This window comes from Streptomyces sp. NPDC107581 (genome assembly GCF_055657175.1).
The window spans coordinates 274,498-698,418 of record NZ_JBVKBH010000004.1; the positions used below are offsets into that span (position 1 = coordinate 274,498).

The following is a 423,921-nucleotide window of genomic DNA, read 5'->3' on the forward strand; positions in this document are numbered from 1 at the left end:
ATCGGCAGGGTGTGGCCGCCCGTGCTGGGCGTCCTGCAGGCGCTCGCTGTCCGGGCCGCCTCGCCCACGCTGACCGGGGACCAGCGGGAACCGCTGCTCCTGCTGCTCGAAGCGGTCGCGCAAGGGCCGCTCCTCGCGGCCGACGGCGTGCTCCGGGAGATCGTTCTCGGGGAGCCGCACGACAAGCAGATGCGGGCCGGACAGGTGCTGCGCCGCAACGGCCGTACGGTGGTGATCCTCGGCTGCCAGAACATCGACGGCGATCGGGACCGGGTGAACTGGCTGGCGCTGGACCACGACCCCTCCGGCACGTTCGGTGCGATCGCCCACTTCACGCTGGAGCGCGAGGTCCGGCACTCCCCGGCCGTGTCCGCCGAGGACCTCGCCACCCTCACCCGGCTGGTCCGGGACAAGGGCGCCGCCCCCTGGCGTCCCGAGCTGCCGGAGGCGCTGGTGGCGGCGACCCACGGCGGACTCGGTCCGCTCCAGGCCACGGCGCTGCTGGCCGGCCTGCCGCACGACCCCGGTGCCGAAGCGCTGGCCACCATCGGACTCAAGCCCCGCCAGCGCGAGTTCGGGATCGCCCGGGTGAACGCCCTGGGTCCCCAGGAGCGCAACGCCCTCCTGGGTGCCCTGCTGCCCGCGGACCCCGCCGATCTCTGGGTGTCGGGTCCCGACATCCAGGCCCTGGGCCGGATGTGGACCGAGCGCTTCGGCTCGCTCGTCCGCGTGCCGGAGGACCTCGCCGCCGACCTGGCCGGGACGGGCGCCGGACACGCGGAGCAGGTGCTCAACCCGACCCGCACCCCGTGGCTGACCGGCACCACGGTCCTGCGGCCCGACAAGGACGGCACCCTGGCCTGGGCGGACCCCCAAGCGGTGCCCGGCCGCAACGATCTGACGTACGCCGTGGACGCCCTGGCCGCGCTGGCCTACGTGCTGCCCTACGGCCACCCGCTGCGCGCGTCCCTGCCCGAGGGGCTCGCCGCGCTGCGCCGCCGCCTGGGCGATCCGGAGCTGCTGCTCGACCTGGACGTCGAGTGGACGGAGAAGGGCGGCTCGACTGCCGTCGAACTGCGCAAGGCCTACGGCCTCCCGGCGACCGGGGGCGCCGACGCACAGGGGCTCACCCGGGTCGGCGAGGCGATCGTGCTGCGCCCCTGGTACCGGGACACGGAGACCGTCCTGGTCCGCTCCGCCGCGCTCGGCGGCCCCGACGACGCCGTGTTCGGGCTGCTGGAAGGCCTCGTCGGCGGCGCACGCGCCCGTGGTGTGCGGACGCTGCGCACGCTCCTCGGCGAGGGGCTGGCCCGGGCCGTCGAGGCCGGCCTGGGCACCGGGGAGCCCTCGGGGTACGCGCAGGACCCGACCGTCAGCGCTCCCGCCCTGGTCGCCGAGGTCGCCGCGGCGCACGGCCTGGGCGAGGACGCGGCGGCCCTCTACCTCCAGTTGCTGGCGCTGCCCGATCCGACGGACCGCAACTGCGCGCGCTGGACCGGCTGGAAACCCGCCCGGATGAAGAAGGCCAGGGCGGAGCTGGCAGCGACGGAGCAGGTCGTCGAGGCCAAGCGGTCGCGCGCCGGGCGCACCCTGTTCCTGCCCTGCGGCTGGCGCGAGTTGAAGTCGCCGGCGCTGCCGGTGGAGACCTGGAAGGAGGGTCTGTACCCGGTCTTCGGCCATCAGCGCGCCCTGCCGCTGGTCGCGGTTCCGGAGCTGTTCGCGCGCGCCTGGGACCGCGTCCGCGCCGGGAACGCCCCGGCGTACGAGGAGCTGACCACGCGGGCGAACCGCAGGGGGCGGCGCCGATGACCCGCCGCACCCCGCCCCCCACCCGCACCACCCCGAAGGGCACCAGCCGATGACCACAGTCCTCGTTCCCGACGCGACCCGGCAGATCGTTCCGCCCGAGGACCGCTACGCCACCGAACTCGCCTTCCTCGCCGCGTACGACGCCGGGCCGCGCCCGCCCGCGTGGCGGCTCACGCCGCGGGCCGTCGTCACGTTCGTCATGGGCAGCGGCGGGCAGGCGCTGCGGTTGCCCGAGGACGCCGAGGTGCCCGGCACGGTGCCGCGGCGCCTGGTGGTGGAGGGCAAGTTCGTCGGTGACCGGGCGCTGGTGGAGCGGTGCGTCGTGACGCTCGCAGGTGAGCGGGGCCTGCTGCTCGTCGGCGAGCCCGGCACCGCCAAGTCCCTGCTGTCCGAGCTGTTGTCGGCCGCCGTGTGCGGGACCAGCGGTCTGGTCGTGCAGGGCACGGCCGGTACGACCGAGGACCAGCTCAAGTACGGCTGGAACTACGCCCTGTTGCTCGCGCAGGGGCCCAGCCGGCAGGCGCTGGTGCCGTCCCCGGTGCTGACCGCGATGACCCGGGGTGCGATCGCCCGGGTCGAGGAGGTCACCCGCTGCCTGCCCGAGGTGCAGGACTCCCTGGTGTCGCTGCTGTCGGAGCGGCGCATCGCCGTACCCGAACTGGCGGGCGGCGAGGACGCGCTGGCGCACGCGGCGCCCGGGTTCAGCCTCATCGCCACCGCCAACCTGCGTGACAAGGGTGTCTCGGAGATGTCCGCCGCGCTCAAGCGCCGCTTCAACTTCGAGACGGTCGGCCCGATTGCGGACCTCGATGCCGAGATCGCGCTGGTGCGCAGCCAGGCCAGGGCGTCGGTGGAGCGGGCCGGGGCACCCTTCCGGGTGGACGACGCCGTGCTGGAGGCTCTGGTCACCGCGTTCCGGGACCTGCGCGAGGGACGGTCGGCGGAGGGCTGGGAGGTGGAGCGGCCGTCCACGGTGATGAGCACCGCGGAGGCCGTGTCCGTCGCCGGCGCACTGGGTCTGGCCGCGGCGTACTTCCCCGGTGACCGCGATGTCCTCGGCCTGCTCCCGGGCCACCTCCTGGGTGTGGTGCGCAAGGACGACCCGGCCGACGCGGCCCGGCTGCGCGGCTACTGGGACGGTCCCGTCCGGCGCCGCGCCGAGCAGGGCTCCGCCACCTGGCGGACCCTGTGGGACCTGCGCACGGTCCTGGAGGGCTGACGGCCGTGCCCCACGCTTCTCCCGAGGCGGCCGTCCTGGCCCTCACCGACCCGGCGGCGCCCTGTTTCATCGGTGTACGGCACCATGCGCCGTCCCTGGCCGCGGCCGTACCGGCGCTGCTGGACGCGGCGAAGCCGGATGTCCTGCTGGTCGAGCTGCCCGCCGAACTGCAGGACTGGCTGCCCTGGCTCGCCCACGAGGAGACCCGGGCGCCGGTCGCCCTGGCCGCCGCACCCGGCGACGGGGGCGGCGGCCCGGCCTTCTACCCCTTCGCGGACTTCTCCCCGGAACTGGTGGCGGTGCGGTGGGCGGCACAGCACGGCGTTCCGGTCATCGCCTGCGACCTGCCGCTCGCGGACCGGGCGTGGCGGACGCAGCCGCCGACCGGTGCGCCCGGCACCGGTTCGGAACACGGACGCCCACCGGAGCCGGGCAGCGGCCCCGGCGGGACGCCAGACGGCCCCGCCGCAACGGAAAGCAGCCCCGCCGGAACGGAAAGCAGCCCCGCCGAGACGGAAAGCGGCCCCGGCGGGATGGCAGGCGGCTCCGGCGGGACGGAAAGCGGCTCCGGCGGGACGGCAGAGGGCCCCGGCGTCGGCGGCCTCACCGCCGCGCTCCGCTCCCGCCTCACCGGACGCCCCGGTGACGACCTCTGGGACCGGCTGGTCGAGGCCACCGCCCCGGGCTCACCGCCGGAGGCCCTGCGGCGGGCCGCGCTGCTCACCGGGTGGGCACTGCGCGAGGAGGCGGCGGCTTCGGGCGGTGTGCCCGAGCTGGACCTGCGGCGGGAGCAGTGGATGCGGTCGTGCCTGGCCGCGGCCACGGCGAACGGCGAGCGTGCCGCCGTGGTGGTGGGTGCCTTCCACGCCCCGGCGCTGCTGCCCTCCACCGACAGCCGGGACGACCGGCCCAACCCGGCACCGCTCACACTCACCGACAACCAGCTCGACCGGCCCACTTCTCCACCGCTCACACCCGCCAAAAACGGCCGGCCGACCTCAGCACCGCTCACACCCACCGACAACCACAACGGCCAGACCGCCCCACCACCACTCACACCCACCGACAACCACAACGACCGGACCGCCCCACCACCACTCACACCCACCGACAACCAGAACGACCGGACCGCCCCCGCGGCCTCGGCGTGGGCCACCTCCCTCATCCCCTACACGTACGCCTTGCTCGACGAGCGCTCCGGATACCCCGCCGGTATCCGGGACCCCGAGTGGCAGCACAGGGTGCTGGAGGCCGCCGGTGCCCCGGCTGCTCTGGAGGAGGCGCTGACCGGGGCGGCCGTACGGGTGTGTGCCGAACTGCGGGCGCTCGGGCACCCGTCCGGGCCCGCCGACGCGCGGGAGATCGTACGGCTCGCGGGTGACCTGGCCCGGCTCCGGGGACTGCCGGCGGCGGGCCGGGGCGAATTGGCCGAGGCCGTGCAGACGGTGCTCGCGCAGGGCGAGCCGTACGGGCGGGGGCGGGCCGTCGCACGGGCGATGGAGAAGGTGCTCGTCGGCAGCCGCGCCGGCCGTCCGGCACCGCAGGCGCCCCGCAGCGGGCTCGCACCGGCGGTCGAGGCCGAGATCGCCGCGCTGGGCCTTCCCGGCCCGGCGGACTCCGGCCCGGGCACCGCCCGCGACCTGCGCCTCGACCCGCTGCGCTCCGATCTGGACCGCCGCCGCGAACTCCTGCTGCACCGCCTGACGGTGTGCGGGGTGCCGTACGCGGAGCCGAAACAGGTCGCGGGCGCGGGCGGCGCCGAGGCGCTGACCTCCCGCTGGGAGGTGCGCTGGACGCCCGCCACGGCGGCCATGCTGACCGCCGCCGGGATCCGCGGGGTGACCCCCGCCCAGGCCGTCGAGGGCCTGCTGCGCGAGCGCCGGCGCAGGGAGCGGGACGAGGGCGGGCCCACCCCGGCGCAGGTCCTGCCCGGCCTGGAGCAGGCGGCCCGGTGCGGGCTCGGCGGTCTCACGGACGAGCGGCTGGCGGACGTCGCCGACGTGCTGCCGAACGCCGGGACCCTCCCCGAACTGCTCGCCGGTCTGGCCCTGATGGACCGGCTGCGCGCCGGACACATCGCGGGCCTTCCGGCGGACGGGGACCGTACGGAGCGTGCGGCGGCCGTGGCCGAGCTGCTCACCGCCGCCGCCGTGCGTCAGGTCGACGGTCTCACCGGTTCCGAGGATCCCGCCGACGCCCATGCCCTGCTGGAACTGGCCCACCGGGCCGACCTGCTGGGGGGAATACGGCTCACCGACGCGCTCGCCCGGCTGGCCGCCGGCGGTTCCCCGTTGATGCGCGGCGCGGCCGGAGCCGTCCGCGTGCTGCTCGGGCACGAGGATCCGCGCGGCTTCGGCGACCGGGTGGCGTCCTGGGTCGACGGGGCCGGTGACCCCGAGTCCCGCTCGGCGCTCTCCGCACGGCTCAGCGGGCTGCTCACGGCGGCGGGGCAGTTGCTCGAGTCGGCGGCGCCCGCGCTGGAACCGCTGCTGGGCCGGGTCTCACAGCTGTCCGACCGGGACTTCCTGGACCGGCTGCCCGCACTGAGGGGCGGCTTCGACACGCTCAGCCCGGCCGCGCGCGACCGGCTCCTGTCCACCGTCGAGGAACGCCTGGGCGAGCGGCACCTGGCCGACACCGGCGCCGTCGATCCGCTCGCGCTGGCCACCTGGACCCGGGCCGACCTCGCGGCCCGCGAGGCCCTGGAAGCCTGGGGACTGCTTCCGCCGCCCCGGCTGCCTCAGGCGTCCCCTGCCGGCTCCGACGGCCCCGGCGACCCCGCCTCCGGCGGTGACCACCGGCTCGCCCCGGCCGATCGCTGGCGTCTCGTCCTGGGCCGCAGCACCGACCGGCTCCCCTCGTCCGCCCGCGCCTTGGCGACGGCGTTGGACGAGCTGTACGGCAGCGGACGCGGCGAGGGCTCCCGGGGCGACCTCACCCGTGGTGGGCCCGGCGGACGGGAGGCGCCGTATCCCGGCGTACGGGAGTGGTCCGAGGAGCTGGCGGCACTGTTCGGGCCGGGCATCCGGGAGGAGGTGCTGGCCGCGGCCGCAGCGGCGGGACGGCCGGAGGCGTTCGCGGAACTCGACCCGGATTCCGTCCGCCCCTCCGTCGATCTGCTGCGTTCGGTGCTCCGGCACGCGGGCGGGCTGCCGGAGGCACGGCTGGCCGCACTGCGCCCCCTGGTCCGGCGCCTGGTCGACGCGCTGACCCGGCAGCTTGCCACCCGGCTGCGCCCTGCCCTGCACGGCGCCGCGCTGCCCCGCCCCAGCCGGCGCCCGGGCGGCGGCCTCGACCTGTCCCGCACGCTGCGGGCCAACCTGGCCACTGCGCGCCGCGCCCCGGACGGCACGGTCCAGGTCATTCCCGAACGTCCCGTCTTCCGCACCCGGGCGCGAAAGGCCGCCGACTGGCGGCTGATCCTGGTCACCGACGTGTCGGGGTCCATGGAGGCGTCCACCGTCTGGGCGGCGATCACGGCCTCCGTGCTGGCCGGGGTGCCCACCCTGTCCACCCACTTCCTGGCCTTCTCCACCGAGGTCATCGACCTGACGGACCATGTCGAGGATCCGCTGTCGCTGCTGCTGGAGGTCAGCGTGGGCGGCGGCACCCACATCGCGGCCGGACTGCGCCACGCACGGGACCTGGTCACCGTGCCCTCGCGTTCGCTCGTCGTGGTGGTCAGCGACTTCGAGGAGGGCTACCCGCTCGGCGGACTGCTCGCCGAGGTCCGCGCACTGGTCGGGGCCGGCTGCCAGGTCCTCGGCTGCGCAAGCCTGGACGACTCAGGCCGCCCTCGGTACTCCACCGGGATCGCGAGTCAGTTGGTCGCCGCCGGGATGCCGGTCGCCGCCCTCAGTCCGCTCGAACTCGCCCGCTGGGTAGGGGAGAAGATCGCATGAGCGAGGATCGCATGAGCCCTGGTCTGCCCCCGGTCGCCCCGGCCGTGACCGCCGAACTCGTCGCCGCCCTCTCGCCCCGGCTGCGCAAGCGGCTCGACGCGGGCATCGCCAAGCTGGCGGACCGCCCGGCCGTGCGCGACGGCGACACCGTGCGCATCGCCGTCGACGACAGCACCGACGTCGAACTGCACGCCCCCGGCGGCACGGTGACCGGCGCGGACGCCGTCCGCTGCGGCTGTCTGCTGGCCCCGGACTGTCTGCACCGCGCCGCGGCGGCCTCGGCGGCACCGATCGCGGAACCGGACACGGAACCGGACGCGGAGCTGATCACGGAACCGGACACAGCCACCCGCTCCGAACAGGCGCCCACCGGTGCGGGTGCGGCCGCGGCTCCGGCTCCCGCTCCGACTGCGGCTGCGGCTGCGGCTGCGGCTGCGGCTGCGGAGAAGGGTGCGCAGGCCCAGCCGGACCAGGAGCCGCCCGAGCGGGCCACCCCCGAGCAGCGCGCCGCCGCCCATGCCCTGCACACGGCCGCGACCGCCGTGCTCGAGGCCGGTACGGACGGTTCCGGGGCGGTGCTCCAGGCGGAACTGCTGCGCGCCGCGCACACGGCGCGGCTCGCGGGGCTCCCCCGGGCCGCCGCCACGGCCGTCTCCGTGGTCACGGCGGTACGCGCGGCCCGCTCGGCCGACCCGGCCCACCGCCTCGCCGACCTCGTCGGCGCGCTCCGCGACGCCCTGTCGGCGGCCCACCGCGTCCCGCGCGCCGAAGGCCGCGAACTGACCGAGCTGCGCGGCACGGTGCGGCAGCCGTACCGCCCGGACGGCTCGCTGCGGCTGTACGGCCTCTTCTCCGAGCCGGTGCTCACGGCGAGCGGCTACGCGGGCGCCGTCACCTGGACCGCCGATGCCGAGGGCCGGCTGTACCAGGTGTCGGACGTGGCTCCGGGCGGTGCGGGGCGGGCCGTGGGCGCGGCCGACCGGGCCGTCCGCGTCGGGGACACGGCGCTGACCCACCGCGAACTGTCCCGGGCCGGGCTCGCGGTGTCGGGGGCCACGGTCTCCCCGGCGGGCCGGCTCGGCGCGGGCGCGGGCGTACGGGCGGTCCGCGCGTCCGGTGCCGAGTGGCGGGCGGAGCCCCTGGACCGGCTCTGGGCGGTACCGGCCGCCGAACAGGTGGCCCGCACCCTGGCCGGAGGGACCGACCTGCTCTTCCTGGAGGTCACCCTCGCCGGAACGGTCCGTGAGGTGGCGGGCGACTGCCTCCTCGCACACTGCGACGGCATCCCCCTGCGGCTCTCGGCCGCTCACGACCACCCGGCGCTCCCCCACCGCGACAACCTCCGTCTGCTGGCCGCGGCCAGGGACAGCAGGCTCCGGATCGTCGCCCGGCTCACTCCGGCCCCGCACCCCCGTGCCCTGCTGCTGGCGACCGAGCACCCCACCGTCCCCGGCACCCGGCTCGACGCGGGTCTGGACCGGCTGCTCCACGCCGACCTGCCCGCGCCCGCCTCCGCCGCACCCACCGGCCCGGCGCCCGCGGCCGTCGCGCCCCCGCCCGAGGAGGCCCCCGTGCACCTGCTGCGCCGCCGGGTGCAGCAGGCGGCCTCGGGCGGTCGGCTCGTGCTGTCCTTCCCCGGGAGCACGGCCGCCGACGTCCGGCGGTTGAGCAGCCACGGTCTCGCGACGGCGGGCGACCTGCTGGACGAACTGCATTCGGCTGCGGCGGAGCGCTCACGCGATGTCTTCGGCCGGCTGCTCCCGGCGGACGCGGACCGGTTCGCCCGGGCCTGGCTGGCGGCGGCCCGCTACACCGACGAGGTGGACCGCGCGCTGTGCGCCGCGGCCTGGGGCGCCTGAGGCGTTCGGGGCGGCGGCCCTGACGGGCGGCCCGCCCGCTCCGGCGCGACACCGCCGGGCGGACTTCCCGCCCTCCGGCGCAGCACCGGCGGGCGGACTCCCCGTCCGGCGCGACGCCGGCGTGCGGGCTTCCCGCGAAAGGGGCAATCCCGAAGGGCGTCGGCCGCGTACCCATGAAGAGAGCCGCAACCCGGGGTACGACACCCGGGGGTACGCCCCGGTCGCGCCGCCCGCGACCGGGGCGCTGCTCTCATGCGGCCGCGGCTGCCTCTTGCGACTGCGGCTGGTCCTCTCGTGGCGCTGTGAGGTGCGCGAGAGGAGGGAAGGCAGGTGCATCCATCATGCGAGCACAACGTGCGACGCGTCTCGCCGCGGTGTCCGCGGTCGGCGTTCTGCTGGCCGGCGGCGCAGCGATCGGCGCGGCGGGCCCGGCCTCGGCAGCGGCCCCCGCCGTGCACACCCGCGTGACCACGGGCGGGTGCGGCGACCGGGGCGACCGGGGCGGAGGCTGCTTCGACCACGGATTCGGTTTCAACCATGGATTCGGTTTCAACCACGGGTTCCGCTTCAATCACGGATTCGGCTTCAATCACGGGTTCCGTTTCGACCACGGATTCCGTTTCGACCACCACGGCTTCTTCTTCAACCCTGGAGGTGCAGTGATCATCATCGGCTAGCACGCCGCCGAGCGGGGCGTCGAAGGAGCGGGGCCGTCGTCGCGTGCCCCGGATCTCGTCGTCACCTGCCCCAGATCCTCCGGTACGCCTCCCGGTAGCCCGACGGGTCCCAGGCCGTGGCACCGTCGGCGTTGTCGGCCGTGGTGATGTGGACCGGGGCCACATAGCCGCTGGCGGGGCGGCCGGAGAAGGCGCGGTTGAACTCGTCCACGGTCTGCCAGCCCTGCAGGGACAGCGGCTCGGGCACGGTGGCCGCCTGGTACTGCTCGTTGCCGATGCGCTCGAAGGCGGACGGGTCGCCGTCCCCGGCGCCGATGTTGAGGGGCGGCCCGGCGCCCTTCCTGTCCGCGGCACGGAAGGCCGGGGCGGCATCGGCGAAGTACAGGTCGTTGATGGCGACCGAATACGTCCACCGGTCGGGGAAGCGGGAGAGGAGTGAGGAGACCTCCTGCGGAGTGCGGCTGCTGGCGTCCGGGATCGGGATGTTCTCGTACGCCAGCAGCTTCACGCCTTGGCAGGTGGCGAGTTCCTTCCTGATCAGTTCGGACTTGTGCTGGGCGAAGGGGATCGAGGCATCGGTGAAGAGCACGACCCCGGCTCTGCCGTTCGAGCGCGCGATGACCCATTGCGCGCTGGCTCCCGCGACGTCCTCCACCTTCGTGGTGATGTTGGTGAAGAGCGGGGGCCGTCGGCTGGGGCCGGGGGACGCGACCGCGTGCCAGCCGACGAGCGGGATGCGTGCCGCCTCGGCCCGTGCCACCTGCTGGGACGTCGCGTCGGGGTCGAAGCCGCCGATGACGATGCCCGAGGGTCTGAGGGCCACGGCCTCGCTCATCGCCGCCTGGATGCCTGCGGGGGTGCCGCCGCCGTCGATCACCCGGACCTTCCAGCCGATGACGCCCGCGGCTTGCCGCACAGCGCCGGCGACGCCCGCGACTCCGGGATTGGTCATGGTCTGGGCGACGTAGACGATGGTCTTGCCGGTCACTGCCACGGGGCCGCTGGCCGGGCCGTTCCACGGGATGTCGGTCCGCTCCGCCCGGTCGACGGCGGCCCGGGCCCTGGCGTGAGCCCCGGGGCAGCCGCTCGGCCCCGAGGGGGTGGGCGCCGGACCGTTCGACGAGCCGCGTTCACAGCCCGCCAGGACGGTGGCCACGACCAGCAGGGCGGCGGCGCACCGGGGCTTGAGGACGCCGGGGGCGGCCTTGCGGTGGTGGTGCACGGATGCTCCTCGCTGGGGGACGGGCGGGAGGATGCGCCCTGGGCGCGGAGATGGGGCGCGCGGCGTGGGTCAAGGAGTGCTGCCCGCCGCGCCGTCGTCCGGGGCGGTCGGCGGCCGGGGTGCGTCGGCGGGTGCGTCGCGGGCCGCGACGGCACCGGTGCGCAGTCGACGGCGGGCGGAGTAGCCGGCCAGGCCGACGGCGAGGAGCAGGGTGCCCCCGTAGAACAGCGGGACCGTCCAGAAGTCCGCGCCCAGCTGCGCGATCCCGGTGAGGCCGACGGCGAGGACGGCGACGGCTACGAGGGTGCCCATGGCGTTGGGCCGGCCGGGTCTGATCGCGGTGGAGCCGAGGAGGGCGCCGGCGAAGGCGGGCAGCAGGTAGTCGAGGCCGACACTCGGGTTGCCGATCTGCTGCTGGGCGGCGAGCAGCACTCCGGCGAAACCGACGATCAGCCCCGATGCGGCGAAGGCGTGGACGGTGTATCTGCGGGTCGGGATGCCGACGAGGCCGGCGGCGCGCGGGTTCGACCCGATGACGTAGAGGTACCGGCCGAGCGGGAGCCGTTCCAGGAGCAGCCAGAGGGCGACCGCGAGGGCGACCACGTAGAAGGCGGGGACCGGAAGGCCCAGGAACGTGGAGTCGTACAGGTCGGTGAAGGCGGCGGGGAGGCCGTGCGGACCGGGGACGATCCGGCCGCCGCCGGTGATCCAGCCGGTCACGGCGTACATCATGGTGCCGGTCCCGAGCGTGGCGATGAAGGAGTCGATCCGCCCGAACTCGACGATCACACCGTTGAGCACGCCCACGACGGCCCCTCCGGCGATCACGGAGAGACAGGCCAACGGCCAGGGCCACCCGTCGGTGACGAGGAGGTGCATCACCATGACGTGCGCCAGACCGAGGCCGTAGCCGATGGAGAGGTCGAACGCGCCGGTCACGATGGGGACCATGGCCGCGAGTGCGAGGACGGCCGGGATCGACTGGGTGGACAGGACCGAGTCGAGGGTGTCCAGGGTGGGAAAGGTGCGCGGCAGGGTGACGGAGAAGACGAGGAAGAGCAGGACCGTGAGGGCCAGGAGGCCGTAGGCGCCGATGAGGTGCCCGGCCCGGCCGCCCCTTCGGCCGAGTCGGCTCAGCGGGCCCCGGCGCGGCGGGCGCGGCCGGGGCGGGGGCGGGGAGGGCGCGGCCGTCACGGGTTCGTCGCGGTTCCGGAGGCAGGCACGGCCGAAGCCGCCCGGGTGAGCGCCGCGGCCGTGAGATGCGGACCGCTCAGCTCGGCGGTCACGGTTCCGCGGACGAAGACCAGGGCGCGCCGGCACACGTCCGCGACCTCCTCGAAGTCGGTGGAGATGAGCAGGACCGCGAGGCCGGCGGTCAGTGCCCGGTCGAGGAGGCGGTGGATCGCGGCCTTGGCGCCGACGTCCACGCTCGCCGTCGGTTCCTCGAGGATCAGCAGGCGCAGGCCCACTCGGAGCCACCGGCCGATCATGACCTTCTGCTGGTTTCCGCCGGACAGGGTGGCGATGGGGGCCTCGCTGTCGCGGGGACGTACCGAGAACCGTTCGATCAGGGTGGCGGCCTCGGCGCGTTCCCGGCGGGGAGCGATCCAGCGCAGTGCCGGCAGGCCCCCCGCGCGGGGGTTGGCCAGGAGGTTCTCCCGGACGGTCAGCCCGGCCAGGCAGCCTTCCAGCTGTCGGTCGCCGGGCACGAGGGCGACGCCGAGCCGGACGGCGTCGGCGACCGTACGGGGCCTGTAGGGGCGGCCGCCGAGGAGGACCCGCCCGCCGAGGAGGGGCCGGGAACCCGCGAGGACTCGTCCCAGGTCCATGTGTCCGGCACCCGAGAGGCCGACCAGCCCCACCGCTTCGCCGGCCCGAAGCTCCAGGCCGACCGGTCCCGCGGCGGCGGTCCGTACCCCGTCGAGGGCCAGGACGACCGGACCGCCGGACGGGGTGGCGGCGGGGCGGTGGCCGGCCGGTTCCGCGCCGATGATGTCGTGGACCAGACGGGCCGGGCTGTGGCCGGCCAGCGGGCCCTGGCTGACCAGGCGGCCGTCACGCAGGACGGCGAAGGTGTCGGCGACCTCGTACACCTCGTCCAGGCGGTGGCTGACGTAGAGGATGCCGTGCCCGCGGTCGCGCAGGTCGTGCAGGACGCGGAACAGCCGGGCGCAGTCGGCGGCGGGGAGACGGGCGGTCGGCTCGTCGAGGACGATGAGCCGGGCCCGCGACGCGAGGGCCCGGGCGATGCCGACCAGGGACCGCTCGGCGGGTGCGAGGTCTGAGACCGGTGCGTCGGGATCGAGATCGGCTGCGACGAGCCGCAGCGCCCCGGCGCAGCGCTCCCGGGTGCGCCGCCAGGAGATCAGTCCGGCGCGACGCTGGTATCCGGTGCCCAGCGCGATGTTCTCGGCGGCCGTCATCCATTCCACCAGCCCGAGATCCTGGTGGATGAAGGACATGCTGCGGGAAGCGGCATGGCTGCCGAGCGGGTGGCCGTCCACCGTGATCCGCCCCGAGTCGGCGTGGTGGACGCCGCCGAGCACCTTGATGAGGGTGGACTTTCCGGCTCCGTTGGGGCCGAGGAGGGCGAGGACGCTGCCGGCGTGGACATCGAGGTCGACCCCGGCGAGCGCGAGGGTCCCGCCGAACCGCTTGCCGAGCCCGCGGATACGGACGAGAGGTTCCGTCGCGCAGGGCGGCAGGGCCTCGGCAGAGGTGTCGTGAGCGTCGTGCACGGACATCTCCGGGGGGTCGGACCGGCGAAGTTCTTCCCGACTGGTACCAGCGATAGTAACGGCCGATATCACAGCATTTCAGACACCCTGCCGTGCGCTGTGGCTCCAACGGGTCAGCGCACCGCTTCAGACGCCGGCCGGCTCGTCAGACGCCGGCCAGCTCGCACTCGGCCCAGATGACCTTGCCCTGCGGGTTGTAGCGGGTGCCCCAGCTCTGCGACAGCTGCGCGACGAGGAACAGGCCGCGTCCGCCCTCGTCGGTGGTGGCCGCCCGGCGCAGGTGGGGGGCGGTGTTGCTGGTGTCGGCGACCTCGCAGATCAGGGTGCGGTCATGGAGGAGCCGTACCCGGATGGGTCCCGCGCCGTGCCGGATGGCGTTGGTGACCAGTTCGCTGAGCATCAGTTCCGCGGCGAACGCGGCCTCGTCGAGTCCCCAGTCGGCCAGCTGCCGCAGGGCCGCGGCGCGCACCTCGCTGACCAGGGCGGGGTCGGCGGGCAGGTCCCAGGTGGCGATCCGCCCGGGGTCGAGGGCGTGGGTGCGGGCGACGAGCAGGGCGATGTCGTCACGGGGGTGGGCGGGTGCCACGGTGTCCAGTACCGCCTGGCAGGTCTCCTCGGGTGCGCGCTCCGGGTGGGCCAGGGCGCCGCGCAGCTGGTCGAGGACCAGGTCGACGTCGCGGTGCCGGTCCTCGATGAGTCCGTCGGTGTAGAGGACCAGCTGGCTGCCCTGGGGGAGGTCGATCTCGGCGGATTCGAACGGCAGACCTCCGAGGCCGAGAGGGGGTCCCGCGGGCAGGTCGGGGAACGACACGGTGCCGTCGGGGCCCACCAGTGCGGGCGGGGGGTGACCCGCACGGGCCATGGTGCACCGCTGCGTGGTCGGGTCGTAGACGGCGTACAGGCAGGTCGCGCCGACGACGCCGGCGCCGTCGGCCGCGGACTCCTCCCGGTCCAGGCGTCCCACGACGTTGTCGAGCTGGATGAGGACCTCGTCGGGGGGAAAGTCGAGTTCGGCGAAGCTGCGTGCGGCGGTGCGCAGCCGGCCCATGGTCGCGGCGGAGAGCATGCCGTGGCCCACGACATCGCCGACGAAGAGGCCGACGCGGGTGCCGGACAGGGGGATGACGTCGTACCAGTCCCCGCCGACGTCGGACTCGGCGGGCAGGTAGCGGTGCGCGACCTCCACGGCCGCCTGGTCCGGCAGGCCTTGCGGGAGCAGGCTGCGCTGCAGGGCCAGGACCATGGCGCGTTCGCGGGTGTAGCGCCGCGCGTTGTCGATGGACAGTGCGGCGCGGGCGGCGAGTTCCTGGGCCAGCGAGCGGTCGTCGTCCCCGAACGGGGCGGGATTCTGCGTCTGCGCACGGTAGAAGGCGACGACGCCCAGCACGACGCCCCGGGCGACGAGGGGCACCGCGATGAGGGAGTGGACGTGGCTCAGCAGCTGCTCGGTCTGCTCGGGCTCGTGCGCGAGCCAGCCCGCGGCGAGCTTCAGGTCCGGCTCCAGCACCGCCTGTCCGCTGGTCAGACACCGCAGGTGGGGCACGGTCGGGCCGTAGTCCATCCGGGTGCCGACCGGTATGAAGGGGCAGTCGTCGCGGATGCCGTGGACCACCGCACGGCGCAGATCTCCGCGGGGATCGGTGGACTCCTCGCCGTGCAGTACGGCCTCGGGCAGGTCGATGGTGACGAAGTCGGCCAGGCGCGGCACCGCCGTCTCGGCGAGCTCCTGGGCGGTGCGGCGCACATCCAGGGTGGTGCCTATGCGGGCGCTGGCCTCCGACAGCAGCTCCAGACGCCGGCGCGCGGCCAGGGCGTACGTCCCCACGTGCGGCTCCCCCACCATCACGAGCCCTCTCGCGGGGGGCGGGGAGTCGAGGTGGTCGTCCGTCGTGCCGTCGACTCCGGCGGCCATGGCATGCCCGCCGTCCGTGGCTGTCCGGCCGGCTGCCGTGCCGGGAAGGTGCCCGGACATCGGGAGGTGGCGGAGATGCCCGGGCACGGCGACGCCGGACGCGGACCAGAGGGAGGCCTGGACCAGGGCGGGCTCGACGGCAGGGCCCGGCGACCGGTCGACGTGGTGCGCGACGGCGACGGGCTCGCGCGGTGCGGGGCCGTGCAGAACGGCCTCGATGACGACGCCCTCCACTCCGGAGGCACTCGTCATCGGGCGGCTCACCAGTGTGACCCGGCGGCCGGTGGGCAGGGACACGTCGACCGCGGCCCGCTGTGCGCGGGAGATCAGCTCGGCGGCCCTCTCCATGAGGATCGCCCGGTCATGGGGATGCAGCTCAAGAGCCAGTTCGTCCATGCCGACGCTGCGGTGAGGCGTTGCAGGCGCGCCGGTGGCCAGGTACGCCCACAGCAGTGCGCGCTCGCGTGCGGAACTCTGCCCCAGAAGCCGTCGCTCAATGGCCCTGGCCGCCTTGCGGATCACGGTGGCCAGCGCCGGATCGTCGGCACTGCGCGGATAGCCGATGCACAGGACGCCCTCGAGACGGCCGCTGAGCGGGTCGCGAACGGGAATGGCCCGGCAGGCGCTGCCCTGGGAGCGCTCGGCGAAGTGTTCGGCACCATAGACCCGGATGAGCTTGCGCTCCGCCAGCGCGAGGCCGATGCCGTTGGTGCCGGCGACCTGCTCGGCGAACACGAACCCCGGGACGCTCTGGATCGCCGGGAGGCTTCTGGCCAGCGACGCCTGTCCGAAACGGCGCAGCAGAACCGTCCCGCTCGCGTCGGCGACGCTGATGTTCATCGCGCTGCCGGCGAACCTGGACTGCAGCCGGTCGAGCACCGGCACGGCCGCGCGGATGATCCGCTCGTCCGGGTCGACGTCCTCCCGGAAGGGGAGGTCGACCTGGTCCGGCGACAGCCCGAGCGACCTGCAGCGCTGCCAGGAACTCAGGATCGGCGTCCGTACGCCCGCCTCGACCGGCTCGCCCTGGAGAAACCGCTCACGAAAGCCAGCGGGTCCCCTGCCGCCTGCCGTTGCACGCCCCGCCGGTATCGGTTCCCCGCCGGACCGGATCACGCTCCGCCTCGCTTCCACCGCGGACAGTCCACATGTGTGAAATATGGAAAATATCTGGCATTGACGAGGATACGGACATTGAGGACGCGAGTCACGGTGCACCAGGTCCGGACCGCGGGCAACCGGGCGGGACGGCCCGTCAGAGCACCGCGACCGGATTGACCGGCGAGCCGGTCCCGCCCGGGACGTTCAGCGGTGCCACGACGAGCAGGAACTCGTACCGTCCTGCCACGGCGGCCTCGGCCGAGAGCGCTTCCAGGTCGAGGTTGTCCAGCAACGGCACCCCCATGGCGGCCAGGGCGAGGGCGTGGACCGGCGAGTGCACACCGTCCACGGGCGAGGGCCGCACATCGCTGTCGCCGTCTCCCCCGAGCAGCGCGATGCCGCGCTCGGCCAGCAGCGGTACGGCGTCCACATGGAGGCCCGCGCTCGCCGCGTCGGCGTCCCAGGCGCCCAGTTCACGGCCGCGGCGGACGCGCCCGGTCCGCAGCAATACCGCGTCGCCCTCGCCGATCCTCACATCCAGCGCCTGCTCCGCGTCCACGACGTCCCCGGCGTGCACGGCCCGCCCCGGTTCCAGCCAGCCGGCGCCGAGGACGACGGGGAGGTCGAGGAGCACCCCCTTCGTGACGAGGGGCCCGAGCGCCGGGACGGCGCCGAAGCGGGCCCCCGCCGGACCGAAGGCCTCCTTCGCCGCCCGACCGTCGTAGAGCTGCCCCCGGTAGGCGATGTGGCACAGCGCGTCGAGATGCGTGATCGCCTTGCCGTGGTAGTCGGCGGCGATGAAGTCCTTGTACGCGGAGGGCTCCGGGCCCTCGGCCTCCCCGAGATCGGTCAGGTGGTGCAGGGCGGGCCTGGGGTTGTCCGGGCCTGGCCGGGTGTTCCAGGGCAGGGCCAGCGGTACGACCGTCCCGGACCGCACCGCGGCCACGGCCCGCCGTACGCACTCCTCGGTCACACGGTTCCAGGCACCGCGGTCGGCCGGGGCCCAGCGGCCCCACGCGCGGACCGACTCGAAGAGGGCGTCGAACTCCGGACGGGAGACGGGGGGCCCGTTGCCGGTACCGGTCGGTCCGGGGTCCGGGGCATCGGTGGAGCCGGAGGTCATCTGCACTCACCGTTCCCTGACGCGGAAGAGCATCGTCCGCGTGATCAGAAATCCAGCTTTGCACAGGCCCGGGGCGGTCCGCCCGTTCCGTCCCGCGGGCCGGCCCCAGAGCGGTCCGCCGTTCCCGTCACGGGTGTCGGTCCAGAGGGCTGGGGGCGCCGGCTCCGCCACCTGCGTCAGCCCAGGGAGGCCGGGTGGTTCCGTCACACGCGTCAGCCCAGGTACGGCCCGCCGGTTCCGTCACACGCGTCAGCCCAGGTACGGCCCGTCGGCTCCGCCACCTGCGTCAGCCCAGGGAGGCCGGGTCGTTCCGTCACACGCGTCAGCCCAGGTACGGCCCGTCGGCTCCGCCACCTGCGTCAGCCCAGGACGGTGAGCCGCACGTGCTGGTCGGGGTCGTCGCGATGGGTGTCCGCCGAACTCCGTCGGGGCAGACCCGACCCTGCCGGCGTGTGCGGGGCGAGGTCGGCCGCAGGGACGAGTCACCCATGGCAGGGGCCCGGCTCGACGCACCGCCGGAGACGCATACGCTCTGAGTGGGCTCCGGGGAGACCGGAATTCCAGGAACGGGTACAACGGGCACGAGGGGGAGCTTCCATGGTGACAGCGCGCCGGTTTCCGCTCGGCTCCGCGACCACGCTCACGGAGCTGGAGGACGACCCTCACCCCCGGCTGGCACTGCTGCGCGCCCGCGAACCGGTCTCGTGGCTCCCCGTGCTGGGCGGCTGGCTGGTGACCCGGCGTCATCTCGCCCTGCGCGTGATGCGTGACGCGGCGACCTTCACGGTGGACGACCCCCGCTTCTCCACCGCCCAGGTGGTCGGTCCGAGCATGCTCTCCGTGGACGGCGCCGAGCACAAGCGGCACCGCGCCCCCTTCACAGACCCGTTCCGCACGCAAGGGGTGCACGACCGGTTCACCGGGTTCGTGGAACAGGAGGCAGCCCGGCTCGTGGAACGCATCCGGCCGCATGGCCGTGCCGAACTGCGCCGGGAGGTGGCCGGGCCACTGGCCGTCGCCGTCGTGGCCGAATCACTGGGCTTGGTCGGCGCGGACGCCGAGGCGGTGCTGTCCTGGTACGACGCCATCGTGAGCGCGGTCTCCGACATCACCGCCGGGCTGTCGGCGAACCCCGCCGGGGCGGCGGCGTTCGACCAGCTGCGAGGAAGCGTCGAGGCGACGGTCAGGGCAGGAGGCGACGCGTCGCTCCTGGTCGCTGCGGCCGAGAGCAAGCGCCTGGAGCTGCCGGAGGTGGTCGCCAACGCCGCCGTGCTGATGTTCGGCGGTATCGAGACCACCGAGGGCATGATCGCCAACGCCGTACTGCACTTGCTGGCGCACCCCGATCAACTCGCCCTCGTGCGTGCCGATCCGCACCTGGTCGACGCGGCGATCGAGGAATCGCTGCGTCTGGAACCCGCCGCGGCGGTCGTGGACCGCTACGCCACCGCCGACGTGACGCTCGGCGGGGCCGACGTGCGGCGCGGTGATCTGGTGGTCGTCTCCCTCGCCGGCGCGAACCGCGACCCCGAGATCTTCCAGGACCCCGACCGTTTCGACCTGCGGCGGGACAACTCCGGCCTCCAGCTGGCCTTCGCGCACGGCCCGCACTTCTGTCTGGGCGCCCACCTGGCCCGCCTGGAAACCCGGGCCTGCCTCCTCACACTCCTCGACCGTCTCCCAGGCCTGCGGCTCGACCCCGCCTCGCCCACCGCGCCCAGAGGCCTGGTGTTCCGGAAGCCCCCGGCTCTACGAGTTCGCTGGGACGCGCCGGTGCAGCCTTGACGCGACGGGGGTCATCTCCGCCCAGCCGACTTGAATCACGCACAAGCGAGCCGGCCTGAGTCACGCACACGCGTACGAGCGCACCTTGGCCGGCCTATGCGCCACGACGGACCCGGGCGGCCTTGCGGGCCTCGGCCAACTGGCGGGCCTCGGCGTCCCGGCGAGACCCGCCGCCACCGCCGGCTCGCCCCGGGCGCGTGCCCAGGCCGCGGAAGGGGGCGCCGCCGCGCTTCGGGCGCTCCACGACCGGCCCGCTGCCGGCGACAGGGACACCGGAGGGGGCCTGGGCGCCGGTGATGCGGCTCAGCTCGGCCTCGCCGGAACGGACCTGTGTGACCTGCGGCCTGATGCCCGCGTCGGACATGAGACGGGTCATGTCCCGGCGCTGGCCGGGGAGGACCAGCGTGACGACACTGCCGGACTCGCCGGCGCGGGCAGTTCGGCCACCGCGATGCAAGTAGTCCTTGTGGTCCTGGGGCGGATCGACGTTGACGACGAGATCGAGGTCGTCGACGTGAATGCCCCGAGCCGCGACGTTGGTGGCCACCAGCACCGTGACGTCGCCGGTCTTGAACTGTGCCAGGGTGCGGGTGCGCTGGGGCTGCGACTTGCCACCGTGCAGCGCCGCGGCCTTTACGCCACTGCTCAGCAGGTGCCTGGTGAACTGGTCGACAGCGTGCTTGGTGTCCAGGAACATGATCACGCGCCCGTCGCGGGCGGCGATCTCGGTGGCGGTGGCGTGCTTGTCGGCGCCGTGCACCTCCAGCACGTGATGCTCCATCGTGGTGACCGCGCCCGCCGACGGGTCGACCGAATGGACGACCGGGTCATGGAGGTAACGACGGACCAGGAGGTCGATATTGCGGTCCAGCGTGGCCGAGAACAGCATGCGCTGGCCGTCGGGACGAACCTGGTCCAGCAGTTCGATGACCTGCGGCATGAAACCCATGTCCGCCATCTGGTCGGCCTCGTCCAGGACGGTGATGCTCACCCGGTCCAGGCGGCAGTCCTTGCGCTCGATGAGATCCGCGAGGCGGCCGGGAGTCGCGACGACCACCTCGGCTCCGGCACGCAGCGCACCGGCCTGCCTGCCGATCGACATGCCGCCGACCACAGTGGCCAGCCGCAGCTTCAGCAACCGGGCGTACGGGGTGAGCACATCGGTGACCTGCTGCGCCAGCTCGCGCGTGGGAACGAGGACCAGGGCCAGCGGCCTCCGCGCCTCGGCACGCTGCCCGCTCGTGCGCACGAGGAGCGCCAGGCCGAAGGCGAGCGTCTTGCCCGATCCGGTGCGCCCTCGGCCCAGGACGTCGCGCCCTGCAAGGGAGTTCGGCAACGTGGCAGCCTGGATCGGGAACGGTTCGTTCAGGCCGAGGCCGGTGAGCATCTTCACCAACTCGACGGGCATGTCCAGGTCACCGAAGGTGGCGGCAGGGGGCAGGGCCGGGGTGACGGTGACCGGCAGCGCGAACTCCCCCTGCGGTGCGGAGGGACGGCGCCCGGTGTTGCCCCGGCCGGCGCCGGGGCGCCCCTGTCCCTGCCCCTTCCCCTGTGGGCGGAAACGGTCATTCGTGCGAGCTGAACGGCTCATGGAGAACCTTCCTCGACAGGGCACGCATCAAGGAATTCCCGACGAGGAATAAGCCGAATGAATTGCAAGAACGAGCCGAATGTGAGACTAAAAGAATTCCAGCGGAATGCGAGAAACAGCAAGCTGGGGCCCCGCCTCAAGGCGGGACCCCAGCTATGTCATGCGCTGCGACGTCAGGCGGGAGTGATGTTCTCCGCCTGCGGGCCCTTCTGGCCCTGCGTGACGTCGAAGTTCACCTTCTGGCCTTCCTGGAGCTCACGGAAGCCCTGGGTGGCGATGTTCGAGTAGTGGGCGAAGACGTCCGGGCCGCCGCCGTCCTGCTCGATGAAGCCGAAGCCCTTTTCCGCGTTGAACCACTTGACGGTGCCAGTAGCCATGTCACATCTCCTTGGGGGCAGTGCCCGCGGGTTCACACCATGTGAACCCCTGCGTTGCCACAATGAACCCCGTCCGGATAAGCACCGGAGATACAAAAATGCCCGGCGACATACAGTCACCGAGGCACTTGAAGTTTCGGGAACCACAACTGCAACTGTCAACAAGTTTAGCACGGTGGACTCATCTGCACCACTCCACCCACGACACAGGGCCCCGGACCACGTGGGGGCACGGGATCAATACACCGGTCGGCGTCAAAGAAAATACGTCCGCAGGGTGAACTTTCGGATCACACAAGGTGCGGACGGGGAGAACTCACCCTCTCCCTCTCCGGCGACGGGCACTCGCCCTCCACGCCCCGTTCGTCGCCTCCGGAGGGCCGGTCGCACCTCTCGGCTCGGACCATCCCGTTTTGATTCCGCGAAAGACAGGCCCGGAATCCCCGGTTCCGAGCTGTTCGAGCCCCTCCCCGCCACGTGCATCGCCTGAGCCACCGCTCGGCTCATCCAACTCCATGCGTGCCGCGATGGCCTCCGGATGGGTGGACCTGTGCCGGATCCGACCTCACGAGCGCGCTGCTCGGTCTGTCGAAGCCGCTCGGTCTGTCGAATACGGCCCGGAAACCGGTGTTCACGTGGGGCATGGCGGCATTTACGTGGGGCGTGGCGGTCTCTCCGTCACGATCTGGTGCTCCCGCGCAGCCTGCTCCTTCATCCAGACTGCTCCTTCATCCGGCTAGGGAGCCCGGCCGCTCAGCGGCCTGCCGTCCCGGCCCGCGGCTTGGCGGTGCCGGACGGCTTGGTCGCCGCCACCATGCTCACGATGCGCCGGTCGCTGCCGCGCCCGACCGCCCCGCATCCCGAACCGCTTTGCGCTCGTCGAGCTCCATCGCCCCCGCGGCGCGCATCATCAAAGGAGGGGAGACCATCGACGAGGAGTGGCGATGAGGTTGTCGTTCCTTGACCCCCTCTACGCGGAGCCGGGCCCGTTCGCCTCCGTGTACCTGGACACCTCCCGAAACGTCGAGCATCCCGACCGGGCGATCGCGCTGCGCTGGGGGCGGCTGCGCGAGAGCCTGTCCCGTCAGGGCTCGGACCGGGCGCTGCTGAACGTACTGGAGGAGGTGGTCGGCGCCGACACAGCGGTGCCGGGGGTGCACGGTCAGGCCATCTTCGCCGCCCACGGCACGCTCGTCCTGGACGGGGAGCTGCCCAGGCCGCCCGAGCACGACTCCGCGCGCTACAGCACCCTGCCGGACGCGATGCCCCTGGTCACCCAGCACCTTCCGGAGATCCCCTACATGGCCGTGGTCGTCCGCTACGGCGGCCTTCCGACGGCCGAGACCCACGGCTGGGTGACCCTGGAAGCGGAGACCGGTACCTGGCCTGCGTCCACCGTCACCCCGGGTGAGCGGCTGCACTGCAGGGTCGCGGTGGCGACCTGGCACCGCACCTCCCTCCGGCTCGGTCACCGGCTGGACGAACGGGCGCGGCGCGCCCATGCCGACGCCGTCGTCGTGGGCGGGGACGAGTGGGCGTGCAACGTACTGATCCGCCGCCTGCCGCTCACCCTGCGGGACAAGGTCGTACGCGTGGGCGGCCGGACCCCCACCGACACAGGACGCGCCCTGTTGGAGCCGCAGCTCGACGCCGTCCTCCGCGGCCGCATGGCCGCGCACGACCGGGAACTCGTGGACATCTTCATCGGCCGTCGCGCCTTGGACGGACCCATGACGGAGGGGCTGGCCGCCACCGTCGCCGCCCTCCAGCGCGGCCAGGTCGCGGCACTGCTGCTGAACCGGCTGCCGGGGTCTTCGCTGCGGCTCTGGGCGGGCTCCCAGCCCACTCAGCTCGCCCTGACCGAGGCGGAACTGATGTCCTTCGGCGTGCGGGCCCCGCGCGAGGAACGCGCCGACGAGGCCCTCGTCCGGGCCCTCGTCGGCACCGGTGCCGAGCTGGTCGTCGTACCGGAGAGCGAGCTGAAGCTGTACGAGGGCGTGGGCGCCCTGCTGCGGTACACCGACCCGGGAACCCCGTCCTGAAACCGACGCGCTGCGCCTCCCGGATCACGGCTCGCCCCGTGCGCCCGACCGCCTCGGACCGCGCCGCGCGCGGGACACGCCGACACTGGGCTGGAGCGGCAGCGCGGCGTATGAGCGGCGGACGGGGCACATGGCTACCGCCAGCGGTGACGCGCTCAGCGCTGATAGGTCCCGACCAGGGTGCCGGAGGCCAGCTCCCTGCCCTTCAGGGCGCGGTGCACGTCCTCGACGCCCGGGTGGTCGTGCAGCGGCAGCGGCGCGGACAGGGCGTACAGGCGGAAGAAGTAGCGGTGCGGCCCGTGCCCCGGTGGAGGCATCGGCCCTCCCCAGCCCACGCGGCCGAAGCCGTTGGGCCACGGCAGGCCTCCCTGGGGCTTCTGGCCCTCCGCCGCCCCGGTGGTCCCCGGATCGATACCGGTCACCAGCCAGTGCAGGAAGGTCGTCCCCGGCGCGTCCGGGTCCTCGCACAGGAGCACCAGCTCCGTGGCCTCGTGGGGCACCCCCGACCAGGTCAGGGGCGGTGAGATGTTCTCACCCTCCCCGCTGTACCGACGGGGGATCACCGTTTTGTCGTCGAACGCGGTGCTGCTGAGTTCAATTCCGCTCATGTGCGCCGCCATACCCGCCACAGCGGCACCGGCACCGGTCCGCACACCAAAACCCCCGCTCGGCCGAGCTCACTCGGGCCGCCTCCGGAAGCTGGGGTGAAGATGGCAGTGTGCCGACAAGGATCCTGCTCGAGGGCCGCCCTGGCGCGGGAAAGACGACCGCCCTGCGTCGGCTGGCGGCGCTGCTGCCCACCCATGCGGCCACCGGCTTCACCACGGAGGAGATCCGGCAGTCCGGCGCCCGCGTGGGTTTCGCCCTGGAGACCCTGGCAGGCCGACGGGAAGTGCTCGCCCATGTCGACCTGCCCGGTCCGCCACGGGTAGGCAGATACGGCGTCGACCCGAGCGTCATGGAACGACTGGCGCTGCCGTCGCTTCGGCCGGCGGCAACCGAGGCGGCAACAGGGCGGCTGGTGCTCATCGACGAGCTGGGGCGGATGGAACTGGCGTGCACGGCGTTCCGGCACGCGGTCGACGCGCTGTTCGTCGCCGAGGTCGACGTCGTCGCCACGGTCCATACGCACCGCGATCCGTTCACCGACGCCCTCAAGCGGCGCGCCGACATTGAGGTCGTTCAGCTCACTCCGGCAAATCGGGACGTCCTGCCGGGGGAGCTCGCGGCCCAACTGCAGCAGCCCCCGACGCACGAAAGGCCTCCCTCTCACGGATGAGAGACCGGCCTCCGACCTGCTGAGAGCCGAGTCGGGGCGACAGGATGTGACGTCGCCCGGGAGGTGCGACCGGCGGCACCCGCTACCAAGGGTCAGTGCCTGCCACCGAGTACGCGGCCGGCATCGCCTTCACCACTCGGTTCGGCGCCAACGGGCTGCCCCTCGCGCAGGGTGCAACGGCCACTGCGGCCCCTGCGCGAAGGCCTGCTGTGACGCACGGTTGGGCGGTGTGACACGTTACACACAGACAACGCTGCGCCACTGTGGGAATTTCAAGTGCCCCTCTTGTCAGCCGAGTTACTGAAAAGCCGAGAGTGAGGTCCGGCCGACCGCACGGATCGCGCCACTCGTCCCATGTGTGTGTAAGAGGCGGAACCGCGGGCCGGCGGGGAACCGGCGAGAGGGGCGGCCCGCATGTGGAGAGGATCGAATGCGCTCTTTCAAAGTCCTGACGATTGATCAGGTGGTCGACACGGCCCGCTATCCCCTGTCGGAACTCGCGAGCGCCCGGGGACAGGCCGTGGTTTCCCGTGCCCGGCGCGACCTGTTGACTCTCGGCTGCACGGTGCTGCCCGACTTCATCCGCCCGTCGCTGCGCGATGTACTGCGGCAGGAGTGCTCGGCCATCGCCCCCCGGGCGCACCACGACGTCGAGACGGTGAACGTCTACAACATCGCAGTGGACTCGGCGCTGCCGGAGGACCATCCGGGCCGGAAGACCTTCGAGCGGGGTAACGCATTCGTCGCGCGGGACCGCATCCCCGCGGACTCCCTCATCGGCCGGCTCTACTCCGACATGGTGTTCCGGCACTTCATCGCCCGCTGCTTCGAACTGCCGGAGCTGCACGAGCTGGCGGACCCGCTCTCCGGGCTGGTTCTCAACGTCGTCGCGCCGGGCATGGAGCACCCCTGGCACTTCGACACCAACGAGTTCACCGTGAGCATGCTCACCCAGCAGGCGCAGGCCGGCGGCGTCTTCGAGTACTGCCCGAACATTCGGACCGCGCAGGACGAGAATTTCGACGACGTCCGGGACGTAGTGGACGGCCGGGGCGAGCGGTTGACCCGGCGCCTCCCCCTGCAACCGGGTGACCTGCAGTTGTTCAAGGGGCGCTACTCCCTGCACCGAGTGAGCCCGGTGCGCGGCGAGGTCGCGCGCCACTCCGCGATATTCGCCTACAGCGAGCGCCCCGGCGTCATCGGGAGCGTGGAACGGACCCGGCAGCTCTTCGGCCGGGTGCTGCCGGAACACCTCGCGGCCGAGGGCCGGGCAGTCCGCGGCGACCGGCTCCTGGACTAGCGGGCGGCGAGCACGCGTAGTCGCCGTAGGCCGTTTCCCCTGCGCCCGATCCGACGGAGGAGTAAGCCCTGTGCGCTTCGACGAGACCGGAAAAGTCTCACTCGACCACATCTACGACCAGCCCGATCCGCGCACCTATTTCAGAGTGCTGCGCCCGCTCGACTACGGCGTTCCGCAGCAGGCCAAGCCCTACTTCACCAAGATCATCACGGAGTACCGGGAGTCCCGGCGCGTCGCGGTACCGAAGGTGCTGGACATCGGCTGCTCGTACGGAATCAACGCCGCCCTGCTGAAGTACGACGCGACCATGGACGAGCTGTACGCACGCTACGGCGACGAGGAGCGTGCGGGTGAGAGCCGCGAGGCCTTGCTGGCCCGTGACCGCGGGCTGACTCGGTCCCGCCAACCCGCGCGAGCGATCCGCTTCACCGGCCTCGACACCTCGGGCAGTGCGCTGTCCTACGCTCTCGATGCCGGGTTCCTCGACGACGCGGTGCACGCCGATCTGGAGCAGCACGAGCCCACACCGCGACAGCGCGCCCAGCTCTCGGGTACGGACCTGGTGATCTCGACGGGCTGCGTCGGCTACGTCACCGAGCGGACGCTCACACGAGTCGTCCGGGCGCAGGGCACGCGCCGGCCCTGGATGGCGCACTTCGTGCTGCGGATGTTCCCCTTCGACTCCTTCGAGCGCGCGTTGGCGAGTCTGGGCTACCGGACCGTCCGCGTCGACGAGGTGTTCAGACAGCGGCGCTTCGCCTCCCCGCAGGAGCAGGCGCTCGTGCTCGACAGCTTGTCGGCCGCAGGGCTGGATACACAGGGCCTGGAGGCGGAAGGCTGGCTGTACGCGCAGCTCTACCTTTCCCGGCCGTACGACATCACAGGTACCGACGATCCGAATCGAGAGCAGAGTTGAAGACCAGTCAGGATGGGTCAGGCAACGCGACCTTCGCCCAGGAGGACAGCCTCCCGCGCGTGCCGCTGCCTACGCTGGACGCGAGCTGCGAGAGGTTTCTCGCCTGGTGTACGCCGCTGCTGACCGCCGAGGAGCGGTCGGCGACGGAGGCGGAGGTTGCCGCCTTTCTCCGGCCCGGCGGCCCCGGCCGGGTGCTGCATGCCGCGCTGGAGGAATACGACGCCACGGAGGGCGTGCACAGCTGGCTCGACACCTTCTGGCCGTACCGGTACCTGGGCCGCCGGGACCGGATCGCACTCAACGCCAACTTCTTCTTCCTGTTCCAGGACTCCGACCAGACGCAGGTGGAGCGGGCGGCCGGGCTCGTGGCCGGGGCCCTCAACTACAAGCGGCAGGTCGATCAGGGGCTGACTCCACCGGTGGTGCAGCGCGGAGCACCTCAGTCGATGGTGCAGAACAAATTCCTGTTCTCCACCACGCGTATCCCCGGCGCGCAGCAGGACACCGTCCGCGCCCCCTACAGCGAGGAGCGGCCGGGCCCGTCCGAGGCCCGGCACGTCGTGGTGCTCTTCCGGGGCGGCATGTTCCGGCTGGACGTGCTGGGTCCGGACGGTGTCCCGCACAGCCTGGATGACATCGAGGCGGGGCTGCGCGCCGTGATGAAGGCCGACCCGGCCGGCGCGGGCCCTTCGGTGGGCCACCTCACCACCATGGCCCGCGCCGAGTGGGCGGCCGCCCGGGAGTCCCTTCTCGCCTGCCACCCCCGCAACGCCGACGCCCTTGACGATGTCGAGACCGCGCTGTTCTGCGTCGCTCTGGAGGACTTCGCCCCCGCAGACGTCCAGGACGCCTGTGACCAGCTGCTGTACGGCGACCGCGGCAACCGCTGGTTCGACAAGGCCGTGTCCTTCGTCGTCTTCGCCGACGGACGGGCGGGCATCAACGTCGAGCACTGCGAGCTGGACGGGACCACCATCCTCACCTTCACCGACGCCCTGCTCAACACCCCGGCCGAGGAGCAGTCCCGGCAGTCCGGAGCCCGCTCCCAGGGGCTGCCGGCGCTGGAGCCGATCGTGTTCGAACTGGACGACTCGCTGCGAGCCCAGGTGCGCTCCGCCGCCGACGCGTTCGCGGCGTACGGGGAGAACACCGCGACCAGCACGTTGTCGTTCACGGACTTCGGAAGCAGCGCGGCCAAGGCGTTGGGGGTCTCGCCGGACGCGTTCGTCCAGGCCGCTTACCAGCTCGCCCACCAGCGCGCCAAGGGGCACCTGGGCGCCACGTACGAGTCGATCGCCACCCGGCAGTACCGGCACGGGCGGACCGAGGCGATGCGCGTCGTCACCACCGAGATGGTGGCTTTCGTGGCGGCGATGGAGGACCCGGCAGCGGACGCGGACGCCCGGCGCGCCGCGTTTCGGGCAGCCACCGAGGCCCATGTGGCGCGCGCGAAGGCGTGCCAGGCCGGGCAGGTGCCGGAGCAGCACCTGTGGGAGCTGGAGCTGATCCAGCGCCGGCGCGGGGCCGAGCTCGGAGTGACCGAGCAGCCCGCGCTGTACCGGACGCCGGGCTGGTCGACCATGCGGGACGACTACCTGAGCACGAGCTCCGCGCCGTCCGTCAACATCCAGTACTTCGGCTTCGGTTCGACCAGCAGCCAGTGCATCGGTGTCGCCTATGTGCTGCTTCCCGAGCGGTTCAACCTGTATCTGAGCACGCCGTTGGCGGTCGCCGCGCAGATGCGGACGTTCGCCGACCGGCTCCGGGAGGCGATGGACGAACTCCGGGAGCTGCTGACGTCCGAGCGGCCCGAGGACTGAACGGAATCCGCCGCCGGACCGGAACTCCCGGTCGGGGACCACGGTCCGGCGGCCCGGACGGCTTCAGTGGCTGAGTTCCTGAGCTGAGCCGAGAAAGCCCAGGTCAGCGTCGCCGCCGGCGCGCGCCCCGCGGACGTTTCCCACACCTTCGTCCAGGGCAATCGCGACGTCGGAGCCGCAGTCGCCGGCCGGCAGGTCTTGGGTCGTGCGGCTGCTGCACCGGGAACTCAAGGGCAGGAACCGGGCCGTCCTCCAGGTCAGTGCGGAGCGACACACGGGCGCGGCTCGGGGGCGGGGAATGTTGTACGGGCTCATCGATGAGGCCCACCGCCAGGGTGACGACGTGCTCGGCGCCGAAGAACACAGGGCGCTGCGAGCCGGCCTGGAGGGCGGCCGGCAGCGAACCACGACCCCGAACGTGACAGGGGACGGGGAGAGCAAGGCCGGCTGAGAGAAGTACGCACACGCGGCCGGGAACGGACTCGCCGGGATCGTCGGGCTGATGCCGGCCGTGTGGGTGATCGGTGCTGATCCGGTTTCGGTCCCCCAAGCCGACACACCGTCGGCCTTCTCAGCCGCACGGAGTGATGATCTCCCAGTCCTTTGCGGGGTCCCCGGTTAGCAGGTACTCGCTCAGATACATGTCTGTGTCCTCGTGGAGATCGTCCTCCAGGTCCCAGACGGACTCGCACTCGGGGCAGAGGAAGAACCTCTGACCCGTGTCCTTGCGCTCGTAACAGCGCACCCAGTCCTGGCCGCAGTGCGCGCAGGCGACCTTGTCCATCAGTTCCAGCTCCTCGGGAAGGCCGTGATCACTTCGTTGCCGTGTTCGACGGTGATCGAAACATATCCCTCTCCGGGGTTGTAACCCACCTGTCGGCCCATCGGGACGATGTAGGTGGTACGAGCGCCCTGCTGGTTGACCGACACCGCCATGGCGCGCCGGTTCCATGCCTCGTCGACCGTTTCCAGCACGCCCTGGTTACCCGTGTCGAAAACTCCGTGAGCAGGCTTCGCGGGGTTCTCCCGGGTGTGCTGCATGACGTGGGTGATGCGGTGCCCCTCGGCCGAACCCGGACCGTAGTCCAATCCTTCGGGCGAGCGGTACCAGCCACCCCCGAGGTCCTCCAGCTCACAGCCGTACAGACCCAGGGGGTCCGACCAGGTGCCGGGATGGCGGACGTATGCCGAGGGGTTGGGGGCCGGCTTCAGGCCCAGGGGGTCCTGGCTGAGGTAGCAAGCCGTCTCGGGGTCGTAGTAGCGGAAGTAGTTGTAGTGCAGGCCGGTTTCGGCGTCGGCGTACTGGCCCGGGAACCGCAGTGGGCAATCGGCGGAATAGGACTCGACCGGGCCGGCGAGGGAGGTGCCCCACAGAGTGGTCCGGCTCTGCCATGTCATCTCGCCCTCGGCGGTGACCAGCTCGGTGGGCATGCCGACGGGATCCGTCACGACCGCTTGGAACACGGCCACATGGCCGGGTGCCGACTCCTCGGCCAGCCGGGCGAGGAATGAGGCGTCGCGTCCGACAGTTGATCGCCGGTGATCGGTCTGCGCGATCGGCCGGTGGGTGCCGGGCTCGTAGTCCCAGGTGGTCACCTTGCCGTCCGGGCCGGTCTGTTCCGCCAGCCTGGTGTCGTCCCAGAAGAATTCGGTGCGCTCGGCCTGCGTTCCGTCTTCCGCCAGACGGTACTTGTAGAGGCGGCGCCCGAGCGGGTCGTACGCGTACCTCCAGCGTTCGCCGTCCGGCGTGCCGACCTCGGCCAGGCGGTCCTCGGCGCTCCAGGCGTACGTCCAGGTCAGGGTCTGTCCGTTGAGGAGCTTGCGAGTCCTGCGGACCAGGCGTCCCTGGGCGTCCTGCTGGTAGGTGCTGCGGCCCGCGCGGCGGACGAGAGTGCCATCGAAGTCGCGCTCCCCGGCGGAGCCGTGGCCGGGTGCCGTTGCCTGCACCAGGTTGCCGGCCTGATCGTAGGCGTAAGTCTCGGTCCAGCCGTGGGCGCGTACGCCCGTGACGCGGCCCGTCGCGTCCAGGTCGAAGCGGCGGGTGCCCGTGGTGAGCTCGCGGATCTCCGTGAGATAGCCGTCGCTGCGGTAGGCATAGGCGCGATGCTGAAGCAGGTTCTGCACATCGGCCGAACCTGCGGTGAGGGACTGGAGGGTCAGGCGGCCGGCACCGTCCCACGTCTGGGTCAGCAGAACATCGGGGCCGAGACGACGCTCCGTCTCGTGTCCGGCGGCATCATGGGTGAAGGCCAGGCTGCCCGCCTCCGAACGAAGCTCCGAGGGCCGCCCCGCCGCGTCGTACGTCCACAGGGAGACAAGTCCGGATGGAGTCTCGCGACGGACACGGCGGCCCAACGGGTCGTAGGCGTAAGCCGTGACGCGTTCGTCGACCGTCTCGCTGAGAGTGCGCCCGAGAGCGTCCCGATCGAGGATCACCTCGGCGTCTCGGTTGACCGCCCGGGCGAGCAGTCCGTCCGCTCCGTACTCGAAGGTCGTCGTCTCACCGGCGCTGGTGCGCTGCTCAACGGTTCGGCCCGCACCGTCCCGGACGAAGCTCAGCGTCTCCCCGGCCCCGTTGGTACGGGCGACCAGCTGGCCCGCCGCGTCGTGCATGTACGTCAGCGTGCGGCCGTTGAAGTCAGTCTCAGCCGTCAGACGGCCGACTTCGTCGTAGGTGTACGACCAGGTCCGGCCCTGCGGGTTGGTGACGCCTGTCAGGCGCAATTCCGTGTCGTACGAGAACGTGTAATGGGCGCCGTCCGGGTCGGTCCGCGTGGCGGGGACGTCGAAGTGCGTCGCCGTGTGACGGATCGTGTTACCCGCGGGGTCCGTATGGGCGAGCAGATTGCCCTCGGCATCCCAGGTCCACGACTCGCGGGTGCCATCGGGCTGCTCGCGCCAGGACGGCTTACCCTCCGTTGTCCAGCTCAGACGCGTGGTGTGGCCAAGAGGATCGGTGACCTCGATCAGCCGCCCGAACGCGTTGCGGCGGATTGTGGACGTGTGGCCCAGTTCATCCGTGAGAGAGATGGGCAGGCCCGCCGCGTCGTAGGCCACCGTGCGGGTGTGGCCGAGGGCGTTGGTGATGGCGGTCGGGCGGCCCGCCTCGTCGTTCGTGTACCGCGTCTCGGCGCCGGTCGGGTCCACCGTCTTGAGGAGGTTGCCCCGCTCGTCGTACGTGTGCCGCCAGATCGCACCACCCGGCTCGATCACCTCCGTCGGCAGGCCGAGCGCGGTGTAGGAAGCCTGGGCCTGCGACCCGTCGGGGAGTGCGAGTTCGGTCAGGTTGCCGGAGTCGTCGTAGGTGTACCGCGTGGTGTGCCCCAGTGGGTCCGTCACGACGACCGGCCGGGCTCCGTATGCGTCCCACTCCGTGCGCGTGACATGACCCAGCGGGTCCGTCTCCTCCACCACCAGCCCTTCGGCGTTGTACCGGTGGACCGAGACGCGGCCCTGCGAGTCCGTGTACGTCGTCGTGCGGGCCGTGTCGTCGTACGTCAGCGTGCCGGAGAGGATGCCGTCAACACCCTCGGTGCGGACCACGCGGCCACGCTCGTCGTAGACGTACGAGAACCACGTGCCGTTGCGGTCGGTCCAGCGGGTGACGCGGCCATCGGCGTCATAGGTGAAGCGCAGGGGCTCGCCGCTGGAGTTGATGACCTCGGTGAGGTTGCCGGCGGCGTCGTAGCCGTAGCGCATGACGACCGTGCCCTCGTCGGCAGTGGCGCCCGGGCGGTAGCGGGAGGGCGGCTCGTCCAGCAGGCGCAGGGCCGTGATGCGCGGGCCTTCGGTGTCGACAGCGACGTAGTAGCCGCCCGAGTGGCGGATGCCGAACGGGATGCCCTCGTCGTCGCGTTCGACGTCGAGGCGGTTGCCGTTGCGGTCGCTCCAGGAATCGAGGGCCAGGTGGAAGACGCCGAAGGTAGGGGAGGGAACGGGGGCCGAGAAGGTGCGGACCACACCCGTCGCCGGGTCCGTGACCGTCATCGCGCTGTCCGGCTTGCCGTCCCACTCAAGGGGCCAGCGGGCGCCCTTCACCGGCATGGTCGCAACACCCGGTTCCGGCACCGGGTACACCAGGCGCATGCCGTCCGCCGCGGCGAAGACGACGCCCTCGCCGTCGATCTGAAGGCACTCGTCCAGGGTGGATATCCAGGTCGTGCCGAAGCAGACACCGCCCCGGTACGAGGAGAGGTGGGTGCGCGTGAACTCCAGCGGCAGGCTCCCCGGGAGGGTCAGGTCCGTCTGCGTCATCAGCATCGCGCCGGTCGCCACGTCGATCGGCTCGCCCACGCACGGCGTTTCCTTGGCGCCGCGGGCGGCCGGGCCCAGATCCACCAGGTCGGGGCGGAGCGAGGGCGGGCGCAACAGCAACGGGGTGGTGTCGCTGAGCCCGCCCTCCATGCTCGCCTTCAGCAGACCGCCGCCCGCGCCCAGCGCACCGCCGAAGATCATGCCGTCCTTGGCGGCCTGGTTCACCTCGTCCAGGCTGAAGCCGTGCTGCAGACCGGTCGCCATCTTCAGCGGCTGGGCGATGGCGAGGTCGACGGCGACCGACTCGACGCCACCAAAGGCGGCGGCGACGAGGGTGCCCGCGGCGATCTCGGCGACCGTCGTGGTGACCGCGACACCCATCGTGGCGCCGAACTCGATGACCGCGTCCGCCGCCGCGACGGCCGCCCCGGAGGCAAGACCCGCCGTGAAGAAGGCCAGCGCCACACCGCCCGCGATCACGGCCGCGTCGATACCGATCTGCGTCCAGAGCTTGTTGATCGCGTCGTCGATGGCGTCGGCGAACTTCTCCAGCGCGTTGGCCATCTCCCGCGAGGACTTCGCCAGATCGCTCAGCCAGCCGCCGTCCTGGTCCTTGGCGTAACGCCCCCAGAACTTGCTGAACGCCTCGATCGACTCACCCGTGTTGTGGTGGATGATCGAGGACGCGCTGCGGTGCACCGGGGAGCGGACGTCGTCCACGGACCCGGCGAAGGTGCGCCAGGCCTTCGCGGCCTGGCGAAGCTGTCCGGAGTCGGCCTCCGGCCACCACAGACCCAGCTTGAGAAGGATGTGGCGGGCTTTGTCCTCAACGCTCACCGGCACCGTCGCTCTGCTTGTCCGTCTTCACCTCGGTGAACATGCCGGCGATGAGCCGGTCGTTGTCCACGGTTCCGTCGGACATGTCCACCATGGCCTCGTGAATGCTCGTCAGCCCGAGCACCAGGATGCCCGCCGCGCTCTCGATCTTCTTCTGCTGCGGCTTGTAGGCCTTGCCGAACTTGTCGCCCTGCTCGTCGTGGCCCCAGGGCTCACCCAGGCCGTCCAGGGTCTGGATGAGAGTGGTCAGCGCCTTGCTCAGATCGATGGCCCCCTGCTGGAAGGCAGGTGCTGCCGCCTTGATGTCGGCGGTCTTGATGTCCAGTACCTTGCCGGGGACCTTGCCGTCACCCATCGCTGCCGCCTCCCCGGTTCGCAACTGCGGCCTCCGACCCTAGAGGAGGCGAGTCAAGGGAAGGTCATATTAAAGGCATGCACAGGCAATGTGCTGACGGTGACGCAGTGCCCCGTGACGACGTTGCGCGGCACCTTGGAGCTATCGGAAGGCAGCCGCACGTGCGCACAGCAGAGAGGTCAAGTGGCGCCGGCCCGCCGCCGCGACACACCATCCACTCCCGGCTTCGCAGCCTGGGCCGCCACACCCGGCGCGTTCGCCCTTGCATCTTCGGCGACTGCCGTCGTCATAGCGATCGCCGCCCCGACATGATCCGCGTCGATCTTCCCCTCCCAGCACGGGACTGAGGGTCCATCCCTTGGGAGTCATCTGGGAGCCAACCCGCCCCCAAACCCCTTCCAGGTCAGGCGGGACCACCCGGCACCCACCCATGACCGGCGCAAGCGCCATCCGCCCTGGCACGCCCAGCGGCCGAACCTCATTCGGGAGAGGAGTCGCGGGCTCAAATCCCGCCGCCCGACCGCACCAGAGAACATGACGATCACGGGCTGATCCCGCAGGGGCCAAGGAGCATCGGGCGCGGCCGGAATTCGACGCTACGGTTCCGGCACTTGCATCAGCCGAGGAAGCTCAGTCGGACCTTGCGCTCGGGATTGTCCCTGTTCGTATCCACGAGGCACACCGACTGCCAGGTGCCCAGTTCCAGCCGCCCGTCGATGACGGGCAGGGTCGCGTGCGGTGGGACGAACGCCGGGAGGACGTGGTCGCGGCCGTGTCCCGGGCTGCCGTGCCGGTGCTGCCAGCGGTCGTCGGCGGGGAGCAGGGTGTGCAGGGCGGCCAGCAGATCCTCGTCGCTGCCGGATCCCGTCTCGATGACGGCGATACCGGCGGTCGCGTGGGGGACGAAGACGTTCAGCAGGCCGTCGCGGCCGGCCGCCGCCTCACGCAGGAACTCCTCGCAGTCGGAGGTCAGGTCGACGACCCGCTCCCGGGAGCCGGTGGCGACGTTCAGCATCCGAGTGGTGAAGGCATCTGGCATGCCCCCCATCCTGGCCCATGCGCCAGGTTTCGCACTTCCTGGCGCGACCATCTCACGGAACCGTGGGTCCACAGGACGAGACGCCGTTGACCGCGGCGCGCCCATCTGGCTACTTTCTGCCGCATGTTGCGTTCAGCCCTGCTCACCACGCGCGGTCACATCGACCTGCTGCGGGTGGCCTCCGCCGCGTGTCGCCGCGGCCGCTGACGCCCCCTCCGCCTTCTCTCTTCGGCACGGCCCGCCGCCGCACCCGCACGTCATCCGTGATCCGCCCCTGAAACGGGCGTGTCGCGGCGGCACCGAGCCGCACCCCCTCACCTCCGCTCTCTCCTCTGCCGTGGAGCGCCCATGAGCATCAGCCATGCCCCACCCCATTCTCCTGATCCCGACATTTCCGGTATATCAAAGTCCGCTTCGGCCGGACCGGATGAGCCCGGGCGAGCGGCACCGGATCTGCAGGCACTCGTTCCCGCCTCCTCCCGCCGGAGCCGCGTCCCCCGCTGGCTGCGGCGCACCGCCGGACCGCTCCTGCTGCTGGCCCTCTGGCAACTACTGAGCGGCACCGGCGTGCTGGCCGCCGACGTGCTCGCCTCGCCGGGCCGGATCGCCCAGGTCGGCTGGGACCTGACCGCCGACGGTTCGCTGCCCTCGGCCATGGGCACCTCGCTGCAGCGCGTAGCGGCCGGTCTGCTGTTCGGCACCGTGACCGGCACCGGACTCGCCCTGGTCTCGGGGCTGTTCCGGATCGGCGAGGACCTGGTGGACGCGCCGGTGCAGATGCTGCGGACGGTGCCGTTCGTGGGTCTCATCCCGCTGTTCATCATCTGGTTCGGCATCGGCGAGGCGCCGAAGATCGCGATCATCACGCTCGGTGTGACGTTCCCGCTGTATCTCAACGTGTACGCCGGCATCCGCGGTGTCGACTCCCAGCTCATCGAGGCCGGTGAGTCATTGGGTCTGTCCCGGTGGGGGCTGGTGCGCCATGTGGTGCTCCCGGGCGCACTGCCCGGAGCGCTCACCGGGCTGCGTTATTCGCTCGGCATCGCCTGGCTCGCGCTGGTCTTCGCCGAGCAGGTCAACGCCGACGCCGGTATCGGCTTTCTGATGGTGCAGGCGCGGGACTTCCTGCGGACCGACGTGATCGTGGTCTGCCTGATCGTCTACGCCTTCCTCGGGCTGCTCGCCGACTTCATCGTCCGCTCCCTCGAAAGGCTGCTGCTGCAATGGCGACCGACGTTCACCGGCCGGTGAGCCCGACGGCCACCGGGGCCGCCGAGGCGGTGCGGGTCGAGGGCCTGACCCGCTTCTTCGACGGCCGTGCCGTCATCGACGACCTCCGCCTCCGCATCGGGCCCGGGGAGTTCGTGGCCCTGCTCGGGCGCAGCGGCTGCGGCAAGTCCACACTCCTGAGAGTCCTCGCCGGTCTGGACCGGGACATCGAGGGCACCGTCCTCGTCCCCCGGCGCCGTGCGGTCGCCTTCCAGGCGCCCCGGCTGATGCCCTGGAAGAAGGTGTGGCGCAATGTGCTGCTCGGGCTGCCCGGGCGCCCCGAACGCGCCGTGGCCGAGCGGGCGTTGGACGAGGTGGGCCTCGGACATCGCGCCGATGCCTGGCCGAAGACCCTCTCCGGCGGCGAGGCTCAGCGGGCCTCGCTCGCCCGTGCGCTGGTGCGCGAGCCCGATCTGCTGCTGCTCGACGAGCCGTTCGGCGCCCTCGACGCGCTCACCAGGATCAGGGTGCAGCGGCTGGTCGGCGAGCTGTGGCAGCGCCGCGGCTGCGCCGTGCTGCTGGTCACGCACGACGTCGAGGAGGCCGTGCTGCTCGCCGACCGCGTCCTCGTGATGGACGGCGGCCGCATCGCCCACGAGCAGCGCATCGAGCTGGACCGGCCGCGCGTGATCACCGATCCCCGGTTCGCCGAGCTGCGCGCCGGGCTGCTGGAGCGGCTCGGCGTCCGCGCGACCGCCGAAACCGCCTGACCGCCCGGCCCACTCCCGTACTCCCCTCCGCCGCTCGCCTCCCCCGCTCCCTTTCCCCGCTCCCCTCGACTGCTCCCCTCGGCCGACTCCTCCGCACACGAACGGAACCGCCATGCGACGACGCCTCGCCCCCGCCGCACTGCTCCTCCCCTTCGCGCTCCTGCTGACCGCCTGCGGCGGGAACGCGTCCGCCGGCACCGGCACCGACGGCTCGGGGTCCGTCACGCTCGACGTCGGTGACCAGAAGGGCGGTTCGGAGGCCATCCTGCGGGCCGCCGGCGAACTGAAGAACCTGAACTACAAGATCAAGTGGTCGACCTTCACCTCCGGCCCGCCGCTGCTGGAGGCCGTCAACGCGAACGCCGTGGACATCGGCGGCGTCGGCAACACCCCGCCCGTCTTCGCGGCCGGCGCCGGCTCCGGAATCGCTGTGGTCGCTGCCTGGCACGGTACGTCCAAGGGCGACGCCGTCCTCGTGCCGAACGGCTCACGGCTGACCCGGACCGACCAGCTCAAGGGAAGGTCGATCGCGGTGGCGCAGGGCTCCTCCGCGCACTACCAGCTGGTCGCCTCCCTCAAGGCGGCCGGCCTCGGCCTGAACGACGTCAAGGTCGAGTACCTGCAGCCGGCCGACGCGCTCGCCGCGTTCACCTCCGGCAAGGTCGACGCATGGGCGGTCTGGGACCCGTACACCTCCCAGATCCTGCAGACCGGGCAGGGCCGTGTGCTCACCACCGGCGAAGGCGTCACCAACGGGCTCAGCTTCCAGGTGGCCGCGCCGTCCGCCCTCGGGGATCCGAAGAAGGCGGCCGCGATCAAGGACTATCTGGCGCGGCTGCGGCGTGCGCAGGACTGGGCCGACAGCCATCAGGAGGAGTGGGCCAAGGTGTGGGCGAAGGACACCGGGCTGCCGTACGAGGTGGCGCTGGCCTCGGTGAAGCGCACCAACTCCACCCGTGTGTCCGTCGCCGTCGACAAGCCGCTCATCGCCTCCGAGCAGCAGATCGCCGATGCTTTCACCCAGCTGGGGCTCATCCCGAAGAAGGTGGACTTCGGCGCCTTCGTGGACACGCGGTTCAACGGCGGTCTGCCGCCGTCGACGACTCCCGCCAAGAGCTGACGGCGGGCGCCGGACGGCCGGGAAGATCGGTGGCCGGCACGCTGTTGGCAGGGGCGTGAACGAGACACGCGAGGTCGAGGTGGTCGTGGTGGGCGCTGGACAGGCGGGACTGTCCAGCGCCTATCACCTGCGGCGCACCGGCTTCGAGCCGGACCGCGACTTCGTGGTCCTCGACCACTCCCCCGGACCGGGCGGCGCCTGGCAGTTCCGCTGGCCGTCGCTGACGTACGCCAAGGTGCACGGGATGCACTCGCTGCCCGGTATGGAGCTGACGGACGCCGATCCGGCGCGGCCCTCGGCAGAGGTCGTCCGGGCGTACTTCGACCGGTACGAGCGCACCTTCGACCTGCGGGTACGGCGACCGGTCGATGTGCGGGCCGTACGCGAGGGCAAGGGCGGACGGCTGTTCGTGGAGACCTCGGACGGCACCTGGTCGACCCGGGCGCTGATCAACGCCACCGGCACCTGGGACCGGCCGTTCTGGCCCCGCTGTCGCGGCCAGGAGACCTTCCGGGGACGGCAGCTGCACACCGCGCAGTACGCCGGGCCCGGGGAGTTCGCCGGGCAGCGGGTCGTGGTCGTGGGCGGCGGCGCGTCCGGCACCCAGCATCTGCTGGAGATCGCCCCGTACGCGGCCGCCACCACCTGGGTGACCCGGCGGCCCCCGGTCTTCCGCGAGGGCCCGTTCGGCGAGGAGGCCGGCCGTGCGGCGGTGGCGCTGGTCGAGGAGAGGGTGCGGCAGGGGCTGCCGCCGCGGAGCGTGGTCTCCGTCACCGGGCTTCCGCTCAACGACGCGATCCGGCAGGGCCTGGCCGACGGCGTCCTGGACCGGCAGCCGATGTTCGACCGGATCACCCCGGACGGGGTGGAGTGGAACACCGCAGCCGAAGGGAACGACGCGGTGGAGGCCAACGGCGGCGGGCACGGCAGGCATGTCTCCGCCGACGTCATCCTCTGGGCCACGGGCTTCCGGCCCGCCCTCGATCACCTCACGCCGCTGCGGCTGCGTGAGCCGGGCGGCGGGATCCGGGTCGAGGGGACACGCGCGGTCGCCGATCCGCGCATCCATCTCGTCGGCTACGGCCCCTCGGCCAGCACCATCGGCGCCAACCGCGCCGGACGCGCGGCCGTGCGGGACATCGGACGGCTGCTGGGCGAGGAGCCCGTCGCCGCGTGACGTCCCGCCGGCTCGGCGGGGCGGCTGCGTGGCCGGAGGCCGCTACGGGCTCGGGCTCGCCCCCTGGGCAGCCCCGGCACTCGGGCCCGCACCCTGGGCAGCCCCAGGACTCGGACTCTCACCCTGGGCAGCCCCGGCACTCGGGCCCGCACCCTGGGCAGCCCCAGGACTCGGGCTCGCACCCTGGGCAGCCCCGGCACTCGGGCCCGTTCCCCGGGGCTGCCCCGTCGGCTGCTGAGCGGTGTTGAACTGGGACACGTTACGCAGATGCTCTGCGTAGTCGGCGGTGAAGCGGGTGTCGCCGGACTTCACGGTGACGAAGTACAGCCAGTTGCCGGCCGGCGGGTTGATCGCCGCGCGCATCGCGTCCTCACCGGGGTTGTCGATCGGCGTCGGCGGCAGGCCCATGCGCTGGTAGGAGTTGTACGGGCTTTCCAAGTGGGTGTCGTCGACGCTGGTGCGGACGGTGTTGCGGTTCAGCACGTAGTTGAGGGTGGAGTCCATCTGCAGGGGCATGCCCCGCTGCAGCCGGTTGAAGACGACCCGCGCGACCTTCCCCATGTCGGACTTGGTGGCGGCCTCGGCCTGGACGATGCTGGCGATGGTGACGGTCTGATAGACGTTCATCGCGTTGCGCTGCGCCCCGGCCGCGACCGGCGCGACGCCGAACCTCCCGTCGGCCGTGTCGACCATGCGCCTCAGCAGCGACTCGGGGGTGGAGCCCTTCACCACGCGATACGTCGCCGGGAAGAGATAGCCCTCGGGGTTGCCCCCGGCCTCGCCCGGCAGCTTCAGGGCGGCCTTGGCGAGGGAGTTGCGGGTGCTGCCCGGGGGCAGCTTGAGGACCTTGTCGACGGCGGCGTAGACCTGGCTCGCGCGCCAGCCCTCCGGGATGACGAGCAGGGCGGGCTTCGACTCCTTGTCACCGCGTACCAGGCTCAGCAGCGGCACCGCCACGGCGGTGCCGGCCAGGACGGCGCCGGTCACAAAGAGGACGAGCTTGCCCCGGCGCGTCAGTCGCATCGTGCTCCGTCGCGGAGTGTTCATCTGCATGCGGGCACGGTAATACGCCTATCACTACAAACCCGACATATCGTCAGCCTGTCGGCCGAGGTGCCGCGTCAGGCGGCCGGTTCCAGCTGCGCGTCCCGGCGGAGCAGGGCCGCGTACCGTCCGTCCAGCTCCAGCAGTTCCTCGTGCGCACCGCGCTCGGCGACCCGGCCGGCGTCCAGGACGACGATCTGGTCGGCACCGCTAATGGTGGACAGGCGGTGGGCGATGGTGAGGGTCGTCCGGTCGGCCGACAGGGCGTCGATGGCATTCTGCACCGCCGCCTCGGTGCGGTTGTCCAGGGCGCTGGTCGCCTCGTCGAGGATGAGGACCGGCGGATCGCGCAGGATGGTGCGGGCTATCGCCAGCCGCTGCTTCTCGCCGCCGGAGAAGCGGTGCCCGCGTTCGCCGACGACGGTGTCGTAGCCGTCGGGCAGCGCGGCGATGTGGTCGTGGATCTGGGCGGCCCGGGCCGCCGCGTGCAGTTCCTCGTCGGTGGCGTCCGGCCTGGCGAAACGGAGGTTGTCGGCGACCGAGGCATGGAAGAGGTACGTCTCCTGCGAGACGACGCCGACCGCGCGGGCGAGCGTGTCGAAGTCGAGGTCGCGCACGTCGACACCGTCGATGGTGACGCGGCCTCCGGTGACGTCGTAGAGCCGGGGCACCAGGTAGCCGAGCGTGGACTTGCCGGCGCCGGTCGGGCCGACGACCGCGAGGCTGCCGCCGGCCGGGACGGTCACGTCGATGCCCTCGAGGACCGGGCCGCCCTTGTCGTCGTAGCGGAACTCGACGCCTTCGAAGCGGACTTCGCCCTTGATCTGGTCGAGGTGGACCGGCTGCTCGCGCTCGGTGATGTCGATGGGCAGGTCCAGGTACTCGAAGATGCGCTGGAAGAGCGCGAGCGAGGTCTGGATCTGGACGCCGGTGGCCAGCAGGCTCACGGCCGGGCGGAACAGGCCCTGCTGCAGCGAGACGAAGGCGACGATGGTGCCGAGCGAGGCCTGCGGGCCGCCGAACTGGAGGGCGAGACCCGCGGTCCAGTAGATGACGGCGGGCATCGCGGCCATGACGATCGTGATCACGGCCATCCGCCAGCGGCCGGCCATGTTCGACTTCACTTCGAGGTCGACCAGCCGCTCGGACTCGTCCGCGAAGGACGCCGTGAGCGAGTCGGAGCGGCCCATGGTGCGGCCGAGCAGGATGCCGCTGACGGACAGCGACTCGGTGACCGTGGCGGCCATGGCGGCCATCTGCTTCTGCCGCTGGGTGGTGATCCTCCTGCGCTCTTTGCCGACCCGGCGGCTGATCCACACGAAGACGGGGAGCAGGAGGAGCGAGACGATCGTGAGGCGCCAGTCCAGGGCGATCATCGCGACGATCGTGGCGACGACACTGGTCACGTTGGAGACCAGGGAGGTGGCGGTGGAGGTGACCGTGGCCTGCATGCCGCCGATGTCGTTGGCGATGCGGGACTGCACCTCGCCGGTGCGGGTGCGGGTGAAGAAGGCGAGCGACATGCGCTGCAGGCGGCCGTAGACGGCGGTGCGCAGATCGTGCATGACGCGCTGGCCGACGGTCGTCGAGATCAGCGTCTGCAGCACGCCGAAGACGCTGGAGAGGACGGCGCTGAGGATCATGCCGAGCGCGAGCAGGCTCAGCAGGCCGGTGCGGCCGTCCGGGATCGCGACGTCGAGAGTCTCCTTCAGGAGGAACGGCGTCGCCACCGAGACCAGCGAGGCGGCCCCGACGAGGAGGCCGACGATCGCGAGCCGCCCGCGATAGGGGCGGAAGAGTTTCAGGATGCGGCGCACCTGCCGGGGCTGTTCCCTGGCGTCGGCAGGTGGTGTCCAGGTGAGTTCACGGTCGGGATTCATGGGCTCCTACGGAGTTGAACGGGCGTCGGCGCACAGGCGGCCGACGATCACTGACGGATCATAGCTCATTGTTACCTATACTCACAATGAACGGCATCCTGATATTGTTCCCGCATGACCACCCCCGATCCCGACGGCCTGCTCGCCGAGCAGTTGCTGCGGCTCACCCGCCGGGTGCACCGCATCCAGAAGCGCCACATGGACCGGCGCGACCTGGGCGTCACCCCGGCCCAGTCCCGGCTGCTGCGCACCCTCGCGCACTACGGCTCGCCCCCGCGCATGGCCGACCTCGCCGAGCGCCTGGAGGTGGTGCCGCGCGCGGTGACGACGCTGGTCGACGGGCTGGAGACGAGCGGCAAGGTCCGCCGGGTGCCGGATCCGGCGAACCGCAGGGTGACCCGGATCGAGCTGACGGACGAAGGCCGCGCGACCCTGCGCGAGCTGCGCGGCGCGCGCCACTCGGCGGCCGAGGAGATCCTCGCCCCGCTGACCGAGAAGGAGCGCCAGGTGCTCGGGGTGCTGCTGGACACGCTGATCGACGGCGAGACCGCCAAGCGTTGCTGACCGCCAAGCGCTGCTGAACGGCGACGAGACCGCCGAGCACCGCGTTCGACAGCGGGACAACCGACCGCCGCCGAACGGGTGCGGCCCCCGCTCCGGAAGGTCGGATGCCAACAGCATCCGGAAGGTCGGAGCGGGGGCCGCGTGCGGTAGGCGATCGTGCCCCAGGCACCCGCGTGACGGCCAGGTACATCACCTCGCGCGTGCCGCGTTCCGCACCGTCGGCGTCAGCAGCGGCTGCGGTCCTCGGTGAGCACCCCCTGAACCGTGGCCAGCGAACGGTCGTAGCAACCGTGCGGACCGTAGAGGCGGTAGCGCTCGCCGGAGGTGCCGACCGCATGCCGCTGGTCGCGCGGCACATCGGTCGTGTACGCGGCATCGCCGCTGTACGCGTCGTCCAGCCGCGACCACAGGGTGCGCCGGCCGTCCTGCCGCTCCTCGGCCGTGGCCCGGTCGCCGAGGGTCAGCACGGTGCGCAGCCGGTTGTCGGCGCCGAGCGTCGTGGCTCCGTTCATCGTGTACGTCCGGTGCGTGTGCGTCGTCCGCTCAGGGCCCCGTCCGTCCGCGCTGACCGTCTCGTCGTCCGTCCAGGTCGCGTCGAGTCCGTCCATGTTCTCGCCGTCGGTCCAGCGGTGCGTCGAGCTGTTCGCGAGCGTGCGGGTGACGGTGGTGGTCACCCGGCCGTGCGAGGTGTCGAGGTATCCGGAGACGGTGAGCCGGTGTCCGGCCTCGGTGTCGACGCGGTTCTCCGTACCGGGCGTGTAGGCCGAGGAGTTGGCGATGGCGGTCGCCCTGTCCGCGGTGAGCGCGCCGGGCACATGGGTGCGGTGCGCGTCCTGCCAGACCAGTACGTTCACGGGGGTGCTCCAGCCGGTCTGTCCTGCGGGCACGCCGACGACGGAGACCTCGACGCGGTGCGGGCGGCCGTCGTTGAACAGTCCGGCGAACGGCGTCAGGTCGTACTCGACGGGCCGGACGTCGAAGGCGTGCGGTCCTGGGACGACGTACCAGAGGAAGGGGTTGGACCAGCCGCCGGTCCAGACGTTCGGGAACGGCGCGGCGATGCCGGCCAGGTGCCCGTCGACCTTGATCTGCACCTCCCGGTAGGGCCCGTGGTCCGCCTTGCAGGAGTACGACGCCGGGTCGGCCACGGTCAGGTACCAGAACTCCTCGCAGCCGCCTCCGGATCCGGTGGCGTAGACCTCGGCGACGATGCGCTCGCTGTTGCGCGGTGCGGTGAGGGTCGCACCGTCGGGCGAGTCGGCGAGGGTGAGGACGCGGTCGGGCGCGGGGGCCTTGGGGCGGCCCGCGTAGAAGGTGAGCGTCACCTTGACGTCGATGACGCCGGTGTAGGTGTCGTCCACGACGTTCCCGATGAGCATCTCGACGTCCCGCGGGCCGCGGAAGGTGTCGCTGTAGCGGGTGACGTCCTTCTCCACGTGCCACTCGATGCCGTCCGGAGACGGCTCGGGCGTCGAGGTGCGCAGGATCTCGACTCCGCCCACGTGCAGATAGCCGAGGCGGTCGTACTGACGGCCCTTCACCTTGCCGTCGAGGCGCAGGACGACCTTGCTCCAGCGGTCGCCGCAGCCCTTCGGCGGTGTGTACGCACCCCGGTAGGGAGTGAAGTCACGGAACCGGGCCTCGGCGAGGGTGACCCGGCAGGACCTGGTGCGCGGCCGGTCGACGGGCGGGGCGGCGGTCACCGGGTCGTGCCAGTCGGTGCCGAACTCGACCGGAACGTCGGCCGTCCGGGCAGCAGCCTGAGCGTCAGCGGCCCCGGTGCCGAAGAACGTGCTCGCCAGGAGGGCCGCCCCGCCGAGCATGGACATGACTAACCGTCTTCTCATGGCCGGTGTTCTACGGGGAGACCGGCCCGCCCCGCAATGCGGCCCCGGACGGATCGGCCAATCCGTCAGGCGTGCAGTTCCCGCCGGTCGCCCATGACCATCACCGGATGCCGGGCGGGGTCGAGCGTGCGCAGCAGGTACTTCATGACCTTCTGGGAGACGCCGATGCAGGCCGAGGTGCCGCTGCCGTGGTCCAGGTGCAGCCAGATGCCACCACCTTTGTCCGCGCCCTCGGGACGGGTGGCGTCGCGCGGCGGGGTGCCCTTGACCCGGTTGTAGTCGATGGCGAGAACGTAGTCGAAGTCGTGCTGGTGCGCCTCGTCCCACCCCGCCGGGGGCGCGTAGGCACCCTCGTCGTGGTCGTACGGCAGCCTGGTGCCCGGGTCCGGGAGCACCCCGCCCGCGTCGGAGAGGGTGAACACGCCCACCGGGCTGCGGCCGTCGCCCGCGCGGTGGCCGGTCGTCCAGCCGTGGCGGCCGTTGTGGGCGGCCCAGCCGGCCACCCGATGCCAGTCGGCGCCGTGCCGTGTGTACAGCACGACCGTGGAGTCGGCCGAGTCCCTGCCCTCGCCGTACACGGCCACGACCTGGCCCGAGTCGGCGGGAATCCGCCGGTACAGACGGTCACCGACGCCGGGGATCCGGGTCGGGTCGACCGTGCGGACGGCCGCCCCGGAGGGGGTGTGCGCGGCCCGGCCTGCGGGACCCTGCGCACCGTCGGCGCGGTGCACATGGGCGCCGCACGCGCAGAGCGTCGCAAGGAGGGTTCCTGAAGCCGCCACCACGGCCGCCGCGCGCCGCACGCCGTCGATCTGCACGCGCCCATCGTGGCATCACGTTCCGGGTCGTGGTGCGCACTTGGGGACACTCGCCGCATCGGGCGTCAGGCCCATGGTGCGTCCGTCCCGGCCGGCGACCGGACCTGGCCGGAACCTGACGGATTGTGCGCACCGCCGGGAAAAACCGTTTGAAATTCGGCACTGCGCGACGCGACCCTTTCACGGCCTGTTACCGCTCCCCTCCACCCCGACACGGCCGCTGCCCCTGCCCACCCCTGCTGTCCGCTCCGCTCCCCACTCTCCTCTTCTCCCTCTTCTCCCTCTTCGCCCTCTCCGCTTCTCCCTCCCTCCGCCTATCCCCTCCCCTCCCTGACACGAGCCACTGGGACGTCATGCAGATCCAAGACCTTCCGTATCCCGACCCCGGTGTACCGGACGCACGCTCGGGGCCTCGCTTCCTGTGGTGGCTCTGGCGCAACCAGGTGGGCGACCAGCTCAAGTCGCTGGCCTGGGGCCTGCTGCACTTCGTCTCGGTCTCCGCGCTGCCCTTCTGCGTCGGTCTCGCCGTCCAGGCGGTCATCGACCGCTCCGGCACCCGGCTCGCCCTGACGGGCGGTCTGATGGCGTTGTGCGGTACGGGGATCGCCGTCGGCGACACCTTCCTGCACCGGACAGCCGTCACCAACTGGATCACCGCCGCCGCCCGTGTCCAGCAGTTGCTCGCACGCAAGGCGGCCCAGCTGGGTTCCGCGCTGACCCGGCGGGTCGCGGCCGGCGAAGTGGTGGCCGTCTCCACCGGGGACGTGGAGAAGATCGGCTGGTTCGTCGAGGCCGTCTCCCGGTTCACCGCCGCCGCGCTGACCGTCGTCGTGGTCTGCATCGGCCTGCTCGTCTACCAGCCCGCTCTGGGCGTGGTCGTCGCCGTGGGCGTGCCGGTCGTGGCGCTCGCGGTGCTGCCCCTGCTGCCCCGGGCCACGCGCCGGGCCGACATCCAGCGCGAGAAGGCGGGCCGGGCCACCGAGCTCGCCTCGGACACCGTCGCCGGGCTTCGGGTGCTGCGCGGCATCGGCGGCGAGGAGTTGTTCCTCGACCGCTACCGCCGCGCCTCTCAGGAGGTACGGCGGGCCGCCGTGCGCAGCGCCCGGATGTGGTCGCTGATCTCCGCGATCCAGGTGCTGCTGCCCGGACTGCTGCTGATCACGGTCGTCTGGCACGGCGTCCACCTCGCCCGCCAGGGCCGGATCACGGTCGGCGAACTCGTCACCGTCTACAGCGCCGTCATGGTCCTCAACTACCCGCTGCGGCACTTCGAGGAGATCGCCATGGCGTACTCCTTCTCGCGCCCCTCGGCCAAACGCGCGGCACGCGTCCTGTCGCTGCAGCGGACCACGGACATCGACGGGACACGCGAGGCCCAGGTGCCGGGCGGCGACCTGTACGACCCGGCCACCGGTCTGCTCGCGCCCGCCGGCCGGCTCACCGCCGTGGTGTGCGGCGACCCGGACGCCGCGGGGCGGCTGGCGGAACGGCTGGGCGGCCACCCCGCCGAGCCGGGCCCCTCGGTGCTGCTCGGCGGGGTACCGCTCGACGAGCTGCCCCTCGGCAGCGCCCGCACCGCCGTCCTCGTCCAGGACAAGGACCCGGTACTGCTGTCCGGCTCGCTGCGTGAGCTGCTGGACGTGCCCTCCTCCGGCGCCGTCCGGGCCGAGGACGCGCTGGCAGCCGCGCAGTGCGGAGACGTCCTGGAGGCACTGGTGCAGGGGTCGCTGGACAGCGCCGATCCGCTGGACGCCCGCATCACCGAGCGCGGCCGCTCCCTGTCGGGCGGCCAGCGGCAGCGGCTCGCACTGGCCCGCTCCCTCATCACCGACCCGGAGGTGCTGGTTCTGGACGAGCCCACCTCCGCGGTCGACTCGCACACCGAGGCCCGGATCGCGGACGGGCTGCGCCGGCTGCGCTCGGGCCGGACGACGGTGGTGTTCACCTCGTCACCGCTGCTGCTGGACCACTCGGACCGGGTCGCCCTGGTCCATGAGGGCGAAGTGGCCGCGGTCGGCGTGCACCGCGAACTGATCGATACCGAGCCGCGGTACCGGGCCGTGGTGACCCGGGAGACCGAGGACGAGCCGGCCCCGGCCCGCCCCGGGAACGAAAGCGCGGCCGACGGGAGCGCCCTGCTGGGCGCTCTCGAAGAGCTGGAAGAGATCGAGGAGAGCGCATGATCGGCGTTGCGCCGCCGGCCTACGACCCGGCGGCCCCGACGACCGCCTCCACCCTGCCCGTCGGCGCGGCCGCGACCGTGCGCGCCTACGTGACCGAGCTGTTCCGCCGGCACCGCCGGGCCTTTCTGCTCCTCATCACCGTCAACACGGTGGCCGTGGTCGCCTCGATGGTGGGCCCGTACCTGCTCGGCGACCTCGTCGAACGCGTGACGGACCGGTCTCGGGATCTTCACCTGGGGCTGACCGCCACGCTCTTCGTCCTCGCACTGCTCGTGCAGGCCGTGTTCGTCCGGCAGGTGCGGCTGCGCGGTGCGATGCTCGGCGAGCGGATGCTGGCCGACCTGCGCGAGGACTTCCTCGTCCGCTCGGTGGGACTGCCGCCGGGCGTGCTGGAGCGGGCGGGCACGGGCGACCTGCTCTCCCGCATCACCACCGACATCGACCGCCTCGCCAACGCGATGCGGGAGGCCGTACCGCAGCTGGCGATCGGTGTCGTGTGGGCGCTGCTGCTGCTCGGCGGGCTCGTCGTGACGGCACCGCCGCTGGCGGCCGCCGCCCTGCTCGCGGCACCCGTGCTGGTGGCGGGGTGCCGCTGGTACTTCAGACGGGCGCCTTCCGGCTACCGCTCCGAGGCCGCCGGGTACGCCGCCGTCGCCGCCGCGCTCGCCGAGACCGTGGACGCGGGCCACACCGTCGAGGCACACCGCCTCGGCGACCGGCGCATCGCCCTGTCCGAGCAGCGGATCAAGGAGTGGACCGCATGGGAGCGGTACACCCTCTGGCTGCGGTCCGTGCTCTTCCCGGTCATCAACACCGTCCACGTCATCGTGCTCGGCTCGGTCCTGATGGTGGGCGGCGCCTTCGTGCTGCAGGGCTGGATCGACGTGGGCCGGCTGACCACGGGTGCCCTCATCGCGCAGATGCTCGTGGACCCGGTGAACCTGATCCTGCGCTGGTACGACGAGGTGCAGGTCGCCCAGGTGTCGCTGGCCCGGCTGGTCGGCGTGCGGGACATCGAGCCGGACGCCGGGGACACCTCGCTGACTCCCGGCGGACGGGACGTCCACGCCGACCGGGTGCACTTCGGCTACCGCGAGGGCGTCGACGTGCTGCGCACCGTCTCCCTGCAGGTGGCCCCGGGCACCCGTATGGCCCTCGTCGGCCCTTCCGGCGCCGGCAAGTCCACGCTGGGCAGGCTGCTCGCCGGGATCTACGCGCCCCGGGACGGCCGCATCACCCTGGGCGGCGCGGAACTGTCCCGGATGCCGGCGGAACGCGTCCGCTCGCACGTCGCCCTGGTCAACCAGGAACACCACGTCTTCGTCGGCTCCCTGCGCGACAACCTCCTGCTGGCGCGCACCGACGCCGGCGACGGCGCACTGTGGGCGGCGCTCGGCGCGGTCGACGCGGACGGCTGGGCACGGGCGCTGGACGACGGTCTGGACACCGAGGTCGGCTCGGGCGGGGTGGCACTGACGCCGGCGCAGGCCCAGCAGATCGCGCTGGCCCGGCTGGTGCTGGCCGACCCGCACACGCTGGTCCTGGACGAGGCGACCTCCCTCCTCGACCCGCGCGCCGCCCGCCACCTGGAACGCTCTCTGGCCCGCGTCCTCCACGGCCGCACCGTGGTCGCCATCGCCCACCGTCTGCACACCGCCCATGACGCCGACGTGATCGCCGTCGTGGAGGACGGCCGCATCAGCGAGCTGGGCAGCCATGACGAGCTGGTCGCGGCGGAGGGGGCGTACGCGGCACTGTGGCGGTCGTGGCACGGATGAGGGCTGGGGAAGGACGAGGGGTCGGCTGAGGCCAGGCCGGAAGCAGGGGCCCAGTCCGAGGCGGGGAGGGAGACAGGACGGGGCCGGGGGACAGGGCCGGGCCGAGGACGGGGCCGGGGGACAGGGCCGGGCCGAGGACGGGGACGGGGGCAGGCCGGGGGCGGGGGCAGGCCAGGGCCGTGAGCAGGGACAGGTCGAGGACGGGGACAGGTCGAGCAGCGGGGCCGGGCCGGGGACGGGTCGAGGACCGGGGCCGGGAGCAGGCTGGTACAGGGGCCGCCGGGTCTGCCCTGCGGCGGCCTCGGGCACTCGGCGGGACCCGCGGGCCCACCCGGTCGGAGGAGGCGCTCAGGCCTCGTTGCGGGGCTCCGGGCAGGCCCGAGTGGCCTTGCCGGGCCCGAAGCCTGGCCCCGTGCCGTTGCGCGGTGCCGAACAGGGGTGGAAGGCTGGATAACGGCACCGGTTCGGGTAGCGCCGGGGAACCCGTCGGTTCCCGCCGTGTGAAACCCGTGCCGAGCGTGCCGACGGCGCACTGCCCCTCGCGGGGGCATGAGGCCGTCCTCACCACCTGGAGGTACCCCGTGGACAGCGCCGACGGATGGGGGGACGACGTCTACCAGCCCGACGCCTCGGAGGTCCGGGAGGACTCGGGCGTGCTCGACGTAGAGGACACGCTGGACTTCGACGGTGTCGACGACCCTCTCGACCGCGGCTGGTCCCCTCCCGAGCGGCCGTGGGCGGTGGAGCGCTCCGGAGTGACGGCGAGTGAACGCCTCACCGGGGAGACGCTCGACCAGCGGCTCGCCGAGGAGCTGCCCGATGCCCTGGCGCCCGACAGCGACGGCATCGGCGACTGCGACGGCACCGACGGAGAACTCCTGGACAACGAGGTCGGCCATTTCCGCTCCGGCCGTCTGGTCGCACCCGACGAAGGCGCGCACGAGGACGAGGAGAGCGCCCTCGTCGCCACGGACGTCGGTATCGACGGCGCCGCCGCGTCCGCCGAGGAGGCCGCCATGCACATCGTCGACGAGGACTCCCTCTCCGGCTGATCCGGAGGCCCCCTGCCCGACCGCCCCGCGCGAGGAGCCGCCATGCAGCAGGACAAGCAGCCCGACTACCACCCCGTGGTCTTCCGCGACCGCACCGCCGGATACGCCTTCCTCACCCGGTCCACCGCGAGCAGCGAGCAGACCATCGAGTGGGACGACGGCCGGACCTATCCGGTGATCGACGTGGAGATCTCCTCCGAGAGCCACCCCTTCTACACGGGCAGGGCCCGCACGGTCGACACCGAGGGCCGCGTCGCCCGCTTCGAGCGCCGGTACGGAGGAGAGGACCCTGGCGAGGGCGCCTGACTCCAGCACCCGCGCAGTCGGGCGGAACCGGGCGCTGGAGCCCTGAGCGAGGGCGCCTGACTCCAGCACCCGCGCAGTCGGGCGGAGCCAGGCGCTGGAGCCCTGAGCGGGGGCGGTGCCTCAGATCACGTTGAGGGCGGCTGCGCAGCCCACTCCCCCGAGCAGCATGAACACGGGCATGAGCACCTTCAGCTCGACCCAGCTGCCCGCCCGGAACCGGATCGCCTTCGGCGGGCCCAGCGGGTACCAGCGCTTGCGGCCCACCGGGATGGGCCACAGGATCGGGCATCCGGAGACGGTCAGCGCGTCCCCGATGTCGTGCACCAGCGCGCCCAGCACGATCGGCAGCCCCAGCCACAGGTACTCCTGCCCGGGCGCGGTGAACAGCCAGTCGGAGCCGTTGCCCGGCTTGTCCAGTATCTGAGCGAGGATCCACGCGCTGGTCGCGGCGAGCAGCCAGACCAGGATGTCGCTGCTGGAGCCACGCGCCGCCCGCCACAACAGGCCCTCGATCGCCAGCACCATGTGCACGAAAAGGATCGCCAGCACCGCCCAGCGGCCGCCGGTGATCGCCACCGCGGAGCTGCCCGCACCGATGAGGACCGCCCACAGCCAGGTGTGCGTGAGCGTGCGGTGGCCACCCGTGCGGCGTGCGTCGCCCTTCTTCCTGGTGGCCTTGTAGACGGCGTACGACAGCTTGTCGACGATCTCGCAGACCCACCGTGAGAGGGGTCCGAACGCCCTCGAGATGGTGGCGGCCTTGTGGTCGAGGTCCGGGGCGAGCGCGGCACCCGCGCAGATCAGGGCCCCGACGAGCAGGACCGGCCAGGGCATCGGGTGTCCGGCCGCGGCCGCGGCCGCTCCGACGCCGAGCCAGGCCGCAGCCCCCGACAGTGAGTGTGCTGGTCCCATCATGGCCGCTTTCCGCCCCATTCCTCGTGTGCCGCTGTCCAGTTGACCTGGTGCACTGACGCGCCGTCGGCGACACAGCGTAGCCGCCATGATCTTCGTACCCACAGCCGATTCCCCCCTTGGGGACGAGGCCAGGCAAGATGGGGGCGTGACCCTCATCGATCAGCTGCCGCCGACCGCCGACCCCGACGCCCTGTACGAAGCCTTCGAGTCGTGGGCGCAGGAGCGCGGCCTCACCCTCTACCCCCACCAGGAGGAGGCGCTGATCGAGGTGGTCTCCGGGGCGAACGTGATCGTCTCGACGCCCACCGGCTCCGGCAAGAGCATGATCGCCGCGGGTGCGCACTTCGCCGCGCTGGCCCGGGACGAGGTCACGTTCTACACGGCACCGATCAAGGCGCTGGTGTCGGAGAAGTTCTTCGAGCTGTGCAAGCTCTTCGGCACCGAGAACGTCGGCATGCTCACCGGCGACGCCTCCGTCAACGCCGACGCGCCCGTGATCTGCTGCACCGCCGAGGTGCTGGCCTCGATCGCGCTGCGCGACGGCAAGAACGCGGACGTCGGCCAGGTCGTCATGGACGAGTTCCACTTCTATGCGGAGGGCGACCGCGGCTGGGCCTGGCAGATCCCGCTGCTGGAACTCCCGCAGGCGCAGTTCATCCTGATGTCGGCCACTTTGGGAGACGTGTCCTTCTTCGAGAAGGACCTCAACCGCCGTACCGGCCGTCCCACGTCGGTGGTCCGCTCGGCGACCCGACCCGTGCCCCTCTCCTACGAGTACCAGCTCACCCCGCTCACCGAGACGCTCACCGACCTGCTCACGAGCAGGCAGGCCCCCGTCTACATCGTGCACTTCACGCAGGCACAGGCCGTGGAGCGGGCGCAGGCCCTGATGAGCATCAACATGTGCTCGCGTGAGGAGAAGGACCAGATCGCCGAGCTGATCGGCAACTTCCGCTTCACCACCAAGTTCGGCCGCAACCTCTCCCGTTACGTCCGCCACGGCATCGGTGTGCACCATGCCGGCATGCTGCCCAAGTACCGGCGTCTGGTGGAGAAGCTCGCCCAGGCCGGTCTGCTGAAGGTCATCTGCGGCACGGACACGCTCGGCGTGGGCGTCAACGTGCCCATTCGGACGGTGCTGTTCACCGCGCTGACCAAGTACGACGGCAGCCGGGTGCGCACGCTGCGGGCCCGTGAGTTCCACCAGATCGCGGGCCGGGCCGGCCGGGCCGGCTTCGACACGGCGGGCCTGGTCGTCGCGCAGGCGCCCGAGCACGTCATCGAGAACGAGAAGGCCCTCGCGAAGGCGGGTGACGATCCGAAGAAGCGCCGCAAGGTGGTGCGCAAGAAGGCGCCCGAGGGCTTCGTCGGCTGGACGGAGAACACCTTCGAGAAGCTGATCTCCTCCGAACCCGAGCCGCTGACCTCACGGTTCCGGGTGACGCACACGATGCTGCTGTCGGTGATCGCCCGCCCCGGCAACGCCTTCGAGGCGATGCGCCACCTCCTGGAGGACAACCACGAGCCGCGCAGGCAGCAGCTCAGGCACATCCGCCGGGCGATCGCGATCTACCGTTCCCTGCTGGACGGCGGGATCGTGGAGAAGCTCGACCAGCCGGACGCCGAGGGCCGCATCGTCCGGCTGACGGTCGACCTCCAGCAGGACTTCGCGCTCAACCAGCCGTTGTCCACCTTTGCGCTCGCCTCGTTCGAACTGCTCGACCCCGAGTCGCCGTCCTACGCCCTCGACATGGTGTCCGTGGTCGAGTCCACCCTGGACGACCCGCGGCAGATCCTCGTCGCCCAGCAGAACAAGGCGCGCGGCGAGGCCGTCGCCGCCATGAAGGCGGACGGCGTCGAGTACGAGGAGCGCATGGAGCGCCTGCAGGACGTCACGTACCCGAAGCCGCTGGAAGAGCTGCTCTTCCACGCGTACGACACCTACCGCAAGAGCCACCCGTGGGTCGGCGACCACCCGCTGTCGCCCAAGTCCGTCATCCGGGACATGTACGAACGGGCGATGTCCTTCACGGAGCTGGTGTCCTTCTACGAGCTGGCCCGCACCGAGGGCATCGTGCTGCGCTACCTGGCCAGCGCCTACAAGACCCTCGACCACACCATCCCGGACGACCTGAAGTCCGAGGACCTCCAGGACCTGATCGAGTGGCTCGGCGAGATGGTGCGCCAGGTGGACTCCAGCCTGCTGGACGAGTGGGAGCAGCTGGCCAACCCGGAGGAGATGACCGCCGAGGAGGCCCGGGAGAAGGCCGACGAGGTCAAGCCCGTCACCACCAACGCCCGCGCCTTCCGGGTGCTGGTCCGCAACGCCCTGTTCCGCCGCGTGGAGCTGGCCGCCCTCGACCAGGTCGACGAACTCGGCCAGCTGGACGCCGAGTCCGGCTGGGACGCCGAGGCGTGGGGCGAGGCGATGGACAAGTACTGGGACGAGTACGACGATCTCGGCACCGGTCCCGACGCCCGCGGCCCCAAGCTGCTGGTGATCAAGGAGGAGCCGGAGAACGGTCTGTGGCGGGTCCGCCAGATCTTCGACGACCCGAGCGGTGACCACGACTGGGGCATCAGCGCGGAGGTCGACCTGACGGCCTCCGACGCCGAGGGCCGTGCGGTCGTGCGCGTCACCGAAGTCGGCCAGCTGTGAACACAGGAGAATCCCACCCATGACGAACCCGGCCGAGAGACTGGTCGACCTTCTCGACCTGGAGCAGATCGAGGTCAACATCTTCCGCGGCCGCAGTCCGCAGGAGTCCCTGCAGCGGGTCTTCGGTGGCCAGGTGGCCGGCCAGGCCCTGGTGGCCGCCGGACGCACCACCGACGGTGAACGCCCCGTGCACTCGCTGCACGCGTACTTCCTGCGCCCGGGCCGGCCGGGTGTGCCCATCGTGTACCAGGTCGAGCGGGTCCGCGACGGCCGGTCGTTCACGACACGCCGGGTGACCGCCGTGCAGCAGGGGCGCACGATCTTCAATCTGACCGCCTCCTTTCACAAGCCTGAGGAAGGACCGTTCGAGCACCAGCTGCCGCCGGCCCGCGAGATTCCGGACCCGGAGTCCCTGCCGACGGTGACCGAGGAGATCCGCAAGCACCTGGGCGCACTGCCGGAGCAGTTGGAGCGGATGGCGCGCCGCCAGCCCTTCGACATCCGTTACGTCGACCGGCTGCGCTGGAACGCCGAGGAGATCCGGGGCGCCGAACCGCGCAGCGCGGTGTGGATGCGCGCGGTCGGCCCGCTCGGGGACGACCCGCTGGTGCACACCTGCGCGCTGACGTACGCCAGTGACATGACCCTCCTGGACGCCGTCCGGATCCCGGTCGAACCCCTGTGGGGTCCGCGGAACTTCGACCTGGCCTCGCTGGACCACGCCATGTGGTTCCACCGGCCGTTCCGCGCGGACGAGTGGTTCCTGTACGACCAGGAGTCGCCGATCGCAGTGGGTGGGCGGGGTCTGGCCCGGGGCCGCATCTACAACCTCGAAGGGCAGCTGATCGTGTCCGTGGTACAGGAGGGGCTGTTCCGCAAGCTGGACTGACCTGCGGTTTCACCAATCGTCGACCGGCCCGCGTGGCGTCGTGCGACGCTCCGCGGGCCGGTCGTTACGACGTTCTTGCCGAGGCATCGATGATGCGCTGCACCATCTGCTCCCGCCGGCCGTGGATGCGCTTGCAGTACGTGTCCATCAGGATCGCCACGCTGTGGCCCGCCGTCTCGGCCACCTCAGCGGCGGGGACACCAGAGTTCAACCACAGGGAAACCGTGGCATGACGCAGGTCGTACTGTCTCCTCGCAAGGAGTGAGTCCCTCGCCCGTGCGTCCAACTCGACGAGGCGATCATCGACTTCGCCCCCGGCACCACGACAAAGTGGGAAGCCCTCACCGATCTGAGGGTCGGCCGGTACGACGCCTTCGGCAACTACGTCAACGACCTGGACATGCCGCGCAACGCCCGGCACGCGGTTCGCATCGGGACCCACCCGGGCCTGGCCGGTGTCGCGCACGTGACGGTCGCCGCAGCCGCGGACGCCGTCGCGGCCGAGCTCTCCCGCTTGGCGGCGTCCGTGCCGGTGGCCCGACCCCACGGCCGCGCGGCACACGCGCCCGAAGGCACCCCGGGACGGGAACCCGGACGCCTGGCAGTTGTTGAGGCGCCCGCTGTCACTCGTACGGCGAACCAACGGAGGCGGCCGGTATCGGCCGAGCGCTGGATGATCAACCGGTGATGCCGCGCAGGCGCACGCTGTTAGGTTCGGCTACGTGGTCAGGGCTCCTCCCTTTCGCTCCGGTCGACACCACCCCGCTTCGGGCCCGCTCCGGCGCGCCACGGCTGGTGCGGGTGGCAGCCCGGGCGCCGGCGGGCCCGGCAGCAAACGGCGACGCGGGTATGGGCTGACAGCAAGGACGCACGATGACGACGTTGGATCGGATGGACATACGGCTGCGGGCCCTGCACCTGCTGGAGGGCCAGCGCATGGCGCAGCGCCTGTTCGCGCACGTGATCTCCACGCAGGTGATCAAGCCCGGGCGCAGCGAGGAGGAGGTCGACAACCGGATCGCCCTGATCGCCCGGGAGGTGTTCGGCGTACGGGCAGGCCTGGTCGGCCGTCGGTTCGTGCGGTCGGGGCCGAACACCGTGGTGGGCGTGCAATGGCCGGTCCGGGTCATCGGCGCGCAGGACCTGGTCGTGCTGGACTTCGAGTCGCTGTTGGCCCCGTACGAGACGGGGTTCGCCCGGACCGTGGCCCTCGGTGACGGTCTCGTGCGCCGGCGCCTCGTGCACGACCTGGCCGTCGTGGCCACCGGCGCCCGGGATGCCTTTCGGGCCGACGATTCCATCACCGGTCGCGCGCTCTACGCGCAGGTCCGCAGCCTGGCGGCCAAGGCCGACCTGAGTCTGGGCGCCTGGCATTGCGGTCGGCTGACCGGCATCGCGCCCGCCACGCATGCGCAGGCGACACGGCCGGAGGCCTTCATCGGTCCGGACAACGACCGGCCCCTGCGCCGGACGCTGGAGAAGGGGTGGAGGGCCCACTGGATCCTTCAGATCCACCTCGTCGACGAACGCCGTGGCCACGCCGCTGTCCACACGGAACTGCTCGACCTCGTATGACCGCTCATTGGTCCGTGCGGACCTTGCCGGGGCCACATGCGGCTACCGGGTGAGCCGACGGGGCACTTCTGGGGCCGTGGCACAACACAAGAATCATCGATACGCGATCACCGTCGAACGTCGGGGTGGCGCCTGGCAGAGCACCCGCCTGGACCGCACCGGGCTCGGCGAGGCGGTCGCCGCGGTCCGCGACATCGGGCCTCGGAGGCGGTGTTCGGGTTCTTCAACCGGCGCACACCCGGCTGGAGATCTGGGCATCCTCGCCGACCTGGGGCTCACGGCCGAAGCCATGGACGTCATCCTGGCCCGGCCGGACGGCGTGCCCGGCGAACAACTACGGCCGTCGCGGCCCGGTGCGGATTCACCGCCGAGTTCGACCGCCTGCGCCGACGGCTTCGCTCTCCCTGGAGTGGTTGCGGTCCGCGAGCCGGTTGACGAGGCGTATACGGTCCCCGTCCGTGGGCAGGACGTCGGGCACGTCTGCCAGTGCGGAACAACATCACCGCCACCGCAACGACCTGACCCACCACGATGCCCTACCGATCAAGAACTGCAGCTGCCATGTCCGTCATCATCCCTCCCGTGGGCAGGAGGGAGATGCGCCATGACCGGCCATGCGCGTTGGAAAGCCATCCGTGCCGGGCATGACGCTTCCACCGTTGCTACGTCGGCGTCGGCTTGATCGGCTCGATGATCGGCGCGCCGTCCTTGTCGGTCATGAAGTCGCGGTGGACCGGCTTCTCGTCCGTCGGCTCGGGGAGGTTCGGGCACGCGATGCCGTCGCCGTCCCGGTCGAGCCCGTTCGGGTCGAGTGCGTCCGCTCGCAGCACCGCTTGCGCGTCGGCCTGGGTCTTGAACGCGTCGCAGTCGACTACATGCCCCTTGTGCACATAGGGAGCGACGTCGAACGCATGCTGCGGGGGTCCATTGCCGCCGCAAGCGGTCAGCGTGATCGCCGCGATCACACCGACCGCCGCGATGGAGGTGAGACGACCCGGTCGTAGCCGGTGATCCGGGCCCTTGTGGAAGTTGCGTGGCTGGTCTGGCATTGCCTCAGGCCGATCCTGTCCGAAACACCGCGACCGTTCCGTTCACCGGATCGACCGCATACGTCTTCCCCGTAGTGTTGTTCGTGGCCAACGCGCCGAACTGACGAGGTGTGCCAAGCGGAGCTTGCGGTAGCAGGGTGCTGCCGTCGGCCACCGCGAGGCCGCCCGGCGCACCGCCGACATTTTGTTGTGCGACGAAGATCCTGTTGAAGTTTCTCAGCACGGCGACCTTGTGCGCTTGGTTCCCGGGGGCAGTTGACACTCCGCAGACTGATGCCTGCCCCGTGACCGTCGTCCCGACGATGCGGTCGATGCGTCCACCAGAACCGCCGCAGTTCGCTCCACCGTCCAAGTAGACGTAGACCGACCCTGCCGCGGAGTCGTAAACCGCGGAATTGGGACCGTAGGGCGTTCCCACCAGGTCGTTGATCGCTGTGGAGCTGCCGTCGCCGGGGTTGATGGCGATCGTCGTCGCGACGGCTTTCCACGGACCCGAGGGATCCGCCGGGTTCGGAACGCACCTCTTGGCAAGGAGGTAGACCAGGTTGCGGCCCGGATCGACAGCGGTGCTGCCACGAGCGGTGTTTGCGACAAGGACGTTCCCGGCGTTGGTGCCGCAGGATGTCTTCGTCGGGAACTGCGCTACGACTGTGGCGGCGTCGTGGGTCTGCGCCGAGATGGCGAAGAGGCCGATGCCGGCAGCGAGGCTCGTACCGCTGCCGACACCCGCCTTTGCGAGGTACACCGCGTGGTGCACGGTGTCAAAGGAAAAGTCCATCCCGCTGCTTGCGCCCACGACTCCCGCAGCGGGCAGTGGGATCGGCGTCGCCGACGAGCTGCCGGCCGCGATGTGGGCGACCGCGGAGGTGCTTGCAGTACCGCCGCCGACGTAGACGTCGCCGTTCTCGGGAGAGACGGCCAGGCCGGTGACGGTCGTCGTAAAGCCGCTGACGTGGGTCACGTGATTGGCGTTGGTCGTGTCGATGATCGCGACGCCGCCCGTGCCCCCGACGTAGACCTGCCCCGTGCCGGGGTTGACCGCGATGCGGGTCGGGCTCGACACAGCACTGGAAATGTCGATCGGAGGACCGATCGGGGCGTCGGTCTTGCCGTCGATCACGGTCACGTCGTTGCTACCACCGGCCACGACGTACACGCGATTGGCCTTCTCATCGACCGCGAGGTCGGCCGGATTCGCGCCCACCTGGATTGCGTCCGCTCCGCGCTCCGTCGGTGTGGATGTGTCATGCAGCGTGAACGACGACTTCTCGCCTCGACCGCACTTGTTCTCCTCGCCGACCACCACCACGTTGTAGACCGGTTCGCCGGACAGCAGCCCGTCAGCTTTCAGATCATCGGCTGTCCCGTAGTGTCCGTGCCGCGCGCAGTAGGACTCTTCCGCCGTTCGCAGCGTAGCCGCGTCCGCGGCGATCGCGTTCTTCCGGCCCTTGTCGCCGATGCCCCTGACGGAGAACACCACGATCGCGGCAACGACGCCAAGGATCACGATGACCACGAGCAACTCGATGAGCGTGAAGCCGTCCTGGCGTCTGGCGCGCAATGAGAGCGGGTGATGGTCCGATGTCATGGCAGTCGGGGCTTCCTTCAATCGATGGGTCACGTTCAGCCCGAGCGCACGCGCGAGCCCTTGCCGCGTCACAGTGTTGCCCGTCGCACGGGCTTGACGTCTTTTGGTCCCGGCAGGTCCGGGCACGCGATGCCGTTCCCGTCGTCGTCAAGGTGATTCGGGTCGACCGGCTCGAAGCGCAGGACGGCCTGCGCGTCCGCCTGGCTGGCGAAGTCCGGGCAGTCGTAGGCGTCATTGCCGTAGCGCAGGAAGTAACGAGGGTCGAAGGACCGCTTCGGTTGTGGGCAGAGCGCGCTGCGGGTGTCGCCAGGACCGCACCTGAAGTGCTGTGCGATGCCGGCAACCGGTTTGGTGTCGCGCGGTTCCGGCAATCCACGGCACGCGACGCCGCCTCCGTCGTCAAGGTGGTTCGGATCGCTGGGGTTGTCCCGCAGCACCGCCTGGGCATCCGCCTGACTGGCGAAATTGATGCATTCGAAGGCGTTGCCGTGGGTGGCGTATTCCTTTGCGTCAAACACCTTGCTGTGCGGGCAGAGCGCGCTGCGCTGGGTGCCCGGCGTGCACCACTCGGGGTCGTGCTTCTGGGCTGGGGCGGCCGCGTCCGACCCACCGCGCGCAAGCGCCACGACGACCAGCGCCGCCGCAACCACCGCGAGAACCAGCACACCCCGCCTGATCGCGCGCGAGCGCGACCGTCTGCTCAACCGTGCCATTACACGCCTCTGCCCATCGTGCCGCCAGCCCCTCTCGTGCGTCCTGCAGCGGGCCGACGGCACACTCGTCCGCCGGCCCGTTGCAGGCTGGATACGTGCATTACATGCACAGCGGGCGCGGTTGTCAATCATTGACTACTGGGTTCCCGAGTGAGCACCATCTAGGCATGTGCGGCACTGCCATGCCGAAAACCTGGCAGATGCCCAGGAGTTCTCGGACATTTCCTGGTCCCACCAGCAGGGTGTCCGTGCGGCGGCCGCCGCCAACCGGATCGACGAGGAGTAGCAGATGCAACGAAGGTCCAGACGGGTTCGGAGCGCCCCGAACTCCGGCTTCACCGCGATGCGCCGGATACGGAACGCGTTCACGATGGGCGCCCTCGCGACGGCGCTGATCGCCGCCGCGGCACCCGCAGCACTCGCCACGACGGACTCGCAGGTCGGGATCGCGAACAACATGTATCCCGCGACGAAGGACATGAAAGGCACGATCGAGTCGCTCGGGTCGTTCACCGCGTTCACCGCGAATGGCGCATCGCAGATCGGCGGGTTCTGGAACAAGCCGGCCATCGATACGTCGACGATGCGGGGGATCACGTCGGGAAGCCTGCGTCAGCAGCTGAAGAGCGCCGGCCCCTACACCACGTGCGATCCGTCTTCGTCGAACAACTGCGTCAACGGGCCGTTGCACATTGACGCGTTCCTGTCGGCGGACGAAGCCAACGTGGACGCGGTCATCCCGACCGCGGATGGTGGGACGTGTACGGCGAGCGGGAGCGTCGAGTGCAACGGCGCGATCTCGAGCAAACATCCTGTGGCCATCGGGCACCTGGCGATCTACAGCTGTAGCGGCAGCTGGGCGGGCTCGACTCACGGTGATGACCCGTCCAACGCCGGGACCCCGCCGCTGGCGTTCGGCGCGGACGCCAATGGCAGCGGCAACGGCAAGCCGCAGTCGCCGCGGTGTGATGCGTCGTCGATCGCCGGCGGCGCGCCCACGACGATGTCGGGCGTGGTGAGCTGGCTTGCGACGAGCGGGCACCGGATCGCGATCGCCGACCCGGCTTCCGCGCCGTTCGGTGCGGCGTCCAAGCAGGCGTTGATACAGAACGGGTTCTCGTGGACGGCCAGCGGGGCGGGGCAGAACGTGTTCACCGGAAGCGCGTGCGACAGCGCCGGCACGGCGTGCAAGGTGCGGCTGGAATCAGGGATCAGCCAGGTGCGTGGCGCGGTGACGGCGAATGCCGGCGGGAACACCCAACTGGGTCTTGTCGCGAAGTCGAACATCATGCACGTGAGCTGGACGTCGAGTTCGCTGAACGGCACCACGGGCAACGATCCCAACACATGGACCGACGTTGATCCGAGCGCGTACTCCGGCTACGGAGACATCCAGCAGTTCGGCGTCGCCCTGAACGGCGGCAGCACCGGCGCAGAGGCCGCCTGGGACAACCTGTTCAACACCAAGTGGGACAGCAACACCACCATCCAGTCGACCCTCGCCGCCTACGGCTACTAGGCGATCCGGAGCACTGGGCAACGGACCGTCAGCCACGCGTGAACATCGCCCGCCGGCGGTCCCGGCTCACCGATCCCCGTCGGCGGTCCCGCTGCCGATCGGCGGCAGGACCGCCGAAGTGCGCATCCCGAGGCTACGCCGACACCCGCTCATCTTCCGTCCGGAAGATCCCCTTGCTCACACCTCGCGCGCGCGAGGGAGACAGCCTGCTCAACAGTGCCTCAGCACGCCTCCGTCCATCGCGCCGCCGACCGGCGGCAGGCTGGACAACGCGCATCGCGTACGCCGCAGAAGGTGCCCTCGCGGCTGCCGCCAACCGGAAGTCGGTTCACGCCACGCCATCCTGCCGTGAATGCCGGCCGAATCGGTAACTACCGCCGATCGATCCGCCGATCGGCGGTCGTACCGCCGAAATGCGTTACCGACCCTTGTTCATCAGGCCCTGAGGAGGGGCCTCACCCATGTGCAGATCACCACGTCGGCACCTCACCGTGCCGGACGGCCGCTCCCTTGCGGTCACGCGCGGTCGCTCACGCCGAGTTCCGGCGCTCATCTTCGCGGTAGCGACCGTTGTGATGGCCGGCAGCCCGGCTTCGGCGGCCGTCGCCGACACGACCAGCTTCAGTACCGCGGTGAACCTCGACGACAACGGCCGCGGCGGCTCCGCCGTCGCGATCGGCGATCTCAACGACGACGGGCTACCGGACGTCGTGACGGCGATCCGTGCCGAGGGCCTCGGCGTGTTCCTCGGCTCGGGCGGCGGCAGCCTCGGCGCCGTGACGAAGTACGCGGCACCGCGCACCGTGTCGAGCGTCTTTCTCGGCTCTGCAGTGATCCGCGACGTCAACGGCGACGGCCACATGGACGTCATCAGCCAGGACTCGCGCGGCAACGTCGCTCTGGTCTGGCTCGGCGACGGCTCTGGCGCTCTCGGCGCCGGAGCGGCGGTGCAACTCAACCCGACGCCCGGGTGCGACACCACGGGCGACAACCCGTGTGTCGCGCGCTTCCCGACAGACGTCGCCGTGGGCGACTTCGACGAGGACGGCAAGCCGGATCTCGCGACGTCCGACGCGAACACGAACAACGTCTCGGTAGTGCTCGGCAACGGCGACGGCACATTCGGCGCGGCGACGCAGTTCGGACTGGGCGGCGGTACCGGTCCGCAGGGCATCGCGGCCGCCGACCTCAACGGCGATGGCCATCTGGACATCGTCACGCCGAACTCGTCGACCGGCACGCTCTCCGTGCTGCTGGGCGACGGACACGGGGGATTCGGCACGGCGTCGAGCGTCCCGGCCGGTGTGACACTGCCGTCCAAGCTCAAGCTCGCCGACGTCAACGAGGACGGCAGACTGGACGCCGTCATCGTGGCGCCCGGCTCGCCGGGGCGCGTCGCTGTCCTGCTCGGCGATGGCACGGGCGGGTTCGGCACCGCGAGCGTCCTGTCGGCGGGGACGAACCTCAGCTCCGCGTCGGTGTCCGACCTGAATGGCGACGGCCACGCCGACCTGGTCGTTTCCAGCGCCGATTCGGACGAGGTCGTGGTGCTCGAGGGCGACGGCACTGGTGCGTTCGGCAGCCCGCTCGCATTCGGGCTCAACGGCGGCAGCAACCCGCAGGCCACAGCGGCAGCCGACCTCGACGGCGACGGACGTCCCGATGTCGTCACGGCCAACAGCAACAGCTCGGCGACGTACGTCAAGGACGCGTCGGTGCTGCTCAACACGACGAACCGGCCGCCGACGGCCGCGAACGAGTCGTACAGCCACGTCGGGGCGGACACCCCGCTCGTCGTCGGCGCTCCTGGTCTGCTCGGCAACGATACGGATGCCGACGGCAACACGCTGACGGCGTCGGTCGTGACCGGGCCGACGCACGGCACCCTCACGCTCGACCCGGACGGCTCGTTCAGCTACCAGCCCGGCAGCGCCTACGTCGGAAGCGACAGCTTCACGTACAAGGCGACTGACGGCACGGACGACTCGAACATCGCGACCGTGACGATCAGCGTCTCAGCCGGCTGTCACGGTCTCGCCGCCACGATCACCGGCAACGGGGTCGTGAACGGCACGAGCGGCGCCGACGTGATCGTGACCGGCAACGGGAACGACAGTGTCAGCGGGAATGGCGGCAACGACACGATCTGCGCGTTCGGTGGCAAAGACGCCGTGTCGGCCGGCAGCGGCGACGACTACATCGACGGCGGTGACGGCAACGACGCCATCAGCGGTGGTGACGGCAACGACGTCGTCCATGGCGGGGCGGGCGATGACGCGCTCTCCGGTGGTGGGGGCAACGACATCGTGGTCGGTGGCGCCGGCAGCGACACCCTCGCCGGCGGTAGCGGCACGGACGTCTGCGCCGGCGACGACAACGGCGGTCCGACGCTCCCGGGCACGGATTCGATCGCGGCCGGCGGCTCCTGCGAGACCATCGTTGAGGTGCCGTAGCCGACGAGCCGTTTCCGGCGGCTGCCGATGAGACGCCGACGTGCGTCGCGGGCTCGGCGATTGCGATGATGCGATCGCCGAGCCCGTCTCGCCGGCGCACGCGCATCGTCGAGCACGGTCCACGGCTACCGGGTGTGGTGCTGGACGCGTATGTGAAGGCTGCCGCGGAGCCGCCGGGGTGTCATCCGTCGTGGTCGTGCCGGACGGCATCAGCCGGGTCGAGTCATGGCACGCGCGCGGCGGTGACGTGAATGCCGAGGGGAGGACGATCATGAGCGTGACGTCAGCCGGTCTTGACGGCCGGCTGCGTCGAGTCGACGTCGACGGCGTCGAGAAACCGGCGCGCGGCGCGGACGTGTTCCAGTCGCCAGGCGTAGACCGCGCGGCCGACGTGGTCGCCGGCAGCGTGCTCCTTGGCGCGCAGCGACTTCTCGATCTCGTCGATGACGACCCGTTGACGCTCGACCAGACGAGCCGCGCTGGTGTCGCGACGCTGCAGCAGCAGAAGCTTGCACGTGAGATCGGCGCGGACGTCGAACAGTTCGGTCACGGGCTCGCTGAGCCACCGGCTGACCGTCGTCTTCGCCGAGCGGGTGGCGGCGTAGATCATGCGCTGCGGTCCGCGATTGCCTTCCTCGGAGCCGACCGGCGTGATCAGTCCACGCTCGACCAGCCGCGTGATCGACCGGTAGACCATGGGGCGCGAGATGTACCAGAACTCACCGATTTCCGCGCCCTCCGCGGTGAGGGTTGCGATGGCGAAGCCGTGGTTGGGGCGTTCGGCCAGGAGTGCGAGCACGATCCACTCGGCCAGTGGCAGATCAAGTTCCTTCATAGGGACAAGGGTAAGGATCGTCGGTGCTGTTTGCGATGTCGACCGAACCTGGAGCCGGAAAAGGCTGACAGGGACAAGATCCCAGGAGAACAGGCCGATCGGTCCGGCAGGCCCGGATGATTATGGTCAGTGGCGGACCGTTGTGAGCGGCGCACCCGTCGCGTACGGGTCACTCACGCTCTCGTACCAGTGGACGACAGGAGCGCCGACGAGGATGGCGGCGATGGCGCCGGCGGCGAGGAACACACCGAATGGCAGGCGGGTACGGCGGGTCGCTCGCCCCGCCGCCATGAGTGCGATGCCCACCAGCAACCCGGCGGCGCTGCCGGCCACCAGCGCGAGGACGAGATACCACGGACCGAGCCAGCCCAGCCCGGTGCCGAGCAAGCCGGCCAGGCGCACGTCGCCGAATCCGAGCCAGGCCGGCCGCACCCAGTGCAGGGCGAAGAAAACGGCGAATGCGCCGAATCCGCATGCCGCGGTCACACCGAGCCGATGCCACTGGCCGGTGGCCGCCGCGGCCGCGAGCAGACATGCGGCGGTGAGCCCGAGAGTCGGGTAGATCAGCCGCCGCGGGAGCAGGAACTGTTCGGCGTCGCAGGCGGCCAGGGCCAGCAGCCCTGCGGTGAAGACCAGTTCGGCCGGTAGCGCTGCCGACCAGCCGAAGCGCAGTGCCTCGGCGAGGAACAGGATCGCGGTGAGCGCTTCGATGAGCGGGTAGCGCGCGGGGATCGGAACCCGGCAGTCGCGGCAGCGCCGGCCCAGCAGGAGCCAGGACACGATGGGGATGTTGTCCCGGGCCGCGATCGGCGTGGCGCATCGCGGGCAGGCGGAGCGGGGCCGCACGACCGAGCGGCCGGCCGGAACCCGGGAGACGGCGACGTTGAGGAACGACCCCACCGCGAGCCCCAACAGACCGATGATCACGACAAGTGTGGGTGGCATGGGCGCAAGAGTGCCGTACCGCGCGTGCCCGTCGCTACCGCCACGATGCACATGCTCAAGACCTGTACTGCGGGCCTCTTCGACCCTCGCCGCGACCGACCTCACCATCCGCAAAGTGGTTCAGGCCGCCGGCAATTCCGGCGATGCCGCAGGCCGCCGACCACGGTTCGCCGGGTGGCGCTTCCGATGCCACCCGGCGAACCCAACCCCCTGACGACCGCCGGCCGGGCGACGTCCGGTGAGGACTCCCCCGTATCAGGTGCAGGGGTTCGACTGGCCGCCCGGGAGTGCGGCCTTCGGCGTGATGTCGTACGTGGCGCCGCTCGGTTTGACGTCGTACCAGGTGGAAGCGCTGGACAGGAACCCGCCGTTCACCAGGTCGTCCATGGTGCCGTACACGCTGCGGTTGTCACTGGCGAAGTATGCCTCTTCCGCAGTCTGGATCGTGGACTTGTCGGTCTTGCACGCCGAACCCTGGCCCTTGTCATTGATGCCGCGGACGGAGAAGACGACGATGGCAGCCAGGACGCCGAGGATCACGATGACCACGAGAAGCTCGATGAGCGTGAAGCCGGCTTCTGCCGTCTCGTTCAGTGCACGCATTCGCTGGCGCAACTTACCTTGCAGGTACGTGAACATCTTTCTCCCTCTACGGCGACCGGTGCAAGCAACGTCGAGTACTAGTAACAGACTGATTAATCAGCCGTAGACTACTTAGCGTGCAGTGGGCCTTCAAGCACTGATCCCGACGGTCACAACGGAGACGGCGCGGACGACAGCGCGGTGGTGTGATGTAGTATCCGGCTGACTAATCAGCGACTGACTAAACTGCGGATGCACTCGTGTCGAGTGATCCGCGTTGTTCTGGATGCGCGAAAGGGGTGGGTTCCTTGGCGAATCGCCGGCTTCTCCGGCGCCGCGCGGCGACGACAAGCCCTGCGGGCGAGGACGGCACCCCGCCCGACGGAACGCGGGGCCCGGCGCCGTCTCCGGTCCCGGCGGGCGAACCGGTCAGGGACGCGACGTCCGGCATGGCGCAGTCGTCGCCCGCAGGGCAGAAGCGGCCGCGTATCGGGGAACTGCTCGTGCGGCGCGGGCTGCTCACCCCGGCGCAGGTGGACGAGGCGCTCCTGCAGCAGTCGGCGTCGGGCAAGCGACTCGGCGCCCTGCTGGTCGAACTCGGCATGGTCGACGAGCGGTCACTGGTCGAGGCGCTGTCGGCTCAACTCGACGTCCCGGTCGCCGACCTGCGCCAGAGCGAACCTGATCCCGAGGCGGCCGCCCGGGTGCCGGAGGCGCTGGCCCGCTCGCTGGGCGTGGTCGCGGTGCGGCGGGCCGAGGGCACGCTGCTGATCGCGGCGGGCGACCCGGGTGACCCACGCGTACTCGACGAGGTCGGCCGGGCCGTCGCGCCGGATCGGGTGCAGTTGGCGATCGCGGCTCCCTCGGACATCCGGCGCTCGATCGACAGCACCTACCGGGCGTTGGCCGGCGTCAGCAGCCTGGTCGAGGCCTTCGAGGCGACCGAGACCGGCCGCAACGCCGACTCCGGTGCCAGGGTGGTGAGCGAGGACGCGCCGGTCGTGCACCTGGTCAACCTCATGCTGACCCAGGGCCTGCGCGACCGGGCCTCGGACATCCACATCGAACCGCACGCCGACCGGGTCCGGGTCCGGTACCGCATCGACGGCGCGCTGCACGACGTACTGAGCCTGCCGGAGAACATGGGCCCGTCTCTGGTCAACCGGATCAAGATCATGGCCAACATGAACATCGTCGACCGGCGGCGCCCGCAGGACGGGCAGATCGCCACCGAGATCGACGGCAGGTCGGTCGACATCCGGGTAGCGACCAGCCCCACCATCTGGGGCGAGAAGGCGGTGCTGCGGCTGCTCGACAGCAACCGCACACTGTTCCGGCTGGGCGAGCTCGGCATGCCCCCCGCGACCTACGAACGGTTCTCGTCCCTGCTGCGCTCCCCGTACGGCATGGTCGCTTGCGGCGGACCCACCGGCAGCGGCAAGACGACCACCCTGTACGCCACGCTCGGCGAGCTGAACCAGAGCGAGCGCAACATCACCACCATCGAAGACCCGGTGGAGTACGTGTTCCCGTCGATCAACCAGATCCAGATCAACGACCAGGCGGGCATCTCGTTCGCGACCGGGCTGCGTTCGATCCTCCGGCAGGACCCCGACGTCATCCTGGTCGGCGAGATCCGAGACGCCGAGACGGCGCGGATCGCGGTCGAGTCCGCTCTCACCGGCCACTTCGTACTGTCGTCCATCCACGCCGCCGACGCCTGCTCCGCGCTGCACCGGTTCGTCGACATGGGCATCGAGCCGTTCCTGATCACCTCCACGGTCGCCGGGGTGGTCAGCCAGCGACTGGTGCGGCGGATCTGCGATCAGTGCCGCGAGCCCTACCAGCCGGGCGTGGACGAACTGGCCTTCTTCGCAAAGGCCGGCGGGTCGACCGACACCGGGTTCTGGCAGGGCCGGGGCTGCAACTTCTGTTCCCGGACCGGCTACCAGGAGCGGATCGGCGTCTTCGAACTGCTGGTGATGAGCGACGCGGTCAAGCGGCTGCTCGTCGAGAAAGCGCCGATCGACAGCCTGCGCAAGGCCGCCCGCGAGCAGCACATGGACAGCCTCCTGGACGGAGGCGTCCGTCTGGTGGAGGAGGGGATCACGACCATCGCCGAGATCATGTCCAGCGTGTACGTGGTCTAGTGCCGCAACAGGCAACGTTCGCCGCTGCACTGGTGCCCGGCTCGCCGGCTGCCGCACCCCAACACTGACGACGCGAACCTCTGACACTGGAAACCGGGAGGGATCGGCATGGCCACCTTCAAGTACGTCGCGGTCGGCCCGGACGGGAAACGGGCGACCGGCGTGCTCAAGGGCTCCAGTGTCGACGGCGTGACCGACAGCCTGACCCGGCAGGGCTACGACGTGCGGTCGGTCAAGGCCGAGGGCCGCAACCTGCTGCAGCTCGAACTCACCGCGGAAAAGGTCGACCTGGTCGAGCTGAGCAACTTCTCCCGCCAGATGGCCGCCTTCATCAAGGCCGGAGTGCCCATCCTGGACGCCCTGGAGATCATCCGAGCCGAGACCAAGGACAAGAAGCTGGGCAAGGTGCTCGTCGACGTCATGGACTCGCTGCGATTCGGCGAAAGCTTCGCCGTCGCGATGGCCGCCCACACCAAGGCGCTCCCGCCGTTCTACATCTCCGTCCTGCGCTCGGCAGAGGCGACCGGTGAGCTCGATGTGGTGATGGCCCAGCTGTCCCGCTACATCGAGCGCGACGTCGAGGGCCGGCGCAGTATCCGCTCCGCCCTGACCTATCCGAGCCTGGTGATGGGTCTGGCCGTCGCCGTCGTCCTCGTCATCGTCATCTTCGTGCTGCCCCGTTTCAAGACGTTCTTCGAGTCCTTCCACGCGAAACTGCCGCTGCCGACCCGGATTCTGCTGGGCCTCACCGACTTCGTCACGGCCTGGTATCCGGTCATCGCCGGCGTGCTGGTCGCGCTCGTCGCGGCACTGATCGCCGGTTTGCGGACCGAGCGGGGACGGGCACTGCGCGACCGCTTCCTGCTGGCGATGCCGGTGGTCGGCGACGTGGTCCGCTTCATGATCATCGAACGGTTCTGCCGCATCCTGACCTCGATGATCAAGGCCGGCGTGCCCATCCCGGAGGCGCTCAGCCTGGCCGGCTCGGGCGCCAACAATCTGGTGTACGAACGGTCCATCGGGACGGCCCGGATGGAGATGCTCGAAGGCGGCGGCATCTCCCGGCCGATCGCCCGCACCAAGCTGTTCCCCGGGGCGGTCACCCAGATGATGCGCGTGGGGGAAGAGACCGGGACCCTCGACGATCAGCTCGAGAACGTGTCGGAATTCTACGAGAAGGAACTGCAGCACAAACTCAAGCGGCTGACCAGCATGTTCGAGCCGATCGTGGTGATCATGGTCGGGGTCGTCGTGGGGTTCGTGGCCGTCGCCCTCATCTCGGCGATCTACGGCGTCTACAACCAGGTCAACGTCCAATGACCGGCCCGGCACGCCGCCCGTGGCGCAGCCGCGGCGAAGAGGGCGAGACTCTGATCGAGGCTCTCGTCGCCGTGGTACTCATCGGCGTTGCCTTCGTGACCATCCTCGGGGGCATCGGCACCGCGATCATCAGCTCGGTCACGCAGCAGAAGGTGACCACCGCCGACTCGGTCATCCGCAGCGCCGCCGAAAAGGTCGTCAGCGACCCGTACGTGTCCTGCGCCGGCAATTACGAGACTCCGACGCCGCCGGCCGGGTACACCGTGACCGTCGAGATCGAGTACTGGGACGGGGTGGGTGCGTTCGGCCGGCCCTGCCCGACGGCCGATTCCGGCGTGCAGAAGGTAACGCTCACCGTGCGTTCGACCGGCCCGCACCCCGTCAGGGACGCGACGCTCGAGGTGGTCAAGCGGGAGTCGATGCTGTCATGACGACGCAACGGCCGACCGGGCGTTCGGAGTCGGGGTTCACCCTGACCGAGTTGCTGGTCACGATCGTCATCGTGGCCGTCATCGGGACACTGCTGTCCAAGGCGATCATCCTCGGACTGCGGTTCACGGCGGGCACCGAGAAGCGGGTGGCCGCCACCAGCGCGGTGGGCTCGCTCCACCGCTACTTCTACGGCGATGTGCAAAGCGCGGACGAGGTCACGACCGACCCCGCATGCGGCGTCGCCGGCGTGATCGTCCACCTGAGCTGGACCGGCACCGACGTCGTCTACACCTACGACCCGCCGACCGGCGCACTGAACCGGGTGAAGTGCACCGACCGAGGCGTCGTCAGCACGTTGCTGGGCCGGTTCGACAACGCCACATCGACCCATCCGGTGACTCTGACCTGCGGTGCCGAGACCTCGTGCACCTCGCCCACGGAGGTAACGCTGACCGTGCAGAGCGACCCCGCCGCGCCGCCGACGGCCCTCACCGCCGTCCGACGATCGAGCTCGTCATGACCGGCCGCCTGGATCCGCGCCGCCTGCGCGACGACGAACAGGGCGCGACACTGATCCTCGCGCTGGTCTTCGTCGTCGTCTTCAGCCTGGTCACCGTTTCGGTCCTGTCCTTCGTCGGCACGGGGCTGAAAGCCGCGAGCGTGTATGTCGACCAGGGCAAGCGGAGCTACAGCGCGGACGGTGCCACACAGCTCGCGATCAAGAACTTCTCGCAGGGCAACCCGTGCGCCGACTACACCGCCCCGCCGATCAACGGCCGGCAGATGATCGTCCACTGCGACCCCCTCAACACGTCTCCCGCAACCACGCGCGCGACCCAACCACAGGACGCGCTGCGCAGCCTGGGCCAGGCGGCGGAGGACGGCATCAACGTGACCACGCACGGCCTGCGCGTGCAGGGCAGCGTGTTCTCCCACTCGAACATCACCACCGGCGCCCGCGCCTCGATGGTGGTGTCGGGCGACGTGTCCGCCGTCGGCGACTGCTCCAGTGCCGTGTCACAGACCCGGCTGCCCCCGACCCAGGCGCCGTACGTGCACGACTGCGCCAACGACACCCCGTCGGCTCCCGCCGACGAGGTCGTGGGCGCCGACCCGGACTACACCCCGCCCGCCACGGCCGTCCCCGTCCGGCGGACGGTGCCCGCGTGCCCCGGCCCCGGTTCCTGGCTGGTGCGGTTGCAGCCCGGCTACTACGACGACGCCCGCGCCCTCACCCGTCTCACCGGTGGCGATTGCCCCCACGTCGTCGTGTGGCTAAAGCCGGGTGTCTACTACTTCGACTTCACCTTCACCGGCGGCACCGCGGTCTGGACGGTCGACGACCCCACGGTCAGCGTGGTCGGCGGCACGCAGGCAGGCTGGGATCCCGGGGCCCCCACCCGCCCGGCCATCCCCGACCCCGGCGGTTGCGACAAAACGCGGCCCGAAGGCGTCGAGGTCATGATGGGCGGCGGCAGCCGATTCCAGGTCGATCGTGGACACGTCGAACTGTGCGCCCCGGTGACCCCGGACGCGCAGCAGGTGGCGGTGTACGGGGTCAAGCCGCCGAATCCGTCACACACGCTGAAGCCGACAGCGGTGGTCACGAACACCGGCTTCGCCGACCCGGTCCATGCCCTGACCAGTGGCGAACAGCCGACCCTGCCCGGGTGTTCGCAACCGACGGGCACCGCGAGCTGCACGGCCGACGTCGTCCTCGACCCGACGCAACGCCGGTCGGCCTCGATGCAGCTCGCCGGCTTCACCCCGCAGGTGCCGCCCGGCTCGGTCATCACCAGCGCGACGCTGCGTGTCAGGCACGAGGACGACGGCGACCTGACCGCCCCCGGCGCGGTGAAGGTCACCACCGCCGTCGGCACAGACACCTGCCGCACCGACAACCTGCCCCGGCACACGGCGCTCGCCACGGATGCCCCGATCGACCTGCTGGGCGCGTGCGGGCTCACCGACCCGGCCCGGCTCACCGGCCTGACAGTGACCTACGCCGCCACCCTGGACACCGACGGCACCACCGCCACGGAGCGCCTGGACGGCATCTGGCTGAAGGTCGCCTACCGCACGCCGACCACGTTCAAGCCGACCGCCGTGACCGCATCGACCGGGTTCACCGCCACCGGCACCGATCCCGACAACGCCCTGGAGATCGGCGAACAGCCGACATCGCTGGTGGCCGGCGCCGATCTGACCACGGCGGCCCCGGCCGCGTCGATCACCCTGACCGGGTTCGGCCAGCCGCCCTTGCCGCCGGGGTCGACGATCGACTCTGCCGTGCTGCGGGTGGCCCATCAGGAGACCGGCGACGCGGCGGCGCCCAGAATCAACGTCACCCCCGCGGGCGGCGGTGGCAGTTGTAGCAACCTGCGGCTCACCGCGCGGGCCGGCCTGGGCGACGACCGCGTCGACCTGAAGGCATGCGGCATCACCGACCCCGCACAGCTGACCGGCCTGACCGCGACCTACACCGCCGGACTGAACGTGGGCGGCACCGCGGGCGCCGATTCCCTGGACGGCATATGGCTCGAAATCGTCTACGACCCGCCGCCGCCGCGGCCGGCGACGAGCGCGGAGTCGACGACGTTCATCCCCGCGGCCAACGCCAAGGCGATCGACGGCGCCAAGACGGCCCATGCCACACTCGACTCGGACACAACGCCGACCGCCACCATCGACCTCGGCGGTTACGACACCCCTGCGGTGGCACCCGGCTCTGTCCTGGACGGGGCCCTGCTGCACATCGCGCATCGCGACGATCCCGGGGCGACCGGAGGACCGCCGCCGACGGTCGCGGTCACCCTGACCGGGCCCGGCATACCCCGCTCCTGCACCACCGCGCAGAAGCTCGCCACGCACCAGGACGCCCTGACCACCGACACCCTGGACCTGGTCGCCGCCTGCGGGCTGACCGACCCCGCCCAGCTGACCGGCCTGGTCGTGACCTACACCGCCACCCTCGGCGCCGGCAGCACCACCGCCACCGATCAGCTCGACGGCGTCACCCTGGAACTGGCCTACCGACCCCCGCTCTCGGTACGGCCCACCAAGGCGATCAGCACCGCGACGCCCACCGCCGCGGCGTTCCTCAACCCCGAGAACGCGCAAGCGATCGACACCACCACCTCGACCGCGACGCTTGCCACGGCCACCCCGTCGGCGTCGATCCGGCTCGGCGCGTTCGCGATGCCGCCCCTGCCGGCGGGGGCGGTGATCGACAAGGTCGTGCTGCGCGTATCGCACGAGGACGACGACACCACCCCGGCACCGCCCTCGCCGACGGAGCCACCCACGGCCGCGCTGACCGTCTCCGGCACCGGTACCGCCTGCGACGCGAACCACGCCCTGACCGCCCATGAAGGGGCACCCGGTGTCGACGTGGTCGACCTCGGCGCCTGCGGGGTCATGAAGGGCGACCAGTTGTCCCAGCTCGCTGTCGACTATGCGGCGAGGTTGGGCACGGGCAGTACCGACGCCTCCGACCGGCTCGACGGCGTCGAGCTCGACATCGTGTTCCGCGCCCCGTCCATCAGGGCCCTGTCCGGCTGCCTCACCGCGGGCAGCCGTTGCGCGGTGCTGAAGTCGACCGACGACGCCGACACGACCACCGATCACAGCTGCCTGGTGATCAACGGCACCGTCTACGCGCCGACCGCTGCCGTCGACCTGTCGATGAGCCAGGTCGGCTCGCAGGTCGTCACTCGCGGCATCATCGCCCGGACCATCGATCTCGGCATCAGCCCGGCCACCGGATACCTCCGCCCGGTGATCGGAATCCCACCGGAGCCGGTGCTGTTCACGACCTATCCGGCCGTGATCGCGAAACCGGCGTCGGTCACCGCGATCACCAGGTTCACGACCCCGGCTCCCGGCGCGCCCGTCGACGTCACGGACGCCACCGTCCCCGGCGGTGGCCGGGCGTCCCTCACGTTGGGCGGCTACGCCCAGCCGGGACCGGCCACGACCGGACGGCTCGACCACGTCGTCCTGCAGGTGGCGCACCACGACGACGGCGACGTGGAGTCAGTGAAGATGTCGGTGGACTTCACCGGCAGCACCTGCACCGGCGTCAACTCACTGGACGTGCCGGTCCATCTCGGCTCGAGCGGTCCGGTGACCGACCAGGTCGACCTCGCACCGTGTGGCCTGACCGAAGCCTCCCAGTTGGCCGGGCTGACCGTGACCTACACCGTCACCGCCGGGAGCGGCGGCGCGACCGAGCACCTCGGCGGCACCCAGATCGACCTGCTGTCCGGCCCGCTCCTCCAGGCCGCCGTGTCCTTCGACGGCCACGCCGGCACCGTCAAGCAGTGGACGGTCCTGCCATGAGCAAGCACGCAACCTCGGAGGGCCACCATGCCCGGGCCAAGTTCCGCGATCATTGACCACCTGCTCGGTGAGCTGTGGGAGCGGGGCGGCAGCGACCTGCTGCTCACCGCCGGATCGGCTCCGTTCCTCCGCGTCGACGGCGCCCTGCGACCGGTCGAGGGGGCCGCGCTGACCGAGCCGGAGGTCGATCGCCTGGTGACCGGGGTGCTGGGCAAGGAACTCACGGAACGGTTCCGCCGGGAGAAGCAGGTCGATTTCGCGTTCAGCTGGGGGGAGAGGGCCAGGTTGCGCGGGAACGCTTTCGTGCAGCGCGGCGCGTCGGCGCTGGCGCTGCGGATCATCCCGTTCGACGTGCCGTCGTCCGAGCAGCTCGGGCTCCCCCCGGCCGTCAGCGGGTGGGCGGGCATGCCGCGCGGGTTCGTGCTGGTCACCGGGCCGACCGGGTCGGGGAAGTCGACAAGCCTGGCGGCGCTCCTCGACTACGTCAACACACACCGGTCGGTGCACATCCTCACCATCGAGGACCCGATCGAGTACCTGCACCACCACAAGCGCTCGGCGGTCAACCAGCGCGAGGTCGGCACCGACACCGACTCGTTCCCCGCCGCGCTGCGCTCGGCCCTGCGCGAGGATCCCGACGTCCTGCTCCTCGGCGAGATGCGCGACCCGGAGAGCATCTCCGCGGCCCTGACCATCGCCGAGACCGGGCACCTGGTGTTCGCCACCCTGCACACCAACGACACGTCGCAGACGCTGGACCGCATCGTCGACGTGTTCCCGGCGGAGCAACAGCCACAGATCCGGCTGCAATTGGCGCACACCCTGGTCGGCATCCTCAACCAGACGCTCATCCCCCGGATCGGCGGGGGCCGGGTGGCCGCCTTCGAGGTGCTCGTAGGCACGTCGGCGATCCGCAACCTGATCCGCGAGGGCAAGACTCGCCAGATCCGCAACATGATCTCGACCGGCCACCGTGACGGCATGCAGACCCTCGAGACCAGCATCAACGCCCTCGTCGCGGCAGGCGCCATCGCCTACGAGGAGGCCGTGCTGCACACGGCCTACCCGGAGGACATCCAGCGGCCCTGCGTCCCGGTCGGCCGCACCTGACCGTCCGATGGGTACCCTTCGCCGTCGCGGCGTCCAGCGGCACGTGCAGCAGCGAGCAGGAGACGACCACGTCCACCCGATCTTTGAACGGGGAGCTCTGCGATCAGACTCGCCTGGGACCGTCCACCGCGGGGGCATGCCCGCCGCCCTCTTGCCCTCCATGTCGTCCACCGCCCGTGCCGCGCGGACGAGTGGTTCCTGTACGACCAGGAGTCGCCGATCGCCACCGGCGCCCGCGGGCCGGCCCGCGGGCGCATCTACGACCTGCAGGGTCGGCTGCTCGTCTCGGTCATACAGGAGGGTCTGTTCAGGGCCCTGTAGCGGGGTTCAGACCTCGGCGTGCCGGGGCTTTCTGCGGCGCAGCCAGGCTCGCAGTCCGCGGGCCGGCCGTGTCGCCCCCGGCTCGTTCTCGTGGGCCCGGGGCGGACGCGGCGGGACCGGCCGCGCCGGGTCGCCGGCGTGCCGTACGGCCGTGGGCGACGCGGGGTGGGCGTGGTGCGCGGCCGGGCGCCGGACGGGGACCGTGGGCCCGGCGGCCGGGCGTGGGGCGGGTGAGTGGGCTCGCGCTTCCCGTACGGCGCCAGCCAGCTCGCTGCGCAGCCAGGCGGTCTCGTCGGGGTCGTGAACCGTCATCAGCTGCTCGGCGAGGTGTGCGGAGGGCGATCCCGGGGCGCCGTGGTCGGGCGGAGCGGGCCGGAAGCGGTTCAGCCGGGCGCGCTCGTAGGGGTCCTTGACGATGTCCGAGATCTCGACGGGTGTGAGGAACGCGGCCACCGCCCCGGCCCGTGCCCATGGGTCCTCGGCCTCGCGCAGCAGGAACCCCAGGTGCCGTCCACGCCAGTTGCGGGCCCGCAGGTCCACCCCGGCGGCCAGCTGCCCCCGCAGGGTCTCGGGCGTGCGTCCCGTGAGCAGGCGTGTGTTCTCGGCGTCGGCCGCGAACTGCCGCAGTTCCTCTGCCAGATAGAGCCAGACCACGGCCCTGTAGCGGTTCACATAGAAGCGCACCGGCACCAGCAGGCCCAGACGGGCGAGCCGGGTGAACCTGGCCGCCGGGACATCCATGAGCGCGGCGCCCTCCGCCGTACCCACGACCTGCACGCGCTCGCGGAGAGTGTGGGGGAATCCGTCCTGGGCGCGGAGCCGGTCGATCTCGGCCCGCTCGACCCGTCGCCCCCCGCCGCCCTCGTCGGGCACGGTGCGGATACGGCCGAGGTTGACGGCGAGGACGAACTCGCTGCGCTTCAGGCCCAGTTCACGCGCCGCGCGGCTCGGAGCGCAGGTGACGGGACGGGATGGGACGAAAGTGCTTCCCGACATGGTCGTACTCCCCCGTGGAGTCGGTGGCTCGCGCCTTGTGCGTTGGCCGTTCACACACCGTATCCGGCTCGGCACATGCCGTGGCGAGCCTGTGGAAAACTCCGCAGAGCGAGGCGAACGCGCAGGTCAGAGCTCTGTCGTGGGAGCGCGTTCGGGTTGCCGGGCGTCCACTCCGAGATGTTCGCCGACCCGGTTGACGAGCAGGGTCATCTCATAGGCGATCTGACCGATGTCGGCCTCCGCGCCGCTGAGCACGCACAGGCAGCTGCCGGTGCCTGCGGCGGTCACGAACAGCACGGCGTCGTCGTACTCGATCATGGTCTGGCGTACCCGGCCCGCGCTGAAGTGGCGTCCCGAGCCCTTCGCCAAGCTGTGCAGCCCGGACGCAACGGCGGCCAGATGCTCGGCGTCCTCGCGGCGAAGGCCTGTGCTCGCTCCGGTGACCAGGCCGTCGTTGGACAGGACCAGCGCGTGCCGTACGTGGTCCACCCGCTCGGTCAGATCGTCCAGGAGCCAGCCGAGTCCCTGGTTGTGCGCCATGTTCCGACTCCCCGTGTGACGTCTCCCCCCTGGCTGGAGGAACTGCCCGCCAGCCTTCCCCACGACCGGCGTCCGGGCAAGCAGGATGGACGTATGGCACAGAAGATGACCGATGAGGAATGGCGGGCGTTCGTCTCGTACGGCACCCGAACCGGCAAGCTGTCCACCGTCACCGCCGATGGGAGCCCCCATGTGGCCCCGATCTGGTTCCTTCTGGACGGGGACGACGTGGTCTTCAACACCGGCAAGGAGACGGTGAAAGGGCGCAATCTCGCCCGTGACGGACGGATCGCCCTGTGTGTGGACGACGACCGGCCGCCGTTCCATTTCGTGGTGTTGAACGGACACGCCCGGCTGTCGGAGGATCCGGACGAGCTGCGACTTTGGGCCACTCGGATCGCCGCCCGGTACATGGGCGAGGAGCGTGCCGAGGAGTACGGCGCCCGCAACGGCGTCCCGGGCGAGCTGCTGGTCCGGGTCGCCGTGGACAAGGTCGTGGCGGTGAAGGACCTGGCCGCCTGAGGCTCAGCCCACCGAGTCGAGCAGCCGGGCGGTGTGCATCCGCCCGGCGTACTCGACCAGGCGGATCAGCACCTCCTTGCCGGAGTCACGGTCACGCGCGTCGCACAGGACCACAGGTGTTCCCCGGTCCAGATCGAGCGCCCGGGAGACGTCGTGGGCGCCGTAGGCGCGCGCTCCGGCGAAGCAGTTGACGGCCACCACGAACGGGATGCGCCGGTGCTCGAAGTAGTCGACCGCCGGGAAGCAGTCCTCGAGCCGCCGGGTGTCGGCGAGGACCACGGCCCCGAGGGCTCCTTGGGAGAGTTCGTCCCACAGGAACCAGAAGCGGTCCTGCCCAGGGGTGCCGAACAGGTACAGGGAGAGGCCGGAGCGGATGGTGATGCGCCCGAAGTCCATGGCGACGGTCGTGGTGACCTTCTGGTCCACGCCGTCGGTGTCGTCCACCAACTGCCCGGCTTCGCTGAGCATTTCCTCGGTGCGCAGCGGCCGGATCTCGCTGACGGCCCCCACCAGCGTCGTCTTGCCGACACCGAAGCCGCCGGCGACCAGTATCTTCAGCGCCAGGGCCGACATGTCGTCGGCGTCGTCGGAGTGCTCGGACACCATGATCACTTCTCTCGGGAGGGCCGGCTTCGGTCGGGGGCAGGTACTCGGAACGGGAAGTCGGCATCATGACAACTTCGGCACCGACCTGGGCCGTTGGATCGGAATTCGCCTGCTGTGATTCGACTTGCGCCCGGTTGGTTCCGGAAGCTGCCGGGAGCGGGGTGCCGCGAGGCTTCCGATGGGTTGTGAGCGTTCATCTACAGCGCCCGCAGCCCTTCGATGACCTCGCGCAGAATCCGTTCGTCCGGCAGCCGGGCCGGGGGCACCGGACGGCTGATGGTGACGCAGCCCAGTTCCAGGAGATCGCCGAGGAGCACCCTGACCACACCCACCGGCAGGTCCGCTCCGGCCGCGAGTTCGGCGACGGACTGTGTCTCCGCACGGCACAGGCCGATCAGCGACCGGTGTTCGGGGCCGAGCGCGGTGCCGTCGTCCAGCGCCGGTGCGGCAGGGTCGAGGGTGACGAGGGCGATCAGGTCGAAGCGCACGCCGGTGGGGCCCGGCTGGGTGCGTCCGCCCGTCATGGCGTAGGGGCGGACCAGGGGCCCGGCCTCGCCGTCGTACCACTGGCTGCCCTGCTCGCGCGGGCCGCCGGTGGGGGTCTCGGTCATGGGTACGCCCTTTGGGCTCATCCGGCGGCGGGCGGCCGGGCGGTACCGCGTGGTGCCGTGCGCAGATGCTCACCCACGCGCTTGACCAGACGTGCCATCTCATAGGCGACCAGTCCGATGTCGGCGGTGACGGCGGTGAGCACGGCGAGACAGGAGCCTTCGCCGGCGGCGGCCACGAACAGGAAGGCCTCGTCCATCTCCACCATGGTCTGACGTACGCCACCTGCTCCGAAGTGCCGGCCGGCACCCTTGGCGAGGCTGTTGAAGCCGGAGGCCACGGCGGCAAGGTGCTCCGCGTCCTCCCGAGCGAGGCCGGTGGAGGCGCCGACGGCCAGGCCGTCGTTGGACAGCACGACGGCGTGCCGTACCTCGCTCACCCGCATCACCAGGTCGTCCAGCAGCCAGTCGAGTTCGCCGGACTGCTGGGCGGCGGTCCTCGTGTCGGGGTCCTGGATCATGCCGGGTCTCCTTCGGTGCTGTCACTGCCCGTTACGGCTTGCGGGGCGGCGCCGCGGCCGGGACGACGGCCGCCGCCGCGCGCCCAGCCGTCGCGGTAGGCCGTCATGCGGTCCCGCACTAGTTCGGGGGTACGCCGGTCCTCGGCGCGCGGGGCGGGTTGGGGCGCCGGTTCGGCGGGACGCTGGTGGCGGAGCTGCGGGGCCAGGCTCGCCTGGCGCACGCGGCGCGGGAGGTCGTCGGAGGGTTCGGAGTCGTGCGGCGGGCGGTGCAGCCTCAAGGCGGTGACTCCGGGGGGCGGGGGTTCGTGCACGGGTGGCGAGGAGGCCGGGGCGGGGGTCGGGGCGGCGGGAGCGGGGGGCGAGGCGGCGGAGGCGGGGGAGGCGGGGGCCGCGAGGGCGGGCCGGGCGCCGGCACCGGACTGCGCGGTGACCGCGGACGGCTGCCGGGGCGCGTCGGGCACGCGCGCGTAGGCGCGTTGCGGCTCCGGGAGGGCCTGCGCCTCCTCGTGTGCGGGGCGTTTCGCGGAGCCGGTGTGCAGCAGCGGTGTGGGCAGGAGAACGACCGCGGTGGTGCCTCCATAGGGCGAGGTACGCAGGTGCACCTTGATGCCGTGCCGGGAGGCGAGCCTGCTGACCACGAAGAGTCCCAGGCGGTCGCTGTCGAACAGATCGAGCACCTCGGACTGCTCGATCCGCCGGTTGGCATCGGCAAGGGTGTCGGCGCCCATGCCGAGTCCCCGGTCCTCGACTTCGAGGGCGTAGCCGTTGCCGACGGGTTCCCCGTTGACCCGCACGCGCGTGTGGGGCGGCGAGAACTGTGCCGCGTTCTCCACGAGTTCGGCCAGCAGGTGCGTGAGGTCGGCCACCGCCGCGCCGGTGACGAACGCCTCCGGGAGCCGGCGCACCTCTACGCGCGCGTAGTCCTCGACTTCGGAGACGGCGGCGCGTACGACGTTCGTCAGGGACACCGGCATGCGCCAGGCCCGGCCGGGTGCCGCCCCGGAGAGGATGATCAGGCTCTCCGCGTGGCGCCGCATCCGGGTGGTGAGGTGGTCGAGGCGGAAGAGGTCGCTCAGTTCGTCGGGGTCGTCGGAGCGCCGCTCCATACTGTCCAGGAGACTGAGCTGGCGGTGGACCAGCACCTGGCTGCGCCGGGCAAGATTGACGAAGACACCGGAGATGCCGTTCGCGAGTTCGGCGCGCTCCACCGCGGCGTGCAGGGCGGCGCGGTGGACGGTGGTGAGGGCCTCGGAGACCTGGCCGGTCTCGTCCTCGGCGGGTGGTCCGGCCGGTGCCTCGGCCTGGATGTCGATCTCCTCGCCCGTGCGCAGCTTCCGCATCGCCGCGGGGAGTTTGCGGTGGGCGATCTCCAGGGCGTCATTGCGCAGGCTCACCAGCTCGATCACGAGAGCCCGTCCGATGCGGACGGAGATGACGAGCGAGGCGGCGACGGCGGCGAGGCCGAACAGCACGGCGGCGCCCGCCGGGCTGAGCAGGCCGCGCGTGACCGGGTCGGCGCGGCCCGCCACCGCGCGGCCGGTGTCGGTGGCGATGGTCTGCATCCCGTCCCGCACGCGTGTGTGGGCGGTGCTCCAGGTGGCCGCCGGCGCCACGTCGGCCGCCTTGGTCCCGGGACCGGCGGCCAGGATCGTGTCCTCGGTGGCGGCGAGCGAGGTGTACGCGCTGCTGTCGGCGAGGTCGTGCCAGGCGGTGCGCTGGGTGCCGGGCAGGTCGGCGACGGCAGCCTCGGTGAAGGCGCGGCGTGCGGCGACGGCCGCCCCGAAGAGCCGCAGCCGCTCACTCTGCAGACCACCGGCCGGAGGTGTGCTGCCGAGGACGGCGTCCTCCTGAGCCAGCGCCTCGGCGGCCCGGGAGAATTCGAGCAGCACGCGCGCGTCGGTGCCGACGTCCGCCTGCTGGGCGCCGGTGAGGGAACCGTCCACCGTGAGGGCCGTACCGACGGTCTCCGTGTACCGGGCGTACACCTCGCTCCAGCCCGTCCTGCGGTCCAGTACGGCGGTCCGCAGCGCGCGCAGGTTCTCGGCGCCGGTGACGAATGCCTGCAGACGTTGGGCGACCGCGGCGGGCAACTCCTGGCTGTCCGCGACGGTGCCGTCGCCGAGCCGCAGCCCGGCCAGCGCGCGGTCGGTTCGGGCCGCGAGTCCGCGCAGGGTTGCGCCGTCTCCGGCGCCCGGGTCGGCGGCATAGCGTACGGCGGCGGCCCGCTCGGTCTGCAGCGCGGTGACGGCCGCTGCCACCGGGGCGCGCAGTTCGGCGTCGACCTGTTGCGACCGGCGCAGCCGGGCGACGTCCTGGGCGGTGCTGACGGTGGCGTACGCCCACAGGGCGAGCAGCGAGACGACGGGGACCATCAGCAGGCAGATCACCTTGGCCCGCACCGTGCGGGGCCGAAGACGCCAGCGGCCCGCGCGCGGGGGCGCGTCGGCCGGCGGCGTGTCGAGGGACTGTTCCGCGTCCTCGTCGGCCGGTGGTCCGGCGTGCGCGCGGCGGCCGCGCGGCGGGGGCGGTGACTCCGGGGTACCGGCGTTCGGGGTGCTACGGGGTGGGCGCATGGCCTCCTCGCTCGGGACGTGGGTCGGGGCTCCGGGGCCGGACTCCCGCTAGCGGGCGGTGCCCTGGACGGGCACCGGGCCCGGGGCGGACGCCTCGCGCTCGTCGGCCGCGGGTGAGAGGGCGACGAAGGCCGAGGTGAGGAACAGGTAGGAACCGAGGCCGACGGCGAGGGGGAAGATGAACTGCATCGCCGTGGCCCCGGGCAGCACCTCGCCGGAGGGGGTGACGCGCACGCTCACGGCGAACATCCCCGTGTAGTGCATGCTGCTGACGGCCGCCCCCATGACGAGGGAGGCGAGGGTGACCGCGCGGGGCGACTTGATGTTGAGTCCCGCCCACAGGGCCGCGGTCGCCGCCACGACGGCGATCAGGACCGAGAGCCCGACGAGGACGGGGTCGTAGTGCACGTGACCGTGCAGCCGTACCGCCGCCATCCCCAGGTAGTGCATGCTGGCGACGCCCAGCCCGGTGGTGAGCCCACCGAGGAGGAGTGCCCGGTTGCGGTCCCGGCTGTATCCGACGGCGAAGACGCCGGCGCAGACGACGACCATGGCGACGACGAGGCTGAGGATGGTCAGCGGCACGTCGTAGCGGATGCCGGTGCCGCTGACACGGAAACCGAGCATGGCCACGAAGTGCATGGTCCAGATGCCCGTCCCGATCGCGGAGGCGGCGGTGACGAGCCAGTTGCGGCGAGAACGGCCGGTGGTGCCGAGCGCGCGCACGGTGCAGCGCAGTCCCAGTGCGGCGCCTGTGCAGGCCATCACGTACGACAGCACGGGGGTCAGCCAGCCGAAGGCGGCGTGGTCCAGGTGTCCCATGGCCCCGGGACGCTAGCCGGAGCAGGGGCGCGCGAAGGGGGCGCATTTCGAAAGGTGTTGGAATATGACACAGAGAGGCGATGGAACGATCGCGTCCCGCTCGAACATGCGCGCAGGACGGTCCCCCGTGCCGGTGAGGGATCATGCAGAACATGAACGACGACCACACGCATGTCCGGGAGTTCTTCACCGCACGCGCGGCCGGCTGGGACAGCAAGTTCCCCGACGACGGTCCCGCCTACGCGGCCGCCGTGGCCGATCTGGGGCTGCGTCAGGGCGACCGCGTGCTCGACGCGGGCTGCGGCACAGGCCGCGCCCTGTCGCCCTTGCGTGGCGCCGTGGGGCCCTCCGGGGTGGTGACCGGGGTGGACCTGACCCCGGCGATGCTCCAGGCCGCCGTACGGGCGGGCAGGGACCGGCACGGACGGCTGCTGCTCGCGGACGTCGCCGCACTGCCGCTGCGGTCCGGCTCCTTGGACGCCGTGTTCGCTGCGGGCCTGATCGCCCACCTGCCGAATCCGGCCGAGAATCTGCGGGAGCTGGCCCGCGTGGTGCGACCGGGTGGCATGCTCGCGCTGTTCCACCCCATCGGCCGGGCGGCCCTGGCAGCACGCCAGGGCCGCCGGATCACGCCTGACGACCTCCGGGCCGAGGGCCGTCTCGGCCCGCTCCTCGCCCGCTCGGCATGGCGCATGACGTCATACGTCGACGAGCACTCCCGGTTCCTCGCACTGGCCGTCCGCGAGGACTGACGGCCGGGCCGGGTCAGCCCTGTCCCGCGACGGCCGCCGCGAAGGCGTCGGGGTTGTCGAACATGACGTTGTGCCCGGCGCCCGGCACCGTCGTCACACGGACTCCCGCGGCTTCCAGGTCCTTTCGGCCCGGGAGTTCACCGCTGTGCTCGCCCTGCAGGTAGACACGGTCGACCGCGAGGCCCTCCAGCATCGTGCGCATCACGGGCTCCGAGCCGCGGCGGAGGCCGACGGCACTGCGGTGCAGGGCCCGCGGATCGGCCAGCCGCATGGTGGCGGCCCACAGCGGGCCGACGGCCGCAAGTACGCGCGCGTACTGCTCTTCCACGAACTCGTCCTCCCTGTAGGCGGCGATTCCGCTGCTGGCGGCCGTCGACGGCGGATAGGCGTCGAGGTTGGCTTCCGCGAGGACCAGCCGGGAGACGAGCTCGGGCCGACGGTGGGCGAGCACGATGGCGACGGCGCCGCCCATGCTGTGCGCGACCAGCTCGGCGCCGGTGACGGCGGCCTGGTCCAGCACGGTCGCTACGGCGTCGGCATGCTGGTCCAGCGTGTAGCCGAAGTGTTCGGGCCGGTCACTGATGCCGTGCCCGGGCAGGTCCAAGAACAGGCTCCGCCGGCCGGTGAGTTCGGGGCGTGCCGCGATGTGCGCGTGGTACACGGCGGAGACGGATCCGAGTCCGTGCAGGTACACGCGCGCGGGCTCGGCCCCGGGCGTCTCCGTCCAACGGATCATGCTCCCCTTGTTGTCGAATGCGGCCTGTTTCACCGTGTCCCTCCCCAACGTCTGCGCTCTGTGCCACACAATACATCGATACCGATGTATAGCGAGAGCGAAATACAACCTCAACGATGTACCGCGGATCTGCGAACGCACAGCGGAACCGAGAGAGAATGCGCCCATGCTGGAGCTCGCCATCCTCGGATTCCTGTACGACGCACCGCTGCACGGTTACGTCCTGCGCAGGCACATCGCCGCCCTCACCGGCCACGTACGGCCCGTCGCCGAGAGCACGCTGTACCCGGCCATCAAGCGGCTGGAGAAGGCCGGGCTCCTGGCGCGGGCCACCGAGCCCGGGGCCGTGGCCGCGCCGCGTCACGTGCTGACGCTCACCGGGGAGGGCAGGCAGGAGCTGCGGCGCCGTCTCGCCGACCCCGGGCAGCGCGAGATCACCGACGAGAACCAGTGGTTCACGCTGCTCGCGTTCCTGCGGCACCTCGACGACACCGCGGCCCAGGCGGCCGTGCTGAGGCGCCGGCTGGCCTTCCTGGAGGAACCGGCGAGCTTCTTCTACGAGGGCGACCGGCCACTGAGCGCCGAGGAACTCGACGACCCGTTCCGGCGCGGTGTCCTCACCATCGCACGCGCCACGAGCCGGGCCGAACTCGCCTGGCTGCGCGAGACCCTGCGGTCACTCGAGGATGCCGACCGCTGAGGCGCCCTGGGACAAGGTCCGCGTGGGGCCCCACGGAATTTCGAACGCCACGTAGAGCCGGTGGACCTGCGCCTCATACGCCGCCGGGTCCGTCCACCGGATCCGACCGGGCCGTCCGAAGCGACTCGCCGTGGCATCCATCCCGCTACCGGGCACGTCCTCAACTCCGCTTCCATTCAGGTGAGTTCATCGAGCAGCGGCGCGCTCCTTCCAGGCATGAGGCCATCCCCGCGTTCGACGTAGGTGCACGTGCGACGTCGGATTCCGCACCTCTCCAGGCATGCAGGCATCGGCGCTCGGCCCAGGCGTGCACACAGCTTGTTCGAAGCCACGTCCGGACATGCGGAGAGCCTGCGCGGAGGACGATCACTGCCGGATCGAGGAGCTCGCGGTCTGCCTGCAGCCGGAGGTGTTCTCATCCAGGGTGCGCAAACCGGGGTGCCAGGCCGCCCCCGCCCCCGACTCCGTCCCCGTCCCGCCGCCCCCCGTCGTCGTCGCCGTCGCCGTCGCCGTCGCCTGGAGCACGACGAATCGAGCCACGAGGGGCCGCCCGCGCCCTCCCCGGACTTTTGGTGATCTGAGCGGAAGACCGTGCCGACTGTTGGTCATTTCGCCCCCCTCCAGGTGGAAACCTGCAGCTCCGCGTGGTGTGCGGAGTCGTGACAAGCGCCTTCCGCTCGCACTAGGGTGCGCGCCGATGGATGAACCACTGGGAGGCAGGGATGGCCGGAACGGACGACGAGGCCGTCGCCGCCGCGGACGAGGCGCTGTATGTGCTCACGGCGGTACTGCTGACGCCGGCACAGTTTCCGAGCGTGCTGGGCGACGACTATCCGGAGGCATGCACGGCACTGGGTCTGGCACCGCGCGCCGACGGGTACGGCCTGGTGCTCGGGCAGGACGGTGACGGCGCCCGCTGGACGGTCGTCATCGACGACGTGTCGCTGGTCGCCGTGGCGATCGCCTCCTGGGACTGCGGCATGGAGTACGAGCTGTCGCCGGACGAGCGCACGGTCGTGGCCGCCCTGCCGGGCTGGCCGCTGGCGGTCGCCGTGGCCGCACCCGGTGTGCCCGCGCCGCACGACCCCGACCCCGAGACAGCGGACGGCCCCGCGCTGACGCCGCCGGACACCGGCTCCTGGGGACCGGCCCAGCGGCGCCTTGGTGCCGACGAGATCGCGCTGCAGTGGGCGGTGTGGCGGGAGCAGATCGGCGAAGGCTACTTCGCCTCGTCCGACGAGCAGGCGACGAGCGCGCAGGCCAGGACGGACGGCACGGCCAGAGCCACGACGGAGGACGCGACCGGGGCCACGGCGGACGGCATGGGCGAAGACACGACGGACGGCACGTCCGGCGGGGACGCGGCGGACGGCACGACCGGCGACGCGGCGGACGGCACGACCGCGGACACGGCGGGCAGCGAGGAGGACGCGCCGAAGGGCGGCCACCAGGGTGTCCGGCGGGTACTGGCGGAGGCCCGTGCATACGTCGACTCGCCGCCTCCGCTGGGCCGGGTGCGCTCCTCGTTCGCCCCGGGGGACGCCCGTACGCTGCGCGCCGACGGCCCCGGATGGTCAATGGTGGCCCGCACCGACGACATCGCGTTCGTCCTGCTCGACGAGGAGCCCGGTGAGGTGCTGCCGGTGGGCCGGGGCCCGGAGCTGCCAGGGCTTCTCGATGCGCTCGACAAAATGGCCGTGCGACCCAGTTGAACCCTCGGGCACCGCGCTCTCCGTGGAGGCGCGGCGTCCGAGGCTCCACCGGCGAGCGCGCGGGCACCTCGGCGAGTGGCCCTGGCGCCTCGCCCGTCGCTCAGCGGCCGAGTTCCTTGCGCGTGACCCGGCGGAGCCTGCGCCGCTGCGAGGGGTCCAGCGTCAGGTACGCGGCGGCGGGCACCCCCACCACAATGAGGAACGCCACCCACCAGGGCAGCCATATCAGCAGGATCAGACCGACCGCCACACCCCCTGCGGCGACCTTCGCGGTCTTGGACATGAGCATTCTCCTTCGCAGCCACTGCCACTCTCTGCTCTGGAAACGGCCCCGCGCTCCCAGCGGTTCCGGACCTCGCCCCTGAGACATCCCTGAGACACGCCCCCTAGTGGTCCAGGTCACAGACTAAGCCTTCGGAGCGCACTCCTGGCGTGCTGTACCCTCGGCGACTCCAAGCGAGTAGTCAAATTTGAGGAGTGCGCGAGGCTGTGCAAAGGATTCCCACGGCACGACCCTCCGAGATGCCCGAACTGGCCCGCTGCTGCGCGGTGTTCCTGCCGTCCGACCCCGCCCGTGCCGGTCTTATGGCCTTCTGGCGGCCGGACGGCGAGGCCCTCCCTCCCGTCGCCCGGGGCTCCGTCTCGGAGCTGGATCTGGTGATTCCCGCCCAGGGCCGGGCCGTCCAGCGGGTGCGCCTGCCTGCCCTGCTGCTCCCGATGCGCACGGCCCTGCCGGTGCTCACCACCTTGCCGGCACTCACGCGCGCGCGTGCAGAGACGGAGGGCCACCGGGCCACAGCCTTCTGGTGCAGGGCCGGCCTGCTGGCCCTGCACCTCCTGGCCCGCGGTCTGCTCCTGCCCGGACTCTCCCCGGACGACCAGGACACATGGCGGGTGGGTCCGCTGGCCGCGCCCGATGAGCAGCTTGTGCGCGACCTTGCCGCGGCGATGCCTCCAGAGGCACACGCCGTACCTCTCGCCGTCGGCGGCCGGCCCCGGCTGCCCGACCCCGAGCGGCTGCTGCGCGCCTTCCTGGACGCGGTCGCCGACACGCTCCCCCGCACTCCCGCCGCACCGTTCGTGACGGGCGGCACCGCCTATGCGGCTCCCGAGCCGCAGCAGCTGCCCGGCCTCAGGGCGTGGGCCGACGACATCGCCGCCGGACACGACGCCGGCGTGCGGCTGTCGTTGCGCATCGAGGCGCCTGGCCTCCACGGCGCCGAGCGGGCGGACGACGACACTCCGGTGCGGTTCCGTGCGGTGCTCCAGGTGCACAGCGCGAGCGGGGCGGCGGACGTCGCGGACGCCGCCGAGCTGTGGGCATCCTCGGGAACCGGGCCCGAGTCGTTCGGCCCACGCGCGCGTGCGGATGCGCTGCTGGCGCTGCGCCGGGCGGCCCGGACGTGGCCGCCGCTGGCACCCCTGCTCCGCGCCGCCGCTCCCGACTCCGTGGACCTCGCCGACGACGAGATCGCCGACCTTCTGGGCGAGGGTGCCCGGGCGCTGGCCGCGGCAGGCGTCGATGTGCACTGGCCGAAGGAGCTGTCGCGCGAGTTGACCACGCACGCGGACGTCGGCCCGCCGGACGGCGCAACGCCCCGGGGCGAGACGGCCTTGGCGCCGCCGTCGTCGTACGTCCCGGCGGGCGCCCTGCTCACCTTCCGCTGGCGGTGCGCGCTGGAGGGACAGGAGCTCTCGCGCGAGGAACTGGAACGGCTCGCCGAGGCCAAGCGCCCCCTCGTACGGCTGCGCGACCGATGGGTCCTGGTCGACCCGCGCGAGGCAACCCGCGCCCGCGCCCGGCAGGAACGCTCCATGACCCCGGTCGAGGCGCTGGCCGCCGCTCTGACGGGCTCGGCCGAGGTCGACGGCCGTCAGGTCGAGGTACGGCCCACGGGATGGCTGGCAGAGCTGCGGGAACGGCTCGCACACCCGGAGGCGGTACAGCCCGTCGGACAGCCTCCGGCGCTCACCGCCACCCTGCGCGACTACCAGCTGCGGGGCCTCGGCTGGCTGGCCCGGACGACGGCCCTCGGGCTGGGCTGCTGCCTGGCCGACGACATGGGGCTCGGCAAGACGGTCACGCTGATCGCGCTCCATCTGCACCGTCGGACGGACTCCTCGGCGGCCGGTCCCACGCTGGTGGTCTGTCCGGCCTCTCTGCTCGGCAACTGGCAGCGGGAGATCGAGCGGTTCGCCCCCGGCACACCGGTACGACGGTTCCACGGACCGGGGCGCGCTCTCGGCTCCGTGGCGGACGGGGAATTCGTCCTCACGACCTACGGCACGATGCGCCTGGACGCCGGACGGCTCGCCGAGGTGCCCTGGGACATGGTCGTCGCCGACGAGGCACAGCACGTGAAGAACCCGTACGCGGCGACCGCGCGAGCTCTGCGATCCATCGGCGCACGCGCACGCGTGGCGCTCACCGGCACACCGGTGGAGAACAACCTCACGGAACTGTGGGCGATCCTGGACTGGACGACACCGGGGCTGCTGGGCCGACTGGGCAGTTTCCGCGCACGATACGCACAGCCGGTCGAGGGTGGCCGGGACCCCGCCGCCGCGGAGCAGCTCGCGCGGCTGGTACGGCCATTCCTGCTGCGACGCCGGAAGTCGGACCCCGGCATCGTGCCCGAACTGCCGCCGAAGACCGAGACCGATCACCCGGTGGCTCTGACACCCGAACAGGCCGGTCTGTACGAGGCGTTGGTACGCGAGACGCTCGAGCGGATCGCGGCGGCCGACGACATGGCCCGCCGGGGCCTGATCGTGAAGCTGCTGACGGGGCTGAAGCAGATCTGCAATCATCCGGCCCAGTTCCTCAAGGAGGACGATCCGCGACTCCCCGGGCGCTCGGGAAAGCTGGAACTGCTGGACGAACTGCTCGGCACCACCCTCGCGGCGGGGTCGAGTGTGCTGGTCTTCACGCAGTACGTGCGGATGGCCCGCCTGCTCGAACGGCACCTGACGGGCCGTGGGGTGCCCACGCAGCTGTTGCACGGCGGCACCCCGGTCGCAGAGCGCGAGACGCTGGTGCGCCGTTTCCAGGAGGGCGGGGTGCCGGTGTTCCTGCTGTCGTTGAAGGCCGCGGGAACGGGCCTGAACCTCACACGCGCGGAGCATGTGGTGCACTACGACCGCTGGTGGAACCCTGCGGTCGAGGCGCAGGCCACCGACCGTGCGTACCGGATCGGGCAGACCCGACCGGTGCAGGTGCACCGGCTGATCGCCGAGGGGACCGTCGAGGACCGCATCGCGCAGATGCTCGGGCGCAAACGGGAACTCGCGGACGCCGTGATCGGCGCCGGCGAGGCCGCGCTGACTGAGCTGACCGACGCGGAATTGGCCGCGCTGGTGCAACTGCACGGGGAGGCAGGATGAACCACCACGACCGCGACGACGACCACGAGCACGACCAGGACCAGGACCAGGACCAGGACCACGAGCGTGATCTGGAACGAACGTTCGCCGCGCGACCGCCCGCGCGCGGGCGCGGGTTCGCGCAGACCTGGTGGGGCCGCGCCTGGCTCGGGGCCCTTGAGGACGCGGCGCTGGACGCCGCCGCGGTCGCGGCGGGACGCCGCCTCGCACGGGCAGGGGCGGTCGGCGCGGTGACCGTGCGACCGGGCCGGGTGACCGCTGTCGTCCGCGATCCGAAGGGTGTGGCACACCGGGCCGACGTGCTCGTGCCCGAACTCTCCGCGGAGGAGTGGGTCCGGTTTCTGGACCTGGCTGTGGAGCAGGCGGGACACCTGGCCGCGCTCCTGGACGGTGAACTGCCCTCGCACTTGATCGAGGACGCGGCCGCCAGGGGGATCGACCTGTTGCCGGGACTGGGTGATCTGGAGCCCGAGTGCGACTGCGGCACGTGGGATCACTGCGGGCACACCGCTGCCCTGTGCCACCAGGTGACGTGTCTGCTGGACGGGGATCCCTTCGTGCTGCTGCTGATGCGCGGACGCGCAAAGGCCGCGTTCCTGAAGGAGTTGTACCTGAGGAGCACCGCAACCCCGGACGAGGCCGCCGAGAACGAAGGCGACTCCAAGGCCGCCGAGGGTGAGGGCGTTGACGCGGCGGAGGTCTGGGCGGCCGGGGACATCCTGCCTCCGCTGCCCGCCCTTCCCGGCCTCCCGGGGACCCCCGGCAGGGCACCGTCCTTCGACACCGCGATGGACCAGGTACCCGGGATCGACTCGGCAGCACTGGAGTACCTGGCCGGGCGGACAGCCGCTGAAGCCCACCGATTGCTGGGACAAGCGCTCAGCACTGACGGGCGAGGAGAGGACCTCTTCCAGGAGTTGACGGCATACCAGGATGCGGTTCGGCTGGCCGCCGGGGCGGCGCCCGATGCCGTGGCCGACCGGCTCGCCGAGAGGTCGGGACGAGGCCGCGACGGTTTGGCCGCGGCCGTCCGTGCCTGGCACACCGGAGGTGTGGCGGGTCTGGCCGTACTCGACGAGGAGTGCGGCGACGCGGCTCGGACGGGCCGGTGATCCGACCGCAGGTACCTGAATCACGCTGTGCCTGCGTCAAGGCTGTCCCGCCTCGGTCTCCCGCTGCGGCTGCGGCTGCGGCTGCGACTGCGACTGCGACTGCGACTGCGAACGTCGTGGACGCGGCAACGGCACCGGCATACCGACCGCGCCGTAGGTCCGGTGGCCGAGGGCTGCCAGGAGGGGCTTTCAGGGGAGCTCGTCCGGGAGAGACGGCAGGATCGTCTTCAGGTCACTCGGGAGCGTGCTAGGGAAGCCGGACGGCAGTCCGGTGGGCAGCCGCGAGGGGAGCCGGCTGGGCAGTTCCGTGGGGAGCCGGCTGGGCAGCCCGGTGGGGAGGCTGAAGGAGGGCCGGGGAGGGCGGCTCGCGGTCGTACCGCCGCCCTCCGGGCCCTTCTTGCCGGTCGAGCCGTCATGCCCCGAGGTCATCAGCACCACGGTGAGGACGGCTGCGGCTGCCAGCAGAACGGCCAGAACGGCGGACAGCGGGCCGCGTCCGCGCCGGCCAGGCTCCGCGGGCTGCGGCCGCCCCGGCTCGCCGGCCGGGGGCGGTCCGTAGCCTCCGGAGGGCGGTCCGAAACCGCCGGAAGGCGGTCCCAAACCGCCGCCCGCAGGCGGAGGCGCGGTTCCGCCCGGTGGTTCGGGTGGCAGAGGTGGTACCGGCGGCAGAGACATACCCTCCAGAGTCGCCGCCGTTGGCTCAGATGGGGACCGGCGCACCGAAGCTGACGGCGGCTCATGGCGCGGACCGTGCGGCTCCGCCGTGTGCCGCGCGGAAAGCGGTCAACCGACGGCGGCTCAGGACACGGACCATCGGGTTGCGCCATGTCCCGCGCGGAGAGCGGTCAGCTGGGCAACCAGTCCACCGGTGTCTGCGAACTCGACATGCACGCGCGCGTGCCGGGATCCAGTGACCGGACCCGCCCCCACGCGCGCGTGCGGGCTCAGCCGCGTGCGCCGAGGAGGTGGTCCATCGCCAGCTGGTCGAGCCGCTCGAAGGCCATCCCGCGCGCGGCGGCCCCCTCCACATCGAAGTCCTCGAAGGCGGTGCGGTCGGCGAGCAGGGCCTGCAGGCCGTCCGCAGCGGTCGGGCGGGCCAGCTGGTCCAGCCGAGAGGCGCGCAGAGCCTCCTGTACCTCCGGGTCGGCACGGAACGCGGCCGACCGCTCCTTCAGGACGAGGTAGTTGCGCATGCAGCCGGCCGCGGACGCCCACACGCCGTCGAGGTCCTCGGTCCGCGGCGGCTTGAAGTCGAAGTGGCGGGGGCCCTCGTAACCGGCGCTCTCCAGGAGGTCGACGAGCCAGAAGGCGGCCCTCAGGTCACCGGCGCCGAAGCGCAGGTCCTGGTCGTACTTGATGCCGGACTGGCCGTTGAGGTCGATGTGGAAGAGCTTGCCCGCCCACAGGGCCTGCGCGATGCCGTGCGGGAAGTTCAGCCCCGCCATCTGCTCGTGGCCCACCTCGGGGTTGACGCCGTACAGCTCGGGGCGCTCCAGGCGCTCGATGAAGGCCAGCGCGTGTCCGACGGTGGGCAGCAGGATGTCGCCGCGCGGCTCGTTCGGCTTGGGCTCGATGGCGAAGCGGATGTCGTAGCCCTGGGCGGTGACGTACTCGCCGAGGAGGTCGAAGGCCTCCTTCAGCCGGTCGAGAGCCGCGCGCACGTCCTTTGCGGCGCCGGACTCGGCGCCCTCGCGGCCGCCCCAGGCGACGTAGGTCTTCGCGCCCAGCTCGACGGCGAGGTCGATGTTCCGGATCGTCTTGCGCAGCGCGTAGCGGCGGACATCGCGGTCGTTGGCGGTGAAGGCGCCGTCCTTGAAGACGGGGTGGGTGAAGAGGTTGGTGGTCGCCATCGGCACGGTCATGCCGGTCGCGTCCAGGGCCTGGCGGAAGCGCTTGATGTGCGACTCGCGCTCCGTGTCCGACGCCCCGAAGGGGATCAGGTCGTCGTCGTGGAACGTCACTCCGTACGCGCCGAGCCCGGCCAGGCGCTGCACGGTCTCGACCGGGTCGAGGGCCCGGCGGGTGGCGTCGCCGAACGGGTCCCTTCCCTGCCAGCCGACGGTCCACAGGCCGAAGGTGAACCTGTCCTCGGGGGTGGGCTGGTAGTTCATGCCGGCTCCTCGCTGCGTACGACTATTTCGTCATGGCCGTTTACAAATTAGTATGCCGACGCACCCGGGGAAGGGACAAGATGTCTTCGACGACAAGGTGTCTTCGACGGATGTCTTCGATGGACGTCTTCGACGGGTGTCGTTGCGGACGTCTTGCCAGCTCACAGCACATCCCGCAGAGCCGGGGAAGAGGGAGAGCCCGATGTCAGCAGCCGAGGGTCCGCTCGTCGTCGGCGTGGACACATCCACCCAGTCCACGAAGGCGCTGGTCGTGGACGCGGCCACCGGGGAGGTCGTGGCGAGCGGCCAGGCGCCGCACACCGTGTCCTCCGGGGCGGGCCGGGAGAGCGATCCGCGCCAGTGGTGGGACGCCCTGTGCGAGGCACTGCAACAGTGCGGTGACGCGGCCCACGAGGCCGCGGCGGTGTCGATCGGCGGCCAGCAGCACGGCTTGGTCACCTTGGACGAGCAGGGCGAGCCGGTACGCCCGGCCCTGCTGTGGAACGACGTCCGCTCGGCGCCGCAGGCCCGTCGGCTCGTCGAGGAGCTGGGCGGCCCGAAGGCCTGGGCGGAGCGCACCGGCAGTGTGCCCGGGGCGTCGTTCACGGTCACGAAGTGGGCGTGGCTGGCCGAGCACGAGCCGGAAGCGGTCCGTGCCGCCAGGGCGGTGCGACTCCCCCACGACTACCTCACCGAGCGCCTGACCGGGCAGGGCACCACGGACCGCGGCGATGCCTCCGGCACGGGCTGGTGGGCGTCCGGGACGGAGGCGTACGACGAGGAGACCCTGGCGCACGTGGGGCTCGACCCTGCCCTGCTGCCCCGGGTGGTGCGGCCCGGCGAAGTGGCGGGCACCGTGCGCGACAGCCACGACCTGCCGTTCTCCAAGGGCACCCTGGTGGCGCCCGGTACCGGTGACAACGCGGCGGCCGCCATGGGCCTCGGCCTGCGCCCGGGCACTGCGGTGCTGAGCCTCGGTACGTCCGGCACGGTGTACGCCGTCTCCAAGCACCGCCCGGCCGACCCGACCGGCACGGTGGCGGGCTTCGCCGACGCGCACGGAGACTGGCTCCCGCTGGCCTGCACCCTGAACTGCACGCTTGCCGTGGACCGTGTCGCGGCGCTGCTGGGTCTGGACCGCGAGGCCGTCGAGCCCGGGACTTCCGTCACCCTGCTGCCGTACCTGGACGGCGAGCGCACCCCTAACCTGCCGCACGCCTCCGGTCTGTTGCACGGGCTGCGCCACGACACGACCGCCGGCCAGCTGCTGCAGGCCGCTTACGACGGCGCGGTCCACTCGCTGCTGGGCGCACTCGGCCTGGTCCTCGACGAGGATGCCGACCGCAGCACCCCGCTGCTGCTGATCGGCGGCGGAGCCCGGGGCACCGCCTGGCAGCAGACCGTACGGCGGCTGTCGGGACGGCCGGTCCAGGTTCCGGAGGCCCGGGAGCTGGTCGCTCTCGGAGCCGCGGCACAGGCCGCCGGTCTGCTGACCGGTGAGGATCCGGCCGCGGTGGCCCGCCGCTGGAAGACGGCCGCGGGACCGGTGCTGGAGGCCGTGGAGCGGGACGAGGCGGCACTGGCCCGGATCAGCGGGGTACTCTCCGACGCGGCCCCGCTGCTGGAGCGGGGAACGCAGTCCCGCTGAGCCTGGCCACGGCCCCGGAGCCGAGCCCGGCCGCAGAGAAACCAAGGATGAGGCCGCGGCCCCGGAGCCGAGCCCACCCGTGGAGACCGAGGATTGACGGAGGCATGACCGCATCACCGCACGAGGACGGCGCGCCCGGGACCGGACGTTCCCTGCCGGACACCCAGCGGGGCATGCGCCGGCGCAACCTGGCCCGGGTGATGCACGCCGTCAGTGCGGAGGGTCCGCTGTCGCGCGCCACGGTGGCCTCGCGCATCGGTCTGACGCGGGCTGCGGTGTCGACCCTGGTGGACGAGCTGATCCGCTGGGGTCTGCTCGAGGAACTGGGCCCGGAGCGGCCCGGCCGGGTGGGCCGCCCCGGCTCGGCCCTCGCGGTGAGCGGACGCGGTCCCGCGGGCATCGGGGCGGAGGTCGGCGTCGATCACCTCGCGGTGTGCGCGGTCGATCTGCGCGGCGCGGTCCGTGCGCGGGCCGTGCGGCGCGGTGCGAACCGGGGCCGCGCCCCGGGGCCGGTGATCGAGGAACTGACGACGCTGGTCCGCCAGGTCGTGGGCCAGGCGCAGCGCGAGGGGCTGTGGCCCGCGGGCCTCGCGGTCGCGGTGCCGGGACTGGTGTCCCGGGACGGCCGTACGGTCGTGCGTGCCCCGAACCTCGACTGGCACGACGCGGATCTCGGCCCGCTGCTGCCCGGCGACCTGCCGTTGGCCGTCGACAACGAGGCCAACTTCGGTGCCCTGGCCGAGCTGTGGCTGGGTTCCGGCACTCCCCTCGACTTCCTGCACGTGTCGGCCGAGATCGGCATCGGCGCCGCGGTCGTCGTGGACGGACGGCTGCTGCGCGGCACGCGCGGCTTCGCGGGTGAACTGGGCCATGTGCCCGTCCGCCCGGACGGACCTCCCTGCCCGTGCGGCGGGCGCGGTTGCCTGGAGCAGTACGCCGGTGAGGAGGCCGTGCTGCGGGCGGCCGGGCTGGAGCCGCGCGAGGATCTCGTCGGCCTGCTCGCCGGACGCGCCGAGGACGGCGACGAGGCCGTACAGCGGGCCCTGCGGGACGCCGGTGCGGCGCTCGGAATCGCGCTGACCGGAGCGGTGAACCTGCTCGACCCCGAGACGGTCGTCCTGGGCGGGGCCCTCGCCGGCCTCTCCCCCTGGCTGCTGCCGTCGCTGGAGGCCGAGTTGACGGGCCGTACGGCCGGACCGGCCTGCCCGGTGTCGGTGTCCCGGCTGGGCTCCGAGGGCCCGCTGCTCGGCGCCGCCCACTCGGTCGTCCGGGCCGTACTCGACGATCCGGCGGCGGTGGCGGACCGGCCCTGAGGGTACGGGCGCCCGTTTGGAGCAGGGGGGCGCGCGGGGGCCTGCGCAAGCCCGGGCTCACCCGTTCGGGTGGCCGGGTTGTCCACAGTGCGCGGGTTGTCCACGAAACCCCGGCGCACCCTTCTGCCCAACTCTCCTGCGCCGTACCGTGATTCGAACGAGACGCAGCCGCCGGTCCGCCGCGGGGCAGCGCTCGTACGGCGAAGGGATCCGCACGAGGCGAGCGCCTGCGGAGGCTGACACACATCGGGGGACACATGCGCGAGGAGTCGACAGGGGCACTGCGGCATGACGCCGTGGGCTTGCGCGAGGTGCTGTTCCGGAGCATCACGGCGGTGGCCTCGGTCATGGGGGTGGCCCTGGCCGTCGCGACGGCCCTCGCCGCGACGACGGCCGCGGTCGCCCCGGCCGTCACGAAGGCGCTGGGCGCCACGACAGCCCCGATAGTCGCGGTGGCTGCGGTGGCCGCGGTGGCCGCGGTCGTCGCGGTGGCTACGCTGGCCGCCTCCTTTCCTTCCAGCGGGGCGCTCGCAGGCGGCGGATTGCCGCCGGCCGTGCCGATCGCCATGGCGTCCTGCCTGTTCACGGGGGCCTGCGTGGCCGAACTGGCCCGCGATTCACCTGTGGCGGGTTCGGCGGCCGGGCGCGGTCCGAGAAGGGCCGCGTGTCCCAGGTCTGCGAGTTCCCGTTCTCCAATCCGCAGACCGGTCCCTCGCGAGGCGAGGGCGCCGAGCCCGGCGACACCGTGGCCGTATCTGCGGAGTGGCCGTGGAGTGCGCGATGAACACCGTGGTGATGGCAGAGCCCCTCAGGGACGTCGCCACACCCCGGCCCCGGCTGGAATCGGACACCCCTGTCATCTCGTCCGGCTCGGCGCGCCCGCTGGAGGACGCGTTCCGGACGGCGCAGCTCGATCTGATGCAGTGGCTGGTGCGTGACGTCGGATCCAGTGAGCTGGACGCGTACCAGTTCGCAACCCGAGCGGTGGAATCACCGTTGGCCAACGTGTGCGACACCAACTACACGTGCGTGGCCAAGCTCCGCAAGGAGCGGCTGCCCGCGCGGGAGACTCACCGCGGCTTGCACGCGCGGCTGCGGGAGACGGCCCAGGCACTTCGCCTGTGACCTCGCCTCAGTCGCCCAGGCATGCGACGTCCCCCCACACCCGCCCCTGAAAGGCAGCCGACGATGGACACGAACCGGCCCCGACCACACCTGAGCAGGCGACGGATCCTGAAGGGCGCGGCCCTTGCGGCCGTCCCCTACGCGCTGCTCCCCGACGCCCGCGCGGGAGCGCAGGCAGCTGTCGACTACCCCCCGGCCGAGTGGCAGCCGGCTAGCGCCGGCAACTACACCTCCTCCGACCGTCCCCTGGCGTACGACATCGACCGTGTGATCATCCATGTCACGCAGGAGACGTACCCGAACACGCTGGCCATCTTCCAGAACCCGCTGAAGAAGGTGTCCGCGCACTATGTGGTCCGCTCCGCCGACGGGCACATCGCACAGTGCGTGCGCGAGGCCGACATCGCCTGGCACGCGGGCAACTGGGACTACAACACCCGCAGCATCGGCATCGAGCACGAGGGCTGGGTGGACCAGCCGGCGTACTTCACGAACGCCCTCTACGAGCAGTCCGCGAAGCTGACGGCGGCGGTCTGCGCCAAGTACGGCATCCCCAAGGACAGGGAGCACATCATCGGCCACTACCAGGTGCCGGGCACCGACCACACCGATCCGGGACCGGACTGGGACTGGGTGCGCTACCTCAGGCTGGTCAATTTCGCCTAGCCGGACGTCGAACCGGTTGTCCGCGCGGACACGGCGCGTGACGATGGTCCCAGCAGTTTCACCGTCCGGGGAGGGCGAGTTGACGGATCCGTGGGTGGCCCTCGAGCCGGGGGCCGACCCCGCCGAGCGAGTGCGGGTGCTGCGCCGGGCGCACGAGACGTTCACCACGGCGGGCACGGTGCCGCGGCCTGTCCGGTCCGTGGTGGCCGAGTCGTGGCGGCGCAGCGCACGAGCCGGTGTGGGTCCGGACGGCACCGCCAGCGTGGAGCTGACCGACGGCGACCTCGGCGCCTATCGGGCCGAGCACCAGCTGGCGCGGGTGATGCCGCTGTTCCGGGAGCTGATGGGCACGTTCGCCGCCGACGGCGAGCATCTGCTCGCGGTGTGCGACGCGCACAGCCGGCTGCTGTGGGTCGAGGGGCATCCGGCGACGCGGCGCCGCGCGGACGGGATGAACTTCGTGCCGGGCGCACGCTGGTCGGAGGCAGCGGTCGGGACCAATGCGCCGGGTACCGCGGTCGCTCTGGACCGACCGGTTCAGGTGTTCGCGGCGGAGCACTTCATACGGCGGGTGCAGCCGTGGACGTGCGCGGCCGCGCCGGTGCACGATCCGCACACCGGCCGGGTCCTCGGCGCCGTCGACATCACCGGTGGCGACGGGCTGGCGCACCCGCACAGTCTGGGATTCGTGCAGGCGGTGGCACGGGCCGCCGAGTCGCAGCTCGCGCTGCTCGCCCCACTGCGGTGTGTCGAGGACACGGCCATGCTGAGCGCGCTGGGCCGCGACGAGGCCGAACTCCGCCTGGACGGACGACGGGTCAGGCTCAGCCGTCGGCACAGCGAGCTCCTCGTCCTCCTCGGCCGCCGTCCCGAGGGACTGACCGGCGACGAACTGCTGTGCGCACTGTATGCGGACGAGTCGGTGACCCCTGTGACGCTGCGGGCCGAACTGACCCGGCTGCGGCGGCTGCTGGGGCCGGGGCTGCTCTTATCACGGCCGTACCGGCTGACGACTGCCGTGGAGTCCGACGCCACCGTGGTGGAACGGCGGCTGGAGGCGGGGGCGCTCACGGCGGCGGCCAAGGCGTACGCCGGCCCGCTGCTGCCGGGTTCGCAGGCCCCGGCGGTGGTGCGGCTCCGGCGCCGCCTGGCCGACGGGCTGCGCACGGGCCTGATCGCCCAGGGCGACCCCGATCTGCTCGCCGACTGGGCGCACGCGCCCTGGGGCGAGGACGACCTGGATGTGTGGCGGGCCCTCGCCGCGGTGCGGCCCACGGCACAGGTGCGGGCACGGCTGGCGGCACTGGAGGCCGAGTTGGCCGTGCCGGCCGGCCAGGCCGCTCCACGGGTCGGCGGCGCAACGTACTTGCAACGTCCGCCCGCCTAGCCTCGCGCCCGGAGCTGTCCAACGGCGGGCAGCGCTTCACCGGGAGGCAGACCAGCATGACCCGTTACGCGGCGCCCGGCACCGAGGGCGCGATCGTCTCCTACCAGACGCGCTACGACCACTTCATCGGCGGCGCCTACGTACCGCCGGTACGCGGTCAGTACTTCGAGAACCCGTCGCCGGTGAACGGGCAGCCGTTCACCGAGATCGCGCGCGGCACGGCGGAGGACGTCGAGCGGGCGCTGGACGCGGCGCACGAGGCCGCGCCCGGGTGGGGCCGTACGTCGGTGACGGAGCGTTCCGACATCCTGCTGAAGATCGCCGATCGGATGGAGGCCCACCTCGAACCCCTCGCGGTGGCCGAGAGCTGGGAGAACGGCAAGCCGGTACGTGAGACGCTGGCGGCCGACATCCCGCTCGCCATCGACCACTTCCGCTACTTCGCGGGCGCCATCCGCGCGCAGGAGGGCTCGCTGGGCGAGATCGACGACGACACGGTGGCGTACCACTTCCATGAGCCGCTCGGGGTCGTCGCACAGATCATTCCGTGGAACTTCCCGATCCTGATGGCGACCTGGAAGCTCGCTCCGGCGCTCGCGGCGGGCAACGCGGTCGTCCTCAAGCCGGCCGAGCAGACCCCGGCGTCCATCCACTACTGGATGAGCCTGATCGCCGACCTGCTGCCGGCGGGTGTGGTGAACATCGTCAACGGCTTCGGCGTGGAGGCGGGCAAGCCGCTGGCCTCCAGCCCGCGGGTGGCGAAGATCGCGTTCACCGGTGAGACCACGACCGGGCGGCTGATCATGCAGTACGCCTCGGAGAACATCAAGCCGGTCACCCTGGAACTGGGTGGCAAGTCTCCGAACATCTTCTTCGACGACGTCTGGGCACACGACGACGACTTCCGGGACAAGGCGCTCGAAGGCTTCACCATGTTCGCGCTGAACCAGGGCGAGGTCTGCACCTGCCCCTCGCGGGCGCTCGTCCAGCGCGGCAACTACGCCGAGTTCCTCGAGGCGGCCGTGGCCCGCACCCGGCAGATCAAGCCGGGGCACCCGCTCGACACCGACACGATGATCGGCGCCCAGGCCTCCAACGACCAGCTGGAGAAGATCCTCTCCTACCTGGACATCGGCCGGCAGGAGGGCGCCAAGGTCCTCACCGGCGGCGAACGCGTCGAGTACGACGGCGAGCTGAAGGGCGGCTACTACGTCCAGCCGACCATCTTCGAAGGCGACAACCGCATGCGGATCTTCCAGGAGGAGATCTTCGGTCCGGTCGTCTCGGTGGCTTCGTTCAACGACTTCGACGACGCCATCAAGATCGCGAACGACACGCTGTACGGCCTCGGCGCGGGCGTGTGGACGCGGGACATCAACACCGCCTACCGCGCGGGCCGCGCCATCCAGGCGGGCCGCGTGTGGACGAACTGTTACCACGCCTACCCGGCGCATGCGGCGTTCGGCGGCTACAAGCAGTCCGGCATCGGCCGCGAGACGCACAAGATGATGCTGGAGCACTACCAGCAGACGAAGAACATTCTCTGTTCGTACAGCCCCAAGAAGCTCGGGTTCTTCTAGAGCTAGAACCCGAAGTCGGTTGCCTGGAGGCTTCGTTGCGCTCCAGGCAACCTGACACTGGAGCCTTTCCTCGTCATCAACGCGATACCTCGCGCCCCTGTCCGGGCTTCAAGTGCGCGTGAGCCCTCCCCTGGGTCGTGGCCGATGGCCGGCCGTTCTTGCTTGCATCTGTTGCCGGCAACCCGTCCGCAACGGCGCTGTTTCGTCAAGGGGCCGGCCGGCCCCGCGACTGTCTCGCCTCGAGGCCGGCCCTGGCCGGCGGCTCAGCCCAGGCAGAAGTCGCGGCGGTCTGCCACGAACGCGTGGATCGACTGGGGGGCGGTGCCCGTCACGCGCTCGACGCCGTCGGTCGTGCGGTCGTAGCGGTTGTCACGGTGCAGTTGGGCCATGGTGGCGATGTGCCGTTCGATGTGCAGCGGCAAGTTCATCCTGGAGAGGCCTTGGGCCTGCCATCGGTCCAGCGGCACGTCCACGTAGGACACCTGGCGGCCTAGAGCTCGCGACACCGACCACACCGGTCTAGATGCCGATGGCCCTGGGCTGCTCCTCGCACTCGAAGACGTTCATGATGATCGCGAGGGCGGCGGGCAGGATGAAGGCACCGCCGAAGCCCATCACGCCGCGGAAGGCCATGAGTTGCCCGGAGGAGTCGGACAGCGCGGACAGGGCGGATCCCGCGCCGAACACCAGCATGCCGAACAGCAGCACCTTCTTGCGGCCGAGCCGGTCCCCGAGCAGACCCGCGGTGAAGAGCAGTCCGGCGAAGACCAGCGTGTAGGAGTTGACCGCCCACTCCAGCTGGCTCTGGGTGGAGCCGAGGCCGGCGGGAGCGGGCTGAGCGATGGTCTTCATCTCCACGCTGAGGATCGAGTTGTCCAGCATCACCACCAGAAGGCTGCAGGAGAGCACGGCCAGGATGGCCCAGCGCCGGCGGTGGACCGCCTCGGAAACGCGCCTTGCCGCCGGCCGGGCGGCTGGGATGGCGTGGACTCAGCGGGCGCTGAGGACTCGGCGGGAGTGGGTGGTGATGCCACAGGGGGCTCCAGTGTTGTCGGCGGTCCCGCGCCTGCCGGGCGAAGGCCGTCGACCCCGGACGGAGGAAGGGCAAGGCCCGGCTCGCCCGCCACCAGGAATAGATGCCATACATAACTACTGGAGGCAGCCCGCGCGGCACTCACCGAGAGCGGCATCAAGCAGTCCGAACCACATCAGCACACGGACTGACCCGGGGGGCAGCCGATGGCGGCGACCGCACGGTGCGAGCCGCTTCTGAATCGATGGCCCGAGCAGCCTCAGGCCGACGATTCCATCGGGGCGAGCCGCTCCTGAACCGACGGCACCAGCAGCCGCGGGCCGATGACGCCATGGCCTTCGTCGACTGCATCCGCACACTGACCAGCCGGCGCCGACCTCCCTGTCCGGACCCGGGCCTTCCCGCCGAAGGCCTGCCCGAGCACTGGGCCGGCCTCGGAGCTTCCGACATCGTCTTCGAGCTGCGGAGCGAGCTCGAGGGCCCCGATCACATACCCTTCCGCCCGAGAATTCCCGGTCCCCGACCGAGCCCCTCAGCGGAGACCCTTCACGTCCCACACTTGCACGGCGCCGTCGTCGTCCGCGCCTCCTATGGCGAGGCTGCGGCCGTCCGGACTGAACGCCACGCACTCGGGGCTGGTGACGGCGCCGCTGTGGATCTGACCGGTCTGTCGGTGGCCGGCGACGTCCCACAACCGCACTTGATAGGAGTTCACCGTGGCCAAGGTGCGGCCGTCCGGGCTGAACGCCACCGAGGTGACCACGGAGGTGTCCGGGAGCTTGGCGACTTGCCGGTGGCTCGCCACATCCCACAGGCGGGTGGTGCGGTCCCAGTCGCCGGCGGCCAGGGTACGGCCGTCGGGGCTGAACGCCACGCTGGTGGTGTTGATGAACTTCCCTATCGGCTGGCCGAGTTGCCGATGGCTGGCCACGTCCCACAGGCGCACTGCCCCGTCGCTGTCCCCGGTGGCCAGGGTGCGGCCGTCCGGGCTGAAGACCACGCTGTTGATGATGGCGAACGGGGCGCGCCCGAGTGGTCGGCCGAGCTGCTTTCGGTCGGCCACGTCCCACAGCCGCGTGTCGCCGTGGCCGTCCCCGGTGGCGAGGGTGCGGCCGTCCGGGCTGAACGCCAGGCTCTCGACGGGGTTCGCCCCGACCGTCAGGAGATGGGCGAGCTGCCGGTGGCCGGCCGCATCCCACAGCTGCACGGTGCCGTCGAGGTTCCCGGTGGCCACCGTCCGGCCGTCCGGACTGAACGCCACAGCGCTGACGGCGAGCGGACCGACGGCCAACGGGCGGCCCGCCTGCCGGCGGCCGGCCAGATCCCACAGCCGCGCGGTGCCGTCGTTGCTTCCCGTGAGCAGCGTACGGCCGTTCGGGCTGAACGCCAGGCCCGTGATGTAGGACTCGTGGCCGTACAGGGTGACGGGCAGAGGGCCGGCGGGCGTTGTCGCGGGCCGGGAGCCGCTGCCGTGCGGCGAGGCGGAGGTGCTCGCCGAGGCCGTCGCCGGACGCCCGCCGCCACCTGCGGCTCGGCGGGAGGGCCACAGCGTCCAGAGCAGGATGCCGGTGAGCAGCACAGCAAGGCCGACGAGGGCACCGAGCCGTTTCACGTGCCATGTCCGGCCTCGCGGGCCGGCGGAATCGCGCTTGTTCGCACCGTCCCCTGCGTCGGGTTCCTGGTCGGTAACCGGTTCCGGTGATGCGTCGAGGAACCGGGCCAGGTCGGTGTTCCGCCTGTCGATCAGGATGTGTACGGCAGGGGGCCAGGGCTGTGCGGATGGCGTGATCTCGCCTATGGATTCCAGGAGTTGGTCGGGTGTGGGCCGGCGGACCGGATCCTTGGCCAGGCACGGCCGGATGACGCCGCGCAACCGGTCCGGGATCATGTCGAGGTCCGGTTCGGCGTGCACGACGTTGTACAGCGTGCGCGGTGCCGAGGGTCCGGCGAACGGCCCCTCCCCGAGGCACGCCGCGACCAGCACGGCCCCCATTGAGAACACATCGCTTCTCGGGGTGCAACGCCCCTCCGAGACCTGCTCCGGCGCCATGAATCCTGGCGAACCGACCAGCCAGGCGGTCGGCGTCAGCTCGCTCCCGCCCGCGCCGTCCGTCGCCCGCGCGACATGGAAGTCGGTCACCTTGGCGCCGTCGGAGGCGAGCATGACGTTGGCGGGCTTGAGATCACGGTGGACCAGACCCGCCCGATGGATTGCGTTCAGCGCGGAAGCCAGCCCGGCGGCCAGGCGGAGCACCGCCTCCTCGGGCAGCCCTCCGACGACGTCCACCGCCTCTCGGAGCGACACCCCCGGCACGAACTCCGTCGCCAGCCAGGGGACCGGTGCGTCCGCATCGGCATCGAGGACCGCTGCGGTGTGCACCCCCGTCACCACGCGAGCGGCCTCCGCCTCGCGGCGGAGCCGCACACGGAAGCCGTCCTCGTCGAGGAAGTGCTCGCGCACCCGCTTGACGACGACCAGCTGCCCGTCCGGCGCGCGTGCCAGCGACGCCCGCCCCAGGGCGCCGCTGCCCAACTCGGCGAACAACCGGTACGGCCCGATCATCTCCGGGTCCGACGATCTGAGCCGCCTCATGCTCCTCCCCCGGCAGAGGCGCGACGGATCGGCGTCCGCCCCGTCAACACCGCCGCCCGCGACCGGCGGTCAGTGAAGTGTCCACAGGTCCACCTTGTCCACGATGACACCGGCCAGGGTCTTGCCGTCCGGGCTGAGCGTGACGGATACGACGGACGAGCCGCCCCCGGCGAGAGTGAACCTGCCGAGGGTGGTGACGATCTTGCGGGTGGCGACGTCCCACAGCATGACCATCCCTGCCAGCGTGCCGCCGATGAGTGTCCTGCCGTCCGGGGTGAAAACCAACGAGGTAACGGTGCCCGCGTCGCCTTCCTCCGACGTGTCGGTATAGGTGAGGTCGGCGATCTCCTTGTGGGTCTCGACGTCCCACAGGTGGACCGTCTTGCCGGCGGTCGCTCCCGCGAGGACCTTGCCGTCCGGGCTGAACGTCAGGGCGCCCACGCCCGTTTCGTAGCCGGCGAGGGTGGCGATCTTCGCGTAGGTGGTCCCGTCCCACAGTTCGACCAGTCCGGCGACGTTGGAGCTGGCCAGGGTCGCGCCGTCCGGGCTGAACACGACGGAGTTCACTTCCTTGGTCGTGGTGTGCGCCTCGGCCACGGCATTGTTGAGCGTGGCGATCTTCGTGTAGGCGGCAGCGCTCCAGATGGAGATCGTGCCGTTGCCGTTGGCGCTGGCCAGGATCGCTCCCTTGGGGCTGAAGACGACCGAGTTGACCGATACGACGCCAGGGTCGGTGAGGGTGGCGACACGCCTACGGGTAGCCGTCTCCCACAGCGAGATCGTGCCGTTGTAGTGGGGGTTCTTGCTGGGGTCCTTGCTGTCGGCGCCGGCCAGGAACGCACCGTCCGGGCTGAACGCCACGGCATTCACCCCCAGGAACGATGGATCGGTGAAGTCGGTGAAGGTCGCGGTGCTCTTGCGGGTGGCGATGTCCCAGAGCGAGATCGTGGCGTCGAAGTTGCCGAGAGCCAGCACCTTGCCGTCCGGGCTGAACGCCGCATCGGCCACTCCGCTTGCGGGAAGCGTGGCGTACAGCGTGGGGTGGGGTCGCAAACCCCGGCGCCCGGTGGGTTCGGCACCCTTGCCCTTGGTGCTGCCGTCGGACGAGGAGGCAGCGGACAGGCTCAGCGGAACGGCTACGGCGGTGGCCGCGACCCCGATCCCCGCGAACAGCAAGGCCCGGCGCCCGTGGAGGCGCACATGTCCCTTGTCCTCCTCCTGCCCGTCCGGGTCAGGGGGATCGAGCGGGCCGCCGCCTGGGGGCTGCTGCCACCCGGCAGGTTCGTCAACCGGAGCATTGTCGCCGGGAGTTGCCTCGTAGAGGGCGTTACGGGCGAAGGGGAACCGGTGGGCGTCGCGCACGCCGCCGTCGACCGGCTGCGGCAGCTTCGCCCGCAGCAGACGGGCCCTTGCCTCGACAAAGATCTGACGTAGAGTCAACTCTGCGGGTTTGCCGGGGATCCCGGTCCTCACCACGTCGATCAGGGTGTGGGTGAAGTGCGTCAGCCGGCCGCCCAGAGGGGTCTTGGCCTTCTCGTAGCGCGAACTGGCGCCCACGAAATACAGCCCGTCGACCGGCCAGAGGTCCGTCAGACCGGCGGCCCCCGACTGGAAGTGGAAGTCGGCGTCCAGGCCGAGTTCGGCATGGCAGCAGTCCAGGACCACCAGCTTGGTGGCGGCCGGCGATCCGCGCAGGACCTCGAGCAGCCGCGGGTAGAGCAGCGCCGAGTCCGGGAGCACCTCCGGATCCGAGGAGGTGCCCGTCAGGGCGAGCGCCAACTGCCCTTCCCGGGTGCGCATTCCGTGGCCCACGTAGTAGACCAGCAGGACATCGGTCACGTCGCGTACCTGCGCGACGAGTTCCATCACGACGTCCCGCGGGCTGTCCATGTCCTCCAGCGCCGTGATGCGGTCGCGCGGCCAGCCACACAGGTCGCCGGTCAGCAGCTCCGCCATGGCGCTGACGCAGGTGTCGGCGGGCAGCGGCCTGATCGCCAGGTCACGGTAGTGGGAAGTACCGATCAGGATGGCCCGCGAGCGGGAGCGATCAGCCCTCGTCATCGAAGAGTTTCTCGAGCAGGGGCAGCACCTCGTCGACGTTTCTCGCGGTGACCTCCAGGCGGTCCTCGCCGCGGCGGAAGGTCAAGGTGATCCCGGACCCGCGGGATTCGACGAGCGTCTTGACGATCTGGAAGAGGATGGTGATCGCCCCTCCGGAGCAGGCGACGGTGACGAACTCCAGCACGGAGCCCTGTTCACCGGGGGACGCCGCGGCCGGCACGCCCCGCACACGGAGCCCGGACACGCCACGCAACTCGTTGTACACGGCGTCGAGATCGTCCGGATGCCCACTCCGGATCTCCACTGCCCCGCCGTCCCCACCACGCACCTTGGCCCCCGCCCTCCGTCGTGCATACGGCTGTCCCTCGACGATTATTCCAGGAGGCGGCGCCCAAGCGAAGGAGACGGACGCGACTGTCGTCGAGCAACTGACCGTGAGCAGGGCACCGGCCACCCACCACCCAGCCGTCGACCAGGCCGTCGTGGTGGTACGGGAGGACCGTCCCGGCGACCGGCGGCTCACCGGGTACGTGGTGCCCTCGGACAGGCCGCGCCGGCCCGGTCCGTGCGTTCGCCCGGATGACCGCGACGGGCGAGGCCGAAGGGCTCACCCCGCACCGGCCTCCGAACGGAACGGCGCTGTTCGGGCACAACCCGTCGGAGATGGACTTCCTGTACCAGGAGGTCTTCCAGCGCGAGGAGTACGTCCGGCACGGGCTCACCCCGCCGGAGGACGCAGTCGTCTTCGACGTGGGCGCGCATATCGGGTTCTTCTCGCTCTTCGTGGCCCGGACCTGTCCGCGTGCCACGGTGTACGCCTTCGAGCCGATCCCTGAACTGTTCGGGCTACTGTCCCGCAACGCGCGGCTGTACGGGGCGGACATCCGCCCGTTCGACAACGGCATGGCCGAGGCACCGGGCAGCGCCACCTTCACCTGCACAGAACCTGGGACGCACGGACCAGGGTGGACGGGGAGGCTCAGGCACCCACGCCCGAAATGGCCGTGACCCCGCCGTCGATCAGGAAGTCCGCCCCGACGACGTACGCAGAATCGTCCGACGCGAGGTAAACGGCCAGTTTCGCGATTTCCAGCGGATCGGCCATCCGTTTGCTCGGATTGTTGGTCCGGAGGATGTCCTTGACTGTCTCACCCTGCTCTTCCCCCGGGAAGCGACCGAACATTGCCGTGTCCGTCGGGCCTGGACTCAGGGTATTCACGCGGATTCCGCGGTCCACGAGTTCGGCGCTGAGGATTCGGGCGAGATGACCGACCGCGGCCTTGCAGGCCGAGACGGTCGAGGTCGTCGGCCACCCCTTGTGTGCACCAACGGAAGAAGTGATGATTACGGACGAGCCCTGCCTGAGCAGTGGCAAGGCCTTTTGAATCGTGAAGAACACCCCTTTGAAATTGACGGCCACCACCTTGTCGAAGCTCTGCTCCGTCACATCTTCGAACAACAAGAATTCACTGTGACCCGCATTGGCGAACACACCGTCCAGGTGTCCGAACTCCCGCTTGATCGTGGCGAACATCGTGTCCAGGTCGGGGAGATGACTGACGTCCGCGCGAACGGCGAGACTCCCGACTCCAAGCGTCTCCTTGGCTGCCTGCAGCGCCTGCTCATTCACGCCGCAGATAGCGACGCGCGCACCCTCTCTGCCGAATTCCTGCGCCGCGGCCAGCCCGATCCCACTGCTTCCGCCGGTGATAAGGATATTCTTGTCCGCCAGCCTGCCCATTGTCGTCGCTCCTTTAGATGAAGCATGTTCAAATCGGTAACGGTTTCCTGCAGATCCAGCCGACGCCGGGTGTCACAGGCCAACGCTGCAAACGCCGAGTCGGCATGCGTGCACCTGATTCTCGGGGCGCAACGTGACGCACTCCAACACACCGGGCCGGTTCGCAACAGATTCATCCATGTTCCGTTGCTGAAGCCCTTTCAACTCGCCCCCCATAGGGGTGAGTCACCGTCCGTGACGGCGAGTTGTGGCGCAGCGCGTGGTGTGCGGCTCAGGGTGGGCGGAGCTCGTCGCGCAAGCGGCAGGAGGGCTTGGGCGTGTGGTCAGGGTGCGATGACGAGGCGTTCGATGAGGTGGTCGCGGAGTGTGAACCGGTAGTACAGGTCGACGGTGCCGCCGGGGAAGTCGCCTTCGAGGTGGTGCGTGGCGGTGTAGTGGGAGGCGTCGGTCCGTTGGGCGCCGGTGAGTTCGATGGTGTAGGTGAATTCGGTGGCGGACCGGCTCAGCCACTGCTCGATCGCAGCCTTGCCCTCGTAGGTGTTGCCGTCGTCGGTCACGGTGGCATCGCTGGTGAACGCGGTGATCGCGGTGGCGGTGTCGTGGGCGCGGTGGGCCTTGAGGTAGCGGGTGATCGCCTCGGGGAGTGTGTCCGCGGCCATGGCGTGCGACTGGTCGTCGTGCATGACATTCCTTCGCGTGGTGGTGGGGCGAGTGGTGGTGGGGTTCAGACGGTGGGGGTAGTGCCGCCGTCGATGACGTGTTCGGCGCCGACGATGGACGAGGCGCGGTCGGAGACGAGGAAGGCGACGAGTTCGGCGACCTCTTCGGGCCGGTTGGGGCGCCCGAGGGGAATGCCGCCGAGGGAGTCCATGAGCCGTCCCAGCGCCGCCTCCCGGGTGACGTCGGCTTCGGTTGCGATCCGGGCGACCAGTCTGTCGGCGGCGGCGGTCCGGATGAAGCCCGGCGAGACGGTGTTGACGCGGACTCCGTGCGGGGCGACCTCGTTGGACAGGCCCTTGCTGTAGGTGGTCAGTGCCGCTTTGGCCGCCGCGTAGGCAAGGGTGCCGTTCCACAGTGGCATGCGGCGCTGGATCGAGGTGACGTGCAGGATCACGCCCTTGCCGCTCCCGATCATGCCGGGCAGCAGACCGCGGTCGAGGCGGACGGCGGCGAGCAGGTTGGTGTTGAGCTCCCTGGCCCAGTCGTCCTCGTCGAGCGCCGCGAATCCTCCGGCCGGCGCCTCGGAGCCGCCGAGGGTGTGGACCAGGATGTCGACGCCGCCCAGGCGTGCTTCCACTTCGGCGATCACGCGGGTCGCGCCTTCCCTGGTGGACAGATCGGCGGCGATGAATGCCCGCTCCTCCACCTCCTCGGGTCGGCTGCGGGATGTGACGAGCACGTTGGCGCCGGCTTCGGCGAGGCGCCGGGCGATCGCGGCTCCGGTGCCCTTGGTGCCGCCGGTCACCAGGGCTCGGCGGCCTTCGAGGGATTCGCTGACGGGGATGGTCACGGCACGTTCCGTTCCTGGGTGCGGGCATGGTCCACGGCATTCGTGGCTGCTAAAATAGAAGCCAGTAACTTCGACTTTAGCAGCAACCGAGGAGCTGGTCACCGTGGCGAGCAGGATCAGGCTGGAGGACCGGGAGTGCCCGCTGTCCACGACCGTGGAGCACGTGGGCGAGTGGTGGACGCTGCTGCTCCTCCACGACGCGTTCGACGGCTACACCCGCTTCGACCAGTTCCAGGAGAACCTGGGCATCTCCTCCAGCATGCTCACCACCCGCCTGAAGACCCTCGTCACGGACGGACTGCTGGAGCGCCGCCCCTACCAGACCAACCCCGTCCGCCACGAGTACGTGCTGACCGAGCTGGGGCGCTCCCTGCGCCCGGTGATGATCGCCCTGGCCGCATGGGGCAACTCCCGCCTGGCCCCGCACGAGCGCAGCATGGTCCTCGTCGACGCCGGCAGCGGCGAAGAGGTCGAGCCCGTGGTGGTCGACGCCAAGACCGGTCGCCGGCTCGACGACAGTGACACCTACGTCTTCACGGCGGGCCCTGCCGCCAGCGACGCCATGCGCAACCGTTACGCCCAGCAACGACCGGCGGCCCCGACGACAGGGGCGTAGGACACGCCGTCTCGACCGGGCACCTGTCCGCATGCCTGCATGCGCTGCGGGCCGGCATGTCAGAGGCGGCCCGTAGCCTCAGGCGCCATGGGGATTCAGATCGATGCAGTGGTGAGTTACCCGATCAACGACGAGATGGAGAGGGTGCTCGGGTTGGCCGAGGCGGTCGGCGAGCCCGTCTCCGTCACGTTCGTGTGGGAGGGGGGCAAGGAGGCCGAACGCGCGGTGCTGGTGCCCGCGGCCACGCTGGCACTCTGGGAGCACTGGGCCCCCACGGCCTACCCGACGAGTGGCGCCAGTGGGACGAGTGGCGCCGGTGAAGAGAACCGGGCCGTGGCGGAGGAGCCGGAACTGGCCCACCCTGAGGAACCGGAACTGGCCCACCCTGAGGAATACGGCGCGTTCACGCTTTTCCGTCGTCGCACACGAGGGCGCACGGCGGTTGCCCGCAAAGGCGTGGTGGTCGCCGAGCTGCTGGACCCCGACGAGGCGCACTGGCTCCAGGAGAAGGCCCGGTCTGTCCGCCAGGGCTTCATGGATCCGAAGCAGAAGGCGGCGTTCGAGGAGTTCCTCGCCCGACAGGCATCCCTCGATGATCAGTGATGCGCCGACTCGTGCTTCGCGGCTCGGTGATTGACCTGTGGGCTCAGGCCCGGCTCAGGCCCGGTTCGAGGTCGCGTTCGAGAGGTTGGGTCTCATGCCTGGTCGCTCGTGCGGCGGGCACGGAACGCGGCGGCCTTGACCCGGTTCTGGCAGGCCGTCGAGCAGAACTGGCGGCCGGCGTTGCGGGAGGTGTCCACATAGACCCGGTCGCAGTGCGGGGCTGCGCAGACCCCGAGGCGTCCGGCGTAGTCACCGCCGAGGGCCATGGCGAGGCCGGTGGCGCAGCCGGCGCTCCAACCGACGGCGTAGGAGTCGTCGGCACCGTGGAAGTGGACCTGCCACGGCTCCCCGGGAGCACGGTCGAGTTGGGGGCGGGCTCCGGTCTCGACCAGCAGCGCGTTGAGGGCGGGAGCCGCGTCGTCGAGGCGGTTGGCGGCCACCGCCTCGAATACGGTGCGCAGGGCGCGGGCGGTGTCGGCCAACCGGTCGGCCTCGCCGAGTCCCAGGTCCGCCCCGGCGGAGAGCGCCGCGCGGACCGCCCCGACCCGCTCGGCGCCTTCGGGGGCGAGGTAGCGACGGCCGCGCGCCTCACCGTCGGTCAGCGCGTTGACGAGCGCCACCGAGGCATCGAGCAGGGTCCGCATGTGACTGTCGAACAACACTTGACCAGTTACCTTTCACGCGCTTACGGTGTCCGTCACCGACAATAAACGATTGACCAGTGACGGGAGGTGTCGTGCCGCGCTCCGAACCGCTGCCCCGTACCGTCCGCCTGTTGCTGCTCGCCCGGGTCGTCAACCGGCTCGGGGCCTTCTCGCTGCCTTTCCTCACCGCGCTGATCTGCACCGATCACGGGGCGAACCTGACCACTGCCGGGCTGGTCAGCGCCGCCTTCGGACTCGCGACGATCCCGTCACGGCTGGCCGGAGGACGGCTGGCCGACCGGTTCGGACGGCGCACGACCATCGTGCTCGGGCTCTGCGGATGCGCCGCCGCACAGCTGGCGATCGCGGCCTCCGCATCACTCACCTGGGCAGTCGTCGGGGCGGTGTTGCTCGGACTGGCCTTCGAGCTCTACGAGCCGCCGAGCCAGGCGATCATCGGCGAGTCCGTGCCGGAGCGGCAGCGGGTGCACGCGTTCAGCCTGTTCAGTGCCGCGCTCGCGGCGGGCGGGATGGGCGCCGGGCTGCTCGCCGCTCTGCTCGGGCGCCGGGACCTGCGCTGGCTCTTCGTCATCGACGCCGCCACGTGCCTGGTCTGCGCACTGATGATCCGGCTGGCCCTCCCCCGCGACCGCCGTCGGGCAGCGCCCGGAGTGGTCCAGGACGACACCGCGGTGCGACCGCTGCGGGACCGAGCCCTGCTGAGTGTCCTGGGCACGGGGATCGCCTACGCGCTGATCAACCAGCAGACCGTGATGACCCTGCCGATCGCGCTCGCGCGGCGAGGCCTGCCCGCCGCCGACGCCGGGCTGTTGTTCACCGCCACCGCGGCCACCACCGTGCTCGCTCAGCCTTTGGTCCGGCTGCCCTGGGCGAGCCGGCTCTCGACGCCTGCCGCGCTCTCCCTTGCCCATCTCCTCCTGGCCGCAGGGCTGACGGGCTACGCCCTCTCCCGCACCCTGCCGGCGCTGCTCGCCTCGGCCGCCGTGTGGAGTCTCGGTGACCTGCTGGTCATGGGCCGCGCCTACGCGCTCGTCACCGACCTCGCGCCACCTGGCGGAAGCGGCCGCTACCTGGCCGTCTTCGGTACCGGCTGGGGCGTCGCCGCGACGCTCGCCCCCATTCTCGGCACCCAACTGCTCGCCCGCGCAGGGACGACCGCGCTGTGGTCGGTGATGGCCGCGCTCTGCCTGCTGCTCGCCGCGCTGCACCTGCGTGTGACGCCGGAGTCGCCCGGTCTCCGCAACGCCGCGGAGGGGGTTCGCCGCCGGGCCCCGAACGCTGCGCGGACCACCCGGCCTTCCGTGGAGAAGCAGTCCGAGCCGGCCCTGAGCCGTTCCGCACCGAGGACCAGTTCACGCCGCCGGCTCTCGAACTCGGCCGACGGGCCGCGACAGAGGTGACTGCGCCGAGGGAGGAGTACCCGGCTCTGCCGGGCATCGCCCGATGGCCGACGCCCAGGCCGGTGCGGCAGGGATTCCGGCGAAGCGGGCGGGGCGGGCCCCTTGCCTGCGAGCCCGCCGCTGTATGCGATGGGGCCGCGTCGCCCGGCCCCGCCGCTGTATGCGGTAGGGCCGCGTCACCCGGCCAGGCAAGCCGCCCAGGGCCGGCTCGTGTCACCGTCGCCAACGGACCGCCCGGGTCGCCGAGCAGGTACCGACCCGTACCCGCTCGGCTTCACCACCGGGTCAGCCAGGGTGACGCATCCGAACGCCGGCGGCGTTCCGGGAGCCGAAACCGCAGGTGGACCAGCCGAAGGCCATCTCGGCACCGGCCGGAACACGCGACCTGGGCGACCTGACCAGCCGTTACTTCAGTTTCACCGCGTCCCCGGCCGACACGACCTGCGCGGTCGTCGTCGTGCCGGGGAAGACCCAGCGCCAGCTGCCGGCCGAGGTGGCCGTGACCTTGGTGCTGAGCTTCCCGGCGTCGGCCGTTCGCACCGTCTTCACCGTGCGGTAGTGGGCTGCGCCGGCTGCCTTGAACTGGAGCTTGACGTTCTGCCCGGTGAACCCGTGGTACTTCAGGTCCTCCCAGTTCGCCCGGGTCAGCTTGCCGGAGACGGTCAGCTTGGCACCCTTGGCGACGGGCTCGGGTGAGGCGTCCGTGGTGAGCTTGGAGGCACGCTTCATCTTGAAATCAGCGATGTCGTCGGCGATCCAGTAGTCCCCGTCGTTCGCCTCGACGGTGGCGTTGACCTGCCAGACGCCCGCCGTGTGGTTGACGTCCTCCGGCAGGCTGCCCGGAAGCCACTGCGGGGCGATCGTCATCGTGGCCGTGCAAACCGAGGTGGTGGAGCTCTTCTTCACGCACTTGGTGGCGGTCCAGTCGCTGAAGCCCCAACCGATGGTCTTGTTGAAGACACTGACGTGCAACAGACCCTTCACACCTGAGTTGTCCCGGATGGTGATGGCGATCGGGTAGGTGACAAGCCGGGACGTGCCGATGGTGACGTTCTTCCCGCTGTTGACGACGGCGGCCGTGACGCGGACGTCCCCCTTCCCTTCCGCCTGGGCCCCCGTGGCGGTCACCAGCGTCAGAGCCGCAGCCCCGCCGGCAACGGCCCACGCTGCTCCGACCGTTCTCTTTTTCATGATCCCTCCCCTTGGGTGTGAGAGGAGAGATTACACAGCGAGTGCACAAGGATCGCACAGACGTTCCCTCGGGTCTGCGACTGGAGTCTCCCTCGGCGACATCTCCCTGGTCGTGAACCGCCGCCTTCGCTTCGACGCGACGCCCTCGACGGCGTGGGTCGGGGTGAAGCCGATGACACCGGTCCGCTCATGGCCCGGAGCCTGGCCGGCCGGGACCGTCGCCCCCACCGATCGCTCAGTGTGCCCGCGTCGCAAAAGCCGATTCGGAACGCCTTGTCGACGCCGTACCGTCTTCGGAGACGATCTCCAGGAGGGGCGGAATGGCGAATGATCTCCAGTTCGGTTGGGAACTGAGCGGCAGTGGTTGGGCGATCTGCCGCATCAAGGACGACTCCGCAGAGCGGAAGGACGTCGTCAGCTACTGCACGGATGCCCTTTCCGACTTGCTTCACGGTGTGGCCGGTCTCTACGGACCCATTCACGTCCAGCGTTTCTCCTTCGATCTGGAGCCGGCCGAAGTGAGGTGGGTACTGCGCAGCCGGGGCGCGGACGTCGACATGGCGATCTACCGCTTTCCAGACATGTCCACGGCCTTCGATGTGCCGGACCAGGACGGCACACTCGTCTGGGGTTCCGCACAACCCCGAGCCGTTCTCGGTCACGCCGTCATGGAGGCTGCTCAATCCGTACTGCGGCTCCACGGTGAGGACGGCTATCTGGCGAACTGGGTCCAGCACCCCTTCCCCATAGCTGCACTGCAAGACCTCCGTCGACTGCACCTGCAGCACGACGGGTGTGAACGCCAACACGATGTGACCCTCCCGTAGAGCCTCGCGGAGCACCTCCGCGCCGGGCGCGATCACCGGGACGGTGCCACGCCCCCGGACCTGATCACGCTCGCCGCGGTCCGGCGGTCCGCTCCCGTCGTTCCACTGGCATCAGTCCGGCGGACCCTGTGGCCTCACGGCGTCGAACAGGGGTCCCGCCGCACCGCGGGAGCCCGCCGTCGCCCTCAGCCCGGCGGAGGGCCCGCCGGACATGCCGGCTAGGCGGCGAAGGCGTTGACGCCCGTCAGCTGCGCCGACAGCTCCCACAGCCGAGCCGCCTGCTCCGGATCGATCGCCCAGTCCTTGACGCCGACACGCGCCTCGCCCTCCGGTGCGACCTCGGCGATGTCGCAGTCCTCCAGGTAGACGCCACCGAGACCGTCCAGCTGCGGCGAGGTCGCGGCCCACACCTGGGTGGCCGCACCCTGCTGCGGACTCTTGAAGCCCTCGGGGTTGAGCACGTTGCCGTCCTCGTCGATCCAGCCGCGCTCGATCATCTCCTCCTTGGGCAGGTGCCGTTGGAGCGGGGTGATGATGCCGCCGGGATGCAGGGCGAAGGCACGGACTCCGGCGTCGCGGCCGAGCGCGTCGAGCTGGACGGCGAACAGGACGTTGGCGGTCTTGGCCTGGCCGTAGGCCTCCCACTTGTCGTAACCCCGCTGCCAGTGGACGTCGTCCCAGCGGATGCCGGAGAAGTGGTGGCCGCGGGAGGAGACGGAGACGATGCGGGCACCGCCCGGCGCGATCGCGGGCCACAGGCGGTTCACGAGGGCGAAGTGCCCGAGGTGGTTGGTGGCGAACTGGGCCTCCCAGCCGGGCCCCACCCTGGTCTCCGGACACGCCATGATCCCGGCGCTGTCGATCACGATGTCGATGGTCCGTCCGGAGGCCAGGAAGCGCTCGGCGAAGCCGCGCACGCTGTCCAGGTCGCCGAGGTCCAACTCGTCCTGTTCGACGCCGGGGATGTCGGCCAGCGCCTGCGCGGCGGTGGCCGGACGACGCGCCGGCACGACCACCTGGGCGCCGGCCTTGGCGAGCGAGCGGGTGGTCTCCAGGCCGATGCCCGAGTAGCCGCCGGTGACGAGGGCGAGCTTTCCGGTCAGGTCGATGTCCTGCAGGACGTCGTCGGCGGTGCTGGTGGCGCCGAAACCGGATCCGATCTTGTGCTGTGCAGTGCTCATGCCGGAACCGTACGAATTGGAGTCCGCTCGAAGTCAAGCGGCGCCCCGCACCGCACACGGGGTTGACTCCGGCCAGGCACCGCACATGATCGACAACCACACCGACGGGTGGTTTGCCGCCCGTACCGGATCGGGACGGTCGGGGTGCGCGTTAGAAGTGAGGCCGATCAGACGGTCCGGCCACGCATCAGAAGTGAGGCCGATCGGCCGATCCGGCCGGTCTCGACCGGTTCCGCCCCGACATCAGCGCCCGTGCACCACGGGCTCCAGGAGACGCCCATGAGTCGTACTGCCCTTCCCGGTCGTGATTCCCTGCTGTGCCGCGGTCTCGGGGAGTGGAGCATCGCTCTGGTGGCCTGGCGGCTGCTGGTGCTGCAGAACGCACACCCCGCCGTCGCCGCCGGTGTCGCCCGCTTCTCCACGTACCAGGCCCACCCCTGGCGCCGCATCGAGCACACCATCGACAGCGGATCGCGGCTGTTCTTCTCCGACCGTGACGGCCTGCGCCGCGAGATCGCCCGTCTGGAACGCGCCCACCGCCGCATCCGGGGCACCGACGAGAAGGGGAGGCCGTTCACCGCGGAGGACCCCGCGGTACGCGCCTGGGTGCTGGTCACGCTGTACGAGTCCGTCACGGCGATGCGCGAACTGTCAGGCAAGCCCTTCACACCTGCCGAACTCGACCAGCTCTACGGCGAGTTCAGGACGGTGTGTGCCGAGTTCGGCCTGCCCGACCATGTCTTCCCCGCCACCGCCGGCGACGTACCCGCCTACATCGACAGGACCATCCGCGACACGCTCGAATACAGCCAGGTCGTGCACCACCTGCTGTTCGAGATGTTGCACCAGGCCCCGCCGCCACGCCGGTTGCGACGCCTGACGGTCGCGTGGCCACTGCTGCGTACGCTCGCCGCGCATACGCTGGGAGCACTGACCGTCGCCGATCTTCCGCCCGCCTTCGGCGAGCGGTTCGGCCTCTCCCGGACGCGCCGGGCCCGGATCCTGTCCTTCGCCCTGCACCACGGCACGCGCCATGTGCTGGCCCGCCTGCCGGACCGGTTGCGCTACCGCACCTCACCCGCCGGCGCCGAACCGTCCGCGGCCGCCGTCGACAGCGGCACCCCGGCCGCCGCCGGACGCCTGCCCAGGCCGCGGCGCCCGCATCGGGCCGACACCCGTCGCACACGGCTGGAGCTGTTCTTCCGCCAGGTCCTCGACCAGACCGGCGACGGCCGCGTCGACGCCACCGACCTGCAGGCCATGGCCCACAACATCTGCTGGCAGCTCGAACTCACCCCGGAACGCGAGGCGGAGGTGTACGCCGCCTTCGACACCTGGTGGGAGCACATCCGCGCCACCATGGACACCGACGACGACGGACGCGTCGACCGCGCGGAGTTCGTCACCGCCATGATCGCGGGAGTGGACCGCGACCCGAGCTATCTCGAAAAGGGCCTGCACGTCGCCGTACGCGCCCTCTTCCAGGCCACCGACACCGACGGCAGCGGATACCTGACCGCCGACGAATACCGCACCGTCTTCGGCGGTTCCCGCGTCCATCCCGCCGAACTCAACCACGGCTTCCGCCAACTGGACACCGACGGCGACGGCCGGATCAGCGAAGAGGAGTTCCTGCGCGCCTTCACCGACTACTTCACCGCGCGCACCGACACCACCGCGGGCAGCCAGCTACTCGGACGGCCGTGACCCGCCGGAGCGCCGGCGATTCGGGTCAGCAGGTCCTGGGAGGCCTCTGACCCGGACGGGCCGGGAAGGGATGTGGCGGGGTCGGTGGCCGGCGGCCACAACACCCAGGGCACCGGCCATGGGCCAGCGGCGAAGAGGTTCTGCGGCGCGGCCCTCCGGCGCCGGTGGGGCCAGGCGCTGCCAGGAAGGCGAGCGAGCCGGACGGGTACCCATCTCGTGGGCGTGCGTGCCCTCACACAGTCGCCAAGAGCCGGTCACGGCCGCCGCCCGTTCGGATACGCTACGCGTCCGAACAACGGGGGGCGCAAAAGATGTTCGACAGACGACTGAGAGCAACGCTCGGCTCGGCGGCGGTCCTGCTGGCCACGCTCACCGCCTGCGGCCTGGACGGGCCCGATCCCGTCTCCGGCCTCAAGGACGACCTCCGGCACATCCCCCGGAAGACCGTCCCGGCCACCCGCCCGCGCATGGTCAAGCAGTGCACGACGGACACCGTCCGGGTCGGCCACTCCTCCACCACCGGCTCCGGCAGCCACCGCCGGACCCGTACCTGGTACACCACCGAGCGCCGGCAGAACTGCCGCAGGGTGCAGCACGGCACCGAGACCTATCGCAAGGAGATCCGCCCGGAACGCTGGTGCGTCCGCCTGGACGACGTCAACGGCGACCACGACCGGGACAATGTCTGGTACCGCGTCGAACGCCGCGACTACACACAGGTCCGGTTCGCCCGCTACCACACCCATGTGAAGTTCGTCCCGGCGTCCTCGTTGACCTACTGCTGACGGCACGGCAGAACGCATGCGCTCCGGCTCGCGGGATGCGCGACGCCGGGGCGGCTCGGGCTCCCGGCCCACGAGCGGACGGAGGTCCATCCGCTCCGCCCTCGGCGACATGGACCACGGCCGTGCCTGGCCAGGCGCAGCCGGTGACGACGAAGCCCGGGGCCGGTGGCAACCGGCCCCCCTTGGCCGTACCCACATCGAAGAGACGGATCGCCACGACGAGCTGGGTGTCCACGTCGACTGCCGAGGCAGTGGGCGGACTGGCATACTCCGCAGGTGACGACTGATCCCGGCTCCCATCTGACCTTGACCACCGGTGAACGCGACCCCGAGCTGAACGACCGGCTCTCCGAGGAGCTGGTCGCTTTCAACACGGCTGCCACAGGTGCGGTCGATCGCGGCACGTTCTCGGTCAAGGTCACGGATGAGGCCGGCGAACTGGCCGGCGGGCTGGCCGCCTGGACCTGGGGTGGTCTGTGCGGCATTGAATTGCTCTGGGTGCGCGAGGACAGCCGCAAGGACGGCTGGGGCAGCAAGATCCTGAGGGCCGCCGAGGCAGAGGCCCGGCGGCGCGGCTGCGACCGTGTGGCCGTCTCCTCCTTCACCTTCCAGGCCCCCGGCTTCTACCAGCGCCACGGCTATGCCGAGACCGGCCGGACCCTGGGCATTCCCGGCGGCCATGCGGACGTGCACATGTTCAAGTCGCTGGCATCAGAGGCCACACCCGCGGGCCGGTCGTGAACGCTCGGCCCACAGCCACTCGTTGACCGCGGCGCTCAGCACGGTGGCCTCGCGGCGGACGGCGAGTCCGGCGTACCCCGTCGCCACGGTCCGGTGCCGACCGGGTTGCCGCGCGGACGGGGCGGGAGCCGGCCCTCGGCCTCAGCTCACTCAGGTGCCGGGGGCACCGAACCAACGGCTGACGGCCCGTTCGAACGCTTCTCGATCAGGGTCGCGATCACCTGCCCAGGCGACCACGCCGTCAGGCCGGACAAGCACGGCACCCCATGCGAGGTCGCTCCTGGCCGGCCCGGCCGCATAACGTATGCGGCTCTCCCGGCCCAACGCTGGACCGTGCAGGCTTCGGTCACTGCTGAAATCGAGTACGACGCCACGTCCGTCCTGCAGCATGTCGCCGAGGCGGGTGCCGTCCTCCAGACGAAAGTCCGGGGCGTTGCGGCCGACCAGGGGGTGCTCGCTGCCGAAGTCGTAGCGGTTCGACAATCCCGACATCCTGTCGAACACATAGGTCGCTCCGTCACCGGTGTCGATCAGGTCGTGTATCACCTTCTGGATCGCCTGGGAGTGCGGGTCCGGCCCCATGGCCGCCACCTGGGCGCGCGACCAGTCCAGTACCCGCGCGCCGACCGGATGGCGCTCGCGGGTGTAGGTGTCGAGGAGCCCGTCCGGCGCGCTCCCCCGCACGGTCGCCGCGAGCTTCCAGCCGAGGTTCATGGCGTCACCGAGGCCGAGGTTGAGGCCCTGCCCTCCGAGGGGCGAGTGGATGTGGGCGGCGTCGCCCGCGAGCAGGACGCGCCCCTGCCGGTAAGTCGTCGTCTGCATGGCCCGATCGGTGAAGCTGGAGGCGAGCTGGACGTCGCTCAGCGTCACGTCGGTGCCGGACACACGGCGCAGGACTGCCTGGATGTGTTCGCGGGTCGGCCGCTGCGAGCGGTCGTACGCGCCGCCGTCGAGATCCATGATGCCGAGGTGCCCCTTCGCGGGGGCCTGGAGGTACATGCCTGTCGATGTCAGGTTGAACCCGGGGCGCAGCTTCTCGGGATCGGCGATGGTGGCGAGAACGGCGTAACCGGTGAGCTGCGGCTCGGTGCCGACGAAGTCGAAGCCCGCGAGCCCGCGCACCGTACTGCGTCCGCCGTCGCAGCCGACGAGCCAGCGCGCCGGGTACTCGTCCTCGCCGGCTTGCGCGACCACGCTCTCGCCGTCCTGTGCGACGGCTGAGACGGTGGCGCCGCGCTTGATCTCCACGCCGAGCTTGGACGCCTGCTTCGACAGCACGGCCTCGACCGCTTCGAGGTTGGTGAACATCCCCTCCGCTGCCGGAGTGGGAAGCCGGAACGGCAGGGCGGTGACGTCGACCTTGGCCGGGTCGAGCATCATGCCGGCGAAGTGGCCCCCGAGACGAGGGGGTGTCACCTCGTCCTCGTCCGAGTACGCGCCCGTACCGTCGTCGACGCCCGACGCCGTCATCAGCGGGAGCAGCATCCCGCGGCGGTAGAACGCCTCGACCGATGCTGCGGACAGGCCCCGCATCCCGAGCGGGGCCGCCCTCCAGGGGGAGAGGGGCTCCGCCTCCCGCTCGAGGACCAGGACCGAGCAGCCCGCGAGGCCGAGCTCGCAGGCCAGGAACAGACCGACCGGGCCGGCGCCCACGATCACTACGTCATGCATGAGGGTTCCCTTCCCCGAAGCCGATGAATGCGGTGACTGCGGTGAATGCCGTGAATGCGGTTAATGCGGTGGATGCCGTGATCGAGCCGTGGGGTGCGTCGTCGCCGTGGAGAGCCCGGGTGAAGGTCAGTCCCCCAAGCCCAGCACCGACGATGGTGACGTCACTGTTCATGCTGACTCCTTGCGTGTCGCACGCCTGCCGAACGTTCCTTCGGCAGGACCTTGACAAAGGTCCCAGACCCCACCGATACGCCGCCGATATCCGGCCGACAGTCCCGACAGATGACCGATACGTCATCCCGTCGCCGGCCGGACGAACCTGACGGCAGAAGCCGGCCCACAGGCGAGGTGCGCGTCCGCGTAGCAGCCGCCGGTCTGCGGAGCAGCGGCACCGAGCGAGACCGCCGCCGATTTCGTGGTGGCCAAGGCACACACCGAGGCGCCCGAGGCGCTCCTTCGCACGCCGGAGGGCACCGGCGACGAGGCGCCCTCCCCTCCGTCCCGCTCCCGCCCTTGCGATACGGAACGACGTTCCGTATCGTCTAACGGAACACGGTTCCGCTTGCTCGTGACGTCCAGGGCAGCGGGCCGGCAGTCGAGCCGTGTTGTGCCATCGGGCACCACGCCGCATCGCAGATGGAGGAGACACGTCATGCAGTACCGCACGTTGGGCCGCACCGGTGTGCAGGTCAGCTCTCTCGCGCTCGGCGCGATGAACTTCGGCAAGATCGGGCGCACCGGCCAGGACGACGTCACCGCCCTCGTGGATGCCGCGCTCGAGGCCGGGATCAATCTCATCGACACCGCCGACGTGTACAGCGGCGGCGAGTCCGAAGAGATGGTCGGCAGGGCCATTGCCGGCCGCCGCGACGACATCGTGCTGGCCACGAAGGCCGGGCTGCCCATGGCCGACGCACGCAACCACCGGGGCAGTTCACGCCGCTGGCTGGTCAGCGCGCTGGACGACAGCCTGCGCCGCCTCGGCGTCGACCACATCGATCTCTACCAGGTCCACCGGTGGGACCCGAGCACCAGCGACGAGGAGACGCTCTCGGCCCTGACCGACCTCCAACGCGCCGGAAAGATACGTCACTTCGGCTCCTCGACCTTTCCTGCCCACCGCCTCGTGCAGGCACAGTGGGCCGCCCGCGAGCACCGCCTGAGCCGTTACGTCACCGAGCAGCCCAGCTACTCGATCCTGCAGCGCGGCGTCGAAGCCCACGTCCTGCCCGTGACCGAGGAGTACGGGATGGGTGTGCTGGTGTGGAGCCCGCTGGCCTCGGGCTGGCTGTCGGGGGCGATCCGCGCGGGCCGGGACATCACCACCAGCCGGTCGGCGTTCATGCCGCAGCGCTTCGACCTCACCGTTCCGTCCAACTGGGCCAGGCTCGACGCCGTGGAGCAGTTGGTGAAGGTGGCCGACGAGGCCGGCCTGACCGTGATCCAGCTCGCGCTCGGCTTCGTGACCGCGCATCCGGCCGTGACCAGCGCGCTCATCGGCCCCCGCACACTGGAGCACCTCCACTCCCAGCTCGCCGCCGCCGACACCGTGCTTCCCGCCGACGTGCTCGATGCGATCGACGGAATCGTGGCTCCCGGCACCGACCTCGCCGCGCACGAGAAGAACGACACCCCGCCCGCTCTGCTCGACCCGTCGCTGCGACGCCGCTGATGCCGGCGGAATCCAGCGCGACGACCGACACCCACCTCAGCGCCGCCGGCGTCCGCACCGGCCTCCCGCGCACCGATGGCAGGCCAACAGGCCCACCGCTGCCGTGCAACGCCATGGAGAGGTCGGCGGCGCAGAAGTGAACGCGCGGTACGGCTGTGGCCGCGTCAGTCGGCTTCGGCGGTCTTCGCGTTCCAGCGGTGTTCGACGCCCGCCAGGCGCCAGTAGGCGATGGCGCAGGCCCAGACGACGACGAAGAGACCGACGATGATGTAGCCGACGTTGTCCAGGTCGATGCCGGAGATCCAGTCGGTGATCCCGTCCTGGAGGCCGAGGTTGTCGTGCAGGACGCTGACGAGCTCGATGGTGCCGATGATGAAGGCGACCGCGATGGAGAGGCCGGTGATGGTGAGGTTGTAGTAGACCTTGCGGACCGGGTTGGAGAACGCCCAGTGGTAGGCGAAGTTCATGAAGCAGCCGTCGAGGGTGTCGAACAGGCTCATACCCGCGGCGAACAGCAGGGGCAGGCACAGGATCGCGTACCAGGGCAGCCCCGCGGCGGCGCCGGAGCCGGCCATGACCATCAGGGCGACCTCGGTGGCGGTGTCGAAGCCCAGCCCGAACAGGACGCCTACGGGGTACATCTGGCCGGGCCGGGTGATGGACTTCGTCAACCGGCCCAGGATGCGGTTCATGAAGCCGCGGTTGTCGAGGTGCTTCTCCAGCTCGTGCTCGTCGAACTCACCGGCGCGCATGGCCTTGAAGACCCGGTAGATCCCGGTGAGGGCGACCAGGTTGAGGGCCGCGATCAGGTAGAGGAAGGTGCCGGAGACGGTGGTGCCGATCAGGCCGAGCGTCACATGGGCGTCGGAGTTCTCGTTGAGCAGGGTGCCGGTCACCCGGGCGCCGGCGGCGATGAGGGTGGCCATCGCGACCACGATCGTCGAGTGCCCCAACGCGAACCAGAACCCGACCGACACCGGGCGCTTGCCGTCCGCCATGAGCTTGCGGGTGGTGTTGTCGATGGCCGCGATGTGGTCGGCGTCGAAGGCGTGCCGCATGCCCAGGGTGTAGGCGGTGATGCCGAGTCCCACACCGAACACCTGCTTGCCGACCGTGTAGTGGTTCGGGGCGACCAGCATGATCAGGATCATGAAGGCCACGACGTGCAGGGCCGCGATGACGGCGAGCAGACCGCCGGTGCGAAGCCAGTCACGGCGCTCCCACCGCAGCGAATGCGTGGCCGGTATTCCGGTGTCCGAGGACGGCGGGGCGGGGTTTTCGGGCAGGGTCATGTCGGGCAGCCTCTCCAGCACCTCGTGGACGGGTCGTCGTACGGTGCCGTGGCCGGTCTCCTGGCTGACGGGTCGAACGTCCGCGCCGCCCGGCCTTCCCAGGCGCGGCATGCGCCCAGTGGCCGCCTGCTCCCGGCGAGGAGCAGGAATGGTGCGAAGACTTCCCGATCACAGTGGCGAGGGCCGCTCCGGACTCCCGTGTCCGAACTGATCGGACACGGTGCACCGGTCTTCCCGAGCACCACGGCCGGACCAGGTTAGCCGACCGACCCCGGCACGGCGGCGCTGCCCGACTCCGCTGCTCTTCCGCCCGAGGCCACGGCCTGAGGCCGGCAGTCACCCGACACACCCGGCGTCCCGTGAGTCGCCCTCGCCCCCAGGGCCGGTCGAGCCTCTCAAGCCTTGTGCTGCATGGAGCTCCGGGCCGGGTTGCCCTGTTCGGCAGCCTTGGGGTCCTTCTCGTCGGCCTTGGCCCGTACGCCGTCGGCGATGCGCTTGCCGATGGTTTCGTCGATGTTCGACCAGTAGGCGAAGGCACGCTCGAGGACGGGTTCGCTCACTCCGTCGAGGAGATGTCCGACGACGTTGTCGACCAGCCGGTCACGGGCGGCGTCGTCCAGGACCTCGCGCACCATGGTGCCGGGCTGCCCCCAGTCGTCGTCCTCCGAGTGGGAGACGTAGGCGGCGCGGGTGATCTCGCCGTCGGCCGTCCAGCTGGGCGGGGATCCGTAACGCTCCGTGTCCGCCGTGGGGCCTCCCTTGGAGTTCGGGGCGTACACCGGGTCGGTCGTGTTCCGGTAGGCCATCGCCCCGTCCTTGGAGTACGTGTGGACGTCGACGACGGGGGCGTTCACGGGAAGCTGCTGGTAGTTGGCGCCGATGCGGTGGCGGTGGGCGTCCGCGTAGGAGAACAGCCTGGCCAGCAGCATGCGGTCCGGGCTCGGTCCGATGCCGGGGACGAAGTTGTTGGGCTGGAACGCCGCCTGTTCGATCTGAGCGTGGTTGTCGGTGGGGTTACGGTCGAGCGTCATGCGGCCGACCGGGATCAGCGGGTAGTCCCCGTGCGGCCACACCTTGGTGAGGTCGAACGGGTTGAACCGGTATCCCGCGGCTTCCTCGTACGGCATGACCTGGACGTACAGGGTCCAGCTGGGGTAATCACCGTCCCTGATGTGCTCGAAGAGGTCCCGCATGTGGTAGTCCGTGTCGGCCGCGGCCATCTGGTCGGCCTCGTGCTGGGTGAAGAATTCGATGCCCTGATCGGTCTTGAAGTGGTACTTCACCCAGAACCGCTCGCCGTCGGCGTTGATCCACATGTACGTGTGGGAGGTGTAGCCGTTCATGTGGCGCCAGGTCCGCGGAATGCCCCGGTCTCCCATCAGCCAGGCGACCTGGTGGGCGGACTCAGGGGAGAGCGTCCAGAAGTCCCACTGCATGTCGTGGTCACGCAGGTTGTTGTCGGCACGACGCTTCTGGGACCGGATGAAGTGCTGGAACTTCATCGGGTCCTTCACGAAGAACACCGGAGTGTTGTTGCCGACCATGTCGTAGTTGCCTTCGCCGGTGTAGAACTTCACCGCGAAGCCGCGAGGATCACGCCAGGTGTCCGGGCTGCCGCGCTCGCCGGCCACGGTCGAGAAGCGGATGACCAGGTCGGTGCGGGTGCCGGGCTGGAACACGGCCGCCTTCGTGCAGGCACTGACATCGTGGGTCACCTCGAAGGAGCCGAAGGCGCCGCTTCCCTTGGCGTGCGGCTGGCGCTCGGGAATCCGCTCCCGGTTGAACTGCGCCATCTGCTCGATCAGGTAGGCGTCCTGCAGCAGGATCGGTCCCCCGGGACCCACGGTGAGCGAGTGTTCGTCACTCTCCACCGGTGCGCCGGAATCGCTCGTGGTGGCGGGTCGGATCTCCGTCATGAGTCTGCCTTTCGTGATGCGTCAGCAGTGACGCCGCGTCCTCGGGCATCGACGTCCGATCGGCGAGGTGCGGCTGCCGCTCTCACTGCGCCGCACGCCGCACAGACGCGGTGTGGACGGTCCCGGCCGGCACCTCGTTCCCACAAGGTCGCGTGACCCGGAGAGAGCGGGATAAACACCCTCGCCTCAACCCTCGACACAAGGGCACACCGGTATAGACCAAATGGAAGACCTGGCAGCTGGTGCCGGCGATCGATCGAGGAACGGGGCCAAGGGCAGGCCGGCCGCGGTGCGCGGGCCCGCCTCGGTCGAGATCCGGACCATTCCCTGCGCCACCACCTGCACGGCGGAGGCGCGCGAAGAGGATCCCGGAGGCCGCACCGAGGGTGTCCGTCCTCCACCGGAGCCGCACGACCACCTGTACAGGAGGCCGGGAGGGAGTCCTGTTCTTCGTGGCTTCTGCCAGTACGACCGCCTGCCGTAGTCCGTAGAGACTGCCAGCCACAGGCCACGAAGGGCCCCGGAGAGGGGAGGCCGTGGCCGGCAACGTGACGGAACACGGGGAGGACAGCACAGTGAGTGCGCAGCAGTACGACGAGATCGGTGAGGCGTTCGAGGGGTTCAAGGCCCTGCCGCTGGAGCGGTACGCGGTGGTGCCCAGCTTCCTGGCCATGGTCGGGGAGGTGCGCGGGAAGTCGGTCCTCGACCTGGCCTCCGGCACCGGCTTCTACAGCCGGGAGTTCAAGCGGCGCGGCGCCACGGACGTGCTCGGCATCGACATCTCCGGTGAAATGGTCTCCGTGGCACAGGCGTTGGAGGCAGGAGATCCGCTGGGCGTGCGGTACGAGACGGGCGACGTGTCCGAACTGCGTTCCCTTGAGCACCGGTTCGACATCGCCCTGGCGGTCCAGCTGCTCAACTACGCGGAGGACATCGCCACCACCGAGCGGATGTGCCGCAACGTGCGCCGAAGCCTGACGCACGGCGGCGAGTTCTTCCTGCTCAACCAGTCGCCCGACTTCCGCTTCGACGGGCCGCCCCCGGACAAGTACGGCTTCCGCAGCGTGCTCACCGGCGAGGAGGCCGAGACCGGACCGCAGGTGCGGACCACGGCGCTGCTCGACCCGCCGATCTCGTTCGTCGCCAACCGTCCGCGCCGCGAGGTCTACGAGGAGTGCCTGCGGGCCGCCGGATTCAGCGAGGTGACCTGGGTCCCGCTGACGGTGTCGGCGGCCGGCGTGCACGAGTTCGGCGTGGACTTCTGGGCGGACTTCCACACCAACCCGCCGCTGGAGATGCTGCGCTGCCGCGCCTGACGACCGGCCACCCCGGCGGCCCGGCCTCGTGCAGTGCGCCCGCACGGGGCCGGGTCGCCGGCCACGACCACGTCCCCGGCCCGCGGCGGCTCAGGACGTTCGGGCGCGGCCCGAAGCAGCTCACACCCATTGATCGCCTTCGCCGCCATCGGAACGGCTCATCAGCCGAGCAGTGCTCTCAAGGGGGTCGCAGGCGACATCAGGTTCGCTGTCTGCGGCTGATGTCTCATGAGACATCGGGAAGTCTGGAGAAGGACGGGTGCCGGGGTGGGTTCTCCAGGGAAGCCGGGGCAGCTGTTGCCGCGCTCGTCCGGGACTCGCACGCCGTGGGCCGCCTGGTGCCGCGGCCCCTTCCCGCCGCGATCCGGCAATCCCCCGACGGGGTGACTGTCCCTCGTTCGAATGGGTTTGACGAGCGGCAGCCAAGCCCCCGGGGTCCGAGCGGCCGAATCGGAACATGCGTTCACACGCTGCTCCCGAAACGGCCGTGACGGCATCAGATCTGGCGCGTTCTTAGAGCACCAGTGCCATCCCGGACCCCAAATGGAGGACCCCATGAACCCCCTGCCCGTCACCACGCATCGGCCTACTCGATTCGAACAGCGGCGGCCCGTAACCCTTCACGTCGTCAGCCCGGCACAGCACGTTGACGCCACCGACCTGCGCTCGTCACGACCGGATACGTGGTGGTGGGCATGACCGGCGCCGCACAGCAGCCGCAGCAGGCCCAGCCGTCCAGCGAGCCGTCGTCGTCCGAAAAGCTGCTCTTCGGCGGCGAGCTGGAGTACGACCTGGGCTGGAACCAGCACCGGGGGGCATGGCTCAAGCTCGGCATGCGCAACATGGCCGCGAGCCTGCCCCGGCAGATTGCCATCGCCGTACGCCTGGCCCGGCAGGCCGACCCCCGTGCCCTGTACGTCCTGGCGGCCGCCGAGGTCGGGCGCGGCGCCGCTCAGGCCGTCTCGCTGGTCGCGGTCAACCGGCTGCTGGCCGAGCTCCTCGCCGCGGGAACCACCGTCGACCGACTCCGCGGAGCACTCCCCGCGGTGGTCTTCGTCGCGGTGATGGCGATGGCGGGCTCGATGCTGAAATCGGCGTCGACGGCCGCGACGGGGATCCTGGAGCCGAAAGTCCAACGGGTCGCCACGGAACGCTACCTGGGACTGGTGGCGAGGGTGGAGATGAAGGCGGTCGAGGACGACGCCTTCCACAAGCTGATGGACTCGGCGCAGTGGGGCGCGGACTCCGCCCGTCGCATGGTCAAGTACTGCACGACCGTGGTCAACGCCACCATCTCCCTGATCACCGCCGCCGGGGTGCTGACGGTGCTGCACCCGGTGCTGCTGCCCCTGCTCACCGCGATGGCGCTGCCGAGCGCCTGGGGCTCGCTGGAGATGGCACGGCAGCGATACACCAGCTGGCAGAGGTTCGTTCAGCACGCCCGCGCCGCGCAGTTGCTGAGCCGACTGCTGATCGACCAGAAGGCCGCGGGCGAGGTCCGGGTGCACAACGTCGGCCCGTTCCTGCTCGAGCACTTCCACGGTATGGCGGAGACCAGCGAGCGGGAGCAGACCCGGCTGGCGTGGGCCGGGGCCCGTACCGGCCTGACCGCCGACACGGCACGCGGGCTGGCCACGCTGGCCGCGTACGGCGTGCTCGGACTGCTCCTGTGGAAAGGGGCGATGCCGCTGGCGGTGGGCGGCACGGCCGTCCTCGCGATCCGCACCGGCTCGGCAAGCATCAACGCCCTGGTGCTGACCGTGGCCGACGTACAGGAGGAGTCCCTGTTCGTGGCCGACCTGGACCGGCTGTGCAGCGAGGCGGAACGCCAGGCCATCCCGACTGCCGGGCTCGATGTGCCGCCCGCCTGCAGGGAGATCCGCTTCGAGAAGGTCACCTTCACCTATCACGGTGCCGACCGTCCTTCGCTGCGGGAGGTCGACCTCGTCTTCCCCCTGGGCAGGACCATTGCGCTGGTCGGCCGGAACGGGTCGGGCAAGACGACCCTCACCAAACTGCTGTCGGGCCTGTATCTGCCCGACAGCGGCCGCATCTTGTGGGGCGACGTCGACACCGCGCAGGCCAACCGCGCTTCGATCTTCGCCCGGATCGCGATGGTCGCCCAGGACTTCCAGCGCTGGCCCTTCACCGCACGGGTCAACATCGGCATCGGCAGCCCCGGCCGCCCCATCGACGACGCCCGCGTGGACGACGCGGCGGCGTACTCCGGGGCCGATGAGGTCCTGGCGAAACTGCCCCGCGGCAAGGACACGCTGCTGGTCCGCGGCTACCAGGGCGGGCAGGACATCTCCGGCGGACAGTGGCAGAAGGTCGGACTGGCCAGGGCCAAGTACCGCACCGGGCGCGACGCGGGCCGTCCCGGCAGCGGACCGGGGAGTGCTGACGGGCGGGCGTCGGGAGCCGACATCCTCGTCGTGGACGAGCCGACCAGTGCGCTCGACCCCGAGTCCGAGCAGCAGGTCTTCGACCAGATCCACCGTCTCGCCGGAACGGGGCAGACGACCGTGCTGGTCACCCACCGCCTGCACAGCGTCCGGCACGCCGACCTCATCTACGTCCTCGATGAAGGCTGCGTCGTCGAGTGCGGCACCTTCGACGAACTCATGGACCCCGAGCTCTGCGGCGGGGTCTTCCGCAGGGTGTACGAACGGCAGGCCCGACAGTTCCAGACCCTGCCGGTGCCAGGGCAGGGCGGCGGCCCGCCCGCCGCCTCGCGCGCCGGAGGGCCGACCGCGCCGTGACCACGCGCCCGGACGGCGCGTGCCGCATGACCGGCATCCGCCGCCAGCCCACACCCACACCCACGCCGACACCCACACCGACACCCACACCCATGCCCGTTACCACTCCCGCTCCCATGCCCATGCCCATGCCCACATAAGGAGTGCCATGTCCCCCTGACGTGTCCGTTGCCGCGAGCGCCCGGCGTACTGCCACGGTCGCCTGCCGTCGGAGTAGTGCATGGCTCACCCGGCCGGGCATCGGCGGGCGCCGCCCCTGCCCGGCCCTCACTCGTTCGGCGCCGGTACCGCGCCGGGCAACCGACGTCATCCCAGGATGAGCAGGAGGCAGGGCCCGGGATGAGTGAGGAGGAGGGAGAGAGGGACCGGGTCCGTGTCCGCCCGACCCGTCCCCTCACGAGGAGGCCCCCTTGGGACACGCGGTAGGTGACGTGCTCGGACTGGCCGCCGGTGTCGCGGTCAGCCCGCTTCCCATCGTGGCGATGATTCTCATCCTGGCCACTCCGCACGGTCGTCTCAACGGCGTCCTGTTCGCCGTCGGCTGGGCCGCGGGGCTGGCAGCGCTGACAGCGATCATGCTGGTGATCGGCGGTAACGACGGTGCGTCCACCGGCAAGCACCCGGCCACCTGGGTGGGGGCCCTCAAACTTGCCCTGGGTGTGCTGCTGGCCCTGCTCGGAGCGCTGCTGTGGCGGCGGCGCCCCACCGACCCTGCTCAGGCGCGGCTGCCGAAGTGGATGGCCGCAATCGACAGGTTCACCCCCTTGAAGATCCTCGGACTGGGGCTCGCGCTCTCGGCGGCCAACGCCAAGAACGCTCCGCTGAGCATCGCGGCCGGCGTGTCGATCAGTTCGTCCGGCATCCCCGTGCCGCAGCAGATCGCGACGGTCGCCATTTTTGTCGTCATCGCCTCGGTGGGAGTGGTCGCACCGCTGGTGGTCTACCTGGTCATGGGCGAGCGGGCGCAGGTCGTTCTCGGCAACTGGCGCGACTGGGCCGCACAACACAATGTCGCGGTCATGGCCGTCCTCTTCTTCGTCCTCGGACTCAAGCTGACCGGGGACGGCATCAGCATCCTCGCCTTCTGAGGTCACTCCGGATCCGCGGGCTCGCGCCGCATCGCCGGACATGCGCGGCGGTCGTCACGCCGTGGGATGCCATCCGGGTTCCAGGCTGTCGAGGAGGGCGTGGAAGGCCTTGTCGGCCCGGTCCCAGTGGCCGTCCGCCAGAGGGGCGATCAGGAGGCCCAAGGTGGCATCGGTCAGGAGGGTGGCCTGGGTCCGGGCCCGGTCCTGATCCAGGCCGAGTTCGCGGAAGGCGGAGGTGAGCAGGCCGGTCCACTCGGTGACCATGTCGCGCATGACGGGCCCGTAGCGCTCCGGGTGATACACGCTGTCGCTCATGATCTCGAGGTAGAGAGGGAACGAGGCGCGCAGGTCGGGGTCGCTGAACCGCCGCCACAGCTCCTCCATGAAGCGGCGGAGACCCGCCGGGTCGGTGGGCGGGCCGAAGGCCGCCATCAGATGGCGGGTGCGCAGGAGGGGGCGGCGCTCGTCGCCGGCGAGGGCCTCGGCGACCATGCGTTCCTTGGTGCCGAAGTAGTACAGGAGCATGCGGTCGCTCGTGCCCAGGGCGCGGGCCAGGGGGCGCAGGGAGAGGTCCGCCAGCCCGTTCCGGATCACGTAGTCGCGGACGCGGTGGAGCAGATCGCGTCGTTTGGCCGGATCGGGCGGGCGAGGCATGGGGGCTCCCGAGTGCGAGCGCCGAGGACAACGGTTTCCGGGACAACAGTTTCCAAATGTCCGATAAAGCGCTTTTGGTGAGGTCTTTACTGTAGCACCCGCTACGTCTATATTTGGGTGTAGCACCTGCTACATGAACGGGTTCGACGCACGCTCGGCGTGTACACGGCGGACCGTCCGTCGCCGGCTCTGAAGGGACTGATCCGCGTGGTCATCCAGGCCATCGGCCGCTCTGTCGCGCTTCGCCGGCGGGACCGGTTCTCTCGGGCCGCCGCACCCTCGTGGATTGCCCGGCAGTGGGCTCTGTGGTCCCGCATGCTGGCACCGCTGCGACCGCTGGACGCGCCTCGTGGCCGCGTCAGCGCCTGGGACGCCTCCTGGCCCCTGGCGCGGGAACTGACCTCGGCGCGCCGAGCCCGGCGTCTGGTGACCGCGCAACTGGGCGAATGGGCCCTGGACGACCTGGTCGACACGGCCGAGCTCCTGGTCAGCGAGCTGGTCACCAACGCCTTGCGCCACACGCGGGGCCCGCTCAGGCTGAATCTGCGGCTGTACCACTGCCGCCTGCTGTGCGAGGTCGAGGACACCGAGCCCGCCGGCCCCGTGCGCAACGTCGTCGCCCCGGACGCGGAGGGTGGCCGCGGCACCGAACTCCTCGATCTGCTCGCCGACGCCTGGGGCAGCATGCGGACGGCCACCGGCAAGACCATCTGGTTCGCCTTGCGGGTCGAGGACGGAAGCGGACCGCGAGAGAGGCAGGGGGCGTGACGAGAGTGGCCCGAGAAGGCCTGTGGCCGTGCGCCACCGTCGGCGGGGCCTCGTAGGGCCGGCGTCGGAGCACCCGGGGCGAGCTCGCCGGAGAACCGGTCGTGCGGTGTCGGTGCGGTGTCAGTCTGCGGCCTCGCGCCGGGCGGTCCGGTAGACGGCGATGAGAGCTGTGAGCTGCCGGTTGAAGCCCTCGGCCTCCTGGAGCACCGCGTCCGGCATCGGGTCGTCGGCGGCGAAGCCGAGGGCGGGGCGCCCGTCGAGGTGCCCGCACAGGGCGTCCAGGTGGTCGACGAGGGCGGCGCGGCGCGCCTGCTCGGGGGTCAGCGACCGCAGCCAGACCAGGCGGTCCGCGGCCGTCTCGGGGCGTTGGGGCAGGGCTCGGCGGATGCTGTCGGCCCGCCCGGCGAGGGTGTTCCACACGGGCAGGCGCAGCGCCGCCACCAGCACCTCGGGGGTGACGTCCATGGTGGGTGTCCTCATGACCCCACGGTCGCAGGGGGCACTGACAACGCAGCGCACCCCGGACGCCGGGTCAGCCGTCCGGGGTGCGCTCCGTGAAGCAGTTGGGTCAGCCGGTGTCGTCGGAGCATCCACCGGGCCCCGGCATCACCGCGCCCGGGTCGGCCACCGCCGGAGGCGCGGGAGGGACCGGGCCCGAGCGGATTCCAGCGATGACTGCCGTGATCGCCGACGCCGAGGGCACCCCGACGGATCAGCCGAGGGTGAGCAGTTCCTCGTAGAAGCCGCCGAACTCCCGGTCCCGGTCGACCAGATGGATCTCCAGGATCCAGTGGCAGCGGCGCCCGGCCTTGTCGGTGCGCCTGAGCGGGGTGTCGTTGGCGGGGGCGATGTACGACTCCGCGTCCGCGCCGTCGATCGTCTCGTGCGGGAATTCACCGACCAGGTGCCCCGCGTGCCAGCCGCCCAGCTCCCAGCCGGCCTCGGCGGCCAGCCGTTCCACCTCGGCGTACAGCGTCTGCCCGGTGATCTCCGGATCGCTCTCGAAGAACCGCTTGCCCGCCGCGAAGACCTTCGGCAGGTCGTCCCGCAGGCGCTGCTTGACCGGGTCGTCGCCGAGGACGAAGGTGCGGCCGAAGTCGGCCTCGTACTCCTCGAAGATGGGTCCGAAGTCGGCGAACACGATGTCATCGGCGCCGATCGGACGGTCCGGCGGGTTCTCCCGGTACGGCATCAGCGTGTTCGGCCCCGAGCGCACGATCCGCTTGTGCCAGTGCCGGGTCGTGCCGAACAGCTCGTTCGCCAGGTCCCGGATCCGGTCGCTGACCGCCCGCTCCCCCTGCCCCGGTGCGACGAGCCCGCGCTCTTCAATCTCCGCGAAGAGCCTTACGGCCTTGGCCTGGGCGTCCAGCAGCCGTGCCGCGCGCGTGGGTTCGTCATCCGTATCCGTCATGGTGGCAAACGTACGGTCCTCCGTTCTTCTCCGGCAAACCCTTTCGACCTTGAGGAGAGGCGGGCGCCCGGCACATGAGGCACCGGGCGGGGAACTCGGCGCGTCATGAGGAACCCAGCACGTCATACGGTCCGCACGGCACGGGCCAGGAACTGCCGGGGCGCGTCCTCGTAGGCGGTCGGCGCCCAGCCCGCCGCTTCGAGGGCCGGGCGGAGATTGTCCTCGGCCAGAGGGTCGTCCGGATCGAGGGGGCGGCCGTGACGGGCGGCGCGTTCGACGCGGCCGGAAGGGTGGAAGAGCAGAAGGACGCCGCCGGGGGCGGTGACCCTGGCCCACTCGCGCAGCGCCGCCGCCGGGTCGGGGACGTGGTTGAGCAGGCCTGCACTGAAAATGCCGTGCACCGCCCCGGCGGGCAGCGGCAGACGGCAGGCGTCGGCCAGCAGCAGCCGGGCGAGACCGGTGCGGCCCTCCCGTCCAGCGGCCGCGAGCATCGCCAGGGTGACGTCCACTCCGAGGACCAGACCCTCCGCACCGACCTCGGCACGGAGCGCCGGAAGGGCCCGGCCGCTGCCGCAGCCCACGTCCAGGGCACGCTGCCCCGGACGAAGTCCCATCCGGGTGACGGCCGTCGCGTACGCGGCGTTGTCGGAGGCGAAGCGCTCCTCCCAGGTGGCGGCGCGGGGGGTGAAGAAGGCGCGGGTCGCGGTGAGGGCGGCCCGTTCGGCGACGAGGGCGGCGAAGCTTGCGAACACGCCGTCGCGGTGCGGAGCGAGCACGGCCGACTCGACGGGGGCGGGCTCGGCACGGTCCAGGGCGGTGGTCGTGCGGGCCGGGAGCCCCGCGCCGACGGCCGCCCCGGCCACCGCCGGGTGGAATTGCAGGCCCCAGGCCGAGCCGCCGATCCGGAATGCCTGAACCGGGTACCGGTCGCAGGAGGCCAACGACGTGGCGCCGGGCGGCAGCTCCACGGTGTCGCCGTGGCCGTGCGGGACGGGGAGCCGATCGGGCACGTCGGCGAGGAGGGGGTCGGCACGCGCGGAGGGAAACATCCGTACCCCGACGCAGCGGGTCTGCGGGTCACCACTGCCGACACGACCCGTCTGCGAGTCACCGCTGCCGACACAACCCGTCTGCCGCTCACCACTGCCGACACAACCCGTCTGCCGCTCACCACTGCCGACACGACCCGTCTGCGGGTGCGGGTCACCACTGCCGGCGCGGACCATGCCGCCCGCGGCCACCGCCAGCAGCTGCGCGCCCAGGCTCACCCCGAGCACCGGCACCTCTGCGTCCAGCGCGGCCCGCAGCAGTGCCAGTTCGCGGGCTCGACCGGGAAAGTCCTCGTACGCCGCCGGCGGTCCGCCCATCACCACCAGGGCCGCCAGGCCGACCAGGGTGTCCGGAACCGGGTCCCCGGCCCAGGTGCGGCACCTCCGCACCGGCAGCCCGGCCGCCTCCAGCGCCGTACCGGCGACGGTGTACGCGCCCTCGAACGGCGTGTGCTCGATGACCAGGACGTCGGCCACCGGCTCCGGACTCACTCGTCCCCTCTCGTCACGGTCACGTCCACGCGGTGTAGCCGCCGTCCACGTGGATCGCGTCGATGCCGCTGATGTGCCGCGCCCCGCAACGGTCCTGGGGCAGGACGAGTTGGGGTCCGGCGCGGTCGAGCGGGGTGTCGTCGATGGTGACCCCGAGCAGGACGGGAGCGCGCCCGAAGTCGGGGTCGATCTCCGCCCAGGACAGCAGGGCGTGATGGCCGTCCGCGCCGCGTACGGCGATCAGGAACCGCATGCGGTCCTTGCGGCGGGCGGGGTCGAAGACGGGACCGGCGTCCGACAGGACGTCGTGGAGGAGCGGGCCGGTGAAGGTGTGGTGCTGGATGCCGCTGGTGGCGCACTCGAAGCTGACTCGCGCCCGGTGTTGGGGCCAGGCCAGCAGTTCGGACACGGTCAACCGGACCGGTCGGGCCAGGTCACCGGTGAGGAAGACCTCCGCTACCCGCATGGCGGGCGTACCGGCAGCTGCCAGGGATTGACTCACGGGCTACCACCTCCCGCATGACCGTACCCGAATCAGCCACGCCCGCAAACGCGTATGCCACCCCTGGAAGCACATCATCTGGCTGATGCAATGCGACAGTCCACATGAGCCTTGCATCTGCCGAAAGGTGGTCAGCGCATGCCCCTCCGCGGAGCAGGACACCGGCAACGCCGTCCACCGCCGGGCCGGGACGCACGCATCACGTTTACATGACTCAGGTCACATCAACTTCGTTGAATTTCAGACAACCATTTTCGGGCATCGCGGGTCGTCTCTGCGTACGCTTTCGGCCACTCACGCCCTTGAGGTTCGCATGAAGCTTCGCCGCTCCCTGGCTCTCGCCGCCGCGACGGCCGCCATGGCTCCGGCCGTCCTGCTGGCGGCGCCGGCTGCCTATGCGACGGATGACGACAGCACCGCCCCGGCCGTCAGCGAGACGGCTTCCGCCGATGGGCAGTCCACGCCCGCCGCCGACGCCACGACGCCCGCCGCCGAGGACACCGCCCCGGCCACGGACGACACGACTCCGGCGACCGACGACACCACGTCGGCGACCGAGGGCACCACGCCGGCAAGTGGCGAGAACGCCCCTGCCGCCGCCCAGTCCGCCTCCTCCAGCGCGTCCACGTCGGGCACGCCGTCCACCACCCCCTCGGCGTCCGCGTCCGAGTCGACGGACCCGTTCGACTGCAACGAGGACGACCTCCAGGTCGACAAGAACCTGCAGACCGACCTCTCCGGCCTGCCCTCGAAGATCGTGGCGGGCAGCGGGTTCCACGGCTTCCGGCTGAACGTGAACAACACCGGTGACCGCGCCTACCAGCGTGTCGACCTCGGTGTCTTCGCCGCCCAGACGGACGAGGACGAATACTTCATCGACACCAGCCACCTCACCCTGCAGTACAAGGACCCGTCCTCCGGCAAGTGGGTCGACATCTCCCTGGACGACAACGACGAGGGTGCCGGCTACCTCGGCTACACCGACGTCAAGGCCCACGAGTCCTTCACCATCGACCTGCGTCTGGCCGTCGACAAGACCGCCCGGGCCGGCCTCGGTTACGCCATCAGCATCGGCATGTACGCTGACGACAAGGGCAACTGCGTCTACTCCGGCGGCGACAGCTACTACGAGTTCGACATCCTCAAGGCCGGCGCCGCTCCCGGCACCCCCGGCGACGCCAAGCCGCAGGGCGGCAAGAAGCCGCTGCCCAAGCACCAGCCCTCCGGCAACACCAAGATCGAGCCCCAGGGCCACCTCGCCCAGACCGGCTCCAGCTCCGCACTGCCGATGATCGCCCTGGCGGGCGGCGCCGCGGTGGCCGTCGGCGCGGGCGCCGTCTTCGTGGTGCGCCGCCGCAAGGGCGCCGGCTCGGGTGCCGCAGCCTGACAGCGGTGACTCCCCCTGAACGCGAGATCCGCACGTCCGCACGTCGGCGGGCGTGCGGACCCGCGTCCACAGGGTCCGTGCCGTTCGAACATCCGTACATCCGGGTGATGGCCTCGGACGCCTGCCGGAACCCGGGCCGTCAAGCCCGCACTCTCCGCCGGACAGGCCTCAGGCGTTGATCGGTCCGTCGCCGTCCCGGAGTGTGCCCGGCCGGCGCCGGTCGAGTGCTGCCAGCACCTCCGCACAGATGGCCAGGGCCGTCTCCGCCGGCGTGCGGGCACCGAGATCGAGACCGATCGGACCGTGGATCAGGCGCAGCGCGCCCTCGTCCAGGCCGGCGTTGACGAGGGCGGCGGCGCGGCGGGCCTGGGTGCGCCGGGAGCCGAGGGCTCCGACATAGGGGACGCCGAGGGTCAGTGCGGTGTGCAGACAGGGGACGTCGACGTCGGGCTCGTGGCTGAGCACCACCAGGCAGGCGGCCGGGCCTGCGCCGAGCAGTTCCCCGGCTTCCTGCGCGGTGTCCGTGACGGTCGCCTGCCAGCCCAGCACATGTGCCTGGGTGACGAGGAGCTCGGCGAGTTCGCCGTCGCCGACGATGACCAGGTGCGAGACGGCGGGAAAGGTCTCGATCAGGACGAGTCCGGCGTCGGTGTAGCGGACCTCCCGGCCGGACCGGTGCCGGATCAGCAGCCCGCGGGCCTGCTCGGCGGCGGCTCCCACCGGTGCGGCGGAGTCCGTGTGTGCGGGGGTGACGACGGCGCTGACGGCCCGGGTCTGCGCCTCGTCGAGGCGGGTGACCAACGCGGCGTCGGCGCCCTCGGCCAGCAGATCCCACCAGCGGACGGGGACGGTGTGGAGCGGCTGGAGCAGGATCTCCGCCTGCCCGCCGCAGGTCAGCCGCGCCTGCTTCGCCTCGTCGTCGTGGACGGACACCTCGCAGACCCGGGCGGTGTGCCCGGCGGGGATCCTGGCCGCCTCATCGGCCAGGTGCGCGTCGAACGCTCCGCGGTACAGGGTGCCGCAGCAGGTTCCGTCCCCGTCGACGAGGATCGCGTCGGCAGGATGCCGGGGACCGAAGCCTTGCTCGGTGATCGGCCGGGCGAGCACCGCCCTGCGTCCCTCAGCCGTCCACCGACGTGCGGTGTCCGCCAGCTCACGCATGGTCCTCGCCCTCCTCGTTCCGGGCCCCTGAGCACATCGGCACTGATGAACCACCTGGTGAGCGGCAGTGCCATGGCCGCAAGTGTAGTGAGACGGCCCGCGGCCCGGCCGGACGGTCTCCGGCCGGCCGGACGGCCCCTGGCCCGGCCCGCCGCTCCACTGCGACGCACCGTGGCGGGCCTCCGCCTCCGCGTCACGAGGAGTGGGCGCCTACGCTGCACGGACAGCAGGCCGATGAGAAGAGATGAAGAAAAGAGGGTGCAGCCCGTGGCCGGTGAGCGTCCGTCCGCGTCCGGAGTGTCCCGGCGCATTCCACCCGGCCAGCGCCATGTGCACGGCTGGCCCGTCTCGCACTACGGCCCGGTGCCCCGCTTCCGGGCCGACCGCTGGAACCTGCGTGTGTTCGGTGCCACCGCCTCGGGCGACCGGCACGAGTGGACCTTCGACCAGCTGACCTCCCTGCCCCACACCACGGTCGTCGCCGACCTCCACTGCGCGACCGGCCCGACCTCCACCGAACACGAGTGGTACGGGATCCCGGCCGCCACCGTCCTGGAACTGGTCCCGCCTGCCCCGGAGGTCACGCACGTCATGGCCTGGGCGGAGTACGGCTACTCGGCCAATCTGCGCCTGCACGACTTCACCTCGCCGCACACCCTGATGGCAACGCACCACAACGGCGAGCCACTCACCGCCGAACACGGCTTCCCGCTGCGTCTCGTCGTCCCCCATCTCTACGGCTACAAGAGCCCCAAGTGGCTGCGCGGCATCGAGTACATGACGGCTGACCGGCGCGGCTTCTGGGAGGAACGCGGCTACCACAACATCGGCGACCCCTGGCGGGAGCAGCGTTACTCCTACCAGGAGCAGGAAGACGACGGCCCGCACACACCGGCTTCCTAACCCGCCGGCCGCGGCGGAAGCCGGCCCCGATGCCGTCCTGTCCGCGGCCTTCGCTCACTTCGAGAAGGCCTCCGCCTCCGTCCTCACGAGCGCCGGCCGGACGGTGGCTGCCGTCACCGCGGTGTCCGGGGCCGAGCGCCGGCTGCCGCCGCGCCGCCGGTTCCCCGACAGAGACGAGCCCGAACGGGACGGCAGGACCGCCGCGTTCGCTCAGCGGACCGTCACGTTGAACACCGGTGAGGCCGTGCTGCCGTTGACGATGCGCAGGTCGTTCTTGCCCTTCATTCCGAGCTTGACGCCCAGCGAGTAGGAGCCGCTCTTCGAGATGGGCGCGGAGGCGGGCAGGGCGACCCACTTGCCGTGCTGCTTCTGCTGCAGCGTCACCTTGCTGCCCGCCTTGAGGCCGGTGGTCTTGCCCGTGACCCGGAACAGCTGCCAGGCGCGGACCGAGGAGGCCGACGGCGTGGCGGTGATGCCGGGCTTGGCGGCGGGGGCCTGGTGCGCGACGACGGGAGACGCGGTGTGGGCGGCCGGGGTGGCCGCCGTCGCGGTGCCCGCGAGGGCGAGGGAGGCCGCGCCGAGGACACCGACAACGGCTACGCGCAGGGAGCGTCGCTTCGAGACCATCACAGTTCTGTCCCTTTCTGGGGTGACAACAGATTTTTGCGCCGAAGGCGACCTACGTGCCGATTGGCGCAGTCACTAGAAACGACGACACCGCAGTGACAGGCGTTCATCGGCGATGTGTCGCTGTCTTGTAACAGCCGGGCTCGTCCGCATTCGGCCGCACCCTGCTGCACCCGGCCGCTCTCCAGTGCACCCGGCTCGCTCTCGGCTGCACCCGGCCGCACTCTGCTGCGCCCAGCCGCTCTCAGCCGACGAGTTGCTGGCCGCCGTCGATGTCGTACGTCGCGCCGGTGAGTGCCGTGTTGGTCATGAGGTGAACGGCCAGCGCCGCGACGTCGGCCGCTACGACGACTCGGCCGATCGGCAGCGTGGCGCGCAGTTCCTCGCGGCGGGCGTCGAGTCCGTCGCCGAGCAGCCTGGCCGACAACGGCGTGTCCACGAAGCCGGCAGCGATCAGGTTGACCCGGATCGGCGCGAGCTCCAGCGCGAGACTGGCGGTGAGGGCGGGCAGCGCCGCGGTGACGGCGGGCGCGATCCCGAGGCCGGCCCTGACCCGCCGGGCGCCCGTGCCGCCCAGGAGCAGCAGCGTGCCACCCGGTCGAACCGTGCCGGCGACAAGGCGCCCGACCTCGATCGCGAGCACCATGTGCCCGTTGGCCGCCCGGCGCGCGTCATCGGGGTCCATGTCCAACAGGCGCCCGTAGGACGGGTGTCCGGCCGTGACCAGCACATGGTCGACGGGCCGGGGCAACTCCTGGAAGAACCGCCGCAGTTCGGCCGGTTCGTCGGCGTCGAAGGCTGCGGTGCTGAGCGCTTCGACCTCCGCGGCGGCGGTACGCAGCCGTTCGGGGTCCCGTCCGGTCAGAATGACCGCGGCTCCCTCGGCGCGGGCGTGCCTGGCGGTCGCCAGCCCGATGCCCGCGCTGCCGCCGATGACGACGAGCGTCTGTCCGAGCAGCGCCGGCTCGCGGGGGTGGCGCACCGCCGATGGCTCAGAACTCATGGGTCCTCCTCCGCCGTGGCCGCCCGGGCTGTCTTCCGCGGGCGGGGCCGGGATCTCCTCACCGCTCGGGCGGCTGTGACAGGGCGTCCTTGACCTGCCTGGTCCGCTCGTCGGCGAGGACCTCGACCCGGTCGTGCGCCAGGGCTTCCATGGTCTGCTCCGCGACGTCTGCCGCGCTGATCTTCGGTGCGTCCGTGAAGGAGCTGAGATCCGTCTCCACATAACCGGCGTGGACACCGACCACGAGCGTGCCCTGCTCACGCAGGCCCTGCCGCAGCGAGCCCGTCAACGACCACTGTGCCGCCTTGGAGGCCGCGTACCCGGGGTACTGCGGCCGCGCGGCCCAGGAGGCGGCCGACAGCATGTTCACCAGTGCGCCGCCGCCGTTGCGGGCCAGGACGGGGGCGAAGGCGCGCGAAACGGCCCAGGTGCCGAAGTAGTTGATCTCCATCGCCTCGTGCGCGCCGTCGAAGGAGCCTGTCAGGAGCTGGGTTTCGAAGCCTCCGACGCCGGCGTTGTTGATCACAATGGTGACGTCGTCCGCGGTGGCCGCCGCCGCGGCGATGTCCTCGGGCCTGGTGACGTCCAGACGCACCGGGACGAGGTCCTCGTCGTCCATGCTCGCCGGATCGCGGACACCGGCGTAGACCTTGACCGCCCCGCGGTCGAGCAGTGCGTGGGCGAACGCGCGGCCGATGCCGCGGTTGGCCCCCGTCACCAGGGCGATCGATCCCTTGATCTCCATCGCGCTTCCTTCCTGCCGGCGCCTGCCGTGCCCGGTGGGCGCCGGGGACACGTCCTGCTCCCGCGACGGCGCGGCTCGCCCCGCACCGCGCCGGACACGCCGATGTCCCTGCGCGAGGTGCGGGGAGAGGAACCCGTCGGCCGGGACGGGATTTCCCGGCTGCGTCACGGGGCGGCGCCGGACGGACAGGTACTCGTGCGCGTCGGCGCACCCGTGGAACACGCTTCCTCCACTGCCAGCCTGCACCACATGCCGCGGCATCGCATGTGCCGGACGGCGGCCCGCCCACGGTGCGCCCAGCGTTCCCTGCTGACCTGCGGTTTCAGCCGGGACGGCGCCCGGTGATCTCCACCGCGCCGTCCGGTCCGGTGCGGGTGCGCCGTCGTGGCCGCCGGCGGGCGAGTCGTTCGGGCCGCCGCCGGCCCCGGCCCGGATGTCACCCGTTGGACGCAACGTCCTGCCCGACCCGCTTGCCGCTTCCGCCATCAGGGCATCGCACCCCTCGGTGGTCTTTGCGTCAGACAGGAACCCTCATGGGCCCTTCCCGACCGGATCAAGTGAGCCGACCGATGAGCAAGGACAGCGCCCGGACGCGGCAGGGCGTGGCGGGGGCCGGCACGTTCGGCATACGGTGCCGCGGCGAACCGGACCTGCGGTGGCGGGTGGCGGCGGGGCTGCTGCTGGTGGCCGCCGTGACCTACAACGACTGGCTGCTGCAGTTCTGGGTGCGGACGGGACTGGATCAGCGTGACTCCTACGTCAGTGAGGCCTTCGCCGCCGACCAGCCCCACCATGTGCTCTTCAGCGTGGTGGAACTGGCCACGGCGGCCCTGGTGATCGGCTCGGCGGGTCTGGTCGTGACGGCGCTGCCGTGGGGTTGGTCCGCGGCCGGGTGGGGGGCACTGCTGGCGTTCGGGGCCTGCTCGGTGGCGGACGTCGCACTGCCGATGCGGTGCGCGCCCTCCCGGGAGGCCGGGTGTCCTGCGGACAACGTCGCGCACACGATGACGAGCGGCCTCGTGCACTTCGCCCTGTTCGCCTCGATGACCGCCTTCGCCGTCTCCGCCTGTTCGGCTTCCGGGGACGGCTGCCGGGCGGGGCGCTGGGCCCGCTGGCTGCTGCCCGTGTCCATGGCCGCGGCGATCTCCTCCACCGGCCCCTACGTCGGCCGCCCCGGCGGACAGGGCATCGCCCAGCGGGTTCATCTGCTCACGGTCGGCCTGTGGTTCTGGCTGCTGGCGGCCGAGCTGTGGCGCAACCGGCGCGGTCAGTGGGGACCGTAGCCCCCTCGCCGCATCGCGCCGTCCACCGGGCTGCGGACGACAGGACCCGTCCGTGTCCCGTCCGCGTCCCAGCCGTGCGGCCGGCCGTTCCGTCGCGTGCCGTGTCACGCCCTGCGGTTGCGTGCCGTGTTACGCCCCTGTGACACCGACCGGACCGTTCGCAGATCGCGGCCTGGCAGGCTCGGTTCCCACACAGAGCGGCAGGCGGTCGCGCGGCCTTCGGCGGCCCGGGCGACGGCGGGGCGCTCTGGCACCGGTCGACCGACCCACCCGACCCGTCGATGTTCCTGGGGGAACCAGTCATGACTTCGCGTACTCGCATCACGGCGGCCGCCATCGCCGTGGCCGCAACCGTCACCGGCACGGCGCTGCTGGGCGCATCCGGCGCCGCCTCGGCCGCCACCGGCGCCTCCCACGGCACCCTGACCGTCAGCAACGGCACCAAGTACGTGCTGATCAACGGCCACCGGGTCAACTTCGGGGTGACCGTCCGGGACCTCGCCTGGTCCCCGACCGGTGCCAAGGCCGCCTTCATCGACGGCTCCGGCAACCTGGACATCGCCAACCCCGACGGCAGCGGGCGGGTCGTCGTCGCCAAGAACCCCGGTGACCAGAACTGGTCCCACCCCACCTGGCAGGTGACCGCGAAGGACACCCGGTACGGCATCCCGGCGAAGAACAACCTCATCTTCGCGGCCCGCGCCAAGGGTGTGTCCCGGTTGAAGTACGTCTCCGCCAAGGCAGTGCACGGCACGCCCAGGACGCTCCCCCTGGGCGGCGCCCCCGAGCCGGACGGGGCGGTGCCGCAGACCGGCAACGTGTGGCCGAACGAGGCCGGCCACTACGGCACTTCGGTCTACGCCAACGTCAACACCGGCGATGTCTACATCCGTGACGACTACCTCCGTCAGCAGGGCGGCAAGCTCACCAAGGGCTCCCAGCCGGCCCTGTCCCCGAACGAGGAGGAAGTCGTCTTCGTGCGGTCGGTCGCCGGCCACGACCACGTCCTGGTCGAGGACTTCATGCACGGCAACCACATCAAGGACCTCACCCCGCACGCCACCACCGACTACACCGAGCCGGCCTGGTCCCCCGACGGCAAGACCCTCGCGGTGCGCACCCCGTCCGGCACGGTGACCCTGCCGTCCAGCGGCACGGGCCACCCGACCAAGGTCACCTCGACGGCGGGTCTGGCGGCGTACCGCCCCTGAGGCGGGGCGGGACGACGGGCCGGGCGAGGCCGGTGCGCGGAGTGCGGGTCACTTCGCGGACCGGGCGAGCTCGGCCCTCAGTTCGTCCAGGTGTGCGTCGGCCGTGTCGTGCGGCAGGAACTCGACGACGTCCAGGAAGCGGAAGAGCACCTGGCTGCCGGTGACGGCGTACTCGTACTCCCCGAACCCCACCACCGCGCCCATGGAGCCCCGGACGGCTCCCCGGACCACGTGCGAGGTCATCTCGTCCGGCTCGGCCGCCGACAGCCCGCGGCGGGCGTTGGGCCTGGCCAGGTACGGGCAGACCATCGACGCGTACAGCATGCACGCACGGTGCCCCGGGCCTTCCAGGGTCGGCGCGAGATTCCGGTAGGGCCGCCCGGCGGCCAGCGCGTCCGCGATCGCCGCGCTCTCCGCGGCCCCCACCACGCGCCACACCGGTCCCTGGGGCATGCCCTGGTTGCACACCGAGCACAGCCGCCGGCGCGCGCACGCGGCGCTGCGTTCGTAGTCGGTCAGCGCGAACTGCGGCTCCTCCCCTTCCCATGGAGTGATCGCCGGCACGGGATATCCGCGAACGTCGCGGGGCCGTGCCTCGACTCCCGCCGGCATCGGAACACTCTCGAATCGCACACGCCATGCCTACCAGCCGCTGCCCCGCAACGCCACCACCAGCAGCGAAGCGGACACCGGCGCTCCGGGAGCAGCCGCCCGCAGGCTCCCGCGGGGCCGATGGACCGGTACGCCGCCGACTCCTCGACGGACCTCACCTCACCCGCGACCGCCCCACCGGGTGGCGGCACCGTCCTACGGCGGCCGTCCCGCCGGGTGGCGGCACGGTCCTACGGCGACCGCGGCCGTTGCGGGGTCCGCGGGCCGTCGTCGGGTCCGGGGCTGCCGTGTGCGATCCGGGTCAGATCGGTCATCAGCGAGTCCAGCCACGACACGGTCGCGTAGTACAGCCGGGGCGCACCGGGCGGTTCGGCGAATCCCCCGAGGGCCGGGTCGATCAGCGGGATCGGCCCGGTCGGGGTGTCCGCTCCGGGATCCACCGCCGCCGAGACCAGCAGCATCCGCCCGGCCACCCGCTCCCCCAGCCCGCTGACGGACTCCGCCGCCGCGGGGTCCAGTCCGGTGAGCGGCGGCTCCAACAACCGCTCGGATCCCCACAGGGTGTGGTGGCCGGCCATCAGCGTGGCGTGCCAGTCCACGCTGCGCGGGGCGCACCGGGGCGCCGGTCCGCCGAAGGGTGTCGGCTCGCTCTGGAACTGTGCGTACGCGGACTCGGCGAGGATGACCGCTTGCTGCAACGAGCGGTGACCTGGCACTCCCGACGGTGCGTTCACCGCGCCGCCGCCCGCCACCGAGGCACCGGTCGCCACCACGATCTCGGCCGCCCTGCGCAGGAGTTCGGCCGACGCATGGCGCAGCTCGTTGTGCGCCCCGCGGGGCCAGGCCAGCAGCCCGAAGACGGCGCCGATCGCACTGCCGATCAGCACGTCCAGCATCCTGACCTCCGCCAGCCGCCAGGTCGGCGGTGCCAGCTGGGCGAAGACCAGGGCCACGAGCACGGTGAACAGGGCCTGTGCCCAGCCGACGCCCTTGACCGGCCCCACCGTGAAGGCGAACAGCATCCACACCGGCAGCACGACGGCGTAGACCTCGGTGTGGGTCCCGACCAGGGTCAGTGTTCCGGCGGTCACCAGAGCCCCGGCCAGTGTCCCCGCGAGCGCCACCCGGATGGTGCTCCAGGTCTCGTCCATGGTGGTCCGGGTCAGGGTGAGGGTCGCCAGTGTGGCCCAGAATCCGTGCGGCAGCGTGTCCACCCCGGCCACGAGCCGGGCCGCGGTCAGGGCCAGGGCGATGCGCACCGCGTTCTGGAAGAACACCGACCGGCGCCCCGCGTGGCCGCGCACCCGGTGCCACCACAGCATGGGGGCCCGGGCCGTGGCGTACCAGAAACGGCCCGGCGCGACCTCCACCGAGGCGTGCCGGCCGAGTACCGCGAGATCGGCCGCCGTACCCATGGCGAGCGCGGCGTCGGCGATCTCCAGCACGGCGGCGTGCCGGAGCAGGACGGCGGGCGGGAAGTCCGGCGGGCGAGCGGTTCCCGCGGCGGGCACGGGCGCGGCAGCCGCGGGGGGAACCGGGCCCGCCGACCGGTCCGACAGGTGCGCGCGGGCCTCGACGAGTCCCTCGTACGGCGCCACCGGTGACGACCCGGACCGCAGGCAGCTCGCGGTCGCGGTGGCCAGCCGCGCCACCGCGTGCAGTACGGCGTTCACCTCGGGCCCCGGATGTCCGCCGGGCGCGGCGGGCAGCTGTCCGAGGCGGCTGAGGAGGGTGCGGGTGGCGAGGCCGGTGTGGGCGAGGGCGCGGTCGCGCACTCCCGGTCCGGCCGGACGTTCCGCCTCCGGCACGGTGACGGAACGCAGCGACCGGCCGGCCTCGTAGGCGGCCCGGAGGTCCGTGCCGGCCAGGGAGAACGGCGGTGCGGCGAGGAGCGTCGCACAGTGCGCGGCCGTCTGCGCCGCGTGGGCGGCCCGCTCCCGGTACGGCGGCGGACTGGGCTCGGGAAAGATCAGCGACTCGGCCGCGATGAAGAGGGCCAGTCCGACGGTGGTCCCGATCAGCCGCTCGCCGAGCGTGGCGGGAGCGTAGGGAGGGAACGACGGGAGGATGTAGAGGAGTTGCAGTCCCGGCGCCGCCCCCGCCGGACCCGGGCCGCCCACCGCGCTGAAGGCCAGCATGAAGCCGACCGCCAGCATGCCGACGACGGCGCACCAGGTCCGCACCGACAGATAGGTGCCGACGACGACCAGCAGCCAGCACACCGGCAGCAGGCGCAGCACCAGCGCGGCCCGCTGGCGGCCGGTGCCCGGGATCTTGGAGAGGCCGCCCACGGCCACGGCGGCGAACAGGGCGTACGTGGCCGCGACAGGGAGACCGAGGCCGTAGCGGAAGAGGTAGAAGCCGGCCGCGGCGGCCAGCGTCACACGCACCGCCCGTCGGCCCGGGGCGGCGTAGGCCGCCGGGATCCGGCGGACTGGGACACGACCCACCCCTACAGAATCTCCCACCGGCGAACGCCCGGCACGTCGCCACCGGGGCCCGGCGGTGGTCCGCGGACGGACGTCGAGCCGCGGACGAGCGTCCGGGGGGGCTCAGGGGTGCGTCACCCCCTTCGGGTCACCCCACCGCGTCACCCCAGAGTGAAGCGGACCGGAGTGGCCACCGCGGCACCCCACCGCGTCACCCCAGAGTGAAGCGGACCGGAGCGGCCACCGCGGCACCCCACCGCGTCACCCCAGAGTGAAGCGGACCGGAGCGGCCACCGCGGCACCCCACCGCGTCACCCCAGGGTGAAGCGGACCGGGGTGGCCACCGCCGCCTGGGCCGCCGCAGCCAGGGCGGCCTCGGCGACGACGCCGATCACCGGATAGCCGCCGGTGGTCGGGTGGTCGTGCAGGAACACCACCGGGCACCCGTCCGGAGGCACCTGCACGGCGCCGAGGACCATGCCCTCGCTGGGCAGCTCGCCGGCCGACGTGCGTTCCAGCGGCGGCCCTTCGGTGCGCAGGCCTATGCGGTTGCTGTGCTGCGACACGCGGTAGGTCGCAGCGGTGAGGGTGCGCAGGGCGGCGGGGGTGAACCAGTCGGCGCGGGGGCCCAGTCGCAGCGGCAGGGCCAGCTCGGCGGGCGGCGCCGGCCAGGGAGCCGTCCCGGGGAGCGCCGGTTGCCGGGCGGGAGTGCCCAGCGGGAGGACGTCCCCGTCGCGCAGGGGCGCCGGGCCGAGTCCGGACAGCAGGTCGGTCGAACGGCTGCCGAGGACCGGTTCGACGGCGATGCCGCCGGTGACGGCCACGTACGAGCGCACGCCCGCCGTCGCGCCGCCCGCGTCCAGGACGGCGCCCGCGGGCACCCGTACGGGCGCTCCCCACGCCGCCGGCCGTCCGTCGACCGTCACGGGGCAGGGCGCGCCGCCGACCACGACGGTCACGCCGCTCCTGGGGCGCAGGGCGCAGCCGGTCAGGGTGGTTTCCAGGACGGCGGCGTCGGGGGCGTTGCCGAGCAGCCGGTTGGCCAGGGTCATGGCGGGGGCGTCCAGGGCGCCGGAGCGGGGGACGCCGAGGTGGGCATGACCGGGCCGGCCGAGGTCCTGGATCGTGGTGAGGGCGCCGGAGCGTACGACGGTGAGCTCGGCGGTCACGGCGTGCCGCCCTGTGCCACGAACCGCACCCGCGTTCCCGGCACGAGCAGCGCCGGTTCGTCGCGGGCGAGGTCCCACAGTGGTGCCGGGTCCGGCATGGTTCCGATCAGCTGCCAGCCGCCGGGGGTGGCGCGCGGGTACACCGCGCTGTAGGGACCGGCGAGCGCGACGGCACCGGCCGGGACCCGGGTGCGGGGCGTGTCGCGGCGCGGCACGTGCAGCTCCGGGGGGAGGCCGGTGAGGTAGCCGAAGCCGGGGGCGAATCCGCAGAAGGCGACGCGGTAGGTGCAGGAGGAGTGCCGTGGGGCGACCTCGTCGACGCCGACGCCCCACAGGGCGGCCACCCGGGCCAGGTCCGGGCCGTCGTAGCGCACGGGGATCTCCACCGCTCCGCCGTCGTCGGCGCCGCGGTCCGGCACGTCCCAGCCGGTGATCCGGCGGGCCAGCTCCTCCGGGTGCGCGATCCCGTCCAGCAGTACGGTCCGCGCGCCCGGCACGATCTCCCCGACCGGCGGCAGGGTGCCCGCCGCGCGCCGCCGCAGGAGTTCGGCGTGGAAGGCTCCGGTGCGCTCGGCGTCGGGCAGCTCGACGAGCAGTGCGTGCCGCCCGGCGGGGCGCACCTGCAAGGACCGGCCCTCCGTCATGCGAACGCCCCGATCCCGACCCCGGCCGACTCGAGGGCCTCACGCACCCGCGCCGCGATCCGGGCGGCGCCCGGGGTGTCGCCGTGCACGCACAGTGAGCGTGCGGTGACCGCAACGGCTGTACCGTCCACGGCTTCGACCGCTCCGTCCACCGCGAACGCGAGCGCACGCCGTACGACCGCGTCCTCGTCGGTCACCACGGCGTTCGGCTCGCGGCGTGGCACGAGGGTGCCCGCAGGGGTGTAGGCGCGGTCCGCGAAGGCCTCCGGTACGGCGGTGAGGCCCGCGTCCGCGGCGGCGGACAGCAGCCGCGACCCGGGCAGGCCGAGCACCGGCAGCGCCCCGCCCGCCAGCCGCACACCGGCCACTACGGCCGCGGCCTGTTCGGCGTCGTGGACGGTGCGGTTGTAGAGCGCGCCGTGCGGCTTGACGTAGGCCACCTCGGCCCCGGCGGCCTGTGCGAAGACGCGCAGGGCCCCGATCTGGTAGGCCGTCTCGGCCGCCAGCTCGTCGCCGGGCACGTCCATGGCGCGCCGGCCGAAACCGGCCAGGTCGCGGTAGGACACCTGGGCGCCGATCCGTACGCCGCGTTCGGCGGCGAGGCCGCAGACGCGGCGCATCACCGAGGGGTCGCCCGCGTGGAAGCCGCAGGCGACATTGGCGCTGGTCACGACGGAGAGCAGGGCGTCGTCGTCGGTGAGCGTCCAGCGGCCGAAGCCCTCACCGAGGTCTGCGTTGAGGTCGATCACCTCTTCAACGTAGCGATCGTTGAACGATCCGACAAGGCATTGATTTTCTGAACCCACCCCCTTGTTCGATCGTTGAACGATCCCCTAGGGTCCGTGCAATCCCCCCACGGATTCGGCCCTCCGGATCCGCGCCGCCAGGGCGTCCCGCCCGCTCACGCCTGAAGAAGGCCACCGCATGATCGTTCTCCTCGGAGTGGTCGTGGTGATCCTCGGATTCGTCACGCGCCGCAATCCCGTCCTCGTGGTGGGCGTCGCCGGTATCGCCACCGGGCTGCTCGGCAAGCTGAGCCCGCTGGAGGTCCTCGCCGCCTTCGGCCGGTCCTTCGCCGACAGCCGGTCGGTCACCGTCTTCGCCATCGTCCTCCCGGTCATCGGCCTGCTGGAGCGCTACGGGCTGCGCGAACAGGCCCGCAGCCTCATAGGCCGTCTCGGCGGCCTCAGTGCGGGCCGCTTCCTCGCCGTCTACCTGCTGGTCCGCCAGATCACCGCGGCCTTCGGCCTCAACAGCATCGGCGGCCCCGCGCAGACGGTACGGCCGCTCGTCGCGCCCATGGCCGAGGCCGCGGCCGAGCGCTCGACGGGCGCGCCGCTGCCCGACCGCCTCCGCGAGAAGGTGCGTTCCTATGCCGCGTCGGCCGACACCGTGGGCCTCTTCTTCGGCGAGGACTGCTTCATCGCGATCGGTTCGATCCTCCTGATCACCGGCTTCGTGAACTCGACGTACCACGAGAACCTCGAACCGTCCCAGCTGGCCCTGTGGGCGATCCCGCTGGCCGTGTGCGCCTTCCTCATCCACGGCGCCCGCCTGCTGCTCCTGGACGGGCGGCTCCAGCGGGAGATGGCGCTCGCCGCCGCCGAGCACGACCTGCCGCTCCCGAAGGGGTCCGACAAATGATCAAGGTCGAATGGCTCTACTGGCTGGTGGGCCTCGTCTTCGTCGTCATGGCCGTGCAGATGGCGGCCGACCGCACCAACCCCAGGCGGTGGACGACCGCCGCGTTCTGGGGCCTGCTCGGGCTGACCTTCCCCTACGGCACCGGCGTGGCGAACGTCACCGCGCACAACGGCGGCTGGACGCTGCCCGCCGAACCGCTCGGCGTCGCCGTCCTCGCCCTGATCGTGCTCGCCGGATTCAGCTTCCTCGGCAAGGGCGTCCCGGTCACCGGCACCGCCGGGGAACGCGAGGCCTCCGCGGCCCGGCTCGGCAGCAGGATCTTCGTGCCGGCGCTGACGATCCCGCTCGTCGCCATCGTCTGCGCCTCCCTGCTCGACACCTCCGGACTGTTCGAGACGGGCAAGGCCACCCTCCTGGGGCTCGGCGCCGGGTGCCTCGTCGCGCTCGTCGTCGGCATGCTGGTCACCGGCGAGCGGAAGCTCTCCGTCCCGCTGCACGCCGGGCGTTCCCTGCTGGAGGCGATGGGCGCCGCCCTGCTGCTGCCCCAGCTCCTCGCCGTACTCGGCTCGATCTTCGCGCTGGCCGGGGTCGGCACCCAGGTCGGCAGGATCGTGCACGACGTGCTGCCGGACCATGCGAAGTACCTTGCCGTGATCGCGTACTGCGTCGGCATGTTCCTGTTCACCCTGATCATGGGCAACGCGTTCGCCGCCTTCCCCGTGATGACGGCGGCGGTCGGCTGGCCCGTGCTCATCGAGCAGATGCACGGCAATGCGCCGGCCGTCCTCGCGATCGGCATGCTGGCCGGCTTCTCCGGCACGCTGTGCACGCCGATGGCCGCCAACTACAACATCGTCCCGGCCACGCTGCTCGAACTGAAGGACCAGTACGGGCCCATCAAGGCACAGATCCCGACGGCCCTCCCGCTCCTGGTGTGCAGCACTGTGATCATGGCGGTCTTCGCGTTCTGACCGTCGCGGCCCACCCGGCCCCACCCCCTGCCCCGCAGTAAGGAAGTGCCATGACCCGCGTGCTCGTCACCGGCTTCGCCCCTTTCGACGGCCGGAGCACGAACCCGTCCTGGCGGGCCGCCTCCCTGGTGGCCGCCGAACCGCCCGCCGGGCTCACCGTCACCGCCGCCGAACTCCCGTGCGTCTTCGGCGAGTCCATCGACGTACTGCGCGCCGCCGTCCGCTCCTCGGAGCCCGACCTGATCCTGTGCCTGGGCCAGGCGGGCGGCCGCCCCGGCGTCACCGTCGAACGCGTCGGCATCAACATCGACGACGCACGCATCCCCGACAACGCCGGCCGGCAGCCCGTCGACGAGCCCGTGGTCCCGGGCGGCCCCGCCGCGTACTTCTCCACCCTCCCCGTGAAGGCCTGCGTCGCCGCCGTCCGCGCGGCCGGTGTCCCGGCCGCCGTCTCCCACACGGCCGGCACCTTCGTCTGCAACCACGTCGCCTACGGCCTCGGCCATCTCATCGCGACCGAGTTCCCGCACGCCCGAGGCGGCTTCGTGCACGTGCCCTGGGCCCCGGAGCAGGTCACCGACGGCACCGCCCCGGCCCTGGAACCCGCCACGGTCGCCCGCGGACTGCGCGCCCTGCTGCTCGCGGCGGCCGGCACCCCCACGGAGCGGGACCTGAAGGTCACCGAGGGGGCCACCCACTGATGCCGCTCACCGCGCACACGGCCGGCTTCGCCCGGCCCACCCTCACCGACGTCACCCGCGAGCAGCCCGGCCTGTCGCCGCCGCCTCCGGCACAGCCCCTGCGGGCCCGGTGACCTGCCCGGAGTCCCCGCGGTCACACCTCCAGGCGACAACGAACCAGACATACGGTCCCATAGTGCCCCCGCGTGCTCTCATCGACTTGTTCCGGGCCGTTCAAGCGTGCAGCGCCCCCGGACGAAGACCATCGAAAGGAACACGTCGTGTCTTCCCACTTCACCGTCTACCTGGAGCGCAACGAGGCATTCGCCGGCACCGACGCCAAGCGCCATGTGCCCGAGATCCCGTTCATCCCGTTCCAGCAGGTCTACCTGCTGACGTGCATCGATCCGCGCGTGGAGCCTGGAGCGATCATCGGAGCGCGGCTCGGCGAGGCGATCGTCGCGCGCAACATCGGTGGTCGAGTCACCGACCCCGTGATCCGGGACATGGCGTGGATCTGCCATCTGCACGAGAACAGGACTCCCGACGCCGACTGGTTCGAGGTCGCGATCGTGCACCACACGGGCTGCGGCTCAGGGCTGTTCACCGATGCCGAACTGCGGCGCACCTACGCGGAGCGCGGCGGCTACGACGAGGAGACGGCTCTCGGCATGGCGGTCATCGACCCGGCCGCCACCGTTCGGCACGACGTCGAACTGCTGCGCTCGGCTCCGGCGCTCGCCGGCAGTGTCGACCACTTCAAGATCGGTGGTTACGCCTACGACCTGGAGACGGGCCGGCTGACCACGGTCGTCGAGCCCGGCTAGGAGCTGCCCGGGGGGCAGGCCATCGCCTCGCCCGGGGGCCGGTACCGTCGACGCCTCTTGACGAGTTGGCCGGGCCGTATGGTCCAGAAGGGGGTGATCATGGCTGATCGCAGCTGGTACGACGACAGCGACCGCGACGACGCGGTCCATCGGGCTGAACGAGCCGCACGGTTCGGCTGGGCAGCGATCGCCGGGACTGCAGGAGTGCTCGGCTGTGCGCTGATCGCTGTGGCCGTCGTCTGTCTGGTCGGGATTCTTGCGTGCCTTTACGTTGTGGTGGCGATGGATCACTAGGGCTTCCCCGGATCCGTCAGGCGCAAAGCCGGACGACCAGGGCGGCTGCGGTGGCGGTGCCGCGGCAGCCGCAGGCGGGCCATGACGTCCGTGAAGGCGGGCGCGTCCCCGGCCTGACCCGCGGTGAGATGGAAAGCCGGCGGCCGGCAGCGGTCGTCGGCAGCAAGATGAATCTTCGTGGTCAGCCCGCAGCGGGACCGGCCGATGGCATGGTCGTCCGGTTCACCTGCTGGGCCCCCTTTTTTTGCGGGCGCCAGCCGCGTGCCGGTGAGCGCGCACGATCGTGGAGTCCACCGAGACAGCCCAGTTGAGGTCCTCCTCGGCGTCCGCCAATCCAACCGAAACTGCCCCGCCGCCCCGCCGCCCCGCCTCCCCTCGGACGATTGCGGCGGGAACACGGTTCAGTCCATGCGGATGACGGCGCTTTCACCACAGCCCCGCCGTGTGATCAGATCGGCCGGTACCAGCAGGTAGCGGCTCGGGGAGGGGCCGCGGAGGGGGGAAGTCGTTATGCCCGATATCGCAAGAGAAACGACACAGCTGTGTCCGGAATGCGGCACGGAGATCCGCGGCGACAGCCGGTTCACCGCCTCGGCCTTCGCAGGGGACATCACTCCCCAGGTCCCGGCATCGACCCCGGAGGCTCCCTGGACGTAGACCTTGCCGTCGGCGAAGGTCTCCTCGACGTGCGGGATGCCGGCCTGCGGGAAATCGACGGCGAGGGAACCCCGGTCGCGGGCGAAGTCGAAGCGGCCGTCGACGGTGAGGGCGTACTCCGCTCCCCCGCCCGAGATCTCGATGCGCTCGTCCAGGCGGGCCGTGGTCGCACCGGTCCTGGCGACGGCAGCGCGCACGGCGGAGCCGGGGGACGGGGAGGACGCGGCCGCCTCGGGCTTCGCGTCGTCCGCCGCGGCACAGCCCGCACACAGCAGCACGGCGACAGCGGTCAGGGACAGGGCACAACGCATCAGTTCTCCGGTGATCGTGACCGAGCACGGTGTCAGATGCGTCGTTCGATGCGTCCCGCGTGGCTCGACATGGCGGATGCCGCCGGCGGTCGGACCGGCGCGCAGCGCCCGGCCGACTTTACTACGTCATTACCGTGCGGCCGCCGGGAGGCCGGTGCGGGAGCCGGGGGACCCCCGCACCGGCGGGACGGGTCAGATGCCGAACGGAGCGGCGTAGCGGACGGTGCCGCCGGGCAGGCGCCGGCCGTCGTCGAGGGCGAGCACCATCAGGGCCTTGTCGGGTACCTCGATGCCGAGGCCGATGCCATGGGCCGAGGCCACGATGGACGGCGTGAACCCCCAGCTGGCCGGCGCCGCCAACACCACCCGTCAGATCGGCGGCGTCCTGGGCACGGCCGTACTGGGTGCCCTGCTCTCCGCCCGTCTGCACGCCGGGCTCCAGGACGAGGCCCAACGGCAGGCCTCGCAGCTGCCCTCGGACCTGCGGGACACGTACCTGGCCACGGCCGGCGGCGCCGAGCACTTCCGCCCGCCCAGCCCGCCCGCCGGCCTCGGCGCCGGTGACACCGCCCTGCTCCGGCGCCTGGGCGGCGAGGCGTTCACGACGAGCTTCACGAACGCCATGCACACCACGCTGCTGGTCTCCGCCGGCATTCTGATCGCCGCCACCGCCTGCTGCGGCCTGTTCACGACGCCACGCAAGGACGACGACACCGCACAGCAGCAACCGGCCCCCGGGCAGACCACCCCCACCCCGTCACGGGACTGATTCCGGAGCCGGAGGGGAAGCGGGCCGCACCCCGCGCCCGCTTCCCCGCCCGCCGTTCGGCCACGGGACCCGGTGTCCCAGGGACCTCGCGGTTGCATTTCTGCGGCTGCTCACGGTCGCATTCCTGCGCCCGGCGACGGGACATGGAGCGGCGAGGCATGGACGGCCGCGCGGCGCACCCCGGGTCACGCGGCGCATCCTCAGGCCGCACGACGCACCTCGGGCCGTGTGGCGCACCCCCGGCCACACGACGCACTCCCGGGCCGCACGTCGTACCCCGGGCTCTGTGGCGCACCCCAGGCCGCACGGCGCACTCCCTGGCCGCACGGCACGCTCTCGGGCCGCACGGCGCACGCCTGGGCGCCTCGGCCCGTCGGCCGGCGGACCCCGAAACGCATAAATGATCTCTTACTGTCATAGTGCGGACATGGACAACACCTCGGAGCGGGGCCGGGTCCACCGCGGCGTCCGTACCCGCCGCGCGGCCCTCGCCCTGACCGGTGCCATCGGCATCACGGGTGCCGCCGTCTGCATCGTCGTCGTCCCCCGCACGGAGCACCGCGCACCGGCGCACGACGGACATCCCGCCCCCGGCGCCTCCGCCGACGCCCCGTCACCCGACACCTCGTCACCCGACTCCCCGTCACTCGACACCCCGTCACCCGGCGCCCGGGGCATCGGCGACCCGCTCCTGCCGCTCGACGGCAACGGCGGCTACACGGTGCGCCGCTACGCCCTCGACTTCGACTGGCGTGCGCCCCGCACGCCCTTCCCGGCGACCGCCGCCATCAGCGCCACCGCCACCCAGGCCCTGTCCCGCTTCGACCTCGACTTCGCGGGCAACACCCTGCACACGGTCACGGTCGACGGCACACCGGCCAGGGCCGCACGCAAGGGTGACGAACTCGTCGTCACTCCGGCACGGCCGATCCCGCGCGGCCGTGCGTTCACCGTCCGGGTGGCCTACACCGCCGACCCGGCACAGCGGCGGCACCGCGACGACGCGATCCAGGACTACGGCTGGGTGCCGACCTCCGACGGCACGCTGCTCTCGCTCCAGCCCGACGGCGCCAAGATGGTCTTCCCGGCCGACGACCACCCCAGCGTGCGGGCGCCGTTCACCTTCCGCATCACCACCCCGCCGGGCCTGACCGCGGTGGCCAACGGGCGGCTCGTCGACCGCGTCCGGCAGCCCGACGGACGCATCCGGTGGACGTACGACTCCGAACATCCGGTCGCCGCCCAGCTGGTCCAATTGGCCGTCGGAAAGTTCACCTTCGTGGACGCCAGGGGCCCGCGCGGGCTGCCCGTGCGGGACGTGGTCCCGGACGGCCTGGTCGGAGACACCGCGGCCTACCGCTCCCTCACCCCGGGGCACCTGGCCTGGCTGGAACAGCGGCTCGGCCCCTACCCCTTCCGCCGCTACGGCGTCCTGGTCGGGGACACCGACCTGCCGGTGGCGCTGGAGACGCAGTCGCTGTCCGTCGTGCCGAGCGCCGATCTGCTGGGCGACCGGATCGATGCCGAGCGCAACCTCGTCCACGAGCTCACACACCACTGGACCGGCGACAGCGTGGCGATCCGGCGGTGGTCCGACCTGTGGCTGAGCGAGGGTCACGCCCGTTTCTACGAACTGCTCTACGCCGACACGCGCGGCGGTCCCGACCTGGAGGACATGATGCGGACCGCCTACGCGCAGCACGACCAGTGGCGGCACGACGACGGTGCGCCGGCGGAGCCCACCGAGCCGGGCCTGTTCCGGCAGATGCGCTACGACGGCTCCGCGCTGGTGCTCTACGCGCTCCGGGAGAAGGTCGGCGAGGACGCCTTCGGCCGGATCGAGCGGTCCTGGGTGACCACGTACCGGGGCCGGGCGGCCGGAACCCGGGACTTCGTCAGGCTGGCTTCCGCCGTCGCCGGCGAGGATCTGACCCCCTTTCTGACCCCGTGGCTGTACGGGGCGCACACCCCGTCCATGCCGGGGCACCCCGACTGGCAGGTGGACCCGGTCGAGGAGGACTGAGGCCGCCCCCGCCGGAGCGGGCGGGCTGCCGCCGACCGGGTGGCCTGTGCCCTCGGCTGGTCCACGCCGGTGACGCTCGGCGCGACGCGGCGCCCGAGGCACGGAAACGTACGAGGGGTGACGTGTCGGGCAACCGTCTTTGCCCCGAAGGGCAACCCCCTTTGCCCCGGTCGCATTTGTCCTGGCCGCGCCGAACCTCGTTGGAGGCACCTCCATGAAAAAACGCGTCGCCCACCGCGCCTCCAGTGCCGTGCGCGGGCACCGGCGGATCATCTGTGTGACCGCTTCGGCGGCGCTCCTGGTGCCGTTGCTGATCGACCGCTCGGGCGAGACGGGTCCGCCGTCCGACCAGCTCCTGCAGGACGACTACACGGCCGCCGCGAACGAGTACCACGTGCCCCGAAGCGTGCTGATGGGCGTGTCCTACCTGCAGTCGAGATGGGACTCCCATCCGGGGGTCGCGAGCGTCGTCGGCGGCTACGGGCCGATGCACCTGGTGGACGGTGCCCGCGGGTCCCGGGACCAGCAGCAGCCGGGCCGGCAGAGCCCCTCGCCGCGTGCGGCGACGACCGGGCCGCCCGGCGCCGGCGAGAAGGCCTCCCCGGCCGGCCCCCTCGGGCAGCCGGCCGACCTGCAGAAGGCCGCCGGCCTGATCGGAGTCCCGGCCGACCGGCTGCGGACCGACGACGCGGCCAATGTGCGCGGCGGCGCGGCCCTCCTGGCGGCGACCCAACGGCAGCTCGGCAAGCCCCTCAGCGCCAATCCGGCGGACTGGTGGGATGCCGTGGCGCGCTTCCCGGGCACGAGCGACCGGGCGTCGGCGGCGGTGTACGCGAACGACGTCTTCGATGTGATCCACCGGGGCGCCCGCCGCACCACCGACGCCGGACAGCGGGTCAGCCTCCCCGCCAACCCCCGCGTCCGCCGGCACCCCGCACTCGCCGGGGGTGCGCAGCGGCCGAAGGACGTCGAGTGCCCGGCGGAGCTGTCCTGCTCCTGGCTCAGCGCGCCGTACGTCGAGATCGACGACGACGAGTACGGCAACCACCAGCTGGCCGACCGGCCCAGGGACCAGCGGATCGACTACATCGTCATCCACGACACCGAGGCGCCGCTGGCGTCGATGCTCCAGACCATCCAGGATCCGGAGGAGGCGTCGTGGCACTACTCCATCCGCTCCAACGACGGCCACATCACCCAGCACATCAAGATCAAGGACGCGGCCTGGCACTCGGGCAATCAATTCATGAACGCCCGCTCGATCGGCATCGAACACGAGGGGTTCCTCCGGCACCCCGACGCCTGGTACACGGAGCAGATGTACCGCTCCTCGGCCCGCCTGGTGAAGTACCTGGCGAAGAAGTACGGGGTCCCGATGGACCGGCAGCACATCTTCGGCCATGACAACGTACCGGCGCCGACCGAGGACTCCATCCCGGACATGCACGACGACCCCGGCCCCTTCTGGGACTGGCGGCACTACTTCGACCTGCTCGGCGCGCCGCTGCGGGCCACGGCCGGGCCGGACAGCGACATGGTGATGATCCTGCCGGACTTCGCCCGTCACAAGCCGCTGTACACGGGGTGCACCAGGACCGGCGTGCCGTGCGCGCCGCACGGCTCCAGCGCCGTCCGCCTGCACACCGAGCCGGACAACAACGCTCCGCTCATCCAGGACCCGGGCCGGCACCCCGACGGCGAGGACTCCACGGAGGACGTCGACGACCTGGGGTCGCGGGTCTCCACGGGCCAGACGTTCGCGGTCGCCGAACGCAGCGGCGACTGGACGGCGATCTGGTACCAGGGCCACAAGGCGTGGTTCGAGAACCCGGCGAAGCAACCGACGGCCGTCGGTGCGCGCGGCCGGATGGTGACACCGAAGGAGGGGCTGAAGGAGGTCGAGGTGTTCGGCCGTGCCCTGCCGGAGGACGACGCCTACCCGGAGGGCACGGACGAACTGCCTGAGCCCTCTCCGCTCCCGTACACCATTCGCGCGGGTCAGCGGTATGTGACGCAGTCCCGTGTGCTCGGATCCGTCCTGGAGAAGGCGACCGACGGCGCTTCCCTGTCCACGGTGGTGAAGGGCCAGGAGGCGTACTACGAGATCCAGCTCGGCCACCGGCTCGCCTACGTCCGGGCCAGCGACGTGGACGTGGTGAAAGCGTCGGCCACGGCGGGCCCGCCCGCACCCCCGGCGGGCACCCCCCTGAACTGACCCGCCGGCGGCCGGCCCCGGGGCAGTCCTGCCCGCGCTTCCTGCGGCGCTCCCGGTTCGGCCGTCGCGGGCGGTGGACCGTGTCCGACTCGCCCATGGCGGCGCGGACATGAGGCGGATCGTTCAGCGCGGCAGGGCCGGCAGATGCAGCGGCCGCCGCTCGGGCAGGGGCGCCGCCGGGTCCCTGTCGACCACCGTCAGGACCTCGTCCCGGAGCGGATGTTCGGCTGCCGTGACCAGGCGCGGCCCGGGCCGGGCCGGCCGGAGGACGAATGGTCCACGGGTGCAGTCCCGCCGGTGCACCCGCATGATGTTGACGGAAGCACCCCGTCCGCACCACCCTCGCTTCACCAGTGGAGTGAGGAGCGTGCGTGAAGGACACCGGGGACATGAAGGACACCCTCGATCTCGACGGGGCCCGCGAGGCCCTGGCGGCGCAGCCGTTCAGCGTGCTGCTCGGTGCACGGCTGGTGGCCTTCGGGGCCGGCACGGCCACGCTCGAACTCGACATGCGCGAGGAACTGCTCCAGCAGCACGGCTTCGTGCACGGCGGGGTCCTCTCCTACGCGGCGGACAACGCCCTGACCTTCGCCGCCGGTGCCGTCCTCGGCCCGCGTGTCGTCACGGCCGGATTCACCATCGACTACCTGCGCCCGGCCACCGGCACCCTGCTGCGTGCCGAGGCCCGTGTCGTCCGGGGCGGGCGCACCCGCGCCGTCTGCCGCTGCGACGTCTCCGCCGTCGGGACCGACGGCACGGCCCGGCTGTGTGCGGTGGCCCAGGGCAGCGTGTCCGTGGCCGGGCACGCGCAGAGCTAGAACGGACCACCGCACCAGCGGACCTTTCAAGGGAGCCCGATATGTACGTACGGCGTGTCGTACCGAACCTCCGCTCGACGGAGCCGGCCCGGAACGCGGAGTTCTACGGAGTGCTGGGTTTCCAGGAGGTCATGAACCACGGCTGGATCATGACGCTCGCCTCCGCCGAGAACCCGACCGTCCAGCTGAGCCTCATGAGCGAGGACCGCACCGCGCCCGTCACGCCCGATCTGAGCATCGAGGTCGAGGACGTCGACGCGGTGCATGCGGCGATGCGGGAGCGCGGCGCGGAGATCGTGCACCCGCTCACCGACGAGGAGTGGGGCGTGCGGAGGTTCTTCGTGCGGGACCCGGACGGCAGGGTGGTCAACGTCCTCAGCCACGGCTGAGCCTGCGCCACCTCCCCAAGGACGCCTGCTGGACGCGGTCCTGACGGACCGTGAGACTGGAGGGCGCCCGACTCCCCCCGCTCTCCAGGACGGTGACCATGGAAGAGGAAGTCCCCCGTGTCGAACTCACCCCGCAGGCCGCCGAGCTGGTGCGCCGGCTGCGGGCCGAGCACGGCCCGCTGATGTTCCACCAGTCCGGCGGCTGCTGCGACGGCAGCGCGCCCATGTGCTACCCGGACGGCGAGTTCCGCACCGGCGGCTCGGACGTGCTCCTCGCGGAGCTGGCGGTGGAGGGCGTCGAGGAGCCCGTGACGTTCTGGATGTCGCGGAGCCAGTACGAGGCATGGAGCCACACCCGGCTGATCGTGGACGTGGTACCCGGACGGGGGAGCGGATTCTCGCTGGAGGCACCCGAGGGGGTGCGTTTTCTCACCCGTTCTCGCGTAGTCGACGCCTAGGCACCCCGAAGGCCATCGCCGTCTGGTGCACTTCCCCTGAGTCCTGGGAGAGTTGACGAGTCATCAGGGGGCGCAGTGACGCGCGATCGGCGGCAGACGGCAGCAGGCAGATCGGTTCTCACGATCCTCACGGCGTTCGGTGTACTGGCCGGTGCGGCCCTGGCGGGGGCGGCACCGGCCGGTGCCGTACCGCTGGGCACACGGGTCGCGCCGGGTGTCACGTACCGGCAGTTCGACATCGCGGCGGCGGCAGGAGAGACACACGCCCACCTGCTCACCGTCGACCTGGACAATCCGCATGTCCGGCTGGACCTGCTGTACCCGGGGACGGTGGCCGCCCGCGCGACCGTCTCGAAGCTGGCCGACTCGGCCGGCGCGGTCGCCGGGATCAACGGCGACTTCTTCAACATCACCGAGACCCAGCACCCGGGCGTCGAGGCGACGGGCGCGACCGTGGGACCGGCGATCGCGGGCGAGCAGGTGCTGAAGGCGGCGGTGCCGGTCGGCCAGCGGTTCGGGCCTTCGCTGCCGCCCGGGACCACCACGACGGACGTCTTCGGCGTGGGCACCGACCGGCGGGCCCGCATGGACCGCCTCACGCTCACCGGCTCCGTCACCACGCCCGAGGGGCGGTTCCCGCTCAAGGGCCTCAACCAGTACGCGCTGCCGGAGAACTCCGTCGGCGCCTTCACCTCCCGGTGGGGCATCGCCTCACGGGTGCGGGCGATCTGCGGCACGGACACCGACCGGGCGGCGGCGTGCAGCACGGACACCTACGAGGTGACGGTGAAGGGCGGCAAGGTGGTCTCCGCGTCCGACACACCGGGCAGCGGTTCCATCGCCGCGGACACCACCGTCCTGGTGGGCCGTGAGGAGGGCGCTCAGCAGCTGCGCAAGCTGTCGGCCGGCGACCGGGTGAGCGTCACGCACGGCCTGGTGGCGGCCACCGCCAAGGTTCCCTACGCGTTCGCGATCGGCGGCTACCCTGTGCTGCGCGGCGGTACGCCGCTGTCCGGTCTCGACGCCTCCACCTCGGCCGTGCGCACGGTCGTGGGTTTCGCGGACGGCGGGCACCGGATGCTGCTTCTCGCGCTGGACGGAGCCGCCGCCTACCGCACCGGCATGACCGTCGCCGAAGAGGCGGCCGCCATGAAGGCTCTGGGCGCATCCGACGCGTTCAACCTCGACGGCGGCGGTTCCAGCGAGATGGTCACCCGGGACACGGGCGCGAGCAGCGTGACGGTGCGCAACCACCCGAGCGGCGGCGCCGAACGGCCCGTACCGGACGGCATCGGGGTCTTCTCGTCCTGACCCTGCGGTTCAGGGCCGCAGACTGCTCACCAGCTCGGCGGTCGCGGTGAGCCCGCTGTGGATGGTGGGCGCCATGCTGGTGCTGGCCAGATAGAAGCCGAGCAGCATGCAGACCAGGGCGTGCGAGACCTTCAGCGCGCCGTTGCGCATGAAGATCACGGCAATGATCAGGAGCAACAGCACCACAGAGATGGAAACGGCCATCGGGAACCTCCTCCGCCACGCCCCATGAGCGGCGTTCGGCCGCAAGTGTGGCGTAGCGGAGGGTTCGTCCGGGCGGCTGACATGTCCCCCGATCGTGTGGTGTCAGGCGGACGTGTGTGCGTCGAGGAACGCCTCCAGACCGGCGAGGTCGTCGGTGTTGAGGAAGTCGACGCCGCCTGCGAGGAGTTCCGTCCACAGGGCGTCCCGGGCCGGTCCGGCCGCGTCCGGTGTGGCCCAGAACCGGACCGTCCGACCGCGCCGGTGGGCGGCGGCGGTGATGCCGCGCAGCCTGTGCCGCTCGGCGTCCGGGAAGGCGCCCTCGCCCCGCCAGGTGAAGTTCGCCGTCCAGTCCTCGCTGATGAGCGGGATGAAGGTGGCGGGAGCCGCGCTGCCGAGGTCGGTGAGCCGGCCGTCGTAGAAGGCGCGGCGCTCGGTCTGGGCCTCCATGGGCGTACGGGCCGCCCGGTCGCCGGAGACGACGGCGGTGACCGGGCCCGGGTGGACCCGGCCGTGCGCGTACCGGGTGAACAGGTCTGGGTATCGCCTGAGGTGCCGGTCGAGTTCGAGGTACGTCGAGGAGCCCTCGGTCTTGATGTCGATGAGGAGCTGGAGCGGCCGGCGCCACCCCCGGTACACACGGCCGCGGTTGGTCCTGACGCGGGCGGTGAGGGGGTCGAGGTAGAGCGATTCGAGGGTGCGGGTCGGATCCAGCTCGGAGGGGTCGTGGCCGATGAGGAGCTGGTCGCCGACGAGGAAGATGTCGGCCTCGACGCTGCCGAAGCGGTGGTCGAGGGCGTCGGACAGGGGCCGCGGGTGCTCGTAGTCGTTGTGGGCGTGTGCGTTCCACAGCGGGCGCGGGCCGTGGTGGCCGTCACCCGCCCGGGCGTCGGCGGCGGGCAGGGCGAGGGCGCCGGTGAGGGCGGCGCCGAGGGTGGTGAGGGCTCTGCGACGGGTGGTGAGGGCCATGCTCTGCCTCCCATGAGGGGCCGGATGGGACCGGGGAGAGTATGCGTGCTCTCGCCACCCAACAGGGCTCGCCCCGAGGGGAGTTGGCCGGACTGCTGCCCTCTGTTCACCTCGCCGGAGCGCGCGCACGAAAAAGCCCGCCCCAGGTGGGGCGGGCTTCACGCGCCGTGGGTCAGGGTGCCTGGAGGTCGACCAGTTCGGCCAGTGCCTCCCGGTGTGCGCCCGCGGTGCCGTAGGCGATCGAGTCGGCCTTGGCCCGCTTGAGGTACAGGTGGATCGGGTGCTCCCAGGTCATGCCGATGCCGGCGTGCAACTGCAGCGCCTCCTCGGCGGCGTGGACGGCGACGGGCGCCGCGTACGCCTGCGCGACGGCGACCGTGACGTCGGTGTCCTCGCCCGAGGCCAGCGCGGCCGCGGCGGCGCGGGCGGCGGCCCTGAGGCTGACGACCTCCAGCCACAGCTGGGCGAGCCGGTGCTTGAGCGCCTGGAAGCCGCCGACCGGCCGGTTGAACTGCTTGCGCTCCTTCAGATACCGGACCGCCTCGGTCAACGCCCATTCGGCGACGCCCAGTTGCTCGGAGGCGAGCAGTCCGGCGGCGGCGCGCAGGGCGCGTCGTACGGCGGGCTCGGCGTCACCGAGGCGGCGGCCGGACGCGCCGTCGAGGGTGACGGTGGCGAGGGGACGGGTCAGGTCGAGGGAGAGCTGCGGGGTGACGGTCACGGCGGAGGCGTCGACCGCGTACAGGCCGCCGTCGTCCGCGGGCACGAGCAACAGATCGGCGACCACCGCATCGGCGATGCCCGTCAACTCCCCGTGCAGCGAGCCACCTTCGATCCGTACGGCCTTGAAGGGGGCGCCGGGAGCGGTGTGCAGCCCCACGGCGAGCGCGCCCACCGTGGTCGCGGACGCCAGCCGGGTGAGGAGGTCGTCGGCCCCGCACTCCAGCAGCGCCTCCGTGGCGACCACCGCGCTCGTCAGGTACGGGACGGGCGCGACCGCTCGGCCCAGCTCCTCGAGGACGACGGCGGCCTCCCGGTGCGTGGCGCCCTGGCCGTCCAGCTCCTCCGGGATCAGCAGGCCCGCGAGGCCCATTCCGCCGGCCAGCGTCTTCCACAGCGAGAGGTCGTGCGGTGCGTCCGACTCGGTGCGGGCGATCACCGCGGCCGGGTCGCAGTGGTCGGTCAGCAGGTCCCGCACCGCCGACCGCAGTGCCTCTTCCTCCTCGGAGTGGAGGAGATCCGGCTGTGTGCTCATCGGGCGAGGTCCTTCCAGGCGACGTCCTTGTCGGTGCGCGGCTCGGCCGGCAGGCCCAGGACGCGCTCGGCGACGATGTTCAGCAGAATCTCGCTGGTCCCGCCCTCGATGCTGTTGCCCTTGGCGCGCAGGTAGCGGTATCCGGCGTCGCGGCCGGTGAAGTCGACCAGCTCGGGGCGGCGCATGGTCCAGTCGTCGTAGAGCAGACCTTCCTCGCCGCGGAGTTCGACCTCCAGGCCGCTGATCTCCTGGTTGAGGCGGGCGAAGGCGAGTTTCATGCCGGCGCCCTCGGGGCCGGGCTGCCCGGCGACGAGCTGCTGACGCAGGCGCTCGGCGGTGAGACGGGAGACCTCGGCCTCGACCCACAGCTTCAGCAGCCGCTGGTGCAGGTCGTGGGTGCGCAGTTCGGGGCGTTCGCGCCAGGTCTTCGCGACCGGGCCGATCATGCCGCCCTCGCGGGGGAGCCGCATGCCGCCGATGGCGACGCGTTCGTTGTTGAGCGTGGTCTGGGCGACCCGCCAGCCGTCGCCGATCTCGCCGAGGCGCCGGGAGTCGGGGATGCGGACGCCGGTGAGGAAGACCTCGTTGAACTCGGCCTCGCCGGTGATCTGGCGCAGCGGCCGCACCTCGACACCGGGATCGGTCATGTCGCAGAGGAAGTAGGTGATGCCCTGGTGCTTGGGCAGGTCCGGGTCGGTGCGGGCGATGAGGATGGCCCAGCGGGCGAGGTGGGCGCTGGACGTCCACACCTTCTGCCCGTCGACCACCCACTCGTCGCCCTCACGGACCGCCCGGGTGCCGAGTGCGGCCAGGTCGGAGCCGGCACCGGGCTCGCTGAACAGCTGGCACCAGACCTCCTCCCCGGTCCACAGCGGCCGCAGATAGCGCCGCTTCTGCTCCTCGGTGCCGTAGCGCAGGACGGTCGGGGCGGCCATGCCGAGGCCGATGCCGATGCGCCGCGGATCGTTGTCCGGGGCGCCCGCGGCCTCCAGCTCGGCGTCCACCACGGCCTGCAGGGCGCGCGGGGCGCCGAGTCCGCCGAGGCCCTCCGGGTAGTGCACCCAGGCCAGCCCGGCGTCGAAGCGGGCCCGCAGGAAGTCCAGGCGGTCGGTCGTGGCGGGCGGATGTGCGGCCAGCAACTCCCTGGTGCGGCGGCGCAGTTCTCCGGCGTCGGTCATGCGGCGGCTCCGTTCTCCATCAGTACGGCGATCCGTCCGGTGGTCACACCGTCGGCGACCCGCTGTACGGCCTCGGCGGCACCGGCCAGCGGCACCCGCTCGCTGACCAGCGGCTTGATCGCGCCCCGCGCGGCCAGCTCGGTGAGCTGCTCGTGGCAGTGCAGGATCAGCTTCGGGTTCTTGGTGTTGTACAGGCCCCAGTGGAGGCCGAGGATCGAGTAGTTCTTCACCAGGGCGTGGTTGAGCGCGGGGCTCGGCACGGTGCCGCTGGCGAAGCCGACGACGACGATCCGGCCCTCGAAGGCGACCACCTTGGCGGACTGGGCGTAGGCGGCGCCACCGACGGGGTCGTAGACGACGTCGGCGCCGCGGCCGCCGGTGGCTTCCTTCACGGCCGCGATCACGTCCTCGCTGCGGCGGTCCACGACCACGTCACAGCCCAGCTCGCGGGCGACGGCCGCCTTGCCGGCGCCGCCCACGACGCCGATCACGGTGGCGCCGGCCGCCTTGCCGAGCTGCACGGCCGCGCTGCCGACCCCGCCGGCGGCGGCGTGCACGAGGAGGGTCTCCCCCGCTTCCAGACGGGCCCTGCGGTGCAGACCGAACCAGCCCGTCTGGTAGCCGATGTGCAGCGCGGCGGCCTCCGCGTCGTCCAGTGACTCGGGCGCGGGCAGCAGCGCGCGGGCGTCCGCGAGGGTGTACTCGGCGAGACCGCCGTGGGGCAGCGCGGGGTTGGCGATCACCCGGCGGCCGTCCTCGGTCTCGGCGCAGATCTCCACGCCGGGGGTGAAGGGCAGCGGCGGTCGCACCTGGTACTGGCCCCGGCACAGCAGTGCGTCCGGGAAGTTGATGTTGGCGGCGAGCACGCGCAGCAGCACCTGGCCGTCGCCGGGCGTGGGCCGCTCCACCTCCGCCAGGCGCATCACCTCGCTCGGCTCGCCGTTCTCGTGTACTTGCCATGCCTGCATGCGGGGCCTCCACGGGACTGCTTCGTCTGACCGGGTCCGATGGCATACTAAGCGGTCGCTTGCCCATCAGGGAACAGCGGAACGCGTCAGGTGCGAGTCGGCCGCGCCCGTACGTGCATCCGCTCCCCCTGCGGCCCGAACAGACTGAGGAACTCCGCCGGCCCCTCCCCGGTCGATCCGAACCAGTGCGGCACCCGCGTGTCGAACTCGGCCGCCTCCCCCGACGACAGCACCACGTCGTGTTCTCCGAGCACCAGCCGGAGCTTGCCCGAGAGCACGTACAGCCACTCGTACCCCTCGTGGGTGCGCGGCTCCGGCTCCTGCCTGCGCTGCGGTTCGAGGACCTTGAAGGCCTGCAGGCCGCCGGGCTGGCGGGTCAGCGGCCAGAAGGTGCGGCCGTGCAGTTCGAGGGGGGCCGCCCGTACCCGGGGGTCGCCGACCGGCGGGGCGCCGACCAGCTCGTCCAGCGGTACCTGGTGGGCCTGGGCGATGGGCAGCAGCAGCTCCAGGCTGGGCTTGCGCAGACCGGACTCCAGCCGGGACAGGGTGCTGACGGAGATTCCGGTCGCCTCGGACAGGGCCGCCAGGGTCACCTCCCGCTCCTTTCGGATCCGCCGCAGCCGTGGGCCCACGCCCGCCAGAACCTCTCCGGTGCTCTCCGTACTCGTATCCGTCATAACAGAATTGCAGAATCAGCAAGGAATTTTGTCAATACGGCAGCTGCTGGGCGACCGTCGGCCGCGGAGGTGGTCACCATGGCCGAGAGGCTCGACGGGAGCTGTGAAGTGGTCGTCGTCGGGGGCGGCGCGGCGGGGCTGTCCGCCGCACTGGTGCTGGGCCGGGCCCGGCGCCGCACGCTGGTCGTCGACGCGGGCGAGCCGCGCAACGCGCCGTCCGCGCACTTGCAGGGCTATCTGTCCCGGGACGGCATGGCGCCCGCCGAGTTCCTGGCCGTCGGGCGCGAGGAGATCGCCCGGTACGGGGTGGAGCTGGTCCGGGACCGGGTCGTGCTCGCGGCCCGGGGCGAGGACTTCACCGTGTCGCTGGCGAGCGGTCGCAGCGTGCGGGCGCGGCAGCTGGTCGTCGCCACCGGCAGCTACCCGGTGATCGACGAGCGGGGCCTGACGAGCGTGCCCGGGCTGTGGGCGGCGGGCAACGCGAGCGGCTTCGCCGAGCAGGTGGTGAACGCGGTCAGCCGCGGCTACCGGGCGGGGGCCGCGATCAACGGGGAGCTGCTCTTCGCCGACCTCGACGCGGCCGCCCGGGTGTAGAGCCCGCACCCGCGGTGCACCATGACTGCATGCTGCTGACCCGGCTCGCGGAGGTGTCCCGGGAGGTCGCCGCGACGGCGGCCCGGTCCCGCAAGACCGCCCTGCTCGCGGAGCTGTTCCGGGACGCGGAGGCGGACGACGTGCCGATCGTCATCCCCTATCTGGCCGGACGGCTCCCCCAGGGGCGGCTCGGCGTCGGCTGGAAGGTGCTGAGCCGCCCGGTCCCGCCGGCCGCCGGACCCTCCCTCACCGTGCGGGAGGTCGACGCCCGGCTCAGCGAGCTGGGCAAGGTGTCCGGGCCCGGCTCCCAGGCGGAACGGGTCCGGATCGTCGGCGAGCTGATGGGCGCGGCCACCGCGGAGGAGCAGCGCTTCCTGCTCGGCCTGCTCACCGGCGAGGTCCGCCAGGGGGCGCTGGACGCGGTCGCGGTGGAGGGCCTCGCCCGGGCGAGGGGCGCGGACCCGGGGGACGTACGGCGGGCGGTGATGCTCGCCGGGTCGCTGCAGACGGTGGCCGAGGCCCTGCTCGCGGAGGGGCCCGGTGCGCTGGAGCGGTTCCGGCTCACCGTCGGCGGCCCGGTGCTGCCGATGCTGGCGCACAGCGCCTCCTCGGTCGCCGAGGCCGTCGACAAGCTGGGCTCGTGCGCGGTGGAGGAAAAGCTGGACGGCATCCGCGTCCAGGTCCACCGGGACGGCGACACGGTACGGATCCACACCCGCACCCTGGACGACATCACCGACCGGCTGCCCGAAGTGACCGCCGCCGCCCGGGAGCTGGCGGGCGACCGCTTCATCCTGGACGGCGAGGTGATCTCCTTCGGCAGCGACGGCCGCCCGCGCTCCTTCCAGGAGACGGCGGGCCGGGTCGGCTCCCGGACGGACGTGGCGAGGGCCGCCGAGGAGGTGCCGGTCTCCCCCGTCTTCTTCGACGCCCTGGCGGTCGACGGCCGCGACCTGCTCGACCTGCCCTTCGCCGAGCGGCACGCGGCGCTGGCCGGCCTGGTGCCGGAGCCGATGCGGGTGCGCCGGACGGTGGTGTCCGGTCCGCGGCAGGTCGCCGAGGCGGAACGGTTCCTCGCCGACGCCCTGGCCCGCGGCCACGAGGGCGTGGTCGTCAAGGCGCTGGACGCCCCCTACAGCGCGGGCCGGCGCGGTGCCTCCTGGCTGAAGGTGAAGCCCGTGCACACGCTCGACCTGGTCGTGCTGGCCGCCGAGTGGGGCCACGGCCGCCGCACCGGCCGGCTCTCCAACCTCCACCTCGGCGCCCGCAACCCCGACGGCACCTTCGCGATGCTCGGCAAGACCTTCAAGGGCATGACCGACGCGATGCTCGTCTGGCAGACCGGAAAGCTCCGGCAGCTGGCCGTGCGGGACAACGGACGGGTGGTCACCGTACGCCCCGAACTCGTCGTGGAGATCGCCTACGACGGACTGCAGCGCTCCACCCGCTACCCGGCCGGCGTCACCCTGCGCTTCGCCCGCGTCGTCCGCTACCGCGAGGACAAACGGCCCGAGGAGGCCGATACCGTGGAGTCCCTGCTGGCGGCCCACCCGGAGGTCACACCGTGACGGTACGGACGACGAAGCGCAGCGCCGGACTGCTGCTGTTCCGGCACACCGACGACGGGGTGCAGGTGCTGCTCGGCCATATGGGCGGACCGTTCTTCGCGAAGAAGGACGCGGGCGCGTGGACCGTACCCAAGGGCGAGTACGAGCCGGACGAGACCGCCTGGGAGGCGGCCCGCCGCGAGTTCCGGGAGGAGCTGGGGCTGGAGCCGCCCGACGGGCAGGCCGTGGCGCTCGGCGAGGTCGTGCAGACCAACGGCAAGATCGTCACCGCCTGGGCGATCGAGGCCGACCTGGACCCGGCGGCGATCGACCCCGGCACCTTCACCATGGAGTGGCCGCCGAGGTCCGGCCGCACGCAGGAGTTCCCGGAGCTGGACCGGGTGGCGTGGTTCGCTCCCGGCCGGGCCCGTGAGGTGATCGTCCCGGCGCAGGCGGCGTTTCTCGACCGGCTGGCGGAGCACTCGGGCTGAACAGGGGACCACGCGTTGCGGTCGGCAGCCCCGCGCGCGAAGGTCGAAGCAAGCCCGCTCCCAGGGAGGTCAGCCATGCCCATCGCGACGGTGAACCCGGCGAACGGCGAGACGCTCAAGTCGTACGAGCCCATGGGCGAGGAAGAGCTGGAACGCCGGCTCCAGCTCGCCGAGGCCACGTTCCGCACCTACCGGACGACCGCCTTCGCCGATCGCTCCCGGATGCTGAACAGGGCCGCCGGTCTGCTGGAGGAGGACCAGCAGGAGATCGGCCGGATCATGACCACCGAGATGGGCAAGCCGGTCAAACAGGCCCGTGCGGAGGCCGCGAAGTGCGCCAAGGCGATGCGCTGGTACGCCGAGCGGGCCGAGGGACTGCTGGCCGACGAGGAACCCGCCGAGACGGACGTGCGGGACTCCGGCGCCTCCCGGGTCCGGGTCCGCTACCGGCCGCTGGGGCCCGTCCTCGCCGTGATGCCCTGGAACTTCCCCCTCTGGCAGGTGATCCGCTTCGCCGCGCCCGCGCTGATGGCGGGCAATGTGGGCCTGCTCAAGCACGCCTCGAACGTCCCCCAGACCGCCCTGTACCTGGAGGACCTCTTCCACCGGGCGGGCTTCGAGGAGGGCTGCTTCCAGACCCTGTTGATCGGCTCGGGAGCGGTCGACGGCGTCCTGCGCGACGAACGGGTGAAGGCCGCGACCCTCACGGGCAGCGAGCCGGCCGGACGGGCGGTCGCCGCCACCTGCGGCGAGATGATCAAGAAGACGGTGCTGGAGCTGGGCGGAAGCGACCCGTACATCGTCATGCCCTCCGCCGACCTGGACCGGGCGGCCGAGGTCGCCGTGACCGCGCGGGTGCAGAACAACGGGCAGTCGTGCATCGCCGCCAAGCGGTTCATCGTGCACGCCGACGTGTACGACGCCTTCGCCGAGAAGTTCGCCGGGGGCATGCGGGCTCTGAAGGTCGGCGACCCGCTGGAGGAGGACACCGACGTCGGACCGCTCTCCAGCGAGCAGGGCCGCAGCGACCTGGAGGAGCTGGTCGACGACGCGAAGCGCAGCGGTGCCGAGGTGCTGTGCGGCGGGCAGCGCCCGGACGGGCCGGGCTGGTACTACCCGCCGACGGTACTGGCGGGCATCACCCGCGAGATGCGCATCCACCGCGAGGAGGCGTTCGGGCCGGTCGCCACGCTGTACCGGGCCGGCGACACGGACGAGGCGGTACTGATCGCCAACGACTCGCCGTTCGGGCTCAGTTCGAACGTGTGGACGCGGGACGACGACGAGGTGGAGCGGTTCGCACGGGACCTGGAGGCGGGTGCCGTCTACGTCAACGGCATGACCGCCTCCCATCCCGCGTTCCCGTTCGGGGGTGTGAAGAGGTCCGGATACGGGCGTGAGCTGTCCGAGCACGGAATCCGGGAGTTCTGCAACATCACCACGGTTTGGCAGGGTGCGTGAGCGCCGCGCGGCTACCATCCCGTTTGTGAACCGCGAAGTGACCCTGCCTCTGATCGTCGACGACCGCGGTACCTTGCAGGTGGCTGCGGCCGATGTGAGTAAGTTGTTGCGGACCGTGGGTGCGCGGTGGCTGCACCTCGTCGAGGACGGGGAGCAGGAGCTCGACGAGCATACGGTCGCCGCGTTGACCATCGAGCTGGCCAAGCTCGCGGACCGTATCGACGTGGCGTGCATCGCGCACAGCAGCGGGGCGCCGTAGGGAGCCGCGGCGTTCCGGGTGCGGGTGCGCGGGGTTGATCACGCAGTCCCCCGCGCCGCTCAGTGGGCGGCGGTCAGTGAGTCCCAGAACATCGACTCGTACACCTGGAGCAGACGGCCGTACCGATGGGCCGCAGCCTCGTCCAGGCGGCCTTCGTGCAGCGCCGCCTCCACCGCCGCCGTCGCCTGGCGGTCCAGGTCGGGGGCCGGCTGGGCGAAGAAGTCGAAGAAGGCACAGGCCTCGGCCGTGAATCCGTAGTGACGGCGCAGGGCCTCGGCGATGCGTGCGCAATAACCGCCCCACGCCGAGAAGTTGGCGGTCAGCGCGAGGATCACGTCCGCCGGGGAGCCGTTGAGGGCCAGCCAGGACACATAGGCGGGGTAGGCCTGGCAGCCGGGCAGGGGCTCGTAGGCGCGCATCCGCTCGGCGGTCACCCCGCACGCCTCGGCGAACGCGGTGAGCCGTTCCCCGGCCAGCGTCTCGCCCTCGGCGAGCGAGGCGAAGAAGGCCGCCGCGGCGGGGGTTTCGGCGGCACGTTCGGCCAGGTGTGCGAAGGAGCGGTGGTCCGCGGCGATCACCCACCGCTGTTCCAGGGCCAGGGCTTCGAGGATCCCGCGGCTCGCCCCGCCCCGGGTGATCGCCGCCACGAGCGGATTGGCCTCCGGGTCCTGGGCGAGTCGGGCGGTCGTCGAGGCCAGTAGTCCAGCGGCCGAGAGCGTCATCGGGTCCTCCGTCGAATCGTGCGGGCTCCAGGTCCGATCCCTACCCGTTGTCCCCGATTCGGAGTAATCCGACGAGAGATAGTCGCTCCCTCGGGTGAACCTGGGTGGACCACCTTCTGACCGGTGGGCAGAGGCCTGCCGGACGGCGAAAGCAGGGACGGCTCATGGCGACTTTGTGCAGACCCTCGGTGTCCGTACCAGAACACGTGATCACGATGGAGGAGACGCTGGAGCTTGCACGCGAGCACCACGCAGACCACCCCCAGCTCCCGCTGGCCCTCCGGCTGATCGAGAACACGGGCGTCCGCACCCGGCACATCGTGCAGCCCATCGAGGAGACCCTGAAGCACCCCGGGTTCGAGGACCGCAACAAGCTCTACGAGGCCGAGGCCAAGGCCCGTGTCCCGGCGGTGATCCAGCGGGCGCTCGACGAGGCGGAGCTGCTCACCTCCGACGTCGACGTCATCATCTACGTGTCGTGCACGGGCTTCATGATGCCCTCGCTGACCGCGTGGCTGATCAACGAGATGGACTTCCCGAGCACCACCCGCCAGCTCCCCATAGCCCAGCTGGGCTGTGCGGCCGGCGGTGCGGCCATCAACCGGGCCCACGACTTCTGTTCGGCCTACCCCGAGGGCAACGCGCTCATCGTGGCCTGCGAGTTCTGCTCGCTGTGCTACCAGCCCACCGACCTCGGCGTCGGCTCGCTGCTCTCCAACGGCCTGTTCGGCGACGGCATCGCCGCGGCCGTGGTGCGCGGCCGGGGCGGCACGGGCGTCCAGCTCGAACGCAACGGCTCGTACCTGATCCCCAAGACCGAGGACTGGATCGCGTACGACGTCCGGGCCACCGGCTTCCACTTCCTGCTGGACAAGCGGGTGCCGACCACCATGGAGCCGCTCGCCCCGGCGCTCCAGGACCTCGCGGGCACACACGGCTGGGACGCCGCCGACCTGGACTTCTACATCATCCACGCGGGCGGGCCCCGAATACTCGACGACCTGAGCAAGTTCCTCCAGGTCGACCCGCACGCCTTCCGGTTCAGCCGGTCCACGCTCACCGAGTACGGCAACATCGCCAGCGCCGTCGTCCTGGACGCGCTGCGCCGGCTGTTCGACGAGGGCGGTGCCGAGCACCGGGCACGCGGGCTGCTGGCCGGGTTCGGGCCCGGCATCACCGCCGAGATGACCGTGGGCCGCTGGGTCCAGAACGACGAGATGAGACGATGAGCGAAGAGACCCTCACCGAGACTCCCCTGCCCGTGGTCCGGCACTGGCCGGCCGCCGACCTGCCCGGGACGGATTTCGACCCGGTGCTGGCGGAGCTGATGCACGAGGGTCCCGTCTCCCGCATCCAGCTTCCCAACGGCGAGGGCTGTGCGTGGCTGGTCACCCGCTACGACGACGTGCGCATGGTGGCCAACGACCCCCGCTTCAGCCGCGAGGCGGTCATGGGCAGACAGGTCACCCGGCTCGCCCCGCACTTCATCCCGGACCGGGGAGCGGTCGGGTTCCTCGACCCGCCCGACCACACCCGGCTGCGCCGCTCGGTGGCCGCCGCGTTCACCGCGAAGGGCGTCGAGCGGGTCCGTGAGAGGTCGCGCGGCATGCTGGACGAGCTGGTCGACGAACTCCTCCAGGACGGCCCGCCGGCCGACCTCACGGCGACGGTACTCAGCCCGTTCCCGATCGCGGTGATCTGCGAGCTGATGGGCGTCCCGGCCGCCGACCGGCACGGCATGCACACCTGGACGCAGCTGATCCTGTCCTCCGCGCACGGCAAGGAGCTCAGCGAGAAGGCCAAGCGCGAGATGAGCGCGTACTTCTCCGACCTCATCGCGCTGCGCGAGGGCAGCACGGCCGAGGACGTCACCTCGCTGCTCGGTGCCGCCGTGGGCCGGGGCGAGGTCACGCCGGAGGAGGCCGTCGGCCTGGCCATGCTGCTCCAGATCGGGGGCGAGGCGGTCACCAACAACAGCGGGCAGATGTTCTATCTGCTGCTGACCCGCCCGGACCTGGTCGACCGGCTGCGCTCCGAACCGGAGATCCGTCCGAGGGCCATCGACGAGCTGCTGCGTTACATCCCGCACCGCAACGCCGTGGGCCTGTCCCGGATCGCGACGGAGGACGTGGAGATCAGGGGCTCCCGCATCCGCGCGGGCGATCCGGTCTACGTCTCCTACCTGGCCGCCAACCGAGATCCGGAGGTCTTCCCCGATCCGGAGCGCGTCGACTTCTCCCGCAGCCCCAACCCCCATGTGGCGTTCGGGTTCGGCCCGCACTACTGCCCCGGCGGCATGCTGGCCCGGCTGGAGTCGGAGCTGCTGGTCGACGCCCTGCTGGACCGGGTGCCGGGTCTGAGGCTCGCCGTACTCCCGAACCAGGTGCCCTTCAGGAAGGGCGCGCTGATCCGGGGGCCCGAGGCCCTTCCGGTGACCTGGTGAGCGGGCCATGACCGGGAGACAGCTCGTACCGGAGGCCGAAGGCCCGGAACCCGAGGAGCTGCTGGAACCGGAGGCCGAGGACCCGCAGCCCGACGGACCGCTGATACCGGAGACCGAGGGTCTGCTCGTGCCGCCGGGCCACGGCCGCGTCGTCGAGACGCCGGCCCAGCGGGTCACGTTCAAGGTGACCGGGGCGCACTCACGGATCGCCTCCACCTTCGAGGTGGACGTCCCGCCGGGCTTCGACGTAGGCGCCCATGTGCACACCCGCAGCGAGGAGTTGTTCTACGTCCTCGAGGGCGAGCTGGACGTCCTCGCCTTCGAGCCGCGCATCCGTACGCCCGACAACTGGCAGCGATGGGAGTCGAGTTCGGGCAGCCGGGTGGTCCGTGCGACTCCGGGCACGGTCATCGTCGTCCCCCCGGGCTGTCCCCACGCCTTCGCGAACCCGACGGACACGCCGGCCCGGATGTTCTTCCAGGCCTCTCCCCCGCCGGACCACGAGCGCTACTTCGACGAGCTGCTGGAGATCCTGGGAAGCGGGGGCCCACCGGACCAGGAGGCGATCGAGGCGCTGAGGGTCAAGTACGACATCCAGCAGCTCACGCCCCTCAGACACCGGTGACGGCCCTCACCCGGGGGCGGGGAGGAACCGCGCGACCCGGCCGCGGCGCCGCGGCCGGGTCGCGCCGAACCCCCACGGCGCTACCGGATCGGCATCCCGGCCAGTGTCCGCGCAATGACCAGCCGCTGGATCTCGCTCGTGCCCTCGAAGATCGTGTAGATCGCGGAGTCCCGGTGCATCCGCTCGACCGGGTACTCCCGCGTGTACCCGTTGCCGCCCAGGATCTGAATCGCCTGGGCGGTCACCTTCTTCGCGGTCTCGCTGGCGTACAGCTTGGACATCGACCCCTCGGCCGCGGTGAACGGCTTCTGGTTGACCGCCATCCACGACGCACGCCAGACGAGCAGCCGGGCCGCGTCGATCCGGGTGCGCATATCGGCGAGCTGGAAGGCGACCCCCTGGTTGTCGATGATCGGCCGCCCGAACTGCTCGCGGGTGATGGCGTAGTCGAGGGCGACCTCGTAGGCGGCCCGGGCGGTGCCGACCGCCATGGCGCCGACCGCCGGCCGCGAGGCCTCGAACGTGGCCATCGCCGCGTTCTTCACCCTGCCGCCGTCGCCCGGGGCCGCCCCCGCCGCACCGGCGGCCTTCGCCCGCTCCCGGGCCCGGGCGAGCCGCTCGTCCAGCTTCTCCTTGCCGCCGAGCAGGCAGGAGCCGGGGACCCGGACGTTGTCGAGGATGACCTCGGCGGTGTGCGAGGCACGGATGCCGTGCTTCTTGAACTTCTGGCCCTGGGCGAGGCCCGGCGTGCCCGGCGGGACGATGAAGGAGGCGTGCCCCTTGGAACCCAGCTCCGCGTCGACCACGGCGACGACGACGTGGACGTTGGCGATGCCGCCGTTGGTCGCCCAGGTCTTCGTGCCGTTGATCACCCACTCGTCCTTGGCCTCGTCGTAGACCGCACGCGTGCGCATCGAGGCGACGTCGGATCCCGCGTCGGGCTCGGAGGAGCAGAAGGCCGCGACCTTGACGTCGTTCTGGTCGCCGTACATCTGCGGGATCCAGGTGCCGATCTGTTCCTCGGTTCCGTTGGCGAGAACGCCCACGGCGGCCAGTCCGGTGCCCACAATGGAGAGGGCGATGCCCGCATCGCCCCAGAAGAGCTCCTCCATGGCCATCGGGATACCGAGGCCGGTGGGGTCGAAATACTGCTGCGCATAGAAGTCGAGGGAGTAGATGCCGACCTTCGCGGCCTCTTGGATGACCGGCCAGGGAGTCTCCTCACGCTCGTCCCATTCGGCGGCCGCGGGCCGGATGACGTCGGCGGCGAAGCCGTGCAGCCAGTCCCGGACCTCCTTCTGTTCGTCGTTGAGCTCCATGGTGAACTCGGCCATGTCCCCTCCAGCGGCGGCACGTGCAATGTTACTAGCGGTAACCCGAGTCTGTTACCGACCGGTAGGAAAAGTCAACTCCCGATGACGCCTCGGCATCCCGTTCGATGTCAGGGGCCCAGTCAGTGTTAGTTTGCGCAGGCGTCACCGAATCAGCACGGGTGGGGAGAGCACATGGACACCACACAGCGGACCGATCAGCAACGGTCCGCCGACCGCCGACGGCGAGAGCTCCTGGAGGCCGCCGACCGGGTGGTGCTCCGGGACGGCCCGCAGGCGTCGATGAACGCGATCGCCGCGGAGGCCGGTATCACGAAGCCCATCCTGTACCGCCACTTCGGCGACAAGGGCGGTCTTTACGCTGCGCTTGCCAAGCGGCACACGGACGCACTGCTCGCTTCGCTGCGGGCGGCACTGGACGCTCCGGCCGATCGGCGGGAGCGGGTGGAGTCCACCTTGGACACCTATCTCGCCGCGATCGAGGCACGTCCGCAGGTGTATCGGTTCCTCATGCATCCGGCGGAGGGCAGCACCGGCGGCGACCAGGGCTTCGACGTCGGCAAGCACTCCGCGCCGCTGCTCCGCAGGATGGGCGAGGAACTGGCGCAGGTCATCGAGGAGCGCGTGGATCTCGGGCCCGGCAGCCAGCAGCTCGCGCGGGTGTGGGGGCACGGGATCGTCGGGATGATGCATGCCGCCGGTGACTGGTGGCTGGGTGAGCGGCCCTGCTCCCGGGCCGAGTTGGTCCGTTCCCTGGCCGACCTCCTGTGGGGCCGCCTCGCTGCCGCGGGGGACAAGGTCGGGGGCCCCGGGTTCTGACGGTCGGGTCTCACGTACGGCTGCGCCGGGTCTCACATGCGGTCGTGCCGGGTCTCACGTACGGCTGCGCCGGGTCTCACAGGTGGTCGCGTCCCTACGCGGACCCGCCGGCACCGTGCCACGAAGATCGCGAGATTTGTCTCATCAGTCTCCGGTGGCGCCGGCCCGTCAAGTGGTCGGCGTACACCCTTCCCTCCAGGTGGTCGCACTCGTGCTGCAGGCACCTGGCGAAGAAACCCGTGCCGTGCACGGTGACCGGTTCCCCGGTCGCCGTGAAGCCCTCGACGACCGCATGGTCGTAGCGTTCCGTGCCCGCCTCCAGGCCCGGCAGGGACAGGCAGCCCTCCGGGCCGCGGATCACCACGCCGTCCGCCTCGACCAGGCGGGGGTTGACCACATGCCCGAGGTGACGCACGTCCTCGTCGTCCGGACAGTCGTAGACGAAGACTTGAAGCGGCACCCCGATCTGATTCGCGGCCAGGCCCACCCCCTGTGCCGCGTACATCGTGGCGAACAAGTCCTCCACGAGCGCCGCCAGATCGGGGCCGAAATCGGTGACTTCCCGGCATTGCCCGTGCAGCGCCGCGTCACCGAGCAGGGAAAGAGGGCGGACGCGCCCGCGGGCGCCCGGGATCGAGCCGTGTCGCATGGCGGCAAGGGTACGGTTCGTTCAGCTCATGCCCGCCGCTCCGGCATGGGTGGGATTCGGGTGTGCGAATGGATCTCGATAGGCTGAGGTCCACACCACGTTGCCGGATGGCCCAGGGCGCGGCGCGTACGCAAGGAGGATCGAGAACTGATGGCAGGCAACTCGGACCCGCTCACGCCGCGGGCCAAGCTGGCCGTGACCGCGGGTAAGGCGGTCGCTGCGGCATCGCGGGCCGCAGGACGCGGCAGCGGGTCGGTGATCGGTGGCCGGGTCGCGCTGAAACTCGACCCCGACCTGCTCGCCCGGCTCGCGCAGAACCTGGACGTCGTCCTGGTGTCCGCGACCAACGGCAAGACCACGACCACCCGGCTGATCGCCGAAGCGCTGCGCGCCGCGGGCCCGGTCGTGTCGAACGCGCTCGGCGCCAACATGCCGGCCGGCATCACCTCCGCCCTCGCGGGCGGCTCGGAATCGAAGTTCGGCGTCATCGAGGTCGACGAGAAGTACCTGGCCGGTGTGGCACGGGACACCAGCCCGAAGTGCATCGCGCTGCTGAACCTCTCCCGTGACCAGCTGGACCGCGCCGCCGAGACCCGCATGCTGGCGGAGAACTGGCGCGAGGGCCTGGCCGGTTCCAAGGCCGTGATCGTGGCCAACTGCGACGACCCGCTGATCGTGTGGGCCGCCTCCTCCTCCCCGAATGTGATCTGGGTCGCGGCCGGGCAGATGTGGAAGGACGACGCCTGGTCCTGCCCGTCGTGCGGTGGCGTGATGCAGCGTCCCGGTGACGACTGGTTCTGCGGCGAGTGCGGTTTCCGCCGGCCGACGCCGAGCTGGGCGCTGTCCGGGGACCATGTGCTGGATCCGCACGGGTCGGCCTGGCCGATCCACCTGCAGCTGCCGGGCCGCGCCAACAAGGCGAACGCGGCCAGCTCCGCGGCCGTCGCCGCCGTCTTCGGGGTGCCGCCGCAGGTCGCCCTGGAGCGGATGTACCAGGTGCAGGCGGTCGCCGGGCGTTACGACATCGTCCAGTTCGAGGGCCGTGACCTGCGGCTGCTGCTGGCGAAGAACCCGGCCGGCTGGCTGGAGACGTTCTCCCTGATCGACCCGCCGCCCGCTCCGGTGATCCTGTCCGTGAACGCGCGCGGGGCCGACGGCACCGACACCTCCTGGCTGTGGGACGTCGACTACACCCGGCTGACCGGCCACCCGATCTTCGTCATCGGTGACCGCAAGCTGGACCTCGCCGTCCGCCTGGAGGTCGCGAACCAGCACTTCCAGGTCTGCGAGAACCTCGACCAGGCCGTGCAGATGTGCCCGCCGGGCCGTGTCGAGGTCATCGCGAACTACACCGCGTTCCAGGACCTGCGCCGCCGCGTCGGCAACTGATCTTCGAAGGGCGATCACCTCATGAGCGACAACCAACTGCGGCTGGTGTGGATCTACCCGGACCTGCTGAGCACCTACGGCGACCAGGGCAACGCGCTCGTCGTGGAGCGGCGGGCCCGGCAGCGCGGCCTGGACGTGGCCCGGCTGGACGTGCGCAGCGACCAGCCGATCCCGACCTCCGGCGACATCTATCTGATCGGCGGCGGTGAGGACCGGCCGCAGCGGCTCGCGGCCGAGCGGCTGCGCCGGGACGGTCATCTGTCCCGGGCCGTGCAGAACGGCGCGATCGTGTTCTCCGTCTGTGCCGGCTACCAGATCCTCGGCCACGAGTTCATCAACGACCTCGGCCAGCGCGAGCCGGGCCTCGGCCTGCTCGACGTGGTGTCGGTGCGCGGCGAGGGCGAGCGGTGCGTCGGTGACGTCCTCGCGGACATCGACCCCCAGCTCGGCCTGCCCCAGCTGACCGGCTTCGAGAACCACCAGGGCGTCACCCACCTCGGCGCGACCGCCCGCCCCTTCGCCCGGACGCGGATCGGCAAGGGCAACGGCACCGGGGACGGCACCGAGGGTGCGTACAACGGGACGGTCTTCGGTACGTACATGCACGGGCCGGTCCTCGCCCGCAACCCGCAGATCGCCGACCTGCTGCTGAAGCTGGCGCTGGACGTCAACGCACTGCCGCCGATCGACGACCGCTGGTACGAGGCACTCCGCAACGAGCGCATCGCGGCTGCGCAGCAGCCTGCGTAGGCGCCGTTGCGCAGCAGCCTGCGTAGGCGCCGTTGCGCAGCAGCCTGCGTAGGCGCCGTTGCGCAGCAGCCTGCGTGACCACGGCGGCGGTGCAGCCCGCGTCGGTGCAGTGGCGCCGCAGGCCCGTGCAAGCGGCGTCTCAGCATCGCCTCAGGGGCACCTCAGGGGCGTCTCAGCGTCGCCTCAGGCGCGTCTCAGCGCGTTCCGGCAGGCTCGTAGGGGGCCCGCCTGACGGCCCGTCCGCTCACATGTGCGGGCGCGTCCAGCAGGCGGACGCCCGCTACGGAGCCACCCCCTCACGCCGGTAGGGTGGCCGGGAATCCGCCGGACGACGTGGTCCGGTTTCCCGGCCCACGTTGAGAAGGTATTCGGGCTATGCGCATTGGTGTCCTCACGTCCGGCGGCGACTGCCCCGGCCTGAACGCCGTCATCCGGTCCGTCGTGCACCGTGCGGTCGCCGACCACGGCGACGAGGTCATCGGTTTCCGGGACGGCTGGAAGGGCCTCCTGGAGTGCGACTACCTCAAGCTCGACCTCGACGCCGTGGGCGGCATCCTGACCCGCGGCGGCACCATCCTCGGCTCCTCCCGCGTCCAGCCCTCGCATCTGCGCGACGGTGTGGCGCGGGCCAAGGGTCATGTCGAGGAGCTGGGCCTGGACGCGATCATCCCGATCGGCGGCGAGGGCACGCTGAAGGCGGCCCGGCTGCTGTCGGACAACGGCCTGCCCATCGTCGGCGTGCCGAAGACCATCGACAACGACATCGCCGTCACGGACGTCACCTTCGGCTTCGACACGGCCGTGGGTGTCGCGACCGAGGCCCTCGACCGGCTGAAGACCACCGCCGAGTCCCACCAGCGCGTACTGGTCGTGGAGGTCATGGGCCGGCACACCGGCTGGATCGCGCTGCACTCCGGCATGGCGGCCGGCGCCCACGCCGTCGTCGTACCGGAACGGCCCTTCGACATCGAGGAGTTGACCAGGAAGGTCGGCGAGCGGTTCGAGGCGGGCAAGCGCTTCGCGATCGTGGTCGCCGCCGAGGGGGCCAAGCCGCGGCCCGGCTCCATGGAGTTCGACGAGGGCGGCAAGGACATCTACGGCCACGAGCGCTTCGCGGGGATCGCGCGGCAGCTGTCGATCGAGCTGGAGCAGCGCCTCGGCAAGGAGGCGCGGCCGGTGATCCTGGGCCATGTGCAGCGGGGCGGAACGCCGACGGCGTACGACAGGGTGCTGGCGACGCGGTTCGGGTGGCATGCGGTGGAGGCCGTGCACCGGGGTGAGTTCGGCATGATGACGGCGCTGCGCGGGACCGACATCGTGATGGTGTCGCTGGCGAAGGCCGTGGAGACGCTGAAGACGGTTCCCACGGAGCGCTACGACGAGGCGGAGTGCGTCCTGTAGTCCACACGGGAACAACCCGCCCCCGGTCACGGCCGTGACCGGGGGCGGTTCTACTCTTGGGGGCGGACAGACGCGTACAACCCCCACGAATCAGGAGCCGCCGGATGGATCACAGCGGGCACGGCATGATGATGGATCTGCCGCCGTTCACGCTGGGGCGGGGTCTCCAGTGGTCGGCGGACCCCTTCTTTCTCGTCGCCTGTCTGGCCGGGTTGGCCCTGTACGGGTGGGGTGTCGTGCGGCTGCGCCGACGGGGGGACGCGTGGCCCGTCAGCCGTACGGTCTCGTACGTCGTCGGGGTCCTCACCATCGCGCTGGTGATGTGCACCAAGCTCAATGACTACGGCATGGTCATGTTCAGCGTGCACATGGTGCAGCACATGATCATCAGCATGCTGTCGCCGATCCTGATCCTGCTGGGCGCCCCGGTCACGCTCGCACTGCGCGCGCTGCCGGCCGCCGGCAGGGGCCGCAAGGGACCGCGTGAGCTGCTGCTGGCCCTGCTGCACAGCCGTTACATGCGGATCATCACCCACCCGGCGTTCACGATCCCGCTCTTCATCGCGAGCCTGTACGCGCTGTACTTCACGCCGATGTTCGACTTCCTGATGGGGTCCAGGGCGGGGCACATCGCGATGATGGTCCACTTCCTCGCCGTGGGTGTCGTGTTCTTCTGGCCGATCATCGGCGTGGACCCGGGCCCGCACCGGCCGGGGTATCTGATGCGGATGCTGGAGCTGTTCGCGGGCATGCCGTTCCACGCGTTCTTCGGCATCGCGTTGATGATGGCCTCGGAGCCGATGGTCGAGACGTTCAAGAACCCGCCCGCCTCGCTCGGCATCGACGCGCTCTCCGACCAGAACGCGGCCGGCGGGATCGCCTGGGCGTTCAGCGAGGTCCCGTCCGTGCTGGTGCTGATCGCACTGCTGTTCCAGTGGTACAGCTCCGAGCAACGGCAGGCCAAGCGCAAGGACCGGGCCGCCGACCGGGACGGTGACAAGGAGCTGGAGGCGTACAACGCCTATCTGGCCTCTCTGAACGCGCGCGAGAGCTGAAGCCGCACTATCCCCTCCGGAGGGAATTCGGGGCACCATGGTCAAGGACGGACCATGAGGAGGGTGTCGCGATGCCCGGTTCCACGAGCGGTTCCACCAAGGCGATGGGGGCGATGACCGTCGGCGGGCTCGTCGTCGTGACGGCCTACACGGTCGCCCTCGGCAGCAACGGGTGGCTGTGGTTCGGCTGGGTGGTGCTGGGGCTGCTGACACTCGCCATGGTCGTCACGCAGTCCTAGTTCTCCCGCCGCGGGCGTGGCTGATTACAGTGCCCGCATGAACAGCAGGACCGCGTCCTTCGACGACCTCGACCGCAAGATCATCACCGCGCTGATGGCGAACGCCAGGACCAGCTTCGCCGAGATCGGCGCGGCGATCGGGCTGTCGTCCACCGCGGTCAAGCGGCGCGTGGACCGGCTGCGGGAGACCGGTGTGATCACCGGGTTCACGGCGACCGTGCAGCCCTCCGCGCTCGGCTGGCGCACCGAGGCGTACGTCGAGGTGTACTGCGAGGGCGCGGCCCCGCCGCGGCGCCTGGCGGAGGTGGTGCGCAACCACCCCGAGATCACGGCGGCCATGACGGTGACCGGCGGCGCGGACGCTCTGCTGCACGTACGGGCGCGGGACGTGGAGCACTTCGAGGAGGTGCTGGAGCGGATCCGCGCCGAACCGTTCATCCGGAAGACGATCAGCGTGATGGTGCTGTCCCACCTCCTCCCGGAAAGCCCGGAAGCGGGCGCCACCCAGGTGGCACCGGAATGATCGGAAAGTAAACCTGGACACGCGCAGTACTCGTGCGTTCATCCCGGCAAGAACGCAGCGATGCTGCACATGCGCGCAGCTTTTGTTTCTTGTCGATCGTCTCCGTCACTTCCTACCGTGGTGTCCACCCCCAGTGACACACAGGAAAGCGGAGGAAACCCTCTGTGGCCGAAAGCCGTGTGCCGCGCCCTCGGCGCTTCCTTGTCTGCGAACCCAGACACTTCGCCGTGCAGTACGCGATCAATCCCTGGATGCATCCCGACACGCCCGTGGACGTGGATCTGGCCCAGGAGCAGTGGCAGGCACTGATCCGCGCCTACCGCTCCCGCGGCCACAGCGTCGAGGCGGTCGATCCGGTGCCGGGCCTGCCCGACATGGTCTTCGCCGCGAACGCGGCGTTCGTGGTCGGCGGCCGGGTCTTCGGATCCCTCTTCCACGCGCCGGAGCGGCGCGCCGAGTCGGTCCACTACGACACCTGGTTCAAGGCGGCGGGCTACGACGTCCACCGGCCGGAGGCGGTGACCGAGGGCGAGGGCGACCTGGTGTGGACGGGCCGGTACGTGCTGGCCGGCACCGGGTTCCGCACCACCCGTGAGGCCCACCGCGAGGCGCAGGAGTTCCTGGGCCACCCGGTGATCGGCCTGACCCTGGTGGACCCGTACTTCTACCACCTGGACACCGCGCTGTTCGTGCTGGACGACGACAACATCGTCTACTACCCGGAAGCCTTCTCGCCGGGCAGCCGGGAGGTGCTCAAGCGCCTCTACCCGGACGCGGTGCTCGCCACCCGCGACGACGCCATGGCATTCGGCCTGAACTCCGTGTCCGACGGCCGGCACGTCTTCATCGCCCCCAAGGCCGAGACGCTCGCCGAGCGCCTGGACGGCCACGGTTACGTCCCCGTCCCCGTCGACCTGTCGGAGTTCCACAAGGCCGGCGGAGGCATCAAGTGCTGCACCCAGGAGATCCGCTGATGACCGCACCCGCGCACGCCCGTACCTCCGACGACCTGATCCGGGCGGAGGGGCCGGTCCTCGCGCACAACTACCACCCCCTGCCCGTGGTCGTCGCCCGGGCCGAGGGCACCTGGGTGGAGGACGTCGAGGGCCGCCGCTACCTCGACATGCTGGCCGGCTACTCGGCGCTCAACTTCGGCCACCGCCATCCGGCGCTGATCGAGGCCGCGCACCGCCAGCTCGACCGGCTGACCCTGACCTCCCGCGCCTTCCACAACGACCGGCTCGCCGAGTTCGCCGAGCGGCTCGCGGCACTGACCGGTCTTGACATGGTGCTGCCGATGAACACCGGCGCCGAGGCGGTGGAGAGCGGCATCAAGGTGGCCCGCAAGTGGGCCTACGACGTGAAGGGCGTCCCCGCCGACCGGGCGACGATCGTGGTCGCGGCGGAGAACTTCCACGGCCGTACGACGACGATCGTCAGCTTCTCCACGGACGAGTCGGCCCGGGCGGGCTTCGGCCCCTTCACACCCGGTTTCCGGATCGTGCCGTACAACGACCTGGCCGCGCTGGAGGCGGCGGTCGACGAGACGACGGCCGCGGTGCTGATCGAGCCCATCCAGGGCGAGGCCGGGGTGATCATCCCGGACGAGGGCTATCTGGCCGGCGTCCGTGAGCTGACGCGCCGCAAGGGCTGCCTGTTCATCGCGGACGAGATCCAGTCGGGCCTCGGCCGCACCGGCACCACCCTCGCCGTCCAGCACGAGGACGTCGTCCCGGACGTGCTGCTGCTCGGCAAGGCGCTCGGCGGCGGCATCGTGCCGGTGTCGGCGGTGGTGGCCCGGCGCGAGGTGCTGGGCGTGCTGCACCCGGGCGAGCACGGCTCCACGTTCGGCGGCAACCCGCTGGCCGCCGCCGTCGGCACGGCGGTGGTCGAACTGCTGGAGACCGGTGAGTTCCAGCGGCGGGCGGCGGAGCTGGGTCTGCTCCTGCGCGACGGACTGGCCGAGCTGATGGGCAACGGTGTGACCGGCTTCCGCGCGCGGGGGCTGTGGGCGGGTGTCGACGTCGACCCGGCCATCGGCACCGGCCGGGAGATCAGCGAGCGCCTGATGCAGGAGGGGATCCTGGTCAAGGACACCCACGGCTCCACGATCCGGCTGGCGCCCCCGCTGACCATCACGGCCGAGGAGCTGCGCTCGGCGCTGGGCTCGCTGGAGAAGGTGCTGGGCCGGCGGAACTGAGAGCGAGGGCGGGGGCCGGCCGCACCGGGCGTGTCGGCCCCCGCCCGCCGGTCAGCTCGCGCTCCCGGCGAGCAGCCGCTTCATCTCCTTGATCTCGGCGTTCTGCGCGGTGACGATGCCGTCGGCCATGCCCTGGGCGGGACCGTAGGCGCCGCTGTTCTTCTCCGTGGTGGCCATCTCGACGGCGCCCTGGTGGTGCTCGACCATCAGGGACAGGAACTTGGTGTCGAAGTCCTTGCCCGTCGCCTTCTTCAGTGCCGTCATGTCGGCGTCACTCATCATCCCGGACATCCCCTGCATGCCGGACGTCCCGGAGTGGCCAAAGTGGTCCATGCCTGCCATGGGGACCTGCTCACCCCAGGACTTCAGCCAGCCGGTCATGGTGCGGATCTCCGGGTCCTGTGCCTTCTCGATGCGCGAGGCGAGGTCCTTGACCTGTGCCGAGCCGGCCCGGCCGGCGGCGAGCCGCGCCATCTCCAGGGCCTGCCGGTGGTGCGGGATCATGCCCTGGGCGAACGTGACGTCCTGGTTGTTGTGGGCGGTGGCGCCGGTGGATCCGCTCGGGCTCGCCGAGGCGCCGTGGCCGCCGTGCGCGCCGCTGTCACCGCTGCTGCCGCAGGCGGCGAGGACGACGGAGACGAAGCCGGTCGCCGCGACGAGGGCGGCACGGCGCGTCAGGGTACGGATGGTCATGCGGGAACTCCTGCTGTCGGAAAGGTCTTCGGGCACGCGTGGGAGCACGACCGCAACGCCGTCGGGTACGGCATGCGGCCGGCGCGGCCTCTAGATCCGCAGAAGTTGGAGTTCCGCCAGGGAGGGCGGGGCGCGGGCCCCGTCCGGTGCCGCGGCCACGCACGGGCGCGGGCCGCCGGCCGGCACGGGGGCGGTCACCGGGCCGGGGGTGAGCGCGGGCAGCTGCGGACCGCCGCTCACGGCGCCGGACGCGCAGGTGGGGTCGGCGTGGTGCAGGCCGTGGCCGCCGCAGTGGCCGTCGCCGTCGGGACAGCCGTCGTGGGCGGTGGCCATGACCCCCATGTGCACGGCCCGGACCTGCCCCGTGTGCTCCGTACCGCCACCGGGCGCCAGGGCGTGCATGCCCAGCAGCCCGGCCAGCACCCCCAGCACGAGCAGCGCACGCAGACGCCGCCGTGGCGGTCGCGGGGTGTGCTGTCCGGTGCTGTGCATCGGGCACATCCTACGAGAGCGGTCCGGCCGGCGACGCAATCCCCCGGAGGGCGTTTTCCGTACTGAGGGCAGGAGACAACCCTCACCACCGCGGGCAGGAGGCGCCCCGCACCGGGGAGCAGCGTCGTTCAGGAGATGCGTCATGAACTCCACCCACCCCGCAGAGGCCGGCTGGACGGCAGTCGCCGTGACCTGCGCCGTCATCGACGCGGTCCTGCACGCGCTGCTCGTCCCCGGCCACCTGGAGGAGACGCTCTACATCGGTCTGCTGTTCGTCGCGGGCAGCGCCGTGATGCTCGTCGTGGCCGTGGCCCTCGCGGGCCAGAAGTGCCCGATGGCGGCCTGGCTGACCGGAATGCTGGCCAGTCTCGCAATGATCGTCGGTTTCGCGCTGTCGCGTACCGTCGGCCTGCCGGGCGGACATTACGAGGACGGCTGGGAAGCGCCGTACGGCCCCCTGTCCCTGCTCGCCGAGGGGCTGTTCGTCGTCGCGTTCCTCGCCTGGTTCTCGTACCGGACGGCCGAGGTGCCGCAGCCACACCCGATCACCCGTCTGAGTACTCGTCAGTAGAGGCCGCAAGGGGTCAGCATGGACGGGTCCGCACCCGGTTCCCCGTGCGTACCTGCGCACTTACGCTGTGTCGATCCGCCCGAGTGAGGAGCGACCCCTTGTTCTACTACCTGCTCAAGTACGTACTGCTCGGCCCCCTGCTCAGGCTGGTCTTCCGTCCGCGGATCGAGGGCCTGGAGAACGTACCGGCTTCGGGTCCGGCGATCGTCGCCGGGAACCATCTGTCGTTCTCCGACCACTTCCTGATGCCGGCGATGCTGAAGCGCCGGATCACCTTCCTCGCCAAGGCGGAGTACTTCACCGGCCCCGGCATCAAGGGCCGGCTCACCGCGTTCTTCTTCCGCAGTGCCGGGCAGATCCCGGTGGACCGCTCGGGCAAGGATGCGGGGCAGGCCGCGATCCGCGAGGGGCTCGGCGTACTGGGCAAGGGCGAACTGCTGGGCATCTACCCGGAGGGGACCCGTTCGCACGACGGCCGGCTGTACAAGGGCAAGGTGGGTGTCGCGGTCATGGCGCTGCGGGCCCGGGTGCCGGTCGTGCCCTGCGCGATGATCGGCACCTTCGAGGCGCAGCCGCCCGGCAAGGTGGTCCCGCACATGCATCCCGTCGTGATCCGCTTCGGCAAGCCGCTCGACTTCTCCCGCTACGCCGGCATGGAGCACGAGAAGGCCATCCTGCGGGCGGTCACCGACGAGATCATGTACGCGATCCTCATGCTGTCCGAGCAGGAGTACGTCGACCAGTACGCGGCCGTCGCCAAGGCGGAGCAGACGGCGGAGAAGAAGGCGGAGAAGAAGGACCGCAAGTTCCCCAGGGCACCGCTCGGCTGACGGCGAAGGGGCGGCCGGAGAGTCCGGCCGCCCCTCGTCGCCGCAGCGGTGCGGTTACGGCTTGGGCGTGGCGTGCGGCGTGCAGGTCACGTCGGAGGTGTCCAGCCTGCCGTCGATCAGATAGGCGTCGACCCGGGTGTTGATGCACGGGTTGACCAGGCCGGTCACACCGTGGGAGCCCGCGTCCTTCTCGGTGATCAGACGGGAGCCCTTGAAGCGCTTGTGCAGTTCGACGGCGCCCGGGTACGGCGTCGCCGCGTCCCGCGTGGACTGCACTATCAGCACGGGCGGCAGGCCGCGGTGGGTGGTGACGTGCACCGGGGTCAGCTGCTTCGTCGGCCAGGTGGCGCAGGGCAGGTTCATCCAGGCGTTGGCCCAGGTCATGAACGGGTAGTCCTGGTTGAGCCGGGTGTTGTCCCGGTCCCACTTGTGCCAGCTGGCGGGCCACTTGGCGTCGGCGCACTCGACGGCGGTGTAGACGGCGTTGCCGTTCTCCGCGCCGATGTTGCCGGCCGTGTCCGACAGGTCGGGGGCGGCCGCGTCGACGAGCGCCTTGGTGTCCCCGGCCGCGTACTTGCTGAAGACCGTCGCCACCGGCACCCACGAGGAGTCGTAGTACGGGGCGCTCTGGAAGAAGGAGATCAGCTCGGCCGGGCCGACGACTCCGCCGATGGGGTTCTTCTTGGCAGTGGCGCGCAGTTCCAGCCACTCGGCCTGCACGGCGGCGCGGGTGGTGCCGAGGTGGAAGGCGGCGTCGTTCGCGGCGACCCAGTCCTCCCAGTCCTTCCAGCGGCCTTCGAAGGCGATGTCCTGTTCGAGGTTCGCCTTGTACCAGATGTTCTCGCGCGACGGGTCGACCACGCTGTCGACGATCATCCGGCGCAGGTGGCCCGGGAAGAGGGTGCCGTAGACGGCGCCGAGGTAGGTGCCGTAGGAGACGCCCAGGTAGTTGAGCTTCTTCTCGCCCAGTGCGGCACGGATGACGTCCAGGTCGCGGGCGGTGTTCGGGGTGGTCATCTGCGGCAGCACGGCGCCGCTGCGCTCGGCGCACCCGTCGGCGTACTCGCGGGCGAGCTTGCGCTGGGCCCTCTTGTCGGCCTCGGTGTCCGGAACCGGGTCGGCCTTGGGCGCCTTGACGAACTCCTGCGGATCGATGCAGGAGACGGGCGCGGAGTGGCCGACACCGCGCGGGTCGAAGCCCACGAAGTCGTAGGCCTTGGCGACGTTCGCCCAGACGGGGTTCTTGTTGGTGATCCGGGTCGGGAAGCGCATCCCGGAGGCGCCGGGACCGCCCGGGTTGTACACGAGGGCGCCCTGGCGCTCCTGCGGGGTGCCGGTGTTGCCGACGCGGTCGACGGCGAGCTCGATCTGCTTGCCGTAGGGCTTGGCGTAGTCGAGCGGCACGCTGACCCAGCCGCACTGGATGGGCTTCGCCAGCCCCCAGTCCGCGGGGCAGTCCTGCCAGTCGATGCCGGCCCTGGCGGCACGGGCGGCGGCGATCTCGGCGCCCCGGGCCTCGCGGTCGCCTCCGTGGCGGCCGTCGGCGCTGGCCACGGGCGCCGACACCGCGCCGGCTATCAAGGTCGCCGTGACGAGTGCTCCGGCGGAACCGAGCGCCAGCAGACGGCTTTTCGGTCTGTTCTCCCTCAAGTTGGCCCCTCCCCCTGCATCTTCGAATGGTCAGGCGGGGATCCTCTCGGCTGTGAGCCGCCTGAGAACAGGGGGCGCAGACCTTTCTTTACCAATCCGATAAACGGACGACCGCGTCCGGCTGAGCGGACCGACGAGGGGCAGGCCGCCCTCCGACGGCAACCGGCCCTCCGACGGCAGCCGGACCTCCGACGGCAACCGGCCCTACGACGGCAACCGAACCTTCGACGGCAACCGGCCCGACGACGGCAGCCGGACCTCCGTCAGCTCGCCCTCTGCGCGCCCGCCGGTCCGAGCAGGGTCAGCGCCTCGTCCAGCAGTCGCCGCAGCCTGAGCGCGTCGGGGGCCACGGCACTGACGAGTACGGCGGGCCCGGCGAGCGGTATCAGGGCCGCGTTCTCCCCCAGCATCCGTGGGACGGCCGGCTGATCGACGAACTCGGGTTGCACCACGACCAGTTGGCCGACCGAACGGTGTCCGGCGAGTACGGCGGGCCCGTCCCAGCCGCCCGGCGCTCCGGGCCCGCAGGACAGCTCCTGGTCCAGGACGGTACGGCCCGCGACCCGGACCGTGAGCCGGCTGGTGAGCCGGCCGGGTTCCTCCCCGTACCGTCCGAGCACCTGCTCCTCGCGCAGCACCAGCCGCGCCCCGGCGCCGGCTTCGACCCGGGTGGTGACGTACAGGTCGCTGCCGCCGGCCGCGATCAGCTGCTCGGGCAGCCAGCGCAGCTCGGCGCCGTCGGCCACGTCGAGCCGCACGTCGTAGCGCGCCTCACCCTTGTCCTGGCCCGGCAGCGAGATGGTGGCGGCGGCCGACCCCACGTGCAGCCGGGCGCCCTCCGCCACGCGCGCGTCCAGCGCGAAGCGGTCGCCGCCGAGCGGGCCGCTCATCGCGCCGACGACCATGACCCGCGCCTCGCCGCCGCTCGCCCGGGTGCGGCGCAGCGCGAGCGGTCCGTCGCCGTCCAGTACGGGCAGTGCCGTACCGCCGCGCCCGTCGGGGCGGGCCTCGATCCGGGCGTGCGCCCGGACTCCGGTCGCCGTCATGCCGTCCACGCGCCGAGCCGCTGCCGCACCCAGGCGGCCACCTCCGTGACGCCGCTCTCGGCGCGCAACGACTGGAAGACGACCGGGAGTTCGGACCGCTGTGCCTTGGCGTCGGCGGCCATCCGGGCGAGGTCGGATCCGACGTGGGGCGCGAGGTCGGTCTTGTTCACCACGAGCAGATCGGCGGTGGTGACACCGGGGCCGCCCTTGCGCGGGATGTCGTCGCCGCCAGCCACGTCGATCACGAAGATCTGCGCGTCCACGAGCCCCTTGGAGAAGGTCGCGGTGAGGTTGTCGCCGCCGGACTCCACGAGGATCAGGTCCAGCGGCCCGACCGCGTCCTCCAGGTCCTCCACGGCTTCGAGGTTGGCGGAGATGTCGTCGCGGATCGCGGTGTGCGGGCAGGCGCCGGTCTCCACGGCCGTGATCCGCTCGGGCGGCAGCACGGCCTCCCGGAGCAGGAACTCGGCGTCCTCACGGGTGTAGATGTCGTTGGTCACGACGGCCAGGGACAGCTCGTCGCGCAGCAACCTGCACAGCGCGGCGACCGTCGCGGTCTTCCCGGACCCGACGGGGCCGCCGAGGCCGATGCGCAGGGCGCGGCGCGAGCCGTCGGGGCGGTGGGCGTCGGCGCTGACGGCGGCAGGGCCCTCGTGGGTGTGGTCGAGATGCATTGCAACGGCTCCATTTCAGCCAGGTCCGGCGTCGTCGGGCCCGTCCGGCGTCCGAGACGGGGCCGTTCGGGCCGGCGGGGGTCCGGGGGGTACAGCCCCCGGGTCAGGAAGCGAACAGTCGTACGGGCCAGGCGGCATGCCACTCCGCCCCGACCTCCAGCAACGGCCCCGACGCGGCGGGCAGCGCGTCGACGCCCTCGTCGGCCACCCTCCCTGCCGCTCGGACCGCCGCGGCCGCGACGCGATCCAGCTCCGGTGCGAGCCGGGCCAGCACGCCCGTCGCGTCGAACGGATCGAGGCTCAGCAGCCGCACGGTGGCCGTCGCCGGTCCGCTCACGCTCTCGTACGCCGCGCAGTACGCCGCGTCCTCGGGCGCCAGCCCGGCCGCGCGGGCGGTGAGGCCGAGGACGACCGGCTGGTGGGCGCCCTTGGGGAACTCCCGGGCCAGCGCGTCGAGTTCGGCCGACGGCCAGCCGGCCCGTGCGGCCCGCATCAGCTGCCGGCCGAGCCTGCGCGCGGCGGCCCGCAGTGCGGGCGAGGGCGTACGGGCGTCGGCCGCCGCGTCCAGCTCCCGGGGCTCGACGCCCAGGACGGCGGCAGCGGCCAGCGCCCCCGCGACCAGTCCGGCGGTGTGCAGCCGCCCCCGGCAGAAGTCCTCCAGGCTCGCGGCGGAGGTGATCCGGCCCGCCTTGACGGCGGCCTCCGCCCCGCCGGAGTGCGCATGCCCTCCGGCGGGGAAGCGGCCGTCGGCCAGGACGAGCAGTGCTGCCCTGCTCATCAGAAGAGGAAGTAGCGCTGGGCCATGGGCAGTTCGACGGCCGGTGCCGCCTCGACCAGCTCGCCGTCGATGTGCACGGCGAAGCTGTCGGGGTCGATCCGCACCCGGGGGCGCGCGTCGTTCTCCCGCATGTCCGCCTTGGTCACCCCGCGCGTCGACTCGATGGCGACGAAGCGCTTGCCCAGCTGGAGTCGCTCCGGCAGCCCGTCCTCGACGGCGAGCGGGGCCACGAAGTTGAACGAGTTGGCGGCCGGCGCGCGTCCGATGGCCCCGTACATCGGCCGGGGCAGGATCGGCTGCGGCGTCGGGATGGAGGCGTTGGCGTCACCCATCTGTGCGTACGCGATCTGGCCGCCCTTGATGACGAGGTGCGGTTTGACCCCGAAGAAGGCGGGCTCCCAGAGCACCAGGTCGGCGAGCTTGCCCGGCTCGACGGAGCCGATGTGGCGGGCAAGGCCCTGGGCGAGCGCCGGGTTGATCGTGTACTTGGCGACATAGCGTCGCACCCGGCGGTTGTCCGCCCGCCCGTCGCCGGGCAGCGCGCCGCGCCGCCGCTTCATCACGTGCGCGGTCTGCCAGGTGCGCAGGACGACCTCGCCGACACGGCCCATGGCCTGGGAGTCGGAGGAGATGATCGAGATGGCGCCGAGGTCGTGCAGGACGTCCTCCGCGCCGATGGTGGACGGCCGGATCCGGGACTCGGCGAAGGCCAGGTCCTCGGGGACCGCGGGGTTGAGGTGGTGGCAGACCATCAGCATGTCGAGGTGTTCCTCGGCGGTGTTGACGGTGTAGGGCCGGGTCGGGTTGGTGGAGCTGGGCAGCACGTGCGGCTCGGAGACCACGGTCATGATGTCCGGCGCGTGCCCGCCGCCCGCGCCCTCGGTGTGGTACGCGTGGATGCCCCGGCCGGCGACGGCGGCGAGGGTGTCGCCGACGAAACCGGCCTCGTTCAGGGTGTCGGTGTGGATGGCGACCTGGATGCCGGTGCGGTCGGCGACGGTCAGAGACGCGTCGATGACGGCCGGGGTGCAGCCCCAGTCCTCGTGCAGCTTCAGGCCGAGTGCGCCGCCGCGGATCTGGGAGAGCATCGCGTCGTGCGAGACGGTGTTGCCCTTGCCGAGGAAGCCGACGTTGAGCGGGTACTGCTCCATCGCCTCGAACATCCGGGCCAGGTGCCAGGGTCCGGGCGTCACCGTGGTCGCCTTGGAGCCCTCGGCCGGTCCGGTGCCGCCGCCGACCAGGGTGGTGATGCCCGCGGCGAGCGCCTCGTCGGCGATCTGCGGGCAGATGAAGTGGACGTGCGCGTCGATGGCGCCGGCCGTGAGGATCCGTCCGTTGCCGGCGATGACCTCGGTCTCGGGGCCGATCACCAGGTCGGGGTGGACCCCGTCCATGGTGTCGGGGTTGCCCGCCTTGCCGATGCCGGTGATCCGTCCGTCGCGGATGCCGACGTCGGCCTTGACGATCCCCCAGTGGTCGACGATGACGACCCCGGTGATGACCGTGTCGGGGGTGCCGTCGGCGCGCGTGGCGCGCGACTGGCCCATGGACTCGCGGATGACCTTGCCGCCGCCGAACACCGCCTCGTCACCGGAGCGGCCGGGGCCGCCGGAGCGGTCCTCCTCGATCTCGATCAGCAGATCGGTGTCGGCGAGCCGGATGCGGTCACCGGTGGTGGGGCCGAACAGGTCGGCGTAGGCGTCGCGGGAGATCTCAGGCATCGAGGGCACCTCCGGTCTCGCCGCGCAGTCCGGGCACGATCCGCGCGCCGGTGAGGGGGACGAGTTCGACGTCGACGGGGATGCCGGGTTCGAAGCGCACGGCGGTGCCGGCGGCGACGTTCAGCCGCTTGCCGCGCGCGACGGCGCGGTCGAACTCCAGACCGGGGTTGGCCTCGGCGAAGTGGTAGTGGGAGCCGACCTGGACGGGCCGGTCGGCGGCGTTGAGGACGGTCAGCCGGGTGACCTCGCGGCCCTCGTTGTAGACGACCGGGCCGTCCGCGAAAAGAACCTCTCCGGGAATCATCGCGGGCCCCTCAGATGATCGGCTCGTGGACGGTGACGAGCTTGGTGCCGTCCGGGAAGGTGGCCTCGACCTGAACGTCGTGGATCATCTCCGGGATCCCGTCCATGACGTCGTCCCTGGTCAGGATCTTGCGGCCGGAGGACATCAGCTCGGCGACGGTACGGCCGTCCCGTGCGCCCTCGAGGATGTGCGAGGTGATGAGGGCGACCGCTTCGGGGTGGTTGAGCCTGAGCCCTCGGGCCCTGCGCTTCTCGGCCACGTCGGCCGCCACATGGATCAGCAGCCTCTCTTGTTCGTGCGGGGTCAGTTGCACGTCGCACCTCACAGTCCTTGCTCCGGACCGTGCGGGGTCCGGTTGCCGCAGCCACCACGACGGGATAGGTGTAACACACAGACAAATTTGCCCCGACAGTGACGAATCCGGGCAGAAAAACCCCTGGTGACGTGGATCGGCAGGCTAGTTCGCCGGAGTTTCAACGACGTTAACCAGCCCTTGATCGGCGTATGACTGCGCGATGGGCTCGCTCATACCCGACTGCGGGACGCCGGGCCCCACCGTCCCGACCGCGGGACGCCGGCCCTCCACCGCCCCGACCACGGACGGCCGGAGCCCGCCCTCGGTCACGGACGGCCGGGCCCCCGCGCCCGGTTACGGGCGGCCGGGCCCCCGGTGCTCCGCCGCGATGCCGAAGCGCTGCCGGTCCCGGGTCGCGGGCGCGACCTCGTGGACACGGGAGACCGAACTGGCCACCTGCTCCTCGGCCGGTTCCGCTTCACCGAGGGCCTCGAGCCGCTCCAGGTCGTCGGCCGAGACCAGCGCGACGAGCGGCTTGCCGTGCCGTGTCACGACGACGCGCTCACCGCCGTACACCACCCGGTTGATCAGGTCGGCGAGCTCAGCCCTGGCTTGCGTCACCGGAATCTCGTAGGCCATGCGTCCATCATAACGTCACGTACGTCCTGTACATTTTTTACAGAAGCGGGGCCGCCGGTGCCCCGCCTGGAGGAGGGGTATGCCCATGACCCGACCGTCCGCCCGTCACGTCCTGCCCGAGTTCACCGAGCGCACGGGCACGGGCCACCGCACGCTGGATCCCTACTCGAAGCTGTTCGAGAGCCGGGTCGTCTTCCTCGGGACGCGCCTGGACGACACGGCGGCGACCGATGTGATCACGCAGTTCATGCAGCTCGAACACGCGGCACCGGACCGGGACATCACCCTGTACGTCAACTGCCCGGGCGGCTCGTTCACCGCCCTGACCGCGGTCTACGACACGATGCAGTACGTCGACTGCGACGTGGAGACCTACTGCCTGGGCCAGGCCGCCTCCGCCGCCGCGGTACTGCTCGCGGCCGGGACACCGGGCAAGCGGTTCATCCTGCCGGGCGCCCGGGTGGTGCTCGAACAGCCCGCGCTGACCGAGCCGGCCCAGGGACAGCTGAGCGACCTCCTCATCCAGGCCGAGGAGTTGACCCGGATGCGCGCGGTGGCGGAGGAGATGCTGGTGCGGCACACCGGGCGCAGCGCGGAGCAGGTCCACCGGGACCTGGAGCGGGACCTGGTGCTGGACGCGCCGGGCGCGCTGGCGTACGGCCTGGTGGACGGCGTCGTGCCCAGCCGCAGGACGGCGCCCGGCGCCGGGCATGCGGGGTGAGCCGCCGATGCTGCCGGAGCTTCCGCCGCTGCCCGCGCTGACCCGCGCCGAGGGCGAGTTGATCGACCGTTACCTGGAGGCGGTCGACCTGCTGGGCCGCATCAACCCGGCGCAGTCCGGAGACACCTACCGCGGGCTGCGCGCGGCGCAGGCCCTGGTGCGCAAGGCGTCCGAGCTGCGCGACGCCCTGACCCTGATGCACCAGCGGGGCGAGACGGAGCTGCATGGGGACACGCTGGCACGGGCCTTGCGGGTGCTGGACGGCGAGCGCCGTACTGCGCGCGTCACGCTCCCGCCCGACTGCGTCGACCCGTCCGGACACGGATGAGACCCGGCGGGCCGTTCGTGTCGACGGACCGTCCGGGCCGAACTTCAAACGGCCCGAACGGTCTACCGCCGACCGGGGTATATCCCGATCGTTTTCCGGGCCTCACGACTTGCGCACACAACGGGTTTGAGGGTCATGCGTAAGTGCTCCGCCCCAGGTCGGAGGGTACGTGCGGGACCTGACGGCGACTCGAACAGGACACTGTCCACCCGAACGGGTGAGTGGTGAGTAACGCCACAAACCCCCGATTCCATTGGGATTTTCGGACAGTTGTGAGTGAAGATCCCTGTCTGACGACAAGCCCCCGCCACCGCGGCGGGGCGGTCCGGGCGGACGCCGAGTCCTGCCGCCGCCCGGATGACCGGTCGACAGGAGTGGATCGGCAGGAGTGGAGGACCCGAGCAAGACGGGTCGCCGGGACGGACGTTCGTCGCAGACGGACGGTCGTGCCGAGCAGCCCTTGGGGTGAAGCCGCAGCAACGCGGCCGGGCAACTTCGCCAGCCCGAATCCGACAGGTCATCCTTCACAGGCGGCTGACGAAGGGTTGCGCATGACTGCGCTCAATCGTGTCCCGTCGCTGATGGCCCGGGCCGGCACGGCCTCGGCCCTCACCCTCGCCGCCGTGGGCGGCTCGATCATGGTCCCGGGGCTCGCCACCGATGCCTCGGCCGCCACCATAGCGACGAAAGCACTGCAGATCGCCGCCTCGAAGAAGGGCTCGCCCTACCAGTACGGGGCCACCGGGCCGCGCAGGTTCGACTGTTCGGGGCTGACGCTGTACTCGTTCAAGAAGGCGGGCAAGAAGCTGCCGCGTACGGCCGCCCAGCAGTACAACCGGACGCACCACATCTCGGCCGGGAGCCGCAAGGCCGGCGATCTGGTGTTCTTCCACTCGGGTTCCAGCGTCTACCACGTCGGTATCTACGCCGGGAAGAACAAGATCTGGCACGCCCCGAGGACCGGCGCCGTGGTGCGGCTGGAGAGGATCTGGACCAGGAGCGTCTGGTACGGCCGGGTCAGCTGACCCCGGCTCAGCGCAGGAGCGGCTCCGGCAAAAGGGCCGCTCCCCGCGCGGTCAGCGCCGGCCCCGGGGCGCCCGCATGCTGCGGGCGCCCCGGGGCCGGCGCAGTCACCTGCCGAGCCGGTCCGCCAGGAGCGCCACCACACGCCGAGGCCGAGCCTCGGCGGCAGACACCGGTGCGTCAGCACCCGGCTCTCCGGGCCGTCGCCCGACCGGGTGGAAGGGCTGCGCCGCCACGATGGCGACGGGTGTCCGCGGAGGGGCGGCCGTGCCTGGTCGCGCACGGGCCCGATGGCGCCCGGTGGCCGGGAGCACGGACTAGGGCTCCGGCTGTCCCGCCGGGACCGGCTCCGCCGGGATGCTCCAGGGGAGTTCGATCGAGACCGTCTTGCCGCCCTCGCGGGTGGGGCGGACGCGTAGCTTGCCGCCGCACTCGGCGGTGAGCCAGCGGATGATGACCATGCCGCGCCCGTTGTCCTGCTGGACGGCGGCGGGCAGTCTCTTCGGAAAGCGCGGATGACTGTCCGTCACACCGATGCGCAGCTGTTCGTCGCGGTGCAGGGCGAGGTCGACGGTGAAGGTGGGTGACTGACCGAAGGTGTGCTGTACGGCGTTGGTGGCGAGCTCGGAGACGATCAGCCGCACGGTGTCGGCCACGTCGGTGTCCGGCGGCAGGCCCCATTCCTCGAGGGTGCCCACCACGTAGGAGCGGGCAGCGGAGACCGAGGCGGGATCGCTCGGCAGAGTGACGGATGCTTCCAGATGGTCTGCCATGGCGACGTCGTCCCTTTCCCACGGGCCGCAGTCCGACGGAGAGCGGATGGTTCGAGTACGGTCCCGCACTGGTGCTTCGTCGCCAGACTGCCATCACCGGGCCGGTCCGGGGAGCGATCCACCGGGATATGCATATATCTGTCGCTCAAAGCGGTGAACTCTGCGACGAGAGACCGTATTTGGGCGGCCCGGAAGGAGTAAGGAGTACCCCATGCAGAACGGTCCCGCGGTACGGCGCCGCAAACTCGGCGCCGAGTTGCGCACACTGCGCACGGGGACGGGACTCACCAGTGGCGAGGCGGCCCGTCTGGTGGGCTGGCACCAGTCGAAGGTGAGCCGCATCGAGACCGGCGCGAGCGGCGTGAAACCGGCCGATGTGCGGTTACTTCTGGATGCCTACGGGGTGCGCGACGGCCAACTGCGGGAGCTGCTGCTGATGTTGGCGGGGTCCGAGGAGGCGGGCAGCCGCAGCCGGTGGTGGCACGCCTACCGGGGGATCCTGCCGGCCACCTACCGCGATTTCATCAGCCTGGAGTCGCAGGCGAGCGGGATGCGCACCCTGGAGACCACGGTGGTCCCGGGTCTGCTGCAGACACCGGAGTACGCCCGCGCGGTGACCCGGGCGGCCGTGAAGGGGGTCGACGAGGAGCGGCTGGACGCACTGGTGGAGGTGCGGCTGGCCAGGCAGGACGTGCTGCGTTCGGATCCGCCGCTGGCGCTGAGCGCGGTGCTGGACGAGGCGGTGCTCCGACGCGATGTCGGCGGGCCGGAGGTGATGGCGCGGCAGCTGGCCCGGGTGGTCGAGGCAGCCCGCCTGCCCCAAGTGCGGCTCCAGGTACTGCCGTTCGCCGCGGGGGCGCATGTCGGCCTCACGGGGCCTTTCGTTATCTTCTCATTTCCGAGCACTTCTGATCTGGATGTTGTTGTTCTCGACCAGTTGACGAGTAGCCTCTATCTGGAACGGAAAGAAGACCTCGTGGCCTACACGGAGGCCTTCAACACCCTTCAGATCCACGCCCTTTCACCCGAGGACTCGTTGGATTACATCGCCGGGATGGGTGACGGCGCGTAAGGAGGCACCATGCCAGCACTGCCTCGTAACGTCCCTGCCAGTACCGATCTGGATCACGTGCGGTGGCTGCGCAGCAGCTACAGCACCGGAGCCAACAACTGCGTGGAGACGGCCCGGCCGCACTCCGGCCCGTGGGCCGGACTGCTCGCCGTGCGCGACTCCAAGGCCCCGGCCGGACCCGCGCTGCTCTTCTCCCCCGGGAGCTGGGCGGGGTTCGTGACCGCGCTCCGGTGATCCTCTTTCCTCACCGTCGGACCGACCAGACCGACCCCTACTGATCAGATCCGATCACTTTCGTGCGATTCACGGCCGTGTCACGCCGACTCATGGTCGCGTCTCGCCGATCACCCGTACAGCGCGTTCGATCTCGGCCCCGGACAGGTCCGCTCGGGCGGTCAGCCTCAGCCGTGAGATGCCGTCGGGCACGGAAGGAGGACGGAAGCAGCCCACGGCCAGGCCCGCGGTACGGCAGTCCGCCGCCCAGCGCACGGCCTGCTCCGGGGACGGGGCCCGCACGGAGACCACCGCGGCGTCCGGACGTACCGCTTCCAGACCCGCGGCGGTCAGGCGTGCGTGCAGCTCGGCGGCGACCGCACGGGCCCGCGCGGCCCGCGCCGGCTCGCGGCGCAGCAGCCGCAGCGCCGCCAGGGCCGCGCCGGCGGCCGCGGGCGCCAGGCCCGTGTCGAAGATGAACGTGCGGGCCGCGTTGACCAGGTGGTCGATCACCCGCGCCGGGCCGAGCACCACTCCGCCCTGGCTGCCCAGCGACTTGGAGAGCGTGGCCGTGACGACCACGTCGTCGGCGCCCGCGAGACCGGCCGCGTACGGGGCGCCCCGGCCGCCGTCGCCCAGTACGCCGAGCCCGTGGGCGTCGTCCAGGACCAGCCCCGCGCCGTGTTCCCGGCACGCCTCGGCCAGCGCGGCCAGCGGTGCCGCGTCCCCGTCGACGGAGAAGACCGAATCGGAGACGACGATCGCGGCTCCGGTGTGCATGCCGAGCGCCTTTTCGACCGCCTCCGGATCGGCATGCCCGACCACCTGCTTGGTGCCCCGGGCGAGCCGGCAGCCGTCGATGAGCGAGGCGTGGTTGCCCGCGTCGGAGACGATCAGGGAGCCGTGCGGGCCCAGCGCGGTGACCGCGGCCAGATTCGCGGCATAACCGGACGAGAAGACCAGGGCCGCCTCGACGCCGCAGAAGTCCGCCAGTTCCCGCTCCAGCTCGGTGTGCAGCTCGGTGGTCCCGGTGACCAGCCGGGAGCCGGTGGAACCTCCGCCCCACACACGGGCGGCCGCGGCGGCACCCTCGGCGGTCCCGGGGTGGTGCGCCAGGCCCAGGTAGTCGTTGCTCGCCAGGTCCAGCAGCGGCGAGTCGGCGGGGCGCGGGCGCAGGGTCCGTACGAGTCCGGCGCGGCGCCGCGCCTCGGCCTGCTCGTCGATCCAGCCGAACGCCATGGGTCCTCCGGGGCTTTTGTAGGTAGCGGACAGACCCTAGCGGCACGATCAGCTGCCCAGGGTGTGGCAATACCCACACGGTGATCCGTCTCCGTTGTGCAAACTCTCCTTGGCCCCAGGCGGTCCCGTACGACAGGATCGGGCCTCATGGACCTGCTGAACACGCTGGTGGACAAGGGGCTGCGGCGCGAGCTGCCGACCCGTGAGGAAGCACTCGCCGTGCTGGCCACCTCCGACGACGACCTGCTCGATGTGGTGGCTGCGGCCGGCAAGGTGCGCCGGCACTGGTTCGGCCGGCGCGTGAAACTCAACTATCTGGTCAACCTCAAGTCCGGCCTGTGTCCGGAGGACTGCTCGTACTGCTCCCAGCGGCTCGGCTCCAAGGCCGAGATCCTCAAGTACACCTGGATCAAGCCCGACGAAGCGTCCGAGGCGGCCGCGGCGGGCCTGGCCGGAGGGGCCAAGCGGGTCTGTCTGGTGGCCAGCGGGCGCGGCCCGACGGACCGGGACGTGGACCGGGTCTCCGAGACCATCAAGGCCATCAAGGACCAGAACGAGGGCGTCGAGGTGTGCGCCTGCCTCGGTCTGCTCTCCGACGGCCAGGCCGAGCGGCTGCGCGACGCGGGCGCGGACGCCTACAACCACAACCTGAACACGTCCGAGGCCACGTACGGGGACATCACCACGACCCACACGTACGCCGACCGGGTGGACACGGTGCACAAGGCGCACGCGGCCGGACTGTCCGCCTGCTCGGGTCTGATCGCGGGCATGGGCGAGAGCGACGAGGACCTCGTGGACGTCGTCTTCTCGCTGCGCGAGCTGGACCCCGACTCCGTTCCGGTGAACTTCCTGATCCCGATGGAGGGCACCCCGCTCTCCACCGAGTGGAACCTCACCCCGCAGCGCTGCCTGCGCATCCTCGCGATGGTCCGCTTCGTCTGCCCGGACGTGGAGGTGCGCATCGCCGGCGGCCGCGAGGTCCATCTGCGCACGATGCAGCCCCTCGCCCTGAACCTGGCCAACTCGATCTTCCTCGGCGACTACCTGACCAGCGAGGGCCAGGCCGGCAAGGCCGACCTGGAGATGATCGCGGACGCCGGGTTCGAGGTGGAGGGCACCGGCCAGGTGACGCTGCCGGAGCACCGGGCCACCGCCGCCGCGGGCGGGTGCGGATCGCACGAGAGTGCCGGGTGCGGATCGCACGAGGGCTCCGGGTGCGGCTCCGTCTGCGGCTCGCACGAGGGAGCGGACGTGTGCGGTTCGGCCGCGGCGCCTGCCGCGAACGAGCCGCGCACGGACCTCGTAGCGGTCCGCCGCCGGGGGGCCGGAACGGACCTCGCGCCCAATGCCTGAGCCGTCCGTCCCGAGCGTGTCCGAGCTGCTGGAACTGGACCGGCGGCATGTGTGGCATCCCTACGGTCCGATGCCCGGGCGGGCCGAACCGCTCGTCGTGGAGTCGGCGAACGGGGTCCGGCTGCGCCTTGCCGACGGCTCCGGCGAACTCGTCGACGGCATGTCGTCGTGGTGGTCGGCGATCCACGGCTACAACCACCCGGTGCTGAACGAGGCGGTACGGGCACAGCTGGGGCGGATGAGCCATGTGATGTTCGGCGGGCTCACGCACGAGCCCGCCGTACGGCTCGCGAAGCTCCTCGTCGACCTGTCGCCGGACGGTCTGGAGCATGTGTTCCTGGCCGACTCCGGGTCGGTGTCCGTCGAGGTCGCGGTGAAGATGTGCCTGCAGTACTGGCGCTCGCTCGGCCGGCCCGCCAAGCAGCGGCTGCTGACCTGGCGCGGCGGCTACCACGGCGACACCTGGCAGCCGATGTCGGTGTGCGATCCCGAGGGCGGGATGCACGAGTTGTGGACCGGCGTGCTTCCGCGCCAGCTGTTCGCCGAGGCACCGCCGGCGGAGTACGAGGAGTCGTACGCCGGCCATCTGCGCGAGCTGATCGCACGCCACGCCGGAGAACTGGCCGCGGTGATCGTCGAGCCGGTGGTGCAGGGCGCCGGCGGGATGCGGTTCCACTCCCCCGAGTATCTGCGGGTGCTGCGCGAGGCGTGCGACGCGCACGACGTGCTGCTGGTGTTCGACGAGATCGCCACCGGCTTCGGGCGCACCGGCACGCTGTTCGCGGCGGAGCACGCGGCCGTGACGCCGGACGTGATGTGCGTGGGCAAGGCGTTGACCGGCGGCTATCTGACGATGGCGGCGACGCTGTGCACCGCGCGGGTGGCGGACGGCATTTCGCGGGGCGAGGTGCCGGTGCTCGCCCACGGACCGACGTTCATGGGCAATCCGCTGGCGGCGTCCGTCGCCTGCGCCTCGATCGAGCTGCTGCTCGGACAGGACTGGCGCGCGGAGGTCGAGCGCATCGGGACGGGCCTGCGCGAGGGGCTCGCTCCGGCCGCGGAACTGCCGGGTGTGAAGGACGTCCGTGTCCTGGGCGCCATCGGGGTCGTCCAGCTCGACCACGAGGTGGACATGGCGGCGGCCACCCGGGCCGCCGTGCGGGAGGGCGTGTGGCTGCGCCCGTTCCGCGACCTGGTCTACACGATGCCGCCGTACGTGACCGGCGACGAGGACGTGACACGGATCGCGCGCGCGGTGTGCGCCGCGGCGCGGGAGGGATGACATGCCAGTACTGGTGATCACGGGGACGGGCACGGAGGTCGGCAAGACCGTCACCACCGCCGCCGTCGCCGCCGCCGCGCGCGCCGCCGGACGCTCGGTGGCCGTGCTGAAGGCCGCGCAGACGGGGGTCGGGCCGGACGAGCGCGGCGACGCCGACGAGGTCGCGCGGCTGGCGGGCCCGCTGACGACCGCCGAACTGGCCCGCTACCCCGAACCGTTGGCGCCGGGCACGGCGGCCCGGCGCGCGGGCATGGCTCCGGTGCATCCGCACGAGGTGGCCGAGGCCGCGGCCAAGCTGGCCACCGAGCACGATCTGGTGCTGGTCGAGGGGGCGGGCGGCCTGCTCGTCCGGTTCGACGCGGCGGACGGGACGCTGGCGGACGCGGCACAGCTGCTGAACGCGCCGGTGCTGGTCGTCGCCACGGCCGGCCTGGGCACGCTCAACACCACGGAGCTGACGGCACATGAACTGTGCTCGCGCGGGCTGGAGCTGGCCGGTGTGGTGATCGGCAGCTGGCCCGGGATTCCGGACCTCGCCTCCCGCTGCAACGTCGCCGACCTGCCGGAGGTGGCCGGCGCCCCGCTGCTCGGCGCGCTGCCCGCCGGGGCCGGAGCGCTGCCGCCCGAGGACTTCCGCGCGGCGGCGCCCAGCTGGCTTGCGCCGCGCCTGGACGGGACGTGGGACGCGGAGGCGTTCCGCATCCGGGAGGCTTCCTGAGAACCGGGCGCCGGACAAGCCCCAGCCACGTTCCGGGGCTGTCCGGCGCACGACGGCTCCGGCGCGAGACGTGTGCAGTGCGGGACGACTCCGGTGCGGGACGACTCCGGTGCGAGACGACTCCGGTGCGGGACGACTCCAGTGCGGGACGACTCCAGTGCGGGACGACTCCAGTGCGGGACGACTCCGGTGCGAGACGACTCCGGTGCGGGACGACTCCAGTGCGGGACGACTCCAGTGCGGGACGACTCCGGCACGAGACAACTCCGCTGCGGGACGACTCCAGTGCGGGACGACTCCAGTGCGGGACGACTCCGGTGCGGGACGACTCCGGCACAAAACGACTCCGGCGTTTCGCCGGGGGTGCGACGGGGCTTACCGGGGGACAATCACCGTAGGCCCGACCCTTCCGGGAGGTTGCCATGCGGTTGTTGTCGACCGGTTCCGGCACGGTGGCGCAGTGCCCCGTCCACCATCCGCTCTTCGCCCGTTACTACGCCCGGCTCAGTGTGGCCGCCGAGACCCGGTTCGGGACGGCCGGGCTGCGCGAGCGGCTGCTCGCCGGGCTGTCGGGGCGGGTGCTCGAGATCGGCGCCGGCAACGGGCTGAACTTCGGGCACTATCCGGAGACGGTCGCGGAGGTCGTCGCGATCGAACCGGAGCCGCTGCTCCGCAAGTTGGCCCTGCAGTCGGCCCTGCGCGCACAGGTCCCCGTCGACGTGGCGCCGGGGACGGCGGAGGCGCTGCCGGTGAAGAGCGAGGGCTTCGACGCGGTCGTGCTGTCGCTGGTGCTGTGCAGCGTGCGCGATGTGTCACGGGCGCTGGGCGAGGCACGGCGGGTGCTGAAGCCGGGCGCCGAGGTGCGGTTCTTCGAGCACGGCCGGGGCGGCGGCCGGGCGATGAGACTGACCCAGCGTGCCCTGGACCGGTCGGTCTGGCCCGCGCTGCACGGCGGCTGCCGCCTCTCCCGGGACCCGGTCGCCGCGCTGCGCGAGGCAGGGTTCGAACTCGGCCCGTACCGGCGGGTACTGCTGCCGGAGAAGGGACCAAAACTGCCCACCTCGTACTGTGTGCTGGGGACGGCCCGGCGGCCCGGCGAGCCGGTCGCACGGTGAACCGGCGGTCCGGGCCGCCGCGCGTCACAGGCTCCAGCGGCGCAGCTCCCGGGCGATGTCGTCCACGCCCGCCTCGCCGCTCTTGACCAGCCGGGCGAGGTCGCGGACCTGTTCGGGCGAGGTGACGACCTTCAGACCGCTGGCGACCAGATAGGCGTAGGCGACGGCCGAGGCGAACAGGGCGTTGGAGCGCTCCAGCGCCGGCACATGGATGAGCAGTTGGAGCAGTGCGGCGGCACGGGCGTGCGGGGTGTCGTAGACGGGCACGTCGAATATCTCCGCCCGGTGGCGCGCGACAGCGGCGACCAGCGCGCCCCAGTCGACGACCTGCGGGTCCCCCGGCGTCTTCCGTTCGGCGAGCATGAGCAGCCAGGCGAGATCGATACTGAGCTCGTTCAAGGGATCAGCTGCGGCCTTCGCCGGAGCCGGAGCCGCGCGTTTCGCCGAACTCCTCGGCGAACACGGACTCGTACTGCTTCATGAAGTCGGCGGCGGCGTCCACGAAGGTGCGGCCTGCCTCTCCGGTGTCCTGTCTGACCAGCTCTTCTATGTACCGGTTGACGCTCATGCCGCGGGCCAGGGCGCGCTCGCGGGCCGCGCGGGCGGTGCCCTCGTCCACGCGCACGTTCAGCTGGGTCTTCGCCATGTTTCGACGCTAGCGCCGCAACGCTAGCAACGGCAAGGGCGCACGGCTCGCCACAGGGAGCGCCAGAGGGATTCCGGCTGTGGGGCGGGTCACACTAGGCTCGGCCGGTACGAGGGAGCCGAGGACCGGGAGGCGGTCTTGTCCACACCTGCTGCCGAGCACGCGACGGGCCGGGCGCGCGACGGCTCGATCGCGGCCCGCACCCATGGGCTGACCAAGGCCTACGGCTTCGGCGAGACGGCCGTGCTCGCCCTGGACTCGGTGGACGTGGAGATCGCGCGCGGTCGCTTCACCGCCGTGATGGGCCCCTCGGGCTCGGGGAAGTCCACCCTGATGCACTGTCTGGCGGGCCTGGACAGCGTCTCGGCCGGGCAGGTCTGGCTCGGCGACACGGAGATCACGGGCCTGAAGGACCGGGAGCTGACCCGGCTGCGGCGGGACCGGATCGGGTTCATGTTCCAGTCGTTCAACCTGATTCCGACGCTCAACGCGGCCGAGAACATCACCCTGCCCATGGACATCGCGGGCCGGAAACCCGATCAGAAGTGGCTGGACCAGGTCATCGACACGCTCGGGCTGCGGGGCCGCCTGACGCACCGCCCGGCCCAGCTCTCGGGCGGTCAGCAGCAGCGGGTCGCCTGCGCCCGGGCGCTGGCCTCCCGGCCCGAGCTGATCTTCGCCGACGAGCCGACCGGCAATCTCGACTCGCGGGCCGGGCTCGAGGTGCTGGGCTTTCTGCGCAGGGCCGTGGACGAACTCGGGCAGACCGTCGTCATGGTCACCCACGACCCGGGCGCGGCCGCCCACTCCGACCTGGTGCTCTTCCTCGGCGACGGGCGGATCGTGGACCGGATGGAGCAGCCGACGGCGGAGGCCGTGCTGGAGCGCATGAAGGCGTTCGACGTGGTGCGCGGACGGATCGGCGACGACAGAACCGACCAGGAGGACTGACCCCGTGCTCAGGGCGACCCTGCGGAGTTTCCTCGCGCACAAGGGCCGGCTGGCGCTGTCCGCGCTGGCCGTCGTGCTGTCCGTGGCGTTCGTCGCGGGCAGCCTGATCTTCTCCGACACCGTCACCCGTACGTTCGACCGGTTGTTCGCCTCGACCTCCGCCGATGTGACGGTCGAGCCGAAGCAGGACCTGCGGTCCTCCGCCAGGACCGCCGGCGCCGTGCAGACCGTGCCCGCGGCCCTGAAGGACCGGGTGGCGAAGGTCGCGGGAGTCGCCGCGGCGCACGCGGACGTGTCGGTGGAGAACGTGGTGGTGGTCGACCGCCGCAACAGGTCCGTCGGCCCGACCACCGGCGCCCCGACCATCGCCACCTCCTGGTACGTCACCCCTCGCAGCCCGGTGAGGCTGACCTCCGGTCATGCGCCGCGCGGTGCGGGCGAGACGCTGCTGGACGCGGACACCGCGGGCAAGAAGCACGTACGGATCGGCGACACGCTCACGGTGCAGGCGCAGCCGGGCACGTTCCGGGTCCGGGTCGTCGGCATCGCCACGTTCACCACCACCAACCCGGGTGCGGCCCTGGTCTTCCTGGACCCCGAGGTGGCCGCCCGTGAGCTGCTCGGCTCCGCCGGCCGGGCCACCGGCATCTCGGTGGACGCGGCCAAGGGCGTGACCGACGCCGAACTCAAGCGCCGCGTCGGCGAGGCGGTCGGCACCCGCACCTACGATCTGAAGACCGCCGGCGAACAGGCCAAGTCGGCCGCGGCCGAACTCGGCGGGTTCCTGGACGTCATCAAGTACGTGATGCTGGGGTTCGCCGGCATCGCCGTCCTCGTGGGCATCTTCCTGATCGTCAACACCTTCTCCATGCTGATCGCCCAGCGCACCCGCGAACTGGGCCTGCTGCGGGCGCTCGGCGCCGACCGGCGTCAGGTGCGGCGGTCGGTGCTCACGGAGGCGGTCCTGCTCGGCGTGGCCGGCTCGACGCTGGGTCTGGCGGCCGGGATCGGGCTGGCGTTCGGGCTGATCCGGCTGATGAGCGCGTTCGGGATGAACCTGAAGACCACGGAGATGGTCATCGGCGGGCCGACGCCCGTGGCGGCGTACGCCGTCGGGGTCGGTGTCACCTTCGTCGCCGCGTACCTGCCCGCGCGGCGTGCCGCGTCCGTCTCGCCGATGGCGGCGCTCGCGGATGCCGAAGTCGCCGGTGTGGGAAAGCCGTTGAAGGTGCGGGCGATCGTCGGTTCGGTGGTCGGGGCCGCCGGTGTGGCCGCGCTGGCCGGATGCGCGACGGCCTCGAAGACCGCGTCGGCGGCCTCCCTGCTGGGCCTGGGCGTGGTCCTGACGCTGATCGCGACCGTGATCGCCGGTCCGCTGCTGGTGCGGCCGGTGATCCGCGTCCTGGGCGGCGCCTTCCCCGCGCTGTTCGGATCGGTCGGCCGGATGAGCCAGCGCAACGCCCTGCGCAATCCGCGCCGCACCGGGGCCACCGCGGCGGCGCTGATGGTGGGCCTGGCGCTGGTCGGCGGGATGTCGGTGGCGAGCGCCTCGATGTCCGCGTCCTTCGACCAGCGGATCGACAAGACGCTGGGCGCCGATTTCGTCATCCAGAACGGCAACTTCCTGCCGTTCACCCGGGAGATCACGGACAAGGTGCGCGCCACCGAGGGCGTGCGGCTCGTCGTGCGGCAGCGGTACGCGCCCGTGGCCGTGCGGCTGCCCGACGGCAGGCGCGTACAGACGACCGCCGCCGGCTACGACCCGCAGGTCGACGAGGTCGCCCACGTGACCTATGCGGCGGGGAGCAGCGCGGCGGCGCTCGCGGACGGCGGGCTCGGTATGGACGCCGCCTTCGCCGGGGACCACGGCGTACGCCTGGGCAGCATGGTGCCGGTCGAGTTCCCCGGCGGACGGCGGGCCGAGATGCGGGTGGGCGCCCTCACCGACCAGGGCGGCGGCGACGGGTTCGGCATGCAGGGCGGGCTGTTCTTCGGCATCGGCACGGTCGAGAAGTACGTACCCGGCGGCCAGGACGCCGCGCTCTACGTCAAGCGGGACGCCGGCACGGGCGCCGATCTGCTGCGCTCCCGCCTGGAGCGGACCCTCAAGCCGTATCCGCAGGTCCAGGTCCGCGACCAGGCCGACTACAAGAAGCTCGTGCACGATCAGATCGCGGTGCTGCTGTACCTCGTCTACGCGCTGCTCGGGCTCGCGATCGTGATCGCCGTACTCGGCGTGGTCAACACGCTCGCCCTGTCGGTGGTGGAGCGCACCCGGGAGATCGGACTGCTGCGCGCGATCGGGCTGAGCAGGCGGCAGCTGCGCCGGATGATCCGGCTGGAGTCGGTGGTGATCGCGGTGTTCGGCGCCGTGCTCGGACTGGGACTGGGGCTCGTCTGGGGCGTGTGCACACAGCGGGTGCTGGCCCTGCAGGGCATGACCGCGCTGGCGGTCCCCTGGGGCACGATCGTCGCGGTGGTGATCGGCGCGGCGGTGGTGGGCATCGTGGCCGCCCTGCTGCCGGCGCTGCGGGCGTCGCGGATGAACGTGCTGGCGGCGATCGCGCACGAGTGACCGCGCCGGGACGCGCATGAGGAAATCGAAAATCCACGGCTCAAGTCATGTGCAGCAGAGGAGAGTTCATGACGCGCCCCTTCCGCTTCGGGGTCAACCTGCTCACGCCCTCGCCCGCCGCCGACTGGCGGGCCAAGTGCCGCCGCGCCGAGGAGCTGGGTTACGACGTGATCCTGGTCCCGGACCATCTCGGCATGGTCGCGCCGTTCCCGGCACTGGTCGCCGCGGCCGAGGCGACCGAGCGCCCGCGGCTCGGCACGTTCGTGCTCAACGCCGGCTTCTGGAATCCGGCACTGCTCGCCCGTGAGGTCGCGACCACCGATGCGCTGACCGGCGGCCGTCTCGAACTCGGCCTCGGGACCGGGTACGTCCAGGCCGAGCACGAGGCGGCCGGGCTGCCCTTCGGCCCGCCGCGCGAGCGGGTGGACCACCTGCGGCGCACGGTCGAGGAGCTGGACCGGCTGCTCGGTTCCGCCGAGTACCGGCCCCGCCCAGGACCGGGTACCGCTGCTCCTCGGCGGCAGCGGCGACCGCTTGCTGCGTCTGGCCGCGGAGCACGCGGACGTCGTCGGCTTCACCGGGGCACGGCTGGTGCAGGGCAGCACGACGGGGAAGCTGGAGCCCGTCGGCGCCGAGGAGGTGGACGAGCGGGTGGCCCGCTATCGGGAGCTGGCGACGGGCCGGGCGCAGGCCGCCGAGCTGAACCTCCTCCTCCAGCTGGTGGCCGTCACCGACGACCCCGAGCCGGTGCTCAAGCCGTTGCTGGAACGCCAGCCGCAGCTGACCGCGGACCGGGCGCTGGCCCTGCCCGTCGTGCTGGCCGGTCCCCTGGAGGACCTGGTGCAGCGGGTGCGGGGGCTGCGGGAGCGGTTCGGGTTCTCGTACCTGACCGTCCTGGAGCCGTCCATGGAGGCGTTCGCGCCGGTGCTGGCCCGGTTGCGGGAGGAGTCCGCATGACGGAATGCACGGTGGGCCGCACGCGCGCGTGATGGGGTGCTCCCATGACCGAACTGTGCATACGTTCCGCCCGGCCGGCCGACCTGGACGCCGTCCTGGCCTTCTGGAAGACGGCCGCCGAGGGCACCAGCATCAGCGACGACCGCGCCGGAGTGGAGCACCTGGTGGCGCGTGATCCCGAGGCGCTGGTCCTGGCCGAGCGGGAGGGTGAGCTGGTCGGCACGGTGATCGCGGGCTTCGACGGCTGGCGCTGCCACCTGTACCGGCTCGCGGTGCATCCGGACCGGCGGCGCCAGGGGATCGGCTCGGCGCTGCTGGCCGCAGCCGAGGCGCGGTTCGTACGGCTCGGCGGGCGGCGCGGGGACGCGATGGTGCTGGTCCGCAACGAGAGCGCGCAGCACGCCTGGCGGGCGGCCGGCTACGCACCGGAGGAGCACTGGCGGCGCTGGGTGAAGCCCCTCACGGACTGAATCCTGGGCGCCTCACGGACTGAATCCTGAGCGGCTCACGGACTGCATCGCCGGGGCCCCGGGGACGGAGTCCTCCCGAGGGCCTCGGCGCGTTGCGCCGCGGACCTCGGCGGGCTGGAGGCCGCGGACGCCGGGAGTGCGTTCCGGGACTTCCGGGGCCGCGCTCCGAGAATCTCGTGGCCTGCACCCCAAGGCCTCTTTGCTCATCCTTTACCATTGAGGAAGCACCCGGTCCTCCATGAAAGGTTGTGAGCGTCCGCCCATGGGCGATCCTCCCGGTCCGCGACACCGCGCGTTCCACCCCACCCTGTCCGATCATGGGACGGGGGTGACCCGATGACCGAAGTGCTGCTCCTTCTGGTGGCGATCCTGCTCTCGCTCGCCTGCGGCGCCTTCGTGGCGGCCGAGTTCTCGCTGACCACCGTCGAGCGCGGCGAGCTGGAGCGGGCCGCCGCACGCGGCGAGCGCGGTGCGTCCGGCGCCCTGAAGGCCGTACGGAACCTGACCTTCCAGCTCTCCGGCGCCCAGCTCGGCATCACCGTCACCAACCTGGTGGTCGGCATGCTCGCCGAGCCGTCGATCGCCAAGCTGCTCGCCGGTCCGTTCCGGGCGATGGGCCTGTCGCCCACCACGGCGAGTTCGGTCGCGCTGGTCCTGGGCACGGCCCTGTCCACGGTGTTCCTCATGGTCGTCGGCGAGCTGGTGCCGAAGAACTGGGCGATCTCGTCGCCGCTGGCCGTGGCCAAGCGGGTGGGCAATGCCCAGCGCTGGTTCAGCGCCGCCTTCCGCCCCTTCATCACGCACCTCAACAGCACGGCCAACCACATGGTGCGCCGGTTCGGCCTGGAGCCCGCCGAGGAGCTGGCCTCCGCGCGCGGGCCGCAGGAGCTGGCCGCCCTCGCCCGGCACTCCGCGAAGGCGGGCGCGCTGGAGGCGGACACCGCCGAGCTGTTCCTGCGCACCCTGACGCTGGCCGACCTGAGCGCGGAGAACGTGATGACCCCCCGGGTCCAGGTCGTCGCCCTCGACCTCCAGGCGACCTGCGAGGACGTGGCCAACGCGACCCGCGCCACGGGCCTGTCCCGGTTCCCGGTCTACCGCGGCAGCCTCGACTCGGTCGTCGGTATCGCCCACGTCAAGGACGTCCTGGCGCTGCCGGCCGAGGACCGGACCCTGCGTTCCGTCGCCCAGGTGATGCGCGAGCCGCTGCTGGTGCCGGAGTCCCTCACCGTCGACAGGCTGCTGGACCGGCTCTCCGGCAAGCGCACCATGGCCGTCGTCATCGACGAGTACGGCGGTACGGCGGGCGTGGCGACGCTGGAGGACATCGTCGAGGAGGTCGTCGGCGAGGTGCGGGACGAGCACGACCCGCACGAGACGCCGGATCTCGCCCCCGCCGGTGCCGACGAGACGGGCCGGGCCCTGTACTCCGCGGACGGCGCCGCGCGCACCGACCAGCTCGCGCGCGTGGGCCTGCACGTGCCCGAGGGGCCGTACGAGACGCTGGCCGGCCTCGTCGCGACCGAGCTGGGCCGCATACCGGGGATCGGGGACTGCGTGGAGGTCGCCGGCTGGCGCCTGGACGTGGTGGACGCCTCCGGGCACCGGGCGGCACGGGTGCTGCTGCACGCTCCTTTGAACGACGAGAAGAGCGACGAGCGGAAGGAGAGGACGCGATGACCGCCGTTCAGCTGTTGATCGGTCTGGCGACGCTGGTCGTGAACGCCTTCTTCGTGGGCGCCGAGTTCGCGCTGATCTCCGTGCGCCGCTCGCAGATCGAGCCGCTCGCCCAGGCGGGCGACCGGCGCGCGAAGAGCGTGCTGTGGGGCCTGGAGCACGTGTCCGCGCTGCTGGCCGCCGCCCAGCTGGGCATCACGCTGTGCACGCTGGTCCTGGGTGTGGTCGCCGAGCCGGCGATCGCGCATCTGCTGGAGCCGGTGTTCCACGCGGTCGGCGTGTCCAAGAGCGCGGGCCACGCGGTGTCGTTCGTGATCGCGTTGTCCCTGGCCACCTATCTGCACATGCTGCTGGGCGAGATGGTGCCCAAGAACGTCGCGCTCGCCGAGCCGGTGCGCAGCGCGCTGCTGCTCGGCCCTCCCCTGGTCGCGCTGTCCCGGACACTGCGTCCGGTGATCTTCGCGATCAACACCTTCGCGAACGGGCTGCTGAAGCTGCTCAGGGTGGAGGCCAAGAACGAGGTCGCGGCGACGTTCACGGACACCGAGCTGGCCGAGATCGTCAAGGACGCCAGCCAGGCCGGCCTGATCGACGACCGGGCGCAGGAGAGGCTGCACGACGCCCTGGAGCTGGGCCGCAGACCGGTGCGGGACGTGGTCGTACCGCTGGAGAGAGTGGTGTACGCACGCGTGGGCGTCACACCGGAGCAGCTGGAGCGGCTGTCGGCGGAATCGGGCTTCTCCCGGTTCCCGGTGGTCGACGAGGGCCGCCGGATCGTGGGCTACCTGCACGTCAAGGACGCGCTGGACGCCTCGCCCCGGGACGTGCCGTTCCGGCTGCGCGACATGCGGTCCATCGCGCGCGTGCGGGAGAGCACCCCGCTGGACGACGTGCTCACCGCGATGCGGGGCAGCCGTACGCACCTCGCCGGTGTGCTCGGCGACGACGGGCGGCTGGCCGGTCTCGTGACCATGGAGGACGTGCTGCGGGAGCTGTTCGGGCAGCCCGTGTGAGGAGTGGCACATGACGGTCTCGACCTCGTCCTTCTCGTCCGCACCCGCCTCGTCCGCCCCGGCCGCGTGCGGGGGTTCGGAGGGCGACCGACCGACGGGTATGGAGCCGGGATACCATCGCTGTCGCCATGCAGACGAACACCGCACCTCCCCCTTACTCCAGCCTGGTCACTCTCGGCGACTCCTTCACCGAGGGCATGTCGGATCTGCTGCCCGACGGCTCCTACCGCGGCTGGGCCGACCTCCTCGCCGCGCGGATGGCCGCCCGCACCCCCGGGTTCCGGTACTCCAATCTCGCCGTGCGCGGGAAGCTGATCGGGCAGATCGTCGACGAGCAGGTGGACGTGGCGGCGGCGATGAACCCCGACGTGATCACGCTGGTCGGCGGGCTCAACGACACGCTGCGGCCCAACTGCGACATGGGACGGGTGCGGGGCCTGCTGACCGAGGCGGTCGAGCGGCTGGCACCCAGCTGCAAGCAGCTGGTGCTGATGCGCAGCCCCGGCCGGCAGGGCCCGGTGCTGGAACGCTTCCGGCCGCGGATGGAGGAGCTGTTCTCCTGCGTGGACGAGCTGGCCGCGCAGCACGGCGCCCTGGTGGTCGACCTGTACGGGGCGCCGTCGCTGGCGGACCCCCGGCTGTGGGGCGTGGACCGGCTGCACCTGACGGCGGAGGGGCACCGCCGGGTCGCGGAGGCGGTGTGGCAGACGCTCGGCCACGAGCCCGAGGACACCGAGTGGCGCACGCCGATGCCGGCCACCGCGCCGCCGGGCTGGGTGACACGGCGCGTCGCGGACGCCAGGTTCGCCAAGCAGTACCTGCTGCCCTGGATAGGCCGGCGCCTGACCGGCCGCTCCTCCGGCGACGGCCGCCCGCCGAAGCGGCCGGAACTGCTGCCGTACGAGGCACAGGCGTAGCGTCGCTGCCATGACCACGCGGGTGATCAGTGTCAGGGGCCGGATCCACGAGTTCGGACCCCGGCTGGAACACGCCCCCGCGGACGTGGTGTACGTCGGCCGCCGCTGGACGATGGGCGGCTGGGACCTGCCCCGGCACCCGCTGTACAACCCGTTCGCCTACGACACCCCGAAGAAGAAGCGGGACGGCACCCGGGCCGAGGTCATGGCGATGTACCGGGCGTATCTGCTGGAGCGCCCGGCCCTGCTGGACCTGGTCCAGGACCTGCGGGGAAGGACTCTGGCCTGCTGGTGCGCGCCCGAACCGTGCCACGCGGACGTGCTCGCGGAGCTGGCGGGGCCGGCTGAGGACGTAGACGGTGCGGATGACGTGCATGCCGCGGAGGATGCGGACGACGCGGACGAGGTGGGGCACGTGAAGGACGTGGGGCACGTGGAGGACGTAAACGCCGTGGGGCACGTGGACGGCGCTGAGGGCGTGACGCGGCTCTCGTAGCATCCGCCGAACAACCCCATGGCGCTGGCCTGCACGAATCGCCAGTAGAATCCGTACACGTGACTTCAGCGCCCGCCAAGCCCCGTATTCCGAACGTCCTCGCCGGACGCTACGCCTCCGCCGAGCTCGCCACGCTCTGGTCGCCCGAGCAGAAGGTGAAGCTGGAGCGTCAGCTCTGGCTCGCCGTGCTGCGGGCCCAGAAGGACCTCGGCATCGAGGTGCCGGACGCGGCGATCGCCGACTACGAGCGCGTCCTCGACACCGTCGACCTGGCCTCGATCGCCGAGCGCGAGAAGGTCACCCGGCACGACGTGAAGGCGCGGATCGAGGAGTTCAACGACCTCGCCGGGCACGAGCACGTGCACAAGGGCATGACCTCCCGCGACCTCACCGAGAACGTCGAGCAGCTGCAGATCCGGCTGTCGCTGGAGCTGATGCGCGACCGTACGGTGGCCGTCCTGGCACGGCTGGGCAAGCTGGCGGGCGAGTACGCCGAGCTGGTCATGGCCGGCCGCTCGCACAACGTGGCCGCCCAGGCCACGACCCTCGGCAAGCGCTTCGCGACCGCCGCGGACGAGCTGCTCGTGGCGTACGGGCGGGTCGAGGAGCTGCTGGGCCGCTACCCGCTGCGGGGCATCAAGGGCCCGGTCGGCACCGCGCAGGACATGCTGGACCTGCTGGGCGGGGACGCCGGCAAGCTCGCCGAGCTGGAGCACCGGATCGCGCGCCACCTGGGCTTCTCGCAGGCGTTCACCTCGGTCGGACAGGTCTACCCGCGCTCGCTGGACTACGAGGTCGTCACCGCCCTGGTGCAGCTGGCGGCGGCCCCGTCCTCGCTGGCCAAGACGATCCGGCTGATGGCCGGGCACGAGCTGGTCACCGAGGGCTTCAAGCCGGGCCAGGTCGGCTCCTCCGCGATGCCGCACAAGATGAACACCCGCTCCTGCGAGCGCGTCAACGGCCTGATGGTGATCCTGCGCGGCTACGCCTCGATGACCGCAGAGCTGGCGGGCGACCAGTGGAACGAGGGCGACGTCTCCTGCTCGGTGGTGCGCCGGGTGGCCCTTCCCGATGCGTTCTTCGCCCTGGACGGCCTGCTGGAGACCTTCCTGACCGTCCTCGACGAGTTCGGTGCGTTCCCGGCGGTGGTCGCCCGCGAGCTGGACCGCTACCTGCCGTTCCTCGCCACCACCAAGGTGCTGATGGGCGCCGTGCGCTCGGGGGTCGGCCGTGAGGTCGCCCACGAGGCGATCAAGGAGAACGCCGTCGCCACCGCGCTCGCGATGCGTGAGCAGGGCGCCGAGCGCAACGACCTGCTCGACAAGCTCGCCGCCGACGAGCGCCTCCCACTGGACCATGAGCAGCTGGCGGCACTGATGGCCGACAAGCTGTCCTTCACCGGTGCGGCCGCCGACCAGGTCGGCGTGGTCGTCGGCCGGATCGAGGAGATCGTCAAGCAGCACCCGAAGGCCGCCGGCTACACCCCCGGAGCGATCCTCTGACCCGCTTCACCCAGGCCGAACTGGAGGCCGCCCGCGACCGTCTCGTCCCGGACGTGGTCGCGGACGGCCTTCAGGTGCTGTTCTGCGGCATCAATCCGGGGCTGATGACGGCCGCCACGGGCCACCACTTCGCACGCCCCGGCAACCGCTTCTGGCCCGTGCTGCACCTGTCCGGCTTCACTCCGAGGCTCATGAAGCCGACGGAGCAGAGCGAACTGCTGTCGTACGGGCTGGGCATCACCAATGTGGTGGCGCGGGCGACCGCGCGGGCCGACGAGCTGACCCCGGCGGAGTACGCCGAGGGCGGGCGGCTGCTGACGGCCAAGGTGGCGCGGTGGAAGCCGGGCTGGCTGGCCGTGGTCGGGGTGACCGCGTACCGGGCCGCTTTCGGCGAGCGCAGGGCCCAAGTGGGGCCGCAGGAGCGGACCATCGGGGACACACGGGTGTGGGTGCTGCCCAACCCCAGCGGGCTGAACGCGCACTGGACCGCGGCGACGATGGCCGAGGAGTTCGCGCGGTTGCGGGAGGCTGCGAGCGTGGCGGATCAGGGAGGATCCGTCTCGGTCACGACGCCGAGGAGCTGAAAGGGAAGCTCCTTGTACCCGTGGGACACGCCGAGGGCGACCCATCTGCCGGAGGCGGGCGCCTTCCAGAGATGGACGTCCGGCACATGCTCGCTCAGGCCGGCCCAGGGCTCCGCGATGTCCTCGCCCGCCGTCGTCCGGTCGAAGACGCTGCGCAGGCTGAAGTGCTGGGACGGCCCCCAGCGCGCCGTGAGCCGCTCCACGAGGCCGTCCCGGTCCGCCTCGTACTGTGCCGCCGTCTCCTCCCGGCCGGTGCCGTCGTCCTCCCAGAACGCGGCACTCGTCCGTAAGACGGCCGTGTGATAGCCGGGCCCGCTCTCGCCGTGCTCCGATCCGCCGTGTGCCCCGGGGAACTCCCGGGCACACAGCAGATCCACCAGGGTCAAGCACTCCGCGATGTCCATGTGATCCAGTAAAGCGGGCACCACTGACAAGTGGCGCTCCGTCAGGCGTCACGGCGCTGGATGCTCCACGCTCCCGCGAGGAGGGCCGCCGCCGCCCACAGCGCGGTCACCGCGAGTCCGCTCCAGGGACCGAGCACGCCGTCCCAGTGGCTGTGCATGGCCACTTGGCCGGCCCGGTCGGGCAGGAGGTCGGCGACCCCCGCGGACACGTCGCCGATGACGAAGGAGACGACCAGCAGGAACGGGATCAGGACGGAGAGGGTCGCGACACCGCTGCGCAGTACGGCCGCGAGTCCGGTCGCGAACAGCGCCATCAGCGTGAGGTGCAGGGCGCAGCCGACGGCGCCGCGCACGCCCTCGGTCCAGGACGGACCGGACGCGCCGAGGACGGCCTTGCCGACCAGCAGCGTCACCAGTCCCGTGAGCAGGCCGACGGCGAGGGCGGGCAGCGCGATCGCCACGGCCTTCGCGGCGAACCAGCACGTGCGGTCGGGTACGGCCGCCAGCGTCTGCCGCAGCGCGCCGCCACGGAACTCCGCGGAGAGCGCCGTCGTACCGAAGGCGATCGCCGCGATCTGCCCGAAGCTGACGCCGAAGAACATGGAGAAGAGCGGGTCCGTGCCGTCGTCGGCGGTGGCGGCGGTGAGCGCGGAGAACGAGGCGGTGGCGACGAGCACCGCGGCCAGGGCGCCGACGAGGGAGCGCAGCGTGCGGATCTTGATCCACTCGGCGTGCAGAACAGGAACGAAGCTCATGGTCAGGCCTCCTGGGGCTGGGCGGCGAACTCGGCCTCCGCCGCGGTCAGGTCGAGATAGGCCTGCTCCAGGGTGGCCTCCTGGGCGGCCAGTTCCAGTACGGGGACGCCCGCCTCGGACATGAGGCGGCCGAGGTCGTCCACGCGCGCGTGCCGCACGGTCCACGTCCCGTCCTCGCCCCGGTCGGCGTCGTGGCCGTGGCGGGCGAGCAGGTCGCCGAGCGCGGCGGCGTCGGTGGTGCGGATCCTGACCCGGGGCTGCACGCGCGCGTGGATGAACTCCTGGACGGGAGTGTCGGCGAGAAGGCGGCCGCGGCCGAGGATCACGAGGTGGTCGGCGAAGGCGGCGGTCTCGCCCATCAGATGACTGGACACCAGGACCGTACGTCCCTGCGCGGCGAGCCGGCGCAGCAGCGTGCGGATCCAGACGATGCCCTCGGGGTCGAGCCCGTTGGCCGGTTCGTCCAGCAGGACCACCTCGGGGTCCCCGAGGAGCGCGGCCGCGATGCCGAGCCGCTGGCGCATGCCCAGGGAGTACGTCCTCACCCGGCGCCGGGCCACCGCGGCGAGTCCGGTCTCCTCCAGGATGCCGTCGACCCGGCGGACCGGGATGCGGTTGCTCACCGCCAGGGCCCGCAGATGGTCGTGCGCGGTACGGGAGCCGTGCGCGGCCCGCGCGTCCAGCAGGGCGCCCACCCGGTGCAGGGGCTCGCGGAGTTCGGCGTAGGCGAGGCCGCCGAGGGTGGCGGTGCCGGAGGTCGGCCGGTCGAGGCCGAGGACCAGTCTCATGGTGGTGGACTTTCCGGCGCCGTTGGGGCCGAGGAAGCCGGTGACGCGGCCGGGGCGGACGCTGAAGGTGAGGTGGTCCACGGCCCGCCTGGTGCCGTACTCCTTGGTGAGGTCCCGCACGTCGATGCTCGTCATGGCTTCAGCCTGGCCGGGCGCGCGGCCCGGGTCCTCCCCCGCCGGTGGAGACCGTCTCCCCCGTGCGGGGGAGGTCTGTTGTCAGTGCCGCCTGCGACGATGACTCCATGGCCCGGTTCCTGCGCCCGCTGCTTCGCGGCACGACGTACACGCGCCTGCTGCATCTGTGGGTGCCCATGCTGATCGTGAGCATGTGGCTGTTCATCGACATGTCGACGCCCTGGATGCCCGCGCTCTTCCTGGTGCCGCTCGGTCTGGTGCCCGCCGTGCGCACGGGCGAGGGTGTGCAGGCCCGGCTGCTGCTGACGCCCGGGGAGAGGGAGCCGGGCATCTCCGAGACACCGTCGGCGAGTTGGCGGGACCGGGCGCGCACGGTGCTGTGGCTGGAGCTGCGGATGGCCCTCGGCTGGGTGGCCACGGCGACCATGGTGGAGCTTCTGGACCTCACGTACATGCTGGGACGATGTGCCTGGGGACATGCGCCCTCCGGCGTCCCCCTGCTGGACCGGCTCCCGCCGGACCGGGCGTACGCCCTGCTGGTGCCGCTGCCGCTGCTCGCCCTGTACGGGGTCGTGGTCGGACTCGGCGTCTGCGTCACGGCGTGCGCGCGCCGGCTCCTCGGACCGTCCGCCGCCGAGCGGCTGGCCGCCCTGGAGGAGCGTACCGAGCAGCTGCTCGAACGCACCCGGATCGCCAGGGAGTTGCACGACTCCATCGGGCACGCCCTCACGGTGGCGGTGGTGCAGGCGGGCGCGGCGCGGGCGGCCGGCGATCCGGAGTTCACCGACCGGGCGCTGGCGGCCATCGAGGACACCGGCCGCACCGCCCTCGCGGATCTGGACCGGGTTCTCGGGGTGTTGCGCGAATCGGAGCGCCCCGCGAGCGCCCGGCCCACGCTGGCCGACGCCGGCCGCCTGCTGGAGTCGGCGCGCGCCTCGGGAGCCAAGGTCGACGCGGAGGTGACCGGGACCGTGGCGGCGGTGCCGGGGCCGGTCTCCCGGGAGGGGTACCGCATCCTCCAGGAGGCGCTCACCAATGTGCTGCGGCACGCGGGGGCCGTCCCGGTGCGGGTCCGGGTGTCCGTCACCGACGGCGCGCTCGCCCTGGAGGTCCGCAATCCGCTGCCGGCCGCGATACCCGGGCCCGGGCGGGGCAGCGGGCTGCGGGGCATACGGGAGCGTGCGGCGCTGCTGGGGGGCAGCGCCCGTACCGGACCGGAGGAGGGCGACTGGCAGGTGCGCGCGGAGCTGCCACTCGGCTGATCTACGCTGGCCGGATGCCGGTCACCGTTCTCCTCGTCGACGACGAGCCCCTGGTCCGTGCGGGTCTCCGGGCCGTGCTGGACGCGCAGCCCGACATCGAGGTGGTGGGTGAGGCGGCCGACGGTGCGGCGGTCATTCCGCTGGTTCGACGGCTGCGGCCGGACGTGATCGCGATGGATGTCCGGATGCCGCTGATGGACGGGATCGAGGCCACGCGGGCGGTGCTGCGCACCGTCGACGCACCGCCCAGGATCCTCGTGGTGACCACCTTCGAGGACGACGAGTTCGTGTACGAGGCGCTGCGCGCGGGCGCCGACGGCTTTCTGCTGAAGCGGGCCCGGCCGGCCGAGATCGTTCATGCGGTGCGGCTGGTGGCGGAGGGGGAGTCGTTGCTGTTCCCGGCGTCGGTGCGCCGGCTCGCCGCCCGGTACGGGGGCGCCGGCGCATCCCGCACCCCGCTGGCCGAGGCCGGGCTCACGGAGCGGGAGGCGGAGGTGCTGCGGCTCATGGCGCGGGGGCTGTCCAACGCGGAGATCGCCGCGCGGCTGGTCGTCGGGACGGAGACGGTGAAGTCGCATGTGAGTGCCGTGCTGGCCAAGCTCGGGGCGCGTGACCGGACCCAGGCGGTGATCGCCGCCTACGAGTCGGGGTTCGTCGCGCCGGGCTGATCCCGCGGACTGCCGGACCGGCGGGGCCCGGTACCCGCCGGGGTGGGCGGGGCCCGGCACTCGCCGGGGTGGGCGGGGCCGAGTACGATCCGCCCCAACACGCCCGCGAGCTGGGAGGACGGACGGTGGGGCAGCTGACCGGCGGCGATCCCTCGCTGCTGCGAAGGATCAATTCCGCGGTGGTGCTGCATGCGCTGCGTGCCACGGACTGTACGACGCTCACCGAGATCACCCAGGTCACCGGGCTGTCCCGGCCTACCGTCGAGGGGGTCGTGGAGGGGCTCATCGAGGCCGGGCTCGTGGTCGAGATGGCGGCCGAGGAGGGCCCGGCACGCCGCCAGGGACGGCCCGCCCGCCGTTTCCGGTTCCGGGCCGAGGCCGGGCATCTGCTGGGTCTGGAGATCGGCGCGCACCGGGTCGCGGCACTCCTGTCCGACCTGGACGGCCGGGTGCTGGGCACGCAGGCCAAAGAGGTGGACGAGACGGCCTCCGCGGACGAGCGGCTGGACCGGCTGCGCGGTGCGGTCGCCGAGCTGCTGCGGCGGGCCGGGGTCGCGCGCAGCTCGCTGCGGGCGGTGGGCGTGGGCGCGCCGGGCATCGTGGAGGCCGACGGCACGGTACGGCTTGGCACCGCGCTGCCGCAGTGGACCGGTCTCAGGCTCGGCGAGCGGCTCAGCCGTTCCTTCAAGTGCCCGGTGCTGGTGGAGAACGACGCCAACGCGGCGGCCGTGGCCGAGCACTGGAAAGGTGCGGCGGCGGAGACGGACGACGTGGTGTTCGTGCTGGCCGGGCTGAGCCCTGGGGCGGGCTCGCTGATCGGCGGTCGGCTGCACCGGGGGTACGGCGGGGCGGCCGGTGAGATCGGCGCGCTGCATCTGCTGGGCCGGGAGGCCACCCCGGAGACGCTGCTGTCCACCACCGACGAGCCGCTGCACCCGTTGGACGAGCAGGCGGTCGCCGAGGTGTTCGCGCTGGCCCGGGAGGGCGATCAGCGGGCGCGTGCGGCCGTGGAACGGTTCATCCAGCGGCTCGTGCACGACGTGGCCGCGCTGGTGCTGGCCCTCGACCCGGAGCTGGTCGTGATCGGCGGCTGGGCGGCCGGCCTGGACGGTGTGCTGGAGCCGCTGCGCCGCGAACTCGCGCGCTACTGCCTGCGCCCGCCCCGGGTGACGCTGTCCCAGCTGGGCGAGGCGGCCGTGGCCACGGGCGCGCTGCGGCTGGCCCTGGACCATGTCGAGGAGCAGTTGTTCGCGGTGGACGGAACGGCGACGGCACGCCGCTGATCCGTCCGCCGACGCCCCGGACCCCACTCGATCGACCGCCGCCGACCCGGCCCGGGCCTCACTGATCCGGGCAGCCCCCGGCCCGGACCCGACCCGACCGATCCGGCAGCCGTCCCGGCCCAGGCCCAAGCCCACTGATCCGGACAGCCCCCGGCCCGGACCCGTCCCAACCGATCCGGCAGCCCCCGGCCCAGGCCCAAACCCACTGATGTGGGCAGCTCCGGCCCCAGACCCGACGCCACTGCTCCGGCACCACCCCCCCCCCCCCCCGCCCGGTCATCACCCGGTCGGCCGACACAGGCACCGTTCCGTCGTGAAACGCCGCGCGCCCCGGTGGAGTACCGGGGCGCGGTGGGAGGGAGAGGGCTCAGGAGGCCCGCTGCTCCGGGTCGTGGTGTATCTCCACGTCGGGCGAGTCGCCGAAGGTGAGCCGGCAGGTGTCGGCCCGGTAGGTCGCCACGGAGAGGGCCGCGGTGCGCCCCTCGGCGAAGAAGCGGGTGGTGACGACCAGGACGGGCGAGCCGGGCAGCCGGTCGAGGTCCTTGGCGTCGTCGGCGCGGGCCGAGCCCAGTTCGACGGCGCGGTCCTGGCCCTCGAGGTCCAGGCGCTGCAGTTCGCGCAGCACCGCACGCGCGCGTGCCGGTCCGGACGGGGCGTCGATGGCGGAGAGGTCGGGCACCGAGGCGGACGGGATGTAGAGCAGTTCGGTGGCGACGAGCTGGCCGTGGGACGTCCGGGAGCGGCGCACGACGTGCACGGGCTCGCCGGCGCCGCTCTCCAGGGCGGCGGCGACGGCCGCGGGCGGCGCGGACCGAGCGCTGTCGGCCGGCTGCCAGGCGTCGTCGGCCGCCCCCGGCCAGGCGTGCTGCCGGGTGCCGACGGCCACGCCCACGCGCGGGGGCGCGACGGTCGTCCCGACGCCGCGGCGGCGCTGCAGCCGGCCTTCCAGCTCCAGCTGTTCGAGGGCCTGTCGGAGCGTGGCGCGGGCCACGCCGAAGCGGGCGGCGAGGTCCCGCTCGTTGGGCAGGATCTCACCGACCGAGAACTCGGAGTCCAATGCCTCACTGAGCACGGTCTTGAGATGCCAGTACTTCGGTTCCGGCACCGATTCCAGCTGCGTGGTCCCCACCCTGTCCTCCGCAAGAGCCGTGGTCCGGCGGTTTTTAGCGCCCTTGTTTATTAAAGGTTGTTGCACTTCTCTGCGACCATAGGGCGGCCGTCACCCTTGGTCAAGACCAATCCTCGTTCCCTGCGGCAATACACAGGGACCGCGCCGCGGAGCGTTCACGAGGCGTTCGTACGCGGTCGCATGTGTGACATCACGGCAAAGCCCTCGTCGCAGGGCGGGGGTCTCGCGGTACGCCGCCCCGGGAGGTGCCGGCGGGCCCGCCCGGCGAGCCGCCGTACCGCCGCCGCTTCGCACCCGAGGAGGTGGCGGTCCCGGCGTGGGGAGGCCCGGGCGCCTCGCCCCTCCGACACGGGTGAAGGTGTCCAGGAGGAATCGGCACCTTCCGGACCGGCCCGGACCACAATGTCCGCGGACCGCCGGTGGCCGGCGGCCGGAGTCCGGGAGGTGACCGATGCGGTACGCGGTGCTGGGCACGGGCGAGGTGGGCCGCACACTGGGCGGCCGGTTGGTGGAGCTGGGCTACGAGGTGACCCTCGGATCACGTACGAAGGACAACCCGGTCGCGGTCGAGTGGGCCACGGCCGCGGGCGGGCGGGCGCACGCGGGCGCGTTCGCCGATGCCGCCGCGGCGGCCGACGTGGTCCTGAACGCGGTGAGCGGCCGGGTGGCGCTCGATGCCCTGCGGGCGGCGGGTGCGGAGCATCTGGCCGGCAAGGTCGTGGTGGACGTGTGCAATCCGCTGGCCTTCGAGGACGGGCAGCCGCGGCTGGACCCGGTGGAGTCGGACAGCGTGGCCGAGCAGATCCAGCGGGCCTTCCCGGACGCACGCGTGGTGAAGACGCTGAGCACCGTGAACTGCCAGGTGATGGTGGATCCGGGGCGGGTGCCCGGCGACCACAACCTGTTCGTGTGCGGTGCGGACGCCGGCGCCAAGCGGCAGGTGACGGAGCTGCTCGGGGAGTTCGGCTGGCCGGCCGGGCGGGTGCTGGACCTGGGCGGGATCCGGTCGGCGCGGGCCATGGAGATGCTGATGCCGCTGTGGTTCGGTCTCTACCGGAAGTTCGGGCACACGGACTTCAACGTCGAGGTGCGCCGGGCCCGCTGAGACCGGACGCGGACGGCACGCGGGGCCGCCAGGGGCTACCCGCCGGTAGCAATTGCTGACAAACTTTCTACGGCGTCCGTCAGCAGCCCAGACGAGGAGCACCCCATGTCCGCCACCGTCTCCTTCAAGGTCCCCACTCCGCACGGTCCGAAGGACGTGACCGTCTCCTACGCGCGCGTGGGACGCGGCGAGCCGCTGGTGCTGCTGCACGGCATCGGCCACCACCGGCAGGCCTGGGACCCGGTCGTGGACATCCTCGCGACGGAGCGCGACGTGATCGCCGTGGACCTGCCGGGCTTCGGCGCGTCCCCGGGTCTGCCGGGCGGCCTCGACTACGACCTGCCCACGACCAACTCCGTCCTGAGCGCCCTGTTCGACGAGCTGGAGCTGGACCGCCCGCACGTGGCCGGCAACTCGCTGGGCGGCCTGCTCGCCCTGGAGCTGGGCCGGGAGAAGCTCGTACGGTCCGTCACCACCTTTTCCCCGGCCGGTTTCTGGACGGAGGCCGAGCGGCGCTACGCCTTCGCCGTGCTGCTCTCGATGCGGGGCATCGCCCAGCGGCTCCCGCTGCCCCTGGTGGAGCGGCTGTCGCGCACGGCGGCCGGCCGTACCGCGCTGACGAGCACCATCTACGGCCGTCCCGCGCGCCGTTCACCCGAGGCCGTGGTCGCCGAGACGCTCGCCCTGGCGGGGGCCACCGGGTTCGACGCGACCCTGCGGGCGGGCACGACCGTACGGTTCACCGACGATGTGCCGGGTCTGCCGGTCACCGTGGCCTGGGGCACCCGGGACCGGCTCCTCGTGCGCCGCCAGGGCATCCGCGCCAAGACGATCATCCCCCGCGCCCGGCTGGTGCGGCTGCCCGGGTGCGGACACTGCCCGATGAACGACGACCCGGCGCTGGTGGCCCGCGTCATCCTCGACGGCAGCCGCTGACCGGCGCGGCCGCATGGTGCCGGAGCCGAGCACGACCCCGGCGCCCACCAGGGCGCTGCCCACGGCCTGCGCGGGCCCGTAGGCGCCGGTGCCGACGAACGGGGCGGTGCCGGCGGCGGCCACCGGGATGAGCCCGGAGAACAGCGTGGCCCGCTCCGCGCCGAGCCGCTGCAGGCCCATGTACCAGCACACGAAGCCGACGACGGTGACGACCGCCGCCTGCCACAGCAGCGCGGCGGTCTCCGTGGCATCGGGACGGCGCAGCCAGGCGCCGCCGTCCAGGACCGCGGCGACCAGTGCGGCCTCGGCGGCGGCCACGGCGCACACGGTCGCGGACAGCAGTCGCGGCCCGAGCGGCCGAAGCACCGGCACGGCCAGGAGCGCGAACCCCACCTCGCCGCCCAGCGCGCAGGCCGAGAGGGCGATCCCGGACCCGTCGGTACGGCCCCAGCCCTGCACGGCGAAGGCTCCGGCGGCGACGAGCAGCGCGCCGTACAGCACCGGGCGCTGCGGCCGGCGCCCGGCGAGGAGCGGGACGAGGACGGCCACCACGACCGGTGCGCAGCCGACGAACACACCGGGGACCGCGGGTTCGGCGCTGCGCTCGGCGGCGATCACGGCCAGGTTGAAGCCGACCATGCCGATGCCCGCCAGCAGGGCGAGGCGGACCCACTGCCGGGCGCCGAGTGCCCGCAGACGCCGGGGGCCGTCCCGTCCCGCGAGCGGGGCGAGCAGCAGACAGGCCAGGGCGTAGCGCAGGAACTGGCCGCCGGCGCGGGGGTAGTGGCCCAGAACGCTGTTGGCGGTGAAAGAACCGCCCACGAGCACACAGGCGAGGGCGGCGAGCAGGGCTCCGCGGGCCGTGCCGGCCCTGCTTCGGGCGGTCGTGACCGTGCCGCGGACGGTGGTGGCTTTCATGGTGGTGACGCTAGGAAGCACGGCGGTCCGGTTTAAGGTCCACTTCCATGACGTCTTCGGGGACCACTGCGGGCGGCCCTGCCGGTTCGGCGGCGTGGGAACTGCTGCTGCCCGCCGCCTCGGCACGGCCACGCGCGCGTGGCCGTGCCGTCCAGGCGGCGCTGCGCGAGGCGATCCGCTCGGGCCGGCTCGCGCCGGGCACACGCCTGCCGTCCAGCCGGGACCTGGCCGCCGACCTCGGGGTGTCACGGGGCCTGGTCACGGAGGCCTACGAGCAGCTGACGGCCGAGGGGTACCTGCGCAGCGGCCGGGGCGCGGGCACCTGGGTGAGCGAGGCCGTACGGGCCGCCCGGCCCCGCGCGCTCGACCTCGCTCCCCGCTCCCCCGGCACCCGCGTCGACTTCGTCCCGGGGACACCGGACCTGTCGCTGTTCCCGCGGGCCGCCTGGGCCGCCGTACAGCGCGCCGTGCTGGCGGAACTGCCGCACGGCGAGTTCGGCTACCCGGACCCGCGCGGGCTGCCCCGGCTGCGCACCGCGCTCGCCGCGCTGCTCGCCCGCCGCCGGGGCGTGGTCGCCGACCCGGAGCGGATCGTGGTCGTCTCCGGTGTCGCCCAGGCGAGCAGCCTGGTCGGATCCGTGCTCCGCGCGCGCGGGATGCGCACGATCGGGGTCGAGGACCCGGGCAGCCCCCAGCACGACGGCCTGTACGCGGCGGCCGGTCTGGACGCCGTACCCCTGCCGCTGGACGAGGACGGCCTGGCCCTCGGCCCGCTGGGCGCATCGGGTGTACGGGCCGTGGTGACGACGCCCGCCCATCAGTACCCGACCGGGATCGCGTACTCCGCGCGGCGCCGCACCGAACTGCTCGACTGGGCGCGGTCGGTGGACGGCCTGGTGCTGGAGGACGACTACGACGGGGACTTCCGCTACGACCGCGCTCCCGTGGGCGCCCTCCAGGGCCTCGATCCGGAACGCGTCGCCTACATGGGCTCGGTCAGCAAGTCCCTCGCGCCCGCACTGCGGCTGGGCTGGCTGCTCGTACCCGCGGCGCTGACGGAGGAGATCGTGGAGCGCAAGCGGACCATGGATCTCGGTCATCCCTCCCTGGACCAGGCGGCCTTCGCGCGCTTCCTGGAGCGCGGTGACTACGACCGGCAGCTGCGCCGCTGCCAGCGTGCCTACCGGGAGCGGCGCGACGTCCTGGTCGCGGCGCTGGCCGAGCACTTCCCGCGGGCGAGGGTGTCGGGGATCGCGGCGGGTCTGCACGCCATCGCCGAACTCCCCGGACGTCACGGCCCGCAGGACGGCTTCCTGAAGCGGGTCGCCGACGCGGGGATCGCCGTGCGCCCGCTCAGTGCCCGCACGCACGCGGGTGCCGACGAGGACGGTGTGCGGCTGGTGCTCGGGTACGCGCATCTGCCGCCCGCGCGGATCCTGGCGGGCGTACGGCTGATGGCCGAGGCGCTCGCCGGCTGACCGGATCCCACCGGGGCCCGGGCGGCCCGCTGTTCACTTGTGGTTCGCGTGCGCGCCGCAGCGCACCAGTAGGTGTGGTTCTGCACACCGGCCGGATCCCTTTCCTGGAGGCGCAGCCATGACCCCTCGTCCGCTCCCCGGCCGCCGCAGCGTGCTGCGCGGCTCGCTCGCCGCGTCGGCGGCCCTGACCCTGCCGGCCGGCCTCGGCGCGGAACCGGCGTTCGCCCTCTCCGGGCGCCCTGGGGCGGGCTGGGGCGTGCAGACCGGCGACGTGAGCGCCGACTCGGGCCTGGTGTGGGTGCGTTCGGACCGGCCGGCCCGGATGATCGTGGAGACCTCGGCCACCGGGTCGTTCCGCAGCCCGCGCAGATGGCAGGGACCGCTGCTGGGCGCCGGCACGGACTTCACCGGCACCACGCGGCTGCACGGTCTGCCCTCCGGCGAGCAGATCCACTACCGCGTGCTCCTCGCCGACCCGGACGACCCGCGGCGCACCGGCGAGCCCGTGACCGGCACCTTCCGCACGGTGTCCCGGCACCGCCGGGACGGCGTGCGGTTCCTGTGGTCGGGCGACCTCGCCGGTCAGGGCTGGGGCATCAACCCCGACCGCGGCGGCTACCGGATCTACGACGCGATGGCCAAGCTGGACCCGGACTTCTTCCTGTGCAGCGGCGACAACATCTACGCGGACGGCCCGCTCTCCGCCACCCAGGACCTGCCGGACGGCAGCACCTGGCGGAACATCACCACCGAGGAGAAGGCGAAGGTCGCCGAGACGCTCGCGGAGTACCGGGGCAACTTCCGCTACAACCTGCTCGACGACAACCTCAGGCGGTTCAACGCCCAGGTGCCGTCGATCATCCAGTGGGACGACCACGAGGTGCGCAACAACTGGTACCCGGGCGAGGTCATCGCCTCCACCGACACCCGGTACACCGAGAAGAGCGTCGACGTGCTGGCGGCGCGTGCCCGGCGGGCGTTCGGCGAGTACTTCCCGGTCTCCACGCTGCGTCCGGGTGCGCGGGAGGGCCGCGTCTACCGGGTGCTGCGCCAGGGCCCGCTGCTGGACGTGTTCGTGCTGGACATGCGGACCTACCGGAACGCCAACTCGGCCGACGACCAGACGGCGGACCCGCAGGGCATCCTGGGCCGTGAGCAGCTGGAGTGGCTCAAGCGGGAGCTGTCCCGTTCCCGTGCGGTGTGGAAGGTGATCGCCGCGGACATGCCGCTCGTCCTGGTGGTGCCCGACCCGATGGAGAACAAGGCGAACTTCGAGGCGGTGGCACAGGGCGACCCGGGTGCCCCGCTCGGCCGTGAGCTGCAGATCGCCGAGCTGCTGCGCTTCGTCAAGCACCACCGGATCACCGGCACGCTGTGGCTGACGGCGGACGTGCACCACACCTCGGCCCAGCACTACCAGCCCTCGCGGGCCGCCTTCACCGACTTCGAGCCGTTCTGGGAGTTCGTCTCCGGGCCGCTGAACGCCGGTGCGTTCCCGGCCAGCGCGCTGGACGGAACGTTCGGTCCGGAGCGGGTGTTCGTGAAGGCGCCGACCGCGTCGAACGTGTCACCCGCCGGCGGCTACCAGTTCTTCGGCGAGGTCGACATCGACGGCGGCAGCGGTGAACTCACCGTACGGCTGCGCGAGCAGGACGGCACGGTGCTGTTCACGCAGACGCTGCAGCCGGGGCGGGTGGGCCAGTAACGCGCGGGCGAGGCCGATGCGGCCGGGCGGTACGGAGGCTCGGGGGACCTGCCGGCCGTGGCGGCGGACTGCGCCGAGCGGTCGGGGGCACACGGTCCAGGGCACACAGCCCGGGGCGCGCGGTCCGGACCGACCCCCAGAAACAGTAGAAAATGCAACAAAAAGGACGAAGGCACGCTTTACTCATCGGTCACAAACCGTTCGTGATCACGCAACACCGTTCCTTCACAGTGGGTGCATGACTCCAGACATGTCTCATGTGACCCGGGCCCGGCACGGACGGCCCGTACACCACTGGCGGCGGGACCTCGTCGAACTCGCCGCCCTGTTCACCGCCGTGGCAGTGGCGGACGCGGTGGCGAACCTGATCGGGCACGGGCCCGACGGTCCGGCGCTGCTGGTGATCTCGGCGATCGTGCTGACCGCGACGGCGGGGTTCCACACCTGGTGGGCACGGCGCCACGGGCATGCACCGCCCGCGGACGATACCGGTGCCCGGCCGGCCGCCGCACCGCGGTCGGCCGGGCCCGCAGCGCAGGCGGACGCGACGGCGCAGGACGTGGCCGGGGCGAGTGCGCTGTGGCGGATGCGGACGACGGTGAAGGACGAGCCCGGTTCGCTGGCCGCGCTGTGCACGGCGCTGGCCGGGCAGCGGGTCGACATCCTGAGCCTGCAGACGCATCCGCTGGCCGACGGCACGGTGGACGAGTTCCTGCTGCGGGCGCCCGAGGCGCTCACGGCGACCGAGATCACGCGGGTGGTCTCGCTGGCCGGCGGCGCCTTCACCTGGATCGAGCGGGCCGACGCCCACGACCTGGTGGACGCCCCGACCCGGGTCCTCGGTCTCGCCGCGCGCACCGCGCTCGACGCCGCGGAACTGCCCTTGGCGCTGCGGCAGCTGCTGGGCCGCTGCACGATCCGCTCGCTGCCCGCCACACCCGTCGGCGGCGGCCGCGGCCCGGATCCCGTGCCGGTCGAGGGGGTCCTCGAGGACACCGTGCTGAGGCTGCGGGCGCCGGAGGGCGGCGTGCTCACCGTGGAGCGGCCGTACCTGCCGTTCACGCCGACCGAGTTCGCGCGGGCCAGGGCCCTGGTGGAGCTGGACAGCCGGCTCGGCCCGCGGATCCCGCGCAGCCAGGACGTGCTGACGCTGCCCGAGGGCAACGACATCACCGTGCGCCGGGTGGACACCGGGGACCTTGCCGCGGCGAGGGCGATGCACGAGCGGTGCTCGCAGCGCACCCTCGGCCTGCGCTACCACGGCCCGGTCGTCGACGCCGAACGCTATCTGAACCACCTGCTCAGCCCCCGTTTCGGGCGGACGCTCGCAGTGCAGACGGCCTCCGGCCGCATCGTCGGCCTCGGGCATCTGCTGTGGGACGGCGACGAGACCGAGGTCGCGCTGCTGATCGAGGACGAGTGGCAGCGGCGGGGCATCGGCGCCGAACTGCTCGGCCGCCTGGTGGCGATGGCGGTGGAGGCGGGCTGCGAGAGCGTGTACGCCGTGACCCAGGCCTCCAACACGGGGATGGTCGCGGCGATGCGCGGACTCGGGCTGCCCCTGGACTACCAGATCGAGGAGGGCACCCTGGTCATCACGGCCCGGCTGGAGGCCACCGCGGTCGTGGCCCGGCCGCCGTACGACGGCCGGGCGCGGCTCGACGGAGCGGCCCGCCGCGACTGAGGCCCCTGCACGACCGACGGCCCGGCGGCCACCGCCGGGCCGTCGGCATCGCGGCGATCGCCATCGGGCCGTCGGCATCGCGGCGACCACCACCGAGGCACCGGCTTTACAGCGACCACCACCGAGCGATCGGCGTCACAGCGACCACCACCGAGCCGCCGACGCTCCAGCAATCACCGCCAGGCCGCCGATGCTCCACCGGCCACCGCCGGGCCATCGATGCTCCACCGACCACCGCTGAGCCGCCGGCGTCACGGCGACCACCACCGAGCGATCGGCGTCACAGCGACCACCGCCGAGCCGCCGACGCTCCACCGGCCACCGCCGGTCCGTCGGCGTTCCGGTGGCCGTCAGCCCGCGTTCTCCCAGAGCCGGGCGGCCTCGTGCCGCCGTGCCGGCGTCCGGGTCCGCTCCCCCAGGGCGTTGTCCAGGTCCATCCACAGGTCGTCGACGTCCTCCAGTCCCACCGACAGCCGCAGCAGCCGGTCGCTCACCCCGGCGCCGCGCCGGTCGTCGGCGTCCACGATCCGGTGGCTGATGGACGCGGGGTGCTGGATGAGCGTGTCCACGCTGCCCAGGCTGACGGCCGGGGTGATCAGCCGGACCCGGGAGATCACCTCGTGCGGGTCGCCCTTCACCTCGAAGGCGATCATCGCCCCGCCCAGGCGCGGATAGCAGACACGGGCGACGCGCGGGTCCGCGGCGAGCCGGCGGGCCAGCACGGCGGCGCTCGCTGAGGCGGCCCGGACCCGCACGGGCAGCGTGGACAGGCCTCTGAGCAGCAGGTAGCCCGCGAGCGGATGCAGCACACCGCCGGTGGCGAAACGTATCTGCCGAAGCCGTCCGGCGAACTCCTCGTCGCAGGCCACCACCCCGGCCAGCACATCGCCGTGACCGCCGAGGTACTTGGTGGCGCTGTGCAGCACCAGCCGTGCGCCCTGCTCGGCGGGACGCTGCAGGACGGGCGTGGCGAAGGTGTTGTCCGCGAGCAGCGGCACCGAGCCGCAGGCGTGGGCGACGGCCCGCAGGTCGACCTCGGCGAGGGTCGGGTTGGCCGGGGACTCGACCATCACCAGACCGGTGTCGGGCCGCAGCGCGTCGGCGACGCCGGCCGGGTCGGTCCAGGTCACCTCGGTGCCGAGGAGCCCGGCGGTCAGCAGATGGTCGCTGCAGCCGTACAGGGGCCGTACCGCGACCACATGGCGCAGGCCCATGGCGGACCGGGCGAGCAGGACCGCGCTGAGCGCGGCCATGCCGCTCGCGAAGGCGACGGCGGACTCCGTGCCCTCCAGACGGGCGAGCGCGGTCTCGAAGCGGGCGACGGTCGGATTGCCGAGGCGGCCGTAGACGGGCGGACCGACCGGGTCGGCGCCGTCGGTGGCGAAGGCGTCGATGCGGGCGGCCTCGGCCCGGCTGTCGTAGGAGGGGTAAGTGGTGGAGAGGTCGATCGGCGGAGCGTGCAGCCCCTGCCGGGCCAGGTCGTCACGGCCTGCGTGCACGGCCTCAGTGGCCAGTGCTCTCGATGCGGTGCGTACGGCGTCGTAGGCACCCGTGCTCGCTGCGTCCATGGCGGAAGGTTGAACACCGGACGGCCCACAGGGGCCCGACACCGTGCTACGTTCGGCCAATGGCTGAATCCGTCGTACTGGATCCGGTGGATCTCCATCTGCTGCGGCTGTTGCAGAACGACGCCCGGGCCACCTACCGGGACCTCGCCGCTCAGGTGGGGGTGGCGCCGTCGACCTGTCTGGACCGGGTGACCCGGCTGCGCCGCTCGGGCGTGATCCTCGGGCATCAGCTGCGGCTGGATCCGGCCAGACTCGGGCGTGGCCTGGAGGCCCTGCTGTCGGTGCAGGTCAGACCGCACCGGCGGGAGCTGGTGGGGCCGTTCGTGGAACGGATCCGGGCGCTGCCGGAGTCCCGGAGCGTGTTCCATCTGACCGGGCCGGACGACTACCTGGTGCATGTGGCCGTCGCGGACATGACGGATCTCCAGCGGCTGGTGCTGGACGAGTTCACGGCTCACCGGGAAGTGGCCCGGGTGGAGACCCGGTTGATCTTCCAGCAATGGGACTGCGGGCCCCTGCTGCCTCCGGCCACGCCCTGAGCTGAATCAGTAATACACGGGTGACGCAGGGATACTCCCCGTACGAGGATGGGCGGCATGTCTGAGATCCAGAGCCTGCTGCCCCGCCAGGTCGCCGACGCATACGTGGACGACCTCATCGCCCTCGACCCCGTCACCGGTACCTACCTCGGTGTGAAGGAGAGTTCGAGCAGGCTGCCCGACTACTCGCCGCAGGGCCAGGAGGCCCTCGCGGAGCTGGCACGGACCACCCTCGCCAAGCTCGACGAGGCCGAACGGCTCCCGGGCGCGGACAGTGACGTCGAGCGTCGCTGCGGGCGGCTGCTGCGCGAGCGGCTGACCGCCGAGCTGGCCGTGCACGAGGCCGACGAGCATCTGCGCGCGGTCGGCAACATGGACACTCCCGGCCACTCGGTGCGGGACATCTTCACGGTGACGCCGACGCAGACGGAGGAGGACTGGGCGGCGGTCACCGAGCGGCTGCGCGCGGTGCCGGCCGCGCTCGCGGGCTACCGGGAGTCCCTGGCGCTCGGTCTGGAGCGCAAGCTGTACGCGGCACCGCGGCCGACCACGACCTTCATCGGGCAGCTCACCGAATGGTCGGACACCGACGGCAAGGGCCGCGGCTGGTACGAGGACTTCGCCGCCGCGGGTCCGGACACGCTGCGCACGGAGCTGGACGAGGCGGCCCGTGCGGCGACCGCCGCCCTGGTGGAGCTGCGGGACTGGATGCGGGACGTGTACGCGCCGGCCGTCGAGGGCGCCCCGAACACGGTGGGCCGCGAGCGGTACGCCCGCTGGTCCCGCTACTTCAACGGCACCGACCTGGACCTGGACGAGGCGTACGCGTACGGCTGGTCGGAGTTCCACCGCATCCTCGGCGAGATGAAGCAGGAGGCGGAGAAGATCCTGCCCGGTGCCGGGACGCCGTGGGTGGCGCTGGCGCACCTGGACGAGCACGGCCGGCACATCGAGGGCGTCGACGAGGTCCGGGAGTGGCTGCAGGGCCTGATGGACCGGGCCATCGAGGATCTGGACGGCACGCACTTCGAACTCGCCGAGCGGGTGCGGAAGGTGGAGTCCCGCATCGCCCCTCCCGGCGGCGCCGCGGCCCCGTACTACACGGCCCCGTCGGAGGACTTCTCGCGTCCCGGCCAGACCTGGCTTCCGACGATGGGGCAGACCCGGTTCCCGGTGTACGACCTGGTGTCCACCTGGTACCACGAGGGTGTGCCCGGGCATCACCTGCAGCTCGCACAGTGGGCGCACGTGGCCGAGGACCTCTCCCGCTACCAGGCCACGGTGGGCGGGGTGAGCGCCAACGCCGAGGGCTGGGCGCTGTACGCGGAGCGGCTGATGGACGAGCTGGGCTACCTCACCGATCCCGAGGAGCGGCTCGGCTACCTGGACGCGCAGATGATGCGGGCGGCCCGGGTGATCGTCGACATCGGCATGCACCTGGAGCTGGAGATCCCGGCGGACTCGCCCTTCCACCCCGGTGAGCGCTGGACCCCGGAGCTGGCGCAGGAGTTCTTCGGCGCGCACAGCAGCCGGCCCGCGGACTTCGTGGAGAGCGAGCTGACCCGGTACCTGACGATTCCGGGCCAGGCGATCGGCTACAAGCTCGGTGAGCGGGCATGGCTGCTGGGCCGGAAGAACGCCCGCGAGCGGCACGGCGAGGCCTTCGACCTGAAGGCCTGGCACATGGCGGCCCTCTCGCAGGGGTCGCTGGGCCTGGACACGCTGGTGGACGAGCTGTCCCGGCTCTGACCTTCCCTGGGTCTCAACGCCGGAACCTCTCTCCGAGTTGATGACCTGGCCGGTGACCCGGCCCGGCTTGTCGGTGGTCGGCCACGCGATGAGCCGGGCCGGGTCGTCCGGCGCACAGGACAGGACAGCGCGCCCCACAGACCCCACGCGCTCCGCATACGCCCCGGGCACCCCGCGCACGCCCGGCACGGCCACCCCACGCAGCCACCCCGCACACGCCCGCACAGCCGCCCCGCACACGCCCCGCACAGCCGCCCCGCTCGGCGCTCGGCCGTACGGCCGTCTCCCGGTGGCGGGCGGGGTGGGCAAGCGGCTTGCTGGTGTACGGGGGCGATGCGGAGGAGGCGGGCCGGGCATGCAGGGAAAGGGGCCGGGGCAGGAGGCGCTGGAGACCCCGCGCGCCGCGGGGCTGGCCGGAGTCGTCTTCGCGCTGCTGCTGGCCGCGGCGATCGTACTGATCCGGCTGGGGATTCCCGAAGGGGCCGACGCGGTCACCGTCCAGGGGTTCACGAACCCCGGGCGGCGCAGCGCGGTGCAGACCGCCCTCGCGCTGGTACCGTTCGCCGGCATCTTCTTCCTGTGGTTCATCGGCGCCGTACGGGCCCACGTCGGGGCGGCCGAGGACAGATTCCTCGCCACCGTCTTCCTCGGCAGCGGCGTCGTCTTCACCGCCACGATGTACGGGGCGGCCGCGGCGGCCGCCGCCGTACTCGCGCTCGCGCACCCCTCCGGTGGCACGCCCGTGCCGTCCGCCTGGGACTTCGGCCGGCATCTCGCGTACACGCTGATGACGGGATACGCGATGCGGATGGCGGCCGTCTTCGTGTCCTCGATGTCGGTGATCGGACACCGTCTCGGCGTGCTGCCGCGCTGGCTGACCTTCCTGGGCTACCTCACCGCCCTGACGCTGCTCTTCGTCTCGTCGAACGTCCCCTGGGCGGAGCTGGTCTTCCCCGCCTGGTCGCTGGTGCTCAGCGTCCACATCCTCGTGGCCGGCCATCGCGCCGGATCACGGGCTGCCGCGCCGGAATGACCGGACCGGCGCCCGCCGGAGCGCGGCCGCGCGGCCGCTCACCCGAACGGCGTGCCCCCGCGCGCGCGGCCCCGTCGCCGCTCCCATGCTGGCGAACGGGACATGACCGCCGTCCGGGGATGCCCGCGCGAAACGTGGTGGTACGCACCGGACCTGGCCACCGGAAGGGCGGAGCGTCGATGAGGCTCGTCGTCGATCTCAACAAATGTCAGGGATACGCCCAGTGCGCGTTCCTCGCGCCCGACGTCTTCGCGATGCACGGCGAGGAGTCGCTGATCTACAACCCGCGGGCCGAGGAGGAACAGCGGGAGCGGCTGGCGCGCGCCGTCGCCGCCTGCCCGGTGCAGGCGATCACCGCGGACGGGCTGGACGGCACGGGAGACGGTGCCGCATCCGGCCGGGAGGCCTCCGATGGTCACTGACTACCTTGAGTGGCTCCGGCGCGAGGGCCGGATCGTGATCGTGGGCGCCTCGCTGGCCGGTCTGCGGGCCGCCGAGACCCTGCGCGCGGAGGGTTTCGGCGGTGAACTCACGCTGATCGGTGACGAGCCGTACGAGCCCTACGACCGCCCGCCGCTGTCCAAGGGCGTCCTGCTGGGCAAGGCCTCGCCGCACCACACCGAGCTGCCCCACCGCCGGGAGATCGACGCGAAGTGGCGGCTCGGTGTCGCGGCGACCGGACTCGACCTGACGGCCAAGCGGGTACGGCTCGCCGACGGCGACGAGGTGGAGTTCGACCGGCTGCTCATCGCGACCGGGGTGCGCGCCCGGCCCTGGCCGAAGGAGACGGAGGCGCGGCTGGACGGCGTCTTCCTGCTGCGCACCCGCGACGACGCGGCCGGGCTGCTCCAGCGGCTGAAGGCCGGGCCCCGCAGGGTGTTCATCATCGGCGCCGGATTCGCCGGTTCGGAGGTGGCCTCGGCCTGCCGGGAGATGGGCATCCAGGTCACGGTGGCGGAGCGGGCCGGTGGCCCGCTGGTGGGCGCCCTCGGCGGGGTCATCGGCGAGGTCGCCGCCGACCTGCAGACCGAGAACGGCGTGGATCTGCGCACCCGGGTCATGGTGACCTCGCTGGAGGGCGACTCGGTCGGCAGGGTGCGGGCCGTCCATCTGTCCGACGAGAGCATCGTCGAAGCGGACGTGGTGGTCGTCTCGCTGGGTTCGCAGCGCAACACCGAATGGCTGAAGGGGTCGGGGATCGGCGCGGGCCCCCGCGGCGTCGCCTGCGACGCGGGCTGCCGGGCCTTCGACTTCCGGGGCATCGTCACCGACGACGTCTTCGTCGCGGGTGACGTCGCGCGGTCCCCGCACGCGCTGTTCGGCTACCAGTTCCTCTCGCTGGAGCACTGGGGCAACGCCGTGGCCCAGGCCGAGGTCGCCGCGCACAACATGATCAGCCCCAGCAGCGAGCGCCGGCCGCACCTGTGGGTGCCCGCCTTCTGGTCGTCGATGTTCGGCGTGAACATCAAGTCGGTCGGCGTCCCGCCCATGGGCGAGGAGCTGATGATCACGCAGGGCTCGCTCGCCGAGCGCCGGTTCGTCGGCGTCTACGGCTACAAGGGCCGCATCGTCGCCGCCGTGAGCTTCGACAACACCCGGTGGCTGGAGTTCTACCAGCGGGAGATCGAGCGGGGTGCGCCGTTCCCGGTGGAGTACCCGACCGTGGACCGCCGTCCCGAGGGCCGCAAGCCGGTCCCGGCCGACTTCCCCGACCCGTCCCTGCCGACCCACGGCCCGACCGTGACCCTCAGCGGCTACTCACCGACCGACCGGCAGCTGGTCTTCACCCCGGGCCACTGACCGGCACCGGCCACCGCCCTCCACCCGACGGACCTCCACGCCCCAAGGACCCCTCATGACGCACGCCTCGCTCCTGGGCCAGATCACCGACTTCGCGAATCGCGCCAACCCGTATCCGCTGTACGAGGAGCTCCGCAAGACGCCGGTGCTGCACGAGGAGGAGGACGGCCCGTACGCCATCAGCTCGTACTGGGACATCGAGGGCCTGCTCCACGACCCGCGGATCAGCTCGGACGCCACCAATCTCACCGCCGCGGGCCCCGACGAGCTGACCGACCCGGAGCAGACCGGACTGCCGCCGAGCTTCATCCGGCTCGACCCGCCGGAGCACGACCGGCTGCGCCGGATCGCCAACAGCTCCTTCGGTCCGCCGCACCGGCCCCACCGCATCGAGTCCATGCGCGACGACCTCGGACGGGTCGTCGACGGTCTGATCGACGGTTTCGGGGACGCGCACCAGATCGACCTGGTCGACCAGTTCGCCTACCCCTTCCCGGTCACCGCGATCTGCCGGGTGCTCGGGGTGCCGCGCGAGGACGAGCCGCGCTTCCGTGCCTGGGTGGACCCGATCGTCGCCGCCCTGGACCCGGAGACGCGCCAGAGCGGCGACGCCGAGTTCCTGCGGACCGCGCAGGAGTCGCGGATGCAGCTGGGCATGTACCTCGCCGGGCTGGCCGAGCAGCGCACCAAGGAGCCGCGTGACGACATGCTCTCCGACCTGGTGACCAGCCACGGTCCGGACGGCGCCATGACGACGATGGAGCTGCTCGCCACCTCCGTGCTGCTGCTCATCGCGGGTCACGAGACCACGGTCAACCTGATCACCAACGGCATGCTCACGCTGCTGCGCCACCCCGCGTACCTGGAACGGCTGCGCGACGACCCGGGCCTTTCCGTCAAGATCGTCGAGGAGCTGCTGCGCTACGAGCCGCCCGTGCAGCTCCTCCCCCAGCGCACCTGCATCACCGACATCGAGGTGCGCGGTGTCACCATTCCCAAGGGGGCGCGGATCTGGCTCGTGCTCGCCGCGGGCAACCGGGACCCGGAGCGGTTCAAGGACCCCGACCGGTTCGACCCGGACCGCGACGACATCCAGCACCTCGGCTTCGGCAGCGGTATCCACAGCTGCTTCGGCGCTCCGCTGGCCCGCCAGGAGGCCCAGCTCGCCCTGTCCGCACTGGCCCGGCGGCTGGAGAATCCCCGTCTGGTGGAGGACCCGCCGCCCTACCGGAAGAACGCGGTGCTGCGCGGCCCGCGGCATCTGAACATCGCGTTCGACGGGCTGCGTTGACCTCTTCACCGCGCGGACGGAGCGTGCGCCGGGGCACCCCCGTCCGCGGCCGGGTCAGCGGGCGAGCCGTCTGAGCCGGACCAGGCCGACCCAGGTCTCCGGTCCCGGCCGGGCGTACGCGGCGCGCACCGCGTACGGGCCCGGTTCCAGCGCGACTCTCAGGTGTTCTTCGCTGTCGGCGGCGGCGCCCGGCCAGGCCGAGTCGAACAGCACCACCGGGCCGGGCACCTCCCAGCGGATCTCGGGCTCCCACACGGCCGCGTCGAGTGCGGCGGGCACCAGGGCCAGCAGTTCCTCCTCGGAATGCGCGGCGGACCAGCGCACGAAGGTTCCGTGGGCGGGCAGGTAGGAGGTGGCGGCCGGTTCGTCACCGAAGACGAGGGCCACGCTGTCGCCGACCGGGAGCAGGCCGACGTAGCCGTCGACCTCGCAGGCCCGGTCGTAGTCCGTGGCGAGTTCCTCGCTGTCGGCGCCCGACCAGAACGGCAGCACCGTCTCGGGCACCGCTATCAGCGGGCCGCCGCCCGACTCCACCCACTCCAGCGCGCCCGGATCCGCGTATCGAGCCATGGGCAGAACCTACACGGACGGGAGTCAGCAGCCGCACGCGCCTTCCACGGGGGCGGTCAGCGGATCGGCTTCCCGGTGCGCGGGCCCCTGCCCGGTCTCGTACCCGAAGCCCTCCCGGACCCAGTACTCGAAGCCGCCGAGCATCTCCTTGACCCGGTAGCCGAGTTCGGCCAGGGCGAGGGCGGCGCGCGTGGCGCCGTTGCAGCCGGGACCCCAGCAGTACGTCACCACCGGCACGGACTTGTCGAGGAACTGCTCGGCCTGTTCGGGGACGAGTGCGGTCGGCAGGTGCAGCGCGCCGGGGATGTGCCCCTGGTCCCAGCTCTCGGTGGAGCGGGAGTCGACCAGGACGAAGCCGGGGTCGCCCCCGGCCGCGAGCGAGGCGGCCACGTCGGAGACGTCGGCGTGGAAGGCGAGGCTCGCCCGGAAGTGGGCGGCGGCTTCGGCGGGCGCGGCGGGGGCGACGCGCAGGACGGGGTTCAGGGTGTCGGTGGTCATGGCTGAAAATCTATGACCCCGGACCTGTCCCCGGAAGGCACGATCCCCGGCCTTCCCCTTGATCGGCCGGGGATCCCCCTGCTATTCATCCAGGATGACCGCGTATTCCCCGGACGCCACCGACTGGCGCATCCTCGATGTCCTCCAGCGGGACGGACGCGCCAGCTACGCCGAGCTGGCGCGCGCCGTCGCGATGTCACCGAGCGCGGTGACCGAGCGGGTGCGCCGCCTGGAGGAGGCCGGCGTCATCCAGGGCTATGCGGCGGTCGTGGACCCCGAGCGCCTGGGCCTGTCGATCCTCGCGTTTGTGCGCCTGAGGTACCCGAACGGCAACTACAAGCCGTTCCACGACCTGGTGGCCGCGACCCCGGAGATCCTGGAGGCGCACCATGTGACCGGCGACGACTGCTTCGTCATCAAGGTGGCCGCGCGGTCCATGCCTCACCTGGAAGAGATATCGGGGAGGATCGGCGCCCTGGGTTCGGTGACCACCAGCGTGGTGTACTCCTCGCCCCTGCCCCGACGGCCACTGGGCCACTGACCTCACCCGGCACCCCGGAGGCGCAGGGCGGACCCCGTTCTCTCCTTCACCACCTCCAACTGTGCGTGGATCCGCCGGCGGAGGTCCGCGACATGGCTGACGATGCCTACGCTGCGGTCGCGTTCGCGCAGGGAGTCGAGGACGTCGAGGACCTCGTCGAGGGTCTGGTCGTCGAGGCTGCCGAAGCCCTCGTCGATGAAGAGGGTGTCCAGCCGGACGCCTCCGGCCTCGTCGGTGACGACGTCGGCCAGGCCGAGGGCGAGGGCGAGCGAGGCGAAGAAGGTCTCGCCGCCGGACAGGGTGGCCGTGTCCCGCTCGCGGCCGGTCCAGGCGTCCACGACATGCAGCCCGAGACCGCTGCGGCCGCGGCCGCTGCGGTCGTCCGAGTGGACGAGGGTGTAGCGGCCGGAGGACATGCGCTGCAGACGCACCGTGGCGGCGGCCGCGACCTGTTCCAGACGGGCCGCCAGGACATACGACTCCAGGCGCATCTTGCGTTCGTTGTCGGCCGAGGTGCCCGCGGTGAGGGCGGCCAGGCGGGCCACCCGGTCGTACTCCTCGCGCAGTGGGGCGAGGAGGCGTACGCCTTCGGTGGCGCGGGCGGAGAGCCGGTCCAGTTCGGTGCAGCAGCGGGCGGCCGCGTCGCGCGCGGAGGCCGCCGTGCGCAGGCGCCGCTCCGCCTCGGCCGCGGTCCGCTCCGCCGTGGCCAGCTCGGCGGGCGGCTGCTGGGCGGCGGCCGCGGTGTCGGCCTCGGCCAGGACGGCCCGTACGGCGGCTTCCTCCGACTGCCGGTCGTCCAGGCGGTGTTGCAGCTCGCGGTGGGCGGCGTCGTCCAGGAGGGCGGCGGCCGCGGCCTGCGGGGTGTCGAAGCCCGCGCGGTAGGCGGCGTCGGCGAGACGGGCGTCGGCGTCCTTGAGCCGCTGGGCCGCGTCCTCGGCGGCGCGCGCGGCATCGGCGGCGTCGGTGAGCAGCGCCGTCTGCCGCTCCAGCTGTGCGGCCCGGGCGGCCACGCTGTCGGCGGCTCCGCGCGCCTGTGCCAGCTCGTCCTCCAGGGCTGTCCGTTCGTGCTCCAGGCTCTCGCGGCGGGTGAGCCGGGAGGCGGTCCGCAGGGCGGCCTGCTGGCGGTCGGCCAGGCGCCGCTCGCGCTCGTGCTCGGCCCTGCGCAGCTCCTCGTGGGCCGTGTGCAGGGCCGAGGCGTCGCGGCGGGCGCGCGCGTACCCCTGTTCCAGTGTGTCGGCCTCGGCGGCGAGCCGGGCTGTCGGAGTGTCGCCGGCCTCGGCGGTGGCGGCGGCCAGGGCCTCGCGTACGACGCCGAGACGGCGCTCGTCCTCTGTGTGCTGTTCGTCGGCCCGCCGGCAGGCGGCGAGCGCGCGCTCCTCGGCCTCGCGGTCGACGTGTCCGGCGACCTTGCGGGCGGGCGCGGGATGTTCGGTGGCTCCGCAGACGGCGCAGGGATCGCCGTCGGTGAGGTGGGCCGCCAGTTCGGCGGCGATGCCGTTCAGGCGCTGTTCCCTGAGGTCGAGCCAGTGGGTGCGCGCGTCCAGTGCCCGCTGTCCGGAGGCGAGCGCACGGCGCCGCGCCTCTTCCAGGTCGGCGGCCAACTCGTCGCGGGTGCGGGCGGCGTTGAGGCGCCGCCGCGCGGGTTCGCGCTGGACGGAGAGCTGTTCGGCGCGGGTGGCTGCCTCCTGGGCGGACTCGATACGGGTCTGCAGGGCCGCGCGTGTGGTGTCCCAGTCGGCGAGCCAGGCCTCGGCCTCGCGCAGTACGTCCTCGTCGGCGCGTTCCTGCCGCTCCAGTCCGGCCCGCTCGTCGACCAGTTCGGCGAGCCGCCGTTCGGCGCGCCGGGCCGATTCCAGGCCGCCCAGCTGCTCGGCGGCGGTGCGCGCGGCGGCCGCGAGGCCCGCGGGGCCGGCGTCGGCGAAAGTGTCGGGGAGCGTCCCGCGCGCGCGTGCCTCGCTCTCGGCGGCCCTGTGGTGCTCGGTCTCGACGGCGTCCCGCAGCTCCAGGGCGGGTGCCACGGTCTCCGCCTTGCGGGCGCGCTCCATGCGCCGCTGTGCCTCGTGGTGCGCGCCGGCCCGCTCCTGAAGGAGTTCGGCGCGCCGACGCGCCTCGGCGAACCGGTCCTGCAGGCGGGCGAGTTCACGTAGGTCGCCCAGGGCGTGCCGAGCCGTGGCGTGGGCGGACTCGGCGGTGCTCAGGAGGCAGTGGGCAACGGTGAGGCGTTCGCGGGCGGTGCTGCGGGCGACGGCGGCGGCCTCCAGGACGGTCTCGGCCAGGCCCGGCTCGCCGGGGCTCAGCTCGGGCAGCTCCATGGCGTCGCCCGCCTCCTGCTGCATGCGGTGGGCGTCCGCGAGAAGTGTGGCGTCGCCTTCCCGCACCCGGGCCTCGGTCGTGCGCCGGCGCTCGGCGAGCCGCTTCTCGACGTCGGCGAAGCGCTGGGTGTCGAAGAGCCGGCCCAGCAGGCGGCCGCGGGCCTCGGCGTCGGCGCGCAGGAAGCGGGCGAAGTCGCCCTGGGGCAGCAGGACGACCTGGCAGAACTGCTCGCGGCTCATGCCCAGCAGCTGGGTGATCTCCTCGCCGATCTCCTGGTGGGAGCGGCTGAGATCCTTCCAGGTGCCGGCCGGGGCGTCGTACTCGCGCAGCCAGGTCTGGGCCTTGTCGACCGTCGTGCCCTTGCCCCGCAGCTTGGGCCGCTCCCACGGCGGCTGCCGGGTGATCTCCAGCCGCCGCCCCGCGACGGTGAGTTCGAGCCGGACCGCGGTGCGGGTGCCCGCCTCGGCGTGGTCGCTGCGCAGATTCACGCCCTGGCTGCTCTGGCGGGCGCCGGGGACGGAGCCGTAGAGGGCGTAGCAGACGGCGTCCAGGACGGAGGTCTTGCCGGCGCCGGTGGGGCCGTGCAGCAGGAACAGTCCGGCGGCGGACAGGGTGTCGAAGTCGACCGTCTGCGTCGCGCCGAAGGGCCCGAAGGCGGTGATGTCGAGCCGGTGCAGCCTCACCGCGCCACCTCCCGCACGACGGCGTCGGCGCGCACCGCGTCGAAGGCCTCGCCGAGCACGGCCGTCTCCCTGAGGTCCGGTCCGGCGCCGCGCACATGGGCCACGAAGTCCTGGGCGACCTGCTGGTCGCTGCGGCCCGCGAGCCGTCGGGCGTACGACACCTGGGGATCGTCCGGGGTCCGCTCGGGGGCGAAGACCAGGCTGAGGACGTGCGGGAAGCGCTCGGTGAGCCGGGCCATGGGGTCGGCGGGGCGGACGGGGTCGGTGAGCGTGGCCTCGACCCAGGCGTCCTCGTGGCGGGCCAGTCCGGGATCGCCGAGGAGGTCGTCGAGGGTGCCCCGGACGCGGGCCAGCGGGCGGGGCACCGGGCAGCTGACGCGCTCGGCGGTGACGGAGCCGTCGGCGTCCAGGTCGACGAGCCACATGCTCTTGTGGTGGTCGGCCTCGGAGAAGGAGTACGCGAGCGGGGAGCCGGCGTAGCGCACCCGGTCGGTGAGCGTCTGGCAGCCGTGCAGATGCCCCAGCGCCACGTAGTCGACGCCGTCGAAGACGGCGGCCGGCACGGCGGCCACGCCGCCGACGGTGATGTCCCGCTCGCTGTCGCTGGCCCGGCCGCCGGTGACGAAGGCGTGGGCGAGGACGACGGAGCGGGTGCCCCGGGCGCGGGTGGCGAGGTCGGCACGGACCCGGTCCATGGCGGCGGCGAGCACGGCCTCGTGCCCCGCCCTCTCCACCGCGAACTCGTCCCTGACCAGGGCGGGCTCAAGGTACGGCAGACCGTAGAAGGCCACGTCGCCGTGGGCGTCCGGCAGTACGACCGGGGTGCCGACGGCGGACGGCTCGGTGCGCAGATGGATGCCCGCGCGGTCGATGAGTCTGGCGCCGACGCCGAGCCGGCGGGCCGAGTCGTGGTTGCCCGAGATCATCACGGTCGGCACGCCGAGGTCCGCGAGGCGCTGCAGGGCGTCGTCGAACAGCTCGACCGCGGCGAGCGGGGGCACCGCGCGGTCGTACACGTCTCCCGACACGACCACGGCGTCCACCGCGCGCTCGCGCACGGTGGTGACGAGGTGACCGATGAACTCGGCCTGGGCCCCGAGCATGCTCACCCGGTGGAAGGCCCGGCCGAGATGCCAGTCGGACGTGTGCAGGAGTCTCATGATCCCCGAGACTAACGGCCGGGTCTGACATCACGGGCGGTTACGCCCGTACCAGCCCGTCATGACCCGCCCACCAGGAGCCCGTTATGCCCGTTTAACGAAAAAAGTCATGCATCTCCGTAGGCTTCTCCGCCCAGTTCGAAGCCGGCCGTGCCCGCCGTCACATCGGCGAGCCACGCACGGAAGGCGTCCACGTCGGCGTCCGGCAGGCCGATCTCGATGGTGACGGCCTCGCCGTAGCGGACGTCCCGGACCTCACGTCCGGTGGAGCGCAGGTCGTTCTGGACCTTGCCCGCGCGCTGGTGGTCGACGGTCACCGTGGCCAGCCGGAACCGGCGCCGGGTGAGCGTGCCCAGCTCGTCCAGGGCCTCGCCGACCGCTCCGCCGTAGGCCCTGATGAGCCCGCCGGCGCCCAGCTTGACCCCGCCGTAGTAGCGGGTGACGACGGCGACGACGTACCGCATGTCGCGGCGCAGCAGCATCTGGAGCATCGGGACGCCCGCCGTGCCGCCCGGCTCGCCGTCGTCGCCGGCCTTCTGCACGGCCGCCTGGGCGCCGATGACGTACGCCCAGCAGTTGTGGGAGGCGTCGGCATGCTCCTTGCGGACGGAGGCGATGAACTCCTGGGCCTCCTGTTCGGTGGCCGCCGGGGCGAGGGCGCACAGGAAGCGGGAGCGGTTGATCTCGGTCTCGTGCACGCCCGCGCGGGCCACTGTGCGGTACTCGTCCTGCATCACGCCAGCCTATGCGGAGCGGCGCGAGCCCTCCGTGCCGCTCCCCTCTTCTTCTGCTCCCGTGCTCCTGCTCTTCCGCTACTCCTGGTCCTGCGCCTTCCTTCCGCTACTCCTGGTCCTGCGCCTTCCTTCCGCTACTCCTGGTCCTGCGCCTTCCTTCCGCTACTCCTGGTCCTGCGTCTTCCTTCCGCGCGGCACGGTGAACGACGTCAGCAGGGCCGTGCCGGGGGCGAGGGCCGGCCAGCCGGTGCCGCGCCAGGCCAGCACGGCGATCGCGGAGGTCGGGAACTTCACCCGCACCCGGTCGAGCGTGTCGTCCAGTCCGTCCCCGGCCAGCTCCACGATCAGCTCCTCCAGAGCCGGGTTGTGGCCGACGAGCAGCAGCGTCTCCACCTCGCGCGGCGTCTCGTGCACGACGTCCAGGAGGTCGCTCGCGTCGGCCGCGTACAGCCTCCGGTCGTAGCGCACCGGCGGCGGAGTGCCCCACTGGCCGGAGGCCAGCTCCCAGGTACGGCGGGCTCGCACGGCGGTGGAGCACAGGGCGAGGTCGGGCAGGCAGTCGCCCTCGGCGAGGGCGCGGCCGACCGCCGGGGCGTCCCGCAGGCCGCGCGGTGCCAGCGGACGCCGGTGGTCCTCGACGTTCTCGGGCCAGGCCGACTTGGCGTGCCGCAGGACGACCAGCCGGCGCAGCGGGCCCGCACCCGCACGCTCGATCATGCGAACCTGCCGAGGTCACGGGCGAGGTCGAGGGCGAGCAGGCGGTCCGCGTAGACGTACGTCTCGAACCGGGCCCCGTCGGGCAGCCCCGGCGCACGCTCCACATCCCGCAGCACGTCCAGCACCCCGGGCAGATCCAGATCGTCCTCCCAGGCCGACCGCAGACGCGCCCGGACCTCGTCGGGCACCGGCCGCGAGGGCTGCCGCGCCCATCCGGCGACGGCGCGCCGCCAGTGGGCCAGGGCCTGCGCGGCCTCCTCGAGCCGGCCGTCGTCCAGCCGTACCGCCGTGTTCCGCGGCACGGAGAGGAGGGCGAGGCGCAGGGAGGTGGGGTCGGAGAGGAGGACCGGGAGATCGAGTGGGTCGGGCGGCTCCGCGGCCGCCCAGGCCACCGGGGCGACGGCCAGCAGGGGACCCTCGCCAGGGGGGTCCTCGGTGCTCTCCGCCACGACGTGGATCACCTGGGCCTCGCCCAGCCCGGATGCGAGGTCGCGGCCGTCCTCGAAGGGGCGGATGGCCAGGGTCGTCGCGGCGGTGCGCAGCTCCGCGTGCCGGTGGGGCGCGGTGAGGATGGTCCAGACGGGGGTGCCGCCGAGTTCCAGGGCGCGGACCAGCAGGTCGGCGGTGAGCAGCACACGCAGGGCGGTCAGGTCGAGGCCCGAGGCGTAGGCCTCGATGCGGGTCAGGCCGCGGCGGGCGGGCGCGGCGGAGGCGGGCTCACCGGTTCGGGCGTCGAGGATGTGCAGCACGGCCCGAGCGTAGGCGCGCGAGCGGCCGTACGCAGGCACCTTGCGCCGATTCCGGACACCGTGGCGGGCCGCCGGGGCGGGAATCCGCAGCTGACGGGCACTGTTGCCCCGACGGGAGTTCCCCCGCTCAGCCCGAGGAGGCGGCCGTGTACGGCGACGAAGAGACCATCCGCAAGATCCTGACCGAGCTGGGTGACACCTGGGCCGTGGTCGGCCTGTCCGCCAACCGCAGCCGGGCCGCGTACGGCGTGGCGCAGGTGCTGCAGCGCTACGGCAAACGGATCGTGCCCGTGCATCCGAAGGCGGAGACGGTGCACGGCGAGCGCGGCTACGCCTCTCTCGCGGACATCCCGTTCGAGGTGGACGTGGTCGACGTCTTCGTCAACGGCTCGCTGGCCGGAGCGGTGGCCGACGAGGCCGTCGCGAAGGGGGCCGGGGCGGTCTGGTTCCAGCTCGGTGTCGTCGACGAGGTTGCCTGGGCGCGGACCCGGGCAGCGGGTCTTGAGATGGTCATGGACCGGTGCCCGGCGATCGAAATTCCCCTCTTGACCTAGTGTTACTCCTCCTTCATCACAATCCTCCGCTGAATATTGACATTCGACTAGGCGTCTGACCTGTGCGAAGTCTGTCCCCAAGACGGACAAGATCCTGGGTCAAGATTTGGTAAGTAGCCTTTTGCCGATGCGGAAAGCGTTCCTAGCCTGTGGCCTCCTTCCCCGTTAATTCCGCGTTTACGATCTGAGAGGCCACTTGACATGGCGAAAGTCGACCATGCAGCGCCTATGGACACGGTCCAGGCCGGCGGCCTGCGCCGCGACGTCGGCCTGATCGGTCTGATGTGGGCCTCCGTGGGCTCCATCATCGGCTCCGGCTGGCTGTTCGGTGCCGAGAAGGCGGTCGTGGTGGCCGGTCCCGCGGCGATCATCTCGTGGGTGATCGGCGCGGTGGCCATCGTGCTGCTGGCGCTGGTGCACGCCGAGCTCGGCGGCATGTTCCCCGTGGCCGGCGGCACGGCCCGCTACCCGCACTACGCGTTCGGCGGCCTGGCCGGCATGTCGTTCGGCTGGTTCTCCTGGCTCCAGGCGGCCACCGTGGCACCGATCGAGGTCGAGGCCATGATCGGCTACGCCAAGCACTGGAGCTGGGCCGACGGGCTGCAGCGCGCCAACGGCACGCTCACGGCCAGCGGCATCATCACCGCGGTCGTCCTGATGGCGGTCTTCGTCGCGGTCAACTTCCTCGGCGTCCGAGTCCTGGCGCACACCAACAGCGCCGCCACCTGGTGGAAGATCGCCGTCCCGCTCGTCGCGATCTTCGTCATCGCCATCGGCAACTTCCACCCGGGCAACTTCACGTCCGAGGGCTTCGCCCCGTTCGGCGCCAAGGGCATCCTCGGCGCGATCAGCTCCAGCGGCATCATCTTCGCGCTGCTCGGCTTCGAGCAGGCGATCCAGCTGGCCGGCGAGAGCCGCAACCCGAAGCGTGACCTGCCCCGCGCGACCCTCGGATCGGTCGCGATCGGCTCGGTGATCTACATCCTGCTCCAGGTCGTGTTCATCGTCGCGCTGCCGCACAGCTCCTTCGCGCACGGCTGGGGCAAGCTCGACTTCCCCGGCATCAGCGGCCCCTGGGCGGGTCTGGCCACGCTGGTGGGCATCGGCTGGCTGAGCTTCGTCCTCTACGCCGACGCGATCATCTCCCCCGGCGGCACCGGCCTGATCTACACCACGGCCACCTCCCGCATCTCCTACGGCCTGGCCAAGAACGGCTACGCGCCGAAGCTGTTCGCCAAGACGGACTCGCGCGGCGTGCCGTGGTTCGGCCTCGTGGTCTCGTTCGTGACCGGTGTGATCTGCTTCCTGCCGTTCCCCAGCTGGCAGGAGCTGGTCAGCTTCATCACCTCGGCGAGCGTCCTGATGTACGCGGGCGCGCCGCTGGCGTACGGCGTCTTCGCCGACCGTCTGCCGCACCACGAGCGCCCGTACCGTCTGCCCTTCGGCAAGTTCGTCTCGCCCCTGTCGTTCGTGGTCGCCAACCTGATCATCTTCTGGTCCGGCTGGGACACCCTGTGGCGCCTCGGCGCCGCGATCCTGATCGGCTACGTGCTGCTCGGCTCCTACGCCTGGTACGCGATCCGCAAGGACCTGCCCGACGCGCCCCGGCTGGACTTCAAGGCCGCGCAGTGGCTGCCCGCGTACCTGGCGGGCCTCGGCGTGATCTCCTACCTGAGCACCTTCGGCGGCGACGGCACCATCCCGCTGTACTGGGACATCCTGGTCGTGGCGGTCTTCTCGCTCGGCATCTACTACTGGGCCAAGGCCACCGCCTCGCAGCCCGAGGCGATCGAGCGCAGCATCGAGGAGGTCGTGGTCACCGACGCTCCGGCGCACTGACCCCGAACCCCTCCGGGTGTCCCGTCGGCCGCGGCACTTCCGCCGCGGCCGACGGGACACCGTCATGCCAGGACGGCGATCTCCCATAATGCGGGGGTGATCTCCCCTTCCCCCCACACCGGTTCCGCGCCCGAGGAACGCCGTACGGTCGTCGTCGTGGGCGCCGGGCCCGCCGGGCTCACCATCGGCGCCCTCCTGCGGGCCGCATCCGTCGACTGCGTGGTCCTGGAGACCGAGAGCAGGCAGTTCATCGAGACCCGTCCGAGAGCGGGCGTCATCGAGGAATGGGCCGTGCGCGAACTCGACCGGCGGGGCCTGGCGGCGCACCTGCTGGAGCGGGCCCAGGTGCACGACACATGCGAGTTCCGCTTCGGCGGCGAACGGTACCGGCTCCCCTACGGCGACCTGACGGGCCGGCACCACTTCGTCCACCCGCAGCCGCTGCTGGTGACGGACCTGGTGCGGGAGTACGCCGACGTGCGCGGCGGCGACATCCGCTTCGGCGTACGGGACGTACGGCTGCACGACCTGGACTCGGACCGGCCGGCGGTGTCGTACCGGTGTCCGCGGACGGGTGAACGACGGCTGCTGCGCTGCGACTTCGTCGCGGGCTGCGACGGCGCGCGCGGCGTGACGCGGGAGGCGATACCGCCCCGGCGGATGCGGATCGCCCGGCAGGACGACGGCATCGGCTGGCTGGCACTGCTCGCCGAGGCCCCGCCCTCCTCCGACTGCGTGCTCTTCGGTGTCCATCCGCACGGTTTCGCCGGGCACATGGCCCGCAGCCCCGAGGTCACCCGCTACTACCTGCAGTGTCCGCCCGGCGACGATCCGGAGAACTGGCCGCACGAGCGGGTCTGGGCCGAGCTGCGGACCCGGCTCGGCGCGGACGGGGCACCGCCGCTGACGGAGGGCCGGCTGATCGAGAAACGGGTGCTGGACATGCACCATTACGTCGTCGAACCCCTCGCCCACGGGCGGCTGTTGCTTGCGGGGGACGCCGGTCACCTCACGGCACCGATCGCGGCGAAGGGCATGAACCTCGCCCTGCACGACGCCTTCCTGCTCGGCGACGCGCTCGTCGCGTACGTCACCCGGGGCGACGAAAGCGGCCTGGAGGGCTACTCGGAGGCGTCCTTGCGGCGGGTGTGGGACTACCAGGAGTTCTCGCAGTGGCTGTCGGACATCTATCACGGTGTCGCCTCGGGCGACCCGTTCCGGGCGGGCACCACGCTCGCCCGGCTGCGGCGCCTGTTCACCTCGCCCGCCGCGGCGGCGGCCTTCGCCGAGCAGTACCTGGGCGCGTCTCAGTACCTGGGCGCGTCGCAGTACCTGGGCGCGTCCGCCGCGTTCTGAGAGCGCGGAGGCCGGCTCACGTGCCGCCGTCAGGCCCTCGCGGCGCTCAGCGACGGCGCGCGAGGCGCCCCCGGGCCCGGCACCGGCGGACGCGGCCGGCGGGTGCGGACGAGAATGCCGGCCCTGCGGGAGCGGCTCAGCGTTCCGCCGCGGTGGTCCGCTCGGCGAGGCGGTGATCGGCCACCTTCAGCGCCTCCTCGACCAGGCGGCGCAGATGGCCGTCGCGCAGTGAGTAGACCACGCGGCGGCCCTCCTTGCGGGTGTTCACCAGGCCCGCGAGACGCAGCCGGGCCAGGTGCTGGCTGACGGCGGGCCGAGCGGCGCCGCATGCCTCGGTGAGCGTGGTGACGTCGGCCTCGCCCGCCGTCAGGGCGTACAGCAGGGTGAGGCGGGTACGGTCGCCGAGCAGGGCGAGGAGCTCGGCGGCGACCGCGAACTGATCGTCGCCGGGGGTGCGCGGCTGCGCATGGTGCGCAGGTGATAGGTGCATGCGTGCGCTCATACGCACATAATGGATCCGTGGGCGCGGTGCGTCCACACCCGCACCCGGAAGGGGATCCACGTGAGCGACGGGCACCCGCACGGACCTGGCCAGGAACCCCACGGCCACGACCATGCTCACAGCCACGACGCGGGCCATGCCCACGACCCGGGCCATGCCCACAGCCCGGGGCACGGCCACGACCATGCCCACGAGCATGCGCGCCCCCACGCCCACGCCTCCCCCGGTCTGCGCCACCGCCTCACCCATCTCCTGACGCCCCACTCGCACGCGACCGCCGACAAGGTCGACCCCGCCCTGGAGTCCTCGGCGCGGGGCATGCGCGCGCTGTGGGTGTCGCTGACCGTGCTCGGGGTGACCGCGCTGCTGCAGGCGGCGGTGGTCGCCGTGTCCGGGTCGGTGGCGCTGCTCGGGGACACCGTGCACAACGCGGCGGACGCCCTGACGGCCGTACCGCTGGGCATCGCCTTCGTGCTGGGCCGGCGTGCGGCGACGCGGCGGTTCACCTACGGCTACGGGCGCGCCGAGGACCTCGCGGGGCTCGCGATCGTGCTGACCATCACCGCCTCCGCCGCGTTCGCGGCCTGGGTGGCCGTCGGACGGCTGCTCGATCCGCGCCCGGTCGAGCATGTGCCGGCGGTCGCGGCGGCCGCGCTGGTGGGGTTCGCGGGCAACGAGTGGGTGGCCCGCTACCGGATCCGGGTGGGCCGGGAGATCGGCTCGGCCGCGCTGGTCGCCGACGGACTGCACGCCCGGACGGACGGGTTCGCCTCACTGGCCGTGCTGCTGGGGGCCGCAGGTGCGGCCCTGGGCCGGCAACTGGTCGATCCGATCGTGGGGTTGGCGATCACCGCGGCGATCGTGCTGGTTCTGCGGGACGCGGCGCGGGAGGTGTTCCGGCGGGTGCTGGACGCCGTGGACCCGGCCCTGGTGGACGAGGCCGAGCGGGCGGTGCGGGCGGTGCCCGGCGTGCGCGGGGTGGGCGAACTGCGGCTGCGGTGGATCGGTCACCGGCTGCGCGCCGAGCTGGCGGTCGTGGTGGACGGCGAGGCGACGGTCCGCCAGGCGCACGCGATCGCCGTCGAGGCCGAACACGCCCTGCTGCATGCCGTCCCGAGACTCACGGCCGCCCTGGTGCACGCCGACCCGGCACCGGTGCCCGGCGGGACGGACCCGCATCTGGCCCTGGCGCACCATCTGACGGCCTGACCCGGCGCGGCATCGGACGGCCTGATCCGGCACTCCGTCCGACGGCCTGATCCGGCACTCCGTCCGACCGCCCTGATCCGGCGCACCGTCCGACGGCCTGATCCGACACTCCGTCCGACCGCCCTGATCCGGCGCACCGTCCGACGGCCTGATCCGGCACTCCGTCCGACGGCCTGATCCCGAAGAGCGGCCTAGGCGACCCCGAGTCCCTCCAGGACCACCGCGCCGGGCAGCTCCGCGAGCGCCTTGCCCGGTACCAGCAGCTTGCCGCGCCGGCGGCCGCTGCCGACCAGGACGTAGGGCAGGTCGGCCACGGCCGTGTCCACCAGGACCGGCCAGTCGGCGGGCAGTCCGAGCGGGGTGATGCCGCCGTACTCCATGCCGGTCTCCCCGGTCGCGGTGTCCATCGCGGCGAACGAGGCCTTGCGAGCGCCGAGCCGGCGGCGCACCACGCCATTGACGTCGACCCGGGTGGTGGAGAGCACCACGCACGCGGCGAACGTGGTCCCGCCGCCCCGTCTGCCCGCCACCACCACGCAGTTGGCCGAGCGCTCGAGCAGGTCGCGGCCGTAGTGCTCCACGAAGACGGCCGTGTCGGCCCAGCGGGGGTCGGTGTCGACGTAGACGATCCGGTCGGCGGGGACGCCGCCCTGCCAGTGGCGTACGGCGTCGGCGACCGGAGCGGTCAGCTCGTCGAGGCAGTCCGGGGCGGGGACGGCGGTGTCGAAGTCTCCGATGGGCGCGCGCATGGCCGCACGCTAACAGCCGGCGAACGGTCCGCGCGGTGGGCGTCCGGCGGGCGTTCAGCGCACGGGCGGGACCGAGACGGCCATGACCATCTCCATCGGGACGTCCCCTTCATTGCCGTACGTGTGCGGGGTGTTGGCCTCGAAGGAGGCGCTCGCGCCCGTCGGGACGAGATGCTTCACGCCGTCCACGGTGAGGGTCAGTTCACCCGCGGTGACATGGACGAGTTCCACGGTGCCGGCCGGATGCGGGTCGGACGGGCTGCGGTCGCCGGGCATCAGGCGCCAGTCCCACATCTCCAGCGGGCCGGGCGCCTCGGTGCCGGCCAGGAGCCGGTTGTAGCTCCCCGCCTCCGTGTGCCACAGCCGTACGGCCTGTTCGGCGGGGACGATGCGGACCGTGGGGCCCTGTTCGTAGTCGAGCAGCGTGGTGACGCTGATGCCGAGCGCGTCGCCGATCTTCACCACGGTGCCGATGCTGGGGTTGGTGCGGGCCTGCTCGATCTGGATGAGCATGCCGCGGCTGACCCCCGCTCGGGCGGCCAGCGTGTCCAGGGTGAAGCCGCGCTCGGTACGCCAGCGTTTGACGTTGCGCGCCAGGGACTGGGTCAGCAGGTCGAGGTCCGACACATCACATCCATGAGGGTTCACTATATTGAATTACCAAGTCCATCTTGCAGGACTATGCTGTGGTGCACCTACTTGTTCACTGCACTGTACTGCGAGGCGGCCCGTGACAGCATTCTTCGCGCTGACCACCAGTCTTCTGTGGGGCCTTGCCGACTTCGGCGGCGGGCTGCTGACGCGCCGCACGCCCGCGCTGACGGTGGTGGTCCTGTCACAGGCGATCGCCGCGGCTGTGCTCGGCGCGGTCGTGGTCGCGACCGGCGGCTGGAGCGAGGCCGGTCCGCGGCTGTGGTTCGCGGTGGCGGCGGGCCTGGCCGGTCCGCTGGCCGTCTTCTGCTTCTACAAGGCCCTCGCACTGGGCCCGATGGGCGTGGTCTCCCCGCTGGCCACGCTCAGCTTGGCCGTCCCGGTCGGCGTGGGACTGGTCCTGGGCGAGCGTCCGGGAGCCCTGCAGGTCGCGGGCATCGCCGTCGCCGTCACCGGAGTCGTCCTCGCGGGCGGCCCACAGCTGCGCGGCGCGCCCGTGCAGCGGCTGACGATCCTGCTCACGCTGGTCGCGGCGCTGGGCTTCGGCACGGTCTTCGCGCTGATCACGGAGGCATCGACCACCGTCAACGGCCTCTTCCTGTCGCTGTTCGTCCAGCGTGTGACGAGCGTCGCCGCGGGCGGTACGGCGCTGTACGCGTCGATCCTGCGGGGCGCCCCCGCCCTGCCGGAGGGCGGTCTCCCGCGGACCGCGCTGCCGGCGCTGGCCTTCGTCGGCCTCGCCGACGTGGCGGCCAACGGCACCTACGCGGTCGCCGCCCAGCACGGCCCGGTCACCGTCGCGGCGGTGCTCGCCTCGCTCTACCCGGTGGTCACGGCACTGGCCGCACGCGGCTTCCTCAGCGAACGGCTGCGCGGGATCCAGGCCGCCGGCGCGGGGCTCGCCCTGGTGGGCACGGTGCTGCTGGCGACCGGCTGAGTCACGCCGGTCTGGGCGGCCCTGCCGCACGCGGTACGGCCGGCGGTCCGGCCAGGCAGCCGTCGGACTGCGCGACTCGCCCTGCCAGACGCGGTACGGCCGGTAGTCCGCCGAATCGGCCGTCGGACTGCGCGGCTCGCCTGCCGGGCGCGGTACGGCCGGCGGTCCGCCGGGTCAGCCGTCGGCCTCCAGGCGCGCCAGCCGGGCGGCCGCCTCCTCGTCCAGGTCGGCCAGGGCACACAGCTGCTCCGGTGTGATCCCGTCCGGCAGCGGCACCGGCGCCGGTGTCCTGAGCGGCGGCTGCCAGCCGTCGTCGGGCGTCCAGCGCCGTACGACCCGGGCGGGCGCCCCCGCCACCACGGCGTGGTCGGGCACGGTCCCGCGGACGACCGCACCGGCCGCCACGACCACGTTCCGGCCGATCCGCGCGCCCGGCAGGATGACCGCGCCGGTGCCGATCCAGCAGCCCGGGCCGATCTCCACGGGTTCCATCCGCGGCCACTGTCTGCCGATCGGCTGGTGCGGGTCGTCGTAGGAGTGGTTGGTGGAGGTGACGTAGACGTACGGGCCGAAGTAGCAGTCGCTGCCGATGGTGACCGTGGTGTCGGCGATGACGTGGCTGCCGCGGCCGAGCACGACGCCGTCGCCGAGGCGCAGAATCGGGTCCGGGCCGAGATCCAGGTCCGGCATCAGACCGGCGGTGAGGGTGACCTGCTCGCCGATGATGCAGTGGGCGCCGATGTGTATCCAGGGCTCGCCGAAGACCGTACCGAGCGGGAAGGCGAGTCTGGTACCGGTTCCCATCGCGCCGAAGCGGAACCCTGCCGGGTGCTCGGCCGTGACGGAGCCCCTGCGCTGCGCCCACGACCAGGCAGCGTGGACGGCGCGCTGAGCGAGGCCTTGCCGCCAGGATGAGAACGTGTTCTTGCGCTTCGGCACGGGGTCACGTTACTCAGCGGTCGCCTCCGGGGAGAGGGCGGACCGCTGTGATCTTTGCCCCACCCTCTGTCGTACCGTTCGGGGACACGACGGACACGAGGAGACGGTGATGACGCAGAAGGCGCTGATCGTGGGCATCGGAGGCAAGGAGCCCCAGGTCGATCCGGGGGCGTTCGTGGCGCCGACGGCCTCCGTGATCGGGGATGTCACGCTGCGTGCGGGGGCCAGCGTCTGGTACGGGGCGGTCGTGCGGGGCGATGTCGAGACGATCACCGTCGGGGCGGACGCGAATGTGCAGGACAACGTCACGCTGCACGCGGATCCCGGGTTTCCGGTCAGCGTGGGTGAGCGGGTCTCCATCGGGCACAACGCCGTGGTGCACGGTGCGACCGTTGAGGACGACTGCCTCATCGGGATGGGGGCGACCGTGCTGAACGGCGCGGTGATCGGGGCCGGGTCGCTGGTGGCCGCCCAGGCCCTGGTGCCGCAGGGGATGGTCGTTCCGCCCGGGTCGCTGGTGGCGGGGGTGCCTGCCAAGGTGCGGCGCGAGTTGTCCGAGGAGGAGCGGCAGGGAGTCACCCTCAACGGCACCCTGTACGCGGAGCTGGCCAAGGCGCACCGTGAGGTGCACGAGTAGAACCGGGTGACGGGCGCGGGGGGCCGGTCGGTGGGCTCCCCTTGGAACCGAGTGGCGGGCGCCGCAGGTCTGGCTGCGGGGCTCCCCTTGGAACCGGGTGGCGGGCGCGGGAGGCCGGTCGCGGGGTTTCCCTTGCCTCCCGGATGCCTAGTCCCCGGCGCCCACCGGTTCCGCCTCCCGGTCTGCCGCCCCGGTCTTCTTCGTCTTGCGCTTGATGATCAGCATCGAGGTCAGGCCGATCAGGACCGCCGCCACCAGGCCCAGGTACGAGAAGCGCTTCAGCCAGTCCTCGGCGACGATGCCCACGTAGTAGATGACGGCCGTGGTGCCGCCGGCCCAGCAGATGCCGCCGAGGACGTTGGCCGTCAGGAACTTCCAGTACGGCATCTGGAGAACGCCCGCGAGCGGGCCGGCGAAGATGCGCAGGAGGGCGACGAAGCGGCCGAAGAAGACGGCCCACATGCCCCACTTCTCGAAGGACCGCTCCGCGGTGGCGACATGGCCCTCGCTGAAGTGCTTCGGGAACTTCCTCGCCAGCCAGGCCAGCAGCGGCCGTCCGCCCTTGCGGCCGATCGCGTAGCCGATGGAGTCACCGATGACGGCACCAGCGGTCGCACACGCGCCGAGGACGATCGGGTTGATACCGGAGTGCTGGGAGGACATGAGCGCCGCCGAGACCAGGACGATCTCGCCCGGCAGCGGGATGCCCAGGCTCTCCACGCCGATCACCAGGGCCACGACGGCATAGACGGCGGCCGGTGGCACCGTGTCGAGCCATTCCTGGACGTGCACCGCCGGTTCCTCCCCTGTCGTCGTCTTTATGTGCCGGGGCGTGGCTTGCGCAGCACACCCCACGGGAAGGCTACCTGGTCGGCGGTGAACGGCGGCTCCCGCGCACGCCCGGCGGCACCGTCCCGCCCTCGCGCCTTCGGCTTTCGGACATCCCGGTGTCACGCGGGCGGGGAAAACTCCCCGCGGTTTCGCCGCTCCGCCTCCCCCAGGACCCACCACCGTGGAGCCCGATGCGGAAGGACGACGTCCCCGTGTCCTCACTGTCCCCGCTCTCCTCACCCACCTCAACGACCTCAGCCACCTCGCCCGCCGCACCGCCCGCTCTCCCGCCCACTGCGCCCACTGCGCCCACTGCGCCCACCACGCCCGCGGCAGCACCGCCGTCGCTGTCACCCACCGCACCCACCGGACCGTCCTCGCCCTCTCCCGGCCCGCCCGCCGCGGCGTCCGCCGTCGCGCCCGGCCCGCCCGCCGCGCCGTCCTCGGCCGCCCCGGCTCCCGGTGGCGGGTCCGAGGCTCCGGTGCGCCGTGCCTCCCTCATGGCGGCCCGGCCCTTCCGGCTCGCCCTGTGTCTGTCTCCCCTGCTGCTCGCCGCGGGCTGGGCCCTGGCCAACCGGCCCCTGGCCCAGGAGGGCGCCGCCCGGCTGGTCGCGGCCGACCCCTGGTGGCTGCTGGCCGGTGGCGGATTCACCTGTCTGACCTGGGTGGCGGCCTCCTGCGTCCGGCAGGGTGCGCTGCCGGACCGGGTGCCCCCGGGGCTGCTGCTGGCCTCGCAGTTCGCCGCCGGTGCCGCGAACCACGCGCTGCCCGGCGGCCTCGGCGCGCACGCCGTGACGGTGCGCTTCCTGCGCACCCAGGGCGTGCCCCTCCCTCGGGCGACCGCCTCGATCGGCCTGTACTCACTGGCCAAGTCCGGCGCGAAGACATTGGTGCTGCTGGTGTTCCTGGCCGTCTCGCCCGCCTGGCGGCGGCTCGGGGACCTGGTCCCGGACGGGCGGTTCCTGATCCCCGCCGCCGCCGTCGTGGGCGGTGCGCTCGCCTTGGCGGGGGTGCTCATGACGGTCGTACGGCCCTTGCGGCGCCCGGTGACGGGACTGGTGCGCTCCGCCCTCGCCGATGCACGGGCGGTGCACGGACGGCCCTGCCGGGTGCTGGCCCTGTGGGGCGGGGCGGCCGCGATGCCGCTGGTGCAGGGGGGCGCGCTCGTCTGTGTCGGGTCCTCGCTCGGCCTCGGGCTGCCCTGGGAGCAGGTGGTGCTCGCCTATCTGGCGGCGGGCACCGCCGTCGGTGCCGTACCGGCGCCCGGGGGTCTGGCGGTGGACGCGGCGCTGGTCTGGACGCTGGTCGCCTTCGGTGCCACGCCGGCGGTGGCGACCGCGACCGTGATCGGCTACCGGGTGCTGACCGACTGGCTGCCCCTGCTGCCGGGCGCTCTGGTGCTGTCGGCGCTGATCCGCGCGAAGGTCCTGTGAGCGCCGGTCACTCGCGGCGGGCGACCAGCCGGTAGGCGTTGGACAGGCCGAGGCGGTGGGACAGGGGGCGTAGCGCTAGGCGGTCGAGGAGGGTGGCCGTGAGCAGGGCGGGCACGCCCGCCAGGAGAAGCGCGGTGCGCAGGGTGCGGCGCAGGGCACCGGGCGGCTCGGGCAGCCAGGGGGCGTCCTCGCGCGGGGCGGTGTGGTCCAGGGACAGCCAGACGGCGGCGAGCAGATCGACCGGATCGTGCGGCTCCGCGTGCTGCTCGGCGACCACCGTGAAGCCGAGATCGGTCAGCCGCCGGCGCAGGTTGGCGACCGGCATGAAGTGCAGGTGCTGCGGCTGGAGCCAGGGCAGCCACCAGCGGCCGAGGAGCCGGGCGTAGCGGCTCTGCGGGTCCGGTACCTCGATGAGCAGGTGACCGCCGCGGCGTACGACCGCGTGGGCGGCACGGAGTTCGCGGTCGGGATCGGTGCTGTGCTCCAGGTAGTGGAACATGCTCACCACGTCGTAGCCGGCGGCGAGGTCGGGTGCGAGGTCGGGGAAGGCACCGCGGTAGGCGTGTTCCACCCGGCCCTCGCGGGCGGCGAGTTCGACTCCGTCGGTGAAGTCCAGCCCGTCGAAGACGGTGCCGGGCAGCACGGCACGGGCCGCCTCGCAGAAGTGGCCGTGGCCGGTGCCGACGTCCAGCCAGTTCTTCGGGGTCGGGTCGTGCGGGGTCATCGCCCGCGCGCGGTCCCGGTACATCGCGGTGCGGCCGCCGAAGGTGCCGCTCATCCGCTGCTCTCCGAGGCCGTCGTAGAAGTCGCGGTAGTAGAACTCCAGTCCCTCCTCGGTCAGCCGGGGGTTCTGGAAGGTGTGGCCGCAGTCCGCGCAGCGGTCGAGGCGGAAGCGGCCGGGCTTGTGCTGGAGCAGGTCGGTGGTGCGCAGTCGGGTCGTCAGACGGGTCGAGGCGCACCAGGGGCAGGTGGTGCGCCGGGGGGCGAAGAAGCGGTCCGTGCCGTCGGCCAGGTCGGCCTGGTAGGCAGGGCGCAGGGCGGTGATGCGCTCGCTGTTCTTCTTCCGGTCGCTCATCGGCTCTCCGTTGTCCCTCCGGGCGGGGATGGCTCGTCAGTTGCTGCGTGCTGCCAGTCGTTCGAGGTGGGCGGCGGCCGCGCGGGCGCCGCCGGCCGCGCGGAACGCCGTGCGGACGCGGGCGGCGGCTGCCCGGTGGGCACGGTCGTGCAGGACGGTGTCGAGGGCGGCACCCAGCCGGGACGCGGTGACGCGGCCGAAGCGGACCCGCACACCGGCGCCCGCGTCCACGACCTGGGCGGCCACCACGGGCTGGTCGTCGCGGATCGGGGCCACGACGAGCGGGACGCCGTGCCACAGCGCCTCGCACACGGTGTTGTGCCCGGCGTGGCAGACGACCGCGTCCATCCGTTCCAGGAGCGGGAGCTGGGGCACGGACGGCACGATCAGTACGTCCTTGTCGGCGGGGTCGGCGCGGAGGGCGGCGTCCGGGTCCACGAGCACCGCCTGCACCCGGTCGGCGCGTTCGCGCAGCGCGGCGAGGCACTCGGCGAGGAAGCGGTGGCCGGCGTCGGCGTTGGCGGTGCCCAGGCTCACCAGGACCTTCGCCCGGCCGGGGTCCAGCCACTCCCAGGGGAAGCCGGGTCCGGCCGGGCGGTCGGCCAGGGACGGCCCGACGTAGTGGATCCGCTGCCCCAACGGCGCCTGGGGTCCGATGAGTTCGGGTGTGCTGAAGACCAGCAGCAGGTGGGGCGAGTAGCGCGGGTCCGCGGTGCCGGCCGGGTCGCCGATCCGGGCGCGCAGTCCGGCCAGGCACTGTCGCAGCCACTCGGCGACCTTGGGCAGGCCGTCGTAGGCGCCGGCGAACTCGGCCGAGGTGGTGGCGGAGGTCGCCCACGGCAGACCGAGGCCCTCGGCCACCAGGGCGCCGGCGAAGGCCTGCTGGTCGGCTACGACCACATCGGGTCCGAACGCCTCGGCGGCCGCGCGGACGCCCGGAGCCATCGCGTCGGCGAGCGGCACCAGGTACCACTCCCACAGGAACTTCAGCGCCTCCGCGCCGCGCAGATCGGGTGGGCGGACGACCCCCTGCGCGCCCGGTACCGGGCCGGCGCAGGCGTACACCTGCGCCTCCTCGCCCGCGAGCCGGTGCACCAGGGCGGGGTCGGCGCAGGCCCAGGCCACCCGGTGTCCGCGCGCGGCGAGCCGGGCGGCGACGCCGACGGCCGGGTTGATGTGCCCGACCAGCGGGGGGACGACGAACAGGAACCCGCTCACCGGACCCCCGCCCGCGCGCCGCTCACCGAGCGGATCAGGTCCAGGATGTGTCCGCCGACGGCGCCGGCCGCCTCGACCAGCACCGAGTGCTCGTGGCCCGGCAGCACGACGGGCCGGAAGTCCGCGAGCAGCGTCTGCTTCAGCGGCACCAGGTCCACCAGGTCCGAGTCGCCGCCGTAGACACCGAGGACCGGACAGCGTACGGCTCTGATCTGTTCCTCGGTCAGCACCCGGCTGGCGGGGATGTCCCGGCCGAGGGTGGTCTCGCGGGCGAGCCGGGCGGCGCCCCTGGCCAGCCGGGCGGTGTTGTGGCCGCGGTTCGCGGTGATCCAGGCGATGGCGTCGGGCTCGTTGTGCGCGAGTTCGGCCACCACCCGGCGCAGGATGCCGCCCAGCTTGGACGCCCAGGCGGCGGTCGCCGGCTCGGACTCGATCAGGGTGAGGCAGGCCGTGCGGTCCGGGTGGCGGGCCGCGTAGCCGAAGGCGATCGTGCCGCCGTAGGAGTTGCCGACCAGGTGCAGGGGGCCGGTGATCCCCAGCCGGTCCAGGAGCGCCTCCAGGTCGTCGATGTTGTGGTCGAGGGTGTAGCCGTCCGGCGGGCGCTCGCTGCGGCCGTGCCCGCGCAGGTCGTACATGAGGACGTCCAGGCCGGCCGCCGTGAAGGCGGGGGCGACGGTGAAGTAGTAGCTGGCCAGGCTGTCGGTGAGCAGCCCGTGCACGAGGACGACCGTGGCGTGCGGGGCAGGGCCGTCCGCGGGGCTCATCCGCTGGACGTGCAGCCGGATTCCGGCGGCGTCGATCATCGCCATGGCTCAGCCCGCCTCCGTGGTCTTCAGGCTCCACACCACGTACTCGACGAGCCGGCCCACGGTCAGCTCGATGATCTCGTCGAACTCCATGCCGGCCAGGAACTCGGCAAGGTTGACCCTGCGCCCGTACCGCTCCTCCAGCAGGCCGGCCAGGGTGACGAGGTCGATGCTCTCCAGTTCCAGGTCGCGGTTGAAGGTGGTGGACATGCCGATCACCACGTCGTCCTCGCCGTACTCCGCGAGGAGGGTGCGGAGCATGCCGATGATCTCGGCGAGCACCGTGTCGGTGGTGGGCCGCGCAGGGACCGGCGGGGTGGGGTTCATCGGGTGTACTCCTCGGCTGCGTCGTCGTCTTGTCCGGCGGTGGACTCGGGTCCCGTCGTCCAGGCCACCACGTAGGCGCGTTGCTGCAGGGTGGGCGGGTTGCTCACGGGCGCACAGTGCACGTTGCAGGCGCGCTCCAGCCGGCCGGAGACCACCAGCCGGCTGCCGTCCGGAGCGGCCTCCCGCACGGCGAAGTCCCTGGGGCGCCCACCGAATCCGGTGCCCTCGGCCTTGGCGACGGCCTCCTTGGCGGCCCAGAAGCGGGTGAACCACAGGGCGTCGCCGTCGGGGCCGTCCGCGCGGAGCGTGCGCAGGAGACGCAGTTCGTCCTCGCCGAGAGCGGTGCTGAGCGTCGCGGGGTCGCGTGCGGTCACTTCTTCGATGTCGATGCCCGGCCCCGGACGGGGACCGTGCGGCCGTACGATCGCCACGCCGGCCTCGGCCCGGTGGGCGAGCGAGACGTCCAGCGGAGGCAGGGTGCGGCCGTGCACGCCGGTGACGTACGGGCGGCCGAGTTCGTCGTTGTGCACCCGCAACTCCGCCGGGAAGACCGGGCCTTCGCCGTGCCGCCAGAGCCACTGCCGTACGGCGTCCTTGACGGCGATCCGGCCGAGCAGCCACTGCCGGCGGCCGCGCGGCGGCCGCCCGGCGTACTCCGTGCGCTCCGCGCCGCCGAGCGCGTTGCGCATGATCAGTTCGCGCGAGGCGAGATCGGGCCACCGCTCGTGCACCAGCGTCCAGCCGCCGGGGCGGGCCTCGGAGAGGGTGTGGCGCTCGGGGAAGCGTTCGACGGGCCGGGTCTGCGGGTCGTTGTCGAAGCGGCGGTCCTGCCAGCCGCCGAGGACGGCCCACACCCGGCCGCCGACGGACAGCTCCGCGTCCGCCTCCAGGACCGTGTCGGTGAGCGAGGTGATCCGCAGCAGGCAGACGACCCGGGTCCCCGGGGCCGGGTGGGGCCCGTGGAACCGCATGTGCCGCATCTGCACCGGGAAGACGACGGTCCGCTCGGTGCGGGTCGACATGATCCAGTAGCCGAGGAGCTGGCCGACGTTGTCGAGCAGCGCGCCGGGCGCCGCGGGCGCGGTGATCACTCCGCGGATGTGCCGGGAACCGACCGCGGTCAGCTCCGTGAGGCCCTGGAACGCCGGGCCGTGGAACATCCAGCGCTCACGGTAGATCTGGGCGGCGGTGTGCTCCGGGGTCCTTTCGGGGACGCCGGCCAGGAGGCTCGGCGCGGGCGGTGCCGGATGGTGCGGGGCGAGTTCGATCACGGCACGGGCCGTGGGGCCGAACGTGACGGCCACGCGGTCCGGGTGGACCGGATCGGGGGTGACGGTGACGGGCACGTCGGCCGGTGGTGTGGCGGTGAGCCACCGGTCGAACCGGGCTCCGTGCACGGCGACCGCCCGCAGCCCGGGAGCTGATTCCTCCGCCGCGTCCATCATGTGCCGGACCAGTGTGGTGGCCGGGACGACCGGCCAACGGTCCTCCACATCGGGCCAGTTGGGGCGCTGCGGGAAGAAGCAGTGGTCCAGGAGGTGCGGCATGGCGCCGGGCGACACATGCACGGTTGTCGTCGTGGAGGTGGAGCTGGAAGGAGTGGAGAGGGCGGCGGGGGGCGGGACGGCCGTGGGGGTGAGCGGTGAGGGAACCGGGGTGGGGGTGGAGGTGGGGGTTGGCCTGAGGCTGGTGCTGGGGCTGAGGCTGGGAGGCAGGCTTGAGGTGAAGGTGGGTGCCTGGGACACGGGCGCCGGGGCGACGGTTCGGCGGTCGCTCGCCGCGATCAGCTCCGCGGCGGTGTCCGCGGTGTCCCGCAGCAGCGCGGTCAGCTCGGCGGCGACCGGGAACCGGGCGGCGAGGCCGTCCAGGGGGGAGGCGGCGGGGCCGGACGGCCGCGAAGGAGGCGCCGTCGGCCGGCCCGGCCGTAACTCCGACCGCAGCGCGTCGAGGTCCGGCCCGGCCAGCGAGACCAGCGCGCCGTCCAGGTCGAGGCGCACGGCGGCCCGGGCGGGCGCGTGGGCAGGGGATGACGGCTCGGACGCGAGGGCGGCCGATGCCGCCGCGGGCGCGTGGCCCGGCGCAACCACCTCGGACGCATGCCCGGGCGGTACCACCGCGGACGCGTGGCCAGGAGATGTGCTCGTGGACGCGTTGGCAGGCCGTGCCGGCTCGGGTGCTTCGGCCCGGGCTGCAGGGTCGAGCGGCCGGGCTGCAGGGGCAAACGGCCGGGCGGGCGGGTCGAGCGGCCGAGCGGGCGGGTCGAGCGGCCGCGCGGGCGGGTCGAGCGGCCCGGTGGGTGGCAGTGCCGGTGCCACCCGCGCCCCTGCTGCCCACAACGCCGTTGCCACGCGGCGGAGTTGGGACATGCCGGGGCGGTGGGGGGAGTTGGCGGCGACGGTGAGGTGGTCGCGGTCGGCGAGCGTGTCGGAGATGAGGGAGGCCAGCTGGCCGGGTCCGGTCTGCACGAAGGTGCGGTGGCCTGCCGCGTACAGGGCCTCGATCAGCTCGCGGAAGCGCACGGGCTCCAGCAGGTGCCGTACGAACAGTGCACGCACCGCCGCCTCCTGGCCCGGGAAGGGCGCGGCGGTCGTGCCGGACCACACCGGCACGGCCGGCGGATGGAGCCGGAAGCGGTCGGCGGCCTCCTTGATGGGCGCGAGGTACGGTTCGAGCATCGGCGTGTGGAAACCGGAGCGGAAGGGCAGCACCTGGCACAGCACGCCCTCGCCGCGGAAGGCCCGTACGAACTCCCGGACCGCCGCGTCCGGTCCGCACACCATCGACTGGCGGGGCGCGTTGTCGTGGGACAGCACGATCCCGGAGCCGTCCCAGGCCTCGGCGAGGGCGGTGCGGACCCGTTCGGCACCGGTGCCCACCACGGCGAAGGAGAGACCCGGCACGGTCAGTGCGTCCGGGTCGAAATCGGCCATGAAGGCGTCCACTTGGGAGCCCGAGTACAGGCCGGCCGCCACCATGGCCGTCCACTCGCCGACGCTGTGCCCGGCGACCGCGTCCGGTACGACCCCCATGCGGCGCAGCGCGGCGTCCAGCAGCCGGCCCACGCCGACGACAGAGACGCCGTGCCGTCCGACGTCGCTGACCTGCACGTCCGTGCCGCTTCCGATGCCCGTGCCGGTGCCGGCCAGCGGGGCCAGGCCGAAGTGCGCGGCGATGTCGTCCGCGCGGGGCGCGAAGTCGCTCTCCAGGCCGGGGAAGACGAAGGCCAGCCTGCCGCCGGCGGGCCCGAGCAGCGGGGCGGGCCGGAACCAGACGTCGTTGCGGCCCTGCCAGGCCCGGCCCTTGCCGACGACCCGCCGGGCCAGCGCGAGCCGCTTGGCGGTGGGGTCGACGATGCCGAGCCGTACGGGACCGGCGGCCGGGTGCGGCCGGGCGGGGTCGAGGCCGGAGGCGAGGACGGCCGAGTCGTCGGCGCCGAGGAGCGCGGCGAGCCCGTCGGCGCCGTCGGCCGCGAGCAGGAGGATGCGCTCGGTTTCGGCGACCGCCGCCGCGGGCCGGGATCGGGCAGCCGGCCGCCAGCGCGCGCCCGGCGCCTCCTCCAGCACCACGTGGGCGTTGATCCCGCCGAACCCGAAGGCGTTCACGGCGGCCCGCCGCACCGGCTGCTGCGGGCGGGTCTCCCAGGGGCGGGACCGGTCGAGGATGCGGAAGCGGGTGGCCTCGAGGGCAGGGTGGGGCTCTTCGCAGTGGAGGGTGGGCAGGAGGGTGCCGTGGTGGAGGGCGAGGACGGCCTTGACGAGGCCGGCGACCCCGGCGGCCGGCATGGTGTGCCCGATCATCGACTTCACCGAACCGAGCACGGGTCGCTCGTCACTGTGAGCCGTGGCGGGTCCGAACACCGCGGCCAGGGTGGCGAGTTCGGCCCCGTCCCCGGCCGGGGTGGCGGTGCCGTGCGCCTCCAGCAGGCCGATCGAGTCCGGCGCGGCGGGATCGAGTCCGGCGGCCCGCCAGGCCTGGCGCACGGCACGGGTCTGGCCACCGGGATCGGGGGTGGCCGGCCCGGCGGTACGGCCGTCGCTGGCCACGCCGGTCCCGCGGATCACCGCGTACACGCGGTCGCCGTCGCGTTCGGCGTCCACGAACCGTTTGAGTACGACGACGCCGGTGCCCTCCCCGATGAGGATGCCGTCGGCGTCGCGGTGGAAGGGGCGGCTGCGCTCGGTCGGGGACAGCGCGCGGAGCTGGGAGAAGACGCTCCACAGGGTGATGTCGTGGCAGTGGTGCACTCCCCCGGCCAGCATCATGTCGCAGCGGCCGGTGGCGAGTTCACTGACCGCCTGGTCGACGGCGACCAGCGAGGAGGCGCAGGCCGCGTCCACGGTGTAGGCCGGGCCGCGCAGGTCGAGGCGGTTGGCGATGCGGGACGCGGCGAGGTTGGGGACCAGTCCGATCGCGGACTCGGGCCGGTCCGGCCCGAGTCGTTCGGTGAACGCCTCCCGCACCCGGCCCAGTTGGGCCGACGACAGCTCGGGCAGTAACTCACCGAGTGTGCGTACGAGTTGTCCGGCGGTGCGCACCCGCTGGTCGAGCCGGACCAGACCGGGGGTGAGGTAGCCGCCGCGGCCCAGGGCCACGCCGATGCGCTGCCGATCGGGCAGCCGGGCCTCGCCGCCGGCGTCGGCGAGGGCGGCGGCGGCCACGTCGAGGGCGATCAGCTGGTCGGGCTCGGTGCCCGGCACGGAGGCGGGCATGATGCCGTACCGGGTCACCTCCACCTCGGCCAGGCCGTCGACGAAACCGCCCCGCCGGCAGTAGATCCGGTCGGCCGCGGCGGGTCCGGTGGCCGAGCCGGGGCGGTAGTAGTCGGCGTCCCACCGGCCCTCGGGGACGTCGCCGATCGCGTCCACGCCGTCGCGGAGATTGCGCCAGTAGGCGTCGAGGCCGGCGGCACCGGGCAGCAGCACCGCCATCCCCACGACGGCGACGGCTGTCTGAGGCTGCGTCATCTCACCAGCCCGAAGCGGTGTAGACGACGGCGCGGGCCGAGCGGTCGCCCCAGGCCAGCTCCCGCAGCAGGGCGGCGGTGCCCTCGTCCGGGTCGATCAGCTTCACCCCGCGGCGGGCGTACTCCCGGCCGAGTTCCTCGCCGACCATGCCGTTGTGGCTGCCGGACGGCGCCCAGGGGCCCCAGTGGACGGTGAGCGCGCGGTGGCCCGTGCGGACGGCCCAGTCGGCACCGAGGCGCTCCAGGGCGTCGTTGGCGGCGGCGTAGTCGGCCTGGCCGCGGTTGCCGAGGACGGCGGCGATGCTGCCGAACAGCACGGTGAACGCGGGTCCGCCGGGGAGGTCCTCCAGTGCGGCGAGCAGCGCGGCGGCCCCGGCCGTCTTCGTCCCGTACACGCGCCGGAAGGACTCGGGGCTCTTCTCGGCGATCAGCCGGTCCTCGATCACCCCGGCGGCGAAGACGACGCCGTCGAGCCGCCCCTGTTCGGCGTGGATCTCCTTGACCGCCTGCCGTGCGGCCTCCCGCTCCCGGACGTCCACGGAGCGGTAGCGGGCCTCGCTGCCGAGGGCGGTGAGTTCGGCGAGGGTCTCGGTGATCTCCCGCTGGGCGAGGATCAGTTCGGCGGCCCGGTTGATCTCCGCCGGCTTGCGGGCGCCGTCCGCGGCGAGGGCGGCGCGCAGTTCGACCGCGGTGCGGGCGGCGGCGGTCGCCGGTGGTTCTGGCTCGGTGGGCGCGGGGGTGCGGCCGAGCAGTTCGATGCGGCAGCGGCTCGCGGCGGCCAGCGCGATCGCGAACCTCGCCGTGATGCCGCGGGCGCCGCCGACCAGCAGCACCACGGAGTCCCGGTCGAGGCCGAGCGCGGCGGCCTCGGCCGCGCCGTCCCCGGCGGGGCCCGCGCCGGTGCTGCCGAGCGGTCCGAGCGGCGCGGCGGCCAGCTCCAGCCCGCGCCGCGGGCCGGTGGCGGCGCGCAGGACGACGGGGGCCGGCTCCGGGGCGAGCAGTTCGGCGAGCAGGACGTCGGCGACGGCCGCGGGATCGGTGTCGGCGGTCGTGACGATCCGGGCGAGGGTGTCGGGGTACTCCCGGGCGATGCTGCGGAAGAGGCCGTGGAGACCGGCCGACCGCATCGCCTGGACTCCGTCGGCCGGCTGGACGGCCAGCAGACTGCGCGGGCCGCGGGCCAGGGCCGCCCGCAGCACCGGGAAGACCTCCGGCAGCACGGGCAGCTCCGGGCCGCCGCCCAGTGCGCCGAGGTAGAGGACGCCGTCGACCGTGCCGTCGGCCTCGCCGAGCAGGTGGTCGTGGACGGCGGTCACCGGGTGGGCGCCGTGGGCGGTCAGCCGGGCGGTGACCTCGGCCGCGGCACCCCCGCCGTCGCCGAGGAGGAAGAAGCGGCGACCGGACAGGACGGCCGCGGGGTCCGTGGGGACGGCCGGCTGCGGCAGGACCACCGGGCGCAGCTCACAGCGCTGGGGAGCCACACCGAGGGGAGTCTCGGCGAGGGACGCCGCTCGGGACGCGCCGGCGTTGAGCGCTCCGGTTGCGATGGAAGCGGGCGCTCCGGTTGCGATGGGAGTGGACGCTCCGGTTGCGGTGGGAGTGGGCGCCCCGGAACCCGTGGATGCGGGGAGCCCGGAATCCGTGGAGCTGAGCGCCCCGGTTGCCAGGGAAGAGAGCGCTCCGGTTGCCGGGGAAGTGCCGGCTGCGGAACCCGTGGACGTGGGCGCCCCGGATGCCGGCGGGGCGGGCGCTTGCTCCTCGGCGTCCTGGCCGGGCGCTCGTTCCCGGCCCTGGTGGCCCGAAGACCGCTCCACGGCTTCCCGCCCGGCCCCTGTTTCGTCCGTCCCCCGGTTGTCTCCCCGCGCCGCCCCGGCACCGCCGGCCCGTGCCGTCAGCCAGGCCGTGACGGCCGCGGCCGTACGCGCCTTGGTCAGGTCCTCCAGCTCGGCGTCGTCCAGGAGTTCCGCCCCGCCCGCGATCCCCAGGCGTCTGGCGAGTTCACCCGCTATCTCGGCCCGTTTGATCGAGTCGATGCTCAGGTCGGCCTCCAGGTCGAGATCGGGTTCGATCATGTCGACGGGATAGCCGGTGCGCTCGCTGATGATCTCCCGCACGACGCGTTCGACGTCGTGTCCGGGCCCGGCCGGCTCGGACGACGACGGCTCGGGCGACGGTGACTGAAGGGACGGTGACTGGGGGAACGGTGATTGGGGCGATGGCGGCTGGGACAGGGCGGCCGGGGGGACGGCGAGCCGGCCCGGCTCGGGGAGCGCGGCCTGCGGCAGCGGACCGGGAGCGGCAGGGGCCGGCGCGGTGAGTCCCGGCTCCGCACCGAAATAGGTGAGCAGCACATCGCGCTGGGCGGCGATCATCTCCCGGCTGGTGCGCAGGAATTCGGAGATCAGCGCGTCCCGGCCGACCGGGTCGCCGTACGGCGGGTTCGTCGTCACAGTGGTCTCCACGACTCGTCGGGCCGGTGCGAGGGCACCGGGCAGGAGTGCTCCGTCGGCGGTGCGGACGAGGTGTCCGTCGACCGTCCAGCCGGGCCGCCGCGGCGCCGGTGTCCGGACCGCGTCGACGGCGTCGCGGCCCCGCAGGAGCCAGGCGGTGCGCACCGGCAGGCCTGCGACGGCCAGTTGGGCGAGGGCATCGAGCCAGCCGGTCAGACCGCTGTCGGGGCGGGGCTCGCAGGCGACGGTCCGGTGCGGGCGGCCGCCGAGGATCTGGCCGACGAGCCGGGTGAGGATCCGGCCGGGACCGGCCTCGACGAAGGTCCGCGCCCCGGCCTCGTACATCGCCTCGATCTGGTCGGCGAAGGCGACCGGCGCACCGATCTGGGCGGCCAGTTCCGCGCGGACGGCGTCGGCGTCCGGGGGGTACGGCGCGGCGGTGCGGTTGGCCCAGACGGGGAACTCGGGGGCGCGTACGGCCGTGTCCGCGAGGATCTTGGCGAACCGTTCCCCCGCCGTGGCCACCACCGGGCTGTGGAAGGCACAGGCGACCGGGATGCGCCGCGTCCCCAGACCGGCCTCCAGCAACCGCCGTACGGCGGCCTCGACGTCCGCCGTCGGTCCGGAAATCACCGACTGTTCGGGCGAGTTGCGATTGGCCACGACGATCGAACCGGGTGTCTGCGCGGCGCGCAGGACGCGTTCGACGTCCTCGGCCGGCGCTCCGACGGCGGCCATGGTGCCGGGGGCGTCGCCGGCGGCCGCCAGGATCGCGCTCGCGCGCTCGGCGCTCAGCTCCAGGAGGGTCTCCGGGTCGAGGGCGCCGGCCGCGCTCAGGGCGACCAGTTCCCCGTAGCTGTGTCCGGCCGCGAGGTCCGGGTGGACGCCGGCGGCGGTGAGGAAGGCGTGGGCGGCGAGTCCCGCGATGCCCAGCGCGGGCTGTGCGGCCCGGGTGTCGGTGAGCGCGGCCAGCCGGCGTTCACCCGCGGCCTCGTCGAAGGCGGCCGGCGGGTACAGCCGGTCCGCGTGGGCGCGGCCGAGCTGCAGATAGTGCCGCAGCCCGGGCAGGGCGACCAGCAGGTCGCCGAGCATGCCGGGCCGCTGGCTGCCCTGGCCGGGGAAGAGGAAGGCGACCTTGGCGCCGTCCTCCGGCACGGCCGGGGCGCTCAGGTGGATCCCGGCCGCCGGATCGTGCTCCTCGGCCAGGACCCGGCGCAGCTGTCCGGTCAGCTCCGCCACGTTCCGGGCGACGACCGCCGCCCGTACCGGTTCGTGGGAGGCGTCGGCGCGGCGGGCCGCGGCGAGCGCGAGGTCACGCAGGCGCCAGGGGCTGCCGTCGGTCCCGGCGGCCGCGAGGATCTGCTCGACGTCCCGGTGGGCCGCGGCCGTGTCCCTCCCGCGGAACAGGAACAGCTCGGCGGGCCAGGCGTCCAGGGTGTGCTGCGGCGGTACCGCGTCGCCGTACGCCCCCACGACCACGTGGAAGTTGGTGCCGCCGAAGCCGAACGCACTGACTCCGGCGAGGCGTTCGGCGGCCGGTGCCGCCCAGGGCCGGGCGCGGGTGTGGAAGGCGAACGGGCTGTCCTGCTCCGACCAGGCCGCGTTGGGCCGCTCCAGGTGCAGGGTGGGAGGCTTGACGCCGGTGTACAGGGCGAGGGTGGTCTTGATGAGTCCGGCGAGTCCGGCGGCACACTTGGTGTGCCCGATCTGCGACTTGACCGAGCCGAGCGCACACGAGCCGGCCTCGGCGCCCGCCTCGGTGAACACCTGGCCGAGCACGGTGAGTTCGGTGCGGTCGCCGACGACCGTGCCGGTGCCGTGCGCCTCGACGAGGCCGACCTCGGCGGGTGAGACCCCGGCGTTGCGGTAGGCGCGCAGCAGCGCGGCCCGCTGTCCTTCCGGGCGGGGCGCGGTCAGGCCGAGGGAGCGGCCGTCGCTGGCGGATCCGACGCCCTTGATCACACCGTAGACGCGGTCGCCGTCGCGTTCGGCGTCGGCGAGTCGCTTGAGGACCACGCAGGCCACGCCCTCGCCGAGGGCGATGCCGTCGGCACTGCCGTCGAAGGCGCGGGACCGGCCGGTCGGCGAGAGGGCGTGCACGGAGGAGAACAGGACGAAGTCGTTGATGCCGTTGTGCAGGTCGGCTCCGCCGCACAGGACGACGTCGCTGCCGCGGGAGACGAGTTCCTTGCAGGCCACGTCGAGCGCGGCGAGGGAGGAGGCGCAGGCGGCGTCGACGGTGTAGTTGGCGCCGCCGAGGTCCAGGCGGTTGGCGATCCGGCCGGCGATGACGTTGGCGAGCATGCCGGGGAAGGAGTCCTCGGTCAGCCGGGGCAGCTGCTCCTCCAGGCCCTCGGGGACCTTGCCGTAGTACGACGGGAGGACGGAGCGGAGGGTGGCGGCGTTGGACACGTCGCTGCCCGCCTCGGCACCGAAGACGACGGAGGTGCGGGAGCGGTCGAACTCCCGCCCGCGTTCGCCGTATCCGGCGTCCTCCAGGGCACGGCGGGCCGCCTCCAGGGACAGCAGCTGGACCGGTTCGATGCTGCCGAGGGAGGCGGGCGGGATGCCGTAGCTCAGCGGGTCGAAGGGGATGCGGGGCAGGAAGCCGCCCCACTTGGAGGCCGTGCTGCCGGCGGTGTGGTGCACCGCGGGGTCCCAGCGGTCGGGCGGGACCTCGGTGACGGCGTCGTGTCCGGTGACGATGTTCGCCCAGAAGGTGGCGAGATCGGGGGCCTGCGGGAACATGCAGGCCATGCCGACGACGGCGACGTCGAGCGGTGCGGGGGGCGCCGGTTCCGCGGCCGGTCGGAGGGTGGTCGCCGCCCGGGCGGCGAGGAAGTCGGCGGCGCCGTCGGTGACGCCGTGGTGCAGGGCGGCGACGGTGGTGGTCGCCGAGCGCAGCACGGCGACCTCGCCTGCCATGAACATGCCATCCTGGAGTTGGCGTTCTTCCCCGACACCGGACAGCTCGCCCCCGGCGGAGCGCTCGACGCCCTTGCTGGCGATGCGCAGCCGCCCGACGTTGAGCCGCTCCAGTGCCTCCCAGACCTCACGGTCGGGCAGGCCGGACGCGCGTAACCGGGCTTCGCGGTCGCGGTAGCCGGCGGTGAAGGGGCTGGAGACGCAGCGGGTGGCATGGCCGGGCGCGGTCTCCAGCAGCGCGGTGGTGGTCGCGGTCAGCACCTGCCGCTGGAAGAGCGGCCGGATCGCACCGTGCGCCACGGCCTCCTCGGTGAACAGGTAGGCGGTGCCCATCAGTACGCCGATGGCGGCGCCCCGGGCGGTCAGGGGTGCGGCGAGGGCCGCGGTCATCGCGGCGGACCGCTCGTCGTGGATGCCGCCCGCGAAGAACACCTCCAGCTGCCGGGCGGTGTCGGGATCGGCACCTTCCAAGAAGTCTTCCAGTACGCCGAGTTGGGCCTCCCAGAGCGGGAAGGAGGCGCGCGGCCCGACGTGCCCGCCGCACTCGGAGCCCTCGAACACGAACCTGCGCGCGCCGGCCTGCAGGAACTGTCCCAGCAGTCCCGGCGAGGGCACGTGCAGGAACGTGCGGATCCCGGCCCGCTCCAGCGCCTCTGCCTGGGCGGGGCGTCCGCCGGCGATGACGGCGTGCGTGGGCCGCAGTTCCCGTACGGCCTCCAGCTGGGCGTTCCTGATGTCCTCGGGGGCGAAGCCGAGGACGCCCACGCCCCAGGGGCGGCCGTCGAGCACCGCACGCGCCTCGGTGAGCATCGACCGGGTCCGCTCGCCGTCGGCGAGCGCCAGCGCCAGGAAGGGCAGCGCACCGTCCTCGGCGACGGCGGCGGCGAACGCCGCCTGGTCACTGACCCGCGTCATGGGCCCCTGGGCGACCGGGAGCCTGGTTCCGAGCGCCCGGCTCATGGCCGACCCGGGCCGCAGTGCCCGACCGGCCCCACCCTCCGCCGGCTCCGCGGGGCCGCCCTCGGACAACATGACCGGCACGCCCCCGGCCGGCGCGACCGGCTTGCCCCCGGCCGGCCCGCCCCCGGACAGCGTGACCGGCCCGTCGGCGGCCGGCTGCCGCGGGCCGTCACCGCGCGGCTCCTGCGGCCCGACGATTTCCGCGATCGCCGCTTTCAGCTCCTGCGGCCCGACGACTTCCGCGATCGCCGCTTTCAGCTCCCGCACCGTCCGCCGTACGTCCCCCCACCGTTCGGCGAACCGTGCGGCAAGGAAGCCGTCCTGGCCCACCGGGAGGAGCTGGCGGCGCAGGTCCCGTGCGCCGAGCAGGGGAGCGACCGCCGCGGGGTCGTCGGCGGGTGCGTGCGGGGTGCCGGGACCGCGCCTGCGCAGTACCCGATGGCCGCCGAGGACCACCGTCTCCGAGCCGTCCAGGGACCGCAGCGCGGCCCGGGTCGCCTCGGGCAGTGCCGACTCGGGCAGCAGGGCCAGCTGGCTGTCCAGGACCACACCGGCCGCCCCGCCGGCCACGGCGGCCGCCGCCGTACGCGGGCCGATACCGCCACAGCCCCAGACCGGCACACCCAACCCATCCTTGTTCAGGAGGAGTTGGAGCAGGACGAAGCTGCTCAGGGATCCGATCCGGCCACCGCTCTCGGCACCCCGGGCGATCAGCCCGTGCGCCCCGGCACGGACCGCCTCCCGCGCCTCGGCCAGATCGGTGACTTCGGCCAGCACCCGGCACAGCGGGGTCACCTCGCCCACACTCCAGGGGGCGTCGGCGGCGAGGACCACGGTGTCGGGCACCCGGCCCAGATCGGCGGGGCGCAGGGCGCAGCCGCCCGCCACCCGCACGCCGAAGGGCCCCGGGGCCGCTCGCCCCAGCCGGGTCAGCTCCTCGCGGGATCCGCGGTCGCCGACGCCCAGGTCGAGGATGCCGAGCGCGCCGGCACCGCAGGCGGCCGCGGCGAGTCCGGCGTCGGGTTCGCCGAAGGGGTTGAGACAGAGGATCAGGTCGTAGGCGCGCACAGGGGAGGTCATGTTGCTCCGAAGAATCGGGAAGACAGCACGGTGGGGGGTTTGTGCGGCGGCAAGGCTCTGGTACGGGGCCACCGGAACGTAGCGAGCTGTTACTCACGGGTCAATAACGATGCGACCCTTTTACCGACGGTGGCATCGATCCGGCCAGTCCGGCGAATTCCGCGCAAGCAATTGAAAATCCGATCAATCCCTGTGGGCACCCCGGCCGCACGGCGTTCCCTTACCTCTGCACGTATCTGTACAAGTCTGGCAAAACGCCCGGCATATTTACCGCTCACACACCCGGCGGCAACGCACCGGGACGCGAAAGCGACTCCCGTAAATTCCGCATGACTTCCGCCCGGTGGCTCGATCGCTGCACACCGCCGGCCGGCCGCCGAGGAGGTCAGGAACGGCGGACGAGATCCGAGACGTCGGGCAAGGACCGGACGGACGGCGGCATCCGGGACGGCGCCCGAGGGCCCGACAACGGGCGACTTCCGGAACGGCGGACAGGGGGCCGGACAACGGGCGACTTCCGGAACGGCGGGCAGGGGGCCGGACAACGGGCGACTTCCGGAACGGCGGGCAGGGGCCGGACAGCGGACGGCATTCCGGACGGCGCCCGAGGGCCACCCGTTCGTGGACCTCGGGCGCGGGCCGGGTCAGCCGAGCAGTGACCCCACGGCCGTCGGCACGGAGGCGAGGGTGCCGGTGACCGGGGACAGGAGTGCGCCCACGGGGTCGCGAGGAGCCGCGGGCCCGACCGGATCGGGGGCGTCGCCGGTGCCGACCTGGGCGATCCGGGGCCGGTACCCCTGCTCCCGCCCGGGCTCCCCGGCTCCGGGTGCCGGCTTGTCGTGCGGGGCGCCCCGGCCCGGCCGCCCGGCGGACCCCTGCGAGGGCTCGGGCCGCGCCGGACCCGGTGCGGCCGGCCCGGTGGAGCCGTGCGGCACCGCGGCCGCTTCCGGCTCCAGGACCCATCGCTGCCCGCCGGACCCGTCGCGGGCCGCCACCACCACGCGGGCCGAGGACTTCCCGGGTCCCGGCACAAGGGCGAGGCCCTCGGGCCGGCGGAGCAGGAGTTCACCGCGGACGGTGAGGTCGTACGCCACTTCTCCGGCGTGCACCACACAGCCGGACACCACGACACTGCGTGTCCCGGGGTCGGCCGCCAGACACAGGGCGGGGTCGGCGGCACTGCGCAGCAGCCCGTCGTCCTGGTACGACCACTGCTGCGAGCCGGCCGACGAACACGTGGCCAGCAGGACACCGGCGCCCGCCTCGACCCTGCCCCCGGGCACGTCCATACAGCGCCCGGAGGCGAGACTGCGCAGCCGGCCGTGGGCGACCTCGACGGGCCGGCCGGCCGAGGCGTCGGCCCCGGAGACGGCCACGGACCGCTCGCCGGTGGCGCCGGTGGTACTGCCGGTGGCGCTGCCGGTGGGACCCGTGACACCCGTGACACCCGCGGTGCCCGTGGTGCCGGGGCGGGTGGATCGGCCGGCCGGGGCACCCCAGGTGGCGCGGGGTCCGGGGACACCGTTGTCATCGGACCATCCCTTGGCCACGAGCACGGTGGCGAGCAGCGCGAGGGCGGTGAGGCCGACGCCGACCGCCAGGGCCGTACGGTGTCCGCCCTCGGACGCCGTTCGGTGCCGGCCACCCGTCGCCGGGGGTACCGCCCGGGGCCCGGGCGGCCGGTCCTCGACGGCACCGCGGCCGGGGCGGGAGTCGAGGTAGCGGCGGGCGCCCCAGCCGAGCACGGTCTCGGCGAGCAGGACGTCCAGACCGCCCTCGAAACAGGCGAGCTGCTCCGCGGCGTACCGGCAGTGACGACAGGCCGTCAGATGGTGTTGCACATCCGGGAGCAGAGAGCCGCCACGGCGAATGGGAACGTCCAGGAGGCGGTTGTGGAAGCGGCATTCACTGGAGGGCGCGAGTTCACGGTGGGCCCGTACGCAGCCCGTCCGGAATTGCTCACGGGCCCGCTCGAGGGCGGCCGCCGCGGTGACCCCGTCGATACCCAGCAGACCAGCGGGTATGTATATGGGTTCCGCCTCGACCTCGGCATGCCACAGAAGACATTGGGAGGCGCCCGGCAGAGCCTGGAATGCGCGTTCGGCGAGTTGCCGCCTTTCGGGCGTGCCGGGCATCGCCGCGCGTAGACCGCGGCCGCCGGTGGGTTTGCGCAATTCCGGTATGACGACGCATGCCGCGTCGTCGGCGGCCCAGAGGCGGACCGTCTCCCGGACGGCCACGAGGAGCTGCGGGCGCAGGGCGCCGCCGGCCGCCCCGCCGCCCGGCCGGCCGAGCACCCGTTGGAAGGCGGCGGAGGCCACCAGCTGCGCCGAAGGCCCTGCGGCGGCCAGACAGACGACCGCGTAGTCGCGTGTGGCCCGCCAGTGCCGGGCCAGCAGCAGGGCCACGGCGTGATGGCGGGCGTCGTCCGGGCCGCCCAGCTGGGCGGCGAGATTGCGGTCGGACTCCCCCGGCAGCGAACCGGGGTGGGGCGGGAACGGTGGGCGTGGGGGGTAGGGGGACTGCACGGAACCATTTCCTTTCCAGCCGCAGGACGGCATGCGAAAGGCGTCCTGTCGGAAAGCAGCGCCTGATTGGTGCATACCTAATGGGCCGGCCTTGGCGTTTCGGTCGTGGCCTTTGCCCTCCCATGGGGAGGCTCACCTTCGCACACGTGCCTCACGGGAAACAAGAAGTTCGAATGACTGGACTTCAGAATCGAGGAAATGCACACCAGTTACCGCCGGTATCCACACGTCATGCGAAGCGGGGGCCGCGCCACGGCTTCCGCACCGTGCCACGAAAACCCGGCGGCACACGAGATCTCCGGCCTTCCGGCGACCGCCGAATGACGGGCGACGGGCGACGGGCGACGGGCGACGGGCGACGGGCGACGGGCGACGGGCGACGGGCGACGGGCGACGGGCGACGGGCGACGAGCAACGAGCAACGAGCAACGAGCAACGGGCGACTGGCGCACGAGGGCCACCCCCACAGCCGGTTCCCACGCTGCTCCGGGCGCACTCTCATCCGCGTGCCGCAGCATGGCCGCATGATCGCCCCCCACTCCACAGCGGCCCCCCGTTCTCCCCGTCCGGTGCGCAAGGCGGTCGTCCCGGCCGCCGGACTCGGCACCCGGTTCCTGCCCGCGACCAAGGCGACGCCGAAGGAGATGCTTCCGGTGGTCGACAAGCCGGCCATCCAGTACGTCGTCGAGGAGGCCGCCGCGGCCGGCCTCGACGACATCCTGATGGTGACCGGCCGCCACAAGCGGGCCATCGAGGACCACTTCGACCACGCCTTCGAGCTGGAACAGGCGCTCGCGGCCAAGGGCGACACCGTGCGCCTGGACGCCGTACGCGACCCCGCACGGCTCGCCGACATCCACCACATCCGCCAGGGCGACCCGCTGGGTCTCGGCCACGCCGTCCTCTGCGCCCGTCACCACGTCGGGAACCAGCCGTTCGCCGTCCTGCTCGGCGACGACCTGATCGACCCGCGCGAGACCCTGCTCAGCCGCATGCTGGAGGTCCGCGAGCGGTACGCGGGCAGCGTGGTCGCGCTGATGGAGGTCGACCCCGCACAGATCCATCTCTACGGCTGTGCCGCGGTGGAACCCAACGGCGAGGACGGGGTGGTACGCGTCACCGGTCTGGTGGAGAAGCCGTCGGCGCGGTCGGCACCGAGCCGCTGCGCGGTCATCGGCCGCTATGTCCTCGACCCCGCCGTCTTCGACGTCCTGGAACGCACTCCGCCCGGGCGCGGCGGCGAGATCCAGCTGACCGACGCCCTACAGGATCTGGCCGCGGCGGGCACGGTGCACGGGGTCGTCTTCGACGGCCTGCGCTACGACACCGGCGACAAGGCGGACTATTTGCGGACGGTGGTCCGCCTGGCCTGCGCCCGCCCGGATCTCGGCCCCGAATTCACCGGCTGGCTCAGGGAGTTCGTGGCAGGCCTGGAGGACGGCGGGGCACAGGGGCGGGGCCGGCGCCGGGCCGCTTGAGGCCGCGCGGCAAAGCCGGGCGACGCGACAGGCGCCGCCGGACCGACACGACATACGCCGGCGCAGCAGGCGCCGCCGGACCGACGCAGAAGACGCAGCGGACCGACGCACCAAGCGCCGCCGGGCCGACGCAGTAGACGCTGCCGAGCCGGCGCAGCAAGCACCGGGCCGCCCGGGGCGGCGCAGTAAAAGAGGGGCCCGGCCGGGCCCCTCTCCCAAGTGCTGCGTCAGTCCTTACTGTTGGGCCGCAGCGTCCACAGGACCTGCATCTCGCCCGTGACCGCTCCGTCCGCGCGCCGGATCTCGATCGACACCGGGAACTCGGGGCGCTGCCCCGCGTCCAGTTCGGCGACGACGTCGGCGGCCGGGCGGCCCAGGGTCGCGGTCGCGGTGACGGCGCCCATCGCCAGCTTCTTGTAACCGATCTCGGCCCGCACGGCGAGCGGCACGGCACGCGAGAGCTGGTCCCCGAACGCGGCGAGGACGATGGCACCGCTGGCCGACTCCCCGAGCGTGAACATCGCACCGGCGTGCGGGCCGCCCACGTGGTTGTGGTACTCGCCCTGGTCCGGCAGGGACACCACGGCCTTCTCCGGAGAGGTCTCCAGGAATTCCAGGTTCAGCGTCCGGGCCATGGGCACGGTGGCGGCGAGCATCTCGCCGATCGACATCTGGTCTGCGCTCATGGCCACCATGTTACTCACGAGTAGCAGGGTCTGGCCAGGGCGAACCCCGCTTCGCTACAGCCCCGGGAAGGGGTGGTGACCGAATCGTGTCCCTGGCGCCGCTAGGGTGGGCGCCCATGTGGCCAGGACAGCAGCCGCCCGGGGGCGAGCAGAACCCGCAGAACAACCCGTACCAGCAGCCGGGGTACCAGCAGCCGAATCCGTACCAGCAGCCCGGCTACCAACAGACCGGCCCCTATGCGCAGCAGCCGCAGTGGGGCACTCCGGCCCCCGCGGGCGCCCCGCAGCCCGCGCCGGGCGGCGGTGGCGGTGGCGGTGGCGGTGGCGGGAACCGGACGAAGCTCGTCGCGATCGTGGCGGCCGCGGCCGTGGTGGTGGCTGCCGGCGTGACCGGGTTCCTGGTACTGGGCAACAAGGACAAGAAGGACGAGGCGAACAAGCCGAGCAGCCCGGCCACATCGTCGCCCTCCACCGCGAGCCCGTCGGCGTCGGGCTCGGACGACAACCCGCGCGGCAACGAGACCGAGAAGCCGACGATCGCCGGCTGGAAGGTCGTGGTGAACCCCAAGTACGGCACGGCTTTCGACGTACCGCCCGACTGGGAGGTGGAGCGGCCCGGCACCTTCAGCTTCTTCGAGGACAAGAAGAAGGGCGACGGGTCGGCGTACATCGGCTTCTCCAGCCCCTCGTTCCTGAAGCCTGGCTACTGCAGCGCCGAGGACAACGGCTCGAAGGAGTCCTACGAGCTCGCGGGCAGCGGCACGAAGGGCGAGAACGGCGGCAAGGACACGGCCAGCATCGCCCGCGGCGACGCGGCCGCCTTCGTGTTCGGCGGATACACCGACCAGTCGGACGCCGCCAAGAAGTACCTCCGGATCGGCAAGGCGAAGCCCTTCACGGCGGCGTCCGGCCTCAAGGGCAGCGTCGCGACGTCGTACGTCGTCGGTGCACCGAAGAAGAACAAGTGCTCCACCGACGGCAAGGCCACCACGTTCGCCTTCAAGGACTCCACCGGCGACTTCGTCTCGTGGTCGCTCTACGGCGTCAAGGGCGTCAAGGACGAACTGTCCGACGCGACCATCCAGAAGATCCTCGGCACGGTCCGGCTGCACGGCGACCCGACCGTGGAATGAGCGGACAGCGGTCCCGGCCCGCCGGAACGCGGGCCGGGACCGGGAGCGTCAGGAGTCCTGACAAGCGTGTGGCGCCACCCGCCCGTCGAACGGGGCGGGCAGCGCCACACTGCGCACCGGATGCTTATCCGGGGAACGGCTTGCTCGCGTCCCGCTCGGACTCGATGCAACGGTTGAGCTTCTTCTGGATGGCGGCCGCGTCGTCGAGCGCCTTCCTGGCCGCCGCGGGCTCCCCCAGCTGCTTCAGCTTCGCCGCCTTGCTCTTGAGGCTGGCGATCTGCTGGCGCATCTGGCTCTGGTTGCACGTGATGGCGGCCTTCGAGACCACGCCCTGGCCGGCCGTCGCGGCGGCGTGAGCGGGCACGGACGTGATGAAGAAGCCTCCGGCGACGGCCACGGAGGCGGCCAGGACGGAAAGACGCTTGTTCATGAGTTGTTTCCCCCTGATAGGGCCCTAGTTGGTTGAAGTGGATCTTACAAGCCTCCAGAACCGGCCAGTAACAGACCCCGCCACCCGCCAACTTGACCCGCACCACACGGCGTGGCGCAGGCGAAGTTGGCCGCTGATGGTCGTCCGCCAACCGAGTGCGGCATCGACCCACGCCTTTCGGAAGGTCACATTCATCAAGGTGTTGCGCCATGGCCTGAAGACGCCCACGGAGCTGTCCGTGTTGCGCCATCGCCCCGAAAACGCCCACGGAGCCGTCCGGTCAGGGCCGCTTCGTTGCCTCGTTCAGCATGAGGGGGCGTCAGGTGATCCGGATGTCCCGGTGGTTGTCGGTCGTGGCGGGGTCCTTGGCAGTGTTCGGACCGTGCGTACTGCTGGGTGATCTGCTGTTGCCGTGGGATCAGCCGACACGGATCACGACGGGTGCGGGTGCGGGTGCGGGTGCCGGCGCGGTGATCGAGGGCGCGCTGGGGGTCTGGGCATCGCCCCCGCTCGGCTCCCCGCCCTGACCGGCGGCACCACCTGCGATCGGGCCGGTGCTTTCGGGTGATGCCGTGCCCGGGGCCTGCGCGGGTCCGGCGGCCCACAGCTGGTCGACGCGCGAGCGCTCGGTGGCGTCCGGGTAGCGGTTGGTGCAGGACGGGCCGGCGCCGCCGCCCGACATCAGCTCACTGCACGGCCCGCTGTAGTCGTCCTGCAGGCCCAGGACGTGCCCGGTCTCGTGGGTGACGACGCGGACCGAGTCGTACTGCTGGTTCTGGGTGTAGTCGAGGAAGACGTAGCCACTTCCGTGGCCGTCGGTGGAGGCGTACGACCCGCGCGGGTCGTTGCCCTCACGGTAGGAGAAGTCGGCACCGCTCGACGCCTCCTGGAGTTTGACGTTGGACTCGGAGCTGTTCCAGATCGAGGCCGCGCTCGCTATCTGCGAACGGAAGCTCGGCGCCTGGGAGGCGTTGTAGGAGACGGTCACCGCCTGCGCGTCGGGCTGGGCGGCGCGCTTCTCGGCGACCGACTTGAGCACGGCCTCGAAGAACGCCTTGTTGCTCGCGGCCTCCTCGGCCGACCCGTCGTACCGCGCCACGGACGCAGCGGCGGAAGCGGACGGGGTGGCGGCCGGCCGGGCGCTGGCCGGCACCGCCGCGCCCAGCGCGCTGGAGGCCAGACCCAGGCCGAGAGCAAGGGCGAGGAGTCTCGGGGACGTACGGGACGACTTCATGTGGGGGGCTCCTACTCACTCGGTGACGCCGAGCGCCCGGTACGCAGTCGACTCTGCGTGAACACCGGTTCCGAGCTGCGGCGACGTCCTGTGGGGCGCCATTCTTAGAACGGCTCGACAGGGAGCGCAAAGGGTCCCACCACTACGTCGCCTCGTAGGTCCCGGGACCTCGCCAGGGCGGTGCACGGGCCTCCGGTCCGCGCATGACGGCAGGAGGGAAAGCTGTCGCGGCGTCAGTAGCCTTACGACACAGGGCAATGAGCGTGCGGGCCGGCCGAGGGATTCCCGGGACGCGCGATGGGATTCACATCCGGGTCAAGACGGACAAATACTCAGATGTCTTCCATGCCGTATCTACTAAGTGCGCCGGATGATTGACGGAGCACTGTGACCGACGTCATAAGCTCTGGACTTTCGCTTCTTGCGCGCTCCACGGGCCCCGGCTCGCCCCCCTCAGGGAGTCACCCTCGGCGCCGGGCGGCACCCCTCACCGCTGAGCTATCCATCAAAGTGAACGTCCGCTGCCGGCGTGCCGAGTCCGCCGAAGCCGGTGTCTCCCGCGGCCGGATCGCCAAGATCCGACGAGCCCACGTGCCCTCCGGGATGGCCGCCGTCGAATCCCAGCGCACCGAACTCGCTTCCTGCGCAGGTGTGGGTCTCGCCGGGAGTGCTCGATGGAACCTGGCCGGTCGAGGGTGTGCCGGATCCTCCGTCGTGGCTCGGCGGAAGATCACGGGTATCGTGCGGTCCGGGCGTGTGGTTCGAGGCCCCTGTTTCCGTGTCGTGCGTCAGCCCCGATGCGCCGAATTGGTCGGCGATGCCGGCTCCATGTGCGCCGAAGTTTCCACCGGCCGGCCAGACATGCGAATCGGTGGTGAGGGTTCCTTCCTGATGGCGCTGATCCGGGAAATCCTGATTCGTAGTGCCGGCGGACTTCTCTATGGTGGACTTGGTGCCGTCCTCGCTGTGCCACCACCCTGAACCCCCGGGAACACCTGGCACTCCCCCAGGAGCTCCGGAAGGGGCAGGATGCGGCGGTGCAGACGGTGCCGGGCTGGTTTCGATTCGCCACAGCGACGGATCCAGGAAGGGATCGTCCACGACTGCCGAACCACTGTGGCCATGGGTGTCGTGATGACTGGTTCCGTCCGCCTGGTGAGGTTTCGCGACGTGCTCGTCGCGTGTCTGCGCAAACGCTTTGTCTGGCTCCTTGACCGGTGCCGCCGGGGACTTTTCCGGATGGCTGGTCGGCGTCAGCTCCGGCTCGGGATGTTTCTCGGATTCTTTCATTTCGAGGGGTTTCCCTCCGAAGGACGGCACTGCTGGGTCGATTCATGACGGTCTGCGAGACGCCGATCGACCTGCCGTCTCGTCAGCGGTTCCTCCGACGGTACAGTGACGGGATTCTTCATGGGCGAGATTGCGGATTCGTCCACGAGAATCATTTCCCTGACACCGCCGATCATGCATGTGTGGTCATTGCGCAACCAGGGCGATTCACGATTCATGTGTCATGACGAGTGATGAAGCGGAGATTTGATACAGGTGTGGAAATAGCGCCTGTGGATGCTTTCCGCGGCGAAGGACTCGGCAATTCACAGAAAGGGGGGTCTTTCATGGAACGTGTCGCCGAGGACGGGGGCGCAACCACATGAACCCGGTGCGCTGGCGCGCCCCCGTGCGCCGATGGCTGACATGGGCCGGGTGGCGCGATGATGCCGCCTGCGGCGGGCGAGCGCCATCGCGGGCGGCATGCGCGGTCAACGGGGGCGACATGGCGAACGGAACGGGGCCGGCACCCGGAGGCGGGTCGGTTGCGGGCGCGCGCACTGTGCTCTCCTGGCCGGGTCTGCTGGTGTGCGGAGTCGGCGTGGCGCTTCTCGCGGCGGAAGTGGAGAACGGTTTCAGACATGGCGACGGGCCGTTGTGGCCGTCCTCCGCGAGTGCGTCCGTACCCTGGCTCGATGCGGCCCTGAGCGGAGAGGGGCCGCCCTGGCCGGAGGAGACGGCTCCGCCGGCATGGGCCGACATGGCGATCACCGGCCTCTTCGCCCTCGACATCGGCCTCATCCACGGTCACCGAGTGATGCGGCCGGGCCCGCGTGCTCTGTGGGGCAGAGCGGTCCACACCCTGTCCCAGGCCGTGATCGCCGTCGGCTTCATCAGATTCGTGCACTTCGGCACGTGGGCCGGTCGCCCACGCCCCGCCGGTTCACCACCGATCGACAACACACCGCTCTTCGTGGCCTTCGCGGTGTTCATCGCGGGCGGAGTCGTCGGGCTCGTCGGGTACGGCCTCTGCGGAATCATGCCGCGGATCCGGGCCGGAGCCGACGTCACCACATGACGCGCGACGCGGGGCGCCCAGCCGCGTGAGATCCGGAACAACAGACGAGACACACAGACGGAACACCAAGGGGGCGCGGAATGAGCGGGGACGGATCACTGTCCGGCGGGACGTCGGGAGAGGCCTCGTCGTTGTACCAGGAGGCGAGCGTCCTGCACCGCCGGGGGCGGCCCGACGAGGCGCTGCCTCTGCTGGAGCGCCTGCTGCGTCAGGAACCTGACGACGTGGCAGCCCGCTTCGCACTCGCGGTGTGTCTCACCGACCTCGGACGGACGCCCGAGGCACAGGCGAGCCTTCGACGCGTCTTGGACTCCGACCCGCGCCATCACCTGGCCGCCTACCGGCTCGGCCGCCTGCTGCAGGCCGACGGCGATCCCGCCGGGGCCGCAGACGCGTACCGGCGAGTCCTGGCCGTCAGCGACTTCCAGGACGCGCGGGCGCGGCTGCAGCAGTGCGAAGGCGCCCCCGCCGGTCCTCCACCACCGCTGCCGCCCGCGGTGCCCGGCCCTTCAGTCGGCGGGGCCCCGCTGGTCGGCCCCGCGCTCGCTCCAGGGCCGCCCACGCTGCGCGCGCGGGTCGACTCCCATCGCGTGGCGGACCGTGGCCAGGTCGTGACGTCGGTCAACCTCAAGGTCCGCCATCTCCTGCCCCCGCTGCTGGGCTATTTGCTGGTCGCCGTGGTGCTCGCGGTGCTGGTGCCCGTCATCGGCAGGCGTGTCGATGCCCCCGAAGCCATGTGGTTGCTCGCGGTGCTCGCGGTCGTGGTGGCCGTGGCCCAGGTCGTCGCCTTCCCGGTCGTCGCCTATGTGAAATCACGAACCAACGGAGCGGACTTCTACGAGTACGGCGTCGACGTGAAGTCCGGGTTCGTGCGGCGGAGGGTGCAGTTCATCTGGTACTACCAGATCACCGAGTCGCCCAGCTACGTACGGACGTTGGGTACGTACCTCACCAACACGGCTTCGCTGGGCGTGCGTTACAACGAGGCAGGCGCCGCGACCACCGAGTACGTCGAACTGGCGGGCATCGGCACACCGGACGAAGTGCGCGTGCTCGCACGGTACGTGGAGTCCCGGATCTTCCCCGAGCGCCACGTCATCCGCGGGCCTTGGACCTGACCGCTGCCGGTTCCGGGTTCGGCTCACATCCACCGAGGGCGGCTGCGCTCCCCTCAGCCGATGCCGAAAGCCCCGTCGGGGGGCTCGGGTGAGGGCACGGCGTCGGCGTCGTGGACCGTCCGGGCCCCGCCGATGAAGTCCCTGAGCGCAGGCCCGTGTTCGACCCGGGCGGGGAAGACGTCGGCGGCGGTACGACGGGCCAGGGCGGCGGTGTCGACAGGGCGGTGCGAGGCGACGAGCACCGCGTTGCCGAACCGCCTGCCGCGCAGCACACCCGGTTCGGCGACCAGCACCAGCTCCTCGAACACGGCCGCGAAATTGGCCAGTTGGGAGCGCAGGAAGGCGAACGGCGCCGCGTCGGCGAGGTTGGCCAGATAGACCCCGTCGGGACGCAGCACCCGCTCGGCCTCGCGGACGTAGGCGAGGGAGGTGAGGTGGGCCGGAACGCGTGAGCCGCCGAACACGTCGGCGATCAGCACGTCGGCCGAATCCTCAGGAGCGGCCTCCAGCCAGGCCCGGGCGTCGGCCGCGTGCAGGGTGACACCCGCGCCCTCGGCGAGCGGCAGACACTCGACGACCAGTTCCAGCAGGGCGCGGTCGGCCTCGACGACGTCCTGCCGGGAGCCGGGCCGGGTGGCGGCCACATAGCGGGGCAGCGTCAGTGCCCCTCCCCCGAGGTGCAGCACCTGCAGCGGCCGCCCCGCTTCGGCGGCGGTGTCCAGGACATACCCGAGGCGCCGTACGTACTCGAACTCCAGATGCGCGGGGTCGTCCAGATCGACGTAGGACTGCGGCGCCCCGTCGACGGTGAGCAGCCAGGCCCGCTCCCGGTCGACGTCGGGCATCAGCTTGGCGGTGCCGTGATCGACGGCCCTGGTCACGGGTATGGCTTCACTCACGAGACCATTGTCACCGGTGCCCGACGCCCGTGGGCGCAAGGCCCGCCCGGGGGCACGGGGAACCGCGCGACCGGCCACAACCGGCCCGCAGTCCCCCGCACACCTCAGCCCCTGCGGGCCTGCGGGCCTACAGACCGTCGGACCTGCCGGCCTGCCGCCCCACCGACCCGCCGGCTGTCGGCTGCCGGCTGCCGGCTGCCGGCTGCCGGCTGCCGGCCTACGGTCCGACGGAGACGACCGTCCCGGCCCCCACGGTCCGCCCACCCTCACGGATGGCGAACCCGAGCCCCGGCTCCAACGGCACCTCCCGCCCCAGCTCGACGGTCATCTCGACCGTCTCGCCGGGCCGCACGACCCCCGCCTCCCCGAGGTCGACGTCGCCGACCACATCCGCCGTACGGATGTAGAACTGCGGCCGGTACCCCGTGGACACCGGCGTCGTACGGCCGCCCTCACTCGCCGACAGCACGTACACGCGCGCCGAGAACCGCCGGCTGGGCACCACGCTCCCCGGGGCCGCCACGACATGCCCGCGCCGCACCGCGTCCCGCGGCACCCCGCGCAGCAGCACCGCCACGTTGTCCCCGGCCTGTGCCTCCTGCATCGGCTTGCCGAACGTCTCCAGCCCGGTGACGACGCTCTCCACGTCGGCGCCGAGCACCGCCACCCGGTCCCCCAGGCGGAGCGTCCCGCGCTCCACGGCGCCCGTGACGACCGTGCCCCGCCCGGTGATGGTGAGCACGTTCTCCACCGGCAGCAGGAACGGCGCGTCCAGGTACCGCTCGGGCATGGGCACATAGGTGTCGACCGCGTCGAGCAGCGCCTCGACGGAGGCCGTCCAGCGCGGGTCGCCCTCCAGGGCCTTCAGCCCGGAGACGCGGACCACGGGTACGGCGTCGCCCGGATACCCCTGCGCGGTGAGCAGTTCGCGTACCTCCAGCTCGACCAGGTCGGCCAGCACGGCGTCCTCGCCGTCGTCGACGGCGTCGGCCTTGTTGAGGGCGACGACGATGTGGTCGACGCCCACCTGACGGGCGAGCAGCACGTGCTCGGCCGTCTGCGGCATGATCCCGTCGAGCGCGGAGACGACCAGGATCGCCCCGTCGAGCTGCGCCGCGCCGGTGACCATGTTCTTGACGTAGTCGGCGTGGCCCGGCATGTCGACATGGGCGTAGTGCCGGGTGTCGGTCTCGTACTCGACGTGCGCGATGTTGATGGTGATGCCGCGGGCGGCCTCCTCCGGGGCCCGGTCGATGCGGTCGAACGAGACGTAGCGGGTGGTGCCGCCGGTGCCGCGCTCGGCCAGGACCTTGGTGATCGCGGCGGTCAGGGTGGTCTTGCCGTGGTCGACGTGGCCCATGGTGCCGATGTTCAGGTGCGGCTTGGTGCGCACGTATGCCGTTTTGGACATGGCTGTACCTCGAAGCCTCTCAGCCGTGAGAAGAATGCGGGACCCCAGGGACCGGCCGACCCTCCCCCTGCGGGGTCCGCCGGACGTTCCGGAGAGGGTCAGCTTCGGGCGCCGTCCGCAGCGGCCACGAGGATCGGGACGGCAGCCTTCGGGTCATCCGCGACGGCGGATGCTGCGAGGAGGAAGGCGTACCGGAACATGACGACGATCATCGCCGACGGTTTGTCCGGCGTCGAATGGTTTTTCGCGGTACGCGCGTCAACGGCCGTCAGGGGCCGATGTTCTTCAGCGCCTCGCGGACCGTCAGCGGGGCGAACCGGCCCCGCTCCCGTTCCAGGAAGGCACGTACGGCCTCGGGATCGGTCTTGGCGTACTCGCGCAGGGCCCAGCCGATGGCCTTGCGGATGAAGAAGCCGGGGTGCCCGGACTGGAGCAGGCAGTAGGCGAACAGCCGCTCGGTGTCGGTGCGTTCCCTGTGGCGGAGCTGGTGCAGCAGGGCCGTACGCGCCACCCAGAGGTCGTCGTCGGTGATCCAGGCGTCCATGTCGGCCCTGAGGCCGGGGTCGGCCGCGACCAGGGTGCCCACGACATGGGCGGCGAGCAGGTCGACGGTGTCCCACCAGGGGGCGGTGGTGAGGAGGTGCCGGACGACGGGCAGGAACGCGGACGAGCAGCGGGCCGCGTGACGGCGCAGGTAGTCAACGGCGAAGTAGTGGTACTCGCGCTCGGGCAGCCGCCAGCAGCGCAGGGCGATCGCGGTGCAGTCGGCCTCGTCGGGGCGGCCTGTGCCGGCCAGGACCGTGCGCGACAGGGCGCGCCGGTCCGGGGTGGGAATGCCGAGGAAGGGGGCCACGTCCTTCATGTACGCCCGCATCGGGACGGCCCGCTCGGGGTCGGCGGCGGCTGCGTACACGGCGGTCAGCCGCTCCAGCACGGCATCGGCGAGGGCGCTGCGCGGCACGTCCGGCGGGGCCGCACCTGTGACGGTCATGGGACGAACGATACGGCGATCGCACACCTTCGCCGGCCCGGCCTCAGGGAACCGGGTCACCGGAACGGCGTCACCGGAGCCCGGCCTCAGGCCGCCTCGATGACCGCCCCGCGGATGGCCTGCGCCCACTCGACCACCAACAGCTCGTACTCCGCGCGCTCCTGGGCCGACAGGGTGCCGCCCGCACGCAGCCACAGCGCCCGGATCTGCTCGTTCACCTCGGCAGCAGACCGCACGGAACCAGGAGGCAGGAAATCGGGGGACATGCGGACCAGCCTAGGGGCAAGCACTGACAGTGCGCTACCGCATGGCTACTCAGAACGTATGGGGTCGGTCACCGCCGTCGGCGTTCGCGTCATCGGTCGGGCCAGACCAGGGGGCATATGCCCTGCCGTGCCGGCGGGCGGAGCAGGGCGCGGTGGCGGTGAAGTACCGGTCCCTGTACGTCGGTAGATCCCCGGGGGAAGCCGCCGAAGCCGCAGGCCAGGGCCAACGCGGCACAGTCGTCGAACAGTTCGGGGAGCCCCGGGAGAAGACGTCGTCCGGGGCCGCCCCGCCCGGCGCACGAGAGATGTCCGAAACGGCTGCGAGAGCCCGGGGGCCGGGAACCGCGAACCGGTCAGCTCGCCGATTCCGCCGCGTGCGGGCTCAGCACGCCCGCCGTGACCAGCGCGATGATGACGATGCCGAGGGCGATGCGGTACCAGACGAACGGCATGAAGCTCTTGTTGGAGATCCACTTCATGAACAAACCTATGACCGCTTAGCCTTGGCGTCCTTGACCTGCAACGCCATCCACCCAGAAAGATCAACTGGGAGAGCAGTGGGAGACGGAGGCGGTTTCCACCCCTCCGGGAGCGTCAACACGAAGCTCTCCCACCGCGCCTGCAACGTCTCCATGATGGACCTCTCCATCCCCGGTGTCACGTTGGAATACAGCCCCTCGACACCGGCCAGCTCGTGGCCCATCCGGGACTCGGTGGCGATACGACTGTGGCCGTCCTCGTCGATCCACTCCTTATGCCCGTGCCGCATCAGGTACTGCCGCTTGCGCTGCCACCGCTCCACGGCCGGCAGCTCCGGCACGGGGCGCCGAGAGTCGACGGTCTGCTTCTGCCCAAGCCGGACACGCTCGAACTCCGCCTTCGCACCCCGACCGTCGGCGAACTTCCGCCAGTAGTGATACGGGAAGTTCGCGTTGATGAGCGGACCGTCATTGATTGAGGTAAACACCCACTCGGACTCCCGATCCGCAAGCACCATCTCCAACAGCTCCGCGAGGAACGGGGGCACCACGAGCGCTCGCCGGGATCCGTACTTCGGCGGATACAGGCCTGGCGCCCCAGTACCTTCCTCCCGCTGATGCTGCCACTGCACGCGGATGGCAGGCAGTAGCCCAGGGCCGTACCGGTCCATGTCGTCTTCGTGGCGTTCCTGGCGGTCCTCTTCTTCCTCGTCGTCCAGCGGGTCGGAGGCGGGCCAGTTGGGGTGGCAGTACTCGGGGCGCAGCCCGTACAGCTCGGCGGGCCGCATGCCGGTCATGGCGAACGTCCACACGTACACGTAGCCGGGGAACCCCCAGAACGCGAGCGCGTTGCACGCGAGCTGGTGCACGTCCTCCATGCGCATGTTGCGCTTCCGCTCACGCGTCTTCTTCTTGTACACGCCGCGGCGCCGCTTCTTCTTCTGCACAGGCGACGCCGACCGCAGACCGTCATCGACGGCGTCGTCCATCATCATGCTGAAGACCAGCAGGATCTCGCCGCGGTACCGGTCACCGATGTTCGGCTGGTCCTCCAACCACAGCACCCAGGCCCGGTACGCGGAGGCCTTGATGTCCGCCACGGCCAGATCGCCCCATCGAGGCTCGATGTACAGCCGGATGTACTGCTCGACGTTCCGCTTGCGCAGGTGGCCGACGCTGATGGTCTGCTGCCACGTCTTGCAGTACTCGGTCATGAGGACGGCGCCGTCGCGGCGGCTCACGTAGCGGTCGTTGCGGATGTCCGACTCGCGATCCAGGCCGTAGGCGACGGCTTCCTCGCGGGTGTCGAACCCGCTCTGACTGTCGTAGATCCAGCGGCCTGTCTCTGGGTGCTTCTTCCCGGTGTTCCACCGGACTCGCCACTTGTTCCCGCGTTTCTCGGGATAGGGCATGCCTCATCCCCCCGATGAGTTGGTGATGTGATCGCGGATTCGCCGGCGTAGCACCCCTGCCGCCGGCCTCCGCGTGCTGACTGCTCTACTCTGCCTGCTCCGTCCGCCCTACGGGGCAGGCGCGGCATTTTCTGCAGTCGATTCCCTGGCTTGCCATCAGTCGCCTTACGCGTGCCTGAACCACACGGTCGGTGGCTGCCGTCGGGGCCAGGATACAAACGATCTCTCCGGCCGTTTCGATGACCCGGGCCATGAATCCGGGCTCGTCGTGCTGGACAACCGTTGCCATGGGCTCCCCCCGTTCTACTCGGGTGAACCCCCCAGGTGGACCGTCAGCGTTGCATGGGGAACTGCCGTGCGTGAAGTGGCGGTTGACGATTCGACAACTCTGAGCGGTCACGATCTGGTAACGGCGAAAAGGTTGTACGCGGAAGGCCTCCAGTTCACAGCTCGGAGGGAAGGATTCCGCGCCTTCGCAGTTCCTCCACGATTCGTTCATTCATGGCCTCAACCTCACCCAGAGTGAGGCCCGGTGCAGTCAAGGTGGCGGATCTCGTGACCACATCCCGCAGGGCATCCTCAAGGACACCCGGGTCGACGCGCGTAATCTGCCCGCCCTCGATCAACTCGGTGCCGTCTTCGAGGACAACGCTGTCGACAGCCCCGTCGAGGACCGCCTTGCAGGAGCCGGCTCGCATACCGAAGCCGATCTCCAGCTTCGCGTAAGTCGTATCCCGCACCCGCTGAGGTGCCGCATCCTTCGTACCTTCGACCTTCCGGTACGTCGTATGCGATACGCCGCACGCATCAGCGGCGGCTTCCTTACTGGCGAAGCCGAGCGCGACCCGCCGCTGCGTGACCAGCGCGGCGAGTTTCTGCAGGTGGCGGACGGCGGCGCCACTGGGGGTGGTCATGGCGCCCATGATGCCAGCGACCGCCAGCGACCGCTAGAAGCACCTCGCTCCGTGACCGTAAGCAAGCGGTAAGTAGGCGCGAACCAACTCCCGACACCTAACGTCCGCTAGCGGAAACTCGCGGCTTCGCCAAGTTACTGCCGCGTACCGCTAGTTTCCGAGACTTTCGTCCGCTACCTTCAATGCATGGACAGACCCCAACCCACCTTCCAGGTGGATGGGGCGGCAATCCGCACACGCCGCAAGGACCTCGGAATGTCCCTGGCCACGTGCGCACAAGCCGCCGGCATCAGCAAGAGCTACCTCACCGAGCTGGAAGTCGGCGCCAAGCAGCACATGCGGCCCCCCACATACGCGGGACTACGCACCGCCCTCCAGATCCAGCCCGACGACCGCCGGCTCCTCGCCCCCCACGAGAGCCAGCCCAGGAAGGACACCGATGGCCGCCAGGAAGGCGCCTCCCGCCGCTCAGATTCCGGCTCCGGCTGAACTGCCGGTGCTGGAGCGCTTCTACAACCTCCGCAATGCCGCAATCCGCCTCGACCTCACTGACCCGGACGACCCCGAGGACAACAGCGGCCAGCGCTGGCTCCGCGACGGCTTCAACCGCCCGGAAGACGGCAGCAAGGGCCGCAAGTTCCCCGGCCGCTACATGGGCCGAAAGATCGTGTTCAGCGAGTCCGACCTTGCCGTCATCGACGAGATCGCCCGCGAGGAGACCGAAGCCCGGTTCAAGGCCAAGGAGCAGATGCCGGTCTCCGCCGGCCGCCCGCGCCGCACTCGCAAGCCTCTGGCTCTCTCCGGCTCCTGAACGACAGCGGGGCCGCCCCGGATGCGACCCGGAGACGACCCCTCGGCAACCCACTGCACCACAGAAAGCGAGTGGATCACCTTGAGTACATCATCTCAGACCCCGATCAGTTTCCGCGCGAGGCAGGACGCCCGTGAGCGGAACGAGCGGGCCTACGAGGTAACGGTCAACGTGATGAACCTGCCGTCGCGGCACGTTGCGGCGCAGGCCACGTCGACGGAGGTCCACGTGTTCGCGACGGACATGGATGTCCTCGCAGCGTGGCTGTACGAGATGGACGGCACGATCACGAAGGTCGACCTGCCGACCGGGTTCACGATGTGGACGCTGCACACGACGACGCTCGCGGACGCCGCTGTGTCGGGAGCGGAAGCGTGCCCGGTGCTGGTGTCGGTGCCGCTGGTGACGGGCGAGTCGGTCATGCAGGAGATCGCCGAGGCGGTGCGGGCCGCGTGAACACGAAAGCGCTGAACTCGCCGGCGGACCTGATCTGCCGGGCGCAGGAGAACGGCAAGCGCACCCCGATGGGGATCGCGATGGCGATCGAGTCGGCTGGTCGTCATATGTCGCCGGAGGCGGCTGTCGAGCTGGAGAAGCTGCGCCAAAGGGTCGCCGACTTGGAGTCGCAGGTAGCGGCGCTGAAGGCGCAGGGGCAAGTGTTGAGCCAGTCGAAGGCCGAGGTTGTTGACGATCCTTACGGCCTGCACCACTCGTACCGGCTGGGCCGGGACCTGCCGCTGGCTGGCCCGCAGTGAGCCCGGCCGCGCACGACACGGCGTGGTGGGTGGTGCTCGGCGCTGGCGGCTGCTCGGTGCTGCTGCTCGGTTCGAGCCTGACGCACATCATCTGCGACGCCGACACCCTCGTCCCGCGCGTGGTGCGTGAACTCCCCGCCCACGCCCAACGGCTGGCCGCCGACGTGGTGGCCGCTACCCGGCAGGCCCTGTTGTGGGCCGCGATCTCCCTCCTGCTCCTCGCTACTCCGCACACCCAGGAGAGTGCCCGATGAACCACTCGAAGAAGCCGTCGCTGTCGTTCGCCCTCGGTGCGAACCACCTGCACTCCGTCCTCCGGGTCGACCGGATCCGCACTGACACCCTCATCCAGCTGGTCCACCACTGGGCGGAACCGAAGGACCGAGACGAGATCATCGACGCGCTCGATGAACTCGCCGCGGTCGTATCCGGCGTGGTCCGTGAGGGCGCGCTGGACGCGGCGATCGTCCAGGTTGAGGACGTGTGCGGGATGGACACCGCTCAGATCGAGGTGTCGATCTCGGACACGCGTCGGCTGTTGGCCGAGGTGACTGAGGTGGCGCGGCGGTTGTCGCGGTTCAACCCGAAGCGGCTGCTGCCGGGGCAGCGGGGTGCGGCAGCATGACCGCGCTTCAGCCTGAGATCTCCGCGCTCGTCGCCCGGCAGACCGCGCAGCAGCTCGCCACCGATCTGGAGACGCTCCGCCTGTCCCTGCCGCTGGACGATCCCGACCGGCACGCCCTCGACGCCGTCGACGTCACGTGCGCCCGTCTCGCCCCTACCTCCAACGGCGGTGCGGCGTGAAGGCCGTCGTCTCCACCGCGGTCCTGACCATCGCCTTCGTGGTCTGTGGCGGCCTCGGCGCCCTCGCTGGTGTCCTCGCCAGCCTGCCGTTCCACGGGGCTGCCCGGACCGCTGTATGGACCGTGGTCGGATCCGCCGTCGCCATCGGAACCGGCTACCTCATCGCCCGAGCCACCACCCGTAGCACCTGGAAGGAGGGGGCCCAATGAGCCTCACCGACTACCAACTCAAGACCCTCCTCGCCCCCGTCAACCCCAAGCGCGTCGGCCAAGTCCGCGGTATGGCCCACATGGAAGCCTGGGACATCCGACGCCAACTCATCCGTGTCTTCGGATTCGGCGGCTATTCCATCGACACCCTCGGCCTCGACCTCGTCGCCGAACGTGAGACGAAGAACGGCGACCGCTCCCGATGGACCGTCGTGTACCGGGCGCAGGTCCGGCTCACCGTCTACGGCGCCGGCGGCACCGAGCTGTCGCACTGGGAGGACGGCGCGGCTGGCGACTCGGTGAACCAGCCGAGCCTCGGCGACGCCCATGACATGGCGATGAAGACCGCCCTGTCTCAGGCGATGAAGCGTTGCGCAACGAACCTCGGTGATCAGTTCGGCTTGTCGCTCTACAACAACGGCTCGCCAGCGCCGGTGGTGCAGTGGTCGGCCGCGCACCCGCCAAAAGAGTCGGACACCGCAGTGGCGCCGCCGCTGGACCAGGATCCGCAGGTGCAGCCGGAGCCGACGCCGCCCACCCCGACCGCGGCCCCTGAACCGTCGCCTTCCCCGGCGCCCACGGTGCCCCCGGCACAGGAGAGCGGCCCGGCCGACGACCGGCAGGTGGCACTCGACGAGATGGAGGCTGCGGCCAGGGCCGTGAACTTCGAAGCCGGGTTGCCCGACCAGTTCCAGTCCACGTTCGGCCACGCGATCGAGCAGGGCACTGCAGCTGAGTTCCGCGAGGCGACCGCCCTTATGCGCGGTACCGACGCCGCCTGATCCGTCGCATGCGCAGGGGCGCCCCGCGGCTATCGGGGCGCCCCACCCCTAGGAGACCACATGAACCTCAAGGAAGCAGCAGCGCGGGAGGCCGCGTTGAAGACGCTCCTCGACACCGTCAAGGACGCCTACGACGACGCCCGCAAGGACACCCGCGCCGCCCTCGAAACCGCCGCCGAGGAGACCGGCGTCCGCCAGGTCGCCGTCAGCCTCCCCGACGGCCCGGACATCGCCACCGTCAGCCTGTCGAGCGGCGAAGCCGCCGCCAAGGTCACCGACGACGAGGCATTCACCACCTGGGTCCGCGACAACTACGCCACCGAGCTGGAGCGGAAGTTCGTCACCACCGTCCGCGCCGCGTTCGTCGACCGGCTGCTCAAGGAGATGACCGCCGCCGGCGCCGCCGAATACGCCGACCCGGAAACCGGCGTCATCCACGAGGTGCCCGGCGTGGAGATCGCCCCGGCCCGCGCCCGCACCCACAACGTCCGCTTCAAGAAAGACGGCCGCCAGCAGGTCATGGCCGCCTGGCGCGAGGGCCGCCTCACCGCCGCCATCCTCCCCGAACTCACCGCAGGAGACGACCAGTGACCGCCATCGCCTTCGTCGACACCGAGACCACCCACCTGGACGCCGAGATCGGCGAGGTGTGGGAGGTCGCCGTCATCCTCCGCAAGTTCGAGGACAACAAGCACACCGACACGGAATACGTGTGGCAGTTCAACCCCAACCTCACCGTGGCCGATCCCGAATCGCTCCGCGTCGGCCGCTTCCACGAGCGGTTCAAAGTCCCCTTCGGCCTGGACGTCGACGCCGCATTCACCGGATACGAGGACGGCCGTATCGCCCCAATGACCCGCGCGTCGGCTGTCCGTGCTGTGCTTTCCATCTTGCGCGGTGCCGTCCTGGTCGGCTCGAACCCTGGCTTCGACGACCGGTTCCTGCGCAAGTTGCTCGGCGCCGGTTCCGCACAGTGGCATTACCGGCCGGTCGACATCGCAACCCTGGCGGCGGGCTACGGCTACGGCGTGGCGGCGGCCACGCAGTTCCCGGGCAACGTCGGGGAGATCGTGCGCTTCCCGTTCTCGTCGCGCGGCTTGTCCCGCTCGGTCGGTGTCGAGCCGCCCGGTGACGACGTGGCGCACACCGCTCTCGGTGACGCCCGCTGGGCCCGCGACGTCTTCGACGCCGTGACGGGCGGTGCGTCATGAGGCTCGTCAGCGCTTCCAAGTACGTCGACCTGCAGTACCGCTACCAGCGAATGACCGAGGCCCGAGAGACCGCGGACAAGCTCGCCGCTGAGCGGCTGTCCACGATCACCCGGCAGGCCGAGGAGATCACCCGCCTCCGTGACAGCCACCCGACCAGCCCGGTCCGTGAACCGCAGCCGATCCAGGGTGACGCCGAGCTTCGCCGTCAGCTCCGTCTCGCGCAGCGGGCGCAGCGCGAACTCAGTGCCCAGCTGGACGCCGCGCAGGACGCGAACGTCTCCCTCACCCGCGAGCTGCACGACCTCCAGCAGGGGGCGGCGTCATGATCGACAGAATCACCGCGGGCGCTGGCGCACTGATGGGCTCTCTCGTCGTCGGCTCGCTCGCTGTCCGCTGGGCCGTCAGCCCGGCCCCTGAGCGGGGCCGGCACCGGGCGCCGCGGGTCCGGACGGTCCTGGACGAGGCGTCCCTGGACGAGCTGCTCGGGCCGTGGCCGGCGCCCGCCTACGGAGCGGTTGTGGCACAGGCGTGGCGGGACTGCCCGACCTGCGCGCAGACGACCGCGGGTGTGGTGCAGCGGGATGGCTGGTGGTGCGGGCAGTGCCTGACCCCGTCGGGGGGTGCGGCATGAGCCTGGTGATCAACATCGGCTACGGGGTCGCCATTGTCCTGCTGGCCATCGCCATCTGGCGGAGCAGCCGCAGCCGCAGGCCGTCCGAGCAGCAGCGCGCCGCCGCAGCCCGCAAGCGCGTCGGGCTCGACAGGCACGACGTCGGCCCGGACAGCCTCCGCCTCCTCGAAGACCTCGACACACACCTGAAGGCCTACGCCGAAACCGTCGCCACCTTCTACGACACCACCCCGGGGGACCGATGACGACACCTGCCAAGCCCCGCTCGAACTACCACCGCGGCCGGGACCTCGAACACCGGGTCCGCACGCACCTCCGCGAGGAGGGCTACGAGGTGCTCCGCACGGCCGGCTCCAAGTCGAAGGTGGACCTGGTCGCGATCAAGACCGGGCAGATCCTCTTCGTCCAGTGCAAGCGGTCCGGGGCGCTCCCGCCGGCCGAGTGGAACGCCCTGTGGGACCTCGCCCAGATGGTCGGCGCGATCCCGGTGTTGGCCGAACAGCTGCCGCGGGGCCGCCGGTACTGGCGGCTCACCGGCCGCAAGGACCGCCCGGGCGCCCGGCAGCCCTACACAGAGATCGTCCTGGACGAACTCGCCGCGGGGGTGACGGCCTGATGCCCGCCCACGCCAACGCCACCCGCGAACAAATCATCGCCGCCCTCAAACAGGGGCACAGCATCTACCGCATCAACCGCGAACTCCGAGTCGACCGCGCCCGCGTCCGTGCCATCCGCGACGAAATCGGCGCCCCCGTCCACGTCCGGATCGCCGCAACCCGCACCATCGAAGACAAGTGGCACGAGTACGCCAAGCCAGTCGACGGCGGCCACATGGAATGGACCGGCGAACGCAGCACCAACCGGGCAACACCGCTGCTCTCCTTCAAGGAACGGCACTACACCGCCGCAGCGATCGCCTTCCGGATCCGCACCGGCCGCGCCCCGCAAGGCCAAGTCTTCGCCGACTGCGGGACGAAGCACTGCGTCGCCCCCGACCACGTCGAGGACGCACCCGGCCGGCGCCGCAACCGCGAACAACTGCGCTACCTCCGCGGAGGCCGCGCCCTCCCCACGGTCTGCCACAACAACCACGACCAGAACGAACACGGCCGGATCACCACGGACGGCCGCTCCTACTGCAACACCTGCAAGCGAGCCCGCGACGCGGCCAACCGGAAGGCGGTGGCCTCATGAGCCACTACAACGGGGCCGTCCCCGAAACCAAGCGCAAGACCGACTGGCGAGACAACGGCGCCTGCGCCGGCCAGAACCCCGAGCACTGGTTCCCCAAGCCCGGCAACGTCGCCGCCGTGCAGGCCGCGAAGGCCGTCTGCTTCGGCTGCGCGTCGATGCTGCAGTGCGCCGGTTTCGCCCTAACCACGGGCCAGGAGACCGGTGTGTGGGGCGGACTCAGCGAAGGCCAGCGCACCACGATCCGCAAGAAGTACAAGCTGCACCAACTGGATAACCCGGAAACCGTGCGCACTGCCGTGCACCAGGCGCTCCAGCCGGAACTCAACCCCGTCGAGACGCTCCGCGACTTGTGGGAGAAGCACAGCTACGACCTGCCGGGCGGCCACATCGGCTGGCGCGGACCCACCGGCGGCAGCTTCTCCTTCCGCGGCCGCGCGCTCACCCCGAAACAGTTGGCGTTCCAGGTCGACCGCGGGCACAAGGCGGTCGGGATCCTGCGCCGGGCGCCGGAGTGCCCAGTCGTGGAGTGCATCAACCCGCGGCACCTCCTCGACAACCAGGAGCGGTATCAGCGGAAGCAGGCCGCCGAGGAGGCCTCGGTACGGGCTGTCGCGCAGGCGCAGTACGCCGAGGACGCGCTCGCCGTATGACCGGCTGGCTCGGCGGTCTCCACGTGCACCGCATGGAACGCGGTCAGGTCCCGGTCGCGGACCTGCTCTGCACCGCCTGCTGGCACCACCGCCGAGCCACCGGCCACCAGGCCGTCGCCGACTTCATCGCATCCCAGCCGATCACCCAACACCAGGCCATCTGCCCAGCCACCCACCCCAAGGAGACCCAATGAGCTACGGCAGGAACCCCGCCATCACCGGCGAAGCCCGCACCGCCCTCGCCAACGACCTCGCCGAGCGCTACCGCAACGGCGCCAGCATCCGCGACCTGGCCCGCCGTACCGGCCGCTCCTACGGCAACATCCACCGGCTCCTCGGTGAAGCCAGCGTCGAACTCCGCAGCCGCGGTGGCGACCAGCGGTCCATCGGCCGCCGGACTTGGAGCGCCCGGTGACCGCCCCGGTGCAGCCCACCCTCGACGGCACCCTCCCGGTTGTCGCCCCCGACTACCACAGCTGGTGCGACCAGGTCCGCCCCAAGTTCGTCGAGGTCGCCGAGACAGGCCGCCGGTTCACCACCTTCGAGGTGGCCAAGGAATACGACCTTCCCGAACCGCCGTGCCCTCGCGCCGACTGGGGCAATTTCGCGCAAGCCCTGGCCCGCGACGGCGTGATCGAGCACCGCGGATTCGACCGCAGCAGCCGGCCCACCGGAGAGAAGTCCGCCGTCGCCGTGTGGCGCGGCACCCGGGCGGCGCAGGCGGGACGCGTCGCATGACCTGCGGCAAGTGCGGTGCCCCCGTCCCGCCGAACGCCGGGTTCTGCAAGGGCTGCTCGGCACCCATCGGCCAGTAACAGCGAAGCCCCGCCGGGCCGAATCCGGCGGGGCCAACCCCAAGGAGAACACGACATGGGCATGTACCACTCCACCTACTTCGCCTACGGCTTCCAGATCCCCGACACCGACAGCGACGTCCTCGAAGAAACGCTGAAAGACCAGCCGGGGGACGCCCGCGTCGGCTACCTCCAGGCGGGCAACTACGACCGGGACATGACGTTCCTCGTCACTGAGTGCACCGAGGTGCGCCTCGGTGACCACCGCAAGGTCAAGCCCGAATCGTTCCAGACGCCTGAGATCGAGGCGTGGAACACGGCGCTGACCGAGGCCGCAGCCCGGCTCGGCGTGCACACGGGGTTCGAGCCGGGCTGGTTCGTCGTGCCCGACCTGAGCTGACTGGCGGCAGTAACAGCGAAGCCCCGCACCACACGGTGCGGGGCCCGGAGAGAGGGGAGGGAACGGTGTCAGGACTCGGCAGAGCGCTTGGCGATATCGAGTGCCTTGCACAGGTAGCGATGCCCCTCCTGGGCGGCTGGCTCGGCACCTTCGTCCTGGGCGATCTGCTCCAGCATCGCGATCATCCCGCGGTGGCGTACCGCCTGTTCGTAGAAGTCGGGCGGCACTACGTAGGCGGCGCGCGCACCGCGCTCGGTGAAGGCCGCGGGCCGGCCTCCGTAGCGGACGTCGCGCAGCAGCTGGGTGAGGTTCGCGCGGGCTCCGGTCATGGAGACCTCTGCCACGCCGTCCTCTGCGATCGAAATGCCCTGCTCAGCAGCCATGGCCAGAGTGTAAGTCATTGCCAATCCTTCCATTCTTTCCAATCTTTAAAGTAGTATGGCAGTGCGAGGTCGCCGCTGCCAAGACGCGCAAGCCCGATGAATCCGCACGACCGAAAGAAGCCCCGATGGCTCTGCTGAAGATCGATAGCCGGACGTCGACGCACCCCGACATCACCATGGCGGGCAATGCCGCGACCGGCCTGTGGGTCCGACTGGCCAGCTGGGCCGTGCGGTACCACCCAGGCGACTGGCGAGTGCCCGCCGAACTCGTACGCAGCTACGGCACCCCCGCACAGATCCGCCGCATGGTCGCGGCCAGCCTCGCCACGCAGGACGGCGACACCTACGTACTCGCTCCCGAACTCCTCGACTGGTGCCGCAGCGACACGCGCGCCGCCATCCCCGAGGAACAGCGCCGCCGCATCTACGAACGCGACGGCAACGCCTGCCTCATCTGTGGCACCACCGAGGACTTGACCCTCGACCACATCTACCCGTGGTCTCTCGGAGGCCCCGACACCGACGACAACCTCCGGACGCTCTGCCGTCCCTGCAACAGCTCGAAGGGGGCCAAGGTCTGATGCCCTGGGTCAAGCTGGACGACCGCTTCCCTTCGCACCGCAAGGTCGCGCTCCTGCCCGACCGCGCCTTTCGGCTGCACGTCTCCGCGATCTGCTGGTGCTCCGAGAACCTCACCGATGGCCGGATCTCCGACCGTGAACTGCCTCTCGTTGCCAAGGTCCGCGGGCTCAAGTCAGCCGCGAAAGAGCTTGAGGACGCCGGCCTGTGGGACCGGAGCGAGGGCGGCTGGGAGATCCACGACTACCTTGACTACAACCCGTCCCGCGATCAGGTGCTGGCCGAGCGGAAAAAGAACGCCGAACGGCAGGAGCGGTTCCGCCAGCGGAGGAACGGGAAGCCGGTCCCGCCCGATGGTAACGGCGTTACACGGGACCACTCTGACACCCCTGAATCGCACGACGGCGACACGAATGCAGCACGACGGCGACACGACGGCGACACGACGGCGACCGGAAGTGGTGCCGTTTGGGCGACGGAATCGCAGGTCAGCGAAGTTCGTAACGGCGTTACTAACGACGCCCCGTCCCGTCCCGTCCCGACCCCACCTCTATCTATGGCTGATGTAGATGGGGGAGGTGCAGGTAGTAGGGCGGCTGATCTTGACTCCCTCGCGCCCACCCCGATCGAAGTCGACGGCTTCCAACTGACCGACTCCATGCGCCGCTGGGCCCACCGCGACGGCTACGCCGCCCTCGTGGACATCGACTTCGTCACCGCCCAGTTCATCTCGCACTACCGATCCACCGGCGCCCGCCGCAAGAGCTGGCCCGACGCCTGGCAGAAGTGGATCCGCGAGGAAGCCAAGCGCACCACCGACCGCCGCCCGGCCTTCGGCGCCTCCAACGTCATCGCCCTCCCCGGCCAAGCCCCACTCACCGGCACCGACGCCCGCGTGGCCGGCTGGCTCGCCCTCGCCTCAGGAGACGACACCCAGTGACTCCTCGCCGTGGCAACGCCCACGACCACGCCTACGACACCGAGACCTTGCAGGAGAAGGCCGACCGTATCCGCGCCGAGCAGGGCCTGCCGCCCGAGACGAAGGAAGGTCCGCAGCCCTGCCACTGGTACGACGACGGCCGCGGCGGACGCTTCCTCATCCCCGGCTGCATGACCCGCGTCACCAACCCGGACGTCGACCAGTGCTCCTGCAAGACGATCGAGGAGCAGCTGGCCGATGCCCGAGACGAGATCGCGAAGCTGAAGCAGACCCGCGACGGACTCCAGACCTGGCACGACCACATCTGCCGCGCCGTGTACGACCACGCGGATGGCACCCAGATCATGAAGCGCGCCGCCGACCGAGCGGGGATCGGCCGATGACCCCGGACGAGGCTGCGCGCCTCCTCGCTGCCTGCGCCGCGTTCGACAACCGGCAGCCGTCCGAGATCGCCAAGCAGGCCTGGGCCGCAGCCCTCCGCGACATTCCCCTCGACAACGACACCTTCGACGCCGTCGCCCGCTACTACAGCGCGCCCGCGCAGCCCGGCGAGACGGGGCGCCGATGGATCGAGCCGCATCACGTCCGCACCACTCGCAGCAAGATTCGTGAGGAGCGGCTCGGCCCGACGATCCCCGCCTACGAACCCCCCGTACAGCCGGAGACCGGCGCCGACTTCATCAGCCGCCGCCGCGCCCAACTCACCGCCATCGCCGACGGCCGCGAGACCGCGATCCCCGTCGGCGAGCTGACCGGAGGACCGCACCTCAGCGTCGCCCGCCAACTGACCGCAGTCGGCCGCGACATTCCCAACGACGAGTCGTACATGCCGGCCGACTTCCGCGAACAAGTCGGCATGGAAGCCCGACCGCCCGAGCTGTCGGTGCCCTGCCCCAAAGCGGGCTGCCGCGCCCCCGCCAGACAACCGTGCAAGACGCCACACGGCCGCCGCCGCGCTCAAGCCCACCAAGCCCGCATCGACGCCGCAGGAGGCACCACATGAGCCCCCTCGATCGCCTCCTCGCCGAGACCATTCCGAGCCGCCCCGCACCCCCACCCCACCGGCCAGCCCGGAACCAGCCCCGCGGCGACTGGACCCAAGCCGAGCGAGACGGCCACTGGAAAGCCCTCTGCGCCGCCGTCCGCAGCCCCAACGAGCAACGCCCCACCCAACCCGCCAACGCCCGCCAGAACGCCGCCTGAGCCCCACGGCACCACCTGGCCAAGGCACCTGGCACGCCGCCTGACCGGCCGCCCCACACCCCGACACCCCAAGGAGCAACACCGTGACCACCGCCACCGACACCTACCGCGGCCTCACCATCAAACAACCCTGGGCCTTCGCCATCGCAGAAGGCTTCAAGTCCACCGAAAACCGCAGCCGCCGTACCCACTACCGCGGCACCCTGCTCATCCACGCCGGCCTCACCGTCGACCACAGCGTCTCGATCGTCCGGTACAGCCGTGACGCCGCCATCCGCTTCGACGAACTCGGCGGGCCGCTCAACTTCTGGGACGCCCGCCACCAGATTCCCAGCGCCTTCTACAAGCCGCAGCCGACGCTCGCCCTGTCCGCGGTCATCGCCACCGCGCGGCTGGCCGGCTGCCACGAGGCCGTCGACGGCTGCTGCGCACCGTGGGGGCTGCCGGGCCAGTGGCATTGGGAGCTTGCCGACATCCGGCCCCTGCAGCGGGCGGTCGCGAAGACCGGAGCGCTCGGCCTGTGGAAGCCCGCCCCCGACCTGCTCGCAGCGGTAGCCGACGCCGTCTGAGCACCCTGTCAGCGCACCCCACACCACCACGGAGGAACACATGATCGTCGACCTGTTCTCCGGCCCCCGCGGCTGGTCCGAGGGCCTCGGCTTGCTCGGCCTCACCGACATCGGGTTGGAGTGGGACACCGCCGCCTGCCGCACCGCGCACGCCGCCGGCCACCTGACTGTGCAGTGCGACGTCGCTGCCTACCCGACCGCACCGTTCAAGGGCCGCATCAAGGGCAAGATCTCCTCGCCGGTCTGCACGCCGTTCTCCCAGGCGGGCAAACAGGACGGCATCGTCGACCTGCCGCTCGTCTACCAGGCCGTCCACGACCTGGCCAACGGCCACGACACCCGCGCCGAGCTCAAGGCCGCCTGCAAGGACGCCAAGTCGATCCTGGCCGCCGAGCCGATGCGCTGGCTGCACGATCTCCGCCCCGAGTGGGTGTGCATGGAGCAGGTCCCGGCCGTCCTCCCGCTGTGGCAGCAGTACGCGGGCATCCTCCGTGGCTGGGGGTACAGCGTGTGGACCGGTGTCCTCAACGCCGCCGACTGGGGCCTGCCCCAGACCCGGCGCCGCGCCATCCTCATCGCCTCCCGCGTCCGCAAGGTCACCGCCCCCGACCCGACACACGGCGAGAACACCGAGACCGACCTCTTCGGCGTCGCCCGACTGCCGTGGACGACCATGGCCGACGCGCTCGGCCTGGAGCCGGGGCTCCGCGTCAACACCCGCGGCGCCCGCAAGACCCAGGGCGGCAACGACTTCCCGTGCGACGCGCCCTCCTGGACCCTCACCGAGAAGGCCCGCTCCTGGTGGGTGCTGCGTCAGGGCAAGCGGAGCAATGCCACCGTTCGCCGCCTGGACCAGCCCGCCGGAACCCTCGTCGCCGGCCACGCCCGCCACGACTACCAGTGGGTCAAGGTCGACGGCCGCGGCGACCTGGAGAAGCGGCCTCTGCTGATCTCCGAGGCCGCCGTACTGCAGGGCTTCCGGCATGACCACCCGTTCCACGGCAGCGAATCGAAGCAGTTCCTGCAGATAGCCAACGCCGTCCCGCCGCTATTGGCCGCGCACATCGTGTCGGCTGCTACCGGCCAGCAGTTCCTCGCCACGCAACTCGACACAGCCGCCTGACAGCCCGCCTTCCACCCGAAAGGCCACGCCATGACCCCGCTCACCGACCAGCAGCTCGACGAGATCCAGGCCCGCGCCCAGGTCGCCACCGACGGACCGTGGGAGCGCTACGAGAAGTACGGCCCCGACTTCTTCGCCTGCACCACCGGCTCATACCTCCGCGGCGTCGGCACCTTCAACTTCGGCGACGGAACGGACGCCGCCGCGGACGAGGAGTTCGTGAAGTACGCCGTCGAGGACGTCCGCGCGCTCGTCGCCGAAGTCCACCGCCTCCGCGCCGAACTGGCCACCGCGCGAACCACAGCGCTGGCCGAGGGCGCCGCCGCTATCGACCACCTGCGCGCCACCATGCTCGCCCCGCCGGTGGCCGACCGGTACGCGACGGGGCTGTCTGGAGCCGCCGGGGAGCTGCGCCGCATGGCTGCCGCCGGGGAGACGCACGTCGTCGCCGACGACAGCGACGACCCCGAGCACGTCGACGACTGCCCCGGCTGTGAGGCCGCCGCTCCGTGAGCCGGCCCCACATCACCCAAAGGAGACCCGATGAGCATCAGCGAATGCCCGGACCACCCCGGCACCCGACTCGTCAACGACTCTTGCCCCAGCTGTGCCTGGCACAACTCACGCGAAGACCAGCAGCTCGACGAGTACGCCGTCCTCGCCATCACCGCCGACCACAACGGCGACCTCGTCGATCCCGCCATCGTCACCGCGCTCGTCGACGAGGTCCGCCACCTGCGGCAGCAGCGGACCTTCCTCATGCGGCAGCTCGCGAAGAAGGACGCCCGGAGCGGCGAGGGCGACCGGAGGCTGCGCGAGTTCCTCGGCGGTGACCAGCCGCCTGCCGCTCCGTGAGCCGGCCCCACACGACGCGGCACGGCGGTGTTGAAGCCACCGCCGTGCCGGCGCACCGACCCTCTCACAACCCTGGAGCCCCGATGAAGAAGCAGCCCGGCCTTGTACCCGGTCAGGTGTGGCTGTCCCGCTACACGACTGGCATGCACGTTGCCATCACCGAGGTGGACGGCACCCGCGCCCGTCTGATCCCCGTCACGGTCTCCGCGGACGGCGCTGTGACGGCGGCGTCCGGCCGGGGCCGCTGGTCCACTGCTGGCCAGCTGCACCGCGCGTACCGGATCACCGACCACGTCCTGAGGAGCGCCCGATGAACCAGCCCGACCGTCCGTTCCGCGGCGAGCCCACCGAAGTCCTGCAAGCCGCCCTCGACCTCGCCAACACCCACGCCCAGCAGGCCGCCCGATTCCGCCCGCAACAGCAGGGAGACGCCCTGCCCGCCGTCGCCGACCTCCTCGGCGCCGAACTGCAGCACCGGGATGGACAGCCACAGTCGCCCGCCGAACGGGCCGCCGCGCACTCGTGCGGCAACTGCAAGGGCATCGACCCGGACACCTGCCTGTTCAACCCCAACCGGCCGTCCGGCCGCGCGGCCGAGGCGGAGCTGTACGTCCTGCTGCGGAAGGCGGGCGAGGACCGATACGAGGCGCAGGCACTCATCGACCGGCACCGCGACGAGGTGATGCGTCGACGGCCACCCATGGACTGGGCCGTGGTGCGGGCCGAGGCGCTACGGGAGGCCATCGCCGCCGTCGAGGACCCGGAGGAGCGCGCCAAGACCACGACCGGGCTCGGCCTCGGCTGGGAAGCGGCGCGAGACGTGCTGCGTCGGCTGGCTGGCGAGCAGCACGCGGCGGAAACCGAGGCGCGCCGTGGCTGACTACACGTCCGAGACCCTGACCCGCACGATCCGCCGCTGGATCGTCCCCGCCGCCGAACCCTGGGGCGCAGCGGCGGCCGAGATCGGCAAGGCGTGGGCAGTTGCCGAGTTGGCCTACCGCAAGCACTTCGGGATCCCCGAGGACCAGCCGCTGCACGACGACGCGCTCCGGTTCCACGTTCGGGACGAGGAGATCGTCATCGAGTTCCAGACCGAGGCGCGCGCCGCCTGACTGCCGCCTGTTGTGGGGTCGCGTTCCACGGCGCGGCCCCACAACGGGGCGCAGCAGCCCCGAGAAGCCTGCTGTACGCCCCTGTAAGCCACGAAAAGCCCGACAGCGGCTCCAGCCCCGCAACAACGCCACAGAGGCGCTCACAGTCCCAACCTCGCCCCGCCAGACCCGAGGAGACCGCAATGCCCAACACCGAGTACGTCACCATCCCCCGCTGGATGCTCGCCGCGAACGCCGCCCTATGGCTCATCACCGTCATCTGCTGGGTGATCGTCCTCGCCAACTGAACGCCCAGCCGTAGCCCGCCGCCCGCACCCCGCCCAAGGAGCAGCACATGCCTGAGCCCCCGCGCCGCCCCTGCCCGACCGGCCGGCACCACCTCCACCCCGGACTGACCTGCGAGCAGTACGAGACGTGGCGGCGCGAGATCAACGAGGCGATCAAGGAGAAGCCCAATGCCTGACCTGCACGGCTGGATCATCCAGCAGATCGACCGGCGCGAAACCGACGCCCACAACGCCGAAAAAGACCACGGACGCTGCTGGGCCGCCGCATGGGACGACCGCACCGGCAGCTTCCAACTCCTCGACGACCACGCCACCGTCGTAGCCCGCGAACTCTTGCCCGGCGCCGCCGGCCTCCTCGCCATCCACGACCCCGCCGGCGTCCTCCGACGATGCGAAGCAGACCGCCGCATCCTCGCCCGCCACCGCCTGAACCCCGACGCCTACTGGGCTGAGGCCGCCATGTGCGAAGGCTGCGGCACCGAAGGCGAGATGGGATACCCCGTCACCGAGAACCTCAACGACTGCCCCGAACTGCTGGACCTCGGGCACGCGCACGGCCTGACCCCGGAGATCCTCGCCAGACTCGACCGGCCCCAGGAGGGGGAGCGCCCCGAACCGAGCCCCGGCATGCGCATTCCGCACGCCATCTACGAGCCGATCATGCGCGTGGCAATGAGCGACGTGCCGCCCGCACTTCGCGGACCGAACTGGACGCCCTGAACCCAGGCACAGAGCGGCCCGCCGGCTGGTATCCCCTCCAGCCAGCGGGCCATAGTGCCTCTGAGGGCGCCCCTTCGCGGGGGCACCGACGCTACGCCTGGCATGGCCGAAACGGAACCCCCGAGCCCCGCTTGACGCCCATGCCACCATGAGCCTGCTGACCGGTGCTACCGCTGCTCGTACCGGCAGTGCTGCTGCACACGGAAGCCCCCGACCTCCAGGTGGTCGGGGGCTTCGCTGCGTGGGGCTACGGCCGCCACTCCTCGCGGTAGTCCGGGTGATCGGCGTAGGCCAGCGCGAGGTTCGGCAAGATCACGCGCTGGTACTCCGACAGGATCGAGTCGCTGCCGGTCATCACCAGCACGCCGGCCGCCATGGCTTCATACCTGCCGAGCAGTTCCCGCTTCGCCTCGACCTCGCGCAGCACCCGCGCCGGATCATGCTCGACCGCATGACGAGCGATCTCCGGCTCGTGAGCGCCGCCACCGCTCATCCCGCACCCCACCAGCTCCACCGGGCCAACCCCGCCGGCCTCCGGGGTCAGCGTTGTGATCTGCCAGTACGTTCCACCCTCGTCGGTGTACGCGTTACCGAAGCGCCAGTTCGCCGCACCCGGCACTCCGCCGGGAACGTCACCGACAGCCCTGATCGCCGCCCGGGCGATCCGCTCGTCCTCGTCCAGCCTGGCGCGCAGGAACTGCACCAGCTCATCCATCCGACGCCTCCGGCTCGTCCGCCATACGGCGCAGCTCGTTCGCGGCAGCGTTGACATCGTGCATGTGGTCGTCCGTCAGGTCGCGCAGCTTCTCGGACTCGTCCAGCTTGTCGGCGGCCCGGTGCAGCACCTCCGTCCGGTAGGCGCTGACCAGCTCGGCCGCCTGTTCCGCGTCTAGGCCGACGAGCCCGGGACTCGTCAGGGTTTCCGTGAGTCGATCGTGTGCTGTCGTGGTGGTCACGGGGTCTCCTTGCTGGTGGCTGACGAACTGGTCGCGCTTCTTGCCCTGCTGCTTCGGGTTCGCTTCGAACCAGGCGGCGACTTCGGCGGCGCGGTACTGGGTCTTCGTGGAGCCCTCGACCGGAACTGGCTGGGGGAAGGAGGCGCTGCGCCGATAGGTGTGCAGTGCCGACCGGCTGACCCCGTGCTCCAGCTCGATCTGCTTCAAGGTGATCAAGCGGCTCCCCTCGCTTTCAGGGTTCTCGGGCACGGCTACATCCTTCCCGATGTTCTGGACATTGTCCAGAACCTCTGTCACTGTGGAACGGCACCAACAAGTACGGCCCCGGTCGGAGTTCGCACCTCCGCCGGGGCCAGCCATCCCACCTGCCTACCAGGAGGAATGACCGTGACACACGGTACAAGCCTGGCCGCCGCGCCGCCCAGCCCCACGACCGGGACGTGGGCCACCGGGGTCACCCACCGGTATCTCACCAAGGCCGCCGAGATCACCGGCGACCTCACGCTCGCCGTCGAAATCAGCGGCCGCGGCGATGACACCCGCTCCCACTGCACCGGATGCGGCACAACCAAGTCCGCCGACTTCGCATCCGAGACCCACCAGCAAGCCCAAACCCACGCCGAAAAGTGCCGCGCCGTACCCCGCCCGAAGGACGCGCGATGAACGCCGAGCACGAGCGCACCAAGGACGCGCTCCCGATCCGGCCCCGCGGCGGACATCCCCAGCGCTGACCCCACCCCTCATACCGCCGGGCTGGCGGACCAACGCTCCCCCCGTCCCGCCAGCCCGGCACCAGCCACCCCATCCGCAGAGAGGAACCGGCGATGCCCACCAACCCGGAAACCGGCAGCGAGGAGAAGTAGCCCCATGGACAACGAATGCATCAACTGCGGCGCACCCGACGGCCACCCCTACTGCAACGAAGCATGCCGACAAGCCGACAACCCCGACGACTGATCGGTAGCCCACGGCGGACGTCCCCGCACAGGACGCCCGCCCTGGAGATCCGACCAGCCACCCCAACCAGCCGCCCGGGAGCACCGATGCGACGCCGCCGCCCCGATCACCTCATCCGCAACCTGTTCATCGCCAGCCTGATCGTCCTGGCCGCCATGCACCCCGACGGCACCAGCCGCCTCGCCGAACTCGGCACCGGCCTCGTCCTCGCCATCATCACCGGCATCGCCAAGGCAGCCGCCGCGAACCTCGCCGCCGCAGCCGTCGCCGCCGGCCTCATCTACATCGCCTACGAAGCCCGCACCCGCCGCACCCACTCCTGACCGGAGGCATCCCGCCATGGCCCGCCCGTTCCGCCGTCCGACCCGCACCATCACCGACACCGTGAACGGCGTGCCCGTCTCGTACCCCGTTCCCGACACCACCCCCACCCTGCCCCGCCTCCCGTTCAACCTCGACGCCACCCTCCGCCGCCTCCTCTTCACCGTCGCCATCTGTATGACCATCGGCGCGATCATCTGGGGCACCGTCGCCATCGGCGGCATGCTCGCCCTCCTCGCCCCGCCCTGGGGCGCCTACCTCGTCGCCGGGATCTTCGACGCCGGATGGGCCGCCTGCCTCATCTCAGAGTGGATCCTCCGCTACGACCACAAACGCGCACAGGTCCCAGCTGGTGCCGGTATCGCGATGCTCGCCGTGTCCATGGCCGCGATCATCATCGACGGCGTCCGGTCCGACGCCGTTGCCGTCGGCGTCATCGGCGCGCTCGTCTCCGCCGCCGCCAAGGGCGTATGGGCGATCGGCATGCACACCATCCGGATCAAGCTCGAACCCAAGTACGAGGCCTACCTGAGGACCCTGCAGCAGCAGGCCGGCACCGAGCAGGCCCTCGCCCTCGGCGAATGGGACCGCGCGCGGACCGGGCACAAAACGGCCCGCCTGAAGCTCGCCCTAGAGGCTCGCCAGCCCGAGCCCGAGCCCATCGTCGAGCAGATCGCACCTGCCGTTCAGCCCGAGACACTCGTCGGTAAGCAGCTCGCCACCGAGCCCGCCGGCGTCGTCGGTGAGGAGATCGAGGACGTCGAAGACCTCCTCAAGAAGGCCCACGCCCCCGTCGTCTACTTCCTCCGCAACGGGACCCGCGTCAAGATCGGCACCACGCGCAACCTCCGCCGCCGCATCGCTGGCCTCGCCCTCCGCCCCGACGACGTCATCCGTGTCGAGCACGGCGGCCAGGACTACGAGCAGTCCCTGCACGCCCGCTTCAACGAACACCGCGTCGGCAACACTGAGTGGTTCGAGCTCCGCGGTGAGCTCGCCACCTACCTCGGTGAGCTCGAAGCTCAGCCCCTTGAGCTGACGGCTCAGTTCGTGGAGCCCACGGCTCAGCTCGCCGAGCCTGCCCACGCAGGCGGTGGGCTCAGCGCTGCTCCCACGCAGGCCAGCGCGCCTGAGCCGCCAGCTCCGCCCGCTGCGCCGCAGGCCCAGGGGTTCGGTTTCTCGGCCCACCTCACCGCCCAGTCGGCTCAGCGCGCCAAGGCCGTGGCTCAGGTCATTGAGCTCCTGGCTCAGGACCGCGGCATCACCTCCGAGCAGGTGAAGGAGGAGCTCGGCGTCAGCCTGGCCACGGCGAAGCGCTACCTCCGTGAAGCACGCCAGGCCAACTAGCCCGCCGCCGTCCGGCCCCGCCACCGCGCGGGGCCCTTCCGCCTCCCCGGAGCGCCGCGCCGTGAAGCTCACCCGCACCGACCTCGCCACCAGCACCATCGCCCCGAGCATCGTCACCGGCGCCGCCCTGATCGCCGAATGGCAGTACGGCACCACCGCAGCCGTCGCCGAGTTCGTTACCGCCCTCGCCACCGGCAAGCTCGCCTTCGTCAGCTTCGCGAAGAAGTGGCCACAGCCCCTGTCCTGGGGAGCGCTCGCCGCGGCCGGCGCGTTCACGCAGGCCGGCGTCACCACCGTCGGCGGGGCCGGGCCGACCGCCTACGCGTGGCTCGTCGCCTGCGCCGCAGCAGTCGCCGCCAAGCTGGTGTACAAGCACCACACCAGGCACGACGACATGAAGCTGAACATGGAAGCCGTGAAGCTGCAGACGGCGCTGGTCGGGCAGCAGATCCGGCAGCACCAGCTCGCCAAGGTCGCCGCGCCCGCACCCGTCCCCGTGGGCCCGAACCTGGCCGGACGCACCGTCGAGGAGCAGCAGCTACGCACCGCCGTGTGGGAGACGCTGAAGGCGGAACTCGCGGGCTGCTTCGTCGAAGCCACGGACGTCGGCTGGAAGGCCGTCTTGGACTGCCCGCCCGCCCTGGACCGTGCGACGCTGCGCGTCCGCTGGCCCAAGGTTGCGGGAGCCATGCGCGTCGACGGCGCGTTCCACCTCGACGACGGCCCGCTCACCAGCCAGCTCGTCATCAACTATGTCGACGGCGACCCGCTGGAAGCCGCCGTCCCCTACGAGCCCGAGCACGGTGCCACGTTCCGGGACCCCGTCCGGATCTCCCAGGACGAGTTCGGACAGCCCGTCGACATCGAGATGGCCTACGCCCACACCCTCATCGCCGGCAGTTCGAAGTTCGGGAAGTCCACGCTGGTCAGGCTGGTAGCCATCCGTCTGGCAGGGCGTCCGGACACTGTCCTGTACGGGGTGGACATGAAGCCCGGCTCGCCGGAACTGTCCCCGATGCTGCCGATCCTGCAAGACCTCGCCTCCACCCCCGAGGAGGCGCACGCCCTGATGGACTGGATGCGGCAGGAGTTGGACGAGCGCGGGCAGATCCTCGCCCGACACGGCGATCAGGAATGGATCCCCGAGAAACACGGCCGGCCCGCCGTGTACGTCATCGTCGACGAACACGCGGAGCTTGTCCGGCAGGGCGACAAGGGCCTGAAGAAGGGCCACCGGATCAGCGACAAGGTGGAGTCGTTCCTAGCCCTGAACAGGGCGTATGGCATTCACATGATCTCGGCGACGCAGCAGCCGTCATCCGGAGTGTTCGGTGGGAAGACGGACGCCCGCGGCAACTACGCGAATCGGATCAGCACCAGGATGAACGACCGCGATCACGCGATGTTCGTATTCGGCAGGTCCAGTGGATACAACCCGGGCGACCTGACGAAGCCGGGCGAGATCCTCGTCAACACCCCTGATCACGGCAAGCCGTTCCGGTCGCGGGTGCAGTGGCTGCGTGGTGAGGACTTCAAGCGGGAGATCGCACGTCTCGGCCAGGAGACGGCGAAGGCTCCGGTCGGGAAGCGGCTGATCCTCCCGGTGCCGGGCGACTCGAACCAGGACAAGGTTCGCAACGCGCTGGCGAAATACGGCAACATGACGCGGCGCGAGCTGGAGCAGGCGACCGGCCTCGGCGACAAGCAGGTGAGGGACGCGGCTGGCGCGCTCCGCCCGGAAGTCGAGCGTGATGAGGCTACGCAGACGTGGCGGATCGTGCCGGTCGGAGCATGGGATGTACAGGCGATAGTGCAGCAGTAACCCGCAGGTCAACGGGCATGCGGTGGGGGTGGATTGGGGGGTGGATCTGTACGACGGCCGGGGTGGATCGGCGGTCGCTCCCAGCGTCCCGGTCACCCCCCGATTCACCCCCGCCCAGCACCGTTTGACAGTCCTGCGACACTGGGTTTTGAGGCGAGTGCCAGGCCCCGTCACCGTTCCCCCGTCGGTGACGGGGCCTACTCGTGTCCGGGCTCGGGCTCGACGTCCGCCGGCCGGTCGGGGATGGCGCGAGCGAGCCAGCCGTTGCCGACGATATCGGTGGGCATCGTGGACGGTCGGGCGCCGAGCTTCGCGCACAATTCGCGCAGGGCGTGCAGGCATTCGGTTTTGGTGTCTGCCTGTACTGCGTACCTGATCGCCACAGGTGCCAGTGTGCCGGTGCTGGAAGGGGTGCGGCGCTGGTTCGGGCGGATTCGGGTCACGGAACGGCGACAACGCCTTCACGCAACCTCCACGCGGGAGCATCATGCGGCGGACAGAACGAACCCAGGGGGAACCCATGCGCCGCCGCACAACCATCATCAGCGCCACCGCAGCCGCGGTCGTAGCGGCCGGCACCGGACTGGGTATCTGGCTTGCCCAGCCGTCCTACGACGACATGGTGAAGGACTGCCAGAAGTCGCTCACGTCGTCGGCGACGAAGACGCACCGGCCCGGCGCCTGTGAGGGCTTGAAGCAGGACGACTACGACACTGTCCTGATGGCGTGGACCCTGAACCACGCGATCAAGGACATGCCTAAAGACGAGCGGGACGCCCTCGATTACTACGACGACGGCTCGATCAACGGCAGCCTCACCGACGGGCCGTAGCCCAGACGTGCAGCGGCCCCGCTCCGGATCGTCCGGGCGGGGCCGTCGTCATGCGGTGGGCTCGCCGTGGGGAGGAAGGCCTGCGCGGCGCCTGAGAAGCGCGTCCTGCCGCTTATTGATCTCCCGATACATGTCGAGCATTCGGTCTGCGATCTCTCGCTCGCACGTGGTGCAGTGCCACAGCGTGCGGGTGTTATGCCACAACCACGGCTTGCCGGTGTCGTTGCCGCACCGGTCGCAGGGTGGTGAGGTGGGCTCCGAGGTGCCTCGGTGGAGTAGGGCGCGCAGGCGTGTGGTCAGGCTCATGTGGTGGGATCCTCGTCCGGGCCCGGCGTCTCGGGCGGGTAGTCGACGCAGTCCCTCGTGTGCTTCATCGCGACGGGTACGCCGTCCGGGCCCGTGGTGATGACGCGGATGTCCAGGTTGCCGAACGTGGCGTGGCAGTGCGGGCAGTCGACGTCGCTCATGCGGTCTTCTCCTCGCTGCTCTTGGCCAGCCGACGCAGGTACTCGCGGGTCCAGCCGGTGATGCGGACGACGGTGGCCTGCGCCCCGCGCTCCTCGGTCTGCTGGAGGAAGGCGACGGCCTCGGCTTGGAGGTCGGTGCGGGCGGCGTCGAAGGCGGTCTCGGCTTCTCGGTAGCGCTGGGCTGCGAGTTCGAGCTTGGCGGTGTTCATACCCCGAGTCTCCCACAAGATTGGCCAACCGGCTAGGCCAAGCCTCTTGACTAAGGCCTACCAAGTAGGCCAACATGGGTGTCACAAGGAAGCGCACCAAGGGGGCAGCAATGCAGAACACCACCACCCACCAGCACACCAACTGCCTCCGCTGCGGACGCACCCTCACCAGCGCCAAGAGCTGCGCCACCGGCTACGGCCCCACCTGCACCCGCAAGGTCCGCGAAGCCGCCAAGGCCGAGATCATCGCCACCTACAAGCCCCACCAGATCGCCAAAGCCGAAGAACTCATCGAGCAAGGCGCCCTCATCCCCCTCCGCACCGGCATCTACCTCGCCCCCTCCTCCGACGGCGCACGCACCTACAAGACCCACCGCACCGCCTGCTCCTGCCCCGCCGGGATCAAGGGCCTCCACCCCTGCAAGCACCGCATCGCCGCCCACATCCTCAGCCTCGCCGCCTGACCCCGGAAGGACCCACCATGCTGAACCTCGACCGAAACAAGCAGTACGACCACGAGTACTCCGACGACGGTGGCCGCACCTGGATCCCCACCAACACGAACTGTTCCGCGATGGTCGAGGCCGAAGTCCTGTACGCCAATGAGCAGGGCTGCCCCGTCACGGTCACGGGACAGGTCGTCGTCATCAACGAGGGCAGCAGCCTCACCCGCTGGACCCCGCGCTCGTAGCGCCCGCTGCTTGACCCCCGCCCTACGCTCAACCCACCGCCACCGAAAGGACCCCACTGTGACCGACCGGTCCGAGCCGATGGATGTCGAGCAGGCCGTAATCAACATGGATCGCGCCATGCACGATCCGGCCCGACGTGGCGACGCGATGGGCGACCTGTTCACCGCCCTCGGTGCCGCCGCCGAGCAGATGGCCGCACAGCGTCGCGCCGCCCGCGAACTCCTGCGGCAGGCCCGCAAAAACGACCCCGTCACCCGCGCCAACCGATCCCGAGGCGCCCGCCAGGGATGGGAGAAGCGCCGCGCCCGCGAGACCCGCGAACGCCTCCTCGCCGAGATCGCCAACGGGCCTGTGCACACCGGGCCCGTCTGCGACGAGATGAACCACAACTCCGTCGGCAGTGAGGTCTTCTGCCAGGAAGACCCCGACCACGACACCGACCACAACGACGGGTACGGCACCACCTGGGAGCGTGAGGACTAGACCATGGCAAGTAAGCCTCGTAAGCCGTGGCGTGTGATCCTCACGCAGAACGGCATCCAACTGGCCGAAGTCGAGCACACCAGCGAAGCCAAGGCATTCGACCACGTAAGGACGGCCCTCCGCGCTGGAGCGGACACCGCGAAGGTCATGCAGTGGTCCGAAGGCCGGTGGTGGCATTTCGAGACCATCACCGCCGACGAGATCCCCAACGCCTGACCCGTCGCACGCCAAAGGCCCCGATCCCTGCGCCGCCACAGGCAGAGAATCGGGGCCTTCGCCCTGCGCACCACCCTCACGCCACCCAGCCCGGTTGACGCGCATCGCTACCATCAAACCACGCAACCCGTCATACGTATAACGCCAGAAAGAGGGGACGCCGTGACCGCCAACGACAACCCCATCGGCAACCCCCGCCAAGACGACCGCGACGGCCGCGGCCGCTACGCACGCACCATCGAAGGCGCCGAACGCGACGCCGAAGCCGCACGCCTCTTCTCGCAAGGCCTCAACTACCGCGAGATCGGCCAGCACTTCGGGATCACCCGACAGGCCGCCATGCGCGCCGTACAACGCGCCGTCCGCGAAGTCGTCCAAGACGCCGGCGAAGCTGCCCTCCGCGTCCACCTCGACCGCATGGAATACCTGTTCGAAAAGGCCGTCGAGGTCATCGAGGCAGACCACGTCGTCGTCTCCCACGGCCGCATCGTGAAGGACGACGCCGGCAACCCGCTCCAAGACCACGCCCCGGTGCTGTCCGCGATCAACTCGGCACGCCAGTGCCTGGAATCCGTCCAGACCCTCACCGGCATGAAGCAACCCACCAAGATCGAGCACTCCGGTGGCGTCAAGTACGAGGTCGTCGGAGTCGACCCCCAGGACCTCGTGTGACCTCCACGGTCGTGCGGTACGAACCGCGCGGCGGCGCCAAAGCCCTGCTATCCGCGAAAGAGCAGGAAGTCTGCGTCGCCGGGCCGGCGGGTACTGGAAAGTCGCTGGCGATGCTGCAGAAGGCGTTCTACACCAGCCTCATGGTGCCAGGCTGCCGCAGTCTGATCGTCCGCCAGACCCACGCCGCGCTGACCGGATCGACACTGGTGACGTTCGAGCAGCAAGTCGCCACCGCAGCGCTCGCTGACGGCATCGTCCGGTGGTTCGGCGGCAGCCCCCGCAAGCCCCCCGCCTACCAGTTCGCGAACGGCGCCGAGATCCTGGTAGGCGGCCTCGACCGTCCGGAGAAGTTCCTGTCGACGGAGTTCAGCAGGATCTACGTGGACGAGGCCACCCAGATCAGCCTCACCGCGCTGGAGACCCTGATCACCCGTCTCCGTGGCAACAGCGACACGTACCGGCAGATCGTCCTCGCCTGCAACCCGGACCACCCAAAACACTGGATCAAGCAGCGCTGCGACGACGGCACCATGCGCATGATCCACAGCCTGCACCGCGACAATCCCCTCTACGTCCGCGAGGACGGCACCCTCACCGAACGCGGCATCGACTACATGGCCAAGCTCGATGCCCTCACCGGCGTCCGCCGACTCCGCTTCCGCGAAGGGATCTGGGCCGCCGCGGAAGGACTCGTGTACGAGGGCTGGTCGGAACCGGTGCACGTGGTCGAGCCGTTCGACGTGCCCACGGCCTGGACCCGGTGGATCAGCATCGACTTCGGGTTCACAAATCCCTTCGTCGCCCAGCTCTACGCCGAGGACCCTGACGGCCGGCTGTACCTGATCCGCGAGTGGGTTCGCACCAGGATGCTCGTCGAGGACCACGCCGAGGTCATCCGCGACCGGCTCCTGAAGGACCAGCCGAGGCCGCGGGCCATCATCACCGATCACGACGCCGAGGACCGGGCCACCCTGGAACGGAAGCTCGGCATGTCGACGATCCCGGCGAAGAAGAGCGTGTCCGACGGCATCCAGGCGTTCTCGGCCCGGCTGAAGGAGCAGCGTGACGGCAGGGCGCGCCTGTACGTCTTTCGTGACGCGCTGCTCAGCCGTGATCCCGAGATGGACGCCGCCTCCCTTCCGATTGGGCTCGCCGAAGAAGTGTCGGGCTACGTGTGGGCTGTGAAGCCGGGCAACAAGGGCGGCTTGAAGGAAGAGCCGGAGAAGGCGAACGACCACAGCATGGACGCCGGCCGGTACATGGTCGCAGAGCGGGATCTGTTGGGTCGGCCGCAGTTGCGGTTCGTTGGCTGATTTGTGGATTGCCTACAGTTGCGGCCGGATGCCGCCGGAAGGGGTGTGAGGGTGGTGAGTGGTCGTCTGAGCAGGTGGTTCGCTGCTTTGAAGAAAGCTATGCCGGTTTCGCTTGACACGACTGGGATCATTCTGTTGTCGAGTTCTGCCATGGTCTGGTGGGGCACGGCTGCAGGGTTGGCCGCTGCGGGCGTCGGCTGCTTCGTCCTGAACTGGCGGATCCACGGCGGGAGCTAGGTAAGGAGGGGCGTTGGCCAGAACCCTCTTCGGCGACGTCGCCTCCGGCCTCCGCACCCTCACCAACCGCGCCCCGATCGCCCTCGCCCCCAACGCCGGCCGCTCCGGACTCGTCTCCAACTACCTGCGCCCCGCCGGGCAAGAGGCGCAAATGCGCGCCATGGGATCCGTGGGCACCCTGTTTGCGATCGTCGAGCGGATCACCACCGCCTACAGCCAGGTGGAATGGCACCTCTACCGGTCCGCGGCTTCCGGCCGTGAAGAGGACCGCAAGGAGGTCACCTCCCACGCCGCCCTGGACCTCTGGCTGCAGCCCAACGCGTTCATGACCGGCCCGACGTGGCGTGAGGCGACGCAGCAGCACGAGGAACTCACCGGCGAGCAGTGGTGGGTGATCTCCCGCAACGAGCGGTCGACGATCCCCCTGGAACTCTGGTTCGCCCGCCCCGACCGCATGACCCCCATACCCGACCGGGACAACTTCCTGTCCGGGTACGTGTACTCGTCGCCGACCGGCGAGCAGGTTCCCCTCGGCGTGGACGACGTCATCATGCTCCGCCGGCCCAATCCCTTGGATCCGTACCGCGGGTGGGGGCCGGTGCAGACGATCCTCGCCGACCTCGACTCCTCCCGCGCGTCCGCGGAGTGGAACGCGAACTTCTTCCACAACAGCGCACAGCCCGGCGGCATCGTCCAGGTCGACCGGCGCCTCGACGACTGGGAGTTCGACGAGTTCCGGGACCGGTGGGCCGAGCAGCACCGTGGCGTCGCCAACGCGCACCGGGTGGCCGTGCTGGAGAACGGGCTCCAGTGGGTCGACCGCTCGTTCTCGATGACGGACATGCAGTTCGTGGAGCTGCGGAACGTCGGTCGGGAGATCATCCGCGAGGCGTTCGGGTTCCCGAAGCCGATGCTCGGCACGGTCGACGACGCCAACCGGGCCAACATGGAAGCAGCGGAGGACATCTTCGCGAAGTGGCTCGTCCGTACCCGCCTTCGCCGCACCCGACAGGCTCTGAACACCCGCCTGCTGCCCCTTTTCGGGAAAGCCGCCCGCGGCCTGGAGTTCGACTTCGACGACCCCGTCAGCGGCGACGTCGAGACGGAATCGAAGCAGCTCACCGCGCAGGCCGGAGCCGCTGCCGCACTGGTACAGGCCGGCTTCGACCCGACAGGCGTGCTCTCCGCGGTCGGCCTGCCAGAGATCGCCTACACAGGCGCACCCGCTGCCGCAGCCCCGGCCGCTCCCCCTCTACCCGCCGCCTCGTGGGGCGACGCCGTGGCCGGTCTGCTCGGTGAGGACATCGAGGCTGCGATGCGCTGGGAAGCCGTCGCGCACATGGACGACAACACCTGCAAGCCGTGCGCGGACAACGACGGCCAGCTCTACCGGAACCGGGCCGCGGCGTACAAGGACTACCCGGACGGCAAGGGCTACGTGAACTGCATTGGGGCGGAGTACGGCAACGAGTGCCGCTGCAAGGTCGTCAAGCGCGGCCGCAAGGGGGGCGACGAGTGATGCTCCTGCCACCCCAACTCCCCTTTAACACACAGCGGTTGACCTGCGGGAACGGTAGAATCGGCCGTATCAACAATGGACCCCGGCGAGCGCGCCAACGCTCCCGGGGCATGGCCGACTGTGTAGGAGTCGACATGACCGAGGTTACCCCTGCCTGCGCGAAAGCGACCGCCAAGTACCCCCAGGGACGCACCGGCACCCTTGCCGGATATCAGGCGCACCGCGCCAAGCGGGAAACCGCCTGCGATCCTTGCCGACTGGCCAACAACGCCAACACCGCCAGGTACACGGACGCCAACAAAGCCAGCATGCGGCGGCGCTACGCCGAAAACCGCGAGCACTACGCCTATCGAGCCATCCGGCAGAAGTACACGCTGACCAAGGAGCAGTACGACACGCTCCTTCAGGCGCAGGGCGGCGGCTGTGCCATCTGTGGCACGACCAAGTCGGGGAACCGGGGCCGCATGCTCAACGTTGACCACGATCACTCCTGCTGTCCTGGTCAGAAGTCATGCGGGAAGTGCGTGCGTGGGCTGCTCTGCGCCCGCTGCAACGTGGGCCTCGGCGCGTTCCAGGACAACTCCGACCGCATGGTCGCGGCCGCGGCCTACCTCATGAGTCGAAAGGAGGCCGGAGCCGATGCCGTTTGACCCGTCCAAGTTCCGGGCGCGGCTGGCGTCCGAAAAGAAGTGGTACAGCATCACCAACCTCACGGGTGGCGAGGCCGACGTGATGCTGTACGGAGAGATCGGCTGGCTCGGCACGACCGCTGAAGACTTCGTCAGCGACCTGAAGCAGGTCCAGGCGAACCAGATCAACCTGCATCTCTCGTCGCCCGGTGGTGGGGTCTTCGACGGGATTGCGATCATGAATGCGCTTCGGTCGCACCCCGCGAAGGTCACTGTCTACGTCGACTCCCTCGCCGCGTCGATCGCCTCAGTGATCGCCATGGCAGGCGATCGGATCGTGGTCCGGCAGGGCGCCGAATTCATGATCCATGAGGCGGCCGGACTTACGGCCGGAAACGCCGCCGACATGCGCGACATGGCCGAACTCCTCGACCGCCAGTCCGACAAGATCGCCGGAATCTATGCCGCCCGCGCAGGAGGCACCGCCGAGGAATGGCGGGCGGCCATGGCCAAGGAGACTTGGTACTCGGCACAGGAAGCCGTGGACGCCGGACTCGCCGACGAGATCGACGAGCCGACCAAGCAGGACCAGAACGCGCCGGGCGAGATGGCCGTAGCCGCGTCGTGGGACCTGTCGGTATTCCGGTATGCGGGCCGCGAGGAGGCGCCCGCACCGGAGCCGGTCGCGCGGCAGGAGGCACCCGCCCCCACGCCGCCTCCTGCTGCGCCGGAGCCCGCTCCGCAGCTGGTCGTCAGCCTCGCAGATCTCCTCGGCGACGAGGTCGTGGCCAAGCTCCGAGCGGCGGTCCAGCCCGAGCCGGCCGCCGCCCCGGTGCCGGACGTCGTCGACACGGCCAGCCCGGTCCACCACACGGCGACCGAAGACCGACCCTGGGACGCAGGCCCGAACGAGAAGCGGCTCCCGTCACCGATGACGCTCAAGACGGCACGAGCCATGTACGCCTGGTACGACGACTCCCAGGTTGAGGGCGGCGAACTCCCCAAGACCGCCTGCAAGCTGCCCCACCACGAGGTCTCCGCCGACGGCACCCCGGGCGCAGCGAACCTCTCTGGCGTCCGCAACGCCCTCGCCCGCCTGCCCCAGTCGGACATCCCCGCGAGCCAGCACGACGCCGTCCGCCGGCACCTCCAGGCCCACCTCGACGACGCCAAGAACGCCAACAACACGGCCGAGATCGAGCAGACCGCGGCCACCGAACCCGAGCCGGAGCAGCCGGCCGAAGACGAGTGGACGGCGATGGTCGCCCACCTGACCGAGGACGAGCCCGACGCGTGGTCGGTGCTGGTCTCCAACCTCACCACCACGGCGTCGTCCAGCGCGGCGATGGAAGCCTGAAGGAGGCACCTGTGGCAACCCCCACCATCCCGAGCAACGCCGCCGAGCTGGCGGAGATGCTCGCCGACCCGACCCGGGCGAAGGACGTCGTCGGCTCTCCCGACGACCTCACCAACTTCATCACCGCCTATGCGCAGAAGCAGCAGGGCGAGGGATCCGACCTGCAGCGGCTGGTCGCGGAGGAGTCGCAGAAGCAGCTCGCTGCGATGCTCCGTGAGAACGGCGGCAACGGCGACAAGGACGAGATCAAGCGTCTCAACCTCGACCCGCAGGCCAAGCGCGGCAACCAGAACATGCTGACGTCGCATCGGCAAGGCACTGCCCACAACCCGGAGGCACCGGGCGCCGTCCTGGACTCGACGTTCACGAACAACATCGACTACGTGCGCACCATCTGGCACAAGTCGCCGCAGGCGTCGGTCGCGGAGAAGCTGACCGTGCTGCGTAACGCGGCGTCGTCCGTGTCCCCGTCCGACGGCGGGTTCCTGGTCCCGGAGACCCTGCGTTCCCAGCTGCTGCAGATCGCAATTGAGATGTCCGTCGTCCGGCCGCTCGCGACTGTCGTCCCGATGGACTCGGCGCGCGTTCCGTTCCCGATGATCGACAGCACGTCGAACCAGTCGTCCGTGTTCGGTGGCATGGTCGCCTACTGGGGTGAGGAGGGCGCCGCCCTCACCGACTCCAACCCGAAGTTCGGCCGTGCGGAACTCGATGCGAAGAAGCTCACCGGCCTGTCCGCCGTGCCGAACGAGCTGCTCCAGGACTCCATCGTCTCGTTCTCCGCGCTGATCGAATCACTGTGGCCGAAGGCGCTGGCGTTCGAGGAGGACGCCAAGTTCATGGCGGGCTCGGGTGTCGGCGAGCCCCTCGGGTTCATGGGCGCCGGCAATCCGGCTGCGATCCCTGTTCCGGCCGAGTCGGGGCAGGCGGCGGACACGATCGTCTACGAGAACATCGTCAAGATGTACAGCCGGATGCTTCCGTCCTCGCTGTCGAGCGCGGTGTGGATCTGCTCCCCGGATGCGATCCCCGAGCTGCTCACCATGGCTCTGTCGGTGGGCACCGGCGGCAACGCCGTGTTCGTCGTCAACGCCACCGGCCCGGCGCCGATGTCCATCTTCGGACGCCCGCTGATCATCAGCGAGAAGGCGGGCGCGCTCGGCGACCGAGGCGACATCAGCTTCGTCGACCTCTCCTACTACCTGGTCGGCGACCGGCAGACCATGACCGCCGACTCCTCGACCGACTTCAACTTCGGCTCCGACAAGACCACGTTCCGCATCATCCAGCGCGTCGACGGCCGCCCGTGGCTGAAGTCCGCGATCACTCCGAAGAACGGCGGGAACACCCTCTCCCCGTTCGTGGAGCTGGCTGCCCGCTAACCGAACGGCCGCCGCCGGCAGTAACGCCCCGGCGGCGGCTCCCACCCGGGTCGGCAGTGTCGCCCCGACAGGACCCCAAGACGAAAGGAGCCAGGGATGGCTCAGAAGGCACTCGGCAGGGTGTTCAACACCAGCCCCGCCGCGGACGGCGTGTACATCAACCTGCGGGAGGCGGGCGGTATCGCTTTCCTCTGCTACCTCGGTGGCGCCGCGGGCGACACCTACACCCTCGTCGAAGCGAAGGACTCCTCCGGTACCGGCGCGCAGAACCTCGCTGTGATCACCGAGTACTACACCAACACCGGCAACGCGTCCGACGCGTGGACGCGACGCACCCAGGCCGCGGCCGCGACCGTCGTCACCGCTGCTGCGGCAACGCAGCAGGCGGCCGTGTTCGAGGTCGAGGGCACGCAGCTGTCCGACACCTACAAGTACGTCAAGGTCACCTCGACCGGGGCCGGCACGGTGAACGCGGTCACCCGGGACCTGATGACGCAGCGCGCGGCCGCGAACCTGCCCGCGATGGGAGCCTGACCATGTCTGTGATCATCGCAGGTGACCAGCTCCGGACCATCAACTACGGCACGCGGGTGCAGAAGTCCACGGGCACCCTCACCGCAGCCACCGTCCCGCTGTTCACCATCGCCGGCGGCCTCGTAGCCGTCACCAGCATCGTCGGCCGCGTCACCACCGCGGTGACCGTCGCCAACAGCTACAAGCTGCAGCACAACCCGACGGCTGGCACGACCGTCGATCTGTGCGCCGCAACCGACATCGGCACCACCGACACCGCGCTCGGGGAGATCCTCGTCGTCAACGGTGCCAAGGCCACCGGTCTCGTCGTCGGTGCGCTCGCCGCTCCGAACTACCCGATTCTCATGGACGTCGGGCAGATCGAGCACGTCTCGGCGGGTACGGACGGCGTGATCCTGTGGGCGCTCACGTATGTGGCGCTGGAGAACGGCGCGTCTGTGGTGGCGGCCTAGTCATGGCGCTGAGGGTCTGCACCGACTGCACCTGCCGGTTCTCGGTGGGTGCGGTGCGGTGCCCCCAGTGCGGCAGCACCAACCACGTCGAGGAAGGAGCAGAGGACATGGCGAAGATCACCGTTCATGGTGGGCCGTCCAACGCGGCCGCCGACGAGGAAGGAGGTGAGGACGTATCAGCTGGTACGAACTCGTCGACATCCTCCGAGAAGGAGTCGAGCTCGCCCGAGCCGAGCGAGACGCAGGACCGATCGCCTGCCCCAACGACGGCGAGCCGCTCTCGCAAGGGCCGGACGGGGAGCCGTTCTGCAAGTGGGACGGATGGCGGCCAGGCGGCCGGTACGTCGGCGACCGACTCCGCTGACCAATAGCAGCAGACCACCAGGTTCGAGGGAGGAGGAGAGCAGATGACCGCGACCGGCTACGTGTCCACCACCGGCGACACCCGCAAGGTCAACCGCGCGGGCGACACCATGACGGGCGAACTCACGCTGCCCGACTCCTCCCCGGACCAAGCGTTGAACGCCGCATCGAAGGGCTACGTCGACGGTGTCGCCGCGACGAAGGCTGCGCTGGCCGGGGCCACGTTCACGGGCGGCGTCACCATCTCGGGCGCCGATCTCACCATCACAGGTACGAACAAGGGGTACCGGCTCAGGCGCGGCGGCGCTGGCCTCGACCTGGAGGCGACCGGCACAGACCTCGTCATCTCCAACTGGTCCGACGGCACTTTCGGCGGCGACGGCGGCACGCAGCGCTCGTACTTCCGACTGTCGGCGGACGCACAAAACGTGCAGGTAGCAGGGAAGGTCGAGTTCGTCGACTCCTTGTACGGCACGACCAAGCACACCATCGACGGGGCTGCTGGGACAGCCTCGCTGCACGCGCTCACCGTGGACCGGTTCGCGGCCCCGGCCGGCTACCCCCTCGGCCGGTCCGGCGCGATCGAGAGCCTGAGCGTCCCCAGCAGCTTCTCGGGCGGCGAGGACGACGGTTCGGGCACGGACACCACCGGCCGCATCAACCTCTACTCCTACCAGCGCGCCGACGTGAAGAGCTTCGGGGAGACCGTCCGGAAGTTCGCCATGCGGGCGGACGCCAAGACCATGGAAGCCTTCTACATCCCGGTGCAGACGTCGGACTCGACCGGCGGCTACGACCCCGCCAGCCGTAACCCGAAGGCGTCTGGAGTGTCCTGGAAGCCCGTCGTGTGGGCCGGTTCGCACTACGAGGCGAACTCCCACTCGAACATTCACGGGCACTGGGAGCTGGAGATCGCCGACGAGAGCGGTGCGCTCCAGGGCCGGCTGGAAATCCCGTTCATCGACCAGTCCAAGGGGAACGGGTACGGGGCCAGTAGCGGGCAGCTGGACGGGGCCCGCATCGGCATCGCGTACACCAATATCCGCACCAACCTCGCGGACCTGTCGGTCAGGGCTCAGACCATCACGGCCGGCGACTACACCGGCAACGGGAACACCGCGCTCAGGATCGGCGGCGGCAACACGGTTGCCAAGCAGCTGCTGCTGTCGATCTCGTCGGACATGCAGGCGTCCGGCCGGCGGTGGGCCGTCGAAGCGAACACGGACACCGAGACCGGCAGCAACGCGGGCACGAACTTCAGGCTGGTCCGCTACGACGACACCGGCGCGGCCCTCGGCACGCCGCTGTTCATCCAGCGCTCCGACGGGCAGATCACCAACGGTGCCGCGGCCGCCAAGGGCAGCCGCTTCGCCACCGTGTGGGGCGCGACCGGCATCCACGGGTTCTCCGCGCAGCCGTCCGCAACGATCGGCTCGGCCGCCGCCTTCGACGCGCAGATGTCCGCGACGACCGAGCGGGCTGTACAGGCCACCGTCACAGGCGACGCGAACCGGCGCCTGGTCATGTACGCCGACGGCAAGCACGAATGGGGCGACGGCACCAACGCCAGGGACACCAACCTGTACCGGTCCGCCGCGGGTCGCCTGAAGACAGACACGGCGCTGGCTGTCGGCACCCAGCTCGCGGTTGGCACCACGCCCAACGGCTCCGATGCCGTGACGGTGTCCCTGGCCACCGACAACTCCGGCGTCAACGTCACGAACACCAACGGTTCCGGGAACACCTCGTCGCCGCTGTACCGCGGCGAGACAGCCACGTCCGGCAGCCTGCTGCTGACAGCCCGGGTCACCGGGGACACCGTCACCCGGCTCGCGGTCACGGCTGGCGGCGTCTTCAGCTGGGGGCCGGGCGGCAGCACGGCACGCGACGTGAACCTCTACCGCATGAACACGGCCGTGGTCGGCACGGACAACTCCTTCCAGGTCGGCGCCAACCTGCGGATCAACACCAGCTCGGTGGGCGGTGGAACCGGCGTGATCGGTATCGCTAACGCCACCACCGCCCCCACGATCAACCCGACCGGTGGCGGTGTCCTGTACGTCGAATCAGGCGCCCTCAAATTCCGGGGCTCTTCAGGCACTGTCACCACGATCGCGGCGGCGTAGGAGGAACCCGTGCACAGCAACCACACCGACGAAGGCGCCCCGTCCGTGTCTTGCGCCTCGCTGCACACCGACAGCGAGGGCAACGTCGTGCCGTGCCCGGGATATCCGCACGCTGGTGCGGCAATGCCCGACGAGTTCGGCCTGACACACTGCCCGCGCTGCACGGATGCCGTCGTCGACCTCAACGAGCACCTGAAGACGTGCACCGAGCCCGAACAGCCGGACCCGGTCGCCGAGGCCCGCCGTGTCCTCGCCGACGACGAACGGGCCCGCACAGAGGCGTGCGCGCAGGAGATCGCCGAGGTCCTGGCCAAGCACGGCATGCGCCTGGAGACCACCGTTGCCCGCGTCGTCCTGGTGCCCGGCTCGCTGCCGGAGGTGGACGCATGACCGACGTCATCGCAGGCCAGCCCGTCTCCTTGCTCGCCCAGTGGTACGACTTCTCCGGCGGCAGCCTCACCGACCTCGACGCCACGCCCACCATCGCCGTGACCAGCATCGCCACCGGATCGACCGCGCTCGCGGCCACCACGTCCGGCGTGACACACCCCGGGACAGGCAGCTACGGCTACGCCTGGACACCCGCCTCCAGCCTCACCCCCGGCCTGTACCTCGCCACCTGGACCGGCCTGAAGAGCAGCGCCCCCGTCACAGCCACCGAGACCATCACTGTCACCGCGCCGGCCACCGCGGACGCCACCAACACCAGCCCGGACGGCGTCTGGTACGCCACTCGGGAGGAGATCAAGGCCGAGCTGGACGTCAAAGAGACCAGCCGTTCGAACGCCCGGATCGACCGCGCCATCGAGGAAGCGAGCCGGCGTGTCGAGGGGCTGTGCCACCGCCGGTTCTACCCGGTCGTCGCCACCCGCTACTTCGACTGGCCGCCGCGGCAGGGCGCGACGCCGTGGATCCTGCGCCTCGACGCGTCCGAGCTGATCTCGGTCACCACCCTCGCGTCGGGTGGACAGACGATCCCGTCCACGGACTACAACCTCGAACCCAACGTGTCCGGGCCGCCGTTCACCCGGATCGAGATCAAACTTTCCACAGACGCATCGTTCGGCGGCGGCGACACCCACCAGCGGGACATCCAGGTGACCGGGCTGTGGGGCTACCGGAACACCGAGACCACGGTGGGCGCGCTCGCCGAGATCCTCGACGCCACGGAGACAGGCGTTGACGTAGACGCCGCCACCTCTGCCGTGGTCGGTGTGGGCAGCGTGCTGAGGGTCGACAGCGAGCGGATGCTCGTCACCGGACGGACGCAGCTGTCGACCGGGCAGACCCTCGGCGCCGACCTCACCAACGTCAACAACAGCGTCACCGTCACCGTCCAGTCAGGCGCAGGGTTCGCGGCCGGTGAGGTCATCCTCATCGACGCCGAACGCATGCTCGTCGAGGACGTCGTCGGCAACAACCTGATCGTCAGGCGTGCGTGGGACGGATCCACCATCGCCGCCCACACCCTGGGCGCCACCATCTACGCACCCCGCACCCTCACCGTCACCCGCGGAGCGCTCGGCACCACCGCCGACACCCACGCCAACGGCAGCACCGTGCACGCCTGGCAGCCGCCCGGCCCGATCCGGCAACTCGCCATCGCCGAAGCCCTCACGGACCTCCTCCAAGGACGCTCCGGGTACGCGCGGACGGCTGGCTCCGGCGAGAACGAGCGCGAGGCGTCCGGCCGCGGCCTCAATGACCTGCGGGACAGCGTCTACACCGAGTGCGGCCGCAAGGCCCGGATTCGGAGCGTGTAGCCATGCAGCTCGACGTCTCGACCCGTGGCCCAATGTTCGACGGGCGCGCCCGCCGCGTCGCAAACGAGTACGTGGACCGGCTGGAGCGCAACCTGGCCGAGGAGGGCCTGAACATCCTGAAGCAGGAGATGCGGGCGGTGTTCAAGCACCCGACCGGCTACTACGAGTCCCGGTGCGTCGTCGTCGACGGCCACAAGATTTGGGACTCCCGTGTCGTGTACGGGCCTTGGCTGGCCGGTGTCGGTTCCCGGAACTTCCCGGTGACCCGGTTCAAGGGCTACGACCACTGGATCAAGACCCGGCACCGGTTGAACGAGCGTAAGCGCGGTATCGGTGAGCGGCTGCTGCGCCGGTACACGGGACGGATGTGATCGCCCGTGTCTCTTGATCTCACCACGTACCGCAGCGTGGCCCTGTCGCATGCACAGGGGCTCGGTCTGTTCGAGCAGGTGCTGGGGCACGAGCCCGTGTCCGCGCCCGGCTCCGGGCTGATCTACGCCCTGTGGGTGAAGCGGATCACCCCGATCCCAGCCCGCTCCGGGCTCGCCTCGGTGTCGGTGCGTATGGAGCTGACCGGGCGCGTGTTCCTGCCGGCGGACACGGAGCCGCAGGACGACGTGGACGTGGCCGTGACGGGCGCGGTGGATGGGCTGATGAACGCGTACTCCGGTGACTTCGAGTTGGCCGGCAGCGTGGCGAACGTCGACCTCCTCGGCATGCACGGCGCCCCGCTCGGCGCGGACTTCGGCTACGCCCGCTTCGACAGCACGACCTACCGGGTGGCCACGCTCACCATCCCACTCGTGATCAACGATGCATGGACGGAGGCACCGTAGTGGCCAAGACCTCGGGGCTCGGCGACAACCTTTACATCGCTGGCTTCAACGCCTCTGGCGACATTCAGCAGCTCGGCAACATCGGCGGCGGCCCTGCCCTGCTCAACATGACCGGGATCGACAAGAGCGCCTACGAACGGATCGGCGGCCTGCGCTCCGGGCAGTTCGAGATGACGACGTTCTTCAACCACGTTGCCGTCACCGGCGGCACGCACGAGAAGCTGGCCGCGCTGCCCACCTCGGACGTGATCCTCACGTACTGCCGCGGTACGACGCTCGGGGATCCGGCGGCTTCGATCGTCGCCAAGCAGATCAACTACGACCCCACCCGCGGCGACGACGGCATGCTCACCTTCGGCGTCAGCGCGCAGTCCAACGGCTACGGCATCGAGTGGGGCCGGCAGCTCACGGCGGGCGTGCGCACGGACTCGACGGCCACCAACGGCACGAGCATCGACACCACGGCCAGCGCGAGTTTCGGTGGTCAGGCGTATCTGCAGGTGTTCTCGTTCACCGGGACGGACGTGACGGTCAAGATCCAGGACTCGGCGGACAACGTGAGCTTCGCCGACGTCACGAACTTCGCTTTCACGCAGGTCACGTCGGCGCCGTTCTCGCAGCGGATCGCGCTGACGAACACGGACACGATCCGCCGGTACGTGCGTGCGGTGACGGTGACCACGGGTGGGTTCTCCTCGGTGTCGTTCTCCGTCAATGTGATCAAGAACGACATTGCGGGGGTGGTCTTCTGATGGGCGCCCTGTTCCGGATCGAGCCGCAGATGGCTCCGGAGGCGTACAAGACGTACGCGCTCGTCTCCCCGCTGAGCACTCACTTCCGCCCCGCGACGTGCGCGGAAGTCGACTGTCCGCACTACGTCAACGGCTGGCGGGTACGGCTGGAGGCACTGACTCCAGATCTTCAGGCGGCAGCCCGCAACTCAGGCCGCAAGTACGTCGAGCAGCGCATTGCCGACGGCGAGACCTGGCTGGTGTACGAGGCCGGACAAGCGTGCTTCAAGGCGCGCGAGCACCGGACCCGCACGGACCGGCCGCCGCTGTATGTCGTCCGCGACGGGGACCACCGCGGTAACCCGCGCGGCACGAAAGCCCGGTTGCATCAGCGGCCGGAGAACTGGGTCGAGGACTTCGCTGAGCACCAGCAGAAGCTCGCAGACGAAATCGAGAAAGGGTGATCTGACATGGCGAAGGCTTCAGGTCTCGGCCAGACGACGCTGTCCGTCGACGATGCGGCGGGCACCGCGCGCGCGATCAAGAACGACATCACGAACTGGCAGATGAGCACCCCCCGCGGGGTGCAGGACATCACCGGCGTCGACAAGTCCGCGAACGAGCGGCTGCTGCTCCTCGCCGACGCCAGCGTCACTCTCAACGGCGTCTTCAACGCCGCCTCCAACCAGGCCCACGACGTGTTCAAGACCGTCCCCAGCACCAGCGTGGCACGCACCGTCACACAGACCGTGAACGGCGTGACGCTCGCCTTCGAGGCCCTGTTCTCCGACTACCAGCTCACCCGCTCCGACAGCGGCGAACTCACCTGGTCCGCGCCCGGCTCCCTCGCCGACGGCACCGTCCCCACCTGGGCCTGAGGGGTAGCGCATGGGATTCACAGCCAAGGTCAAGACGTACCTCGTCACGTTCGACGAGGGCCACCAGTACCACGGTGCCGAGGCACGCCTGTCCGGCATGACCTACGGCGAGTGGGAACAGGTCACCGGCCTCGACGGCGGCGAGGGCGAGACGAACGGCGCCGCCTCGGTGCGGCGGTTCGTCGACCACCTCATCTCCTGGAACCTCGAAGACGAGGACGGCAAGCCGCTCCCGACCACGATCGACGCAGTCAAGGCCCTCGACCACGACCTCGTCGCCGCCCTGAACAACGCCTGGGTCCAGACGCTGATCGGGGTACACGACGCCGACCCTTTGCCGGACAGCTCGCCCTCTGGCGAGCCGTCCCAGGTGGCATCCATTCCGATGGAAGCACTGTCGGAGAGCCTGGCGAGCTGACCCGAGCCCGGTACCTGCTCGGCCTGCTGGAACGGTTCCCGGGCTACACCCTGTCCTCCCTCCTCGCGGAGGACACCGAACTGATGCGCCTAGTGAAGATCGAAGAGCTGGGCGGCGGACGCGACAGAGGGGAGGTGGACGATGTCTGACGAAATAACGATCACAGTCCGGGTTGACAACCAGACCGGGCCCGGCATCACGTCCGTCAACCAGACGGTCAACCACCTCTCCCGCACCGCCCGCGATGGCGGCGGCGCCTTTAAGGATCTACGTGCGTCCCTGCTGTCGCTGGCGCCGGCGGCGGTGCCGGTCGCGGCCTCGTTGGCTCCGATCGCTGCGCATGCTGGCGCGGCCGGGGTTGCTGTGGCTGCGTTCGGTGCCGCGGTCATCCCGCAGATCGGGAACCTGGGCGATGCGGCGAAGGCGCAGGACAAGTACAGCCAGGCTGTGCAGCAGTACGGGGCGCAGTCGAAGCAGGCGATTCAGGCGCAGCAGCAGGCATCGCAGACGCTGGCTGGTATGCCGAAGGCGACGCAGCAGGCCGCGGCCGCATACGGCAACCTGCGGGACCAGTTCAAGGGCTTCTCGGACTCGACGGCGAAGTTCACGATGGTTCCGGTCGAGCACTCCTTTGCCGTGATGGGGGCGTTGCTGCCGAAGCTGAAGCCGATGGTTGAGGGCACCTCAACGCAGTTGGATCGGCTGATGAAGGTTGCGGGTGGGGCGATCAACACGTCGGCGTTCGATGGGCTGGCGAAGCGGGTCTCCGACTTCGCGAACAACAGCCTGAAGAGTGCGACGGATGGCGCAATCCACTTCATTCGGGTCATGTCCGAAGGCAACGCGAGGGGCCCGCTCTCCGAGTTCATGGCGTACGCCAAGGCGCAGGGGCCGGCGGTCAAGGAGCTGCTGTCGAACCTGGTGCAGGCGCTTGGGAACATTGCGCAGGGCGCGGCGGACGCCGGCCCGGGGATGCTGACGCTGGTCAACGCGTTCGCGAAGCTGGTTGCTGCGGTACCACCGCAGTTGATCGGCAACCTGATGCAGGTGTACGCCGCGTTCAAGCTGATCAAGCTGGCGGGTGCTGGGATCACGGCGGTTGCGGGCGGGTTCGCGTCGCTGGCTGGGAAGGTGGCTGCGCTACAGGCGGCGTCCGTCGCTGCTGGTGGTGGGATCGCGGGGTTGAAGGCTGCGTTCCTGTCGCTGGGGACGGTAGCGAAGGCGTCCGTGGTGGTGGCGGGTATCGCGGCTCTGGCGCTGGTGTTGATCAAGCTTTCGGACATTGGGAAGAAGGCGCCACCGGACATCGACCGGATGACCACAGCCATCACGAATCTTGGGCGCACGGGCAAGGTGTCCGGGGAGGCCCTGCGTTCCTACGGTAAGGATCTCGGTGGCCTCGCTGACAGTCTCCGGACGCTGGCCCGCCCGAGCAACCTGGACAAGACGCAGCAGTTTTTGACTTCCCTTGTCGGCATGGACTCCACGCCAGTGGCGAAGGCCAAGGAAGATTTGGACGCGGTCGACAAGTCCTTGGCGAACATGGTCAAGGGTGGCAAGGCTGACCTGGCCAAGGTGGCGTTCCAGGACATCGCGAAGGCGATGGAGAAGCAGGGCCTGTCATCGAAGGAGCTGAAGGGCAAGCTCGACGACTACAAGTCCGCGCTGGCGGATCAGGCGTTGGAGGCGAAGCTCACCGCCGAGTCGATGGGCTTGTTCGGGCAGGCTGCGCAGGACACGTCCGCGAAGCTGGACGCACAGAAGGCCTCGGCGGACGGTCTGCGTCAGTCGATCCAGGCGTTGAACGACGTCAACCGGCAGGGTCTCGGCGGGATGATCGGGTTCGAGGCGGCTATCGACAACGCGTCGAAGGCGGCCAAGGACAACGCGGGTGCGCTGAGCATGCATAACGGCGTACTGAACCTCAACAGTGAGAAGGCGCGGAACGCTGCGAGCGCGCTGCAGGATCTCGCGGACAAGACCGATGCCGCGGCGTCGGCCGCGCGCGAGTCGGGCTCCAGCTGGGAGACGGTCAACGGGATCTATTCCCGCGGCCGCGGGCAGCTGATCAAGAGCGCTGAAGCGATGGGCCTCACGGCAAGCCAGGCGCGGCAGTTGGCGGATCAGATCCTGAAGATCCCGGACAAGACCGCGACGGTCAAGATGAACACGGAGGACGCGAAGGCCGGGATCGAGGCGTTCAGCGCTGCGGTGAAGCGGGCTCCGAGCTCGAAGAGCGTCACGTTGAAGACGCTGGCGTCGTCTGCCGAGGCGGTGCTGGAGAACTTCGGTTTCAAGGTCACCCACCTGAAGAACGGCAGCGTAAGGATCACCGCGGCCAACGGTCAGGCGCTGGGCGCGATCGCGAACGTGGCAGCAATGATGCGCTCCCTGAACGGGAAGACCAGCACCACCTACATCAACACGGTCCACACCTTCACCTCGGTCAACAAGACGGCCAACGTGCCGGTCGCGCACCGCGACTACGCGAGCGGCGGCCTGGTACGGGGGTACGCGTCCGGTGGTGACGTCCAGTCGTTCCCGGATGGCGGCTACGTGCAGGGCCCGGGGAGCGGCACATCGGACAGCATCCTCGGCTTCATGGGATCCGGCGCGCTGGCCAGGGTGTCCAACACCGAGTACGTGGTGAAGGCTGCCGCGGTCCGGAAGTACGGCGTGAAGATGCTCGACGCCATCAACGAAGGCCGGATGCAGGTTGCCGGGTTCGCGAGGGGCGGGCATCTGACGAAGGCCCAGCAGCGGGCACGGGCTCTGGCCCAGGCAGAGGCACAGCCTCGCAAGGACTTGTCCAGCGAGTTCGGGATCTCCTACTTCGGCAGGTTGGCGGGTTATAAGAGGACGCCGTTCGAACACAATCTGGGCGCGCCGACGGACGTCAACGCGTTGGTGTCGTCATTGAATGAGGCTGCGGGGAAGATCCGTGGGGCGTTCCACGGGCGGACCGAGTCGAACCTGATCAAGCACCTGAACAGCGTTGGCAAAGCGCTGATCAGCCATGAGAAGCAGCTGACCAAGGTCACTGCGTCGCTGGCCTCGGCGAAGGACAAGCTCAACAGCCTGAAGGACGCCTCCTCGCAACTTGCCAGTTCGGTGAAGTCGAACCTGATCGGCTCGGCCAACATCACCAAGGCGGCTGGTGGGGCTGAGGGCGGCACGCTGACGCTGTCAGCGGTCAAGTCCGGGCTCGTCGCGTCCCGGGACAAGGTGACCGCGTTCGCCAGCGCGCTGAAGCAGTTGAAGGCGAAGGGCTTCTCCAAGAGCATCATCCAGCAGGTTGCCGAGGCCGGCATCGACGGTGGCGGCTTGGAGACCGCGGGCGCACTGCTGCAGGCATCGGCGTCCGAGGTGTCGTCGATCAACCAGATGCAAGGGCAGATCGAGTCGGCGGCTGGCTCGGCTGGGAAGACGACCGCGGACACGGTGTACGCGAAGGCGATCAAGGATCAGACAGCGGTCGTCAACAAGCTCACCGCTCAGCAGGCCAAGCTCGAAAAGAGCATGGCCAGCCTGGCGAAGTCCTTGGAGAAGCTGATCTCCAAGGCACTGAAGGGGAAGGCTTCCGGCGGCATCGTTGGCGCCGCAGCTTCTGGCGGTCTCCGCTCGTCGCTGACGTGGGTGGGTGAGCAGGGCCCGGAGCTGCTGGATCTGCCGGCTGGTGCGCGGGTGTGGAGCAACCCGGACTCCCGGCGGAAGTTGGCGGCGGCTCAGGCGCCGTGGGCATCGATGCTCACCGCGACACATCGTGCACCGGCAGCGGCTGGGGGCGGGGCGGTTCCCGCTGGTGATGGCCAGCCCCTGGTGATTCAGGTCCGGATCGGCGAGCGCGACTTCGGCGAGCTGTGGGTGGACACGGGTCGCAAGGCCGTGCGGTCCCGCGGCTCGATCGAGGCGACGCTTCGGCCGCCACGCGGCCGGTAAGACGAGAGAGGAACAAGAGTGCCCTACACGACCTGGAACGGGCCGGCGCCGACTACGGCGGCGCTGGCATCCGTCACGACTGGCACAGCCATCAAGACCATGCTCCAGCTGGCCACGCCTTCGACCCGGATGATTCAGATCCTGGAGTGGGGGTTCAGCCTGGACGACCCGCCCGGCGCGGACGGCGTCGTGGAGCTGCTGCAGACGGACGTGGCCGCGACCGTGACGGCGCATGTCTCCTCGGGTGTCGTGAACCTGGACCCCAACGGGACGACCACGCTGCTCACCCTGGGCACCAGCGCGACCGGCTACACGGGCTCCGCGGAGGGCACGATCACGGCCACGAGGCCGTTCGACGCAGTCTCGCTGTCATCTGTTAGTGGCGAGTCCGGCCTGCAGTACGTGCGGACGTTCATGCCGGATGACCGGCCCATCGTCGCCGTCTCGAAGTTCCTGCGGGTCCGGGCGACTTGCCCGACGACCGCCTCGGACATGCGGTGCTGGATCACCTTCCAGGAGGTGGGCTGACCGATGCCGGGGCTCGTTCCTCAGATCGCGGCGTGGCGGCGCCGGCTGGCGCTCCGGCCCGCGCCTGCGCCTGCGCGCGGCAGTGGGGAGGCGTCGAACGGCGAGCCCGTACAGATCGAGATCCTCGTCGCCGGAGCCTGGGTGGACGTCACCGGGTACTGCCTGGTCCGGGACGACAGCGGCAACATCGCCATCACGAAGGGCATCCGGGACGAGGGTTCGCAGACGGACCCGTCGACGTGCACGCTGGAGCTGGACAACAGGGACGGCCGGTTCAGCCCCCGCAACCCGACCGGCCTGTACTACGGGCTGATCGGCCGCAACACTCCGATCCGCGTGAGCGTGCCGGACGGCCTCGGCGGCAAGAGCTACCGGATCTGGGGCGAGATCTCCGAGTGGGCACCGAACTGGGACACCAGCGGCAGCGACGTGTGGACGGACGTGTCCGCGTCCGGGATCCTGCGCCGTCTCGCGCAGGGGCCGGCGCCGGAACGGTCGGTCATCTACACCGCGATCACGGACCCTCTGCCTTCTTCGGTGGTCGCGTACTGGCCGATGGAGGACCCGTCCGGGTCGATGACGCTCGCGAGCGCGCTGACGACCGGGTCGGCGATGACCTGGACGGGTACGCCGACGCTCGCGTCCTACAGCGGGTTCGCGGCCTCGGACCCGCTGCCTGACCTGACGAGCGCGACCGTGTCGGGCGGCGTCCCGAAGTACGACGACCCGTCGGCTACACAGGTCCGGTTCCTGGCGTACATCCCTCCGGCCGGCCTGTCGGAGGGCAAGGTGCTCTGTGCGTTCGATCAGGTCGATTACAGCATCGGGGCTCCGCAGTTCTGGGAGTTGTACTACTCCGTCTCGGCCGACGCCTCCAACTCGCTGGTGTTGCGGACGTGTGGGGACGACGGCACCAACCTTGGCGCCTTGTTGCCGCACACGCTCGACGTGCGCGGTCGTCTGCTGTACGTCAGCGTGGAACTGCAGGAGTCGGGGACGAGCATCACGCGCGCGATACGTCTGAAAGATGTGAACAGCGGGCGGACGTACAGCGTCAGCGACACAGAGGCCTTGACGCAGCTCACCCGGGTCACCCGGGTGCAGTTCGGGCCGGCGTCCCGGAGCGTGATCGGGCCCGGCACGGCGTTGCTCCCGGGGGTTGCGGTCGGGCATGCGACGGTCGAGAACCAGGTCACGGCGATCGACGCGCTCGGGGTCCGTCTCAACCCGATCGGGGAGGCCGCGGGCCGCCGCATCCAGCGACTGTGCGACGAGGCTGGGATCGCGTTCGACGCGGTGGGCGACCTGGACGACACTGTGCCGCTCGGCGCGCAGGGCAAGGCCAACACTCTGTCGCTGATCCAAGAGGCCGTCCTTGCCGACGGCGGGATGCTGTACGAGAACCCCCGCGTCCTCGGCCTCGGCTACCGCACCCGCGCCTCCCTGTACAACCAGGACCCGGCGCTGACACTGAACTACGCGGGCGCGAACCTGGCTGCGATTCCTACCCCGGTTGAGGACGACCGGTACGTACAGAACAAGGTCACCGTCACCGTGGGCGGCATCTCCGCCACCTACGAGGAAACGTCCGGGACGCTGTCGACCGCGCTCCCGCCGGCCGGTGTGGGCACATACGGGCAGGAGACGACGCTGAACCTGGCGTCCTCTGATACGGCGACGTTGCGGGATCAGGCTGCGTGGCGGGTGCACCTCGGCACGGTGGACGAGGCCCGGTACCCGACGATCGCCGTGAATCTCGCGCACCCGAGCATCACGCCGGACATGCGGCGGGCGATCATCGGCATGCGAGCGGGCGACCGGATCCAGATCACCAACCCGCCCGCCTGGCTACCGCCGGACACCATCGACCAGTTGGTCCTCGGGATCAGCGAGACGATCACCCGGTTCGAGCACAAGCTCACGTTCACGTGCGCGCCGGCCAGCCCGTACTCGTCGATCGGTGTCCTCGACGACGCCGACAGCAGGATCGACACGGACGGCTCCGAGCTGGTCGGCAATCTGACGACTGTGGACACGGCGGCGGGAGTGCAGCCGTCGGACCCGTGGGATGGGCTGTGGACGAAGAGCGCCTCTGATCTGCCGCTGGACATCAACGTGGGCGGTGAGGTCATCCGCGTCACGGGGATCTCTGATCTGCAGTTGGATACTTTCACTCGCACAGTGTCGGGCGGCTGGGGTGCGGACGACAGCGGGCTGACGTGGTCGACGGGCGGCGGCAGCGCGACGGACTACTCCGTCGGCAGCGGCGTCGGTGCGCACCTGCTGGCTACCGCGGGGAGTAGCAGGCGGTGCTTCCTGACGACAACGATCGCCGATCTTGATATGTACACCAGCATCACGGCCGACCAGCTCGCCACTGGTGACTTCCTGGCTGGTGGGCTGGCCTCCCGCTACCTCGATGTCGACAACCTGTACAGCGGGCAGATCCGGTTCACCACGACCAACACCGTCCAAGTGGTGATCATCAAGCGGGTCAATGCGGTCGAGACGATCCTCGGTACCTACACGATGCCCGCTACGACGTTCGTGGCGAGCACCTTCTACCGGCTCCGGTTCAAGTTGAAGGGCTCGCTGTTGCGGGCGAAGGCGTGGCTGGCGACGGACGCTGAAACCCCGGAGTGGCAGGTGTCCGTAATGGACGGCGATCTCGTGACTCCGCTCCTGGTCGGGTTCCGGTCCATCGCCGGATCGTCCAGCACGAACGTCAACCCGTCGATCAAGTACGACGACTTCGCGATCGTCTCGCCGCAGGTTTTCACGCTGACTCGCAGCATCAACGGCGTCGTCAAAACCCACAGCCGCGGGGACGACGTCCGCCTCGCAACCCCCACCTACCTCGCACTGTAAGGAGGCCACTGTGGCCGAGAGCTACCCGACGTTCCTTGCGGGCCAGCGGATCACCGCAAGCCTCCTCCGTTCGGCGCAGCCCCAGTCGCTCCGCAAGACGTCAGACACGCCGCGGTCTGCGACGACGACCCAGACTGCGGACCCGCATGTGCAGATGGACGTGGTAGCGGGCGCCGTGTACACGCTCTGGGGCTGGCTCAAATACGACGCGCTGGCCGCCGCGGACATCACGATCGGCTTCTCCTACCCGACCGGAACCCTCGGCGAGTGGGTGGGTGAGGCGGCCGGTACGACGGTGACGTCCGCGACGGGCGGCGGCGGCACACAACAGGACGCGGTGTCGACGTGGGGCTACAACGTCCGTTTGGAGTCCACGGACATCACGGCCACGCGCACCTATGGCGGGCTCGGGGTGGGGAACACGCTGACCATCCCCGTGTATGCCACATTCCGGATCGGGTCGACGGCCGGAACTCTGGCGCTGACGTGGGCGCAGGCCTCGTCGTCCGCGACTGCGACGACCTTGTACACGGATTCCTGGATCAACGTCCTCCGGACCGCGTGAGGAGCACCCATGGCGAGCTATGTGATCACCGCGAAGAACTCCAGTGCTGAGCCGATGGTGTCGGTGCAGATCTCCGCGATCAGCCAGGAAGGGACGGTTGTCCCGGAGTTGGACGTCGTGAACTCCGTCCGGACGTTCCTGTCCGGCGTGTCCGGGGTCGTGTCGGTGACGGCACAGAAGTACGAGCAGGTCATAACCGTTGTCTGAGCCTGGAGGGCACATGACGCAGCACAAGTACGGGCGCCGCGCCCCCAGCCGACGGCGCGCGATCCCCTTCTCCCGCATCTTCACCGGCAAGGTCCCCGCACACCCGGCCGCAGCCGACTACCTCGCGCGGCTCACCGCCTGGCAGATGCTCGGCAACAACGTCGCAGGCGACTGCGTGGCCGTGACCTGGGCCAACTTCCGGCGCCTGCTCACCGCGGTCTGTGGCGCGGAGAGCTACCCAACGCAGGACCAGACCTGGGCGATCTACAAGACACAGAACCCAGGCTTCGACCCGAACGGCACCGCGGACACGAACGGGCCGGGCAGCGAGCACGACCAGGGCATGGACATCCAGACCCTGCTGGAATACCTCGTCAAGCACGGCGGCCCGGACGGCGTGAAGGCCCTGGGATTCGCCAAGGTTGACCCCACCAACCCCGACGAGGTCAAAGCCGCGATAGCGATCTTCGGCGCAGTGTGGACAGGCATCGTCGTCCAGGCCGCGAACGAGGAGGAGTTCGCCGACAGCGAGCCGTGGGACTACCACCGCAGCTCGCCGGACGAGGGCGGCCACTCCGTCCTCACAGGCGGCTACGGCCCGGCCGGCACAGGACCGCTCGGCGGCGACGAGCGGTTCATCACCTGGGCCGAAGAAACGAGTTTCACCGACCGGTATTGGAGCCGCAAGGTCGAGGAGACCTGGGTCGTGATCTGGCCCGAGCACCTCCAACATCCAGCGTTCCTGGAGGGCATCGACCTCGCGGCTTTCGCCGCCGCGTACACGGCCATCACCGGCCGCCCGTTCCCCGCGGTGGTACCGCCGACCCCGCAGCCGGCGCCAGCAGATCCGGATCTGGCGATGGCGCTCGCCACCCGCACCTGGCTCACGCAGAAGGGGCTCTGACCATGACCGTCAAGGGCGTCGATGTCTCTTCCTACCAGTCGACGATGTACGACACGACCGGCCTCGCGTTCGTCGTCGTCAAGCGGACCGAAGGCGTTGGCTACGTCAACCCCAAGGCCAGCGTGCAGGCCGCCCACGGCCGTGCCGCGGGCCTTCTCGTCGGCCACTACCACTACCCCCACATCCACGACGGCGCGGTAGCAGATGCCGACTACTTCCTCGCCAAGCTCGGCTCCGACCTGCACGCAGGCGACATCCTCGTCCTCGATTGGGAGTGGTACGGGCAGGCAGGCGTTACGGCATCCGAAGCCAACACGTACAAGGATCAGTGGCTGGCCCGCGTGAAGGCCAAGGCTCCCGGCCACAAGGTGGGTCTCTACTCCGACGTCAGCAACTGGAAGCATGTCGATCAGAACAGCAACTGCGGCGACTTCCTGTGGATCGCCACCGGCGGCAAGGCGGCCGGCCAGCCCGGCATCCAGCACCCGTGGACCATCCACCAGTACTCCACCGCAGGTGGCATAGACCACGACGTGGCCAACTTCGCCGACAGGGCGGCGATGCTCGCGTGGGCCAACCCGGAACCGCCCAAGCCGCCGCCCCCAAAGCCGAAGGTTAGTCTCGCGCACGTGGTGGCCGCGGCCCGCAAGGACGTGCCGGCCGCGCAGGGCCACACCACCTACCGGGCCGAGGTGCTGCTGGTGGAGAAGGCGTTGCGGGCCGAGAAGCTCCTCGCCGGGCAGTACGTGGACGGCTCGTTCGGGTCGCTGACGAAGAACGCCTACGCGCGCTGGCAGAAGCGCCTCGGCTACTCGGGGACTGCCGCTGACGGCGTCCCCGGCATGACCAGCCTCAAGAGACTCGGCGCGAAGCACGGCTTCGAGGTGGTCGCGTGACGGCGATTGACTACGACCTGGAATTTCTGGAGGACGGCCGCCACATTGAGCTGATCTCCATCGGCATGGTCTGTGACGACGGCCGCGAGTACTACGCGGTCAACTCCGATGCCCCGTGGGACCGCATCCGAGAGTGCGACTGGCTGGTCCGGAACGTCCTCCCGTCGCTACCGATCACCGGGCGGACCTCGCTGGACAGCTATCTGAAGATGCCGGAGAACAGCTACCCCAAGCCGCTGCTGTCCATGGTCGGCGCGGACACCAAGGACACGCTAGTCAAACCGCGCTGGGTCATCGCCAACGAGGTGCGTGACTTCATCCAGGCTGTCGGGCCGGACGTCGAACTGTGGGCGAACTACGGCGCCTACGACCACGTTGCCCTTGCGCAGCTCTGGGGCCCGATGATCGCGCTCCCGGACGGCGTTCCAATGTTCACCAACGACATCCAGCAGGAACGCGCTCGGCTCGGCCTCCGCTGGGACGAGTTGCCGCAGCAGGAGTCCGGGGAGCACAACGCGCTCGCCGATGCCCGCCACAACCAAACCGTCCGGCGCTGGCTCGCCGAACAGAAAGCGAGAACCTCATGACCGTCAACCTCGACGCCGCGTACTGGCTCGGCCTCGTCACCTCCGTCGTCCTCCCCCTCCTCGTCGGCCTGGTCACCACCCGCGTCACCTCGGCTGGCGTCAAGGCTGTGCTACTGCTGGCTCTGTCCACGCTGAACGGGTTCCTCGTCGAGCTGGCCGGCCCGCACCCGTCCGGGTACAGCGTGGCCACGGCGGCCATCCTCGCCCTCGTCAGCTTCGCGACCGGTGTGCTGGCGCACTTCGGGCTGTGGAAGCCGACCGGGGTGTCCAGGAAGGCGCAGGACAGCCTCGTCACCGCCAGTCCGCGGGAGGCGTAGTGGTGTGCCGTGCGGTCCGGCGGCTGATGCGCATGCTGGGCCGCCGCGGCGCGTTCCTCATCTCCATCGGCACAGTGTGGGGCCTCATCGGCTACGGGCAGGTGACTTCGCCGCCTCCAGACCAGCGTGGCCTGAGGCTGCTGCTGGACCGGGTGCCGTTGGAAGTGTGGGGTTGGCTGTGGATCACGGCTGGGGTGGTGGCGATCGTGTCGGCGTGGCTACCGCAGGGTTCCGACCACTTCGGGTTCCTGGCCTTGTCCTTGATGGTGACGCCGTGGGTCATCTCCTATCTGGTGGCCTGGTGGCAGGGCAACTTTCCGCGGGGGTGGATCGCCGCAGCCCTGTATGGCGGGCTGGCGATCGGAATCATGGTCGTGGCCGGGTGGTCGGAACCGCCGAGGCCCAAGAGAGCGGAGCCGCCGTATGAGCTTTGACAGCATCGCGTCGGTCCTTGGGACCGTCGCGACTGGCGGCCTCGCGGCGTGGGCAGCAAGGTCGGCAAAGCGCACGAAGCGCCAGGAGAACAGGGACGACTTCACCGAGATCAAGAAGGCTCTCAACGAACGTATCGACGACCTCAAGAAGGACATCGTCGGCCAGCAGGTCCAGATTTCGGGCCAGCAGGAGCAGATCACCGGGCAGGGCGCGGCGATCAGTTGGCTTGTGGTGGACCGGCGCAGTCTGGTCGGCTACATCCGCGGTGCCGGCCTAGAGCCGCCGTTGCAGCGGCCGATACCGGAGCGGGCAAGGCCGTACTTGGTGGACAGCATCGACGTGTGAGAACTGGAGTGCGCCCGAGGCCCCGTCCGCAACCAGCGGGCAGGGCCTTCCACTCAGCGCTTGTCGAGCCACTTGCGGACGGACATCCGGTCAACGTGGGCGACGCGCGAGAACCCGGCCTCGCTCAGCTTGCCCTCGGCGACGACGGTCCGGGCAGCCTGCTGCAGAGCGGCGGACGCGGCGGAGATGATGGCGCGCGCGTCGGAGCGCTGCTTGCCGTAGTCGGCGAGAACGTCCTCGATGGGCTCGGTCATAAGGCGGTAGGCGGCAGAGAGGGCGGCGTCACGCTCGGGCTGGTCGTCCGGGTCGGGGTAGCGCTCTTCGATCTCGTTGGCCTGGTCGAGGAGTTCGGTGAGCTGGCTCTCGTTGAGTCCGTGGTCGTCGCCGAGCCAGGCTGCGAGTTCGTAGCGCTGCATGGTGGTCCTCTCCTGGAGCGCCCTTCGCTCCATCTGTAGACCACTCTGCACATCACCTGTAGACATGTCTACAGGGCTACGCGGCCTGCTCGCCCTCAGTCCGGCGCGCGGTCTCATACTGAGCGACGAGCCGCATGTAGTCGGCGTGCTGCTCCCCAGAAAGCGGCACCGCCGGGTGCGCGCGGGGCCCCAGCCAGAACGCGCGGATCTGCGCGTTCAGCTCGGCGGCAGAGCGCACCGAGCCAGTGCTCACGAGATTGGGGGACATGGATCAACCTTACGGGCCTGCACTGTCACGGCACCATCCTGCAGACGGGCACACGAAAAAGGCCCCGCCCCATACCCTGGCAGTGCGACCTGTTCAGAGTGAAGGGGCGAGACCGTGCCATCTGATGCTACCCCCGACCCATACGCCGACCCCCTCGCATTCGGGCAGAGGCTTCAAATCCTCCGCACGCGCCGAGGCCTCACCCGCGACCAGCTCGGTGGCCTCGCCAGCCGCTCGGCGGAGTGGGTCAAGGCCATCGAGAACGGCCGTCTGAAGACTCCTCGCCTGGAGATCATCCTGCGTCTCGCTGAGATCCTCCGTGTCCGGGACCTCGCTGACCTCACCGGAGACCAGTCCGTGCACGTCGACCTGTTCACCGGCCCCGGCCATCCCCGCCTGCCCGCGGTGAAGGCTGCGGTCGATGCCTTCCCGCTCGGCGCCCGGCAGGAGGTGCCGCCGGCCGCGCACCTTCAGGCCCGGCTCGCCCGGGCGTGGTCGGCGCGGCATTCGGCGCCGAACCATCGGGACGTCGTAGGCGGTCTGCTGCCGGACTTGATTCGGGACGCGCAGGCCGCGGTACGAGCATCGGACAGCGGCGCCGAGCGTCGGGCCGCGCACGCGGTGCTCGCCGAGGTGTACAGCCTCAGCCAGTTCTTCGTCGCCTACCAGCCGGATGCCGCCCTACTGTGGCGGGTTGCCGAGCGTGGGCTGATCGCGGCGCAGGAGTCCGAGGACCCGCACGCCATCGGCGTTGCCGCATGGCTGGCCGCGCAGGCCCACCGGGACAGCGGTCCGGCGCATTTCGACGCTGCGGACGAGGTGAACCAGCAGACCCTCGCGTACCTGGAACCGCTGCTGCCGGATGCCCCGGACGGCGTCCTCGCTATCACGGGCGCGTTGACGTTCGAGGCCGGTTACACGGCGGCGCGCCGCGGAGAGACGGGCACAGCGTGGCGGTACTGGGATCAGGCGCGGGAGATGGCTGAGCGGCTACCCGCGGACTATTACCACCCCATTACCAGCTTCTCGCGGGCCATCATGGGCGCCCACGCCGTCACGGTGGCGGTCGAGTTGCACCAGGGCGGCGAGTCCGTCCGGCAGGCCGCGGCCGCGGACGCTGTGACGATCCCGTCCCGGCCTCGGCGGGCCCGGCACCGGATCGAGGAGGCCCGCGGATACCAGTTGGACGGGCAGCCGGATGTGGCGCTGGCGACGCTGGACAAGGCATTCGAGGCTGCCCCGGAGACGATTCGGTACAACGGGTACGCCAAGCGGATTGTGCTGGAGGAGACCGGGGCGAAGAGCCCGTCTCGCAGGCAGCGCGCTTCGGCGCTTGCGGTGAAGCTGGGCCTTCTCGCAGCGTGAGCAAGGGGGTACAGACTGTACCCCTGGCCCTGCTACCAGGCCTCTACGGTCAGTTGCGTGAGACGAAACGCGCTGATCGTGGAGGCCTAACTCATGCCAGGGACAGACCGGTTCATCGTGGAGTGGCTGGCGCGAGCAGCCGACAGCCCACAGCAGGCCTACCGCGAATGGACCGAGCGGGGCGTCGCGCTCCTGCCATGCGGGAACACGTTCGCCGCGGTCCGGATCCCTGCCCCGCTGGTCCACGCCGCCATAGGCACAAACGACCCGACCCGCGTACCTGAGGCACTGGCTGCCACGCTGAACGGCGCCATCCTCCACGACGGTCGCGTCACCTCCCCGTACTACGTGCTCATTCAGCCGCACGCCGGCCTCGTGTGGGACGGGGAGGAAGACACGCCCGCGCTCGGCCCCGAGTCGTACCTTGGCGTGCCGCGGCTGGACTGGCGGGCGCCACCCGGCCCGCACTGGGTAGTCGCGCCCTCCCGCGAGGGCCATATGTGCCGGCCGTCGATCCTGCGGGAGTTCATTGCGCAGGGGCGGCAACGGCTCGCTGACGCCGTGGTGGAGGCGTGATGGACGGCAAGAGCAAGCCCGTGCTGGCGTCCCTGGCGGCTGGTCGGGCGGCCGGGTACTGCTGGGAGCCGTACAAGGACGGCAAGGCCCGCTGTACGCGGTCTCCGCATGCCGACAAGAGGCACGTCGACCACTACACCGGCCGGACGTCCATCACGGACGTCAAGGGCGTCGAGTGGATGTCGCCGTAGTGGCATAGATGTCCAGCGGGCTCTGGGGAGCGTCACCGCTGGCATGGGTCGCCCGGACGGCTATTGAGGGTGGCCTGGGTCCGCCGCCGGAGCCACCCCGTCCCGGCGGCGGGCCTCGATAGCCCTCGGCATGTCGCCCCAATGACGCTCATAGACTTACGCGGTCCCGCCGCCACGAGAGGAAATGATCACAATGCGTCCGGAACGATTCCGCCCGTTCATCCTTGAAGCGCTCGCCAAAGCGCCCGAGGTCCAGAGCATCACCCCCTGGGACGGCCGCCGCACTGGGCTGCACATCACCTTCACGACCGGCGCGCAACTCTGGATCGGTGCGACCTACGCTGGCGCCCCCGGCGAAAAGTACGAGAACCCCGAGGTCCCGATCCACGCAGAGCCTCCAGCTGAGGTCCCCTACCCGGACCTGTACGAGGACGGGAAGGTCTCCCCGGACCGGGCCAAGCGCTACCTGGCAGCCGCGATGGCGAACGCCGGCTGCGACGAGATGGAGAAGGCCTACCCCTACGCCGACACCAGCATGGATCCTGGCTTCGGTGTGATCTTCCACAACGGCGCCAAGGCGTTCTGCCTGTTCGAGGCAACCGCACGCCCTGGCCAGGGGTTGGGCAGCCGGAACGCTGCGCTGCAGGACGCCTTCTAAGTTCTCCCCGCATGCCAGGGCCCGGCCGCGCGGCGGAGTAGCACAGCACCACCCAGTCAGCACCATCACAACGACGTGAAGGAGCACCACATGGAAAAGTGCCTGCACCCCACCGCCCACCGGTTCGACCCGGGGCTCGTCGCGGGCAGCTGCCCGGTCTGCGGGGCTGGTGTCGGTAGCGAGCCCGGCACCCCGACGACGATGCACCAGCGGGCTGGCAGCGGGACGGAGATGTGCCCGGGTAGCGGGCAGCCCGCGCAGTAGCCGCACATGGCTGGCCCCGCTCGTCTGCTGCCCTCGTGGTGGATGGGCGGGGCTTCGTGCTGGCTGGGTCAGCGGACGAGGTCTGCGAGGGGGACGTGTAGGGCGTCGGCGATGAGGAGCAGGTCGGTGAGGTCGGGTGCGGTGAGGGCGTTCTCCCAGCGGCTGATGGTTTTGTGGTCGCGGCCGATGTGTTCCCCGAGGGCGAGTTGGGACAGGCCGGCGTGGCGGCGGGCGGCGCGGATCTGTAAGCCGATTTGGGCGCGGCGTTTGGGTACCCAGGTGGGGAGGGGGTCGTGCACCCGCGCATACTGGAATGATCTTGTCCGAAAGTCTTTACCACCCGTGGTAAATCTCGCAGGGTGGGGTACTAGGTAGATAAATGCAGGACAGCGTGTAGCGGACAGCCATCACAGTGTGCTCAGATAGGCATATGCCAGATCGCACGGCCGTTCGATTTGGCTTGATCTTTGACGTTCCACACAACCCCAAGAGCCCGGCACGGGCGGCCTCCAACGTCGCCCGCGCCGGACAGGCCGTCCGCCTGCCGCAGGTTCGCGGCTCGCCGTGAGCACCCCCCTACGCGCAGGCGGGCGGTCCTATCACACACCCTGCACCCTCGACTCAATTTGTGCACAACGTGTTCAACAACTGCTACGCATCTGCCCGTGTCACATGCCCGGGTGAGATCGTTAGATGAGATGGCCAGGGCGGGGGCTGGTCCCACCCCCCAGGTGGCGCTCCCGTCCTGGTCTGAGCGCCGGCACGAGAAGGCCCCCACGATTTCCTCGTGGGGGCCTTCTCGGCGTTCAGGGTGGGAGAGTGGGAGACGACTGGGAGACGATCAAGGAATCGGGGCGGGATTCAACGAGAGTTTCCGCAACCTAACGGGAGATTCCGCTAGCGCTACCCAGAGATCACATTGCCCGGTCAGCTCGCCGATTCCGCCGCGTGCGGGCTCAGCACGCCCGCCGTGACCAGCGCGATGATGACGATGCCGAGGGCGATGCGGTACCAGACGAACGGCATGAAGCTCTTGTTGGAGATCCACTTCATGAACCACGCGATCACCGCGTATCCCGACACGAACGCGATCACCGTCGCGAACAGGGTCGGCCCCCAGGCCACTTCACCGTTGCCCACCGAGTCCTTGACCTCGAACACGCCTGACGCCAGCACCGCCGGGATGGCCAGCAGGAAGGAGTAACGGGCCGCGGCCTCGCGCCTGTAGCCCATGAAGAGGCCGCCGCTGATGGTGGCGCCGGAGCGGGAGACGCCGGGAATGAGGGCACAGGCCTGGCACAGGCCGAAGATCAGACCGTCCTTCACTCCGAGGTTCTCGAGGGTCTTGCGCTGCTTGGGCGCGCGGTGCTTGCCGCCGGTCTCGTCACGGGCCGCCAGCCGGTCCGCGATGCCGATGACCAGGCCGACGACGACGAGCATCGTGGCGGTGATCCGCAGATCGCGGAACGGCCCCTCGATCTGGTCCTTCAGCGTCACGCCGAGCACACCGATCGGGATCGACCCGACGATCACCAGCCAGCCCATCTGGGCGTCGTGGTCCCGCCGCATGCCCTTGTCGAACAGGGACCGGAACCAGGCCGAGACGATCCGCCCGATGTCCTTGCGGAAGTAGATCAGGACCGCCGCCTCCGTGCCGATCTGGGTGATCGCGGTGAAGGCCGCCCCCGGATCCTTCCAGCCCGAGAAGGCGGCGGTCAGCCGCAGATGGGCGCTGGAGGAGACGGGGAGGAACTCGGTCAGCCCCTGGACGAGTCCGAGGACGAGCGATTCAAACCAAGACATGGAGGTACGACGTCCAAGCGCTGATGGGATACGTGGTGATCATGTGACGGACGCAGCGTATCGGGCTGCGGTGACCGCACGGCCACAGGGGCCGGACGCCCTCCCCGGCAACGGGCACGACCACCACGGGCACAACGGCCTGCCACTCACCCGGACCTCCGCAGGCCTGGGGCGGGGACCGGCCAGAACAGCTAGCGCAGGTGAGGCGGGCCCAGCCGGATGGTGTCGCTGCACACCTGGGTGGGCAGCCGGTGCCCCTTCGCGTCGGTCACGTGCACGAAAGAGCCGTAGTCGCGCTTGGCGGGGTGGGGCGGCACCACGTCGCTGGACGCGTGGTCGTCGCCCGTGATCCAGCAGGTGCCGCTCGCGACGCGGTGCGGCTGGTAGTAGAGCGGGAAGTCGACCGTACGGCCCGGGTTCAGCACCAGCCGGACCGGCTTGGCCTTCTTCTCCGGCTCCGACTGCACGTCCTGCGCCTTGCCGACCCAGGCCTGGAGCCGTGGGTAGCCGTCGAAGGCGCACGGCCGTGCACTTTTGTTCCTGGCGCTGAGCGTGGCCGCCGGTGCGCCTGCCGGTCCGTCGGCCAGGCGGGTCCATTTCCAGCGCAGCTGGGATGATCCGCAGGCGCCGGCGCGGTGGTGGCCCGGACCGCAGGCGGTCAGCCCCAGCACCACCACCAGGCCGAGCATCAGGACCGCTGCTTTTCGCTGTGCCATCACGACATCCCCCCGTGGAGAGGCCCCGTGCCTCCGCGGACGGATAGATGCAGCCTCCACCCGGAAGGTTCCGGCGGACGGCGACCGCTAAGCAGACACGCCCTGGGCGGCCGTCGGGCCGGCGACGGTCCAGCCCGGTGCCTGCGGGTGGGCCGTCAGGTCCTCGTGCCGGACGGGCTCGCCGCAGGCCCGGCAGGTGACCTGCGGGACCAGTTCGTTGCCGCAGCTGTGCTCGATGACCATGGGGAGGTCGGCGCCCTTGCGGAGATGGCGGTCGCCCCACTCCTTGAGGGTCATCAGAACCGGCTCCAGCTCCAGCCCTGCCGGTGTGGGCCGGTACTCGAAGCGCTGCGGACGCTCGCTGTAGGCGTGCTTGGTGAGGATCCCGGCGTCCACGAGCCGGCGCAGCCGGGCGGCCAGGATGTCGCGCGGGGCGCCGATGTTGCGCACCAGCACGTCGAAGCGGCCGTTGCCCAGGCACACCTCCCGCAGGACGAGCAGGGAGTACTTCTCGCCGACCAGGGCGAGGGCGTCGGCGATGGAGCAGGGGCGCGGATCTTTCGTGGCGGCCATGGCGGCCAGTCTAGGAGGTGGTGAGGGAGAGACCCAGGGATGGGTTTGATTTTCCAACTCTAAGAGTTATCGTGAGTTTGGATTTCCTACTCACTGGTAGCACCCGCTCTCTCCGGCTGCTCTCCTCTCGCGCTCGTTCTTCTTTGCGCTCCGTGCGGGCAGCCAGGCGGCCAAGGAGGCTCACAGCATGCGCGACGCAGTCATCGTCGAAGCCGTACGCACGCCCATCGGCAAGGGCAAGCCGAACGGTTCCCTCGCCCACGTCCACCCGGTACAGCTCCTCGCCCACACCCTGCGCACCCTGGTCGAGCGCTCCGGTGTGGACCCGGAGCTGATCGACGACGTCATCGGCGGCACCGTCGACCAGGTCGGCGAGCAGGCCATGAACACCACCCGCTACGCCGTCCTCGCGGCCGGGCTCCCCGAGACGGTCCCGGCGACCACGGTGGACCGCCAGTGCGGCTCCTCCCAGCAGGCCGTGCACTTCGCCGCGCAGGGCGTCATCTCGGGCGCGTACGACCTCGTCGTCGCCTGCGGGGTGGAGTCGATGAGCCGGGTGCCGATGTGGTCGAACGTGCCCGCCGGGAAGGACCCGTTCGGCCCGGGCGTCGCCGAGCGCTACCCGGAGGGCCTGGTCCCGCAGGGCGTCAGCGCCGAACTCATCGCCGCCAAGTGGTCCCTCACCCGCGCGCGGATGGACGAGTTCGCCGTCTCCTCGCACCACAAGGCCGCCGCCGCGTGGCAGGCGGGCCTCTTCGACGCCGAGGTCGCGCCGCTGGACGGGGTCGCCCGCGACGAGTGCGTACGGCCCGGCAGCACCCCGGAGATCCTCGCCGGCCTCAAGCCCGCCTACTACGACGCCGCCTTCGCCGAGCGCTTCCCGCAGATCGAGTGGAACGTCACGGCGGGCAACGCGAGCCCGATCAACGACGGCGCCTCCGCCGTCCTGATCACCTCCAGCGAGATTGCGGCCCGCCTCGGTCTGCGCCCGTTGGCCCGCCTGCACGGTTTCGCCGTGACCGGCTCCGACCCGCTGCTGATGCTCACCGGCGTGATCCCGGCCACCGAGAAGGTCCTGCGCCGGGCGGGCCTGACCCTCGACGACATCGATCTCTTCGAGATCAACGAGGCCTTCTCCAGCGTGGTCCTGGCCTGGCAGCAGGAGACCGGCGCCGATCTCGCCAAGGTCAATGTGCACGGCGGTGCGATCGCCCTCGGCCATCCGCTCGGCGCCAGCGGCACCCGGCTGACCACCACGCTGGTGCACGCGATGCGCGAGCGCGGCGCCCGCTACGCCCTGCAGACCATGTGCGAGGCGGGCGGCCTTGCCAACGCGATGATCCTGGAAGGCGTCTGACGGATCACCGGCCGTTCAGCGGCGATCACTGGCCGGTAAGCGGCGATCACCGGCCGGGCCGCAGCCGGTCTGCGGCCGGTCCACGGCCGGTCCGCAGCCGGTCAGCGACTGCGCAGGTGGTGGCGCTTGCGCCAGGCCACCACCGTGCCTGCCAGCGCCGGTAGGGCGATGGCGGCCATCGCGATCAGGAAGGCGGGCGAGGTGGGCGCCGAGGCACGGGCGCCGGCGACCGCGTACGCCGCCGTGTTCGGGATCGAGCCGAGCGCCGTGGCCAGCAGGAACGGCAGCCAGCCCATGCGGGAGACGGCTGCGCAGTAGTTCGCCGCCCAGAACGGCACCCCCGGAAAGAGGCGGGCCGCCAGCATCGTGCGGAACCCGTGCCGGCTGAGCTGCCCGTCGGCCGCCTTGAGCCAGCGGCCGCGCAGCAGCGGGCGCAGCGCGTCCTGCCCGAGCATCCGGCCCAGCCCGAAGGCCACGCCAGCCCCGAGCACCGTGCCCGCCAGTGCCGTGCCCAGCCCGAGCTGGGAGCCGAACAGCGCGCCCGCCGCCAGGTTCAGCAGCGGGCGCGGCACGAACGCCACCGTGCACAGCCCGTACGCCACCGCGAACACGAGCGCCGCCGCGGCCCCGCCGAGCTGCGGCGGCCATCCGTGCGTGAGCAGCCGCTGCGGCTCGAACAGCAGGACGCAGGCCGCCGCTCCCGCAAGCAGCGCGAGCAGCAGGGACAGCCGCGCGTACGGAGACAGCAGCGCACGCCGGAAGCGGGCGGCAAGACCCGAGCGGGGCAGGGGCGCAACGGCGACGCGGGCGGCGAGCTCCGTGGCGGCGGCCCGGGGAGAGGCCGTGGCGGTGCCAGAGCGGTCGGCATCGAGCATCCGGTGACAGTAGCCGACCGCCGTGTGTGATCGCCGTATGGTTCACCCCATGACCGTCAGAACCCCGGGAACACCGTCCGGGTTGCGAGGTTGCCCGACCGCGGGTCGGCGCACGCGCAGGCCGGGGCAGCGCACGACAAGCCAGGTCGGCACACGCGCGCAGGGTGGGCCGGCACCCGCGAACCGAGTGGTACCGGCTGCCACTCCGTCACGCTGACCTGCGGGGATGATCCGAGCAGGCGGCCTTTGCCGAGTGGATGTGCGAGGCGGCCATTGCTGGACAGAGTCGTCTCGTCACAGGACTTCCCTCGGCAGGTCTCCGCGGCGTACGACTCGGCAGCGCGGCAGCCGGTCCCCGGCTGGGAGCTCCCCCGGTACGGCGTGATCCCCGATGCGCAGGCAGCGCGTGCGGGTCGCAGGGTTGCTGAACAACCAGGCGCGCATCGACGGCCTCGTGCCTGGCCACCACTACCTGGTCGCGGTCGCGACCTGGAACAAGGCCGGCGGCGGCATGCCCGGCGTGGCCCGGTCGGTGACCGTCGGCGCGGGGACACCACCGGTCCCGACGGACGTCACGGTCAAGTCCGTCGACGCCACCACCGTCCAGCTGAACTGGAAAGGGGCCCCGGAGGCGGCCGGATACCGGGTGTGGGTACGCAACGTCAACGCACCCGAAGGCTCGAACACCCAGGGCCCGTACACCACGGACAGCCCCGAGCACCAGATCGCCTTCCTGTTCCCGGGCAACTGGAACTTCGAATTCTGCATCACTGCGTTCAACGGCCGACTGGAGTCCGGCACATCCTCCTGCGTCCACGTGCCGATCCCGCCCCCCTCGACCGGCGGAAACCCACCACCGTCCAGCAGCAGCCGCAAGGCGCCGAGTGCGACCGAAGAGCCACTGCTGGAACTGGGGCGGGCCGCCGCCGCGCAGAGGAACCTGGACGCGGCCGCACCCAACGGCTGAAGTCAGGAGCCACGTGACGTGCTCGCGGGCCGATCCGGCCCGCGAGCACAACCACGGTGCGAGAGCGAGCAGGCTCTCCAAAGGGCTGCGGGCGAGATCAAGTCAGCTGTCCGCGGCTGATGTCTCATGAGCCATCAGGAAGTCCGGAGAACCCGGGCGGCGGCGTGGACGTCGACGCGCTGGATCCGGCACCGATGCGTTGCGGCGAGATCGTCGTACGGTGCGACCGGGACTTCGTCCTCGGCGGCAAGGGCTGCACGGGCGGCCTGGAAGAACTCGTCGTGGACTACGAACGTGGAAGTGGACCAGTGCGCCCTATCCGCGTACCGCGGCGACCGCCTCGTCGAAGGCCTGCTCCATGTCGACCGTCCCGTTGCTGCGGACCCAGGCTTCCGTTGCGATGGCGGAGCAGGCCAGGGCGCAGGCGACGAGCGCGCGGGCCCGCATCTCGGTCATGGGGTCCGCGGCGGCACCCAGTCGTCCGGCGATGTCCGGCACGAGCAGGTCCGTCCACTGCTGCTGTTTGTCCAGCTGGCGCGCCCGGAGTGAGGGCGAGGCATGGAGCATGCGGGTGATCTTGAGGAAGTCCTCGGGAGAGTAGGGGAGGGACTCGAAGAGCGCCTTGAGGGCCGCCCGGAGCGCTTCCCACGGGGCCTCGTCCGCCGGACGGGCTTCCAGTGCGGCCTGCAGGACCCTGCCGCTTTCGGCGTGGTCGCCCAGCACGATGTCTTCCTTCGTGCCGAAATAGCGGAACAGCGAGCGCCGCGAGATGCCGATCTCGCCCGCGATCTGCTCCATGGTCGTGGCCTCGAAGCCGCGCTCGAGGAACAGCCTCATCGAGGTGGCCACGATCTCGGCCTGCACTGCACGCCGGGTGCGCTCCCGCAGTCCGGCCGGGCGGCCCTCGTGATCGCTCATGAGCACACAGCCTACCACCTTCTACACTCGGTGCCACATTGACACCGGGTGACAGTTTAGGCCTACAGTGCCATCACGAGCACGCCCGCCGTCTTCCAGGAGCAGCCATGAGCGCCGTCGACTACCGCGGTCAGACCACCCTCATCACCGGTGCCAGTGCCGGTATCGGTACAGAGTTCGCCCGCCGGCTCGCCCAGCGCGGATCACACGTCGTCCTGGTCGCCCGGCGCCGGGAACGCCTCGAAGAACTGGCCGCCGAACTCACCGCGGACCATGGCGTCCGAGCGACCGTCGTACCGCTCGACCTGGCCCTGCCCGGTGCGGGGCAGACCCTCGCCGAGGAGGTGGCACGGCGCGGCCTGACCGTGACGAGCGTCGTGAACAACGCGGGATTCGGCACCTACGGCCCGTTCCACCAAGAGGACCCGCAGCGCCTGCGGGAGGAGATCAGCGTCGATGTCACCGGCGTCGTCGACATCAGCCGGGCGTTCATCGGGCCGCTGCGGACCGCCGGCACGGGGGTGCTGATCAATGTCGCGAGCATGGCCGCGTACCTGCCCGTCCCCAACATGGCCGTCTATGCGGCGGCCAAGGCGTTCGTGCTGAGCTTCACCGAGGCCCTGTGGCTGGAGTCCCGCGGCACCGGGCTGCGTGTGATCGCGCTGTCCCCCGGCGCGACCAGCACCGAGTTCTTCGACGTCATCGGCACCGACGCCGCTGACAGCGGCTCGAAACGCCAGTCCCCAGGGGAGGTCGTGGAAACGGCGCTGCGGGCCCTCGACCGCCGCACACCCCCGCCGAGCGTCGTCTCCGGCCGGCTCAACCGCGTGATGGCGACCCTGGGCCGGGGGCTGAGCAGGCGTCGTGCGGTCATGCTCATGGGATCCATGGCCGCCGCACAAGGAGGGCCGGCGCACTCGGATACGCCGGCGGAATCGCGGGCCTGACGGCGCCGGGGCATCCTCGTCGCCGTTGCGGAATCGCAGGCCTGACGGCACTGGGGCATCCGCGTCGCCGTCTGAGCCGCCTCGCGCCGGGCTCGGTCCCGGCGCCCCCCCGCCGCCGCACACGATCGGTCAGCCGGACACCCCCGCGGCCGGAGTGGACAGCGGCCTGGGGCCGATCCCGGACTGCGCGGTCGTGATCAGGTGTCTTCGGGATCCAGCTCGAACGTGAAGTAGATGCTCAGGCAGTAGGGCTCGTCCTCGTCGCGCAGGACGTCCCACGACACGTCCGACAGCCGGACCTCGTGATCCCGCACCCACTCATGGGCCTTCGCGAAGGCTTCCGCGGCCGTAGTGGCGAGGAACAGCTTCCTGGCCATGGGATGCACCCCGGTGTCGTCGTCCGAGTCGTCGAAACCCTCCGGAACGTCCAGGCAGAAGCGGGGATCCAGAACCATGGGGCGCAGCCTTCCCGTCGGCTTTCGAGTACGAGTCGGCAGAGGCCGGTCCCCTGAGCGCGACGCCTGGTAGGACCGCCGCGCGTAAGGGAAGGGTTGCCTGCGCCCAAAGGCCGAGCGGCCCGCGCTGCGCCAGGATCACCGTGCTTCTGCGCCCTGAGCTGTGCGAAGACGAAGTCGGTCGGGACGCCGAAGCCCGCTGTGCTCGTTGCCCCGTCTTCGGCCGTGTCCGGCATTGCGTCCTCTTTCGCCGGGTCCGGTATTGCGTCGTCCTCGGCCGGGTCCGGTATTCGGTCGGCACCTCCTCAACACCGTGTCACCGGTGCTGCGGGCGCCATTCGAAGAGCAGGATGGTCACGTCGTCCCGCAATTGGTTGCGCTGGTAGTCGAGGACGGCGTGGATGAGCAGCCGCAGCACCTCGGCCGGGCGCTGTCCCGCGGAGGAGGAGCGGATGATGAAGTCGGTGAACCGGTCGAGGCCGAACTCCGCACCGTCCGCATCACGAGCCTCCACGACACCGTCGGTGTAGAGCAGGACGCAATCGCCCGGTTCCAGTGTCGTCTCGTGGACCTGCCGGGCCGCCGGGGCCAGTGGACCGGCCAGGCCGATCGGCGGCTGTGGGGGGCTGTCGAGTGCCCCGGCGAGCACCCGCTCGGCACGGATCAGCAGCGGTGGGGGGTGACCGCAGTTGACCCAGCGCAGCACCCCGGTCTCGGCATCGAGCCGGCACAGCACGCCGGTGCAGAAGTAGTCGGGCAGCCACTGGGCGAGCGCCTGGTCGACGGAGCCGACGACATCGGCCAGCTCGCCGCCGCCCCGGCGGGCGTTGCGCGCCGCCGCCATGGCGACCGATGTGGTCAGGCCGGCGGTCAGATCGTGCCCCATGGCGTCGAGGATCATGGTGTGCAGCACGTTCTTGACCACCGAGTGATCGAAGGCGTCGCCGGCGATGTCGTACGCCGGTTCCAGGACCGCGGTCGATACGCACCTGCAGCTGCCGATGGTGCGGGGTGGCAGGAAGGCCCGCAGCATCTCGGCGGGCAACCGCATGGTCGCCGTGCGGGTGCGGGCGGCGAGCCAGTCGCTGTAGGCGCGCTTGGAGGTGATCAGCATGGCGAACAGATGGGCCAGTATGCGGCTGCGGCGCATCCGTTCCCGGTCGAGCGAGGCGGTCCGCACCGCCAGCACGCCCAGCCGCTCGGCACCGTCGACCAGGGGGATCCAGAGGATCAAGCCGTCGTCGGCTTCCACCACCCGCTGGGAGACCGTGCGGTACGCCCAGCCGGCCGTCGAGCGGTCCACCGGCAGCGGCTCCAACGCCTCGTCGAGTGGGAGGAGCAGCCGTTGTTGCAGGTCGACGAGGTAGATCAGCGCGGTGTCCAGGCCGAGGGACGAGGCGCACCGGTTCGCCAGGGCCGGCAGTTCGACCGGCAGGGCGGTCTGCGCCTCGTTGATCAGCTCTTCCAGTCCGCTTTCGTCGACGGCCGTGTCGGGACCGGAGGACACGCGTGGTGGGTCCGACACGGAGATCACCCCTTCCGTGCCCAGTTTCACACCGATCCCGTGCTCTCTCACGTCAGCCCGTGTCGAGGGCGGGAGCGGCGGCCAGGGCTGTCGGCCGGGCTCGACCGGGCACGCCCGATGCGCCGGCCACGTGATCGGCCGGTCCGGTGTCAGGATCACCGCTCTGCCGCCGAAACCCCGTCCGAATCCTCCGCGAAGGCGGCCCGCTCGATCGCCTTTGCCTCGACCTACGCATCCGAGAACGACCGCTGAGACAGGGGCACGGGCGATCCTCGCTATGCTCGGGGGCGGTGTGAACCCACCACCGCAGCCTGTCGGAGGACGTGACCTGGCTTGATGTCCATGCCCATGGAGCTGGTCGCCGTCGTCGCCGTCGCCGTGCTCGTCACCGCGTGGCTGCTCCGGAGATTCTCACGAAGCACCACCACCGCCTCGGGCGGGCACCGTGCGCCAAGCGCCGCGGCAGTGGTCGAAGTTCGGCCCGAGCTCCCTCCCGCAGGGCTTCTGGTCCCCGAAGAGGTTCTGCGGTCCGTCGGCTCGACGTCCGCCGCGGTCTGGGACGCGCTCGAAGCCGCAGCGGCGCCGGTCGCCGTCGAATACCGCCCGGTCAGCGAACCGGAGCTCGCGAAGTTCCGGACCGTGCCCGTGAACGCGGCGGCTCAGCAGGCGTTGGCCGGGATCGTGGAGGCCGTCAACCCGAAGAGCCCGACGTTGTTCCGGGTGGTGCTGCCCAAGGGTGCAGAGCTCGTCAAGGCCGTCGGAACTTCCGGGTTCAGGGGGTTCTCCCGCACCGGCGGCAAGACCGTGCACGGCGTTCTGAAGCCTGTCGCTGCCGGAGGAGCGATCGCGGCGGGCTGGCCGGTGCTGGCCGTCGCCGGGACCGTCCTGGCGGTGGACATGGTGGCCCAACGGGAACAGCGGGCGCACCAACGCCGGGTCGAAGCCTTCCTGGGCCGCCAGGAGGAACGCCACTACACCGAACGGATCAAGGATCAGCGGTCGGCCGATGATCAGTTGTCCCGCGCGATCAGCCTGATGCTCGACGGCCACCATCCGAATCTCGAACTCGCCCTGAAGTCTGCGTACGACGAGTTCCATCGCGCTCAGCAGTTTCTGGAGAAGCACCGCGGTGTCGTCGACGAGCTGGTGGACGACGACGGCAGGGTCGACTATCGCCGCCTGGAGGAGACCCTCGGCGGCAAGACGAAAGAGACCGACCACTTCATCCGTGAGCTTCACTTGGCGCGAGCGGCGATTGCGATTCGGCGCAAGGCCATGGTTGCCGACGCGGCGGCGGTAGCGCTCGCGGATCCCACCCATCCCTACGCCGCACTGCGGAGGTTCGTGGAGTCGCAGGTTCATCAGCTGGAGGACGCTGATGCGGTCGCGACCGAACTGACCGAACGGCTCACCCAGGTCGAGCTCAAGGGCCGTTGGCACGACTCCGACAAATCAGTGGCCGCGCGACAAGAGCGGCTCCGCGCCCAAGTCTCCCCGCCCAGAATCGACGGCGACACCGAGATTCACTACGTCACGACGTCTTCCGGCGAGATCCTCCAGGTACTTCCGCCCGACGAGGACGAGCCCGGACAGCTCGCGCAAGACGAGTAGATCTGTTTGCTGCGGACGCCGCGGCGGAATCCGTCCATCGATGAAGTCGCCGTCGTCGTCACGCACCATCGTCAGGCGCGCGGCTTGACGACCCGTCGGCAGCACTCGGAATGATCAGGTCGTTCACGGGCACCCAAGTGCCCGCATGCGCAGTGAGAGCCACTGGTGTCGGCCCGCCGTTTCGGACAAGCTGCGGCAGATGGACTTGATGCCCCTGCTCTCCACGCTGGCCGGTGCCGCCATCGGTATCGCAGCCACTCTGATCGCCGATCGCAACCGGTGGCGGCGGGAGGAGGCCAGGCACGCGCTGGAAATACGGCGCGAGGTGTACACCGAGTTCGTTTCCGCCCTCAAAGCCGCAGGTGAAGAGATACGGGCCGTCGCCCTGGGCGATCACATGTCCACGTCGGCACGTGACGCGGCCGTGCGGGAGGCCGTCCGTGGCACCGGCATCTACACAGCAAGCGAACGCCTTTGGCTCGTGGGTCCGCCGCAGGTCGTGGCGGCGGGAAACGAGGCGTTCCACCGTCTGCGCGCGCTACGCGACGCCTACGCCCGGGGAGTGGCTGTCGGCTCCGCCGAGGAAGCGTCCCTGACAGCGCAACGGCGCGCGGCCATGGCCCAGATGCGTCGCATCATGCGCGAGGACCTGGGTATCGGTCCGCTGGGTATCGAGTGATCGTCACCGATCCCCTTGCGAACTGCCCTTTCCCGCCGCGGCCTTAGGCCCACGCCGGTCCGACACCGCCAGACGGCAAGAGGCAGGCGGCAGGCGGCAGGCGGCAGGCGGCAGGCGGCAGGCGGCAGGCGAGAGCGAGCTTCACGAACCACCCGGTCGGCAATCGTGATCTTTGCCTCCGGCCGTCGCTCGAAAGTCGACACCGTCTGTCGCCCGAAGGGCCGAGCAGCCTGTGCGTCACCCGTACGGCGGCCCCGGCGTGCAGCCGGTTGCCGCAGCCGGAAGCCTAGGATCCGTCACTGGACAGCGAGGAAAATATCCGCCTTGCCCTCATATAGGCGGACTCGCACCATGACCGAAGGAGACGGGATGTCGCACCTCGCCGGCAAAACCCGCTGGCGGCGCTTCGCGGCAGTCCTGGTCCCCAGCGTCGCAGCCTGCGCAACCCTCGCCATCGCCATGGGACAGGGGGCACTGGCCGCGTCGTTCCTGATTTCCGGCCAGAAGTTCCACGTCACCGCGCGCACGCTGACCGCTCGCGGACTCAGCATCTACGGCATGGTGGACGTGACCAGACAGGGCGAGCGTGTGCCGGTCCAGGTCAACGGGGCCCGGCACGCGACGATCAGCCGGCTGTGCCAGTCCGTGGTGATCGAGGTCCCGGTGCTGGGCCCGCAGACGCTGAAACTCACCGGTGGAAGAGAACGACCGATCGAGGCGACGAACCTGTTCCTCGACACGACGTTCCAGTCGGCCGGGGAGGCGGATTTCACGGGTCTCGACCAAGGTATCGCGCAAGGGGAGATCACCAAGGGGCCGATCAATCCGGGCGACAGGCACGCGCGCTTCTTCGACCCCAACGGCTTCGGGCAGCAGGCCACGTCGGTCGTCCTGACCGACGTGCACGTGACCGCGGTCGCGCTCTCCGCCGGGACGTTCGACATTCCCGGCCTGCGCGTGCAGATCGAGCAGGGCCGCCACGAATGCTCCTGAGGCCTGGGCGGGCCGAAGCTGCCGAACGCCCCCGCATCCGCCTCACCCGGCGTCCGCGCACGCCGCACCGCTGATCAGGAAGACACGTGATCACTCATATCTCCGGCGGACGACCCCGACTGCGCGTCACCGCGGCGCGCTCCCGGCACAGGTTCAGAGCCTGGCGCGGCGAACGTCCCTTCTGGGCCGGGCTCTTCACCTCGACGGCGGGTCTGCCGATCCTGTACTGGCCGTACGCGCATCTTGACCTGGGCGGCATTCCGCTGGCCATGTCGACCGCGTCCGGTGCCGGAGCCCTCGTCATCGGGGTCCTGCTCATCACCCTGGGACTCACCCTCTGGTACAACTCGCACCTCCGGGTGTTCGCCGGGATCGCCACTCTCCTGCTCACCCTCATCTCCTTCCCCGTCGCGAACTTCGGCGGCCTCCTCCTCGGACTGATCACCGGCCTGATCGGCGGCTCCCTGGCCTGCTCCTGGACTCCCGCCGCCACCGAGACGCCGACGGCGCCGGCGGACTGCGCGTCCACCACGGCCGTTCCGGCCGGGGAAGGACGACGTGGCGACTGACCAGGCCGACCGGACCGCGGACTCCTCCGCCTCCGAACCCCGCCACGCGGGTCGCACCCGACCGCCCCACCACAGGCTCGGACGAGTACCACGGCCCCTCGCCTGCGCGCTGGCCGCGGCCGCCGTACCCCTGCTCCTGCACCTCCCCACGCCCTGGCCGGCGAGCCCGCCCCTCACCCCGGTCGACACGGGCACCCCCACGGCACCGGTGAGCACCGGCACGGCGACAGCACCGGCCCCGTCGAGCCTCGTGCCGACCCCCACGAGCACCACCCCGCAACCGGCCGGGCCCGCGCCACGGCTCGCCGGCAGCGGGGCGGCACCCGCGCACGCCGCGCGGCCGTCCGCGAGCACCGCACGAGCAGCCACGAAGGCCTCACCGTCCTCCCGGGACGCACCGCTCGACCCGCCGCCGGCCCGCCCCACGACGATCTCCTGGGTCCTGCGCGCCGACCGACTCGTCCTGCGTTCCGCCGGTTTCCGTGGTGTGGTCACCGTGCGCACGGCGGCGGGACCCCTTCGGGCGCTGAAGTTCGTCGCCCGGTCGGTGGAGGCCGTCAACCTCGACGCCACCGCGGGCCGGGGCCGTGCGGCGGTACGACTTCGGGCCGGGTCCAGTGCCGCGCTCACGGGCCGGGGCGGAAACGGCGTGGTGACCCTCTACATCCGGGACCTGTCCGGCACGGTCACCTCCCTCGGCGGCGCCCCCCTCCCGGCGCACCGCACCGTCACCATCACCCCCGACGCCGTACCTGCCTGGCTGGCACACCCGGCCACCCCCACACGCACGATCACCTGCGTCGACGTGACCGTTTCACCGGTCGCGTACTTCGGCGGCAACCTGTCCATCACGAAACCGCTGCTCCGCGCCACGGCCGGGTGACCGGCGCCGGCCCCGAGCGGCTCCGTGTCCGGCAGCCGCACCCGCCGAGGCCTCGTCGTCACCGGGTGCGGCTGTCCCCTTCGTCGCATGCGGTGGGCGCCGCCATGGCACTCCCGTCGAGGCTCCGGGCCGAGCCGAAGCCGTGGGCCGAGGGGAACGGGACAGTCGCGGACGGAACACGACGGGAGAGTCGCGGACCGAGAACGCAGGGAGGAACATCGGAGGCGGAGGCAAGGTGGTGGCTATGGGGTCGCCGTTGATGCATTTCAGCGAGAGTCCCGAGGATCCTTTCGCCCTTGGTCGTGGCGCCTCGGCCGTGCTCGACGATCAAGGCACCGTGGTCGGCTGGAGCGCTCGTGCGCGGGAGTTGCTCGGCTATTCGGCCAAGGAAGTGATCGGACGCGCGTGGCAGGATCTCCTGGTCGACGCCCGTGATCTGCCCGTCGCACGGTCCGTCGTCGTGGACGCCACGAAGGCGGGGGGATGGTTCGGTGTCCTGCCCGTCCGGCACCGCGAAGGACACCGTGTGGAGATGGGTTTCCGGGCCCGTGCGGTCACCCGGGAGGGCGGCGGTCAGGAGTGGTTCCTGGTCGGTGCTCCTGCCGCCGAGGTGGTGGCCTGGCAGCGGGACCGTGCGCTGCTGGACGGCCTGTACCACCGGTCCCCGATCGGTCTGGTCGTGCACGGTCCGGACAGAAGGGTGATCCGGGTCAACCGTGCGGTCGAGAAGGCGAGCGGCGTCCCGGCCGAGGCGCCGGTGGGCCATCGCCCCCGCGAGTTCATGGTCGACGAGGACGCGGGGCTGGCCGAGGAACGGGTACGGCACGTCCTGGAGACCGGCGAACCGTTGATCTTCACGGAGCAGTCCGCCCGGGCACGCCACAATCCGGGGCGGGAACGGATCGTGTCCGTCTCGGCGTTCCGGATGGAGGACCCCTCGGGCCGCGTTCTCGGCGTGGCCGAGACGATCGAGGACGTGACCGACCGCCACCGGGCGCAACGCAGGCTCGCGCTGCTGAACGAGGCGAACGCCCGGATCGGAACCTCACTGGACGTGATCCAGACCGCTCGGGAACTGGCCGATGCGGCCGTCCACGGCCTGGCCGACCACTGCTCGGTGGACCTCCTCAAGCCGGTGACACTCGGTGACGAACCGGTATCGGGTACGACGGGTACGCTGCTCCGGGCTGCCCTCTCACCACCGGAACCCCGTGTCCCGTACCAGGAGGGCGATGTGGTCCCGCTGCTCCCGGAGTCTCCGCAGTCGCGGTGCCTGGCCGAGCGTCGCCCGATCCTCGAAGGGCTGCTGTCCCTCCGCCCCGAGTGGTACGCCTTGGACCGGCGGCGGGTCGAGATCGCTCTGGGGCTCGGCGTTCATTCGCTGATCGCGGCGCCCCTGGTCGCGCGCGGGCTGGTCCTGGGCGTGGTGAGCCTGTGGCGGTCGCGCCATTCGGAGCCTTTCGAGGACGACGATGCTGCGGTGGCCCAGGAGCTTTCCTCGCGTGCGGCCGTCTGCATCGACAACGCGCGCCGCTTCACCCAGCAGCAGAGCGCCGCTCTGACCCTTCAGCGCAGTCTGCTGCCGAGCGCGGCGTCCGACCTGCCAGCCGTGGAGGTGGCGTGCCGGTACCTCCCGGCCAGCGGTGAACCGGGCATCGGCGGTGACTGGTTCGACGTGATCCCCTTGTCAGGGGCCCGGGTCGCCCTCGTGGTGGGAGACGTGGTCGGCCACGGGATCCACGCCGCGGCCTCGATGGGCCGTCTGCGCGCCGCCGCGCTCACCCTGGCCAGCCTCGACCTGGAACCGGACGAGGTGGTGGCGCGGCTGGACGATCTGGTCAGTCTGCTGGCCACCGAGCTGGAGGCGAACGCCGACGGCAGCGGGGCGGCGATCGAGCAGGTGCTCGGGGCCACCTGCCTCTACGCGGTCTACGATCCGGTCTCCCAGCGCTGCTCCCTGGCACGCGCCGGGCACCCGGCGCCGGTGGTGTCCACCCCGGACGGCGAGGTGACCGTGCTCGACCTGCCCGCGGGTCCACCGCTGGGCCTGGGCGGACTGCCCTTCGAGACGTACGACCTGGACCTCCCCGAGGGCAGTCTGCTCACGCTCTACACCAACGGCCTCCTGGAGGCACGCGACGGCGACATCGACGCCGCGCTGGAGAACCTGCGCGCATGTCTCGCCCACGCCGCGGAGCCTCTGGACCACACCTGCCACACCGTGGTCGAAGCGCTGCTGCCCAAGGGCCACCTCCCCACCGACGACATCGCGCTGCTCATCGCCCGTACCCGGGTGCTTCCGCCGGAGAACGTCGCCTCATGGCAACTGCCCCTGGAAGCGACCGCCGCCGCCCGTGCCAGGGAGCTGGCCACGGCCAAACTGACCGAATGGGGGCTGGCCGAACTCAGCTTCACCACCGAGCTGGTCGCCAGCGAGCTCGTCACCAACACCTACCGGTACGCGGCCGGCCCCGTCACCCTGCGCCTGATCCGTACGCACTGCCTGGTCTGCGAGGTGTCCGACACCAGTCACACCTCCCCCCATCTCCGACGGGCCCTGAGCACGGACGAGGGCGGACGCGGGCTCTTCCTGGTCGCGCAGCTCACGGAGCGGTGGGGCACCCGCTACACCCACGACGGAAAGACCGTCTGGACGGAGCAGTCCCTGCCGCCCGTATGACCCGCGACCTCCACGACCGCAGCCGTGTTCACCGAGGGTCCAGTGGTTGCCGGCGACATCGAGCGGCCGGTGCGGGCCGCCGGTCTCCTGGCGGTGGGCCCGGTGGACGGTGGCCGTGGGCTCGGTGCGGCGGGCCCGGATACGGAACTCCGGTTCGGCGTCATACGGGGGTTCGACTGAAGGAACGTTCACGAGAGAGGGTTCGGCTGCCGTCCCCGGCCCGGACCCCCGAATATCCGGCGCGCCTCTTGGCACTCGGCGCCCGGTGTCCAACACTGTGCCGATGACGCAGCGTGTGGAGCTCGCGACCGTAATGGACCGGCTGGCCGTGGATGATCTGGTCACCGAGTACGCCGGGGCGGTGGACGACGGGGACTGGACGGCCTACTGCGGGCTGTTCACCGCGGACGGGCGGGCCGACTACCGTTCCGCCGGCGGTATCGAGGGCGACGCCGGCCGGGTGGCCGGGTGGCTCGCGGAGAGCCTGGAGCTGTTCGCGATGCGGCAGCACCTGATCGTCAACCGCCGCCTGCGTTTCGGGATGCTGGAGCACGACACCGGGGACACCGCCCGGGTGCGGGCCGACTACATCAACCCGATGCGGTTCGCGGGCGCCGGTGCCTCGGGGGCTCCGGACCTGGTGTGCGGCGGCCGGTACGACTTCGGGCTGCTGCGCACGCCGGAGGGCTGGCGGATGCGCGAGGTCGTCGTGCACGAGAAGTGGCGCCGGATGCCGGACCGCAGCCCGGCGGCCGTGCCCCAATGACCCTGCCGGGCACCGCAATGCCCTCTGTCGGAGATCGCTCCCGGCGCGCACACTGGAGTCAGCGCTGGGTAGGGAGACTCGCTATGAGGACGATCGACCGCTGGCTGACCTCCCCGTGGCGGCGCTCCTGCGCCGCCGCCTTCGCCGGTGCTCTGCCCCTGCTCGCCTTCCCGGCGCCCTCGCTGTGGTGGTTCGCCTACGTCGCGCTGGTGCCATGGATCCTGCTGGCCCGCGCGGCACCGACCGGCCGGCGGGCCGCGTACGACGGCTGGTGCGGCGGCTTCGGGTTCATCGTGGCGGTGCACCACTGGCTGCTGCCGAGCCTGAGCGTGTTCCTCTTCCTGATAGCCGGGCTGCTCGGGCTGCTCTGGGCCCCCTGGGGCTGGCTTGTCCGGCGGTTCCTGGGCGGTGTGCCGACGCCGGGGCGGGGCGTGGCCGCGCTGCTCGTGCTGCCGTCGGCGTGGCTGGCGGTGGAGCTGGTCCGCTCCTGGCAGGCCCTCGGCGGGCCCTGGGGCATGCTCGGCTCCAGCCAGTGGCAGGTGGGCCCGGCGCTGCGGCTGGCGTCGGTGGGCGGGGTGTGGCTGCTCAGCTTCCTGGTGGTGGCCGTGAACGTGGCGGCGGCGGTACTGATATCGGTGCGCGAGGCCCGGGTGCCGGCGGTGGCCTCACTGCTCGCCACGGCCACGGCGACCTCGGCGGCCTGGGTGTGGGCGCCCCGCCCGGACGTCGACGGTCAGGCGCGGATCGCCGTCGTCCAGCCGGGCATAGTGGACGGGCACGACAGCCCCGAGAAGCGTTTCGACCGCGAGGAGCAGCTGACCCGGCGCCTCACCGGGCAGGGCGTCGACCTGGTCGTGTGGGGCGAGTCCAGCGTCGGCTTCGATCTGAGCGACCGGCCCGACCTGTCCCGGCGGATCGCGGCGCTGTCCCGGCTGACCGGCGCCGACGTGCTGGTCAATGTGGACGCCCACCGCTCCGACCGGCCCGGCATCTACAAGAGTTCGGTGCTCGTCGGCCCGAACGGCCCGACCGGCGACCGCTACGACAAGATGCGGCTCATCCCGTTCGGCGAGTACATCCCGGCCCGCTCCCTGCTGGGCTGGGTCACCTCGGTCGGCAAGGCGGCCGGCGAGGACCGGCGGCGCGGTACCGAGCAGGTCGTGATGAACGTCGGGCACGGGCTGCGGATCGGCCCGCTGGTGTGCTTCGAGACCGCCTTCCCGGACATGAGCCGCCACCTCGCCGCGGACGGCGCGGACGTGCTCCTGGGCCAGTCCTCCACCTCGACCTTCCAGGGCAGCTGGGCGCCGGAGCAACACGCCTCGCTGGCCGCGCTGCGCGCCGCCGAGACCGGCCGCCCGATGGTGCACGCGACCCTGACCGGCGTCTCCGCCGTCTACGGCCCGAGCGGGCAGCGCCTGGGCCCGTGGCTCGGCACCGACGCGAGCACCGCCCGCGTCTACGACGTACCGCTGGCGCACGGCGTCACCCCGTACGTCCGCTACGGCGACTGGCCGGTGCACGGCGCCCTGCTGGTGCTGGCCGCCCTGTGTGTGACCGAAGGGGTGCGGGCGTTCAGGCCGCGCCGGACGCAACCGCTCGTACCACGTCCTCGCAGAGTTCATGGGTCGCCAGTGCGTCCCGGGCGCTGAGCACCTTGCCCGCGCGCACGGCGTCGAGGAAGGCGAGGACCGCCTGCTCGATGCCGCGCTGCCGGGCCACCGGCACCCAGTCGCCGCGCCGGCGCAGGGTCGGCTGCCCCTTGTGGTCGATCACCTCGGCCAGGTTGAGCACCTGGCGCTTGGTGTCCTGACCGGAGACCTCCAGGATCTCCTCGGCCGAGCCGCTGAGCCGGTTCATCATGCCGAGCGCGGTGAAGCCGTCCCCGGCGAGCTGGAGCACGACGTGGTGGAGCAGCCCGCCCTCGCCGCGGGCGCGCACGGTCACGTCGTCGACCGGCCCGGGCACCAGGAACCGCAGGGTGTCGACGACGTGGATGAAGTCGTCCAGGATCATCGAGCGGGGTTCCTCGGGCAGCCCGATCCGGTTCTTCTGCATGAGGATCAGCTCGCGCGGATGGTCCAGGCACTGCGTGTAGGCGGGGGCGTAGCGCCGGTTGAAGCCGACGGAGAGGCAGACGCCGCGCCGCTCGGCGAGGGCCACGAGCCGTTCGGAGTCGCCGAGTTCGTAGGCGAGCGGCTTGTCGACGTACGTGGGTACGCCCGCTTCGAGCAGCCGGGTGACGATCTCCGGGTGCGCGGTGGTGGGTGCGTGCACGAAGGCCGCGTCGAGCCCCGCGGTGAGCAGGGAGTCCAGGGTCGTGTGCCGCCGGTCCGCCGGCAGGTGGAGCGAGTCCGCGACCCGGGCGAGGGTCTCGGGCGTGCGGGTCTGCAGGTGGAGGTCGATCTCCGGCTGCGCGCCCAGCACCGGCAGGTACGCCTTCTGCGCGATGTCCCCGAGTCCGATGCAGCCGACCTTCACGTGCTCTCCCCTACCGGTTTCCTGCGGGTGCCTTCCCGGCAGCATACGGGGGCCGCCAGTCGGCGATGCCGTCGAAGCCGCGCAGGAACAGTACGGGACCGACCTTCGACAGGGCGGCGATCGTGGTGTTGCGTACGGCGACGGCGGCGCGGCTGCCGGCCATGTCGAGGCGGGCCACCCCGACCGCACGGCGGGCTGTCGCGGTCGTACGCGGCAGCCGGGCGGCCGTGTAGGCGGCGAGGCCGTCCGCGCTCGGGATCCCTTCGCGCGAGCGCGGCCGAGCGAGGATGCCGGGATGACGACCGAACGCCAGGAGCCCGCCCAGAACGCCGGGGAACGCGCCATGCTGGAGGGCTGGTTGGACTACCACCGCCGCACGCTGGCCTGGAAGTGCGAAGGCCTGACCGACGAGCAGCTGCGGACCGCGTCCGTACCGCCGTCCGAACTGTCCCTCATGGGCCTGGTGCGGCACATGGCCGAGGTGGAACGGGGCTGGTTCCGCAAGGTCCTGGTGGGCGACGACCCGGGCTCGATCTACTGCACCGAGGAGGACCCGGACGGGGAGTTCCACCTCACCGGGGCGGACACCTGGGCGGACGCGTACCGCACCTGGCAGACGGAGACAGGGACGGCCCGCCGTACCGCGGCGGGCTTCGCGCTCGACGACCTCTCCCGGGGCAGGAGCCGGTTCGCCGAGGAGCCGTTCAGCCTCCGCTGGATCTACACCCACATGATCGAGGAGTACGCCCGGCACAATGGCCACGCCGACCTCCTCCGGGAGCGGATCGACGGCGCCACCGGCGACTGAACGTCACCTTCGCGACCGCACGATCCCCCTTGCGGGGCACGAGATCACCCGTTGGGGGGCATCGGTCTCCGGCGTACGGTGCCAAGGCGGCTGCCGACCAGCAGAGTTGCCCGGGTGTATCGAACGACGACGACCGCAGCGCTCCTGGTCACCGTGGCCGTCTCAGCCCTCGCCGGCTGTGTGACGGTACAGCGCCCCCCGGCTCCCGGTCCCCCGCCGGACAACACGGCCGCGAAGCCGACGGCACCCCGGCCGGACGGCACGGTGCGGCCGCGGGTGGTGCAGGCACCGGCCCGGGAGGCACTGGAGATGGTCGGGCCCTTCCGGCACCCCGGACACCACGAGCACACCGGGCACACCGAACACCGTGAGCACACCGGGCACACCGGTCCCGCCGATCCGCACCGGACGGTCCCGGCACCGCCGGACGCACCGGCCGCGCACCGCCCGCCGGCTCCGCCCGGTGCCGCCGGCCACCCCGCACGGCCGCACCCGGACCATCCCCGTGGGCCGCGCGCCGGCACCGCGCACACATCGCCGCCGGGCGCGAAGGACCCGGGCGTGTGCGCCCTCGGCAGGACGTACGGCGGCTGGCAGAAGGACAGCCCCGAGGCGACGATCTGCGAGCGGACGTACGGCCATTGACCCGGTCGTACGGCCATGGCCGGTGCCCCGGCCGGCCGGGGCGTACGCCCGCTACGGGGTGGGCCGCTGCCGCGGTGGCGCCCACCCGTCGCCGTCCGCGGCGCCGTCCTCCCCGAGCCGCAGCTCCAGCCGGCCGATCGCCGCCCGTACCCCGGCGCCGTAGCCGTCGTCGGCGAGGGCGTCGGCCGCCCGGCGGGCCCGGGTCAGATGGATGCGGGCCGCCTCGGAGCGGCCCAGCTTCAGATAGTCGGCGGCGAGGTTGAGATGCAGGGAGGGATAGAAGCCGCGGACGGCCGAGGGGTTCGCCCCGGACCGCCCGGCCGCCAGCTCCTCCGCCGCCGACAACGCCCTGAGATCCCAGGCCAGTTCGTCCGCCGGGTCGTCCTGGGTGTCGGCCAGGTAGTGCGCCAGCGTGCAGCGGTGCAGCGGGTCCCCGGCCTCGCCCATCTCGACCCACAGTTCCAGGAAGCGGCGCCGGGCCTCCTCGCGGTCACCGCCGTGATGCAGCATCACGACCTGCCCGATCCGCGTCAGCACGGCATCCGGCACCGCCTGCTCCTGTCGCTCCGCCACCGCGTCCTCCGGGCCGTCGTCGGCTCTGTCGTCAGCCGTCTGCCCCGACGCTAGCCGCACGCACCCGCAATCCCGGGCAGGCGGCCCCGTACGACACGGGGCCGCCCGGACTCGGTCCGCCAGTCCGGCCGTGCGGCTGCGGGTTTTCGCGGGTCAGCCCAGGTCGGGGATCCGCCAGTCGACGGCCTCGTGGCCCTGGCGGGCGATCGCCTCGTTGATCTGCGTGAACGGCTGGGAGCCGAAGAACTTCTTGGCGGACAGCGGCGAGGGGTGCGCGCCCTTGACCACGACATGCCGGCTCTCGTCGATCAGCGGGAGCTTCTTCTGCGCGTAGTTGCCCCACAGCACGAAGACCGCCGGGTCGGGCCGGTCCGCCACCGCGCGGATGACCGCGTCGGTGAACTTCTCCCAGCCCTTGCCCTTGTGCGAGTTGGCCTCGCCGGCCCGCACGGTGAGCACCGCGTTCAGCAACAGCACGCCCTGCTCGGCCCACGGCACCAGATAGCCGTTGTCCGGGACGGGCAGGCCCAGCTCCTCCTTCATCTCCTTGTAGATGTTCCGGAGGGAGGGCGGGGTCTTCACCCCCGGGCGGACGGAGAAGCACAGGCCATGGCCCTGGCCCTCGCCGTGGTACGGGTCCTGGCCGAGGACGAGGACCTTGACCTTGTCGTACGGCGTCGCGGCGAGGGCGGCGAAGACCTCCTCGCGCGGCGGGTAGACGGGACCCTTCGCCCGCTCCTCCTCGACGAACTCGGTCAGCTCCTTGAAGTAGGGCTGCTGCAGCTCGTCGCCCAGAACCCCGCGCCAGGACTCGGGCAGCATGGCGATGTCGGTCACGTCAACGTCCTCACGATGTCTATCAACTACGGCGTGCGGTCACTTCCAGGCTTCAGAACCTACAGGCGACCACTGACAACCGGTGCCGCGATCCCGTCTCACCAACTGGTCTTGCGGTGCAGCTCCCACATCATCATGATCGTCGACGGGTCCAGGGCCTGCTCGCCGCCCGAGATGTCCTCGCTGGCCGCCACGAACTGCCTGCCCTGCCAGAGCGGGAGCAGCCGGGCGTCGTTCACCAGGATCTGCTGGGCCGACTCCAGGTCCTTGACCACCTTGGCCCGGTCGCTCTGGCCGCGCGAGCGGGGCAGCAGCACCGTGGTGATCTCCTTGGACGGGTACGGCGTGCCGAGCGCGTTGTGCTCGCCGACGAACGGGGCGATGAAGTTGTCCGCGTCGGGGAAGTCCGGGAACCAGCCGCGGCCGAACACCGGGTACTCGCCCTTCTGGTAGCCGACCACGTAGCTCTTCCAGGGGCGGCTCTTGAGGGTGATCGTGAACAGGCCGGAGTTCTCCAGCTGATCCTTCAGCTCGCGGAACATCAGGGCCGTCTCGGAGCCGTAGCGGTCGGTGGTGTACCAGAAGGTGAGCGGCACGGGCTTGGTGATGCCCGCGTCGGTGAGGATCTTGCGGGCCTTGGGGACGCTCGGTTCGCCGAAGTCGTCGAAGAACGAGGTGGTGTGGCCGGTGAGGCCCTTGGGAACCATGGAGTACAGCGGGTCCACGGTGTCCTTGTAGACCTTGTGCGCGATCGCGCCCCGGTCGACGACCTGGGCGACGGCCTTGCGGACGGCGGGCTGCTTGGCCCACGGGTCCTTGGGGTTGAACACCAGGTAGCTGATGTCCGTGCCCGCGCCGTCCACCAGCTGCAGGTCGGAGTTGCCGTGCCGCTGCAGGGCGAGGATGTCGTCGGCTCCCAGGCCGCGGTAGGTGACGTCGATCCTCTTGTCGCGCAGCGCCTTGACCATGCTGGACGAGTCCTGGAAGTAGCGGATGGTCACCGCGTCGTTCTGCCGCTGGGCGAACCCCTCGTAGTGGTCGTTGCGGACCAGGACGGCCTGCTTGTCCTCGTCGTAGGACTGGAGCCGGTACGGCCCGGAGCCGAACACCTTGTCGTCCTTGCGCAGGGAGTTCGCCGGGTAGTCGTCGGGGTCGACGATGGACATGGCCGGGGTGGCCAGCACGAACGGGAAGGTGGCGTCGGGCTGGTTGAGGTGGAAGATCACCTCGCGGGCGCCGACCGCCTCCACGCGGTCCAGGCTGCCGAGCAGTCCGGCGGGTCCGCTCGGGGCGTTGATGGTGCGGATGCGGTCGATGGAGTGCCGGACGGCCTCGGCGTTCAGCGGGTCGCCGTCGGCGAACTTCATGCCCGCGCGCAGCTTGCAGCGGTAGGTGCGGCTGGTGGTGTCGGTGAAGGCGCAGCTCTCGGCGGCGTCGGGCTGGGGGGTGGTGGCGCCGTTCGGATAGGCGAGGAGCGTCTGGTAGATGTTGCGGAACAGCTCCCAGGAGCCGTCCCAGGCGCCGGCCGGATCCAGTGTGCTGGGCGCGCTGGTGGTGCCCACGACGATCGGCCCCTTGTCGCCGGAACCGCCGTCGGACAGCAGACCGCAGCCGGCCACCAGGGATATGGACGCGATCGCCGCGACTTTCCGCAGGAATCGGTTCCGCTTGAACACGCGCACGCTCCTCGATCTGCCATACCAAGGGTCGGCAGACCATACCGCAGCGTTCGGGCCCCTGAACCTCCTCGGGAACAGGCCTTCTTGATCGATTGCGCTATGACGACGTTGTCATTCCGCTGTGCGGACGGTCAGGCGCGTTTCGGGCGCCGTTCCGCTGGGAAACGGCGCCCGAAAGAGACGACCTGACCGACGGGGTCAGGCGCCCACGCCGGCGTTGAGGAAGATGCCGCCGTCCACGACGAGCGTCTGACCGGTGACCCAGTCGGACTGCTCGCAGGTGAGGAACGCGGCCGCCCCGCCGATGTCGGCGGGCACGCCGAGCCGGGCGAGCGGGTAGGCGGCGGCCGCCTCCGCCTCCCGGCCCTCGTACAGGGCCTGGGCGAACTTGGTCTTCACGACGGCCGGGGCGATCGCGTTGACCCGGACCCCGGGCGCGAACTCGTGCGCCAGCTGCTGGGTCAGGTTGATCATCGCGGCCTTGCTGACACCGTAGGCGCCGATGAACGGCGAGGGTGCGAGGCCCGCGATCGAGGCGATGTTGACGATCGCGCCGCCGTTGTCCTTCTGCCAGGCGTGCCAGGTCTTCTGGGCGAAGCCGAGCGCCGAGATCACATTGGTCTCGAAGACCTTGCGGGCGACGTTCAGGTCGAGGTCGGCGATGGGCCCGAAGACCGGGTTGGTGCCGGCGTTGTTGACCAGGAAGTCGACGCGGCCGAAGGCCTCCATGGTGCGCTCGACGACCTCGCTCTGGTGGTCGAGGTCGTGGGCCTTGCCGGCGACGCCGATGACCCGCTCGGCGCCGAGCTTCTCGACGGCCTCCTTCAGGGCGTCCTCGTTGCGGCCGGTGATGCACACGCGGTCGCCGCGGGCCACCAGGGCCTCGGCGACGCCGTAGCCGATGCCGCGGCTCGCGCCCGTGACGAGCGCGACCTTGCCGGAAGGCTCCGGAAGTTCAGTCATGTCCGTGTTTCTCCGAGTTCTCCGCTTTCCGCGGCCTCAGTTGAGCGGGCCGCCGGCGACGTACAGCACCTGGCCGGAGACGAAGCCGGCCGCCTCGCCGGTGAAGAAGGCGATGGCGTTGGCGATGTCCGCGGGCTCGCCGACACGCTGCACCGGGATCTGGGTGGCGGCGGCCTTCTTGAAGTCGTCGAAGCCCATGCCGACGCGGTCGGCGGTGGTCTTGGTCATCTCGGTGGCGATGAAGCCGGGGGCGACGGCGTTGGCGGTGATGCCGAACTTGCCGAGCTCGATGGCGAGGGTCTTGGTGAAGCCCTGCAGGCCGGCCTTGGCGGCCGAGTAGTTCGCCTGGCCGCGGTTGCCCAGGGCCGAGGAGGAGGAGAGGTTGACGACCCGGCCGAAGCCCGCGTCGACCATGTGCTTCTGGACGGCCTTGGTCATCAGGAACGAGCCGCGCAGATGGACGTTCAGGACGGTGTCCCAGTCCGAGACACTCATCTTGAACAGCAGGTTGTCGCGCAGCACGCCCGCGTTGTTGACCAGGATCGTCGGGGCTCCCAGCTCCGCGACGATCCGCGCGACGGCCGCCTCGACCTGCGCCTCGTCGGAGACGTCCGCGCCGACCGCGACGGCCGTGCCGCCGGCCGCGGTGATTTTCTCGACCGTGTCCTTGCAGGCGGCCTCGTCCAGGTCGATCACGGCGACCGCGCGACCCTCGGCCGCCAGTCGTACGGCGGTGGCCGCGCCGATGCCGCGCGCCGCGCCGGTGACGATCGCGACCCGCTGTTCAGTGGTGGACATTGCTGCTTCTCCTCGCCCTTGAGAGAACCTGCGGCGCGGTGAGCGACCGCTTAGTACCTTCAGCACACGTGACGCTAGAAGCCCTGGCACCCGGTGTCAACGGGACACCGGGCGGGTGTGATCCATTACCTCACCAGGAGGTCGAGCAGACGCTCCGTTTCGGCCGCCGGATCGGTGGTCAGACCGGTGTGCACCGGACCGGGCTGGACGACGGTGGAACGGGGCGCGATCAGCCAGCGGAAGCGGCGCCCGGCGTCGTCGCGGGCCGCCTGCCCGGCCTCCTCCCCGCCCCCGCAGTGGCGCTCGATCGCGCCGAGCGCGGCCCGCACCCCGGCCGCATCGGCGTCCGGGTCGAGTGCGAGCAGCCGGGCCTCGTCGAGGTGGGTGCGGGCGCCGACGTAGCCCTGGGCGCGGCAGTAGAGGACGACGCCCGCGTTGATGCACTCACCGCGCTCGACCCGGGGCACGACCCGCAGCAGGGCGTACTCGAACACGTCCCGGTCGCCGCCCTGGCCCGCCCGGGTGATGTGGCGCTCGGTCACATGGCCGGCCACGTGGACATGGGTCTCGCTCACTTGCCCTCCTCGAGGCCGGTGATGCGCTCGGCGATGGCGGCCGCCCGGGCGAGCAGCGGCCGCGCGTAGGCCCGGCGCAGGTCGTCGGGGGTGCCGAAGCCGGGCTCGTCGGCCAGCCAGGCGTCGGGGATCTCGGCGGTGACCTCCGCGAGCAGGTCCTCGGTGACCCGCGGGGCGAGCGCGGCCGCGGCCGCGGTCACGTCAGGGGCGAACCGGGCGAGAGCGTGCTCGGAGGCGTCGTAGGGGCGGGCCGCGGAGGCTTCGGCGGAGGGCCAGTTGTGGTGCCAGATCATCGTGGCGCCGTGGTCGATGAGCCACAGCTCGCCGCGGTGCACCAGGAGGTTGGGGTTGCGCCAGGACCGGTCGACGTTGTTGATCAGCGCGTCGAACCAGACGATCCGCCCCGCCTCCTCGGGGCTCACCGCGAAGGCGAGAGGGTCGTAGCCGAGGGCGCCGGAGAGGAAGTCCATGCCGAGGTTGGTGCCGCCGCTGGACCGGAGCAGCTCCTGCACCTGCGGCTCGGGCTCGCCGAGTCCGAGGACCGCGTGCAGCTCGACGGTGACCAGACGGGGCATCCGGAATCCGAGCCTGCGGGCGAGTTCGCCGCAGACGACCTCGGCGACGAGGGTCTTGCGGCCCTGTCCGGCGCCGGTGAACTTCATGACGTAGGTCCCGAAGTCGTCGGCCTCGACGAGTCCCGGCAGCGAGCCGCCCTCACGCAGGGGCGTGATGTACCGGGTCGCGGTGACTTCCTTGAGCATCGCCCCAGGTTACTGGGCGGCGAGGCGGAGATTGCCGGGGCTGCGGGCCGGACGTTGCCAGGGCAGCGGGCCGGACGTTGCCAGGGCAGCGGGCCGGACGTGGCCGGGGCAGCGGGCCGGAGGTGGCCGGAGCGGCGGGCCGGACGTTGCCGAAGCAGCGGGCCGGAGGTTGCCGAAGGGGTGACCGGGCCCGGCCCACAGCTTCCCGACAGGCGTGGCTCACGACCCTCTCATGCCCGCCCGGCAAGGATCTGGGTGCCCGTCTGAACAGGTGGTGCCCCAACGCCGTACCCCTGGACGGATCACGAACAGCTTCGCGGAAGGGAACCCTTCACATGACCAGCGCAACGCCCAAGCCCGAAGCGGGACCGGCCCGTCGTACCGTCATGGCGGCGGCCGGAGCGGCCGGGCTCGCCGCCGCGCTGACCGCCTGCGGTTCGGGGGACGGCTCGTCGGACACCGTCAACACCGGGTCCGGCTCCTCCGGTACGACCGGGTCCACGGGGGCCGGCGGGTCCTCGCAGGGCAGCGGCTCCTCGGCCGCGGGCGGCTCGGCCGGCGGCACGGCCCTCGCCAAGACCTCGGACATCCCCGAGGGGGGCGGCAAGATCTTCAAGGACCAGGGTGTGGTGGTCACCCAGCCCACGGCGGGCACGTACAAGGCGTTCTCCTCGAAGTGCACCCACCAGGGCTGCGCGGTGGGCAGCGTCGCGGGCGGCGTGATCGTCTGCCCGTGTCACAACAGCCATTTCTCGGCCGAGGACGGCAGTGTGAAGCAGGGTCCCGCGACCCAGGCGCTGCCCGCCGCGAAGATCACCGTCTCCGGCGACCAGATCAAACTGGCCTGAACGCGTCACCTCTGCCGGCGCGGCCGTCCGAAGCAGCCCAGCACCTCGTCCGTGCTCGTGACGGTCGCGACCAGTGCGAGGGTGTTGCGGATCATCGCGGGCGTGTAGTCGGCGGGCACGCCCGCGATGGCGTCGGCCGGGACGACGGCGGTGTAGCCGCGGTTGACGGCGTCGAACACCGCGTTCGGAATCGCCACATTGGCGGAGACGCCGGTGACGATCAGGGTGCGGCAGCCCAGGTTGCGCAGCAGGGCGTCGACCTCGGTCCCCTGGACCGGGGACAGGCCGTGCAGCCGTCGTACGACGAAGTCCTCCTCGGTGACCTCGATCGGGGGTGCGATCCGCACCGCGAGGGTGCCGGTCAGCTGCTGGACGGGGAGCCGTTCGGCGGCGCGGAAGAGGCGGGCGTTGCGGCCGGCGCCGCGGCCGTCCGGGCGGCGCTCGGCGACGGCGTGGATCACCTGCACTCCGATGTCGTGCGCGGCGCCCACCAGGCGGGCCACGTTGTGCAGCGCACCGCAGGAGCGGGCCTCGCGGGCGAGTTCGGGCAGCGCGCTGTCCGGGCCGACCACCCCTTGCTGGCACTCCACGGTCAGCAGGACCGTGCTCGCGGGATCGAGCAGGTCGCCCAGCCGTTCGTACGACGGCATGACGCCCCCCTTTCGCCGAGGTGTGGGGCGGCGAGAGTAACCATCCCGGGGCGGGAGGGGAAGACGAGCAGGCGGACGGGCCATTCCCTTTTCTGACGTGATGTCAGAGGATCAGCCGAGCAGGGACATTCCTCTGGCACGACGTGAGAGAAGAGGGGGCCGTATGACCGTCACTCAGCAGCGCCGGGGCCGGAAGATCATGATGACACCCGGTGAGCTGGACGCATTCCTGACCAGCCAGCGCACCTGCCGGGTCGCGACCGTCTCGGCGGACGGCACGCCGCATGTGAGCGCGCTGTGGTTCGCCTGGGACGGCACCGCGCTGTGGCTGTACTCCGTGGTGCGCAGCAGGCGCTGGACCCAGCTGCGCCGCGATCCGCGGGTGGCGGTGGTGGTCGACTCGGGCGAGGAGTACGACGAGTTGCGGGGCGTCGAGCTGTCCGGGCGGGTGGAGTTCGTGGGCGAGGCGCCGCGGACCGGGGAGCTGTGCGCCGAACTCGACACGGCCGAAACGCTGTTCGCGCGCAAGAACTTCGGTCTGGACGAGATGCCGCACGACGGCCGGCACGCCTGGGCCCGGCTGACCCCGGAGAAGATCGTCTCCTGGGACTTCCGCAAGCTGGGGGCGTAGCGGTCAGCCGAGCTGGCGGGCCGCCGCCCTCAGCGCCTCGACCGCCGCGCGGATCGAGGGCCTGCGGTCGGCGTCCGCCCTCCAGACGACGTACACATGCCGGCGCACCCGCTGCCTGAGCGGGATCATGACGACGCCCGGCGGTACGGGGTGGCGGCCCAGCAGCGGAGCGATGCAGACACCCAGCCCGGCCGCCACCAGGCCGAGTTGGGTGTGAGTCTCGCCCGCACGGTGTCCGACGATCGGTTCGATGCCCTTCGAGCGCAGCGTGAACATCAGCCACTCGTGGCAGAACTCGCCCTCGCCCCAAGTGATCCACTCGTCCTCCGCGAACTCGGCGAGGTCCACCTCGTCGCGGTCCGCGAAGCGGTGCCCGGCGGGCAGCGCGACCTCGGCCGGATCGTCCAGCAGCGGGGCCTTGACCAGGCCGTCGGGCACGGGCATCGGCTTGTTGTACCAGTCGAGGACGACCGCGAGGTCGAGGTCGCCGCGGACGACCGCGGCGATGCCCTGCTCCGGCTCCAGCTCGCTGGAGCGCACGCGCAGCCCCTGGTGCTGGGCGCGCAGCACGCCGAGCGCCATGGGGAACAGGCCGCGGGCCGCGGTCGGGAACGCGGACAGCCTCAGTTCGCCGACGACCTGCCCGCGGTGCGCCTCCAGGTCCGACTGGGCGAGTTCGACCTGCGAGAGGATCCGCGCGGCATGCTCGGACAGCAGCCGCCCTGCGTCCGTGAGGCGCACCCCGCGCCCGTTCCTGGCCAGCAGCTGCTGGCCGGCCTCCCGCTCCAGCTTGCCCAGCTGCTGGGAGACCGCGGACGTGGTGACGTGCAGCGCCTCGGCGGCGGCGCTGACCGAGCCGTGCCGAGCCAGGGCGTCGAGGGTGCGCAGGCGCTCGAGGTTCAACATGTAAGTGATTCTAAGAGATACCCGGTGAGAAATCTCGATTGTGCTACGAGGTCGAATCCAGCATCGTTGCCGTCATGAGCACGGTCACCGCAGCCGCAACCCGGTCCCCCGCCCAAGCCCCGGCTCCTCCTCGTTCCCGCCTCGACTGGCGGCTGCGCTTCGGCGCCCTCTCCCTGATCTGGGGCTTCAGCTTCCTGCTGATCAAGGTCGGCACGGAGGGCTACGCGCCCTTCCAGGTCACCCTGGGCCGGCTGGTCTTCGGTACGGCGGTGCTCGCGGCGGCGATGGCCGTGAAGCGGGAGCGGCTGCCGCGCGGTGCGCGTGTCTGGGGTCATCTGGCGGTCGCCGCGTTCTTCCTGAACGCCCTGCCGTTCTCCCTCTTCGCCTACTCGGAGCTGACCATCCCGTCCACACTGGCCGGCATCTGCAACGCCACCTCGCCGCTGTGGGGCATGGTGCTGTCCCTGGTCGCGCTCTCCGAGGACCGGCCGACGCGGGTGCGCTTCGCCGGCCTCGGCGTGGGATTCCTCGGGGTGCTGACCGTGCTGGGGGCATGGCAGGGCTTCCACGGCATGGACGCCACGGGTACGGCCATGGCGCTGCTGGCCTCGCTGAGCTATCCGATCGGATGGATCTACGTGCGGCGGACGCTGGCGGGTACGGGGAGCTCGCACCTGTCGATGACGGGGGCGCAGCTGCTGCTGGCCACGCTGCAACTGGCCGTGGTGACACCCCTGTTCACCGGCGTTCCGGCACACTTCTCCCCCGTCCCGCTGCTGGCGATCGCCGCCCTGGGCGCCCTGGGGACGGGGCTGGCCGTGCTCCTCCAGTACGGGCTGGTCGCCGAAGTGGGGCCCACCACGGCGCAGATGGTCACGTACTTCATTCCGGTCATCGCCACGGCCGCGGGAGTGGCGATCCTCGGGGAGTCGCTGCGCTGGACCACGCCGGTGGGGGCGGTGATCGTCCTCGCCGGAGCCGCGCTGACTCAGATGCGGCGGGGCACCCGGACCCGACCGGCGGATCAGGCCGGCTCCGACCAGCGGGACCTCGCTACACATAGGTCCTGACCGGTACCGGGCCCACCGCCGCCGCCACCGCCGCCGCCAGGGGTCCGGTCTCCTCCGGGCGGAGTGTCGAGACCGTGATGCGGATCCCCGGCGCGGCGTTCAGACGGAACCGGGCGCCCGGGGAGACCGCCCAGCCCGCGTGCAGGAGCCGGGCCACCGCGCCCGTCTCGTCGGGGACCGGTACCCATACGTTCAGGCCGCTGCGCCCGTGGGCCGTCACCCCGCGCTCGGACAGCGCCCCGATCAAGGCGTCCCGGCGGCTGCCGTACGAGGCCGCCACCTCACGGGTGTCCACCGCGCCGTCGCTCCACAGCCGCACCACGGCCCGCTGCAGAAGCCGGCTGACCCAGCCGGGGCCCAGCCGCTGCCGCCCCCGCACCCGGTCGACGGTGACGGCGTCCCCGGTGAACACCGCCAGCCGCAGATCCGGACCCCAGGGCTTGGCGACGGAACGGACGAACACCCAGTGACGGGTGGCCCCGGCCAGGGGGTGCAGCGGCACGTCGACGATGCCATGGCCGTGGTCGTCCTCGATCAGCAGCGTCTCGGGGTACTCCCGGAGCACCGACCGCAGCGCACGCGCGCGGCCGGCGGTCAGCGCGGCGCCGGTCGGGTTCTGCGCCCGGTCCGTGACGATCACCGCACGGACACCGGACTCCAGCGCGCGACGGACTTCGTCGGGACGCGGTCCCTCGTCGTCGACGCCGACGGGCACCGTGCGCAGCCCGAGCGCCGGGACCAGGTCCAGGAGGCTGCCCCAGCCGGGGTCCTCCACCGCCACCGGGTCGCCCGGCTTGAGGTGCGCCATGAGGACCCGCTCGACGGCGTCCAGGGAGCCGGAGGCCACGGCGACGGGTCCGTCGGGCACTCCGTCGTCGTCCAGGGCCGCGCGGGCGAGACGCTCCAGGTCCGGCTCCACGGGGTCGGCCCCGTACAGCACGGGTTCCCGGTCGCTCTGCGCGGCGGCCGCCGCGAACGCCTCCGCCAGCCGTGGCAGCAGCGCGGGGTCCGGATTGCCGTCGGCCACGTCCCGCACGCCCTCCGGCACGTCCACCCGGATCTCCTCGCGGCCCGTGGTGGCCGGCTTGGGCCGCACCCGGCTGCCCCGCCGCCCGGCGGTCTCGATCACCCCGCGCTGGCGCAGGGTGCGGTAGGCGGCCGCGACCGTGTTCGGGTTCACTCCGAGCCGCGCCGCCAACTCCCGCATGGGGGGCAGTGGTTGGCCCGGCGCCAGCTCACCGCCGCCGACCGCGCGCTCGATGCTGGCCGCAATCTCGGCTGCACCGCTTCCCTGGATCGGATAGTCTCCTAGCACAAAATCAATTATGCACTAGTGCAATGGAGAACGCCATGCAGGGGACCCAGGAGACACCGCCGCCCGCCGCTTACACCCCGACCGACCGCACCGTGCCCACGCGCTCCGCCGACCGGGCCTCGTACGACCGGGAGCTGGTGCACGCGATACTCGACGAGGGCTACGTCTGCCACCTCGGTTTCGTCCGCGACGGCGCCCCGGTGGTACTGCCGACGCTGTACGGCCGGGTCGGCGACCGGCTCTACGTCCACGGCTCCACCGGCTCGCGCCCACTGCGGATGACCGGCGAGCAGGACCCCGGTCTCGCGGTGTGTCTGACGGTCACCCATGTCGACGGGCTGGTGCTGGCCCGCTCCGCCTTCCACCACTCGATCAACTACCGCTCCGTGGTGGTGCACGGCGTCGCCCGCCAGGTCACGGACCCCGAGGAGCGGCGGCTGGCCCTGGACGCCCTGGTGGACCATGTCGTACCGGGCCGGGCCGCCGACTCCCGGCCCGCGAACAAGAAGGAACTGGCCGCCACCGCGGTCATCCGCCTCGACCTCGACGAGGTCTCCGCCAAGGTGCGCACCGGCGGCGCGAACGACGAGCCCGAGGACCTCGCCCTGCCGCACTGGGCCGGGGTCGTCCCGCTCCGCAAGGGCTACGACACCCCCGTCGGCAACGCCGACCTGGCGCCCGGCATCGGCCTCCCGGACTACCTGACGGCACGGTGACCCTAGGGCCGAGGCGTCACACCGGGACCGGCTCCCGGCACCCGCGGGCCTCGCTCGACGCGGGGCCCGCCGGGGCGTGGTGCGCCGGGGCGTGGTGCGCCGGGGCGTGGTGCGCGCCCGCCGGCCGGACGGGCGCGTTCCTCCCGCAGAGCCGCCTCAGGCGGCCGGGACCGGAAGGAGAAGTACGCCCGACGGCATGACCGGCGTGATCGGCATGACCGACATCACCGGCATCACCGGCATCACCGGCGTCCTAGGCAGCGGTGCCCCGGGCGGACAGCTCACGCTCCGGGCCGCCCGCCGCCACCGGCTCGGCCGAGCCCTTGGCGGGCGCGGAGGACTGGGCGATGAACGCGCCGACGAGGACGACCGCACCGCCGAGGATCTGCGGAGCGGACAGGTGCTCGCCGAGCAGCACCCAGGCCAGGACGGTCGCGATGACCGCCTCCAGGCAGGCGACGACACCCGCGACCTGCGGGGACAGCCGCCGCACGGACGACACACCGGTGATGTACGCGATCACCGTGGCGACCAGCACGATCCAGGCCAGCAGGGCGGCGGCCGGGACGGCGGTGCCGTTCATGTCCACGGAGCCGGCCAGCACCGACCAGTGCATGGTCCAGGGGCGGGCCACGGCGGTGAGCACGGCCGCGCCGACGAGCAGGCCGTAGGCGATCACGCCGAGCGGGTCCGGCGCCTCGTCGCCCGCCTCGCTGCCCTGGTCGGACAGGACGAAGTAGCCGACCTGGCAGCAGGCGGCACCGAGCGCCAGCAGCAGGCCGAGCACGTCGAAGCTCAGCCCTGCCCACACCTCCACCACACAGGCGAGCCCGCCGGCCGCGAGCACCACTCCGAGCGCCGCCGCACGCGTCACCGGCCGCCGCTGCACGAACCGCACCCAGCCGAGCACGAGCGCGGGCGCGAGGTACTCGACCAGCAGCGCCACGCCGACCGGGATGCGCGAGAGCGCGGCGAAGTAGCAGGCCTGGACGCCGGCGACGGCGAGCAGCCCGAACCCGGCGAGCAGCGCCGGGCGACGGCGCACCAGGGCGCGGTGCCGCACGGCGAGCGGCAGCATGACCGCGGCGGCGCCCGCCACGCGCAGCCACACCACGTGGAGCGGGTCGAGGCCGGCCTCGATCAGCGGCTTGGCGGCGACTCCGGACCCGCCGAAGGCCAGCGCCGAAGTGAGCGCGAGACCGAGCCCGACGCCCTTGCCGTGGCTGCCCTGACTGCTCTCAGACATATGCACCGGCACATGATGACAGGGGACGACATGAGCGTCATCCCCTTTGACACCTGTCTCACGGGCTGGACGGGAGCGGTTGCGTGACGCCCGGTTTCAGCAGGCAGCCCCGCCGTCGGCGGGCTCCCCGGCACCGGCCTCAATCCGGGTGCGCAGCCCGTGGACGGGGATGCCGGCGCGTTCGAGGACCTCGGCGGCCCGGGACCCCGGGTCCACGACGAGCGCGGCGAGCAGGTCGGTGCCACGGGCACGGACCTCGTCGCGTTCCGCGGCGCGCCGGCGGGCGTCCTCCATGGCGGCGGCAGCGGCGGGCGACCAGCACCCCGCGTCCCTGGCTTCACCGCCGTACAACGCGGGGTCGGGTACGACGGCGATCACGCCGGAGTCCTCCACGGTGCTCTGCCAGCGCAGCCCGTAGCCGATGCTGCGCTGCACGAGATAGCCGAGCAGCCGGGCGAGCTGGGGAGCGTCACCGACGGCGGCGCGGACCTCGGGGTCGGACTCCAGCAGCGAGTGGAGCAGATGGGCGGTGTCGATCTGCCGGTCCCCGTCCCGCACCGCCCGGCGGCGGGCACGGGCGACCACCGCCGCCAGCTCGGCACCGAGCCCGGCAGCGTCGTGCGGGCGCGGACCGCCCAGGTCTTGGGCGGACTGGCGGGTTGGACGGCGTTGCACATCCCCTACCCCATCAGCCTCAAGGGGCCGAGTCATCCACGGGGGGAACCATGTGCGCGTCCCACGCAGAGTGGACATCACCCACCGGGATCTCATCCTTGCGGAGGAGATCAGGCCGATTCCGGCCAAAGGGCGCGCGCCGTCTTGCCAGGCACCTCTGAGGGGCCATGGAGGGCGGCCGCGCGCCAAGCGGTGGCCCGCCGGCCGTCGACACATTTCCTGACGGTTCATCAGTATTGAATGTTCGAGGCCCTGCGGCTACGTTCCGCGACACCGTAGCCGGACACGAAGGGGTGGTCACATGGCCGAAGTCAGCGCGGAGGCACGCATCCAGGCGCCGGCCGAGAAGGTGTGGGCCCAGCTCACCGACTGGTCGGCGTACGGCGAGTGGAACGCCACCCACACCAGCTTCCCCAAGGGCGGCCCCGAGACCCTGGCGGTGGGCGGGACGTTCCAGGAGAACATGAAGCTGATGGGCTTCCCGGCGGAGGTCGACTGGTCCATCGAGGAGCTGGAACCGGCCAGGGTCTTCGCCATCCGCGGAAAGGGCCCGATGGCGGTGACCGTCGCCACCCGCTACACACTCACTCCCGACGGCGACGCGACGACGGTCCGCATCGACGGCGAGTTCACGGGGGCCGCGGTGTCGCTGATGGCGGGCAAGCTCAAGGACTCGGCGACGGCCGCCCTAAACGAGTCGCTGCGCAAGCTGGACGGCCTGGTGACCTGAGCCCGGACACGGACACGGACACGGACGTAGACGTAGACACAAAAACCGACACGGGAACCGACACGGGAAGGCGCCCCGCGGAGGACTCCGCAGGGCGCCTCGACCGCCGTACCGCTGCCGCTGCCGCTCGTCAGTGCTCGTCGGCCAGGATGAGGTACAGCTTCTTGCGGGCGTCGTTGATGACGGCCAGCGCCTTCTCGCGCTGCTCCTTCGTACCGGTCTTCCAGACCTGCCCGAAGGCCTCCATCAGGCCGAAGCCCGCCTGGCGGATCTCACCGAGGGCCTCGAAGTCGACCCCGCGCGAGGCCTCCTCCCAGGGGGCGTCCGGCCCCTCCCCGGCCGCGCTGCGGCCGCTCTCGGTCAGGGAGAACAGCTTCTTGCCGCCCTCGCTCTCACTGGTGATCATGCCCTCGTCCTCCAGCAGCTGGAGGGTGGGGTAGACCGAGCCGGGGCTCGGCTTCCAGGCGCCGCCACTGCGCTCGGCGATCTCCTGGATCATCTCGTAGCCGTGCATCGGCCGGTCCTTGAGCAGGGCCAGGATCGAGGCGCGCACATCGCCGCGCCGCGCCCGCCCCCTCGGGCCTCCGCGCCCTCGCGGCCCCCAGGGTCCCGGTCCGAAACCGGGCCCGCCGGGCCCGAAACCGGGGCCACCCGGGCCGAAGGGCCCGAAGGCGGCCCGCTGCCCGTCGAACCCGCCGAATCCGCCCCGGCCACGCCGGCCCGGGCCGCCTTCACGATGTCCACGCTCGAATCCGTGGGTGCGCATCGCGATCACCCCATTCCATCGTTGATCAGTCACGTATCAATCGCGTTCCTTACGCGATGCCTCAACGATATATCGGAACCGATCGCATGACAAGCCTCTTCCCGGGGGCGGATGTTGTCCTCGCTCGCTCAACCGAGTCGATCCAGATGCCGTCCCAGTGAGCCCAGGCGCGCTGCTGGGGATGCTGGACGGCCGTACCCAACGGGGTGGATCAGGCAGGGCTGTGCATCGAGTTGTCGTACGTGGATGCGGTACACGCGCCCCGACGTGGTGGGATCGGCTCGCGGCCGTTCTGGCCGCACTGGCATGACGGTGAGCGGGAGCGTCGGCATGCCCCGGACTTGTTGCCGAGGAGATTTGACCGGTGGCGGTGAAGAGGCGGGTGCCGCCGACGTCCAGGATCGCGAGGTTCCCCGCTACACCCGGCTGTGGCAGAACGCCGACCCGTTCCATCTGCTCGGCACTGGACGCCGCACCCTCATCGACGGCACCGGGCAACCCCCTCTCCCGGCCTGACGCTCACGATGGTCGTCCACCCGCAAGTTCGCCCCTTCCGCCGAGGCCGGAGGGTCTACGACGCGTGTTTCCCCCGCGAAACCATCCCGCCCCCGCGTCGGCCCGGTGAAGCCGACACGGAAGCACGGTGGAGCCCGTTCCCTCGCCCTGTCATCCAATCGAGGCGTCTGACACCGGACTCAGGCGTCCACGCCCTCGCGCCGCCCCCGATCGCCGAGGTACCGCCGATGGCCGGTACCGCGGCGATCGGGGGCGGCGTGCATCTGCCGGACACCGCCATCGAGGAGGCCGGGACCTGTCCTCGATGAGCGGCGTACTGGCCGACGCCGGCCTACCGACTGCTGCCGGCCCGACGGCCCGGCCTCACTTCAGGTGCCGGCCGAAGAACCGGTTCCCGTCGTCCACCTCGAACCACGGGGTGCCGGCGTGCCCGCCCGTATTGGCGTGCAGCGTCTTCTCCTTGGTGCCGAAGGCGTCGAACAGGTCCAGGGCCCGCTGCCGGGGGTTCCCTTCGTCGTCCCACTGCAGCAGGAACAGCAGTGGAATGGTGACCTGTTGGGCCTCCTCGCGCTGGGCGCGGGGCACGTAGCCCCCGGCGAAGAAGCCGGCGGCCGCGATGCGCGGCTCGACCACCGCCAGCCGAATGCCGACGGCGGTCCACCCCGAGTACCCCACCGGACCGCCGATCTCGGGCAGCGACAGGAGCGCGTCCAGGGTGTTCTGCCATTCCGGGACCGTCTTTTCGACCAGCGGGCCGATGAAGGATTCGAAGATCTCGTCGACCGGCTCACCGGCCTGCATCGCCCGGCGGAGATCGGTGCGGGCCTGCTCATCGACGGCGGAACGGGGCCGGTCCCCGTGCCCGGGGGCGTCGATGGCGGCCACCGCGTAGCCGTACGCCGCGGATTGCCGGGCCCGGGCCACCAGCCGGGGTTCCCGCCTGTGCAAGCCGCCGTTGTGGCCGGTCAGGATCAGCGGGGCCGGTGCGGCGGATTCAGGAATCCACAGGGTGCCGGGGATCTCGCCGATGGTGAATTCGCGTTCGAGGACGCCGTCGTCGAGGCGCTGCTCGGAACTGAAGTGCATGGTCGTGCCTTTCGGGAGTGCTCTTGAGCGGCGCTCCCGGACGACCTACCGCCCGACCGTGACCCCGGAGGGGAGCACCCATGTCGATACTGCAGTCACGGGTACCACCTCCTCGTTCTCTCGCACGGCCTCCGGAACGCTAGCAGTGGCCGCCGCGGTCCGCCAACGGCTTTTACGGAGGCTCCGTGGCCCCGAGTTCTCACCGATCTCGAAGCTGTCCACGATCCCGCTCAACCCTCAGTCGTGGCCGACGACCCCAGGCGTGATGTCCGTTCGGAACCGGCCGCGTCGGCCGGCCGCAGCGGGCAGCCCGTGCCGACGCGGGAGGCGAGGTCGGCGCGCAGGTGCGCCAGGCCGGCCATGCGCTCGTCGATGATCCGGATCTTGTCCGCGAGCAGCGCGGACAGCGCCTCGGCGTTGTCGGGGGCGTCGCGCAGGTCCGCGCCGTGCCGGGCGATCTCCGCAAGCGTGAAGCCGAGCTGCTGTGCGGTGCGGACGTAGTGCAACCAGTCCAGCGTCTCGGGCGGGAAGTCGCGGTAGCCGTTGGCCAGCCGCCGGCCCTCGATCAGCCCGATCCGCTCGTAGAAGCGAACGGTGTCCTTGGACAGCCCCGCTCGCCCCGCCAGCTCTCCGATGCGCATGACTCCCCCGCCCACTGGACTTGACCTTGGAGCGTACTCCGCTGTTTAGCGTGATCCGCGCCGGTTCGAACCCACTCAAGGAGTCTTCGGTGCAGCTCTCCCCCGCCCCTTCCCGCCCCGCCTATGTGCGCCTCGTCAGGGCCAGTGCCTGGTACGACCTCGTCGTCACGGCCGGTTTCGCGACACCGTGGACGTACCGGCTGGTGCACCGTGCGCTGTCGGCGACGGGGGATGCGGCCGGGCTCGGGCCGATGCCCGCGCTCGATGCGATGCAGACCCTGTACGCCAACCTGCTGGGCTCGGTCGTGGTCGTCTGGGCCGTGCTGCGCATCGTCCGGCCGCTCCCGCTGCACGGCCTGCTCGACGCGGCGGCCCGCACGCTCTTCACCCTGTGGCAGGCGTACGCCCTGGCGCACGGCGGTCCGCATGTGCTGTGGCCGTTCCTCGTCGTGGAGGCGGCGTTCGGTGTGGCCCAGTTCGTCCCGTGGGTCACGGCGGGCCGGGCCGTCGCCCGGAAAACGGTCCATGACTCGTGAATTGGCCTTGGTCCACGGCGCGTCGCGGCCCTAGCGTCGGCGCCATGCGTATCCGAATCGTCGACGCCTTCACCGACCGCCCCTTCGCCGGCAACCCGGCCGGGGTCCTGCTCCTGGACGACGTCTTCCCGGACGACGACTGGCTCCAGAACGTCGCCCTGGAGGTCAACCACGCCGAGACGGCGTTCGCGCACCGCCTGCCCGCGGGCGGCGCGGCGGACTGGGCGCTGCGCTGGTTCACGCCCGTCACCGAGGTCGCGATGTGCGGGCACGCCACGCTGGCCACGGCGCATGTCCTGCGCACCACCGGTGTCCATGAGGGCCCGGTGCGGTTCGCCACCCGCAGCGGTGTGCTCGTGGCCACGCCCGGCGCCGACGGCTGGATCACCCTGGACTTCCCGACGGCGCCGCTCACCGAGGTCGGGATCCCGGCCGGGGTCGGCAGGGCGCTGGGCGCCGAACCGGTCGTCGCCTACGACACGGGCCCCCAGGTCGGCGATCTGCTGGTGGAGCTGGCCGACGAGCGGACGGTGCTCGGGCTCGCCCCCGACCACAAGGCGCTCGGCGCCCACTCCTCGCGCGGCATCATCGCCACCGCCCGTGCCGAGGACCCCTCGCTCGGCTACGACTACGTCTCCCGCTGCTTCTTCCCGAACGTCGGCATCGACGAGGACCCGGTCACCGGCAGCGCCCACACGGCGCTCGCCCCGCACTGGTCGGCCCGCCTCGGCCGGGACGACCTCACCGGTCTGCAGGCCTCCCGCCGCACCGGGCTGGTCCGCACCGGTCTGCGCGGCGAGCGCACGCTGCTCACCGGCCGCGCGGTCACCGTCGTCGAGGGCGAGCTGCTCGCCTGAGCGGACGGGCCGGTCTCAGGCCGTCGGCAGCCAGCCCACCTTGCCCGCGAGCAGGGCGTAGCCGACGAACGCTCCGATGTCGAGCAGGGAGTGCGCGACGACCAGGGGGCCGACCCGGCCCCAGCGTCGGTAGAGCCAGACGAAGACCACGCCCATGACCATGTTGCCGAGGAAGCCGCCGACGCCCTGGTAGAGGTGGTACGAGCCGCGCAGGACCGCACTTGCCACCAGTGCGGTCCCCGGGGTCCAGCCCAACTGGCCCAGCCTGCGCAGCAGATAGCCGACGACGATGACCTCTTCGAGGATCGCGTTCTGCAGCGCGGACAGGATCAGCACGGGGTACTTCCACCACACGTCGGGCAGCGCCTCGGGCACCACCGTGAGGTTGAAGCCGAGGCCGCGGGCGGCGAGGTAGAAGGCGATGCCGGTGCTGCCGATCACGGCCGCGATCCCCGCCCCGCGGCCGAGGTCGAACCAGGGGCGGGTGCGGTCGAAGCCCAGCGTCCGCAGGCTCCCGCCCTCGCGCAGCAGCAGGTGGGCGACCAGCGCCACGGGGACCAGCGCGGAGGCGATGCCGAACAGCTGCCAGGCGAGGTCGAGCCAGGGGCGGCCGGGCGCGGCCGAGGCGTTCAGGGTGGCCGCCTGGTCCTTGAGCCCGCCCGGTTTGGTGACCGACCCGATGAAGCTGATCAGTGCGGACACCCCGCTCGCCCCGAGCGAGAGCCCCAGGACGAGCAACGTCTCGTCCCGCAGGATCCGCCGCGGGAACCGCTCCTGCGGATAAGCACCGGCCACCGGGTCAGCCTCCACCTGCGCTCCGACCGACAGGCAGCTCACCGGCCCCCTGCGTACCTTCGTCCGCAAGGATCGCAGAAGCACCTCGGACCATCGCGCACCGGGCCGCCGGGAGACCGGCCGCGAACGGTCCGGTGCGCTCTTCGGCCCGGTGACCGGCCTGCCGTCGGCGGGGTCTCAGCCGAGCGGCACCGGCTCGGGCAGGCCGACCGGCCAGGTGTGCACGGGCTCGCCCATGTGCATCAGCTCCGCATAGCGCCGGGTCGTCGCCGCCAGGGCCGCCGGGCGGCTCAGCCCCTGCTCCAGGGCCCGGTGGAAGGTGGCCGCCTGCCAGGACGCCCCGTTGACCCGGCGCCGGCAGCGTTCCTCGATGACGCCCAGGTAGAGGTCCCGGTCGGCGGCCTCCACGCCCCACGCGTCCAGGCCCGCCGAGGCCAGCGGCAGCAGTTCGTCGCGGACCAGGGTGACCGCGTCGACCTCGCCGGTGCCGCCGTAGCGTCCCCGTCGTGGCCAGAGGAACCGCGCGTCGATGCCGTGCCGGCAGGCCGCGTCGAAGTTGGCCTCGGCCGCGGCGAACGGCAGCCGGGTCCACACCGGGCGCGCCTCCTCGGCGAGGGCGCGGACCAGTCCGTAGTAGAAGGCCGCGTTGGCGATGACGTCGATGATGGTCGGGCCGGCCGGCAGCACCCGGTTCTCCACGCGCAGGTGCGGGACACCGTCCGCGATGTCGTAGACGGGCCGGTTCCAGCGGTACACCGTGCCGTTGTGCAGGACGAGTTCGGCGAGCCTCGGTATGCCACCGGCATCGAGTACCTCCAGCGGGTCCTCCTCGTCGCAGATCGGCAGCAGGGGCGGGAAGAACCGCACGTTCTCCTCGAACAGGTCGTGCGCGGAGGAGACCCAGCGCTCGCCGAACCAGATGCGCGGTCTCACCCCCTGGGCCTGGAGTTCCGGCGGCCGGGTGTCGGTGGCCTGCAGGAACAGCGGCGGCCGGGACTCGCGCCACAGCTCGTGTCCGAACAGGAAGGGCGAGTTGGCGCCGACGGCGATCTGCGCGGCGCAGGCCACCTGCGCCGCGTTCCACACGTCGGCGAAGCGGGCCGGGGTGACCTGGAGGTGCAGTTGCACGGAGGTGCAGGCGGCTTCGGGCACGATCGACTTGGAGGTGCAGACCAGGTGCTCCACCCCCTCGATGTCGAGGCGGAAGTCCTCGCCGCGGGCGGCCACGATCTGGTCGTTGAGCAGGGTGTAGCGGTCCGCCTCGGAGAGATTGGCGGAGACCAGGTCATCGCGGTCGAGCGTGGGCAGAATGCCGATCATCACGATCCCGGCGTCCACCTCGCCGGCTTTCCGGTCGGCGTACGCCAGGGAGGTCCGCAGCTCCTCGGCGAGCCGGTCGAATACGCGGCCGCCCAACCGGTGTGGGGCTATGTTCACTTCCAGGTTGAACATGGCGAGTTCTGTTTGGAAATCGCGGCTCGCGATGCGCTCCAGCACCTGCCCGTTCAACATTTTCGGCATACCGTCGGGGCCGGCGAGATTCAATTCGATCTCCACCCCCATGAGGTTCTTCGGGCGATCGAACCGCTTCTCGACCAGCAGTCGCTCCAGTCCCGCCAGGCACTTCTGGAGCTTTTCGCGGTAGCGCTGGCGATCGGACAGATCGAACCGCCCTGCCACGACCTTCTCCCCCATCGAAGTGTCCCTCCTCGGATGGGCGCGCCGCAGATCCGGCCGCCGGGGTCCCGGGTCAGGTGGGATGATGCCCAGTGAATGCGATCGATAACGTCCCGCGCGGACCCGGCACCCGCTAGTCTGTCGGAATGTTCCCCGCGGCACATTCACGGGGCATGCCGCACCATGCACGTTCATATGCCCCGAGAGCCTCGTGAAAAACGCCGACGACAATCGGCCGACCGCGGCGGCGGCATATTGCGAGGTCAGCGGCGTCCACCCGCACGGGAAATCGGGATGTTCACCGCGAATCAGCGGCTGAATGACGCCTTGACCGGGTCACCGGCATCGGATAGATGAAACAAGGTCTGAACACCCGTCGTATAAACTTCGCGTACAAGGCAGAAGGTTGGCGCCCGCAGTCTTGGTTCCTGCCGTGTTCCTGCCGTCAAGGTGACGGACGGCAGGGCTCAGCCCTCTTTCACCGACCCGGGCCCCCACTTCTCTGGCCACCCCCGTGAGCAGACAGCGTCGTCCGCCCCACCCTCCTCGCGCCGCCGCGCCTGTCGAACGAGAGGCGACCCACCATGCCGCTGCACGTGCCCCCTGCCCCCGCGCCCGCACTGCGCTCCGTCCTCACGGCCCTCGGTTCCCCCACCGCGGTCCGCGAGGCCCGAACCCCGTCCCTGCGCGTCACCCAGGGGCCAGCGACACCCGAACTCCCGCTTCCCGTGCACGTGCTGGACCGGATCACCGCGCAGGGCCTGTCCGCGACGCGGCTGGCGGGCTGGCGCTTCCTGATCCGCAGCGGGGACCGCGCCGTGGCCGCGGCCGACACCATGCTCACCCCGGACGGATGGGCCTTCTCGCATTTCTTCGAGGGCCCCTACATCGCCTCCACCGAGCGCGCCCTGCAGCAGGCCGAGGCCCTGCAACAGCCGTACCAGCCGCGGTTGCTGTCCGTGCCCGGCCTCTACATGCTCACCCTGTGGCTGCACGGTGACACCGCCGCCGACGGCGCCGAGGGCCACCCGGCCGCCACCGACCTGCTCGTCCCGCTGGCTCCGGCACCGCCCGGCATCTCGGCGCACCGGCCGCACCGGGTCGCCGAGCTGCTGCCGGTGCTGACCCTGCGGGCGACTCCCGTCCCGCTGCTCGGCTCGCCCGCCTGAACCGACGCCCGCGTACCCCGCTGCCCTCAGGGACAGCGGGGTACGACTGTTTTCCGGTACGGCCCATTCCCGTGCGCCCGCTTTCCCGGGCGGATTCCGCTCGTACGAGCAATTGCCCGCTCCTACGAGCTGATAGTGGATCCCTTCCACTCGGACTAGCCCTAATCGGCTACTCCGAACCACCCAAAGGGACAGTGCAGTTGAAATGAACCGTCCGCGCGGGTGACGCGTCATGAACCTGTGAGAAGCGGTGCTGCGAAATCCCTGCGGAATGACGCCCAGAGGACAACACTGGTTCCGACCGACCAATGACCACGGGGGACGGACATGACCACAACAGAGCGAAAGATCCCACCCATGTGCCAGCACCAGCCGCCGTGTCCGCCAGCCGAGTCCGCCGACCGGGAGTCCGCCCGTCTCGTGGCGCACCACCCGGAGCAGGGATGGAGTCTGCTGTGCAACGGCGTCCTGCTCTTCGAGGACACCGGTGAGCTTCTGCCCGACGGCCGGGTCATCGCCCCGCACCGCCCACTCGGTGCGGACCATGTGATGACCGCCGCCTGAGCCGTCACACCCGGGCGGACCGCCGCTCCGTCCGGTGATCCGAGGGGCCGGCCGCACACACACGGTGCGCACCGGCCCCGACGCGTGTCCGGGCTCGGCTACGCCCCGTAGCCGAGCGCTGCCGCAGCGCCTCCCGCGGGGGGAGAGACGACCGGTGGTGGGAGAGGTGGTCGGCGGACTTGAAGCCGGACAGCCGCGCGTACGGGACAGGGCCCGGACGGGCCGGCCGGCGAGGGAAGGAAGGCCGGCCCGCCCGGGGGTCGGGGTGCGGCGGAGCGTCAGAGACCCACGTCCCGGCCGCGCAGGTCGGCCAGGGACTCCCGGCGGACCAGCAGCCGGGCCCGACCGGCGTGCACGGCGACCACGGGCGGGCGGCCGACCAGGTTGTAGGCGGAGGCCATGGAGAGCTGATAGGCCCCGGCCACGGGAACGGCGAGCAGGTCCCCCGGGCGTAGGTCGCCGGGGAGTTCGGCCTCGGCCAGGACGTCACCGGCCTCGCAGTGCCGGCCCACGACGGTCACCGGGGTCAGGGGCTCGGCGGCGGGCCGGCCGATGAGGCGCGGCGCGTACCGTACGCCGTACAGGGCGGGCCGTGGGTTGTCGCTCATGCCGCCGTCGACGGCCACGAAGGTGCGGGTGCCGGTGCGTTTGACGGCCAGCACGCGGTAGACGGCGACACCCGCGGGCCCGGCGATCGCCCGGCCGGGTTCGATGATCAGGCGGGGCAGCGGGAGTTCCGCGGCCGTGCAGGCCGCGATGAGTTCGGCGCGGACCCTGCGGGCCAGGGCGGCGGGGGTGAGGGCCGGTTCGCCGGGGCGGTAGGCGATGCCGTGACCGCCGCCGAGGTCGAGTTCGGGCAGCGCGAGGCCGTGCTGGTCGCGTACCCGGGCCATGAGGCCCACCATGCGGCGCACGGCGGTGACGTACGGCTTCACGCTGGTGATCTGCGAGCCCAAGTGGCAGTGCAGTCCGGTGAGCCGGAGCTGCGGCTGGTCGAGGATGCGGGCGATGGCGTGCTGGGCGTGGCCGTCGGAGACGGAGAGGCCGAACTTCTGGTCCTCGGTGCCGGTCCGGATCTTCTCGTGCGCGCCCGCGCCGACCCCGGGCACCACCCGGACCAGCACCCGCTGCCGGCCGTCGGGCCCGAGGGCGGCGGCCAGCCGCGCGATCTCCGAGGGGCTGTCGATCACGATCCGGCCCACGCCGAGGCGCAGCGCGGTCTCCAGATCGTGCGGTGACTTGGCGTTGCCGTGCAGCACGATCCGCTCGGCCGGGAAACCGGCACCGACCGCCAGCTCCAGCTCACCGGCCGAGCAGACGTCCAGGCCCAGGCCCTCCTCGGCCGTCCAGCGGACCATGGCCCGGCACAGGAACGCCTTGGCCGCGTACACGATCTCGGCGTCGGGGAAGGCCTGCCGGTAGGCGCGGCAGCGCTCGCGCACCTCGCTCTCGTCGAGGACGTAGACAGGAGTGCCGAAGCGGTCCGCGACCTCCGCCAGCGACACACCGCCGACGGCCGGACCGCCCGGCCGGGGCTCGGTGGTGGAGGCGGGCCAGACGGAGAGGTCCGCGGGTGCATGGTCCGCGGGTGCGGTGGGGGCCACTGATGCCGTAGAGACCCCGGGTGTGGTGGGAACCATTGATTCCGTGGAGACCGCGGTCCCGTGCAGGGTGGTCATCGGGCGCTCCCTTCGGTGACCCGGAAGGCCGGGAGCTGCACTGCCTGCGCGGCGGGTCCGGGTGGCGGGGCCGACAACGAGGGGTCGACGGTGAGGGCGGTGACCCCGAGCGGCGCCGTCAGCGAGCGCAGCGCGGGCTCGGCGAGCCGGATCCACGGCTGACCGGGGCCGAGCGTGCCGGCCAGCCGGTGCACGGAGGTGAAGGCGACGGCCGTGCGGCCGCCCAGGGGGGTGCGGAACAAACGGGTCGCACACCCCGCGGGACCCGGCCGGACCGGCACGAACAGCAGTCCGGCCGGGGTGCGTTCGGAAGGCTCCGGATCGTCGTCGCAGAGGAGTTCGGGCATGGGTCGCCTCCTGGGCGGATGGGCTGGGCCGGCCTTGAGGTGCCCCGGACGCGGGGAGGCGGAGCCGGGGCTGTCTCGACGCTATGCCCGTCGGTGCCGGTCCACCGACATCTCCTGACGCGATGCTGACGGGGACGGGGGCGACGCTGACGCGATGCTGACGTGAGCCCGTGCCGAGGCGCCCGAGTACGTCAGGAACCTGCCAGGAATTCGGTCCCCCGGCTGGTCGAACCGCCTGCGCAGGAGTGGGATGAGAGGGAGGCCCCGCAAGCGGGTCGGTCCGCGGGAAGCGCCCGCGGGCACCCGTGAGGAACGGTGAAGTCATGTCCGGTTACGACGCCTCGGCGGCCGCCCGTGTGGTGGTGGGCGTGAGCGGTTCCCTGGGCAGCGTCACGGCTCTGCGCCGGGCCACCGCGCTGGCCCGGCGTCTGGGAGCCGAGCTATGGCCGGTGCTGGCCTGGGAGCCGCCCGGCGGTGATCCCGCCGCGCGCCGCTCGCCGGCCGGCGGCCTGCTGGTCGAGGAGTGGCAGCGGCTCGCCAAGCAGCGGCTGGCGTCCGTGCTCGAGGAGATCTTCGGCGAGGACGGCCCGGGCGTGCCGATGCACGCCGTGATCGTGCGCGGCACCCCGGGCAGGGCCCTGGTGGCGACCGCGGACCGCGAGAACGACGTCCTGGTCGTGGGCGCCGGACGGCGCGGACTGCAGCGCGCCTTCTCTGGCCGGGTGTCCCGGCACTGCCTCGCCCACGCCGTCTGCCCGGTCCTCGCGGTTCCGCCGTCGCCGCTGCAGTCCGATCTGGTGGCGGTCCACCGGCGCAACACATGGCATCTGCGCATGGACACCCGGGGCCTGTGACGGCCGCGCCGGCCGGCCCGACCGCGGCCTCGTCCGACGGCCCGGTCCCAGGTGCGTGCCATCAGGGTGCGGTCAGGTGCCGGCAGAGTGCCGATGCGCTGCCAAAGTGCCGAGGCGCTGTCACAGTGCCGTGAAGCACGGCCCGGGTGCCATGAAGCACGGCCGGTGTGCCCTGAGGCCCGGCCGGTGTGCCCTGAGGCCCGGCCGGAGTGCCCTGAGGCACCGTCAGGGTGCGGCGGAGTCCCTTCGGGGTGCCGCGCGGCCGTGTTCCGCAGGCCCTGCCGCTTCCCGGCTCGGGCACCGGGGCCGAGGCCGGGCACCGGTGCCCCGGGCGTGTCGCTGCGGCTGCGGATTCGCGTCGACCGGGGCAGCATGGAGACGTCGTACGAGATGACGCACGGTGTCCGGTACGAGGTCCGCGGCCCCCGCTGCCCAGGACATTCCCTCATACAGCCCAAAGCGCCCGACCGGCCTCCGGGCCTCCGTTTCTTGATGCGTCACCTCCTCCTGCCGGGTCATTCTTAACGCAAGATTGACGCCCCCGGACCACCGATCCGCGGGCCCTGACGTCACTCTCTGCATACGCTGGTGCCGCCGTCCGCGTGATGGCTTGAAACAGCTGAGCCACACACCAGGAGCACGCCGATGGTCACGACCGAGCACCCCCCCAGTCGCCTGCGCGCCTGGATGCTGGAGGGGCTGTCCGACATGGGCAAGCACGGTGGCCACACCGGACCGCACGCCGAACCGGAGCCCGCCCACAAGGGCCAGCGCTGGTGGCGCGTGATGTGCCTGACGGGTGTCGACTACTTCTCGACCCTCGGCTACCAGCCGGGCATCGCGGCCCTGGCGGCCGGTCTGCTCTCGCCCGTCGCCACCATCGTGCTCGTCATAGTCACCCTGGCGGGCGCCCTTCCGGTGTACCGCCGGGTCGCCGAGGAGAGCCCGCACGGCGAGGGTTCCATCGCCATGCTGGAGCGGCTGCTCTCCTTCTGGCAGGGCAAGCTGTTCGTGCTGACCCTGCTGGGCTTCGCGGCCACCGACTTCCTGATCACCATCACTCTCTCCGCCGCCGACGCCTCCACCCACCTGGTGGAGAACCCGCACCTCACCAGCACGCTCCACGACCACCAGATGATCATCACCCTCTTCCTGGTGGCCCTGCTGGGCGCGGTGTTCCTCAAGGGCTTCCTGGAGGCCATCGGCGTCGCCGTCGCCCTGGTCGGCATCTACCTCGCGCTCAACCTGGTCGTAGTGATCGTCGGCCTGTACCACGTCGTCACCGCCGGGCACGTGATCACCGACTGGACCACCGCCCTGACCACGGAACACGGCAATGTGTTCGTCATGATCGGCGTGGCCCTGATCGTCTTCCCGAAGCTTGCGCTCGGCCTGTCCGGCTTCGAGACCGGCGTCGCCGTCATGCCGCACGTCCAGGGCGACGCGGACGACACCGAGGAGCGCCCGACCGGCCGGATCCGGGACACCAAGAAGCTGCTGACCACCGCCGCTCTGATCATGAGCTGCTTCCTGATCGCCACCAGCTTCATCACCACGCTGCTGATCCCGGCGGACGAGTTCAAGACCGGCGGCCAGGCCAACGGCCGTGCGCTCGCGTACCTCGCGCACGAGTACCTCGGCAACGCCTTCGGCACGGTCTACGACGTCTCGACCATCGCCATCCTGTGGTTCGCGGGTGCCTCCGCCATGGCCGGCCTGCTCAACCTGATGCCGCGCTATCTGCCCCGCTACGGCATGGCCCCGCACTGGGCGCGGGCCGTCCGCCCGATGGTCATCGTCTTCACCCTGATCGCCTTCCTGGTCACCTGGATCTTCGACGCCAACGTCGACGCGCAGGGCGGCGCGTACGCCACCGGCGTGCTGGTGCTGATCAGCTCCGCGGCGATCGCGGTGACCATCGCCTCCCGCAAGGCGGGCCAGCGGGGCTGGGCCATCACGTTCGCGGTCATCTCGGTGGTGTTCCTCTACACCACCGTCGTGAACGTCATCGAGCGCCCGGACGGTGTGAAGATCGGCGCCTGTTTCATCGCGGGCATCATCCTGGTCTCGCTGCTGTCGCGGCTGGCCCGCGCCTTCGAGCTGCGCGTGACCAGCGTGACGATGGATCCGATGGCGGAACGTTTCGTCAGGGATATGGCCAGCCGCAAGATGCGGTTCATCGCCAACGAGCCCGACCGGCGCGACAAGGCCGAGTACCGCGACAAGGTCGAGCAGATCCGGGCCGACAACGAGATGCCCGAGCAGGAGGACTTCGTCTTCGTCGAGGTCACGGTGACCGACCCCTCCGAGTTCGAGGCGTGCCTGACCGTGCGCGGCGAGGTCCTGCACAACCGCTACCGCGTCCTGACCGTGGAGTCCGCCTCCATCCCCAACGCGCTGGCCGCGCTCCTCCTCCACGCCCGCGACATGACCGGCTGCACCCCGCACATCTACTTCGAGTGGACCGAGGGCAACCCGTTCGCCAACTTCCTGCGCTTCTTCCTCTTCGGCCAGGGTGAGGTCGCCCCGGTCACCCGTGAGGTGCTGCGCGAGGCGGAGCCCGACCGCGACCGGCGCCCGCGCGTGCACACCGGCTGAGACCTGCACCGCCGCCGATGACCGGCGAACAACAGGACCGGCGCGCACCGGCCCGGGCGAACCCCTGGGCCGGCGCCCCGGCCCGGGAGAAACACAGGGCCCGTCTGAGGCGGGGGAATCGCAACGTCCGGGGTTGATCACTAGACCCGGGGGAACCACAGAGCCCGCGAGACCCGCGGAGGCACCCCGGGCCGTACGGCCGCACGCGTCTCGGCCCGTCGCCGTCCTCCCGCCGAACGGCCGCCGCGACGGCCCCACGTCCACCCATCCCGTGCCGTGGCCCTATCGTGACCTGCATGCAGTCCTACACGATCGGCCAGGCCGCACGGCTTCTCGGCGTGAGCCCGGACACCGCCCGCCGCTGGGCCGACGCCGGCCGGATGACCACCCATCGCGACGAGGCCGGGCGCCGCCTCATCGACGGCAAGGACCTCGCCGCGTTCTCGGTCGAGCTGGCCAAGGGGGGCAACGTCGAGGAGGACGCCTCCTACACCTCGGTCCGCAACGCCTTCCCGGGCATCGTCACCGCCATCAAGCTCGGTGACGTCGCCGCCCAGGTGGAGATCCAGGCGGGCCCGCACCGTCTGGTGTCACTGCTGACCCGGGAGGCCGTGGAGGAACTGGGTCTGGAGGTCGGGATGGAGGCCACCGCGCGGGTGAAGTCCACCAACGTGCACATCGACCGCGTCTGACCCGGCACGTTCACCGGCACACTCACCGCCACGTTCAGCGGCACCTTCACCGGCACCTTCACCGGCACTCCCACCATCACGTTCACCGGCACAGCAGCGCCGCCCACAGGTCGAGCCGGTCGCTCAGCCGGGACAGATCCCGCCCGGTGAAGTGCTCGATGCGCTGAATCCGGTAGTGCACGGTGTTGACGTGCAGGTGCAGGGCCTGCGCGGTACGCGCCCACGACCCGTCGCAGGCGAGGAACGTCTCCAGGGTGCTCAGCAGTACGGCGGTGCCGGCGCGGTCGGCGTCCAGCAGCGGGCCGAGGACCGTACGGCTGTAGGCGGCGCGGACGTCGGCCGGCACACCGGTGAGCAGGGTGTCGAGGCCGGTCAGGGCGGTGGCGTCGGTGAGGCGGGAGGCGTCCGGCGCGGTGGTACGGGCCGAGGTCAGCGCATAACGGGCCTGGGCCAGCGCCCCGCCCAGCCCCTCGGGACCGGCAGCCGTCCCGGTGCCACCGTGCAGGGTCACGCCGGACACGGAGTCGGCGACCAGCGCCCAGACCTCGTCCAGGAGTCCGTCGGGCACGCCGGCCAGCACCGCGAACGCGCACCCGTCCGGCAGCGCCCCCACGACCGGGGCACCCGCCACGGCCTCCGCCGCCCCGAGCCCGGCAGCGCCTCCGTCATCCGCCGCCTCCGGCGTCACGTCACCCGCGCCCGGCCCGGACCGCTTCACCCCTCCCGCAGCTCCCGGCCCGGACCGCCTCAGGTCTCCCACCACACCGAGCCCGGACCGCTTCGCGTCTCCCGCCGCACCGGGCCCGGCCTCCGCCACCACATGCCCGGCCACCTCCGCCAGCGCCGCCTCGGAGGCCCCTGGCGGACGCCGCCCGGCATCGGCGACGACCACCCGGTACGGCCCGGCCTCCGGGACTCCGCACCGGCGCAGCGCGGCCTCCACCTCCCCGGCCCCCGGATCCGGCGCGGCGAGCAGGGCGCCCAGCTCGTCCGCGGCCCGGCGCTCGGCCGGCCGGCGCCGGACGGCGGCCTCCTGGCAGTGGCTCAGGACCGTGGCGACCTCGTGCAGCATGCGCGGCGGGGCGCTGTCCGGGTCGGGCAGGTAGAGCAGCCAGCGCTCGTAGGGCGAGGCGCTGTCGGACTCGACGGACACGGTCACGCCGGTACCGTCCGCCATGAGCGCGACCGCCTGCCGCGCGGCGACACGCGGGGCGCCCGGCGTGGCCGCGACGGTCCGCCCCGAGGGCGTGAACACATGGGCGGCGACCGGTTCGAGGTGGGCGAAGGCGGCGGCGAGGAGGCCGTCGGGCCCGGTCTCCTGGGAGAGGAGCCGGCTGAGCCGTACCCGCGCGTTCTCCGGCAGCGCGTGCTGGAGCAGCGCATGACGGCGGCTCAGCTCGCCCCACTGCCGCAGGTACACCGTGTCGGTGATCGCCCGGAACATGATGTGCGCCGGCACCCCGGCCACCGGCACCCCGTGCCGCACGCATGCCTCGACCAGGTCGTCCGGCACGTTCCCGTGCGTCTCCTCGCCCGCGAGCAGCGCCGCGGCCCCCGCCCCCTTCAGCGCGGATACGAACCGTTCCGCCTTGCCCGTGCCGCCGTCCGGCGACCACCACACCAGCCCGCTGAGCACGACCTCCCCGGGCCGTACGAACCGGGCCGGGTCCTCCAGGTCCGTCACGGTCACACCGCTGATTTCACGCCTCAGCAGAGCGTCCTCCGCCCACAGCAGGCGCAGCCCGAGGGAAGCGTCCCCCAGGAGGTGTTCGACGTGCATGTGCTGGCTCCTCGTACGGCTGCCGGGCGGCGGACAGAACGCCCGGCCTCTCGCATTCACGAGGTGAGTACGAGAGAAAACATCGTAAATGCAAGCCGCAGGGAGTGGAATGCTTCCTGGTTGATCCTCCAGTACGGGCACCGGGGACGTCGGAGTTTCCGTGCTCCGCACCAGTCGTCCGGGCGGGGTACGCGTTGGTTCACTTCAAGCCATGGACCTGAACACGGTGACCGGCATACGCGATGCCCGGCAGCCTGCGCCCTGGCGGCCCGGCGACGCCTGGCTGGGCGGCGGGACGTATCTGTTCTCCGAGCCCCAGCCGCATCTGCGGCGCCTGGTCGACCTGAGCCGCATGGGCTGGACACCCGTGCAGCAGCTGCCGGACGGCTCGCTGGAGATCGCCGCCACCTGCACCATCGCCCAGCTCTCCCGCCACGCACGGACGCTGCCGGCTCCCGCGGCGCCCCTGTTCGAGCAGTGCTGCCGCGCGTTCCTGGCCTCGTTCAAGATCTGGAACATGGCGACGGTCGGCGGAAACCTGTGCAACGGCCTGCCCGCGGGCCCGATGATCTCCCTCACGGCGGCCCTCGACGGTTCCTGCCTGCTCATCGCCCAGGACGGCGCCCGGCGCCAGGTCCACGTCACCCGGTTCGTCACCGGCGCGGGCCGCAAGGACCTCGCCGAGGGCGAACTGCTGCGCTCGGTGACCCTGCCGGCCCGCGCCCTGGGCTGCCGTACCGCGTTCCGGCAGGCCTCCCTGTACGGGCTCGGCCGCTCCGGGGTCCTCGTGATCGGCACGCTCGACCCGCTCGACCACTCCGTCGCCGTCACCGTGACCGCCGCGACGGTCCGCCCGGTGCGGCTGTGGTTCCCGCTGCCGCCGACGGCCGGGGATCTGCGGGCGGCGATCGAGGCGGCGGTCGCGGACGACGAGTGGTTCGACGACATCCACGGGCTGCCCGCGTGGCGGCGCCACATGACCTTCCGGCTGGCGGAGGAGATCCGCCGGGAGCTGGCGAAGGAGTCGCGATGAACGTCGAGATCAACGGACGGTCCTTCGGGGACGAGCCCCGCCCCGGCCAGTGCCTGCGCACCTACCTGCGCGAACGCGGCTGGTTCGGGGTGAAGAAGGGCTGCGACGCGGGTGACTGCGGCGCCTGCACGGTCCACGTCGACGGCGCGCCCGTGCACAGCTGTCTGTACCCGGCCTTCCGGGCCGACGGCCACAGCGTCACCACGGTCGAGGGCCTGGCCTCCCCGGACGGCGAACTCCACCCCGTCCAGCAGAAGTTCCTCGACGCCCAGGGCTTCCAGTGCGGCTTCTGCACGGCCGGCTTCCTGATGACCACGGCGGCCCTCGACGAGGACAAACTGGCCGACCTGCCGCGGGCGTTCAAGGGCAACCTGTGCCGCTGCACCGGCTACCGTGCCATCGAGGACGCCGTGCGCGGGGTCAAGAACACCGAGGAACCGGCGCCGGGCGAGTCCGTCGGCCGCAGCCTGCCCGCACCGGCCGGCCCCCAGGTCGTCACCGGCACCGCCCGGTACACGTTCGACATCGACGTGCCCGGCCTGCTGCACATGAAGCTGCTGCGTTCCCCGCACGCCCACGCCCGCATCCTGGCGATCGACACCTCCGCCGCCCTGCGCGTCCCCGGCGTCCAGGCCGTGTTCACCCATCACGACGCCCCCGAGCGGCACTTCTCCACCGCCCGTCACGAGCACCCCACGGAGGACCCGGACGACACCCGGGTCCTGGACGACACCGTGCGCTACATCGGTCAGCGCGTGGCGGCGGTCGTCGCCGACAGCGAGGCGGCCGCCGAGGAGGGCTGCCGCCGCATCGAGGTGACGTACGAGGTGCTGCCCGCCGTCCTCGACCCCGAGGAGGCCATGCGGCCGGGGGCTCCGGTCGTCCACGACAAGGACGCGGCCACCGCCCGGATCTCCCGCCCCGAGGCCAACGTCGTCGGCGAGGCACACGGCGAGATCGGCGACGTGGCGGCCGGCTTCGCCGAGGCGGACGTCGTCTACGACGAGACCTTCCGCACCCAGCGCGTCCAGCACGCCAGCCTGGAGACGCACGGCGCGGTCGCCTGGATCGACGAGGACGGCCGGCTGAGCGTGCGCACCAGCTCCCAGACCCCGTTCCTCACCCGGCGCGCCCTGTGCGCCCTCTACGACCTGCCCGAGGATCAGGTCCGGGTGGTCGCGGGCCGGGTGGGCGGCGGATTCGGCGGCAAGCAGGAGATGCTGGTCGAGGACATCGTGGCGCTGGCCGTACTGGAGCTGCGCCGGCCGGTGAAGCTGGAGTACACCCGCGCCGAGCAGTTCTACGGCGCGACCACCCGCCACCCCTTCACGATCCGGGTGAAGGCGGGCGCCCGCCGCGACGGCACCCTGACCGCCCTCCAGCTGCGCGTGGTCGCGAACACGGGCGCCTACGGCAATCACGGCCCGGCCGTGATGTTCCACAGCGTCGGCGAGTCCATGGCGGTCTACCGCGCCGCGCACAAGAAGGTCGACGCCTTCTCGGTGTACACGCACACCGTCCCGGCGGGTGCCTTCCGCGGCTACGGCCTCGGCCAGGTGCTGTTCGCGGTGGAGTCCGCGCTGGACGAGCTGGCCCGCCGACTCGGTCTGGACCCGCTGGAGTTCAAGGCGCGCAACATCATCGGCCCCGACGACCCGATGCTCACGCCCGGCGGCCACGAGGAGGACCTGCACATCGCGAGCTACGGCCTCGACCAGTGTGTGGGCATCGTCCGCCGGGCGCAGGCGCAGCCGCCCGCCGAACCCGTCCCGGACGGCTGGCTGGTCGGCGAGGGCGCGGCCCTGGCGATGATCGCGACCGGCCCGCCCGGCGGCCACATCGCCGACGCCAAGGCCGCCCTGCTGTCCGGCGGCACCTTCGATCTGGCCGTCGGAACGGCCGAGTTCGGCAACGGCACCACGACCGTGCACAAGCAGATCGCGGCCGGTGAACTCGCCACCACCGTCGACCGGATCACCATCCGCCAGTCCGACACGGACGTCGTGCGGCACGACACCGGTGCCTTCGCCTCCACCGGCACGGTGGTCGCCGGCAAGGCCACCCTGCGCGCCTCCCGCGCCCTCGCCGACCAGCTGCTCGACTTCGCCGCCGCCCATCTCGGCACGGCCCGCGAGCACTGCCGGCTGGCGGAGGAGGCGGTGCTGCACCCGGGCGGCCGGCTCCTGCTGAAGGAGGTGTACGCCGCCGCCCGCGCGGTCGGCCTGGACCTTGCCGCCGACGGGCACTTCGGCGGCACCCCGCGCTCGGTCGCCTTCAACGCGCACTGGTTCCGGGTGGCGGTCGACCCCGGCACCGGGGCGATCCGCATCCTGCGCAGCGTGCACGCCGCCGACGCGGGCAAGGTGATGAACCCGATGCAGTGCAGGGGGCAGGTCGAGGGCGGGGTCACCCAGGCGCTCGGCGCCACGCTCTTCGAACAGGTACGGCTGGACGAGCGGGGCGCGGTGGACACGGCCGCCTTCCGCCGCTACCGGCTCCCCCAGTACGCGGACGTGCCGCGTACCGAGGTGCACTTCATGGAAACCGCCGACGCGATCGGACCGCTGGGCGCCAAGTCGATGAGCGAGAGCCCGTTCAATCCGGTCGCCCCGGCCCTGGCCAACGCCGTGCGGGATGCGACCGGCGTGCGGTTCACGGAGCTGCCGCTGACGCGCGACCGGGTGTGGCTGGCGCTGGACGGCCGGGACGGCAGCCCCCGGCCACCCGGATCGCGGTGATCCCGCTGCCGGTGGCGGGACCGTACCCGTGCCGGAGAGCCGTACAAACGCACATGCCAACCGCACGTCCCATGTATGCAGCTCATGCAATGTGACAGGAGACTTACACCTGGCACATGCGGCAGTATCATCGCCGAACGGCCGGAAACCGGCTGTGGCAGGGCGCGACCGATGTTCCAAGATCCTGAGGAGTAGATCCGTGATGACCCGTTCCGTGCGCCGGACCCGCCGAATGCTGCAGCTGGCCGGGGCGGGAGCCGCCGCCCTGATGGCACTCAGCGCCTGCTCCTCCTCCGACGACTCCTCGACGAAGTCGGACAAGTCGGACTCCTCGTCCTCCGCCTCCCCCAAGCTCTCCGGCGACATCAACGTGTTCGCCGCCGCCTCCCTCAAGGAGAGCTTCACGACCCTGGGCAAGCAGTTCGAGAAGGAGCACCCCGGCACCAAGGTCAACTTCAACTTCGGCGGCAGCGACACGCTCGCCGCGAGCATCACCAGCGGTGCCCCGGCGGACGTCTTCGCCGCCGCCAGCCCCAAGACGATGAAGATCGTGACCGACAAGCAGGACGCGGTCGGCACCCCGGCCACCTTCGTCCGCAACCAGCTGGAGATCGCCACCCTGCCGGGCAACCCCGACAAGGTGGCCTCCCTGAAGGACCTCACCAAGTCCGGTCTGAAGGTCGTCCTGTGCGACAAGACCGTGCCGTGCGGCGCCGCCGCGCAGAAGGCGCTGGACGCCAGCAGCCTCAAGCTCACCCCGGTCTCCTACGAGCAGGACGTCAAGTCCGCCCTCAACAAGGTGGTGCTGAAGGAGGCCGACGCCGCGGTGGTCTACAAGACCGATGTGAAGGCGGCGGGCGGCAAGGTGGAGGGCGTGGAGTTCCCCGAGTCGGCCAAGGCCATCAACGACTACCCGATCGCCCAGCTGAAGGACGCCAAGAACGCCCAGGCGGCCAAGGAGTTCATTGCGCTGGTGCAGTCCGCCGAGGGCCAGCAGGTCCTGAGCCAGGCCGGGTTCCTCAAGCCGTGACCTCGCTCGACAAGCCCGGCGCCGCGGCCGACCCCCGCACGGGTGGGCCGCGGCGCCGTCGCGTCCGGACGGCACGGCACGGAGCGCCCCTCCCGTTGCTCGTGCCGGGCCTGGCGGCCCTGGCGTTCCTGCTGCTGCCGCTGATCGCCCTGCTCGTCCGCGCTCCCTGGCGCAGCCTGCCGGACCTGCTGACCAGCGCCGAGGTGTGGCAGGCGCTCCAGCTGTCCCTCATCAGCGCCACGGCCGCGACCGCCGTCAGCCTCGTGCTCGGCGTACCGCTGGCCTGGCTGCTGGCCCGTACGGAGTTTCCCGGCCGGGGCCTGGTCCGCGCTCTGGTGACCCTGCCCCTGGTGCTCCCGCCGGTGGTCGGCGGTGTGGCTCTGCTGCTCGCCCTGGGCCGCAACGGAGTCGTCGGCAAGTGGCTCGACTCCTGGTTCGGGATCACCTTGCCGTTCACCACCACGGGGGTCGTCATCGCGGAGGCGTTCGTCGCGATGCCGTTCCTGGTCATCAGCGTCGAGGGCACCCTGCGTGCCGCCGATCCGCGCTTCGAGGAGGCGGCCACCACGCTGGGGGCCTCCCGCTTCACCGCCTTCCGCCGGGTCACCCTGCCGCTGATCGCCCCCGGCATCGCCGCGGGCGCCGTCCTGGCCTGGGCCCGTGCGCTCGGCGAGTTCGGGGCCACGATCACCTTCGCCGGGAACTTCCCCGGCCGCACCCAGACCATGCCCCTCGCGGTCTACCTCGCCCTGCAGAACGACCCCGACGCGGCCATCGCCCTCAGCCTGGTCCTGCTGGCCGTGTCCATCGCCGTACTGGCGGGACTGCGCGACCGGTGGCTGACCGGCTCCTGACGGCCGGACGCGCATGGGGGACCATCGGACGTGTACGACGGCACACCGCCCCGCCGACCACGCTGTACGACCAGACCACGCCCCCGACGAGACCCCGCTGGACGTTCCCTTCATGACCGACATCGACGCCCCCGAGGCGGACCTCGCGCCCAAGGCCGTGGGCGAGCAGGGGCTGGACGCCCACCTCGTCGTGGTCCAGGGCTCCTTCCGGCTCGACGTCCGGCTGGCCGCCGCACCCGGGGACGTCGTCGCGCTCCTCGGTCCGAACGGCGCCGGCAAGACCACCGCGCTGCGCGCCCTCGCCGGTCTGGTCCCCCTCAGCGACGGCCATCTGCGGCTGGACGGCGCCTCCCTGGAACACATCCCGCCGGAGTCCCGCCCGGTCGGCGTCGTGTTCCAGGACTATCTGCTCTTCCCGCACCTGTCCGCCCTGGACAACGTGGCCTTCGGGCCGCGCTGCCAGGGCTCCACCAAGGCCGAGGCCCGCGCGCAGGCCGCGGCCTGGCTGGACCGGATGGGCCTCGCCGAGCACGCCGGCGCCAAGCCCCGCCGTCTCTCCGGCGGCCAGGCCCAGCGCGTAGCGCTCGCCCGCGCGCTCGCCACCCGGCCCCGGCTGCTGCTCCTGGACGAGCCGCTCGCGGCCCTGGACGCCCGCACCCGGCTGGAGGTGCGCGCCCAGCTCCGCCGCCATCTGGCCGAGTTCGAGGCGGTCGCCGTTCTGGTCACACACGATCCGCTCGACGCCATGGTGCTCGCCGACCGGCTGGTGGTCGTCGAGCACGGCCGGGTCGTCCAGGAGGGCGCTCCGTCCGAGATCGCCCGCCGCCCGCGTACCGACTACATCGCCCAGCTGGTCGGCCTCAACCTCTACCGGGGAGTGGCCGAGGGGCACACCGTACGACTCGGGGCGGGGCCGTCGATCACGACCACGGAGGACCTGACCGGGCCGGTCTTCGTGGCGTTCCCGCCGGTCGCCGTCACCCTCTTCCGGGACCGGCCCACCGGCAGCAGCGCCCGCAACCTGTGGCGCTGTGAGGTCGCGGGGCTCGAGACCCACGGCGACCAGATCCGCGCCGACCTCACCGGCGAGCTGTCCCTGGCCGCCGATCTCACCACGGTTGCCGCGGCCGAGCTGGACCTGCACCCGGGCGCAGCTGTCTGGGCGACGGTGAAGGCGACCCAGACGCACGCATACCCTGCCTGAACGGACACGCGCTCTACCGTGGGTGCCCATGACACTGAGCATCCGCAACCAGCTCCCCGGCACCGTCACCGAGGTCCGCCCCGGCGAGGTCATGGCCACGGTCAGGCTCCGTCTGGACGGCGGGCAGGAGCTCATGGCGGCCATCACCACGGAGGCCGTCGAGCAGCTCGGCCTCGCCCCGGACTCGCGTGTCCGCGCGCTGGTGAAGTCGACGGAGATCTCCCTCGCCACGAGCGGGGTCGACGGCGTGTCCATCCGCAACCGGCTGCCCGGCGCGATCGTCCATCTCGTCCTCGGCGGAGCCATGGCCTCCGTGAAGATCTCCGTGGCCGGCGGCGAACTCACGGCGGTGATCACCAAGGACGCCGCCGAGGCCCTCGGCCTCTTCGTGGGCTCGGACGTGATCGCGCTGATCAAGTCGACCGAAGTCGCGCTGGCAACGGCGTAGAGCATGCGTGAGGGCCCCCGCCCGTGCCCGGACGGGGGCCCTCACGCACTCACTCAGTCCTCGTACGCGTCCAGCGGCGGGCAGGAGCAGACCAGGTTGCGGTCGCCGAAGGCCTGGTCGATGCGGCGCACCGGCGGCCAGTACTTGTCGGCGGCCGAGACCCCGGCCGGGAAGACGGCCTCCTCGCGGGTGTAGGCGTGCTTCCACTCACCGCCGAGCGCGGCGGCGGTGTGCGGCGCGCCGGCCAGCGGGTTGTCCTCGGCGGGCCACTCGCCGGAGCCGACCTTCTCGATCTCGGCGCGAACGGCGATCATCGCGTCGCAGAAACGGTCCAGCTCGGCCAGGTCCTCGGACTCGGTCGGCTCGATCATCAGCGTGCCGGCCACCGGGAAGGACATGGTCGGCGCGTGGAAGCCGTAGTCGATGAGCCGCTTGGCGACATCGTCCACGCTCACGCCGGTCGCCTTGGTCAGCGGGCGCAGGTCGATGATGCACTCGTGCGCGACCAGGTTGCCGGGGCCGGTGTAGAGCACCGGGTAGTGCGGCTCCAGGCGCTTGGCGATGTAGTTCGCGGAGAGCACGGCCACCTGGGTGGCGCGCTTGAGGCCCTCGCCGCCCATCAGACGGACGTACGCCCACGAGATGGGCAGGATGCCCGCGCTGCCCCACGGCGCCGCCGAGATCGGGCCGACGCCCGTCTCCGGACCGGCCGCCGGCTGCAGCGGGTGGTTGGGCAGGTACGGCGCCAGGTGCGCGCGGACCGCGACCGGGCCGACGCCGGGGCCGCCGCCGCCGTGCGGGATGCAGAAGGTCTTGTGCAGGTTCAGGTGCGAGACGTCACCGCCGAAGTGGCCCGGCTTGGCGAGGCCGACCAGGGCGTTGAGGTTGGCGCCGTCGACGTACACCTGGCCGCCCGCCTCGTGCACCTGGGCGCAGATGTCGGCGACGTGCTCCTCGAAGACGCCGTGCGTCGACGGGTACGTGATCATCAGCACCGCCAGCTCGTCGCGGTGCTGCTCGATCTTGGCCCGCAGGTCCTCGACGTCGATCTCGCCGTCCTCGGCGGTCTTCACGACGACGACCTTCATCCCGGCCATCACGGCGCTGGCGGCGTTGGTGCCGTGCGCGGAGGACGGGATCAGGCACACCGTGCGCTGCTCGTCGCCGTTGGCCCGGTGGTAGCCGCGCACGGCCAGCAGACCGGCCAGCTCGCCCTGCGAACCCGCGTTCGGCTGGAGCGAGACCTTGTCGTAGCCGGTGACCTCGGCGAGACGCTCCTCCAGCTCGCGGATGAGCGTGAGGTAGCCCTCGGCCTGCTCGGCGGGGACGAAGGGGTGCAGCTGGCCGAACTCGGGCCAGGTGACCGGCTCCATCTCGGTGGTCGCGTTGAGCTTCATGGTGCAGGAGCCCAGCGGGATCATGCCGCGGTCGAGCGCGTAGTCGCGGTCGGCGAGCTTGCGCAGGTAGCGCAGCATCGCGGTCTCGGAGCGGTGGTCGTGGAAGACCGGGTGGGCGAGGAAGTCGTCGGAGCGGAGCAGGCCCTCGGGCAGGGTGTCCGCGGCCGTCACGTCCAGCGCCTCGATGTCGCCCGCGACACCGAAGGCGGCGAAGACGGCGTCCAGCTGGGCGCGGTTGGTGGTCTCGTCGCAGGCGAGGGAGACGTGGTCGGCGTCGACCAGGCGCAGGTTGACACCGCCCGCGCAGGCCGCGGCGACGATCTCGGCGGCCTTGCCGGGCACGCGCGCGGTGAGGGTGTCGAAGTAGGCGCCGTGGACGATCTCGACACCGCCGGCCTTCAGGCCCTCGGCGAGGATCGTGGCGTAGCGGTGGGTGCGGCGGGCGATGGCCCGCAGGCCCTCGGGGCCGTGGTAGACGGCGTACATGCCGGCCATCACGGCGAGCAGCACCTGCGCCGTGCAGATGTTGCTGGTGGCTTTCTCGCGGCGGATGTGCTGCTCACGGGTCTGCAGCGCGAGGCGGTAGGCCTTGTGCCCGTCGGCGTCGACGGAGACGCCGACGAGACGGCCGGGCAGGCTGCGCGCGAACTTCTCGTGCACCGCCATGTAGCCCGCGTGCGGCCCGCCGAAGCCCATCGGCACACCGAAGCGCTGGGTGGTGCCCACGGCGATGTCCGCGCCCAGCTCGCCCGGCGAGGTCAGCAGGGTGAGCGCGAGCAGGTCGGCGGCGACGGTGACGAGGGCGCCCAGCTCGTGCGCCTGGTCGATGACCGGCTTGAGGTCGCGTACGGCGCCGGAGGCGCCCGGGTACTGGATCAGCACGCCGTTGATCTCGCGCGCGGCGATGTCGGCCGGAATGCCGTCGCTGAGGTCGGCCACGACGACCTCGACACCGGTCGGCTCCGCACGCGTCTCGATGACGGCGATGGTCTGCGGCAGCGCGTCCGCGTCGACCAGGAAGATGCCCTTCTTGTTCTTGCCCATGCGCCGGGACAGCGACATCGCCTCGGCGGCCGCGGTGCCCTCGTCCAGCAGGGAGGCGCCGGAGGTGGGCAGGCCGGTGAGCTCGGCGACCATCGTCTGGAAGTTCAGCAGGGCCTCCAGGCGGCCCTGAGAGATCTCCGGCTGGTACGGCGTGTAGGCCGTGTACCAGGACGGGTTCTCCATGACGTTGCGCAGGATGACCGGCGGGGTGAAGGTGCCGTGGTAGCCGAGCCCGATCATCGAGCCGAGGACCTGGTTGCGGTCGGCGAGCGAGCGCAGCTCGGCGAGCACCTCGGCCTCGGTGCGGGCGCCCGGCAGGTCCAGGGCGTCCGCGTTCTTGATCACGTCCGGGACCGCGGCGGCGGTCAGCTCGTCGAGCGAGCCGTAGCCGACGTGCGCGAGCATCTTGGCCCGCGCCTCCTGGTCGGGCCCGATGTGGCGCTGTTCGAAGGGGATGCCCGCTTCGAGCTCGGAGAGCGGAATGCGATGGGCGGTCATTGCGGAGGCCTCCTGGTCTGACGCGACCTTCGAGGGGCACCACGGCGCGGTTACCCCGACGGCCTCCCCCTCTGTCATCTCAACCTGAGAGTTTCACCGGGCGCCCGTGGGTCCCGGCTTTCACCGTCGGTGAGGGCGGGTGCCGTCGACACTCGCCCTGCTTTCCAGAGTGACCTCGTCCGTGCGGTACGTGAGCCTGAGAGATTCCGGGGAGGATTTGCTCCTTCGGCGCCTCCGAGGTGGTCGGAGGACTCTCCCGCACGGGGTCAGCAGCCGCTGTCAGCGTACCAGCGAGGTCAACGCCCGAGCCCTCGAGTGGCCGCCTCCTTGAATGTGCTCTTTTGTAGTGCTTACGGATGAGTTGCGACCAAGTGGAGGGAGAGGGACCGTGCAGACCGACATCGATCCGCGCAACCTGATCGGCCGCAAGGCGTTCGACCGCAGTGGCACCAAGATCGGCACCGTCGACGAGGTGTACCTCGACGACGCGACGGGAGTGCCGGAGTGGGCGGCCATACGCACCGGCCTGTTCTCCCGGGACGCCTTCGTCCCCCTGGAGCCGAGCGAACTGGTCGAGGGCGCCCTCCAGGTCCCCTACGACCGCGCGCTCATCAAGGACGCCCCCGACTTCGGCGTGGGCCGTCACCTCTCTCCCGAGCAGGAACTCCAGCTCTACCACCACTACGGCCTGGACGTGGCCCCGCCACCCCTCCCGGACCACGACTTCGGCAAACTGGCAGGCACCGAGGAAACCTGAGATCCCCCCACGACCGCCCCTCCAGGGGCAGCGGGAAGCTGCGCAAACACCACAACGAACCCCACCCCACACACGAACCAGCACCCCCGCCCCCAGGGGCGCGGGGAGCTGCGCAAAACCACAGCCAACCCGCACCCCACACACCAACCAGCACCCCCACCCACCCCAGGGGCGCGAGGAACCGCGCAAAACCACAGCCAACCCGCACCCCGCAGCGAACGGGACTACAGCTCGGCGTCCACCCCACCCGGCACCAACGGCAGCGGCTCCGCCAACTCCAGCTCAGGGTCCTCCACCCGAAACGTACGCACCCGCCCCGGCCCGGACTGCGGCGTCTCGAAGCGCACGGTGACCCGCCCCAGGCCACTGCCCTGCACCCAGCCGTGCCCGTACTCGGCATGCCGCACATCGTGCCCGGCACGCCAGTGCCGCTCCGCGGGCTCCGGCTGCTCAACGGCCTCGGGCACGGCCTCCTCCGGCGCCTGCGCGGATGCGGACCGCTCGCCCGCCGCCTGCGCGAACAGGTCCTCCTGGGTGTAGTCGGCGAGCCCGGAGACCCCCACACCGAGCAGCCGCACCCCGCCCGTGGTGTCGACGGACTCCAGCAGCCGCGCCGCCGCCTCCCGGATCACCGCGGGGTCGTCCGTGGGGCCCCTGAGCGTCTCGGAGCGGGTCAGCGTCGAGAAGTCGTATCGTCGCACCTTCAGCACGATGGTCCGCCCGGACAGTCCCGCCTCGCGCAGCCGGCGCACGCACCGGTCGGCGAGCCGCTGCACCTCCAGCCCCACCCTCAGCCGGTCGTGGATGTCCACGTCATAGGTGTCCTCGACCGATACCGACTTGGTCTCCCGCTCGGCCACCACGGGCCGGTCGTCACGCGCCAGCGCCATGGCGTGCAGCGCATGCCCGTGCGCCTTGCCCAGCAGCCGTACGAGTTCGTCCTCGCCCGCCTCGGCCAGCTCCTCGACCGTGGTGATCCCGGCCCGCCGCAAGTGGTCCCCGGTGGCCGGTCCGATACCGGGCAGGGTCCGCACCGGCAGGGGTCCCAGCAGCGCCCGCTCGGTCCCGGGCTCGATGAGCACGAGTCCGTCGGGCTTGGCCTGCTCCGAGGCGATCTTCGCGAGCATCTTGGAGGCGGCCAGCCCCACCGACCCCGTGAGGCCCGTGAGTGCCCGTATGTCGCCGCGCAGCCTGACTCCGACCAGGCGGGCCGACTCCTCGTCCCAGGCGGCTCCTGTGGCCTCCAGATCCACGAACGCCTCGTCCAGGCTCAGCGGCTCCACCAGCGGCGAGAGCTCCTGCAGCAGCGCCATCACCTGCTCGCTGACCGACCGGTACAGGGCGAAGCGCGGCACCAGGTAGGCGGCGTTCGGCGCCAGCCGACGGGCCTGGGCCATCGGCATCGCCGAATGGACTCCGAACACCCGTGCCTCGTAGGACGCCGTGGCCACCACCCCGCGCGGCCCCAGTCCGCCCACGACGACGGCCTTCCCACGCAGGCTCGGCTTGGATGCCTGCTCCACCGAGGCGTAGAAGGCATCCATGTCGAGATGCAGGATCGTGGGCGCGTTTCTCACATCTCCGATGCTGCACCACGCCACTGACAATGGACCGGCACGGAGCGGCCCGGAACAGGGCTCCGACGCCCGGACGGCCCCATGAGGGCGGCAGCCGCGTTCAGGACGCTCCGGGTGCGGGCCCCGCGTTCAGGACGCCCCGGGTGCGGGCCCCGCGTTCAGACGGCCCGGTTGCGGCGCCGTGCCAGTTCGTCGGCGGGATTGTGCCCGACCAGCGTCTCACCGGTGTCGATGCGCTCGCCGTGCAGCTGGGAGAGCGCGCTTTCCACGTCCCGCCAGACCACGCCGACGGCGATCCCGAAGATGCCCTGACCGCCCTGGAGCAGGGCGTGGACCTCGTCGGGCGAGGTGCACTCGTACACCGTGGCACCGTCGCTCATGAGGGTCATCCGCTCCAGGTCGCGGAAACCGCGTTCCCTGAGGTGCTGCACGGTCGTGCGGATGTTCTGCAGCGAGACCCCGGTGTCCAGGAACCGCTTCACGATCTTCAGGACGACGATGTCCCGGAAGCTGTAGAGGCGCTGGGTGCCCGACCCGTAGGCGGGCCGCACGCTGGGCTCGACGAGACCGGTGCGGGCCCAGTAGTCGAGCTGCCGGTAGGTGATGCCGGCGGCCGCGCAGGCCGTGGGCCCGCGGTAGCCGATCTCTTCGGACGTCATCGCCGCCGCCCCTCCGCCGTTCGGCACCGCCGTCGGTCGCTGCTGGGCGTGATCGGCCGCGCTGCTGTGAAGCGGGTACGGACCACTGTCCCCGAGACCGCGTCCGGGGGCACCCCCAACCGTACCGTCGCCGCTGGTTCTCACGCCGACCTCCGTCCTTGACCTGCCTTCTCGACGGTAGGCAGTCACCAGGGGTGCGTCAACGATCGCCACACTCGGCACGCCGAGTGATAATCACCCCAGGAGTGGTTTCCCGTGCCCCACCGCGGGGAAAGGCTAGCCGAATGCTTTCGCGGGAGACCGTAGGACGCTCTCAATGGCCGGTGGCAATTGCCATGGCGCCGGAGGCGTCGACGTACCGCCGTCCGGCCGGTCACGGCCCCTCGGACCGCCCGGCCGGACCCGCCTCACTGACTGCTGGTGCCGAAGTCCTCGGGCGAGATCTGGTCGAGGAACTCGCGGAACTTCTCCACCTCGTCCTCCTGCTCGTCCGGAATCGCGATGCCGGCGTCGTCCAGCACCGTGTCGCTGCCGTAGATCGGCGTTCCGGTCCGCAGGGCGAGCGCTATGGCGTCGGAGGGACGGGCACTCACCTCGACCCCGCTGGCGAAGACCAGCTCCGCATAGAAGACGCCCTCACGCAGATCCGTGATGCGTACTTCGGTCAGCTCCTGGCCGACGGCCTCCAGCACGTCCTTGAACAGGTCGTGGGTCAGCGGTCGCGCGGGGGCCATGCCCTGCTGGGCGAAGGCGATCGCCGTCGCCTCCCCCGGCCCGATCCAGATGGGGAGGTAACGGTCGCCTCCCACTTCGCGCAGGAGCACGATCGGTTGGTTGGAGGGCATTTCGACCCGGACACCTACGACATCGAGCTCGTTCACACAGCAACCCTAGGCCGTGCCCGGGACGTTTGGGTAGTCGGGCCGGGAACAGGTGCCCGATCCGGCCGACCGCTCGCCCCGCCGCTCAGGGCAGCCGTACGCCCAGTGCGGTCTGTACCAGTGCAGCGTGCAGCTTCACCGTGAGCTGCGCCAGCTCCTTCGTACGGTCCTCTGCGTGGGCCCTGGTCTGCGGGTTGCGGTGACGCTTGAGGGGGGCCACCACCTGGTCCACGAGCCCCGCCTCACGGTCGGCCGCGGCCTTCATCACCCGCAGGTGGCGCGGCTCGATCCCGAACCGGCCCAGCTCGGCGACGAGCGCGACCACGGTGACGGCCTCGGCGTCGTACGCACCGTCCTCCAGGGGAGCGACGAGCCCGTACGACGCCCACTCCTCGAGTTCACCCTCGTCGATGCCGGCGGCGGCCAGCAGCTCGGCCCTGCCGACCCGGGCGACCGTGGGCCGCTCGGCCGGCTCCGGCGCCTCCGCCCCGGTGCGCTGGCGGCCCACCACGGGCAGCTGGACGGCCTCGCCCCGCTCCATGGCCGCCAGGTGCTCGCGGATCACCTTGAGCGGCAGATAGTGGTCCCGCTGCATCCTCAGGACGTGACCGAGGCGCTCGACGTCCCCGGCACTGAACTTGCGGTACCCCGACGGGGTCCGCCGCGGCTCGATGAGCCCCTCCGACTCCAGGAAGCGGATCTTGGAGATGGTGACTTCGGGGAACTCGTCGCGCAGCGCGTTCAGCACCGTGCCGATGCTCATCAGCCCACTGTCCGCGGCGGCGGCACCGCTTCGGGCACCGCCGCTCGGTGTTTGAAGCATGGACCTTCCCTGGGGTCCCCCGGACGGGATCCGGGGGGTCAGATGCCCTGCCGGCTCGCGTAGAAGACCAGCCGGTACTTGCCGATCTGCACCTCGTCACCGTTCGAGAGAGGGACCTGGTCGATCCGCTCACGGTTGACGTACGTACCGTTCAGGCTGCCGACGTCGGCCACCGTGAACGAGCCGTCCGGGGAGCGCCGGAATTCCACGTGGCGCCGCGAGACCGTGACGTCGTCCAGGAAGATGTCGCTCTGCGGATGGCGGCCGGCCGTGGTCAGGTCGCTGTCCAGCAGGAAGCGGCTGCCCGAGTTCGGCCCCCGGCGCACCACCAGCAGCGCCGAGCCCAGCGGCAGCGCGTCGACCGCGGCCTGCGCCTCGGGCGAGAGCATCGGCACCTGGGTCTGCCCGGTCACCTCGGCGTCGTAGGCCTCGAGACCCGAGATGGAGATCGTGGACGTCGTCTCCGAGGCGCGCTCCGGCGCCACCCCGGCGCGCAGCGGCGCGCCGCAGTTGGAGCAGAACCGGGCGCTCTCCGCGTTGCGGTTACCGCACCTCGTACATACCAGGACCGACATGGACGGATCCTCCTGCCGCGACTGTCCCGACGGGGCATTGGACGCGTACGGGCCGGAGGCAAACCCTCCACCCGCACCTGAGGTTGACGGTTGCCCGAAACCTATGCCGCCGGACTGTGCAGGGTCAACAGACGCCGCGCCCTGACCTCCGGAAATGTCACCGCCCGGACCAGCGACCTGGTCACGGAACAGCGGGCGCTGACCCTCTGCGTCAGGCTGTGCGCGATGGCGAGCGGTCGCATTGTCGCTGCCCTCTCGCGCGCTCTTGCCGAACAACTTCGCAAACAACTTCACGGGCGATTCCCCTTGACCGAAACAGACCCGCCCGTGGGGCAGGACGAACCCTGATTGCCTACACCGGCCGACCCGGACATTCTCACAACGTCCGTATCCGCCAAACAGTTTCCACCACGCACCGCCCCTTCGGTGCGCCGACCCCCCGCAACCTCATGCCCCTGCCGGACGTCCCCCATGCACCACCGGTTCACTGGGAGGACGACCGAGCGTAGTCAGGCTGCTTCGCCTGTCGCAAGGCGTCCACAACGATCTTGCTCGACCGCTCCACGGTCACCGTGGCCTGCTCCTTCTCCAGCGTCTGCACCACTCCGCCCGGAATGTTCAACGCCGGCTCGAGATCCTGCGGCTTGCCGATGACCTGGAAACGATAGGGGGCGTCGATCTTGTTCCCGTCGACGCTCACACTCTTCTCCGAGTCGGTGAAGTAGGTGCTTGCGACCACGCGTACCCCATTGACCTGGATCGCCTCGGCACCGGCCGCGCGCAGCTCCTGGATCGCGTCGAGCAGCATGTCCGCTTTGACCGTCCCCTTCGTGTCCTGGATCGTCATGGTGATGCCGGGACCCTGCGCCGCCACGGTGCCCGCCAGGATGCCGAGTTGTCTCTTCTTCTCGGCGGTCTGCTTGCGTGCCTCCGCGGCCTGGTCGGAGCTGCTCTGCAGTTCCGACCGCTGCTTTTCGAGTCCCTGCTTCTCGTCCTCAAGACGCTGAGTGCGCGAATCCAGTTCATCGAGAATGCGAACAAGATCTTCCTGACGTGCGCCGCGCAGCGCGCTGTCGCTGTCGCTGTTCGACGCCACCTGCACCGCCAGCCCGAAACCGAGCCCGAACAGCAGCAGGGCGACGATGAGTTGGGCCCGGGTGAGGCGCAGCGGCCACAGCCCCTTGACCAGCCGCTCGCGCCCGGTGAGCTGCGGCTCACCGCTCTCGGCGGGGGCCGGTGCGGACTCGGCCGCCGAAGCCGGCACCTCGTCGGGCAGTTCCTTGCGCAGCCTGTTCTCCGGCTGCTCCTCCTGGTTGCTCATCGCTCTCACGCCCGGAAGACGTGCCGCCGGATCGCCGCGGCGTTGGAGAAGATCCGGATGCCCAGGACCACGACGACACCGGTGGACAGCTGCGCGCCCACACCCAACTTGTCCCCCAGGAACACGATCAGCGCGGCCACGACCACGTTGGACAGGAACGACACCACGAAGACCTTGTCGTCGAAGATGCCGTCGAGCATGGCCCGCAGACCGCCGAACACGGCGTCCAGCGCCGCCACGACGGCGATCGGAAGGTACGGCTCGACGACCGCCGGAACCTCGGGCCGGACCAACAGGCCGGCCACGACTCCCACGACGAGGCCCAGTACGGCGATCACGATGTGCCCTTCTCAGATGTCTCGGCGTTCGGCTGTGCTGTGCGTACGATCACACTCGGTGCGGCGGGCAACCGGACGTCGCCCTGCGCGGAGATGCTGGCCCGGATCCCGTAGTTCTGCTCCAGGGCGTGCAGGTACAACCCGTCGGCACTGTTCTGGAACCTGGTGCTCAGCCGTTCCCCGTCCCCCACCGCCAGCACCGTGTACGGCGGCACCAGCGGCCTGTTGTCGACCAGTATCGCGTCACCCGCGGCCCTGACCGCGGACAGGGCCGTCAGCCGCTGCCCGTTGATCGACACGGCCTCGGCCCCGGAGGTCCACAGTCCGTTGACCACGCGCTGCATGTCCCGGTCACGCACCCGCCCGGTGTCGGAGAAACCGGAGGTCTCGCGCGGGTTGGTGCCGTCGCCGCCGGTGCTGGCCTCCTTGGCGTCGTTCACGACGAGCTTGACCCCGGGACCGTGCACCTCGGTGGCGCCCGACAGGACACTCACCAGATCCGCCTCGGCACCGGCGCCGCTCTTCTTCAGAGCCGCCCGCTGCCGTGCGCTCACGTCGTCACGCAACGTGTCGACACTGCTCTCCAGCTTGTCCGCGCTCGCGGTCTCCCGGTCGATGCGGTCGATGAGCTCCTGGCGCTCCTTGGCCACCACGGGTGCCGCGACACGCGCCTGCGCCGCCCCCACGGTCACGACCAGCGCCGCGAGCACCAGCCCGGCCGCCAGGCCCAGCTTCGCCCTCAGGGTCTTGGGCAGCCCGCCTTCCCCCTGGGACTTCCTCCGGGCGGCAGCCTCGGCGTACCCGTCGTCGAGGCTGTGGTCCATGACGTTGGTGATCAACGACATGGAGGCGTCCGGACGCTGCGGCCGCGGGGGGCTGCTCCGAACGGGGGGTTGCTGCGGCATGCCGCACATCGTCGCATGTCGCGAGCAGTACCTCCGAATGGCCCCACCGGCGTGCCGGACAGGCCCCCCGGAGGACACTTGTCCGGCACGCGTGTGTGCCAGTGGTTCGGGCCGTCCGGCCTGCCTGCCCTACCGCCCTGCGCTGTCCACCACGGCGGACCACTCGTCCAGCAGGGCCTGCGCCCCGGCGTCGTCGGGACCCTCGGCCCACAGGTGGGTGACGGCCTCCGCCGGGTCGGGCAGCACCATCACCCAGCGGCCGTCGGTCTCCACGACCCGCACACCGTCGGTCGTGTCGACAAAGCGATCCCCGGCCGCCTCGACGACACGCCGCATCACCAGGCCCTTGACGGCCCACGGGGTCGCCAGGTCCCGCTTGAGGACGTGCGCCCGCGGAATCCGCGCGTCGATCTGGCTCAGCGTGAGCTGCGTACGCGCCACCAGCCCGATCAGCCGTACGAAGGCCGCCGTCCCGTCATAGACGCTGCTGAACTCGGGGACGATGAAGCCGCCCTTGCCGTCGCCGCCGAAGATGGTGGCCTCTTCACGCCCCACACGCGTGAGGTCGTCGGGAGAGGTGGTGGTCCATTCGACCTGTGTGCCGTGATAGGCGGCCACCTGTTCGGCGATCCGGGTGGTGGTCACCGGCAGCGCCACCCTGCCGCTGCGCCGCTCGGCCGCCACCAGGTCCAGCATCACCAGCAGCGCCCGGTCGTCCTCGATGATCCGGCCCTTCTCGTCCACGAGCGACAGCCGCTCGCCCACGGGGTCGAACCGGACGCCGAACGCGGCCCTCGAGGACGCCACTATCTCGCCGAGCCGCATCAGCCCGTTGCGGCGCATCTCCTCGGTCTCCGTGGGCCTGGCCTCGTCGAGACCGGGATTGACGGTCAGCGAGTCCACACCGAGCTTGCCGAGAAGGCTCGGCAGGACGAGGCCGGCGCTGCCGTTGGAGGCGTCCACGACGACCTTCAGACCCGACTCCGCGATCCCGGTGGTGTCGACGTTCCTCAGCAGCGAGCCGGTGTACGAGTCGAAGACGCTCGCCGGGAAGTACAGATCGCCGATCTCCCCGGGGAACGCCCTGCGGTACTCCTGCCGCGCGAACACCCGGTCGAGCTTGCGCTGACCGCCCTGCGACAGATCCGCGCCCTGCCCGTCGAAGAACATGATGTCGACGGAGTCCGGCACACCCGGCGAGGTACGGATCATGATGCCGCCGGCACTGCCTCGCGCGGTCTGCTGCCGCGCCACGGGCAACGGCACGTTCTCCAGGTCGCGTACGTCGATGGCGCTGGCCTGGAGCGCCGAGATGACGGCCCGCTTGAGCGCACGGGCGCCCCGCGAGTGATCGCGGGCCGTGGTGACCGTGGCACCCTTCTTCAGCGTGGTCGCATAGGCGCCGGCCAGCCGCACGGCCAGTTCGGGTGTGATCTCCACGTTCAGGATGCCGGACACACCTCGGGCGCCGAAGAGTTGCGCCTGCCCTCTGGACTCCCAGATGACCGAGGTGTTGACGAAGGCACCGGCCTCGATGGTCTTGAACGGGTAGACCCGGACATTGCCCTGAACGATCGATTCTTCACCGATCAGGCACTCATCACCGATGACCGCCCCGTCCTCGATCCGGGCAGCCCGCATGATGTCGGTGTTCTTGCCCACGACACAGCCGCGCAGATTGCTGTGCTGGCCGACATACACGTTGTCGTGCACGACGGCGCGGTGCAGAAAGGCACCGCTCTTGACGACGACGTTGGACCCCACGACGGTGTGCTCGCGGATTTCCGCGCCGGCCTCCACCTTGGCGTAGTCGCCGATGTAGAGCGGTCCGCGCAGTACGGCATCCGGATGCACCTCGGCACCCTCCGCCACCCAGACGCCCGGGGAGATCTCGAACCCGTCGATGTCGACGTTGACCTTGCCCTCCAGGACGTCGGCCTGCGCCTTCACATAACTCTCGTGGGTGCCGACGTCCTCCCAGTAGCCCTCGGCGATATAGCCGTAGATGGGCTTGCCTTCCTTCATCAGCTGTGGGAAGACGTCTCCGGACCAGTCGACGGGCACATCGGGCTCGACGTAGTCGAAGACTTCGGGCTCCATGACATAAATGCCGGTGTTGACCGTGTCGGAGAAGACCTGACCCCAGGTCGGCTTCTCGAGGAATCGCTCGACCTTGCCTTCCTCGTCGACGATCGTGATGCCGAACTCCAGCGGATTGGGCACCCGGGTGAGACAGACCGTGACGAGTGCGCCCTTCTCCTTGTGGAAATCGATCAGGTCGGTGAGGTCGAAGTCGGTCAGGGCGTCACCGGAGATGACGAGGAAGGCGTCGTCCTTCAACGCCTCTTCGGCGTTCTTGACGCTTCCGGCGGTACCGAGCGGCTTCTCCTCGTTGGCATATGTGAGCTCCATTCCGAGCTCTTCGCCGTCGCCGAAGTAGTTCTTGACGAGCGATGCCAGGAACTGCACGGTGACAACGGTCTCGTTGAGCCCATGCCTTTTGAGCAGCCGCAGCACGTGCTCCATGATCGGGCGGTTCACCACCGGCAGGAGCGGCTTGGGCATGCTGGAGGTCATAGGGCGAAGGCGTGTGCCTTCGCCACCGGCCATCACGACGGCCTTCATGTCGGAAGCGTCCTCCTAAAGAGACGACGGTCTAGCCGACTTCACCCGTCATGATTGTCCCGCAGATGTGGACAGCGGGCCATCGGGCCACCATGTCCGGACAATCAACGAGCTCAATCGGCCGCGGCGTCCGCACGAACCAGACGGCGGACCTGTACCACGTAGAGCACTCCTGCCCACCAGTAGAGGGTTGTACCCCACACTGCGAACGCCCATCCGAAAATGGCAGCGAGTGACGCGATCCATCCCTTTCCGTCACTGAGGAGCAGGAGAGGGAAGGCGTACATCAGGTTGAAGGTCGCGGCCTTGCCCAGGAAGTTCACCTGCGGGGGCGGATAGCCGTGACGCCTGAGGATGCCCACCATCACCAGCAGGACCAGCTCTCTCACCAGCAGGAGGCCGGTCAGCCAGAGCGGCAGGATCTCGCGCCAGGTGAGGCCCACCAGCGTGGACAGAACGTACAGCCGGTCGGCGGCGGGGTCGAGGAGCCGGCCGAGGCTGCTGATCTGGTTCCAGCGCCTGGCGAGCTTGCCGTCCAGGTAGTCACTGATCCCGCTGAAGGCCAGCACGAGGAGGGCCCAGCCATCGCTGTTGGGACCCCCGAACTCCGGCCTGAGGATCAGCCAGAGGAAGAGGGGTACGCCGACGAGCCGCGCCATGCTGAGGATGTTGGGGATGGTGAGGACCCGGTCTGTCTGGACACGGGTCTCCTGGACCTCCACCCGGGGGCCTCCTGTGCGAAAACGAGCCAACGATGCCCCCTGACCCTACCTCAACGCAAAAAAGCTCCGGCCCCTGGGCTGTATGCCCAAGGGCCGGAGCTGTAAAAGAAGTTCGGCGGCGTCCTACTCTCCCACAGGGTCCCCCCTGCAGTACCATCGGCGCTGTGAGGCTTAGCTTCCGGGTTCGGAATGTAACCGGGCGTTTCCCTCACGCTATGACCACCGAAACACTATGAAACTGAACGCCGCACCACGTGTGGCAACGTGGGGCTGTTCGTGGTTTCAGAACCAACACAGTGGACGCGAGCAACTGAGGACAAGCCCTCGGCCTATTAGTACCAGTCAACTCCACCCGTTACCAGGCTTCCATATCTGGCCTATCAACC

At 71.3% G+C, this 423,921-nt stretch carries 413 protein-coding genes, 1 rRNA gene, 12 pseudogenes and 3 riboswitches (1 of these 429 only partly in view); of the genes and pseudogenes, 250 read left to right on the forward strand and 176 right to left on the reverse strand.

The window, feature by feature from the left end:
• The 5 genes from ACZ7P3_RS11255 to ACZ7P3_RS11275 form a co-directional block, all read left to right on the forward strand.
• Positions 1–1,809, forward strand: partial view of a hypothetical protein gene (locus tag ACZ7P3_RS11255; protein ID WP_472080643.1) — the 3' portion only. Its footprint begins 3,192 nt before the window's first position; 1,809 of the gene's 5,001 nt are visible here — the last part of the coding sequence; the start codon falls outside the window, past its left edge; its stop codon occupies positions 1,807–1,809.
• Positions 1,810–1,858: 49 nt separating this feature from the next.
• Complete coding sequence (locus ACZ7P3_RS11260; protein WP_472080644.1) at positions 1,859–3,028, forward strand: ATP-binding protein; 1,170 nt, start codon at positions 1,859–1,861, stop codon at positions 3,026–3,028.
• Between the two features lie 5 nt (positions 3,029–3,033).
• Complete coding sequence (locus ACZ7P3_RS11265; RefSeq protein ID WP_472080645.1) at positions 3,034–6,930, forward strand: vWA domain-containing protein; 3,897 nt, start codon at positions 3,034–3,036, stop codon at positions 6,928–6,930.
• Between the two features lie 11 nt (positions 6,931–6,941).
• Positions 6,942–8,789, forward strand: a complete 1,848-nt coding sequence (locus ACZ7P3_RS11270) for a hypothetical protein (protein ID WP_472081051.1) — start codon at positions 6,942–6,944, stop codon at positions 8,787–8,789.
• A gap of 341 nt (positions 8,790–9,130) precedes the next feature.
• A complete protein-coding gene (locus ACZ7P3_RS11275) occupies positions 9,131–9,466 on the forward strand; it encodes a hypothetical protein (RefSeq protein WP_472080646.1) in 336 nt (111 codons plus the stop codon).
• Between the two features lie 61 nt (positions 9,467–9,527).
• On the opposite strand, the gene ACZ7P3_RS11280 is transcribed toward ACZ7P3_RS11275, so the two are convergent.
• The 5 genes from ACZ7P3_RS11280 to ACZ7P3_RS11300 all read right to left on the reverse strand — a co-directional run bounded on the left by ACZ7P3_RS11280 (position 9,528) and on the right by ACZ7P3_RS11300 (position 17,562).
• Positions 9,528–10,688, reverse strand: a complete 1,161-nt coding sequence (locus ACZ7P3_RS11280; RefSeq protein WP_472080647.1) for a substrate-binding domain-containing protein — start codon at positions 10,686–10,688, stop codon at positions 9,528–9,530.
• Positions 10,689–10,757: 69 nt separating this feature from the next.
• A complete protein-coding gene (locus tag ACZ7P3_RS11285; RefSeq protein ID WP_472080648.1) occupies positions 10,758–11,882 on the reverse strand; it encodes an ABC transporter permease in 1,125 nt (374 codons plus the stop codon).
• A complete protein-coding gene (locus ACZ7P3_RS11290; protein ID WP_472080649.1) occupies positions 11,879–13,426 on the reverse strand; it encodes a sugar ABC transporter ATP-binding protein in 1,548 nt (515 codons plus the stop codon). Before ACZ7P3_RS11290 ends, ACZ7P3_RS11285 begins: the two co-directional genes overlap by 4 nt.
• 145 nt (positions 13,427–13,571) lie before the next feature.
• Positions 13,572–16,454 carry a SpoIIE family protein phosphatase gene (locus ACZ7P3_RS11295; RefSeq protein WP_472081052.1) on the reverse strand — a complete coding sequence of 961 codons (2,883 nt, stop codon included), beginning with the start codon at positions 16,452–16,454 and terminating at the stop codon, positions 13,572–13,574.
• 139 nt (positions 16,455–16,593) lie between these two features.
• Positions 16,594–17,562: a cyclase family protein gene (locus ACZ7P3_RS11300; protein ID WP_472081053.1), complete on the reverse strand. Its 969-nt coding sequence runs from the start codon at positions 17,560–17,562 to the stop codon at positions 16,594–16,596.
• Positions 17,563–18,159: 597 nt separating this feature from the next.
• Here ACZ7P3_RS11300 and ACZ7P3_RS11305 point away from each other — a divergent pair.
• Entirely contained in the window at positions 18,160–19,347 is a 1,188-nt protein-coding gene (locus tag ACZ7P3_RS11305; protein ID WP_472080650.1) for a cytochrome P450, read from the forward strand.
• Positions 19,348–19,441: 94 nt separating this feature from the next.
• On the opposite strand, the gene ACZ7P3_RS11310 is transcribed toward ACZ7P3_RS11305, so the two are convergent.
• The gene (locus tag ACZ7P3_RS11310; RefSeq protein ID WP_472080651.1) at positions 19,442–20,938 is read right to left on the reverse strand and encodes a DEAD/DEAH box helicase; all 1,497 of its coding nucleotides are present in this window, start codon (positions 20,936–20,938) and stop codon (positions 19,442–19,444) included.
• A gap of 173 nt (positions 20,939–21,111) precedes the next feature.
• Entirely contained in the window at positions 21,112–21,315 is a 204-nt protein-coding gene (locus tag ACZ7P3_RS11315) for a cold-shock protein (protein WP_210586179.1), read from the reverse strand.
• Between the two features lie 944 nt (positions 21,316–22,259).
• Between ACZ7P3_RS11315 and ACZ7P3_RS11320 the strand changes: the two genes are divergently transcribed.
• Positions 22,260–23,357, forward strand: coding sequence for a baeRF2 domain-containing protein (locus tag ACZ7P3_RS11320; protein WP_472080652.1), 1,098 nt, complete (start codon positions 22,260–22,262; stop codon positions 23,355–23,357).
• Positions 23,358–23,512: 155 nt separating this feature from the next.
• Here the strand turns inward: ACZ7P3_RS11320 and ACZ7P3_RS11325 are convergent, their stop codons facing one another.
• Entirely contained in the window at positions 23,513–23,965 is a 453-nt protein-coding gene (locus ACZ7P3_RS11325) for a YbhB/YbcL family Raf kinase inhibitor-like protein (RefSeq protein WP_472080653.1), read from the reverse strand.
• 110 nt (positions 23,966–24,075) lie between these two features.
• Between ACZ7P3_RS11325 and ACZ7P3_RS11330 the strand changes: the two genes are divergently transcribed.
• The 4 genes from ACZ7P3_RS11330 (at position 24,076) to ACZ7P3_RS11345 (ending at position 28,672) form a co-directional block, all read left to right on the forward strand.
• Positions 24,076–24,636 (forward strand): nucleoside-triphosphatase, encoded by a 561-nt coding sequence (locus tag ACZ7P3_RS11330; protein WP_472080654.1) that lies wholly within the window; start codon positions 24,076–24,078, stop codon positions 24,634–24,636.
• Positions 24,637–25,066: 430 nt separating this feature from the next.
• Positions 25,067–25,936: a HalD/BesD family halogenase gene (locus ACZ7P3_RS11335; protein WP_472080655.1), complete on the forward strand. Its 870-nt coding sequence runs from the start codon at positions 25,067–25,069 to the stop codon at positions 25,934–25,936.
• 70 nt (positions 25,937–26,006) lie between these two features.
• Positions 26,007–26,852: a class I SAM-dependent methyltransferase gene (locus ACZ7P3_RS11340; RefSeq protein ID WP_472080656.1), complete on the forward strand. Its 846-nt coding sequence runs from the start codon at positions 26,007–26,009 to the stop codon at positions 26,850–26,852.
• 59 nt (positions 26,853–26,911) lie between these two features.
• Positions 26,912–28,672 (forward strand): choline/carnitine O-acyltransferase, encoded by a 1,761-nt coding sequence (locus ACZ7P3_RS11345; protein WP_472080657.1) that lies wholly within the window; start codon positions 26,912–26,914, stop codon positions 28,670–28,672.
• Positions 28,673–29,243: 571 nt separating this feature from the next.
• Here ACZ7P3_RS11345 and ACZ7P3_RS11350 read toward each other — a convergent pair.
• The 4 genes from ACZ7P3_RS11350 to ACZ7P3_RS11365 form a co-directional block, all read right to left on the reverse strand.
• Positions 29,244–29,456: a hypothetical protein gene (locus ACZ7P3_RS11350; protein ID WP_351550857.1), complete on the reverse strand. Its 213-nt coding sequence runs from the start codon at positions 29,454–29,456 to the stop codon at positions 29,244–29,246.
• Positions 29,456–33,763 (reverse strand): DUF6531 domain-containing protein, encoded by a 4,308-nt coding sequence (locus tag ACZ7P3_RS11355; protein WP_472080658.1) that lies wholly within the window; start codon positions 33,761–33,763, stop codon positions 29,456–29,458. Before ACZ7P3_RS11355 ends, ACZ7P3_RS11350 begins: the two co-directional genes overlap by 1 nt.
• Positions 33,753–34,118 (reverse strand): hypothetical protein, encoded by a 366-nt coding sequence (locus ACZ7P3_RS11360; RefSeq protein WP_472080659.1) that lies wholly within the window; start codon positions 34,116–34,118, stop codon positions 33,753–33,755. The genes ACZ7P3_RS11355 and ACZ7P3_RS11360 overlap by 11 nt, the downstream gene beginning before the upstream one ends.
• Before the next feature lie 616 nt (positions 34,119–34,734).
• The gene (locus ACZ7P3_RS11365) at positions 34,735–35,157 is read right to left on the reverse strand and encodes a secondary thiamine-phosphate synthase enzyme YjbQ (protein WP_472080660.1); all 423 of its coding nucleotides are present in this window, start codon (positions 35,155–35,157) and stop codon (positions 34,735–34,737) included.
• A 123-nt stretch (positions 35,158–35,280) separates the two neighbouring features.
• Here ACZ7P3_RS11365 and ACZ7P3_RS11370 point away from each other — a divergent pair, with 123 nt between their 5' ends.
• From ACZ7P3_RS11370 to ACZ7P3_RS11390, 5 genes are all read left to right on the forward strand, one after another.
• A complete protein-coding gene (locus tag ACZ7P3_RS11370; RefSeq protein ID WP_313884353.1) occupies positions 35,281–35,364 on the forward strand; it encodes a putative leader peptide in 84 nt (27 codons plus the stop codon).
• 141 nt (positions 35,365–35,505) lie between these two features.
• Entirely contained in the window at positions 35,506–36,408 is a 903-nt protein-coding gene (locus tag ACZ7P3_RS11375; protein WP_472080661.1) for an ABC transporter permease, read from the forward strand.
• A complete protein-coding gene (locus tag ACZ7P3_RS11380) occupies positions 36,381–37,136 on the forward strand; it encodes an ABC transporter ATP-binding protein (protein ID WP_472080662.1) in 756 nt (251 codons plus the stop codon). Before ACZ7P3_RS11375 ends, ACZ7P3_RS11380 begins: the two co-directional genes overlap by 28 nt.
• Positions 37,137–37,248: 112 nt before the next feature.
• A complete protein-coding gene (locus tag ACZ7P3_RS11385; protein WP_472080663.1) occupies positions 37,249–38,256 on the forward strand; it encodes an ABC transporter substrate-binding protein in 1,008 nt (335 codons plus the stop codon).
• 55 nt (positions 38,257–38,311) lie between these two features.
• Positions 38,312–39,433, forward strand: coding sequence for an NAD(P)-binding domain-containing protein (locus ACZ7P3_RS11390; protein WP_472080664.1), 1,122 nt, complete (start codon positions 38,312–38,314; stop codon positions 39,431–39,433).
• 42 nt (positions 39,434–39,475) lie between these two features.
• Here ACZ7P3_RS11390 and mltG read toward each other — a convergent pair whose 3' ends face one another.
• Together mltG and ACZ7P3_RS11400 are read right to left on the reverse strand one after the other, a co-directional pair.
• Positions 39,476–40,486, reverse strand: coding sequence for an endolytic transglycosylase MltG (gene mltG / locus ACZ7P3_RS11395; RefSeq protein ID WP_472080665.1), 1,011 nt, complete (start codon positions 40,484–40,486; stop codon positions 39,476–39,478).
• A 68-nt stretch (positions 40,487–40,554) separates the two neighbouring features.
• A complete protein-coding gene (locus tag ACZ7P3_RS11400) occupies positions 40,555–42,357 on the reverse strand; it encodes an ABC transporter ATP-binding protein (RefSeq protein WP_472080666.1) in 1,803 nt (600 codons plus the stop codon).
• Positions 42,358–42,471: 114 nt separating this feature from the next.
• On the opposite strand from ACZ7P3_RS11400, the gene ACZ7P3_RS11405 reads away from it, so the two are divergent.
• Complete coding sequence (locus tag ACZ7P3_RS11405) at positions 42,472–42,921, forward strand: MarR family winged helix-turn-helix transcriptional regulator (RefSeq protein WP_472080667.1); 450 nt, start codon at positions 42,472–42,474, stop codon at positions 42,919–42,921.
• Between the two features lie 224 nt (positions 42,922–43,145).
• Here the strand turns inward: ACZ7P3_RS11405 and ACZ7P3_RS11410 are convergent, their stop codons facing one another.
• Both ACZ7P3_RS11410 and ACZ7P3_RS11415 read right to left on the reverse strand, forming a co-directional pair.
• Positions 43,146–44,768: a peptide-N4-asparagine amidase gene (locus ACZ7P3_RS11410; RefSeq protein WP_472080668.1), complete on the reverse strand. Its 1,623-nt coding sequence runs from the start codon at positions 44,766–44,768 to the stop codon at positions 43,146–43,148.
• Positions 44,769–44,833: 65 nt separating this feature from the next.
• Positions 44,834–45,586 carry a L,D-transpeptidase family protein gene (locus tag ACZ7P3_RS11415; RefSeq protein ID WP_472080669.1) on the reverse strand — a complete coding sequence of 251 codons (753 nt, stop codon included), beginning with the start codon at positions 45,584–45,586 and terminating at the stop codon, positions 44,834–44,836.
• 353 nt (positions 45,587–45,939) lie between these two features.
• Between ACZ7P3_RS11415 and ACZ7P3_RS11420 the strand changes: the two genes are divergently transcribed.
• The 4 genes from ACZ7P3_RS11420 (at position 45,940) to ACZ7P3_RS11435 (ending at position 50,905) form a co-directional block, all read left to right on the forward strand.
• Positions 45,940–47,769 (forward strand): ABC transporter ATP-binding protein, encoded by a 1,830-nt coding sequence (locus ACZ7P3_RS11420; RefSeq protein ID WP_472080670.1) that lies wholly within the window; start codon positions 45,940–45,942, stop codon positions 47,767–47,769.
• A complete protein-coding gene (locus tag ACZ7P3_RS11425; protein ID WP_472080671.1) occupies positions 47,766–49,547 on the forward strand; it encodes an ABC transporter ATP-binding protein in 1,782 nt (593 codons plus the stop codon). Before ACZ7P3_RS11420 ends, ACZ7P3_RS11425 begins: the two co-directional genes overlap by 4 nt.
• A gap of 581 nt (positions 49,548–50,128) precedes the next feature.
• A complete protein-coding gene (locus ACZ7P3_RS11430) occupies positions 50,129–50,599 on the forward strand; it encodes a DUF5709 domain-containing protein (RefSeq protein ID WP_472080672.1) in 471 nt (156 codons plus the stop codon).
• A gap of 42 nt (positions 50,600–50,641) precedes the next feature.
• Positions 50,642–50,905 carry a type B 50S ribosomal protein L31 gene (locus tag ACZ7P3_RS11435; RefSeq protein WP_472080673.1) on the forward strand — a complete coding sequence of 88 codons (264 nt, stop codon included), beginning with the start codon at positions 50,642–50,644 and terminating at the stop codon, positions 50,903–50,905.
• Positions 50,906–51,025: 120 nt separating this feature from the next.
• Here the strand turns inward: ACZ7P3_RS11435 and ACZ7P3_RS11440 are convergent, their stop codons facing one another.
• Entirely contained in the window at positions 51,026–51,820 is a 795-nt protein-coding gene (locus tag ACZ7P3_RS11440) for a metal-dependent hydrolase (RefSeq protein WP_472080674.1), read from the reverse strand.
• Between the two features lie 145 nt (positions 51,821–51,965).
• Between ACZ7P3_RS11440 and ACZ7P3_RS11445 the strand changes: the two genes are divergently transcribed.
• Both ACZ7P3_RS11445 and ACZ7P3_RS11450 read left to right on the forward strand, forming a co-directional pair.
• Positions 51,966–54,479 (forward strand): DEAD/DEAH box helicase, encoded by a 2,514-nt coding sequence (locus ACZ7P3_RS11445; protein ID WP_472080675.1) that lies wholly within the window; start codon positions 51,966–51,968, stop codon positions 54,477–54,479.
• A 19-nt stretch (positions 54,480–54,498) separates the two neighbouring features.
• On the forward strand, positions 54,499–55,368 hold the full coding sequence (locus tag ACZ7P3_RS11450) for an acyl-CoA thioesterase (protein WP_472080676.1): 870 nt from the start codon (positions 54,499–54,501) through the stop codon (positions 55,366–55,368).
• 64 nt (positions 55,369–55,432) lie between these two features.
• On the opposite strand, the gene ACZ7P3_RS11455 is transcribed toward ACZ7P3_RS11450, so the two are convergent.
• Positions 55,433–55,834, reverse strand: a complete 402-nt coding sequence (locus ACZ7P3_RS11455) for a site-specific integrase (RefSeq protein WP_472080677.1) — start codon at positions 55,832–55,834, stop codon at positions 55,433–55,435.
• A gap of 407 nt (positions 55,835–56,241) precedes the next feature.
• Between ACZ7P3_RS11455 and ACZ7P3_RS11460 the strand changes: the two genes are divergently transcribed.
• Positions 56,242–56,943 (forward strand): M24 family metallopeptidase, encoded by a 702-nt coding sequence (locus tag ACZ7P3_RS11460; protein WP_472080678.1) that lies wholly within the window; start codon positions 56,242–56,244, stop codon positions 56,941–56,943.
• 662 nt (positions 56,944–57,605) lie between these two features.
• Here the strand turns inward: ACZ7P3_RS11460 and ACZ7P3_RS11465 are convergent.
• The 3 genes from ACZ7P3_RS11465 to ACZ7P3_RS11475 all read right to left on the reverse strand — a co-directional run bounded on the left by ACZ7P3_RS11465 (position 57,606) and on the right by ACZ7P3_RS11475 (position 60,245).
• Positions 57,606–57,992 carry an excalibur calcium-binding domain-containing protein gene (locus ACZ7P3_RS11465; RefSeq protein WP_472080679.1) on the reverse strand — a complete coding sequence of 129 codons (387 nt, stop codon included), beginning with the start codon at positions 57,990–57,992 and terminating at the stop codon, positions 57,606–57,608.
• A gap of 4 nt (positions 57,993–57,996) precedes the next feature.
• A complete protein-coding gene (locus ACZ7P3_RS11470) occupies positions 57,997–59,580 on the reverse strand; it encodes a prepilin-type N-terminal cleavage/methylation domain-containing protein (RefSeq protein WP_472080680.1) in 1,584 nt (527 codons plus the stop codon).
• Between the two features lie 68 nt (positions 59,581–59,648).
• Positions 59,649–60,245 (reverse strand): hypothetical protein, encoded by a 597-nt coding sequence (locus ACZ7P3_RS11475; RefSeq protein ID WP_472080681.1) that lies wholly within the window; start codon positions 60,243–60,245, stop codon positions 59,649–59,651.
• A gap of 418 nt (positions 60,246–60,663) precedes the next feature.
• Between ACZ7P3_RS11475 and ACZ7P3_RS11480 the strand changes: the two genes are divergently transcribed.
• Entirely contained in the window at positions 60,664–61,812 is a 1,149-nt protein-coding gene (locus ACZ7P3_RS11480; protein WP_472080682.1) for a type 2 periplasmic-binding domain-containing protein, read from the forward strand.
• A 491-nt stretch (positions 61,813–62,303) separates the two neighbouring features.
• Positions 62,304–64,265 carry an FG-GAP-like repeat-containing protein gene (locus ACZ7P3_RS11485; protein WP_472080683.1) on the forward strand — a complete coding sequence of 654 codons (1,962 nt, stop codon included), beginning with the start codon at positions 62,304–62,306 and terminating at the stop codon, positions 64,263–64,265.
• 283 nt (positions 64,266–64,548) lie between these two features.
• On the opposite strand, the gene ACZ7P3_RS11490 is transcribed toward ACZ7P3_RS11485, so the two are convergent.
• The 3 genes from ACZ7P3_RS11490 to ACZ7P3_RS11500 all read right to left on the reverse strand — a co-directional run bounded on the left by ACZ7P3_RS11490 (position 64,549) and on the right by ACZ7P3_RS11500 (position 66,684).
• The gene (locus tag ACZ7P3_RS11490; RefSeq protein WP_472080684.1) at positions 64,549–65,100 is read right to left on the reverse strand and encodes a PadR family transcriptional regulator; all 552 of its coding nucleotides are present in this window, start codon (positions 65,098–65,100) and stop codon (positions 64,549–64,551) included.
• A gap of 126 nt (positions 65,101–65,226) precedes the next feature.
• Positions 65,227–66,045, reverse strand: coding sequence for a prepilin peptidase (locus ACZ7P3_RS11495; protein ID WP_472080685.1), 819 nt, complete (start codon positions 66,043–66,045; stop codon positions 65,227–65,229).
• Between the two features lie 255 nt (positions 66,046–66,300).
• Positions 66,301–66,684 (reverse strand): competence type IV pilus major pilin ComGC, encoded by a 384-nt coding sequence (locus ACZ7P3_RS11500; RefSeq protein WP_472080686.1) that lies wholly within the window; start codon positions 66,682–66,684, stop codon positions 66,301–66,303.
• A 392-nt stretch (positions 66,685–67,076) separates the two neighbouring features.
• Here ACZ7P3_RS11500 and ACZ7P3_RS11505 point away from each other — a divergent pair, with 392 nt between their 5' ends.
• The 7 genes from ACZ7P3_RS11505 to ACZ7P3_RS11535 all read left to right on the forward strand — a co-directional run bounded on the left by ACZ7P3_RS11505 (position 67,077) and on the right by ACZ7P3_RS11535 (position 76,301).
• Positions 67,077–68,777 (forward strand): GspE/PulE family protein, encoded by a 1,701-nt coding sequence (locus ACZ7P3_RS11505; protein WP_472080687.1) that lies wholly within the window; start codon positions 67,077–67,079, stop codon positions 68,775–68,777.
• A gap of 108 nt (positions 68,778–68,885) precedes the next feature.
• Positions 68,886–70,097 carry a type II secretion system F family protein gene (locus tag ACZ7P3_RS11510; protein ID WP_472080688.1) on the forward strand — a complete coding sequence of 404 codons (1,212 nt, stop codon included), beginning with the start codon at positions 68,886–68,888 and terminating at the stop codon, positions 70,095–70,097.
• Positions 70,094–70,528 carry a type IV pilus modification PilV family protein gene (locus tag ACZ7P3_RS11515; protein WP_472080689.1) on the forward strand — a complete coding sequence of 145 codons (435 nt, stop codon included), beginning with the start codon at positions 70,094–70,096 and terminating at the stop codon, positions 70,526–70,528. Before ACZ7P3_RS11510 ends, ACZ7P3_RS11515 begins: the two co-directional genes overlap by 4 nt.
• Positions 70,525–71,049: a type II secretion system protein gene (locus ACZ7P3_RS11520; RefSeq protein ID WP_472080690.1), complete on the forward strand. Its 525-nt coding sequence runs from the start codon at positions 70,525–70,527 to the stop codon at positions 71,047–71,049. The genes ACZ7P3_RS11515 and ACZ7P3_RS11520 overlap by 4 nt, the downstream gene beginning before the upstream one ends.
• Positions 71,046–74,870, forward strand: coding sequence for a hypothetical protein (locus tag ACZ7P3_RS11525; RefSeq protein ID WP_472080691.1), 3,825 nt, complete (start codon positions 71,046–71,048; stop codon positions 74,868–74,870). The genes ACZ7P3_RS11520 and ACZ7P3_RS11525 overlap by 4 nt, the downstream gene beginning before the upstream one ends.
• Positions 74,871–74,897: 27 nt before the next feature.
• Entirely contained in the window at positions 74,898–75,980 is a 1,083-nt protein-coding gene (locus ACZ7P3_RS11530; RefSeq protein ID WP_472080692.1) for a type IV pilus twitching motility protein PilT, read from the forward strand.
• 102 nt (positions 75,981–76,082) lie between these two features.
• A complete protein-coding gene (locus ACZ7P3_RS11535) occupies positions 76,083–76,301 on the forward strand; it encodes a hypothetical protein (protein WP_472081054.1) in 219 nt (72 codons plus the stop codon).
• 6 nt (positions 76,302–76,307) lie between these two features.
• Here ACZ7P3_RS11535 and ACZ7P3_RS11540 read toward each other — a convergent pair whose 3' ends face one another.
• On the reverse strand, positions 76,308–77,297 hold the full coding sequence (locus ACZ7P3_RS11540) for a DUF6397 family protein (RefSeq protein WP_472080693.1): 990 nt from the start codon (positions 77,295–77,297) through the stop codon (positions 76,308–76,310).
• Positions 77,298–77,423: 126 nt separating this feature from the next.
• A complete protein-coding gene (locus ACZ7P3_RS11545) occupies positions 77,424–77,837 on the reverse strand; it encodes a roadblock/LC7 domain-containing protein (protein ID WP_472080694.1) in 414 nt (137 codons plus the stop codon).
• 93 nt (positions 77,838–77,930) lie between these two features.
• Between ACZ7P3_RS11545 and ACZ7P3_RS11550 the strand changes: the two genes are divergently transcribed.
• Positions 77,931–78,359 carry a PPOX class F420-dependent oxidoreductase gene (locus ACZ7P3_RS11550; RefSeq protein WP_472080695.1) on the forward strand — a complete coding sequence of 143 codons (429 nt, stop codon included), beginning with the start codon at positions 77,931–77,933 and terminating at the stop codon, positions 78,357–78,359.
• A gap of 3 nt (positions 78,360–78,362) precedes the next feature.
• On the opposite strand, the gene ACZ7P3_RS11555 is transcribed toward ACZ7P3_RS11550, so the two are convergent.
• From ACZ7P3_RS11555 to ACZ7P3_RS11575, 5 genes are all read right to left on the reverse strand, one after another.
• Entirely contained in the window at positions 78,363–78,965 is a 603-nt protein-coding gene (locus ACZ7P3_RS11555; protein ID WP_472080696.1) for a GTP-binding protein, read from the reverse strand.
• Between the two features lie 197 nt (positions 78,966–79,162).
• Positions 79,163–79,576 (reverse strand): DUF742 domain-containing protein, encoded by a 414-nt coding sequence (locus ACZ7P3_RS11560; RefSeq protein WP_472080697.1) that lies wholly within the window; start codon positions 79,574–79,576, stop codon positions 79,163–79,165.
• A 17-nt stretch (positions 79,577–79,593) separates the two neighbouring features.
• Positions 79,594–80,034 carry a roadblock/LC7 domain-containing protein gene (locus ACZ7P3_RS11565; protein WP_472080698.1) on the reverse strand — a complete coding sequence of 147 codons (441 nt, stop codon included), beginning with the start codon at positions 80,032–80,034 and terminating at the stop codon, positions 79,594–79,596.
• On the reverse strand, positions 80,031–82,607 hold the full coding sequence (locus ACZ7P3_RS11570) for a sensor histidine kinase (protein WP_472080699.1): 2,577 nt from the start codon (positions 82,605–82,607) through the stop codon (positions 80,031–80,033). The genes ACZ7P3_RS11565 and ACZ7P3_RS11570 overlap by 4 nt, the downstream gene beginning before the upstream one ends.
• A 48-nt stretch (positions 82,608–82,655) precedes the next feature.
• Complete coding sequence (locus ACZ7P3_RS11575) at positions 82,656–83,429, reverse strand: MHYT domain-containing protein (RefSeq protein WP_472080700.1); 774 nt, start codon at positions 83,427–83,429, stop codon at positions 82,656–82,658.
• 152 nt (positions 83,430–83,581) lie between these two features.
• Here ACZ7P3_RS11575 and ACZ7P3_RS11580 point away from each other — a divergent pair, with 152 nt between their 5' ends.
• Positions 83,582–84,181 carry a class I SAM-dependent methyltransferase gene (locus ACZ7P3_RS11580; RefSeq protein ID WP_472080701.1) on the forward strand — a complete coding sequence of 200 codons (600 nt, stop codon included), beginning with the start codon at positions 83,582–83,584 and terminating at the stop codon, positions 84,179–84,181.
• A gap of 13 nt (positions 84,182–84,194) precedes the next feature.
• Here ACZ7P3_RS11580 and ACZ7P3_RS11585 read toward each other — a convergent pair whose 3' ends face one another.
• Positions 84,195–84,950: an alpha/beta fold hydrolase gene (locus ACZ7P3_RS11585; RefSeq protein ID WP_472080702.1), complete on the reverse strand. Its 756-nt coding sequence runs from the start codon at positions 84,948–84,950 to the stop codon at positions 84,195–84,197.
• Between the two features lie 133 nt (positions 84,951–85,083).
• On the opposite strand from ACZ7P3_RS11585, the gene ACZ7P3_RS11590 reads away from it, so the two are divergent.
• Both ACZ7P3_RS11590 and ACZ7P3_RS11595 read left to right on the forward strand, forming a co-directional pair.
• The gene (locus ACZ7P3_RS11590; RefSeq protein WP_472080703.1) at positions 85,084–85,617 is read left to right on the forward strand and encodes a PadR family transcriptional regulator; all 534 of its coding nucleotides are present in this window, start codon (positions 85,084–85,086) and stop codon (positions 85,615–85,617) included.
• A 722-nt stretch (positions 85,618–86,339) separates the two neighbouring features.
• Positions 86,340–87,329: a hypothetical protein gene (locus ACZ7P3_RS11595; protein WP_472080704.1), complete on the forward strand. Its 990-nt coding sequence runs from the start codon at positions 86,340–86,342 to the stop codon at positions 87,327–87,329.
• 100 nt (positions 87,330–87,429) lie between these two features.
• Here the strand turns inward: ACZ7P3_RS11595 and ACZ7P3_RS11600 are convergent, their stop codons facing one another.
• Positions 87,430–87,612: a hypothetical protein gene (locus tag ACZ7P3_RS11600; RefSeq protein ID WP_362686151.1), complete on the reverse strand. Its 183-nt coding sequence runs from the start codon at positions 87,610–87,612 to the stop codon at positions 87,430–87,432.
• A gap of 206 nt (positions 87,613–87,818) precedes the next feature.
• Between ACZ7P3_RS11600 and ACZ7P3_RS11605 the strand changes: the two genes are divergently transcribed.
• A complete protein-coding gene (locus tag ACZ7P3_RS11605) occupies positions 87,819–90,713 on the forward strand; it encodes a DEAD/DEAH box helicase (RefSeq protein ID WP_472080705.1) in 2,895 nt (964 codons plus the stop codon).
• A pseudogene (locus tag ACZ7P3_RS11610) lies at positions 90,710–91,795 on the forward strand (SWIM zinc finger family protein); the annotation flags it as partial. The gene ACZ7P3_RS11605 and the pseudogene ACZ7P3_RS11610, both read left to right, overlap by 4 nt.
• 219 nt (positions 91,796–92,014) lie before the next feature.
• Here ACZ7P3_RS11610 and ACZ7P3_RS11615 read toward each other — a convergent pair.
• Both ACZ7P3_RS11615 and xylA read right to left on the reverse strand, forming a co-directional pair.
• On the reverse strand, positions 92,015–92,254 hold the full coding sequence (locus tag ACZ7P3_RS11615; protein WP_472080706.1) for a hypothetical protein: 240 nt from the start codon (positions 92,252–92,254) through the stop codon (positions 92,015–92,017).
• A 515-nt stretch (positions 92,255–92,769) separates the two neighbouring features.
• Positions 92,770–93,936: a xylose isomerase gene (gene xylA / locus ACZ7P3_RS11620; protein ID WP_472080707.1), complete on the reverse strand. Its 1,167-nt coding sequence runs from the start codon at positions 93,934–93,936 to the stop codon at positions 92,770–92,772.
• Positions 93,937–94,138: 202 nt separating this feature from the next.
• Between xylA and xylB the strand changes: the two genes are divergently transcribed.
• The 6 genes and pseudogenes from xylB to exaC all read left to right on the forward strand — a co-directional run bounded on the left by xylB (position 94,139) and on the right by exaC (position 101,655).
• Entirely contained in the window at positions 94,139–95,584 is a 1,446-nt protein-coding gene (gene xylB, locus ACZ7P3_RS11625) for a xylulokinase (RefSeq protein ID WP_472080708.1), read from the forward strand.
• Positions 95,585–95,688: 104 nt separating this feature from the next.
• Positions 95,689–96,897, forward strand: a complete 1,209-nt coding sequence (locus ACZ7P3_RS11630) for an ROK family protein (protein ID WP_472080709.1) — start codon at positions 95,689–95,691, stop codon at positions 96,895–96,897.
• A gap of 747 nt (positions 96,898–97,644) precedes the next feature.
• Positions 97,645–98,022: pseudogene (locus ACZ7P3_RS11635) on the forward strand (acetamidase/formamidase family protein); the annotation flags it as partial.
• A gap of 63 nt (positions 98,023–98,085) precedes the next feature.
• Positions 98,086–98,688 (forward strand): N-acetylmuramoyl-L-alanine amidase, encoded by a 603-nt coding sequence (locus ACZ7P3_RS11640; RefSeq protein ID WP_472080710.1) that lies wholly within the window; start codon positions 98,086–98,088, stop codon positions 98,686–98,688.
• A 79-nt stretch (positions 98,689–98,767) separates the two neighbouring features.
• The gene (locus ACZ7P3_RS11645) at positions 98,768–100,075 is read left to right on the forward strand and encodes a GAF domain-containing protein (RefSeq protein WP_472080711.1); all 1,308 of its coding nucleotides are present in this window, start codon (positions 98,768–98,770) and stop codon (positions 100,073–100,075) included.
• A gap of 56 nt (positions 100,076–100,131) precedes the next feature.
• The gene (gene exaC / locus ACZ7P3_RS11650; protein ID WP_472080712.1) at positions 100,132–101,655 is read left to right on the forward strand and encodes an acetaldehyde dehydrogenase ExaC; all 1,524 of its coding nucleotides are present in this window, start codon (positions 100,132–100,134) and stop codon (positions 101,653–101,655) included.
• Positions 101,656–101,918: 263 nt separating this feature from the next.
• Here exaC and ACZ7P3_RS11655 read toward each other — a convergent pair whose 3' ends face one another.
• Positions 101,919–102,128, reverse strand: a complete 210-nt coding sequence (locus tag ACZ7P3_RS11655; RefSeq protein ID WP_472080713.1) for a hypothetical protein — start codon at positions 102,126–102,128, stop codon at positions 101,919–101,921.
• 49 nt (positions 102,129–102,177) lie between these two features.
• Positions 102,178–102,689: pseudogene (locus tag ACZ7P3_RS11660) on the reverse strand (MFS transporter); the annotation flags it as partial.
• 243 nt (positions 102,690–102,932) lie between these two features.
• Between ACZ7P3_RS11660 and ACZ7P3_RS11665 the strand changes: the two are divergent.
• A pseudogene (locus ACZ7P3_RS11665) lies at positions 102,933–103,154 on the forward strand (PaaX family transcriptional regulator C-terminal domain-containing protein); the annotation flags it as partial.
• 66 nt (positions 103,155–103,220) lie between these two features.
• Here ACZ7P3_RS11665 and ACZ7P3_RS11670 read toward each other — a convergent pair.
• From ACZ7P3_RS11670 to ACZ7P3_RS11680, 3 genes are all read right to left on the reverse strand, one after another.
• Positions 103,221–105,281, reverse strand: coding sequence for a WD40 repeat domain-containing serine/threonine protein kinase (locus tag ACZ7P3_RS11670; RefSeq protein ID WP_472080714.1), 2,061 nt, complete (start codon positions 105,279–105,281; stop codon positions 103,221–103,223).
• Between the two features lie 69 nt (positions 105,282–105,350).
• A complete protein-coding gene (locus ACZ7P3_RS11675; protein WP_472080715.1) occupies positions 105,351–107,342 on the reverse strand; it encodes a caspase, EACC1-associated type in 1,992 nt (663 codons plus the stop codon).
• Positions 107,329–107,646, reverse strand: a complete 318-nt coding sequence (locus ACZ7P3_RS11680) for an effector-associated constant component EACC1 (RefSeq protein WP_472080716.1) — start codon at positions 107,644–107,646, stop codon at positions 107,329–107,331. Before ACZ7P3_RS11680 ends, ACZ7P3_RS11675 begins: the two co-directional genes overlap by 14 nt.
• A gap of 275 nt (positions 107,647–107,921) precedes the next feature.
• Between ACZ7P3_RS11680 and ACZ7P3_RS11685 the strand changes: the two genes are divergently transcribed.
• Positions 107,922–108,350, forward strand: a complete 429-nt coding sequence (locus tag ACZ7P3_RS11685) for an FkbM family methyltransferase (RefSeq protein ID WP_472080717.1) — start codon at positions 107,922–107,924, stop codon at positions 108,348–108,350.
• On the opposite strand, the gene ACZ7P3_RS11690 is transcribed toward ACZ7P3_RS11685, so the two are convergent.
• The 3 genes from ACZ7P3_RS11690 to ACZ7P3_RS11700 form a co-directional block, all read right to left on the reverse strand.
• Entirely contained in the window at positions 108,322–109,083 is a 762-nt protein-coding gene (locus ACZ7P3_RS11690) for an SDR family oxidoreductase (protein WP_472080718.1), read from the reverse strand. The genes ACZ7P3_RS11685 and ACZ7P3_RS11690 overlap by 29 nt on opposite strands.
• 323 nt (positions 109,084–109,406) lie before the next feature.
• Positions 109,407–109,766, reverse strand: coding sequence for a nuclear transport factor 2 family protein (locus ACZ7P3_RS11695; RefSeq protein WP_472080719.1), 360 nt, complete (start codon positions 109,764–109,766; stop codon positions 109,407–109,409).
• Between the two features lie 41 nt (positions 109,767–109,807).
• Positions 109,808–110,593: an SDR family oxidoreductase gene (locus ACZ7P3_RS11700; RefSeq protein ID WP_472080720.1), complete on the reverse strand. Its 786-nt coding sequence runs from the start codon at positions 110,591–110,593 to the stop codon at positions 109,808–109,810.
• 103 nt (positions 110,594–110,696) lie between these two features.
• Between ACZ7P3_RS11700 and ACZ7P3_RS11705 the strand changes: the two genes are divergently transcribed.
• A complete protein-coding gene (locus ACZ7P3_RS11705; RefSeq protein WP_472080721.1) occupies positions 110,697–111,209 on the forward strand; it encodes a winged helix-turn-helix transcriptional regulator in 513 nt (170 codons plus the stop codon).
• Between the two features lie 87 nt (positions 111,210–111,296).
• Positions 111,297–111,812, forward strand: coding sequence for a hypothetical protein (locus ACZ7P3_RS11710; protein WP_472080722.1), 516 nt, complete (start codon positions 111,297–111,299; stop codon positions 111,810–111,812).
• A 92-nt stretch (positions 111,813–111,904) separates the two neighbouring features.
• On the opposite strand, the gene ACZ7P3_RS11715 is transcribed toward ACZ7P3_RS11710, so the two are convergent.
• Positions 111,905–112,474, reverse strand: a complete 570-nt coding sequence (locus ACZ7P3_RS11715) for a CGNR zinc finger domain-containing protein (RefSeq protein WP_472080723.1) — start codon at positions 112,472–112,474, stop codon at positions 111,905–111,907.
• A 74-nt stretch (positions 112,475–112,548) separates the two neighbouring features.
• On the opposite strand from ACZ7P3_RS11715, the gene ACZ7P3_RS11720 reads away from it, so the two are divergent.
• The gene (locus tag ACZ7P3_RS11720) at positions 112,549–113,877 is read left to right on the forward strand and encodes an MFS transporter (protein ID WP_472080724.1); all 1,329 of its coding nucleotides are present in this window, start codon (positions 112,549–112,551) and stop codon (positions 113,875–113,877) included.
• Between the two features lie 405 nt (positions 113,878–114,282).
• On the opposite strand, the gene ACZ7P3_RS11725 is transcribed toward ACZ7P3_RS11720, so the two are convergent.
• Positions 114,283–115,068 carry a hypothetical protein gene (locus ACZ7P3_RS11725; RefSeq protein ID WP_472080725.1) on the reverse strand — a complete coding sequence of 262 codons (786 nt, stop codon included), beginning with the start codon at positions 115,066–115,068 and terminating at the stop codon, positions 114,283–114,285.
• Positions 115,069–115,388: 320 nt separating this feature from the next.
• On the opposite strand from ACZ7P3_RS11725, the gene ACZ7P3_RS11730 reads away from it, so the two are divergent.
• The gene (locus tag ACZ7P3_RS11730) at positions 115,389–115,895 is read left to right on the forward strand and encodes a hypothetical protein (protein WP_472080726.1); all 507 of its coding nucleotides are present in this window, start codon (positions 115,389–115,391) and stop codon (positions 115,893–115,895) included.
• Positions 115,896–116,113: 218 nt separating this feature from the next.
• On the opposite strand, the gene ACZ7P3_RS11735 is transcribed toward ACZ7P3_RS11730, so the two are convergent.
• Positions 116,114–117,076 carry an SDR family NAD(P)-dependent oxidoreductase gene (locus tag ACZ7P3_RS11735; RefSeq protein WP_472080727.1) on the reverse strand — a complete coding sequence of 321 codons (963 nt, stop codon included), beginning with the start codon at positions 117,074–117,076 and terminating at the stop codon, positions 116,114–116,116.
• 279 nt (positions 117,077–117,355) lie between these two features.
• On the opposite strand from ACZ7P3_RS11735, the gene ACZ7P3_RS11740 reads away from it, so the two are divergent.
• The 3 genes from ACZ7P3_RS11740 to ACZ7P3_RS11750 all read left to right on the forward strand — a co-directional run bounded on the left by ACZ7P3_RS11740 (position 117,356) and on the right by ACZ7P3_RS11750 (position 120,309).
• Positions 117,356–118,783 carry an oxygenase MpaB family protein gene (locus tag ACZ7P3_RS11740; RefSeq protein ID WP_472080728.1) on the forward strand — a complete coding sequence of 476 codons (1,428 nt, stop codon included), beginning with the start codon at positions 117,356–117,358 and terminating at the stop codon, positions 118,781–118,783.
• A 311-nt stretch (positions 118,784–119,094) separates the two neighbouring features.
• The gene (locus ACZ7P3_RS11745; protein WP_472080729.1) at positions 119,095–119,568 is read left to right on the forward strand and encodes a hypothetical protein; all 474 of its coding nucleotides are present in this window, start codon (positions 119,095–119,097) and stop codon (positions 119,566–119,568) included.
• A 276-nt stretch (positions 119,569–119,844) separates the two neighbouring features.
• Positions 119,845–120,309 (forward strand): GNAT family N-acetyltransferase, encoded by a 465-nt coding sequence (locus ACZ7P3_RS11750; RefSeq protein ID WP_472080730.1) that lies wholly within the window; start codon positions 119,845–119,847, stop codon positions 120,307–120,309.
• A 150-nt stretch (positions 120,310–120,459) separates the two neighbouring features.
• On the opposite strand, the gene ACZ7P3_RS11755 is transcribed toward ACZ7P3_RS11750, so the two are convergent.
• Complete coding sequence (locus ACZ7P3_RS11755) at positions 120,460–121,980, reverse strand: FAD-dependent oxidoreductase (RefSeq protein WP_472080731.1); 1,521 nt, start codon at positions 121,978–121,980, stop codon at positions 120,460–120,462.
• Complete coding sequence (locus tag ACZ7P3_RS11760; protein ID WP_472080732.1) at positions 121,973–122,152, reverse strand: hypothetical protein; 180 nt, start codon at positions 122,150–122,152, stop codon at positions 121,973–121,975. Before ACZ7P3_RS11760 ends, ACZ7P3_RS11755 begins: the two co-directional genes overlap by 8 nt.
• A gap of 480 nt (positions 122,153–122,632) precedes the next feature.
• Between ACZ7P3_RS11760 and ACZ7P3_RS11765 the strand changes: the two genes are divergently transcribed.
• Entirely contained in the window at positions 122,633–123,652 is a 1,020-nt protein-coding gene (locus tag ACZ7P3_RS11765) for an aldo/keto reductase (protein WP_472080733.1), read from the forward strand.
• Between the two features lie 164 nt (positions 123,653–123,816).
• On the opposite strand, the gene nicT is transcribed toward ACZ7P3_RS11765, so the two are convergent.
• On the reverse strand, positions 123,817–124,944 hold the full coding sequence (gene nicT / locus ACZ7P3_RS11770; RefSeq protein ID WP_472080734.1) for a Nickel transporter NicT: 1,128 nt from the start codon (positions 124,942–124,944) through the stop codon (positions 123,817–123,819).
• A 33-nt stretch (positions 124,945–124,977) separates the two neighbouring features.
• Positions 124,978–125,205: riboswitch (cobalamin riboswitch) on the reverse strand.
• Positions 125,206–125,339: 134 nt separating this feature from the next.
• On the reverse strand, positions 125,340–126,860 hold the full coding sequence (locus ACZ7P3_RS11775; RefSeq protein WP_472080735.1) for a catalase: 1,521 nt from the start codon (positions 126,858–126,860) through the stop codon (positions 125,340–125,342).
• Between the two features lie 575 nt (positions 126,861–127,435).
• Here ACZ7P3_RS11775 and ACZ7P3_RS11780 point away from each other — a divergent pair.
• From ACZ7P3_RS11780 to ACZ7P3_RS11790, 3 genes are all read left to right on the forward strand, one after another.
• A complete protein-coding gene (locus ACZ7P3_RS11780; RefSeq protein WP_472080736.1) occupies positions 127,436–128,176 on the forward strand; it encodes a class I SAM-dependent methyltransferase in 741 nt (246 codons plus the stop codon).
• Between the two features lie 695 nt (positions 128,177–128,871).
• Positions 128,872–130,938, forward strand: coding sequence for an ATP-binding cassette domain-containing protein (locus ACZ7P3_RS11785; RefSeq protein ID WP_472080737.1), 2,067 nt, complete (start codon positions 128,872–128,874; stop codon positions 130,936–130,938).
• Between the two features lie 410 nt (positions 130,939–131,348).
• On the forward strand, positions 131,349–132,026 hold the full coding sequence (locus tag ACZ7P3_RS11790; protein WP_472080738.1) for a GAP family protein: 678 nt from the start codon (positions 131,349–131,351) through the stop codon (positions 132,024–132,026).
• A 54-nt stretch (positions 132,027–132,080) separates the two neighbouring features.
• On the opposite strand, the gene ACZ7P3_RS11795 is transcribed toward ACZ7P3_RS11790, so the two are convergent.
• Positions 132,081–132,680 (reverse strand): TetR/AcrR family transcriptional regulator, encoded by a 600-nt coding sequence (locus ACZ7P3_RS11795; protein WP_472080739.1) that lies wholly within the window; start codon positions 132,678–132,680, stop codon positions 132,081–132,083.
• A gap of 222 nt (positions 132,681–132,902) precedes the next feature.
• On the opposite strand from ACZ7P3_RS11795, the gene ACZ7P3_RS11800 reads away from it, so the two are divergent.
• On the forward strand, positions 132,903–133,448 hold the full coding sequence (locus ACZ7P3_RS11800; RefSeq protein WP_472081055.1) for an ATP-binding protein: 546 nt from the start codon (positions 132,903–132,905) through the stop codon (positions 133,446–133,448).
• Positions 133,449–133,568: 120 nt separating this feature from the next.
• Here ACZ7P3_RS11800 and ACZ7P3_RS11805 read toward each other — a convergent pair whose 3' ends face one another.
• The 4 genes from ACZ7P3_RS11805 to ACZ7P3_RS11820 form a co-directional block, all read right to left on the reverse strand.
• A complete protein-coding gene (locus ACZ7P3_RS11805; RefSeq protein WP_472080740.1) occupies positions 133,569–133,928 on the reverse strand; it encodes a hypothetical protein in 360 nt (119 codons plus the stop codon).
• Positions 133,929–134,160: 232 nt separating this feature from the next.
• Positions 134,161–134,859, reverse strand: coding sequence for a M24 family metallopeptidase (locus ACZ7P3_RS11810; RefSeq protein ID WP_472080741.1), 699 nt, complete (start codon positions 134,857–134,859; stop codon positions 134,161–134,163).
• 122 nt (positions 134,860–134,981) lie between these two features.
• Entirely contained in the window at positions 134,982–136,400 is a 1,419-nt protein-coding gene (locus ACZ7P3_RS11815) for a methyltransferase domain-containing protein (RefSeq protein ID WP_472080742.1), read from the reverse strand.
• A gap of 19 nt (positions 136,401–136,419) precedes the next feature.
• On the reverse strand, positions 136,420–136,902 hold the full coding sequence (locus ACZ7P3_RS11820; protein WP_472080743.1) for a molybdopterin-dependent oxidoreductase: 483 nt from the start codon (positions 136,900–136,902) through the stop codon (positions 136,420–136,422).
• Between the two features lie 313 nt (positions 136,903–137,215).
• Here ACZ7P3_RS11820 and ACZ7P3_RS11825 point away from each other — a divergent pair, with 313 nt between their 5' ends.
• Positions 137,216–138,289 carry an LAETG motif-containing sortase-dependent surface protein gene (locus ACZ7P3_RS11825; RefSeq protein ID WP_472080744.1) on the forward strand — a complete coding sequence of 358 codons (1,074 nt, stop codon included), beginning with the start codon at positions 137,216–137,218 and terminating at the stop codon, positions 138,287–138,289.
• Positions 138,290–138,457: 168 nt separating this feature from the next.
• Here the strand turns inward: ACZ7P3_RS11825 and ACZ7P3_RS11830 are convergent, their stop codons facing one another.
• A complete protein-coding gene (locus ACZ7P3_RS11830) occupies positions 138,458–139,450 on the reverse strand; it encodes an XdhC family protein (protein ID WP_472080745.1) in 993 nt (330 codons plus the stop codon).
• 267 nt (positions 139,451–139,717) lie between these two features.
• Here ACZ7P3_RS11830 and ACZ7P3_RS11835 point away from each other — a divergent pair, with 267 nt between their 5' ends.
• Complete coding sequence (locus ACZ7P3_RS11835; protein WP_472080746.1) at positions 139,718–140,353, forward strand: molybdopterin-dependent oxidoreductase; 636 nt, start codon at positions 139,718–139,720, stop codon at positions 140,351–140,353.
• A gap of 210 nt (positions 140,354–140,563) precedes the next feature.
• Here the strand turns inward: ACZ7P3_RS11835 and ACZ7P3_RS11840 are convergent, their stop codons facing one another.
• The 3 genes from ACZ7P3_RS11840 to ACZ7P3_RS11850 all read right to left on the reverse strand — a co-directional run bounded on the left by ACZ7P3_RS11840 (position 140,564) and on the right by ACZ7P3_RS11850 (position 142,728).
• Positions 140,564–140,980, reverse strand: a complete 417-nt coding sequence (locus tag ACZ7P3_RS11840; protein WP_472080747.1) for a hypothetical protein — start codon at positions 140,978–140,980, stop codon at positions 140,564–140,566.
• 244 nt (positions 140,981–141,224) lie between these two features.
• Positions 141,225–141,983: an SDR family oxidoreductase gene (locus ACZ7P3_RS11845; RefSeq protein ID WP_472080748.1), complete on the reverse strand. Its 759-nt coding sequence runs from the start codon at positions 141,981–141,983 to the stop codon at positions 141,225–141,227.
• A gap of 58 nt (positions 141,984–142,041) precedes the next feature.
• Complete coding sequence (locus ACZ7P3_RS11850) at positions 142,042–142,728, reverse strand: SDR family oxidoreductase (RefSeq protein WP_472080749.1); 687 nt, start codon at positions 142,726–142,728, stop codon at positions 142,042–142,044.
• Between the two features lie 569 nt (positions 142,729–143,297).
• On the opposite strand from ACZ7P3_RS11850, the gene ACZ7P3_RS11855 reads away from it, so the two are divergent.
• Both ACZ7P3_RS11855 and ACZ7P3_RS11860 read left to right on the forward strand, forming a co-directional pair.
• On the forward strand, positions 143,298–144,011 hold the full coding sequence (locus ACZ7P3_RS11855; RefSeq protein ID WP_472080750.1) for a DUF998 domain-containing protein: 714 nt from the start codon (positions 143,298–143,300) through the stop codon (positions 144,009–144,011).
• 302 nt (positions 144,012–144,313) lie between these two features.
• Positions 144,314–145,222, forward strand: coding sequence for a TolB-like translocation protein (locus ACZ7P3_RS11860; protein ID WP_472080751.1), 909 nt, complete (start codon positions 144,314–144,316; stop codon positions 145,220–145,222).
• Positions 145,223–145,270: 48 nt separating this feature from the next.
• Here the strand turns inward: ACZ7P3_RS11860 and ACZ7P3_RS11865 are convergent, their stop codons facing one another.
• From ACZ7P3_RS11865 to ACZ7P3_RS11885, 5 genes are all read right to left on the reverse strand, one after another.
• A complete protein-coding gene (locus ACZ7P3_RS11865) occupies positions 145,271–145,786 on the reverse strand; it encodes a hypothetical protein (RefSeq protein ID WP_472080752.1) in 516 nt (171 codons plus the stop codon).
• A gap of 278 nt (positions 145,787–146,064) precedes the next feature.
• Complete coding sequence (locus ACZ7P3_RS11870; RefSeq protein WP_472080753.1) at positions 146,065–148,284, reverse strand: FUSC family protein; 2,220 nt, start codon at positions 148,282–148,284, stop codon at positions 146,065–146,067.
• A gap of 290 nt (positions 148,285–148,574) precedes the next feature.
• Entirely contained in the window at positions 148,575–149,432 is an 858-nt protein-coding gene (locus ACZ7P3_RS11875) for a 5-oxoprolinase subunit C family protein (RefSeq protein ID WP_472080754.1), read from the reverse strand.
• Positions 149,429–150,076, reverse strand: a complete 648-nt coding sequence (locus tag ACZ7P3_RS11880; protein WP_472080755.1) for a 5-oxoprolinase subunit B family protein — start codon at positions 150,074–150,076, stop codon at positions 149,429–149,431. The genes ACZ7P3_RS11875 and ACZ7P3_RS11880 overlap by 4 nt, the downstream gene beginning before the upstream one ends.
• A complete protein-coding gene (locus ACZ7P3_RS11885) occupies positions 150,073–150,825 on the reverse strand; it encodes a LamB/YcsF family protein (protein ID WP_472080756.1) in 753 nt (250 codons plus the stop codon). Before ACZ7P3_RS11885 ends, ACZ7P3_RS11880 begins: the two co-directional genes overlap by 4 nt.
• A 175-nt stretch (positions 150,826–151,000) precedes the next feature.
• On the opposite strand from ACZ7P3_RS11885, the gene ACZ7P3_RS11890 reads away from it, so the two are divergent.
• The 5 genes from ACZ7P3_RS11890 (at position 151,001) to ACZ7P3_RS11910 (ending at position 154,492) form a co-directional block, all read left to right on the forward strand.
• Positions 151,001–151,720 (forward strand): DUF969 domain-containing protein, encoded by a 720-nt coding sequence (locus tag ACZ7P3_RS11890; protein ID WP_472080757.1) that lies wholly within the window; start codon positions 151,001–151,003, stop codon positions 151,718–151,720.
• Complete coding sequence (locus ACZ7P3_RS11895) at positions 151,717–152,691, forward strand: DUF979 domain-containing protein (RefSeq protein WP_472080758.1); 975 nt, start codon at positions 151,717–151,719, stop codon at positions 152,689–152,691. Before ACZ7P3_RS11890 ends, ACZ7P3_RS11895 begins: the two co-directional genes overlap by 4 nt.
• A 50-nt stretch (positions 152,692–152,741) precedes the next feature.
• Complete coding sequence (gene pcp / locus ACZ7P3_RS11900) at positions 152,742–153,392, forward strand: pyroglutamyl-peptidase I (RefSeq protein WP_472080759.1); 651 nt, start codon at positions 152,742–152,744, stop codon at positions 153,390–153,392.
• A gap of 260 nt (positions 153,393–153,652) precedes the next feature.
• The gene (locus tag ACZ7P3_RS11905) at positions 153,653–154,198 is read left to right on the forward strand and encodes a carbonic anhydrase (RefSeq protein ID WP_472080760.1); all 546 of its coding nucleotides are present in this window, start codon (positions 153,653–153,655) and stop codon (positions 154,196–154,198) included.
• A 99-nt stretch (positions 154,199–154,297) separates the two neighbouring features.
• Positions 154,298–154,492, forward strand: a complete 195-nt coding sequence (locus tag ACZ7P3_RS11910) for a hypothetical protein (RefSeq protein WP_472080761.1) — start codon at positions 154,298–154,300, stop codon at positions 154,490–154,492.
• A 38-nt stretch (positions 154,493–154,530) separates the two neighbouring features.
• On the opposite strand, the pseudogene ACZ7P3_RS11915 reads toward ACZ7P3_RS11910, so the two are convergent.
• The 3 genes and pseudogenes from ACZ7P3_RS11915 to ACZ7P3_RS11925 all read right to left on the reverse strand — a co-directional run.
• A pseudogene (locus ACZ7P3_RS11915) lies at positions 154,531–154,822 on the reverse strand (transposase); the annotation flags it as partial.
• Positions 154,823–154,893: 71 nt separating this feature from the next.
• Positions 154,894–155,460: a hypothetical protein gene (locus ACZ7P3_RS11920; RefSeq protein WP_472080762.1), complete on the reverse strand. Its 567-nt coding sequence runs from the start codon at positions 155,458–155,460 to the stop codon at positions 154,894–154,896.
• A 192-nt stretch (positions 155,461–155,652) separates the two neighbouring features.
• A pseudogene (locus ACZ7P3_RS11925) lies at positions 155,653–155,778 on the reverse strand (GNAT family N-acetyltransferase); the annotation flags it as partial.
• A 13-nt stretch (positions 155,779–155,791) separates the two neighbouring features.
• On the opposite strand from ACZ7P3_RS11925, the gene ACZ7P3_RS11930 reads away from it, so the two are divergent.
• From ACZ7P3_RS11930 to ACZ7P3_RS11960, 7 genes are all read left to right on the forward strand, one after another.
• Positions 155,792–156,229: a hypothetical protein gene (locus tag ACZ7P3_RS11930; protein ID WP_472080763.1), complete on the forward strand. Its 438-nt coding sequence runs from the start codon at positions 155,792–155,794 to the stop codon at positions 156,227–156,229.
• 427 nt (positions 156,230–156,656) lie between these two features.
• The gene (locus tag ACZ7P3_RS11935) at positions 156,657–158,252 is read left to right on the forward strand and encodes a M1 family metallopeptidase (protein WP_472080764.1); all 1,596 of its coding nucleotides are present in this window, start codon (positions 156,657–156,659) and stop codon (positions 158,250–158,252) included.
• A 214-nt stretch (positions 158,253–158,466) separates the two neighbouring features.
• Complete coding sequence (locus ACZ7P3_RS11940; protein ID WP_472080765.1) at positions 158,467–160,467, forward strand: N-acetylmuramoyl-L-alanine amidase; 2,001 nt, start codon at positions 158,467–158,469, stop codon at positions 160,465–160,467.
• Positions 160,468–160,856: 389 nt separating this feature from the next.
• Positions 160,857–161,285, forward strand: a complete 429-nt coding sequence (locus tag ACZ7P3_RS11945) for a PaaI family thioesterase (RefSeq protein ID WP_472081056.1) — start codon at positions 160,857–160,859, stop codon at positions 161,283–161,285.
• A 41-nt stretch (positions 161,286–161,326) separates the two neighbouring features.
• Positions 161,327–161,674: a VOC family protein gene (locus tag ACZ7P3_RS11950; protein WP_472080766.1), complete on the forward strand. Its 348-nt coding sequence runs from the start codon at positions 161,327–161,329 to the stop codon at positions 161,672–161,674.
• Positions 161,675–161,772: 98 nt separating this feature from the next.
• Positions 161,773–162,132, forward strand: coding sequence for a DUF779 domain-containing protein (locus ACZ7P3_RS11955; protein WP_472080767.1), 360 nt, complete (start codon positions 161,773–161,775; stop codon positions 162,130–162,132).
• Positions 162,133–162,255: 123 nt separating this feature from the next.
• Positions 162,256–163,443, forward strand: coding sequence for a phosphodiester glycosidase family protein (locus ACZ7P3_RS11960; RefSeq protein WP_472081057.1), 1,188 nt, complete (start codon positions 162,256–162,258; stop codon positions 163,441–163,443).
• Positions 163,444–163,452: 9 nt separating this feature from the next.
• On the opposite strand, the gene ACZ7P3_RS11965 is transcribed toward ACZ7P3_RS11960, so the two are convergent.
• From ACZ7P3_RS11965 to ACZ7P3_RS11990, 6 genes are all read right to left on the reverse strand, one after another.
• Complete coding sequence (locus ACZ7P3_RS11965; protein ID WP_362695182.1) at positions 163,453–163,647, reverse strand: hypothetical protein; 195 nt, start codon at positions 163,645–163,647, stop codon at positions 163,453–163,455.
• Between the two features lie 102 nt (positions 163,648–163,749).
• The gene (locus ACZ7P3_RS11970; protein WP_472080768.1) at positions 163,750–164,613 is read right to left on the reverse strand and encodes a phosphatidylinositol-specific phospholipase C/glycerophosphodiester phosphodiesterase family protein; all 864 of its coding nucleotides are present in this window, start codon (positions 164,611–164,613) and stop codon (positions 163,750–163,752) included.
• 172 nt (positions 164,614–164,785) lie between these two features.
• A complete protein-coding gene (locus ACZ7P3_RS11975; RefSeq protein WP_472080769.1) occupies positions 164,786–165,868 on the reverse strand; it encodes an acyl-CoA dehydrogenase family protein in 1,083 nt (360 codons plus the stop codon).
• Positions 165,865–167,046, reverse strand: a complete 1,182-nt coding sequence (locus tag ACZ7P3_RS11980; protein WP_472080770.1) for an acyl-CoA dehydrogenase family protein — start codon at positions 167,044–167,046, stop codon at positions 165,865–165,867. Before ACZ7P3_RS11980 ends, ACZ7P3_RS11975 begins: the two co-directional genes overlap by 4 nt.
• The gene (locus ACZ7P3_RS11985; protein ID WP_472080771.1) at positions 167,043–168,014 is read right to left on the reverse strand and encodes an NADPH:quinone oxidoreductase family protein; all 972 of its coding nucleotides are present in this window, start codon (positions 168,012–168,014) and stop codon (positions 167,043–167,045) included. The genes ACZ7P3_RS11980 and ACZ7P3_RS11985 overlap by 4 nt, the downstream gene beginning before the upstream one ends.
• An 86-nt stretch (positions 168,015–168,100) precedes the next feature.
• Positions 168,101–168,691 carry a helix-turn-helix domain-containing protein gene (locus ACZ7P3_RS11990; protein ID WP_472080772.1) on the reverse strand — a complete coding sequence of 197 codons (591 nt, stop codon included), beginning with the start codon at positions 168,689–168,691 and terminating at the stop codon, positions 168,101–168,103.
• Positions 168,692–168,769: 78 nt separating this feature from the next.
• Between ACZ7P3_RS11990 and ACZ7P3_RS11995 the strand changes: the two genes are divergently transcribed.
• From ACZ7P3_RS11995 to ACZ7P3_RS12015, 5 genes are all read left to right on the forward strand, one after another.
• On the forward strand, positions 168,770–169,285 hold the full coding sequence (locus ACZ7P3_RS11995) for an FAD-dependent oxidoreductase (protein WP_472080773.1): 516 nt from the start codon (positions 168,770–168,772) through the stop codon (positions 169,283–169,285).
• A gap of 29 nt (positions 169,286–169,314) precedes the next feature.
• On the forward strand, positions 169,315–170,853 hold the full coding sequence (locus ACZ7P3_RS12000; protein ID WP_472080774.1) for an ATP-dependent DNA ligase: 1,539 nt from the start codon (positions 169,315–169,317) through the stop codon (positions 170,851–170,853).
• The gene (locus ACZ7P3_RS12005; RefSeq protein ID WP_472080775.1) at positions 170,850–171,323 is read left to right on the forward strand and encodes an NUDIX hydrolase; all 474 of its coding nucleotides are present in this window, start codon (positions 170,850–170,852) and stop codon (positions 171,321–171,323) included. Before ACZ7P3_RS12000 ends, ACZ7P3_RS12005 begins: the two co-directional genes overlap by 4 nt.
• 75 nt (positions 171,324–171,398) lie before the next feature.
• A complete protein-coding gene (locus ACZ7P3_RS12010; RefSeq protein ID WP_472080776.1) occupies positions 171,399–172,784 on the forward strand; it encodes an NADP-dependent succinic semialdehyde dehydrogenase in 1,386 nt (461 codons plus the stop codon).
• A 25-nt stretch (positions 172,785–172,809) separates the two neighbouring features.
• Positions 172,810–173,043: a DUF6213 family protein gene (locus ACZ7P3_RS12015; RefSeq protein WP_472080777.1), complete on the forward strand. Its 234-nt coding sequence runs from the start codon at positions 172,810–172,812 to the stop codon at positions 173,041–173,043.
• Positions 173,044–173,102: 59 nt separating this feature from the next.
• Here the strand turns inward: ACZ7P3_RS12015 and ACZ7P3_RS12020 are convergent, their stop codons facing one another.
• On the reverse strand, positions 173,103–173,765 hold the full coding sequence (locus tag ACZ7P3_RS12020; protein ID WP_472080778.1) for a thiaminase II/PqqC family protein: 663 nt from the start codon (positions 173,763–173,765) through the stop codon (positions 173,103–173,105).
• A gap of 164 nt (positions 173,766–173,929) precedes the next feature.
• Here ACZ7P3_RS12020 and ACZ7P3_RS12025 point away from each other — a divergent pair, with 164 nt between their 5' ends.
• The 3 genes from ACZ7P3_RS12025 to ACZ7P3_RS12035 all read left to right on the forward strand — a co-directional run bounded on the left by ACZ7P3_RS12025 (position 173,930) and on the right by ACZ7P3_RS12035 (position 176,833).
• Entirely contained in the window at positions 173,930–174,994 is a 1,065-nt protein-coding gene (locus ACZ7P3_RS12025) for a type III polyketide synthase (RefSeq protein WP_472080779.1), read from the forward strand.
• Complete coding sequence (locus ACZ7P3_RS12030; protein ID WP_472080780.1) at positions 174,991–176,208, forward strand: cytochrome P450; 1,218 nt, start codon at positions 174,991–174,993, stop codon at positions 176,206–176,208. The genes ACZ7P3_RS12025 and ACZ7P3_RS12030 overlap by 4 nt, the downstream gene beginning before the upstream one ends.
• Positions 176,209–176,311: 103 nt before the next feature.
• Entirely contained in the window at positions 176,312–176,833 is a 522-nt protein-coding gene (locus tag ACZ7P3_RS12035; protein WP_472081058.1) for a cupin domain-containing protein, read from the forward strand.
• A gap of 80 nt (positions 176,834–176,913) precedes the next feature.
• Here ACZ7P3_RS12035 and ACZ7P3_RS12040 read toward each other — a convergent pair whose 3' ends face one another.
• A complete protein-coding gene (locus tag ACZ7P3_RS12040) occupies positions 176,914–178,167 on the reverse strand; it encodes an acyl-CoA dehydrogenase family protein (RefSeq protein ID WP_472080781.1) in 1,254 nt (417 codons plus the stop codon).
• Between the two features lie 171 nt (positions 178,168–178,338).
• Between ACZ7P3_RS12040 and ACZ7P3_RS12045 the strand changes: the two genes are divergently transcribed.
• Positions 178,339–178,983, forward strand: a complete 645-nt coding sequence (locus tag ACZ7P3_RS12045) for a TetR/AcrR family transcriptional regulator (protein WP_472080782.1) — start codon at positions 178,339–178,341, stop codon at positions 178,981–178,983.
• 94 nt (positions 178,984–179,077) lie between these two features.
• On the opposite strand, the gene def is transcribed toward ACZ7P3_RS12045, so the two are convergent.
• Positions 179,078–179,632 (reverse strand): peptide deformylase, encoded by a 555-nt coding sequence (gene def, locus ACZ7P3_RS12050; RefSeq protein WP_472080783.1) that lies wholly within the window; start codon positions 179,630–179,632, stop codon positions 179,078–179,080.
• A 150-nt stretch (positions 179,633–179,782) separates the two neighbouring features.
• On the opposite strand from def, the gene ACZ7P3_RS12055 reads away from it, so the two are divergent.
• The 8 genes from ACZ7P3_RS12055 (at position 179,783) to rocD (ending at position 187,189) form a co-directional block, all read left to right on the forward strand.
• Positions 179,783–181,021, forward strand: coding sequence for a DUF1727 domain-containing protein (locus ACZ7P3_RS12055; protein WP_472080784.1), 1,239 nt, complete (start codon positions 179,783–179,785; stop codon positions 181,019–181,021).
• A 21-nt stretch (positions 181,022–181,042) separates the two neighbouring features.
• On the forward strand, positions 181,043–181,771 hold the full coding sequence (locus tag ACZ7P3_RS12060; protein WP_472080785.1) for a type 1 glutamine amidotransferase: 729 nt from the start codon (positions 181,043–181,045) through the stop codon (positions 181,769–181,771).
• Positions 181,772–182,146: 375 nt separating this feature from the next.
• Positions 182,147–183,172: a 6-phosphofructokinase gene (locus tag ACZ7P3_RS12065; protein ID WP_472080786.1), complete on the forward strand. Its 1,026-nt coding sequence runs from the start codon at positions 182,147–182,149 to the stop codon at positions 183,170–183,172.
• Between the two features lie 104 nt (positions 183,173–183,276).
• Positions 183,277–184,227, forward strand: a complete 951-nt coding sequence (locus tag ACZ7P3_RS12070; RefSeq protein WP_472080787.1) for a cytochrome c oxidase assembly protein — start codon at positions 183,277–183,279, stop codon at positions 184,225–184,227.
• 71 nt (positions 184,228–184,298) lie between these two features.
• The gene (locus ACZ7P3_RS12075) at positions 184,299–184,466 is read left to right on the forward strand and encodes a hypothetical protein (RefSeq protein WP_472080788.1); all 168 of its coding nucleotides are present in this window, start codon (positions 184,299–184,301) and stop codon (positions 184,464–184,466) included.
• A 37-nt stretch (positions 184,467–184,503) separates the two neighbouring features.
• Positions 184,504–184,989 (forward strand): Lrp/AsnC family transcriptional regulator, encoded by a 486-nt coding sequence (locus ACZ7P3_RS12080; RefSeq protein ID WP_472080789.1) that lies wholly within the window; start codon positions 184,504–184,506, stop codon positions 184,987–184,989.
• Between the two features lie 164 nt (positions 184,990–185,153).
• Positions 185,154–185,963, forward strand: a complete 810-nt coding sequence (ddaH, locus tag ACZ7P3_RS12085; RefSeq protein ID WP_472080790.1) for a dimethylargininase — start codon at positions 185,154–185,156, stop codon at positions 185,961–185,963.
• The gene (gene rocD / locus ACZ7P3_RS12090) at positions 185,963–187,189 is read left to right on the forward strand and encodes an ornithine--oxo-acid transaminase (RefSeq protein ID WP_472080791.1); all 1,227 of its coding nucleotides are present in this window, start codon (positions 185,963–185,965) and stop codon (positions 187,187–187,189) included. Before ddaH ends, rocD begins: the two co-directional genes overlap by 1 nt.
• 51 nt (positions 187,190–187,240) lie before the next feature.
• Here the strand turns inward: rocD and ACZ7P3_RS12095 are convergent, their stop codons facing one another.
• Both ACZ7P3_RS12095 and ACZ7P3_RS12100 read right to left on the reverse strand, forming a co-directional pair.
• The gene (locus tag ACZ7P3_RS12095; RefSeq protein WP_472080792.1) at positions 187,241–187,882 is read right to left on the reverse strand and encodes a DUF305 domain-containing protein; all 642 of its coding nucleotides are present in this window, start codon (positions 187,880–187,882) and stop codon (positions 187,241–187,243) included.
• A 90-nt stretch (positions 187,883–187,972) separates the two neighbouring features.
• A complete protein-coding gene (locus ACZ7P3_RS12100; RefSeq protein ID WP_472080793.1) occupies positions 187,973–188,374 on the reverse strand; it encodes a DUF6153 family protein in 402 nt (133 codons plus the stop codon).
• Positions 188,375–188,516: 142 nt separating this feature from the next.
• Here ACZ7P3_RS12100 and ACZ7P3_RS12105 point away from each other — a divergent pair, with 142 nt between their 5' ends.
• Together ACZ7P3_RS12105 and ACZ7P3_RS12110 are read left to right on the forward strand one after the other, a co-directional pair.
• Positions 188,517–188,945 carry a hypothetical protein gene (locus ACZ7P3_RS12105; RefSeq protein ID WP_472080794.1) on the forward strand — a complete coding sequence of 143 codons (429 nt, stop codon included), beginning with the start codon at positions 188,517–188,519 and terminating at the stop codon, positions 188,943–188,945.
• Positions 188,946–189,043: 98 nt separating this feature from the next.
• Positions 189,044–189,775, forward strand: a complete 732-nt coding sequence (locus ACZ7P3_RS12110) for a lysophospholipid acyltransferase family protein (RefSeq protein ID WP_472080795.1) — start codon at positions 189,044–189,046, stop codon at positions 189,773–189,775.
• A 54-nt stretch (positions 189,776–189,829) separates the two neighbouring features.
• On the opposite strand, the gene ACZ7P3_RS12115 is transcribed toward ACZ7P3_RS12110, so the two are convergent.
• From ACZ7P3_RS12115 to ACZ7P3_RS12150, 8 genes are all read right to left on the reverse strand, one after another.
• Positions 189,830–191,425 carry an alpha/beta hydrolase gene (locus ACZ7P3_RS12115; protein ID WP_472080796.1) on the reverse strand — a complete coding sequence of 532 codons (1,596 nt, stop codon included), beginning with the start codon at positions 191,423–191,425 and terminating at the stop codon, positions 189,830–189,832.
• A 263-nt stretch (positions 191,426–191,688) separates the two neighbouring features.
• Positions 191,689–192,471, reverse strand: a complete 783-nt coding sequence (locus ACZ7P3_RS12120) for an urease accessory protein UreD (RefSeq protein ID WP_472080797.1) — start codon at positions 192,469–192,471, stop codon at positions 191,689–191,691.
• Complete coding sequence (gene ureG, locus ACZ7P3_RS12125) at positions 192,468–193,145, reverse strand: urease accessory protein UreG (RefSeq protein ID WP_472080798.1); 678 nt, start codon at positions 193,143–193,145, stop codon at positions 192,468–192,470. Before ureG ends, ACZ7P3_RS12120 begins: the two co-directional genes overlap by 4 nt.
• Positions 193,146–193,248: 103 nt before the next feature.
• A complete protein-coding gene (locus tag ACZ7P3_RS12130) occupies positions 193,249–193,923 on the reverse strand; it encodes an urease accessory protein UreF (RefSeq protein WP_472080799.1) in 675 nt (224 codons plus the stop codon).
• Positions 193,923–195,644 (reverse strand): urease subunit alpha, encoded by a 1,722-nt coding sequence (locus ACZ7P3_RS12135; protein ID WP_472080800.1) that lies wholly within the window; start codon positions 195,642–195,644, stop codon positions 193,923–193,925. Before ACZ7P3_RS12135 ends, ACZ7P3_RS12130 begins: the two co-directional genes overlap by 1 nt.
• On the reverse strand, positions 195,637–195,948 hold the full coding sequence (locus ACZ7P3_RS12140) for an urease subunit beta (protein ID WP_472080801.1): 312 nt from the start codon (positions 195,946–195,948) through the stop codon (positions 195,637–195,639). The genes ACZ7P3_RS12135 and ACZ7P3_RS12140 overlap by 8 nt, the downstream gene beginning before the upstream one ends.
• A gap of 10 nt (positions 195,949–195,958) precedes the next feature.
• Positions 195,959–196,261, reverse strand: a complete 303-nt coding sequence (locus tag ACZ7P3_RS12145) for an urease subunit gamma (RefSeq protein ID WP_393881931.1) — start codon at positions 196,259–196,261, stop codon at positions 195,959–195,961.
• Between the two features lie 336 nt (positions 196,262–196,597).
• A complete protein-coding gene (locus ACZ7P3_RS12150; protein WP_472080802.1) occupies positions 196,598–196,882 on the reverse strand; it encodes a type II toxin-antitoxin system Phd/YefM family antitoxin in 285 nt (94 codons plus the stop codon).
• Positions 196,883–196,967: 85 nt separating this feature from the next.
• Between ACZ7P3_RS12150 and ACZ7P3_RS12155 the strand changes: the two genes are divergently transcribed.
• From ACZ7P3_RS12155 to ACZ7P3_RS12165, 3 genes are all read left to right on the forward strand, one after another.
• Positions 196,968–197,603, forward strand: coding sequence for an ATP-dependent Clp protease proteolytic subunit (locus ACZ7P3_RS12155; protein WP_472080803.1), 636 nt, complete (start codon positions 196,968–196,970; stop codon positions 197,601–197,603).
• Between the two features lie 7 nt (positions 197,604–197,610).
• Entirely contained in the window at positions 197,611–197,931 is a 321-nt protein-coding gene (locus ACZ7P3_RS12160; protein WP_472080804.1) for a hypothetical protein, read from the forward strand.
• Positions 197,932–198,349: 418 nt separating this feature from the next.
• Positions 198,350–198,479, forward strand: a riboswitch (cyclic di-AMP (ydaO/yuaA leader).
• A 3-nt stretch (positions 198,480–198,482) separates the two neighbouring features.
• On the forward strand, positions 198,483–198,956 hold the full coding sequence (locus tag ACZ7P3_RS12165) for a C40 family peptidase (protein ID WP_362695065.1): 474 nt from the start codon (positions 198,483–198,485) through the stop codon (positions 198,954–198,956).
• Between the two features lie 315 nt (positions 198,957–199,271).
• Here ACZ7P3_RS12165 and ACZ7P3_RS12170 read toward each other — a convergent pair whose 3' ends face one another.
• Positions 199,272–199,727, reverse strand: coding sequence for an ATP-binding protein (locus ACZ7P3_RS12170; RefSeq protein WP_472080805.1), 456 nt, complete (start codon positions 199,725–199,727; stop codon positions 199,272–199,274).
• Between the two features lie 211 nt (positions 199,728–199,938).
• Between ACZ7P3_RS12170 and ACZ7P3_RS12175 the strand changes: the two genes are divergently transcribed.
• Both ACZ7P3_RS12175 and ACZ7P3_RS12180 read left to right on the forward strand, forming a co-directional pair.
• Positions 199,939–200,799: a helix-turn-helix domain-containing protein gene (locus ACZ7P3_RS12175; RefSeq protein WP_472080806.1), complete on the forward strand. Its 861-nt coding sequence runs from the start codon at positions 199,939–199,941 to the stop codon at positions 200,797–200,799.
• Positions 200,800–200,808: 9 nt separating this feature from the next.
• Positions 200,809–201,033 (forward strand): DUF397 domain-containing protein, encoded by a 225-nt coding sequence (locus ACZ7P3_RS12180; RefSeq protein ID WP_472080807.1) that lies wholly within the window; start codon positions 200,809–200,811, stop codon positions 201,031–201,033.
• 90 nt (positions 201,034–201,123) lie between these two features.
• Here the strand turns inward: ACZ7P3_RS12180 and ACZ7P3_RS12185 are convergent, their stop codons facing one another.
• The gene (locus ACZ7P3_RS12185; protein WP_472080808.1) at positions 201,124–202,251 is read right to left on the reverse strand and encodes an 8-amino-7-oxononanoate synthase; all 1,128 of its coding nucleotides are present in this window, start codon (positions 202,249–202,251) and stop codon (positions 201,124–201,126) included.
• Positions 202,252–202,398: 147 nt separating this feature from the next.
• On the opposite strand from ACZ7P3_RS12185, the gene bioB reads away from it, so the two are divergent.
• The 4 genes from bioB to ACZ7P3_RS12205 all read left to right on the forward strand — a co-directional run bounded on the left by bioB (position 202,399) and on the right by ACZ7P3_RS12205 (position 206,722).
• Complete coding sequence (gene bioB / locus ACZ7P3_RS12190) at positions 202,399–203,607, forward strand: biotin synthase BioB (protein ID WP_472080809.1); 1,209 nt, start codon at positions 202,399–202,401, stop codon at positions 203,605–203,607.
• The gene (locus ACZ7P3_RS12195; protein ID WP_472080810.1) at positions 203,600–204,889 is read left to right on the forward strand and encodes an adenosylmethionine--8-amino-7-oxononanoate transaminase; all 1,290 of its coding nucleotides are present in this window, start codon (positions 203,600–203,602) and stop codon (positions 204,887–204,889) included. The genes bioB and ACZ7P3_RS12195 overlap by 8 nt, the downstream gene beginning before the upstream one ends.
• A gap of 1 nt (position 204,890) precedes the next feature.
• Entirely contained in the window at positions 204,891–205,607 is a 717-nt protein-coding gene (bioD, locus tag ACZ7P3_RS12200) for a dethiobiotin synthase (protein ID WP_472080811.1), read from the forward strand.
• Between the two features lie 422 nt (positions 205,608–206,029).
• A complete protein-coding gene (locus ACZ7P3_RS12205; protein ID WP_472080812.1) occupies positions 206,030–206,722 on the forward strand; it encodes a class I SAM-dependent methyltransferase in 693 nt (230 codons plus the stop codon).
• 24 nt (positions 206,723–206,746) lie between these two features.
• Here ACZ7P3_RS12205 and ACZ7P3_RS12210 read toward each other — a convergent pair whose 3' ends face one another.
• Together ACZ7P3_RS12210 and ACZ7P3_RS12215 are read right to left on the reverse strand one after the other, a co-directional pair.
• Positions 206,747–207,121: a fic family toxin-antitoxin system, toxin component gene (locus tag ACZ7P3_RS12210; RefSeq protein ID WP_472080813.1), complete on the reverse strand. Its 375-nt coding sequence runs from the start codon at positions 207,119–207,121 to the stop codon at positions 206,747–206,749.
• Between the two features lie 4 nt (positions 207,122–207,125).
• Positions 207,126–207,368, reverse strand: a complete 243-nt coding sequence (locus ACZ7P3_RS12215; protein ID WP_472080814.1) for a toxin-antitoxin system HicB family antitoxin — start codon at positions 207,366–207,368, stop codon at positions 207,126–207,128.
• Between the two features lie 138 nt (positions 207,369–207,506).
• Here ACZ7P3_RS12215 and ACZ7P3_RS12220 point away from each other — a divergent pair, with 138 nt between their 5' ends.
• The 11 genes and pseudogenes from ACZ7P3_RS12220 to mug all read left to right on the forward strand — a co-directional run bounded on the left by ACZ7P3_RS12220 (position 207,507) and on the right by mug (position 218,510).
• Complete coding sequence (locus ACZ7P3_RS12220; protein WP_472080815.1) at positions 207,507–208,319, forward strand: ABC transporter ATP-binding protein; 813 nt, start codon at positions 207,507–207,509, stop codon at positions 208,317–208,319.
• 4 nt (positions 208,320–208,323) lie between these two features.
• Complete coding sequence (locus ACZ7P3_RS12225) at positions 208,324–210,894, forward strand: ABC transporter permease (protein ID WP_472080816.1); 2,571 nt, start codon at positions 208,324–208,326, stop codon at positions 210,892–210,894.
• A 68-nt stretch (positions 210,895–210,962) separates the two neighbouring features.
• A pseudogene (locus ACZ7P3_RS12230) lies at positions 210,963–211,397 on the forward strand (LLM class flavin-dependent oxidoreductase); the annotation flags it as partial.
• 31 nt (positions 211,398–211,428) lie between these two features.
• Positions 211,429–211,851: an LLM class oxidoreductase gene (locus tag ACZ7P3_RS12235; protein ID WP_472081064.1), complete on the forward strand. Its 423-nt coding sequence runs from the start codon at positions 211,429–211,431 to the stop codon at positions 211,849–211,851.
• A gap of 44 nt (positions 211,852–211,895) precedes the next feature.
• A complete protein-coding gene (locus ACZ7P3_RS12240) occupies positions 211,896–212,321 on the forward strand; it encodes a GNAT family N-acetyltransferase (RefSeq protein ID WP_472080817.1) in 426 nt (141 codons plus the stop codon).
• A 336-nt stretch (positions 212,322–212,657) separates the two neighbouring features.
• Entirely contained in the window at positions 212,658–214,001 is a 1,344-nt protein-coding gene (locus ACZ7P3_RS12245; RefSeq protein WP_472080818.1) for a hemolysin family protein, read from the forward strand.
• Entirely contained in the window at positions 213,998–215,011 is a 1,014-nt protein-coding gene (locus ACZ7P3_RS12250) for a hemolysin family protein (protein ID WP_472080819.1), read from the forward strand. Before ACZ7P3_RS12245 ends, ACZ7P3_RS12250 begins: the two co-directional genes overlap by 4 nt.
• A gap of 128 nt (positions 215,012–215,139) precedes the next feature.
• Positions 215,140–215,928 (forward strand): SGNH/GDSL hydrolase family protein, encoded by a 789-nt coding sequence (locus tag ACZ7P3_RS12255; RefSeq protein WP_472080820.1) that lies wholly within the window; start codon positions 215,140–215,142, stop codon positions 215,926–215,928.
• 10 nt (positions 215,929–215,938) lie between these two features.
• Positions 215,939–216,265 (forward strand): annotated as a pseudogene (locus ACZ7P3_RS12260) (DUF4326 domain-containing protein); the annotation flags it as partial.
• A gap of 218 nt (positions 216,266–216,483) precedes the next feature.
• A complete protein-coding gene (gene purB, locus ACZ7P3_RS12265) occupies positions 216,484–217,926 on the forward strand; it encodes an adenylosuccinate lyase (protein WP_472080821.1) in 1,443 nt (480 codons plus the stop codon).
• Entirely contained in the window at positions 217,923–218,510 is a 588-nt protein-coding gene (gene mug, locus ACZ7P3_RS12270; RefSeq protein ID WP_472081059.1) for a G/U mismatch-specific DNA glycosylase, read from the forward strand. The genes purB and mug overlap by 4 nt, the downstream gene beginning before the upstream one ends.
• On the opposite strand, the gene ACZ7P3_RS12275 is transcribed toward mug, so the two are convergent.
• Genes ACZ7P3_RS12275 through ACZ7P3_RS12285 form a run of 3 tightly spaced genes read right to left on the reverse strand, consistent with a single transcriptional unit; the run spans position 218,471 to position 220,592 of the window.
• Positions 218,471–218,914, reverse strand: coding sequence for a hypothetical protein (locus ACZ7P3_RS12275; protein ID WP_472080822.1), 444 nt, complete (start codon positions 218,912–218,914; stop codon positions 218,471–218,473). The genes mug and ACZ7P3_RS12275 overlap by 40 nt on opposite strands.
• 41 nt (positions 218,915–218,955) lie before the next feature.
• Positions 218,956–219,669, reverse strand: coding sequence for an ABC transporter permease (locus ACZ7P3_RS12280; RefSeq protein ID WP_472080823.1), 714 nt, complete (start codon positions 219,667–219,669; stop codon positions 218,956–218,958).
• A 2-nt stretch (positions 219,670–219,671) separates the two neighbouring features.
• On the reverse strand, positions 219,672–220,592 hold the full coding sequence (locus tag ACZ7P3_RS12285) for an ATP-binding cassette domain-containing protein (protein WP_472080824.1): 921 nt from the start codon (positions 220,590–220,592) through the stop codon (positions 219,672–219,674).
• A 107-nt stretch (positions 220,593–220,699) separates the two neighbouring features.
• On the opposite strand from ACZ7P3_RS12285, the gene ACZ7P3_RS12290 reads away from it, so the two are divergent.
• The 3 genes from ACZ7P3_RS12290 (at position 220,700) to ACZ7P3_RS12300 (ending at position 223,805) form a co-directional block, all read left to right on the forward strand.
• Positions 220,700–221,854 (forward strand): sensor histidine kinase, encoded by a 1,155-nt coding sequence (locus ACZ7P3_RS12290; protein WP_472080825.1) that lies wholly within the window; start codon positions 220,700–220,702, stop codon positions 221,852–221,854.
• 14 nt (positions 221,855–221,868) lie between these two features.
• Positions 221,869–222,522 (forward strand): response regulator, encoded by a 654-nt coding sequence (locus ACZ7P3_RS12295; RefSeq protein WP_472080826.1) that lies wholly within the window; start codon positions 221,869–221,871, stop codon positions 222,520–222,522.
• A 125-nt stretch (positions 222,523–222,647) separates the two neighbouring features.
• Entirely contained in the window at positions 222,648–223,805 is a 1,158-nt protein-coding gene (locus ACZ7P3_RS12300; protein WP_472080827.1) for an ROK family transcriptional regulator, read from the forward strand.
• Between the two features lie 367 nt (positions 223,806–224,172).
• Here ACZ7P3_RS12300 and ACZ7P3_RS12305 read toward each other — a convergent pair whose 3' ends face one another.
• Positions 224,173–224,934, reverse strand: coding sequence for a GntR family transcriptional regulator (locus ACZ7P3_RS12305; RefSeq protein WP_472080828.1), 762 nt, complete (start codon positions 224,932–224,934; stop codon positions 224,173–224,175).
• A gap of 451 nt (positions 224,935–225,385) precedes the next feature.
• Between ACZ7P3_RS12305 and ACZ7P3_RS12310 the strand changes: the two genes are divergently transcribed.
• Together ACZ7P3_RS12310 and ACZ7P3_RS12315 are read left to right on the forward strand one after the other, a co-directional pair.
• Positions 225,386–226,039: an NADPH-dependent F420 reductase gene (locus tag ACZ7P3_RS12310; RefSeq protein ID WP_472080829.1), complete on the forward strand. Its 654-nt coding sequence runs from the start codon at positions 225,386–225,388 to the stop codon at positions 226,037–226,039.
• A 105-nt stretch (positions 226,040–226,144) separates the two neighbouring features.
• Positions 226,145–226,975, forward strand: coding sequence for an alpha/beta fold hydrolase (locus tag ACZ7P3_RS12315; RefSeq protein ID WP_472080830.1), 831 nt, complete (start codon positions 226,145–226,147; stop codon positions 226,973–226,975).
• Between the two features lie 87 nt (positions 226,976–227,062).
• Here the strand turns inward: ACZ7P3_RS12315 and ACZ7P3_RS12320 are convergent.
• Positions 227,063–227,893: pseudogene (locus ACZ7P3_RS12320) on the reverse strand (EamA family transporter); the annotation flags it as partial.
• A gap of 47 nt (positions 227,894–227,940) precedes the next feature.
• On the opposite strand from ACZ7P3_RS12320, the gene pdxR reads away from it, so the two are divergent.
• The 3 genes from pdxR (at position 227,941) to ACZ7P3_RS12335 (ending at position 232,760) form a co-directional block, all read left to right on the forward strand.
• Positions 227,941–229,371, forward strand: a complete 1,431-nt coding sequence (gene pdxR, locus ACZ7P3_RS12325; protein WP_472080831.1) for a MocR-like pyridoxine biosynthesis transcription factor PdxR — start codon at positions 227,941–227,943, stop codon at positions 229,369–229,371.
• A gap of 118 nt (positions 229,372–229,489) precedes the next feature.
• Entirely contained in the window at positions 229,490–231,076 is a 1,587-nt protein-coding gene (locus tag ACZ7P3_RS12330) for an alkaline phosphatase D family protein (protein ID WP_472080832.1), read from the forward strand.
• Between the two features lie 238 nt (positions 231,077–231,314).
• The gene (locus ACZ7P3_RS12335; RefSeq protein ID WP_472080833.1) at positions 231,315–232,760 is read left to right on the forward strand and encodes a GNAT family N-acetyltransferase; all 1,446 of its coding nucleotides are present in this window, start codon (positions 231,315–231,317) and stop codon (positions 232,758–232,760) included.
• A gap of 350 nt (positions 232,761–233,110) precedes the next feature.
• Here the strand turns inward: ACZ7P3_RS12335 and ACZ7P3_RS12340 are convergent, their stop codons facing one another.
• The gene (locus ACZ7P3_RS12340; RefSeq protein WP_472080834.1) at positions 233,111–234,328 is read right to left on the reverse strand and encodes a trans-sulfuration enzyme family protein; all 1,218 of its coding nucleotides are present in this window, start codon (positions 234,326–234,328) and stop codon (positions 233,111–233,113) included.
• A gap of 59 nt (positions 234,329–234,387) precedes the next feature.
• On the opposite strand from ACZ7P3_RS12340, the gene ACZ7P3_RS12345 reads away from it, so the two are divergent.
• The 6 genes from ACZ7P3_RS12345 (at position 234,388) to ACZ7P3_RS12370 (ending at position 240,740) form a co-directional block, all read left to right on the forward strand.
• Positions 234,388–234,867 carry an Lrp/AsnC family transcriptional regulator gene (locus ACZ7P3_RS12345; protein WP_472080835.1) on the forward strand — a complete coding sequence of 160 codons (480 nt, stop codon included), beginning with the start codon at positions 234,388–234,390 and terminating at the stop codon, positions 234,865–234,867.
• A gap of 57 nt (positions 234,868–234,924) precedes the next feature.
• Positions 234,925–236,616, forward strand: coding sequence for a DUF885 domain-containing protein (locus ACZ7P3_RS12350; RefSeq protein ID WP_472080836.1), 1,692 nt, complete (start codon positions 234,925–234,927; stop codon positions 236,614–236,616).
• Between the two features lie 355 nt (positions 236,617–236,971).
• Entirely contained in the window at positions 236,972–237,649 is a 678-nt protein-coding gene (locus ACZ7P3_RS12355; protein ID WP_472080837.1) for a hypothetical protein, read from the forward strand.
• Positions 237,650–237,828: 179 nt separating this feature from the next.
• On the forward strand, positions 237,829–238,071 hold the full coding sequence (locus ACZ7P3_RS12360; protein ID WP_472080838.1) for a ferredoxin: 243 nt from the start codon (positions 237,829–237,831) through the stop codon (positions 238,069–238,071).
• On the forward strand, positions 238,061–239,449 hold the full coding sequence (locus ACZ7P3_RS12365; RefSeq protein ID WP_472080839.1) for an NAD(P)/FAD-dependent oxidoreductase: 1,389 nt from the start codon (positions 238,061–238,063) through the stop codon (positions 239,447–239,449). The genes ACZ7P3_RS12360 and ACZ7P3_RS12365 overlap by 11 nt, the downstream gene beginning before the upstream one ends.
• Before the next feature lie 55 nt (positions 239,450–239,504).
• The gene (locus ACZ7P3_RS12370) at positions 239,505–240,740 is read left to right on the forward strand and encodes a cytochrome P450 (RefSeq protein WP_472080840.1); all 1,236 of its coding nucleotides are present in this window, start codon (positions 239,505–239,507) and stop codon (positions 240,738–240,740) included.
• Between the two features lie 54 nt (positions 240,741–240,794).
• On the opposite strand, the gene ACZ7P3_RS12375 is transcribed toward ACZ7P3_RS12370, so the two are convergent.
• Positions 240,795–241,310: an immunity 21 family protein gene (locus tag ACZ7P3_RS12375; RefSeq protein ID WP_472080841.1), complete on the reverse strand. Its 516-nt coding sequence runs from the start codon at positions 241,308–241,310 to the stop codon at positions 240,795–240,797.
• A gap of 24 nt (positions 241,311–241,334) precedes the next feature.
• On the reverse strand, positions 241,335–241,808 hold the full coding sequence (locus ACZ7P3_RS12380) for a rhodanese-like domain-containing protein (RefSeq protein ID WP_472080842.1): 474 nt from the start codon (positions 241,806–241,808) through the stop codon (positions 241,335–241,337).
• A gap of 94 nt (positions 241,809–241,902) precedes the next feature.
• Here ACZ7P3_RS12380 and ACZ7P3_RS12385 point away from each other — a divergent pair, with 94 nt between their 5' ends.
• The gene (locus ACZ7P3_RS12385; RefSeq protein ID WP_472080843.1) at positions 241,903–242,349 is read left to right on the forward strand and encodes an Lrp/AsnC family transcriptional regulator; all 447 of its coding nucleotides are present in this window, start codon (positions 241,903–241,905) and stop codon (positions 242,347–242,349) included.
• Between the two features lie 2 nt (positions 242,350–242,351).
• Here ACZ7P3_RS12385 and ACZ7P3_RS12390 read toward each other — a convergent pair whose 3' ends face one another.
• From ACZ7P3_RS12390 to ACZ7P3_RS12410, 5 genes are all read right to left on the reverse strand, one after another.
• A complete protein-coding gene (locus ACZ7P3_RS12390; protein WP_472080844.1) occupies positions 242,352–245,345 on the reverse strand; it encodes an AAA family ATPase in 2,994 nt (997 codons plus the stop codon).
• Positions 245,342–246,505 (reverse strand): exonuclease SbcCD subunit D, encoded by a 1,164-nt coding sequence (locus ACZ7P3_RS12395; protein WP_472080845.1) that lies wholly within the window; start codon positions 246,503–246,505, stop codon positions 245,342–245,344. Before ACZ7P3_RS12395 ends, ACZ7P3_RS12390 begins: the two co-directional genes overlap by 4 nt.
• A gap of 107 nt (positions 246,506–246,612) precedes the next feature.
• Positions 246,613–247,239 carry a YigZ family protein gene (locus tag ACZ7P3_RS12400; protein ID WP_472080846.1) on the reverse strand — a complete coding sequence of 209 codons (627 nt, stop codon included), beginning with the start codon at positions 247,237–247,239 and terminating at the stop codon, positions 246,613–246,615.
• A 162-nt stretch (positions 247,240–247,401) separates the two neighbouring features.
• Positions 247,402–247,956: a SixA phosphatase family protein gene (locus ACZ7P3_RS12405; protein WP_472080847.1), complete on the reverse strand. Its 555-nt coding sequence runs from the start codon at positions 247,954–247,956 to the stop codon at positions 247,402–247,404.
• Complete coding sequence (locus ACZ7P3_RS12410; protein WP_472080848.1) at positions 247,953–248,705, reverse strand: hypothetical protein; 753 nt, start codon at positions 248,703–248,705, stop codon at positions 247,953–247,955. Before ACZ7P3_RS12410 ends, ACZ7P3_RS12405 begins: the two co-directional genes overlap by 4 nt.
• Before the next feature lie 146 nt (positions 248,706–248,851).
• Here ACZ7P3_RS12410 and ACZ7P3_RS12415 point away from each other — a divergent pair, with 146 nt between their 5' ends.
• From ACZ7P3_RS12415 to ACZ7P3_RS12425, 3 genes are all read left to right on the forward strand, one after another.
• Positions 248,852–249,259, forward strand: coding sequence for a CoA-binding protein (locus ACZ7P3_RS12415; RefSeq protein WP_472080849.1), 408 nt, complete (start codon positions 248,852–248,854; stop codon positions 249,257–249,259).
• 228 nt (positions 249,260–249,487) lie between these two features.
• Positions 249,488–251,098, forward strand: a complete 1,611-nt coding sequence (locus tag ACZ7P3_RS12420; protein ID WP_472080850.1) for an APC family permease — start codon at positions 249,488–249,490, stop codon at positions 251,096–251,098.
• A gap of 96 nt (positions 251,099–251,194) precedes the next feature.
• Positions 251,195–252,454 carry a 4-hydroxybenzoate 3-monooxygenase gene (locus ACZ7P3_RS12425; RefSeq protein ID WP_472080851.1) on the forward strand — a complete coding sequence of 420 codons (1,260 nt, stop codon included), beginning with the start codon at positions 251,195–251,197 and terminating at the stop codon, positions 252,452–252,454.
• Positions 252,455–252,590: 136 nt separating this feature from the next.
• Here the strand turns inward: ACZ7P3_RS12425 and ACZ7P3_RS12430 are convergent, their stop codons facing one another.
• Entirely contained in the window at positions 252,591–252,956 is a 366-nt protein-coding gene (locus ACZ7P3_RS12430) for an ArsR/SmtB family transcription factor (protein WP_472080852.1), read from the reverse strand.
• 60 nt (positions 252,957–253,016) lie between these two features.
• On the opposite strand from ACZ7P3_RS12430, the gene ACZ7P3_RS12435 reads away from it, so the two are divergent.
• Positions 253,017–254,165, forward strand: a complete 1,149-nt coding sequence (locus ACZ7P3_RS12435) for a cation diffusion facilitator family transporter (protein WP_472080853.1) — start codon at positions 253,017–253,019, stop codon at positions 254,163–254,165.
• 191 nt (positions 254,166–254,356) lie between these two features.
• Here the strand turns inward: ACZ7P3_RS12435 and ACZ7P3_RS12440 are convergent, their stop codons facing one another.
• Positions 254,357–254,914 (reverse strand): YbaK/EbsC family protein, encoded by a 558-nt coding sequence (locus ACZ7P3_RS12440; RefSeq protein WP_472080854.1) that lies wholly within the window; start codon positions 254,912–254,914, stop codon positions 254,357–254,359.
• 54 nt (positions 254,915–254,968) lie between these two features.
• Positions 254,969–255,541 carry a helix-turn-helix domain-containing protein gene (locus ACZ7P3_RS12445; protein WP_472080855.1) on the reverse strand — a complete coding sequence of 191 codons (573 nt, stop codon included), beginning with the start codon at positions 255,539–255,541 and terminating at the stop codon, positions 254,969–254,971.
• A 103-nt stretch (positions 255,542–255,644) separates the two neighbouring features.
• On the opposite strand from ACZ7P3_RS12445, the gene ACZ7P3_RS12450 reads away from it, so the two are divergent.
• Positions 255,645–256,502: an EamA family transporter gene (locus ACZ7P3_RS12450; RefSeq protein WP_472080856.1), complete on the forward strand. Its 858-nt coding sequence runs from the start codon at positions 255,645–255,647 to the stop codon at positions 256,500–256,502.
• Between the two features lie 174 nt (positions 256,503–256,676).
• On the opposite strand, the gene ACZ7P3_RS12455 is transcribed toward ACZ7P3_RS12450, so the two are convergent.
• Positions 256,677–257,441: an acyltransferase gene (locus ACZ7P3_RS12455; RefSeq protein WP_472080857.1), complete on the reverse strand. Its 765-nt coding sequence runs from the start codon at positions 257,439–257,441 to the stop codon at positions 256,677–256,679.
• A 109-nt stretch (positions 257,442–257,550) separates the two neighbouring features.
• On the opposite strand from ACZ7P3_RS12455, the gene ACZ7P3_RS12460 reads away from it, so the two are divergent.
• Positions 257,551–258,078, forward strand: a complete 528-nt coding sequence (locus ACZ7P3_RS12460) for a gamma carbonic anhydrase family protein (RefSeq protein WP_472080858.1) — start codon at positions 257,551–257,553, stop codon at positions 258,076–258,078.
• 147 nt (positions 258,079–258,225) lie between these two features.
• On the opposite strand, the gene ACZ7P3_RS12465 is transcribed toward ACZ7P3_RS12460, so the two are convergent.
• Positions 258,226–258,870, reverse strand: coding sequence for a DedA family protein (locus ACZ7P3_RS12465; RefSeq protein ID WP_472080859.1), 645 nt, complete (start codon positions 258,868–258,870; stop codon positions 258,226–258,228).
• Positions 258,871–259,391: 521 nt separating this feature from the next.
• On the opposite strand from ACZ7P3_RS12465, the gene ACZ7P3_RS12470 reads away from it, so the two are divergent.
• Entirely contained in the window at positions 259,392–260,342 is a 951-nt protein-coding gene (locus tag ACZ7P3_RS12470) for a lysylphosphatidylglycerol synthase transmembrane domain-containing protein (RefSeq protein WP_472080860.1), read from the forward strand.
• Positions 260,343–260,349: 7 nt separating this feature from the next.
• Here ACZ7P3_RS12470 and ACZ7P3_RS12475 read toward each other — a convergent pair whose 3' ends face one another.
• The 7 genes from ACZ7P3_RS12475 to ACZ7P3_RS12505 all read right to left on the reverse strand — a co-directional run bounded on the left by ACZ7P3_RS12475 (position 260,350) and on the right by ACZ7P3_RS12505 (position 278,674).
• Positions 260,350–261,417, reverse strand: coding sequence for a class I SAM-dependent methyltransferase (locus ACZ7P3_RS12475; protein ID WP_472080861.1), 1,068 nt, complete (start codon positions 261,415–261,417; stop codon positions 260,350–260,352).
• Between the two features lie 36 nt (positions 261,418–261,453).
• Complete coding sequence (locus ACZ7P3_RS12480) at positions 261,454–262,635, reverse strand: glycosyltransferase (protein WP_472080862.1); 1,182 nt, start codon at positions 262,633–262,635, stop codon at positions 261,454–261,456.
• Positions 262,632–263,444, reverse strand: a complete 813-nt coding sequence (locus tag ACZ7P3_RS12485; protein WP_472080863.1) for an alpha/beta fold hydrolase — start codon at positions 263,442–263,444, stop codon at positions 262,632–262,634. The genes ACZ7P3_RS12480 and ACZ7P3_RS12485 overlap by 4 nt, the downstream gene beginning before the upstream one ends.
• A gap of 3 nt (positions 263,445–263,447) precedes the next feature.
• On the reverse strand, positions 263,448–263,768 hold the full coding sequence (locus ACZ7P3_RS12490; RefSeq protein WP_472080864.1) for an acyl carrier protein: 321 nt from the start codon (positions 263,766–263,768) through the stop codon (positions 263,448–263,450).
• Positions 263,765–268,732, reverse strand: a complete 4,968-nt coding sequence (locus ACZ7P3_RS12495) for a type I polyketide synthase (protein ID WP_472080865.1) — start codon at positions 268,730–268,732, stop codon at positions 263,765–263,767. The genes ACZ7P3_RS12490 and ACZ7P3_RS12495 overlap by 4 nt, the downstream gene beginning before the upstream one ends.
• A 1-nt stretch (position 268,733) precedes the next feature.
• Entirely contained in the window at positions 268,734–276,146 is a 7,413-nt protein-coding gene (locus ACZ7P3_RS12500) for an SDR family oxidoreductase (protein WP_472080866.1), read from the reverse strand.
• A gap of 644 nt (positions 276,147–276,790) precedes the next feature.
• Entirely contained in the window at positions 276,791–278,674 is a 1,884-nt protein-coding gene (locus ACZ7P3_RS12505; RefSeq protein ID WP_472080867.1) for an RICIN domain-containing protein, read from the reverse strand.
• 524 nt (positions 278,675–279,198) lie between these two features.
• Here ACZ7P3_RS12505 and galU point away from each other — a divergent pair.
• A complete protein-coding gene (gene galU / locus ACZ7P3_RS12510; RefSeq protein WP_472080868.1) occupies positions 279,199–280,152 on the forward strand; it encodes a UTP--glucose-1-phosphate uridylyltransferase GalU in 954 nt (317 codons plus the stop codon).
• 227 nt (positions 280,153–280,379) lie between these two features.
• Here the strand turns inward: galU and ACZ7P3_RS12515 are convergent, their stop codons facing one another.
• Positions 280,380–280,838 (reverse strand): DUF4442 domain-containing protein, encoded by a 459-nt coding sequence (locus ACZ7P3_RS12515; RefSeq protein WP_472080869.1) that lies wholly within the window; start codon positions 280,836–280,838, stop codon positions 280,380–280,382.
• A 116-nt stretch (positions 280,839–280,954) separates the two neighbouring features.
• Between ACZ7P3_RS12515 and ACZ7P3_RS12520 the strand changes: the two genes are divergently transcribed.
• Positions 280,955–281,971, forward strand: a complete 1,017-nt coding sequence (locus ACZ7P3_RS12520) for a DUF8017 domain-containing protein (protein WP_472080870.1) — start codon at positions 280,955–280,957, stop codon at positions 281,969–281,971.
• A gap of 124 nt (positions 281,972–282,095) precedes the next feature.
• Here ACZ7P3_RS12520 and ACZ7P3_RS12525 read toward each other — a convergent pair whose 3' ends face one another.
• The 3 genes and pseudogenes from ACZ7P3_RS12525 to ACZ7P3_RS12535 all read right to left on the reverse strand — a co-directional run bounded on the left by ACZ7P3_RS12525 (position 282,096) and on the right by ACZ7P3_RS12535 (position 284,925).
• Positions 282,096–282,401 carry a hypothetical protein gene (locus tag ACZ7P3_RS12525; protein WP_472080871.1) on the reverse strand — a complete coding sequence of 102 codons (306 nt, stop codon included), beginning with the start codon at positions 282,399–282,401 and terminating at the stop codon, positions 282,096–282,098.
• Between the two features lie 580 nt (positions 282,402–282,981).
• Positions 282,982–283,635: pseudogene (gene snpA, locus ACZ7P3_RS12530) on the reverse strand (snapalysin); the annotation flags it as partial.
• Positions 283,636–284,133: 498 nt separating this feature from the next.
• Positions 284,134–284,925, reverse strand: a complete 792-nt coding sequence (locus ACZ7P3_RS12535) for a hypothetical protein (RefSeq protein WP_472080872.1) — start codon at positions 284,923–284,925, stop codon at positions 284,134–284,136.
• Positions 284,926–285,664: 739 nt separating this feature from the next.
• On the opposite strand from ACZ7P3_RS12535, the gene ACZ7P3_RS12540 reads away from it, so the two are divergent.
• Both ACZ7P3_RS12540 and ACZ7P3_RS12545 read left to right on the forward strand, forming a co-directional pair.
• Positions 285,665–285,982, forward strand: a complete 318-nt coding sequence (locus ACZ7P3_RS12540; protein ID WP_472080873.1) for a hypothetical protein — start codon at positions 285,665–285,667, stop codon at positions 285,980–285,982.
• A gap of 80 nt (positions 285,983–286,062) precedes the next feature.
• A complete protein-coding gene (locus ACZ7P3_RS12545) occupies positions 286,063–287,100 on the forward strand; it encodes a tetratricopeptide repeat protein (RefSeq protein WP_472080874.1) in 1,038 nt (345 codons plus the stop codon).
• Between the two features lie 53 nt (positions 287,101–287,153).
• On the opposite strand, the gene ACZ7P3_RS12550 is transcribed toward ACZ7P3_RS12545, so the two are convergent.
• The 7 genes and pseudogenes from ACZ7P3_RS12550 to ACZ7P3_RS12580 all read right to left on the reverse strand — a co-directional run bounded on the left by ACZ7P3_RS12550 (position 287,154) and on the right by ACZ7P3_RS12580 (position 293,472).
• The gene (locus ACZ7P3_RS12550) at positions 287,154–287,999 is read right to left on the reverse strand and encodes a spermidine synthase (RefSeq protein WP_472080875.1); all 846 of its coding nucleotides are present in this window, start codon (positions 287,997–287,999) and stop codon (positions 287,154–287,156) included.
• A 217-nt stretch (positions 288,000–288,216) separates the two neighbouring features.
• Positions 288,217–289,410, reverse strand: a complete 1,194-nt coding sequence (gene tuf / locus ACZ7P3_RS12555) for an elongation factor Tu (protein ID WP_472080876.1) — start codon at positions 289,408–289,410, stop codon at positions 288,217–288,219.
• A gap of 268 nt (positions 289,411–289,678) precedes the next feature.
• Positions 289,679–290,401 (reverse strand): DNA alkylation repair protein, encoded by a 723-nt coding sequence (locus ACZ7P3_RS12560; protein ID WP_472080877.1) that lies wholly within the window; start codon positions 290,399–290,401, stop codon positions 289,679–289,681.
• A gap of 86 nt (positions 290,402–290,487) precedes the next feature.
• The gene (locus ACZ7P3_RS12565; protein ID WP_472080878.1) at positions 290,488–290,667 is read right to left on the reverse strand and encodes a hypothetical protein; all 180 of its coding nucleotides are present in this window, start codon (positions 290,665–290,667) and stop codon (positions 290,488–290,490) included.
• A 353-nt stretch (positions 290,668–291,020) separates the two neighbouring features.
• Positions 291,021–291,164 (reverse strand): annotated as a pseudogene (locus tag ACZ7P3_RS12570) (undecaprenyl-diphosphatase); the annotation flags it as partial.
• A complete protein-coding gene (locus tag ACZ7P3_RS12575) occupies positions 291,155–292,558 on the reverse strand; it encodes an integrase (protein ID WP_472080879.1) in 1,404 nt (467 codons plus the stop codon). The pseudogene ACZ7P3_RS12570 and the gene ACZ7P3_RS12575, both read right to left, overlap by 10 nt.
• Positions 292,559–293,001: 443 nt before the next feature.
• On the reverse strand, positions 293,002–293,472 hold the full coding sequence (locus ACZ7P3_RS12580) for a hypothetical protein (RefSeq protein WP_472080880.1): 471 nt from the start codon (positions 293,470–293,472) through the stop codon (positions 293,002–293,004).
• A 186-nt stretch (positions 293,473–293,658) separates the two neighbouring features.
• Between ACZ7P3_RS12580 and ACZ7P3_RS12585 the strand changes: the two genes are divergently transcribed.
• The 21 genes from ACZ7P3_RS12585 to ACZ7P3_RS12685 all read left to right on the forward strand — a co-directional run bounded on the left by ACZ7P3_RS12585 (position 293,659) and on the right by ACZ7P3_RS12685 (position 301,713).
• Positions 293,659–293,961: a helix-turn-helix domain-containing protein gene (locus tag ACZ7P3_RS12585; protein ID WP_472080881.1), complete on the forward strand. Its 303-nt coding sequence runs from the start codon at positions 293,659–293,661 to the stop codon at positions 293,959–293,961.
• Positions 293,912–294,283 (forward strand): hypothetical protein, encoded by a 372-nt coding sequence (locus ACZ7P3_RS12590; RefSeq protein WP_472080882.1) that lies wholly within the window; start codon positions 293,912–293,914, stop codon positions 294,281–294,283. The genes ACZ7P3_RS12585 and ACZ7P3_RS12590 overlap by 50 nt, the downstream gene beginning before the upstream one ends.
• A 174-nt stretch (positions 294,284–294,457) precedes the next feature.
• Complete coding sequence (locus ACZ7P3_RS12595; protein ID WP_472080883.1) at positions 294,458–294,739, forward strand: hypothetical protein; 282 nt, start codon at positions 294,458–294,460, stop codon at positions 294,737–294,739.
• Positions 294,736–295,038: a hypothetical protein gene (locus ACZ7P3_RS12600; protein WP_472080884.1), complete on the forward strand. Its 303-nt coding sequence runs from the start codon at positions 294,736–294,738 to the stop codon at positions 295,036–295,038. The genes ACZ7P3_RS12595 and ACZ7P3_RS12600 overlap by 4 nt, the downstream gene beginning before the upstream one ends.
• A 29-nt stretch (positions 295,039–295,067) precedes the next feature.
• Positions 295,068–295,292 (forward strand): hypothetical protein, encoded by a 225-nt coding sequence (locus ACZ7P3_RS12605; RefSeq protein WP_472080885.1) that lies wholly within the window; start codon positions 295,068–295,070, stop codon positions 295,290–295,292.
• On the forward strand, positions 295,289–295,663 hold the full coding sequence (locus tag ACZ7P3_RS12610) for a hypothetical protein (RefSeq protein ID WP_472080886.1): 375 nt from the start codon (positions 295,289–295,291) through the stop codon (positions 295,661–295,663). The genes ACZ7P3_RS12605 and ACZ7P3_RS12610 overlap by 4 nt, the downstream gene beginning before the upstream one ends.
• A complete protein-coding gene (locus ACZ7P3_RS12615) occupies positions 295,660–295,842 on the forward strand; it encodes a hypothetical protein (RefSeq protein ID WP_472080887.1) in 183 nt (60 codons plus the stop codon). Before ACZ7P3_RS12610 ends, ACZ7P3_RS12615 begins: the two co-directional genes overlap by 4 nt.
• Positions 295,839–296,051 (forward strand): hypothetical protein, encoded by a 213-nt coding sequence (locus tag ACZ7P3_RS12620; protein WP_472080888.1) that lies wholly within the window; start codon positions 295,839–295,841, stop codon positions 296,049–296,051. The genes ACZ7P3_RS12615 and ACZ7P3_RS12620 overlap by 4 nt, the downstream gene beginning before the upstream one ends.
• The gene (locus ACZ7P3_RS12625; RefSeq protein ID WP_472080889.1) at positions 296,048–296,833 is read left to right on the forward strand and encodes a Rad52/Rad22 family DNA repair protein; all 786 of its coding nucleotides are present in this window, start codon (positions 296,048–296,050) and stop codon (positions 296,831–296,833) included. The genes ACZ7P3_RS12620 and ACZ7P3_RS12625 overlap by 4 nt, the downstream gene beginning before the upstream one ends.
• A 60-nt stretch (positions 296,834–296,893) precedes the next feature.
• Positions 296,894–297,424: a hypothetical protein gene (locus ACZ7P3_RS12630; RefSeq protein WP_472080890.1), complete on the forward strand. Its 531-nt coding sequence runs from the start codon at positions 296,894–296,896 to the stop codon at positions 297,422–297,424.
• Entirely contained in the window at positions 297,421–298,044 is a 624-nt protein-coding gene (locus ACZ7P3_RS12635) for a 3'-5' exonuclease (protein WP_472080891.1), read from the forward strand. Before ACZ7P3_RS12630 ends, ACZ7P3_RS12635 begins: the two co-directional genes overlap by 4 nt.
• Positions 298,041–298,370, forward strand: coding sequence for a hypothetical protein (locus ACZ7P3_RS12640; protein WP_472080892.1), 330 nt, complete (start codon positions 298,041–298,043; stop codon positions 298,368–298,370). The genes ACZ7P3_RS12635 and ACZ7P3_RS12640 overlap by 4 nt, the downstream gene beginning before the upstream one ends.
• Positions 298,367–298,675, forward strand: a complete 309-nt coding sequence (locus ACZ7P3_RS12645) for a hypothetical protein (protein WP_472080893.1) — start codon at positions 298,367–298,369, stop codon at positions 298,673–298,675. Before ACZ7P3_RS12640 ends, ACZ7P3_RS12645 begins: the two co-directional genes overlap by 4 nt.
• Positions 298,672–298,920, forward strand: coding sequence for a hypothetical protein (locus ACZ7P3_RS12650; protein ID WP_472080894.1), 249 nt, complete (start codon positions 298,672–298,674; stop codon positions 298,918–298,920). Before ACZ7P3_RS12645 ends, ACZ7P3_RS12650 begins: the two co-directional genes overlap by 4 nt.
• Positions 298,917–299,291, forward strand: coding sequence for a restriction endonuclease (locus ACZ7P3_RS12655; protein ID WP_472080895.1), 375 nt, complete (start codon positions 298,917–298,919; stop codon positions 299,289–299,291). The genes ACZ7P3_RS12650 and ACZ7P3_RS12655 overlap by 4 nt, the downstream gene beginning before the upstream one ends.
• Positions 299,291–299,869: a hypothetical protein gene (locus ACZ7P3_RS12660; protein ID WP_472080896.1), complete on the forward strand. Its 579-nt coding sequence runs from the start codon at positions 299,291–299,293 to the stop codon at positions 299,867–299,869. The genes ACZ7P3_RS12655 and ACZ7P3_RS12660 overlap by 1 nt, the downstream gene beginning before the upstream one ends.
• Positions 299,866–300,519 carry a WhiB family transcriptional regulator gene (locus ACZ7P3_RS12665; RefSeq protein WP_472080897.1) on the forward strand — a complete coding sequence of 218 codons (654 nt, stop codon included), beginning with the start codon at positions 299,866–299,868 and terminating at the stop codon, positions 300,517–300,519. The genes ACZ7P3_RS12660 and ACZ7P3_RS12665 overlap by 4 nt, the downstream gene beginning before the upstream one ends.
• Positions 300,516–300,713 carry a transcription factor WhiB gene (locus tag ACZ7P3_RS12670; RefSeq protein WP_472080898.1) on the forward strand — a complete coding sequence of 66 codons (198 nt, stop codon included), beginning with the start codon at positions 300,516–300,518 and terminating at the stop codon, positions 300,711–300,713. Before ACZ7P3_RS12665 ends, ACZ7P3_RS12670 begins: the two co-directional genes overlap by 4 nt.
• Complete coding sequence (locus ACZ7P3_RS12675) at positions 300,710–300,934, forward strand: helix-turn-helix domain-containing protein (protein ID WP_472080899.1); 225 nt, start codon at positions 300,710–300,712, stop codon at positions 300,932–300,934. Before ACZ7P3_RS12670 ends, ACZ7P3_RS12675 begins: the two co-directional genes overlap by 4 nt.
• A complete protein-coding gene (locus ACZ7P3_RS12680; RefSeq protein ID WP_472080900.1) occupies positions 300,931–301,257 on the forward strand; it encodes a hypothetical protein in 327 nt (108 codons plus the stop codon). Before ACZ7P3_RS12675 ends, ACZ7P3_RS12680 begins: the two co-directional genes overlap by 4 nt.
• A gap of 132 nt (positions 301,258–301,389) precedes the next feature.
• On the forward strand, positions 301,390–301,713 hold the full coding sequence (locus tag ACZ7P3_RS12685) for a hypothetical protein (protein ID WP_472080901.1): 324 nt from the start codon (positions 301,390–301,392) through the stop codon (positions 301,711–301,713).
• Between the two features lie 68 nt (positions 301,714–301,781).
• Here the strand turns inward: ACZ7P3_RS12685 and ACZ7P3_RS12690 are convergent, their stop codons facing one another.
• Complete coding sequence (locus ACZ7P3_RS12690; RefSeq protein ID WP_472080902.1) at positions 301,782–302,114, reverse strand: type II toxin-antitoxin system prevent-host-death family antitoxin; 333 nt, start codon at positions 302,112–302,114, stop codon at positions 301,782–301,784.
• A gap of 107 nt (positions 302,115–302,221) precedes the next feature.
• Here ACZ7P3_RS12690 and ACZ7P3_RS12695 point away from each other — a divergent pair, with 107 nt between their 5' ends.
• From ACZ7P3_RS12695 to ACZ7P3_RS12760, 14 genes are all read left to right on the forward strand, one after another.
• Positions 302,222–302,677: an HNH endonuclease gene (locus tag ACZ7P3_RS12695; protein WP_472080903.1), complete on the forward strand. Its 456-nt coding sequence runs from the start codon at positions 302,222–302,224 to the stop codon at positions 302,675–302,677.
• A complete protein-coding gene (locus tag ACZ7P3_RS12700) occupies positions 302,677–303,615 on the forward strand; it encodes a hypothetical protein (protein ID WP_472080904.1) in 939 nt (312 codons plus the stop codon). The genes ACZ7P3_RS12695 and ACZ7P3_RS12700 overlap by 1 nt, the downstream gene beginning before the upstream one ends.
• Positions 303,612–303,998, forward strand: coding sequence for a hypothetical protein (locus tag ACZ7P3_RS12705; protein WP_472080905.1), 387 nt, complete (start codon positions 303,612–303,614; stop codon positions 303,996–303,998). Before ACZ7P3_RS12700 ends, ACZ7P3_RS12705 begins: the two co-directional genes overlap by 4 nt.
• Positions 303,995–304,618, forward strand: a complete 624-nt coding sequence (locus tag ACZ7P3_RS12710; RefSeq protein ID WP_472080906.1) for a zinc finger domain-containing protein — start codon at positions 303,995–303,997, stop codon at positions 304,616–304,618. The genes ACZ7P3_RS12705 and ACZ7P3_RS12710 overlap by 4 nt, the downstream gene beginning before the upstream one ends.
• Positions 304,615–304,818: a hypothetical protein gene (locus tag ACZ7P3_RS12715; RefSeq protein ID WP_472080907.1), complete on the forward strand. Its 204-nt coding sequence runs from the start codon at positions 304,615–304,617 to the stop codon at positions 304,816–304,818. The genes ACZ7P3_RS12710 and ACZ7P3_RS12715 overlap by 4 nt, the downstream gene beginning before the upstream one ends.
• 83 nt (positions 304,819–304,901) lie before the next feature.
• Positions 304,902–305,387, forward strand: coding sequence for an ASCH domain-containing protein (locus ACZ7P3_RS12720; protein ID WP_472080908.1), 486 nt, complete (start codon positions 304,902–304,904; stop codon positions 305,385–305,387).
• 40 nt (positions 305,388–305,427) lie between these two features.
• On the forward strand, positions 305,428–306,510 hold the full coding sequence (locus ACZ7P3_RS12725) for a DNA cytosine methyltransferase (protein WP_472080909.1): 1,083 nt from the start codon (positions 305,428–305,430) through the stop codon (positions 306,508–306,510).
• Between the two features lie 30 nt (positions 306,511–306,540).
• Complete coding sequence (locus ACZ7P3_RS12730; protein WP_472080910.1) at positions 306,541–307,023, forward strand: hypothetical protein; 483 nt, start codon at positions 306,541–306,543, stop codon at positions 307,021–307,023.
• Positions 307,024–307,053: 30 nt separating this feature from the next.
• Complete coding sequence (locus ACZ7P3_RS12735) at positions 307,054–307,365, forward strand: hypothetical protein (protein ID WP_472080911.1); 312 nt, start codon at positions 307,054–307,056, stop codon at positions 307,363–307,365.
• 83 nt (positions 307,366–307,448) lie between these two features.
• Positions 307,449–307,679 carry a hypothetical protein gene (locus ACZ7P3_RS12740; protein WP_472080912.1) on the forward strand — a complete coding sequence of 77 codons (231 nt, stop codon included), beginning with the start codon at positions 307,449–307,451 and terminating at the stop codon, positions 307,677–307,679.
• Positions 307,676–308,245, forward strand: coding sequence for a hypothetical protein (locus ACZ7P3_RS12745; RefSeq protein ID WP_472080913.1), 570 nt, complete (start codon positions 307,676–307,678; stop codon positions 308,243–308,245). The genes ACZ7P3_RS12740 and ACZ7P3_RS12745 overlap by 4 nt, the downstream gene beginning before the upstream one ends.
• A complete protein-coding gene (locus ACZ7P3_RS12750) occupies positions 308,238–308,477 on the forward strand; it encodes a hypothetical protein (protein ID WP_472080914.1) in 240 nt (79 codons plus the stop codon). Before ACZ7P3_RS12745 ends, ACZ7P3_RS12750 begins: the two co-directional genes overlap by 8 nt.
• A 334-nt stretch (positions 308,478–308,811) precedes the next feature.
• Positions 308,812–308,940, forward strand: coding sequence for a hypothetical protein (locus ACZ7P3_RS12755; RefSeq protein WP_472080915.1), 129 nt, complete (start codon positions 308,812–308,814; stop codon positions 308,938–308,940).
• Positions 308,933–309,484 (forward strand): DUF6221 family protein, encoded by a 552-nt coding sequence (locus tag ACZ7P3_RS12760; RefSeq protein WP_472080916.1) that lies wholly within the window; start codon positions 308,933–308,935, stop codon positions 309,482–309,484. Before ACZ7P3_RS12755 ends, ACZ7P3_RS12760 begins: the two co-directional genes overlap by 8 nt.
• Positions 309,485–309,731: 247 nt before the next feature.
• Here ACZ7P3_RS12760 and ACZ7P3_RS12765 read toward each other — a convergent pair whose 3' ends face one another.
• Together ACZ7P3_RS12765 and ACZ7P3_RS12770 are read right to left on the reverse strand one after the other, a co-directional pair.
• Complete coding sequence (locus tag ACZ7P3_RS12765) at positions 309,732–310,199, reverse strand: DUF6221 family protein (protein WP_472080917.1); 468 nt, start codon at positions 310,197–310,199, stop codon at positions 309,732–309,734.
• Positions 310,192–310,656, reverse strand: coding sequence for a helix-turn-helix transcriptional regulator (locus ACZ7P3_RS12770; protein WP_472080918.1), 465 nt, complete (start codon positions 310,654–310,656; stop codon positions 310,192–310,194). Before ACZ7P3_RS12770 ends, ACZ7P3_RS12765 begins: the two co-directional genes overlap by 8 nt.
• A 171-nt stretch (positions 310,657–310,827) precedes the next feature.
• Between ACZ7P3_RS12770 and ACZ7P3_RS12775 the strand changes: the two genes are divergently transcribed.
• The 4 genes from ACZ7P3_RS12775 to ACZ7P3_RS12790 all read left to right on the forward strand — a co-directional run bounded on the left by ACZ7P3_RS12775 (position 310,828) and on the right by ACZ7P3_RS12790 (position 314,887).
• Complete coding sequence (locus tag ACZ7P3_RS12775) at positions 310,828–311,103, forward strand: hypothetical protein (RefSeq protein ID WP_472080919.1); 276 nt, start codon at positions 310,828–310,830, stop codon at positions 311,101–311,103.
• 380 nt (positions 311,104–311,483) lie between these two features.
• Entirely contained in the window at positions 311,484–311,720 is a 237-nt protein-coding gene (locus ACZ7P3_RS12780) for a hypothetical protein (RefSeq protein ID WP_472080920.1), read from the forward strand.
• A 16-nt stretch (positions 311,721–311,736) separates the two neighbouring features.
• Complete coding sequence (locus ACZ7P3_RS12785; RefSeq protein ID WP_472080921.1) at positions 311,737–313,065, forward strand: GIY-YIG nuclease family protein; 1,329 nt, start codon at positions 311,737–311,739, stop codon at positions 313,063–313,065.
• Positions 313,043–314,887 carry an FtsK/SpoIIIE domain-containing protein gene (locus ACZ7P3_RS12790; protein WP_472080922.1) on the forward strand — a complete coding sequence of 615 codons (1,845 nt, stop codon included), beginning with the start codon at positions 313,043–313,045 and terminating at the stop codon, positions 314,885–314,887. The genes ACZ7P3_RS12785 and ACZ7P3_RS12790 overlap by 23 nt, the downstream gene beginning before the upstream one ends.
• Before the next feature lie 197 nt (positions 314,888–315,084).
• Here ACZ7P3_RS12790 and ACZ7P3_RS12795 read toward each other — a convergent pair whose 3' ends face one another.
• Positions 315,085–315,270: a hypothetical protein gene (locus ACZ7P3_RS12795; protein ID WP_472080923.1), complete on the reverse strand. Its 186-nt coding sequence runs from the start codon at positions 315,268–315,270 to the stop codon at positions 315,085–315,087.
• Positions 315,271–315,407: 137 nt separating this feature from the next.
• On the opposite strand from ACZ7P3_RS12795, the gene ACZ7P3_RS12800 reads away from it, so the two are divergent.
• Positions 315,408–315,719 carry a hypothetical protein gene (locus ACZ7P3_RS12800; protein ID WP_472080924.1) on the forward strand — a complete coding sequence of 104 codons (312 nt, stop codon included), beginning with the start codon at positions 315,408–315,410 and terminating at the stop codon, positions 315,717–315,719.
• Positions 315,720–316,021: 302 nt separating this feature from the next.
• Here ACZ7P3_RS12800 and ACZ7P3_RS12805 read toward each other — a convergent pair whose 3' ends face one another.
• Positions 316,022–316,186, reverse strand: coding sequence for a hypothetical protein (locus ACZ7P3_RS12805; protein ID WP_472080925.1), 165 nt, complete (start codon positions 316,184–316,186; stop codon positions 316,022–316,024).
• A complete protein-coding gene (locus ACZ7P3_RS12810; protein ID WP_472080926.1) occupies positions 316,183–316,395 on the reverse strand; it encodes a hypothetical protein in 213 nt (70 codons plus the stop codon). Before ACZ7P3_RS12810 ends, ACZ7P3_RS12805 begins: the two co-directional genes overlap by 4 nt.
• A 110-nt stretch (positions 316,396–316,505) precedes the next feature.
• On the opposite strand from ACZ7P3_RS12810, the gene ACZ7P3_RS12815 reads away from it, so the two are divergent.
• The 32 genes from ACZ7P3_RS12815 (at position 316,506) to ACZ7P3_RS12970 (ending at position 344,587) form a co-directional block, all read left to right on the forward strand.
• The gene (locus tag ACZ7P3_RS12815; protein WP_472080927.1) at positions 316,506–316,859 is read left to right on the forward strand and encodes a DUF6011 domain-containing protein; all 354 of its coding nucleotides are present in this window, start codon (positions 316,506–316,508) and stop codon (positions 316,857–316,859) included.
• Between the two features lie 17 nt (positions 316,860–316,876).
• Complete coding sequence (locus tag ACZ7P3_RS12820; RefSeq protein WP_472080928.1) at positions 316,877–317,086, forward strand: hypothetical protein; 210 nt, start codon at positions 316,877–316,879, stop codon at positions 317,084–317,086.
• Positions 317,087–317,144: 58 nt separating this feature from the next.
• A complete protein-coding gene (locus tag ACZ7P3_RS12825; RefSeq protein ID WP_472080929.1) occupies positions 317,145–317,570 on the forward strand; it encodes a hypothetical protein in 426 nt (141 codons plus the stop codon).
• A gap of 3 nt (positions 317,571–317,573) precedes the next feature.
• Positions 317,574–317,786 (forward strand): hypothetical protein, encoded by a 213-nt coding sequence (locus tag ACZ7P3_RS12830; RefSeq protein WP_472080930.1) that lies wholly within the window; start codon positions 317,574–317,576, stop codon positions 317,784–317,786.
• 162 nt (positions 317,787–317,948) lie between these two features.
• Complete coding sequence (locus ACZ7P3_RS12835; RefSeq protein WP_472080931.1) at positions 317,949–318,458, forward strand: helix-turn-helix domain-containing protein; 510 nt, start codon at positions 317,949–317,951, stop codon at positions 318,456–318,458.
• Positions 318,455–319,771 (forward strand): phage terminase large subunit, encoded by a 1,317-nt coding sequence (locus tag ACZ7P3_RS12840; protein WP_472080932.1) that lies wholly within the window; start codon positions 318,455–318,457, stop codon positions 319,769–319,771. Before ACZ7P3_RS12835 ends, ACZ7P3_RS12840 begins: the two co-directional genes overlap by 4 nt.
• Before the next feature lie 250 nt (positions 319,772–320,021).
• Entirely contained in the window at positions 320,022–321,527 is a 1,506-nt protein-coding gene (locus tag ACZ7P3_RS12845) for a phage portal protein (protein WP_472080933.1), read from the forward strand.
• 134 nt (positions 321,528–321,661) lie between these two features.
• Positions 321,662–322,177 (forward strand): endonuclease domain-containing protein, encoded by a 516-nt coding sequence (locus ACZ7P3_RS12850; RefSeq protein WP_472080934.1) that lies wholly within the window; start codon positions 321,662–321,664, stop codon positions 322,175–322,177.
• Complete coding sequence (locus ACZ7P3_RS12855) at positions 322,167–323,513, forward strand: head maturation protease, ClpP-related (RefSeq protein ID WP_472080935.1); 1,347 nt, start codon at positions 322,167–322,169, stop codon at positions 323,511–323,513. The genes ACZ7P3_RS12850 and ACZ7P3_RS12855 overlap by 11 nt, the downstream gene beginning before the upstream one ends.
• A gap of 11 nt (positions 323,514–323,524) precedes the next feature.
• Positions 323,525–324,895: a phage major capsid protein gene (locus tag ACZ7P3_RS12860; RefSeq protein ID WP_472080936.1), complete on the forward strand. Its 1,371-nt coding sequence runs from the start codon at positions 323,525–323,527 to the stop codon at positions 324,893–324,895.
• Positions 324,896–324,991: 96 nt separating this feature from the next.
• Complete coding sequence (locus ACZ7P3_RS12865) at positions 324,992–325,429, forward strand: hypothetical protein (RefSeq protein WP_472080937.1); 438 nt, start codon at positions 324,992–324,994, stop codon at positions 325,427–325,429.
• A 2-nt stretch (positions 325,430–325,431) separates the two neighbouring features.
• Positions 325,432–325,881 carry a hypothetical protein gene (locus ACZ7P3_RS12870; protein WP_472080938.1) on the forward strand — a complete coding sequence of 150 codons (450 nt, stop codon included), beginning with the start codon at positions 325,432–325,434 and terminating at the stop codon, positions 325,879–325,881.
• A gap of 407 nt (positions 325,882–326,288) precedes the next feature.
• Entirely contained in the window at positions 326,289–328,370 is a 2,082-nt protein-coding gene (locus ACZ7P3_RS12875) for a hypothetical protein (RefSeq protein WP_472080939.1), read from the forward strand.
• A 123-nt stretch (positions 328,371–328,493) separates the two neighbouring features.
• Positions 328,494–328,760, forward strand: coding sequence for a hypothetical protein (locus tag ACZ7P3_RS12880; RefSeq protein ID WP_472080940.1), 267 nt, complete (start codon positions 328,494–328,496; stop codon positions 328,758–328,760).
• Positions 328,757–330,133 carry a hypothetical protein gene (locus tag ACZ7P3_RS12885; RefSeq protein WP_472080941.1) on the forward strand — a complete coding sequence of 459 codons (1,377 nt, stop codon included), beginning with the start codon at positions 328,757–328,759 and terminating at the stop codon, positions 330,131–330,133. The genes ACZ7P3_RS12880 and ACZ7P3_RS12885 overlap by 4 nt, the downstream gene beginning before the upstream one ends.
• Before the next feature lie 2 nt (positions 330,134–330,135).
• On the forward strand, positions 330,136–330,504 hold the full coding sequence (locus tag ACZ7P3_RS12890) for a hypothetical protein (protein ID WP_472080942.1): 369 nt from the start codon (positions 330,136–330,138) through the stop codon (positions 330,502–330,504).
• Between the two features lie 6 nt (positions 330,505–330,510).
• Positions 330,511–330,969 carry a hypothetical protein gene (locus ACZ7P3_RS12895; RefSeq protein ID WP_472080943.1) on the forward strand — a complete coding sequence of 153 codons (459 nt, stop codon included), beginning with the start codon at positions 330,511–330,513 and terminating at the stop codon, positions 330,967–330,969.
• Entirely contained in the window at positions 330,951–331,721 is a 771-nt protein-coding gene (locus ACZ7P3_RS12900; protein WP_472080944.1) for a hypothetical protein, read from the forward strand. Before ACZ7P3_RS12895 ends, ACZ7P3_RS12900 begins: the two co-directional genes overlap by 19 nt.
• A complete protein-coding gene (locus ACZ7P3_RS12905; RefSeq protein WP_472080945.1) occupies positions 331,721–332,164 on the forward strand; it encodes a hypothetical protein in 444 nt (147 codons plus the stop codon). The genes ACZ7P3_RS12900 and ACZ7P3_RS12905 overlap by 1 nt, the downstream gene beginning before the upstream one ends.
• 6 nt (positions 332,165–332,170) lie before the next feature.
• Positions 332,171–332,578 carry a hypothetical protein gene (locus ACZ7P3_RS12910; protein WP_472080946.1) on the forward strand — a complete coding sequence of 136 codons (408 nt, stop codon included), beginning with the start codon at positions 332,171–332,173 and terminating at the stop codon, positions 332,576–332,578.
• A 10-nt stretch (positions 332,579–332,588) separates the two neighbouring features.
• On the forward strand, positions 332,589–332,996 hold the full coding sequence (locus ACZ7P3_RS12915) for a hypothetical protein (protein ID WP_472080947.1): 408 nt from the start codon (positions 332,589–332,591) through the stop codon (positions 332,994–332,996).
• 141 nt (positions 332,997–333,137) lie between these two features.
• Entirely contained in the window at positions 333,138–336,935 is a 3,798-nt protein-coding gene (locus ACZ7P3_RS12920) for a phage tail protein (protein WP_472080948.1), read from the forward strand.
• An 18-nt stretch (positions 336,936–336,953) separates the two neighbouring features.
• Positions 336,954–337,463 carry a hypothetical protein gene (locus tag ACZ7P3_RS12925; protein ID WP_472080949.1) on the forward strand — a complete coding sequence of 170 codons (510 nt, stop codon included), beginning with the start codon at positions 336,954–336,956 and terminating at the stop codon, positions 337,461–337,463.
• A 3-nt stretch (positions 337,464–337,466) separates the two neighbouring features.
• Complete coding sequence (locus ACZ7P3_RS12930) at positions 337,467–340,331, forward strand: hypothetical protein (RefSeq protein WP_472080950.1); 2,865 nt, start codon at positions 337,467–337,469, stop codon at positions 340,329–340,331.
• Between the two features lie 10 nt (positions 340,332–340,341).
• Positions 340,342–340,896: a hypothetical protein gene (locus tag ACZ7P3_RS12935; RefSeq protein ID WP_472080951.1), complete on the forward strand. Its 555-nt coding sequence runs from the start codon at positions 340,342–340,344 to the stop codon at positions 340,894–340,896.
• A 9-nt stretch (positions 340,897–340,905) separates the two neighbouring features.
• Entirely contained in the window at positions 340,906–341,103 is a 198-nt protein-coding gene (locus ACZ7P3_RS12940; protein WP_472080952.1) for a hypothetical protein, read from the forward strand.
• 13 nt (positions 341,104–341,116) lie between these two features.
• Positions 341,117–342,007, forward strand: a complete 891-nt coding sequence (locus ACZ7P3_RS12945; protein ID WP_472080953.1) for a hypothetical protein — start codon at positions 341,117–341,119, stop codon at positions 342,005–342,007.
• Between the two features lie 2 nt (positions 342,008–342,009).
• Entirely contained in the window at positions 342,010–342,903 is an 894-nt protein-coding gene (locus ACZ7P3_RS12950) for a GH25 family lysozyme (RefSeq protein ID WP_472080954.1), read from the forward strand.
• Positions 342,900–343,490, forward strand: a complete 591-nt coding sequence (locus ACZ7P3_RS12955; RefSeq protein WP_472080955.1) for a 3'-5' exoribonuclease domain-containing protein — start codon at positions 342,900–342,902, stop codon at positions 343,488–343,490. The genes ACZ7P3_RS12950 and ACZ7P3_RS12955 overlap by 4 nt, the downstream gene beginning before the upstream one ends.
• Positions 343,487–343,807, forward strand: coding sequence for a hypothetical protein (locus tag ACZ7P3_RS12960; protein WP_472080956.1), 321 nt, complete (start codon positions 343,487–343,489; stop codon positions 343,805–343,807). The genes ACZ7P3_RS12955 and ACZ7P3_RS12960 overlap by 4 nt, the downstream gene beginning before the upstream one ends.
• Before the next feature lie 26 nt (positions 343,808–343,833).
• Positions 343,834–344,241, forward strand: a complete 408-nt coding sequence (locus tag ACZ7P3_RS12965) for a hypothetical protein (RefSeq protein WP_472080957.1) — start codon at positions 343,834–343,836, stop codon at positions 344,239–344,241.
• Positions 344,231–344,587 (forward strand): hypothetical protein, encoded by a 357-nt coding sequence (locus tag ACZ7P3_RS12970; RefSeq protein WP_472080958.1) that lies wholly within the window; start codon positions 344,231–344,233, stop codon positions 344,585–344,587. Before ACZ7P3_RS12965 ends, ACZ7P3_RS12970 begins: the two co-directional genes overlap by 11 nt.
• 53 nt (positions 344,588–344,640) lie before the next feature.
• Here ACZ7P3_RS12970 and ACZ7P3_RS12975 read toward each other — a convergent pair whose 3' ends face one another.
• Both ACZ7P3_RS12975 and ACZ7P3_RS12980 read right to left on the reverse strand, forming a co-directional pair.
• Positions 344,641–345,003, reverse strand: a complete 363-nt coding sequence (locus ACZ7P3_RS12975; RefSeq protein WP_472080959.1) for a hypothetical protein — start codon at positions 345,001–345,003, stop codon at positions 344,641–344,643.
• Between the two features lie 76 nt (positions 345,004–345,079).
• A complete protein-coding gene (locus tag ACZ7P3_RS12980; RefSeq protein ID WP_472080960.1) occupies positions 345,080–345,271 on the reverse strand; it encodes a hypothetical protein in 192 nt (63 codons plus the stop codon).
• Between the two features lie 114 nt (positions 345,272–345,385).
• Here ACZ7P3_RS12980 and ACZ7P3_RS12985 point away from each other — a divergent pair, with 114 nt between their 5' ends.
• From ACZ7P3_RS12985 to ACZ7P3_RS13005, 5 genes are all read left to right on the forward strand, one after another.
• Entirely contained in the window at positions 345,386–346,636 is a 1,251-nt protein-coding gene (locus ACZ7P3_RS12985) for a helix-turn-helix domain-containing protein (protein WP_472080961.1), read from the forward strand.
• 93 nt (positions 346,637–346,729) lie between these two features.
• Positions 346,730–347,212 (forward strand): hypothetical protein, encoded by a 483-nt coding sequence (locus tag ACZ7P3_RS12990; RefSeq protein WP_472080962.1) that lies wholly within the window; start codon positions 346,730–346,732, stop codon positions 347,210–347,212.
• A complete protein-coding gene (locus tag ACZ7P3_RS12995; RefSeq protein WP_472080963.1) occupies positions 347,212–347,403 on the forward strand; it encodes a hypothetical protein in 192 nt (63 codons plus the stop codon). Before ACZ7P3_RS12990 ends, ACZ7P3_RS12995 begins: the two co-directional genes overlap by 1 nt.
• Positions 347,404–347,596: 193 nt before the next feature.
• The gene (locus ACZ7P3_RS13000; protein ID WP_472080964.1) at positions 347,597–348,061 is read left to right on the forward strand and encodes a hypothetical protein; all 465 of its coding nucleotides are present in this window, start codon (positions 347,597–347,599) and stop codon (positions 348,059–348,061) included.
• A gap of 90 nt (positions 348,062–348,151) precedes the next feature.
• Positions 348,152–348,325, forward strand: a complete 174-nt coding sequence (locus ACZ7P3_RS13005; protein ID WP_472080965.1) for a hypothetical protein — start codon at positions 348,152–348,154, stop codon at positions 348,323–348,325.
• 68 nt (positions 348,326–348,393) lie between these two features.
• Here the strand turns inward: ACZ7P3_RS13005 and ACZ7P3_RS13010 are convergent, their stop codons facing one another.
• The 4 genes from ACZ7P3_RS13010 to ACZ7P3_RS13025 form a co-directional block, all read right to left on the reverse strand.
• The gene (locus tag ACZ7P3_RS13010) at positions 348,394–348,624 is read right to left on the reverse strand and encodes a helix-turn-helix domain-containing protein (RefSeq protein ID WP_472080966.1); all 231 of its coding nucleotides are present in this window, start codon (positions 348,622–348,624) and stop codon (positions 348,394–348,396) included.
• A 628-nt stretch (positions 348,625–349,252) separates the two neighbouring features.
• Entirely contained in the window at positions 349,253–350,128 is an 876-nt protein-coding gene (locus ACZ7P3_RS13015) for an undecaprenyl-diphosphate phosphatase (protein WP_472080967.1), read from the reverse strand.
• Positions 350,129–350,319: 191 nt separating this feature from the next.
• Complete coding sequence (locus ACZ7P3_RS13020) at positions 350,320–350,844, reverse strand: DUF4232 domain-containing protein (RefSeq protein ID WP_472080968.1); 525 nt, start codon at positions 350,842–350,844, stop codon at positions 350,320–350,322.
• Between the two features lie 87 nt (positions 350,845–350,931).
• Positions 350,932–351,417, reverse strand: coding sequence for a winged helix-turn-helix transcriptional regulator (locus ACZ7P3_RS13025; RefSeq protein WP_472080969.1), 486 nt, complete (start codon positions 351,415–351,417; stop codon positions 350,932–350,934).
• Between the two features lie 187 nt (positions 351,418–351,604).
• On the opposite strand from ACZ7P3_RS13025, the gene ACZ7P3_RS13030 reads away from it, so the two are divergent.
• Positions 351,605–352,774, forward strand: coding sequence for a thiolase family protein (locus tag ACZ7P3_RS13030; RefSeq protein WP_472080970.1), 1,170 nt, complete (start codon positions 351,605–351,607; stop codon positions 352,772–352,774).
• Between the two features lie 101 nt (positions 352,775–352,875).
• On the opposite strand, the gene ACZ7P3_RS13035 is transcribed toward ACZ7P3_RS13030, so the two are convergent.
• The gene (locus ACZ7P3_RS13035) at positions 352,876–353,649 is read right to left on the reverse strand and encodes a TVP38/TMEM64 family protein (RefSeq protein ID WP_472080971.1); all 774 of its coding nucleotides are present in this window, start codon (positions 353,647–353,649) and stop codon (positions 352,876–352,878) included.
• Between the two features lie 391 nt (positions 353,650–354,040).
• Here ACZ7P3_RS13035 and ACZ7P3_RS13040 point away from each other — a divergent pair, with 391 nt between their 5' ends.
• The gene (locus ACZ7P3_RS13040) at positions 354,041–354,616 is read left to right on the forward strand and encodes a fibronectin type III domain-containing protein (protein ID WP_472080972.1); all 576 of its coding nucleotides are present in this window, start codon (positions 354,041–354,043) and stop codon (positions 354,614–354,616) included.
• Positions 354,617–354,931: 315 nt separating this feature from the next.
• Here the strand turns inward: ACZ7P3_RS13040 and ACZ7P3_RS13045 are convergent, their stop codons facing one another.
• Positions 354,932–355,534 carry a TetR family transcriptional regulator gene (locus ACZ7P3_RS13045; protein WP_472080973.1) on the reverse strand — a complete coding sequence of 201 codons (603 nt, stop codon included), beginning with the start codon at positions 355,532–355,534 and terminating at the stop codon, positions 354,932–354,934.
• Between the two features lie 107 nt (positions 355,535–355,641).
• Here ACZ7P3_RS13045 and ACZ7P3_RS13050 point away from each other — a divergent pair, with 107 nt between their 5' ends.
• Positions 355,642–356,481: an SDR family NAD(P)-dependent oxidoreductase gene (locus ACZ7P3_RS13050; RefSeq protein ID WP_472080974.1), complete on the forward strand. Its 840-nt coding sequence runs from the start codon at positions 355,642–355,644 to the stop codon at positions 356,479–356,481.
• 197 nt (positions 356,482–356,678) lie between these two features.
• On the opposite strand, the gene ACZ7P3_RS13055 is transcribed toward ACZ7P3_RS13050, so the two are convergent.
• Positions 356,679–356,936, reverse strand: coding sequence for a hypothetical protein (locus ACZ7P3_RS13055; RefSeq protein ID WP_472080975.1), 258 nt, complete (start codon positions 356,934–356,936; stop codon positions 356,679–356,681).
• Positions 356,937–357,252: 316 nt separating this feature from the next.
• Positions 357,253–358,470 (reverse strand): PP2C family protein-serine/threonine phosphatase, encoded by a 1,218-nt coding sequence (locus ACZ7P3_RS13060; RefSeq protein WP_472081060.1) that lies wholly within the window; start codon positions 358,468–358,470, stop codon positions 357,253–357,255.
• 333 nt (positions 358,471–358,803) lie between these two features.
• Here ACZ7P3_RS13060 and ACZ7P3_RS13065 point away from each other — a divergent pair, with 333 nt between their 5' ends.
• From ACZ7P3_RS13065 to lnt, 8 genes are all read left to right on the forward strand, one after another.
• A complete protein-coding gene (locus tag ACZ7P3_RS13065; protein WP_472080976.1) occupies positions 358,804–360,072 on the forward strand; it encodes a hypothetical protein in 1,269 nt (422 codons plus the stop codon).
• Between the two features lie 145 nt (positions 360,073–360,217).
• Positions 360,218–360,751, forward strand: coding sequence for a hypothetical protein (locus ACZ7P3_RS13070; protein WP_472080977.1), 534 nt, complete (start codon positions 360,218–360,220; stop codon positions 360,749–360,751).
• A gap of 369 nt (positions 360,752–361,120) precedes the next feature.
• On the forward strand, positions 361,121–361,744 hold the full coding sequence (locus tag ACZ7P3_RS13075) for a DUF6230 family protein (RefSeq protein ID WP_472080978.1): 624 nt from the start codon (positions 361,121–361,123) through the stop codon (positions 361,742–361,744).
• Between the two features lie 86 nt (positions 361,745–361,830).
• A complete protein-coding gene (locus tag ACZ7P3_RS13080; protein WP_472080979.1) occupies positions 361,831–362,313 on the forward strand; it encodes a DUF6114 domain-containing protein in 483 nt (160 codons plus the stop codon).
• Positions 362,303–363,196, forward strand: coding sequence for a hypothetical protein (locus tag ACZ7P3_RS13085; RefSeq protein WP_472080980.1), 894 nt, complete (start codon positions 362,303–362,305; stop codon positions 363,194–363,196). The genes ACZ7P3_RS13080 and ACZ7P3_RS13085 overlap by 11 nt, the downstream gene beginning before the upstream one ends.
• 244 nt (positions 363,197–363,440) lie before the next feature.
• The gene (locus tag ACZ7P3_RS13090) at positions 363,441–365,876 is read left to right on the forward strand and encodes a SpoIIE family protein phosphatase (RefSeq protein WP_472080981.1); all 2,436 of its coding nucleotides are present in this window, start codon (positions 363,441–363,443) and stop codon (positions 365,874–365,876) included.
• Between the two features lie 283 nt (positions 365,877–366,159).
• Entirely contained in the window at positions 366,160–366,642 is a 483-nt protein-coding gene (locus tag ACZ7P3_RS13095; RefSeq protein WP_472080982.1) for a nuclear transport factor 2 family protein, read from the forward strand.
• Between the two features lie 83 nt (positions 366,643–366,725).
• Positions 366,726–368,294: an apolipoprotein N-acyltransferase gene (gene lnt / locus ACZ7P3_RS13100; protein ID WP_472080983.1), complete on the forward strand. Its 1,569-nt coding sequence runs from the start codon at positions 366,726–366,728 to the stop codon at positions 368,292–368,294.
• Here lnt and ACZ7P3_RS13105 read toward each other — a convergent pair.
• Both ACZ7P3_RS13105 and ACZ7P3_RS13110 read right to left on the reverse strand, forming a co-directional pair.
• The gene (locus ACZ7P3_RS13105; protein ID WP_472080984.1) at positions 368,218–369,123 is read right to left on the reverse strand and encodes a Gfo/Idh/MocA family protein; all 906 of its coding nucleotides are present in this window, start codon (positions 369,121–369,123) and stop codon (positions 368,218–368,220) included. The genes lnt and ACZ7P3_RS13105 overlap by 77 nt on opposite strands.
• A 10-nt stretch (positions 369,124–369,133) precedes the next feature.
• Positions 369,134–369,364 (reverse strand): annotated as a pseudogene (locus tag ACZ7P3_RS13110) (monooxygenase); the annotation flags it as partial.
• A 54-nt stretch (positions 369,365–369,418) separates the two neighbouring features.
• On the opposite strand from ACZ7P3_RS13110, the gene ACZ7P3_RS13115 reads away from it, so the two are divergent.
• Both ACZ7P3_RS13115 and ACZ7P3_RS13120 read left to right on the forward strand, forming a co-directional pair.
• Entirely contained in the window at positions 369,419–369,931 is a 513-nt protein-coding gene (locus ACZ7P3_RS13115; RefSeq protein ID WP_472080985.1) for a DinB family protein, read from the forward strand.
• A 114-nt stretch (positions 369,932–370,045) separates the two neighbouring features.
• Complete coding sequence (locus ACZ7P3_RS13120) at positions 370,046–370,576, forward strand: hypothetical protein (RefSeq protein ID WP_472080986.1); 531 nt, start codon at positions 370,046–370,048, stop codon at positions 370,574–370,576.
• A 51-nt stretch (positions 370,577–370,627) separates the two neighbouring features.
• Here ACZ7P3_RS13120 and ACZ7P3_RS13125 read toward each other — a convergent pair whose 3' ends face one another.
• The 7 genes from ACZ7P3_RS13125 to ACZ7P3_RS13155 form a co-directional block, all read right to left on the reverse strand.
• The gene (locus ACZ7P3_RS13125; protein WP_472080987.1) at positions 370,628–371,149 is read right to left on the reverse strand and encodes a hypothetical protein; all 522 of its coding nucleotides are present in this window, start codon (positions 371,147–371,149) and stop codon (positions 370,628–370,630) included.
• A gap of 153 nt (positions 371,150–371,302) precedes the next feature.
• Positions 371,303–371,986 carry a uracil-DNA glycosylase gene (gene ung, locus ACZ7P3_RS13130; RefSeq protein WP_472080988.1) on the reverse strand — a complete coding sequence of 228 codons (684 nt, stop codon included), beginning with the start codon at positions 371,984–371,986 and terminating at the stop codon, positions 371,303–371,305.
• Positions 371,987–372,084: 98 nt separating this feature from the next.
• A complete protein-coding gene (locus ACZ7P3_RS13135; RefSeq protein WP_472080989.1) occupies positions 372,085–373,662 on the reverse strand; it encodes an ABC transporter substrate-binding protein in 1,578 nt (525 codons plus the stop codon).
• A 201-nt stretch (positions 373,663–373,863) separates the two neighbouring features.
• Positions 373,864–374,628, reverse strand: a complete 765-nt coding sequence (locus ACZ7P3_RS13140; RefSeq protein WP_472080990.1) for an SDR family oxidoreductase — start codon at positions 374,626–374,628, stop codon at positions 373,864–373,866.
• A gap of 36 nt (positions 374,629–374,664) precedes the next feature.
• Complete coding sequence (gene fabG, locus ACZ7P3_RS13145; RefSeq protein WP_472080991.1) at positions 374,665–375,426, reverse strand: 3-oxoacyl-ACP reductase FabG; 762 nt, start codon at positions 375,424–375,426, stop codon at positions 374,665–374,667.
• A 125-nt stretch (positions 375,427–375,551) separates the two neighbouring features.
• On the reverse strand, positions 375,552–376,001 hold the full coding sequence (locus ACZ7P3_RS13150; RefSeq protein WP_472080992.1) for a DUF3037 domain-containing protein: 450 nt from the start codon (positions 375,999–376,001) through the stop codon (positions 375,552–375,554).
• The gene (locus tag ACZ7P3_RS13155) at positions 375,998–376,762 is read right to left on the reverse strand and encodes a HipA family kinase (RefSeq protein ID WP_472080993.1); all 765 of its coding nucleotides are present in this window, start codon (positions 376,760–376,762) and stop codon (positions 375,998–376,000) included. Before ACZ7P3_RS13155 ends, ACZ7P3_RS13150 begins: the two co-directional genes overlap by 4 nt.
• A 335-nt stretch (positions 376,763–377,097) precedes the next feature.
• On the opposite strand from ACZ7P3_RS13155, the gene ACZ7P3_RS13160 reads away from it, so the two are divergent.
• Positions 377,098–377,610 carry a Rieske (2Fe-2S) protein gene (locus tag ACZ7P3_RS13160; RefSeq protein WP_472080994.1) on the forward strand — a complete coding sequence of 171 codons (513 nt, stop codon included), beginning with the start codon at positions 377,098–377,100 and terminating at the stop codon, positions 377,608–377,610.
• Between the two features lie 5 nt (positions 377,611–377,615).
• On the opposite strand, the gene ACZ7P3_RS13165 is transcribed toward ACZ7P3_RS13160, so the two are convergent.
• Positions 377,616–378,260 carry a cysteine hydrolase family protein gene (locus ACZ7P3_RS13165; protein ID WP_472080995.1) on the reverse strand — a complete coding sequence of 215 codons (645 nt, stop codon included), beginning with the start codon at positions 378,258–378,260 and terminating at the stop codon, positions 377,616–377,618.
• A gap of 163 nt (positions 378,261–378,423) precedes the next feature.
• On the opposite strand from ACZ7P3_RS13165, the gene ACZ7P3_RS13170 reads away from it, so the two are divergent.
• A complete protein-coding gene (locus tag ACZ7P3_RS13170) occupies positions 378,424–378,891 on the forward strand; it encodes a pyridoxamine 5'-phosphate oxidase family protein (protein WP_472080996.1) in 468 nt (155 codons plus the stop codon).
• Positions 378,892–378,894: 3 nt separating this feature from the next.
• Here the strand turns inward: ACZ7P3_RS13170 and ACZ7P3_RS13175 are convergent, their stop codons facing one another.
• Positions 378,895–379,797, reverse strand: a complete 903-nt coding sequence (locus tag ACZ7P3_RS13175; RefSeq protein WP_472080997.1) for a LysR family transcriptional regulator — start codon at positions 379,795–379,797, stop codon at positions 378,895–378,897.
• A 74-nt stretch (positions 379,798–379,871) separates the two neighbouring features.
• Between ACZ7P3_RS13175 and ACZ7P3_RS13180 the strand changes: the two genes are divergently transcribed.
• Positions 379,872–380,867 (forward strand): DMT family transporter, encoded by a 996-nt coding sequence (locus ACZ7P3_RS13180; protein WP_472080998.1) that lies wholly within the window; start codon positions 379,872–379,874, stop codon positions 380,865–380,867.
• Here ACZ7P3_RS13180 and ACZ7P3_RS13185 read toward each other — a convergent pair.
• Positions 380,851–382,182, reverse strand: coding sequence for an aminotransferase class I/II-fold pyridoxal phosphate-dependent enzyme (locus tag ACZ7P3_RS13185; protein ID WP_472080999.1), 1,332 nt, complete (start codon positions 382,180–382,182; stop codon positions 380,851–380,853). The two genes, ACZ7P3_RS13180 and ACZ7P3_RS13185, sit on opposite strands and share 17 nt — an antisense overlap.
• A gap of 35 nt (positions 382,183–382,217) precedes the next feature.
• Between ACZ7P3_RS13185 and ACZ7P3_RS13190 the strand changes: the two genes are divergently transcribed.
• Positions 382,218–382,898, forward strand: a complete 681-nt coding sequence (locus tag ACZ7P3_RS13190) for a pyridoxamine 5'-phosphate oxidase family protein (protein WP_472081000.1) — start codon at positions 382,218–382,220, stop codon at positions 382,896–382,898.
• A 253-nt stretch (positions 382,899–383,151) separates the two neighbouring features.
• Here ACZ7P3_RS13190 and ACZ7P3_RS13195 read toward each other — a convergent pair whose 3' ends face one another.
• A complete protein-coding gene (locus tag ACZ7P3_RS13195) occupies positions 383,152–384,156 on the reverse strand; it encodes an EamA family transporter (protein WP_472081001.1) in 1,005 nt (334 codons plus the stop codon).
• Between the two features lie 84 nt (positions 384,157–384,240).
• A complete protein-coding gene (locus tag ACZ7P3_RS13200; RefSeq protein WP_472081002.1) occupies positions 384,241–384,819 on the reverse strand; it encodes a peptidase in 579 nt (192 codons plus the stop codon).
• Positions 384,820–385,120: 301 nt separating this feature from the next.
• On the opposite strand from ACZ7P3_RS13200, the gene ACZ7P3_RS13205 reads away from it, so the two are divergent.
• Positions 385,121–385,549: a type II toxin-antitoxin system Rv0910 family toxin gene (locus tag ACZ7P3_RS13205; RefSeq protein ID WP_472081003.1), complete on the forward strand. Its 429-nt coding sequence runs from the start codon at positions 385,121–385,123 to the stop codon at positions 385,547–385,549.
• Between the two features lie 130 nt (positions 385,550–385,679).
• Here the strand turns inward: ACZ7P3_RS13205 and ACZ7P3_RS13210 are convergent, their stop codons facing one another.
• Entirely contained in the window at positions 385,680–386,315 is a 636-nt protein-coding gene (locus ACZ7P3_RS13210) for a PadR family transcriptional regulator (RefSeq protein ID WP_472081061.1), read from the reverse strand.
• A gap of 357 nt (positions 386,316–386,672) precedes the next feature.
• On the opposite strand from ACZ7P3_RS13210, the gene ACZ7P3_RS13215 reads away from it, so the two are divergent.
• Positions 386,673–386,831: a hypothetical protein gene (locus tag ACZ7P3_RS13215; protein ID WP_472081004.1), complete on the forward strand. Its 159-nt coding sequence runs from the start codon at positions 386,673–386,675 to the stop codon at positions 386,829–386,831.
• A 363-nt stretch (positions 386,832–387,194) separates the two neighbouring features.
• Here the strand turns inward: ACZ7P3_RS13215 and ACZ7P3_RS13220 are convergent, their stop codons facing one another.
• A complete protein-coding gene (locus ACZ7P3_RS13220; protein WP_472081005.1) occupies positions 387,195–387,917 on the reverse strand; it encodes a dienelactone hydrolase family protein in 723 nt (240 codons plus the stop codon).
• 230 nt (positions 387,918–388,147) lie between these two features.
• Complete coding sequence (locus tag ACZ7P3_RS13225) at positions 388,148–388,558, reverse strand: MerR family transcriptional regulator (protein ID WP_472081006.1); 411 nt, start codon at positions 388,556–388,558, stop codon at positions 388,148–388,150.
• An 89-nt stretch (positions 388,559–388,647) separates the two neighbouring features.
• Here ACZ7P3_RS13225 and ACZ7P3_RS13230 point away from each other — a divergent pair, with 89 nt between their 5' ends.
• On the forward strand, positions 388,648–389,094 hold the full coding sequence (locus ACZ7P3_RS13230) for a hypothetical protein (RefSeq protein ID WP_472081007.1): 447 nt from the start codon (positions 388,648–388,650) through the stop codon (positions 389,092–389,094).
• A 44-nt stretch (positions 389,095–389,138) separates the two neighbouring features.
• Complete coding sequence (locus ACZ7P3_RS13235; RefSeq protein WP_472081008.1) at positions 389,139–389,951, forward strand: PhzF family phenazine biosynthesis protein; 813 nt, start codon at positions 389,139–389,141, stop codon at positions 389,949–389,951.
• Between the two features lie 15 nt (positions 389,952–389,966).
• On the opposite strand, the gene ACZ7P3_RS13240 is transcribed toward ACZ7P3_RS13235, so the two are convergent.
• Positions 389,967–390,761: a CPBP family intramembrane glutamic endopeptidase gene (locus tag ACZ7P3_RS13240; RefSeq protein WP_472081009.1), complete on the reverse strand. Its 795-nt coding sequence runs from the start codon at positions 390,759–390,761 to the stop codon at positions 389,967–389,969.
• A gap of 162 nt (positions 390,762–390,923) precedes the next feature.
• Positions 390,924–392,441: a glutamate-cysteine ligase family protein gene (locus tag ACZ7P3_RS13245; RefSeq protein ID WP_472081010.1), complete on the reverse strand. Its 1,518-nt coding sequence runs from the start codon at positions 392,439–392,441 to the stop codon at positions 390,924–390,926.
• 566 nt (positions 392,442–393,007) lie between these two features.
• Between ACZ7P3_RS13245 and ACZ7P3_RS13250 the strand changes: the two genes are divergently transcribed.
• Both ACZ7P3_RS13250 and ACZ7P3_RS13255 read left to right on the forward strand, forming a co-directional pair.
• The gene (locus ACZ7P3_RS13250) at positions 393,008–393,592 is read left to right on the forward strand and encodes a hypothetical protein (RefSeq protein WP_472081011.1); all 585 of its coding nucleotides are present in this window, start codon (positions 393,008–393,010) and stop codon (positions 393,590–393,592) included.
• Between the two features lie 357 nt (positions 393,593–393,949).
• Positions 393,950–394,156 (forward strand): DUF5999 family protein, encoded by a 207-nt coding sequence (locus tag ACZ7P3_RS13255; RefSeq protein WP_116152356.1) that lies wholly within the window; start codon positions 393,950–393,952, stop codon positions 394,154–394,156.
• Between the two features lie 278 nt (positions 394,157–394,434).
• Here the strand turns inward: ACZ7P3_RS13255 and lysA are convergent, their stop codons facing one another.
• Both lysA and ACZ7P3_RS13265 read right to left on the reverse strand, forming a co-directional pair.
• Complete coding sequence (gene lysA / locus ACZ7P3_RS13260) at positions 394,435–395,796, reverse strand: diaminopimelate decarboxylase (RefSeq protein ID WP_472081062.1); 1,362 nt, start codon at positions 395,794–395,796, stop codon at positions 394,435–394,437.
• 35 nt (positions 395,797–395,831) lie between these two features.
• Positions 395,832–396,182, reverse strand: a complete 351-nt coding sequence (locus ACZ7P3_RS13265) for an SAV_915 family protein (protein WP_472081012.1) — start codon at positions 396,180–396,182, stop codon at positions 395,832–395,834.
• A 323-nt stretch (positions 396,183–396,505) separates the two neighbouring features.
• On the opposite strand from ACZ7P3_RS13265, the gene ACZ7P3_RS13270 reads away from it, so the two are divergent.
• The 3 genes from ACZ7P3_RS13270 (at position 396,506) to ACZ7P3_RS13280 (ending at position 400,326) form a co-directional block, all read left to right on the forward strand.
• Positions 396,506–397,036 (forward strand): universal stress protein, encoded by a 531-nt coding sequence (locus tag ACZ7P3_RS13270; protein WP_472081013.1) that lies wholly within the window; start codon positions 396,506–396,508, stop codon positions 397,034–397,036.
• 645 nt (positions 397,037–397,681) lie between these two features.
• Complete coding sequence (locus tag ACZ7P3_RS13275) at positions 397,682–399,634, forward strand: APC family permease (protein ID WP_472081014.1); 1,953 nt, start codon at positions 397,682–397,684, stop codon at positions 399,632–399,634.
• Positions 399,635–399,930: 296 nt separating this feature from the next.
• On the forward strand, positions 399,931–400,326 hold the full coding sequence (locus ACZ7P3_RS13280) for a TOBE domain-containing protein (protein WP_472081015.1): 396 nt from the start codon (positions 399,931–399,933) through the stop codon (positions 400,324–400,326).
• 82 nt (positions 400,327–400,408) lie between these two features.
• On the opposite strand, the gene ACZ7P3_RS13285 is transcribed toward ACZ7P3_RS13280, so the two are convergent.
• The gene (locus tag ACZ7P3_RS13285; RefSeq protein WP_472081016.1) at positions 400,409–402,106 is read right to left on the reverse strand and encodes a helix-turn-helix domain-containing protein; all 1,698 of its coding nucleotides are present in this window, start codon (positions 402,104–402,106) and stop codon (positions 400,409–400,411) included.
• A 211-nt stretch (positions 402,107–402,317) separates the two neighbouring features.
• On the opposite strand from ACZ7P3_RS13285, the gene ACZ7P3_RS13290 reads away from it, so the two are divergent.
• From ACZ7P3_RS13290 to ACZ7P3_RS13315, 6 genes are all read left to right on the forward strand, one after another.
• Complete coding sequence (locus tag ACZ7P3_RS13290; RefSeq protein WP_472081017.1) at positions 402,318–403,139, forward strand: FAD binding domain-containing protein; 822 nt, start codon at positions 402,318–402,320, stop codon at positions 403,137–403,139.
• On the forward strand, positions 403,136–405,877 hold the full coding sequence (locus ACZ7P3_RS13295; RefSeq protein WP_472081018.1) for a molybdopterin-dependent oxidoreductase: 2,742 nt from the start codon (positions 403,136–403,138) through the stop codon (positions 405,875–405,877). The genes ACZ7P3_RS13290 and ACZ7P3_RS13295 overlap by 4 nt, the downstream gene beginning before the upstream one ends.
• Before the next feature lie 202 nt (positions 405,878–406,079).
• The gene (gene modA / locus ACZ7P3_RS13300) at positions 406,080–406,907 is read left to right on the forward strand and encodes a molybdate ABC transporter substrate-binding protein (protein ID WP_472081019.1); all 828 of its coding nucleotides are present in this window, start codon (positions 406,080–406,082) and stop codon (positions 406,905–406,907) included.
• The gene (gene modB / locus ACZ7P3_RS13305) at positions 406,904–407,761 is read left to right on the forward strand and encodes a molybdate ABC transporter permease subunit (protein ID WP_472081020.1); all 858 of its coding nucleotides are present in this window, start codon (positions 406,904–406,906) and stop codon (positions 407,759–407,761) included. Before modA ends, modB begins: the two co-directional genes overlap by 4 nt.
• 112 nt (positions 407,762–407,873) lie before the next feature.
• Complete coding sequence (locus tag ACZ7P3_RS13310) at positions 407,874–408,965, forward strand: ABC transporter ATP-binding protein (RefSeq protein WP_472081021.1); 1,092 nt, start codon at positions 407,874–407,876, stop codon at positions 408,963–408,965.
• A gap of 28 nt (positions 408,966–408,993) precedes the next feature.
• The gene (locus tag ACZ7P3_RS13315) at positions 408,994–409,413 is read left to right on the forward strand and encodes a TOBE domain-containing protein (RefSeq protein WP_472081022.1); all 420 of its coding nucleotides are present in this window, start codon (positions 408,994–408,996) and stop codon (positions 409,411–409,413) included.
• Positions 409,414–409,466: 53 nt separating this feature from the next.
• Here the strand turns inward: ACZ7P3_RS13315 and gcvP are convergent, their stop codons facing one another.
• The gene (gene gcvP / locus ACZ7P3_RS13320; RefSeq protein ID WP_472081023.1) at positions 409,467–412,352 is read right to left on the reverse strand and encodes an aminomethyl-transferring glycine dehydrogenase; all 2,886 of its coding nucleotides are present in this window, start codon (positions 412,350–412,352) and stop codon (positions 409,467–409,469) included.
• A gap of 174 nt (positions 412,353–412,526) precedes the next feature.
• A riboswitch (glycine riboswitch) is annotated at positions 412,527–412,621 on the reverse strand.
• Between the two features lie 119 nt (positions 412,622–412,740).
• Here gcvP and ACZ7P3_RS13325 point away from each other — a divergent pair.
• On the forward strand, positions 412,741–413,109 hold the full coding sequence (locus ACZ7P3_RS13325; RefSeq protein WP_472081024.1) for a PRC-barrel domain-containing protein: 369 nt from the start codon (positions 412,741–412,743) through the stop codon (positions 413,107–413,109).
• Between the two features lie 224 nt (positions 413,110–413,333).
• On the opposite strand, the gene ACZ7P3_RS13330 is transcribed toward ACZ7P3_RS13325, so the two are convergent.
• The 11 genes from ACZ7P3_RS13330 to rrf all read right to left on the reverse strand — a co-directional run bounded on the left by ACZ7P3_RS13330 (position 413,334) and on the right by rrf (position 423,762).
• Positions 413,334–414,686 (reverse strand): DNA polymerase IV, encoded by a 1,353-nt coding sequence (locus ACZ7P3_RS13330; RefSeq protein ID WP_472081025.1) that lies wholly within the window; start codon positions 414,684–414,686, stop codon positions 413,334–413,336.
• 158 nt (positions 414,687–414,844) lie between these two features.
• Entirely contained in the window at positions 414,845–415,489 is a 645-nt protein-coding gene (locus tag ACZ7P3_RS13335; RefSeq protein WP_472081026.1) for a MerR family transcriptional regulator, read from the reverse strand.
• Between the two features lie 263 nt (positions 415,490–415,752).
• Positions 415,753–416,226, reverse strand: a complete 474-nt coding sequence (locus ACZ7P3_RS13340; protein WP_026253112.1) for a bifunctional nuclease family protein — start codon at positions 416,224–416,226, stop codon at positions 415,753–415,755.
• Positions 416,227–416,311: 85 nt separating this feature from the next.
• Positions 416,312–417,049 carry a transcriptional regulator FtsR gene (gene ftsR, locus ACZ7P3_RS13345; protein WP_472081027.1) on the reverse strand — a complete coding sequence of 246 codons (738 nt, stop codon included), beginning with the start codon at positions 417,047–417,049 and terminating at the stop codon, positions 416,312–416,314.
• 38 nt (positions 417,050–417,087) lie between these two features.
• Positions 417,088–417,918: an FHA domain-containing protein gene (locus ACZ7P3_RS13350; RefSeq protein ID WP_472081028.1), complete on the reverse strand. Its 831-nt coding sequence runs from the start codon at positions 417,916–417,918 to the stop codon at positions 417,088–417,090.
• 190 nt (positions 417,919–418,108) lie between these two features.
• Positions 418,109–418,945: a DUF881 domain-containing protein gene (locus ACZ7P3_RS13355; RefSeq protein ID WP_472081029.1), complete on the reverse strand. Its 837-nt coding sequence runs from the start codon at positions 418,943–418,945 to the stop codon at positions 418,109–418,111.
• A gap of 5 nt (positions 418,946–418,950) precedes the next feature.
• Positions 418,951–419,283 carry a small basic family protein gene (locus tag ACZ7P3_RS13360; RefSeq protein WP_003988855.1) on the reverse strand — a complete coding sequence of 111 codons (333 nt, stop codon included), beginning with the start codon at positions 419,281–419,283 and terminating at the stop codon, positions 418,951–418,953.
• Entirely contained in the window at positions 419,280–420,197 is a 918-nt protein-coding gene (locus ACZ7P3_RS13365) for a DUF881 domain-containing protein (protein ID WP_472081030.1), read from the reverse strand. Before ACZ7P3_RS13365 ends, ACZ7P3_RS13360 begins: the two co-directional genes overlap by 4 nt.
• Before the next feature lie 120 nt (positions 420,198–420,317).
• Positions 420,318–422,813: a sugar phosphate nucleotidyltransferase gene (locus ACZ7P3_RS13370; protein ID WP_472081031.1), complete on the reverse strand. Its 2,496-nt coding sequence runs from the start codon at positions 422,811–422,813 to the stop codon at positions 420,318–420,320.
• A gap of 113 nt (positions 422,814–422,926) precedes the next feature.
• A complete protein-coding gene (locus tag ACZ7P3_RS13375; RefSeq protein WP_472081032.1) occupies positions 422,927–423,535 on the reverse strand; it encodes a CDP-alcohol phosphatidyltransferase family protein in 609 nt (202 codons plus the stop codon).
• A gap of 110 nt (positions 423,536–423,645) precedes the next feature.
• Positions 423,646–423,762 (reverse strand): 5S ribosomal RNA (rrf, locus tag ACZ7P3_RS13380).
• Positions 423,763–423,921: the final 159 nt, after the last annotated feature.

Bases quoted from the DNA above. Each gene is read 5' to 3' on its own strand.
- ACZ7P3_RS11260 (WP_472080644.1), top strand. From the start codon at position 1,859: ATGACCACAGTCCTCGTTCCCGACGCGACCCGGCAGATCGTTCCGCCC.
- ACZ7P3_RS11270 (WP_472081051.1), top strand. From the start codon at position 6,942: ATGAGCCCTGGTCTGCCCCCGGTCGCCCCGGCCGTGACCGCCGAACTC.
- ACZ7P3_RS11275 (WP_472080646.1), top strand. From the start codon at position 9,131: ATGCGAGCACAACGTGCGACGCGTCTCGCCGCGGTGTCCGCGGTCGGC.
- ACZ7P3_RS11300 (WP_472081053.1), bottom strand. From the start codon at position 17,562: ATGACCTCCGGCTCCACCGATGCCCCGGACCCCGGACCGACCGGTACC.
- ACZ7P3_RS11305 (WP_472080650.1), top strand. From the start codon at position 18,160: ATGGTGACAGCGCGCCGGTTTCCGCTCGGCTCCGCGACCACGCTCACG.
- ACZ7P3_RS11310 (WP_472080651.1), bottom strand. From the start codon at position 20,938: ATGAGCCGTTCAGCTCGCACGAATGACCGTTTCCGCCCACAGGGGAAG.
- ACZ7P3_RS11315 (WP_210586179.1), bottom strand. From the start codon at position 21,315: ATGGCTACTGGCACCGTCAAGTGGTTCAACGCGGAAAAGGGCTTCGGC.
- ACZ7P3_RS11320 (WP_472080652.1), top strand. From the start codon at position 22,260: ATGAGGTTGTCGTTCCTTGACCCCCTCTACGCGGAGCCGGGCCCGTTC.
- ACZ7P3_RS11325 (WP_472080653.1), bottom strand. From the start codon at position 23,965: ATGAGCGGAATTGAACTCAGCAGCACCGCGTTCGACGACAAAACGGTG.
- ACZ7P3_RS11335 (WP_472080655.1), top strand. From the start codon at position 25,067: ATGCGCTCTTTCAAAGTCCTGACGATTGATCAGGTGGTCGACACGGCC.
- ACZ7P3_RS11350 (WP_351550857.1), bottom strand. From the start codon at position 29,456: ATGGACAAGGTCGCCTGCGCGCACTGCGGCCAGGACTGGGTGCGCTGT.
- ACZ7P3_RS11360 (WP_472080659.1), bottom strand. From the start codon at position 34,118: ATGGGTGACGGCAAGGTCCCCGGCAAGGTACTGGACATCAAGACCGCC.
- ACZ7P3_RS11365 (WP_472080660.1), bottom strand. From the start codon at position 35,157: ATGCCAGATGCCTTCACCACTCGGATGCTGAACGTCGCCACCGGCTCC.
- ACZ7P3_RS11370 (WP_313884353.1), top strand. From the start codon at position 35,281: ATGTTGCGTTCAGCCCTGCTCACCACGCGCGGTCACATCGACCTGCTG.
- ACZ7P3_RS11375 (WP_472080661.1), top strand. From the start codon at position 35,506: ATGAGCATCAGCCATGCCCCACCCCATTCTCCTGATCCCGACATTTCC.
- ACZ7P3_RS11380 (WP_472080662.1), top strand. From the start codon at position 36,381: ATGGCGACCGACGTTCACCGGCCGGTGAGCCCGACGGCCACCGGGGCC.
- ACZ7P3_RS11385 (WP_472080663.1), top strand. From the start codon at position 37,249: ATGCGACGACGCCTCGCCCCCGCCGCACTGCTCCTCCCCTTCGCGCTC.
- mltG (WP_472080665.1), bottom strand. From the start codon at position 40,486: ATGCAGATGAACACTCCGCGACGGAGCACGATGCGACTGACGCGCCGG.
- ACZ7P3_RS11400 (WP_472080666.1), bottom strand. From the start codon at position 42,357: ATGAATCCCGACCGTGAACTCACCTGGACACCACCTGCCGACGCCAGG.
- ACZ7P3_RS11405 (WP_472080667.1), top strand. From the start codon at position 42,472: ATGACCACCCCCGATCCCGACGGCCTGCTCGCCGAGCAGTTGCTGCGG.
- ACZ7P3_RS11410 (WP_472080668.1), bottom strand. From the start codon at position 44,768: ATGAGAAGACGGTTAGTCATGTCCATGCTCGGCGGGGCGGCCCTCCTG.
- ACZ7P3_RS11420 (WP_472080670.1), top strand. From the start codon at position 45,940: ATGCAGATCCAAGACCTTCCGTATCCCGACCCCGGTGTACCGGACGCA.
- ACZ7P3_RS11425 (WP_472080671.1), top strand. From the start codon at position 47,766: ATGATCGGCGTTGCGCCGCCGGCCTACGACCCGGCGGCCCCGACGACC.
- ACZ7P3_RS11435 (WP_472080673.1), top strand. From the start codon at position 50,642: ATGCAGCAGGACAAGCAGCCCGACTACCACCCCGTGGTCTTCCGCGAC.
- ACZ7P3_RS11440 (WP_472080674.1), bottom strand. From the start codon at position 51,820: ATGATGGGACCAGCACACTCACTGTCGGGGGCTGCGGCCTGGCTCGGC.
- ACZ7P3_RS11450 (WP_472080676.1), top strand. From the start codon at position 54,499: ATGACGAACCCGGCCGAGAGACTGGTCGACCTTCTCGACCTGGAGCAG.
- ACZ7P3_RS11460 (WP_472080678.1), top strand. From the start codon at position 56,242: ATGACGACGTTGGATCGGATGGACATACGGCTGCGGGCCCTGCACCTG.
- ACZ7P3_RS11465 (WP_472080679.1), bottom strand. From the start codon at position 57,992: ATGCCAGACCAGCCACGCAACTTCCACAAGGGCCCGGATCACCGGCTA.
- ACZ7P3_RS11470 (WP_472080680.1), bottom strand. From the start codon at position 59,580: ATGACATCGGACCATCACCCGCTCTCATTGCGCGCCAGACGCCAGGAC.
- ACZ7P3_RS11480 (WP_472080682.1), top strand. From the start codon at position 60,664: ATGGGCGCCCTCGCGACGGCGCTGATCGCCGCCGCGGCACCCGCAGCA.
- ACZ7P3_RS11490 (WP_472080684.1), bottom strand. From the start codon at position 65,100: ATGAAGGAACTTGATCTGCCACTGGCCGAGTGGATCGTGCTCGCACTC.
- ACZ7P3_RS11495 (WP_472080685.1), bottom strand. From the start codon at position 66,045: ATGCCACCCACACTTGTCGTGATCATCGGTCTGTTGGGGCTCGCGGTG.
- ACZ7P3_RS11500 (WP_472080686.1), bottom strand. From the start codon at position 66,684: ATGTTCACGTACCTGCAAGGTAAGTTGCGCCAGCGAATGCGTGCACTG.
- ACZ7P3_RS11505 (WP_472080687.1), top strand. From the start codon at position 67,077: ATGGCGCAGTCGTCGCCCGCAGGGCAGAAGCGGCCGCGTATCGGGGAA.
- ACZ7P3_RS11510 (WP_472080688.1), top strand. From the start codon at position 68,886: ATGGCCACCTTCAAGTACGTCGCGGTCGGCCCGGACGGGAAACGGGCG.
- ACZ7P3_RS11515 (WP_472080689.1), top strand. From the start codon at position 70,094: ATGACCGGCCCGGCACGCCGCCCGTGGCGCAGCCGCGGCGAAGAGGGC.
- ACZ7P3_RS11520 (WP_472080690.1), top strand. From the start codon at position 70,525: ATGACGACGCAACGGCCGACCGGGCGTTCGGAGTCGGGGTTCACCCTG.
- ACZ7P3_RS11525 (WP_472080691.1), top strand. From the start codon at position 71,046: ATGACCGGCCGCCTGGATCCGCGCCGCCTGCGCGACGACGAACAGGGC.
- ACZ7P3_RS11530 (WP_472080692.1), top strand. From the start codon at position 74,898: ATGCCCGGGCCAAGTTCCGCGATCATTGACCACCTGCTCGGTGAGCTG.
- ACZ7P3_RS11540 (WP_472080693.1), bottom strand. From the start codon at position 77,297: ATGTCGGGAAGCACTTTCGTCCCATCCCGTCCCGTCACCTGCGCTCCG.
- ACZ7P3_RS11545 (WP_472080694.1), bottom strand. From the start codon at position 77,837: ATGGCGCACAACCAGGGACTCGGCTGGCTCCTGGACGATCTGACCGAG.
- ACZ7P3_RS11550 (WP_472080695.1), top strand. From the start codon at position 77,931: ATGGCACAGAAGATGACCGATGAGGAATGGCGGGCGTTCGTCTCGTAC.
- ACZ7P3_RS11555 (WP_472080696.1), bottom strand. From the start codon at position 78,965: ATGGTGTCCGAGCACTCCGACGACGCCGACGACATGTCGGCCCTGGCG.
- ACZ7P3_RS11560 (WP_472080697.1), bottom strand. From the start codon at position 79,576: ATGACCGAGACCCCCACCGGCGGCCCGCGCGAGCAGGGCAGCCAGTGG.
- ACZ7P3_RS11565 (WP_472080698.1), bottom strand. From the start codon at position 80,034: ATGATCCAGGACCCCGACACGAGGACCGCCGCCCAGCAGTCCGGCGAA.
- ACZ7P3_RS11570 (WP_472080699.1), bottom strand. From the start codon at position 82,607: ATGCGCCCACCCCGTAGCACCCCGAACGCCGGTACCCCGGAGTCACCG.
- ACZ7P3_RS11575 (WP_472080700.1), bottom strand. From the start codon at position 83,429: ATGGGACACCTGGACCACGCCGCCTTCGGCTGGCTGACCCCCGTGCTG.
- ACZ7P3_RS11580 (WP_472080701.1), top strand. From the start codon at position 83,582: ATGAACGACGACCACACGCATGTCCGGGAGTTCTTCACCGCACGCGCG.
- ACZ7P3_RS11590 (WP_472080703.1), top strand. From the start codon at position 85,084: ATGCTGGAGCTCGCCATCCTCGGATTCCTGTACGACGCACCGCTGCAC.
- ACZ7P3_RS11595 (WP_472080704.1), top strand. From the start codon at position 86,340: ATGGCCGGAACGGACGACGAGGCCGTCGCCGCCGCGGACGAGGCGCTG.
- ACZ7P3_RS11600 (WP_362686151.1), bottom strand. From the start codon at position 87,612: ATGTCCAAGACCGCGAAGGTCGCCGCAGGGGGTGTGGCGGTCGGTCTG.
- ACZ7P3_RS11615 (WP_472080706.1), bottom strand. From the start codon at position 92,254: ATGACCTCGGGGCATGACGGCTCGACCGGCAAGAAGGGCCCGGAGGGC.
- xylA (WP_472080707.1), bottom strand. From the start codon at position 93,936: ATGAACTACCAGCCCACCCCCGAGGACAGGTTCACCTTCGGCCTGTGG.
- xylB (WP_472080708.1), top strand. From the start codon at position 94,139: ATGTCAGCAGCCGAGGGTCCGCTCGTCGTCGGCGTGGACACATCCACC.
- ACZ7P3_RS11630 (WP_472080709.1), top strand. From the start codon at position 95,689: ATGACCGCATCACCGCACGAGGACGGCGCGCCCGGGACCGGACGTTCC.
- ACZ7P3_RS11640 (WP_472080710.1), top strand. From the start codon at position 98,086: ATGGACACGAACCGGCCCCGACCACACCTGAGCAGGCGACGGATCCTG.
- exaC (WP_472080712.1), top strand. From the start codon at position 100,132: ATGACCCGTTACGCGGCGCCCGGCACCGAGGGCGCGATCGTCTCCTAC.
- ACZ7P3_RS11670 (WP_472080714.1), bottom strand. From the start codon at position 105,281: ATGAGGCGGCTCAGATCGTCGGACCCGGAGATGATCGGGCCGTACCGG.
- ACZ7P3_RS11675 (WP_472080715.1), bottom strand. From the start codon at position 107,342: ATGACGAGGGCTGATCGCTCCCGCTCGCGGGCCATCCTGATCGGTACT.
- ACZ7P3_RS11685 (WP_472080717.1), top strand. From the start codon at position 107,922: ATGACCGCGACGGGCGAGGCCGAAGGGCTCACCCCGCACCGGCCTCCG.
- ACZ7P3_RS11690 (WP_472080718.1), bottom strand. From the start codon at position 109,083: ATGGGCAGGCTGGCGGACAAGAATATCCTTATCACCGGCGGAAGCAGT.
- ACZ7P3_RS11695 (WP_472080719.1), bottom strand. From the start codon at position 109,766: ATGCACGACGACCAGTCGCACGCCATGGCCGCGGACACACTCCCCGAG.
- ACZ7P3_RS11710 (WP_472080722.1), top strand. From the start codon at position 111,297: ATGGGGATTCAGATCGATGCAGTGGTGAGTTACCCGATCAACGACGAG.
- ACZ7P3_RS11725 (WP_472080725.1), bottom strand. From the start codon at position 115,068: ATGAAAAAGAGAACGGTCGGAGCAGCGTGGGCCGTTGCCGGCGGGGCT.
- ACZ7P3_RS11730 (WP_472080726.1), top strand. From the start codon at position 115,389: ATGGCGAATGATCTCCAGTTCGGTTGGGAACTGAGCGGCAGTGGTTGG.
- ACZ7P3_RS11735 (WP_472080727.1), bottom strand. From the start codon at position 117,076: ATGAGCACTGCACAGCACAAGATCGGATCCGGTTTCGGCGCCACCAGC.
- ACZ7P3_RS11740 (WP_472080728.1), top strand. From the start codon at position 117,356: ATGAGTCGTACTGCCCTTCCCGGTCGTGATTCCCTGCTGTGCCGCGGT.
- ACZ7P3_RS11745 (WP_472080729.1), top strand. From the start codon at position 119,095: ATGTTCGACAGACGACTGAGAGCAACGCTCGGCTCGGCGGCGGTCCTG.
- ACZ7P3_RS11755 (WP_472080731.1), bottom strand. From the start codon at position 121,980: ATGCATGACGTAGTGATCGTGGGCGCCGGCCCGGTCGGTCTGTTCCTG.
- ACZ7P3_RS11760 (WP_472080732.1), bottom strand. From the start codon at position 122,152: ATGAACAGTGACGTCACCATCGTCGGTGCTGGGCTTGGGGGACTGACC.
- ACZ7P3_RS11765 (WP_472080733.1), top strand. From the start codon at position 122,633: ATGCAGTACCGCACGTTGGGCCGCACCGGTGTGCAGGTCAGCTCTCTC.
- nicT (WP_472080734.1), bottom strand. From the start codon at position 124,944: ATGACCCTGCCCGAAAACCCCGCCCCGCCGTCCTCGGACACCGGAATA.
- ACZ7P3_RS11775 (WP_472080735.1), bottom strand. From the start codon at position 126,860: ATGACGGAGATCCGACCCGCCACCACGAGCGATTCCGGCGCACCGGTG.
- ACZ7P3_RS11785 (WP_472080737.1), top strand. From the start codon at position 128,872: ATGACCGGCGCCGCACAGCAGCCGCAGCAGGCCCAGCCGTCCAGCGAG.
- ACZ7P3_RS11795 (WP_472080739.1), bottom strand. From the start codon at position 132,680: ATGCCTCGCCCGCCCGATCCGGCCAAACGACGCGATCTGCTCCACCGC.
- ACZ7P3_RS11805 (WP_472080740.1), bottom strand. From the start codon at position 133,928: ATGAGGACACCCACCATGGACGTCACCCCCGAGGTGCTGGTGGCGGCG.
- ACZ7P3_RS11810 (WP_472080741.1), bottom strand. From the start codon at position 134,859: ATGACGGATACGGATGACGAACCCACGCGCGCGGCACGGCTGCTGGAC.
- ACZ7P3_RS11825 (WP_472080744.1), top strand. From the start codon at position 137,216: ATGAAGCTTCGCCGCTCCCTGGCTCTCGCCGCCGCGACGGCCGCCATG.
- ACZ7P3_RS11830 (WP_472080745.1), bottom strand. From the start codon at position 139,450: ATGCGTGAGCTGGCGGACACCGCACGTCGGTGGACGGCTGAGGGACGC.
- ACZ7P3_RS11840 (WP_472080747.1), bottom strand. From the start codon at position 140,980: ATGGTCTCGAAGCGACGCTCCCTGCGCGTAGCCGTTGTCGGTGTCCTC.
- ACZ7P3_RS11845 (WP_472080748.1), bottom strand. From the start codon at position 141,983: ATGAGTTCTGAGCCATCGGCGGTGCGCCACCCCCGCGAGCCGGCGCTG.
- ACZ7P3_RS11850 (WP_472080749.1), bottom strand. From the start codon at position 142,728: ATGGAGATCAAGGGATCGATCGCCCTGGTGACGGGGGCCAACCGCGGC.
- ACZ7P3_RS11855 (WP_472080750.1), top strand. From the start codon at position 143,298: ATGAGCAAGGACAGCGCCCGGACGCGGCAGGGCGTGGCGGGGGCCGGC.
- ACZ7P3_RS11860 (WP_472080751.1), top strand. From the start codon at position 144,314: ATGACTTCGCGTACTCGCATCACGGCGGCCGCCATCGCCGTGGCCGCA.
- ACZ7P3_RS11880 (WP_472080755.1), bottom strand. From the start codon at position 150,076: ATGACGGAGGGCCGGTCCTTGCAGGTGCGCCCCGCCGGGCGGCACGCA.
- ACZ7P3_RS11890 (WP_472080757.1), top strand. From the start codon at position 151,001: ATGATCGTTCTCCTCGGAGTGGTCGTGGTGATCCTCGGATTCGTCACG.
- ACZ7P3_RS11895 (WP_472080758.1), top strand. From the start codon at position 151,717: ATGATCAAGGTCGAATGGCTCTACTGGCTGGTGGGCCTCGTCTTCGTC.
- pcp (WP_472080759.1), top strand. From the start codon at position 152,742: ATGACCCGCGTGCTCGTCACCGGCTTCGCCCCTTTCGACGGCCGGAGC.
- ACZ7P3_RS11910 (WP_472080761.1), top strand. From the start codon at position 154,298: ATGGCTGATCGCAGCTGGTACGACGACAGCGACCGCGACGACGCGGTC.
- ACZ7P3_RS11920 (WP_472080762.1), bottom strand. From the start codon at position 155,460: ATGCGTTGTGCCCTGTCCCTGACCGCTGTCGCCGTGCTGCTGTGTGCG.
- ACZ7P3_RS11935 (WP_472080764.1), top strand. From the start codon at position 156,657: ATGGACAACACCTCGGAGCGGGGCCGGGTCCACCGCGGCGTCCGTACC.
- ACZ7P3_RS11940 (WP_472080765.1), top strand. From the start codon at position 158,467: ATGAAAAAACGCGTCGCCCACCGCGCCTCCAGTGCCGTGCGCGGGCAC.
- ACZ7P3_RS11945 (WP_472081056.1), top strand. From the start codon at position 160,857: ATGAAGGACACCCTCGATCTCGACGGGGCCCGCGAGGCCCTGGCGGCG.
- ACZ7P3_RS11950 (WP_472080766.1), top strand. From the start codon at position 161,327: ATGTACGTACGGCGTGTCGTACCGAACCTCCGCTCGACGGAGCCGGCC.
- ACZ7P3_RS11955 (WP_472080767.1), top strand. From the start codon at position 161,773: ATGGAAGAGGAAGTCCCCCGTGTCGAACTCACCCCGCAGGCCGCCGAG.
- ACZ7P3_RS11965 (WP_362695182.1), bottom strand. From the start codon at position 163,647: ATGGCCGTTTCCATCTCTGTGGTGCTGTTGCTCCTGATCATTGCCGTG.
- ACZ7P3_RS11970 (WP_472080768.1), bottom strand. From the start codon at position 164,613: ATGGCCCTCACCACCCGTCGCAGAGCCCTCACCACCCTCGGCGCCGCC.
- ACZ7P3_RS11975 (WP_472080769.1), bottom strand. From the start codon at position 165,868: ATGAGCACACAGCCGGATCTCCTCCACTCCGAGGAGGAAGAGGCACTG.
- ACZ7P3_RS11980 (WP_472080770.1), bottom strand. From the start codon at position 167,046: ATGACCGACGCCGGAGAACTGCGCCGCCGCACCAGGGAGTTGCTGGCC.
- ACZ7P3_RS11985 (WP_472080771.1), bottom strand. From the start codon at position 168,014: ATGCAGGCATGGCAAGTACACGAGAACGGCGAGCCGAGCGAGGTGATG.
- ACZ7P3_RS11990 (WP_472080772.1), bottom strand. From the start codon at position 168,691: ATGACGGATACGAGTACGGAGAGCACCGGAGAGGTTCTGGCGGGCGTG.
- ACZ7P3_RS11995 (WP_472080773.1), top strand. From the start codon at position 168,770: ATGGCCGAGAGGCTCGACGGGAGCTGTGAAGTGGTCGTCGTCGGGGGC.
- ACZ7P3_RS12000 (WP_472080774.1), top strand. From the start codon at position 169,315: ATGCTGCTGACCCGGCTCGCGGAGGTGTCCCGGGAGGTCGCCGCGACG.
- ACZ7P3_RS12010 (WP_472080776.1), top strand. From the start codon at position 171,399: ATGCCCATCGCGACGGTGAACCCGGCGAACGGCGAGACGCTCAAGTCG.
- ACZ7P3_RS12020 (WP_472080778.1), bottom strand. From the start codon at position 173,765: ATGACGCTCTCGGCCGCTGGACTACTGGCCTCGACGACCGCCCGACTC.
- ACZ7P3_RS12025 (WP_472080779.1), top strand. From the start codon at position 173,930: ATGGCGACTTTGTGCAGACCCTCGGTGTCCGTACCAGAACACGTGATC.
- ACZ7P3_RS12030 (WP_472080780.1), top strand. From the start codon at position 174,991: ATGAGCGAAGAGACCCTCACCGAGACTCCCCTGCCCGTGGTCCGGCAC.
- ACZ7P3_RS12040 (WP_472080781.1), bottom strand. From the start codon at position 178,167: ATGGCCGAGTTCACCATGGAGCTCAACGACGAACAGAAGGAGGTCCGG.
- ACZ7P3_RS12045 (WP_472080782.1), top strand. From the start codon at position 178,339: ATGGACACCACACAGCGGACCGATCAGCAACGGTCCGCCGACCGCCGA.
- def (WP_472080783.1), bottom strand. From the start codon at position 179,632: ATGCGACACGGCTCGATCCCGGGCGCCCGCGGGCGCGTCCGCCCTCTT.
- ACZ7P3_RS12055 (WP_472080784.1), top strand. From the start codon at position 179,783: ATGGCAGGCAACTCGGACCCGCTCACGCCGCGGGCCAAGCTGGCCGTG.
- ACZ7P3_RS12060 (WP_472080785.1), top strand. From the start codon at position 181,043: ATGAGCGACAACCAACTGCGGCTGGTGTGGATCTACCCGGACCTGCTG.
- ACZ7P3_RS12065 (WP_472080786.1), top strand. From the start codon at position 182,147: ATGCGCATTGGTGTCCTCACGTCCGGCGGCGACTGCCCCGGCCTGAAC.
- ACZ7P3_RS12070 (WP_472080787.1), top strand. From the start codon at position 183,277: ATGGATCACAGCGGGCACGGCATGATGATGGATCTGCCGCCGTTCACG.
- ACZ7P3_RS12075 (WP_472080788.1), top strand. From the start codon at position 184,299: ATGCCCGGTTCCACGAGCGGTTCCACCAAGGCGATGGGGGCGATGACC.
- ACZ7P3_RS12080 (WP_472080789.1), top strand. From the start codon at position 184,504: ATGAACAGCAGGACCGCGTCCTTCGACGACCTCGACCGCAAGATCATC.
- rocD (WP_472080791.1), top strand. From the start codon at position 185,963: ATGACCGCACCCGCGCACGCCCGTACCTCCGACGACCTGATCCGGGCG.
- ACZ7P3_RS12095 (WP_472080792.1), bottom strand. From the start codon at position 187,882: ATGACCATCCGTACCCTGACGCGCCGTGCCGCCCTCGTCGCGGCGACC.
- ACZ7P3_RS12100 (WP_472080793.1), bottom strand. From the start codon at position 188,374: ATGCACAGCACCGGACAGCACACCCCGCGACCGCCACGGCGGCGTCTG.
- ACZ7P3_RS12105 (WP_472080794.1), top strand. From the start codon at position 188,517: ATGAACTCCACCCACCCCGCAGAGGCCGGCTGGACGGCAGTCGCCGTG.
- ACZ7P3_RS12120 (WP_472080797.1), bottom strand. From the start codon at position 192,471: ATGACGGCGACCGGAGTCCGGGCGCACGCCCGGATCGAGGCCCGCCCC.
- ureG (WP_472080798.1), bottom strand. From the start codon at position 193,145: ATGCATCTCGACCACACCCACGAGGGCCCTGCCGCCGTCAGCGCCGAC.
- ACZ7P3_RS12130 (WP_472080799.1), bottom strand. From the start codon at position 193,923: ATGAGCAGGGCAGCACTGCTCGTCCTGGCCGACGGCCGCTTCCCCGCC.
- ACZ7P3_RS12135 (WP_472080800.1), bottom strand. From the start codon at position 195,644: ATGCCTGAGATCTCCCGCGACGCCTACGCCGACCTGTTCGGCCCCACC.
- ACZ7P3_RS12140 (WP_472080801.1), bottom strand. From the start codon at position 195,948: ATGATTCCCGGAGAGGTTCTTTTCGCGGACGGCCCGGTCGTCTACAAC.
- ACZ7P3_RS12150 (WP_472080802.1), bottom strand. From the start codon at position 196,882: ATGGCCTACGAGATTCCGGTGACGCAAGCCAGGGCTGAGCTCGCCGAC.
- ACZ7P3_RS12155 (WP_472080803.1), top strand. From the start codon at position 196,968: ATGACCCGACCGTCCGCCCGTCACGTCCTGCCCGAGTTCACCGAGCGC.
- ACZ7P3_RS12160 (WP_472080804.1), top strand. From the start codon at position 197,611: ATGCTGCCGGAGCTTCCGCCGCTGCCCGCGCTGACCCGCGCCGAGGGC.
- ACZ7P3_RS12165 (WP_362695065.1), top strand. From the start codon at position 198,483: ATGACTGCGCTCAATCGTGTCCCGTCGCTGATGGCCCGGGCCGGCACG.
- ACZ7P3_RS12170 (WP_472080805.1), bottom strand. From the start codon at position 199,727: ATGGCAGACCATCTGGAAGCATCCGTCACTCTGCCGAGCGATCCCGCC.
- ACZ7P3_RS12175 (WP_472080806.1), top strand. From the start codon at position 199,939: ATGCAGAACGGTCCCGCGGTACGGCGCCGCAAACTCGGCGCCGAGTTG.
- ACZ7P3_RS12180 (WP_472080807.1), top strand. From the start codon at position 200,809: ATGCCAGCACTGCCTCGTAACGTCCCTGCCAGTACCGATCTGGATCAC.
- ACZ7P3_RS12185 (WP_472080808.1), bottom strand. From the start codon at position 202,251: ATGGCGTTCGGCTGGATCGACGAGCAGGCCGAGGCGCGGCGCCGCGCC.
- bioB (WP_472080809.1), top strand. From the start codon at position 202,399: ATGGACCTGCTGAACACGCTGGTGGACAAGGGGCTGCGGCGCGAGCTG.
- ACZ7P3_RS12195 (WP_472080810.1), top strand. From the start codon at position 203,600: ATGCCTGAGCCGTCCGTCCCGAGCGTGTCCGAGCTGCTGGAACTGGAC.
- bioD (WP_472080811.1), top strand. From the start codon at position 204,891: ATGCCAGTACTGGTGATCACGGGGACGGGCACGGAGGTCGGCAAGACC.
- ACZ7P3_RS12205 (WP_472080812.1), top strand. From the start codon at position 206,030: ATGCGGTTGTTGTCGACCGGTTCCGGCACGGTGGCGCAGTGCCCCGTC.
- ACZ7P3_RS12215 (WP_472080814.1), bottom strand. From the start codon at position 207,368: ATGGCGAAGACCCAGCTGAACGTGCGCGTGGACGAGGGCACCGCCCGC.
- ACZ7P3_RS12240 (WP_472080817.1), top strand. From the start codon at position 211,896: ATGACCGAACTGTGCATACGTTCCGCCCGGCCGGCCGACCTGGACGCC.
- ACZ7P3_RS12245 (WP_472080818.1), top strand. From the start codon at position 212,658: ATGACCGAAGTGCTGCTCCTTCTGGTGGCGATCCTGCTCTCGCTCGCC.
- ACZ7P3_RS12250 (WP_472080819.1), top strand. From the start codon at position 213,998: ATGACCGCCGTTCAGCTGTTGATCGGTCTGGCGACGCTGGTCGTGAAC.
- ACZ7P3_RS12255 (WP_472080820.1), top strand. From the start codon at position 215,140: ATGCAGACGAACACCGCACCTCCCCCTTACTCCAGCCTGGTCACTCTC.
- ACZ7P3_RS12275 (WP_472080822.1), bottom strand. From the start codon at position 218,914: ATGGACATCGCGGAGTGCTTGACCCTGGTGGATCTGCTGTGTGCCCGG.
- ACZ7P3_RS12280 (WP_472080823.1), bottom strand. From the start codon at position 219,669: ATGAGCTTCGTTCCTGTTCTGCACGCCGAGTGGATCAAGATCCGCACG.
- ACZ7P3_RS12285 (WP_472080824.1), bottom strand. From the start codon at position 220,592: ATGACGAGCATCGACGTGCGGGACCTCACCAAGGAGTACGGCACCAGG.
- ACZ7P3_RS12290 (WP_472080825.1), top strand. From the start codon at position 220,700: ATGGCCCGGTTCCTGCGCCCGCTGCTTCGCGGCACGACGTACACGCGC.
- ACZ7P3_RS12295 (WP_472080826.1), top strand. From the start codon at position 221,869: ATGCCGGTCACCGTTCTCCTCGTCGACGACGAGCCCCTGGTCCGTGCG.
- ACZ7P3_RS12310 (WP_472080829.1), top strand. From the start codon at position 225,386: ATGCGGTACGCGGTGCTGGGCACGGGCGAGGTGGGCCGCACACTGGGC.
- ACZ7P3_RS12315 (WP_472080830.1), top strand. From the start codon at position 226,145: ATGTCCGCCACCGTCTCCTTCAAGGTCCCCACTCCGCACGGTCCGAAG.
- pdxR (WP_472080831.1), top strand. From the start codon at position 227,941: ATGACGTCTTCGGGGACCACTGCGGGCGGCCCTGCCGGTTCGGCGGCG.
- ACZ7P3_RS12330 (WP_472080832.1), top strand. From the start codon at position 229,490: ATGACCCCTCGTCCGCTCCCCGGCCGCCGCAGCGTGCTGCGCGGCTCG.
- ACZ7P3_RS12335 (WP_472080833.1), top strand. From the start codon at position 231,315: ATGACTCCAGACATGTCTCATGTGACCCGGGCCCGGCACGGACGGCCC.
- ACZ7P3_RS12340 (WP_472080834.1), bottom strand. From the start codon at position 234,328: ATGGACGCAGCGAGCACGGGTGCCTACGACGCCGTACGCACCGCATCG.
- ACZ7P3_RS12345 (WP_472080835.1), top strand. From the start codon at position 234,388: ATGGCTGAATCCGTCGTACTGGATCCGGTGGATCTCCATCTGCTGCGG.
- ACZ7P3_RS12350 (WP_472080836.1), top strand. From the start codon at position 234,925: ATGTCTGAGATCCAGAGCCTGCTGCCCCGCCAGGTCGCCGACGCATAC.
- ACZ7P3_RS12355 (WP_472080837.1), top strand. From the start codon at position 236,972: ATGCAGGGAAAGGGGCCGGGGCAGGAGGCGCTGGAGACCCCGCGCGCC.
- ACZ7P3_RS12360 (WP_472080838.1), top strand. From the start codon at position 237,829: ATGAGGCTCGTCGTCGATCTCAACAAATGTCAGGGATACGCCCAGTGC.
- ACZ7P3_RS12365 (WP_472080839.1), top strand. From the start codon at position 238,061: ATGGTCACTGACTACCTTGAGTGGCTCCGGCGCGAGGGCCGGATCGTG.
- ACZ7P3_RS12370 (WP_472080840.1), top strand. From the start codon at position 239,505: ATGACGCACGCCTCGCTCCTGGGCCAGATCACCGACTTCGCGAATCGC.
- ACZ7P3_RS12375 (WP_472080841.1), bottom strand. From the start codon at position 241,310: ATGGCTCGATACGCGGATCCGGGCGCGCTGGAGTGGGTGGAGTCGGGC.
- ACZ7P3_RS12380 (WP_472080842.1), bottom strand. From the start codon at position 241,808: ATGACCACCGACACCCTGAACCCCGTCCTGCGCGTCGCCCCCGCCGCG.
- ACZ7P3_RS12385 (WP_472080843.1), top strand. From the start codon at position 241,903: ATGACCGCGTATTCCCCGGACGCCACCGACTGGCGCATCCTCGATGTC.
- ACZ7P3_RS12395 (WP_472080845.1), bottom strand. From the start codon at position 246,505: ATGAGACTCCTGCACACGTCCGACTGGCATCTCGGCCGGGCCTTCCAC.
- ACZ7P3_RS12400 (WP_472080846.1), bottom strand. From the start codon at position 247,239: ATGCAGGACGAGTACCGCACAGTGGCCCGCGCGGGCGTGCACGAGACC.
- ACZ7P3_RS12405 (WP_472080847.1), bottom strand. From the start codon at position 247,956: ATGATCGAGCGTGCGGGTGCGGGCCCGCTGCGCCGGCTGGTCGTCCTG.
- ACZ7P3_RS12420 (WP_472080850.1), top strand. From the start codon at position 249,488: ATGGACACGGTCCAGGCCGGCGGCCTGCGCCGCGACGTCGGCCTGATC.
- ACZ7P3_RS12430 (WP_472080852.1), bottom strand. From the start codon at position 252,956: ATGAGCGCACGCATGCACCTATCACCTGCGCACCATGCGCAGCCGCGC.
- ACZ7P3_RS12440 (WP_472080854.1), bottom strand. From the start codon at position 254,914: ATGCGCGCGCCCATCGGAGACTTCGACACCGCCGTCCCCGCCCCGGAC.
- ACZ7P3_RS12460 (WP_472080858.1), top strand. From the start codon at position 257,551: ATGACGCAGAAGGCGCTGATCGTGGGCATCGGAGGCAAGGAGCCCCAG.
- ACZ7P3_RS12475 (WP_472080861.1), bottom strand. From the start codon at position 261,417: ATGAGCGACCGGAAGAAGAACAGCGAGCGCATCACCGCCCTGCGCCCT.
- ACZ7P3_RS12485 (WP_472080863.1), bottom strand. From the start codon at position 263,444: ATGGCGATGATCGACGCCGCCGGAATCCGGCTGCACGTCCAGCGGATG.
- ACZ7P3_RS12490 (WP_472080864.1), bottom strand. From the start codon at position 263,768: ATGAACCCCACCCCGCCGGTCCCTGCGCGGCCCACCACCGACACGGTG.
- ACZ7P3_RS12495 (WP_472080865.1), bottom strand. From the start codon at position 268,732: ATGACGCAGCCTCAGACAGCCGTCGCCGTCGTGGGGATGGCGGTGCTG.
- ACZ7P3_RS12500 (WP_472080866.1), bottom strand. From the start codon at position 276,146: ATGACCTCCCCTGTGCGCGCCTACGACCTGATCCTCTGTCTCAACCCC.
- galU (WP_472080868.1), top strand. From the start codon at position 279,199: ATGATCGCCCCCCACTCCACAGCGGCCCCCCGTTCTCCCCGTCCGGTG.
- ACZ7P3_RS12515 (WP_472080869.1), bottom strand. From the start codon at position 280,838: ATGAGCGCAGACCAGATGTCGATCGGCGAGATGCTCGCCGCCACCGTG.
- ACZ7P3_RS12520 (WP_472080870.1), top strand. From the start codon at position 280,955: ATGTGGCCAGGACAGCAGCCGCCCGGGGGCGAGCAGAACCCGCAGAAC.
- ACZ7P3_RS12525 (WP_472080871.1), bottom strand. From the start codon at position 282,401: ATGAACAAGCGTCTTTCCGTCCTGGCCGCCTCCGTGGCCGTCGCCGGA.
- ACZ7P3_RS12535 (WP_472080872.1), bottom strand. From the start codon at position 284,925: ATGAAAGAATCCGAGAAACATCCCGAGCCGGAGCTGACGCCGACCAGC.
- ACZ7P3_RS12540 (WP_472080873.1), top strand. From the start codon at position 285,665: ATGGCGATCACCGGCCTCTTCGCCCTCGACATCGGCCTCATCCACGGT.
- ACZ7P3_RS12545 (WP_472080874.1), top strand. From the start codon at position 286,063: ATGAGCGGGGACGGATCACTGTCCGGCGGGACGTCGGGAGAGGCCTCG.
- tuf (WP_472080876.1), bottom strand. From the start codon at position 289,410: ATGTCCAAAACGGCATACGTGCGCACCAAGCCGCACCTGAACATCGGC.
- ACZ7P3_RS12560 (WP_472080877.1), bottom strand. From the start codon at position 290,401: ATGACCGTCACAGGTGCGGCCCCGCCGGACGTGCCGCGCAGCGCCCTC.
- ACZ7P3_RS12565 (WP_472080878.1), bottom strand. From the start codon at position 290,667: ATGTCCCCCGATTTCCTGCCTCCTGGTTCCGTGCGGTCTGCTGCCGAG.
- ACZ7P3_RS12575 (WP_472080879.1), bottom strand. From the start codon at position 292,558: ATGCCCTATCCCGAGAAACGCGGGAACAAGTGGCGAGTCCGGTGGAAC.
- ACZ7P3_RS12580 (WP_472080880.1), bottom strand. From the start codon at position 293,472: ATGACCACCCCCAGTGGCGCCGCCGTCCGCCACCTGCAGAAACTCGCC.
- ACZ7P3_RS12585 (WP_472080881.1), top strand. From the start codon at position 293,659: ATGGACAGACCCCAACCCACCTTCCAGGTGGATGGGGCGGCAATCCGC.
- ACZ7P3_RS12590 (WP_472080882.1), top strand. From the start codon at position 293,912: ATGGCCGCCAGGAAGGCGCCTCCCGCCGCTCAGATTCCGGCTCCGGCT.
- ACZ7P3_RS12595 (WP_472080883.1), top strand. From the start codon at position 294,458: ATGAACCTGCCGTCGCGGCACGTTGCGGCGCAGGCCACGTCGACGGAG.
- ACZ7P3_RS12610 (WP_472080886.1), top strand. From the start codon at position 295,289: ATGAACCACTCGAAGAAGCCGTCGCTGTCGTTCGCCCTCGGTGCGAAC.
- ACZ7P3_RS12615 (WP_472080887.1), top strand. From the start codon at position 295,660: ATGACCGCGCTTCAGCCTGAGATCTCCGCGCTCGTCGCCCGGCAGACC.
- ACZ7P3_RS12625 (WP_472080889.1), top strand. From the start codon at position 296,048: ATGAGCCTCACCGACTACCAACTCAAGACCCTCCTCGCCCCCGTCAAC.
- ACZ7P3_RS12630 (WP_472080890.1), top strand. From the start codon at position 296,894: ATGAACCTCAAGGAAGCAGCAGCGCGGGAGGCCGCGTTGAAGACGCTC.
- ACZ7P3_RS12640 (WP_472080892.1), top strand. From the start codon at position 298,041: ATGAGGCTCGTCAGCGCTTCCAAGTACGTCGACCTGCAGTACCGCTAC.
- ACZ7P3_RS12645 (WP_472080893.1), top strand. From the start codon at position 298,367: ATGATCGACAGAATCACCGCGGGCGCTGGCGCACTGATGGGCTCTCTC.
- ACZ7P3_RS12650 (WP_472080894.1), top strand. From the start codon at position 298,672: ATGAGCCTGGTGATCAACATCGGCTACGGGGTCGCCATTGTCCTGCTG.
- ACZ7P3_RS12655 (WP_472080895.1), top strand. From the start codon at position 298,917: ATGACGACACCTGCCAAGCCCCGCTCGAACTACCACCGCGGCCGGGAC.
- ACZ7P3_RS12660 (WP_472080896.1), top strand. From the start codon at position 299,291: ATGCCCGCCCACGCCAACGCCACCCGCGAACAAATCATCGCCGCCCTC.
- ACZ7P3_RS12665 (WP_472080897.1), top strand. From the start codon at position 299,866: ATGAGCCACTACAACGGGGCCGTCCCCGAAACCAAGCGCAAGACCGAC.
- ACZ7P3_RS12670 (WP_472080898.1), top strand. From the start codon at position 300,516: ATGACCGGCTGGCTCGGCGGTCTCCACGTGCACCGCATGGAACGCGGT.
- ACZ7P3_RS12675 (WP_472080899.1), top strand. From the start codon at position 300,710: ATGAGCTACGGCAGGAACCCCGCCATCACCGGCGAAGCCCGCACCGCC.
- ACZ7P3_RS12685 (WP_472080901.1), top strand. From the start codon at position 301,390: ATGGGCATGTACCACTCCACCTACTTCGCCTACGGCTTCCAGATCCCC.
- ACZ7P3_RS12690 (WP_472080902.1), bottom strand. From the start codon at position 302,114: ATGACTTACACTCTGGCCATGGCTGCTGAGCAGGGCATTTCGATCGCA.
- ACZ7P3_RS12695 (WP_472080903.1), top strand. From the start codon at position 302,222: ATGGCTCTGCTGAAGATCGATAGCCGGACGTCGACGCACCCCGACATC.
- ACZ7P3_RS12700 (WP_472080904.1), top strand. From the start codon at position 302,677: ATGCCCTGGGTCAAGCTGGACGACCGCTTCCCTTCGCACCGCAAGGTC.
- ACZ7P3_RS12710 (WP_472080906.1), top strand. From the start codon at position 303,995: ATGACCCCGGACGAGGCTGCGCGCCTCCTCGCTGCCTGCGCCGCGTTC.
- ACZ7P3_RS12715 (WP_472080907.1), top strand. From the start codon at position 304,615: ATGAGCCCCCTCGATCGCCTCCTCGCCGAGACCATTCCGAGCCGCCCC.
- ACZ7P3_RS12725 (WP_472080909.1), top strand. From the start codon at position 305,428: ATGATCGTCGACCTGTTCTCCGGCCCCCGCGGCTGGTCCGAGGGCCTC.
- ACZ7P3_RS12730 (WP_472080910.1), top strand. From the start codon at position 306,541: ATGACCCCGCTCACCGACCAGCAGCTCGACGAGATCCAGGCCCGCGCC.
- ACZ7P3_RS12735 (WP_472080911.1), top strand. From the start codon at position 307,054: ATGAGCATCAGCGAATGCCCGGACCACCCCGGCACCCGACTCGTCAAC.
- ACZ7P3_RS12740 (WP_472080912.1), top strand. From the start codon at position 307,449: ATGAAGAAGCAGCCCGGCCTTGTACCCGGTCAGGTGTGGCTGTCCCGC.
- ACZ7P3_RS12745 (WP_472080913.1), top strand. From the start codon at position 307,676: ATGAACCAGCCCGACCGTCCGTTCCGCGGCGAGCCCACCGAAGTCCTG.
- ACZ7P3_RS12755 (WP_472080915.1), top strand. From the start codon at position 308,812: ATGCCTGAGCCCCCGCGCCGCCCCTGCCCGACCGGCCGGCACCACCTC.
- ACZ7P3_RS12760 (WP_472080916.1), top strand. From the start codon at position 308,933: ATGCCTGACCTGCACGGCTGGATCATCCAGCAGATCGACCGGCGCGAA.
- ACZ7P3_RS12765 (WP_472080917.1), bottom strand. From the start codon at position 310,199: ATGGATGAGCTGGTGCAGTTCCTGCGCGCCAGGCTGGACGAGGACGAG.
- ACZ7P3_RS12780 (WP_472080920.1), top strand. From the start codon at position 311,484: ATGCGACGCCGCCGCCCCGATCACCTCATCCGCAACCTGTTCATCGCC.
- ACZ7P3_RS12785 (WP_472080921.1), top strand. From the start codon at position 311,737: ATGGCCCGCCCGTTCCGCCGTCCGACCCGCACCATCACCGACACCGTG.
- ACZ7P3_RS12800 (WP_472080924.1), top strand. From the start codon at position 315,408: ATGCGCCGCCGCACAACCATCATCAGCGCCACCGCAGCCGCGGTCGTA.
- ACZ7P3_RS12805 (WP_472080925.1), bottom strand. From the start codon at position 316,186: ATGAGCGACGTCGACTGCCCGCACTGCCACGCCACGTTCGGCAACCTG.
- ACZ7P3_RS12810 (WP_472080926.1), bottom strand. From the start codon at position 316,395: ATGAACACCGCCAAGCTCGAACTCGCAGCCCAGCGCTACCGAGAAGCC.
- ACZ7P3_RS12815 (WP_472080927.1), top strand. From the start codon at position 316,506: ATGCAGAACACCACCACCCACCAGCACACCAACTGCCTCCGCTGCGGA.
- ACZ7P3_RS12820 (WP_472080928.1), top strand. From the start codon at position 316,877: ATGCTGAACCTCGACCGAAACAAGCAGTACGACCACGAGTACTCCGAC.
- ACZ7P3_RS12830 (WP_472080930.1), top strand. From the start codon at position 317,574: ATGGCAAGTAAGCCTCGTAAGCCGTGGCGTGTGATCCTCACGCAGAAC.
- ACZ7P3_RS12850 (WP_472080934.1), top strand. From the start codon at position 321,662: ATGACCGAGGTTACCCCTGCCTGCGCGAAAGCGACCGCCAAGTACCCC.
- ACZ7P3_RS12855 (WP_472080935.1), top strand. From the start codon at position 322,167: ATGCCGTTTGACCCGTCCAAGTTCCGGGCGCGGCTGGCGTCCGAAAAG.
- ACZ7P3_RS12865 (WP_472080937.1), top strand. From the start codon at position 324,992: ATGGCTCAGAAGGCACTCGGCAGGGTGTTCAACACCAGCCCCGCCGCG.
- ACZ7P3_RS12870 (WP_472080938.1), top strand. From the start codon at position 325,432: ATGTCTGTGATCATCGCAGGTGACCAGCTCCGGACCATCAACTACGGC.
- ACZ7P3_RS12875 (WP_472080939.1), top strand. From the start codon at position 326,289: ATGACCGCGACCGGCTACGTGTCCACCACCGGCGACACCCGCAAGGTC.
- ACZ7P3_RS12880 (WP_472080940.1), top strand. From the start codon at position 328,494: ATGCCCGACGAGTTCGGCCTGACACACTGCCCGCGCTGCACGGATGCC.
- ACZ7P3_RS12885 (WP_472080941.1), top strand. From the start codon at position 328,757: ATGACCGACGTCATCGCAGGCCAGCCCGTCTCCTTGCTCGCCCAGTGG.
- ACZ7P3_RS12890 (WP_472080942.1), top strand. From the start codon at position 330,136: ATGCAGCTCGACGTCTCGACCCGTGGCCCAATGTTCGACGGGCGCGCC.
- ACZ7P3_RS12900 (WP_472080944.1), top strand. From the start codon at position 330,951: ATGGACGGAGGCACCGTAGTGGCCAAGACCTCGGGGCTCGGCGACAAC.
- ACZ7P3_RS12905 (WP_472080945.1), top strand. From the start codon at position 331,721: ATGGGCGCCCTGTTCCGGATCGAGCCGCAGATGGCTCCGGAGGCGTAC.
- ACZ7P3_RS12910 (WP_472080946.1), top strand. From the start codon at position 332,171: ATGGCGAAGGCTTCAGGTCTCGGCCAGACGACGCTGTCCGTCGACGAT.
- ACZ7P3_RS12915 (WP_472080947.1), top strand. From the start codon at position 332,589: ATGGGATTCACAGCCAAGGTCAAGACGTACCTCGTCACGTTCGACGAG.
- ACZ7P3_RS12920 (WP_472080948.1), top strand. From the start codon at position 333,138: ATGTCTGACGAAATAACGATCACAGTCCGGGTTGACAACCAGACCGGG.
- ACZ7P3_RS12930 (WP_472080950.1), top strand. From the start codon at position 337,467: ATGCCGGGGCTCGTTCCTCAGATCGCGGCGTGGCGGCGCCGGCTGGCG.
- ACZ7P3_RS12940 (WP_472080952.1), top strand. From the start codon at position 340,906: ATGGCGAGCTATGTGATCACCGCGAAGAACTCCAGTGCTGAGCCGATG.
- ACZ7P3_RS12945 (WP_472080953.1), top strand. From the start codon at position 341,117: ATGACGCAGCACAAGTACGGGCGCCGCGCCCCCAGCCGACGGCGCGCG.
- ACZ7P3_RS12950 (WP_472080954.1), top strand. From the start codon at position 342,010: ATGACCGTCAAGGGCGTCGATGTCTCTTCCTACCAGTCGACGATGTAC.
- ACZ7P3_RS12960 (WP_472080956.1), top strand. From the start codon at position 343,487: ATGACCGTCAACCTCGACGCCGCGTACTGGCTCGGCCTCGTCACCTCC.
- ACZ7P3_RS12965 (WP_472080957.1), top strand. From the start codon at position 343,834: ATGCGCATGCTGGGCCGCCGCGGCGCGTTCCTCATCTCCATCGGCACA.
- ACZ7P3_RS12970 (WP_472080958.1), top strand. From the start codon at position 344,231: ATGAGCTTTGACAGCATCGCGTCGGTCCTTGGGACCGTCGCGACTGGC.
- ACZ7P3_RS12975 (WP_472080959.1), bottom strand. From the start codon at position 345,003: ATGCAGCGCTACGAACTCGCAGCCTGGCTCGGCGACGACCACGGACTC.
- ACZ7P3_RS12980 (WP_472080960.1), bottom strand. From the start codon at position 345,271: ATGTCCCCCAATCTCGTGAGCACTGGCTCGGTGCGCTCTGCCGCCGAG.
- ACZ7P3_RS12990 (WP_472080962.1), top strand. From the start codon at position 346,730: ATGCCAGGGACAGACCGGTTCATCGTGGAGTGGCTGGCGCGAGCAGCC.
- ACZ7P3_RS12995 (WP_472080963.1), top strand. From the start codon at position 347,212: ATGGACGGCAAGAGCAAGCCCGTGCTGGCGTCCCTGGCGGCTGGTCGG.
- ACZ7P3_RS13000 (WP_472080964.1), top strand. From the start codon at position 347,597: ATGCGTCCGGAACGATTCCGCCCGTTCATCCTTGAAGCGCTCGCCAAA.
- ACZ7P3_RS13005 (WP_472080965.1), top strand. From the start codon at position 348,152: ATGGAAAAGTGCCTGCACCCCACCGCCCACCGGTTCGACCCGGGGCTC.
- ACZ7P3_RS13015 (WP_472080967.1), bottom strand. From the start codon at position 350,128: ATGTCTTGGTTTGAATCGCTCGTCCTCGGACTCGTCCAGGGGCTGACC.
- ACZ7P3_RS13020 (WP_472080968.1), bottom strand. From the start codon at position 350,844: ATGGCACAGCGAAAAGCAGCGGTCCTGATGCTCGGCCTGGTGGTGGTG.
- ACZ7P3_RS13025 (WP_472080969.1), bottom strand. From the start codon at position 351,417: ATGGCCGCCACGAAAGATCCGCGCCCCTGCTCCATCGCCGACGCCCTC.
- ACZ7P3_RS13030 (WP_472080970.1), top strand. From the start codon at position 351,605: ATGCGCGACGCAGTCATCGTCGAAGCCGTACGCACGCCCATCGGCAAG.
- ACZ7P3_RS13035 (WP_472080971.1), bottom strand. From the start codon at position 353,649: ATGCTCGATGCCGACCGCTCTGGCACCGCCACGGCCTCTCCCCGGGCC.
- ACZ7P3_RS13040 (WP_472080972.1), top strand. From the start codon at position 354,041: ATGCGCAGGCAGCGCGTGCGGGTCGCAGGGTTGCTGAACAACCAGGCG.
- ACZ7P3_RS13045 (WP_472080973.1), bottom strand. From the start codon at position 355,534: ATGAGCGATCACGAGGGCCGCCCGGCCGGACTGCGGGAGCGCACCCGG.
- ACZ7P3_RS13050 (WP_472080974.1), top strand. From the start codon at position 355,642: ATGAGCGCCGTCGACTACCGCGGTCAGACCACCCTCATCACCGGTGCC.
- ACZ7P3_RS13055 (WP_472080975.1), bottom strand. From the start codon at position 356,936: ATGGTTCTGGATCCCCGCTTCTGCCTGGACGTTCCGGAGGGTTTCGAC.
- ACZ7P3_RS13065 (WP_472080976.1), top strand. From the start codon at position 358,804: ATGCCCATGGAGCTGGTCGCCGTCGTCGCCGTCGCCGTGCTCGTCACC.
- ACZ7P3_RS13070 (WP_472080977.1), top strand. From the start codon at position 360,218: ATGCGCAGTGAGAGCCACTGGTGTCGGCCCGCCGTTTCGGACAAGCTG.
- ACZ7P3_RS13075 (WP_472080978.1), top strand. From the start codon at position 361,121: ATGTCGCACCTCGCCGGCAAAACCCGCTGGCGGCGCTTCGCGGCAGTC.
- ACZ7P3_RS13090 (WP_472080981.1), top strand. From the start codon at position 363,441: ATGGGGTCGCCGTTGATGCATTTCAGCGAGAGTCCCGAGGATCCTTTC.
- ACZ7P3_RS13095 (WP_472080982.1), top strand. From the start codon at position 366,160: ATGACGCAGCGTGTGGAGCTCGCGACCGTAATGGACCGGCTGGCCGTG.
- lnt (WP_472080983.1), top strand. From the start codon at position 366,726: ATGAGGACGATCGACCGCTGGCTGACCTCCCCGTGGCGGCGCTCCTGC.
- ACZ7P3_RS13115 (WP_472080985.1), top strand. From the start codon at position 369,419: ATGACGACCGAACGCCAGGAGCCCGCCCAGAACGCCGGGGAACGCGCC.
- ACZ7P3_RS13140 (WP_472080990.1), bottom strand. From the start codon at position 374,628: ATGACTGAACTTCCGGAGCCTTCCGGCAAGGTCGCGCTCGTCACGGGC.
- fabG (WP_472080991.1), bottom strand. From the start codon at position 375,426: ATGTCCACCACTGAACAGCGGGTCGCGATCGTCACCGGCGCGGCGCGC.
- ACZ7P3_RS13155 (WP_472080993.1), bottom strand. From the start codon at position 376,762: ATGCTCAAGGAAGTCACCGCGACCCGGTACATCACGCCCCTGCGTGAG.
- ACZ7P3_RS13160 (WP_472080994.1), top strand. From the start codon at position 377,098: ATGACCAGCGCAACGCCCAAGCCCGAAGCGGGACCGGCCCGTCGTACC.
- ACZ7P3_RS13165 (WP_472080995.1), bottom strand. From the start codon at position 378,260: ATGCCGTCGTACGAACGGCTGGGCGACCTGCTCGATCCCGCGAGCACG.
- ACZ7P3_RS13170 (WP_472080996.1), top strand. From the start codon at position 378,424: ATGACCGTCACTCAGCAGCGCCGGGGCCGGAAGATCATGATGACACCC.
- ACZ7P3_RS13175 (WP_472080997.1), bottom strand. From the start codon at position 379,797: ATGTTGAACCTCGAGCGCCTGCGCACCCTCGACGCCCTGGCTCGGCAC.
- ACZ7P3_RS13180 (WP_472080998.1), top strand. From the start codon at position 379,872: ATGAGCACGGTCACCGCAGCCGCAACCCGGTCCCCCGCCCAAGCCCCG.
- ACZ7P3_RS13190 (WP_472081000.1), top strand. From the start codon at position 382,218: ATGCAGGGGACCCAGGAGACACCGCCGCCCGCCGCTTACACCCCGACC.
- ACZ7P3_RS13205 (WP_472081003.1), top strand. From the start codon at position 385,121: ATGGCCGAAGTCAGCGCGGAGGCACGCATCCAGGCGCCGGCCGAGAAG.
- ACZ7P3_RS13210 (WP_472081061.1), bottom strand. From the start codon at position 386,315: ATGCGCACCCACGGATTCGAGCGTGGACATCGTGAAGGCGGCCCGGGC.
- ACZ7P3_RS13220 (WP_472081005.1), bottom strand. From the start codon at position 387,917: ATGCACTTCAGTTCCGAGCAGCGCCTCGACGACGGCGTCCTCGAACGC.
- ACZ7P3_RS13225 (WP_472081006.1), bottom strand. From the start codon at position 388,558: ATGCGCATCGGAGAGCTGGCGGGGCGAGCGGGGCTGTCCAAGGACACC.
- ACZ7P3_RS13235 (WP_472081008.1), top strand. From the start codon at position 389,139: ATGCGTATCCGAATCGTCGACGCCTTCACCGACCGCCCCTTCGCCGGC.
- ACZ7P3_RS13245 (WP_472081010.1), bottom strand. From the start codon at position 392,441: ATGGGGGAGAAGGTCGTGGCAGGGCGGTTCGATCTGTCCGATCGCCAG.
- ACZ7P3_RS13250 (WP_472081011.1), top strand. From the start codon at position 393,008: ATGCCGCTGCACGTGCCCCCTGCCCCCGCGCCCGCACTGCGCTCCGTC.
- ACZ7P3_RS13255 (WP_116152356.1), top strand. From the start codon at position 393,950: ATGTGCCAGCACCAGCCGCCGTGTCCGCCAGCCGAGTCCGCCGACCGG.
- lysA (WP_472081062.1), bottom strand. From the start codon at position 395,796: ATGGTTCCCACCACACCCGGGGTCTCTACGGCATCAGTGGCCCCCACC.
- ACZ7P3_RS13265 (WP_472081012.1), bottom strand. From the start codon at position 396,182: ATGCCCGAACTCCTCTGCGACGACGATCCGGAGCCTTCCGAACGCACC.
- ACZ7P3_RS13270 (WP_472081013.1), top strand. From the start codon at position 396,506: ATGTCCGGTTACGACGCCTCGGCGGCCGCCCGTGTGGTGGTGGGCGTG.
- ACZ7P3_RS13275 (WP_472081014.1), top strand. From the start codon at position 397,682: ATGGTCACGACCGAGCACCCCCCCAGTCGCCTGCGCGCCTGGATGCTG.
- ACZ7P3_RS13280 (WP_472081015.1), top strand. From the start codon at position 399,931: ATGCAGTCCTACACGATCGGCCAGGCCGCACGGCTTCTCGGCGTGAGC.
- ACZ7P3_RS13285 (WP_472081016.1), bottom strand. From the start codon at position 402,106: ATGCACGTCGAACACCTCCTGGGGGACGCTTCCCTCGGGCTGCGCCTG.
- ACZ7P3_RS13290 (WP_472081017.1), top strand. From the start codon at position 402,318: ATGGACCTGAACACGGTGACCGGCATACGCGATGCCCGGCAGCCTGCG.
- ACZ7P3_RS13295 (WP_472081018.1), top strand. From the start codon at position 403,136: ATGAACGTCGAGATCAACGGACGGTCCTTCGGGGACGAGCCCCGCCCC.
- modA (WP_472081019.1), top strand. From the start codon at position 406,080: ATGACCCGTTCCGTGCGCCGGACCCGCCGAATGCTGCAGCTGGCCGGG.
- ACZ7P3_RS13310 (WP_472081021.1), top strand. From the start codon at position 407,874: ATGACCGACATCGACGCCCCCGAGGCGGACCTCGCGCCCAAGGCCGTG.
- ACZ7P3_RS13315 (WP_472081022.1), top strand. From the start codon at position 408,994: ATGACACTGAGCATCCGCAACCAGCTCCCCGGCACCGTCACCGAGGTC.
- gcvP (WP_472081023.1), bottom strand. From the start codon at position 412,352: ATGACCGCCCATCGCATTCCGCTCTCCGAGCTCGAAGCGGGCATCCCC.
- ftsR (WP_472081027.1), bottom strand. From the start codon at position 417,049: ATGCTTCAAACACCGAGCGGCGGTGCCCGAAGCGGTGCCGCCGCCGCG.
- ACZ7P3_RS13355 (WP_472081029.1), bottom strand. From the start codon at position 418,945: ATGAGCAACCAGGAGGAGCAGCCGGAGAACAGGCTGCGCAAGGAACTG.
- ACZ7P3_RS13365 (WP_472081030.1), bottom strand. From the start codon at position 420,197: ATGTGCGGCATGCCGCAGCAACCCCCCGTTCGGAGCAGCCCCCCGCGG.
- ACZ7P3_RS13370 (WP_472081031.1), bottom strand. From the start codon at position 422,813: ATGAAGGCCGTCGTGATGGCCGGTGGCGAAGGCACACGCCTTCGCCCT.